This window comes from Sorangium sp. So ce375 (genome assembly GCF_051473855.1).
In the GTDB taxonomy this organism is placed as follows: Bacteria; Myxococcota_A; Polyangia; order Polyangiales; family Polyangiaceae; genus Sorangium.
Genome location: NZ_CP150335.1, coordinates 230,687 through 692,059, shown reverse-complemented (window position 1 = coordinate 692,059; position 461,373 = coordinate 230,687). Strand labels below are relative to the sequence as shown.

At 71.2% G+C, this 461,373-nt stretch carries 366 protein-coding genes, 8 tRNA genes, 7 pseudogenes, 1 CRISPR repeat array and 1 riboswitch (2 of these 383 only partly in view); of the genes and pseudogenes, 181 read left to right on the top strand and 200 right to left on the bottom strand.

The features are described 5' to 3' along the window. Positions 1-640, bottom strand: partial view of a zinc-dependent alcohol dehydrogenase gene (locus WME90_RS02780; RefSeq protein ID WP_437279495.1) — the 5' portion only. It extends 518 nt beyond the left edge of the window; only the first 640 of its 1,158 coding nucleotides appear in the window; it begins with the start codon at positions 638-640; the stop codon falls past the left edge of the window. Between the two features lie 357 nt (positions 641-997). Here WME90_RS02780 and WME90_RS02775 point away from each other — a divergent pair, with 357 nt between their 5' ends. Continuing rightward, entirely contained in the window at positions 998-1,885 is an 888-nt protein-coding gene (locus WME90_RS02775; RefSeq protein WP_437279494.1) for a DUF58 domain-containing protein, read from the top strand. A 1-nt stretch (position 1,886) separates the two neighbouring features. Further along, a complete protein-coding gene (locus WME90_RS02770; RefSeq protein WP_437279493.1) occupies positions 1,887-3,953 on the top strand; it encodes a vWA domain-containing protein in 2,067 nt (688 codons plus the stop codon). Between the two features lie 66 nt (positions 3,954-4,019). Here the strand turns inward: WME90_RS02770 and WME90_RS02765 are convergent, their stop codons facing one another. The 5 genes from WME90_RS02765 to WME90_RS02745 form a co-directional block, all read right to left on the bottom strand. Next, entirely contained in the window at positions 4,020-4,535 is a 516-nt protein-coding gene (locus tag WME90_RS02765; protein ID WP_437279492.1) for a hypothetical protein, read from the bottom strand. 208 nt (positions 4,536-4,743) lie between these two features. Continuing rightward, complete coding sequence (locus tag WME90_RS02760) at positions 4,744-5,343, bottom strand: Uma2 family endonuclease (protein ID WP_437279491.1); 600 nt, start codon at positions 5,341-5,343, stop codon at positions 4,744-4,746. A gap of 133 nt (positions 5,344-5,476) precedes the next feature. Next, positions 5,477-6,016 (bottom strand): hypothetical protein, encoded by a 540-nt coding sequence (locus tag WME90_RS02755; RefSeq protein ID WP_437279490.1) that lies wholly within the window; start codon positions 6,014-6,016, stop codon positions 5,477-5,479. Between the two features lies 1 nt (position 6,017). Next, positions 6,018-7,391, bottom strand: coding sequence for an AAA family ATPase (locus WME90_RS02750; protein WP_437279489.1), 1,374 nt, complete (start codon positions 7,389-7,391; stop codon positions 6,018-6,020). A 126-nt stretch (positions 7,392-7,517) separates the two neighbouring features. Beyond that, entirely contained in the window at positions 7,518-8,663 is a 1,146-nt protein-coding gene (locus WME90_RS02745) for a serine/threonine-protein kinase (RefSeq protein ID WP_437279488.1), read from the bottom strand. Between the two features lie 393 nt (positions 8,664-9,056). On the opposite strand from WME90_RS02745, the gene WME90_RS02740 reads away from it, so the two are divergent. The 3 genes from WME90_RS02740 (at position 9,057) to WME90_RS02730 (ending at position 13,663) form a co-directional block, all read left to right on the top strand. Continuing rightward, on the top strand, positions 9,057-12,218 hold the full coding sequence (locus tag WME90_RS02740) for a VWA domain-containing protein (RefSeq protein WP_437279487.1): 3,162 nt from the start codon (positions 9,057-9,059) through the stop codon (positions 12,216-12,218). Positions 12,219-12,639: 421 nt separating this feature from the next. Next, positions 12,640-13,005, top strand: a complete 366-nt coding sequence (locus WME90_RS02735) for a hypothetical protein (RefSeq protein WP_437279486.1) — start codon at positions 12,640-12,642, stop codon at positions 13,003-13,005. A gap of 10 nt (positions 13,006-13,015) precedes the next feature. After that, positions 13,016-13,663 (top strand): hypothetical protein, encoded by a 648-nt coding sequence (locus WME90_RS02730; RefSeq protein WP_437279485.1) that lies wholly within the window; start codon positions 13,016-13,018, stop codon positions 13,661-13,663. A gap of 10 nt (positions 13,664-13,673) precedes the next feature. On the opposite strand, the gene WME90_RS02725 is transcribed toward WME90_RS02730, so the two are convergent. Together WME90_RS02725 and WME90_RS02720 are read right to left on the bottom strand one after the other, a co-directional pair. After that, positions 13,674-14,540, bottom strand: a complete 867-nt coding sequence (locus tag WME90_RS02725; protein WP_437279484.1) for a hypothetical protein — start codon at positions 14,538-14,540, stop codon at positions 13,674-13,676. Between the two features lie 17 nt (positions 14,541-14,557). Beyond that, complete coding sequence (locus tag WME90_RS02720; RefSeq protein WP_437279483.1) at positions 14,558-15,082, bottom strand: hypothetical protein; 525 nt, start codon at positions 15,080-15,082, stop codon at positions 14,558-14,560. A gap of 574 nt (positions 15,083-15,656) precedes the next feature. On the opposite strand from WME90_RS02720, the gene WME90_RS02715 reads away from it, so the two are divergent. The 3 genes from WME90_RS02715 (at position 15,657) to WME90_RS02705 (ending at position 18,488) form a co-directional block, all read left to right on the top strand. Then, positions 15,657-16,712 (top strand): AraC family transcriptional regulator, encoded by a 1,056-nt coding sequence (locus WME90_RS02715; RefSeq protein ID WP_437279482.1) that lies wholly within the window; start codon positions 15,657-15,659, stop codon positions 16,710-16,712. Between the two features lie 82 nt (positions 16,713-16,794). Continuing rightward, positions 16,795-17,778, top strand: a complete 984-nt coding sequence (locus WME90_RS02710) for an alpha/beta fold hydrolase (protein WP_437279481.1) — start codon at positions 16,795-16,797, stop codon at positions 17,776-17,778. Further along, positions 17,775-18,488 carry a hypothetical protein gene (locus WME90_RS02705; RefSeq protein ID WP_437279480.1) on the top strand — a complete coding sequence of 238 codons (714 nt, stop codon included), beginning with the start codon at positions 17,775-17,777 and terminating at the stop codon, positions 18,486-18,488. The genes WME90_RS02710 and WME90_RS02705 overlap by 4 nt, the downstream gene beginning before the upstream one ends. Positions 18,489-19,727: 1,239 nt before the next feature. Here WME90_RS02705 and WME90_RS02700 read toward each other — a convergent pair. Together WME90_RS02700 and WME90_RS02695 are read right to left on the bottom strand one after the other, a co-directional pair. After that, on the bottom strand, positions 19,728-20,129 hold the full coding sequence (locus WME90_RS02700; protein WP_437279479.1) for a hypothetical protein: 402 nt from the start codon (positions 20,127-20,129) through the stop codon (positions 19,728-19,730). 779 nt (positions 20,130-20,908) lie between these two features. Beyond that, the gene (locus tag WME90_RS02695) at positions 20,909-21,307 is read right to left on the bottom strand and encodes a hypothetical protein (RefSeq protein WP_437279478.1); all 399 of its coding nucleotides are present in this window, start codon (positions 21,305-21,307) and stop codon (positions 20,909-20,911) included. Positions 21,308-21,344: 37 nt separating this feature from the next. Here WME90_RS02695 and WME90_RS02690 point away from each other — a divergent pair, with 37 nt between their 5' ends. Further along, entirely contained in the window at positions 21,345-22,199 is an 855-nt protein-coding gene (locus tag WME90_RS02690) for a hypothetical protein (protein WP_437279477.1), read from the top strand. Positions 22,200-22,216: 17 nt separating this feature from the next. Here WME90_RS02690 and WME90_RS02685 read toward each other — a convergent pair whose 3' ends face one another. The 3 genes from WME90_RS02685 to WME90_RS02675 all read right to left on the bottom strand — a co-directional run bounded on the left by WME90_RS02685 (position 22,217) and on the right by WME90_RS02675 (position 26,108). Continuing rightward, the gene (locus WME90_RS02685) at positions 22,217-23,965 is read right to left on the bottom strand and encodes a CHAT domain-containing protein (RefSeq protein ID WP_437279476.1); all 1,749 of its coding nucleotides are present in this window, start codon (positions 23,963-23,965) and stop codon (positions 22,217-22,219) included. A gap of 145 nt (positions 23,966-24,110) precedes the next feature. Further along, on the bottom strand, positions 24,111-24,779 hold the full coding sequence (locus tag WME90_RS02680) for a DUF4145 domain-containing protein (RefSeq protein ID WP_437279475.1): 669 nt from the start codon (positions 24,777-24,779) through the stop codon (positions 24,111-24,113). Between the two features lie 303 nt (positions 24,780-25,082). Next, a complete protein-coding gene (locus tag WME90_RS02675) occupies positions 25,083-26,108 on the bottom strand; it encodes a DUF4365 domain-containing protein (protein ID WP_437279474.1) in 1,026 nt (341 codons plus the stop codon). A gap of 410 nt (positions 26,109-26,518) precedes the next feature. Here WME90_RS02675 and WME90_RS02670 point away from each other — a divergent pair, with 410 nt between their 5' ends. Beyond that, entirely contained in the window at positions 26,519-27,469 is a 951-nt protein-coding gene (locus WME90_RS02670) for an integron integrase (protein ID WP_437283551.1), read from the top strand. A gap of 372 nt (positions 27,470-27,841) precedes the next feature. Here the strand turns inward: WME90_RS02670 and WME90_RS02665 are convergent, their stop codons facing one another. Next, complete coding sequence (locus tag WME90_RS02665; RefSeq protein ID WP_437279473.1) at positions 27,842-28,120, bottom strand: helix-turn-helix domain-containing protein; 279 nt, start codon at positions 28,118-28,120, stop codon at positions 27,842-27,844. Between the two features lie 168 nt (positions 28,121-28,288). Here WME90_RS02665 and WME90_RS02660 point away from each other — a divergent pair, with 168 nt between their 5' ends. From WME90_RS02660 to WME90_RS02640, 5 genes are all read left to right on the top strand, one after another. Continuing rightward, the gene (locus WME90_RS02660) at positions 28,289-28,942 is read left to right on the top strand and encodes a sigma-70 family RNA polymerase sigma factor (RefSeq protein ID WP_437279472.1); all 654 of its coding nucleotides are present in this window, start codon (positions 28,289-28,291) and stop codon (positions 28,940-28,942) included. Continuing rightward, positions 28,939-29,565, top strand: a complete 627-nt coding sequence (locus tag WME90_RS02655; protein WP_437279471.1) for a JAB domain-containing protein — start codon at positions 28,939-28,941, stop codon at positions 29,563-29,565. The genes WME90_RS02660 and WME90_RS02655 overlap by 4 nt, the downstream gene beginning before the upstream one ends. A 116-nt stretch (positions 29,566-29,681) precedes the next feature. Beyond that, the gene (locus WME90_RS02650; RefSeq protein ID WP_437279470.1) at positions 29,682-33,899 is read left to right on the top strand and encodes a PAAR-like domain-containing protein; all 4,218 of its coding nucleotides are present in this window, start codon (positions 29,682-29,684) and stop codon (positions 33,897-33,899) included. 92 nt (positions 33,900-33,991) lie between these two features. Beyond that, the gene (locus tag WME90_RS02645) at positions 33,992-34,201 is read left to right on the top strand and encodes a hypothetical protein (RefSeq protein ID WP_437279469.1); all 210 of its coding nucleotides are present in this window, start codon (positions 33,992-33,994) and stop codon (positions 34,199-34,201) included. Positions 34,202-34,447: 246 nt separating this feature from the next. Further along, positions 34,448-34,813 carry a hypothetical protein gene (locus tag WME90_RS02640; RefSeq protein WP_437279468.1) on the top strand — a complete coding sequence of 122 codons (366 nt, stop codon included), beginning with the start codon at positions 34,448-34,450 and terminating at the stop codon, positions 34,811-34,813. Positions 34,814-34,950: 137 nt separating this feature from the next. Here the strand turns inward: WME90_RS02640 and WME90_RS02635 are convergent, their stop codons facing one another. Further along, entirely contained in the window at positions 34,951-36,345 is a 1,395-nt protein-coding gene (locus WME90_RS02635; RefSeq protein WP_437279467.1) for a styrene monooxygenase/indole monooxygenase family protein, read from the bottom strand. A gap of 436 nt (positions 36,346-36,781) precedes the next feature. On the opposite strand from WME90_RS02635, the gene WME90_RS02630 reads away from it, so the two are divergent. Genes WME90_RS02630 through pyrE form a run of 4 tightly spaced genes read left to right on the top strand, consistent with a single transcriptional unit; the run spans position 36,782 to position 38,865 of the window. Further along, positions 36,782-37,210 (top strand): bactofilin family protein, encoded by a 429-nt coding sequence (locus WME90_RS02630; protein WP_437279466.1) that lies wholly within the window; start codon positions 36,782-36,784, stop codon positions 37,208-37,210. Positions 37,211-37,264: 54 nt separating this feature from the next. After that, positions 37,265-37,579: a bactofilin family protein gene (locus WME90_RS02625; RefSeq protein WP_272097558.1), complete on the top strand. Its 315-nt coding sequence runs from the start codon at positions 37,265-37,267 to the stop codon at positions 37,577-37,579. 3 nt (positions 37,580-37,582) lie between these two features. Further along, the gene (locus WME90_RS02620) at positions 37,583-38,290 is read left to right on the top strand and encodes a bactofilin family protein (RefSeq protein ID WP_437279465.1); all 708 of its coding nucleotides are present in this window, start codon (positions 37,583-37,585) and stop codon (positions 38,288-38,290) included. Next, positions 38,287-38,865, top strand: coding sequence for an orotate phosphoribosyltransferase (gene pyrE, locus WME90_RS02615; RefSeq protein ID WP_437279464.1), 579 nt, complete (start codon positions 38,287-38,289; stop codon positions 38,863-38,865). Before WME90_RS02620 ends, pyrE begins: the two co-directional genes overlap by 4 nt. A 58-nt stretch (positions 38,866-38,923) precedes the next feature. On the opposite strand, the gene glyQ is transcribed toward pyrE, so the two are convergent. Further along, entirely contained in the window at positions 38,924-39,871 is a 948-nt protein-coding gene (glyQ, locus tag WME90_RS02610; RefSeq protein WP_437279463.1) for a glycine--tRNA ligase subunit alpha, read from the bottom strand. Positions 39,872-40,123: 252 nt separating this feature from the next. On the opposite strand from glyQ, the gene WME90_RS02605 reads away from it, so the two are divergent. Together WME90_RS02605 and WME90_RS02600 are read left to right on the top strand one after the other, a co-directional pair. Then, entirely contained in the window at positions 40,124-40,687 is a 564-nt protein-coding gene (locus tag WME90_RS02605) for a MarR family winged helix-turn-helix transcriptional regulator (protein WP_437279462.1), read from the top strand. 61 nt (positions 40,688-40,748) lie between these two features. Further along, positions 40,749-42,575 (top strand): chloride channel protein, encoded by a 1,827-nt coding sequence (locus tag WME90_RS02600; RefSeq protein ID WP_437279461.1) that lies wholly within the window; start codon positions 40,749-40,751, stop codon positions 42,573-42,575. Here the strand turns inward: WME90_RS02600 and WME90_RS02595 are convergent. Both WME90_RS02595 and WME90_RS02590 read right to left on the bottom strand, forming a co-directional pair. Then, a complete protein-coding gene (locus WME90_RS02595) occupies positions 42,572-43,786 on the bottom strand; it encodes a pyridoxal-phosphate-dependent aminotransferase family protein (protein ID WP_437279460.1) in 1,215 nt (404 codons plus the stop codon). The two genes, WME90_RS02600 and WME90_RS02595, sit on opposite strands and share 4 nt — an antisense overlap. Before the next feature lie 439 nt (positions 43,787-44,225). Beyond that, positions 44,226-44,483, bottom strand: a complete 258-nt coding sequence (locus tag WME90_RS02590; RefSeq protein WP_437279459.1) for a GlsB/YeaQ/YmgE family stress response membrane protein — start codon at positions 44,481-44,483, stop codon at positions 44,226-44,228. Between the two features lie 433 nt (positions 44,484-44,916). On the opposite strand from WME90_RS02590, the gene WME90_RS02585 reads away from it, so the two are divergent. Then, positions 44,917-45,216 carry a CsbD family protein gene (locus tag WME90_RS02585; protein ID WP_437279458.1) on the top strand — a complete coding sequence of 100 codons (300 nt, stop codon included), beginning with the start codon at positions 44,917-44,919 and terminating at the stop codon, positions 45,214-45,216. Between the two features lie 72 nt (positions 45,217-45,288). Here the strand turns inward: WME90_RS02585 and WME90_RS02580 are convergent, their stop codons facing one another. Next, positions 45,289-46,656 (bottom strand): sigma 54-interacting transcriptional regulator, encoded by a 1,368-nt coding sequence (locus WME90_RS02580; protein ID WP_437279457.1) that lies wholly within the window; start codon positions 46,654-46,656, stop codon positions 45,289-45,291. Between the two features lie 342 nt (positions 46,657-46,998). Here WME90_RS02580 and WME90_RS02575 point away from each other — a divergent pair, with 342 nt between their 5' ends. From WME90_RS02575 to WME90_RS02565, 3 genes are read left to right on the top strand one after another with little or no spacing between them, the layout of a single operon-like run. Beyond that, positions 46,999-48,384, top strand: a complete 1,386-nt coding sequence (locus WME90_RS02575; RefSeq protein WP_437279456.1) for a cystathionine beta-synthase — start codon at positions 46,999-47,001, stop codon at positions 48,382-48,384. 34 nt (positions 48,385-48,418) lie between these two features. Then, positions 48,419-48,688, top strand: coding sequence for an acyl carrier protein (locus WME90_RS02570; protein ID WP_272097548.1), 270 nt, complete (start codon positions 48,419-48,421; stop codon positions 48,686-48,688). A 9-nt stretch (positions 48,689-48,697) separates the two neighbouring features. Beyond that, on the top strand, positions 48,698-50,233 hold the full coding sequence (locus WME90_RS02565) for an AMP-binding protein (protein WP_437279455.1): 1,536 nt from the start codon (positions 48,698-48,700) through the stop codon (positions 50,231-50,233). Positions 50,234-50,437: 204 nt separating this feature from the next. Here the strand turns inward: WME90_RS02565 and WME90_RS02560 are convergent, their stop codons facing one another. The 4 genes from WME90_RS02560 to WME90_RS02545 form a co-directional block, all read right to left on the bottom strand. Beyond that, complete coding sequence (locus tag WME90_RS02560) at positions 50,438-50,923, bottom strand: carboxymuconolactone decarboxylase family protein (protein WP_437279454.1); 486 nt, start codon at positions 50,921-50,923, stop codon at positions 50,438-50,440. 198 nt (positions 50,924-51,121) lie between these two features. Further along, the gene (locus WME90_RS02555; RefSeq protein WP_437283550.1) at positions 51,122-52,591 is read right to left on the bottom strand and encodes a PLP-dependent aminotransferase family protein; all 1,470 of its coding nucleotides are present in this window, start codon (positions 52,589-52,591) and stop codon (positions 51,122-51,124) included. 142 nt (positions 52,592-52,733) lie between these two features. Then, on the bottom strand, positions 52,734-53,900 hold the full coding sequence (locus tag WME90_RS02550; RefSeq protein ID WP_437279453.1) for a hypothetical protein: 1,167 nt from the start codon (positions 53,898-53,900) through the stop codon (positions 52,734-52,736). Positions 53,901-54,225: 325 nt separating this feature from the next. After that, the gene (locus WME90_RS02545) at positions 54,226-54,753 is read right to left on the bottom strand and encodes a hypothetical protein (RefSeq protein ID WP_437279452.1); all 528 of its coding nucleotides are present in this window, start codon (positions 54,751-54,753) and stop codon (positions 54,226-54,228) included. 700 nt (positions 54,754-55,453) lie between these two features. Between WME90_RS02545 and WME90_RS02540 the strand changes: the two genes are divergently transcribed. Then, positions 55,454-59,407, top strand: a complete 3,954-nt coding sequence (locus tag WME90_RS02540) for a serine/threonine-protein kinase (RefSeq protein WP_437279451.1) — start codon at positions 55,454-55,456, stop codon at positions 59,405-59,407. Positions 59,408-60,799: 1,392 nt separating this feature from the next. Further along, complete coding sequence (locus WME90_RS02535; protein WP_437279450.1) at positions 60,800-61,801, top strand: squalene/phytoene synthase family protein; 1,002 nt, start codon at positions 60,800-60,802, stop codon at positions 61,799-61,801. On the opposite strand, the gene WME90_RS02530 is transcribed toward WME90_RS02535, so the two are convergent. From WME90_RS02530 to WME90_RS02510, 5 genes are all read right to left on the bottom strand, one after another. Further along, positions 61,789-62,157, bottom strand: coding sequence for a response regulator (locus WME90_RS02530; RefSeq protein ID WP_437279449.1), 369 nt, complete (start codon positions 62,155-62,157; stop codon positions 61,789-61,791). The genes WME90_RS02535 and WME90_RS02530 overlap by 13 nt on opposite strands. After that, complete coding sequence (locus WME90_RS02525) at positions 62,154-64,373, bottom strand: HAMP domain-containing sensor histidine kinase (RefSeq protein ID WP_437279448.1); 2,220 nt, start codon at positions 64,371-64,373, stop codon at positions 62,154-62,156. Before WME90_RS02525 ends, WME90_RS02530 begins: the two co-directional genes overlap by 4 nt. A 218-nt stretch (positions 64,374-64,591) precedes the next feature. After that, entirely contained in the window at positions 64,592-65,302 is a 711-nt protein-coding gene (locus tag WME90_RS02520; RefSeq protein WP_437279447.1) for a glycosyltransferase family 2 protein, read from the bottom strand. A 106-nt stretch (positions 65,303-65,408) separates the two neighbouring features. After that, a complete protein-coding gene (locus tag WME90_RS02515; RefSeq protein ID WP_437279446.1) occupies positions 65,409-65,846 on the bottom strand; it encodes a rhodanese-like domain-containing protein in 438 nt (145 codons plus the stop codon). A gap of 32 nt (positions 65,847-65,878) precedes the next feature. Then, complete coding sequence (locus WME90_RS02510) at positions 65,879-67,102, bottom strand: DUF1015 domain-containing protein (RefSeq protein WP_437279445.1); 1,224 nt, start codon at positions 67,100-67,102, stop codon at positions 65,879-65,881. A gap of 226 nt (positions 67,103-67,328) precedes the next feature. Between WME90_RS02510 and WME90_RS02505 the strand changes: the two genes are divergently transcribed. Both WME90_RS02505 and WME90_RS02500 read left to right on the top strand, forming a co-directional pair. After that, complete coding sequence (locus tag WME90_RS02505; RefSeq protein ID WP_437279444.1) at positions 67,329-68,987, top strand: helix-turn-helix domain-containing protein; 1,659 nt, start codon at positions 67,329-67,331, stop codon at positions 68,985-68,987. Next, a complete protein-coding gene (locus WME90_RS02500) occupies positions 68,980-70,500 on the top strand; it encodes a glycosyltransferase family 39 protein (RefSeq protein WP_437279443.1) in 1,521 nt (506 codons plus the stop codon). The genes WME90_RS02505 and WME90_RS02500 overlap by 8 nt, the downstream gene beginning before the upstream one ends. Positions 70,501-70,720: 220 nt before the next feature. On the opposite strand, the gene WME90_RS02495 is transcribed toward WME90_RS02500, so the two are convergent. Continuing rightward, positions 70,721-71,743: an OmpA family protein gene (locus tag WME90_RS02495; RefSeq protein WP_437279442.1), complete on the bottom strand. Its 1,023-nt coding sequence runs from the start codon at positions 71,741-71,743 to the stop codon at positions 70,721-70,723. A gap of 155 nt (positions 71,744-71,898) precedes the next feature. Here WME90_RS02495 and WME90_RS02490 point away from each other — a divergent pair, with 155 nt between their 5' ends. The 3 genes from WME90_RS02490 to WME90_RS02480 all read left to right on the top strand — a co-directional run bounded on the left by WME90_RS02490 (position 71,899) and on the right by WME90_RS02480 (position 75,623). Next, positions 71,899-72,852: a LysM peptidoglycan-binding domain-containing protein gene (locus WME90_RS02490; RefSeq protein WP_437279441.1), complete on the top strand. Its 954-nt coding sequence runs from the start codon at positions 71,899-71,901 to the stop codon at positions 72,850-72,852. Then, entirely contained in the window at positions 72,849-74,084 is a 1,236-nt protein-coding gene (locus WME90_RS02485; RefSeq protein ID WP_437279440.1) for a serine/threonine-protein kinase, read from the top strand. The genes WME90_RS02490 and WME90_RS02485 overlap by 4 nt, the downstream gene beginning before the upstream one ends. A 93-nt stretch (positions 74,085-74,177) precedes the next feature. Continuing rightward, complete coding sequence (locus WME90_RS02480; protein ID WP_437279439.1) at positions 74,178-75,623, top strand: choice-of-anchor D domain-containing protein; 1,446 nt, start codon at positions 74,178-74,180, stop codon at positions 75,621-75,623. A 3-nt stretch (positions 75,624-75,626) separates the two neighbouring features. On the opposite strand, the gene ftsH is transcribed toward WME90_RS02480, so the two are convergent. Beyond that, on the bottom strand, positions 75,627-77,486 hold the full coding sequence (gene ftsH / locus WME90_RS02475; protein ID WP_437279438.1) for an ATP-dependent zinc metalloprotease FtsH: 1,860 nt from the start codon (positions 77,484-77,486) through the stop codon (positions 75,627-75,629). A gap of 298 nt (positions 77,487-77,784) precedes the next feature. On the opposite strand from ftsH, the gene WME90_RS02470 reads away from it, so the two are divergent. Further along, positions 77,785-78,744, top strand: a complete 960-nt coding sequence (locus tag WME90_RS02470) for a DUF58 domain-containing protein (RefSeq protein WP_437279437.1) — start codon at positions 77,785-77,787, stop codon at positions 78,742-78,744. Beyond that, positions 78,741-80,855, top strand: a complete 2,115-nt coding sequence (locus tag WME90_RS02465; protein WP_437279436.1) for a VWA domain-containing protein — start codon at positions 78,741-78,743, stop codon at positions 80,853-80,855. The genes WME90_RS02470 and WME90_RS02465 overlap by 4 nt, the downstream gene beginning before the upstream one ends. 112 nt (positions 80,856-80,967) lie before the next feature. Here WME90_RS02465 and panB read toward each other — a convergent pair whose 3' ends face one another. The 18 genes from panB to WME90_RS02375 form a co-directional block, all read right to left on the bottom strand. Further along, a complete protein-coding gene (gene panB, locus WME90_RS02460; RefSeq protein ID WP_437279435.1) occupies positions 80,968-81,915 on the bottom strand; it encodes a 3-methyl-2-oxobutanoate hydroxymethyltransferase in 948 nt (315 codons plus the stop codon). A 197-nt stretch (positions 81,916-82,112) separates the two neighbouring features. Next, the gene (locus tag WME90_RS02455; RefSeq protein ID WP_437279434.1) at positions 82,113-82,739 is read right to left on the bottom strand and encodes a GNAT family N-acetyltransferase; all 627 of its coding nucleotides are present in this window, start codon (positions 82,737-82,739) and stop codon (positions 82,113-82,115) included. Positions 82,740-82,763: 24 nt separating this feature from the next. After that, positions 82,764-85,076: an HD domain-containing phosphohydrolase gene (locus WME90_RS02450; RefSeq protein ID WP_437279433.1), complete on the bottom strand. Its 2,313-nt coding sequence runs from the start codon at positions 85,074-85,076 to the stop codon at positions 82,764-82,766. A gap of 397 nt (positions 85,077-85,473) precedes the next feature. Beyond that, positions 85,474-89,757: a DNA-directed RNA polymerase subunit beta' gene (gene rpoC / locus WME90_RS02445; RefSeq protein WP_437279432.1), complete on the bottom strand. Its 4,284-nt coding sequence runs from the start codon at positions 89,755-89,757 to the stop codon at positions 85,474-85,476. 141 nt (positions 89,758-89,898) lie between these two features. Further along, positions 89,899-94,035, bottom strand: a complete 4,137-nt coding sequence (rpoB, locus tag WME90_RS02440; protein WP_437279431.1) for a DNA-directed RNA polymerase subunit beta — start codon at positions 94,033-94,035, stop codon at positions 89,899-89,901. Between the two features lie 366 nt (positions 94,036-94,401). Next, the gene (rplL, locus tag WME90_RS02435) at positions 94,402-94,788 is read right to left on the bottom strand and encodes a 50S ribosomal protein L7/L12 (protein WP_437279430.1); all 387 of its coding nucleotides are present in this window, start codon (positions 94,786-94,788) and stop codon (positions 94,402-94,404) included. Positions 94,789-94,886: 98 nt separating this feature from the next. After that, positions 94,887-95,417, bottom strand: a complete 531-nt coding sequence (gene rplJ, locus WME90_RS02430) for a 50S ribosomal protein L10 (RefSeq protein WP_437279429.1) — start codon at positions 95,415-95,417, stop codon at positions 94,887-94,889. A 3-nt stretch (positions 95,418-95,420) separates the two neighbouring features. Then, positions 95,421-96,131, bottom strand: coding sequence for a 50S ribosomal protein L1 (gene rplA / locus WME90_RS02425; RefSeq protein WP_437279428.1), 711 nt, complete (start codon positions 96,129-96,131; stop codon positions 95,421-95,423). A gap of 146 nt (positions 96,132-96,277) precedes the next feature. Further along, positions 96,278-96,721: a 50S ribosomal protein L11 gene (gene rplK / locus WME90_RS02420; protein ID WP_437279427.1), complete on the bottom strand. Its 444-nt coding sequence runs from the start codon at positions 96,719-96,721 to the stop codon at positions 96,278-96,280. Positions 96,722-96,838: 117 nt separating this feature from the next. Further along, complete coding sequence (gene nusG, locus WME90_RS02415) at positions 96,839-97,369, bottom strand: transcription termination/antitermination protein NusG (RefSeq protein ID WP_437279426.1); 531 nt, start codon at positions 97,367-97,369, stop codon at positions 96,839-96,841. A 30-nt stretch (positions 97,370-97,399) separates the two neighbouring features. Further along, positions 97,400-98,026 carry a preprotein translocase subunit SecE gene (gene secE, locus WME90_RS02410; RefSeq protein WP_437279425.1) on the bottom strand — a complete coding sequence of 209 codons (627 nt, stop codon included), beginning with the start codon at positions 98,024-98,026 and terminating at the stop codon, positions 97,400-97,402. A gap of 87 nt (positions 98,027-98,113) precedes the next feature. Continuing rightward, positions 98,114-98,186: transfer RNA gene (locus tag WME90_RS02405), tRNA-Trp, on the bottom strand. Between the two features lie 29 nt (positions 98,187-98,215). Further along, entirely contained in the window at positions 98,216-98,386 is a 171-nt protein-coding gene (gene rpmG, locus WME90_RS02400; protein WP_437279424.1) for a 50S ribosomal protein L33, read from the bottom strand. Between the two features lie 9 nt (positions 98,387-98,395). Further along, positions 98,396-99,586, bottom strand: coding sequence for an elongation factor Tu (tuf, locus tag WME90_RS02395; RefSeq protein ID WP_012233037.1), 1,191 nt, complete (start codon positions 99,584-99,586; stop codon positions 98,396-98,398). 55 nt (positions 99,587-99,641) lie between these two features. Further along, positions 99,642-99,714: transfer RNA gene (locus WME90_RS02390), tRNA-Thr, on the bottom strand. A 16-nt stretch (positions 99,715-99,730) separates the two neighbouring features. Then, positions 99,731-99,803 (bottom strand) — tRNA-Gly (locus WME90_RS02385). 75 nt (positions 99,804-99,878) lie between these two features. Then, a tRNA-Tyr gene (locus WME90_RS02380) sits at positions 99,879-99,960 on the bottom strand. A gap of 81 nt (positions 99,961-100,041) precedes the next feature. After that, positions 100,042-100,114, bottom strand: a tRNA-Thr gene (locus WME90_RS02375). A 784-nt stretch (positions 100,115-100,898) separates the two neighbouring features. On the opposite strand from WME90_RS02375, the gene WME90_RS02370 reads away from it, so the two are divergent. After that, positions 100,899-102,692, top strand: a complete 1,794-nt coding sequence (locus tag WME90_RS02370) for a protein kinase domain-containing protein (protein WP_437279423.1) — start codon at positions 100,899-100,901, stop codon at positions 102,690-102,692. A gap of 228 nt (positions 102,693-102,920) precedes the next feature. Beyond that, positions 102,921-103,184 (top strand): hypothetical protein, encoded by a 264-nt coding sequence (locus WME90_RS02365; RefSeq protein ID WP_437279422.1) that lies wholly within the window; start codon positions 102,921-102,923, stop codon positions 103,182-103,184. A 246-nt stretch (positions 103,185-103,430) separates the two neighbouring features. On the opposite strand, the gene WME90_RS02360 is transcribed toward WME90_RS02365, so the two are convergent. After that, positions 103,431-104,948: an MXAN_5187 C-terminal domain-containing protein gene (locus tag WME90_RS02360; RefSeq protein ID WP_437279421.1), complete on the bottom strand. Its 1,518-nt coding sequence runs from the start codon at positions 104,946-104,948 to the stop codon at positions 103,431-103,433. A 5-nt stretch (positions 104,949-104,953) separates the two neighbouring features. Continuing rightward, positions 104,954-105,706 carry a hypothetical protein gene (locus tag WME90_RS02355; RefSeq protein ID WP_437279420.1) on the bottom strand — a complete coding sequence of 251 codons (753 nt, stop codon included), beginning with the start codon at positions 105,704-105,706 and terminating at the stop codon, positions 104,954-104,956. A 215-nt stretch (positions 105,707-105,921) separates the two neighbouring features. Here WME90_RS02355 and WME90_RS02350 point away from each other — a divergent pair, with 215 nt between their 5' ends. From WME90_RS02350 to WME90_RS02315, 8 genes are all read left to right on the top strand, one after another. Further along, positions 105,922-107,385, top strand: a complete 1,464-nt coding sequence (locus WME90_RS02350) for a prolipoprotein diacylglyceryl transferase (RefSeq protein ID WP_437279419.1) — start codon at positions 105,922-105,924, stop codon at positions 107,383-107,385. Between the two features lie 3 nt (positions 107,386-107,388). Next, on the top strand, positions 107,389-108,078 hold the full coding sequence (hisIE, locus tag WME90_RS02345; RefSeq protein WP_437279418.1) for a bifunctional phosphoribosyl-AMP cyclohydrolase/phosphoribosyl-ATP diphosphatase HisIE: 690 nt from the start codon (positions 107,389-107,391) through the stop codon (positions 108,076-108,078). A 135-nt stretch (positions 108,079-108,213) separates the two neighbouring features. Beyond that, entirely contained in the window at positions 108,214-109,101 is an 888-nt protein-coding gene (locus WME90_RS02340; protein ID WP_437279417.1) for a hypothetical protein, read from the top strand. Positions 109,102-109,152: 51 nt separating this feature from the next. Continuing rightward, a complete protein-coding gene (locus tag WME90_RS02335) occupies positions 109,153-110,754 on the top strand; it encodes a BamA/TamA family outer membrane protein (RefSeq protein ID WP_437279416.1) in 1,602 nt (533 codons plus the stop codon). A gap of 104 nt (positions 110,755-110,858) precedes the next feature. After that, positions 110,859-111,641, top strand: coding sequence for a hypothetical protein (locus tag WME90_RS02330; RefSeq protein WP_437279415.1), 783 nt, complete (start codon positions 110,859-110,861; stop codon positions 111,639-111,641). Between the two features lie 113 nt (positions 111,642-111,754). After that, positions 111,755-112,363, top strand: a complete 609-nt coding sequence (locus WME90_RS02325) for a precorrin-2 dehydrogenase/sirohydrochlorin ferrochelatase family protein (protein ID WP_437279414.1) — start codon at positions 111,755-111,757, stop codon at positions 112,361-112,363. Between the two features lie 193 nt (positions 112,364-112,556). Then, positions 112,557-113,828: a PEGA domain-containing protein gene (locus WME90_RS02320; RefSeq protein ID WP_437279413.1), complete on the top strand. Its 1,272-nt coding sequence runs from the start codon at positions 112,557-112,559 to the stop codon at positions 113,826-113,828. 10 nt (positions 113,829-113,838) lie between these two features. Then, positions 113,839-114,789: a hypothetical protein gene (locus tag WME90_RS02315; protein ID WP_437279412.1), complete on the top strand. Its 951-nt coding sequence runs from the start codon at positions 113,839-113,841 to the stop codon at positions 114,787-114,789. Positions 114,790-114,834: 45 nt separating this feature from the next. Here WME90_RS02315 and hflX read toward each other — a convergent pair whose 3' ends face one another. Next, positions 114,835-116,703: a GTPase HflX gene (gene hflX, locus WME90_RS02310; protein WP_437279411.1), complete on the bottom strand. Its 1,869-nt coding sequence runs from the start codon at positions 116,701-116,703 to the stop codon at positions 114,835-114,837. Between the two features lie 249 nt (positions 116,704-116,952). Between hflX and WME90_RS02305 the strand changes: the two genes are divergently transcribed. The 6 genes from WME90_RS02305 (at position 116,953) to thiL (ending at position 124,333) form a co-directional block, all read left to right on the top strand. Then, entirely contained in the window at positions 116,953-117,966 is a 1,014-nt protein-coding gene (locus WME90_RS02305) for a homoserine kinase (protein ID WP_437279410.1), read from the top strand. A gap of 202 nt (positions 117,967-118,168) precedes the next feature. Further along, complete coding sequence (locus WME90_RS02300) at positions 118,169-119,062, top strand: M48 family metallopeptidase (protein WP_272097504.1); 894 nt, start codon at positions 118,169-118,171, stop codon at positions 119,060-119,062. A gap of 39 nt (positions 119,063-119,101) precedes the next feature. Then, positions 119,102-120,919 (top strand): dynamin family protein, encoded by a 1,818-nt coding sequence (locus WME90_RS02295; RefSeq protein ID WP_437279409.1) that lies wholly within the window; start codon positions 119,102-119,104, stop codon positions 120,917-120,919. Between the two features lie 107 nt (positions 120,920-121,026). Continuing rightward, entirely contained in the window at positions 121,027-121,755 is a 729-nt protein-coding gene (locus WME90_RS02290) for a GTP-binding protein (RefSeq protein WP_437279408.1), read from the top strand. Further along, positions 121,752-123,347, top strand: a complete 1,596-nt coding sequence (locus tag WME90_RS02285) for an ATP-binding protein (RefSeq protein ID WP_437279407.1) — start codon at positions 121,752-121,754, stop codon at positions 123,345-123,347. Before WME90_RS02290 ends, WME90_RS02285 begins: the two co-directional genes overlap by 4 nt. Next, the gene (thiL, locus tag WME90_RS02280; protein ID WP_437279406.1) at positions 123,344-124,333 is read left to right on the top strand and encodes a thiamine-phosphate kinase; all 990 of its coding nucleotides are present in this window, start codon (positions 123,344-123,346) and stop codon (positions 124,331-124,333) included. The genes WME90_RS02285 and thiL overlap by 4 nt, the downstream gene beginning before the upstream one ends. 63 nt (positions 124,334-124,396) lie before the next feature. Here the strand turns inward: thiL and WME90_RS02275 are convergent, their stop codons facing one another. The 3 genes from WME90_RS02275 to sppA form a co-directional block, all read right to left on the bottom strand. Next, positions 124,397-124,918 carry a hypothetical protein gene (locus tag WME90_RS02275; RefSeq protein WP_437279405.1) on the bottom strand — a complete coding sequence of 174 codons (522 nt, stop codon included), beginning with the start codon at positions 124,916-124,918 and terminating at the stop codon, positions 124,397-124,399. Positions 124,919-125,237: 319 nt separating this feature from the next. Next, positions 125,238-128,657 carry a vitamin B12-dependent ribonucleotide reductase gene (locus WME90_RS02270; RefSeq protein ID WP_437279404.1) on the bottom strand — a complete coding sequence of 1,140 codons (3,420 nt, stop codon included), beginning with the start codon at positions 128,655-128,657 and terminating at the stop codon, positions 125,238-125,240. A gap of 461 nt (positions 128,658-129,118) precedes the next feature. Next, positions 129,119-130,909, bottom strand: a complete 1,791-nt coding sequence (gene sppA, locus WME90_RS02265; RefSeq protein WP_437279403.1) for a signal peptide peptidase SppA — start codon at positions 130,907-130,909, stop codon at positions 129,119-129,121. Between the two features lie 435 nt (positions 130,910-131,344). Between sppA and WME90_RS02260 the strand changes: the two genes are divergently transcribed. The 3 genes from WME90_RS02260 (at position 131,345) to WME90_RS02250 (ending at position 135,262) form a co-directional block, all read left to right on the top strand. Continuing rightward, positions 131,345-132,937 carry a ribonuclease J gene (locus WME90_RS02260; protein WP_437279402.1) on the top strand — a complete coding sequence of 531 codons (1,593 nt, stop codon included), beginning with the start codon at positions 131,345-131,347 and terminating at the stop codon, positions 132,935-132,937. Continuing rightward, entirely contained in the window at positions 132,934-133,971 is a 1,038-nt protein-coding gene (locus WME90_RS02255) for a CHAD domain-containing protein (RefSeq protein ID WP_437279401.1), read from the top strand. Before WME90_RS02260 ends, WME90_RS02255 begins: the two co-directional genes overlap by 4 nt. Before the next feature lie 181 nt (positions 133,972-134,152). Further along, the gene (locus WME90_RS02250; protein ID WP_437279400.1) at positions 134,153-135,262 is read left to right on the top strand and encodes a hypothetical protein; all 1,110 of its coding nucleotides are present in this window, start codon (positions 134,153-134,155) and stop codon (positions 135,260-135,262) included. Positions 135,263-135,323: 61 nt separating this feature from the next. On the opposite strand, the gene WME90_RS02245 is transcribed toward WME90_RS02250, so the two are convergent. From WME90_RS02245 to WME90_RS02230, 4 genes are all read right to left on the bottom strand, one after another. Then, positions 135,324-135,893: a peptidylprolyl isomerase gene (locus WME90_RS02245; RefSeq protein ID WP_437279399.1), complete on the bottom strand. Its 570-nt coding sequence runs from the start codon at positions 135,891-135,893 to the stop codon at positions 135,324-135,326. A gap of 158 nt (positions 135,894-136,051) precedes the next feature. Continuing rightward, the gene (locus WME90_RS02240) at positions 136,052-137,263 is read right to left on the bottom strand and encodes a thiolase family protein (protein WP_437279398.1); all 1,212 of its coding nucleotides are present in this window, start codon (positions 137,261-137,263) and stop codon (positions 136,052-136,054) included. 214 nt (positions 137,264-137,477) lie between these two features. Continuing rightward, positions 137,478-138,296 (bottom strand): TPM domain-containing protein, encoded by an 819-nt coding sequence (locus tag WME90_RS02235; RefSeq protein ID WP_437279397.1) that lies wholly within the window; start codon positions 138,294-138,296, stop codon positions 137,478-137,480. Between the two features lie 14 nt (positions 138,297-138,310). Continuing rightward, complete coding sequence (locus tag WME90_RS02230) at positions 138,311-138,895, bottom strand: LemA family protein (RefSeq protein ID WP_437279396.1); 585 nt, start codon at positions 138,893-138,895, stop codon at positions 138,311-138,313. A gap of 274 nt (positions 138,896-139,169) precedes the next feature. Between WME90_RS02230 and WME90_RS02225 the strand changes: the two genes are divergently transcribed. From WME90_RS02225 to WME90_RS02205, 5 genes are all read left to right on the top strand, one after another. Further along, a complete protein-coding gene (locus tag WME90_RS02225; protein WP_437279395.1) occupies positions 139,170-139,697 on the top strand; it encodes an ureidoglycolate lyase in 528 nt (175 codons plus the stop codon). 160 nt (positions 139,698-139,857) lie between these two features. Further along, complete coding sequence (locus WME90_RS02220; protein WP_437279394.1) at positions 139,858-140,703, top strand: TrmH family RNA methyltransferase; 846 nt, start codon at positions 139,858-139,860, stop codon at positions 140,701-140,703. 13 nt (positions 140,704-140,716) lie between these two features. Continuing rightward, on the top strand, positions 140,717-141,415 hold the full coding sequence (locus WME90_RS02215; RefSeq protein WP_437279393.1) for a hypothetical protein: 699 nt from the start codon (positions 140,717-140,719) through the stop codon (positions 141,413-141,415). A 205-nt stretch (positions 141,416-141,620) separates the two neighbouring features. Then, positions 141,621-143,990: a (Fe-S)-binding protein gene (locus WME90_RS02210; protein WP_437279392.1), complete on the top strand. Its 2,370-nt coding sequence runs from the start codon at positions 141,621-141,623 to the stop codon at positions 143,988-143,990. A 161-nt stretch (positions 143,991-144,151) separates the two neighbouring features. Further along, the gene (locus WME90_RS02205) at positions 144,152-144,523 is read left to right on the top strand and encodes a hypothetical protein (RefSeq protein WP_437279391.1); all 372 of its coding nucleotides are present in this window, start codon (positions 144,152-144,154) and stop codon (positions 144,521-144,523) included. Positions 144,524-144,601: 78 nt separating this feature from the next. Here the strand turns inward: WME90_RS02205 and WME90_RS02200 are convergent, their stop codons facing one another. Further along, a complete protein-coding gene (locus WME90_RS02200) occupies positions 144,602-146,968 on the bottom strand; it encodes a POTRA domain-containing protein (protein WP_437279390.1) in 2,367 nt (788 codons plus the stop codon). 246 nt (positions 146,969-147,214) lie between these two features. Here WME90_RS02200 and WME90_RS02195 point away from each other — a divergent pair, with 246 nt between their 5' ends. From WME90_RS02195 to gspC, 3 genes are all read left to right on the top strand, one after another. Beyond that, positions 147,215-147,802 carry a ubiquinol-cytochrome c reductase iron-sulfur subunit gene (locus WME90_RS02195; protein ID WP_437279389.1) on the top strand — a complete coding sequence of 196 codons (588 nt, stop codon included), beginning with the start codon at positions 147,215-147,217 and terminating at the stop codon, positions 147,800-147,802. Continuing rightward, on the top strand, positions 147,799-149,589 hold the full coding sequence (locus WME90_RS02190) for a cytochrome b N-terminal domain-containing protein (RefSeq protein ID WP_437279388.1): 1,791 nt from the start codon (positions 147,799-147,801) through the stop codon (positions 149,587-149,589). Before WME90_RS02195 ends, WME90_RS02190 begins: the two co-directional genes overlap by 4 nt. 310 nt (positions 149,590-149,899) lie before the next feature. Further along, positions 149,900-150,859, top strand: a complete 960-nt coding sequence (gene gspC, locus WME90_RS02185) for a type II secretion system protein GspC (RefSeq protein ID WP_437279387.1) — start codon at positions 149,900-149,902, stop codon at positions 150,857-150,859. A 26-nt stretch (positions 150,860-150,885) separates the two neighbouring features. Here gspC and WME90_RS02180 read toward each other — a convergent pair whose 3' ends face one another. Further along, positions 150,886-152,508, bottom strand: coding sequence for a serine/threonine-protein kinase (locus tag WME90_RS02180; protein ID WP_437279386.1), 1,623 nt, complete (start codon positions 152,506-152,508; stop codon positions 150,886-150,888). Between the two features lie 210 nt (positions 152,509-152,718). Continuing rightward, positions 152,719-153,318 (bottom strand): hypothetical protein, encoded by a 600-nt coding sequence (locus WME90_RS02175; RefSeq protein WP_437279385.1) that lies wholly within the window; start codon positions 153,316-153,318, stop codon positions 152,719-152,721. A gap of 407 nt (positions 153,319-153,725) precedes the next feature. Here WME90_RS02175 and treS point away from each other — a divergent pair, with 407 nt between their 5' ends. Next, a complete protein-coding gene (gene treS, locus WME90_RS02170; RefSeq protein WP_437279384.1) occupies positions 153,726-157,121 on the top strand; it encodes a maltose alpha-D-glucosyltransferase in 3,396 nt (1,131 codons plus the stop codon). Positions 157,122-157,254: 133 nt separating this feature from the next. Continuing rightward, a complete protein-coding gene (locus WME90_RS02165) occupies positions 157,255-157,809 on the top strand; it encodes a hypothetical protein (RefSeq protein ID WP_437279383.1) in 555 nt (184 codons plus the stop codon). 48 nt (positions 157,810-157,857) lie between these two features. Here WME90_RS02165 and WME90_RS02160 read toward each other — a convergent pair whose 3' ends face one another. The 8 genes from WME90_RS02160 to WME90_RS02125 all read right to left on the bottom strand — a co-directional run bounded on the left by WME90_RS02160 (position 157,858) and on the right by WME90_RS02125 (position 167,985). Continuing rightward, the gene (locus tag WME90_RS02160) at positions 157,858-159,483 is read right to left on the bottom strand and encodes a protein kinase domain-containing protein (RefSeq protein WP_437279382.1); all 1,626 of its coding nucleotides are present in this window, start codon (positions 159,481-159,483) and stop codon (positions 157,858-157,860) included. 573 nt (positions 159,484-160,056) lie between these two features. Beyond that, the gene (locus tag WME90_RS02155; protein ID WP_437279381.1) at positions 160,057-160,998 is read right to left on the bottom strand and encodes an alpha/beta fold hydrolase; all 942 of its coding nucleotides are present in this window, start codon (positions 160,996-160,998) and stop codon (positions 160,057-160,059) included. After that, positions 160,998-161,315 (bottom strand): hypothetical protein, encoded by a 318-nt coding sequence (locus WME90_RS02150; RefSeq protein ID WP_437279380.1) that lies wholly within the window; start codon positions 161,313-161,315, stop codon positions 160,998-161,000. The genes WME90_RS02155 and WME90_RS02150 overlap by 1 nt, the downstream gene beginning before the upstream one ends. Before the next feature lie 232 nt (positions 161,316-161,547). Further along, positions 161,548-163,194 (bottom strand): fumarate hydratase, encoded by a 1,647-nt coding sequence (locus tag WME90_RS02145; RefSeq protein ID WP_437279379.1) that lies wholly within the window; start codon positions 163,192-163,194, stop codon positions 161,548-161,550. A 140-nt stretch (positions 163,195-163,334) separates the two neighbouring features. Next, positions 163,335-164,108, bottom strand: coding sequence for a thioesterase II family protein (locus WME90_RS02140; protein WP_437279378.1), 774 nt, complete (start codon positions 164,106-164,108; stop codon positions 163,335-163,337). 42 nt (positions 164,109-164,150) lie between these two features. Continuing rightward, positions 164,151-165,101 carry a hypothetical protein gene (locus WME90_RS02135; RefSeq protein WP_437279377.1) on the bottom strand — a complete coding sequence of 317 codons (951 nt, stop codon included), beginning with the start codon at positions 165,099-165,101 and terminating at the stop codon, positions 164,151-164,153. A gap of 185 nt (positions 165,102-165,286) precedes the next feature. Beyond that, complete coding sequence (locus tag WME90_RS02130; protein WP_437279376.1) at positions 165,287-166,264, bottom strand: PEGA domain-containing protein; 978 nt, start codon at positions 166,262-166,264, stop codon at positions 165,287-165,289. Further along, complete coding sequence (locus WME90_RS02125) at positions 166,261-167,985, bottom strand: serine/threonine protein kinase (protein WP_437279375.1); 1,725 nt, start codon at positions 167,983-167,985, stop codon at positions 166,261-166,263. Before WME90_RS02125 ends, WME90_RS02130 begins: the two co-directional genes overlap by 4 nt. A gap of 413 nt (positions 167,986-168,398) precedes the next feature. Here WME90_RS02125 and WME90_RS02120 point away from each other — a divergent pair, with 413 nt between their 5' ends. Then, on the top strand, positions 168,399-169,895 hold the full coding sequence (locus tag WME90_RS02120) for a hypothetical protein (RefSeq protein ID WP_437279374.1): 1,497 nt from the start codon (positions 168,399-168,401) through the stop codon (positions 169,893-169,895). 104 nt (positions 169,896-169,999) lie between these two features. Here WME90_RS02120 and WME90_RS02115 read toward each other — a convergent pair whose 3' ends face one another. The 4 genes from WME90_RS02115 to WME90_RS02100 all read right to left on the bottom strand — a co-directional run bounded on the left by WME90_RS02115 (position 170,000) and on the right by WME90_RS02100 (position 176,760). Further along, entirely contained in the window at positions 170,000-171,958 is a 1,959-nt protein-coding gene (locus WME90_RS02115) for a 4-alpha-glucanotransferase (protein ID WP_437279373.1), read from the bottom strand. Positions 171,959-172,070: 112 nt separating this feature from the next. After that, complete coding sequence (locus WME90_RS02110) at positions 172,071-173,942, bottom strand: ATP-binding protein (protein ID WP_437279372.1); 1,872 nt, start codon at positions 173,940-173,942, stop codon at positions 172,071-172,073. A gap of 25 nt (positions 173,943-173,967) precedes the next feature. Further along, positions 173,968-175,170: an FIST signal transduction protein gene (locus WME90_RS02105; RefSeq protein WP_437279371.1), complete on the bottom strand. Its 1,203-nt coding sequence runs from the start codon at positions 175,168-175,170 to the stop codon at positions 173,968-173,970. 516 nt (positions 175,171-175,686) lie between these two features. Next, positions 175,687-176,760, bottom strand: coding sequence for a hypothetical protein (locus tag WME90_RS02100; protein ID WP_437279370.1), 1,074 nt, complete (start codon positions 176,758-176,760; stop codon positions 175,687-175,689). 30 nt (positions 176,761-176,790) lie between these two features. Between WME90_RS02100 and WME90_RS02095 the strand changes: the two genes are divergently transcribed. The 3 genes from WME90_RS02095 to WME90_RS02085 all read left to right on the top strand — a co-directional run bounded on the left by WME90_RS02095 (position 176,791) and on the right by WME90_RS02085 (position 179,867). Next, positions 176,791-178,035 (top strand): class I SAM-dependent rRNA methyltransferase, encoded by a 1,245-nt coding sequence (locus WME90_RS02095; RefSeq protein WP_437279369.1) that lies wholly within the window; start codon positions 176,791-176,793, stop codon positions 178,033-178,035. A 216-nt stretch (positions 178,036-178,251) separates the two neighbouring features. Beyond that, positions 178,252-179,169, top strand: a complete 918-nt coding sequence (locus tag WME90_RS02090; protein ID WP_437279368.1) for an endonuclease/exonuclease/phosphatase family protein — start codon at positions 178,252-178,254, stop codon at positions 179,167-179,169. A 179-nt stretch (positions 179,170-179,348) separates the two neighbouring features. Then, positions 179,349-179,867: a hypothetical protein gene (locus WME90_RS02085; RefSeq protein ID WP_437279367.1), complete on the top strand. Its 519-nt coding sequence runs from the start codon at positions 179,349-179,351 to the stop codon at positions 179,865-179,867. A 257-nt stretch (positions 179,868-180,124) separates the two neighbouring features. Here the strand turns inward: WME90_RS02085 and WME90_RS02080 are convergent, their stop codons facing one another. Then, a complete protein-coding gene (locus WME90_RS02080) occupies positions 180,125-181,288 on the bottom strand; it encodes a M20 family metallopeptidase (protein WP_437279366.1) in 1,164 nt (387 codons plus the stop codon). A gap of 94 nt (positions 181,289-181,382) precedes the next feature. Between WME90_RS02080 and argB the strand changes: the two genes are divergently transcribed. Both argB and WME90_RS02070 read left to right on the top strand, forming a co-directional pair. Next, a complete protein-coding gene (gene argB, locus WME90_RS02075) occupies positions 181,383-182,237 on the top strand; it encodes an acetylglutamate kinase (protein WP_437279365.1) in 855 nt (284 codons plus the stop codon). Between the two features lie 61 nt (positions 182,238-182,298). Continuing rightward, positions 182,299-182,784, top strand: coding sequence for a hypothetical protein (locus WME90_RS02070; RefSeq protein WP_437279364.1), 486 nt, complete (start codon positions 182,299-182,301; stop codon positions 182,782-182,784). On the opposite strand, the gene WME90_RS02065 is transcribed toward WME90_RS02070, so the two are convergent. Next, positions 182,745-182,990 (bottom strand): hypothetical protein, encoded by a 246-nt coding sequence (locus tag WME90_RS02065; RefSeq protein ID WP_437279363.1) that lies wholly within the window; start codon positions 182,988-182,990, stop codon positions 182,745-182,747. The genes WME90_RS02070 and WME90_RS02065 overlap by 40 nt on opposite strands. A gap of 220 nt (positions 182,991-183,210) precedes the next feature. Between WME90_RS02065 and WME90_RS02060 the strand changes: the two genes are divergently transcribed. Then, positions 183,211-185,361: a hypothetical protein gene (locus tag WME90_RS02060; protein ID WP_437279362.1), complete on the top strand. Its 2,151-nt coding sequence runs from the start codon at positions 183,211-183,213 to the stop codon at positions 185,359-185,361. Positions 185,362-185,529: 168 nt separating this feature from the next. Continuing rightward, a tRNA-Ala gene (locus tag WME90_RS02055) sits at positions 185,530-185,602 on the top strand. Positions 185,603-185,693: 91 nt separating this feature from the next. Here WME90_RS02055 and WME90_RS02050 read toward each other — a convergent pair. From WME90_RS02050 to WME90_RS02030, 5 genes are all read right to left on the bottom strand, one after another. Next, positions 185,694-186,128 carry a hypothetical protein gene (locus WME90_RS02050; RefSeq protein ID WP_437279361.1) on the bottom strand — a complete coding sequence of 145 codons (435 nt, stop codon included), beginning with the start codon at positions 186,126-186,128 and terminating at the stop codon, positions 185,694-185,696. A gap of 87 nt (positions 186,129-186,215) precedes the next feature. Then, positions 186,216-188,225 carry a hypothetical protein gene (locus WME90_RS02045; RefSeq protein WP_437279360.1) on the bottom strand — a complete coding sequence of 670 codons (2,010 nt, stop codon included), beginning with the start codon at positions 188,223-188,225 and terminating at the stop codon, positions 186,216-186,218. Positions 188,226-188,361: 136 nt separating this feature from the next. Next, a complete protein-coding gene (locus tag WME90_RS02040; protein WP_437279359.1) occupies positions 188,362-188,946 on the bottom strand; it encodes a hypothetical protein in 585 nt (194 codons plus the stop codon). 6 nt (positions 188,947-188,952) lie between these two features. Then, entirely contained in the window at positions 188,953-189,540 is a 588-nt protein-coding gene (locus WME90_RS02035; protein ID WP_437279358.1) for a hypothetical protein, read from the bottom strand. 3 nt (positions 189,541-189,543) lie between these two features. Next, positions 189,544-190,356: a hypothetical protein gene (locus WME90_RS02030; protein ID WP_437279357.1), complete on the bottom strand. Its 813-nt coding sequence runs from the start codon at positions 190,354-190,356 to the stop codon at positions 189,544-189,546. Between the two features lie 47 nt (positions 190,357-190,403). On the opposite strand from WME90_RS02030, the gene WME90_RS02025 reads away from it, so the two are divergent. Beyond that, positions 190,404-191,228, top strand: a complete 825-nt coding sequence (locus WME90_RS02025; RefSeq protein WP_437279356.1) for a hypothetical protein — start codon at positions 190,404-190,406, stop codon at positions 191,226-191,228. A gap of 5 nt (positions 191,229-191,233) precedes the next feature. Here the strand turns inward: WME90_RS02025 and WME90_RS02020 are convergent, their stop codons facing one another. The 40 genes from WME90_RS02020 to WME90_RS01825 form a co-directional block, all read right to left on the bottom strand. Beyond that, positions 191,234-192,394, bottom strand: a complete 1,161-nt coding sequence (locus tag WME90_RS02020) for a baseplate J/gp47 family protein (RefSeq protein WP_437279355.1) — start codon at positions 192,392-192,394, stop codon at positions 191,234-191,236. After that, on the bottom strand, positions 192,394-192,849 hold the full coding sequence (locus tag WME90_RS02015) for a hypothetical protein (RefSeq protein WP_437279354.1): 456 nt from the start codon (positions 192,847-192,849) through the stop codon (positions 192,394-192,396). Before WME90_RS02015 ends, WME90_RS02020 begins: the two co-directional genes overlap by 1 nt. After that, complete coding sequence (locus WME90_RS02010; protein WP_437279353.1) at positions 192,846-193,358, bottom strand: hypothetical protein; 513 nt, start codon at positions 193,356-193,358, stop codon at positions 192,846-192,848. The genes WME90_RS02015 and WME90_RS02010 overlap by 4 nt, the downstream gene beginning before the upstream one ends. Beyond that, on the bottom strand, positions 193,355-193,876 hold the full coding sequence (locus WME90_RS02005; RefSeq protein WP_437279352.1) for a hypothetical protein: 522 nt from the start codon (positions 193,874-193,876) through the stop codon (positions 193,355-193,357). Before WME90_RS02005 ends, WME90_RS02010 begins: the two co-directional genes overlap by 4 nt. Further along, positions 193,873-194,556: a hypothetical protein gene (locus tag WME90_RS02000; RefSeq protein ID WP_437279351.1), complete on the bottom strand. Its 684-nt coding sequence runs from the start codon at positions 194,554-194,556 to the stop codon at positions 193,873-193,875. Before WME90_RS02000 ends, WME90_RS02005 begins: the two co-directional genes overlap by 4 nt. 3 nt (positions 194,557-194,559) lie before the next feature. After that, positions 194,560-195,126 (bottom strand): hypothetical protein, encoded by a 567-nt coding sequence (locus tag WME90_RS01995; protein ID WP_437279350.1) that lies wholly within the window; start codon positions 195,124-195,126, stop codon positions 194,560-194,562. Beyond that, the gene (locus tag WME90_RS01990) at positions 195,123-197,177 is read right to left on the bottom strand and encodes a hypothetical protein (protein WP_437279349.1); all 2,055 of its coding nucleotides are present in this window, start codon (positions 197,175-197,177) and stop codon (positions 195,123-195,125) included. Before WME90_RS01990 ends, WME90_RS01995 begins: the two co-directional genes overlap by 4 nt. Positions 197,178-197,180: 3 nt before the next feature. Continuing rightward, positions 197,181-197,348, bottom strand: coding sequence for a hypothetical protein (locus tag WME90_RS01985; RefSeq protein ID WP_437279348.1), 168 nt, complete (start codon positions 197,346-197,348; stop codon positions 197,181-197,183). Between the two features lie 8 nt (positions 197,349-197,356). Beyond that, positions 197,357-197,866: a hypothetical protein gene (locus WME90_RS01980; protein WP_437279347.1), complete on the bottom strand. Its 510-nt coding sequence runs from the start codon at positions 197,864-197,866 to the stop codon at positions 197,357-197,359. Positions 197,867-197,868: 2 nt separating this feature from the next. Continuing rightward, the gene (locus WME90_RS01975; protein WP_437279346.1) at positions 197,869-198,369 is read right to left on the bottom strand and encodes a hypothetical protein; all 501 of its coding nucleotides are present in this window, start codon (positions 198,367-198,369) and stop codon (positions 197,869-197,871) included. A 3-nt stretch (positions 198,370-198,372) separates the two neighbouring features. Next, positions 198,373-199,833 carry a DUF2586 family protein gene (locus WME90_RS01970; RefSeq protein ID WP_437279345.1) on the bottom strand — a complete coding sequence of 487 codons (1,461 nt, stop codon included), beginning with the start codon at positions 199,831-199,833 and terminating at the stop codon, positions 198,373-198,375. Between the two features lies 1 nt (position 199,834). Beyond that, entirely contained in the window at positions 199,835-200,371 is a 537-nt protein-coding gene (locus WME90_RS01965; protein WP_437279344.1) for a hypothetical protein, read from the bottom strand. Continuing rightward, positions 200,368-200,775, bottom strand: coding sequence for a hypothetical protein (locus WME90_RS01960; RefSeq protein WP_437279343.1), 408 nt, complete (start codon positions 200,773-200,775; stop codon positions 200,368-200,370). Before WME90_RS01960 ends, WME90_RS01965 begins: the two co-directional genes overlap by 4 nt. Next, on the bottom strand, positions 200,759-201,256 hold the full coding sequence (locus tag WME90_RS01955; RefSeq protein ID WP_437279342.1) for a hypothetical protein: 498 nt from the start codon (positions 201,254-201,256) through the stop codon (positions 200,759-200,761). The genes WME90_RS01960 and WME90_RS01955 overlap by 17 nt, the downstream gene beginning before the upstream one ends. A 93-nt stretch (positions 201,257-201,349) precedes the next feature. After that, on the bottom strand, positions 201,350-202,357 hold the full coding sequence (locus tag WME90_RS01950; RefSeq protein WP_437279341.1) for a Mu-like prophage major head subunit gpT family protein: 1,008 nt from the start codon (positions 202,355-202,357) through the stop codon (positions 201,350-201,352). A gap of 3 nt (positions 202,358-202,360) precedes the next feature. Then, the gene (locus tag WME90_RS01945) at positions 202,361-202,798 is read right to left on the bottom strand and encodes a hypothetical protein (protein WP_437279340.1); all 438 of its coding nucleotides are present in this window, start codon (positions 202,796-202,798) and stop codon (positions 202,361-202,363) included. Position 202,799: 1 nt separating this feature from the next. After that, complete coding sequence (locus tag WME90_RS01940; RefSeq protein ID WP_437279339.1) at positions 202,800-203,924, bottom strand: hypothetical protein; 1,125 nt, start codon at positions 203,922-203,924, stop codon at positions 202,800-202,802. Continuing rightward, positions 203,911-205,350 (bottom strand): phage portal protein family protein, encoded by a 1,440-nt coding sequence (locus tag WME90_RS01935; RefSeq protein WP_437279338.1) that lies wholly within the window; start codon positions 205,348-205,350, stop codon positions 203,911-203,913. Before WME90_RS01935 ends, WME90_RS01940 begins: the two co-directional genes overlap by 14 nt. Next, positions 205,347-207,002, bottom strand: a complete 1,656-nt coding sequence (locus tag WME90_RS01930) for a hypothetical protein (RefSeq protein WP_437279337.1) — start codon at positions 207,000-207,002, stop codon at positions 205,347-205,349. Before WME90_RS01930 ends, WME90_RS01935 begins: the two co-directional genes overlap by 4 nt. Beyond that, entirely contained in the window at positions 207,002-207,289 is a 288-nt protein-coding gene (locus WME90_RS01925) for a hypothetical protein (RefSeq protein ID WP_437279336.1), read from the bottom strand. The genes WME90_RS01930 and WME90_RS01925 overlap by 1 nt, the downstream gene beginning before the upstream one ends. 372 nt (positions 207,290-207,661) lie before the next feature. After that, the gene (locus WME90_RS01920) at positions 207,662-207,886 is read right to left on the bottom strand and encodes a helix-turn-helix transcriptional regulator (RefSeq protein ID WP_437279335.1); all 225 of its coding nucleotides are present in this window, start codon (positions 207,884-207,886) and stop codon (positions 207,662-207,664) included. Between the two features lie 150 nt (positions 207,887-208,036). After that, complete coding sequence (locus WME90_RS01915; protein WP_437279334.1) at positions 208,037-208,207, bottom strand: hypothetical protein; 171 nt, start codon at positions 208,205-208,207, stop codon at positions 208,037-208,039. Between the two features lie 109 nt (positions 208,208-208,316). After that, on the bottom strand, positions 208,317-208,817 hold the full coding sequence (locus tag WME90_RS01910) for a hypothetical protein (RefSeq protein WP_437279333.1): 501 nt from the start codon (positions 208,815-208,817) through the stop codon (positions 208,317-208,319). Next, positions 208,814-210,067 (bottom strand): N-acetylmuramoyl-L-alanine amidase, encoded by a 1,254-nt coding sequence (locus tag WME90_RS01905; protein WP_437279332.1) that lies wholly within the window; start codon positions 210,065-210,067, stop codon positions 208,814-208,816. The genes WME90_RS01910 and WME90_RS01905 overlap by 4 nt, the downstream gene beginning before the upstream one ends. Next, positions 210,064-210,360 (bottom strand): hypothetical protein, encoded by a 297-nt coding sequence (locus tag WME90_RS01900; RefSeq protein WP_437279331.1) that lies wholly within the window; start codon positions 210,358-210,360, stop codon positions 210,064-210,066. Before WME90_RS01900 ends, WME90_RS01905 begins: the two co-directional genes overlap by 4 nt. Positions 210,361-210,443: 83 nt before the next feature. Then, the gene (locus WME90_RS01895; RefSeq protein ID WP_437279330.1) at positions 210,444-210,695 is read right to left on the bottom strand and encodes a hypothetical protein; all 252 of its coding nucleotides are present in this window, start codon (positions 210,693-210,695) and stop codon (positions 210,444-210,446) included. Between the two features lie 78 nt (positions 210,696-210,773). After that, the gene (locus WME90_RS01890; RefSeq protein WP_437279329.1) at positions 210,774-211,031 is read right to left on the bottom strand and encodes a hypothetical protein; all 258 of its coding nucleotides are present in this window, start codon (positions 211,029-211,031) and stop codon (positions 210,774-210,776) included. Beyond that, positions 211,028-211,309: a hypothetical protein gene (locus WME90_RS01885; RefSeq protein ID WP_437279328.1), complete on the bottom strand. Its 282-nt coding sequence runs from the start codon at positions 211,307-211,309 to the stop codon at positions 211,028-211,030. Before WME90_RS01885 ends, WME90_RS01890 begins: the two co-directional genes overlap by 4 nt. A gap of 13 nt (positions 211,310-211,322) precedes the next feature. Continuing rightward, positions 211,323-212,336: a tyrosine-type recombinase/integrase gene (locus WME90_RS01880; RefSeq protein WP_437279327.1), complete on the bottom strand. Its 1,014-nt coding sequence runs from the start codon at positions 212,334-212,336 to the stop codon at positions 211,323-211,325. Positions 212,337-212,463: 127 nt separating this feature from the next. Then, complete coding sequence (locus tag WME90_RS01875) at positions 212,464-212,913, bottom strand: hypothetical protein (RefSeq protein WP_437279326.1); 450 nt, start codon at positions 212,911-212,913, stop codon at positions 212,464-212,466. Between the two features lie 117 nt (positions 212,914-213,030). Then, positions 213,031-213,573, bottom strand: a complete 543-nt coding sequence (locus WME90_RS01870) for an RNA polymerase sigma factor (RefSeq protein WP_437279325.1) — start codon at positions 213,571-213,573, stop codon at positions 213,031-213,033. A 37-nt stretch (positions 213,574-213,610) separates the two neighbouring features. Further along, complete coding sequence (locus tag WME90_RS01865) at positions 213,611-214,006, bottom strand: hypothetical protein (RefSeq protein WP_437279324.1); 396 nt, start codon at positions 214,004-214,006, stop codon at positions 213,611-213,613. A gap of 23 nt (positions 214,007-214,029) precedes the next feature. Further along, on the bottom strand, positions 214,030-215,670 hold the full coding sequence (locus WME90_RS01860; RefSeq protein WP_437279323.1) for a hypothetical protein: 1,641 nt from the start codon (positions 215,668-215,670) through the stop codon (positions 214,030-214,032). A 249-nt stretch (positions 215,671-215,919) separates the two neighbouring features. Further along, on the bottom strand, positions 215,920-216,234 hold the full coding sequence (locus WME90_RS01855) for a helix-turn-helix domain-containing protein (protein ID WP_437279322.1): 315 nt from the start codon (positions 216,232-216,234) through the stop codon (positions 215,920-215,922). After that, positions 216,231-216,572: a hypothetical protein gene (locus tag WME90_RS01850; RefSeq protein ID WP_437279321.1), complete on the bottom strand. Its 342-nt coding sequence runs from the start codon at positions 216,570-216,572 to the stop codon at positions 216,231-216,233. Before WME90_RS01850 ends, WME90_RS01855 begins: the two co-directional genes overlap by 4 nt. Then, positions 216,562-216,873: a hypothetical protein gene (locus WME90_RS01845; protein ID WP_437279320.1), complete on the bottom strand. Its 312-nt coding sequence runs from the start codon at positions 216,871-216,873 to the stop codon at positions 216,562-216,564. Before WME90_RS01845 ends, WME90_RS01850 begins: the two co-directional genes overlap by 11 nt. 256 nt (positions 216,874-217,129) lie before the next feature. Then, entirely contained in the window at positions 217,130-219,226 is a 2,097-nt protein-coding gene (locus tag WME90_RS01840) for a ParB/RepB/Spo0J family partition protein (protein ID WP_437279319.1), read from the bottom strand. Next, positions 219,216-219,698 (bottom strand): hypothetical protein, encoded by a 483-nt coding sequence (locus WME90_RS01835; RefSeq protein WP_437279318.1) that lies wholly within the window; start codon positions 219,696-219,698, stop codon positions 219,216-219,218. Before WME90_RS01835 ends, WME90_RS01840 begins: the two co-directional genes overlap by 11 nt. Positions 219,699-219,739: 41 nt before the next feature. Further along, positions 219,740-220,327, bottom strand: coding sequence for a hypothetical protein (locus WME90_RS01830; protein WP_437279317.1), 588 nt, complete (start codon positions 220,325-220,327; stop codon positions 219,740-219,742). After that, positions 220,324-220,674 (bottom strand): helix-turn-helix domain-containing protein, encoded by a 351-nt coding sequence (locus WME90_RS01825; RefSeq protein WP_437279316.1) that lies wholly within the window; start codon positions 220,672-220,674, stop codon positions 220,324-220,326. Before WME90_RS01825 ends, WME90_RS01830 begins: the two co-directional genes overlap by 4 nt. 654 nt (positions 220,675-221,328) lie before the next feature. Here WME90_RS01825 and WME90_RS01820 point away from each other — a divergent pair. The 13 genes and pseudogenes from WME90_RS01820 to WME90_RS01760 all read left to right on the top strand — a co-directional run bounded on the left by WME90_RS01820 (position 221,329) and on the right by WME90_RS01760 (position 227,518). Further along, complete coding sequence (locus WME90_RS01820) at positions 221,329-221,907, top strand: hypothetical protein (RefSeq protein WP_437279315.1); 579 nt, start codon at positions 221,329-221,331, stop codon at positions 221,905-221,907. Then, entirely contained in the window at positions 221,904-222,134 is a 231-nt protein-coding gene (locus WME90_RS01815) for a hypothetical protein (protein ID WP_437279314.1), read from the top strand. Before WME90_RS01820 ends, WME90_RS01815 begins: the two co-directional genes overlap by 4 nt. A 79-nt stretch (positions 222,135-222,213) precedes the next feature. Next, the gene (locus tag WME90_RS01810; RefSeq protein ID WP_437279313.1) at positions 222,214-222,453 is read left to right on the top strand and encodes a hypothetical protein; all 240 of its coding nucleotides are present in this window, start codon (positions 222,214-222,216) and stop codon (positions 222,451-222,453) included. Positions 222,454-222,644: 191 nt separating this feature from the next. After that, positions 222,645-223,031 carry a hypothetical protein gene (locus WME90_RS01805; RefSeq protein ID WP_437279312.1) on the top strand — a complete coding sequence of 129 codons (387 nt, stop codon included), beginning with the start codon at positions 222,645-222,647 and terminating at the stop codon, positions 223,029-223,031. Continuing rightward, positions 223,028-223,327: a hypothetical protein gene (locus WME90_RS01800; RefSeq protein WP_437279311.1), complete on the top strand. Its 300-nt coding sequence runs from the start codon at positions 223,028-223,030 to the stop codon at positions 223,325-223,327. The genes WME90_RS01805 and WME90_RS01800 overlap by 4 nt, the downstream gene beginning before the upstream one ends. Continuing rightward, positions 223,324-223,584 (top strand): hypothetical protein, encoded by a 261-nt coding sequence (locus tag WME90_RS01795; RefSeq protein ID WP_437283773.1) that lies wholly within the window; start codon positions 223,324-223,326, stop codon positions 223,582-223,584. The genes WME90_RS01800 and WME90_RS01795 overlap by 4 nt, the downstream gene beginning before the upstream one ends. Further along, positions 223,494-223,748: pseudogene (locus tag WME90_RS01790) on the top strand (helix-turn-helix domain-containing protein); the annotation flags it as partial. The gene WME90_RS01795 and the pseudogene WME90_RS01790, both read left to right, overlap by 91 nt. Before the next feature lie 25 nt (positions 223,749-223,773). After that, on the top strand, positions 223,774-224,898 hold the full coding sequence (locus tag WME90_RS01785) for a tyrosine-type recombinase/integrase (RefSeq protein ID WP_437279310.1): 1,125 nt from the start codon (positions 223,774-223,776) through the stop codon (positions 224,896-224,898). Then, the gene (locus WME90_RS01780) at positions 224,898-225,593 is read left to right on the top strand and encodes an AAA family ATPase (protein ID WP_437279309.1); all 696 of its coding nucleotides are present in this window, start codon (positions 224,898-224,900) and stop codon (positions 225,591-225,593) included. Before WME90_RS01785 ends, WME90_RS01780 begins: the two co-directional genes overlap by 1 nt. After that, complete coding sequence (locus WME90_RS01775; RefSeq protein ID WP_437279308.1) at positions 225,586-225,834, top strand: hypothetical protein; 249 nt, start codon at positions 225,586-225,588, stop codon at positions 225,832-225,834. Before WME90_RS01780 ends, WME90_RS01775 begins: the two co-directional genes overlap by 8 nt. Before the next feature lie 22 nt (positions 225,835-225,856). After that, positions 225,857-225,928 (top strand) — tRNA-Cys (locus tag WME90_RS01770). A gap of 93 nt (positions 225,929-226,021) precedes the next feature. Further along, positions 226,022-226,888: a Uma2 family endonuclease gene (locus WME90_RS01765; protein WP_437279307.1), complete on the top strand. Its 867-nt coding sequence runs from the start codon at positions 226,022-226,024 to the stop codon at positions 226,886-226,888. 57 nt (positions 226,889-226,945) lie between these two features. Continuing rightward, positions 226,946-227,518, top strand: a complete 573-nt coding sequence (locus tag WME90_RS01760; RefSeq protein ID WP_437279306.1) for a Uma2 family endonuclease — start codon at positions 226,946-226,948, stop codon at positions 227,516-227,518. A 4-nt stretch (positions 227,519-227,522) separates the two neighbouring features. Here the strand turns inward: WME90_RS01760 and WME90_RS01755 are convergent, their stop codons facing one another. The 3 genes from WME90_RS01755 to WME90_RS01745 all read right to left on the bottom strand — a co-directional run bounded on the left by WME90_RS01755 (position 227,523) and on the right by WME90_RS01745 (position 229,475). After that, positions 227,523-227,717 carry a hypothetical protein gene (locus tag WME90_RS01755; protein ID WP_437279305.1) on the bottom strand — a complete coding sequence of 65 codons (195 nt, stop codon included), beginning with the start codon at positions 227,715-227,717 and terminating at the stop codon, positions 227,523-227,525. A 594-nt stretch (positions 227,718-228,311) separates the two neighbouring features. Next, positions 228,312-228,476, bottom strand: coding sequence for a rubredoxin (gene rd / locus WME90_RS01750; RefSeq protein ID WP_437279304.1), 165 nt, complete (start codon positions 228,474-228,476; stop codon positions 228,312-228,314). 159 nt (positions 228,477-228,635) lie between these two features. Continuing rightward, positions 228,636-229,475, bottom strand: coding sequence for an SDR family NAD(P)-dependent oxidoreductase (locus WME90_RS01745; RefSeq protein ID WP_437279303.1), 840 nt, complete (start codon positions 229,473-229,475; stop codon positions 228,636-228,638). Positions 229,476-229,950: 475 nt separating this feature from the next. Between WME90_RS01745 and WME90_RS01740 the strand changes: the two genes are divergently transcribed. The 3 genes from WME90_RS01740 (at position 229,951) to WME90_RS01730 (ending at position 239,039) form a co-directional block, all read left to right on the top strand. Continuing rightward, complete coding sequence (locus tag WME90_RS01740) at positions 229,951-231,069, top strand: cytochrome-c peroxidase (RefSeq protein WP_437279302.1); 1,119 nt, start codon at positions 229,951-229,953, stop codon at positions 231,067-231,069. Between the two features lie 54 nt (positions 231,070-231,123). Then, positions 231,124-234,702 (top strand): AAA family ATPase, encoded by a 3,579-nt coding sequence (locus WME90_RS01735; protein WP_437279301.1) that lies wholly within the window; start codon positions 231,124-231,126, stop codon positions 234,700-234,702. A 752-nt stretch (positions 234,703-235,454) separates the two neighbouring features. Then, entirely contained in the window at positions 235,455-239,039 is a 3,585-nt protein-coding gene (locus WME90_RS01730) for an AAA family ATPase (RefSeq protein WP_437279300.1), read from the top strand. Positions 239,040-239,167: 128 nt separating this feature from the next. On the opposite strand, the gene WME90_RS01725 is transcribed toward WME90_RS01730, so the two are convergent. The 3 genes from WME90_RS01725 to WME90_RS01715 form a co-directional block, all read right to left on the bottom strand. After that, the gene (locus WME90_RS01725; protein WP_437279299.1) at positions 239,168-239,635 is read right to left on the bottom strand and encodes a hypothetical protein; all 468 of its coding nucleotides are present in this window, start codon (positions 239,633-239,635) and stop codon (positions 239,168-239,170) included. Then, the gene (locus WME90_RS01720) at positions 239,632-239,994 is read right to left on the bottom strand and encodes a c-type cytochrome (RefSeq protein WP_437279298.1); all 363 of its coding nucleotides are present in this window, start codon (positions 239,992-239,994) and stop codon (positions 239,632-239,634) included. The genes WME90_RS01725 and WME90_RS01720 overlap by 4 nt, the downstream gene beginning before the upstream one ends. Positions 239,995-240,128: 134 nt before the next feature. Next, positions 240,129-240,272, bottom strand: a complete 144-nt coding sequence (locus tag WME90_RS01715; protein ID WP_437279297.1) for a hypothetical protein — start codon at positions 240,270-240,272, stop codon at positions 240,129-240,131. Between the two features lie 228 nt (positions 240,273-240,500). Between WME90_RS01715 and WME90_RS01710 the strand changes: the two genes are divergently transcribed. Next, entirely contained in the window at positions 240,501-240,851 is a 351-nt protein-coding gene (locus tag WME90_RS01710; RefSeq protein WP_437279296.1) for an SET domain-containing protein, read from the top strand. A 443-nt stretch (positions 240,852-241,294) separates the two neighbouring features. On the opposite strand, the gene WME90_RS01705 is transcribed toward WME90_RS01710, so the two are convergent. The 11 genes from WME90_RS01705 to acpS all read right to left on the bottom strand — a co-directional run bounded on the left by WME90_RS01705 (position 241,295) and on the right by acpS (position 251,751). Beyond that, a tRNA-Cys gene (locus WME90_RS01705) sits at positions 241,295-241,366 on the bottom strand. A 478-nt stretch (positions 241,367-241,844) separates the two neighbouring features. Continuing rightward, a complete protein-coding gene (locus WME90_RS01700; RefSeq protein WP_437279295.1) occupies positions 241,845-242,639 on the bottom strand; it encodes a hypothetical protein in 795 nt (264 codons plus the stop codon). A gap of 266 nt (positions 242,640-242,905) precedes the next feature. Next, positions 242,906-243,811 carry a sulfate ABC transporter permease subunit CysW gene (gene cysW / locus WME90_RS01695; protein WP_437279294.1) on the bottom strand — a complete coding sequence of 302 codons (906 nt, stop codon included), beginning with the start codon at positions 243,809-243,811 and terminating at the stop codon, positions 242,906-242,908. Further along, positions 243,811-244,665 carry a sulfate ABC transporter permease subunit CysT gene (gene cysT, locus WME90_RS01690; RefSeq protein WP_437279293.1) on the bottom strand — a complete coding sequence of 285 codons (855 nt, stop codon included), beginning with the start codon at positions 244,663-244,665 and terminating at the stop codon, positions 243,811-243,813. Before cysT ends, cysW begins: the two co-directional genes overlap by 1 nt. Positions 244,666-244,721: 56 nt before the next feature. Further along, positions 244,722-245,747, bottom strand: coding sequence for a sulfate ABC transporter substrate-binding protein (locus WME90_RS01685; protein ID WP_437283549.1), 1,026 nt, complete (start codon positions 245,745-245,747; stop codon positions 244,722-244,724). Between the two features lie 35 nt (positions 245,748-245,782). Then, entirely contained in the window at positions 245,783-246,106 is a 324-nt protein-coding gene (locus WME90_RS01680) for a DUF2325 domain-containing protein (protein WP_437279292.1), read from the bottom strand. A 159-nt stretch (positions 246,107-246,265) separates the two neighbouring features. Further along, positions 246,266-246,934 carry a helix-turn-helix domain-containing protein gene (locus WME90_RS01675; protein WP_437279291.1) on the bottom strand — a complete coding sequence of 223 codons (669 nt, stop codon included), beginning with the start codon at positions 246,932-246,934 and terminating at the stop codon, positions 246,266-246,268. A 33-nt stretch (positions 246,935-246,967) separates the two neighbouring features. Further along, positions 246,968-248,347, bottom strand: a complete 1,380-nt coding sequence (locus WME90_RS01670; protein ID WP_437279290.1) for an NAD(P)/FAD-dependent oxidoreductase — start codon at positions 248,345-248,347, stop codon at positions 246,968-246,970. Between the two features lie 217 nt (positions 248,348-248,564). Further along, complete coding sequence (locus WME90_RS01665; protein WP_437279289.1) at positions 248,565-249,188, bottom strand: RNA polymerase sigma factor; 624 nt, start codon at positions 249,186-249,188, stop codon at positions 248,565-248,567. A 296-nt stretch (positions 249,189-249,484) separates the two neighbouring features. Next, positions 249,485-251,299 (bottom strand): NAD(P)H-hydrate dehydratase, encoded by a 1,815-nt coding sequence (locus WME90_RS01660; RefSeq protein WP_437279288.1) that lies wholly within the window; start codon positions 251,297-251,299, stop codon positions 249,485-249,487. Then, positions 251,296-251,751 (bottom strand): holo-ACP synthase, encoded by a 456-nt coding sequence (gene acpS, locus WME90_RS01655; RefSeq protein WP_437279287.1) that lies wholly within the window; start codon positions 251,749-251,751, stop codon positions 251,296-251,298. Before acpS ends, WME90_RS01660 begins: the two co-directional genes overlap by 4 nt. Before the next feature lie 369 nt (positions 251,752-252,120). Here acpS and WME90_RS01650 point away from each other — a divergent pair, with 369 nt between their 5' ends. The 8 genes from WME90_RS01650 to WME90_RS01615 all read left to right on the top strand — a co-directional run bounded on the left by WME90_RS01650 (position 252,121) and on the right by WME90_RS01615 (position 265,010). Then, a complete protein-coding gene (locus tag WME90_RS01650) occupies positions 252,121-253,884 on the top strand; it encodes an Eco57I restriction-modification methylase domain-containing protein (RefSeq protein ID WP_437279286.1) in 1,764 nt (587 codons plus the stop codon). Positions 253,885-253,958: 74 nt separating this feature from the next. Further along, positions 253,959-256,295, top strand: coding sequence for a DUF4139 domain-containing protein (locus WME90_RS01645; RefSeq protein WP_437279285.1), 2,337 nt, complete (start codon positions 253,959-253,961; stop codon positions 256,293-256,295). A 19-nt stretch (positions 256,296-256,314) separates the two neighbouring features. Further along, complete coding sequence (locus tag WME90_RS01640) at positions 256,315-257,997, top strand: DUF4139 domain-containing protein (protein WP_437279284.1); 1,683 nt, start codon at positions 256,315-256,317, stop codon at positions 257,995-257,997. Positions 257,998-258,189: 192 nt separating this feature from the next. Continuing rightward, positions 258,190-258,546, top strand: coding sequence for a cupin domain-containing protein (locus WME90_RS01635; protein ID WP_437279283.1), 357 nt, complete (start codon positions 258,190-258,192; stop codon positions 258,544-258,546). Between the two features lie 16 nt (positions 258,547-258,562). Then, positions 258,563-259,567 carry a phosphatase PAP2 family protein gene (locus WME90_RS01630; RefSeq protein ID WP_437279282.1) on the top strand — a complete coding sequence of 335 codons (1,005 nt, stop codon included), beginning with the start codon at positions 258,563-258,565 and terminating at the stop codon, positions 259,565-259,567. A 2-nt stretch (positions 259,568-259,569) separates the two neighbouring features. Then, positions 259,570-260,463: a hypothetical protein gene (locus WME90_RS01625; protein WP_437279281.1), complete on the top strand. Its 894-nt coding sequence runs from the start codon at positions 259,570-259,572 to the stop codon at positions 260,461-260,463. Positions 260,464-260,501: 38 nt separating this feature from the next. Next, positions 260,502-261,206, top strand: a complete 705-nt coding sequence (locus tag WME90_RS01620) for a thioredoxin family protein (RefSeq protein WP_437279280.1) — start codon at positions 260,502-260,504, stop codon at positions 261,204-261,206. A gap of 489 nt (positions 261,207-261,695) precedes the next feature. Then, positions 261,696-265,010: a protein kinase domain-containing protein gene (locus WME90_RS01615; protein ID WP_437279279.1), complete on the top strand. Its 3,315-nt coding sequence runs from the start codon at positions 261,696-261,698 to the stop codon at positions 265,008-265,010. A 36-nt stretch (positions 265,011-265,046) separates the two neighbouring features. Here the strand turns inward: WME90_RS01615 and WME90_RS01610 are convergent, their stop codons facing one another. The 3 genes from WME90_RS01610 to WME90_RS01600 form a co-directional block, all read right to left on the bottom strand. Then, positions 265,047-265,565, bottom strand: coding sequence for a J domain-containing protein (locus WME90_RS01610; RefSeq protein WP_437279278.1), 519 nt, complete (start codon positions 265,563-265,565; stop codon positions 265,047-265,049). Between the two features lie 75 nt (positions 265,566-265,640). Then, on the bottom strand, positions 265,641-266,861 hold the full coding sequence (locus WME90_RS01605; protein ID WP_437279277.1) for a GNAT family N-acetyltransferase: 1,221 nt from the start codon (positions 266,859-266,861) through the stop codon (positions 265,641-265,643). Between the two features lie 160 nt (positions 266,862-267,021). Further along, positions 267,022-268,173 carry an alpha/beta hydrolase gene (locus WME90_RS01600; RefSeq protein ID WP_437279276.1) on the bottom strand — a complete coding sequence of 384 codons (1,152 nt, stop codon included), beginning with the start codon at positions 268,171-268,173 and terminating at the stop codon, positions 267,022-267,024. Between the two features lie 322 nt (positions 268,174-268,495). Here WME90_RS01600 and WME90_RS01595 point away from each other — a divergent pair, with 322 nt between their 5' ends. Beyond that, positions 268,496-269,425 (top strand): hypothetical protein, encoded by a 930-nt coding sequence (locus tag WME90_RS01595; RefSeq protein ID WP_437279275.1) that lies wholly within the window; start codon positions 268,496-268,498, stop codon positions 269,423-269,425. A 12-nt stretch (positions 269,426-269,437) separates the two neighbouring features. Further along, a complete protein-coding gene (locus tag WME90_RS01590; RefSeq protein ID WP_437279274.1) occupies positions 269,438-274,156 on the top strand; it encodes a sigma 54-interacting transcriptional regulator in 4,719 nt (1,572 codons plus the stop codon). Positions 274,157-274,414: 258 nt separating this feature from the next. Here WME90_RS01590 and WME90_RS01585 read toward each other — a convergent pair whose 3' ends face one another. From WME90_RS01585 to WME90_RS01555, 7 genes are all read right to left on the bottom strand, one after another. Beyond that, the gene (locus WME90_RS01585) at positions 274,415-274,999 is read right to left on the bottom strand and encodes a hypothetical protein (protein WP_437279273.1); all 585 of its coding nucleotides are present in this window, start codon (positions 274,997-274,999) and stop codon (positions 274,415-274,417) included. A 745-nt stretch (positions 275,000-275,744) separates the two neighbouring features. Next, a complete protein-coding gene (locus WME90_RS01580) occupies positions 275,745-276,587 on the bottom strand; it encodes an OB-fold protein (protein ID WP_437279272.1) in 843 nt (280 codons plus the stop codon). A 138-nt stretch (positions 276,588-276,725) separates the two neighbouring features. Beyond that, positions 276,726-277,328 (bottom strand): Uma2 family endonuclease, encoded by a 603-nt coding sequence (locus WME90_RS01575; RefSeq protein ID WP_437279271.1) that lies wholly within the window; start codon positions 277,326-277,328, stop codon positions 276,726-276,728. A 77-nt stretch (positions 277,329-277,405) separates the two neighbouring features. Beyond that, positions 277,406-277,606 (bottom strand): hypothetical protein, encoded by a 201-nt coding sequence (locus WME90_RS01570; protein ID WP_437279270.1) that lies wholly within the window; start codon positions 277,604-277,606, stop codon positions 277,406-277,408. A gap of 32 nt (positions 277,607-277,638) precedes the next feature. Further along, positions 277,639-278,259: an RNA polymerase sigma factor gene (locus tag WME90_RS01565; RefSeq protein WP_437279269.1), complete on the bottom strand. Its 621-nt coding sequence runs from the start codon at positions 278,257-278,259 to the stop codon at positions 277,639-277,641. Next, positions 278,241-278,909 (bottom strand): hypothetical protein, encoded by a 669-nt coding sequence (locus tag WME90_RS01560; RefSeq protein WP_437279268.1) that lies wholly within the window; start codon positions 278,907-278,909, stop codon positions 278,241-278,243. The genes WME90_RS01565 and WME90_RS01560 overlap by 19 nt, the downstream gene beginning before the upstream one ends. A gap of 906 nt (positions 278,910-279,815) precedes the next feature. Beyond that, positions 279,816-280,703 carry a DUF4393 domain-containing protein gene (locus WME90_RS01555; protein ID WP_437279267.1) on the bottom strand — a complete coding sequence of 296 codons (888 nt, stop codon included), beginning with the start codon at positions 280,701-280,703 and terminating at the stop codon, positions 279,816-279,818. Positions 280,704-281,012: 309 nt separating this feature from the next. Between WME90_RS01555 and WME90_RS01550 the strand changes: the two genes are divergently transcribed. The 4 genes from WME90_RS01550 (at position 281,013) to WME90_RS01535 (ending at position 283,958) form a co-directional block, all read left to right on the top strand. Continuing rightward, positions 281,013-281,237 carry a hypothetical protein gene (locus WME90_RS01550; RefSeq protein WP_437279266.1) on the top strand — a complete coding sequence of 75 codons (225 nt, stop codon included), beginning with the start codon at positions 281,013-281,015 and terminating at the stop codon, positions 281,235-281,237. Positions 281,238-281,511: 274 nt separating this feature from the next. Further along, positions 281,512-282,135 (top strand): hypothetical protein, encoded by a 624-nt coding sequence (locus WME90_RS01545; RefSeq protein WP_437279265.1) that lies wholly within the window; start codon positions 281,512-281,514, stop codon positions 282,133-282,135. 160 nt (positions 282,136-282,295) lie between these two features. After that, positions 282,296-283,726 carry a tyrosine-type recombinase/integrase gene (locus WME90_RS01540; protein ID WP_437279264.1) on the top strand — a complete coding sequence of 477 codons (1,431 nt, stop codon included), beginning with the start codon at positions 282,296-282,298 and terminating at the stop codon, positions 283,724-283,726. After that, entirely contained in the window at positions 283,719-283,958 is a 240-nt protein-coding gene (locus WME90_RS01535; protein ID WP_437279263.1) for a hypothetical protein, read from the top strand. The genes WME90_RS01540 and WME90_RS01535 overlap by 8 nt, the downstream gene beginning before the upstream one ends. A 69-nt stretch (positions 283,959-284,027) precedes the next feature. On the opposite strand, the gene WME90_RS01530 is transcribed toward WME90_RS01535, so the two are convergent. The 7 genes from WME90_RS01530 to WME90_RS01500 all read right to left on the bottom strand — a co-directional run bounded on the left by WME90_RS01530 (position 284,028) and on the right by WME90_RS01500 (position 291,955). Then, the gene (locus WME90_RS01530) at positions 284,028-284,858 is read right to left on the bottom strand and encodes a hypothetical protein (protein ID WP_437279262.1); all 831 of its coding nucleotides are present in this window, start codon (positions 284,856-284,858) and stop codon (positions 284,028-284,030) included. 217 nt (positions 284,859-285,075) lie between these two features. Then, positions 285,076-285,525 (bottom strand): hypothetical protein, encoded by a 450-nt coding sequence (locus tag WME90_RS01525; protein ID WP_437279261.1) that lies wholly within the window; start codon positions 285,523-285,525, stop codon positions 285,076-285,078. Between the two features lie 390 nt (positions 285,526-285,915). After that, positions 285,916-287,139 (bottom strand): matrixin family metalloprotease, encoded by a 1,224-nt coding sequence (locus WME90_RS01520; protein WP_437279260.1) that lies wholly within the window; start codon positions 287,137-287,139, stop codon positions 285,916-285,918. Between the two features lies 1 nt (position 287,140). Beyond that, positions 287,141-287,713, bottom strand: coding sequence for a hypothetical protein (locus tag WME90_RS01515; protein ID WP_437279259.1), 573 nt, complete (start codon positions 287,711-287,713; stop codon positions 287,141-287,143). Between the two features lie 605 nt (positions 287,714-288,318). Further along, positions 288,319-289,962 (bottom strand): tetratricopeptide repeat protein, encoded by a 1,644-nt coding sequence (locus tag WME90_RS01510; RefSeq protein ID WP_437279258.1) that lies wholly within the window; start codon positions 289,960-289,962, stop codon positions 288,319-288,321. Positions 289,963-290,219: 257 nt separating this feature from the next. Further along, positions 290,220-291,551: a LysM peptidoglycan-binding domain-containing protein gene (locus tag WME90_RS01505; protein WP_437279257.1), complete on the bottom strand. Its 1,332-nt coding sequence runs from the start codon at positions 291,549-291,551 to the stop codon at positions 290,220-290,222. Next, the gene (locus WME90_RS01500) at positions 291,548-291,955 is read right to left on the bottom strand and encodes a hypothetical protein (RefSeq protein WP_437279256.1); all 408 of its coding nucleotides are present in this window, start codon (positions 291,953-291,955) and stop codon (positions 291,548-291,550) included. The genes WME90_RS01505 and WME90_RS01500 overlap by 4 nt, the downstream gene beginning before the upstream one ends. A 211-nt stretch (positions 291,956-292,166) precedes the next feature. Between WME90_RS01500 and WME90_RS01495 the strand changes: the two genes are divergently transcribed. From WME90_RS01495 to WME90_RS01480, 4 genes are all read left to right on the top strand, one after another. Then, positions 292,167-292,688 carry a hypothetical protein gene (locus WME90_RS01495; RefSeq protein ID WP_437279255.1) on the top strand — a complete coding sequence of 174 codons (522 nt, stop codon included), beginning with the start codon at positions 292,167-292,169 and terminating at the stop codon, positions 292,686-292,688. Next, entirely contained in the window at positions 292,685-293,305 is a 621-nt protein-coding gene (gene ruvA / locus WME90_RS01490) for a Holliday junction branch migration protein RuvA (RefSeq protein ID WP_437279254.1), read from the top strand. Before WME90_RS01495 ends, ruvA begins: the two co-directional genes overlap by 4 nt. Positions 293,306-293,606: 301 nt before the next feature. Then, entirely contained in the window at positions 293,607-294,707 is a 1,101-nt protein-coding gene (locus WME90_RS01485) for an FHA domain-containing protein (protein ID WP_437279253.1), read from the top strand. Positions 294,708-294,797: 90 nt separating this feature from the next. Further along, complete coding sequence (locus tag WME90_RS01480; RefSeq protein WP_437279252.1) at positions 294,798-295,196, top strand: (deoxy)nucleoside triphosphate pyrophosphohydrolase; 399 nt, start codon at positions 294,798-294,800, stop codon at positions 295,194-295,196. A 40-nt stretch (positions 295,197-295,236) separates the two neighbouring features. Here WME90_RS01480 and WME90_RS01475 read toward each other — a convergent pair whose 3' ends face one another. The 3 genes from WME90_RS01475 to WME90_RS01465 all read right to left on the bottom strand — a co-directional run bounded on the left by WME90_RS01475 (position 295,237) and on the right by WME90_RS01465 (position 297,871). Next, positions 295,237-296,241 (bottom strand): FecCD family ABC transporter permease, encoded by a 1,005-nt coding sequence (locus WME90_RS01475; RefSeq protein WP_437279251.1) that lies wholly within the window; start codon positions 296,239-296,241, stop codon positions 295,237-295,239. A gap of 8 nt (positions 296,242-296,249) precedes the next feature. Beyond that, a complete protein-coding gene (locus tag WME90_RS01470) occupies positions 296,250-297,143 on the bottom strand; it encodes a type III pantothenate kinase (RefSeq protein WP_437279250.1) in 894 nt (297 codons plus the stop codon). A gap of 86 nt (positions 297,144-297,229) precedes the next feature. After that, the gene (locus WME90_RS01465) at positions 297,230-297,871 is read right to left on the bottom strand and encodes an O-methyltransferase (protein WP_437279249.1); all 642 of its coding nucleotides are present in this window, start codon (positions 297,869-297,871) and stop codon (positions 297,230-297,232) included. A 93-nt stretch (positions 297,872-297,964) separates the two neighbouring features. On the opposite strand from WME90_RS01465, the gene WME90_RS01460 reads away from it, so the two are divergent. Together WME90_RS01460 and WME90_RS01455 are read left to right on the top strand one after the other, a co-directional pair. Further along, on the top strand, positions 297,965-298,666 hold the full coding sequence (locus tag WME90_RS01460; protein WP_437279248.1) for a hypothetical protein: 702 nt from the start codon (positions 297,965-297,967) through the stop codon (positions 298,664-298,666). Between the two features lie 80 nt (positions 298,667-298,746). Next, entirely contained in the window at positions 298,747-299,181 is a 435-nt protein-coding gene (locus WME90_RS01455) for a hypothetical protein (RefSeq protein WP_437279247.1), read from the top strand. Positions 299,182-299,414: 233 nt separating this feature from the next. Here the strand turns inward: WME90_RS01455 and WME90_RS01450 are convergent, their stop codons facing one another. Continuing rightward, positions 299,415-300,305: an SDR family oxidoreductase gene (locus tag WME90_RS01450; protein ID WP_437279246.1), complete on the bottom strand. Its 891-nt coding sequence runs from the start codon at positions 300,303-300,305 to the stop codon at positions 299,415-299,417. A 363-nt stretch (positions 300,306-300,668) separates the two neighbouring features. Here WME90_RS01450 and WME90_RS01445 point away from each other — a divergent pair, with 363 nt between their 5' ends. Both WME90_RS01445 and WME90_RS01440 read left to right on the top strand, forming a co-directional pair. After that, positions 300,669-301,247 (top strand): protoglobin family protein, encoded by a 579-nt coding sequence (locus tag WME90_RS01445; RefSeq protein ID WP_437283548.1) that lies wholly within the window; start codon positions 300,669-300,671, stop codon positions 301,245-301,247. A 286-nt stretch (positions 301,248-301,533) separates the two neighbouring features. Continuing rightward, on the top strand, positions 301,534-302,892 hold the full coding sequence (locus WME90_RS01440; RefSeq protein ID WP_437279245.1) for a hypothetical protein: 1,359 nt from the start codon (positions 301,534-301,536) through the stop codon (positions 302,890-302,892). A gap of 126 nt (positions 302,893-303,018) precedes the next feature. On the opposite strand, the gene WME90_RS01435 is transcribed toward WME90_RS01440, so the two are convergent. Both WME90_RS01435 and WME90_RS01430 read right to left on the bottom strand, forming a co-directional pair. After that, on the bottom strand, positions 303,019-303,234 hold the full coding sequence (locus WME90_RS01435; RefSeq protein WP_437279244.1) for a hypothetical protein: 216 nt from the start codon (positions 303,232-303,234) through the stop codon (positions 303,019-303,021). 475 nt (positions 303,235-303,709) lie between these two features. Then, positions 303,710-307,126, bottom strand: a complete 3,417-nt coding sequence (locus WME90_RS01430; protein WP_437279243.1) for a DUF2126 domain-containing protein — start codon at positions 307,124-307,126, stop codon at positions 303,710-303,712. Positions 307,127-307,590: 464 nt separating this feature from the next. On the opposite strand from WME90_RS01430, the gene WME90_RS01425 reads away from it, so the two are divergent. From WME90_RS01425 to WME90_RS01415, 3 genes are all read left to right on the top strand, one after another. After that, complete coding sequence (locus WME90_RS01425; RefSeq protein WP_437279242.1) at positions 307,591-309,504, top strand: serine/threonine protein kinase; 1,914 nt, start codon at positions 307,591-307,593, stop codon at positions 309,502-309,504. Positions 309,505-309,544: 40 nt separating this feature from the next. Further along, positions 309,545-310,609 carry a hypothetical protein gene (locus tag WME90_RS01420; protein WP_437279241.1) on the top strand — a complete coding sequence of 355 codons (1,065 nt, stop codon included), beginning with the start codon at positions 309,545-309,547 and terminating at the stop codon, positions 310,607-310,609. Positions 310,610-311,151: 542 nt separating this feature from the next. Continuing rightward, positions 311,152-312,702 carry an ATP-binding protein gene (locus WME90_RS01415; RefSeq protein WP_437279240.1) on the top strand — a complete coding sequence of 517 codons (1,551 nt, stop codon included), beginning with the start codon at positions 311,152-311,154 and terminating at the stop codon, positions 312,700-312,702. 869 nt (positions 312,703-313,571) lie between these two features. Here WME90_RS01415 and WME90_RS01410 read toward each other — a convergent pair. Next, positions 313,572-313,691: pseudogene (locus WME90_RS01410) on the bottom strand (HNH endonuclease); the annotation flags it as partial. Between the two features lie 142 nt (positions 313,692-313,833). After that, positions 313,834-319,419, bottom strand: a pseudogene (locus WME90_RS01405) (RHS repeat-associated core domain-containing protein); the annotation flags it as partial. A gap of 38 nt (positions 319,420-319,457) precedes the next feature. On the opposite strand from WME90_RS01405, the gene WME90_RS01400 reads away from it, so the two are divergent. The 7 genes and pseudogenes from WME90_RS01400 to WME90_RS01370 all read left to right on the top strand — a co-directional run bounded on the left by WME90_RS01400 (position 319,458) and on the right by WME90_RS01370 (position 331,668). After that, the gene (locus WME90_RS01400; protein ID WP_437279239.1) at positions 319,458-320,150 is read left to right on the top strand and encodes a DNA-binding protein; all 693 of its coding nucleotides are present in this window, start codon (positions 319,458-319,460) and stop codon (positions 320,148-320,150) included. Positions 320,151-320,663: 513 nt separating this feature from the next. After that, a complete protein-coding gene (locus tag WME90_RS01395; RefSeq protein WP_437279238.1) occupies positions 320,664-320,828 on the top strand; it encodes a hypothetical protein in 165 nt (54 codons plus the stop codon). A 255-nt stretch (positions 320,829-321,083) separates the two neighbouring features. Beyond that, a pseudogene (locus WME90_RS01390) lies at positions 321,084-321,419 on the top strand (hypothetical protein); the annotation flags it as partial. 452 nt (positions 321,420-321,871) lie between these two features. Then, positions 321,872-322,570 carry a hypothetical protein gene (locus WME90_RS01385; RefSeq protein WP_437279237.1) on the top strand — a complete coding sequence of 233 codons (699 nt, stop codon included), beginning with the start codon at positions 321,872-321,874 and terminating at the stop codon, positions 322,568-322,570. Between the two features lie 542 nt (positions 322,571-323,112). Further along, positions 323,113-329,625 carry a DNRLRE domain-containing protein gene (locus WME90_RS01380; protein WP_437279236.1) on the top strand — a complete coding sequence of 2,171 codons (6,513 nt, stop codon included), beginning with the start codon at positions 323,113-323,115 and terminating at the stop codon, positions 329,623-329,625. A gap of 632 nt (positions 329,626-330,257) precedes the next feature. After that, the gene (locus WME90_RS01375) at positions 330,258-331,355 is read left to right on the top strand and encodes an IS630 family transposase (RefSeq protein WP_437279235.1); all 1,098 of its coding nucleotides are present in this window, start codon (positions 330,258-330,260) and stop codon (positions 331,353-331,355) included. A gap of 16 nt (positions 331,356-331,371) precedes the next feature. Then, on the top strand, positions 331,372-331,668 hold the full coding sequence (locus tag WME90_RS01370) for a hypothetical protein (protein ID WP_437279234.1): 297 nt from the start codon (positions 331,372-331,374) through the stop codon (positions 331,666-331,668). A 172-nt stretch (positions 331,669-331,840) separates the two neighbouring features. Here WME90_RS01370 and WME90_RS01365 read toward each other — a convergent pair whose 3' ends face one another. Continuing rightward, positions 331,841-332,641 (bottom strand): hypothetical protein, encoded by an 801-nt coding sequence (locus WME90_RS01365; RefSeq protein WP_437279233.1) that lies wholly within the window; start codon positions 332,639-332,641, stop codon positions 331,841-331,843. A gap of 82 nt (positions 332,642-332,723) precedes the next feature. Further along, positions 332,724-333,713: an SGNH/GDSL hydrolase family protein gene (locus WME90_RS01360; protein ID WP_437279232.1), complete on the bottom strand. Its 990-nt coding sequence runs from the start codon at positions 333,711-333,713 to the stop codon at positions 332,724-332,726. A 175-nt stretch (positions 333,714-333,888) separates the two neighbouring features. Between WME90_RS01360 and WME90_RS01355 the strand changes: the two genes are divergently transcribed. Further along, positions 333,889-334,152, top strand: coding sequence for a hypothetical protein (locus tag WME90_RS01355; RefSeq protein ID WP_437279231.1), 264 nt, complete (start codon positions 333,889-333,891; stop codon positions 334,150-334,152). 224 nt (positions 334,153-334,376) lie between these two features. After that, complete coding sequence (locus WME90_RS01350) at positions 334,377-334,829, top strand: DUF6968 family protein (RefSeq protein ID WP_437279230.1); 453 nt, start codon at positions 334,377-334,379, stop codon at positions 334,827-334,829. A gap of 117 nt (positions 334,830-334,946) precedes the next feature. Here the strand turns inward: WME90_RS01350 and WME90_RS01345 are convergent, their stop codons facing one another. Genes WME90_RS01345 through WME90_RS01335 form a run of 3 tightly spaced genes read right to left on the bottom strand, consistent with a single transcriptional unit; the run spans position 334,947 to position 336,637 of the window. Further along, entirely contained in the window at positions 334,947-335,078 is a 132-nt protein-coding gene (locus tag WME90_RS01345) for a hypothetical protein (RefSeq protein ID WP_437279229.1), read from the bottom strand. Beyond that, positions 335,079-336,068, bottom strand: coding sequence for a hypothetical protein (locus WME90_RS01340; protein ID WP_437279228.1), 990 nt, complete (start codon positions 336,066-336,068; stop codon positions 335,079-335,081). 8 nt (positions 336,069-336,076) lie between these two features. Then, the gene (locus tag WME90_RS01335; RefSeq protein ID WP_437279227.1) at positions 336,077-336,637 is read right to left on the bottom strand and encodes a hypothetical protein; all 561 of its coding nucleotides are present in this window, start codon (positions 336,635-336,637) and stop codon (positions 336,077-336,079) included. Between the two features lie 279 nt (positions 336,638-336,916). Beyond that, a CRISPR array of direct repeats spans positions 336,917-339,051; the repeat unit is 36 nt; unit sequence ACTTCAATGGGGCCGCCGCCTTTCAGCGGCGGAGAG. A 1,554-nt stretch (positions 339,052-340,605) separates the two neighbouring features. On the opposite strand from WME90_RS01335, the gene WME90_RS01330 reads away from it, so the two are divergent. Then, on the top strand, positions 340,606-341,532 hold the full coding sequence (locus WME90_RS01330) for a hypothetical protein (RefSeq protein ID WP_437279226.1): 927 nt from the start codon (positions 340,606-340,608) through the stop codon (positions 341,530-341,532). A gap of 46 nt (positions 341,533-341,578) precedes the next feature. Here the strand turns inward: WME90_RS01330 and cas2 are convergent, their stop codons facing one another. Beyond that, the gene (gene cas2 / locus WME90_RS01325; RefSeq protein WP_437279225.1) at positions 341,579-341,869 is read right to left on the bottom strand and encodes a CRISPR-associated endonuclease Cas2; all 291 of its coding nucleotides are present in this window, start codon (positions 341,867-341,869) and stop codon (positions 341,579-341,581) included. Between the two features lie 90 nt (positions 341,870-341,959). Next, positions 341,960-342,679, bottom strand: a complete 720-nt coding sequence (gene cas1 / locus WME90_RS01320; RefSeq protein WP_437283547.1) for a CRISPR-associated endonuclease Cas1 — start codon at positions 342,677-342,679, stop codon at positions 341,960-341,962. A gap of 169 nt (positions 342,680-342,848) precedes the next feature. On the opposite strand from cas1, the gene WME90_RS01315 reads away from it, so the two are divergent. The 7 genes from WME90_RS01315 (at position 342,849) to WME90_RS01285 (ending at position 349,101) form a co-directional block, all read left to right on the top strand. Then, the gene (locus tag WME90_RS01315; protein WP_437279224.1) at positions 342,849-343,175 is read left to right on the top strand and encodes a hypothetical protein; all 327 of its coding nucleotides are present in this window, start codon (positions 342,849-342,851) and stop codon (positions 343,173-343,175) included. Beyond that, positions 343,175-344,848, top strand: coding sequence for a type I-G CRISPR-associated protein Csb2 (gene csb2 / locus WME90_RS01310; protein WP_437279223.1), 1,674 nt, complete (start codon positions 343,175-343,177; stop codon positions 344,846-344,848). The genes WME90_RS01315 and csb2 overlap by 1 nt, the downstream gene beginning before the upstream one ends. 64 nt (positions 344,849-344,912) lie before the next feature. After that, positions 344,913-345,659 carry a radical SAM protein gene (locus WME90_RS01305; RefSeq protein ID WP_437279222.1) on the top strand — a complete coding sequence of 249 codons (747 nt, stop codon included), beginning with the start codon at positions 344,913-344,915 and terminating at the stop codon, positions 345,657-345,659. After that, on the top strand, positions 345,656-346,732 hold the full coding sequence (locus tag WME90_RS01300) for a radical SAM protein (protein ID WP_437279221.1): 1,077 nt from the start codon (positions 345,656-345,658) through the stop codon (positions 346,730-346,732). Before WME90_RS01305 ends, WME90_RS01300 begins: the two co-directional genes overlap by 4 nt. Further along, the gene (locus tag WME90_RS01295; protein ID WP_437279220.1) at positions 346,729-347,721 is read left to right on the top strand and encodes a class I SAM-dependent methyltransferase; all 993 of its coding nucleotides are present in this window, start codon (positions 346,729-346,731) and stop codon (positions 347,719-347,721) included. The genes WME90_RS01300 and WME90_RS01295 overlap by 4 nt, the downstream gene beginning before the upstream one ends. A gap of 11 nt (positions 347,722-347,732) precedes the next feature. Next, positions 347,733-348,338: an ATP/GTP-binding protein gene (locus WME90_RS01290; protein ID WP_437279219.1), complete on the top strand. Its 606-nt coding sequence runs from the start codon at positions 347,733-347,735 to the stop codon at positions 348,336-348,338. A 154-nt stretch (positions 348,339-348,492) separates the two neighbouring features. After that, on the top strand, positions 348,493-349,101 hold the full coding sequence (locus WME90_RS01285) for a Uma2 family endonuclease (RefSeq protein ID WP_437279218.1): 609 nt from the start codon (positions 348,493-348,495) through the stop codon (positions 349,099-349,101). Positions 349,102-349,178: 77 nt separating this feature from the next. Here WME90_RS01285 and dnaX read toward each other — a convergent pair whose 3' ends face one another. Further along, entirely contained in the window at positions 349,179-351,623 is a 2,445-nt protein-coding gene (dnaX, locus tag WME90_RS01280; protein WP_437279217.1) for a DNA polymerase III subunit gamma/tau, read from the bottom strand. 619 nt (positions 351,624-352,242) lie between these two features. Between dnaX and WME90_RS01275 the strand changes: the two genes are divergently transcribed. From WME90_RS01275 to WME90_RS01260, 4 genes are all read left to right on the top strand, one after another. Further along, positions 352,243-352,566: a YbaB/EbfC family nucleoid-associated protein gene (locus tag WME90_RS01275; protein WP_437279216.1), complete on the top strand. Its 324-nt coding sequence runs from the start codon at positions 352,243-352,245 to the stop codon at positions 352,564-352,566. Then, positions 352,563-353,279, top strand: coding sequence for a recombination mediator RecR (gene recR, locus WME90_RS01270; RefSeq protein WP_437279215.1), 717 nt, complete (start codon positions 352,563-352,565; stop codon positions 353,277-353,279). The genes WME90_RS01275 and recR overlap by 4 nt, the downstream gene beginning before the upstream one ends. A gap of 95 nt (positions 353,280-353,374) precedes the next feature. After that, positions 353,375-353,761 (top strand): RidA family protein, encoded by a 387-nt coding sequence (locus WME90_RS01265; RefSeq protein ID WP_437279214.1) that lies wholly within the window; start codon positions 353,375-353,377, stop codon positions 353,759-353,761. A 54-nt stretch (positions 353,762-353,815) separates the two neighbouring features. Beyond that, on the top strand, positions 353,816-356,074 hold the full coding sequence (locus WME90_RS01260) for a hypothetical protein (protein WP_437279213.1): 2,259 nt from the start codon (positions 353,816-353,818) through the stop codon (positions 356,072-356,074). A gap of 128 nt (positions 356,075-356,202) precedes the next feature. Here the strand turns inward: WME90_RS01260 and WME90_RS01255 are convergent, their stop codons facing one another. The 3 genes from WME90_RS01255 to WME90_RS01245 all read right to left on the bottom strand — a co-directional run bounded on the left by WME90_RS01255 (position 356,203) and on the right by WME90_RS01245 (position 369,435). Continuing rightward, a complete protein-coding gene (locus WME90_RS01255) occupies positions 356,203-357,036 on the bottom strand; it encodes a hypothetical protein (protein ID WP_437279212.1) in 834 nt (277 codons plus the stop codon). Positions 357,037-357,187: 151 nt separating this feature from the next. Next, positions 357,188-358,153, bottom strand: a complete 966-nt coding sequence (locus WME90_RS01250) for an aminotransferase class IV (protein ID WP_437279211.1) — start codon at positions 358,151-358,153, stop codon at positions 357,188-357,190. Between the two features lie 41 nt (positions 358,154-358,194). After that, a complete protein-coding gene (locus WME90_RS01245; protein WP_437279210.1) occupies positions 358,195-369,435 on the bottom strand; it encodes a tetratricopeptide repeat protein in 11,241 nt (3,746 codons plus the stop codon). A gap of 229 nt (positions 369,436-369,664) precedes the next feature. Here WME90_RS01245 and WME90_RS01240 point away from each other — a divergent pair, with 229 nt between their 5' ends. From WME90_RS01240 to WME90_RS01140, 21 genes and pseudogenes are all read left to right on the top strand, one after another. Then, positions 369,665-370,555: a 3-hydroxyacyl-CoA dehydrogenase family protein gene (locus tag WME90_RS01240; protein ID WP_437279209.1), complete on the top strand. Its 891-nt coding sequence runs from the start codon at positions 369,665-369,667 to the stop codon at positions 370,553-370,555. 547 nt (positions 370,556-371,102) lie between these two features. Continuing rightward, positions 371,103-371,930 (top strand): enoyl-CoA hydratase/isomerase family protein, encoded by an 828-nt coding sequence (locus WME90_RS01235; RefSeq protein WP_437279208.1) that lies wholly within the window; start codon positions 371,103-371,105, stop codon positions 371,928-371,930. Between the two features lie 1,102 nt (positions 371,931-373,032). Continuing rightward, a riboswitch (cobalamin riboswitch) is annotated at positions 373,033-373,242 on the top strand. Between the two features lie 98 nt (positions 373,243-373,340). Next, positions 373,341-374,054: an energy-coupling factor ABC transporter permease gene (locus WME90_RS01230; RefSeq protein ID WP_437283762.1), complete on the top strand. Its 714-nt coding sequence runs from the start codon at positions 373,341-373,343 to the stop codon at positions 374,052-374,054. Between the two features lie 23 nt (positions 374,055-374,077). Then, positions 374,078-374,410: a hypothetical protein gene (locus WME90_RS01225; protein ID WP_437279207.1), complete on the top strand. Its 333-nt coding sequence runs from the start codon at positions 374,078-374,080 to the stop codon at positions 374,408-374,410. Further along, positions 374,400-375,149, top strand: a complete 750-nt coding sequence (locus WME90_RS01220; protein ID WP_437279206.1) for a CbiQ family ECF transporter T component — start codon at positions 374,400-374,402, stop codon at positions 375,147-375,149. The genes WME90_RS01225 and WME90_RS01220 overlap by 11 nt, the downstream gene beginning before the upstream one ends. Continuing rightward, positions 375,146-375,973 (top strand): energy-coupling factor ABC transporter ATP-binding protein, encoded by an 828-nt coding sequence (locus WME90_RS01215; RefSeq protein ID WP_437279205.1) that lies wholly within the window; start codon positions 375,146-375,148, stop codon positions 375,971-375,973. Before WME90_RS01220 ends, WME90_RS01215 begins: the two co-directional genes overlap by 4 nt. After that, on the top strand, positions 375,949-377,136 hold the full coding sequence (locus WME90_RS01210; RefSeq protein ID WP_437279204.1) for a CbiX/SirB N-terminal domain-containing protein: 1,188 nt from the start codon (positions 375,949-375,951) through the stop codon (positions 377,134-377,136). Before WME90_RS01215 ends, WME90_RS01210 begins: the two co-directional genes overlap by 25 nt. Positions 377,137-377,291: 155 nt before the next feature. After that, entirely contained in the window at positions 377,292-377,993 is a 702-nt protein-coding gene (locus WME90_RS01205) for a TetR family transcriptional regulator (RefSeq protein ID WP_437279203.1), read from the top strand. After that, positions 377,990-378,727, top strand: a complete 738-nt coding sequence (locus WME90_RS01200; RefSeq protein ID WP_437279202.1) for an ABC transporter ATP-binding protein — start codon at positions 377,990-377,992, stop codon at positions 378,725-378,727. The genes WME90_RS01205 and WME90_RS01200 overlap by 4 nt, the downstream gene beginning before the upstream one ends. Further along, positions 378,724-379,491 (top strand): hypothetical protein, encoded by a 768-nt coding sequence (locus tag WME90_RS01195; protein ID WP_437279201.1) that lies wholly within the window; start codon positions 378,724-378,726, stop codon positions 379,489-379,491. The genes WME90_RS01200 and WME90_RS01195 overlap by 4 nt, the downstream gene beginning before the upstream one ends. Continuing rightward, positions 379,488-380,294 (top strand): hypothetical protein, encoded by an 807-nt coding sequence (locus WME90_RS01190; RefSeq protein ID WP_437279200.1) that lies wholly within the window; start codon positions 379,488-379,490, stop codon positions 380,292-380,294. Before WME90_RS01195 ends, WME90_RS01190 begins: the two co-directional genes overlap by 4 nt. Before the next feature lie 289 nt (positions 380,295-380,583). Beyond that, positions 380,584-380,958 carry a DUF3209 family protein gene (locus tag WME90_RS01185; RefSeq protein ID WP_437279199.1) on the top strand — a complete coding sequence of 125 codons (375 nt, stop codon included), beginning with the start codon at positions 380,584-380,586 and terminating at the stop codon, positions 380,956-380,958. Between the two features lie 13 nt (positions 380,959-380,971). Then, positions 380,972-381,706 (top strand): FAD-dependent oxidoreductase, encoded by a 735-nt coding sequence (locus tag WME90_RS01180; RefSeq protein ID WP_437279198.1) that lies wholly within the window; start codon positions 380,972-380,974, stop codon positions 381,704-381,706. A gap of 17 nt (positions 381,707-381,723) precedes the next feature. Continuing rightward, positions 381,724-382,869, top strand: a complete 1,146-nt coding sequence (locus WME90_RS01175; protein ID WP_437279197.1) for a cobalt-precorrin-5B (C(1))-methyltransferase — start codon at positions 381,724-381,726, stop codon at positions 382,867-382,869. Beyond that, positions 382,866-383,585 (top strand): precorrin-8X methylmutase, encoded by a 720-nt coding sequence (locus WME90_RS01170; RefSeq protein WP_437279196.1) that lies wholly within the window; start codon positions 382,866-382,868, stop codon positions 383,583-383,585. Before WME90_RS01175 ends, WME90_RS01170 begins: the two co-directional genes overlap by 4 nt. Next, positions 383,582-384,922, top strand: coding sequence for a precorrin-6y C5,15-methyltransferase (decarboxylating) subunit CbiE (gene cbiE / locus WME90_RS01165; RefSeq protein WP_437279195.1), 1,341 nt, complete (start codon positions 383,582-383,584; stop codon positions 384,920-384,922). Before WME90_RS01170 ends, cbiE begins: the two co-directional genes overlap by 4 nt. Next, positions 384,919-385,719, top strand: a complete 801-nt coding sequence (gene cobI, locus WME90_RS01160; protein ID WP_437279194.1) for a precorrin-2 C(20)-methyltransferase — start codon at positions 384,919-384,921, stop codon at positions 385,717-385,719. The genes cbiE and cobI overlap by 4 nt, the downstream gene beginning before the upstream one ends. Next, positions 385,716-386,864: a cobalt-precorrin 5A hydrolase gene (locus tag WME90_RS01155; RefSeq protein ID WP_437279193.1), complete on the top strand. Its 1,149-nt coding sequence runs from the start codon at positions 385,716-385,718 to the stop codon at positions 386,862-386,864. The genes cobI and WME90_RS01155 overlap by 4 nt, the downstream gene beginning before the upstream one ends. Beyond that, positions 386,857-388,119 (top strand): annotated as a pseudogene (gene cobJ / locus WME90_RS01150) (precorrin-3B C(17)-methyltransferase). Before WME90_RS01155 ends, cobJ begins: the two are co-directional and overlap by 8 nt. A 179-nt stretch (positions 388,120-388,298) precedes the next feature. Next, positions 388,299-388,568: a hypothetical protein gene (locus tag WME90_RS01145; protein ID WP_437279192.1), complete on the top strand. Its 270-nt coding sequence runs from the start codon at positions 388,299-388,301 to the stop codon at positions 388,566-388,568. Further along, positions 388,565-388,894 (top strand): type II toxin-antitoxin system RelE/ParE family toxin, encoded by a 330-nt coding sequence (locus WME90_RS01140; protein ID WP_437279191.1) that lies wholly within the window; start codon positions 388,565-388,567, stop codon positions 388,892-388,894. The genes WME90_RS01145 and WME90_RS01140 overlap by 4 nt, the downstream gene beginning before the upstream one ends. Before the next feature lie 410 nt (positions 388,895-389,304). On the opposite strand, the gene WME90_RS01135 is transcribed toward WME90_RS01140, so the two are convergent. The 7 genes from WME90_RS01135 to WME90_RS01105 form a co-directional block, all read right to left on the bottom strand. Next, the gene (locus tag WME90_RS01135) at positions 389,305-389,763 is read right to left on the bottom strand and encodes a hypothetical protein (protein ID WP_437279190.1); all 459 of its coding nucleotides are present in this window, start codon (positions 389,761-389,763) and stop codon (positions 389,305-389,307) included. Positions 389,764-390,164: 401 nt separating this feature from the next. Continuing rightward, complete coding sequence (locus WME90_RS01130; protein ID WP_437279189.1) at positions 390,165-391,319, bottom strand: amidohydrolase family protein; 1,155 nt, start codon at positions 391,317-391,319, stop codon at positions 390,165-390,167. A 17-nt stretch (positions 391,320-391,336) separates the two neighbouring features. After that, positions 391,337-393,568: a TOMM precursor leader peptide-binding protein gene (locus WME90_RS01125; protein WP_437279188.1), complete on the bottom strand. Its 2,232-nt coding sequence runs from the start codon at positions 393,566-393,568 to the stop codon at positions 391,337-391,339. A 21-nt stretch (positions 393,569-393,589) separates the two neighbouring features. Continuing rightward, positions 393,590-394,453: a BMA_0021/BMA_0022 family TOMM bacteriocin gene (locus WME90_RS01120; protein ID WP_437279187.1), complete on the bottom strand. Its 864-nt coding sequence runs from the start codon at positions 394,451-394,453 to the stop codon at positions 393,590-393,592. Then, positions 394,450-398,544, bottom strand: coding sequence for a TOMM system kinase/cyclase fusion protein (locus tag WME90_RS01115; protein ID WP_437279186.1), 4,095 nt, complete (start codon positions 398,542-398,544; stop codon positions 394,450-394,452). The genes WME90_RS01120 and WME90_RS01115 overlap by 4 nt, the downstream gene beginning before the upstream one ends. 51 nt (positions 398,545-398,595) lie before the next feature. Then, positions 398,596-400,353: a sigma 54-interacting transcriptional regulator gene (locus WME90_RS01110; protein ID WP_437279185.1), complete on the bottom strand. Its 1,758-nt coding sequence runs from the start codon at positions 400,351-400,353 to the stop codon at positions 398,596-398,598. A gap of 258 nt (positions 400,354-400,611) precedes the next feature. Then, on the bottom strand, positions 400,612-400,845 hold the full coding sequence (locus tag WME90_RS01105; RefSeq protein WP_437279184.1) for a hypothetical protein: 234 nt from the start codon (positions 400,843-400,845) through the stop codon (positions 400,612-400,614). Between the two features lie 209 nt (positions 400,846-401,054). Here WME90_RS01105 and WME90_RS01100 point away from each other — a divergent pair. Together WME90_RS01100 and WME90_RS01095 are read left to right on the top strand one after the other, a co-directional pair. Next, positions 401,055-401,444: pseudogene (locus WME90_RS01100) on the top strand (FG-GAP-like repeat-containing protein); the annotation flags it as partial. A gap of 58 nt (positions 401,445-401,502) precedes the next feature. Then, positions 401,503-401,790 (top strand): hypothetical protein, encoded by a 288-nt coding sequence (locus WME90_RS01095; RefSeq protein ID WP_437283772.1) that lies wholly within the window; start codon positions 401,503-401,505, stop codon positions 401,788-401,790. 142 nt (positions 401,791-401,932) lie between these two features. Here WME90_RS01095 and WME90_RS01090 read toward each other — a convergent pair whose 3' ends face one another. From WME90_RS01090 to WME90_RS01055, 8 genes are all read right to left on the bottom strand, one after another. Beyond that, positions 401,933-402,838, bottom strand: a complete 906-nt coding sequence (locus WME90_RS01090; RefSeq protein WP_437279183.1) for a LamG domain-containing protein — start codon at positions 402,836-402,838, stop codon at positions 401,933-401,935. A 221-nt stretch (positions 402,839-403,059) separates the two neighbouring features. Next, positions 403,060-405,255, bottom strand: coding sequence for a S8/S53 family peptidase (locus WME90_RS01085; protein WP_437279182.1), 2,196 nt, complete (start codon positions 405,253-405,255; stop codon positions 403,060-403,062). A 126-nt stretch (positions 405,256-405,381) separates the two neighbouring features. Further along, positions 405,382-407,913, bottom strand: a complete 2,532-nt coding sequence (locus WME90_RS01080; RefSeq protein WP_437279181.1) for a CHAT domain-containing protein — start codon at positions 407,911-407,913, stop codon at positions 405,382-405,384. A gap of 2 nt (positions 407,914-407,915) precedes the next feature. After that, on the bottom strand, positions 407,916-408,857 hold the full coding sequence (locus WME90_RS01075) for a hypothetical protein (protein ID WP_437279180.1): 942 nt from the start codon (positions 408,855-408,857) through the stop codon (positions 407,916-407,918). Continuing rightward, a complete protein-coding gene (locus tag WME90_RS01070) occupies positions 408,854-409,537 on the bottom strand; it encodes an RNA polymerase sigma factor (RefSeq protein ID WP_437279179.1) in 684 nt (227 codons plus the stop codon). The genes WME90_RS01075 and WME90_RS01070 overlap by 4 nt, the downstream gene beginning before the upstream one ends. Before the next feature lie 395 nt (positions 409,538-409,932). Continuing rightward, positions 409,933-412,833: a protein kinase domain-containing protein gene (locus WME90_RS01065; RefSeq protein ID WP_437279178.1), complete on the bottom strand. Its 2,901-nt coding sequence runs from the start codon at positions 412,831-412,833 to the stop codon at positions 409,933-409,935. A gap of 169 nt (positions 412,834-413,002) precedes the next feature. Continuing rightward, complete coding sequence (locus tag WME90_RS01060; RefSeq protein ID WP_437279177.1) at positions 413,003-413,404, bottom strand: type II toxin-antitoxin system VapC family toxin; 402 nt, start codon at positions 413,402-413,404, stop codon at positions 413,003-413,005. Next, positions 413,392-413,658, bottom strand: a complete 267-nt coding sequence (locus tag WME90_RS01055) for a hypothetical protein (RefSeq protein WP_437279176.1) — start codon at positions 413,656-413,658, stop codon at positions 413,392-413,394. Before WME90_RS01055 ends, WME90_RS01060 begins: the two co-directional genes overlap by 13 nt. Before the next feature lie 448 nt (positions 413,659-414,106). Here WME90_RS01055 and cobM point away from each other — a divergent pair, with 448 nt between their 5' ends. Genes cobM through WME90_RS01025 form a run of 6 tightly spaced genes read left to right on the top strand, consistent with a single transcriptional unit; the run spans position 414,107 to position 420,137 of the window. After that, positions 414,107-414,901 (top strand): precorrin-4 C(11)-methyltransferase, encoded by a 795-nt coding sequence (cobM, locus tag WME90_RS01050; RefSeq protein WP_437279175.1) that lies wholly within the window; start codon positions 414,107-414,109, stop codon positions 414,899-414,901. Then, a complete protein-coding gene (cobO, locus tag WME90_RS01045; protein ID WP_437279174.1) occupies positions 414,898-415,470 on the top strand; it encodes a cob(I)yrinic acid a,c-diamide adenosyltransferase in 573 nt (190 codons plus the stop codon). The genes cobM and cobO overlap by 4 nt, the downstream gene beginning before the upstream one ends. Then, complete coding sequence (locus WME90_RS01040; RefSeq protein ID WP_437279173.1) at positions 415,470-417,056, top strand: cobyrinate a,c-diamide synthase; 1,587 nt, start codon at positions 415,470-415,472, stop codon at positions 417,054-417,056. Before cobO ends, WME90_RS01040 begins: the two co-directional genes overlap by 1 nt. Then, positions 417,053-417,643, top strand: a complete 591-nt coding sequence (gene cobU / locus WME90_RS01035; protein ID WP_437279172.1) for a bifunctional adenosylcobinamide kinase/adenosylcobinamide-phosphate guanylyltransferase — start codon at positions 417,053-417,055, stop codon at positions 417,641-417,643. Before WME90_RS01040 ends, cobU begins: the two co-directional genes overlap by 4 nt. Then, positions 417,640-418,578 (top strand): adenosylcobinamide-phosphate synthase CbiB, encoded by a 939-nt coding sequence (gene cbiB, locus WME90_RS01030; RefSeq protein WP_437279171.1) that lies wholly within the window; start codon positions 417,640-417,642, stop codon positions 418,576-418,578. The genes cobU and cbiB overlap by 4 nt, the downstream gene beginning before the upstream one ends. Further along, positions 418,575-420,137, top strand: a complete 1,563-nt coding sequence (locus WME90_RS01025) for a cobyric acid synthase (RefSeq protein WP_437279170.1) — start codon at positions 418,575-418,577, stop codon at positions 420,135-420,137. Before cbiB ends, WME90_RS01025 begins: the two co-directional genes overlap by 4 nt. Positions 420,138-420,223: 86 nt before the next feature. On the opposite strand, the gene WME90_RS01020 is transcribed toward WME90_RS01025, so the two are convergent. After that, positions 420,224-420,907, bottom strand: a complete 684-nt coding sequence (locus tag WME90_RS01020; protein ID WP_437279169.1) for a hypothetical protein — start codon at positions 420,905-420,907, stop codon at positions 420,224-420,226. A 366-nt stretch (positions 420,908-421,273) separates the two neighbouring features. Here WME90_RS01020 and WME90_RS01015 point away from each other — a divergent pair, with 366 nt between their 5' ends. From WME90_RS01015 to WME90_RS00995, 5 genes are all read left to right on the top strand, one after another. Then, on the top strand, positions 421,274-423,457 hold the full coding sequence (locus WME90_RS01015) for a DUF362 domain-containing protein (RefSeq protein WP_437279168.1): 2,184 nt from the start codon (positions 421,274-421,276) through the stop codon (positions 423,455-423,457). An 88-nt stretch (positions 423,458-423,545) separates the two neighbouring features. Further along, positions 423,546-424,184 (top strand): regulatory protein RecX, encoded by a 639-nt coding sequence (locus tag WME90_RS01010; RefSeq protein WP_437279167.1) that lies wholly within the window; start codon positions 423,546-423,548, stop codon positions 424,182-424,184. 117 nt (positions 424,185-424,301) lie between these two features. Continuing rightward, a complete protein-coding gene (locus WME90_RS01005) occupies positions 424,302-428,228 on the top strand; it encodes an ATP-binding protein (RefSeq protein ID WP_437279166.1) in 3,927 nt (1,308 codons plus the stop codon). A 175-nt stretch (positions 428,229-428,403) separates the two neighbouring features. Further along, positions 428,404-429,651 carry a radical SAM protein gene (locus tag WME90_RS01000; protein ID WP_437279165.1) on the top strand — a complete coding sequence of 416 codons (1,248 nt, stop codon included), beginning with the start codon at positions 428,404-428,406 and terminating at the stop codon, positions 429,649-429,651. Between the two features lie 611 nt (positions 429,652-430,262). Next, positions 430,263-433,100: a hypothetical protein gene (locus WME90_RS00995; protein WP_437279164.1), complete on the top strand. Its 2,838-nt coding sequence runs from the start codon at positions 430,263-430,265 to the stop codon at positions 433,098-433,100. 55 nt (positions 433,101-433,155) lie between these two features. Here the strand turns inward: WME90_RS00995 and WME90_RS00990 are convergent, their stop codons facing one another. Both WME90_RS00990 and ribD read right to left on the bottom strand, forming a co-directional pair. After that, on the bottom strand, positions 433,156-434,109 hold the full coding sequence (locus WME90_RS00990; RefSeq protein ID WP_437279163.1) for a S1 family peptidase: 954 nt from the start codon (positions 434,107-434,109) through the stop codon (positions 433,156-433,158). 386 nt (positions 434,110-434,495) lie between these two features. Further along, entirely contained in the window at positions 434,496-434,948 is a 453-nt protein-coding gene (gene ribD / locus WME90_RS00985) for a bifunctional diaminohydroxyphosphoribosylaminopyrimidine deaminase/5-amino-6-(5-phosphoribosylamino)uracil reductase RibD (RefSeq protein ID WP_437279162.1), read from the bottom strand. A 473-nt stretch (positions 434,949-435,421) separates the two neighbouring features. Here ribD and WME90_RS00980 point away from each other — a divergent pair, with 473 nt between their 5' ends. From WME90_RS00980 to WME90_RS00960, 5 genes are all read left to right on the top strand, one after another. After that, positions 435,422-435,841, top strand: a complete 420-nt coding sequence (locus WME90_RS00980) for a hypothetical protein (RefSeq protein ID WP_437279161.1) — start codon at positions 435,422-435,424, stop codon at positions 435,839-435,841. Between the two features lie 218 nt (positions 435,842-436,059). Continuing rightward, complete coding sequence (locus WME90_RS00975) at positions 436,060-436,521, top strand: hypothetical protein (protein ID WP_437279160.1); 462 nt, start codon at positions 436,060-436,062, stop codon at positions 436,519-436,521. An 8-nt stretch (positions 436,522-436,529) separates the two neighbouring features. Continuing rightward, positions 436,530-436,973 (top strand): hypothetical protein, encoded by a 444-nt coding sequence (locus WME90_RS00970; protein WP_437279159.1) that lies wholly within the window; start codon positions 436,530-436,532, stop codon positions 436,971-436,973. Positions 436,974-437,073: 100 nt separating this feature from the next. Continuing rightward, the gene (locus WME90_RS00965; RefSeq protein ID WP_437279158.1) at positions 437,074-440,736 is read left to right on the top strand and encodes a PD-(D/E)XK nuclease family protein; all 3,663 of its coding nucleotides are present in this window, start codon (positions 437,074-437,076) and stop codon (positions 440,734-440,736) included. A gap of 83 nt (positions 440,737-440,819) precedes the next feature. After that, the gene (locus WME90_RS00960) at positions 440,820-442,034 is read left to right on the top strand and encodes an ABC transporter permease (protein WP_437279157.1); all 1,215 of its coding nucleotides are present in this window, start codon (positions 440,820-440,822) and stop codon (positions 442,032-442,034) included. 63 nt (positions 442,035-442,097) lie between these two features. Here WME90_RS00960 and WME90_RS00955 read toward each other — a convergent pair whose 3' ends face one another. After that, positions 442,098-444,911 carry a GAF domain-containing protein gene (locus tag WME90_RS00955; protein ID WP_437279156.1) on the bottom strand — a complete coding sequence of 938 codons (2,814 nt, stop codon included), beginning with the start codon at positions 444,909-444,911 and terminating at the stop codon, positions 442,098-442,100. A gap of 484 nt (positions 444,912-445,395) precedes the next feature. On the opposite strand from WME90_RS00955, the gene WME90_RS00950 reads away from it, so the two are divergent. Beyond that, complete coding sequence (locus WME90_RS00950) at positions 445,396-446,736, top strand: DUF4142 domain-containing protein (RefSeq protein WP_437283761.1); 1,341 nt, start codon at positions 445,396-445,398, stop codon at positions 446,734-446,736. Positions 446,737-446,912: 176 nt separating this feature from the next. Here the strand turns inward: WME90_RS00950 and WME90_RS00945 are convergent, their stop codons facing one another. Then, complete coding sequence (locus tag WME90_RS00945) at positions 446,913-447,329, bottom strand: hypothetical protein (RefSeq protein WP_437279155.1); 417 nt, start codon at positions 447,327-447,329, stop codon at positions 446,913-446,915. A 158-nt stretch (positions 447,330-447,487) separates the two neighbouring features. Here WME90_RS00945 and WME90_RS00940 point away from each other — a divergent pair, with 158 nt between their 5' ends. After that, positions 447,488-448,114: a hypothetical protein gene (locus WME90_RS00940; RefSeq protein ID WP_437279154.1), complete on the top strand. Its 627-nt coding sequence runs from the start codon at positions 447,488-447,490 to the stop codon at positions 448,112-448,114. Between the two features lie 149 nt (positions 448,115-448,263). Here the strand turns inward: WME90_RS00940 and WME90_RS00935 are convergent, their stop codons facing one another. Then, entirely contained in the window at positions 448,264-448,623 is a 360-nt protein-coding gene (locus WME90_RS00935; protein WP_437279153.1) for an arsenate reductase family protein, read from the bottom strand. A gap of 895 nt (positions 448,624-449,518) precedes the next feature. On the opposite strand from WME90_RS00935, the gene WME90_RS00930 reads away from it, so the two are divergent. Continuing rightward, positions 449,519-450,859, top strand: coding sequence for a sigma-70 family RNA polymerase sigma factor (locus WME90_RS00930; RefSeq protein ID WP_437279152.1), 1,341 nt, complete (start codon positions 449,519-449,521; stop codon positions 450,857-450,859). Between the two features lie 171 nt (positions 450,860-451,030). On the opposite strand, the gene WME90_RS00925 is transcribed toward WME90_RS00930, so the two are convergent. Further along, the gene (locus tag WME90_RS00925; protein WP_437279151.1) at positions 451,031-451,291 is read right to left on the bottom strand and encodes a hypothetical protein; all 261 of its coding nucleotides are present in this window, start codon (positions 451,289-451,291) and stop codon (positions 451,031-451,033) included. Continuing rightward, positions 451,261-452,038, bottom strand: a pseudogene (locus tag WME90_RS00920) (transposase); the annotation flags it as partial. The gene WME90_RS00925 and the pseudogene WME90_RS00920, both read right to left, overlap by 31 nt. Before the next feature lie 701 nt (positions 452,039-452,739). Here WME90_RS00920 and WME90_RS00915 point away from each other — a divergent pair. Further along, positions 452,740-455,187 carry a PAS domain-containing protein gene (locus WME90_RS00915; protein WP_437279150.1) on the top strand — a complete coding sequence of 816 codons (2,448 nt, stop codon included), beginning with the start codon at positions 452,740-452,742 and terminating at the stop codon, positions 455,185-455,187. Here WME90_RS00915 and WME90_RS00910 read toward each other — a convergent pair whose 3' ends face one another. After that, the gene (locus WME90_RS00910; protein WP_437279149.1) at positions 455,188-456,126 is read right to left on the bottom strand and encodes an MBL fold metallo-hydrolase; all 939 of its coding nucleotides are present in this window, start codon (positions 456,124-456,126) and stop codon (positions 455,188-455,190) included. It abuts the gene before it with no gap. Between the two features lie 381 nt (positions 456,127-456,507). Here WME90_RS00910 and WME90_RS00905 point away from each other — a divergent pair, with 381 nt between their 5' ends. Then, a complete protein-coding gene (locus tag WME90_RS00905) occupies positions 456,508-457,263 on the top strand; it encodes a glutathione S-transferase (RefSeq protein WP_437279148.1) in 756 nt (251 codons plus the stop codon). A gap of 10 nt (positions 457,264-457,273) precedes the next feature. Here WME90_RS00905 and WME90_RS00900 read toward each other — a convergent pair whose 3' ends face one another. Continuing rightward, positions 457,274-457,924, bottom strand: a complete 651-nt coding sequence (locus tag WME90_RS00900; RefSeq protein WP_437279147.1) for a TetR/AcrR family transcriptional regulator — start codon at positions 457,922-457,924, stop codon at positions 457,274-457,276. A gap of 130 nt (positions 457,925-458,054) precedes the next feature. Here WME90_RS00900 and WME90_RS00895 point away from each other — a divergent pair, with 130 nt between their 5' ends. Then, on the top strand, positions 458,055-458,732 hold the full coding sequence (locus tag WME90_RS00895; protein ID WP_437279146.1) for a VOC family protein: 678 nt from the start codon (positions 458,055-458,057) through the stop codon (positions 458,730-458,732). A 135-nt stretch (positions 458,733-458,867) separates the two neighbouring features. Beyond that, positions 458,868-459,293, top strand: coding sequence for an organic hydroperoxide resistance protein (locus WME90_RS00890; protein ID WP_437279145.1), 426 nt, complete (start codon positions 458,868-458,870; stop codon positions 459,291-459,293). On the opposite strand, the gene WME90_RS00885 is transcribed toward WME90_RS00890, so the two are convergent. Both WME90_RS00885 and WME90_RS00880 read right to left on the bottom strand, forming a co-directional pair. Further along, positions 459,279-461,204: an ABC transporter ATP-binding protein gene (locus tag WME90_RS00885; RefSeq protein ID WP_437279144.1), complete on the bottom strand. Its 1,926-nt coding sequence runs from the start codon at positions 461,202-461,204 to the stop codon at positions 459,279-459,281. The two genes, WME90_RS00890 and WME90_RS00885, sit on opposite strands and share 15 nt — an antisense overlap. Continuing rightward, positions 461,201-461,373, bottom strand: partial view of an ABC transporter ATP-binding protein gene (locus WME90_RS00880; protein ID WP_437279143.1) — the 3' end only. The gene runs 1,762 nt beyond the window's last position; the window shows 173 of its 1,935 coding nt (coding positions 1,763-1,935); its start codon lies beyond the right edge, outside the window; it ends in the stop codon at positions 461,201-461,203. Before WME90_RS00880 ends, WME90_RS00885 begins: the two co-directional genes overlap by 4 nt.

Here is a 461,373-nt window from a genome sequence, read left to right as displayed (position 1 = left end):
TGACGCGCGCCGCGCCGCGGAGCCAGGCACACTTCATGGTCGCTAGGCCGACAGGCCCACATCCGATCACGGCGACCGTCTCTCCACCCTTGAGCTCGGCCCACTCGATGGCCGTCCACCCGGTAGGGAGGATGTCGGTCGTGAAGAGGACCTGCTCGTCGCTGAGGCGCTCAGGCACCTTCCGTGGCCCGAAGTCGGCGTAAGGGACGCGCACGTACTCGGCTTGACCTCCATTGTAACCGCCGTAGAGGTCCGTGTACCCGAAGAGGGCACCTCCCTTCCCCTCGATCACCCCGCCCTCGGGGCCGTAGTGCTTGGGGTTGGAGTTCTCGCAATGGACTGGCAGCTCCGCGTGACAGAAGAAGCAATGTCCACACGCGATGGGGAACGGGACGACGACCCTGTCGCCCTTCCGCAGCTTCGTGACGTGGGGGCCGATCTCCTCGACGACGCCCATGAACTCGTGGCCGAGCACCATGGGCTTCGCCTGAGGGAAGAAGCCGTTGTAGAGGTGAAGATCCGAGCCGCAGATCGCGGTCGCCGTGACTCGCACGATGACGTCGGTGGGCTCTTCGATCCGGGGATCCGGGACGTCCTCGACGCGGACGTCCGAAGGTTTGTGGAAAACCAGGGCCTTCACGGTGCCTCCTCTCCTCGTGAAACATCGGTACGGGGCGCTCGGCGGCTCTACCGGCCAAACCGGCGCACGGACGGCTGAAGCACCGCGCTGGCTCGCATAAAGCGAGCCACAGAGCAGCGGCGCGCCTGCGGACGGGGGCCGCGCGGTCACGGCGAACCCGAATGGGGTGCCCTGCCCCACCGTGGCGGTCTGTCTCGACACCGCGGAGCAACCGCGTGCCGGGCTCGGCCGCCGCTCCTGCCGAGCGCAGGCCGCCGCTCCTGCCGAGCGCGGGCCGCCGCTCCTGCCGAGCGCGGGCCGCCGCTCCTCCGAGACCCCGCTGGCACCCCCGCCCGCGCCGAGGTCTACTGCTCTCCGATGCTCCCCTCGTCCCCCGAGCCGCTCCTCGGCGCGAGCTTCGTCCGCGAGCTCGAGGTCCTCCAGCGGCGGCTCGAGATCCGCGCCCGCTCCGGCGGTGCCGGCGAGCACCTCGCGCGTCGTCGCGGCGGCTCGGCCGAGTTCAAGGAGCACCGGGCGTACGCGCCCGGCGACGACATGCGGCGGATCGACTGGGCCGCATATGCCCGCACCGGGGAGCCGGTGCTCAAGCTGTTCCGCGCCGAGGAGGACGTCATCGCCCGCATCGTGTGCGACGCGTCGGCGTCCCTCGACTTCGGGGAGCCCACGAAGCTCGACGCGGCCCGCCGGCTCGCGGCCGCGATCGGCTACATGTCGCTCGCGCGCTCCGAGCGCGCGCAGCTCTTCGTGGCGGGCGACGGCATCGCCCGCGAGCACGCGCCGGTGCGCGGGCGCGCAGGGCTCGCCGCGCTCCTCCGCGCCCTCGACGGCGTGAGGGCCTCCGGCGGGACGCACCTCGCGCGGGCCATCGACGCCGTCGTGCGGCAGAGCGCCCGGCCAGGCCTCCTCTGCGTCGTCTCCGACTTCTTCGATCCTGGCCCGGTCACCGCGGCGCTCGGGCGCGCGGCGCAGGCCGGCCACGACGTGGCAGCCCTCCAGGTCGTCGCCGCCGACGAGCTCGCGCCGAGCTTCGAGGGGGACCTGACGCTCGAGGACGCCGAGACGGGGGCGCTCGTCGACGTGACCCTCGACGCCGCGGCCCTCGCCGCCTACGCGGCGCGCTTCGCCGGCCTGTGCGAGGCGCTGCGCGCCTTCGCCCGCCGCCACGGGGCGACGTACGTGCGGGCGCGGAGCGACGAGCCGCTCGAGGGCGCCGTCCGCCGCTTCGTCGCGAGGAGCGTCGACTGACGTGGTCGCCCCGCTCGCACAGGCCTCCGCGGGCGCTCCGCTCGCGCTGCTCTCGCCCGGCGGCCTGTGGCTCCTCGCGCTGCTCGGGCCGCTCGTCCTCCTCTACATTCTCAAGATCAAGCGGAGCCGCCGCCGCGTCCCCTCGACGTGGCTCTGGGCCGCCGCGCAGCGCGACCTCATGGCGCGCGCGCCCTTCAGGAAGCTCCTTGCCCAGCTCCCGCTCGTCCTGCAGGCGCTCGCGCTCGCGCTCCTCGCGCTCGCCCTCGCCCGCCCCGCCTCGCGCGGGCGCGAGCTCACCGGCGATCACGTGGCGATCATCCTCGACACGAGCGCCTCGATGTCCGCGGCCGCTCGAGGGCCGACCGGCGAGGCGACCACGCGCATCGAGCTCGCGAAGCAGCTCGCCCAGGACCTCCTCGCCGGCCTCGCCCCGGGCAGCGACGCGCTGATCGTCGAGGCGGGGCGCGACGCGCGCCTCGTCGCGGCGCTCGATCGCGATCTCGTCCGGCTCAAGGCGGCGATCGACCCCATCGCAGCGCGCGACGTCGAGGGCGATCTCGAGGCCGCGGTGGCGCTCGGGATCGACCGGCTCCGGCAGCTCGGCGGCGCCCGCCGGGTCGTCGCGATCACCGACGGCAACCTCGCCCGCCCCGCGTCGCTGCGCGGCGTATCGCTGCCGGTGGAGGTCATCACCGTCGGCGATCCGGTGGACAACGCCGCCATCGTCCGCGTCGACGTGCGCTCCGGGAGCGCGGTGGCGGGCGCGAGCGGCGCGAGCGGCGCGGACGGCGAGCGATCGGAGCACCGCGAGGAGGTGCAGGCCTTCCTCGTGGTCGCGAACTTCGGGGCGCAGCCGCGCGACGTGTACGTGACGATGCGGCAGGACAGCGCCTCGGACGTGCTCGGCTCGCGGCGCGTGCTGGTCAAGCCGGGAGAGCGGCTGCCGGTCGTGCTCACGTTCCACCCGTCGCCCGGCGACTACCGCAAGGGGCTCGTCTTCGAGCTCTCGCCGCGCGACGCGATGCCGCTCGACGACGTCGCTTACGGCCGCGTGCCGGCGGGCGACAAGCTGCCGGTGTTCCTCGCGTCGGCCGGCAAGCGCCCGGGGGACGAGGCCCAGGGCGCGCAGCCGGCCGCGCCCTCCGGCGGCTCCGTCTGGATCGAGCGGGCGCTCACGTCCGATCCGATGACCTCGGTGACGTCGGGCGCGCTCGCGGATCTCCTTGGGAAGCCCGGGCTCGATCCCGACACGTTCGTCGTGATCGAGGGCGCGTGCCCGCCCGATCCTCCGGGGGGCGATCTGCTGATCGTGAACCCGCCGCCCGGGCGCTGCGCCGGCACGCTCGTGGGGCAGACGCTCGAGCGCCCCACGCTCACCTCGTGGGACACGGCGGATCCGCGGCTGCGCTTCCTCACGCTGGACGGCGTGCACCTGCGCGCGGCCTCGTCCCTCAAGCCAGAAGCGGCGGCGCAGGGGCTGATCCGCGCCCAGGAGGGCACGATCGCGACCGACATCTCCACCGCCTCGCGGACGGGCACGCTGCTCGGCTTCGACGTGGGCGAGAGCGACTGGCCGCTCAAGGCGTCGTTCGTGCTCTTCGTGCGCAACCTGCTCGAGCAGGCGCGAGCCCACCGCGCCCACGGCATCACCGGCCCCGCGCGCACCGGCGAGCCGCTGCGCGTGAGCGTCCCCGCGACGGCGCGGGACCTCCAGGCTATCGGCCCCGCGGGCGAGCGGATCGAGGTCGCGCAGCGCGCCGGCGTCGCGGTGGTCGCGGAGACGCCCCGCGCGGGCTTCTACCGCCTCTCCTGGCAAGGGCCGCAGGCCGGGTCCGTCGTCGTGCCGGCGAACCTCACGAGCGTCGCCGAGAGCGACCTCACGCCGAGGCCGCTCCTCGCGGAGGGCGGCGGCGAGGTCGCGGTCTCCAGCGCGGCGGGACAGCCGGACGCCCACGTCGAGTGGACCTGGCTATTGGCGCTGGCGGCGCTCGGGTTCGTGGTCTTCGATGTCTGGTATTTCACGCGCGTGCCCCGGCCGCTTCGAGGCCACGACAGGCCTGCAGCCTGAGCGCTGCGGCGGGTCAGCGGAAAGACCGCCAGGGCGCGAAGACCGCACCGCGAGGGGCCAGAGGCCCTACCCGGCCATCTCGGCGGAGATGGTCCTCGTCTCGATATCGACCCACAGCTGGAAACTCCCGGCCTCCAGCTCCTTCGCGTAGAAGATCTTCGGGTAGAGCCGACCGTTGAGCCTCATTCCTCGCTTGCAGCCCGCCACGATCGCCGCCCTGGTCGCGGCGAACAACCTGGCCACGCTGGTCTTCTTCGCCACCGGGCGGATCGTGACCTGCTCGAGATCCTGACCGCGCTGACGTGCGCCGGCGAACTCGAGCAGATTTGCGGCCTCACGGTCGAAGAAGCCCCAGTCCTGCTCGCCGGCGGGCGCCCTCCGCGACGCCAGGTACACCAGCTGATAGCCGCCTCTCAGGTACTCGTGAGCCGCGAGAGGGCTCGCTTCGACGACGGAGAGCGCCGCGCCGCCATGCGCGCCCTCGAAGCGCTGGAGCACGAGGTGCACCTTGTGAGAACGAGCGATGTCGGTGATCGTCTCGAAGAGCACGACCGTCGGAATGAACGCCTCTATCGTGGCCAAGCGGCGCCTCCAGGGGTGAACGCGTCGTCACCCGCCGAGATCTGCGTGATACAAGCGCACCGCCGACTCACGCGGCGCTCGTCGGCCGGCCAGCAGCCAGAGGTCCCGCCCGTCGATCATGGGATCCACCAAATGACCGGATGGTCACTCTGGCCAAGCGGAAGGAGCTGCCTGCTTCGTTCGTCGGACGGGCCGCGGCGACGCATGGCTAGGCCGCGTCGCCCTCGCCCTCGTCGAGCCCTTCCCACCATTCGGCCAGGTCGATCTCGACGTCCTCGAACGGCGCCGCGCGCACCTTCTCGTCTCGCCCGTGCAGCCCCAGCTCGACCCACCGCCCGTTCTCGAGCTGGCTGACCAGCAACGTCCGCCGGACGGGATCCACGTACCAGAGGTGAGGCACGCCGATCTCGGCGTAGAAGCGGCGCTTCACGAGGTTGTCGTAGCCCGCCGTGCGCGGCGAGAGGATCTCGCAGCACCAGTCGGGAACGAGGGAGATGGGCTCCGCGGGCCGCGGCGGCGCGAGCACACGCGCGCGGCGCCAGCCCGCGACGTCGGGCGATATCTCGGGTGCGCGCTCGATCTGGATGCCCGGCTCGGAGAGGATCCACCACCTTCCCGGACCGCCCCTGCCCCGCTGGTAGGGGTTCTTGAGGTCGGCCGTGATCAGGTCCTCGATGTTCGCGTGAACGAAGCCGGGACGCGCAAAGGCGTACAGCGTGCCGTCGATGATCTCGCCCCGCCAGCCGGGCGGCAGCTCGTCGAGATCGGCGAGCGTGGCGGACCGGACGAGCTTGTCGGCGAGGTTCATGCGCGACCTGCGCGAGCATACATCACCGCGCTTTCCGGGGCTGGGGCTCCCGAGCAGACTCGGTACCGCCGAGCGAACGCCGGCACACCTCCCACGGGTCGATGCCGCCCCCTCGCGCCGCGCTCTATGCGCTTCAGCCCGACGACGGCTCGTCCGCAGGCAGGCCCTGAAGCCAGGTGACCGCCTCGTCCCAGCGGAAGGCGCGCCTCGGCTCGGCTTCGCGGAGCCGCTGCCATTCCTCGCCCTCGTCGTGGGTAATGATGCGCGATGCGGGGTCGTCCTCGACGGCGAGGGCGATGAGCCAGTCCGTGGTCATCGGCATCTTTCCAGGGATGATCTTGAAATCGGCGATCAGTTGGCCACCGAGGGTACGCTGCTTCGCCAGCTCCCAATCGCGGTCCGTCGGATACCGCTGACACAAGCCGTCGGCCCATCGAGCTGCGGTCGGCTGGTCGAGGTGGATGTCCACGACCCGGACCCGGTGCACCAGGAGAAAGTCGTCGAACGCTATCCCCGAGAACTGCTCGCCGCTCTCCACCCGCTGCTGCCGCCGTCTTTCCATGTACACCTGCGCATGGACCAGGACCTCGACACCTTTGCTCCTCGCCAGACGGCAGAGGTCGCGAATGGCCCTCGGGCTGCGCGCTGCGTTCGTATCGATCCACAGCCGCACGTCAGGGATCCTTCGAGGAGCCGTCGCCGATGCCGAGCTGCGCCTCAAGGTCCGCCTCCGTCCAGGCTTCCCAGCGGCCCTCCGGCCTGGAGCGCAAGAACCAGAGATACCCGCCGCCCTGCAAGCCGAGCTTGTCTCGCATCTCCGCAGGGAGCTGGGTGTAACCGTCCGGCGTGACCCACTGCTCATCGGCGCCGCTCTCGCGCGCGTGGGCGCGGACCCTGTCAAGCGAGCGCGAAGGCTGCCGCGTGACGAGCGTCTCCCCCTCGAGGGAACGCCTGAACCGGAGCACCGCAGGGCCGTCGAAGACCTGGACATGGCTCTCGATAAAGATCTGGTCGACGATCCCGCGTTGCACCTGTTCGCGGAGGATGTCGCGGACCAGCTCCTGGTTCTCTGGATGGAGGCTCAACTCCGGCTCCTCGATGGCAACCAGGCCGGCACGGGACGTGAGCACGGCCGCGACGAGAGCGACCACCTGCTGTTCGCCCGAGCTGAGCTCGGAGAGCCGTAGGATCTGCTTGCCCCGGACCTCGAAGCGCAGATCGGTGACCTCCCCGCCGGCCACCGGAGCGCGGAGCACGGAGATCTCTCGATCTGACAGGGTCTTGAACCGATGGATGAGCTCCACGAAGACGCGCCAGCGCTCCGTCTCCTCCGGATCGAGCGACGTTGCCAGCGCCAGGAGGCGTTCGGCCGTGGTCGCGGACAGCGTGCTGCCCCCCTCATCGCGCGCCCCCCCCTCACCGATGGCCCGGAAGTCTCGACGACGAGCATCCAGCAGGAAAAACGGCTTGCTCCCGGGGCCGAGCGGCGCCTCCAGGGCGTTCTGCAGCGGGGAGATCTCATCGATTTGCAGGACGTCTCCCGTGCCATCCTTCAGTACGACACCGCCCGCGTTCCTGCCCGCTCGCGGCGCCTCCCAGAAGTTCACTGGGGCGGAACGCATCCTCTCGAGCCGCAGGAGGACGTCGTTCCCCGACGGGGTCAGCGTGACGCGGAGCGCGCCGAGGCGCGCATCATCAAAGTGAACCTCCACCCGCTGCGGATCGCGAACACCGGGAGGCCAGCTCCGGTGGTTCATCCACAAGCCGAAGTGTTCGTCACGAAACCCCCAGGGCAGCTTGCACGCTGCATCCGGGCTCATCCCGCCAGCGCCAGCAACCGCGCGCAAGCAGTACGAGGCGACCCGAAAAAACAGATCAATCGCCGCGAGCGCATTGGATTTGCCGGCCCCGTTGGCCCCGTGGAACACGGGCATCTCGTCCGCCACGCCGTCAGACGCGAAGACGATCTCCACAGGCTCTCGAAACGTCCGGAAATTTTCGATCACGAGCCGCGCGATGCGCAGCGACGGTGTAGCGCGAGCGTTCACCCGCCAGAGCAGAGCAACACGCGGGCCGCGAGGTCAAGCTATGCATCCCGCCGAGCCCTGCTCCAGCCAGTCCGCCGCTCGCTCACCCCGCCTCTGGGCCCGGACCGCTCAGCGGCTCGCTCATCCTCAAGGGCAGGCCGTCTGCTCGCCCTGAGTCCGGCCCCGGTACACCCGGTGCACCCGGCGACGCGACGACCACCGGCGGCTCGGCCGGCTCCGCTCCTCGATCGAGGGCACACGCGGCTTCGAGCCCTTGCCCGCGGATGCGCCGGTCTCCTCGCAACGCAGCCACTCCCCCTGCAGCGACACGCCGCGCGCGTCCTCCAGGACGCCCCGCGCCCTTAGCCACCCGGCGAGCGCCTCGCCGAGCTCGCGCATGCTCGACCAGCGCGACGACGGCTCCTTCCGCAGCCCGCGCTCCACGATCGCCCAGAGCTCCGCGTCGAGGCCGCGCGTGTCGACGAGCGACGGCACCGCGTCCTGCAGCACCGCCCGCAGGCCGTCCAGCGCGTTGCGTGACGAGAACGGAGGCCGGCCCGACAGGAGCTCGTACAGCATCGCGCACAGCGACCAGATGTCGGCGCGGCGATCGATGTCAGGGACGGCGAGCACCTGCTCCGGCGGCATGTAATCCGGGGTCCCGAAGACCTCGAAGGCCGCCGACGCACGGCTCGCCTCGCGCTCGGAGACGAGCTTCGCGACGCCGAAATCGACGATCTTGGGCTGAAGCCTGCCGCCGCCGAGGCGCACCAGCATCACGTTGTCCGGCTTGAGGTCGCGGTGGACGACCCCCTTCTCGTGCACCGCGTGCATCGCGCCCACGACCGGCAGGAGCAGCGCGATCGCCCGCTCCGGCGTCATGGTCCCCTCGCGCGAGAGCGCGCTCCTCAGCGACTCGCCCTCGATGAGCTCCATCACCAGGTAGGGATCCCCCACCGCGGTCTCGCCGATGTCGAAGACCCGGACGACCTCCGCGTGGTTCAGCCGGCCCGCGGCGCGCGCCTCTCGGACGAAGTACTCCGCGAGCTCCGGCGACCGGAGCTCGGGCCGCATCAGCTTGATCGCGACCTCCGACCCGAGCGCCACGTGCGTCGCGACCCAGACCGTGCCCATCGCCCCCTCGCCGAGCCTGCGGACCAATCGGTACTTGCCCGCGACGAGATCCCCCTCCTGGTGGTGCACGCTGCTCTCGGGCTCGCCCAGGCACTCGTCGAGATCCCATGCGCCGTCGCCCGTGCCGCTCCAGGTGTCCGTGGTCTCGATGCGCGACATGATCTCTCCTGCCCGGCTGCGCGGCCTCGCCGCGCCCATGGCCGCTCTTCACGGCTGTAAAGCAGACGGCATGCCATCCCTGACAAACATGGAAAGGTGCTCCGATGAGCCGGAGCGCCGCATGAAACCCGCTCGACACCGACAGAGACGCCCCACGGCTTCGCCGATGGGGCACTCGGCCACACCGGACGAAGCGGCGTCCCCGGGCCCCCGTAAAGATGATTTACTGCGGCTCCCCCGCATGCGGACCGAACGGAGGCCTCCCTGATCCCGGCGGCCGCGCTGCGCGCCCTCCCCTACGCCGCCACGCTCGCCGGCGCGCTCGTCTTCGCGGCGCTGCTGCGCCTCGCCCTCCAGCGCGGCGCGCTCCGCCGCCCGATCCTGCTCGGCTGGATGACGGCAGGCGCGCTGCCGGCGCTCTACGTGGGCCTTGTCTGGTGCGGCCTGCTCCCGGACCTCTATCTCCGGCTCGCGCGGCCCTGGGGCGCGCTGCTCGCGCTGGGCGCCACGTCGTTCATCGCGCTCCGCACCCTGTCGCTCGCGCTCGCCTCGGCGCACGCCCGCAGGCAGGGGGCGTGGCGCTCGCGGCTCGGCGACTTCCTCGCCCCCTTCGCCGCGTTCGCCGCGGCTATGGCCGTGGCCGGGCCAGAGCTTGGCCGGCCACTCGACCGGCTCACCGTCCTGGTCGCAATCGATCGCAGCCGCTCGATCGACCTCGTGCCGAGCGCCGACCGGCGCGTCGCGCAGGAGCTCTCCGTCGCCGAGCTCGGCATGCGCGAGGACGATCGGATCGCCACCATCGCGTTCGCCGCGGGCGCGGCGACCGAGGATCCTCCGCGCCCGCGCTCGCAGCTCCCTGCCCCGCAGCGGGTCGCGCTCGGCCGCGACGGGACGGACCTCGCCGCCGGCATCCGGCGCGCGCTCGCCGAGGTCCCGCCGGACTCCGCGGCGCGCGTCGTGCTGCTCAGCGACGGCGTCGCGACCCGCGGCGACGCGATGGCCGCGGCCGCGGCCGCCGTCGCCGCCGGCCTCCCGGTGGACGTGATCCCGCTGGAGCAGCGGCTCGTCCCCGACGTCCGCGTGGTCGCCCTCCGCGCGCCCGCGCGGGCCGACGAGGGCGAGGCGCTCGATCTGCGGCTCGTCACCTCGTCGCCGTCGCCGGCCGAGGTCGAGATCCGCCTGCGCCGCGACGGCGAGCTCATCGCCCGCACCGAGGCCTCGATCGCCGCGGGGGAAGACGTGCTGCGCATCCGCGAGAAGGCGCCGGGGCCGGGGCTGCACCGCTACGACGTCGAGATCACCGCGAAGGATCCGAAGCTCGACGAGGCCGCCGAGGACAACGCGGCGAGCGCGTTCCTGCGCGTCCGCGGGGCCGCCGCCGCCCTCGTGCTGGAGGGCGACGCCGGGCAGGGCGCGTTCATCGCGCGGGCGCTCGCGGACGGCGCGTTCCGCGTGGACGAGGGCGGCCTGAGCCGCGTCCCTGCCGATCTCGGGGAGCTCGCCGGCTACGACGTGGTGGTGCTCAGCGACATCCGCGCGTCCGACCTCACGCCGGGACAGATCGACGCGCTCGCGAGCTACGTCCGCGACCTCGGCGGCGGGCTCATCCTGATGGGCGGCGATCGGAGCATGGGGCCCGGCGGCTACGCGCGGACCCCGCTCGAGGAGGTCTCGCCCGTCTCGTTCGACCTGAAGCAGGAGCGGCGGCGGGCGAGCCTGGCCGAGGTGATCGGCATCGACATCTCCGGGTCGATGGCGGCGACCGCCGGCGCCCACACGAAGCTCGAGCTCGCCAACGAGGCCGCCGCCCGCTCGGCCTCGCTGCTCGGCGCCGGCGATCGGCTCGGCGTCGCGCACGTCGACACGGCGGTGCGCTGGAGCGTGCCGCTCGGGCCGGTGACCGACGGCGCCGCGATCGACAAGGCGATCCGCGCCGTGGGCCCTGGCGGCGGCGGCATCTACGTCGACATCACGCTCGAGGCGGCCTACAAGGCGCTCGACCGGGACACCTCGAGCCTGAAGCACGTGCTGCTCTTCGCCGACGGATCGGACGCGGAGAACATGGGCCCGTGCCGCGCGATGGTGGAGGCGGCGATGCGCCGCGGGACGACGACGAGCGTCGTGGCGCTGGGCCAGGGCAACGACGTGCCGGAGCTCGAGGTGCTGTCGCGCCTCGGCGGCGGCCGCTTCTATCTCGTGGAGGACGCCACGCGGCTGCCCGCGGTGTTCACGCAGGAGACCATCCTCGCGGCGAAGAGCGCGATCGTGGAGGAGCCGTTCCACGTCGCGCTGGGCGCGCCGTCGTCGATCACCGCCGGCGTGCCGTTCGGCGAGGCGCCGCCGCTCGGGGGCTACGTGGTGACGGTCCCCAAGAGCCGGTCGACGGTGCTGCTGTCCGGTCCGGAGGGCGATCCGGTGCTCGCTGTGTGGTCGGCGGGGCTCGGCCGGGCCGCCGCGTTCACGAGCGATCTCAAGGGCCGCTGGGGCGCCGGGTGGACGCGCTGGCCCGGCGCGTCGCGCATGATCGCGCAGGCCGCGCGCGACGTAGCGCGCAAGGAGGAGGATCCGCGCGTGCGTCTCGAGGCGGACGCGTCGGGCGGCGAGCTGTCGGTGCGGGCGAGCGTGATCGGCGACGACGGGCGTGCGCAGTCGTTCCGCCGGCTTGTCGTGCACGTCGCGGGGCCCGACGGCTTCTCGCGGGAGCTCCCGCTCGAGGCGACGGGCGCGGGGGCGTACATGGCGAAGCTGCCGCTGTCGCGACCGGGGACTTACGTGGCGGTGGCCCGGGACGAGCTCACGGGCGAGGCGGTCGGGACCACGGGGGCGGCGATGACCGCCGGCGAGGAGCTGCGCCCGACGGGCAGCGATCTGTCGCTGCTCGGGCGGATCGCGGAGTTCACCGGGGGCAAGCGGCGCGACACGCTCGCGGGCATCTTCGAGGACCGGGCCACCAAGCGCTTCGCGTACCGGGACGCGACGCCCAACCTTGTGTTCTTCGCCGCGCTCGCGCTGCTGCTCGCGGTGGCGGCGCGGCGGCTCGCGCTGCCGGAAGCGGCGGCGGCGTGGATCGCGCGGGCGGGAGATCGGCTCCGCGCGGCGCGGTGGGGAGCGGCCGCGGAGCCGGCCGGCGCGGGCGCGACCGTGGGGGCGCTGCTGTCGGCTCGGGAGCGGGGGCGCGAGCGGCGCGAGGGCGCGCAGGCGGGACCGGCGCCGGGCGCCGGTGAGCGCGGCGAGGGCGCGCAGGCGGGGACGATGCCAGGGAGGACAGCGCCGCCGGCAAGGGCGCCGGGACCTCAACCTGGGTCGGCGGCGCCTGGACCTCAACCTGGGTCGGCGCCGTGGCCTCAACCTGGGTTGGCGGCGGGGCCTCAACCTGGGTTGGCGGCGGGGCCTCAACCTGGGTCGGCGGCGGGGCCTCAACCTGGGTCGGCGGCGGGACATCAATCCGCGTCGCCGGGGGGCGGACACGCAACGAGCGCGGGCGGCGCGGCGCCGGAGGGACGACCCCTCACGGCGGCGGAGAAGATCTTGGCGCGGCGTCGTGGGCGGCGGTGACGCGACAGAGCGCGGCCGTGCCGCGCACGTCTGCGGGATGCCGCGGGCACCTGGGTGTACCCTCGTCTCCGTGCTGAAACCGAAAACTCCTGCGCACAGCGGATTTTCGACGAAAAGGAACGCCAAGAAAGCGGGGCACGCCGTTCGTGTCCTGGCAGCGACGGTCTTGCTCGTCCCTGCCTTCGGCTCCGGCGTGCTCGTCGGCAGATCGCTCCTGGACCGGAGGCCGCCGGCGAAGGAGAACAGCGCAGAGCCTGCTTCGGATCCCTGGATTCGGATGGACCGGGAAGAGCTGGCTGCATGTCGAGAACAGCTGGCAGCTCGTCCGGAGCCGCGCGCGACGACTCCGGCAGCCGAGGCTCCTCCGGGGGAAAGGCGGCACGACGCTCCCCAAAGAGCAGCCACCGTCGAAGAGCTCGAGGTGGAGCTGAAGCGGTGCAGGAAGAGCGAAATCCTGGTCAACGCCGAGGTCTGCAGCGCCGCGGCTCGTCAGTTCAGCGCGCTGATGGCTTTGCCGAAGGATGGGTTGATGTGCGGGCCGAAGTCCAGGTCTGCCGATCTCATCGAGCAGAACTTCGAGAGCTGCGCGGCGCTCTCGGACATTCCGGCGGATTTTCGCTCGGGCGACCTCACGAAGGAAGAGTCGAGCCTCGTCGCGGAAGCGATCCGGGTTCGTGAGACGCTCACGGAAGACGAGCTGCTCCGCAGCCTGAAAGAGTTCGTCTGGACGTGCACGGAGACGCCCCCGAAGCTCCCATCGATGATGAAGCAGGCACCGAATCCTTAGGAGGTTGAACATGAGCAAACGCCCCGAGAGCGCCGGCCTCATGGTTCATCTCCTCTTCGCGGTGGCCGTGCTCGGCCTCGTCTTTGGTGGTGGCGTGGTGGTCGGCTGGGCGACGCGGGAGCGAAGACCTCCGGCCATGGAAACGATCGCGGCGCCCATCCCGGATGCGGAGGTGAAGCGGGAGCTCGCTGCGTGCCGGCGCGCAGTGAAAGCGCGCGCGAAAGCCACCGCCATCCCGCCGGCCACGGCGACGTCTCCTCAGGGAGAAACGGACGACGCCGGGGTGGAGAAAGCCGCCGCCAAGGTCGAGGCGCTGCAAAAAGAGGTGAAAGAATGCAGAGTACGAGAGACCTTGGCCAATGCCTACGTTTGCGGCGCGATCGGCGATCACCTAAACCTCCTGTTCGTCTTGACATACAGCGCATCATGTACAGACGAGGGAGGAGTTGGCGAGCTCATGGTGAACAGCTTCAACAAATGCGCCGAATTCACAGACCTTCCAGAACATCTAAACGAAGACCATCTGACACAAGAAGAGAAGATTAGAATTTACGAAGCAAAACTCAACCGCGCAGTCAGGACGAGGAACAGCTTGATCGGGGACGTGCAAGAAATGCACCGCAGGTGCCGCAAACGATTCGGGCTACCGGACGAATGAACGGACATGTTCATAACGTCATCTCCCAGGCCGTCTGGGTGGGTGGGGCGGCTTCGAGGGGTGAACGGACCAGGTCGAAGGAAGACCGAAGCGTTTGTGTGTCGCGCGCGTGGTCGCTCCTCCCATCGTCCAGTTTGTCGAGCACGAAGGTCAGTGCGCCCCAGAGCCGCCACCGAACGGGTATCGGGCCACCAGAGAACTCGATGGGTGAGCGGAGCTCTACTCCGATCGCGACTTTATGACCCCATATCGCCAGGTCGCTGCCCCGGACCGCGAGCGAGGGAACGGCGTTGACGACAGCATTCTTGCCGCCGACCATGATCCCTAAGTTCGCTTGCGCGTGCTTGTCATGAAGAGCGTAGAACCGCACACCGCCGAGGTACGCGATCGACAGGGGAGTCTCTGAGGACTGCGGCATGATGGCCGCCGACACCGCCCCCGTGAGCTGGATCAACGGCAGCGAGGTCCCCCAGAGGTTGATGTGGCCCGCGGTGGCGGGTGCGCCGGTGACGACACCGCTCACGGGTCCGCTCGATCTCTGCGACGCCTGCCCCCGGGCGGACATTTGCAGAAGCCACCCGCCGCGCCGGTTGTCGAAGAGCGGTACCCCCACGCTCATGCTCGCGTCGCCGACACCAGGAGGGAGCACGGGCATCCCGCCGGCGCAGGGAGAGTATCGGATCTGCCTGTACGAAAAGCGTGTCGTGGCGAGGAGCGGAATTCCCGCCACGCGTTCTCTCACCTGGACCTGCCCACCGCCCCAGAACCCGTTGAAGGGCTCGGGGGCCGCGCAGGGGCCCTCGTGGGCGAAGACCTTCGAGGGTCGGACGAAGCCGGAGGCGGCGATGATGGCTATCGCGAGGATGCGCACAGGCATGACCACCACGACCCCCCTCACTCCTCGGGGATGAGCTCCACGTCCTCCGTGGGGTGCGCCGCTGGCTGTCCTCTCGGCGGGCAGACCAAGAAGCTCAACCCCGAATACACGGGCTGTCCATCGGGGCCGAACTCTTTGATGACGTCGGGTGGTTCAACGATCGCACAGTAACCCGATTCGAAGTAGGTAAAGTCCTCAGCGCACCAATTCTGGGCCTCCAACATCAGAACAACGTACTCCGAATAGGCAGCATTTTTTGTTCGAACCTCGTCGCATTGAGGACCATACCAACTTCTTCCGTGGAGGAGCGGCTTCGTGGTGTAGTTCCACCCCTGGCAACATTCGAACATGCACTCCACGGGGATGCAGTTCTGATCGAACCAGTTCCCGACGACGGGCTGAGCTCTCTGCGGGTCGTCGCCGAACGTGCAGCCCGCGAGGGCGAGCGCCACGACAGCAGCGGCGATGGCCATGCGTGCCGTTCGAACAGCCGTCCGGGTGATCCAGCCCGCCATCCAGTTCATCACTTCATGGCGCCTCATGTGTAAATCTCCTCGAGGGGACGACACTCCGGCCCTTGGCGTGCGCCGCAAAGGCCCTCTCAACGCGTCCGACAAGCGCCGGCCACCTAAGGAAGGCCCCTCCCAGACATAAACGACTGGCTCGGTCGCCGCAAAGTTGCTGCATGGTTCTTCGAGCTCCTAACGACATCGCCGTCGCGGCAGAGGCACATTTCGGGACGAGCTCGCGTCGTCGTGCGCCGCCGCGTCGGCCGCCACGCGCTCGGCAGCGGCGCCCTACCCCTCGCAGTCTGTGGAGCGCAGACAGAGGCCGGGCACCACAGCCGCTCGCCCAAAGGATTTCGTCCAGATAGAATCTTGCATTGTTCGCCTTGCTGCACCCGATGGGGACTCTTCGCCGCCCCGCCCGGACAACCGCAAGGGCGCCGTCATCGAGCGCGACGGCGACGCGATCCGGCCCCACCCCACGCTGCAGGCTCTGCCGGCGCATTACCACTGAGAACCGCGCCCCGTCGCCGTCGCCCGCGGCCACGAGCGTGGTTGACGTTGCTGGCAGGCCGTGCGATTTTCGCGAGTGTCGCGCAGGCCCCGCCTCGTGAGCTCTCGTCGGGGGCTCGACCCGCTCGTGAAGGCGGAGGGCGAGCGCACGCTGAGCGTCGGCGTGAAGGCGCTGCGGAGCGTGCTCGGGGCCGCAGAGACTGCCGGAATCGACGGGGGCTCGCTCGCCCGAGCGCACGGGCTCACGCCGGAGGATCTCTGCAACCCCGACTTCCGGCTCTCCTATCGCCGGTGGATCGCGCTCTGGGACGATGTCGTCGAGAGCGCCGGCGATCCGGGCGTCGGGCTCCGCGCCGCGGAGGCGCTCTCGATCGGCCACTGGGATGTGATGGACTACGTCGTCGCGTCGAGCGACACGGTGGGCGACGCCTTCCAGAGGTTCTCGCGGCACTTCGCCGTCATCAGCACCGCTGTGCGCCATGTCCTCCACGTCGATCGCAAGGAGGCCCGGCTCGTCCGGGAGCACGTCCCCGGCGCGGCCCCGCACCGGGTCGCGACCGAGTTCGGCTTCGCGAACATCGTCCTTCGCTTCCGCGCGCTCGCCGCCACGCCGCTGTCGCCTTCCTCGATCCAGTTCCGTCACCCGCGCTGCGCCGAGCTCGAGGCGTACACCCGGATCTTCGCTTGCCCGGTTCGATTTCGAGCGCCCGGCGACGCGATCGTCCTTCCGCGCGCGGCGCTCGCGACGCCGATGAAGGGGGCCGCCCCCGAGCTCTGTGCCGTCCTCGAGCGCCACGCCGCCCACCTCGTGCAAAAGCTCCCGCCCGCCCACGCGAGCCTCGTGGAGCGCGCGCGGCACGCGCTCGCCCTCGAGCTGCACGGCGGTGCTCCCAAGCTGGCGACGGTGGCGAAGCGGCTCGGGCTGAGCGCGCGCACGCTGCAACGACGCCTCTCGGAGGACGGCTTTCCCTTCCGAGCGCTCGTCGAGAAGACCCGTGAAGAGCTCGCGCTGCGCTACCTGGAGGATCCCGCCATCGGGCTCGCGGAGATCGGCTCGCTGGTGGGCTTCTCCGATGTGAGCGCGTTCTACAAGGCCTTCCGGCGGTGGACGGGGAGCACGCCGGGCCAGGTCCGCGAGCGCTCCATGGCGTAGCGCGTAGCCGAGGGCGCCGCCGGACAATCGATTGGCGTGGCGGCACAATGCCGGGGGCGGCCCGGGTTCGTACGCTCCGGCCATGCGCTCCTTCGCCCGCCGCTTTTGTCTCGCTTGCCTCGTGCTCGCCTCGGGCTGCCTGGATCCGGACGCGCCTGGAAACCTCGTCCCAAGGACGGTCGCGGAGGACCACTCGCTACCTCGCTTCACCCTCCGCGACGGCGCCCTCATTCACCTTCGCACGCAAGGGGATCCGAAGAACCCCACCCTCATCACGCTGCACGGCGGCCCCGGCGGCGACATGCGCGGCATGCTCGGCCTCGGCGCGCTCTCCGAGCGGTACTTCGTCGTCCACTGGGATCAGCGAGGCACCGGCCTCTCGGAGCGCGTCCCTTCATCGGACTTCACCGCCGAGACGTACGCGGCGGATCTCCACGAGATCGTCCAGCACTTCTCCCCCGACGCGCCGGTCACGCTGTTCGGGCATTCGTGGGGCGCCATGTACGCGGCCCTCTATATCCAGCGGCACCCCGACCGCGTTGGAGAGGCCGTCCTCAGCGAGCCGGGCTTCCTGAACGCGGCGATCGCGAACGAGACCGAGCTGTTCACGTTCGGCCTCACCGCCGAGGGGCTGAACGATCTCGGTTGGTCGGAGTGGGCCATGAGCCCCGACGGAGACGCGCGCGCAGACTTCCTCCTCTCCTTGGGACAGGGCTGGTCGCAGCCAGGGTATTACGAAGACCCGGACGACCCCGACAACTCCAAGGTTTTCCGCTTGGGCGCGCGCGCGATGCGGGACCTGCAGAGCTCGGCGAAGACGGACGGAGCGTGGGACTTCGATTTCTCTTCCGGTCTGGATCGCTTCTGCAAGCCGGTGACCCTGATCGGAACGACGATCAACACCGTCATCGGGTTCGAGCAACAAGAGCGCCGCCACGCCCCTCTTTTTTGCGACGTCGAGCTCGTCCGCGTCGAAGGCGAGGACCACGGCTGGGTGAACAAGCACCCCGATCGTGTCATGGAGGTCCTGCGCGCCCATCTCGGCGCATACGAGGGGGCGAGATGAGGGCCGTCGCTCTCGCCGCGGCGGTCGCCGCGACGGCGGTCTCCGCGGTCGCGTCGGCCGCGCCCATCAGCGGGTATCAAGGGGAGCAAGAGAACGCGACGCACGTCAATCTCGGGTGGAACTCCGCGCCCGCTCTGGAGCTCGCCTACGGGCGGGCGATCCCGGTGGAGCGGCTCGTGCGCCGCCTCGACCTGGAGCTCGGGCTGACGCTGCCGGTCTTCCTCGTGCCGGCGCTCGACTCCTTCCGCCTGGAGCCGGCGGCGCGCGCGACGCTCTTGCAGCACGGCGGCTGGGGGCTCGCCGGGCGCCTGGGGCTGCCGGTGCAGACGGGCGACAACCAGACGTTCCGGTTCGTGAGCGTGGGCGCGCACCCCGGGCTCGCAGGCGGGTATTTCCAGCGCGGCTGGTTCACCGCGCTGGAGGTGGAGTACACGGCGATCCTGAGCACGTACATCGCGGCGAGCGATCGCGCGCGCGCGACCTACGAGGGTATCCGCGACGGCTTTTATGCGCCCACGGGGGGCTACCTCGACGCGAGCCTCGCGTTCGGGTTGTCGATCGGACCGAGCGTCGAGCTCGGGCTGCGCGCGGGCTATCGCTCCACCCACGGCCTCGAGCCGCCCCCGCTCGTCCCCTTCCGCGCCGAAGTGGGCGTGTCCTACGCGTTCGGAACGTCGGCGGCGGCGCCGCCCCGAGAGATCACGCAGTAGCGCAGCGCACGGGTGGCCCTCCCCCGCTCGCCTGCGACATGGATTCTCGGCCATCGCGAGGCGGACGCGACGTCGAGGGAGACCGTGTGCTCGCGGCGCCACCCGGGCGGCGGCCGCGCTCACGCAGCGAGGACGTCGGAGTAACGACAGGGGGCGTCCAAGGAGAACGCATGAGCGATCCGCTCGGCTGGGACGCCGCCGCGGACAAGCGCCTTGCGGGCGTGCTCGTGCAGGTGAGTTCTGGCCCGCATTTCGCGGCGAAGGCTATCGCGCGCCTCGGCCAGGTCGGCGGCCAGCACCTCCCGGCGCCGTGCCAGCTCCTCCCGGCGCCGTGCCAGCTCCTCCCGGCGCCGTGCCAGCTCCTCCCAGCGCCGTGCCAGCAACCCCGGGACGCGTGCCAGCCCCCGCTGGTACGGCTACCCGAACCTGCTGGTACGCTTCCTCGGACCTGCTGGTACGGCTCCCCGGATCTGCTGGTGCGCTTCCTCGGATCTGCTGGTACGGCTCCCCGGATCTGCTGGTACGCCTCCTCGGATCTGCTGGTACGGCTCCCCGGATCTGCTGGTACGCCTCCTCGGACCTGCTGGTACGGCTCCCCGGATCTGCTGGTACGCCTCCTCGGACCTGCTGGCACGATTCCCGGCCGTCTCGGCGGCGCTGGACGCGCTCTCCGACCCGTTGGCTGCGCTCCACGATCTGCTAAGTTCGCGCCCCGGCCTGCTGGGATGCGCCCCGGGCGCGCCGGCGCAGCCTCCCGGCGTTGATCCGCGCCCCGCGCCAGGCACCGCACGAAGTCGGCGAGCCGCGCCAGGTTCTCCATGGTTCAATCCTCCGGCGGATGCCAACCAGCGATGACCCAGCCTCGCCTGGCTTCCACGAGCTCGGCGCGGTTCAGGCGAACCGCAACGATCGTGGCTCGGCCAGTGGCGTCTTGCCGATGATCAGAGATCCCTCCGTGCTCCAGCAGAAATGATCCGGCCAGACCTGCTGTCGTGGGTCGAAGAGACGCACGACTTCACCGGTGTGCGGGTCGGGAGCAGCGATTCGATTCCCCTTGTGGTCGTTGCACATCGAGCATGCGAGCCAGAGGTTTCCCTTGTAGTAGGTCCGCCCAGCGACTCGGGTATAATGTGTTCGATCTCCATCGGCGTGCCGATGATGCGCGCCGAGGTCAGGCAGTAGCCGCAGCGCTGGCGCGCCTCACTGGCGACCTGCTCGCGCAGCGCCCTCCCGACGTGGCTACGGCTCATGTCCTTGGTGAAGCGCCGAGACGTCATGGCCTCGCTGCTTGAGCAAGGCGGCAGATCGGGAACGCACCAGCATGATCCGCGTGTACTCCTTCATGAGCGTCGCGAGCGCCTCGACGTCCGAAGCGGAGAGCCCCTCGCTCTGGCGCTTGAGGTGCAACGCCTCGAGGTCCGCGGCCTTCTCCGGGGCAAGGCCCTGCCTGGCGGCCCGCCATAGCTCTTCATCACCCAGCAAGTGCAGCGCGGCGATGGCGTCCGCCATGTCGACCGGCAGCTCGTCGGGCTCGTCAGGGAGGGATGTTGTCACCGCGTCGACGAGCTCGGCCTCGACGGTTCGCTGCGTCTTCTGCGCGCGGCGAGCCAGGCGTTCGTACAGCGGCTCGGGCAGGTTCACCGTAACGGCTTGAACGGCCATGTCCTGGTTTACGACGGGCCGTCGCGGCAAGCAAGCTCGGCGCCGCAAGGCACCGACGCGCAGCCGTTCGATCTCCGCTGCTGTGCCACGCTCGGCGCGATCGTCTGCCCAACGTCTCGCGTTCAGCCACGGGCCGGGCTGGCGAGCGAAGCGAGCCTGCCCGAACCGTCGTTCTGCAATGCGGATTTAGACCGGGGGGCGTCGAGACAGCTCAAATGCTCACATCACGACGGATGCACTCGTTGAACGCATCGAGTACCAGTTCACGGCCGCTGGGGCTGAGCGCACAGACTCGTGCGACCAAACCGAGAGCCACAGAAGTCAAAGAGCGCCACCCCAGCACAGAGTTCATCCGTGGTCGTACAAACCAACAGGCGGTGTCCTCCTGTGGCGGCAGCTCATCTGGTGTGCAGATGACGGGCGGTCGAAACCCGCTGTCTCTACACACGGACTCTATGCGTGGCCGCATCGTAGCATTCGCAAGTTGCGTGCAGTTCCAGGCCGCAGAAAATCGAGGCCATGAACGGCCGCTATGGCCACGTGCGCGGCGCCGACGATTGCCTTTGCGGGCACGGCTGCCTGCTTGACGAGGGCCGCGGCAAGCGTCTCCGCTTCCTCGGCTCCTGACAGGACAGCGATCCCCGCCTCCCGTCCACATCTCTCGACGACACTGCAGCCGCACTGGATTGTTCGGTGCCCGGTCAGGATCAGGAAGAACGAATCACGCGACCACCACCGCGGCTTGCGTTCTCCCGTCGTCATCTCGAAGGGCTGCGCGTCTTTCGTCGGCGCGCGGGCTGCCGCCCCGATGCCACCTCGAGGCGCTTCTGAATCGCCGCTTGCGTTTGGCGGGGCAGCGTCGCGAGGTACTCCTCCGACAACGCACGAAGCATCGCGTCCGGCAACGCGAGCACCGCCTGCGCCTCGGTCAGCCCGGCGAGGCGCTGCTCGGGGGCGAGCCCCGCGAGGCGCTGCTCGGGCGCGTACGCCTGCAGCACGTGCTCCGGGGCGAGCCCCGCGAGGCGCTGCTCGGGCGCGTACGCCTGCAGCACCTGCTCCGGGGCGAGCCCCGCGAGGCGCTGCTCGGGCGGTAGCCGCGCAACGAGGCGTGCCAGCGCCTGCTCGAAGCTCTCGACGACCCGCTTTTCGTCCTTCATGTGCCGCTTCCTCTGCCCCGGGAGGGGGGTGTCGAACTTGCTCGACATGCTCCAGGAGCGCCCAGAACACCGCGACCTCCACCGGGGAGAGCGCCGGGATGCCGCCGGGGTCGGCGGCCATCCCAGGGGTCACAGTGTACAGCAGATGCTCGCCCTCGCGAGCGTTGGCGGGCACCGTCTCCACCACCCGCAGCGGGAAGACACCGAGCCGCCCCTCGTGCGTGCCCGGCCCGGTCGGTGTGAGCGTGCAGCCGAGCGACATCAGCGCCTCGGTGAAGCGCGGGGTCAGGCGGGGCGCGAGCACGCGGAGGGCGACCGCGGCGGGAGCTTCGATCTCGGCGACCACGAGGTACTGGAGCGCGTACGCGAGGAGCATGCGCGCGTCGTCGCGCTCGAGCTCGTCGGTCGGCCCCTTGAAGTGCACGAGCGTGTGCTCGGCCAGCTCGCCCACCACGCTCGTGAGCAGGCGCGGCCTGGGTGGGGCTCCGCGACGGCTGCGACGGAGGATGACGATGTCGACGCGGAGCGGCTCGCGGGCCAGCTGGAACTCCGAGATGCACTGGTACCAGCCCTCGGGGAGCACGTGCTCCAGGAGCGCGACGAGCACCGGGTGCCAGGCGGTGTAGACGCGAACACGCCGCTGTCGCTGCGAGGATCGAACCTCGCGCGTCGTCGCCGTGCGGTTGCCCTTCGCCATCAGGAGCAGCGCTACCACGACCGTCGCCGGCCGGCGACTTCGTGGCGTGGCGCGGTGACATCGGCGACGACGTCGCTTTGCCCCGCGGCGTTCCCGCCCGCATCAGGTGTTGGGCGACAACAACCGTCGGCCACGCGCTCTGGCGCCGAACGCCAAATTGAGCGGCGGCGCGAAGCGCCGTCCGATCCAATTTGATGTTGGGCGGCTCTTCGTCATGTGTAGTCAAAAACGTCCTCCGAGTAACCCTCAAGGAAAAAGGCAATCGGATCGTTTGGCCACACAATGTAGTCCGAGCAATTGGACGGATTCACGACAGCGCGGACGTGCTGGTGTCTGCTGCTTTCTCTGCCTGCATTCAAGAACGCTGCGAGTACCTCGACTGTGCGCTCCAGTCCGATTATTGCGGGCACAGTGATTGTGGCCGTGTCGCTGATGGGGGACGGAATGATGTGTATGACGTCCTCGTGTAGGTCCCGAGTACTCTCCAACAGTTCCTGAAGGTTCAGCCTTCCCCTGCGCATTGGATGAAGACCCAACCGGTAAATGACTCCAGCCGCTGAGCCCCGCTCGTAATTGTCGTGGGTGCAGAGTTCCAGGCTCGCGTTGAAGAGTGGACTCGCCCGATGTGGTTCCGGCGCGTAAAGCCAGCCGAAATCTGGTCGGCTGAGCTCAATGCCATACCCGAGTCGGTGCCACTTCCGCGAGAGGCGCTCGGTTACAGGATCATCAGCTGGATCGAGCGGGATCTTTCGTTTGGAGTAGCGGGAACAAAAGCGTCGCAACCCTGGCTCCAAGTCTCGAAGAAATAGCTCAAGACGAGACTCGTCCTGAGGGAGTGGTTGGCGAAATCTTGTGACCCGATTGCGAATGGCCCTTGCTTCCTCAAACTTGAGAATAGTGTGCTCCCTCTGTGGGAAGTATGGTATAAAATGGGGCCAATGTTCGGCGGCAGTGATGATCTGCGAGAACTGGTCAAAAGTGAATCGCGAAAACGCGGCGTGAGCGCCTTTCTGGGCTTTGTGGGTGGCGGACGTAGTGTGGACGGGGTCCACCGACGCATGTGGCGCGAGGGCGCTCAACGGCGAGTACCATTCTTCGTGCGCTGCTCGGAACTCGACGTAAACGAGCGTACGCATCCAGGTTTCAAGCTGCCAGCAGAGTCGAAACAATCGAAGTGCTGACGGGGATACAGACTTAGTGTCATTGCCATCTGCGCCCGCGTCGCGTATGCTCTCCGGCCTAGCCGGCGTCGGTGGAGCAGCGCGAGGGAGCCGCTTTCGGCGCTGAGGTGGTGTACTTGCGTCAGAATCAGATACAGAGACGGGCCGCGGAGGACCAGCCGGCGCCTGAGGAATCGATCCCTGCGCCCCGAGGACGAGGACCACGTTGGCTGCGTCGATCCCAGTCTTCGTGACAAGTCGTGGAACGTCGGAGCGCGGAAGCTTCGCCAGCTTTATCGCGAGTTGTCCCTGCTCAAAGGCTTGCTTCACGGGCCTACCAAATGCGAGCGCCCTGTAGAATGATGCGGCGAAGGCAATCGCGCTTTTATCATCAACGGAGTCGCTCATGCCTATGCAGACGTCGATGTGAGTGGTGATTGCCTGTGCTTGTGCGTCGGAGTAGCAAGCGTTGAGGAACACTACTTGAATGTTGTCCCTCAATGTGCGAAAGAGCTCACGAAGGGTCTTGGTGGCGACGAGCTTTGGACCCCCTCGTGCGCCAACGAGGAATATGCCTGCAGAGGCACCATGGCCGCTAAAGTGAACGATATGTGGCTTGTGGAGGTTCAACAACTGTAGGAGGTCGTCGGGGCGTGCCGCGAGTCCAGGTATCAGCTCGATAGAGTCGCGATGTTCAGCCAGGCGTACCTTCTCCGCGATTGAGCGCGCCTCCTCGTCGAGTGCGAGTTTAGTGGTCCCGGAAGGGTTCGCGGCGAGGAAAAGGATCTTGATTCGGGTCATCTTCTTCAGTGCAACTTTCAATGGTCCGTGACTTCGGCTGCCCGCCCCACGACTGGCTATGAGCCGCTTATTGGGCTGGCGAGCGAAGCGAGCCTGCCCACCACGTCGGCCTCCATCGCTGAGTTGGGCGGCGCCCCCGCTACATCTACCGCTTCGGAGCATGTTTCTTGGAGAGCCCTTTGGCGAGTTGCGCCACCCTCTTACTCCGCCTGTTGATGAGTTCGTCGAGGGCGTGTTCCAGGATCTCGTAGGCGTCAAGGATGTCGCTCTGGCTGATACGCCCTTCATGGCTACCAGTGTTGCCAAGCCACTTCACTGCCATCAGCTGATCTCCGATGGTCGGGTTCGCCTTCTGCAGTTCCTTGATGCGATCGTGCAGGGTGAGTCGCGAGTACTTTCCCGCCTTGTTCCGGCGCTTCTCCGGCACTCCCATCGCGCCGAGCAGATGTTCCAGCGCGACTCGTGCACTGTTTGCGGACGCAGCGGAGTCAGACCAGAATGCCGCGAAGGAGCGGCGGAGCGCTTCACAAACCTCGTCCGGGCACTTCGGCGGCAAAGAGAAGATGTCCGGCATCGGACGAGCGAACATAGGGGTGAAGTAGTTCTCCCAAGTCATGCCTTGATCGGGATCTATCGTCGGGTCCAACCCGCCGGTCCCCATGACAGCGACGTGCGCCTTGCAAGCCTGGTTGCTACACCGCAGCCATGCCGCAAAGGTAAAATCGGTCCACTCGGGATCCCAATCGTCGTTTTCGACCCGCGACGTCACCGACTCGGGCGTCTCCTCATATCTAAGGCTCTTGGGCTCAAGCAACAGGTGCCCTCCGTGACAGCTCGGGCAGGGCCATTCCGGGGCATGCGTGTCAGAGATCTTTGCTGTCCAAAGTCCGCGCTTCATGGTTCATCCGGTTCTATGGGGTCATGTCCTTGGGTCGAATCGCAGGCCAAGCAGATCGGCCGTTGCCAATTTGACGTAACCGGCCATGCGAGGGCGCCCGGCGCGAGGATCCGTCTGGTTCACGGTCCACGTCCCGCCCGCCCAACGCCTTGCCGGTCACCCGCGGGGCGACCGGCCGCGCGTAGCGCGACTGGGCGCACCGTCGGGTGCACCTGCTCGTTAGACATCATTCGTATCAGGTGATGCCGCGGTAATATACTCAATGATGTCCATACTGATTCGCTCGATCTCACTTTCACTCAGGCGAAGCAACTCGGCAATTTCATTGAGCCAAGCAAAATTCCGGCGCAAAAATTCCCCCAGGAGCCCTTCGTCAAGCTTAATCGGGAAAGAGCCGGTGGAATTAGCAGGTGGCAAGGTAACCCAGCTTGCGCCGCACGAGCAGTATATCAACGTGGCGAGGCCGCGCGCGGGCCACACTGGAGTCAAAAAGAAGAACCAGTACTTCCCCAGCAGCTCCGCGTTTCGAACCCATCGAACAACCTCCGGGATCTCCCAGAGTTCCCGAGGGTCATCATCGTAACCCGATATGACGAGTTCAACTTTGCCTTGGGAGGCTCGCGCGAACTCACTGGTCCGCTGAAGCCGCTGGAAGAAGTCTACTACGACTCCTTCGTTATTTTGTTCTATATCAATCCTGTCGGCATTATAAAAAATGAGACTGGATATTCCGATGGCCTTGTTGACAGCCCAGTAGTGCTCTAGCGCTGAGGAATAGTCGCGAGGTGGACCCGCAGCCTCTGCGAGCAGATCGGTGGATTGCGCGTCGAGTGCATTGCTAAACGGAACGCAAAGCTTCCAGCCGGTGTCGGTGGGCTCGATCGCTTCCGCGCGAAATGGAGTCCAGTAGCATTTTTTAGTTCCCGGATCGCACAATACGATAAGCACCGGGACGGGATGGTTCATGAAATAGTTGAGGTGTCGACGCTCGCCATAGTACACGATGCCATCATTCGTCTTGTGTGCGAAATAGGATGGGCCGTGCTTCACCTGAAGCGCCAGACATCTCCCGGTGACGAGTCCGTCCGGGGTGACGAGATCGACGTACCCGTCGATACCGAAATCATGTTCCCCATGGCTACGCCGAAAGATCCAACCGAGCTCCGTGATCGCGGAAGCCACAAGGTTGACCCCGGCTTCGCCGGATCGCGCCGATGACGTCATTTTAGGAAACGGTGCACTCATGGACTTTCCTCTGCTCGATATCTAACGTCGCAATCATCTGTGCCGCGCGACACATCTTCGCGTTTTTGCATGTAGGCTGCGAACCCTGGTGCCCGATCACCGTGTTCTCGCGGATGAGTCGCGGCACCCCGCAGCATATCTAGATATTCCCGCGGATAGGTCGCGATCTTCCGCGGGCTATCTGCGCATCTCCGGAGATAGGCCGCCGCAGCACAACTACGTATCGCCGTTGAGGGGCTTCGGACGGCGACGGTGTGCCGCGAAGCAAGAAGCGTGCATGTGATTGATTGCCTCGGGCGACTGATGTGCATCCCAAATATCCGCTGGCCGCCACAACTCGCGCCCGCCCTGCGCCGATAAGGGTCAATGCGGGTCCGACGAACCGGCCCCGACCACTCGGAACCATCCCCATGACCCTCATCGAAGCCGTACGCGCCACCATACGACGCCTGCATTACTCTCCGCGTACCGAAGAGGCAATTGTCCACTGGATCCGGCAATTCATCCGCTTCCATCACGGCAAGCACCCACGGCAGATGGGCGCGGAAGAGGTCACGGCCTTCCTCAACGATCTTGCGGTCGCGCGCCGCACCGCGGCGTCCACGCAGAACCAAGCGCTGTGCGCGCTCCTCTTCCTTTACAGACGGGTCCTCGACCTGCAGATACCCCGGCTCGAAGCGCTCGAGCGTGCCCGCCGGCCGGAGCACCTCCCCACGGTCCTCTCGCGACAGGACGCGCTCACCTTGCTCGAGCACCTGATCCCACCTTTTCGACTCATCGGCGAGCTCCTCTACGGAAGCGGCCTCCGCCTCCTCGAAGCGCTTTCGATTCGCGTCAAAGACGTCGACCTCGATCGACGGCAAATCATGGTGCGCCGCGGGAAAGGACAGCACGACCGGCCGGCCTTGCTCCCCGCTCGGGCGCGCGACGAGCTGCAGGCCCAGCTCGACGCCGTGGCGCAACGGCACAAGAAGGAGCTCGCGGTTGGCCGCGGCGAGGTCGACCTGCCCCACGCGCTGCGAGCGAAGATGCCAGGAGCAGCCACGAGCCTCGCCTGGCAGTACCTCTTCCCCGCCTCTCGCCCTTGCACCGATCCTGCGACGGGTCGACAGGTCCTCTACCACCTGCGCGAATCGGCGGTGCAAAGGGCCGTGCACGATGCCGGACGGGCGGCGGGGCTCACCAAGCGCGCGACATGCCACATCCTCCGCCACAGCTTCGCGACGCACCTGCTCGAGGCGGGCACCGACATCCGGACGATCCAAACATTGCTCGGCCACAAGGATGTACAGACCACGATGATCTACACCCACATCGTCGACCGCGGTCCTCTCGGCGTGATCAGTCCTCTCGACCGCTGACCGCCGCTTCCGCGTGGAGCGCCTTGAACTCCGATCCCACCCCCACGTGCCGTCCCCACGCATCGTGCAAAGGTAGCGTAGCCGACGGCTGCCCCTTCTTGTCAAGGAGGCCAGCGCAGGACCGTGCGGTCTCTACACCGGACGAAGGCGCGAGCGGGTCCTTAATGCCCTACCCCTCCGAAGCGAAGGAGTGCCCCTGCAACCTCCCGGCCGGTCAGCGACGGGGCTGTTCAGGTTGCCGCAGTTCGCCGAGTTCTCCACCACGCGGGACGGCGTCCGAAGCTGCAACAACGCACGCGCCGGCGATGCGCCAGGTGGAGAAGGGCGCGGATGGCTGCGGGCTGTCGAGGTGCGGATACTGGGGATTGACTGTCAGGTGCCGGCGGGACGTTTGCGCGGTCGACCTCGCTTGATCTCGGGCATCGCGGCGCTGCGGAGAAGAACCCCAGGGGACACATCGAGCGCGTTCGCGAGCCTGACGAGCGTGCCGAGGCTCATGCTCTGCCGCCCAACCTCGATCGCCTGCATCGTCCGCAGCTCGACCCCGGCCGCTTCCGCGAGCTGCTCCTGCGTGATGCCGCGCTGCTGGCGTAGCCGCCGCAGGTTCGCCGCGATGTAGAGCAGGAGGGTATCGAGCGTGAGCGTTCGCACGCCCTTCGCGTACTCGCGCGCCGGGTTCAGAATAATGATCCAGCAGATCGGATTTCATTGACCTGCCGGCTGTCAGTTCGTAACGTGGCGAGACCACAAAAGTGCCGCCCGCGGGTGCTGCTAACACCCCGGGCGGCGTGGCCGAACCCCGCATCCACGAGGTCCGACATGGAAACCGTACGTCTACGCTCTGACCAGGGCCAAGAGATCGATCCGTCCTCCCGTCGCCGTCCCCGTCCCGCTGCTCTCAGCCGGCTCGCCCGCCCGACCAAACCCCTCCGTCACCAGCCCCCTCACCCCGCCGTCTACCTCGACCCCACCGCGCTCCTCGAACAGCGCCCGCTCATCCGCAGCGCGCTGCGCGCTCGCGGCGTCCGCGCCGCGGATCTCGACGACGTCACACAGGAGACCGTGCTCGGCGCCTTTTGCAGCATGCGCGCCGGGCGCTTCCGGCCGTCCCCCGATCAGCCGCCGCGCGACGCGTTGCGCGCCTGGCTGGCCGCGGTCGCCCTGCGGCAGGCGTCGCACCACCGCGACAAGGCGTACCGCCGGCACGAGGTGCCCGCGGTCGATCCCGATCGGCTCGCTCCCCTCGCAGCTCCCTCTCCGGAGGAGCGCATCGTCGCGCGCGGGCTGCTCCGTGCCTTCCACCGTCTCCGCGCGGAGCTCCGCGAGGTCCTGGCGCTCACCGCCGCCGGCCTGACGACGCGCGAGCTCGCGGCGACGCTCGCGATCCCGAGGCCGACGGTGGCCACGCGCCTCCGCCTCGCGCGCCGCCTCTTCTCCCGTTCGCTCACCCGCGCTCGGAGGTGGCCCCGATGAGCGGCGCACCCATCGACGCCCCCGCCGAGACGGCGGCCGAGATCCCGACCGCGACCGAGGCCGGCCTGATCGAGATGGTGCTTGGCATCCCGGCCGTAGGGGCGCGCATCCTTGGCGCGGCCGCCCTGCCGTCCCTCGGTCGCCTCTCTCCGGCGGCCATCGCCGAGCGAACCCAAATCGCGCTCGCGGACGCGACCCGGGTCGCCGCGGCCTTCGAGCTCGGCCGCCGCGCCCACGCCGCGCGGGCTCGCCGAGGCGCGCTCCTCACCGACGCCGCCCGCGTGGCGCGGTACTTCGGCCCGAGGCTCGCTCACCTCGTCCACGAGGAGCTCTGGATCGCGGCGCTCGACAGCCACGGCCGCGCCCGCGAGGCGCGCATGCTCGCCCGCGGCGTCGACGACGCCCTCTACGCGGGCCGCGCGACCATCCTGCGCGCTGCGCTGGACATGGCGGCCGTCGGCTTCGTCCTGGCCCACAACCACCCGAGCGGCGATCCGACGCCGACCGCGGAGGACCACGCGATGACCGAGGAGCTGCGCGATCTCTCCTACGCGCTGAACGTCCCGCTCCAGGCCCACGTCATCGTCACGCCGAGTGGGCGGTACCACGCCGTCCTGGAGTAGCCATCGCGGAGCCATCTCCGCGACCACGTCGAACCGCGGCGACCCGCGTCTTCGTGTCCGCGTCGTGCGGGCCCCGATTGCATTCCCGGCGGAGCGTGGGTGAACCTGCTGTCGCCATGAGCAAGGTCACTGCGCTGGGTCTGGATACCGTGCACGAGGGCTCTGGCCACCAGATGACCGGCATGGCGGTGAGCGTGTGCACGACGCCGGCCGCGCCGAGTCCTCTTCCGATCCCCTACCCGACCATGGGCACGGTGGCCGAAGGGCTCATCGACGCGCCGATGAGGACGACGATCGAAGGAAAGAAGATCCTGACGGTCGGCGCGTGCATGAAGGCGTGTCACGGCAACGAGCCGGGGACGTTGAAGGAGGTATTGAGCCTCAACACGGGCGGCCCCTGCTTCCCGTGGCTCGGCGCGCCGAACGTGCTCATCGAGCTGGGGATGGCCGGGATCACCGGCAGCATGGGGCAGATGAACAAGTCGGTCACCGCCGGCGCCGGGACGAGCGCGAGCGGGGCGGGCGGCGCCGGCGGGGCGGGCGGCGCCGGGGGTGGCAGCAGCGCGGGGGCGCCGGGCGGCGGCGGGCCGAGCGCGCCGGGCGGCGGTGGAGGGGGCGGCGGCGGGCGCAGCCACAAGGGGGCGAAGGCGGGCAAGTCGTCGTCGCCGCCGATGGAGCAATGCACGACCGAGGGGCACCCGGTCGACGTCACCGACGGCGCGGTGGTCGACGCGGCGACGGATATCTCGGTCCCTGGGAAGATCCCGCTCGTATGGGCGCGCCATTATCGCTCGCCGCGCCACGGGGAGCGAGACGCGGCGCTGGGGCCGGGATGGGCTTTTTCATACGATCAGTGGATCGAGGAGGGCGAGCAGGTCCTCGCGCTGCGCGACGGCGAGGGGCGATGGATCTGGTTCGAGAAGGTCGAGCCCGGGGAGAGCACGTTCCACCGGCGCGAGCGGCTGGAGCTGCACCGAGACGGAGCGCGGGAGTACCGGGTTGTGGAGCCCAGGTCGCGGCAGGTGCGGGTGTTCGCGGCGGACGAGGGCTCGGCGAGGGCGCTCCTGCGGGCGATCCGCGATGTGCACGGCAACGAGCTCCGGCTGGACTACGAGCGCGAGCGGCTCGTGCGGGTCGTCGACACCGCAGGGCGAGAGCTCAAGGTGCGGTGGAAGGACGGGCGGATCACGCGTCTGGAGCTGTGGGCAGAGCGGCGGCTCGGGCAGTGGGTGGATTACCGCTATGACCGCGCAGGATGCCTGATCGCTGCGATCGACGCGGTGGGCGGCGTGGAGGGGTACGAGGTCGACGTCCGGCACCGGATGACCGCAACGACGCTGAAGAACGGCGAGCGGTTCTGGTACGCCTACGAGGACCACCACGGGTACCGGTGCCGGAAGACGGGCGGGCGGGACGGGCTGCACGAGGTGGAGCTCCGTCGCGACGCGCGGGCGCAGACGACCGAGATCCGCGGCGAGGAGCCGCGGGTCTACACCTGGAACGCCGACGGCCTCGTGACGCGCGCGGCGTTGCCCGACGGCACCGTGCTGTGGGAGCGGGCGTACGACGAAGACGCGCTCCTCGCCGCGGAGGTGAACGGCGCGGGCGAGGGGGTGCAGCGCTGGTACGACGCGCGGGGCAACCTCATCCGCGAGGTGGACGCGCTCGGCAACGAGACGCGCCGGGAGCACGAGGGAGATCTCGTGGTGCGAGAGATCAGCCCGGAGGGGCTCGTCACTCAGGTGGTGCGCGACGCGCGTGGCGAGGTGAGCGCGGTGCTGCTGCCGACGGGCGAGGCGACCTCGTTCGCGCGCGACGAGCGCGGGCGCGTCACGGGCGTGTACGGGCACGGCACCGGGCAGGAAGGCTTGCTGTTCGGCTACGAGCACGACGAGCAGCACAACGTGATCGCGGAGACGGACGCGCGGGGCGCGCGGACGACGTACGCGCACGACGGGATGGGCCGGCCCGTGTCGCGGACCGACGCGCTGGGGCGGACGACACGCGTGGCGTACGACCCGATGGGGCGGCCGATCCGCGTGGAGCGGCCCGACGGGACGAGGACCGTCGCGACCTACGATCGCATGGGCAACCCGGCGCGCCTGGTCGATGCGCTGGGGCAGACGACGCAGCTCGCGTACGAGGGCACGGGCGTGCTGGCGCAGGTCGTCGAGCCGGGCGGGGGCGTGTGGAGGTTCGCGTACACACGCAAGGAGCGGCTCCGCGTCATCACCAACCCGAAGGGCGAAAGGTACGTCTTTCACTACGACGCCGCGGGCCGGGTGGCGCAGGAGGACACGTTCGACGGGCGCACGCTGCGCTACGGCTACCGCAGCTCGGGGAGGCTCGGGCGCATCGAGCACGCGGCGGACGGGACGTGGCGCGACCTGTTCTACGATCGCGCGGGGAACCTCACGGCCGACGAGACGCCCGATGGGGCGATCGGCTACGCGCGCGACCGGATGGGGCGGCTGCTCGGGGCCGTGCTCGAGGAGTCGAGCGGGCTGCGCATCGAGACGTGGTTCGAGCGCGACCGGTTCGGGCGCGTTGTGTGCGAGCGGCAGGGCGACAAGGCGGTGCGGTACGCCTACGACGCGCGTGGGCGGCGCACCGAGCGGGTGATGCCGGACGGGGCGACGACGCGGTATGCGTACGACGCGCTCGGCGCGCTGAGCGCGGTCGAGCACGACGGGCACCGCGTGGTGTTCGAGCGCGACGTGCGCGGGAGGGAGGTGCAGAGGACGAGCGGCACGGTGGGCGAAGAGGACGCGGCGACCGAGGCGGCGATCGCGGTGCGGAGCGCCTATGACGCGATGGATCGGCTCATCGAGCAGCGCGCGACCGCGCCGGCGCCAGGCGTGCCCAAGGTGCTCGTCACACGGCAGTGGCTCTACGACGCCGGCGGGCGCGTCGAGCGCATCGACGACGCGCGCTGGGGGGCGACGGCGTACCGCCACGACCGCGTTGATAGGCTGCTGTCGGCGCAGCGAGGGACGGTGCGTGAGGTGTTCTCTTACGACCCGGCCGGGTCGATCACGCGCATGCTCCAGGAACTCGCCGGCAAGGATGATCTGGGGTTGCTCGCGCCGGCGCAGCAGGCGCAGGACTGGACGCAGCCGTCGTGGCAGATCGACCCGGGCGGCGTGCTGCGCAGGACCGAGACGGCGGCGTACGAAGTCGACGCGCGCGGGCGGCGCACCGCCAAGGTGGAGCTCGCGCAGTACCGCGCGAGCCACCCGAACGGCGGGTCCGTGAACGAGCAGGACATGACCCGCTACACCTGGGACTGCCGCGACCGACTAAGGGAGGTGCGGCGGTCGGATGGCACCCGGGTCGTCATGGCCTATGACGCCTTTGGGCGGCGGATATGCAAGGAGGTGAGCAGCCAGGCCGCGACGAACCGGCCGCGCAGGGTGGACTTCGTGTGGGATGGGGACGTGCTCGCGGCCGACGTCGACAGCGAGCGGGGGGCGAGGACGTTCGTGCACACGCCGGGGACGTTCGTGCCGCTCCTGCAGCAGCAGGACGGGCGCGTGCTGACGTACGTCAACGACCACCTCGGCACGCCCAAGGAGTTGCTCGATCCGCGCGGGCTCGTCGCCTGGGCCGCCGCGCACTCCGCCTGGGGCAAGGTCACCGAGGAGTGGCGCGATCCGATCAGCGTGCTCAACCACAGGACCACCGTGGAGTCGCCGTTCAGGCTCCTGGGGCAGTACGCCGACGAGGAGACGGGGCTCTGCTATACGCGCTTCCGGTTCTTCGATCCGGAGATCGGGGGGTGGTGCAGCCCGGATCCGCTGGGCATACGTGGCGGCCCGGGACTATTCCGACTTGACGGTAGTCCAACCAGCAGCATCGATCCTTTCGGCTTAAGCAGCTATACGCCAAGCGATGTCAATGCACTTATTGCCGACAGCAATCCAGAGTTCCCGCTGAGTCAGAAAAATGCCGAGAACATCCTAGGGACCGGCCCTACAGGCTCGACCGCAAGGGTTGCTGGCTCTGGCGGTGCAGGAGCTGACGTCACGTTCGAGGATCCGCACGGCAATATTGTTGGGCGCCGAGAGGTGAAGTGCATAGGCGGGAGCTCGCAAGGAGCTTTCAACAAGCAAGTGAGCCATGCTGCAAAAGCTCAAGCCGGCAGCGGCGGAGAAGTATTTGTTCAGGTCAAACAAAGCACAAGCCCCGACGACGCAAGCAGAATGGTCGCCCGCTTTCGAGGCTCACGAACCGCAGACGATCTGGCCAAGTACTCCGGCACCAAGCTCGTTATTACAGACACAGACGGGAACACTTTGTACAGTGGACCATTAAGCTGCAACGGTGGACAATGAGCCGTTACGCGTATCTCACATGCGTCGAGTGCGGTGTCGCCCTGTGGCTCGGAAAGGCGATATATAAGGGCGACAGGATCGATCGATTCCACATGGGCCAGGAGAGCGACCCAGCAAACTCGCTCAACAACAAGCTCAACCGGGTGATATGGAAATTCCTTGCCGACCATGCAGGCCACGCGATTCGCGTAATCGTCGAGGGCGACGCCGATTTTGATAGCATCGGAGACTATCAAGAGATTGGCGGCGACGAGATTATGAGCATCTCAATTGATGACTATTTAAGCGGCTGGACCGGGTGAGGAGAGCATGTACGCGGCCTGCGATTCGCCGACCAGCGACGGCTCCACACCCCCGCCATGCCAAAGAAGTCGCTACTCCTGCACCAGCTTATACGGACGCGCGAGGCGCGCGGACGGCGTACGCGCACGACGCAATGGGCCGGCCCGTGTCGCGGACCGACGCGCTGGGGCGGACCACGCGCGTGGCGTACCACTCAAAGCTCGAACAGGACTGACACGAATCAACAACCGAGCCCCAGGCGCACCATGTCGTATTTTTACTCGGTCCGTGGCTGGCTGGAAGCATCACCCAGCGACTTCCCGAAGATTGTATCCACCATCACCGCTCTTCGCGAGCGGTGGCAGAGCCACGACAAAGAGCGGCTCTACATGAAGGGCTGGTGCTGGAGCGATGAGCCCATCAACTGGACACGGTATCTGTTCTATGGCGCAGATGTCACAGAGGAAGGCCTGACATTGCTCTGCGACACGATCCATGAGCTTGCACTCCTGAAGGTCGAAATTTCAGGACATTTCCACGCGCGAGGGGAAGACGGGGAGAACATCATCATTTACAAGGTCGACAATGACGTGTTGACCGAGGAAAGAGTGTCAGCTCGGGGCTCAGCTTGAGAGAGGCGAGCGCTCCACGATTCAGACGAGATCCTTGTTGCAGAGCGCGGGGCGCAGGTCCGGGCCGATCCGTTCGACGCGATCCCGCTTCGGCTGGAGCTGCGTCGAGAGGGTGGGTGAAGGCGCTCCGCGAGCCGCTACGCGAGCGCTCCGCCGGCGTGCACCGGCGCCTCCGGGTGCCCCGGCGGGAGCCCGAAGCGCTGACGCACCTGCGCGATGCCGACGCCCACGCCCCCTGCCGCGAGCGCGAGCGGCCAGGGCTTCCCGGTCGTCTGCCGGATGAAGGCGCGCACCCGCCCGACGTCCTCGAGGACCGCCGTCAGCCGCGCCGGATCGTTGAAGTTGTTCACGAACGCATCGGCGAGCGCCTGCTGCCCGCTCGGGTTGTCCGCCCGCCCGTCGCTGCCGTACTGCGCCATGAGGAGGTGGGCCATCGATGGCGTCACCCCGGCGAGCAGGATGTTGTTGAACCTGTCGGTGGGCCCGCCGTGCCGCGCGTAGAAGCGATCGAAGGTGCGCGTCATCCATTCGGCGTCGAACGGGCGCTCGCCGTGCTGCACGATGCACTCGACCAGGTTGCGCGCCATCTTGTTGCCGCTGTTGGCGCCCTGGCCGCCGATCGGATCGATCGACATCGCCGTGTCGCCCAGCGGCGTCACGATCCGGCCGGAGGGCAGCCGTCCGACGGGCTTGCGCACCGCGGGGACGACCCGCCCGTTCTGCCATCCGTGTTTGTCCGACAGCTCCGCGCCCCTGAACCACTCGTAGTCCCAGGGGATGAGCTCCTTCACCAGCCCCTTCGCGATCGCGATGATCTCCTCTCCCGACCTCGCGCCCTGGAACCTGTCGAGCGGCCCTCCGGGCACCGCCTCGACGAGACAGTTCCAGCTCGGTCCCACGTCCTTGTGGTGGTAGGGCACCCAGAACGCCTCGCCGATGCCCGCGAACAGGTTGAACTTGACCGGGAGCATCGGGATGCCGTCGAACCCGAGCTTCGGGCCGGTCACGCACATCATGACGACGTTGCGCTGCGCCTCCGTGTGGACGCTTCGCGCCGCGTCGCGCTCGAACAGGCTGCACAGATCGCCGCGTCCAGCAGCGACGACGGTGAGGTCGTTCTCGGCCGCGATCGCGTCGAGCCGCGCGATCGTGACGGGCTCGATCGCGATCTTGCCGCCCCGCCGCTCGAGCTCGAGCATCCACCGGTGGCTCTGGAGCCGGAGATCGATCGCAAAGAACGGCTGCTCCAGGCGGCCCGCGAGCGTCAGCAGGCGGTTGCCCGGGGCGGCGCACGCGGTCAGCTGGGCGCCCTCTCCCCGGGGCGCGGCGTCCTCCCAGAAGGCCAGGCCGAGCTCGCGCTCGAACGCGAGCGCCACGTCGAACCGTGCGGCCGTGCCGGTCGGCTTCGATTCGTTGAGCCACTGCTCGGGCGTGCGATCCGAGTAGAGCGTCACCTCGTAGCCCGCCTTCACCAGGGCGTGCGCCGCGAGCAGGCCGGCCTGTCCAGACCCCACGATAGCTATCTTCCGCATAAGGAACCCCCGGGTTGGTTTGGTCTGCGCTCGCCACGCGGGCGACGCGCGCCGAGCCATCCGAGTCGGTTCGCCGCCAGGGCCACAGCAGGCGCTCGACCAAGGAAAGCCCAGTCAAGAGAGACCGTATCACCCGAGCCAGCCCCGCAGGAAGCGCCCGTCACGCGCGCTCCAGTGTCGCGTGCCGCGCCTCGATCTCCGTTCCCGTCCGTTCCCGTTCCCCTCGCGCCGCGCTTCCCCCCGAGGGCTCCCCCGCAGTCACGCCATGGCGCGCGCGCCACCGAGGCCGCCCGCCGGTTGCGAGGCGCAGCCGCTTGGAGTAGCGTCCGCGCCGCCGCGGCGCCGGGCGTTCCAGTTCGCCCAGCTCCAGCGGACGAGCCGGGCGTCTGGTGCGCGCCCCGGCTCGCGCGGCTCCCCCCGCGCACAGGAGACGAGAATGGCCCGAGGCTCGACAACCACGCGCAGCGAATCGGACGCTGCCGAATCGCTCATCGGACGGGGCGCTCGCATCCGCGGGCGCGTCCACGGCGACGGCTCGCTCCGGGTCGAGGGGAGCGTCGAGGGGAACATCCAGCTGGCTGGCGACCTTGAGATCGAGGACGGGGCGACGGTCACCGGGGACGTCGAGGCGAGCTCGCTCGTCGTCTCCGGCCAGCTCACGGGGGACGTGGTGTCGCGCGGCCCCGTCACGATCCGGGCGACGGCCCAGTACGCCGGAAACGTGGGCGGCAGCGAGGTGATCCTCGAGGAAGGCGCGGCGTTCGCCGGCCGGATCGAGGCGGAGTTCGACCTCCCGGCCGAGCTCTCGGAGCGGGCGACCGGCGGTCGCGGGCATGCCCCCCGGCGTGAACCGGCGGGGCGGTAGCGCGCGTTGACGGACGAAGAATCGCGCCGCGAGGGCGCGGCGAGGAGCACGAACGTGGCGGGTACGATCATCGGAAACGGGCTCACGATCGAGGGCGAGATCACCTCCGACGAGGAGGTGATCGTCGCCGGGACGGTGCGCGGAAAGCTCACCGTCGAGGGGCCTCTCACCATCGACGCAGGGGCGCTGGTCGAAGCGGACATCGGGGCGGCGTCGCTCCAGGTGGGCGGCAACGTGACCGGCAACGTCACGGCGGCCGATCGCGTCGATCTCCTCGCTGGCGGTCGCCTCGTCGGCGACGTGAAGGCGTCGCGGCTGACCATCGCGGACGGAGCCTCGTTCAAGGGCAACGTCGACATGGACGTGTAGCCGATGGCCGCCCAGTCCACGATCGGGCCGACAACGGCCATCCGCGGCAACGTGCAGGGCGACGGGGATCTCGAGATCCTCGGGCGCATCGAGGGGAGCGTCGTCATGACCGGCGACGTGACCATCGGCGAGGGCGCGCTCATCCAGAGCGACGTGCGCGGGCGGCGCGTGGTCGTCCGCGGCGCCGTCGCCGGGAACGTCTCCGGCGACGAGGCCGTGATCCTCGAGCCCGGCGCGCGCGTCGTCGGCGACCTCGGCGCGCCGCAGATCGGCATTCACGCCGGCGCGCTTGTGCGCGGCAACGTCACCACCGGCGCGCCGCTCGCCGCGGCCCCCGCCCCCGCCCCGGCGCGGGCCGCCGCCGCTGCCCCGGCGCCGCGCGCCGCGGCGGCTCGGCCGGCGCGCGCGCCCGCGGAGCAGCGCGCGCCTGCGCCGCCTGCCCGGCCTGCGCCGCGCGCTGCGCCTGTCGCCGCGCGCCCCGCGCCGGCGGCGCGCCCCGCCCCGGTCGTCGAGGCGAGGCCCGCCCCTGCGCCCGAGCCGCGCGTCGCGCTGGCTCACGAAGACGAGGAGGCCGACCTGGCGGCCTCGGCCGCCGGCGAGGGCGACGAGCCCGAGGCGGCCGAGAGCGCCGGCGGACCGCCGCCGCCCGTGGTCCCCGCGCTCCGGAAGGGGGCCGCGAAGGCCTCGCTGCGCAAGCGGGGCGGCCGGTGAGCGCCGCCGGCGCCTCGGAGCGCGAGCGGCTCGTCGCGCTGCTGCGCGAGCGCTCCTTCGAGAAGAAGCGCGTCGTCCTCGCGTCCGGCCGCGAGAGCGACTTCTTCATCGACTGCAAGCAGTCGGTGCTCACCGCCGAGGGGCACGCCCTCGTCGGCTCGCTGATGTTCGAGGCGCTCGACGCGCTCCCGCGGTGCGAGGCCGTCGCCGGCGTCGAGCTCGGGGGGTGCCCCCTCGCGAGCGCGGTGTCGCTCACGAGCTTCCTCCGCGGCCGCCCCCTCCCCGCGCTCTACGTGCGCAAGGAGGTCAAGGACCACGGCTCGCGGCGCCTCGTCGAGGGCGATCGCGGCCTCGCGCCCGGGATGCCCGTCGCGATCCTCGAGGACGTGATCACGACCGGCGGCTCGACGCTGAAGGCGGTCGAGAAGCTGCGCGCCGCGGGCGCCTCGGTGGTCGGCGTGGTCGCCCTTGTCGACCGCCTCGAGGGCGGCGCGGAGGCGATCCGCGGGGCGGGGCTGCCGCTCGTCGCGCTCTGCTCCCGCCGCGACTTCCTCCCGGACAGCCCGCCCGGCTGAGCCTCAGCAGTCCGACCGAGGCGGTGGCGCGCTGCCCGCCGCCTCGGCCTCTAGCGCCTCACTCCGCCGCCTTCGCCTGCGGCTCGCCGAGGAGCGGGTAGCCGAGCGCCTCGCGCTGCGCGACGTACGTCTCGGCGACCGACCGCGCGAGCGCGCGGACCCTGCCGATGAAGCGCTGCCGCTCCGTGACGCTGATCGCGCCGCGCGCGTCGAGGACGTTGAAGCGGTGGGCCGCCTTCACGACGAAATCGTAGGCCGGGAGCACCAGCGCCTTCTTCGGATCGATCGCCGCCCCCTTCGCCGCCGGATCCGCGCCCCGGTAGAGCAGCCGCTTCACCTCGGCCTCGCACACGTCGAACGCCGCGAAGTGCTCGGCGATGTCGGCCTCCTCGAAGTTGTAGGTCGACCACTCCCACTCGGCGCGCTGGTAGATGTCCCCGTAGCGCACGATCTTCCCGCCGCGGTCCGAGTAGACGACGTCGTAGATGCTGTCCTTGTCCTGCAGGTACATCGCGATCCGCTCGAGCCCGTAGGTGAGCTCGCCGGACACGGGGCGGCAGTCGATCCCGCCGATCTGCTGGAAGTAGGTGAACTGCGAGATCTCGAGCCCGTCGATCCACACCTGCCAGCCGAGCCCCCACGCCCCGAGCGTCGGCGACTCCCAGTCGTCCTCGAGGAACCGGACGTCGTGATCGAGCGGGTTCGTGCCGATCGCCCGCAGCGACTCCAGGTAGAGGTCCTGGATGTCGATCGGGCTCGGCTTGAGGATCACCTGGAACTGGTGAAACTGCTGCATCCGGTTCGGGTTCTCCCCGTAACGACCGTCCGCGGGCCGCCGGGAAGGCTCGACGAAGGCCACATTCCAGGGCTCGGGGCCGAGCGCGCGCAGGAACGTCGCCGGGTTGAAGGTGCCGGCGCCGACCTCCGAGTTGTACGGCTGCACGATGAGGCAGCCCCGATCGGCCCAGAACTTCTGCAGGGTGAGAATGAGGTCTTGGAAGGTCATGGGAGGGCCGGTTCTTAGCCTGGATCGCCCGCGCAGGCGACGCCCCGCGACGCATCGCCCGCACGGTCCGCCCGGCGCGCCCCCGCCGGGCCCGCGCGCCGCACACCGAACGCCACACCCAAAGCCCCACCGCCGCCCACCGCCGCCCGCGTCCACCCCGTCGCGGACGGCCCTCTGTCCGCCCCTGCCCCCTCGAGGGCCGCAGATCGCTTGCGTGCGACCGGCGCGCGGCCTAGGTTCCCACACGATTATATGGGAGCCCATGTATTATCGGCCGCCCGGCGGAAGAGCGCCGCGCGGCTCGCGCACGGCGGACCGGACGCGCAGCGGGTCATGGACGCGATCCGCGCGATCGTGCAGCGGCTGCGCGTCTCATCGCGCGCGTGCGAGCGGCAGCTCGGCCTGAGCAGCGCGCAGCTCTTCGTGCTGCAGCAGCTCGATCAGGCCGCCGCCTCCTCGATCGCCGAGCTCGCGCAGCGCACGCTGACCCACCAGAGCTCGGTGTCGGTCGTGGTGGCGCGCCTCGCCGAGCGAGGGCTGGTCACCCGGCGCCCCTCGCCTGAGGACGCGCGCCGGACCGAGATCTCGCTCACCCCTTCCGGCCGCGCGCTGCTCCGCCGCGCGCCCCGCACCGCGCAGGCCGAGCTCGTCGCCGCCATCGACCGCCTGCCCCCCGACGAGCGCCTGGGGCTCGCGCAGAGCCTCACCACCCTCGCCCGGGCGCTCGGCGCCGGCGACGAGGCCCCACCCCTGTTCTTCGAAGGCGAGGAGTCCCTCGCCGGATCCGATCCGCGAGATCGCGAGGAGAAGACCTGACGTGTCCAAATCGAACGCCCCACCGTTACCAGTTACCGAGAGCATCCCCGTCGCCCCCTCGATGAGCCCGACCCTCGACGATCTCCGCGTCCCACCGCCCAGCGCCGCGGTCGACCGGCGGGTCGTCCTCGTCAGCGGCCTCGCGATCGCGCTCGGCGGCGTGGCCTTCCTCGCCGCGGAGCTGCTCACCACGCTCATCGCCGCCATCACGAACCTCGCGTTCTTCGGCCGGCTGTCGACCGCCCCCGCGTCGCCTGCCGATCACCAGCTGGGCCTCCTCGTCCTCGTCGTGCCGATCGTCGGCGCGCTCATCGTCGGCGTGATGGCGCGCTACGGGTCCCAGGCGATCCGCGGCCACGGCATCCCGGAGGCCATGGAGCAGGTGCTGTTCAACCAGAGCCGCATCCCGCCGCGGATGACGCTGCTCAAGCCGCTCTCCGCGGCGATCGCCATCGGCACCGGCGGGCCGTTCGGCGCGGAGGGCCCCATCATCGCGACCGGCGGCGCGTTCGGCTCGCTGGTCGGGCAGCTGCTCCGGATCACCGCGGACGAGCGCAAGACGCTGCTCGCCGCGGGCGCTGCGGCGGGCATGTCGGCGACCTTCGGCAGCCCGGTGGCGGCCGTGCTGCTCGCGATCGAGCTCCTCCTCTTCGAGTACCGCCCGCGCTCCGTGATCCCCGTCGCCCTCGCCGCGACCACGGCGACCGCGGCGCGGCTGGCCGCGGGCCACACCGCGCCCGCGTTCGAGATGCCCACCGTGGCGCCCCCGACGGGCTCCGCGCTCGCCTTCTACATCGTGCTCGGCGCGGTCCTCGGCCTCGCGGCGATGGGCGCGACCCGCGCGATCTACGCGATCGAGGAGGCGTTCGAGCGCCTGCCCCTCCACTGGATGTGGTGGCCGGCCATCGGCGCCGTCGCGATCGGCGTCGTGGGCTACTTCGCGCCGCGGACGCTCGGCGTCGGGTACAGCAACATCGACGACATCCTGAGCGGCCGCCTGGCGCTCGCCGCGCTCGTGTCGCTCGCGCTGATGAAGTTCATCTCCTGGTCGATCGCGCTCGGTAGCGGCACCTCCGGCGGGACGCTCGCGCCGCTCTTCACCGTCGGCGGCGCGCTCGGCGCGATCCTTGGCCTGGCCGCGAGCGCGCTCCTCCCCGAGCTCGGCGTGGACGCGCGCGTCGCCGGGCTCGTCGGGATGGCGGCGATCTTCGCGGGCGCGTCCCGGGCGCTCCTCGCGTCCGTCGTCTTCGCGTTCGAGACGACCCGGCAGCCGATGGGGCTGCTGCCGCTGCTCGGCGGCTGCAGCGCGGCCTTCCTCATCTCCAGCCTGCTGATGCGGCACTCCATCATGACGGAGAAGATCGCCCGCCGCGGCGCGCGCGTGCCGGCCGAGTACGCGGCCGATCACCTGGCGCAGATCACCGCGGGTGAAGCCGCCTCGCGCCCCGTCGTGACGCTCGCCGCCGACGACACCGTCGAGGCGGCCCGCGCCTTTCTGCTGTCGCAGGGGAAGGGCTCCCGCCACCAGGGCTTCCCGGTCGTGGACGCCCGCGGTGAGCTCATCGGCGTGGTCACCCAGCGCGACGTGCTCACCGAGCAGGCCGGTACCATCCCGATCCGCCACCTGGTCCGGCGGCCGCCCGCCGTGGTGTTCGAGGACAGCTCCCTGCGCGAAGCCGCCGATCACATGGTCAGCGAGGGCGTAGGCAGGCTCCCGGTCGTGTCCAGGCAGGCTCCCCGCAAGGTGCTCGGCATCCTGACGCGCAGCGACCTGCTCGACGCGCACCGGAGCCGGATCGACGCCGGCAAGCGCCGCGAGCAAGCCCTCGCCGCGGCGAAGCGGCGCGGAGCTCCGGCCATCCCTGCCCCCGCCGCCGAGCGGGGCTAATCCACGAAGTAATCGCGGTCGCCCGCCAGCCCCTGCTCGAGCGCGGCCATGCCCTTCGCGACGTCGAGCTTCACGCCCTCGCGCTGGAAGCTCATGCCCATGGCGTAGAGCGTCTTGAACAGGTTGTGCGAGCGGCACTGCTCGCCCATCTGGCCCACACGCACGATGTTGAGGCCGAAGGCGCCCGAGATCTCGACGCGGAACGCCTTGGTCATGTACTCGCGGATCCGAGCGCTATCGACGCCGGTCGGCAGCTTGATGGCGAGCACGCTGTTGAGGCGCACGTCCTTCGACGCGAACAGCTCGAGCCCCATCGCCTCGAGGCCCGCCTGCATGGCGAGAGAGCTCATCTCATGGCGACGGAACCGCCGCTCGAGCGTCTCCTCGCAGACGAGGCGCAGCGCCTCGTGCAGCGCGAGCACGCCGGGCACCGGCGCCGTGTAGTGGTACTGCTGATAGCCCCAGAACCGCTGCGCGCGCGTGGCGTCGTAGCACCAGTGCGGGCGCGGCAAGGGGCGGTCCTCGACGACCTTCCACGCGTCCTGCGAGAACGCGCAGGCCGAGACGCCAGGGATCGACGACAGCGCCTTCTGCCCGCCGACGACGCCGACGTCGATGCCCCACTCGTCCATGTGCACCGGCATGGCCGTGAGCGTGACGACCGCGTCGACGATCGTGAGGGCGCCTTGCGTCTTCGCGAGCTTGCAGATCTCCGGCAGCTCCACCATGCGGACGCCGCAGGACGTCTCGCCGTGCGCCATCGTGACCACGTCGTAGCGCTGCTTCTTCAGCGCCTCCCGCACGTCGGCGAGCGTCACGGGCCGCCCGGGCGGCCCCTCCAGGAAGGTGACGTCGGCGCCCACGCCGAGCGCCATCTCGCCGAGGCGCCCGCTGAACGTCCCCACCTTCAGGCAAAGGACCTTGCGCCCGGGCCAGCACAGGTTCGCCACGGCCATCTCCATCGCCGCGGACGCGGGCCCGGCGATGCCGAGGATCTTGTCGCTGCGCGTCTGGAACGCATAGGCCGCCATGTACTTCACGTTCTGGATGACGCGGTCCATGGTGGGGCCGAGGTGATTGATGATGACCCCGTTCGCCTGAGCCACCGCCTGCGGAATGGGCACCGGACCGGCGCCCATGAGCAGCAGCGGCTCGGACGGCAGGATCGCGGCGAGGGGCGTGATCGGCGGGGGCAGGATCGAGAACGACATGGCCAGGACCTTGGGCAAAAGCGCGGAGCCCGCTAGCAAGCCCAAAGCCTCCTGCGGCGTCAAGCGTTACCCGGCGGGCGGGCGCCACGCTGGCCGAAACAGGCGCGCTCTGCTCGTCGGATCCCGGTTCCGCTCCGCTTCGCCGGTCCTGCCGGTTCCGCGCTACGGGCCGCAGGTGGCCCTGCTCGTCGTACGAGCCCCGGGGGGCGGGCCATGCGACGAGCAGGGCCCCTCCGGCCTGCCGAACAGAAGCGGAGCGCGCCACGCCGCCTTGACCGAGAGCGGCCTCACCGGCCGCGGCGCCTCATCCGCGCCTCCTGCGCTCGGTCCAAGGTGATCCCGGACGTTACAGATCGCGGCAGCGGATCGAGAGCTCCCTCATGCCGCGCGCTGGGCCGAGCGCGGGCGTGGCGCCTCAAGCGAGGATCGTTCGGCCCGTTCATACCACCGAGCGGCGCCGTGCGATCGCCTGATAGCCGGCGGTCAGCAGGATGGCGCCGATGAGGGACATGAAGAAGCCAGCCGGCTCACCCTCTCGGTACATGAAGAGCATGCGGCCGAGCAGCCCGCCGACGAAGGAGCCGACGACACCGATGATCATCGAGACGACCCACCCGCCCGGCTCACGTCCAGGGACGATGAGACGCGCCAGAGCACCGACGACGAGGCCAAACAGGAGAAAGAGAATGAACGACATGGTGAACCTCCCAGAGAGGAGCGAAGCGCTCCTCGTTGCTATGCAGGCTGTTCAGCAAGCGCCGCGCCATGCCGTGGAGTCCCGGTTCTCCACAGACACCCAGGCGAGCTGAGCGCCGGGGACCGAGCGCTGTCGTCTCTGTACCCCTCGCGAAATCCGACCGCAGCGCGGCGCGTGCTCAGGAGAAGCGCGGGCGGCCCGCTCGGATCGTGGGACTGCTTGCTTGGCGGGAGCGTGGCGTATTGCCTCAGGCGAGCTGAGAAGCAGAGCGCGGGCGAGGTAGCCTGCCCCAATCCCCCTTGCGCGTCCTTGAAAAGACCGTTCGCGCCGCGATGGCGCACCGGTTGCAACGTCCAGAGGTCGCCAATGCAAGGTCAACGGCGAAGGCGCGCCGCAGAGACGCTCTGCGGACGCCCGCCACGAGGAGGGTGCAATGAGCAACGCAAGCGATCGCAATGAAGGGGCCGCCGAAGAGCTCGGCGGCAAGATCAAGAAGGGTCTCGGCCAGCTGCTCGGCGACGAGCAGATGGAAGCGGAGGGCCGCGCCAAGGAGCTCCGTGGAAAGGTTCAAAAGGAGGACGCCAAGGCGGAGGAGCGCGCGAAGGGCGCGCTCGAGGAGGCCGCCGGCGCGCTCAAGAACCGTGTCGGCAAGCTGGTCGACAACGAGCAGATGGCCGCTGAAGGGAAGGCCAAGGAGCTCAAGGGCGAGAACCGGCAGAAAGCCAATCAGTGATCAGCAAGGGGGGCGCCCTCTCGGGCGCCCCGGCGGGCTCGGCCGTCTCGGGCGCCCCGGCGTGCGCGGCCTTCACGCCTCCGTCGCCGAGACGCCGTGCCGCTGAAGGAGCTCTCGCAGGTGGCTGCGGTCCATCCGCGCCGCGCGGGCGGCGCGCGAGAGATTGCCGCCGTTCGCGCGCACGAGCGCCGTGAGGAACGTCCGCTCCCAGCGCGCCACCGCGCGCTCCTTCGCCTCGCGGAACGACAGGTTGAGCTCGTCGTCCCGGGGCGCCGGGAGCGCCGGAGAGCTGTCTTCCAGTCCCTCTCCGCCCATCACGGCCTCGCGGAACAGCGCGGGATCGATCATCAGCACCGCGCGCTCCACCGCGCCGCGGAGCTCGCGGACGTTGCCCGGCCAGTCCTGGCGCATGAAGGACTCGAGCAGCTCGCCCGGCGGGCTCGGGTCCTGCCCCTGCGCGAGCTGCCGGTAGAAGTGCGCGGTGAGCAGCGCGATGTCGTCGGGGCGCTCGCGCAGCGCGGGGACGCGGAGGCGGACGATGTTCAGCCGGTAGTAGAGATCCGACCGGAAGTTCCCGCGGTTCACCTCCTGGCGGAGATCGCGGTTTGTCGTCGCGATGACCCGGATATCGAGCTTCGTGGGCTCGATCGTGCCGATGCGCCGGATCTGCCGCTCCTCGAGCACGCGCAGGAGCTTCGGCTGCATATCGAGCGGGAGCTCGCCCATCTCGTCGAGGAGCACGGTGCCGCCCCGCGCCGCCTCGAACGCGCCGGCGCGCGCCGCCTGCGCGCCCGTGAACGCCCCCTTCGCGTGCCCGAAGAGCTCGGCCTCGATCAGCGTCGGCGGGATGGATCCGCAGTCGATCACGACGAACGGCCCCCCGGCGCGCGGGCTGCTCTCGTGGATCGCCTCGGCGAGGAGGCCCTTGCCCGTGCCCGTCTCGCCCTCGATCAGCACCGTCGAGTCCGACGCGGCGATCCGCGGCAGCGCCCCGAAGATTCGGCGCATCACGGCGCTCTGCCCGAGCACCCGGCCGTACCGCTCCTCGTCGCCGAGCGGCTCGCGGATCTCTTCGGCCAGCGGCTCGAAGCGGAGCGTGGACTGCCCGACCCCGAGCGAGGCGCCCGGCTGGAGATAGGCCCCCTCGACGCGGAAGCCGGAGACGGTCGTGCCGTTCTTGCTGCCGAGATCGCGGAGCAAGAAGCCCCGCGGGGTGACGGTGATCACGCAATGGTGCCGCGACACCGCCCGGTCGGTCAGGATGAGCTGGTTGCCGGGCGCCGTGCCGATCACGAACTCCGTCGCGTCCGACGTCTGGGACGCCCCGGCGTCCGGGCCGGCGGTCACCTGCACCCGGAAGCGGCTGAACGCGATCTCCTTGGAGCGGACCTTGAGGAGCGCCGTCTCGGCGCTCGGGTGGACCTTCGGCTCGGACGCCATCTTCACACTCTACCACAGGGAGCGCGGCGCTAGATCGCCCGCGGGGTCGCTCGCCCCGGAGCGCCCGCGGCGCGGCGTGGCCCGGGCTTCGGCGCCGCGCGCCGGAGGCTCGCCGCGGGAGAGCGCTGGCTCGCCACCATCAGGGCATTCGAGCTCGCAACGACGATCCGTCGGATAGGATCGCAGGGACCATTGTAAACACCATTTCCGTTTTATTTCTTCTGACAGGCTGGCCGGCGGCCGAGCCCGGCAATCATGGGAGGCGAGCACGCTGCGCGACGCGCCGTCGCGCCCGCGTGCTCCCCTTGTCGCTGTGGCGCGCGGCGGCTAAGAGGTCTCCTTATGATGCGAGGCGCGCGCAGCGATATCACGAAGGCCGTCGGCGACACGCCGATCGTCAAGCTGAACCGGGTCACGGAGGGGCTCGCGAGCGACATCTATGTGAAGTGCGAGTACCTGAACCCGGGCGGCAGCCACAAGGATCGGGTCGCGCTGAACATGATCCGCGACGCCGAGGCGAACGGGCTCAGGCCCGGCGGGACGATCGTCGAGGCGACCAGCGGCAATACCGGCGCCGCGCTCGCCATGGTCGCGGCCATTCGCGGATACAAGTGCGTCTTCGTCATGCCGGACAAGATGTCGCAGGAGAAGATCGCGACGCTGCGCGCCTATGGCGCCCGCGTCGTGGTCTGTCCGACCGCCGTCGAGCCCGACGACCCGCGCAGCTATTACCAGGTGGCGAAGCGCATCGCCGACGAGACGCCGAACTGCTTCTACGCGAACCAGTACCACAACCCGTCGAACCCCGAGGCCCACGTCCGGTCCACCGGCCCCGAGATCTGGGAGCAGTGCGGCGACGAGCTCGACGTCTTCGTCGCCGGCATGGGGACGGGGGGCACGCTGAGCGGCATTGGCAAGCTCCTCAAGCAGAAGAAGCCGGAAATCAAGATGGTCGGCGTCGACCCGGTCGGCTCGCTCTATTACGATTACGTGAAGACCCAGCGGATCACGAAGCCCTTCGCTTACAAGGTCGAGGGCATCGGCGAGGATTTCTTTCCGAGCACGATGAACCTCGAGATCATCGACGAGATCATCCGGGTCGACGACAAGGAGTGCTTCCTCATGACGCGGGACCTCGTGCGCCTGGAGGGCCTCTTCGTGGGCGGCTCCGCAGGCGCGGCGGTCGCCGGCGCGATCAAGTATGCGCGGCAGAGCGGGAAGAGGGAGAACATCCTCGTCCTCTTGCCCGACGGCGCGTCCAAGTACATCTCGAAGATCTTCAATGACGACTGGATGCGAGAGAACGGCTTCCTCGAGGAGGACAAGGGCCTCGGGACGGTGCGCGACCTGCTCGCCGTCAAGCCCAGCGGGGCGGTGGTCACCGCCGACGCGAACGCCCGGGTCCGCGAGGTCATCGACATGATGAAATCGCACGGGATAAGCCAGCTCCCGGTGACTCGGGACGGCAAGCTGCGCGGCATGGTCCACGAGATCGACCTGCTCCGGCACCTCGTGAGCGGGAGCGGCACGCTCGACTCGAGCATCGGCGGGCTCGTCGAGAGCGATTATGCGACCGTGACGCCCGCCACGAAGGTCGAGCTCCTGAAGGGCGTGCTGAGCGACGCGAAGATCGCGCTCGTCGTCGACAAGGAGACGGTGCTCGGCGTCGTGTCCAAGATCGACCTCATCGACTATCTTGCCCGCAAGGCGACGCCGGCGATCGGCTGAGCGCTCGGGCTTCGGCTGGAAAGGGACCACCGCGGTGACATACGACCTCGACACGGTGCGGCGCGCGCTGCACGACCATATCGCGAAGGAGATCCTGCTGCGCAAGGCGCCGCTCGCCCTGGACGAGGATCTCTTCGCGGGCGGGTCCGGCTTCGACTCCATGTCGCTGACGCGGGTGCTCGTGTTCATCGAGCAGCGCTTCGGCGTGAGGATCCCGGACGAGGAGGTCGATCTCGACGCGGTGTCGACCGTGGACAGCATGGCGCGCTTCGTCGCCGGCCGCATCGCGGCCGCGCAGGGCTAGCGGGGCCGCATGGTCGGCACGTTTCGCCTGCGCGCCGAGGACCTGGCCGCGCGCGGCGACGCCATCGCGCTCGCGTCGCGCGGCGCTGCGGTGACCTACGCCGAGCTCGCGGCGCGCGCGGCGGCCGTCGGCACAGCGCTCGGCGGGGCGGGCGTGCGCCCGGGGGACCGGGTGGCGCTGCTCTCGCTGGGCCGGGCGCACGACGAGCCGGTGGCGCTCGTCGGGGTGCTCACGGCCGGCGCCGTGGCGGTCCCGCTCGACGCAACCGCGCCGCCCGCGCGGCTCGGGCGGATCGCGCGGGCCCGGGGGTGCCGGGCGCTCGTGCTCGACGCCGCCGCCGAGGGCCTCGCGGACGGCATCGACGCCGAGCTCGGCGGGGGCCTGCCGCGCGTGGAGCTCGACGCCGAGGGGCGCACGCTGCGCGGGGCGGCGCGCGCCAACGCGGGCGGGGCCAGCGGCGACGGCGGGACCAGCGGCGACCGCGAGGCCAGCGGCGACGCCGGGGCCGGGGCGCACGACGTCGCGTGCATCCTGCACACCTCGGGCAGCACGGGCGAGCCGAAGCCGGTCCCCATCACGTGGGCCGGGCTCGATGCGTTCACCGCCTTCTGCATCGACCTCGTCGGGCTCACGCCGGCGGATCGGGTCCTCCGCGTGGCCGAGCTCGTCTTCGATCTCGCCTGGTTCGACCACCTCGCGACGTTCCGCGCGGGCGCGACGCTGGCGACGATGGCGCGGCGCGATCTCGCCTCGGGCCGCGCGCTCCGCGACGCGGTGAGCGCGCTCGCGCCGACGGTCATCTACGGCGTGCCGTCGATGTTCATGAAGCTCGTCGCGGCGCTCCCCGCGGCGGACGCGGGCGCGCCGGCGCCGGCCGGAGCGCTCTCGCCTCCCGTGCGCGCCATCCTCTTCGCCGGCGAGGTGTTCCCGCCGCGCGAGCTCGCGGCGCTCGCGGCGCGGGCGCCGGGCGCGGCGCTCTACAACCTCTACGGCCCGACCGAGACGAACGTCTGCACGTTCCACCAGGTCGACCGCGCCGCGCTCGACGGGGCGAGCGAGGTCCCGATCGGCGTCGCGTGCCCCTACGCCGCCTGCGCGCTGCTCGCCGAGGACGGGAGCGGCCGGGTCATCGAGGGCCCTGGCACGGGCGAGCTCGTGGTCTCGGGGCCGACGACCGTGGACGGCGGCCCGTACCGCACCCGCGACCGGGTGGAGCGCAAGGCCGACGGGCTCTTCTACTTCCGCGGCCGCATCGACCGGATGGTGAAGATCCGGGGCTACCGGGTCGAGCCGGGCGAGGTCGAGGCCGCGCTCGCGTCGCACCCCGCCGTGCGCCAGGCCGCCGTGATCGCCGTCGAGGACGCGCGCCTCGGCAAGACGCTGCGCGGCTTCGTCGCCCTCGCAGGGGACGCGGACGATCGCTCGCTCAGGCTGTACCTTGCGGAACGGCTGCCTCCGTACATGGTCCCCGAGAAGATCCTCGCAATGGATGAGCTGCCGCGGACCACGACAGGAAAGATCGATTACCGCGCGCTGCCCGGGTGAGCGAGCCTATCGATGGCGGCGAGGTGGCGTCGCCACCGTGCCCGTGCTCCGGGCGGCAAGGGTTTCACCCATCCATGCACGCCCCGGTCGCCATCAACCGATCGGCTTGATCATGAACCATTCATGGAACACGTGAGCGATATAGAACCGCTCGCCGGGTACACGATCGCACACGGCGAGGAGGCCTGCTGACAAGAACTCGCTTCAGCCAGGCTTCACCTTCCCGCGCGCGTGCGCCGCCTCCGGCTCGTGCGCCCCGGGCAGCTTCCGGAGCGCGATCGCCACCCGGTTCCATGCGTTGATCACCGCCACAACCCAGGTGAGATCGGTGAGCTCCCTCTCCGAGAAATGCGGCCGCACGGCCTCATAGACGCTATCGGGCACCTGCTCTTCCGCGACGAGGGTCACCGCCTCCGTCCACGCCAGCGCGGCCCGCTCGCGCTCCGTGTAATAAGGGGCTTCGCGCCACGCGCTGAGCCCGTAGAGCCGCTGCTCACCCTCCCCGGCGGCTCGCGCCTCCTTCCAGTGCATGTCGATGCAGAACGCGCAGCCGTTGATCTGCGAGGCGCGGAGCAGCACCAGGTGAGTCAGCCCCTTCTCCAGCGCGCTGCGCTTCACACAGGCGCTCAGCTCGAGCATCGCCCTGTACGGCTCGGGGGCGACGCTCGCGTAATCGATGCGTGATTGCATGCTCATCCTCCGTGACGGTCCCTGCCCGCGACGTCCACGCCGCGGGCCGCGGCGCCCCCTCTACCCGGCACGCGACCCCTCGACGAGGGCCACTTCGCGGCGATCCGGTGGATCCACCGCGCGCTCTGGGCGGAGCGCGCGGCGCCGGCCTCGGCCTGGATCGGCTGCCCGACATAGGCCGCCGTGCTCGCATCACGGCTAGCGCAACGCCGCCCTGAGCCGGCGCACGCCCTCGGCGATCTCGTCCTCCGGCACCGCGGCATAGCCGAGCAGCAGGGCTCCCCGTCCGGCGGAGCGCGCGCGAAGCTCGGACAGCGCGACGCACCGCACGCCGCTCGCCGCCGCGCGCTCGGCCGCAGCGCCGTCCGCGCGCCCGGCCGGCAGCCAGCCGAGGAGGTGCATGCCGGCGGGCGCCGGGCCGACCTCGAGCAGCCCTGACAGCTCTCGCTCCGCCGCCGCGACCAGCGCGGCCTGGCGCCGCTCGTACAGCACGCGCATGCGGCGCACGTGGCGCGCGAAGTGGCCCTCGGCCATATAATCGGCCAGGACCGCCTGCTCAAGCGAGGGCGACGACACGTCGGCCAGCGCCTTGGCCGCGACGAACGCGTCGACCAGCCCCTCCGGCACCACGAGGTAGCCGAGCCGCAGCGACGGCGAGAGCACCTTGCTGAACGTCCCCGCGTAGATCACCCGCGCGCCCGGCGACAGGCCCTGAAGGGCGGCGAGCGGCCGGCCCGCGTAGCGGAACTCGCTGTCGTAGTCGTCCTCGAAAACCCAACCGCCCGACGACCTCGCCCAGTCGAGGAGCGCGCGCCGGCGCTCGAAGCTCATCGTCACGCCCAGCGGGAACTGATGAGACGGCGTCACGACGGCGAGCCGCGCCGAGCTCGATCGCCGGACGGCCGCCGCCACGTCGAGCCCCTCCCCGTCCACCGGGACCGGCACCGGCGTCGCCCCGGCCGCGATCAGGGCGCTGCGCGCCGCAGTGTAGCCCGGATCCTCGACCCAGACCGGATCGCCGGGATCGAGCAGCACCTCGGCAGCGAGCGAGATCGCCTGCTGGGCGCCGCTGACCACGATGACCTCGTCCGGCGTGCACCGCACGCCCCTCGCGGTGACGAGGTAGTCGGTGATCGCCCGGCGCAGCGGCGCGTACCCCTGCGGCTCGCAGCGCGGCAGGAGCGCCTGCCACGAGCGGTCCCAGCGCCGGCTCATCAGCCGGCCCCAGGCGGCGGCAGGGAAGGCGTCGAACGCGGGCACGCCCACCTGGAACGCCCAGCCGGCAGGACGGTGCGGCGCGGCGGCGCGCCGGAACGGCGACGCCGCGCCCGCCACGAGCGCGCCGCGCCGCGAGAGGGAAGCGCCGTCCAGCGAGGGCGCTGGCTGCGGCTCGGAGCTCGGCCGGGCGAGCAGGACGCGCTCCGGCGGCGCGTCGGCGACGTACGTCCCGGAGCCGATCCGGCCGCGCAGGTACCCCTCCGAGAGGAGCTGCGCGTACGCGCCGAGCACCGTGTTGCGCGACAGGCTGAGGTGGGCCGCGAGCGCCCGGGTCGAAGGCAGCTTGCTCCCGGACCGCAGCCGCCCGGCAACGATCGCCCCGCGCACCGCCTCGTAGACCTGCCGGTGGAGCGGGGCGCCCGACGCCGGATCGAGCACCACGGCCGCCACCGCGCCCGCGGGCGGAGAGGTCCGCCGCGGCCGCTTCGTCGAGGTCTTCCGCGTCAACGACGCGCTCTCCGACGCCGCGGAGGAGGGTCGGGGGAGGGCTCGCCGGGCGGCCCACGCCGCCCGCCCCTCCCGCCGGGGCGCGTCAGCGCGTCCCCACCTTCGCGCCCGCGCTCGCGTGCGCCGACGCCGACGCCTTGAAGCTCGGCTTGGGGATCGAGATCTTCGGCGCCTTGATCTGCACGTTCACGCTCGGCGGCGTCACGCGGATGCTCGGCGCCTTGACGTTGACGTTCGCCTTCGCGTTGGCCTTTGCCGCGGCGCCGGCCCCCGCGTGCACGTGGACCTTCGGGTCGATGTCGGCCTTCGCCTTGAGGTCGGCGTGCGCGAGCGCGTGGACGTGCGCGTCCCAGTCGGTCTTCACGCGCACCTTCACGCGCGGGGCGCGCGCGTGGACGGCGAACGCCACCCCGGGCCGATAGCCGCACAGGCCCACGGCCACGCGGCCCGCCTTCCGCACCGCGACGGTCAGCTTCAGCGGATCGGCGGCGAGCGCGAGCTTGCCGGTCAGGTACGCGCCCGCGGTCACCCCCGCGGCGGCGGTCGCGTCCACCGCAGCGGTCGCTGCCGCCGGGGCGAGGACGACCACCTGCGGGGCCTCGGCCACCACGCCGAGCGTGATCTTGCGCTCGTCGATGTCGATGGGCTTCAGGTCGGCGTCGAGCACGTAGACGCGGACCTCGCCGGTCACCTCGTCGACCAGGAGCTCCAGGCGGTCGTCGCCCACGATCTCGATGCGCCCGCCGTGCGGGCCGAGCTTTCCCTCCGGGAGCCCGAGCTCCGCCGACGCCTTGGCGTTGGCGTAGAGATCGGCCGTGCCGCCGGCCGGGACGTGCAGCGTTCCATTCCACGGCTTCCCGGCGACGTTGAGCGTGTAGCCGATCTCGGTGAGGTCCGCCTCGAGCTTGGGGCCGGCGGCGACCAGGAGGCCCGTCTTCGCGTCGAGCGTGAGCGGCACCGTCTTCTCCCCGGACGCGTCCTTCCATTGCAGCGTGCCGCTGACGTCCTCGCGGATCGGCTTGCCATCCGGACCCGTGACCGCGGCCTTGACGTTCCCGTCGGCGGCGACGTTGAAGGCGGCCTTGCCGCTCTCGTGCTCCTCGACGTAGGCGCCTTCGCCGATCGCCGACTCGGCGGTGGCGGTCACCTCGACCGTCGCGTTCGCCTCCGCCGGCTGCTCGCCCTTGCCGCAAGCAGCCGCGGCGGCGAACAGCAGCAGGGCGAGCACTCCGGAACCATTGGTGATCTTCATGAAATCCTCCTCTGTGCAAGCGAACCCTCGGCGCGAGCCGCGACTTCGCTTGAGCCGAGACGCCGAGGCTTGAACCTCCCCGGGCGAGCCGGCTCCGGAGCCCATCATACGCCGAGATGGGCTGGAAGGCGCAAACGAGCACGAATATCGGTGCGAATCAAAAGATCCAGGGAAACAGGGGTAGGACAAGGGAGCTCACGGCCGCTGAGGGGCCGTGTCGTGCCTACCGGCGATTCGTTCAGGCGGCAAGCCGTGCGTCCGCGTTGAGCGCGATGTTCGATGATCGATTGCCGATCACCGGCGGCGCCGAGCCGCGGCGCCGCGTTCAGGGGCTCGCAGCGTCCTCGGCTCCGCCCTCATCCGCCGCCAGGATCCGCGGGCACTTGCGCGCCACCGCGTCGCACTCCGGAGGAGCCGCCTCGAGCGAGCTGAGCGCAGAGTCGCACGTGAGCGCCCGGACCCGCTGCGTCTGGGCGAGCAGGCAGACCTCGTACTCGGCCACCGTGGCGGCGCAGCCGGCGCGGTGCTCGGTCGGAGGCATGCAATCCGCCGCGTGCTCCGGCTCCGAGGCCGGCTCGTCAGCCGCGGAGACGCACTCGTCCTTCAGCGTGCCGCACGGCTGCCCCAGGGTGGAGGACGCGACGAGGCCCATGTATTCACAGGCGTCTTCCTTGGTGAGCTTCAACCTCGCCGCGAGCGAATCGCAGGCGGATTGGACATCATCGGCCGTCAGATCCCTGAGCTGCTTCGAGCTCACGGCGCTGTCCGTCGGGGCGGAATCTGCACCTTCGCCGCCGCACGCGGCGAGGGACAGGACGGTGAACAAGGCCCCGAGATGAGTCGAATGCTTCATTCGTGGTTCCCTTTCTAAGTGCGATCGCCAGCGCGACCGCGGGCGCACCGTGGAGCAAACCGTGTACCGCGAGCTCAGCTGTGCACGATTGGACCGCACGGCGGGACCGAAGCTCGGTGAGACGGGACAACGACATCGGAGATGTCGGATCCACCAAGCGAGGAAAGCAGACGATCCCCGGCGGTCCGCGCGTCCCGAGAGACCGAGACGTCCTCGCCCGAGCGCCGCGCGGGGAAGATCGTGTCGATATCGCGTCTCGACACGCACCGAGGACCGTGGCGGCGGAGAGCCTCTCCGCGGAGTCCCGGGTTCACCGTGTCTCGCGTCCTGCCACCGCCGCGCGGCGCGGGCCCGCCGGCGCTCCCTCCGTGCACGGGCGGCGCGTGCACGGAGCCGCGGCGCCGCGCTCCCGGACGCGCGGCGGCGCGGCTCCGCCCCGGGACGAGCACCGACATCCACGCTCGCGCCGCGACGCTCGCGCCGCGTCGTGTGTAGTCGCCTGTCGGTGCGCCGGCTCCGTCGCTCGGCGTTCGTGCGATGAGCGGTCCTCGACAGACCTGTTGTACGCTCGGCCGCGCCGTGACATCATCGCGCGCCGTCGGGTGGATGTACTCAGTTCCAGCGGCGATGTCGGGAAACCGCCTTTGACCTACCACCTGGGGAGAATCCAGGCTCAGGCCAGGGATGCGTCGGTCACCCGATGATCACGACGCCGAGCTCGGGAAAGGCCAGGCACCCTCCGGACGTCCCGGTGTCCATCGGGCCGTGGCGGGTGCTCGCGCCGCTCGGCCGCGGCGGGATGGGGGTCGTCTACCGCGCTCAGCACGGCACCACCGGCGCGCTCGCGGCGCTGAAGACCGTCTGCGTGGGCGACGAGAGCCTCGTCTCGAGCATCCGCCGCGAGATCCACGCGCTCCGGGGCGTCGAGCACCCGGGCGTCGTGCGGGTCCTCGACGAAGGGATCCAGGGCGGGATCCCGTGGTACGCGATGGAGCTGATCGAGGGGCGCACGCTCCGGGATCACAACCAGGAGCGCTGGCGGGCCCGCGCGAACGTGAACAGCGAGCCGACCGTGAGCGTCTCCACGGCCCTGAACGCGCAGGCCAGCACCGCGACGGCGGAGATCGCGCCCGCCTCCGTCATCCCGCGCTCGTACCAGCCGTTCGCTCCGCGTCCGTTCCACCGCGCGGCGGGCGGCGCGCTCCACCAGGCGCTGACGCTCCTCCGCGCGATCTGCCGGCCGCTCGCGTACGTCCACGGCCGCGGCCTCGTCCACCGCGACCTCAAGCCGGACAACGTGTTCATCCGCCCGGACGGGACGCCGGTGCTCTTCGACTTCGGCCTCGCCTTCCAGTTCGAGGGGCACACCGGGCGCGACGTGCTCCAGGCCGGCGGCAGGCTGATGGGCAGCCCCGACTACATGTCCCCCGAGCAGATCCGCGGCGATCTCGTCGACGCGCGCGCGGACCTCTACGCGCTCGGCTGCATGATCTACGAGGCCGTGACCGGCGGCGTCCCGTTCCTCGGCGACTCGAGCTCCGTCGTGCTGTCGATGCACCTCTATGCCGAGCCGCTCCCGGCCTCCGAGCTCGTCGCCGACGTACCTCCCGCGCTCGACGCCCTCATCGCGCGGCTCCTGAAGAAGCGCCCCGAGGACCGGCTCGGCTACGCCGACGACGTCGCGACCGCCCTCGCAGAGCTCGGCGCGGCCGACACGCAGCCGCGCGACAGGAGCGGCGCGGGGGGCGCGCGCGTGCCGAACGCGCAGCCGTACCTGTACCGGCCGCGCCTCGCCGGGCGCGGAGAGGCGCTGAAGCAGATCACCGAGGCGCTCGAGCGCGCCCACGAGCGGCGCCAGGGCAGCCTCGTCGTCGTCGGCGGCGAGAGCGGCGTCGGCAAGACGCGCCTCGCGGTCGAGGCGGCGCACCAGGCGGCGCTCATCCGCATGGCCGTGGTCACGGGCGCCTGCGCGGCCGTGTCCGCCGAGGGCGAGCGCGAGGGCGCGGTCAAGGCCGCGCCGCTGCACCCGTTCCGCCCGCTCCTGCTCGCGGTGGCCGACCTGTGCAACGAGATCGGCCCCGGGGGCTACGACGCGCTGCTCGGCCCGCGCGGCAGGGTCCTCGCGCCGCACGAGCCGTCGCTCGCCCAGCTCCGCGGCCACGACCGCTACCCCGAGCCCCCCGAGCTGCCGCCGGACGCGGCCCGCTACCGGCTGCGGACCGCGCTCGCCGACACGCTCGCCGCGTTCGCCGCGACGCGGCCCGTCTTGCTCGTGCTCGACGACCTCCAGTGGGCCGACGAGAACTCGCGCGCCGTCCTCGAGCACCTCGACGCCGACTACTTCGCGGCCCACCCCGTGGTCCTCCTGTGCGCGTACCGGACCGAGGAGACGTCGCCCGCGCTCTCCTCGCTCGTCAGCGCGCCATGGGCCTCGCGGCTCGAGCTCGGGCGGCTCGATCGCGGCTCGGTCGGGCGGATGGTGCGCGACATGCTCGCCCTGGACGAGCCGCCCGAGGCGTTCGTGCAGTACCTGTTCGAGCAGTCCGAAGGGAACCCGTTCTTCATCGCCGAGTACCTCCGGGCCGCGATCCAGGAGCGGATGATCTACCGGGACGAGGCCTACGCGTGGCGGATCCGCGCGGGCGCCGAGGGCGCCGCCGCGGAGAGGCTCGCCCGCGCCGCGCGCGGGAGCCAGCCACCCGCGCCGCTGCCGCTGCCGGGCTCGCTGCGCGAGCTCGTGGCGCGCCGGCTGTCGGGGCTGAGCCGGGAGGCGCTCGCGCTCGCGCGGCTCGCCTCGGTGCTCGGCCGCGAGCTCGAGGAGCGCCTGCTCCTCGGCGCCGCCGGCCTCGCCGAGGTCGAGGCGATGGACGCGCTCGCCGAGCTCGCCCGTCGCCACGTGCTCGAAGAGACCGAGCCGGGGCGCCTCGGCTTCGTGCACGACAAGCTGCGCGAGATCGTCTACGCGGGCACCCCCGAGCCGGAGCGCCGGGCGCTGCACGCCGCCGCGGCGCGCGCGATCGAGCGGCGCCACCGCGACGCGCCGGGCTTCGCGCTGTCGTACCCGCTCCTCGCCCACCATTATGGAATCGCCGGCGTCGTCCGAAAGACGCTCGAGTACCTCGACAAGGCGGGCGCCCAGGCCCTGGCGACGGGCGCCTCCGGCGACGCCGTGGACTTCTACAAGAGGGCGCTTGACCTCGACGGCGCGCAGCCCCCGGAGAGGCGCGCGCCGCCGCTCCGGCGCGCGCGCTGGGAGCGGCGGCTCGGGCAGGCCCACTACAACCTCGGCGATCTGCTCGGCGCGGAGCGGCACTGCGCGGCGGCGCTCGAGCTGCTCTCCCGGGGCGAGGCCGCGTGGCTCCACGCGGGGGAGCGCGCGGCGGGCCCTCGCGCGCGCCTCGGGGAGCGGCTCCGCCCGGTGACCGCCTCGCTGAAGCAGCTCGGCCTGCAGCTCGCGCACGTCGCCGGCCTGCCGATCCCGGTCGCGAGCGACGCGGCCGAGCGCGAGCGCCTCGCCGAGGCGTCGCTCGCGGCGGAGAAGCTGTCGGAGACGTACCTGTTCCGCAACGAGCCGACGCTCGCCTTCCTGGCCGCGCTGGCGGCGACGAACGCCGCGGCGCGGCTCGGCCCGTCGCTCGCGCTCGTGCGCGGGTACGCGACCCTGAGCGTGGCGTTCGGGTACGTCCGGTGGAAGGCCGTCGTCGACGCGTACGCCGCGCGCGCGACGGCGGCGGCCGCGGCGCTCGACGATCCGCAGGGCGTCGCGTTCGTCTCGTGCCTGCGCGGGCTGACGGCGCTCGGCGAGGGCCGGTGCCGCGACGCGCGCGCGCTGCTCACCCAGGCCGAGCGGCTGGCCGAGGCGCTGCACGACCGCCGCCGCAAGGAGGAGTGCATCACGCTGCTCGCCGGCGTGGCGTACTCCGAGGGCCGCTGGAGGGAGGCGCTCGACCTGTACGGCGCGCTCGCGATCGCGTCGCGCGAGAGCGACAACGCGCAGGGCCACATCTGGGCGGAGAGCGGCCGCGCGCAGTGCCGGCTGCTGCTCGGCGACGGCGAGGGCGCGATCGCCATCTTCGACGCGCTGTCGGCCGAGGTGCAGCGGCTCGGCGACCGCACGCAGCAGATCACGCACGGCCAGGTCGCGCTGGGGCACCTGCTCCGCGGCGCCCTCGGCGAGGCGCGCGCCGCCGCCGAGCGGACGCTCCGCATGATCCGCGAGGGCCAGCCGGCGGGCTATCACTGCCTCTACGGCTACGCGGCGACGTGCGAGGTGCTGCTCGCGCTGCTCGAGGGCGCCCGTGGCCCGACGGAGCGGCGCGCGCTCTCGGGGCCCTCCGCGGAGGCGTGCCGAGCGCTCGGCCGGTTCGCGCGCACCTTCCCCCTCGGCCGCTCGACCTCGCTCCGTCTGCGCGGCCTCGCCGCGTGGCTCACCGGCGCCCGCGCGCGCGCGAGGCGCCTCTGGGCCGCGGCGATCGACGACGCCCTGCAGCGCGGCCTGCCCGTCGAGGAGGCGCGCGCCCGCTTCGAGCTCGCGCGGCACCTCTCACGCCGCGATCCGGAGCGCGAGCGCCACGTCGCGCGCGCCGCCGCGATCTTCTCGGCGCTCGATCTCCAGCACTGGCGCGACCGAGTGGCCCGGCTGCGCGAGCGCTAGGGACTCGCGCTCCGCACGAAGAGCACAAAAAAAAGAGCGCCCATTCGACGGCGGGGGGGGAAGCCGTCACGGGCGCTCTGTCCTGCAGCTTTAGCAGGATGCGGGCCAAGGCCCGGCCTTGCTTGATTCAAGGAGTTACCCTTAAGGATGCTCCTGACGCCTTTCGAACATGAGATGCTCGCTTGCAGTTCTGGCAGCCTGGCCGCCCGCCCGCATCCCTGGCGATCCCGCTCGACAGGCTCTCCCGCGGTGATGATTCGCAGATCGAGATCGCTGTAGGGGCCGGCGTCGCCCCGCGCATCGCTCTCAAACACGATGAATGCGCGGGCACGCGGCTCGATCCGGCGAAGCTCGGAGAGGAAAGATGCGATGTCCGCGTCCGGATGGAACACAGGCGTCCTCGCATGTGAGCGCCCGTCGCATGCTCGGCGGGGTGTGCGCCGCAGGAAGCGCTCGGGCTGCCGTAGCGGCGGGTGAGATCCGCCCGGAGCATCTCACCCGTGCACCAGCGGCGCAACGACGGTGGGCCACGACACCGGGTCAGGAGCTCGCCTCGGGGAGCACCGCCTTGGCCGTCCGCGTCTACCCGCAATGGAGCGGTGGACGAGCGGTGGACGAGCGGTGGACGAGGCTCGCCAAAGGCTCTCCTCCTGCCCGTCTCCTCTGTCTGGAGCGGATGCCCCGGCGGGCGCACCGAACACGGATGACCGCTTTGAGCCGTGGTCACAACCACAGATTCGTGCCGTTCACCACAGCGCGAACGACACGATAACACCGGCTGAATCACCCAGCTCACGAGCGCGTCTAGCGTCCGATCGCGCGTGGGAGCGCTCCGGTCGCGCGGCCCACCATGGCAGACCGAGCAGCAGAGAGAGCGCGCGCGGATCGCGGCCCGGCGCTCACGCGCCGTCTCACCGGCCCTCACGTAGGCGTAAAGGCCATCCGCCAGGAACTCCGGAATACCTCATCTGCCTAGAACACCCAAGGTACCGCCGAGACGGAGCGAGAGAGGGCAGAGATGTCAGGACAGCACCGACGCTATCCGTTGGACAATGTATCGACCGAGGGTATACACCGACGATCATTGACGGCGTGTTCCCAACACACGGGCAAAACACACAAGGAATCCATGCATTATCTCCGACGCCCGTGCCCTGGACGACGAATTTCCGCGTCGACTGGGAGACGATAAGGCCTCATAAAGGAAGGCGAACAGGCGTCACCGCGCATCTCTCGGAGGATCGGAAAGTTCTACACGGTAGAGAGCCACCATCCATCACCGACGCAGGCGCCCCAAGCAAACAGGATGGGTCACGTCCATAATCGCAATTGACCGCGCGAGCCCAGGGCGACACCGGCGGCAGGCACGTTCAACGTGCGGTACTCGACATCGTGAAACCTATTGAACACATATCCTCTCGACTGACCTACCTGCCCGCTGCTGCACCAGCATCGGAGCGGACTCCTTACCAGCCGATCTCGGCGGTCGTCGGATCATCCCACTATCGCGCCCTGTCGGACGACGCGTTGAAGGACGAGGACAACGCCGCCTGGGTGCTCGGCCTCGCCCCCGACGTGAAGCGGGCGTGGATCGACCGCATCCGCTGGATCCGGATCGTCGATCGCCTCGCCGAGAACGAGCGCATCGAGCCGCACGCGCGGCGATTCAGCCGCTTCATGGTGGCGTGGAGGCGCGTCCGTTCCTGCGGCTTCGTCGATCCGTGCTGCCCCTTCGCGCGCGAGCTCTCCGCCATCCACGCGCTGTGGCTCCGCGGCCCCGCGCTCGGTCGACTCGACCAGGACGACGTGCAAACGCGCTCGCTGGCCGCCTGGGACGCCTACCTGCTCGCCCTCGCCGACTACCACGCTCCCGACCTGCTCATTCGCACACTGAAGGAGCACGACACGATGCTGGTGCGGCTGTCAGGCCACATCTTCCAGCTGGTTCCGTTCCTGACGAAGGAGCACTGGGACGCAGCCGGGGAGTTCGGCCGGCTCGATCAGTTCTTCAACAACCTGAGGGACATGCAGGAGGACGCCGATCGCGGCATCTGCTACCTGCCCGAGGAGGAGCTCGCGCGTCACGGGATCACGCGCGCTCAGGTGCTCTCCGGACGGTGCGTCGATACGCCCGGGTACCAGGGCCTCATGCGGTACTGGCTCGATGAGGTCATGCCGGCGCTCTACGCGCGCGCGGCGCCGTTCATCGAGGCGCGCGGCCTCCACCCCTCGCTGGAGATCATGAGGGAGTGGAGCCTGCGCCGTTATGCCCGCATCACACGGGTGTTCCGCGCGACCGGCTTCGATCACCGCCGGTTCCCCGCGCGGTACTGGGCCGAGGTGCGGCGCGACCTCGCCGAGCGGCGGCAGCTCGTCCACGCTCACCCCGTGTAGCGCCTCACCGTCGAGAGGAGCGCGTCCGGGTCGAACGGCTTGCCGAGCCACGCGTCCGCGCCGACCTCGGCCGCCCGCCGGTGCGCGTCGGCCGCGGCGGTGAGCACCACGATGGGCGCCTGACGCCCGTACCGGACCTCGAGCTCGCGCGCGAACTCCGGGCCGTTCATCACCGGCATCTTCATGTCGAGCAGGATGAGATCCGGCAGGTCGTGCTCCAGCTTGGCCAGCGCCTCGCGGCCGTTGCACGCGATCTTGACCCGGTAGCCATCCTCCTGGAGCACGAGGGAGACGAGCGCCACGAGGTCCGCGTCGTCCTCCACGAGGAGCACCGTCTTTGCGTGTCTGTCGTTCATCGTCGATCGGCCGCGGGGGCCTCGCTGCTGAGTGGAAGGGTGAAATAGAACGTGCTGCCCCTGTCCTCCTCGCTCTCGAACCAGATGCGCCCACCGTGACGGGTGATCATGTCCTTCGCAAGGAACAGCCCGATTCCCATCCCACCGTAGTCGTGTCGCGTGTCCGTGTGCGCTCGGAAGAAGCGCTCGAAGATCCGCTCCTGCTTGTGGGCGGGGATGCCGACGCCCCGGTCGCGCACCGAGACGACCGCCTCGAAGCGCGGGGCAGGGCCGTGGCGCTGCGAGAAGAGCGCGGCGTCGCAGGTGGGCGGCGACGACACCGGCGCGCGCTCGGCGACGGCGACGCACACGTCGACGTCCCCGCCGTCCGGCGAATACTTCACCGCGTTGTCGAGGAGGCTCGCGAGCACCTGGCGCAGCCGCTCCGGATCGGCGCGCACGACGGGCGGCCGCTCGGCGTCGAGCGACAGCCGCACCCGGTGGCGGCTCGCCGACTTCGCGACGCGATCGACCGTCTCCTGCACGAGCGCCTTCAGGTCGACGTCCTCCTCGGACACCTGGAGCACGTCGAGCGTGACCTGCGAGATGGCCAGGAGATCGTCGACGATGCGGTTGATCCTGTCCGCGCCTCGGTCGATGGCCTCCAGCATCTTGCGGCGCGGCGCCGGCAGATCGTTCGAGTTGCGCAGGAGCGCGAGCGCGTAGCCCTTCATGATCGCGACCGGCGTCTTGAGCTCGTGCGCGCCGACCCGGATGAACTGGTCCTTGACGAGATCGAGCTCCATGAGCTCCGTCACGTCGCGGGCGACCGCGACCGCGCCGAGGACCGCCCCGCCCTCGCTGCGGATCGGCGCCGCGCTGGTGCGCAGGAAGACGTCGCGGCCCGCGCGGCCGTTCGCGAGCACCTGCTCCTCCTGCACGATGGTCTCGCCCGCGAGCGCCCGCACCATGGGCAGCTCGTCGCGCGTGAACGCGCGGCCGTCGCTGTGGCGCATCCGGCCGAGGTCCATCACCTCCTCGACCACCCGGCCTGCCTGCTCCGAGCGGCCCGAGAGGCCGAGCAACCTGAGCCCGGAGGCGTTGATCATCGTCAACCGGCCCTGGCGGTCGCACGCGAACACCCCCTCGACGAGGTTGTCCAGCACGGCCCCGAGCTGCGCCGCGCGCTGCGCCGCGTCCTGCAGCAGGCGCTCGCGCTCCGCGAGGTAGCTCCGCGTGCGCCGGGACGACTCCTCCAGGCGATCGACCATGGCGTTCACGCCGCCCGCCAGCGCGCCGATCTCGTCCTTGAAATAGACCGGGATCCGCTCCAGCCGGTCGACCTCGCCGCGCTGGACGATCTTCTGGATGACCGCGGCGACCTGCTGGAGCGGGCCCGCGAGGGCGCCGGCGAGGAAGCCCGCGCAGACGGGCGCCCAGGTGACCGCGACCATCGAGAAGATCGCCAGCGTGAGCCTCAGGCCGGGCTTGGCCGGCCCGGCCGTCTCGCCGAGCACCATCGCCGCCATCCAGCTCGTCGGCGCGATGGCGAGGCAGGCGCCGAGGATCACGAGGCGGACCGCGAGCGAGTATCCCTTGCCTGGCACGGAGAGATCGCGCTCGCGCGCGATGAGCGAGATGACGCCGGCGGCGGGGGCGAGCAGGCGGCCGAGGATGCTGTAGGCGAGCGGCAGCGCCGCCGCGAACAGGGCCACCGCGAACAGGGCCAGCGCGACGCCGCGCTGGACGCCGAGCGGGCTCTGGTCCGGCGCGATGAAGTAGAACGCCACGGTGACGGGCAGGTACAGGAGCGCCCACGAGACCGCCCAGACCGTCGCGAACGCGAGCGGCGTGTCATAGGCGGCGTTCGCCGCGGCGAGGACGAGCTCCTCCGGAGGGGCCGCGCCGCCGCTGCCCGTCTCATCGACGCCCGCGCCGCTCCGGAGGGGATGGGCCACGGCGTACCGCCGCAGGCGCTCGATCGGGCGCAGCATGTGGACGAGCAGCGCGATGAGGCCCCCCGTCTTGACGAGGTACATGAGCCCGATCAGCCCGAGCAACCGCGCCTGGACCGTCGAGTCCACGACGCCGAGGAGGCGCAGGTGAGCGACCGGGACAAGCAGGCTGTACGGCAGCTCGATGCCGAACGCATAGGCCACGACCCGAGGCGTGAACGACGGAGTCCGTACCCTCCCCGGATTCCAGATTTTAGCCCAGGCGGCTCGGCTGATGGCCACGTCCGTCACCCCCCTTGTTGAAGCATGGCTGCGGCGTCCGCGCTCCTGGGACACCTCCGCGCCAAGCCGATGAGTCAGGTCGCCAGGCAGCTTTGCTATGAGAACCAACGAGCGAGTTGTCGACCGTTTTGAGCGGTGGCTCATGTCGATTCGGTCGATTCCCACCGATTCGCACTCACGCGTTCCGTCCGCGCGTGTGCGCCCTGCGATTTCCCTGATCAGCTCAGGGACTGCCTTATGGCGTTCCTGGCGATCAGAAAAAGAATGGTGAGCACGTGGCGCGCGCGCAGGCCGCTCGCCTCGCCGCGGTAAACGGGGCGCACGCTGACCTCGCGGACGCGGAGCCGGCGCGCCGCGAGGGCGGCGAGCAAGTCGTTCGGATAGCCGTAGCGGGGCCAGAGACCGTCGAGGTCGAGCGCGTCGATCGCGCGGGCCGAGATCGCGGTGTACCCGCACTGGCTGTCGGAGAGGGCGTCGAGCCCCGCCGCGCGGCGGGTGAGCGCGGCGAGCGCCGCCGTCGCGGCGAGCCGCTGCAAGGGCATGACGCGCCACACGTCGGGGTGGCGCAGGCGATCGCCCTTCACGTAATCGGCTTCGCCCGAGGCGATCGGGGCGACGACGCGCGGGAGATCGCGCGGATCCATCTGCCCGTCGCCGGCCATGACGGCGACGGCGGAGGCCCCGAGGGCGCGAGCGCGCCGGTAGCCGGCGACGATCGCCGCGCCGACGCCGCGGCACTCGGGGTGGACGAGCACCTCGAGGCGCTCGTCCCCGACCGCGCGCGCTATCTCGGCCGTGCCGTCTCGACTGGCATCGTCCACGACGATCACGTGATCGACGAAGGCGGGGACCGCCCCCGCGGCCTCGGAGATCCATCGCGCCTCGTCCCGCGCGGGGATGACCACTGCGACGCGCGCACCGTGGAGCACGCGAATTCCTAGCGGAACGAGCGGTCTTCGGCAACGCGCTCGGCGATGCGACGGCGCGCACGGCTCGCGCCGCAGGGCCGCGCGCGCGCCGTGCGCACCGGACGTATCACCTGCCGGTCTTCTTCCGGAGCTCGGCGTACGATCCGCCGGGCGTGGTCGTCTCGACGGGCAGCCCGGCCGGCCCCCAACCGCGCTCGGTGATCGCGCCGAACGCGTCGCGCGGCCCGTCGAAGCCGGCGCGTTGATCGATGACGGCCGTGTAGCCGGCCGACACCATGGCCTCGGCCGCGCGCATCGAGCGCTGTCCGGCCTTGCAGCCCACGATGATCTTCGCGTCCCTGGGATAGAGGGCGCGGACCACGTCGAGGAAGTCGGGGTTGGGCTTCATGCCGCCCGCAGCGGCGTGCATGAGCGGCACGTTGTGCGCGCCGCTCGGGTGCCCGGCCGCATATTCGGGCTCGCTCCGGACGTCGAGGTAGAGATACCCCTCCTCGTCGATGAGCTTTTTGGCCTGCTCGGGGGATACGCGCTTGATGTCCGCCATGGGGCGCAGTCTACCCCCGCGGGGCGCGCCGGTCAGAATGTATGAATGAAGAGCCCGCTGCGGAGCTTCGGCTCGAACCACGTGCTCTTCGGCGGCATGAGCAGCCCCGCGTCGCTCACCGCGAACAGCTCGCCGATCTGCGTCGGGTGGAGGCGGATCGCCATCGTGAACGCGCCCGAGTCGACGCGTCGCTCGAGCTCGGCGACGCCGCGGATGCCGCCGACGAAGTCCACGTGTTTGTCCCGCCGAGGGTCGCTGACGCCGAAGACCGGGCCGAGGATCTGGTCCTGGCAGATCGAGCAGTCGAGCGAGGCCACCGGGTCGCTCGCGTCGAACGATCCCGGGCGGACCTTGGCGGTGTACCAGCGGCCGCCAAGGTAGAGCCCGAAGGAGCGCGGGCCGGCGGGGGTCGCGGCCGCGGCGTCCTTGGCGGGCGCGACGTCGAGCCGCTCGCCGAGGGCGCCGAGCAGCGCCTCCGCGCTGCGGCCGGCGAGGTCCCGCACGACGCGGTTGTAGGGCATGATGTTCATCTGGTCGTGCGGGAACACCACGGCCAGGAAGACGTCGTGCTCGCCGCCGTCGCCGCGCAGCTTCCTGTGGACGCGCGCCGCCGCGGCGCTGCGGTGGTGGCCGTCGGCGACGTAGAGCGTGGGGATCGCGTCGAAGCGCTCCTCGAGGTCGGCGGTCGCCGCGCGGCCGAGGACCCAGAGGGTGTGGTCGACGCCGTCCGCGGTCGTGAAATCGTAGATGGGCGGCGACTGCATGGCCTCCGCGACCGCGCGATCGATGCCCGCGTCGGCGCGGTACGTGAGGAATACCGGCTCGTCGTGCGCGCCGAGCTCCTCGATGTGGCGGGTGCGGTCGTCCTCCTTGTCGGGGCGCGTCTTCTCGTGCTTCTTGATGACGTCCTGCTCGTACTCGGCGACCGCCGCGCAGCCGACGACGCCGATCTGCCGGTGATCGCCCATCCTCTGCGCGTAGAGGTAGAGGTGCGGCTCCTGGTCCTGCACGAGATCGCCGCTCGCGATGAGATCGGCGAGGTTCTGCGCGCCGCGGGCGTAGACGGCGTCGTCGTGCTCGTCCGTCCCTTCGGGCAGATCGATCTCGGGGCGGGAGACGCGGAGGAAGCTGTGCAGGCCTCCGGCCGCGAGGGCGCGCGCCTCGGCGGTCGAGATGACGTCGTACGGCGGGCTCGCGACGCGGGCTGCCTGGGCCTGGGGGGGTCGGTAAGCGCGGAAAGGTCGGACGGTGGCCACGGCGAGCGACTAACCCAGCGGCCTGGGCGCGTCGAGGCGGCTCACGCGTCCAGAGCCGCGGCGGGCGGGGCGGACCGACCGCGCGCCCGCGCGGAGCCCGGCGACGGCGACGCTGATGGCCGCGCGCGGCGCGTGCTAGGAGGGACGCGCGCCGCGGGCCGCTCGCATCCGCTCGCCGCCGTACCAGCCTGCCCGCGCGCAGCCGCGCGCGGCACGAAGAGGAACCTTGTCCAGCTCCGGTGAGTCCTACCCCCCGCCGCGCTATTCGACCCTCCCGCCCGGCTCGGCGGACGACGATCTCGCCCTGCCGGGCGAGGCGCCCTCGTTCTCCAGCTCGCGATCCCGACGCGTGATCGCCGTGGGGGGCGGCCGCGGGGGCGTCGGCAAGGCGACGCTCGCGGTCAACCTGGGGGTGTACTTCGCGCAGCTCGGGCGCGACGTGATCATCATCGACACCGACGCCTACAGCCCGGGGCTGCACGCCGCGCTGGGGATCGAGGCGCCGCCGCTCGTCACGCGCGAGGACATCGAGGAGGGCAAGGCCGAGCCGATCGCGACGACGGTGCCCGGGCTCCGGCTCGTCCCGACGGCGTACGACCCGATGACGGCCACGCCGCTCCGGCCGAGCCGCGCCGCCTACTGGATGAAGATGATCCAGGAGCTCGACGTCGACTACGTGATCGTCAGCCTCGGCGCGGCGACCGGCTCCTCGACGCTCGATCTCTTCCTGCACGCCGACGTCGGCATCTGCGCCACCACGCCCGAGCCGCTCGCGGTCGAGCACTCCTACCGCTTCTGCCGCGCGCTCTACCAGCGCACCTTGCGGCGCGCGCTCATGAAGGAGCGCTTCAAGATCCGGCTCGTGGAGAAGGTGGCCTCGTCGCTGCCGGCGCTCGCGACGCCGCGCGACTTCATCATGGAGGTGAAGCGGTTCGACGAGGGGGTCGCGTCGCTAGCGGCCGCGCAGCTGCCGCGGGTGAAGCCGCACCTCGTGGTCAGCCAGACCCGGCACCGCTCGGACCTCGAGCTCGGCCCGGCGATGAGCACCGTCTCGGAGCGCTTCCTCGGCATCTCCCTCGACTACCTCGGGCACATCGAGCACGACGACGCGGTGTGGCTGACCGCGCGGCGGCGCCAGCCGCTCCTCATCGACAGCCCGACGTCGAAGAGCGCGCGCAACCTCGAGCGCGTGGCCCGGCGCATCCTCGCGCTGCTCGCCGCGCGCGACTCGCGCCCCGCCGAGGCGCACGCGCGCGCCCTCGCCGCCGCCTCGAAGAGCGCCGCGCCGGTGACCCTCTACGACGCGCTCGGCCTCGCGCGGACGGCCGCCGACGACGAGATCCGGCGCGCCTACAAGCGCCAGCGCGACATCTACCGGGAGGGGAGCCTGCCGGTCGTCAGCGTGCTGAGCCCCGCGGTGCTCCAGAAGGAGCAGGCGCGCATCGAGGAGGCGCACGACACCCTCCTCGATCCGGTCCGCCGCCGCGCGTACGACCTGTCGACCTACCCCGACGATCCGCGCACGCAGCTCGGCCCGGTGCGCGCCGAGAACGCCGCCGCCGCCGCCGAGCTCGCCATGCTCCAGGCCGAGCTCGCGCGCGAGATCAACGCCGAGACGCAGTTCAGCGGCGCGCTGCTCCGCAAGGTGCGCGAGTCGCAGGGGGTCGAGCTCACCGACATCTCGCAGCGGACCAAGATCTCGCTGGCGCACCTCCAGGCGATCGAGAACGAGGCGATCGGCGACCTGCCGGCGACCGTCTACGTACAGGGATTCGTTCAGGAAATTGCCAAGTACCTGCGGCTCGATCGGGCCCAGGTGGCGAAGACCTACATGCGTCGGCTGCGCGAGATCTCCGCCGGTTCGCGCGCCAAGCCGCATGGCTGAGCCGGAGCGCGCCGGCGCCGGGGCGGCGCGGGTCGACCGCTGGCGCGGCAGGCTGGGGAGCGCCGGCGAGGATCTCGCGTTCTCGGCGCTCGCGTTCGTCCTCGCGTTGCTGCCGCGGCTCTACGTGGCGATCGCGTGGGCGCGCGAGCCGGTATGGGACGGCCATTACTATGATTTCGGCGCGCGCCGCGTCGCCGCCGGGCTCGGCTACTCGGACGATCTCATCGTCGGCGGCCAGGCGGTCTGGCACCCGTGGTGCCATTATCCGGTCGGCTACAGCGGGTTCCTCGCGCTCGTTTACCGGCTGTTCGGCGACGGGCCGCGCGCGGCGACCGTCGCGAACGCGGTGACCGGCGCGCTGCTCGTCGTCGTGGTCCACCGCCTCGCGCGGTACGCGGCCACGCCGGCGCGCGCGCGCGTGGCGGCGCTCCTCGCGGCGCTCTCGCCGGGGCTCATCGTGTACGCGGCGCTCCTCATGACGGAGCCGCTCGCGGCGCTCGGCCTGGTGACGGCGCCGTGGCTGCTCGCGCGCGACGCCGCGCGCGGCCGCCCGGTCCGCGGCGCGATCCTCGCGGGCGTGGCGCTCGGGCTCTCGGCGCTGGTGCGGCCGCAGAGCCTGCTCTGCGCGCCGGCTCTGGCGCTGCTGGCCATGCGTGGCCCGGAGGGGACGGCGTCCGGAGGAGCGGCGACGGCGTCTGGAGGGGCGGCCGCGTGGAAACGCGGCGCGCTCGCGGCGGCGCTCTCGGCCGCGACGGCGCTCGCCGTGGTGGCGCCGTGGACGATCCGCAACTGCCGCGTGATGGACGGCTGCGCGCTCGTCTCGACCAACGGCGGCTGGAACCTCGCGATCGGCGCGTTCCCGCGCGCGACGGGCCGCTTCGAGACGCTGCGCCCGGGCGACGGCTGCCCGGTCGCGCGCGGCCAGGTGGCGCAGGACCGCTGCTGGATGGCCGCGGGGATTCAGTGGATCAAGAATGATCCAGGTCGCTGGCTGGCCCTGATCCCGAGGAAGCTGAGCTTCACCTTCGATCACGAGTCGTTCCCGATCGGCTATCTGGGCGAGGCGGACCCTGCTGCGTGGCCCGAGGAGCGGCGCGCGGCGGGGCGCCGCGTGCTCACGGCGTCGCACCTCGGCCTGCTGTCCGCCGCGGCGCTCGGGGTCGTTGCGATGCCGCGGCGGAGACCGCGGCGGGAGCTCGTCGCACAGGCCATCGCGCTCGCGGCGGTGCTCGGGCTGGTCGCGCTCGGGGTGCTCGGCGACGGGCACGCGTTCTGGCCGCTCGCGGTGGCGATCCCGCTGATCGCCGCGCTGCCGCTGCCGGGCCGGCCCGCGAACGGGGGCGTCGTCGGTTATCTCGCGTTCGCGGTCGCCTCGGTGGCGCTGACACACGCAGTGTTCTTCGGCGAGGACCGGTATCACATGGTCGTGACGCCGGCCCTGTGCATCCTCGCGGCGTGCGCCCTACGGCGCGGCGAAGCGGCAACAGCCGCAGAACAGGCGGGCTATCGGTGAGGGAGACCGGCGTCCAGAGGCGCTAATACCGCAGGTCAGAGTCCTGCCAGGGCCCTCTCGCGACCGAAGAGAGATTTCAACGCAAAGGCGCAAATGCGCAATGGCGAAAGACGCAAAAATGCAAAAATCTGTTCTTTTTTGCGACTTTGTGCCTTTGCGTTGAAATCTCTCTCCAGATCCCTGGCCGGACTCCGGTAGGTGGAGCTAAAGGCGCGCCCCTTCAGGGCTTTGGCGCCGCCCCGCTCGGGCCGCCGGTATTCTCCTTTTCCACTGCTTCCTGGTCCGCCACCAGGCCGATCTCGATCCGCCGGTTCTTCGCCCGCCCCTCCGCCGTGGCGTTCGTCGCCGCCGGCGCGAACTCCCCATATCCGGCCGCCGACAGGCTCCCGGGCGCCATCCCCGCCTCGATCAGCGCCCTCACGACCGCCACCGCACGCGCCGTCGAGAGCTCCCAGCTCGACAGGGATCTCGCGCCCTTCGCCTTCTTGCTCTTCGCGTCGCCGGCGTCGTCGGTGTGCCCGGCGACCTGGAACCTGTGCTCCGGCATCGTCCGGAGCACCGCGGCGATCTCGGCCAGCACCGCGCGCCCCTCGCGCTGGACTTCGGCCTTCCCCGGAGCGAAGAGCGCGTCGCTCGGCACCTCGATCACGAGCTGCCCGCCGCGGAGCCCGACACGCACCTTCCCCGCATGGACCGCGCCCTTCAGCCGGTCCACGGCGTCGCGGATCACGGCCGCGCGCGCCTCCGCCGCCGCCTGCTTTCGGCGCAGCTCGTCGAGCTTGGCCCGCGTCTCCGAGAGCTCCGCCGACAGGCTGCCCCGCTCGCCGGCGAGCTGTCCCACGCTCTGCCCGGCGCTCCGGAGCCGCGCCGAGAGCTCCTCGTTCATGGCGGCGAGCTCGTCGAGCCGCCGCGCGAGCCCCGCCTCGGCCGTCGTCGCCTCGGACAGCCTGAGATCGCGCGCCCGGAGGTCGTCCGCGAGGCGCGCCAGCTCCTCCTCGATGGCGGCGACCTGCGCGGACCGCTGCGCGGCCTCGGCGCGGGCGCTCTGGGCCTCGGCCCGCGCCTTGTTCCCCGCCTCCCGCTCTCTATGGATCTCCGCGCGCGCCTGGTCGTACAGCTCCTGCCGCACGAGGCAGCCCGGCGTCGCCAGCCCGAGCAGGCCGACCGTGAGGAGCCGCGCCGCGGCAGGCGAGCGCCGCGAGAGCCACGTCGGGATCTTGCCGGCCGTCGTCGTGTATTTCATGGGTCGCGCGCACTCTGGCACGAAACCCACGGGCGCGACGAAATCGTGGCAAACGTCCTCCGCGCGCCGCCGCGCGAGCCGTCCGCGAGCCGTCCCACGGAGGGCGAACCCCTGGTACCCTCGGCGGCGTGATGTCTCGGCGAGCTTGGTTTTCCGTGGGCGCCCTCGCAGCGACGACGCTTGTCGGCAGCGCCGCGGCGGCGTTCCCGCACGTCGTCCGCGAGGGCGAGACCCTCGCGCAGATCGCGGAGCGCACCTACGGGCGCGTGCAGATGGAGCAGGTGCTCGTCGCCGCCAACGCGCTCGACGCAGGCGCCGGCGTACCGATCATGCCCGGCCTGCGGCTGGAGGTGCCGGCGCTTGGCCATCACCGCGTCACCGCCGGCGAGACCTGGGCGAACCTCGCGGAGCGGCTGCTCGGCACCGCCGACCGGAGCGACGTCCTCGCGCTCTCGAACGACACGTGGCCCTGGATCGAGCCGACCGACGGGCAGGAGATCATCGTGCCGTACAACCTGCGGTACGTCGTCGGCCAGCACGACACCCTGCTCACCATCGCCTATCGCTTCCTGGGCAAGCGGGACCAGGCGTGGATGCTCGACAAGTACAACCACCTCAAGCAGGACCCCCTGCGCCGCGGCATGGTGATCCTCGTGCCGCTCACGGATCTGCCGCTCACGGCCGAGGGCAAGGCCGAGGCCGCGAGCTCTGGCGCGCTGGTGCGCTCCGAGGGGGCGGGCCGCGCGCGCGAGGCCCAGCGCCGGGTCGACGCCGAGCTGCCGCAGCTCGCCGGCGACGTGCGGAGCGGCCGTTACATCGACGCCGTGGCGCGGGCGAGCCGCCTGCTCGGCTACGGAGATCTCTCCCGGGTGCAGATCGCCACGGTGCAGCGGCACCTGCTCGAGGCCTACGTCGCGCTCGACGCCACCGGGCTCGCCGAGACCGCGTGCGCCGCGTGGCGTGAGGCCGATCCCGCCGCGCGCCTCGATCCCATCGAGCTCAGCCCGAAGATCGTGCGCGCCTGCACCTCGTCGACGGAGCAGTACCTCAGGGAGCCTTTGCCGGATCCTGCGCCGCCGCTCCCCATGGATGCGGGCGGTGGGCGGTGACCTCGCAGCAGCCCGCGCCCGATCGCCTGCCCGCAGGGCAACGCGTCGCGTCGCGGTACACCGTGGAGTCGGTCATCGGCGAGGGAGCCTCCGGCGTCGTCTACCGCGCCTCCCGCGACGAGGACGGCCAGCGCGTCGCGCTGAAGGTGATCCACAGGCACCTCACGGGGACGCCCCAGATCTTCAGGCGTTATCACCGGGAAGCCGCCATCCTGGAGTGCGTCGAGGGCCCCCACGTCGTCCGGATGCTCGACTTCGTCGAGGAGAGCGGGCTCCTCGTGATCGCGCTGGAGCACATCGACGGCAGCTCGCTCGAGGAGCTCCTGCGGGACCACGCGCCGATCGAGATCGATCTGGCGATCGAGATCGCCCTGCAGATCTGCTCCGCGCTGGAGACCGCGCACGCGGCGGGCGTGGTGCACCGCGACCTCAAGCCGGCCAACGTGCTCATCGAGCGCCCGGGCGGGCCCGCCGGCGCCGCGCCATCGCCCCTCGCGGGCCGCGTGCGCGTTGTCGATTTCGGGCTCGCGAAGGTGGTGCACGGCGAGCAGCCGACGACCGGGCTCACCGAGAAGGACATGATCTTCGGGACGCCGGAGTACATGGCGCCGGAGCAGGTGCGCGGGGAGGACGTCGATCCGCGCAGCGACGTCTATGCGCTCGGCTGCATTCTCTACGAGATGGCGGTCGGCGCCGTGCCGTTCAGCAAGCGGACGCCCATCGCCGTGATGACCGCGCAGATCGCCGAGCCGCCGCCGCCGCCGCGGGCCAGCGAGCGTAGCGGGCTCATCTCGGCCGGCCTGGAGGCCGTCATCCTGAGGGCCCTCGCCAAGAGCCCTTCGGAGCGGCACCCGAGCGCCAGGGCCTTCGCCGACGCCTTGCGCGCCTGCCGCGAAGAGCGGCGCGTCGTGCACCACACCCCCGCGAGCCTCGCGAACGCCGTGTCGATCACCGAGCTCGCGCTCGAGCGGACCGGCCTGGATTACGCCGCCCCCTCCAACGACGGAGTTTCCGCCCCGGGCGTCGGCCACGTCGGCCAGCCGGTCATGCCGCGGGAGAGCGCGGTGGGCAAGGCGCTGCCCAGAACCACGGTCGCGGTGCTCCGCGAGACGCCCGCCACCGCTGCGCCGACGGCGGGCGGCACCTCGCGCGAAGTCATCCTCTGGACCGTGGTGGCCATTCTCTGTGCGACCGCCGGTATCGTTGTCGGCACGCTCTTCGGTGCGCGCTAGGGCGCAACTGGAACGCAGCTGGAACGTCGCTGACGCGCCGCCATCGGGAGTGCGGCTATGGCGTGGGGCGCGTGGATCGTGGTAATCGTTCTCATGCGTTCCTTGCTGTCCGGCGGCGCTGCCCTCGCGGCCTTCCGCTCTGCTCGACCCCGGCGGCGGCGCGCTCTCCCCTGCGCCGCCGCTGCGCTCGCCCTCCTCGCCCCCGCGGCCGCTTCGGCCTACGACTCCCTCGCGGCGCCGTGCGCGGACGACCCGCTCCATTGCGAGCGGGGAGAGCTCGCGTTCCAGCGCACGGACGCAATCCCGCTCGAGCTCGACTTCCAGACAGGCTGGATCCCGCCGGGCTCACCGCTGCAAGTGAGCCTCGGGGCCGCGGTCTATGCCAACACCCAGGTCTCCTTGAGCGGAGCGATCGAGGCGTCGTGGCCAGAGGCGCTCGCGCTCAAGGCCCCAGGCGCGCCGGAAGGAGGCGTGTTCAGCTGCGATTATGGACTCGATGTCAGCGCACAGGGACGCGTCAGCATTTCCGTCCTGGGCCAAGACTATGGCTGGACGGGTGATATCCCCTATGTGCCCCAGATCGACTTCCAGGTGCACGCCCGCGAGCAGTTCGACGCGTGGGGCTGGGAGCCGGGCATCACGCTGGAGAGGTCGACCGAGCTGCAGCGGATTGCGTCCGTGTCGCTCGGTGACCTCATCGGCGGCTCGATCCCCGGAATCGACGGCAGGTTCGAGCTCGACATCGCGATGGACGTCGCGGCGCGCTACACGACCCATCGCGTGGCCATCGAGACGCTCGACCAGGCGACGGTGAGCGGAGGCGACATCACCTCGGAGGGCGGAGCGTCATCCGTGGACTACCTGGGCGGCCCGTCGGTCGAGCTCAACGTTCGTCCGGAAGGCTCGGTGCGGTACGATGGCACGCTCCACCTCGTCCCCGCGTTCAACATCAGTCTGCTGGGCCGCTCGTGGTCGATCCCGATCGTCGACGTCCCGCTCGCCTTCCCGCTCACCGAGCGGGAATGGATCTTCGAGAGCGAGCGCGTCCACGTGCCGCTCCCGGATCTCGCGCTGGACAAGCAGGAGATCGACTTCGGGGCCGTGGAGGTGGGGCAGGCCAACGTCGAGCTCGTCCGGCTGTCGAACGCGGGGGAGGCGCTGCTCGACGCCGTCGTGACGACCGACGACCCGGAGAGCTTCGAGCTCGCGGACGGGGCGCTCGGGATCGACCCTGAAACGGAGGTCGACTTCGCGATCCGCTTCGCGCCGAAGGCGAGCGGCGAGTTCACGGCGACCGTCCTCGTCGAGTCCAACGATCCCGACCGGCCGGCGCAGGCGATCGCCGTGCGGGGGATCGGCATCGGCGAGCCGGAGGCGCCGCCGGGCGGCGGCGAGCTCGAGGAGGAGGACGGCGGCTGCGCCTGCCGCGCGGCCGGGGGCGCGCCGCGCGGGGGCGCGGGCGGCCGGGCCTGGGCGGCCGCCGGCCTGTCGCTCGCCGCGCTCGCGGGCGGCCTCAGGCGCCGGCGCCGCGCGGCCTGAGGCTCACGCCGCGCTCGGCGGGCCCACGGCGATCTTCCGGCGCGTCGACACGGTCGCGATCTCCGAAAGCTCCTCGCCGCGCAGCGTCTCCTTGAGCACGAGCGCCTCCGCGACCGCCTCGAGGCCCTCGCGGCGATCGACGAGCAGCTGCTTGGCCTTCAGGTACATCTCCCCGAGCCGCTCCCTCACCTCCTCGTCGACCTCGCGCGCGGTCTCGTCGCTGCACGTGCGCTCCTCCTGGAGCACGCCGAGCATGGGGGCGCCGACGGTGCGAGCGAGCGCGGAAAGCCCGAGGCGCCGGCTCATCCCGAGGCGGGTCACCATCTCGCGGACCAGCGCCGTGGCGCGCCCGAGATCGTCGTGCGCGCCGCTCGACACCTGCCCCAGCGCGAGCTCCTCCGCCGCCCTGCCGCCGAGCATCACCGTGACGCGCGACTCGATCTCCTGCTCCGTAACCAGCTGGCGCTCGTCGCGGGGCACCTGGATCGTGACGCCGAGCGCGCCGATCGTGCGCGCCACGATGGACACCCGCTCCACCGGATCGGCGGCCGGCAGCGCGAGCGCGACGAGGGCGTGCCCGGCCTCGTGGTAGGCCACGCGCCGCCGCTCCTCCGCCGTCATGATCTGCCCGCGGCGCCGGAGCCCGAGCTGCGAGCGATCGAGCGCCTCGTCGAAATCGGCCTGTGCGATCTCCTTGGCGCTGCGCCGCGCCCCGGCGAGCGCGGCCTCGTTGACGATCTTCGCGAGATCGGCGCCGACCATGCCCGGCGTGCGGCGCGCCACGAGCCCGAGGTCGACGCCGGGCGCGAGGGGCACCCGCCGCGCGTGCACGGCGAGGATCGCCTCGCGGCCCCGCAGATCCGGCCGATCCACGATGACCTGACGATCGAAGCGGCCCGGCCGCAGGAGGGCCGGATCGAGCACCTCGGGGCGGTTGGTGGCGGCCATCAGGATCACGGTGGTGCGCGCGTCGAAGCCGTCGAGCTCGGCGAGGAGCTGGTGGAGCGTCTGCTCTCGCTCGTCGTGGGTCGCGAGCGCGCCGAGGCCGCCCCGGGTCCTGCCCACGGCGTCGATCTCGTCGATGAACACGATGCTGGGCGCGCTCTTGCGCGCCTCCTCGAAGAGCTCGCGGACCCGCGCGGCCCCGAGCCCCACGAACATCTCGACGAACTCGCTCGCGTTCAGCGAGAAGAACGGCACGTTCGCCTCCCCCGCCACCGCCCGCGCGAGGAGCGTCTTGCCGGTGCCGGGCGGCCCGATGAGCAGCAGGCCGCGGGGGATCCGCCCGCCCAGCGACCGGTACCGCGACGGCTCCTTGAGGAAGTCGACGACCTCGACGAGCTCGTCCTTGGCCTCGTCGACCCCGGCGACGTCCGAGAAGCGCACCGGATCCTGCTTGGATCGATCATAGATCTTCGCCTTGCTGCGCAGGAACCCGAGCGCCCCGCCTGCCCCCTGCCCCGCCCGCCGGAGCATCATGAAGAACGCCCCGTTGATGAGCAGGAGCGGCAAGAGCCAGATCGCCACCTGCGTCCACACCGACGTCTGGGGGCTCTTCGCATCGACGCGGACCTGCTGGTCGAGCAGCGCCTTCACGATCGGCTCGTCGTCGACGCCGGGCAGCCGCGTCACGCGGACATGCTCCTCCGGTCGCTGCGCATTGCCGCGGCGGGTCAGCTCGACCTCGTCGGGCTTCACGATGGCCGCGGAGATCTCCCCGCGCCGCACCTCGGCGACCGCTTCGTCGTAGGACACGAGCGGGCGCCCTCGTGGCTTGACGATCCCGGAAAAGACCAGGATCGCGACGGCGATCAGCAGGTACCCGAGCCACGCGCGCGATGGCGGCCTCTTCTCGTCAGCCATTCCACGGAGCTGATGTGTGGCGGGCGCCGCATCGGCAAGCCCTTCCCCCCGGAAGAACGGGAAAGCATACGACAAAGCCGCGCGAGGGAGGGAGCCCGAGCGCGTCCGCCAGCGCGGCGGAGCCGGGCTCCTGCCGCACGGCCGCCGCGCGTCTACCGCGCGTCGCCCCCACGTCTACCGCGCGTCGCCCCCACGTCTACCGCACGCCACCCTACGATTGGCGCGCGTCGGCGGCCGCAGACAAGGCAGCGCTGCCCCGTGGTGATCGCCCCGTGGATCCAGGCTAAGAATCGCCACCGTGCCGCTCGCTTCCGACCGCGCCTCGCTCGCCGCGTTCCCCATCGACTGGGGCGGGCTCGCCCCGCTCCGCCTCAAGTCGCGCGCAGTCGCCGAGGGCGTTTACGCCGGGATGCACAGGAGCGTCCGAAAGGGCGCCGGCGTCGAGTTCGGCGGTCAGCGACCCTATGTGCCCGGCGACGATCTCCGCTTCTTCGATCGCCGCGCGCTGCTCCGCCACGATCGCCTCATGGTGCGCGAGTTCGAGACCGAGACCGATCGCGCCCTCTGGCTGTGCGTCGACGCCACCGCCTCGATGTCCTACCGCGGCCGGCGCGCGCCCGGCGCCAAGCTGGCCTACGCGGCGCTCATCGCCGCGGCGATGGCCCGCGTCGCGCTCGCCACCGGCGACCCGGTGGGGCTCGCCTGGCTCGGCGGCGCCGGCACCCACGGCCTGCCCGCCATGGCCGGGCGCGAGGCGTTCGAGCGGATCGTCGGCGCCCTCGAGGCCACCTCCGCCGCCCAGGACTGGAGCGGCGACGCCGGCGCGATCGAGCGCGCCCTCGCGCCCATCGCGAAGAAGGCCCGCCGCGGCGCCGTCGTCCTGCTCATCTCGGATCTCATCGATCTCGCTCATGAATCCGGCGCGGCCCCGTCGGGCGGGGACCGCGCGCTCTCCGCGTTCACGGCGCTCAGCACCGGCGGCCGCACGCTGATCGCGCTCCAGGTCCTCGATCCCAGCGAGGCCGCGCTCGATTTCGAGGGCAACGTGCGCCTCCGCGCCCTGGAGGGAGGCGCCGTCGTGGAGGCCGACGCCGGCGCGGTCCGCGCGCAGTACCAGGCGCGCCTCGCCGCCCTCACCGAGACCTGGTCGCGGGCGCTCGCGTCGCGCGGCGGCCGCCTGCTCCGCGCGACGAGCGCCGATCCTCCGACCGACGTCGTCCGCGCGCTCGTGCAGGCCGTCGCCGAGGTGCGGCGATGAGCTTCGTCACGCTCGGCGCGCTGCTCGTCGCGCTGCTCGTCGGCGCGCCGGTCGCCGCGCACCTCCTGCGCCGTCGCCGCGCCGAAGAGCGGCCGTTCCCGCCCGCGCGCCTGGTCCCGGCCACGCCGCCGACGGCGCGGCGCCGGAGCCTCCTCGAGGATCGGGCCCTCTTCGCCACCCGGGCCGTCTCGGTGATCGCGCTCGCGGTGCTCGGCGCCACGCCGCTCCTCCGCTGCTCGCACCTGTCGCTCAGCCGCAGGGCTGGCGCGTCGGTCGCGCTCGCCATCGTCATCGACGACTCGCTCAGCATGCGGGCGCGCCCTGGCAGCGCCGAAGGCGCCGCGCGCGACGGGCGATCGAGCGACATCCCCTCGCGGTTCGAGCGCGCGCTCACGGCAGCGCGCGAGCTCGCCGGCGGCCTCGCGCCCGGCGACGCCGCGGCGCTCGTCCTCGCGGGCGCGCCGGCCCGCGTCGCCCTCGCGTCGACCACCAACCTCGCCGCCGTCAGCGAGGCGCTCGACGCGACGACGCCGTCGGATCGCGCCACCGACCTCGACGGCGCCCTCGATCTCGCCCGCGATCTGCTCCGGGGGCTGCCCCAGAGCGACAAGCGCATCGTGCTCCTCAGCGACCTCGCGGACGGCGCGCCCGGCGCCCCGCCCATCTCGGGCACCCCCGACGTCGCCACGTGGGTGCCGCTCCAGGAGCTCGAGGCGACGGGGCAGGACTGCGGGATCGTCCGCGCCGATCGATCCAGCCTGAAGGCGCGCGTCCGCGTCGTCTGCACCGCCGCGTCCACGGCGGCGCGCGGGCCCGACGTCGCCGGCGCGCAGCCCGACGGCGGCGCGGAGGCGCCCCCCGCCGCGGGCGCCTCCGCCGCTGCGGGGCGATCCGTCGAGGTGCGCGCCGGCGACGCTGTCATCGGCAAGGTCGCGCTCGATCCGGCGCTGCGCGCCGAGGAGCTCTCGATCGACCTCCCCGCCGGGACGCCCGAGATCCTGATCGCCGCGCTCACCGGCGCCGACGCGATCGCCGAGGACGACCGCGCGCCGATCATCTCCGCCGGCGGTCCGCTCTCGATCGCGGTCGTTGTCGACCCGGCGACCACGCACGTCGAGACGGGCGGCCCGCCGCCGCTCGAGCAGGCGCTGTCGGCGCTCGACCTGGACGCGCAGATCAGGCCGCTGCCCTCGGTCCCGGAGCACGCCGACGAGCTGGCCGCGCACGCGGGGCTCATCGTCGACGACGCGCCGGGCTTCACGCCGGAGGTGCGCCGCTCGCTCGCCGCGTGGGTCGAGCGCGGCGGCGTCGCGCTGCTGACGCTCGGCCAGCGCGCGGCCGCGGCGCCGCTCGGCGCCGGGTTCGAGCCGCTGATCCCTGGCGTCGTCCGCTGGTCGGCGTCCCCGGTGCCCGGCGTGGATCCTGCGACGGCGGGCTGGCTCGGCCCGTCCGCGGCCGGCCTCACCGACCTCGCCCCGCGCGGCCGAGCCACGCTGGACGCGGAGGCCTCCGAGGGCGCCGAGGTCCTCGCCCGGTGGGCGGACGGCGCCCCGTTCCTCGTTCGCCGCCCGCTCGGGCGCGGCGTCGTGCTGTTCATGACGCTGCCCCTCAGCACGGAGGAGAGCGACGTCGCGCTGCGGCCGGCGTTCCTGTCGCTGCTCGACGGCTTCGTCGGCGCCGCGCGCGCCCGCGGCGGCGCGCGGCGCCTCGCCGCGGGCGAGGTGTGGACGTTCGACGGCTACCGCGACGTCAAGGTCGAGCGCGTGCGGGTCGAGAGCGACCGGGCCCCGCTGGGCTCGCGGTCACGCGAGGCGCTCCCCGTCGCCGAGGTCGATCGGCGGCTTCGCGTGTCGCCGCCGCTCGCCGGCCTCTACGAGCTCACCCTGGACGGCGAGCGCTCGACGCGCGTCGTGTCGGTCCCGGAGCGCGAGATCGACCTTCGCCCGCGGCGCGTCGCCGAGAGCGCCCGCGCGGCGGAGCTGGGCGGCATGTCTGCTTCCATCGACGGGTCGCCCTACGTCGCGCTGCTGCTGCTCGGGCTTCTCGCGGTCGAGCTCTTCCTGCGCGCCCTCGGAGGGCGGCAGGAACCGGCGGCGCGCCAGGCGAGCTGAGGCTGGAGGAGGGCCGCGCGAGCCAGGGCTGGCCACCTCCGGCCGCCTACCTACGCGGAGCGCGCGCCGACGGGCGCGGAACGGCCGGCCTCGAACGGCCGCGCCGCTGCGCTCAGTGCGTCTGCCAGTGCGGGGGGATCTCGTCCGCGGGCGCGAACTCGGGCTTGGCCGGCGCGGCGGGCACGCTGGCGGCGCGGCGAGGCCCGTTCGGCTTGAAGCTGTGCTCTGCAGCGGGGAACGTGCGCGACTGCACCTCCCCCACGTAGGCGCGCGTCGCCTCCACGATCTGATCGCCGACCTCGGCGAAGCGCTTCGCGAACTTCGGCGTCAGCTCGCGGAACATCCCGAGCAGGTCGTAACAGACGAGCACCTGCCCGTCGCATCCGGCCCCGGCGCCGATGCCGATCGTCGGGACGGAGACCGCCGCCGTCACCTCCTGCGCCAGATCCGGCGGGATGGCCTCGAGCACGATCGCGTAGGCGCCCGCCTCGTCGAGGATGCGCGCGTCGGCGATGAGGCGCTCGGCCGCCTCGTCGCCCTTGCCCTGCACCTTGAAGCCGCCCATCGCGTGCACCGACTGCGGCGTGAGCCCGAGGTGACCCATCACCGGGATGCCCGCGGCGACGATCCGCCGCACGTGCTCGGCGATCTCCTCGCCGCCCTCGAGCTTGATGCTCTCGAAGCTGCCCTCTTTCATCATGCGCCCGGCGTTCTCGAGCGCGTGCATCGGAGAGAGCTGGAAGCTCATGAACGGCATGTCGCCCACGACGTGGGCCCGCCGCGCGCCGCGCGCCACCGCGCGCCCGTGGTAACAGATCTCCTCGACCGTCACCGGGAGGGTGGTCGCGTGCCCCTGCACGACCATCCCCAGCGAGTCGCCCACGAGCAGCAGATCGGCGCCGCCCTCGTCGAGCAGCCGCGCCATCGTGAAGTCGTAGGCCGTCACCATCGCGATCGGCGAGCTCCCTTTGCGCGAGCGGATCTCGGGGACCGTGACCTTCGTCGAGCGCTGCGCTGGTCTGCGTGCGCTGCCGCCACCGTTGCCTTGCGGACCGTACATGTGCCTCCGGGTCGCGGCCGCACCCGCGGTCCACGCCTCCCGACAAAGTAGGGCGGCGCCTTCTGCGGGGCAAGACGCGCCGCGCGGCCGCCGCGGGCGGGACGGGAACAATCTTCAATGCTCTCGTCGAGTTACTACTTACTACGCCAGCGCGCGGAGCCCGGACGCCGCGCGGCGCTCGCTGCGGCGAGGCCGGATCACCCGTGGCGCTGGCCGGCGCCGCGGGCGGGGAGCGCCACCCCCGGCGTCCGCGAGGCGCCCGGCGGCGTGGGCCTCGGGTTTGTCAGCGCGGTCAGGACGTGATCGCGCCAGGCGCCGTCGATGAACAGGTAATCGCGGGCGTACCCCTCGACGACGAAGCCGAGGCGCCGGAGCAGCCGGCCGCTGCGCTCGTTGTGCGGCAGGTAGTTCGCCATCACCCGGTGGAAGCCGAGCGTGTCGAACACGTACGCGATCGCCGCCTCGATCGCCTCGAACATCAGGCCCGAGCCCACGGCGCGCTGGTCGAGCGAATAGCCGAGGGTCGCGGCCTGGAAGGCGCCGCGGACGAACTGCGTGAAGTTGCAGACCCCGATCACCTCGCCGCCGGGGGCGCCGCGCCACTGCAGCGCGAGCCGGAGCGCGCGATCCGCGACGAAGTCGTCGTGGTCGCGGAGGAGGCGCTCGCGCCAGAACGCCTCCGTGTAGAAGCCCTCGGGGCGCGGCGGGTCCCACCGCGCCAGGTGGTCGCGGTTGCGCTCGAAATAGGCGAGGTAGCGGCCCGCGAGCTCGACGGGCGGGAGGGAGAGGCGCAGCCGCGGGGTCTCGATGCAGACGGAGCTCATCAAGGGGCCTCCCGCGCGGCGCGCCTAGGACAGCGTCCCTTCGTCGAGGCGGCGCATCCCTTCGAGGAGCAGCGCCTCGGGCGAGGCGGTGATGCTGCGGGTGCTCGGCGAGAAGCTCGGGTCGAGGCGGAAGTCGCCCTCCCGGAGCGTGAGCATCCGGTAGAACGCGTCCTCGCCCTGCGCTCCGGCCCAGAGCGCGTGGACGACCTGCCCGTCGGCGAAGTGGATCTCGCCGGCCATGGAGTTCGCCTGGATCTTGAGCGCGCACGTCTTCCGGCCGTGCCAGAGGATCTGGATCATGTCCGGCAGGCCCATCTCGGCGAGCGAGCCCGAGACGCCGCGAGGGACGGCGGTCGAGGAGCGCCGCTCGATGAGCTGGCGGAGCTTGGCGGCCATCACGTCGGTCGACGCCGGCTTCGAGACGAAGTCGTCGACGCCGAGATCGAAGGCGCGCTGCGCGGTCTGCCGGTCCGTCTTCGCGGTGAGGATGACCCACGTCTTGTCGCGGCCGAAGCCGAGCTTCAGCGCGTCGGCGCGGAGCGCGAGGCCGGCGTCGGGCTCCTCGAGATCGATCTCGCTGACGACCACCTCGATGTCCTTCGTCTCGAGCTCGCGGCGCGCCTGCGCGACGTTGCGCGCGATCGAGACCTCGAAGCCCTGCTCGAGCAGGCGCAGCTCGAGCACCGTCGTCTCCTCGGGATCCGGGTCGACGATGAGCGCCTGGTGCCGGTCGGACAGGAGCTTCGCCCGCATGTCGTCGCCGGTCATGACCTGGCGGAAGAGATCGACGATGTTCGGATCGAAGATGGTGGCGCGGTACTGGGCGAGCACGTCGCAGGCCTCCGGCGGGCGGAGCGCCTTGCGGTAGGGGTTGCGCGGGTTCTGCGTGAGGTCGGCGTAGGTGTCCGCGACCGCGAGGATGCGCGCGCCGAGCGGGATCTCCTTGCCGGACAGGCCATCGGGGAAGCCGCTGCCGTCGTAGCGCTCGTACATCATGCTGATCGCCGAGACGACCTCCTGCGGCAGCCCCACCGACTCCATCAGGTGCGCCGGCAGATCGACGCTCTTCGTCGCGGCGAGCCGGTGCCCCTCGTACTCGGCGACGTTGAGCGCGGTGAGGTGGTACGGCCCGTTCTTGCCGAGGTCGTGCAGGTAGGCCGAGGCCACGTAGCTCGCGACCGTCGTCGGCGGCAGGCCGATGCGCTCGCAGAGCTTGCGCACGATGCGAGCGACCGTGGAGGAGTGGCCTCGGAGGTCCTGCCGCGCGTTCTCGAGCAGGCTGACGAGGACGTTCAGCGTCTCGACGTACGCGTGGCTCGAGGTCGGGTGCGCCGGCGGCGGCGGCGGCGCCACGGCGACCGGCGCGGAGATCGGGGCGGGCGCGACCTGCGGCTGGACGGGCGGCGAAGGGGGCACCGGCGTGGGCGGGGGGCCGGCCGGCGCCACGCGGGGCGGCGCGGAGGGCGCGCGCATCACCGCGGGGACCTGCGGCGCCGTGACGAGCGACGCCGGCACCGACGCGACAGGCTGCGCGTGCGCCGGCTGCGCGTGCATCGCCTGCGGGTGCATCGGCCCCGCCTGCGTGGGCGCCGCGTGCGTCGGCTGCACGTGCATCGCCTGCGGGTGCATCGGCCCCGCCTGCGTGGGCGCCGCGTGCGTCGGCTGCACGTGCATCGTCTGCCCGTGCGGAGGCTGCGGGATCGCCGCGGGCACGTGCGTCATCGACGCGCGCTCGTGGGTGATCGACGCGCGCTCGTGCGTCATCGACGCGCGCTCGTGCGCCATCGACGTGCGCTCGAAGGGGTTGCTGCTGTTTGTGTAGAGGATCTCGTCGAACGAGCTGACCGGGCGCAGCAGCGAGCTGAACGCGGTCGTGTCGCCCCGGTAGTGGTACGCGATGGCCGCGCGGACCGCCGCCGGCCTGGCGACGATGGCGCGTACGTCCCGCACGCCCGCGGCGAGCCGGATCTCGTGCAGCGCGACGTCGTTGTCGGGATCGGCGGTCGCGACCGAGAGCGTCGTGTTCCGATCGTCGAGCAGGACCGGGAAGACGCCGTGCAACGTCGCGGTGATCGCCGAGACCTTGGCGAGCACGCGGGGCTCGATGATCGCCTTCGAGAGCTTCTCGGTCGAGACGAAGCGGGTGTTGTGGACGGTCGCGATGAACTTCAGGAGCTCGGCCTCGTTGACGATGTCGAGCTCGATGATGGCGTCCTCGATACGGCCGCGCGTACGCATCGCGTACTCCACCGCACGACGGTGATCGTCCGGGGTGATGCGCCCCTCGAGGACGAGGCGATCGGCAATCCGCTGGTTCAATCCTTGAACGGAAGCCATCGAAACCCTGATTCTACCCAGAAATTGGAGGTGGCGCGCCCAAGAACCCTCGCGGAACGGGAGCACGCGGGGAGAGCTGGCCTGCCGCTCGCGGCGTATGCAGCCATGGGGTGCGCTCGAGGAATGAGAGCAGAGCTCGGCGCGGCGCGCGAGCCCCGTGAGCATTCCGGCCGACGCCGGTTGGCCGCCGAGACCCGCTCGACCCGATACGCTGCGACGTGGAGGTGAAGGCTGACCCGGGGTAGGCGCGCACGCCACGTCCGGCGCGGCTCGCCGGGCCGGCGAGCCTGGTGGCAGAAGTGGAAACCGCCTCCTGAGCCGCCGGAGCGCGCTTCGGGAGACGGGCGGCGCGCCCGGGGTCGGGGTTGGATCCCGCCCTGGGCGCGCCGGCGGGCGGTCACTCCTCGTTCACGGCCGTGAGCGTCTCCTCGGGACGCGGCCGCGGGGCGACGTACGGCGCCTGCACCACCGGCTCGCCCTCGACCACGACCTGGAGGCGCTTGTAGGCGGGCAGCCCCGTCCCGGCCGGGATCAGGCGGCCCATGATGACGTTCTCCTTGAGACCGCGGAGATCGTCCGTCTTGCCGTTGATCGCGGCCTCGGTGAGCACCTTGGTCGTCTCCTGGAACGACGAGGCGCTGATGAACGACTCCGTCGACAGGCTGGCCTTGGTGATGCCGAGGAGGAGCGCCTCGGCGATGGCGGGCTTGCCGCCGCGCTCGAGGACGGTCTCGTTCTCCTTCTCGAAGATGTGCTTCTCGACCTGCTCGTCGACCAGGAAGTTCGTGTCGCCGACCTCGCGCACGCGGACCCGCCGGAGCATCTGCCGGACGATGACCTCGATGTGCTTGTCGTTGATGCCGACGCCCTGGAGCCGGTAAACCTGCTGGATCTCGTTCACGAGCCAGGCCGACAGCTCCTTCTCGCCCTTCACCCGGAGGATGTCGTGCGGGTTCGGCGGGCCGTCCTGGAGGGGATCACCCGCGCGCACCCGGTCGCCCGGCTGCACCTGGATGTGCTTGCCCTTCGGGATCAGGTACTCGCGCGCCTGATCGCCGAGCGCGTGCCCGTCCGGCGAGTACGGCGTGATGATGACCTTCCGCTTGCCCTTCGTGTCCTTGCCGAACGTGACCTCGCCGTCGATCTCGCTGATGATCGCGTGATCCTTCGGCTTTCGGGCCTCGAACAGCTCGGCGACGCGGGGCAGACCGCCGGTGATGTCCTGCACCTTCGTCGTGTCGCGCGGGATCTTGGCGATGACCTCGCCGGCCTCGATGAGATCCCCCTCCTGCGCGACGATGTGGGCGCCGACGGGGAGCAGGTAGCGCGCCTCGAGCTCGCTGTTCGGGAGCTTCAGCGTCTTGCCCGACTCCGGGTCCTTCAGCGAGATGCGCGGGCGGACGTCGGCCGCCTTCGACTCGATGACGACCTTTCGCGAGAGGCCCGTCACCTCGTCGAGGCGATCCTGCACGCTGACGCCCTCGATGAGGTCGCCGAACTTCACCACGCCGGAGACCTCGGTGAGGATCGGCGTCGCGAACTGGTCCCACTCGGCGAGCAGCTCGCCGGGCTTGGTGCGCTCGCCGTCGGCCTTCTTGAGGATGGCGCCGTAGACGAGGCGGTTGTGCTCGCGCTCGCGGCCCGTCTCGTCGACGACCACGATCTCGCCGTGGCGGTTCATGACCACCATGGTGCCGTCCTTCTTCTTCTGGACGACCGCGCGGCGGAGGCGGACGGTGCCCTCGGTGCGGGCCTCGAGGTAGCTCGCCTCGATCTTGCCGCGCGCCGCGGTGCCGCCGATGTGGAAGGTGCGCATCGTGAGCTGCGTGCCCGGCTCGCCGATCGACTGGGCGGCGATGATGCCCACCGCCTCGCCGATGTTGACCCGGTAGCCGCGCGCGAGGTCGCGCCCGTAGCACAGCGCGCAGACGCCCCGACGCAGCTGGCAGGTGAGCACCGAGCGGATGACGACCTCCTCGATGCCCGCGTCCTCGATCGACCGCACCGCCTGCTCGTCGAGCTCGGTGTTCGCGGTGATGAGCACCTCGCCGGTGAGCGGGTCGACGACGTCCTCGAGCGCGACGCGGCCGAGGATGCGGTCGCCGAGCGGCTGGATGACCTCGCCGGCCTCCTCGAGCTTCGCCACGCGGATGCCGTCGAGCGTCCCGCAGTCGAACTCGGAGATGACAGCGTCCTGCGCCACGTCGACGAGACGCCGGGTGAGGTACCCGGAGTTCGCCGTCTTGAGCGCCGTGTCGGCGAGGCCCTTCCGCGCGCCGTGCGTCGAGATGAAGTACTGGAGCACGCTGAGACCCTCGCGGAAGTTCGCGGTGATCGGCGTCTCGATGATCTCGCCGGACGGCTTGGCCATCAGGCCGCGCATCGCGGCCAGCTGCCGGATCTGCTGCGTGGAGCCGCGCGCGCCGGAGTCGGCCATGATGTAGATGGGGTTGAAGCTCGGCTCGATCGAGGACTTGCCCGTCTCGTGGTCGACGATCGTCTCCTTGCCGATGCCGCCCATCATCTCCGTCGTGACCTGGTCGGCGATGCTCGCCCAGATATCGACGATCTTGTTGTACCGCTCGCCGTCGGTGATGAGCCCCTCCTGGTACTGCTCGACGACGCGCTCGACCTCCTTCTGCGCCTCGCCCAGGAGGACCTTCTTGGCCGCCGGGATCACCATGTGATCCATGCAGATCGAGATCCCCGCCCGCATCGCGTGGTCGAAGCCGAGCGTGCGGAGCCGGTCCGCGAGGAGGACGGTCTCCTTGTTGCGGTGGATGCGGTAGCAGACGTCGATGAGCGCCGAGAGCGCCTTCTTGTCGAGGGTCTTGTTCGCGTACTCGAACGCGACCCCCTTCGGGAGGACCTCGGAGATGATGACGCGGCCCACCGTGGTCTCGACGATGCGGCGCTTCACGTGGCCGAACTCGTCGAGCTGCGGGTTGCCGTCGTCGTCGATGACCGGGACGCGGACGCGGATGCCGGCGTGCAGCGCGACCTCGCCGTTGTCGTAGGCCATCCGCACCTCCTCGGGGGAGGCGTAGATGCCCCGCAGGTAGCCCTGCGCCACCCCGTCCTCGCCGAAGGCGAGGGTGTCCGCGCGGAACGACCCCTTCTCGAACTTGCGCTCGCGGGTCGCGTAGTAGAGCCCGAGCACGATGTCCTGCGTCGGGTTGATGATCGGCTTGCCGCTCGCGGGCGAGAGGATGTTGTTCGTGCTCATCATGAGCACGCGCGCCTCCATCTGCGCCTCGACCGACAGCGGCACGTGGACCGCCATCTGGTCGCCGTCGAAGTCGGCGTTGAACGCCGCGCAGACCAGCGGGTGCAGCTGGATCGCCTTGCCCTCGATGAGGACCGGCTCGAACGCCTGGATGCCGAGGCGGTGGAGCGTCGGGGCGCGGTTCAGGAGCACCGGGTGCTCGCTGATGACCTCCTCGAGGATGTCCCAGACCTCCGGGCGCTCCTTCTCCACCATCTTCTTGGCGCTCTTGATGGTGTTGACGTAGCCGCGCTCTTCCAGCTTGTTGTAGATGAACGGCTTGAAGAGCTCGAGCGCCATCTTCTTGGGCAGGCCGCACTGGTGCAGGCGCAGCGTCGGGCCCACGACGATGACCGAGCGGCCCGAGTAGTCGACGCGCTTGCCGAGCAGGTTCTGGCGGAACCGGCCCTGCTTGCCCTTCAGCATGTCGGAGAGCGACTTGAGCGGGCGCTTGTTCGGGCCGGTGATCGTCTTGCCGCGGCGGCCGTTGTCGAACAGCGCGTCGACCGCCTCCTGCAGCATCCGGCGCTCGTTCCGGATGATGATCTCCGGCGCGTTCAGCTCGAGGAGCCGCTTCAGGCGGTTGTTGCGGTTGATGACGCGGCGGTAGAGGTCGTTGAGATCGCTGGTCGCGAAGCGGCCGCCGTCCAGGGGGACGAGCGGGCGCAGATCCGGCGGGAGCACCGGAATCACGGTCAGCATCATCCACTCGGGCCGGTTGCCGCTCTCGCGGAACGCCTCGACGACCTTGAGCCGCTTCGCGAGCTTCTTCCGCTTGGCCTCGCTGGTCGCGGCGCGCATCTCCGTCCTGAGCAGCTCTGCCAGGCCGTGGACGTCGACCTGCTTGAGCATCTCGAGGATCGCCTCGCCGCCCATCCCGGCGCTGAACTTGTCGTCACCGTACTCGTCGAGGAGCTGCAGATACCGCTCCTCGCTCAGGAGATCGCCCCGCATGAGGCCAGTCTCCTTGGGATCGATGACGATGTAGGCCTCGCAATAGAGGACCTTCTCCAGGTCCTTGAGCGTGATGTCGAGCATGTTGCCGATGCGCGACGGCAGGCTCTTCAGGAACCAGATGTGGGCGACCGGCGTGGCCAGCGAGATGTGCCCGAGCCGCTCGCGCCGGACCTTCGACTGGATGACCTCGACGCCGCACTTCTCGCACACGATGCCACGGTGCTTCATGCGCTTGTACTTGCCGCAGTTGCACTCGTAGTCCTTCACAGGCCCGAAGATCTTCGCGCAGAACAGACCATCGCGCTCCGGCTTGAACGTCCGGTAGTTGATGGTCTCCGGCTTCTTCACCTCGCCGTGCGACCACTCGCGGATCTTCTCCGGGCTCGCGAGCGAGATGCGGATGGCGCTGAACGACAGCGGGTCCTTGGGCTTCTCGAAGAAGCTGAAGATGTCACGCATGGAGACCTCCGGAGACGGAAACGAAACCGACGAACCTGTCCGCGCCCACTGTTTGAGCCTTCGAGAGGGCGCCGCCCGCGCGGCGCGCCTCCCCTGCCGTCACCGAAAAGGCGCACGGCGCTCGTGACGTGACGAACTGCATCACTCCTCTTCCTCCGCGGCCGACGCCTCCACGCCCGCGCTCGTCTCGACCAGCTCGACGTTCAGGCACAGCGACTGGAGCTCCTTGATGAGCACGTTGAAGCTCTCCGGCAGCCCCGCCTCCAGGGTGTAATCCCCCTTCACGATGGCCTCGTACATGCGGGTGCGCCCCATCACGTCGTCGCTCTTCACGGTGAGGAACTCCTGCAGCGCGTAGGCCGCGCCGTAGGCCTCCATCGCCCAGACCTCCATCTCGCCGAGCCGCTGCCCGCCGAACTGCGCCTTGCCGCCGAGGGGCTGCTGCGTGACGAGCGAGTAGGGCCCGATCGAGCGAGCGTGGATCTTGTCGTCGACCAGGTGGTGGAGCTTCAGCATGTACATGATGCCCACCGTGACGTTCTGATCGAACGCGTCGCCCGTGCGCCCGTCGAAGAGGATCGCCTGGCCCGAGGTCGGGAGACCCGCGAGATCGAGGGCGCCCTTGATGTCGGACTCGTGCGCGCCGTCGAACACCGGCGATCCCATGAAGACGCCCTCGTCGACCGTCTTGACGAAGCGCTTGACGTCGCCGTCGTCGAGGTCGTCGAAGAAGCCGTTCATGGTCTCGTCGCCCGCGTAGATGGCCTTCAGGTGCTCCTTGATCTCGGCGCTCGCGCGCTGCTGCTCGATCATCCGCTGCAGCTGGTTGCCGAGCTCGAATGCGCCCCACCCGAGGTGGATCTCGAGGATCTGACCGACGTTCATGCGGCTCGGCACGCCGAGCGGATTCAGCACGAGATCGACCGGCCTGCCGTCCTGCAGATACGGCATGTCCTCCTCGGGGAGGATGCGGCTGATGACGCCCTTGTTGCCGTGGCGGCCCGCCATCTTGTCGCCGACCTGGAGCTTGCGCTTGATGGCGATATAGACCTTCACCATCTTGATGACGCCCGGCGGCAGCTCGTCGCCCTTGGAGAGGCGATCGATCTTGTCGCGGAAGTGCTCCTCGCGCGTGCGGACGAGCTCCTCGAGGTCGCGCAGGATCTGCTGGACCCGCTCGGCGTCGTCGACGGGGATCTCCCCCCAGTACTTGCGGGGGATCTCGGCGAGCGAGGGCTCGTCGATGATGGCGCCCTTCTGGAAGAGCACCTTGCCCTTGTCGTCGACGAGCTTGCCCGTCGCCTCCTTGCCGAGGAGGAGCTCGCGGATGCGGCGGAAGAACGAGTCGCGGAGGATCTTGATCTCCTCGTCGCGCGTCCGCTCGATCCTGGCCCGCTCCTGATCCTCGATGTCCCGCGCGCGGTCGTCCTTCTCGGTCCCCTTGCGCGAGAACACGCGGGCGTTGATGACGATCCCGCCGACGCCGGGCGGCACCTTGAGCGAGCTGTCGCGGACGTCGCCGGCCTTCTCGCCGAAGATCGCCCTGAGCAGCTTCTCCTCGGGTGAGAGCTGGGTCTCGCCCTTCGGGGTGATCTTGCCAACCAGGATGTCGCCCGGCCGCACCTCGGCCCCGATGCGCACGATGCCGGAGTCGTCGAGGTCCTTGAGCGCCTCCTCGCCGACGTTCGGGATGTCGCGGGTGATCTCCTCCTTGCCGAGCTTCGTGTCGCGGGCGACGCACTCGAACTCCTCGATGTGGATCGAGGTGAACACGTCGTCCTTGGCGATGCGCTCGGAGACGAGGATCGAGTCCTCGAAGTTGTAGCCCTGCCACGGCATGAACGCGACGAGCACGTTCTGGCCGAGCGCGAGCTCACCCATGTCCGTCGACGGGCCGTCGGCGAGCACGTCGCCCTTCTTCACCACCTCGCCCGTCCTGACGACCGGCTTCTGCGTGTAGCAGGTCGACTGGTTCGAGCGCTGGAACTTCATCAGGTGGTAGATATCGGGCACCTCGGCGCCCTCGCCCTCGGCGCGGACGACGATGCGCGTTGCGTCGACGCTCTCGACCACCCCGGGGCGCCGCGCGATGACGCAGACGCCGGAGTCGCGGGCGAGCCGCTCCTCCATGCCGGTGCCGACGAGGGGCGCGTGCGACTGCACGAGGGGCACGGCCTGACGCTGCATGTTGGCGCCCATGAGCGCGCGGTTCGCGTCGTCGTGCTCGAGGAAGGGCACGAGCGCGGCGGCGACCGACACCATCTGGTTCGGCGCGACGTCCATCAGCTCGACCATCTCGGGCGTGACGATCTTGAACTCGCCGTTGTAGCGGGCCGAGACCAGCGACTCCTTGAAGCGGCCGCCCTCATCGAGGTTCACGGTCGCCTGGGCGATGTACTTGCCCTCCTCTTCGAGCGCGGAGAGCCAGATCACGTCCTCGGTCACCCGGCCGTTCTCGACCTTCCGGTACGGCGTCTCGACGAACCCGAACTCGTTCACGCGGGCGAACGTCGACAGCGACGCGATGAGGCCGATGTTCGGCCCTTCCGGCGTCTCGATCGGGCAGATACGGCCGTAGTGGGTCGCGTGGACGTCGCGCACCTCGAACCCGGCCCGCTCGCGGGTGAGGCCACCCGGGCCGAGCGCCGAGAGGCGGCGCTTGTGGGTGACCTCCGAGAGCGGGTTGGTCTGGTCCATGAACTGCGAGAGCTGCGAGCTCCCGAAGTACTCCTTCACGACCGCGCTGACCGGCTTCGCGTTGATCAGGTCGTGGGGCATGAGCGTGTCGATCTCCTGCGACATGCTCATGCGCTCCTTGATCGCGCGCTCCATGCGGACGAGGCCGATGCGGTACTGGTTCTCCATCAGCTCGCCGACCGCGCGCACGCGGCGGTTGCCGAGGTGGTCGATGTCGTCGACCGAGCCGCGCCCGTTCTTGAGCTCGATCAGGTGACGCACCGTCTCCAGGATGTCCTGCGGCGTGAGCACCGTGAGGTCGAGCCCCGGCCGCTCGTCCTCAGGGACGTCGCGGTAGAACTTGTAGTTCAGCTTCAGCCGGCCGACCTTCGAGAGGTCGTAGCGCTCGGCGTTGAAGAACAGGTTGTGGAACAGGGTCTTGGCGGTCTCGAGCGTCGGCGGATCGCCCGGCCGCAGCCGCCGGTAGATCTCGAGGATCGAGTCCTCCATCGTCTTCACCTTGTCGGTGAGCAGCGTGTCGCGCAGGTACGAGCCCACGTTCAGGCCGTCGATGAAGAGGATGCGGAACTGCTCGATGTTCGCGTCGCGCAGCCGCTCGAGCTTCGCCTCGGTGAGCTCCTCGTTCACCTCGACCACGACCTCGCCGGTCTCCGGATCGACGATGTCGTGCGCGGCGACCTTCCCGACGAGCTCTTCCGGCTCGAGGCTGAGCCGCTCGAGCTTCGCCTCCTTCATCTTCCGGATGGCGGCGCGGGTGAACTTTGTGTTCTTCTTGACGATGACGTCGTTGCCGATCTTGATGTCGCGCGTCGTCCGCTGGCCGGCGAGGAGATCGTACTCGATGCTCTTCGCGTACTTGCCGCCCTTCTCGAGGTAGACCGTCTCGGTCGAGTAGAAGTAGTTCAGCAGGTCCTGCGTCGAGTACCCGAGCGCGCGCAGCAGCACCGTCGCGTGCATCTTCCGCCGGCGATCGATGCGAACGTAGATGATATCCTTCGGGTCGAACTCGAAGTCGAGCCACGAGCCGCGGTACGGGATGACGCGCGCGGAGTAGAGCAGCTTGCCGCTCGAGTGCGTCTTGCCCTTGTCGTGATCGAAGAAGACACCGGGGCTCCGGTGCAGCTGGCTGACGACGACGCGCTCGGTGCCGTTGATGATGAACGTGCCCGTCTCGGTCATCAGCGGGAGCTCGCCGAAGTAGACCTCCTGCTCCTTGATGTCGCGCACGATCCGCTCCCCGCCGTCGCGGGTGTCGTAGATCATCAGCTGGTTCGTGACCTTGATCGGCGCCGAGTAGGTCATACCGCGCTGACGGCACTCATCGACGTCGTACTTCGGCGGCTCGAGGTTGTACGAGACGAAGACGAGCTCGCTCGTGCCGTTGAAGTCTTTGATCGGGAAGACCGAGCGGAACACCGCCTGCAGCCCGACCTCCTCCCGCTCGTTCGGCGGAACGCTCATCTGGAGGAATTTGTCGTAGCTCGACTTCTGGATGTCGATCAGGTTGGGGACGTCGATGATGCGACGAACGCGACCCAGGTTCTTACGGACGCGGAAGTTGGATTGGACGACCGACGGCATCGATTTCCTCCGGCTCACACGAGCAGCGCGGGGCGGGCGCACTGCTCGAACCGAGCAACGAACACGAAGCTACGCACGAATGGCGAGCGAGCGTCCCCAGGGAATGAGGACCCAAAACATCTTGGTTGTGGGGGCAGAGCGGACCGCGTGGCGACCCATTGAGCTCCGACGTTGGCCGAGGACCCGCACCCGCGGTCCCCTTCAGGATTGACCGAGGACCCGTACTCCCGGTCCTCTTCAGCGTTGCGCGAGGGCCCGTACGCGCGGCCCCGGTTATCAGACAAAAGCGGGACGTGCGGCAGGGACGACCGCCCCTGCCGCCGTCCTCCGGCGGATCCCGATTTCCCTAGCAGGGAGCGGTGATCGTTACTTGAGCTCGACGGTAGCACCTGCCTCGACGAGCTTCTTCTTCATCTCCTCCGCGTCCGCCTTGGAAACCTGCTCCTTGACGGTCTTCGGCGCGGCCTCGACCAGGTCCTTCGCCTCCTTCAGGCCCAGACCGGTGATCTCGCGGATCGCCTTGATGACGCCGATCTTGTTGCTGCCGGCGTTCGCGAGGACGACGTCGAACTCGGTCTGCTCCGGGGCCTTCTCGGCCGGAGCGGAGGTCGCGGGGCCAGCCGCGACGGCGACGGCCGCGGGGGCAGCCTTGACGCCCCACTTGTTCTCGAGGTCCTTGATGAGCTCGGCGATCTGGATGACAGGGAGGTTGGAGAGGTAATCGACGACCTGCTCGCGCGTGATCTCAGCCATTGCAAGACTCCTTCAAACTCTTCTGCGCGCCCCGGGGAGGGGGCCATGTAAACCAAAACCAGACGGGCGCAAGGCCCAATTGATACGAAAGTGCCCTCTCAGGCCTGCTTGCCCGCGTTCTCTTCCTTCGCCTTCAAGAGATAGGCGAAATTCTGGAGAGGCGCGTTGAGCTGCTGCACGAACTGCTGGAGCGGCGCCTGCAGCGTCGCGAGCAGCGTGGCACGAAGCTCATCCTTGCCGGGCATCGTCGCGAGCTGCGTCTCGACGGCGTCACCGGAGAGGATCTGCCCCTCGATGAGCCCCGCCTTGATCTGCAGCTTCTGGTTGTCCTTGCGGAACGCCTTGACGACCTTGGCTGCCGCGCTCGGATCCTCGAAGCTCCAGGCCACGCCGGTCATGCCGGTCAGGCTCTTCGAGAGGGTCTTCGCCCAGGGGTGCTCCTTGATGGCGTGGCGTACGAGCGTGTTCTTCACGACCCGGTATTCCACGCCGGACTTCCGGAACTCATCGCGAAGCTTGGTGACCGCCTCGACGTTCATCCCCTTGAAGTCCAGGAAGACCGCGGAAGACATCCGCTCGAACTTCTGCCGGACGGAGCCGATCAGCACTTCCTTCTGGGACCGTTCCATGGGCTACGCCTCCTCTGTCTTGCCGACGAAGTGGACCGGGTCGATGCGAACCCCGGGGCCCATCGTCGAGGACAGCGTGATGCTCCGGAGGTAGATGCCCTTGGCCGTCGCCGGCTTGGCCCGGACGAGCGCCTGGATCAGCGCGTCCGCGTTCACTTGGAGCGCGTTCTCAGCGAAGGAGACCTTGCCGATCCGAGCGTGCACGATGCCCGCCTTCTCGACGCGGTACTCGACCTTGCCGGCCTTGGCCTCCGAGACGGCCGTCTTCACGTCGAACGTCACGGTCCCGACCTTCGGGTTCGGCATCAGGCCGCGCGGACCGAGGATACGGCCGAGCTTGCCCACCAGGCCCATCATGTCGGGCGTGGCGATCACGCGATCGAAGTCCATGAAGCCTTCCTGGACCTTGTTCACGAGATCTGCCTCGCCGACGAGGTCGGCGCCGGCCGCCTCGGCTTCCTTGGCCTTCTCGCCCTTGGCGAACACCAGGACCCGAAGCGACTGCCCCGTACCATGCGGGAGCACCACGGCGCCGCGGACCATCTGGTCTGCGTGCCGCGGGTTGACACCCAACCGGACCGCGAGGTCCACCGTCTCGTCGAACTTGGCGGGCGCCGCTTGTTTCACAAGCGCGCACGCCTCCTGCAACGTGTACTTTCGAGCGCGGTCGACGACCGCCCGCGCTGCGACTTTCTTTTTGGCGACTTTCGGCACATGCCCTCCTTCTTAACGGCTCTCGCCTCCCACGGTGCGCCTTAAACAACCGTGGTAAGTCTTGCTCCCCGGCCCACCGGGGCGCCCACGCTCGGGGCGCCACCGGGGGTTGCGCATCCCCGACGGCGGGGAGCGCCACGACCACCTCAGTCGACCACGTCGATGCCCATCGAGCGCGCCGTGCCCGCCATGCTGCGCATCGCGGACTCGAGGTTCGTCGTGTTCATGTCCTGCATCTTGAGCTGGGCAAGCTCCTTCAGCTGCTTCTGCGTGACCTTGCCCACCTTGACCTTGTTGGGCTCCTTGGAGCCCGCGCCCGGCTTCTTCTTCGTCTCGAGCCCCGCCGCCTTCTTGAGGAGCACGGAGGCCGGCGGCGTCTTGAGGATGAACGTGAACGAGCGGTCGGAGAAGACCGTGATCACCACCGGGATGATCATGTCTCCCTGCGCCGCCGTCCGCGAGTTGAAGTCCTTGCAGAACGCCATGATGTTGACGCCGTGCTGGCCGAGCGCCGGACCGACGGGGGGCGACGGGTTGGCCTTGCCCGCCGGAAGCTGCAGCTTCACGTACCCAGTGACTTTCTTCGCCATGATGAATCTCGCACCCTATCGAACCGCCGCCCGACGGGCGGTCTACTATTCAGAGAAACAGCGGAGCATCGCGGAGGCGCGGTGCTCGCCCGCAGGTTTGCAGCCGTCCGTTCCTGGCTAGCGCTTCTCCACGGCTGAGAAGTCGAGCTCCACGCTGGTGGGTCGGCCGAAGATGCTGACCTTCACCTTGAGCTTCTGCTTGTCCATCTTCACGTCGTCCACCGTGCCGGTGAAGTTCGCGAAGGCGCCATCGAGGACCCGCACTTCCTCACCCACCTCGAACGTGAGCCGCGGCTTCGGCTTGACCGACCCCTCGACGATCCCGCGCCGGAGGTTGTCGATCTGCACCAGCGGGACCTCCTGCGGCGTCTGGTTGCCGATGAAGCCGGTCACCTTGGGCGTGTCCTTGACCAGGTGCCAGACTTGCTCGTTCATCTCCATCTCGACGAAGATGTAGCCGGGCAGGCTGAGCTTCTGACGAACGCGGGTCTTACCGCCGGGACGGTTCTCCGTGACCGTCTCGCTCGGGATGAGGATCTCGCCAAACCGATCTTCCAGGCTGTACTGCTTCACGCGCTGCTGGAGCGCGTCGCGCACCTTCGCCTCGTATCCCGAGTAGGTATGGATGACGTACCACTTCTTGGCCATGGCGCTTGATTCCCTCAGGATCTCCCTGCTTCAGCTTCCATCGCCGTAAACGATGTTGGTCACGAACGCCCAGAAGCGGTCGAGCAGCGCCAGGTAGAGGGTCGCCACGGTGGTCGTCGCGATGACGACGAACGTCGCATTCGTCACCTCCTTCTTGGTCGGCCACTTCACCTTCGCCAGCTCGGAGGCGACCTCATCGCTCCAGTTGCGGAGCTCGGCGTTCCGGAACGAGCGAAGCACGACGATCAGCGCGACGACGCCGCCGATGATCATGCCGTACGTCGTCTTGTCGTCGTCGCCCACCGCGGAGAGCGCCGGGAGCGTCCGGCTGAACCAGTCCTTGTTGGCGAGGGTCGCCCAGACGCCGTGGACGAACTTGCCGAGCAAGTACGCGAGCAGCATTCCGGAGGCGAAGAAGCCGGCGAGCACATAGCGCTCCGTCCCGAGCTGAGCGGCCGCGCCCTCGTCTTCCGCCTCATCGGCGTCGTCCGACTCATCGGCGCTGGACGCCTCGGCGTCCTTCGCGTCAGCTGCCCCCGTCCCCTCGCTCCGTGTCACGAGCGACGACGCATCGGCAGGCAGGCCCGGTTCGGATTCTTCCGGCTCCTCGTCCTCCGCGACCTTCGGCGGCTGCTTGTCTTTTTGACCCTTCGCCATAACAACACCAAACGCGCCGATCCGCGGCAGACAGAAGCCTGCTCGGTAGGGACCTAAGGGCGGCCCTGGGGCGCCCACTTTCCCCGGCAGGGGCAGAGAGGCTCGAACTCCCGACCTGCGGATTTGGAATCCGCTGCTCTACCAACTGAGCTATACCCCTAGAACCGCTGCGCCTTCCTGAACACCCGTTCACTTCGTCTCGTCGTGAACCGTGTGCTTCTTGCACTGCTTGCAGAACTTCTTGAGCGACACCACCTGGTCCGTCGCCTTCGTGGTCTTGTAGTTCCGCGATTTGCACTCGCTGCAGGCCAGTGAGACGGCGATGCGCGCCGCACGCCATCCACTGGCCTGCTCGCCCACGTCGGCCTCCTACGCGAGGATCTTTGTGACGACGCCGGCGCCCACCGTCTTACCGCCCTCGCGGATGGCGAAGCGCATCTGCTCCTCCAGCGCGACCGGGGCGATGAGCTCGATCGTCATCGTGATGTTGTCGCCCGGCATCACCATCTTCACCCCCTCGGGGAGGTTCACCGTGCCGGTCACGTCCGTCGTGCGGATGTAGAACTGCGGCCGGTAGTTGGTGAAGAACGGCGTGTGGCGCCCGCCCTCCTCCTTCTTGAGGACGTACACCTCACCGGTGAACTTCGTGTGCGGCGTGATCGACCCGGGCTTCGCCAGCACCTGGCCGCGCTCGATCTCTTCCTTCTCAACACCGCGGAGCAGACACCCGACGTTGTCGCCCGCCTGCCCCTGATCGAGCAGCTTGCGGAACATCTCGACGCCGGTCACGACCGACTTCTTCGTGTCCTTGAAGCCGATGATCTGCACCTCGTCGCCGACCTTGATCACGCCGCGCTCGATGCGGCCCGTGGCCACCGTGCCGCGGCCCTTGATCGAGAACACGTCCTCGATCGCCATCAGGAACGGCTTGTCGATGTCGCGCACCGGCTCGGGGATGTAGCTGTCGAGCGCGCTGAGGAGCTGCTGGATCGTCTCCTCCCACTTCGGGTCGCCCTGCAGCGCGGGCAGCGACGCGCCCCGGACCACCGGCGCGTTGTCACCGTCGAACTTGTACTTCGACAGCAGCTCGCGGACTTCCATCTCGACAAGGTCGAGCATCTCCGGGTCGTCCACCGCGTCGCACTTGTTGAGGAACACGACGATGTGGTTCAGGCCGACCTGCCGGGCGAGCAGCACGTGCTCGCGCGTCTGCGGCATCACGCTGTCGAGCGACGACACGACGAGGATCGCCCCGTCCATCTGCGCCGCGCCGGTGATCATGTTCTTGATGTAGTCGGCGTGCCCGGGGCAGTCGACGTGCGCGTAGTGGCGGTTAGCCGACTCGTACTCGACGTGCGCCGCCGCGATGGTCACCGTCTTCGTCTCGTCACGGACCGTCCCGCCCTTCGCGATGTCGGCGTACGAGATCGCCTTCGCCAGGTTGCGCTTCGACTGCACCTTGACGAGCGCCGCCGTGAGCGTGGTCTTGCCGTGGTCGATGTGGCCGATGGTGCCCACGTTCACGTGCGGCTTCGTACGAGTGAATTTCTCCTTGGCCATCGAGATGTCTCCTGCCGAATGAAAGTTCGCGACTGCGTTTCGCTGTCCTCGCTAGAGCCCACCATCGGGATTGAACCGACGACCTCGTCCTTACCAAGGACGTGCTCTGCCAACTGAGCTAGGTGGGCAAACGACCGACCACGGAGCGGGCGACCGGGTTCGAACCGGCGACGTTCAGCTTGGAAGGCTGACGCTCTACCAACTGAGCTACGCCCGCGGGGCCTCCGCCGAGAGTGTTCCCAGCGGATCTGTATCTTGGTCGGACCGCTTTCGGAGCGAAAGACCGCCCCGGTGGAGGGTGATGGATTCGAACCATCGTAGGCATTGCCGGCAGATTTACAGTCTGCTCCCTTTGGCCGCTCGGGCAACCCTCCAGATTTTCTCTATTTATTCGATTTTTTCGAATTTGTCTCTGCCGCGACCTCCCGAACCATCGACCTGCTGCCTTGCATCGGAGCTGACGAGGGGACTTGAACCCCTAACCCCCTGCTTACAAGGCAGGTGCTCTACCGATTGAGCTACGCCAGCGACATCCATCCGCTGCGCGTCCCCCCGCGCTTCGGGGACGTGCGTGCTGACCTAGCGAAATGTCCCAAGACCGGTCACTTCTCTACGAGCAATCAACTCCCGGCCCTGCTGGACCGTCTGCCTGCGCGGTTCGGAGTGTCCCGACCAGGCTGGACCGCAGCGAGATGAAGCGGTTGGTACCGCTCACGTCGCTCCGAAGGTAGACGAGTCCCGCGAAGGGAGGAGGCTCTTAGCCCCCTGCAAGAGACGTGTCAAGCGCTGTGCATCGTTTTCGTCCGTTTCGCTGGAATCGGCCGGGAGAGCGCAGTCTGTAGCCCAGCCCAGCCGCGCGGCCGAGCCGGGGCGGACCGAAGCTCCGGCGTCCTCCGGCGGCGCCGATCTCGCTCGAGTGCTCCCGATTTTCAAGACGGACGTCGAGCTGAACGCTCCGCGGCGCGCAGAACGGCGGCGGCGAGGCACACGCGCGCAGCTCGCCCGAGCCGCGCCGCTGCGCCGAGCGCCACGCAGAGACGGTGCGGATCGAGCGAGCAGCGCCTGCGCCGCACGCGCGAACGCGAGCGAAAGTACGTACACACGCACGCGGCGCGCGCGAACGCGAACGGCGAGCGGCGATGGAAGAACGACGAGGTCGCGCGTTGGGGCGCCTCGGGCGAGCAAGAGGTCCCTTGCGCTCCGCTCGCGGCTGCTGCGATCCTGCCCGGCGCACGTTCGCTCGGGCGCGCCGCAGAGCAGCCCGAGGCGACGATCGCGTTCCGTCATGCTTCGGGAGTAGAGGTTCGATCGCATGGAATGTCCCGCTTGCCATCAGCCAAACATCGATGGGGCGCGCTTCTGCGCCACGTGCGGCGCGCTCCTCCCCGTCGCGCCGGTGGAGGCAGATCCGCTCATCGGCACGATCGTGGGCGGCCGGTTCCGGATCGTCGGGGTGCTCGGCGAGGGCGGGATGGGCCGCGTCTACAACGGCGAGCAGCCGATGGGGACGTCGGTGCGGAAGGTCGCCATCAAGACGCTCCTCTCGCAGCACGCGAAGGATCCTCAGGTGGTCGCGCGCTTCATGCGGGAGTGCGGCACGGTCAGCGAGCTCGAGCACCCGAACACGATCAAGGTCTACGACTTCGGGCAGACGAACACCGGAGAGCTCTACATCGCGATGGAGCTCCTCAACGGGCAGTCGCTGGAGGAGGCGCTCGAGCGAGGCGGCGCGCTCTCTCCGGAGCGGGTCGATCGCATCATCGCGCAGACGTGCGGATCGCTCCAGGAGGCCCACGAGAAGGGGATCGTCCACCGCGACCTGAAGCCGGCCAACATCTTCTTGACCAAGCGCGCCGGCGAGGAGGACTACGTCAAGGTCCTCGACTTCGGCATCGCGAAGCGCGACGAGCGGAGCGCCAAGGCCGAACAGAAGCTGACCCAGCAGGGGACGGTGCTCGGCACCCCGCCGTACATGAGCCCCGAGCAGTTCACGGGGACCGAGCTCGACGCGCGGAGCGACATCTACTCGCTCGGCGTGCTGACCTACGAGATGCTCACCGGGCGCCTGCCTTTCGACGCCGACACGCCGTGGGCGTGGGCGACGCAGCACATGACGGCGCAGCCGTTCCCGTTCGAGGCGGTGCCGATGGGCGCCGCGGCCCCGCCGAAGATGAAGGCGGCCGTCATGAGGGCCCTCAGCAAGAAGCGCGAGGATCGGCAGCAGTCGGCGCGCGAGTTCTACGAGGATCTCACGATCGGCGCGGGCGCCCGCCTCTCGGTGCTCGCGGCGGCGCCACGCACCCTCATCGGCAGCGACGCCCCGACCAGCGGGACGGCGCTGATGCCGTCGCGCTCGGGTCAGACGCAGATCGGGGAGCCGCTGTTCGTCGCGGGGCCGCCAACGGGACCGGGCCCGGTGAGGACCGTCGTCCAGCACCAGGCCGCGACGATGGTCGACCAGGCTGCCGTGCCGGCGCACCCGGCCGTGCACACGGGCAGCGGTCAGGTGTTCCCCGCGCCGCCGCCGCCTCCGCAGAAGAGCAAGGCAGCTCCGATCCTCGCCGCTGTCGCGGCCGTCGCGGTGCTCGGCGTCGTGGGCATCGTCATGATGACGAAGCGGGGCGGCGAGAGCACGACGGAGGAGAGCACGTCGACCGGGATCCCGCTGCCCTCGGGCGCGCCGTCGGTCACCGTGGCGTCGGATCCCCCCCCCACCGCGGCTGTGACCACGCCCACGAGCGCGCCCTCCGTCACCCAGGAGCCTCCCCCGCCCGAGCACAACGGCCAGGACAAGGCGGCTCCGGAGGCAACGAAGAACACGTCGGCCTCGACCGCCGGGCCCAAGGCCCCGCCGCCCGGCAACGAGAAGGCCGAGCAGGAGTGCAGGGCCGCGATCAACCTGGCGAACGGCGGCAACACGGATCTCGCGGTGAAGCGCTTCGCGGCCTGCGATGGCCCCAAGAAGGCCGAGGCGAGGGCCGCCATCAGCGGCAGCGCCAAGCGGGCCGTCGCCTCCAAGGGGTGCGCGGCGAAGTCCCACGCCCTGGCTGCCGCGCGGATCGGGGCGGGCGAGGCGATGTCCCAGCTGCCAGCGCAATGCCGCTGACGTGGTGAAGGACGTGGTTCAAATCGGGCACAACACCTGGCGGCGCCGGCCTGTTCCAGGCTTGCCTTGACGCCCGATTTTGAGCGGTGCTAGATCCTGCCCTGACAGTTCTGAAAGTTCAGTGCACGCCGCGCCCTGGCTTTGCTTGGTCGGCGCTTGACTTTGGAACATGGGGGAGAAGGTCGCTCACGGGAAATGGGCAGTAAGATTCGTTTGGTCGCGCCTCGAATGACGTGGCGCGACATATGTCGATCTGAAGAGTTCGTTGGGCGGTGGATCGCCCTTGACAATGTGAAATACGTTCAAGGCTGTTCGCAGCCGGCCGAGGCCGACGTTGTGGACGCCGACGATGATCTGGCCGACTTATGCGCGAGGATGCGCGAGGCCGACCGCACGGCGTGTGCGATCCTCTTCGTCGAGAAGGACGACGCCGGCGTACCAACGCGGGTCCAGCGGCTGCCGCAGCTTTGGCGCCGCGTCGCACATCACTGATCCGCCAAAACATCCTCATCCATCCAGTCCGACCGTCCGACGTGGCGAGCGCCCCCGGGAGCACCCCAGCGAACCGAGCTTGGCTCGGCGAGCTCGTGCTCCTGGCGCTCGCGCCGTCGAACGTCGCTCACGCGCCGGGCCCTGCCTTGGACGTCGTGTCCGCCCTGCCGTCAGCCGTTTCTTCGGCTACTTCGCCGGCCCCCGCCTCGGGACGCCGCGTCCTCCCCGCCGTCAGCCGCTCTTCGGCTACTTGAGGATCGGCTTCAGCAGCGTCTTGCCGTCCTTGACGACGACGTCGTAGTCGACGGACTTGGCCGGGTTCGTCGCGCGCAGCTTCGCGGCCTGCGCCCGGAGGCTCTCGGCCAGGCGCTCGTAGGTGACGCCGGCCGTCGACTCGCGCGCGGCGCGCTTCGTTTCGACGTACTTCGCGTAGATCTGGCGCAGCCGCTGCTCCGGAAGCTCGTCATCGCGCGCAGCAGATCGCTGCGGGGGCGGCCCGGGTCGCGCGCGCACCGGGGTGTCGTGGCCAGCGCGCGCGGCCTCCGGGGGGCGCGAGGGGGTGCGCGGCGCGGTGTGCCGAGCGCCGCTCGCCGCGCCGGTCTCCGCGGGAGGCGGAGCCGTGGAGCGGCGGCGCCGCGCCGACGGCGGGCGCTCCGAAAGCACGCGCTCCTGCCGCTTCGCGGAAGCGCCCTTCGCCTCGCCAGTCGCCGGAGAGGCCGCGGCTGCCGGCGCTGCATCGGGAGCGCCTGGAGAAGGCCTGACGGGGGCCGGGGGCGGCGGTCGCTTCGGAGGGGGCGGAGGCTCAGGCGCGACGTCCGTCAAAGCGCTCGGAGGCCCGGCCGCGGCGTTCGCCGCGTCGCCGGTCTTGGTGCTCTGCGCGCGCTGCGCGCGCATCTCCGCCGCAAGCTCGGCGAGCCGCTGGCGGCTGTTCACGCCCGCTGCGGGCTGGGCCCGGTCCGCAGGAGCGCGCGCGGCGGTCTTCGTGCCTGCTGGCGAGGCCTCGACCGGCTTGGCCTCCGCTGGCTTGGTCTCCGCCGGCTTGCTCTCCGCCGGCTTCTGCTGGGGCCTCGTCAGGCCGAGGCCCCGGGGGAGCCCTCCGAGCGGAGCGGGCTTCACGGCCGCCGTGGCCTGCGGCGTGGCAGGCGGCGCGAGCGCGGGGCGCACCGCCGGGCTCGCGGGCGCCGTGGTCGATGCCTCCGGCGCGGATGGCGGCGCGACCGCGTCGCGCGGCGCCGCCTCCTCGGCGGCCAGCGCGGCCAGGGATCGCTTTCCCAAGAGCGATGCGGCGGGCAACGGCGGGGGCGCCAGCGTGACCGCCTCGTCGTCGACGTCGATCTCGTCGTGATCACCACGGTCATCGGCGCGATGATCCGCCTCGCGCGCCGTCGCCTGCTGGTCGGCGAGCTCCGCGTAGCGCTCCGCCCGCTTGCGGCCGACGATCGTGAGCGCCTCCTTCGCTCCGACCCGCTTCGCTGCGCGGATGACGTCGCGGCGGTACGTGCCGTTCTCGATCTCTCGCGAGATACGGCCCCAGTACTGCTGGAACGTGTTGTAGCGCTGGATCAGCATCTGGAACTTGAACCGGAGCCCGGTGTTCCTGATCTGCTCCCGCCGCATCACCCAGATGCGGCGCTCTACGTCCTTGCGCGGGATGAGCGGCTCCAGCCGCTCGATGCCCATGAAATACTGCTCGTAGAGCGCGCGCAGCCGCTCGATGCGCGTCTCCAGCTCCTCGAGCTCCCGTTCGACCTCGCCCGATTCCATCGCGGCTAGAGGGGCGTGATGCGCAGGTTGTCGAAGCAGACCGGCGCATCCCATGCGTTGAAGCCCATGTGCTCGTGCCCTGGACCGGAGAGCGGAGCAGGATCGCTGAGCTCCAGATAGTCGACGTCGTTCACCGACCAGGAGAGGGTCCTGCCATCACGACGCTCGATCCGGAAGCGATAGGGTTGTCCCGGCGCGACCGGGCGCGCGCGGTCGTCATCGCTGTCCGGATCCACGTCGATCTCCAGCCGATCGCCGCCGTGCTCGTCGAGGCGAGCGAGCACGTGCTTCGTGTTCTTCCATCCTCCGAGGATCACGAGATAGCTCGTCGCGTTCGTGTAGCTCGCCGCCGTGGCGCCGCTCCGACCGTCTCCCCAGAGCTCGGCCTTGAGGTCGCCGTCGGGGGCCTCGGCGATGGCGTCGAACTCGATCCGGGCGTTCTCCGGCAGCGGGCGCTTCAACCACACGCCGCGGTTCCTCGCGGCGCGCACGCAGAGCCGTCCATCGTCGATGGTCCACTTGGGGCTGAGGGCGTTCCAGTCGGGACCAAGCGCTGACCGGTTGAAGTCGTCCTCGAACACGCCCGTCCCCTGCGCTCCCCGAGCTGCACCGACGGTCGACGAGGAGACCGGCGCCGCGACCGTCCCGGCTGGCCGAGCGTTCGCGTCCCCCGTGGCCGGTCCCTCAGGGACACATGCCGCGCTCGCGAGCAGTCCAGGCACGGCGAAGACGCTGACGGTGGCACGGCCAGAGAGCACGGAATCGATGCTAGCAGCGGCGCGCGCGGACTTCGAGAGCCCCTTCGCGGGCGCCGTCGTCAGGATGGGGAGAACGCCCCGCCGCGCTGCCGGCCCGGGCGCACCGAGATCGCCCGGTGCGGTTGGACCAGCGTCTACGAGCGCCTTGGCTCGCTGCGTCATGCGCGAGAGACGATGCTTGATGGTCCCCAAGCCCAGGCGTAAGGAGAGGCGCCATGCATCCCATCCTGTTCCGCGTCCCGCTGCCCGTCTGGACCGTGCCCCTGCTCTGGGTCTTCCTGATCGCTGCGGGCATCGCTTTCGCGGGCGCGATCGGGCTGCTCATCACGAAGAACAAGCCGGGCGCCGCGGCGGCGGGCGCCGCTGGCGTGGCGCTCGCCGCGCTCGCCTCGCAGTTCAAGGACCAGACCTACACCCTGGGTCCGCTGCCCATCTACAGCTACGGGGTCATGCTCGGGCTCTCGCTCGTGGTCGGCTGGTACCTGACGCTCGGGCTGGCGGAGCGCGACGGCCTGCCGAAAGAGACGATGGCCAACTGCTACGTCGTCACCGCCATCGCCGCGGTCGTCGGGTCGCGCGTGCTCTACATCCTCACGAACCTCGACGAGTTCGACTCGTTCGGCGCGATGTTCGACATCCGCCGGGGCGGGCTCGTGGCATACGGCGGCTTCCTGGGCGGCTTCCTCGGCTCGTACCTGTTCCTGCGCTCCCATCGCATCCCGCTGCTCCCCTGGGCCGACGTCGCCGTCCCGAGCCTCGCCTCGGGCCTGATGATCACGCGCATCGGGTGCTACCTCTTCGGCTGCGACTTCGGCCGCCCGCTCGGCGAGAAGGCGCCCGCCTGGCTGAAGAAGCTCGGCACGTTCCCGCACTGGCCCGAGGGCACGCTGGACCATGGCAGCGGGTCCCCCGCGTGGGTGCAGCACGTCAAGGAGCGCGGGCTGGATCCGAGCTCCGACGCGTCGATCGCCGTGCATCCGACGCAGATCTACGAGTCGCTCGTCGGCGCAGGGTTGCTCGCGCTCCTGCTCCTCTCGCGCAGGCGGCAGAAGTTCCGGGGCGAGATCTTCCTCATCTTCACGTTCTCCTACGGCGTCTGCCGCTACCTGCTCGAGCTCCTCCGCGACGACGCGGAGCGCGGATCGATCCCACCCTCGCTCCCGGAGCACGTGTTGCTCCCGGCCGGCCTCGTCCTCTTCGCCGTGGGGTACACGATCGGGTTCTCCCATCTCCTCCGCGACAACGTGGCGCGCAAGGTGACGCAGGTCCTCGCCTTCGTTCCCGCGATCGCCCTGTACCTCGCCCTCAAGCCCGAGACGTTCGCCGCCTCTGCGACCCTCCAGTACTCGACGTCCCAGGCGGTCGCCCTGGTGACAGGGCTCGCCGCGTCGATCGGCTTCGCGGTCTACTACAAGGCCGCCCTGGACCACCCGGAGCAGGCGATGGCGCTCAACCTGCCGGAGAGCCCGGCCGCGGCCGCCGCCCGAGAGGCAGACGGGGACGACGAGGACGACGACGAGGAGGACGAGGACGACACGCCGAGAAAGAAGCGAAGCGCGCCGTCGAAGGCCGGCGACGTGCCGTCGCGGGCCACGCGCGGCAGCGCGAAGGATGAAGGCCGGGCGACGGCCCGTGAGCACGGCGCCGCCGAGGCGCCCGACACCACCGGAGAGGCATAGACCGTGAAAATCGCATTCGGAGAGGGCAAGCTCGTACCGGCCGTCGTGCAGGATCGGCTGACCGGGCAAGTCCGGATGCTCGCGTACATGACGCGGGAGTCGCTCGCCAAGACGCTGGAGACGGGGCGCGCCACCTTCTTCAGCCGATCGCGCGGCGAGCTCTGGGAGAAGGGGGCGACGAGCGGCAACACGCTCGCGGTCACGAGCATCCACGCCGACTGCGACGGGGATGCGCTCCTGATCCTTGCGGAGCCCCGCGGCCCGACGTGCCACACGGGGAGCGCGAGCTGCTTCTTCCGGGAGGTCGATGCTCGCGGAGACGCGGAGCCCGAGGCCGCCGACGAGGGGCAGGACGCGTCCGCGCTGCTCGAGACGCTCGAGCGCGAGCTCGAGGCGCGCAAGGCGTCGTCGGCGACGAAGAGCTACACCCGGAAGCTGCTCGACGGAGGCGCGCCGCTCATCGGCGCGAAGCTGCGCGAGGAGGCCGGCGAGCTGGCCCAGGCGATCGCCGCGGAGAGCGACGAGCGCGTCGCGTCCGAAGCGGCGGACGTCATCTATCACCTGCTGGTCGGCCTCGTGTCGCGCGGCGTCCCGCTGCGCGCGGTGCTCTCCGCGCTCGCGGCACGCATGGGCACGAGCGGCCTCGTCGAGAAAGCGTCGCGGACACAGAAGGACAAGGCGGGACAGCCGTGATGCGCCGCGCGCCGCCGCCTCGACGCGGCGGCCGCGGCTCACGCTTCGTCGTCCGACGCAGCGCTTCCAGCGCGGCTGCAGCTGCGCGCCGGGCCGCGCCATCCGCGACGGCGACGGATGGGCTATTCTTGATGGGTGAGCCCGTTCCGTGAGCCGCCCGGCATCGAGCTCGGCCCGCTGGAGGTCGGCCTCGGGCGCGCGGCGCGGCGGGCCATGGTGGGCCTCATCCCGAGCGGAGGACGGCTCATCGCGCCCGACGGCTACGGCGAAGGCGGCTCCAGGCGCGGCCGATCGCACGCCGCAGGAGCGCTGGGCTCCCTGGGGCTCTTGCTTGTGTCTGCCTGCGCCTTCGTCGCGGTGACCGGCGGCTGGGAGCTGCACGGCCTCGGGGCCACGGCCGTGACGGTCGCGCTCGTGATCGCGGGCGGGATCTCGCTGGCCGCGGTGCTGCACGCGATCGACGCGCCGCGCGAGCGGCTCACCGTGCGCGGCGCCGTGGTCGGCAGGGCCGCGAGGCGCGCGCTCCGCAGGGCACGGCACCTCGCGCGCCACGCGGAGCGCGCGCCGGAGCGGTTCGGCCCCCGCCGCGTCACCGCGCTGCGAAGGACGCTATCCATGCTCGCGGATCCGCTCATCGCCGACTGGATCCCCGCGGATGTGCGCGGCCGCGCGGAGCTCCTCCTCGCCCGCGCCATCGCCGCGAGCGCCGGCGCGCGCTGGGCGCGCGAGGCCAGCCTCCGGGCCGAGGTGCGGGCGCTGCTGCTCGCCGCGGCCGATCACCTGATCGAGCCGACGCCAGCCCGGCTGGATCTGCGCGCGCTGACGGAGCACACCGAGCCCACCCCGACGCAGCGCGAGCCACGGCGGCCGCTGCACGGGACGGCGGCGGCGCAGATCCGCAGGAAGGCGCCGGCGCGCCATGTCCTCCCCGACGCCGTCGCCGAGGACGCCGCGATGGTGGTCGACGTCGACGCGACCGATTCCTCCGGCGAAGCGCTCGATCGTGATAGGGTGCGTCGCTGAAGGGCGCGTCGCCGAGGTCTCGGGAGGCTCAGGCGGCGTTGCAGGAATCCCGTGAATCCACCTCGATTCCGGAGCTCTTCACGCTCCCGGGCCATCCCCCTGCCCCCCGCGCTCGGCCGCGCCCTCCTCGCGCTCTGTAGCGTCTCGCTCTTGGTGACGTGCCCGGGGCGCGCGCTCGGGCAGGGCGCGGGGGCGGCCGCCGGCGCGGAGCCCACGGCGGAGGAGCGAGCACCGCGCGCGGCGGCGCTGTCGATCGGCGCGACGCTCCAGGAGAGGCATCGCGTCCGGTACACCCTCGACGGCATCGAGATCCGAGGCAACGTGCGGACCGCCGCGCGCGTGATCCTCCGCTACGTCGGGTTCCGCGCGGGGGACCTGCTCGACGTCGAGGATCCGGAGATCGAGCTCACGCGCTACCGCCTCCTCGGGACCGGGTTCTTCGCCTCGGTCGGGTTCTCGCTCCGCAAAGGGGTCGAGCGCGGGAGCGCGACGCTCGTGATCGACGTCGTCGAGCGCAACACGTTCGTCGTGCAGGACCTCTGGCTCGGCATCGCGGCCGACGAGGACACCGCGGGCAACGCGAGGCCGCTCTCCGCGTTCACTGGCGTGCAGGTCGCCGAGACCAACCTCGCCGGGACAGGGATCACGCTCGGCGCCGGCATCGGGCTCGCGGCGGACCAGCTCGCGCTGAGGACCCGCTTCGTCGATCCCGCGTTCGTGGGGAGCCGCTGGTCGGCCACGGTGACGGTGCTCTACAACGACGCCCGTGACTTCTTCGGCAACCGGGACGTCGCGTTCGAGTCCCCGTTGCTCGAGCAGCGCGAGGTCACGGGCTACGCCGTCGTCGCCTACAAGCGGTTCGGCGCGACGCTCGGCACGGGTCACGACGTCTCCTCCTCCTCGCGGCTGTCGCTCGACTACCACCTGGAGCAGATCGACGCGACCGTGCCCACGGTCGCTTCGCACATGCGCGGCGACAGCCGCGAGCCCATCGACTTCGACATCCTGGGCGGCAAGACGGTGCTCTCGTCGCTGCACGCCGCGATCGATCACGACACGCGCGACGCGCCCTTCCTCACGACGCAGGGCACGCTCGCCTCGGCCTCGGTCACCGTGGGTGTCCCGCCGTTCGGCAGCGACTACGGCTACCAGAAGTTCGAGTTCGGTGCGCAGCGCTGGTTCCGCCTGCCGCTGCGGCACGTGCTCCGCGTCGAGGCGTTCGCCGGCGCGATAGCCGGGGACGCGCCTTTCTTCGAGAAATTCTACGTCGGTGACCTCACCGACCTCCTGCCGGATCGGCTCCTCGACCTCGCGCCCGATCGGAGGCAGCCGCCGAACTTCCTCAGCACGGACATCATCGAGGTCCGGTACGGGGACTTCGCGGCCAAGCTCGAGGCGGAGTACCGGATCCCGGTCTATACGGGCCGCGGATCCATCTACGGCGTCGATCTCTTCGGCGCCGCGGGCCTGTACGGCCTCGCGACCCGCCGCGAGCTCACCGATGCGCCCACCGGGTACGAGGGCTTCGCGCGCGTGCCCGTGGACATCACCTACAACCTCGGTCTGCGGGTCGACACGGCGGTCGGCGGCGTGACGCTCGCGTTCTCGAACCTGCTCGGGCTGATCCCGGCGCGGCGCGGTGAGCGGAAATGATCTGCTCGGGCGCACGTCGCGGACCGAAGCGCGCGGCGCGCGGCGCGCGGCGCTCGGCTCTTGGCTGGCGCACCTGGCCCACCCGAGAGGCGCGGCGAGCGCTCGTGGCGCTCGGCCGCGGAGCGGCGCGCTGGCTCGGGATGGCGCTGCTCGCGACCCTCGCCCTCCGCGCGAGCTGGTCGATGGCCCAGGAGGGACCGGGCGGGGCGGAGGGCCGACAGGGGCCCAAGGAGATCGCCGACGCCGACGCGCAGCAGGCGCTCGGCGCGCCGGCCTCGCTGCCGACCCGGGCGGCGAGCTTGACGCTCGACAAGACGATCGTGCAGCTCACCGTGGGCTTCCGCGACGTCGTCGACGGCGAGATCTCGAAGAAGCTGCTCAGCGGGCTGCCCACCGTCATCACGATGCGCGGCTACCTCTTCCACGAGAGCGGCGGCAACCCCGTCGCGCTCGCCGCCAAGAGCTGCCGGATCGTCTACGACCTCTGGGACGAGGTGTTCCGGATCCAGCTGATCCAGGCGGGAGGTCAGTCGAGCACGGTGGCGATCAACGTGGAGGGCGTGCTCCGCAACTGCGCCGAAGCCCGGAGGCTGCCGCTCGTGGAGCGGTCGGTCGTCCGCGATGGCAGCCGCTATTTCGTCGCCGTGCTGGTCGAGGTGAACCCCATGAGCGCGGAGATGCTCGATCGCATCAAGCGGTGGGTCACCCGACCGCCCGGCTCGACGGCGATCGGGCCGGGCGATTCCCTGTTCGGCTCCTTCGTCGGCCTGTTCGTGACGCGCATCGGCAACGCCGACCGGAGGCTCGCCTTCCGCACACAGCCCTTTCTGCCGCCGGCGCCGCCGCCCAGCCCGCCTCCGCCTGCCCAGAGGCCCCCCGGCCGCTGAGCCAGCGCGCGACGAGCTCGCCCACCGTCATGCGCCTCGACCAACGGGCGGCGAGTCGGTCTACAATCCTACGACCGCCGCGCGGACGCCCCCTTCCGTGTCGGCTCCCCCTCATGCGCCTCTTTCCCATCGCGCTCGATCTCAACGGCCAGCGGGCCCTCGTCATCGGCGCCGACGGCGAGGCGCCGTACACGGTGGAGCGGCTCCTCTCGGCGGGCGCTCGCGTCTCCGTCGTCGCACCAGGGCAGGTCGACGGGTCGATCGAACGGGCCAGCCGAGAGGGGCGGCTCGAGCTGCACCGGCGGGCGTTCGTGGAGGGCGATCTCGCCGGCGCGGCGATCGTGTTCCTCGTGCCGGGCGACGACGCGCTCTCGCGGCGCCTCCACCGAGAGCTCGCGAGCGCGGGACGCCTCGTCTGCACGCTGGATCGCCCGGAGGTGTCGAACTTCGCCAATCCCTCGGTGGTCTCTGCCTCTGGACTGACCATGAGCTTCAGCAGCCATGGCGTCAGCCCAGGGACGATACGCCGCATCCGGGAGGACCTCGGCGCCCTCTTCTCGGATCCGCGGTTCGCGCGCTACATCGAGGCGCTGCGGAGGCTTCGCGAGAGCCTCCCGCGGGGCGCCGAGCGGAGCGCGCGCATGCGCCAGGCGACCTTGGGCTTCGGCCTGGAGGCAAAGCTCCGGTTCCCTGCATGGCTGGAGCGAGGCGACGAGCCTTGATGTCCGAAGAGCCCGCGGGCGGGGCGGCGGGCGGGAACGTGAGGGGATGAGGGCGTAAGGGCGTGAGGGCGTAAGGGCGTGAGGGCGCGCGCGCCGCCACGATGAACGCGAACGCGAAACCCCTTGTGGAGAGCGGCCTTCAAGGCTTAAGTGGGCGCCCACGCGACACTATCCGCGGAGGAGGGCTTACGGTATGCGTTCACGATCGGGCCGGCTGACGATGTTGACCTCGGCGGCGATGGTCTCTGGGCTCCTGACGCTGACGAGCGTCAGTCCGGCATCCGCGCAGACGGATGCCAAGCCGGCGGTGCCCCCGGCAGGTAAGCCGGCCGCCGCGGCCGCTCCGGCGGCGGCTCCTGCGAAGCCCGCTACGTCCGCGGCGCAGGCGCCCCCCGCCGCTGCGACGCCGCCAGCAGCCGGCGCGACGCCGCCCGCGGCGGCTCCTGCGAAGGCCGGTACACCCGCGACGGCGGCTCCTGCGAAGGCCGGTGAGCCCACGACGAAGGTGACCACCACCAAGCCGAAGAAGCCTCTGACCGAGAAGCAGAAGAAGGACGAGGCGAAGAAGCTCTACAAGGAGGCCGAGGCCAAGTTCGACAAGGGCGAGTACGCCGCCGCGGCCGACCTCTATCGCCAGGCGGACGAGTACGTGCCCGGCGCCGCGCCGAAGTACAAGCTCGCCGCCTCGCTCGACAAGCAGGGCCTCGCCACCGAGGCCGTCGCCGCGTGGCAGGCGTTCCTCGATTCGAAGCCGGACGCCGAGAAGTTCAAGGAGAAGATCGGCGAGGCGCAGGTGCGCATCGAGGCGCTGAAGAAGACGCCGGCGAAGGTGAAGGTCGCGACCGTCCCGGAGGCGCCGCCAGGCCTCAAGCTCGCGGTCGACGGCGTGGCCCAGACCGGCAAGGAGCTCTCGGTCCCGCCGGGCAAGCACACGCTCACCGTCTCGGCCGAGGGGTTCGCCGATGCGAGCCAGGAGCTCGATGTCGCCTTCGCCGAGACGCGCGAGGTCAGCGTCACGCTGACGCCGCAGGCGCCAGCGCCGGTCGCTGCGGCGCCGGCGCAGCCCCCCACCCCGCCGCCCGCCGCCGAGGCGCCGCCCGCGCAGCCGCCGCCGCCGGCGCCGCCGATCGAGCCGCGCTCTCCGGTGCCGGCCTACGTCACCCTCGGGCTCGCCGGCGCGGGCGTGGTGGTCGGGACGATCTTCGGCATCCAGGCGCTCGGCGCGAAGAGCGACTTCGACGACGCCCCGACGACCAAGACCGCGGACCGCGTCGATCGCTTCGCGCTCATCGCGGACATGTCCTTCGCGGTGGCGCTCACGTTCGGCGTCACCGGCGCGGTCCTGCTCCTCAGCGACGACCCGGCCCAGGCGAAGGCAGCAGCGTCGAGCGTGACGAAGAAGGCGTTCGTCACTCCGTTCGTCAGCCCGACAGGCGGCGGCGCCGCCGCGCGGTTTACCTTCTAAGGGGACTACTATGTGGAAGAAACAGCATCTTCTCGCGATGGCGCTCTGCGCTGGCGCGCTCTCGACCCTCGGGATGGGCTGCGAGCTCATCGCCTCGGTCGATCGCTCGCGCATCCCGGGGGACGGCCCCACCGACGGCTGTTCTGACGGCACGAAGAACAACGAAGAGACCGACGTCGACTGCGGCGGCACCACCTGCGCGCCGTGCGAGCTCGCCAAGGCGTGCGCCAAGGCCGACGACTGTGCGAGCGGCTTCTGCGCCGACGACGTCTGCTGCAACGCCGCCTGCGACGCGGACTGCGACGCCTGCACCGCCGCGCTCAAGGAGTCGGGCGAGGACGGCACGTGCGGCCCCTCGAAGGCCGAGACCGCGTGCGGCGAGGCGACGTGCGCCGAGGGCGTCGCGACGAGCCGCGGCGCCTGCGACGGGACGACCACGGAGTGCGGTCCCGGCGAGGAGACGGAGTGCGAGGAGTTCGCCTGCGATTCGAAGGCCAACGCCTGCTTCGCCGAGTGCAAGGAGAACGCACACTGCGCGCGGTGCCACGAGTGCAAGACGGACGACGGCACCTGCGCGCTGGCCGCGGCCGGCACGGAGGGCCTGGGGTGCGACGAGGGTCAGGCGTGCGACGCCGCGGGCGAGTGCAAGCCCGCGAACGGTGAGGCGTGCACGGAGGCGGAGGCGGGCGAGTGCGCCAGCAGTCTCTGCGTCGACAGCGTCTGCTGCGACACCTCCTGCGACGCGCCGTGCATGGCCTGCAACGTGGCGGGGTCGGAGGGCGCGTGCTCGCCCGTCCCGCTCGGCATGACGGACGGGACGGATTGCAGCGAGGCCTACGTCTGCGACGGCAAGGGCGGCTGCAAGCTGGTAGCTGGCGAGGAGTGCTCCACCGACGCGCAGTGCGCGAGCGGCAGGTGCATCCCCGACCTCTTCACGTGTGCCAAGATCCCGACGCCTTGAGCTCCCCCCGGCTCCCGCCGGGCTCCCCAGGGAGCCCGGCGGAGCTCACGCCTCGAACGTCCCCCGCACGCGCGAGCTGATCCCTTCAGCACCGGAGCTCGAGGGCGGGCCCAGCACCGTCATCGACTCGGCTTCCCCCTCGAACAATCCGCCGTCCCCGAGCTCGCCTTCCGCGGCTTCCACCTCGTAGGCAGGCACCATCGCGGCCTCTTCCCAGCGGCTCTTGAGCCGCTCCGCGAGCTTCGCGAGCAGCTCCCGCGTCGTCTCCCGGTCCGTGGCGGACAGGACCACCGCATCCGGGTGCCCGAGGAGCAGCCGCCGCCCCTCCTCCGGCGCGATCAGGTCCGCCTTGTTGAACACCACGATGCGGGGAATGCCGATGAGGTCGAGCTCGGTCAGCAGCGCCTCGGTCGTCTCGATGTGCTGATCGCGCGCGGGATCGCTCGCGTCCACGACGTGGAGCAGGAGATCGGCGTCGGCGGCCTCCTCGAACGTCGCCCGGAACGCGGCGAACAGGTCCTTCGGGAGCTCCCGGATGAAGCCGACGGTGTCGGTGATCACCACCTCGCGCTCCTCGGGGAAGCGCAGCCGCCTCGAGCGGGTGTCGAGGGTCGCGAACAGCTTGTTCTCGGCGAGCACGTCGGCGCCGGTCAGCGTGTTCAGCAGCGTGCTCTTGCCGGCGTTCGTGTAGCCCACGATCGACACCACCGGCACGCCGAGCCGGGCGCGGCGGCGGCGGCGCTGCTCGCGCTGGCGAGAGAGCCGCTTCAGCTGCGCCTCCAGGAAGCTGACGCGCTCCTTCGCGCGGCGGCGCCCGATCTCGAGCTTCGTTTCGCCCGGACCGCGCCCGCCGATGCCGCCCGTCAGGCGAGACAGGGAGTCGTCCTTCTGCCCGAGGCGAGGGAGCGTGTACTTCAGCTGCGCCAGCTCGACCTGGAGCTTGCCGTCCGATGACTCGGCCCGCTGGGCGAAGATGTCGAGGATGAGCTGCGTCCGGTCGAGCACCTTGAGATCCGTGTGCTTCGCGATCGCCGAGGCCTGCGAGGGGGTCAGGTCCCGGTCGAAGACCAGCGTCTCCGCGTCGAGCTCCGAGGCGCGCAGCACGACCTCGTCCAGCTTGCCCTTGCCGAGCACGAGCCGCGGATCGATGCGATCGCGCAGCTGGAGGACCGTGTCCGCGACGTCGACGCCGGCGGTGCCGGCGAGCTCGGTCAGCTCGCGCAAGCTCTCCTCGGCCCGGGCGAGCGCGCCCACCTTGGATTTCTCGGCGACGTGGACGAGGATCGCCCGGCCGTCCTTGGCCGCGACCGACCGCGTGCGCGATCGCTTCGTGAACTCGTCCTCGAGCGCCTGGATGAGCGCGCCGAAATCGACGTCGGCGCGACCGACCGCGACGGGGCCCACGGTCCGGTACGGCAGCGCCGCCTCTCCGCGGCCGTCGCCGCGCCCCTCGGCGTCGTCCACCGTGACCGTGACCGCTTCCTTCCCGTGGACGGGCACGTTGTACGCATACTGGAGGGTCCGCGGCTCGCCCTGCGGCGTGAGCTGCACGGCCGCGACAAGGTCGAGCCGGAGACGCACGAGGTCCACCAGATCGTCCCGGGTGAGCGGCTCGTTGAAGAGGTGCGTGTGGACGAGCCGGAGCGCCCTGAAGCGGCCCTGCGCGGCGCGGAGGCGCCCGATGTCCGGCAGCATCAGGCGGGTCGCGTCGCCGACGATGACGTAGTCGATCTCGCCCGATCGGTGGACCAGCGCGCCGACCTGGCGCCCCGTCTCATGCGACGCTTCGGCGAGCGCCTTGATGAGCTCGGGCGTGGCGATGCTGGCGAGCGGGACCTTGCGTCGGTAGATGCGCTCGAGGGTCTTCGTGGCCTGGGGGCTGAGTCCGGTGGTGTTTCCGTAGAGGGTGGGCATTCGATAATCGAAGGGGGATGTTGCTCCCGCTCACTCAATTTCATAACGCACGCAGGGCCGGTCCGCGACCAGGGGCGCCGCGGATCTTCGTGCCGAGCACGCATTTACGCATTTTTCTCGCCGCTCCTCGCCTTCGTCGCTCGCCGCGTCCCCCTCCGCCGCCTCCCCGTCCCTCCCCGCCTCCCGCTCGGCGCGCTCCTCCAGGTTCCTGTAGAGGCCGCGCGCGAGACGGGACTACCCTGCGCCGCGATGGCCATCCTGACCCCCCTCTCGCTCGCGGATGCCCGCCGCATCGGCGCGCTCTACGGCCTGGAGATCGCCGACGTGCGAGGCCTCCTCGCCGGGAGCGTCAACTCCAACTTCGCGCTGACGCTCGCCGACGGCCGCGGACAGGTGTTCCTGCGGGTCTACGAGGAGCAGCAGCTCGCCGCGGCGTCGCGCGAGGCGCGCATGCTCGAGCACCTCGCGGCCGGGGGTGTCGCCACGCCGCAGCCGCTCCGGCGCCGGGACGCAGCGTCCGGGTCGGAGGGCGCCGCGTTCGTCGCAGAGCACGCTGGAAAGCCGGTCGCGCTGTTCCCGTGGGTCGCGGGCGCCTCGCTCTGCCAGGCGCGCGTCACGCCGGACGCGACCCGCCGCGTCGGCGCAGCCCTGGCGCGGGTGCACCTCGTCGGCGCCTCGTTCGAGGGGGCAAACACCAGCCGGTTCGATCTCGACAGCCTCGACCAGCGGCTCCGGGGTCTTCGTTCCCCTCGACCCACGGCCGACGCGACGGCCCTCCCGCCCGACGTGGCCGCCGCGGTCGACGAGCTCACCGGCCGGCTCGAGCGGATCCGCGCCGCGGCGCCGCGGACGCCCGGCCCCCAGACGCTGATCCACGGCGACCTCTTCCGCGACAACGTGCTCTGGCAGGCCGGCGAGATCTCGGCGCTGCTCGACTTCGAGAGCGCCTCGCGCGGGAGCGCCGCCTTCGACCTCGCCGTCACGATGCTGGCGTGGTGCTTCGGCGACGACCTCGACCCGGAGCTCGTGTCGGCGCTCGCCGCCGGCTACGCGTCGGTGCGGCCGCTCTCAACCGAGGAGCGCGACCGTTTCTTCCACGAGAGCGTGATCGCCGCGCTGAGGTTCTCCATCACACGCATCACCGATTTCGAGCTCCGCCCGAAGGGCAGCGGCGTCTACAAGGACTTCCGGCGCTTCCTTGCGCGGCAGCGGACGCTCGAGCGCCTCGGCCCGCAGGGGCTCCTCGCTCTGCTCGGCGCCTGATCCGCGTCCGACGCACGCCCGGGCCCACGTCTGGCTCACGCCTATCTCGCGTCTGGCGTCGCTGGCGTCCTCTGGCGTCCTCTGGCGTCCTCTGGCGTCTGATTCAGATGTGAGCGGAGGTCGCCTGTGATTTTGCGTTAAGTTCGCGGCGCCGGGCGCTGGTGGCGTTGCGCGGCCCCGGCCCGACCGTTACCTTCGCCGGATGGCACAGGTCGGAACGCTCGATTTCAAGGGCTTCATCGAGAGACGCAAGGGCCAGCGCGCGGGCGGCGGGGACGGCGCTGGCAACGCGTATGCCTACGTGTCCGATAAGAACACGCGGCTCGCCTTCGAGAAGATGCGTCCTGTCGAGCTCGCCGTGACCGCCGCGGTCCGGCTGTTCAAGACGGTCGGCAAGAACGAGCTGCTCGGCCACGCCGTCAAGGTCGGCCCCGCGCAGTTCCCGCGCGTCCACAAGCTCGCGGTCCACTGCGCCGAGACGCTCGGGATCGCGACCCCGACGATCTACATCGTCAATAGCCCCACCCTCAACGCGGCCACCTACGGCACGAACGACGACTCGTTCATCATGGTGCACTCGGCGCTTGTCGACCATTTCACCGACGACGAGCTGCTCAGCGTCATCGGCCACGAGTGCGGCCACATCCACAACAGCCACGTGGTCTACCTGACCGCGATGCACTACCTGACGCGGATGGCGTCGGTCTTCGTGAAGTGGATCGTCGGGCCGGCGATGCTCGCGCTCTCCGGCTGGTCGCGCCGGGCCGAGGTCACCTGCGACCGCGCCGGGCTGCTCTGCGCGAAGAGCCTCGACGTCTCGACGCGCGCGCTCACAAAGCTCGCGCTCGGCTCGACCAAGCTGTACGAGGAGCTCAACCTCGAGGCGTTCATCGCCCAGCACGAGGAGGGCAAGGGCGGCGTCGGCAGGTTCGCCGAGTTCACGGCGAGCCACCCGTGGCTGCCGAAGCGCGTCCTGGCGCTCCGGGCCTTCGCCGAGAGCGAGCTTTACAAGCGCCACGCCGGGCTCGGCGCGAGCGGCCTCTCCATGGAGGAGGTCGACGAGAAGGTGCACGAAGTCATCAAGATCTGGGGCTGAGGGGCTCCTGGCTCTGACCAAGGCCGAGGTAGAACGCACATGCTCGAATCCTTCCACAGCCGCAAAGACGACGTGACCGGGGCGCTCAGGGATCTCGTGGCGTTCGCCGAGACCCTCGGCGCCAAGAGCGTCGCGGCGCGCATCACGAACGATCTCGTGAAGAAGCTCGACGCCGATCGGTTCCACCTCGTCGTGGTCGGCGAGTTCAACCACGGCAAGACGACGTTCGTGAACGCGCTGCTCGGCGCCTCGATCCTCCCCGTCGGCGTGACGCCCACGACGGCGGTGATCCACCACCTCGAGTACGCGGCCGAGCCGCGGGCCGAGGTGGTCTACGCGTCGGGCGAGCGCACCGGCCTGCCGTTCGAGGACGTGCGCGCCTTCACCGTCGGCGGAGAGCGCTCGGCGAGCGCGGGTGAGGTGAAGTTCCTCGAGGTGGGGTACCCGGCCGAGCTCCTGCGCGAGCGCGTGGTCCTCGTCGACACCCCCGGGGTGAACGACCTCTCGCTCCAGCGGGCGGACATCACCTACAGCTACATCCCGCGGTCGGACGCCGTGCTGTTCCTCATCGACGCCGGCCAGCCGCTCAAGGAGAGCGAGCGGGTCTTCCTGCAGGAAAAGCTGCTCGGGCAGTCGCGCGACAAGATCCTGTTCGTCGTGACGAAGCGCGACATCTGGAGCCAGGACGAGGAGGTCGAGGCGCTCGCCTACATCCGGAGCGAGCTCGGGAAGCTCGTGAAATCGCCCGTGGTCTTCCCGATCTCGAGCGAGCGGGCGCTGGAGGGCGATCGGCCCGGCAGCGGGATGCCCGAGCTGCTCGATCACCTGACCCGGTTCCTCGCCGAGGAGCGGGGGCGCATCCTGCTCGACAACGCGCTCGGCGAGGGCCTCGAGTCCGCGCGCCTGCTCGGCAAGGGCGTGGACGCGCGGCGGCGGGCGACCGCCATGTCGCGCGACGAGCTCAGCCGTCGCATCGAGCTGATCGAGAAGGATCTGGCCGGCCAGTCGCGCACCATCGAGGAGCGGCGCGCCGGCATCCGCGAGGAGGTGAGCGCCATTCGGGCGTGGGTGCGCCGCGACCTGGATCGCTTCGTCGACGATGTCCTCCGGCAGCTGCCGGCGATCATCGACGAGGCCCACACCGACGAGATCAAGGTCTACCTCGGGGCGTTCCTGGAGCGCACCTTCGCCGAGTGGGCGCAGGCGGAGACGAAGGAGATCGCCACGGCGCTCGAGGCGCTCGCCGAGAAGACGATCGCGCTCGTGCGCGAGGACGCGCACGACGTGGCGAGGCGGGTCAGCGAGGCGCTCGGGGGCGACGTGAAGACGCCGAACGTCGAGGTGGACACGTTCGGCTACGATGTCGGCGTCTTCGCCCTCTTCACCATCGGCCTCGGCGTGATGTTCACGAACGCCCTGCTCGGCGGGATCCTGGCGCTCGCGGCGCCTGTCCTGGCCGTGTACGTGAAGGAGAAGGTCGAGGCCGAGACCCGCAAGAAGGCGAAGGAGATGGCGCCGCTCGCGCTGCGCGAGGCCGCCACCCGGATCGGGCCGAAGCTCGACGAGATGATCCAGGAGTTCGCGAGCCGGCTCGACGCGTGGGTGGTCACGGCCGGCCAGGAGCTGCACCGCGAGGTCATCGAGGTCCTCAAGGCGGCGCGCGAGGAGCGGGTCCGCTCCGAGCCGAGCAGCGAGAGCCAGCTCCAGGCGTGCGACGCCCAGGCCGAGGCGCTCCAGGCGCTGATCTCGCGCCTGGAGGGGCTGCGGAGCGCGCTCTGGACCGTCGAGAACGGCGAGAGCAGGCTGATCCCTCCGCCCGTGTCCAGCGTGCCCAACGCGCCCGGCGGCTCGGCCTGAGCGAGGCGCACGCCTCCTGACAAGGGAGGAGGTGCTGCCCGGCCCGGTCTCCCGGCCATGCGCCGTGGCCATATCCAATCGTCGGGCGCTCATGCGAGAATGCGGCTGTGCAGCTCGACTTCGCAGCCCGTGAAGTGACGATCAAGCTCGTCTATTACGGCCCGGCGCTCAGCGGCAAGACGACGAACCTCGTCTCGCTGCACGGCCTCGCCGGGTCAGACGCTCGCGGACGGCTGATGACGCTCGAGACGCAGGACGATCGCACGCTGTTCTTCGATCTCCTGCCGCTCACCTTCCGCGCGAAGGACGGCGACGTCTCGCTCCGCATCAAGCTGTTCACCGTGCCCGGCCAGCCGATGCACGCCGCCACGCGGCGGCTCGTGCTCCAGGGCGCGGACGGGGTCGCGCTGATCGCCGACTCGCAGATCTCCGAGACGCAGCGCAACGCCGAGGCGTTCTTCGACCTCCGCCAGAACCTGCGGGAGAACGGCCTCGATCTCGCGAGGATGCCGCTCGTCATCCAGTTCAACAAGCGCGACCTCCCCGACATAAGGAGCGACGAGGAGCTGGCGCGGCTCGCCGCGCGGGGCAAGGAGCCGGTGTACAAGGCCGTCGCGACCCGCGGCATGGGCACGGTGGAGACGCTCATGGGTCTGCTCCACCTCACGTGGGAGACGCTCGATCAGACGCACCAGCTCTCGAAGCGTCTGTCGATCAGCGGCGAGGAGCTCCTGAACAGCGCGGCGCGCCAGCTCGGGGTGACGAGCTCGGTGAACGACCTCCTGGCCAGGCGAATGGGCGGCAGCCTCGAGAAGAGCTCCCGGATCGTTCCATGAGGCCCGACGCCCACAAGGGGACGCCGGCGGATTTCGGCCTCGACGACGAGGATCTCCTCAGCATGCCGGGCTCCGCGCCGATACCGTCGGCCCGCGTCGCGGACGGGCCCGTCTCGTCGAAGCGCGACGGCGCGCCGGGCGCGCCCGAGCCCTCGACGCTGCCTCCCCCCGCGGCGGCGCCGGTGGTCGACCTGGTCGGCATCGGCCCGCTCTCGCTCGAAGATCTCGTGGATCGCCAGGCCCTCGGAGAGATGGCGGCGTCGTTCCACGAGCTGTTCGGCCTGCCGATCCGGATCCAGTCGATCAACGGCGTGACGCTCGCGGAGTCGGGCGCGCTCGCGCCGCTCCCGCCGCTCGGCGGCCCGGCCGCCGACGAGCAGGAAGGCCGGCGGCCCAGCGCGGCGCCGGTGGGTCGGACGGCCAAGCGCGGCACCGAGGTCGCGGATCCCCGCTTCCAGGGCGCGCGTTACCAGGTGTTCCCGATCGAGTACGACGGGCGTGCGATCGGCCGATCGATCCTGGGCCCGTACCTCCCCGACGGCCTCGAGGAGCCCCCTGCCGCGCCGATCGAGGCGGCGGCCCAGCTCGATCTCGCGCCTTCGGCGGAGGGGCGGCCGCGGATGCCGCGGCTCCGGCCGGAGCGGCTCGGCGCGATCGCCGACCACCTCCGCGCGGTCCTCGATCTGATCCTGTTCAGCGGGCACAAGTCGCTCCTCACGTCGACGATGCACGTCGCGTCGATCCGCGAGAGCTTCCGTGAGCTGTCGCAGAAGAACGCCGAGCTGGAGCAGGCGTACGAGCGGCTGAAGGAGCTCGACCGGCTCAAGTCGAACTTCCTGGCCACCGTGTCGCACGAGCTCCGGACCCCGCTCACGTCGATCATGGGGTACAGCGAGATGCTCGCCGAGGGCATCGGCGGGCCTCTCACCGATGAGCAACGCGAGTTCATCGACACGATCCGGTCGAAGAGCGAGCAGCTGCTCGGCCTCATCATGAGCCTCCTGGATCTCTCGAAGCTGGAGAGCGGCACGTTGATCGTGCATCGCACCGAGGTGGCCGTCGGCCCGGTGCTCGTCGAGGCGGCGTCGACCATCGCGCCTGCCGCCTCGAAGAAGGGCGTCGAGCTCCGGATCCAGGCCGAGGACGATCTCCCGCCGGTGCTGGGGGACGGCGACCGGCTGCGGCAGGTGTTCATCAACCTCGTCGAGAACGCGGTGAAGTTCACCGAGGCGGGGGGCGAGGTGATGCTCGTCGCGCGCGCCGTGAGCGAGGACATGGACGACCTCCCCGGGCTGGTGCTCGTCGCGCCCCTGCAGCAGGCGGTCGAGATCCGCGTCGTGGACACGGGCATCGGCATCCCTGCCGGCGAGCGGCTGAAGGTGTTCGACCCGTTCTATCAGATCGATCAGAGCTCGACCCGGGAGCACGGCGGCACGGGGCTCGGCCTCTCGATCGTCAAGCGGCTGGTCGAGGCGCACAGCGGCACGGTCCGGATCGAGCCGAACGAGCCGCGCGGCACCGTGTTCGTGGTCAAGCTGCCCACGGTCGCCGGCTCTCCGGCGAACAGCGTCCTCCCGCCCATCTTCCAATGAGCGGGCGCTCCGAGTGGAAGCGCATCGACATGCTGCGCGCCGTGCTCGGGGGCGCGGCGGGCGATCATGTGCTCTGCGGCATCGGCGATGACGCCGCGATCCTCGCGCCCGCGGCCCCGCGGGGCGGGGCCCCCCCGGGCGCCGCGGAGCCGCTCGTCTGGACGATCGACAGCGCCGTCGAGGGCGTGCACTTCCGTCGCGATCTCCTGGGCTTCGAGGATCTCGGTTACCGCGCGACGATGGCTGCGGCGAGCGACCTCGCGGCGATGGGGGCGCGCCCGGTCGGCCTGCTCGCGGCGCTGGTGCTCCCCCCGAGCGTGACCGACGACGAGCTCGGCGCGCTGGCGAGGGGTCAGCGCGCCGCGTGCGACGAGATCGGCACGGCGGTCATCGGCGGGAACCTCTCGCGCGGCGGCGAGATCTCGATCACCACGACGGCGCTCGGCGTCGCGGCGCACCCGCTCAGGCGCGACGGCGCGCGGCCTGGCGACGCGCTCGCGGTGGCGGGGCCTGTCGGCCTCGCCGCGGCCGGGTTTGCGCTGCTCGACCGCGGCATCGCACCGGCCGGCGCCGCGGCCGAGCTGGCGATCCGGGCGTTTCGCCGGCCGGTGGCGCGCATCGACGCGGGCCTCCGCGCGGCCGCGCGCGCCCGCGCGGCGATCGACGTCTCCGACGGCCTCGTCGCGGACGTGGCGCACCTCGCGCGCGCGAGCGGCGTGCGTGTGTTGCTCCATCCCGCGGCGCTCGTGAGCGCCGCGCTCCGCGACGCCGCCGCGCTGCTCGGCGCGGACGCGCTGGATCTCGCGCTGTATGGCGGCGAGGACTACGCGGTCGTCGTCGCGGGCCCGGATGTCGGGGAGCTCGCCGGCTTCGTGGCGATCGGCCGCTGCGCGCCGCGCGAGGAGGGCGCGAGCGACGTGGCGTTGCTCGGACCGGACGGGCAGCTCACGGCCCTCGCGGCGCGGGGGTACGACCACTTCGCGTGAGCCCCAGCGCCGGTGATGCCGACCGGCCCGAGCGATTCCCCTGATCCGTGATCGCGACCTGGCTCAGTTGCACTCGGCGGGCGGCGTGGTCCCTGCGAGGCTCGCCCGGATCTGGATGAGCGCCTTGGCGCGCGGGGTTTTCCCGCTCTTCACGAGCTTCTCGATCCCTGCGCAGAGGTGGGATGCCGTCGCCGCCTTCGACTTGGCTTCCGGCGACTTCCCCGACTTGGTGGCGACCGCGTGGAGCGCAACGCAGCAAGGCTGGATGGAGGCCCCTCCTCCGCGCGCCGCCGCTGTCCCCGTCGCCCCCTCGGCGCCGGCCGCCCCCGCATCGGCCGCCGCCGCAGGCGCCGCGGCCTCCGCCGCCGCGGGCTCCTGAGCCGCCGCGGGCTCCTGAGCCGCCGCTGGCTCCTGCGTTGCCGCGCCCGTCGGCGTTGCAGCGGGCACCGGATCGGCGGCGACGGGCGCGACCGTCGGTGTGGGCGCGGGGATCGTCTCCGGCTCTGCTTCCTCTTTCCGGCAGGAGCTCGACAGGATGCTGCAAAGGAGAGCGACGAAGGTGATGGACGACCGCGACCGGATCATGCCCCGTCTTCTACAAAGCTTCTCTGGGCGCATCCATACGGCCTGCCGAGTACAAGCTCGTACGGCCGCCCCCGCCCCCACGCCCGACGATCGCAGCACCGATCGCCCACCCCTTCCCCCCCGAGTCGGCGGGGGTGGGGGTGACGAGGGAGGGGCCGGCGGGGGAGGGCCCCACGAACCCGAGCGCCGGCCCGCGGCGCAGCGAAGCCTTCCAGCTCTCGCTCCCCCGTTCATGAGGCAATAGCCACCAAAAGGCGCGAGTTCGTGGGAGGGCCCCCCGCCGGCCCCTCCCTCGTCACCCCCACCCCCGCCCGTCGCTTCAGCTGCAACCCATGCTGTTGCCGCAGTTGAGGCACTTGTAGCAGGCCCCGTTGCGCACGGTGATGTGCCCGCAGCCGTCGCAGACCGGCGCGTCGCCCATCATGTCCTCGAGCTGCGCGTCGAGCGCGCTCGCCGTCCGCCCCCCGCCCTCGACCAGCGCGGCCGCGGCCGGCGCGGTTTGCGAGAACGACGCCACGCCGCTCTCCTGCGCCCGCGACTCGACCGGGTCTTCCATGGCCGAGGTGACCGGCTGGACGTGGGCGAGGTCGTAGCGGTTCAGGTACTCGACCCCGAGCACGCGGAAGAGGTAGTCCACGATCGAGGTCGAGAACTTCACGTAGTCGTGCCCCTCGACCACGCCCTGCGGCTCGAAGCGGGTGAAGGTGTACTGCTCGACGAAGGTCTCGAGCGGCACGCCGTACTGGAGCCCGATCGACACCGCCATCGCGAAGCAGTTCATCATCGAGCGGAACGCGGCACCCTCCTTGTGGAGGTCGATGAAGATCTCGCCGAGCGTCCCGTCGTCGTACTCGCCGGTGCGGAGGTAGATCTTGTGCCCGCCGACGCGCGCCTCCTGCGTGAAGCCCTTGCGCTTCCTGGGCAGGCGGAACCGCTCGGGCGCCGCCGCCGAGGGCGAGCGCGGGCGCGCCTGGCTGGCCAGCGCGGTCGCGGTCTGGACGATGGGCGCGGCGCTCTCGGCCTTGTCGGCCTTGCCCTTGGCGTCCTTGCTCTCGCTCGAGCTCGAGGTCGACGAGAGCGGCTGCGACGCCTTGCAGCCGTCGCGGTAGAGCGCGACCGCCTTCAGCCCGAGGCGCCACCCCTCCTCGTAGATCCGCTGCACCTCCTCGACCGTCGCGTCGTTCGGCAGGTTCACGGTCTTCGAGATGGCGCCGGACAGGAACGGCTGCGCGGCCGCCATCATGCGGACGTGCGCCATCGGCGCGAGGTACCGCCGGCCCTTCTTGCCGCAGCGGTTCGCGCAGTCGAACACCGCGTAGTGCTCCTCGCGCAGGTGCGGCGCCCCCTCGACGGTCATGCGGCCGATGATCGTCTCGTTCGCCTCCTCGATCTCCGCCGCCGAGAAGCCGAGGTGCTGGAGCAGCGAGAAGCCGAAGCGCGCCCGCGACTCCTTGGAGACGCCGAGCCTGTCATAGGCCTCCTCGCCGAGGATCCAGGGACCGAACGCGAGATCCAGATCGAAGACGCCGGGGATTGCGGCCTCGATCTTCGCGAGGTCGTCGCTCGTGAGCCCCCGCGCCTTGAGCGACGCCCGGTTCACGTGCGGCGCCGCCAGGAGCGTGTTCGTGCCGGAGACGTAGGCGACGATCTCCTGCACCTCGGCCTCGGGGTAGCCGAGCCGCCGGAGCGCCTCGGGTACGGACTGGTTCACGATCTTGAAGTAGCCGCCGCCGGCGAGCTTCTTGAACTTCACGAGCGAGAAGTCGGGCTCGATGCCCGTCGTGTCGCAATCCATCAGGAGGCCGATGGTGCCGGTCGGGGCGAGCACGGTCGCCTGAGCGTTGCGGTAGCCGTGCTCCTGCCCGATCCGGACCGCCTCGTCCCAGTCGGCGCACGCCGCCCGCCAGAGCGACTCCGGGCAGCGGTCGCGATCGATCGCGTAGGCGGCGTCGCGGTGCATGCCCATCACCCGGAGCATCGGCTCGCGGTTCCTGGCGAAGCCGGCGAACGGCCCCTTCGCGGCGGCCATCTCCGCCGAGACCCGGTAGGCGTGGCCGCAGAGGATCGAGGTGAGCGCGCCCGCGACCGAGCGCCCGTGATCGGAGTCGTACGGGATACCCTGCAGCATGAGCAGGGTGCCGAGGTTGGCGTAACCGAGCCCGAGCGGGCGGTAGTCGTGCGAGTTCTTCGCGATGCCGCGCGTCGGGTACGCCGAGAAGTCGACGAGGATCTCCTGCGCGACGAAGAACACCCGCACCGCGTGGCGGTAGCCCTCGATGTCGAACGAGCCGTCCTCGCGGAGGAACTTTGTGAGGTTCAGGCTCGCCAGGTTGCAGGCCGAGTCGTCGAGGAACATGTACTCCGAGCACGGGTTCGAGGCGTTGATGCGCGCCGTGTTCGGGCAGGTGTGCCAGCGGTTGATGGTCGTGTCGTACTGCACGCCCGGATCGGCGCAGCCCCACGCGGCCTCGGCGATCTGACGCCAGAGATCCTTGGCGCTCAGCGTGTCGACGACCTCGCCGGTCGTCCGGGAGCGCGTCTCCCACGCCGCGCCCGTCGCCGCCGCGCGCATGAACTCGTCGCTCACGCGCACGGAGTTGTTCGAGTTCTGTCCGCTCACCGTGTGGTACGCCTCGCCGTTGAAGTCGGAGGGGTACCCGGCGCCGATGAGCGCCATCGCCTTCTTCTCCTCGCGGACCTTCCACTGGATGAAGTCGACGATCTCCGGGTGGTCCATGTCGAGGCAGACCATCTTCGCGGCGCGCCGCGTCGTACCGCCGCTCTTCGTCGCGCCGGCGGCGCGGTCGAACACCTCGAGGAAGCTCATGAGCCCCGAGCTCGTCCCGCCGCCCGAGAGCTTCTCCTGCTTGCCGCGGATCGCGCTGAAGTTCGTCCCCGTCCCCGACCCGTACTTGAACAGCCGGGCCTCGCTCTTCACGAGGTCGTAGATGCTCATCAGGTCGTCCTGGACCGCCTGGATGAAGCACGCGGAGCACTGCGGCCGCTCGTACGCGTTCCGGGTCTCGACGATGTCGTCGACCGCGCCCGCCGCGCCCGCGCGCTGCGCGGCCCCCTTTCCGTTGGCGCTCCCGTTCCCCGCGTCGGCCGAGGCCTCGTTCCAGGCGTAGTTGCCGCCCGACCCCTCGATGCCGTAGCGGTGGTAGAGCCCGCAGTTGAACCAGACGGGCGAGTTGAACGCGCCGTACTGGTGGACGAGCAGGTAAGCGAGCTCCGACTCGAAGGTGTCGGCGTCCTTCGTCGAGGCGAAATAGCCACCGAAGTGCTCACCCGCCTCGCGGATCGTGCGCGCCAGCCGGTGCACGACCTGGCGGACGCTCGTCTCGCCGAGCTCCTTCTTGCCGTGGATCCCCGCCTTGCGGAAGTACTTGGAGACGACGATGTCGGTCGCTAGTTGCGACCAGCCGGCGGGGATCTCGGCCCCTTCCATCTTGAAGACGACCGACCCGTCGGGGTTGGTGATGACGCTCGATCGGCGCTCCCAGGTGACCTCGTCGAGCGGATCCGCGGCTCGGTGCGTGAACCGCCGGTCGAACCCGAGCCCGCGGGGGCGCGAGGCCCCTTTCTTGGCGCCCTTCTTCGCGGCTGCGCCGTTGACCTCCGCCTTGGCGGCCCCACCGGTCACCGGACGGGCCCCCCCATCTTCCTTCGTCCGTGCCGTCATCTTGCCGTTCCCGGCGGGGAGCTTACCGCCGTCACCCACAACTGCCGACTGGGCCATTTCCAAGTCCTCCTGTGAACCACCGCACCTGGCGGTGACCCGGGTCCTACCGAAAGCACAAAGAGTTCCCTGGAGAACGACGAGGCCACATCGCCTCGATCTCCACAGGGTCTCGTCGCTTCTCCCCTACTACCTGCTCAAACGTTCCGGCTTACCACCAGTGAGCAAAGTTTCAGGTGCCATGCCTGAAAGGCGTGCGCTGACATGCGGGAGCGCCTGACCGCCTGCTATCCAAACTCGTGAACGGCCCGTGCGTCAAGGAGAACCGCTACAGGTTGGGATCTGCGCCCGAACAGGGCCCACATATAGGGTCCCTCCGCCCGGTACGGGATTTCTAGCGATCCGTGATCAGTTCTGAACAGGTGCTACCCACCGGGCGCACAGATTTCGCACAGCTTTTCCCGCGATAAAAAATCGGCGGGGCCCCGGCACGCGCACCCCCTCCGCCCGGCCGTCGCCCTCTAGTCGACGTCGTCTGCCTCCGCGCAGTACGCGAGCACCCGCTCCCCTTCGCAGTGGATCGCGAGCGCCACCTCCCGCGCGATCCCTCGCAGCCCGACGAGCTCGAGCAGCGTGGGCACAGGCGCCGGCAACAGCGGTGGAGGTGGGATGTACCGCGACGCGCGCACGATCGCCGGCTCGATGGCGGCGGCCTTCGGACCGATCATCTGGCGCAGCTCGTGGAGCGCCCGCTCGAAGCCGCCGAGCATGTCGACGAGGCCGCGCGCCTGCGCCTCGGCGCCGCTGTAGACGCGCCCCTGCGCGAGCGGCTCGATCTCCTCGACCGGGCGGCGGCGGCCGCGGGCGACGACGCGGAGGAACGCCGAGTAGATCGCGTCGAGCTCGCGCTCCACGACCGCCCGCTCCCCCGGGTCGAGCTTGCGCGACGGCGAGAACAGGTCGGCCCGCGCGCCGCGCTTCACGACGTCGGTCGAGACGCCGAGGCGCTCGAGCAGCGGACCGAGCGCGAAGCGCGCCGACACCACGCCGATGCTCCCCGTGATCGTCTGCGGCTGCGCGACGATGGCGTGCGCGGCCGCCGCCACGTAGTAGCCGCCGCTCGCCGCCACGTTCGACAGGCACGCCACGACCGGCTTCACCTCGGCGAGGCGGGTGACCTCGTGGTGGATCCTGTCCGACGCGAGCGCCGAGCCGCCCGGCGAGTCGATGTGGAGGATGACCCCCTGGACGCGCGGGTTCTGCCGCGCCGCGCGCAGGCTCGCGACGAGCCGCTCCTCGCTGGCCAGCGACGCGCCCCGGAAGTGCGCGCGGCTGACGATCGCGCCGTGCACCTCGACGACGCCGAGAATGGGCCGCGGCCACACGGGCGTCAGCGAGAGCGCGCGCCGCGCGCCCAGGTACCGGCCCGCCGACACGAGGCGGGTCTTCGCGTGCCGCGCAGCAGCGCGAGCCCCCTCGTCCGACGCGCCGCCGGGGCCGACCTCGGCGCGGCGCGGCGCCGCGGTCGCGCAGGGGAGCGACCCCGTCGCGAGCATGTGCTCGAGCTCATCCTCGTACGCGACCGCGTCGACGATGCCCCGCGCTACCGCCTGCTGCGCGCCGTAGGGGGCCTCGTCGATCCACCGCGCGGCCGTCTCGCGGTCGACGCGGCGCCCCTGGGCGAGCGCCGCGGTCAGGTCGCCGAGGCGCCCGTCGAGCAGGGCGCCCACCTGCTCGCGCTGCGCGGCGCTCATCGTGTCCCGCACGAGCACCTCGCCGGCGTTCTTGTACATCCCCTTCGCGAACACCTCGGGCTCGACGCCGACCTGCTCCAGCGCGCGGCGCACGTAGCGGCCCTCCACCGCGAACCCGAGCGGCGACACCAGCGTCTCGGGACCGACGACGACCGCCCGCGCGGCCGAGGCGAGCAGGAGCATCGTTGTGTCGGCGCCCATCGGCAGGTACGCGACGAGGTCCTTGCCCCCGGCCCGGATCTCGAGGAGCGCGTCCCGCAGCGAGGCCACCACCGCCGGCCCCGCATGGACCGACCGCATCCGGAGGAGCAGCCCCGCCGGCCGCGGATCCCTCATCAGGTGCTTGCCGAGCTCCCGGACGCGCTCCACCGAGAGCGGAGCCCGCTTCCTGCGGCGCCACGGGAGCGCGATGCGGACCCGGGGAGGCTGAAGATCGACCACCTGGCCGTCGATTTCGAGGACGACGTACCCGCCCTTGGGTGCAGCAAACGCCCAGCGGAGCGCGCTTACGGGGAGCAGCAGCAGGCGGAGGAGATTGACGAGCAGGGCAGCGATCACCGGTGGCTCCTCGGAATCTAGGGAAAGGCGGCGCAGCGTCCGCCGACGTCATGGTGCGGCGGGGGGAGTCAGGGTGTGCAGGAACCGGTCCGCGTGGCCCGAGCTCCGGGAATGAGGTCGGCGCCGTCCGGCTTCGCCCCGGCGCTGAAACTGGAAAGAGAGAGCGTGACGCAAGGGGCCACCCTGTGGCTACACTGTCGCTCCAAGTTTCGAAGGGGACGGCGAGCCGATGTGGGTTACGTCTTGGAGACGCCGTCCTCTCTCTTCCAGACCAGCTCAGCAAGCCGCGGGCCGTAGGCCTCCGGCGCCCTGGGTGGCAGACCCCCTTCACCGAACGTGCATCCCGAGCAGAGCGCCCCCGCCCCGAGCCAGCTCCCCCTCCCAGCGCCGTCCACCCTGCGGCTCGTGCCTCTCGGAGGGCTCGGCGAGGTCGGGATGAACTGCCTCGCGCTCCAGCAGGCGGATGGGCTGCTGCTCATCGACTGCGGGGTGACGTTCCCGAGCACGGACCTCGGCGTCGACGTTTACCACCCGCGCTTCGATCACGTGCTCGCGCTCCGCGACCAGGTGCGCGGCATCGTGCTGACGCACGGCCACGAGGACCACATCGGCGGGTTGCCGTTCCTCCTGCGTCACCTCGACGTCCCCGTCTGGGGCCCGCCGCACGCGCTGGAGCTTGTGCGCTACCGGCTCGCGGAGCACGCCCTCGAGGACAAGGCGCGGCTCCTGCCGACGCAGGTCGGGCGCGAGGTCGCGATCGGCGGCTTCGTCGTGGAGCCGCTGCGGGTGACACACTCGATCGTCGACGCCACGGCGCTCGCGATCCACACGGCCGCGGGGCTCGTCGTCCATACCGGGGACTTCAAGCTGGACCCGACGCCGCTCGACGGCGAGCCGACCGACGAGGCGCGCTTCCGCGCGCTCGGCGACGCCGGGGTCCGGCTGCTCCTGTCGGACAGCACCAACGTGGACTCCCCCGGCGAGGCGGGGAGCGAGCGCGCCGTCGCCCACGCGCTGGCGGAGCTCGTCGAGACCGCGCCGGCGCGCGTCGTGGTCGGCGTCTTCGCCTCGAACGTCCAGCGCCTGCTCGCCCTCGGTCAGGCCGCCGTCCGCGCGCGCCGCAAGATCTGCCTGCTCGGCCGCAGCGTGCAGACGCACGTGCGCGCCGCGCAGGCCGTGGGCAGGCTCCCGTGGCCGAGCGACCTGCTCGTCCCGCCCGAGGTCGCCTCCTCGATGCCGCGCGAGCGGATCCTCGTCATCGCCAGCGGCACGCAGGCCGAGCGGGCCTCCACGCTGACCCGGTTCGCGTCGGGGACGCACCCGCTCCTGCGCCTCGAAGAGGGGGATCGGGTCGTGCTCTCGAGCCGCGTCATCCCTGGCAACGATCGCCCGGTCGTCGATATGATGGCCGGGTTGCTCCGCCTCGGCGTCGAGCTCGTGACGTGGTCGACGGATCGGCGCGTCCACGCGAGCGGGCACGCGCACCGGACGGAGCAGGCGCGCATGATCGACCTCACCCAGCCGCGCAGCTTCCTCCCCGTTCACGGCGCGCTGCACCACCTGACGCGGCACGCGGAGCTCGCGCGGGAGCGCGGCGTGGCCGAGGTGCTCGTCGCCGAGAACGGCCACGTCGTCGAGATCGGCAAGACGCAGCCGCTCGGCCGGAGCGGCCGGGCCGTCACCGGCCGGGTGGCGACGGCGGGCGGCGAGGAGCTCGGGGAGGAGGTCCTCCGGGAGCGAGCGAACCTCGGTCGCTCCGGCGTGGCCTTCGTGTCGCTGGTCGTCGATGTGCACGGCGCCCTCGCGGCGCCGCCGCAGGTCCTCGCCCGCGGGGTCATCGGGGAGCTCGAGGGGGGCGCGCTGAGGGCCGCGGCGCGCGCGGTCGCGCAGGCGGTGAACGACTGCGAGCCGCGCGCGCGGCGCCGCGACAACGACATCATCGAGATCGCCCGGCTCGCGGCGCGCCGGACGCTCGAGGCGAAGCTCGGGAGGCGCCCGCTGGTGACGGTGGCGCTCACGCGCCTGTGACGCCGATCGAGGGGAGCCCGCCGCCCTCGGGCGTCGATGGCGCCGGGGCCGGCGACGGCGCGAGGCCCTCCGCGCGAGATTTCCTGGGTCCGGTGCTGCTCTCCCACATCGAGCGCGTGCGCGCCGATGCGCGGCGCGTCGTCGCGGCGAGCGAGCAGGGCGAGAGCGCGGAGCCGGACGCGGAAGCGGTGCACGACTTCCGGGTCTCTCTTCGCAGGCTCCGCACGCTGCTCAAGCCGGCGCGGCGCATCTACGGCAGGAGGCGGCTCCGCCCCGTGGCCGACGGGCTCCGGGAGTTCGCGCGAGCCACCGGCACGCTGCGCGACGAGGAGGTGCTGCGAGAGACGCTCACCGCGCTCGACCTGGACGAGGCGGCGCGGGCCGCCATCGCCGAATGGATCGCGCGGCGCGCGCGCCGCGAGCACGAGGCGAGGGCCCACATCGTCGAGCTGCTCCGGCAGGATCGCCCGGACGACACGGGCGCAACACGGGCCGATGCGCCGGCGGGCAACCCGGGTACGGCGCAGGACGACGCGAAGGCGACGGGCGAGCGGCTCCGGCTGGAGCCTCACCTCGCGCGCCTCGAGCGGCGCATCTCGAGAAAGAGAGCGAGGAAGCGCAGCGCCGAGGCGCTCGCGCGGCGAGCGATCGGCGATGCCCTGGACGACGTGCGCGCGCTCGCTGCAAGCGACCCGGGCGATGGCGCGGGCATGCACGCGCTCCGGATCCGCTTCAAGCGGCTGCGCTACTCCGCGGAGACGTTCTCGCCGCTCTTCGGAGAGCGCGCCGAGCGGATCGCCAAATCCGCATCGCGGATGCAGCGCCGCCTCGGTCAGCTGCACGACGTCGACGAGGCGCTCGGGCAAATGAAGAGAGCAGAGGAGCTGCCGCCCGACGAGCGCGCGGCCGTCGTCGACGCGCTCGCTGCAGAGCGGGCGCGGCTCGCTCACAAGACGACGGAGGAGCTCGCGCGGGAGCTCGAGACGCTCACATCGCTCTGGTCGGACGATCCCGGCGCGCTCCCGAGCGGTTGACGCAGCGCACGGGGCGCGGCGCAGCAAGGAGCGCCGCAGCAAGCGCGCTGCGGACGGGGGCGGATGCGCACGCGCACGTTGAACCGCCGGCCGCAGAGCTCGGCGTGCGGGCGGCGCTTCGTGATACCGTCGGTGGGGCTCCTTCGAACCGAGGCGAAGCCCGCCGATCCCGGAGGTCGTGTTGCGCCGCTCTGCCTTCCAAAGCGTCACCGCGCTCGTCGCTCTCCTCGCGGCGAGCGCATGCACCCAGGACTTCGACCAGTTCGATCCCGAGCTCTTCCCGGGGTCGTCCGGGACCGGCTCCGGCGGCGCCGGCAGCTCCAGCGGAGCTGACAGCGGCGGAGGCGGCCAGACGACGGCCGGGAGCACCACGAGCGGCGGCAGCGACGGCGCCGAGCGGTGCACCAACGGCGAAGATGACGACGGCGACGGCGCCGTCGACTGCGCCGATGACGACTGCGGCGGGTTCGCCTGCGTCGCCGTCCCCGATGGCTGGCAAGGGCCCGGCGTCCTCTACGCGGGCCCCGCGGCCGCGGACATCGCCTGCCCCGAGGGCTTCTCCGAGCGGATGGACGTGGGCGGCCGCGATCCCCTCGACGAGCCCGCCACCTGCACCCCGTGCACGTGCGGCGCGCCGACCGTCACGTGCGAGGATCCCGTGATCACGCTGTACGGGCAGGACGCGTGTGACGGGCTGGCCGTACCGCTGCCTGTTCCAGCGAATCGGTGCACCAGCACGGAGGATGTGTCTGGTCTCCCTCTCGACAGCTACAGCGGCGAGGCGCCCGGCGTCGACTCGGCGGCGTGCCCCGCGTCGGGCGGCGCGGCGACCGTGCCTCCGCCGCGCTTCGGCACCGAGGGGCTCGTGTGCGCCGCCGCGCCGGGCACCGGCGGCTGCGCGGCGGGTGAAGCCTGCGCCCCGCGGGAGATCGACGCGCCGTTCGAGCCGGGCATCTGCGTCTGGCGCGAGGGGGACCGGCGCTGCCCCCGGGAGTTCAGCGAGCAGCACGTGTTCGCGAGCTCCGTGGTCGATGATCGCGGCTGCACGCAATGCACGTGCGACACGCGCGGCGTGAGCTGCTCGGCGACGATGACCCTCTTCAGGGATGCCGATTGCACGAGGCAGAACGGGACCGTGCCGCTCGACGGGGCATGCATCGAAGAAATACCCCAAGCCGCCGCCGTCTCGGTCAAGGTGACCGGAGCCGGCAGCTGTCAGCCGCGCGGCGGTGCCCCCACAGGGGAAGTCCAGGAAGGCGACGACAGGATCACCGTCTGCTGCACCCGCTGAACGAGCGAAGCACTGCGCTGGCCGCGCGGCGCTGAACGACGCCGCGCGGCGCTCGGCGCGCCTACTGCCGGAAGATCTCGACGCGCTCGAGGACGACGTCCTGGTTGGGCCGATCGCGCGTGGTCGCCACGTTGGCGATGCGGTTGACGATGTCCTGCCCGCTCACGACCTTGCCGAACACCGTGTGGCGGTTGTCGAGGTGCGGCGTCGGCCCGTCGGTGATGAACCACTGCGCGCCGTTCGTGTTCTTGCCGGCGTTCGCCATGGAGAGCACGCCGGGGCCGTCGTGCCGTAGCGAGGGGTTGAACTCGTCGCCGAACTTGTACCCCGGGCCGCCCGTGCCCCAGAGCGACGCCTTGTCCGGGTAGCGCGAGAGCGGGTCGCCACACTGGATCATGAACCCCGAGATCACGCGGTGAAAGCGGACGCCGTCGTAGCAGGGCGTCCCCTGCATCCCCTGGCCGCTCTTCGGATCGGTCCAGTTGATGGTGCCCATGGCCAGGCCGACGAAGTTCTTGACCGTGTTGGGGGCGCCCTCCTCCTCGAGCCGAACGGTGATGTCGCCGAGCGAGGTCTTGAGCCGGGCGTGAAGCTGGCCGGTGCCGGGCACGTTGATCTGGGGGAATTCCATCGGGCCTTCTCCTTTTCCTGGCCGCCGAGGCGGCGCCGTCAGTTCTTGGCCGCCAAGGCGGCACGGTCAGCCGAAGGAGGTGAGCCGCGGGCCCCCTCCTGCGTCCTGCTGCGGCGGTCTTATCTCATCTGGCGCCGAGGACGAGCGGCGAAATGACCTCAAGCGCGCTCGAAGAGCGTCGCGATGCCCTGGCCGACGCCGATGCACAGCGAGGCGACCCCGACCTTGGCGCCGCGCGCGCGCATCGCATGCACGAGCGTGCACGCGATGCGCGCGCCCGAGCAGCCGATCGGGTGCCCGAGCGCGATCGAGCCGCCGCGGACGTTGACGCGCGCCGGGTCGAGCTCGAGCGCGCGCGAGCACGCGAGCGCTTGCGCCGCGAACGCCTCGTTGAGCTCGAAGAGATCCACGTTGGGCGCGCGCAGCCCGGTCCGCTGGAGGAGCTTCTTCACGGCCGGGATGGGCCCCTCCCCCATGAGGTTGGGATCCACCCCCGCCGTCGCCGTCGCGATCACCCTCGCGCGCGGCGCCGCGCCCGCGGCCTGCACCGCGTCGCCCGAGGCGAGCAGGAGCGCTGCGGCGCCGTCGTTGAGGGGGGAGGAGTTGCCCGCCGTGACGGTCCCGCCCTCGCGGAAGGCGGGCTTGAGCTTCGACAGCGCCTCGAGCGAGGCGTCGGCGCGCACGCCCTCGTCGCGCTCGAACAGGACGGGATCGCCCTTCTTCTGGGGGACGAGCACGGGGACCACCTCGGCGGCGAAGCCCCCCGACTCCCAGGCGAGCGTGGCGCGCTCGTGGGACAGGAGCGCGAACCGATCCTGCTCCTCGCGGCTGATGCCGTGCTTCTTGGCCACGTTCTCGGCCGTCTCGCCCATCGATTGCAGCTCGAACCGCGCGGCCATCCTCGCGTTCGGGTAGCGCCAGCCGAGGGTCGTATCGTAGACGGTCGGCGCGCTCCGCTCGAAGCGCTCCGCCTGCTTGGGCATCGTGAACGGCGCGCGCGTCATGCTCTCGACGCCCCCCGCGATCGCGCAGTCGGCCTCGCCGGTGGCGATCATCCGCGCGGCGTCGGCCACCGCCTCGAGCCCCGAGCCGCAGAGGCGGTTCACCGTGACGCCCGGGACCTCGTAAGGGAGGCCGGCGAGCAAGGCGGCCATGCGCGCGACGTTGCGGTTGTCCTCTCCAGCCTGGTTCGTCGCGCCGAGCACGACGTGATCGAGGCGCGGCGCAAGGGAAGGATTGCGACGCACGAGCGCGTCGAGGACGTGAGCTGCGAGGTCGTCGGGGCGGACCGTCGCCAGGGCCCCGGCGTACCGGGCGATCGGGGTCCGGACAGCGTCGACGACGAAGACAGGACGCAGGGCAGCAGCCATGACGAGAGCGTAGCGTCGCCTGGTCAGCGCGCAGCGGGAGATCGCGCTTGCCCTGGAATCTCCGCCCCGCGCCGCGTGCGTCGACGTCGTGTGCGCCCGCCCGGTCACGCCCTGTCACCCCCCGCGTGAGCACAGCGGCCGCTCGGAAGATGGGCCCGAAAGAGGACCGATCAGCCCGTTCCGTCCTGCACAGGGTGAATTGTCGATGCGGGACTCAGTAGCTATCGCTGGATCCGCCCCCGCCGGAGCGACCGCCGCCGCCACCGCCGAACCCGGACCCACCGCCGCCACCGCCGAACCCGGACCCACCGCCGCCACCGCGGCCGCCGCCGCCACCTCGGAAGAGGAGCGCCTGGAGGACGATCCACAGGAACCAGCGGAAGGCGGGCGAGATGAGCGAGAGCAGGAGAAGCGCCACGATGGCGACGATCGTCACGCCGACCTTGATGAACGAGACCGGGGCGGGCGCCGGCTGGGCGCCGGGCACCGGGCGCCGTTCCCCCTCGGGCGTTCCGGCGATGAGCGTCCGGGCGATCTCGCTCGTCCCCTGATCGATGGCGTCGCGGAACCGATCCTGCCGGAGCAGCGGGTTGATGGTCTGCCGGATGATGTCGTTCGACTGAAGGTCTGTGAGCGCTCCCCCCACGCCCTTGCCCGTCTCGATCCGGACGCGCCGCTCGGACGGAGCGATCACAAGCAGGACGCCGTTGTCGGCCCCGCGCTGGCCGAGCTGCCACGTGTTGAAGGCCTCGTAGGCGACGTCCTCGATCGTCTCGCCCTCGAGGGATCCGGCCACGAATGCGACGATCTCGAACCCGGTCTCGCGACGGACGCGATCGAGCTTCGCGTCGAGATAGCGGAGCTCGGACGCGTCGAGCCGCCCGGCGGTGTCGACGACGTGCCCCGTGAGCGCCGGCGGCGTGAAGTTGGCCAGCGCCGGCCGGGCGACGAGCGCGCAGACCAGCAGGGCCGCGGCCGCGACGGCCCTGGCCAGGGCCCGCAGCCGCGCTCCGCTCATGGCGACCCGGCGCATCGCCGCGCCCCTCATCAGAACGAGACCTTCGGCGCCGACTGGACCTCGGGAGAGGCGGTGAAATAGACGCGCGGCTTGAACGGCTGGCCCGTCGCCTTGTTCACCACCTGGCCCCGGATCTTCAGGAGCTCCGCGTTGTACTCGCGCGCCGCCTGGTTGTACTCCTGGCGCGCTCGGAGGATCCGGTTCTCGATGCCCTCCAGCTGGACCTGGAGGCTGTGGAAGCCCTGGTTCGCCTTGAGATCAGGGTATTGCTCCTGCACCATGAGGAGCCGAGAGAGCGAGCCGCTGAGCTGCTCCTGCGCCTTCTGGAAGGCCTGCACCTTCTCAGGATCGGTCAGATCCTCGGCCTTGAGCTGGACGCCGGTGGCGCGGGCGCGCGCCTCGGCGACGCTCGACAGCGTCTGCTCCTCGTGCTTGGCCGACCCCTTCACGACCGCCACGAGGTTCGGGACCAGGTCGTACCGCCGCTGGAGATCCGCCTCGAGATCGGACCATTTCTGGGCCGCGATCTGATCTTTCTCGACGAGCACGTCGTAGCGCTGGCAGCCCACGACGGACGTCAGAAGGGCGAGCACCGCCAAGAAAAGGGACGCCACCGCGAGGCGCTTCCCGAATGTCGCTTTGTGAACAATCCGCATGACTGGCTCCAGGGTCGCTCGCATTGCCCGCCGGGTAGGGCGTTGCGAGGCGTTGCGCGTCGTCTTGCAAGGTCTTGCAAGACCCCGGCCCCCGGCGCTCGCGGCGGGCTGGCGTGCTGCGGCGCCCCCGCGACGTGATAGCTTTCCCTGTCGTTCCCCTCGTCAGCGCCTCGCTGCACGAGAGCTGCAGAGGGGCCACACGCGTGGCACGCCGCCACAGTCACCCATTACGATGAGCCACCGCACGCGCATCGCAGCCCATTCGCTCAGCCCTGCAGCTTATGCGCCGTATGGCGACATCCTCATGGCCTCGCCGCACGGCGAGCCCGGCAGGATTGCCAACCAGGGGACGGCGCGGCGCTTCGATCACCTCGCCGCGATCGAGAACCTCCGCCCCGGGCACGCGTCGCTGAACGTCTCGGTGTTCCGCTGCACCCCGCGCTCGAGCTTCCCGCTCCCCATCGCCCTGCTCGAGAAGCACCCCGGCTCGACCCAGGCGTTCGTGCCGATGAGCGCGCGGCGTTACCTCGTCGTGGTGGCCCTCGGCGGCGACCGGCCTGATCTCGCGACGCTCGGCGCCTTCATCGCCCACGGCGCCCAGGGCATCACCTATCGCCCCGGCGTGTGGCACCACCCCATGATCGCGCTCGACGCCGAGGCCGACTTCGTCTGCCTGGCCTGGGAGGACGGCTCTCCCGGCGACTGCGCCGTGGTCGAGTACGCGGAGGGCGAGCGCATCGCCGTCACGATCGACCCCTGACGGCCGGCCGCCCCTTTCGCCGTCGCCGATCCCGCGCTGCGCGATGGCGCGCGCCATCGCGCAGGGAGGGACCTCGGCGGCCCCGGAGAGACGGTGCCCTCCGGGCCGCGCTGCGCCTGAGCCTCCGGGCGCGCGCCGCGCTATAGAGGCGCCCCCCTCCATGCGCCGCTCGACCCCCAATTGCTCGTTCGTCGCGCAGGAGCAGCGAAGGCTGCTCGCCGCGCTCGATTCCCTCGATGTCGCCGCCGTCGCCCGCATCCTCGAGGAGTTCGTCACGGACGAGCGCAGGGCCCGGCTGCGCGGCGTCATCGCGGCGCGGCTCGACGCCGTCACCGTGGCCATGGACGCGCCGCACGATCCGCACAACGGGGCCGCCGTGCTCCGCTCCTGCGACGCGTTCGGCTTGCAGCGGCTGCACATCATCGAGCGGGCCGAGCAGTTCCTTGTCTCGAACACGGTCTCGCGCGGCTCCGAGCGCTGGGTCGACGTGCGCACGCACGCGACCACCGAGGCCGCGGTCGCCGCGCTCCGCGCCTCGGGGCACGAGCTCGTGGCGACCCACCCGGAAGGCCGGCTGACCCCGCGCGACCTCTCGAGCATCCCCCGCCTCGCGCTGGTGCTCGGCAACGAGCGCGACGGCATCCGCCCCGACCTGGCCGCCGCCTGCACCCGCGCCGTGCGCGTCCCAATGCGCGGCTTCGCGGAGAGCCTCAACGTGAGCGTCACGGCGGCGATCCTGCTCGAGCACGCGACGAACGGCCGGCCCGGCGATCTGCCGGAGCCCTACCAGATCGGGCTCTACGCGCGCGCGCTGGTGCTCACCGTCCCCCACGCGGCGGAGATCCTGGCCGCGCGGGGCATGCACCTGCCGCTGCCCCTCGGAGGACCGCCGCCTCCTCCCCCGAAGCCGCGCGGCCCCAAGCCGCGGAGGCCGCCGGCGCTGCCCACGCTGCCCACGCTCGAGACGCGCGGCGCCGGCGCCCCGCAGGAGCCCGAAGGCGGATAACATGCAGCTCCCCATGCGAAGCCCCGGTCCCTCGCGGCGCGCGCCGTGCGCCCGCCGCGACGCGATGCGCCCTTCGGCACCTCACGGCCTCCGCGCGCGCCTCGGCCGCGCGGCGATCGACGTCGCGCGCGTCGCGCGCGTCGCGGCCGCCCTCGCCCTGCTCCTCGCCGGCTGCATCGAGGTGCCGCCGCCCCCGCCCAAGCCGCCCCTCCAGCCGAAGGACATCAAGGTCTCCGAGGGCGTCGGCCTCGAGATCGCCTGCACACCGACGGGGGTCGAGCTCTGCTTCGATGCCCGCGACAACAACTGCAACGGCGTGATCGACGAGGGGTGCGGGGTCCACACGGGGATCCTCCAGTTCACGATCGCCTGGGAGGAGCCCGAGGCCGACGTCGATCTCAACGTCTATGACCCTGCGGGAGAGCTCGCCCGCGTCGGGGAGCCGACGGCGAGCGGCCTCATGAAGGACCGAGACTGCCCGCGCGTGAGCGGCGAGTGCCAGGAGCAGAACGTGGAGAACGTCTTCCTCACCGAGGGCGAGCCGGCACGGGGCCGCTACCGCGTCGTCGTGCGGCTCGACAAGCTGAACGACGCGACGGCCCCCATTCGCGTCCGCCTGAGCGCGCGGGTCGGCCAGCGCTCGTACAGCATGGCGCTCGACCTGTCTCCCTCCGCCGCGACCGAGGAAAAGAGCGTCGAGTTCACGCTCTGAGCCGCTCGCGAGGTGCGCCTCCCGCGCCCCCCGCCGCGCGAGGAGCCCTCGCGCGCACCGACGTATCCGCCCTTGCAAGAATAGAGATCCGGCGAAGGAGCTCCTCCCGCTCCCGCCGCCGCGCGGTTGACGTCCGGCAGCCCCCCACCTTAAAAGATGTGGCCATTTTACACCTGGAGATGCCCCGCGAATGAATCCCACGTGGATGCTCACATTGCTCGTCGGCCTCTTCGCCGCCTTTGCGTGGAGCGCCAACCGGCGTTGGCAGCTCCTCAAGGTCGGGCGCGGGGAAGACCGGCTCGACCGGATCGCCGAGCGCCTCAAAGGCACCTGGGAGTACGCCTTCCGGCAACGGAAGATGGGTTACTACCCGCTCGCCGGGCTGGCGCATAAGCTCATTTTCTTCGGATTCCTGGTTCTCCTGCTCCGGACGCTGATCCTGTGGGGGCGCGGCTTCGATCCGTCGTTCGATCTGTGGATCCTGGGGCACGAGCCGGTGCGGCTGCCGGGCATCGGCGCGGTGCCGCTCGGCGGCATCTACGAGTTCGTGAAGGACGTCATGGCCACGCTGGTCGTGACCGGCGCGCTCGTATTCATCTACTACCGGGCGATCAAGCGCGAGCGGCGCATGACGCTGTCGGGTGAGGGGCTCCTCATCCTCGGCATCATCCTCACGATGATGGTGAGCGACATGCTGTATGACGGCGCCTCGATGGTGCTGCACCACCGCTGGTCCACGGCGGCGTGCGGCCCCGCGGACCCGGCGCTCTGCGAGCGCGTCGCCACCGTGACGGCCCCGTTCGCGGGCGTCCCCGCGGACCCGGCGGCGATCCGCTGGCACCTGTTCCCGGCCCCCGCGGGCTCGCTGTTCGCCGTCCTCGTGAGCGGCGCAAGCCCCGGGACGCTCGTCGTGCTCGCGCACATCGGGTTCTGGACGCACGTCACGCTGGTGCTCGTGTTCCTGAACCTGCTCCCGCACTCGAAGCACTTCCACATCATCACGTCGATCCCGAACGTCTTCACGCGCAACATCGAGGCGCGCGGCCGGCTGCCGCTCGTCGCGGGCAGCGCCGAGGCGATCGGCGAGATGGTCATGAAGGCGGCCGAGGAGCCCGAGAAGGCCGACCCGGTCGGCGTCGCGCGCATCGAGGACTTCACCTGGAAGGCGATCCTCGACTTCTACACGTGCACCGAGTGCGGCCGCTGCAGCGACAACTGTCCGGCCCACAAGACGGGCAAGATCCTGAGCCCCAAGCAGCTCACCCTCGATCTGCGCGACCACCTGTACGGCCGAGAGGGCGAGTTCATCAACAGGCCGGGCGGCCCGCGGGGGGCCGCCGTCGACGGCCACGCGGCCCCGGCGAACGGTCAGGCCAGCGATGGGGCAGCGGACGGCCACGCAGCGGAGGCGGCGGAGACGCAGGAGCACGCGGAGCAGGCGGCCCCGGAGAACCCGGTCCCGGTCCCCGAGGCCGCGTACAAGCCGGTCGATCTCGTCGCGAACGTCGTCCACCCGGACGTGCTCTGGGCCTGCACGACGTGCCGGGCCTGCGAGGAGCAGTGCCCGGTGATGATCAGCTACGTCGACAAGATCGTCTCCATGCGCCGCCACCTGGTCCTCGTGAAGGGCGAGTTCCCGGCCGAGCTCGGCAATCCGTTCAACGCGATGGAGGTCAACGGCAACCCCTGGAACCTCGCGCGCATCGACCGCGGCAACTGGGCCGAGGGGCTCGAGATCCCGACCATGGCCGACAAGCCGCAGGCCCCGGTGCTCTACTGGGTCGGCTGCGCGGCGAGCTACGACGACCGGGCGAAGAAGATCGCCCGCGCGACCGCCAGGCTCCTGAAGGCCGCGGGCGTCGACTTCGCCATCCTCGGCCAGGAGGAGACCTGCACCGGCGATCCGGCGCGCCGCGCGGGCAACGAGTACCTCTTCGCGATGCTCGCCGAGCAGAACGCCGCGACCCTGAACGGCTACAAGGAGCAAGGCGGCATCCGGAAGATCGTTACGACCTGCCCCCACTGCTTCAACACGCTCGCCAACGAGTACCCCGACTTCGGCGCGAAGTTCGAGGTCGTGCACCACACCGACTTCCTGCTCGGCCTTGTCGCCGAGAAGAAGCTCGTCCCCAGCAAGCCGGTCGAGGGGAAGGTGGTCTTCCACGACTCCTGCTACCTCGGCCGCTACAACGACGTGTACGAGCAGCCGCGCGACATCCTGAAGCGCATCCCCGGCCTGCAGCTCGTCGAGGCCGAGGGGTGGAACCGGCAAAAGGGGCTCTGCTGCGGCGCCGGCGGCGCGCAGATGTGGATGGAGGAGCAGAACAAGGACCGCGTGAACGTCAAGCGGACCCTGCAGCTGCTCCAGACGGAGGCGAAGACCATCGCGACCGCCTGCCCGTTCTGCCAGACGATGATCACCGACGGCCTCAAGGATCAGTCCAAGGAGGAGTCGATCCGCCAGCTCGACGTCGTCGAGCTGCTCGAAGAGAGCTGCGCCCTCGAGCGCCCGACCGGCAGCCGCTCGGCCGCCTCCTCCCAGGACGCCGCCACCGAGGCGTCCGTCAGCGCCTAGCCCACCCAATTCCGCTGTAACTGTACGAAGAGCGGCACGTCGTGAACTCCATGACGCGCCGCTCCCACGTGTTCGCCTACATGGGCGCCCTGGAGCAGGCCTGATGATGTTCAGGCGCAGCCTTCTCGTGCGTCCCGTCTCGGCCTGAGCTAGATTCGGCCGTGCCGCCGGAGGTGGATGTGATTGAAGGCGCTCTGAAGGGGACCGCGAACCTGGACCCCTGCCCTACGCCGGAGGGGACCGCAAACGCGGATTACCGGCTCACGGGGACACTGGCTCAGCCGATTTGCGTCTCGGTCGACGCGATCGCCGACAATGCGCTGCGTGCGCGTCAAGCAGCCTCAGGCGCAACCGAGCTCCGCTGTGACGTGTGCAACGTCGCCATCACCGGAGAGCCCCACGGGCGCGGCCTCTACATGTGGTCGCGCGGCGACGAGCTCCGATTCGAAGAGCCCGCCCTGTGCTGCCTCTGCTCGGTCGCCATCGGGATGACCGCGCTGTCCTCCTGGAACGTCGAAGAAGAAGAGGGCTGATCGCGCCGATCGCCCGCTGCCTGCCGGGAGGCGTGGGCCGCGCCGCCATCCGCCGCCCGACGGAAGGATCGCCGCGCGTCAGAACGCCTCGCCGATCGCCAGGTTCACGGCGACGGGCAGCACGTCGAACAGCTTGGCCGGGCGCGGCTCGTCGTCGGGCCAGCCTTCTGCAGCTCTCTCGCGGCAGACGCCGAGCACCTGCAGGCAGGGGACGCGGTAGCCGACGTCGAAGCGCAGCGGTCCGACCGGCGTGACGTAGCGCAGCCCGAAGCCCGCCGAGAGGTGCAGGCGCTGCGCTTCCGAGCGGAAGAGCCGGTGCTCCCGGGTGACGTCGCCGGCGTCGGCGAAGAACACGGTACCGAAGCTCTCGCCGAGCGGTATCCGCAGCTCCAGGCTCGCCTCCCAGAGCAGCTTGCCGCCGATGGGGACGAGCGGGGCGTTTTCCGCGTCCGTGCGGCCATCGGCTGTCGTGCTCGGCACGCGGGCGTGCGGGCCGACCTCGTTGTACCCGTATCCACGGTTGCTTGTCGCGCCGCCGCTGAAGAACCCGCGGAACTGCATCAGCTGAAGGTCGACCCCCACGTCCCTCCGGCAACGATCCCCGTCCACGCCCGCGAGGGCGTCGCACGTCGCCGGATCCAGGGAGGCGTCGCCGTAGTCGCCCGTGAACAGCCACCCGGTCATCAGGCGGAACCCCAGGGTCCATCTCTTCGAAACGGGCAAGTAGGCGCGAAACTCGGGCTGAAGGCGGACGTCGTGCGCGGAGTGAAACCTCCTGTCCCGCTCGTCCTCCACCTTCTCGCCGACAAGGGCCTCCGCGATCGCGGTGTCGAACCCCAGATAACCCGCCAGCTGCGTGTCCAGCGCGATGTAATAGCCGTGATGGGGGGAGATCCTGTCGGGCTTGCCCGCCTGGTTCAGGCGGCGGTCATAAGACACCTGCGCCTGGAGGTAAGGGATGAAGAGCGTCCCGAACCCCGAGGGCAGCCGCGCCGAATTGTAGGTGAACGGGCTGTTCAGCTGGACGTTGTAAAGGAGGGCCGCGTTCAGGTCCGATTTGAGGAAGGGCCGCTCCACGCCGATGGATCCCACGTACTCTCGGTAACCGACGATCGCGTGTTCCGGAGCCTCCTGATCCGGACTGGGTGCAGCTCCCGACTCCCCCTTGCCGGCGCCCTTCTGCTCCTCCGGCTTTGTGCAGAACTCACCGGTCTGCGGGCAGTAGAGCTTGAACGAGCCGCGCAGCACCGCGGCCGTGCGCCGCTCGATCGCGCCGGGCTGGCGGAGCTCGGACCGGAGCTGGATCTCCGGCAGGAGGCGGAAGGTGTCCCCCAGCTCCTTGCCGAACAGGTTCGCGAACTCCACCGGGTAGAAGACGAGCCCCGGCCGGGCCTCGACGCTGAAGCGGCGCAATCCTCCGAGGAAGTTGCGATCCTCCCACCCGGCGACGAGGTGCGCCTCGACGCGCGAGCCGACCTCGGCGCCTCCGCCGAGCTTCACGGCGCGCAGCGCGGACGGCTGCACGGAGAACGTCACGGGGACGACCGGGTTCCTGGGCTGCCCGGGCGGCGCGAGCTCCGGCTTCACGGCGACGGCGCCGAACACGCCGAAGTCGGCGAGCGCCTGCTCTGCCTCCGCCAGATCCGCGGTCGAAAAGCGCTCGCCCTCCTCGATGCCGATCGCCGTCCTGACGGGCGCCTCGGGCAGCTCGCCGAGCCCCTCCAGCTTGACCTTGCCGAACCTGCACTCGGGGCCGAGCTCGATCGTGTAGCGGATCCGCGCCTCGTTCTTCACGAGGTCGACGTCGACATGCCCGTCCACGTTCGCGTAGGCGAACCCGCGATCCGTGAGGACCCGGAGCAAGGTCTTCTTGAGCTCCTCGTACCGAGCCTCGTCCAGTCGCTCGCCGACCTTGAGCTCGCCCTTCGCGTCGGTCACCGGCCGGCCGATGTGCCTGCCCTTCTCCAGGGTCCAGTCCCGCCACGCGAGATCCACCGACGCGATCTTCACCGGCGCGCCCTCGGAGACGACGATGCGCACCCGCACGCGCCCCTCCTTGCCGGGGCCGCCGACGCGCTGCACCCGCGCCGCGCGCACCCGCGCCCCGTAGAACCCCCGCGCGCGGTAATACCGCTCGATGCGGGCCAGGTCCCGCTCGAGGACGAACCGGTCGAACCGCTCGTACTCGACCGTGAGCGCGTCCCAGATGCTCAGGATCGGCACGGGCTCGAGCACCCCGCCGAGGAGGTGCGAGCTCTCCGCCGTCGCGATCCGCGCAGCGAGCTCGTCGCCGCTGATCACCTCGTCGCCCTCGAACGAGACGTCCTCGATGGCGCACCCGCTGAGGTCGGGACGCGTACACGGCGGCGGTTGACGCGAAGCAGCACAGGCGGAGGCTCCGAGCACGGCGAACATCGCGAGCGCTGTAACGACAGGGCGAGGCATCAGGACCTGGACAACTGAAAGAGAACTTTCGGCTGTGCCGGCCGAAGCGCAATCGCCCCGGTGTACGCGATGGCGAGGATTCAACGTTACGCCTGTGTTTTCGATATGCTGCCGTCCGCTACGGCCGTCGATGGCCCCGCTCCAGTCTGGGCGGCCTTCGGAGAGCGGCGCGAGCGAGGGAGAGCCTACGAGATGGCAGAGCCGACGCAAAAGGAACCTGGTGCCGGTGGGTACCTCGGACATGGATTGCCGCACGAACCCGGGCCTTACGGGGTGCCCGCGAGCGCCGGCGCGCCGTCCGCAGGCCCGCCCCCCGAGGAGCGGCGCGGCGCCCTGAAGGCGCTCGTGGCGATCGGCGGTCTGGCCTGTGCCGGCGCGATCGCCGTGCCGGCGGCGAGCTTCATCGCGGGTCCCGCCGCAGACAACGCCGGCGCCGCAGGCGGGCGCGAGCGCTGGGTCCGGGTCGGGCGCCTCGCGGATCTCCCGCCGGGCGAGCCGCGGCGGCTCAAGGTGATCGGCGAGGAGCGCGACGCCTTCACGGTCGCAAAGGACCAGATGCTCGGCGCGATCTGGGTCATCCGGGAGGGCGAGAAGATCCGCGCCATGAGCGCGACGTGCCCCCACCTCGGCTGCGGGATCGAGCTCAACGATGACAAGAAGAGCTTCAACTGCCCGTGCCACGCGTCCCGCTTCGCCCTGACGGGTGCGCCTGAGACGGGACCGTCCCCCCGCGCGATGGATCCGCTCGCGACGAGGGTCGTGGACGGCTGGGTCGAGGTGGACTTCCGGCGCTACCGTGACGGGGTCGCCGACCTCCAGGAGATCGCAGGATGAGCCTCGGCGACTGGCTGAACGAGCGCATCGGGCACCGCGAGCCGCTGCGCCGCTTCCTCGACGATCCCATCCCCGGCGGCGCGCGCATCGGCTACGTCTGGGGGGGCGCGCTCGCGCTGATGCTGCTCGTCGAGGTCGTCACGGGCGCGCTGCTCATGTCGGCCTACGCCCCGAGCGCGACCACGGCGTGGGCGAGCGTCGCGCACATCAACTTCACCCTGCGCGCCGGGTGGCTCGTCCGAGGCCTCCACTACTTCGGAGCGCAGGCGCTCGTCGTCATGATCGCGATCCACGTGGCGCGGATCGCGATCCACGGGGCGTACCGCGCGCCGCGCGAGATCGGCTGGTTCCTGACGCTCGGCCTGCTCGGCGTGATCCTCGGCTTCGCCTTCACGGGCAACCCGCTCCCGTGGGACCAGGACGGCTACTGGGGCGCGCGCGTCGAGACGGGCATCATGGGCTCGGTCCCCGTGGTCGGGTCGTTCACGCAGCAGCTCGTCATCGGCGGGAGCTCGCTCGGTCACCTGACGCTGACGCGGCTCTACGGCCTGCACGTCTTCGTGCTGCCGGCGGTCATGGCCTTGCTGCTCGCCGCGAGCTTCGCGCAGTTCCGCAAGCACGGCTTCGGCCCGCCGCACGGCGCCGACCTCAGCAAGGCGGATCGGTTCTACCCGAAGCAGCTCGGCCTGATCCTGCTGGCCGTGGCGCTCGTGCTGGTCGTCGTGTTCGATCTCGCGGCCATGAACCACGGCGCCCCGCTCGAGGCGCCCGCGGATCCCGTCAGCGACTACAACGCCCGCCCCGCCTGGTACTTCCGCCCGCTCTTCGAGCTGCGGAAGTTCTTCCCTGGCTCGCTGGAGCTCATCGCGACCGTCGGCCTGCCGGGGGTGGTCGGGCTGTACCTTGCCCTGCTCCCGTTCATCGACAAGAAGCCCGGCCCGGTCCGCGCGCGGATCCCGGCGCTCGCGCCGCTGTTCTTGATCGGCTTCGGGGCCGTCGGCCTGCTGGGGAAGTCGTTCGTGAAGGACGCGAAGGACGAGGCCTTCCAGCGCTCGGAGGCGCAGACCGCCGCGCGGACCGCGCGCGCGGTGGCGCTGTTCAAGCAGGGCGTCCCGCCCGAGGGCGCGCTCGCGATGATCCGGAACGATCCGGAGACGCGCGGCGAGGACCTCTACAAGAAGGAGTGCGCGAGCTGCCACCGGCTGAACGATCTCGGCCCGCCCAAGGACAAGCAGACGGCGCCGGACCTCACCGGGTTCGGCACGAAGGCCTGGGCGCTCGAGGTGCTGAAGGATCCCGACGCCGACCACCTCTTCGGCAAGACGGCGTTCAAGGAGATGATGCCGTCGGCGGTGAAGCCGCCCGCGGATCCCGAGGCGGCGAAGGTGTTCACGCCGATGAGCGCGGCCGACCAGGAGACGATCGCCGCGTTCCTCGAGGGGCAGGCGCGCGGGGAGCCCGGCGCCGGGACGCCCGGAGAGAAGATGGTCCGGCAGCGGTGCACGAGCTGCCACCGGCTCGACGGCAAGACCGACGACGAGGAGTCGGCCGCCCCCGAGCTCCGCGGCTGGGCCTCGGCCGCCTGGATCGAGGCGCAGATCACGAACCCCGGCAGCGGCAAGGCCTACCCGCCGGCGGCCATGGCGAAGGATCTGGAAGGCCACATGCCGGCGTTCGAGGAGAAGCTCTCCGCGAACGATCGGAAGATCCTCGCCGCCTGGGTGTACCGCCGCGGCCGCGGCGAGCCCGGGGCGACGGCCGCCAAGGCGCCCGACAAGAAGCCCTGAGCGAGCCGCCCGCGCGCGCTCGCTGCCCCCCACGCTCCACCTCTCGTTCCCCCTCTCGATGAGCGCCCGCGCGGCGCGCGTTCGGCGCTCGTGCGGCTCGTTGACGCGCGCCGATCCGTTCGGGTCAAGGCGCGCGCGCTGACAGGTCCTCGCGCGGATCGCTCCGGCGCGATGGGCCGGCACGCGCGGTGCTGCACGTTCCGCGAGGGAGGGCCGGTGGCGACATTGTGCACGGTCGCCTCCACGCAGGCGTGCGCGCGGCGCTCGCCGCGACCGCGGCGGCGAGCGCGCCCCAGAAAGAGCAGGATCCGTGGATCTGGACGCGGCTGTGAAGCACCACTTCCTGTGGATCGCGGGCACGATGATCGCGTCCGCCGCTTACTTCCAGGCGTCGGGGGTGTCGCACTTGATCGGGAGGACGATCATCCCGGACAGAGCCACAAGGCTCTCTGCCACGCCCCCTGCCTCCCGCCGCGCGATGCCCGACGGCCTCCGCGCGACGAGCGCTGAAGCGATCCTGCAGCGCAACCCGTTCGACTCGGTGACGGGGCCGCTCCTTCCGCGGCCGGGGGGCGCTCCCGAGGAGCGCGCGCCCGAGGCGCACGGCGACCCATGGAGCGACCCGATCTGCGACGCCGGACGCGTGGTGCTCATCGCGGCGTCGCAGGACGCCGCATGGTCCTTCGCGGCCATCGAGGATCGCGATGGGCGGACGCAGCTCCGCCGGCTCGGAGGCGACGCGGCGGGAGGCACGCTCACGCGCATCGCGTGGGACCGCGTCTGGATCACGGCGGGCGGCGCGCGCTGCCAGATGCAGCTCGGGAAGCTCGGGAAGACGACGCGCGAGGAGGCGCCAGCGCCGCAGCCCCGGCCGCAAGCGAGGCCGGTCGGGGGCGAGAACAACCTGAGCTCGATCCCCCCGGAGATCGCCGCCCGCATCCGGCGGGTGAGCGCCACGGAGTTCAACGTCGACCGGGCGGCGGTCGATCAGATCCTCGAGCAACAGGCGCTCCTCATGCGCTCCGCCCGGGTGATCCCGGAGCGGCGAGGAGACCAGATCGTCGGGCTGAAGCTCAGGATCCGGCGAGGCTCGCTGCTGGAGACGCTCGGGCTGGAGAGCGGAGATACCCTGAGGTCGATCAACGGCTTCGACATCACCGATCCGCAGAAGGCGCTCGAGGCTTACGCGCGGCTCCGGACCGCGAACCACCTGTCTGTCGCGCTCGAGCGCGGCGGGCAGCTGATGACGGTCGACTTCAACATCCGCTGACGATCTGGACCGGGCGCCCGCTGCGCTCAGCCGAAGGCGTCGACGGCCGCCTTGGCCGCCCGGCCCGAGAGCGACGGCGGCGCGACCGCCTCCCACCACGCCGCCGCGTGCTGCTCGGTCCACTCGGCGTCCATCCGGAGCGCGGCGAGCCGCTCGGACAGCTCGCGCGCCGACTGCGGTCGCCTCGCTGGATCCTTCTCGAGGCAGTCGAGCACGATGCGGTCGAGCGCCGGCGGGATCGCGCGCGCCGCGCGCTTCGAAGGCGCGACGGGCACCTCCGTCGCGTGGAGCAGCATGGTCTTCATCGCCGTCTCGGCCTCGAACACGAGGGCGCCCGTGAGCAGCCAGTAGGCGACGCACCCGAGCGCGTAGATGTCGGTCCGGCCATCGATCGGGCGATCGCCGAGCACCACCTCCGGGGCCATGAACGCGGGCGTCCCGGTGATCGCGTTGTCCGCCGTCAGCTTGGAGGGATCCGCGTCCTTCCTGCGCTCGGCCACCAGCCCGAAGTCGAGCACCTTCAGGAAATCGAGATCCGCGCCGTAGCGGCACAGGAAGAGGTTGGCGGGCTTGATGTCGCGGTGCACGAGGAAGGCCTTGTGCGCCTCGTGGAGCGAGTGGCAGGCCTGCCGGAGCAAGTGGACCACGCGCGCGGGCGGCTGCGGGCCGTCCAGCTTGACGAGCGTCTCGAGGTCCATGCCGTCGAGCAGCTCCATCACGTAGTAGAACGACCCGTCGCGGGCGACGCCGAAGTCGAAGATGCCGATCGTGTGCGGCGACCGGAGCGCGGCGGTCGCCTGCGCCTCGCGCTCGAACCGCGCCTTCGCGTTGCCGTTGCTCGCTGGCTCGCCCTGGAACGCCTCTGGCCGGATCAGCTTCACGGCCGCGGGGCGGGCGAGCATCCGGTGCTTCGCCCGCCACACCTCGCCCATGCCGCCGCCGCCGAGCCGCTCGACGAGGCGGTAGCTGCCGAGCTCCCGCGCCGCGTCGAGCTTGCGCCCGAGCCCGAAGACGACGCGCGACACGAGGACGGAGAGCGCGAGCGCGATGACGCTCGGGAAGAAGCGGCGGAACATCGCCTCGCTCGAGGGCGGCTCCATGAAGCCCGATCGGACGAGCACCCAGAGGCAGGCCGGATCGGTGAGGATCGCCAGCGTCGAGGTGAACAGCGTGCGCACGCTCGGGGCGGGGACGATGATGGGGAACATGAGCACCCAGACGGCCACCGGCGGCCACCCCGGCAACATCGGGCCCTCCGGCCACGGCTGCGCGTTGGAGACGACCGAGAGCAGCGCGGCGCCCAGGATCTTGTAGGCGAACGAGAGATCGACGATCCGCGGCGGCGACAGGAGTTTCTTCCGCGCAATGACGAAGAGCGCGGCCGAGACCAGCAGGAACGGCAGGAAGACCGCGAAGCGGATCGTGGAAGGGCCGAGCTGTAGGCTCGGGATGAGCTCCGACACGATGAAGCCGAGGGCGCCCACCACGGTCGTGCAGAGCGCCATCCACGCGACGCGCCTCGTCGCCTCCTGCTCCAGGTCCGGGGGGAGGCGCGGCGACAGCCACTCCCAGCGCGGCCGCGCGCAGGTGTTGCTGGAGTCGGGGCCGAGGAAGACGGTCTCGCTCATGGCGTCGCGCGCGAGGCCCACGGCCCCATCCGTCTGCTCTAGGGGAGGACGCAGGCGGCGGGAATAGAAGAGTCGCGCGCGAGGCGCGCACCTCTCGGCGCACGCACGGCGCCGCTCCTCGGCGTGCGGGCGGCGGCGCCTTCCTGCGCGCGTGCAGCGGCGCTCCTCTGTGTGCGGGCGGAGGCGCCTCGCTGCGTGCGGGCTGCCTCGTCCGGCGCGCGGCGGGGCGTGTTACTTGATGAAGACCTGCGCGGCCGCGATCCCCGCGCCCTTCGTCGCCTTGAGGATCACCTTGCCCGGACCGCCGAGCGGCAGGGGGTTCTTCCAGCAGCCGGAAGCCTTGCCGCCGAGCGTCGCCGCGGCGCCGGTGGTGCTGTCCTGCGCGAGGACGACGGGCGGCAGCGGCGCGGCCTGCGAGACGAGCTGGATGTCGAGCTCCTGGACCCCGAGGCCGATGCCGACGACCGTGTAGCACTTGCCGGGCGAGATGTTGATCTGCTGCTCGAGCGTCTGGCCTTCCTGGAACTGCCCGGCGAACGGCCCGCCATCCGGCTTCATCCCCGGGGCCTCCGTCGTGCCCATCCCCTGCAGGATGGGCGTCGCGGCCACCGCGGCGACCGGCGGGATCGGCGTGGCGGCGGAGCCCGCGGGCGCGGCGGTGGTGGTCGGCGTGGTGACCGCCGTCGCCGGCGTGGTCGGCACGGCGGAGGCGCACCACTGGCCCGGAGGGCACGGGTTGTTCGGGTCGATCGTCGGCTCGGGGGTCGACGAGCACGCGAGCGCTCCGAGCGCGGCGAGGGAGAGCGGGAGTACGTGGAAGACACGCATCATGAGAATGCTCCTTCGATGGGCATGAGCTCGCCCGATCGCAGAACGATGTGCCAGCGCTTCTTACACCGGCTGCGGTTCGACGTGTGGGCCGAGCTCACGAAGCAGCGATCTCGACAGCGCGCGGGGGGGCAAGCCCTGTGCAAACCGCGCCGCTTTGCGCCCCGCTCGAGGCGTGCTACCGAAGTCGGGAACGCGTAGCCTTGCAATCCCGAGTAGTTAAACTATACACGTGATCCGCGTCATCTGCGTGGGGACGGCAGTGCGCGCCCAGCGGCGGACTCCGCAGCGTGCCTGGCCTCCTGGCCACCTCTGGCCCAGGCGGCGTGCTCACGCCGCACCGGGCCCGAGCCGCTGCATCCTGTGCGCCCGGCGTCGTCGCGCGGACAACGCGCATCGCCGGAGCAGCCATGAGCCAGGATCAAAAGCCCCCTCCCGCCGACGGTAGCGCCCTCTGGTACAAGGACGCGATCATCTACGAGGTCCATGTCCGCGCGTTCAGCGACTCGAACGCCGACGGCATCGGCGACTTCGAGGGGCTCGTCGACAAGCTCGACTACCTCCAAGATCTCGGCGTCACCGCGATCTGGCTCCTGCCCTTTTACCCCTCGCCGCTGCGCGACGGCGGATACGACATCGCGGACTACGCCAACATCAACCCGTCTTACGGGACCCGGCGCGAGTTCGCCCGCCTCCTGCGCGAGGCGCACCGCCGTGACATCCGCGTCATCACCGAGCTCGTCCTGAACCACACCTCGAACGAGCATGAGTGGTTCCAGCGGGCACGGACCTCGCCCAAGGGCTCGCGCTGGCGCGATTTCTACGTGTGGAGCGACACGCCCCACCGCTACAAGGACGCCCGGATCATCTTCAAGGACTTCGAGACGTCGAACTGGGCCTGGGATCCGGTGGCCAACGCCTATTACTGGCACCGCTTCTACTCCCACCAGCCCGACCTCAACTTCGAGAACCCGGACGTGCACGCCGCCGTGTTCAAGGTGGTCGATTTCTGGCTGGAGATGGGCGTCGACGGGCTCCGGCTCGACGCCGTGCCGTATCTCTACGAGCGAGACGGGACGAACTGCGAGAACCTGCCGGAGACGCACGAGTTCTTGCGGAAGCTCAGGCGCCACATCGACGCGAACTTCGCCGATCGCATGCTCCTCGCGGAGGCCAACCAGTGGCCTGCCGACGCCGCGGCGTACTTCGGGAGCGGCGACGAGTGCCACATGAACTTCCACTTCCCGCTCATGCCCAGGATGTTCATGGCGGTCGAGCTCGAGGACAGCTTCCCCATCGTCAACATCCTGAAGCAGACGCCCGTGGTCCACGAGACCTGCCAGTGGGCGACGTTCCTCCGAAACCACGACGAGCTGACGCTCGAGATGGTGACCGACGAGGACCGGGATTACATGTACCGCGTCTACGCGCAGGAGCACACGGCGCGGATCAACCTGGGCATCCGCCGGCGGCTCGCTCCGCTCATGAAGACGCGGCGCAGGATCGAGCTGATGAACGCGCTGCTCTTCTCGCTGCCGGGGACGCCCGTCCTCTACTACGGCGACGAGATCGGGATGGGCGACAACATCTATCTCGGCGATCGCGACGGGGTGCGCACGCCGATGCAGTGGAGCGCCGATCGGAACGCCGGCTTCTCCAGGGCGAACCCGCAAAAGCTCTATCTGCCGATCATCATCGACCCCGAGTACCACTACGAGGCGATCAACGTCGAGGCGCAGCAGCAGAACCCCTCTTCGCTCCTCTGGTGGATGAAGCGGCTCATCACCCTGCGCAAGCAGAACAAGGTGCTTGGCCGCGGGACGATCGAGTTCCTGCACCCGGACAACAGCAAGGTGCTCGCGTTCATCCGCGCGCACGCGGACGAGCGGCTGCTCATCGTCGCGAACCTCTCGCGGTACGCGCAGCACGTCGAGCTCGACCTCGCGCGCTTCGAGGGCATGGTGCCTGTCGAGCTGTTCGGCAGGAGCCGCTTCCCCGAGATCACGAGCCGCGGATACTCCCTGTCGCTCGGGCCACACGACTTCTTCTGGTTCGCGCTGGAGCCGGCCACACCGGCGACGTCCGTGGGCGATGCCGAGGCGGCGCCCGCGATCTCGACGAAGGGCTCGTGGCGGACGCTCCTCTCGCCCGAGGGGCGCAAGGTGCTCGATCCGGCGCTCGGGAAGTTCATCGCGGCGCGGCGATGGTTCCGAGGCAAGGCGCGCACCCGGCGCACCACGACGCTCGCGGACGTCGTCCCGATCGTGCGCGGCGAGCAGACCGCGGCGGAGCACTACCTCCTGCTCGTGCGCGTCGAGTACACGGACGGCTCGCCGGATACGTACGTCGTGCCGATCGGCTTCGCCACGGGCGACTACGCGCGGACGCTCGCGACGCGCGCGCGTCACGCGGTGATCGCGGACGTCACGATCCGCGATCCCGACCCGGAGAACGCCGCGTCGCCCGAAGGGGTCCTGTACGACGCGCTGGCGACCCCGGAGTTCGCAGCGCTGATCCTCGCCGCGATCCGGGCGCAGGGCGTCGCGGCCGGCGCCGCCGGCGAGCTCCACGCGCTGCCCCTCGGGACGACGCTCGAGTCGCTCGGCGCGGAAGGAGAGCTCCCGGCGCGCATCTCCGAGAGCGAGCAGAGCAACACGACCATCATTTACGGCGACAAACTGCTCCTCAAGATCTTCCGGCAGGTCGAGGAGGGCATCAACCCGGAGCTCGAGATCGGCAGGTTCCTGACGGACCAGCAGTTCCCCTCGACGCCGCGGATCGCCGGGGCGATCGAGTACCAGGGCCGCGGTCGCGAGGCGACCACGGTGGCGATGCTCCAGGAGTACGTAAAGAGCCAGACCGACGCATGGACGAGCACGCTCGAGTCGCTGAACCGATTCTTCGAGCGGGTGCTCACCGACGAGGGGTCGGTGAAGGGGAGCGCGCCGCCGATGCCGACCGGCACGCTCGTCGACGCGTCGCGCGCGGCGCCGCCTCCGGTGGTGAACCAGCTGATGGGCACCGATCTCGTGAGGATGCGGCTGCTCGGCGTGCGCACCGCGCAGCTCCACCTCACGCTCGGCAAGCCGAGCAAGGACCCCGCGTTCGGGCAGCAGTCGTTCTCGACGCTGCACCAGCAGTCGATCTTCCAGTCGGCGCACGGCATGCTCGCGCGCACCTTCGCGCTCCTGAGGAAGCGCGAGCGCTCGCTCCCCGAGAGCGTGCGAGAGCAGGTGTCGGCGATCCTGCCGCGCGAGGCCGAGATCAACGCGAAGCTCCAGCAGATCGTGTCGAGGAAGTTCGATGTCCCCCGCATCCGGACGCACGGCGACTTCCACCTCGGCCAGGTGCTCTCGACCGGCGACGACTTCATCCTGATCGATTTCGAGGGGGAGCCGGCGAGGCCGCTGAGCGAGCGCCGTTACAAGCGCGGCCCGCTCCGGGACGTGGGCGGGATGCTGCGCTCGTTCGACTACGCCGGCGCCTCGGCGCTCCGGGACGCTCGCCTCCGGCCCGAGGACGTCGCCGTCCTCAAGCCGTGGACGGACGCCTGGGTGGCGTGGATCTCCGCGAGCTACCTCGCGGGATACATGGAGACGGTCGCGCGCGCTCAGGTGACCGCCGAGCCGCGGACCGACGAGGCGGCGCCGTACGTGCCCGCGAGCGACGCGGACACGGTGCTCCTGATCGACTTCTACATGCTCGAGAAGTGCATTTACGAGGTCGGCTACGAGCTCAACAACCGGCCTGACTGGCTGGACATCCCGCTGCGCGGGCTGGAGCGCCTGATCACGCCCAGAGCATAGTCACTCCGGGCTCTCCATCTCTCCCTCTCCTCTTTTCCCGATCTCTTGATGCGCCAGCGGCGCTGGACGCAGCGGCAGGCGCCGTTATTCTCGGAGTGCTGGTGGGGCGATGATCCGACTGGAGCTCGCGGGCATGCATACGCGGTTGCACTCGACGTTGTGCGGCTCCTGCCCGCAGGGCCCGACGGGCTGCTGCGCCAGCCCGCCGGGGGTCGAGTGGTCGGACATCGGGCGGATCGTCTCGCTCGGCGGCGCAGGCTGGCTGCTCGACCAGATGGCCGCGGGCAACCTGCGCCCGGGCCAGCGCGGCCTGCTCATCCTGCGGGTCGAGCCCCGGGACAGCGATGGCCGGGCGCTCCCCAAGAGGTGCGCTTTCCATGGTCCTGAGGGCTGCACCATCCCCCCCAATCGGCGCGCGGCGACGTGCAACTACTATGTTTGCGATGACGCCTTCGCGCACGGAGGCGAGCCTCGCGGGGCCCCAGAAGCGCTGGCCGGCCGCGAGGCGCACGACGCGCTCGTGGATCTCTACGGGCGCTGGGATCTCGATCTGGCCGACCGCATACGCGAACGCTGGCCCGACAGGCCGCCGTGGAACCACGATTTCCTCGACTGGCTCGGTCGAGAAGTCCGCCGCCTCTCCGCCAGGGCAGGGTCCTCCATGCGCGTCCTCAGGGCCGGCACCTGAAGCATCCCCTCGAATTTTTCGGGAGAATTCGCAGGGAGACGGGGAGATCTAATTGGCGGGTATCGTGTTGACGTCCTGACGCCGGAGCGCGACGGTGCGCTCGACGACGTCCGACGCGGAGAGCTGCAGGAAGATCGACACGTCGACCCAACCGGCCCTGGACACCACGACGACCTGCATCCCCTGGGGCAGCTCGACGCTGAGGGGCGTCTTGCCGAGCATGGTTCCGTTCCAGCTCACGTTCGCGTCCGCGGGATCGCTCTTGATCGTGACCTTGGCCTTCAACGGGCTCGGATCGACCGCCGACGCAGCCGTGGGCACGGCGGCAGGCTGCTCCAGCGCAACCGGCTCCACCGCGCGCTCACGGAACATCGCGAAGGCCCCCGCGGCCAGCAGCGCGACAACGCCGAGCGCAGAGGCGAGATACCCACGCTGCCGCCAGGGCGAGACGCGCCCCACCGTCGCACCCAGGCTGTCGGGCTCGACGGCCGGGGGCTCCTGCTGGTAGTTGGCGGGGCTGCTGTGATCGCTGAGGATGGGTAAGCCGGCCGCGGTCGCGGAGGGCCACATCGAGCGGTTCATCCCCATGACCATCGAGGCGCGGGGGAACTCCCCGACCATCGAGGCGCGCTGGATATCGCCCGCGACGTCCAGCGAGGTCAGGTACTCGAACTGCGCGGTGACCTGCTGGCGCACGAGCGCCCGGCTCTCCGCGAACATCTCGAGCACGTGCGCGCCGAGCTGCTCCGTGCGGACGTCCTCACCCGAGACCCGCAGGTAGCTCTCCAGCGCGTCGCCCATCTCCTGCGCGGTGGAGAACCGCCGATCCGGATCCCGCTGGAGGGCCTTCGCCACGATCTCGTCGAGCGCCGGGTCGATGTCCGGCACGACGGTGGAGAGCCGGGGGATGTCCCGCGTGAGCAGCTGGTGCATCACGGCGATGTGATCGCCATCGAACAGCCGCCGCATCGCCAGGAGCTCCCAGAGCACGATTCCGATCGCGAAGATATCGGCCCGTCGGTCGACGTCCGCGCTCGCCATCGCCTGCTCGGGCGCGGCGTAGGCCATCTTGCCCTTGAAGGTCCCGCTCTCGGTGTGCGCCGCGTTGAGGGACGCCTTCGCGACGCCGAAATCGACGATCTTCACAGCACCGTCGTACGTGACGAAGATGTTGTGCGGCGAGACGTCGCGGTGCACGATGCCGAGCAGTCCGCCGTCGAAGTCCGCCAGCTCATGCGCGTAGTGCAACCCGCGCAGCGCCTCGGCGATGATCCTGACCCACGCCGCCCGCGTGAAGCTCGCGGCGCCGTGACAGCCGCTCACCACCGCCCGCACGATGTCCTTGAGCGGCTGGCCCTCGAGGTACTCCATCACGATGAAGTACCCGCCGCTCTCGCCCCCGATCTCGTAGGTCTGAACGACGTTGGGGTGGTTGAGCCGGGCCGAGAGCTTGGCCTCGTCCAGGAACATCAGGACGTACCGCGGGTCGTCCGCCATCCCGACGCGGAGACACTTCACAACAACGAGCTTGTTGAACGACCCGGGCCCGCGAGAGACGGCGAGAAAGACATCCGCCATCCCACCACGGCCCAATTTTGCAATTAGGCGGTATCGACCAAGCAGGCTGTTGCTCGCCTGCTGGGTCGAAGAGATGGTTTGGCCGCCTGCATTCACGACATCCCCCGCTATAAGAGCTTAATTAGCCCGTTGACCTGAAGTTTGCAAAGACTTTTACGCCTGGAAACAATCCGCGCCCCCTGTAGACGCGTGCCGCGTTGCTCCATCGCCCGGCCAACCATCGTGGCGTCTTGGCGCAGCGCTCCATTGCCGGATCGCTGACCCAGAGCACCTGGCCCAGGCTGTAGATGTCATGGTCCTAACGAAATGGACCCGATCGAACCGGCACGCACGTGACCACACACACGGCGCTCTTGACGACACCCCCGGTGTCCGGCCACCGCTCCATTGTACACCAAGTGCTTCAGGTGCGGTGGACCTGGATGCATGTCGCAGGTCGATCCTTGGGCCCTCCCAAAGTCTCCGCGACGCCAGCGGAGCACAGACCCCAAGGCCCAGAAGGGACAAATCCGTAATGGCGCATACATATCCAGCGTCGCGGGCGACGGTCCGCGATGGAGCGGGCCAGCTCGGTTTCCTGCGGAGCCCTGGGGCTCCGCAGGAAACCGACGTCCGTCTCGCGCGGAGCCACAGCCTCTCAGGCCGTCCTGGTCGTGCTGGGAAGGAGATCTACCAAGGGTCCTGCGCCCAGAACCTGCGCACGATCTCGAGCGTGGCGTCGAGCTGCTCGAAGTGTGGGAGACCCAGCGTCGGCGCGATGCGGGCAGCCTCCACGCGCGCGTTCTGCTGCGTGAGCTCCGCGAGGCGGTCGAAGCGCGAATACGGGTCTCGATCGTGGAGGATGAGTGTTGGGACGGGCAGACGCGCGTAGATGCGCTGGAAGGCGTCTTCCGTGAACAGGGCCCCTGCGATGAACGCGAGGGGGGCGCGGTGGGCGAAAGGCTCCTTCGACGCGCTGATGGCATAGTCGACGAGGCCTGGATCCGGCGCGCCGACGAAGCTCTTCTTCAGGAACCAGCGAATGCTGGGCGGCGACGCCAGCACCCGAAAGAGCGCCTCCGCGGCGTAGGGGACGCGCGAGACGGCCCGGAGGAGAGCGCTCGATCCGGGCGGCTCACGGCCGAGCCCCGTCGGGGAGACGAGCACGAGGCTGTGGACGATGCTCATCTCCTCGCAAGCGACGGCGGCGGCGAACTCGGAGGAGAGGGAGAGCGCGACGACATCGGCGCCGCCGGGCGCGCGCACCACGTCCGTAAGGAACCGGCGCACGGCGGTGCGGTAGAGCTCACGATCGTAGACGCGGTCCGCTCTCTCCGAGAGGCCGAAGCCGGGGAGATCGAGCGCATAGACCGGCCGCTCGCCGCGGAGCGCGTCGAAGAGGGGCGCCATCTCCCTGGACGAGGCGGCCGCGTCGACGCCGTGCACGAGCACCACGGGGCGCCCGGCAGCGCGGGTGTCCACGTAATAGGCGAGGCGCCCCGCGCTCCACGTGTCCACGTGCCGTACCTCCGCGTCGAGCGCCGGCGCCAGGGGAGCGCGCTCCGGGGGACGGAGCGCGCTCGGCACGAGCCGATCGACGAGCCCATCGAGGCTCATCGCACGTGCGCCCATCACGCCTCCCCCGGAGGAAGCATTCCCTCGTTGTCCGCGCGCTCGAGGTCGACCAGGCTGGGATTCCTCGGCGCCGGCCGCGACTTGGCGCCGCCGTCGCCGTGCCGCCCCTCCTGGCCGGCATCGCCGCGCTTCTCGCGCTCTTTACGCTCTGCTTGTTGGCCCGCGACCTCCTGCGCGGCGCGCACCAGCCGCTCCAGGCGCTCCTCCTCCAGGTGATGGCGAGCCCCGTCCATACCACCGTGCCGATCCTCGAAGCGGTGATGCCCAGCGTCAGCGTGGCCATGAGACACCGTGCGATCAGGTCGAACTGTCATGCTCAGCTCCTTCCACGAGGAGGTCAAAGCACGGGCTGTGCCTCGGCGGATCCCAGCCCCGAGCGAGCTCGTGGAGGCAATACCGGACTTAACAGGAGCAAAGACGCCTCGAATGTGACGTTTTGCCGCAGGCGACGCTCGTCGACCCCGGTGTCCCCACCGGATCACGAGCCGTGTCACGCAAGCACGATGGACAAGAGGCGCAGCCTGACCGCGAGGCGGCGCTCGGAGCTCAGCCGGCGACGTCGAGCTTGCGGCCGGCCGGCTTGTTGATGTCGGCGAAGAAGTCGTTGCCCTTGTCGTCCACGACGATGAAGGCGGGGAAATCCTCGACCTCGATCTTCCAGACGGCTTCCATGCCGAGCTCGGGGTACTCGAGCGCCTCGACCTTCTTGATGCAGTCCTTCGCGAGGCGCGCGGCCGGACCGCCGATCGAGCCCAGGTAGAAGCCGCCGTGCTTCTTGCACGCCGCGGTGACGGCGGGCGAGCGGTTGCCCTTGGCGAGCATGACGAAGCTGCCTCCGTTCGCCTGGAAGAGGTCGACGTACGCGTCCATCCGGCCGGCCGTGGTGGGCCCGAACGAGCCAGAGGCATAACCCGCCGGCGTCTTCGCGGGACCCGCGTAGTAGACCATGAACTCCTGCATGTAGCTCGGCATGCCGTCGCCGCGATCGAGGCGCTCCTTGATCTTCGCGTGCGCGATGTCTCGCGCGACGATCATCGGCCCGGTCAGCGAGAGCCGCGTGCGGATGGGGAACTTCGAGAGCTCCGCGCGGATCTCGCGCATGGGACGGCGGAGGTCGAGCTTCACGACCTCGCCCTCGAGATCCGCGTCCGTCGTCTCGGGCAGGTACTTCGCGGGCTCGGTCTCGAGCTGCTCGAGGAAGATGCCCTCGCGCGTGATCTTGCCGAGCGCCTGGCGATCCGCGGAGCACGAGACGGCGATGCCGACAGGGCACGAGGCGCCGTGGCGCGGCAGGCGGATGACCCGCACGTCGTGGCAGAAGTACTTGCCCCCGAACTGCGCGCCGATCCCCGTCCGCTGCGCGAGCTCGAGCACCTTCTGCTCGAGCTCGCGATCGCGGAAGCCGCGCCCGCGCGCGTTGCCGTCGGCCGGGAGCGTGTCGAGGTAGCGCGCCGAGGCGAGCTTCGCGACCTTGAGCGTGTACTCGGCCGACGTGCCGCCGACGACGATGGCCAGGTGGTACGGCGGGCACGCCGCCGTGCCGAGCGCGCGGATCTTCGCCTCGAGGAAGGAGAGCAGGCTCTCGGGGTTCAGGAGCGCCTTGGTCTCCTGATAAAGATAGCTCTTGTTCGCGGAGCCGCCGCCCTTCGCCATGAACAGGAGCTTGTAGGCGTCGCCGTCCGTCGCGAAGATCTCGATCTGCGCGGGGAGGTTGTCGTTCGTGTTGACCTCCTTGTACATGTCGAGCGGCGCGAGCTGCGAATAGCGCAGGTTCTGCGCGCGGTAGGTCTCGAAGACGCCGCGCGCGATCGCGGCCTCATCGCCGCCGCCCGTGAAGACGAGCTGGCCCTTCTTGCCCATGACGACGGCCGTGCCGGTGTCCTGGCACGACGGGAGCACGCCCCCCGCGGCGATGCTCGCGTTCTTGAGGAGCTCGAGGGCGACGAAGCGATCGTTCGAGGAGGCCTCGGGATCGCCGAGGATCCGCGCGAGCTGCGCGAGGTGACCGGGCCGGAGGAGGTGGGCGATGTCGCGCATCGCCTCGCGCGCGAGCAGGGTGAGCCCCTCCGGCTCGACCTTGAGGAAGGTCGAGCCGGCGGCGTCGAAGGTGGAGACATGGTCGCGGCTGACGAGGCGGTAAGGGGTCTCGTCATGGCCGAGGGGCAGCATGTCCTGGTACTGGAAATCGGTCATCGTTCGGGTCTCCGGGGAAGCAGAGAGACAGAGAGACAGAGAGACAGAGAGACAGAGAGACAGAGAGACAGAGCGGCTGCAGGTCCCTCCTTCTTTGCATGGCTCCGGCCCCGGGCTCAACACCCACCCAGCGCCGGCCGTCACGCGGGGAGCTCGCGCGCCACGTCGTCGAGGACGGCCGAGATCGACCGCAGGAGCGGCTCGCGGGCGCTCCGCAGGAAGAAGTGCCCGCCGGGGAACATCTCGATCCGGAAGGCCCCGCGCGTGTGATGGCGCCAGCCTTCCATCTCGGCGCGGCCCGCGCGCTCGTCGTCGAGGCCCCCGAACGCGGAGATCGGGCAATCGAGCGGGGCCTCGGGGACGAACGGCTCGACCTCGTTGACCGCGAAGTCCGCGCGCAGGATAGGCAGGAAGAGCGCGAGGAGCTCCGGCTCGCGCAGCACGTCGTCGGGCGTGCCGCCGATGCGGCGGAGCTCCTCGACGAACTCGGGCTCGGGCAGGCCGTGGAGCAGCTCAGGGACGGGGACGTGAGGCGGGCGCCGGCCCGACACGAGGAGATGGCGCGGCAGCGGCGCGCCCCGCCGGCGGAGCTCGCGCGCGAGCTCGAAGCACACAAGCGAGCCGAGGCTGTGACCGTACAGCGCGAACGGCTTCGTGAGCCACGGCTCGATCGCGGTGGCGAGGGCCTGGACGAGCGGTGTCAGGCGCTCGAAAGGCGGCTCGCTCATGCGCGCCTCCCGGCCGGGGAGCCTGAGCGGGCAGAGCTCCGTGTGCGCGGGGAGCTCGCGCCACCAGGTGCTGTAGATCGACGAGCCGCCGCCCGCGTAAGGCGCACAGAAGAGGCGAAGCCGGGCGGCAGGGTTCGGCCGCGGCAAGCCGACCCAGGGATCGCGGATCGAGCCGGTGATCGTCATCGTGGGGCGCTCAGGGTAGCTCGCCCCTGACGCGCTCGCCCCCTACCATTTGCTGCCCAGGGCAACACGGATGGTGGCGACCTTCCCCGCGTCCAGGCCGAAGCCGAGGTCGTCGTCGAGCGCGATCAGCGCGCCGACGCGGGTGAAGGAGCCCTTCACGAGCGGCTCCCAGCCGACGAACGGCTCCGCCGCCAGCTGGGCGGAGTTGCTCGAGGAGAGGGGGAAAGCCGCCTGAAGGCGCATGCCGAGGCCGAAATTGCCGAACGGGCGAAACTCGATCTCGTTGCCCTGCTCGACCACGGTCTTCGTGTCGTCCCAGTCTCGGGTCGGAAAGAAGCTCTGAATCGCGAGATCGTGGGTGAGGAACAGGACCTTGCCGACGTTGATCTCGGTCCCGACGCGCGCCCGGAAGGCCCAGTGCGCGAGCAGCACGCGCTGCGCATCGAAGTAAGCCCGCGCGGGAAAATTCGCCACCGACGCGACCTCGAGCTCCCTACCCGGGTGCGGGTGGAGCGGGATCGTCAAGCTCATGCCGCCGAATAGCGCCAGGATGGGCAGCACGTTGCCAGCATAGTGGAGGCCGAACGTTGGATTGCCGATGAAGAACTGGCTGTACTCTGCGTCGCTCTGGAACCGCCTGCCGAACAGGTCTGTGGACTGACGGCCAGAGACATCGCCGTAGACGAACGGGATCTCCGCGTCGAGGTGGAGCCCCGCGAAGACCTTGTACTGCGTGGCGGCGGTGATGGCGACGCCGAGCCGCGAGGACTCCTCGACGGAGGCTTCCTCGCCGCCAGCCGCCGCGATCTGCTCCTGGTAAGACGAGCTGAGGACGTCGATCTCGAATCCGAACCGGCCGCCCTGGCTCTTGGCCCAACGCTCCTTCGTCTTGTCCGTGATGGGCTGCCGCGGCGCGGCCTCCTGCGCGAGCGCAGGCGCGGCCAGGGAGAGCGTGAGGAACAGGGTCCCAAGAGCCGCTTTGGTCGTGCTCACCTGGTGTCTCCCATCTCGTTCTCAACTCGCGGGCTGCGCGGGCGATTGACCACCTTGTCGCACCGTCGCCGCAGCGTCGTACGGGAGAGCCCCCTGGCCGCGGCGAGCGCTCGGATCAATGCAGCTCCAGCGCCCTGGATGCAAGCCTTTTGACCGTCGCGACCCTGCGACGCTCTGCGTCGGTCCTAGAAGGAGCCCGCGAGCTGGAGAGACGCCGGCGCGATCTTGAGCCCCACCGAGGGAGACGACGCGCGCTCTCCGTCGCCGCGCTCCGGGTCTCCGCCAGCGACAGTCAGGTAGAGCGAGACGCCGCCGACGAGCACGGCGGCGCCCGCGAGCAGGTCGGCCGTGAGCGCGAGGGCCGCGGTCTTCGTCCGCGCTCGCTCGATGGCGCGGGCGTCGCCGGGATACCGATCGAGCGCGGCGCCGAGGTCACCGGAGGCGCCGAGCGCGAGCACCCCGGTCGTGGCCGCGCCGACGGCGAGCGCGCCGGTCGCGAGCCATGGGAGCACGGGCACGCTCCGCTGCTGGCGAGGCGCGCGGCCCACCGGGGCGCCCGGCGCCGGCGCGCGGCCCGTGCCCTGCGGGGCTCGCGCTTCGGGGAGCTCGATCTTGAGCTGAACGTGATCACCGCCGGCGACGTCGACGACCCTCATGACCGCAGGGCGGCCCGGCGCCTCGGCGACGATGCGGCGGCGTCCGGCGCTCATCAGCAGGGGCTCAGGGAGCGGCGTCTTGCCTGCCGGAACGTCGTCCACGGAGATCTCGACGCCAGGTTCCGATGTCGAGATCTCCACCGTCGCGACGCGGCTCCGCAGGACGGCGATGTCCCGCTCCACGTCGGCCCGCCGGCCGCCCGGGATCTGCGCGCCACCATCGGCGAGGTACTTCTCGAAGGCGCGCAGCGCGCAGGCGTAGTCCTTCAGCTGAAAACACGTACCCGCGATGTTGTAGAGCACCTGATACGCGGGAGCGAGCTCGTAGGCGCGGCGAAACTCGGTGAGCGCGGCGCCATAATCAACCTCGTTGTAGAGCTCGACGCCTCGCCGGAAGCGGGCGTCGGCCTCCTCGGTCCTGCCGGCGCCGGCAGGCTGCGCGAGCGCGCCGAGCGGGGCGCTGAGCAGCATCGCGGCGCAGAGGGCGAGCGCTCTCGGGGTCGTCATCGGGCGTACGGGCTCTCCGGATCGATCCCCCGCTTCGGCTTCTGCGCGGTGGACGGTGGCGACGACGGCCCAGCAGCGCTCGACGGCGCCGCGGCAGCGCTCGACGGCGCCGTGGCGACGCTCGACGGCGCCGCGGCGACGCCTGCCGGAGCGCTCCGGCCGATGGGGGCGGGTCTCACCGGCTGCGCTTCCGGCTCGCTCTTCAGCGCGAGGCTCAAGAAGAGATCGTTGCTCGCCGTGACCCTCTCTTCCTGAGCGATGAAGCCGGGCGCCTCGGCGCGGATGACGTGCGCGCGGCCATCCCTGGCGAGGCGGCCCTCGTAGGCGCCGATCGACGCCGGCGACCCATCGATGGAGAGCTTCGCGTCGGCCGGCGAGACGCGGACGACGAGGCGGATGGCCTCGTCCTCCTTCGGAGAGGGCTCCGCCGCAGGCGGCGCGGCGAGGTGCGCTTCGCGGCGCTCGTCCGCCGCGATCCTCCATGGCTGCACACGCAAGACGCCGACGCTCGCGGCGACCCCGAGGGCGACGAAGGTGGACGCTATCAAGAAGAGAGCGCGGTTCGAGCGCGCGGCGCGCTCCTTCGCCTCGGTGGTGCTCACCGAAGGGAGCATCGAGCTCCCGTCCGTGGTGGGGGTGACAGCCGCGGGCGCGGTCAGCGTCGGCGTCATCGACACCGGACCGGTGCCCAGCTTCGGCAGGTCGGGCGTCAGCGTGACCCTGGGATAGCTGCCGGTCCAGCGCACGCCGCGCAGCTGCTCCTCCACGACTTGCTTGATCCGCGCCCGATCGTCCGCGAACTGGCCGGCCACGATCTCGCCGGCCTCCCGCGCGGTCATGCCCCGGTGGTGCTCGCCGAGCCAGCGCTCGAGATCCGCCTGCAGCTCGGCCGCGGTGGCATAGCGGTGCTCGAGCGCGGGCGCGAGCGCCTTCTGGCAGATCCGCTCGATCTCGGGGTCGATATCGACCTTGGACGCCTCTTCCCTGAGGCTCGGAACCTCTCCGAGGGCGAGCCGCCCGAGGATCGCGAGGTCGTTGAAGCCCTTCCACATGCGCCTCCGGGCGATCGCCTCCCAGAGGATCACACCCATGGAGAAGACGTCGGACCGCCTGTCGACGCGCTCTCCGCGCGCCTGCTCCGGCGACATATACGACACCTTGCCCTTGAGCGTTCCGGTGCGCGTCTCCGTCAGCGAGTCGGCCGCCTTGGCGATCCCGAAGTCGACCACCTTGATCACGCCATCATAGGTGACGAAGATGTTCTGCGGGCTCACGTCGCGGTGGACCACGTGAATGGGCGTGCCATCGAAATCGCGCAGGTTGTGCGCGTAATGGAGGCCGGCGAGCGCGTCGCACAGGACGCGCACCTGGAGCGGGAGCGGCACCTTGTCGTGGCCCATGCGGGAACGAACGCTGCCGAGCGGCTGGCCGTCGAGGTACTCCATGGCGATGAAGAAGCGCGCCCCCTCGTCGCCGACCTCGTAGGTCTGCACCACGTTCGGATGATTCAATCGGGCCGCGAGGCGCGCCTCGTCGAGGAACATGGCGAGGATCTCGCCGTCCTCCACGAGCTCGGGCCGCACCCGCTTCAGCACGACGAGCTTGTTGAATCCGACAGGGCCCTGGGCGACCGCGAGGCAGACATCGGCCATGCCGCCCCTGCCGATCTCGGCAATCGGGCGATATTTCCGCCAACCATTGGGATCGCTGGGAGCGCTCATTCGACCTGGCCGGATCGATCCCCAGAGGGAGGACAGCCCGGCCCGGAGAATGCCCTCGACCTGTTACCTCGAAGCGGCTCCCATGTGACGTTCTCGCGAATGCGACGGGCTCTCAGCGACGGTTCTCGCCATGTCCCGGTCGGCCTTGCAGCGCGGCCCTACTTGACAGATACGATTCTATTTGTTCTCTTCTGCGCCAGAACAGAGCGCCCGCTCTGGCGAGGACGGCAGGGGCGCCCGCGAAGCCCTCGATCTCGGCCGCGCGGAGCGGCGTAGCGGCTCAACTCGCTCCAGAAGAGCGCCGGCGCGACGCTCCGGCCCAGAGCTCCTGCGCACGACCACCTCTCCCGAACGCGTCTGTGGCCAGCGCTCGGCGCGGCGTCAACAGCGCTCCTTGTTATCGGGTCATTGCAATGAACCACAAGCGCCGTCCCGTCGATTCATCACCTGCCGTCGCCCTCGCGCTCGCCATGGGCGCCCTCGCCACGGGCGCCCTCGCGTGCTCGCTCATCGTCGAGCAGCGCGATGTGCAATGCGACTCCGACGCGGACTGCGCGCGGTTCAACGGCGCCGTCTGCAATCTCACGGCCAGCGTCTGCGTGCCCTCGTCGAACGGCTCTGCCGGCGGCGAGGGCGACCCCATGACGGGAGGGTGCGCGGCGGCCGACAAGCCGACCGTCGAGATCACCGGGGATATCACGGAGGATTTCACGCTCAAATGTGACAAGAATTACACCCTCAAGGGCCAGGTGAACGTCTCGGCCGGGGCGACGCTGACCATCGAGAAGGGCACGACCCTCCTCGGCGAGACGAACCCGCAGGTCGCCGCCGCCCTCGTGGTGCACCCCGGATCCAAGCTCATCGCCGTGGGCACCAGGGATGAGCCCATCGTGTTCACGAGCAGCAAGCCCCCGAAGGATCGCATGCCCGGCGACTGGGGGGGAGTCATCCTCCTCGGCAACGCACCGACGAACCATGTGGACGCGAACGGCACACGCACCCCGGGCCAGATCGAGGGGCTGACGAACAATGGGCAATACGGGGGCATCGACGAGAACGACTCGAGCGGCACGCTCAAATACGTGCGCATCGAGTACTCCGGCGTGAAGCTCGCGCCGAACAACGAGATCAACGGGCTCACCCTCGGCGGGGTCGGCCGGGGGACGATCATCGATTTCGTCCAGGTGAGGCACGTGTCCGACGACTGCTTCGAGTTCTTCGGAGGCACGGTGAACGCAAAGCACCTCGCCTGCCAGTACAGCGGCGACGACGCCTTCGACTGGGACCAAGGCTATCGCGGAGAGCTCCAGTTCCTCGTGGCGCAGCTGGACCCGGACGTCGCAGAGGAGACGAACGGGTTCGAGGGGGACAATGACCCGCTCGCGCTCACGCCGGCGCTCGAGCCTCGGAGCGAGCCGACGATCTACAACGCGACGCTCTGCGGGAAAGGCGTGGACGTGGACAAGGAGCAGTACGGCATCCTCCTCCGCCGGTCGACGAAGGCGAACATCTTCAACACGATCGTCACGGGCTTCGAGTCGGGCCTCGACGTGCGCGATCTGGATCACGAGCAGAACATATCGAGCTCGATCTTCTTCAACCTGGTGAATCACTTCGCCTACGCCGAGGCGAGCGACGGAACAGGCATTCTCCAGGACGACGACGGGGGTTTCAATGAGATCGGGTTCCTGAGAGGACCTGATCGGAAGAATCGGGAGGAGGACCCCGGTATCCAGGGTTGCTTCAACCCTTCCGCGCCAGTCTTCGGCCCCGCGACGTCCCTCACCAAGGACGCGGCGGTGCCGCCGGACGACTTCTTCGACGCGAGCGCCGCCTTCATAGGCGCGTTCAAGGATGCGAGCGACACATGGGCCACGTCGGGGAAATGGGCCGTGTGGAGCCCGAACTGAGACATATCCCCGAATCTTTCGAGAGAATTCACAGGGAGACGGGGAGACGGGGGGAGAAAAAAAATCCAGCAATCTCCGCGTCTCCCTGCGAATTTCCCGCTGAACTACCGCGGGCGGCGCTCCAGCCGCCTGGCGAGGTCCCCGCGCTCTGCCGACTCCGCGCCCCCGCGCGCGCGAAGCGCGAGCGCGAGCACGCGCGGTAGATCGAGGGCCGCGCCGCGCGCGCGCATCTCCAGATAGGACCGCTCGTAATCGCGAGGCACCCGCAGCGACCAGTTCTGGTCGCCCACCGTCCCGGGGGTATTGTAGATCTCCTTCATCCCGAGCAGATCGGAGAAGAAGACCATCACGTTCGACGCCTGGCTCGCGAAGAGGTCGGCGAGCTTGGCCTGCGCCAGCAGGCGAGGATCGGACGCGAACGCGCGCGCCATCGCGCCCTCCTCGGCCGGCGAGGGCGCGAGGCGCGTGGCCAGGTACGCCGCCTGCCGCCCCAGCGCGGAGGTGCGCTCCCACGTGTCGAGGAGCCTCCAGAGCGGCGGCGTGTCGTGGGTCCCCACCATGATCCAGTCGGAGGGCGCGGCGTTCTCGCTGCGATAGACGTCCTTCGGGTTGTCGAGATCGGCCTTCTGCGTGACCCGGAAGCGCCCCAGCCCATGACGTTCGAGGACGGCCCCGAGCGGGAACGGGAGCGTGCTCAGGACCTCGCACACCACATCGGAGATGGCGCGCCCGCGGGCCTCCGCGCAGCGCGCGATCGTGTCGAATATCACGCTGTAGCGCCCGACCTGCTCCGGAGACAGCGAGGTGACCCAGTCGTCGGCGTACCGGGGCACGGCGCGGTTCAGCTGCGCGGGAGAGATGATGGCGTACCGCGCGAGCAACGGGTGCTCCGGCAGGTCGGGCGACGAGAACAGCCGCGCTCCCCCCTGGACGGCGCGGAGCGGATCGGGGGCGTCGGCGGCGTACACCCAGGGGCAGACGAGGCCGTGCGGGTGATCGAGGCGCACGCCGTCGAACTCGTCGAACATCTTGTCCATCCGCGCGCGCACGAGCGCGAGCCCGCCGGAGGAGGCGTCCTCGTACTGCGCGGGATCCAGGACAGGATAGCTCCACACCTGGCCCTCCGGGTTCGTCCGGCTCGGCGGCGCCCCCATCAGATAGCCCCTTAGGAAGACCGATTGATAGGCCCAGGCGTCCTGAGGCGAGTAGCCGATCTGCAGATCACCGTAGAGCTTGAGCCCGAGCTCTTCGGTCTCCGCCCGGAGCGCCGCGTGCTGCTCGTGCGCGAGGAGCTGGCAGAAGGCGTAGAAGCCGAGCTCGTCGCGGTACCGGTCGAGGAGCTCTCTCCTGCGCTCCCCGCACGCGATCACCTCGCCAGGGCCAGGCGCGAAGAGGCGCCGGTCCAGATCCGGCTCGCCAGACCAGGTGTGGAACCAGCCGCTCCGGTGCTCGGCGCAGAGGGGGCCGTAGAGCCCGTCCCTCTCGAGCCAGGCCGCGTTCCTCCGCCTGAACGCGTCGAGGCGGCCTTCTAAGTCGCCGAGCTCGCCGAGCTCGCCGGCGCTCCGCCGCCCTTCGAACGTCGCGTACGCCTCGCGGAGCGCGGCGCGCTGCGCGCGGTAGGCGTGGCCGTGCTGCGCGCGCCTTTCGCTGCCAGGGGGCTTCCCGGCGACGATCTTCCTGAACGACTCGGGGCGGAGGAGCGCGCCGGACGGGCCGCCCTCGACCAGCCGGGCGAGCGCGATCGACAGCGTGCTCCGCGAGAAGATGGTGCCGTCATACGGAGACGCGTTGTCGGCCGAGGTCTCCCCCTGCGGCCCGAGCTGGATGCCGTTGAAGCCGAGATCCCGTGCGAACCGGAGGAATCGGCGCCCGCCCTCGGTGTACGGGGACCCGCGCCCGATGTCCTCCGCGTCGTCCGAGGGGAAGCTCGGATCGTGGATCGCGAGCACGAGGTTGCGGATGCCCAGCAGCCGCAACGCGGCCGCGACGAGCCCCCTCTCGTCATCGCCCCATCGAGCCTGGACCGGCGTCGCGTCGCCCCTGTCGTTCCCGACGTCCTTCATCGTGGCAAGGTATAGCGATGAACGGATCCGACCGCCAACGCGCGAAGGAAAGAGTCACTCCCGCATCAGTGATGTGATTACACCGCTGTACGGCGAACCCTGAGCGCCTCTGTCAGGCCCCGAGCCGCGTGCCCGCCGCGACTCCCGAGGTCGCGCCCGCGGCCTCCACCATCGGCAGCGTGAAGAAGAACGTGCTCCCCTCGCCCACCTTGCTCTCGACCCAGATCCGCCCGCCGTGCACCTCGACGAGCGCCTTCGCGATCGAGAGGCCGAGCCCCGTGCCCTTGTGGGCCGTCTCCTTCGCCTGCCAGTAACGCTCGAAGATCCTCGCCCGCTGGTCCTCCGGGATGCCCGGGCCGGTGTCGCGCACCGAGAGGCGCACCTCCCGGCCCCACGGCTCGGCCCGGATCGCGACCTCGCCGCCAGCCGACGTGAACTTGATCGCGTTGCCGACGAGGTTGGCGATCACCTGCAGGATCCGCTCGCGATCGCAGAGCGCCCGATCGACGCCGAGCTCGACGCTCTGCTCGAGGCGCAGCGATTTCTCCGCCGCCTCCTCCCGCAGGAGCTCGAGGGCGTCGCCGAGGAGGCCAGCGACGTCGTGCGGCACCGGCTGGATCGAGATATGGCCGCCGTCGAGCTTCGCCAGGTCGAGCAGATCGCGGATGAGTCGGTTCATGCGATCCGCCGCCTTCTGGATGCGCTCGACGGGGCGCCGCACGTCGACCGCCTCGTCCGAGCTCGGCAGCTTCCGGCGCAGGAGGCTCGTGTTCATGACGATGGTGGCGAGCGGGCTCTTGAGATCGTGCGACACCACCGCCACGAGCTCCTCCCGGGCCCGGATCGCACGCTGCGCGCTCTCGTACAGCCGCGCGTTGTCGATCGCCAGCGCCGCCCGCCGCCCGAGATCCTCGGCGAGCGCCCGATCCTCCACGCCGTACGTGAGGTCGTCGCGGCCGGACGCGATGGTGAGCACGCCGAGCATCGTGCCGCGCGTGACGAGCGGCACGGAGATGTAGCGCCGCAGGCCGAGCTCCATGAGGAGCGCCTCGCTGGCCGACGCCGGCGGCTCGCTGTCGTACGAGGCGCCCTCGTCCTCCGGGGCGGCGGGCGCGCCCGCGACCTCGCAGAGCACGGCCTCGCCCGTCTCCAGCACGCGCGCCACGCCGGACGGGAGGACCGAGTCCATCGGCGTCTGGCCTTGCAGGAGGCGCGCGAGCTCGCTCTTCTGAGGATCGGCGTGGACGACGACCGCTCGCCGGAGCATCGCCTCGCGCTCGATGATGTCGACCATGCACCAGTCCGCGACGAACGGGACCGGCAAGCGCGCGACGCGCACAAGCGTCGCCTCGTAGTTCAGCGAGCTGGAGAGCAGCCGGCTCGCCTCCGAGAGGAACGCCGCGCGCCGCTGCGCCGCCTCCGCCGCCGCGCGCCCCGCCTCCGCGGCGGCGAGGTTCCGCGCCCGCTCGCGCTCGTTCTCGATCATGCGGGCGTAGAGCAGGCGGTGTACGAGCGCCGTGCGGAAGGTCGCCGTGAGCCGGCGCATCATGCCCCGGTACCGAGGCGCGAACGGCGGCTCGCCCTCGAAGCAGAGGAGGAGGCTGGACGCGCCGCTGTCGCCCTGCCCCTCCAGCGAGAAGTGCCATGTCACGAGCCCAGGCCGCGCGAGCTCGGGGTACGGCAAGGAGAGGCCCGCGCCCTCGCCGGCCGGCTCGCCCGCCGCGGGCGGAGAGCGCGGCGGGATGGGCAGCGCGCGCGAGCTCGCCGACAGCCCGGCGGCGTCGAGGAGCCGCGGGGCGAGCGGGGCCGGCTCGACGAGCACGAGCACCGCGATACAGCTCAGCCGCTCGGCGAGCCGCTCCAGGAAGACCGCCATCGACTGGTGAGGATCGAAGAGGTCGAGCGCCGCGACCGTGAGCTCCTGGAGGACGCTGAGGAGCGCCAGCCGTTCCTCCTGGATCTCATGATCTTCGCCGCTCGCCATGACAGGGCTCCAACCGCTCCGTCGCTCAGGCCCCCAGGGCGAGCACCACAGCGGTCTTGTTGTGGAACTGCGGCACGCCGCGGCCCAGCGTGCCGACCTCTCCGAAGGTCAGACAGCCCATCACGGGCACGCTCTCGCCGAGCTCGCTCTCGAAGGTGGTCAGCTCGTCGCGCACGGTGTCGCCGAGCATCATGCACCGCGAGATGCAGTCGAACACGAACGCGCCGGCGATGGGCCCGGCCACCGCGTCGCGCGCCGTGGTCGCGGCCTCGCGCGCGGCGCCGACGAGGCCGATGGGGTCACCCTCCATGACGCGGATGAGGCACCCGTCCGGGACCTCGCCGACGCAGTAGAGCCCCCCCGGCGAGACCACGCGCAGCGGGTCGCGGATGACGTGCTCGCCGTCGGCCTGCGGGATGCCGAGCGGGTGGGTCATGGCGAACGAGGCGAAGCCGTCGAGGTTCACCTGATCCCCCCTCGCCCGCGCGGCGCGCTGGTAGACCGAGAAGGCGCCCTCGTACTCGAGCTCGGCGAGCACCATGCCCTCGGCGCGGGTGACCATGGTCGGCGGACCGTACGGCCGGAAGCCGTGGCGGATGCCGGTGGCCATGCGCGACGGCGAGTCGATCGCGACAACGACGACGCTGTCCGAGTACGCGCGGCCGCCCGCGAACTGCGCGGTGCGCACGAAGCGGAGGTTATCGCCCGCGCCGCCGCCGGCCCAGACGACGCCCGTCCCGCCGACCTCGACCGCGCCGCGCACCACGTCGGCCGCGTTGCCCGTGACCGCGTCCGGCAGCACGATGAGCGCGCGGCTCCACCCCGCGGGGACGGACGACGGAAACGCCTCGAGAGCGCGCGAGGCGGCGAGCACGCCGGCGCGCCGCCCGTCCTCGCTCACCGGCTGCGCGACCCCGACGCCGACACGCACCGTCTCCGAGGCGACCAGCCCCACCACGAGCCCCTGCCGGAGCAGCCGGCTTCCGGCGAAGACCCCCGCCGTACAGCACCCCGCCCAGGGGACCCCGGGCAGCTCGCTCGTCACGGCCGCGGCGAGCGCGTCGGCGTCGTACTGGTCCGTCGATAAGACGAGCGCGAATGCCGGTCGCGCCACGTGCTCAGCGCGCGAGGGCCGCGAGAATCCACCGAGCGCCGCCGCCACGGCCTCCGAGGCGGCCGCCTTCGGATCCTCCACGGAGCTCGCGCCGACAAATACCTGTGTCGCCATGTTGTCTCCCCCCGGAATTTGGGCACTCGCGTTATACTGGAGATTTATCCGATCGTCACGGCGCGCGGTTATCCTGTGATGTCATCCGTACAGGGCGCTCCCGCTCATCGAGCGACTCACGATTTTCCCGGTGCGATGCGCCTTGGCGAAAAACCAGGCAGAGCCATGGCAAGGCCCGTGAAGCGCGGCCCCGCGGAGGAGAGAGGGAGGCGCCCGAGACCCGAGAGGGCGGACCCTTATCCTTCAATACGACAACGTGCTCTGCAAGCTGGTCAGGCACGCTGGACACACACGATTCGACTGTACGGGAGCAATCAGGGTCTTGTGCAAACGCTGGACAACGTGGCGTCCACGGGAGCGACGTGGGATTGCGCGCCACGCTCGATGCCCGAGGCGGAATCGAGGCGAGTTCCTTGGGCGCCGCCGGACGCTGCGTGGTCGGCCCGCCTTGAAATACGGTCAGCGCCCGACGCTCGCCGAAGACGCTCGCCTGAAATGGGACGTTCGGGGACAGCCCTAGGGATCCGCAGGTAGAAGCGCGTACGTCAGGGGGTGCCAGAAACCGCCGCTCTCCGCCCCCGGAGCAGCCCCGATGGCCACGAGCACGAACGCTTCCCCGTCCGTGATGGCCGTCGCCGGCACGTCGCTGCGCTCCAGGATCTCGCGCAGGCGCACCGAGGAGGTCACCGTCGCGTCGACGGGATCGCGGGTCTCGATCGCCACGTCCTCGAGCGTGCCGAGGTCGCCCCGCGAGAACCCGGTGAACGGCGGAAACGGCGCGATCGCGCCGTACGAAAGGTCGTACGCGAGCGTCACCCCGCTCCCGAGGGCGCTCCCGGGCGTGAGCTCCACATGGACCACCGGCGTCGCCGCGCTCGCGTGCGCGACCTGCAGGCTCACCTTGCCGAAGCTCGTCCGCCGCGACATGGCGACCGCGACGAGGCCGGCGGTCGGCGTGTCGATCGAGTACGCGTCGCCGCAGCCTTGCTCCTCGCTCTCGTGCGTGTGCCCCTCGCCGCCGAGGCAGCCGGTGGCGACGAGGAGGAGGCTCTTCTCCTCGGCGAACACGGGCGCCGGCAGCACGGGGAGCCCGGCGGCCACGATCGGGGCGCCGGCCTCCGCGGCGAGCGCGAGGATCTCGGCGCAGTCGAGCCCCGCCGTCGCGCGGAGGTCGCCGGCGATCACGTGCGTCTGCAGGCTCGTCCCCCCGGGGATCGCCGCGCGGAGCGGCTCGACCGCCTGGGCCCGCGCGAACGCGAGGCCCTCGCCGTCGCTCGGCCAGGGATCCACGCCGGCGCCGGTGCCGTCGGGGTACGCGAGGAAGCAGAAGCGGACCGCGTCGTGATCGCTGACGCCGTTCACCACCGTGAGCTTTGTCGGCCCCGGCGGCTCGACCACATCGCCGCCGCCCGCGCCCGTGGTCGTCGCGCTGCTCGCCGTCGCTCCCGGGCCGCCGCCCGCGCCGGAGGTGCTCGCCGCGCTCGACGGCTCCCGGCCGAGGAGGTCGTGGTCATGCGTGCAGGCAGCCGCGACAGCGAGCGAGATCCCCCCGAGGCAGGCCCAACCGAACGAACGAACACGGAGCAGCACGCTGCGAGCTTACCGTGCTAGGCGGGGCCGATGCGGGTCCATCTCACCGCGGCCGCCGCCGCCGCCGTCCGACGCGGCCACCCGTGGGTCTACCGAGACGGCATCGCGGACGGCGGCGGGCACGGGAGCAAGCGCGGCGAGGGCAAGCGCGGCGAGCGCGCGCCTCGCGGCGGGGGGGTCGCGGCGTCGGGCGACGTCGTCGAGCTGTCGGCCGAGGGAGCGCCGTTCCTCGGGCGCGGGCTCTGGGACGCCGAGTCGGCGATCGCCGTCCGCGTCTTCCAGCGCACGCAGGCGCGGCCGCTCGACGAGCGCGCCATCGCGGAGCGGCTCGAGCGCGCCTTCGCGCTGCGCGACGGCTGGTTCGCCGGCCGCGACACGACGGCCTACCGGCTGTGCAACGGCGAGGGGGACCGGGTGCCCTCGCTGGTCATCGATCGGTACGATCGCGCCGCGGTGATCCGCCTCGACGGCGACATGCTGGCGCCCTGGCTCGATCGCCTGCTCCCGCACCTCGGGCGCGCGCTGGGCGCCCTCGGCGTGCGCTCGATCGGCCTCCGCGCGCGCGGGCCTTCGGCGAGCGAGGACGCCGAGGGGAAGAAGCTCACGCACCTGCACGGGCCGCCGCTGCCGGATCGCCTCTTCGTGAGGGAGACGGGGATCGCGATGGAGGTCGATCTCGCGCGCGGGCAGAAGACGGGGGCGTTCCTCGATCAGCGCGACAACCGCGCCCGCGTGCGCGCGCTCGCGGGCGGGCGGCGGCGCGTGCTGAACCTGTTCAGCTACGCGGGGGGCTTCTCGGTGGCCGCGGCGCTCGGCGGCGCGGACCGGGTCACCTCCGTCGACTCGGCGTCGGCCGCGCACGCGTCGGCGCAGCGCACGTTCCGCGAGAACGGCGTGGATCCGGCGGCGCACGAGTTCGTGACGGCGGACGCGTTCGACTTCCTCGAGAAGGCCCGCGCGCGCGGGGACCGGTACGATCTCATCATCTGCGATCCGCCGAGCTTCGCGCCGAGCGAGCGGGCCAAGCCGCGGGCGCTCGGCGCCTACCGGCGGCTGCACGCCGCGGTCGCGCGCGTGCTCGATCGAGGCGGCGTGCTGTGCGCGGCGTCGTGCTCGAGCCACATCACGGCGGAAGACTTCCTGGCGACGCTGGACGACGCGACCCTGGAGCGGGACGACCTGCGGATCCGGGCGATCCACGGGCAGCCGGAGGACCACCCGACGCTGCCGGCGTGGTGGGAGGGGCGGTACCTGAAGTTCGTGGTGCTGGAGTGAGCTCGTCGCGGGCGCGGGCGCGCGCCCGCTGACGCGACCTCGCGGTCGGGGCAGTCGTGGGCCGGGGCGCGCTCCTCATCGAGGGTCCAACGGGCGCGCGAGGCACGCGATGAAGCGCGCGGGCCGCCGCTCGAGACGCTGACACGGGACGTGCGGGCAAGACGTTGCCGCTACAGCGGCTGGCTCGGCTGTTGGGAAAGGGCTAGGTTCGCCACCGTGCTGACGTTCACGTGGAACCTGCGAGGGAAGGACAAGGCGCTGGAGATCGCCTGCAAGTACCTCGCGGCGAAGGGCACAGTCGTCGCCTGCTTCCAGGAGATGCCGGAGAGAACAACCGAGGATCAGATCCGCGGGTGGAGCGGCGACGCCTTGGCTGCACTTACCCCGCTCACCGACCAGCGCGTGGTGATGCTGGCGAGCCGCGATGTTGTGAGCGAGAATCGGGCGATCACGTTCATCCCCGGCGTGCAGCGCGCGGCCGCAGAGCGCATGGTGGGGGTTGATGTGAAGGCACCCAGGCTCGGCCTCATCCAGATGGTCGGCGTCCACCTCCCCGACCTCCGCAACCTGCCCAGAGATTGGCCGCGGGAGCGCATCGTCGCGAGCCTGTCCGACCAGATGAGGCTATTTTGGAACGGCGGTCCCCTCGTCGTGCTCGGTGACTTCAATGCGCACCCTTTCGACCGCGAGATCGCTCTCCGGACCTCGCTCTGGGCGACCCGGGACAAGATCGATCTCAACGACGAGAGGGACCCGATCCCCGCGCGGGACGACTTCGGCATGGACATCTTCCACCAAGGAGAAAGGTACGCGAGCCGGGCGGATCTGGCGGGAGTGAAGAGCTTCCAGAAGCTCCGACCGCTGTACAATCCGATGTGGCGCTGGCTACCTGAACGCGGCGCGCACCCGCGCGGCACGTACTACCGGAAAGATGACGACAGCGTGGTGACGTGGCAGTGCCTCGATCAGATCCTTGTGAGCCCAGACCTTGCTAGCCGCATCGAGCGGCTCGAGATCCTGGACCGACTGGGCGACGAGGTGCTGGTCGAAGCCAACCGCATGACGATGAACGGTGAGTATGGCGACCATCTACCGGTGGAGCTCGCCTTGAAGAACGAGGAGGTTCCCGCGTGAGCAGCACTCAACCGACATGGAGGGACCGGATCAAGGCCGTCGCCTCGGCTGCCGAGCCTGCGGAGCCCGAGATCCCTCTCGTCCAGACGCTCGAAGACTTTCGCGCGACGCTTGACGAGACCCCCTGGATCCGGGCCGAGTTGCACACGATGGGGCACCCCCGGAGGCGCACGCTGTTCGTGTACCCGAAGTACCGGCGCGACGTCAGCACCATGTTGCTGACGTTCTGGCTGGACGGGGACAGCGTACGCGTCATGAACATGAACGGCACCACGTTTCATGAGCCCGAGAAGCTCGGCGCGTTCCTGGCGGATTTCGTGGAGCAGTCGGCGTTTCCCGCCACCGTCGACGAGTATCGCCGGCTCCAAAGCAAGGACGTGCACGGAATGCTGCGGGTCCGAGGCATCTCCCAGAACGACCCTGCAGACGTGCCGGTGCTGGTTGGCGCCTCGGAGCACAACGAGATGGCGAAGCGCGTGCTCGACCGCCAGCTCGGCACGCCTCACGGGATCCGCGTGGTGCTCGAGGAGCATCCGACCAAGGCGAGGTTCGATGCGGCGACAGAGTACGCATGCCTCGACTCCGCGGGGTTCGGCCTGCGCATCGTCGGCGGCGTCCAGGTTGATGCGAGCTTTCCCGCAGGGAAGGTGCTCAAGCTCCACGGCGACCTTCTGCCGCTCGATGGCTTGTCTTCCTGACGCCCCTCCGCGCGGCCATACGCGCAGCGAGACGTGCCGCGCACGACGCGCGTGCGCTCGCGGCGCGCCCATCGGAGCCCTGGCCCGGGGGCGGCGGCGCACGAGCTCGGGATCGTGCACCGCGACGTGAAGCCCGAGTCGGGATCCACGCCCAGCGCTCGCAGGCGCGCGGCGAGCCGCTGCGCGCGGGTCTCTGCGTCCTCTGCGCGCTCGCGCTCGCCCTCTGCGCGCTCCGCCCCGGTCGGCAGGACTTCACCTCACGGCGCGCGCCGCCCCAGCAGGAACGCCGCCAGCGCCTCCGCCTTGGGCACGAGCGTCTTCACCTCGATGAGCTCGTCCTTCGTGTGAAAGCCGCTCCCCCGCGGCCCCAGGCCGTCGATCGACGGGATCCCGATGTCCGCCGTCGAGCTCGCGTCGGAGCCGCCGCCGATGAGCGGCGCCTCCTCGTCGCCGAGCCCCGCCGCCCGCGCGCGCGCCGCGTACTCCCGGCAGAGCGCCGCGCTCGCCTCGGTCCGCACGAGCGGCGACCGCGCGATCTCGCCGTCGACGCGCACGGCGGTGCCGGGCACCTCGACCGACGCCTCGTGCGCCGCCGCGCAGAGCGCCTCCAGGAGCGCCTCGCCGTCCGCGCGGCTCACGAAGCGGACGTCGACCCCCGCCTCCGCCGCGTCGGGCACCGTGTTCCTGCCGTGCCCGCCGCTCACCACGCCAACGTTGACCGTCACCCCGCGCGTGTAGTCGGTGAGCCGCTGCGCCCGGTCGATGAAGCGCGCGAGCGCCCAGATCGCGTTCGCGCCCTGCTGGTGCGCGTTGCCGGCGTGCGCCGCCTTGCCCGTGGCCCGCACCACCGCGTTCCCCGTGCCCCTGCGCGCGGTGATGATCCTGTCCCGCTCGCGCCCCGCCTCGAACACGAGCGCGCACGCCGCGCCCGCGAGCTCGCGCTGGAGCAGCGGGCGCCCCTCGGGCGACCCGACCTCCTCGTCCGATACGATCGCGAGCCGCACCGGGATTTCCGCTAGCGCGCCGACCACCTCCAGGGCCCTGAGCGCCTCGATCGTGACGACGATCCCGCCCTTCATGTCGAGCACGCCAGGCCCGCGCGCGAGCTCCCCGTCCAGGCGGAAGCCCTCGAAGGTCCCCGGAGGGAACACCGTGTCGAGGTGCCCGACGAGGGCGACGTGCCCCGCCGGCGACGCCTTCGCCGCCTCGCTCTCCACCACCCAGTGCGCGGCGTAGCGCGCGCTGGCGATCCGCCGAACGCACAGCCCGGGGATCGTCGAGAGCTCGTTGGCGATGACCTCGCCAACCGCGTCGCCGCCGCGCGGGTTGTCCGTGAACGAGTTGAGGCTCACGAGCCGCTCGAGGAGCGCGAGCATCGGCTCCGTGCGGTCGGAGAGCGCCTGTCTGAGGGCCTGGATCACTGCGCCAGCATGCCACGGAACCCCGGACCCCGCCGCGCCCCCCGGCGACCTCTGCCCTGGCCGCTGCGGAAGTGATACGTGTCCCCCTCATGAAATGTCCCAGATCAGCGCGGAGGCGCCCGTGACCACGGCGACAGGCCCGCTCGTCATCAAGCTCGGCGGCGAGGTCGTGGGCGGCCCTGCCCTCGCCATCCTCTCCAGCGACCTCGCGGCGCTCACCCGCGCGGGCACGCGCGCGATCGTCGTCCACGGCGGCGGCGCGCAGGCCAGCCGGCTGCAGGAGCGCCTCGGCATCCCCGTCCGGCAGGTCGCCGGTCAGCGCGTCACCGACGCGGAGACGCTCGACGTCATGAAGATGGTCGTCGCCGGCAAGCTCAACGTCGACCTGTGCTCCGCGCTCCTCGCCGCGGGCGCTAGGCCCGTGGGGCTCCACGGCGCGAGCGGGCCCGCCCTCTCGGCGGTCAAGCGGCCGCCGCAGGTCTACGCCAGCGCCGGGCCCGAGCCGGTGGACCTCGGCCTCGTCGGCGACATCACGGGCGTCGACCGCGGGCTCCTCGAGCTGCTCGGGAGCGGCGGCTACTTGCCCGTCCTCGCCTGCCTCGGGGCCGGCGCGGACGGCCAGGCCTACAACATCAACGCCGACACGGTCGCCAACCGGGTCGCCATCGAGCTCGGCGCGGCGGGGCTCTTCCTCGTGAGCGACGTGCCGGGCGTGCTGCGCGACGTCTCCGACCCCGCCTCGCGCATCCCGAGCCTCACGGTCGCCGAGGGGCGCGCCCTCATCGCGAGCGGCGCCGTCACGCGCGGGATGATCCCGAAGCTCGAGGAGTCGTTCGCCGCGCTCGCCGAGGGCGTCCGCCGCATCCACATCCTGGGGCGGCTCAAGCCGGGCGATCTCGCGCGCGAAGCGAGCGAGCCGGGCTCGATCGGCACCGTGCTCGTCCCCTGAGCCGCCCGCCCCGCCTCGCCCGAGCCGGCCCCGCGCCGTATGCTCCCCGCCTCATCGCCGTATGTTCCCCGCCTCCTCGACGACGGATGCCGTCCACGCTGCGCTCGGTTTCGCGGAGGCGCACCGCGAGCAGCTCGCCATCGGCGTGGGCGTGTGCCTCGTCAGCTTCATCGCGGGCATGGCGCTCGTCGCGTTCGTGCTGGTTCGGCTGCCCGAGGACTACCTGGAGAGGCAGGAAGAGGCGCCCTTCCTGGAAGGGCGCTCCGCCTGGGTGCGCGTGGCGGCGCGCATCGGAAAGAACCTGCTCGGCGTGATGGCCGTGGCGCTCGGGATCGTGCTGTCGCTGCCCGGCATCCCCGGTCCGGGCGCGCTGGTGATCCTGATCGGCGTGATGCTCCTCGACATCCCCGGCAAGCGGCGCGTGGAGCGGCGGCTCCTGGGGGCGCCGCAGGTGCGCGCCGTCGCCGACCGCGTGCGCGCGCGCTTCGGCCGCCCTCCGCTGCGCGTTCAGGCGGTTTCCCGCGGCTCTTCCCCCGGCAGGCCCTGAGCGCTGCGGGCGCCCTGCGCCACCGCCGCCGGCCCTCCCTTCGCGGCCCCGGCGCGCAGCCGGAGGTGCCACCCGAAGAGCGCCGCAGCGAGCGCGAGCGCGAGCCCCGCCGAGATCCACTCGCGCGGCGCGAGCAGGATGCAGCCGGCCACGAAGGCGCAGCTCGCGAGCGCGAGGCGCTCTTCCGCGTCGGGTATCGGGAGCACGTCTCCTCCTCGATACCGTCCCGCGCCGCGCGCATCAAGCGCGCCGTGCGGTCGCGATCCTCCCCACAGGCGCAAACGGTGCGGCACAAATGGTGCGGCGCAAACGGTGCGCACGCCCGGCGCGCCCCCTGTCGCCTCGTGCGGCGCCCGCGCGGTTGCGGTAGGTAGGGGATGGGAAGCGGCGAGCGCTCTGCTCGCGCAGCACCGATCTCGACGCCTTATGAACGCAAAAGACGATCGCGACGAGGGTGGGCCCGAGGGCGCGCTCCGCAACGAGGACCCCAGCGAGCGCCGCGAAGCAGGCCCGGAGGCCGCCGCCGCGAGGGGCTCCGGCGCGCGTGACGGCGCCGCAAAGCAGGCGCAGCGCGACGAGACAGCGGCGGACGACAGCGCCGCGGAAGACGAGCGCGACGGGGAGGACGACGAGGAGCCGGAGCCGCCTCCCCGGCCGCGCGGGCCCTCGATGTGGGACATCCTCCGCGACAGCTTCTTCACGTTCGATCGGCGGACCCTCGGCTTCACGCGCATCCTGCTCGGCTTCCTCCTCATCGGCGACCTGTTCCGCCGCCGCTGGGCGTGGGTCGACATGTTCTCGGACATCGGCGTCCTGCCGAACCACGTGAACCTCTGGCGCCCGCAGGGCGGCGGGAACTTCTCGCTCGTCAACGCGTTCTCCACGCCCGGCGAGCTCTGGGTCCTCTGGGCCGTGATCCTCGCCACCTACGTCTGCCTGCTCATCGGCTGGAAGACGAAGCTCATGCAGGTGCTCTCGCTCGTGTTCGTCACGAGCATGAACGGGCGCATCCTGCTCATCGAGAACGGCGGCTACGTCGTCCACAACCTGCTCCTGCTCTGGACGTGCTTCCTGCCGTTGGGCGATCGCTTCTCCCTCGACGCGCTCCTCGCGTCGATGAAGCGGAGCCGCGAGCGGACCGCGGACGATCTGAACGACCGCTCCACGCTCGACGACCCGCGGAAGCCGGACGCCTTCGTGACCGTCCTCGGGCCCGTCCTGCTGATCCAGATCTCGGCGATCTACTTCTTCAACGTGGTGCACAAGACCGGCCCCGCCTGGAAGAACGGGACCGCGGTCCACTTCGTGCTCTACGTCGATCGGATGGTGACGCCGATCGTGGCGGACATCCGCGACTACGCGCCGAACTTCCTCATCCTGTTCATGACGAGGATGGTGATCTCGTTCGAGGCGGCCATCCCGGTGTGCCTGCTGTCGCCGCTCGGCCGGGTGTGGGCGCGGCGGCTCGCGCTCGTGATGATGAACCTGCTCCACGTCGGGTTCGGCACGACGTTCGTGCTGGGCCCGTTCGCGTGGGCGCTCTGCGTGTTCTCCACGCTCCTCATCGGCCGCGAGGACTGGGAGATCGCCGCGCGCACGATGCGGCGCGCGCACCGGGCCCGCGCGGTGCTGTTCGACCCGCGGTCGCCGGGCGCCGTCCTCGCCTGCCGCGTGCTGAAGCGGATGGACCGGTTCGGGCTGCTCACCTTCGAGGCGTCGAGCGCCGCGGCGCACGGGCTCTCGGTGCGGCTCCCGAGCGGCGAGGTGGCCGAGGGAGCCGCGGCGCTCGCCGACATCGTCGCGGCGATCCCGCTCGGCCCCGCCGTGGCGTGGCTGCTCCGGCTGCCGCTCGTGCGAGACGCGGCGACCGCGGCGATGGCCGCGGCGCACCGCCGCAGCCTGGGCCGGGCGCTCGGCGCGCGGCTCCCGGAGCGCTCGGAGATCGCGCCCCCGCCGGCGCCGCTCCGGCTGGCCGGCCGGACGGTGCTCGCGACGCTGCGCGAGCTCGCCGTGCTCGTGATGTTCGCCGGCGCCGTCAACCAGGCGGCGGTCGAGCTCTGGGTCATCAAGAACCGCTGGAAGGTGCCTCACCCCGAGCCGACGCGGGTCCTCTCGCAGAAGCTCCGGTTCCTCCAGGGCTGGTTCATGTTCTCACCGAACCCGGTGATGGATGACGGGACGATCGTCGTCGACGCCGTCACGGTCGACGGCCGCCACATCGATCCTTTCACCGGCGAGCCGCCGAACTTCGACCTCCTGCACGCGAAGAGCTTCGCGTACACCCAGATCTGGTGCGACTACTTCGCCCGCATCAAGCTGCCGGCGAACACCGCGTACCGGGACGCCATGAAGGAGTACATGCTCCGCTACCCCGAGCGCACGGGCCGGCCCGAGGACACGCTCGTCTCCGGGGAGGTGTACTGGGTGAAGGACTGGAACCCGAAGTGGGGCAGCACGGAGAGCTACGGGGAGGAGCGCGAGAAGCTCTTCGTCTTCCAGAACCCGAAGGCCCAGGCGCGCGCGCAGGCCGAGCCTCCGCCCGACGCCCCCGCCGCGGAGCCGAGCCCGGCCAACTAGCAGGAACCAGCGCCGGGAAGCAGGGGAACCAGGGCGAGCAAGGCAACGCGGGGGCGCGCCCTGGTACGATCCCGAGCGCCCGAACGACGGACCGGCGACGGAGAGAAAACAGCGATCGATGCTTGACAGGGGCGCCCGGGCGAGTAGAGTCCGCGCTCTCGAAAGCGAGGGCCTGTAGCTCAGTTGGGAGAGCGCTAGAATCGCACTCTAGAGGTCGCAGGTTCGATCCCTGTCAGGTCCACCCTCGAAATCGTTAGCTTATCCGATTCCTTCCGCACCTCTGGCGCGCCCCTGGCCAGGGTCACAGCCAGGGTTTTTCACGAGGCGCGTGCTCAGGGCGCGTGCGGCCGCTCCTCGGCCATCGTGAGGTGGCCCCGTGCCGCCTCGACGATCCCCGCGATGCCGGCACCGCCGCCGAGCGCCGCGATCAGCGCCACCACCCCGGTCGACCTCGCGAGGTTGCGGGCGCGCGTCCCTCCCCGCCGTTCGGACGGGTCGAGCCGAGCCAGCGTCGCCTGCATGTCGGACACCGCGCCGATCAGCCCGGTCCCCTCGTGGCCAGGCGACGGCGCACGGCCGAGCGCCGCGCGGATCTCGGCCACGTCATCCTGAATCGCGTTGACGCCAGCGACGGCAGACGTCGCCAGCTCGAGCGCTCGAACCTCCGCGTCGGTCGAGCGGCTCGGGCGCGCGCTCGCGCGGCGGTCCTCGTCGTGCGCTCGCCGGGACACCGGCGCCGCGGGGTAGTCCTCGTCGATCTTGGCCATACGTTCGCTCCTCAGCCTCTCGGCGGCGCTGGTGGCGGAGCGCGCGGCCGCCGCGACACGCGCTCCGACGTGGGCTCGTTCAGGCCGTCAGACCACCACCCAGTTCGCGCCGTCGCTGATGATGCGGAGGTCGCCGTAGGCCGTGTTGATCGTGGCCGTCGTGGCGCCGTCGATCGTCTCCGAGCCCGCGCCGTCGACCGTGATGGCGTTCGTCGAGCTCGTGACGTTCGACACCAGGATTCGCTCGCCCTCATGCCCCGCCGCCGTGGGCAGGTTGACCGTGAAGCCTGCACTCGTGGGGTCGCACTTGACCAGCTCGCCGTACGTCGCGGTGTACGTCGCGGTCACGGTGGCGATGCGCTGATCGAAGTCCGGCACGCGGTAGCTCTGGTCGCACGGTTTCTCGTAGCGACCGCTCGCGACCCAGCTGCCCGTGGTGACGCTCAGCGTGCCCGCCGTGGAGCCCGGCAGCGTGCCAGCGATCGACGTGCCGGTGCCCTCGCTGATCGGGAAGCGGTTCGTCGTGCCGTCGGGGTCCTCGCCGAGGAGGTAGTCCCGCTGCGCCATGCGGAGCGCGTCCTCGATGTCGAGGTTCGCGCCGTGGCCGAAGAGGAGCTGCTGATACAGCCCCGGCGCCGTGTTCGTTAACCCGACTCCGCCGACCGTCCAGCCCGTCGACGAGGTGATCGCGCCCGCGGACACGAGCACGCGCTGCACGAGGCGCCCGTTGAGAGTCAGCGCTGCCTCCTGCTTCTTGAAGTCGCAGAAGACGAAGAGCCGGTGCCACCGGTAGAGCTTCGCGAGAGCCGTGTAGTTGCTCACCGGCAGCACCGAAGGACTGTTCTTCCAATACAGCGCGAACTGATTGTTGCTCACCGCGAGCATGCCCCCGTTCGTGTAGGGGTTCTCTTGCTGGATGAGCACGTTGGTGCTCGAGCCGAGCGCGAAGGGCATGAACCAGATCGCGAAGAAGAACGAGTCGGATCCCGGGTTGATGCTCGCCTGCGCGGGGATGGTGATCCGGTCGGTCGTCGCGCGGAGCTCCACGCAGGCTTGCGCCGGGCGCCGAACGAAGGGCTGAGGGAACCGCTCGCCGGCGAGGCCTGGCCCGACCGCCTCGACGAACGCGCGCGCGCCCTCCTGCCCCATGATCTGGTAGCCGTGCCGGAGGGGATGCACGTAGTCGCCTTGGTAGTCCGCGGGCTCGAGCCCTGGGAACTCCACGAAGGTCCAGCGGGTCAGCGTCCGGATCCGCGATCGCATCCACGCGTTGAAGGCCTGGGCGACCGCGCTGCAGGACGCGTAGTTGCTCATCCCGGGCGCGAAGTCGAGGATCTGCCACCGGAACTTGTTGGCGGCGAGCAGCGAACCCGAGATCAGGCGCTCATACGCGCGCTCTCTCTGCTGGAGGATCGCGAGCGTGTCCGCCACGCTGTAGCCCTGGCCGATCAGGTTGATGATGTCGTTCGTGCCGCCGCCGACGATGATGTCCGTCGGGGTCGTGTCCCAGGAGGCGACGATGTTCGGCCACATCTCGATCAGGCCCTCGTTGACCTTGATCGTCCCGCTGCCCGCGTCGGTGATGTCGAGCGGCGTGGAGCTGCCCTCGTACTGCGCCGCCTGGAAGGTGTTGCCCGACACGCCGCACGCCCAGTAGATCGGCTGCGCGACCGACAGCGTCGGCGCTTGGCCGTCAGGAGACGTGAGCGTGAACGGCATCCCGTTCGTCAGCGTGTGCCCGGGCGCCGTGATCGTGTCGGCGTTCGCATCGACGCTCGTCGCGACGTTGCTGAGGCTGAGCCGACGGCCGCTGAAGCCGTTGTTGCGCCAGTCTCCGATCACGTTCGCCGGGGCGTCGTGGAAGTCGTCGACCACGGGGAAACGGCCCCACGTCGTGCCGGTGCCGTTCAAGGCGCCATAGCCGCGGCCGACCATCCGGAAGTCGACGCCCTCCTCCCGCAGGACGCGCTGGAACGTCGCGCGCCAGCCGGTGGCCATATCGAGCGAGGCCCCGTAGCCGACGAAGTTGCTGTCGCCCACGATCGCGATCACGCGCTTCGTGGGGGCCCGGGTCAAATCAGAGAGCTTCGAAACCATCGTACCTCCTGCACCTCAGTCCACCGGCCAACGCCGGGAGTGTTCATCCTGCGCGCCACGGAGCCGCTGCCGGCGACGGGGCGGGGGCCGGCGCGCTCGTCGCCGCCGGCGTCGCCGCACGCGCTGCTCGCTGATGTCAGGCGGCGGCAGGTCGACAGACCACCACGAGGGTGCCCGCCGGCACCGGGACACCCGAGCCCCCCTTCGTGATCCTGAACGAGAGAGCTTCTCTCGGGCCGAAAGGCGACCCGCTGGTGAGGTCGGTGAGCGGGACGGGCGTGAACCCGCCCCAGCCGCCCGTGGCGTACGTGCCCGAAGGGATCGTGCGACCCATTGCGGCACCACGGACCACTACGCCCTCATCGATATCGCGGACCGATAGATCGAGCTCTGCGTAGTTGGTCGCATGCGCGGACAACAGGCCGCTCGGGATGAAGTGCACACTCACCAGCGTCGCGTTGCTTGAGCCAAACGGCCCGGAGATTACGATCTCCCTGGTGTCGTCACTGGCCAACGCGTCATCGGCCGTCTTGTAGTAATAGAACACCATGTCACCAGGGGCCACGGTCACCGTGGTCCGGTTGTTCGCCGGGTCGTCCGTCGCCGTGACGCCCGGACCGGCGAAGTTGATCGCCGGTCGCTCGGGCAGCTCCGTGCCAGCCGCGTAGAGGCGTCGAACGCCGAAGAACAACGTGTCAATCCAGTTGAGAATCCCAGCCATATACCCTCACTTCGTTCGGAACCTGGAAACGCAGAGCGCACCGACCGACGCGATACCGCCCGACCATGCGCCGGCCGTGGCGCACCTGCCGAGCAACCGGAGTCGCGTCGTTCCCGCCGCCGTGGCCACCCAGCGGCCTGCGGCGATGATGGCCTGCGGCGTGTCGAAGATGGCGAGCCTGGCCACTGCCGAATCGACCCTCACTTCCGACCCACCACCGCTAACGTTGTCCGTGGCGTGGACCGCCAGGAGAAGCACTGAATCCGCCGCGGCGCCGCTATTGAACGTTTTCCCGTGAAACTGAATCAGGAAGATGTCGCCGACCCGCACGTTCGTGAACGTCAGCGACATGGCGGTCGCGTCGATCGTGTTCGGCGCGTAGGTGGAGCCCGTAAATGGGTATGTACTCCCCAAGCCCGTTTCGTCGACGACGGCCCAGCACTGCGTGTCGACGAACCCCCGTCCGCGGAGATAGACGGTCCGGTCGAGCGCGGCTTCCACCGGCACGTTGACGCTCCCGGCGTCGCGCACCGTCCCATCGTTGACGAGCTCGGTCGACGCGGGAAACGTGTCATTGCCTTCATACTGCGCCACGGTTCAAACCTCCACGTACCGCGCGTCCTCGCGCCTGGACTTCACTCGTCCCCCGCTCCCGTCGTCCTTGCTCCAGCGGCCCCAGCGGCCGTCGGGCATCCCGGGCGCGCCCGGCGCGGCGAGGGGGTCAAAGCTCGTCGGCTCGTACGCGACGATCAGGCAGACACACCGCGTGTGTGCGCCTTTCCACTGCTGCACGAGCCGCTTGATCGAGTCGACCGTGCCGGCCTCGGTGTCGATGCCGAACGCCTTTCCGGCGCCCCATCTCTGGCCGTCGCTCGAACCCCAGGCGCCCGCGTCGTCGAAGTGCGGCGGATAGACGATGATCCAGAAGTCCGACCAGTGGTCGGCGTTGGCAGGGTGCGTGAGCGAGTCCCAGTCCCAGTTGTTCGGGTCGGCCTGGTGCCACCTCAGCTCTCCCGATGGCTCGAGAGTCCACCAGAGGCCGGTGCGCGTAACGAGCCGCACGCGCGGCGCTCCGGGGTAGAGGAACGTCTGGAGCGCGAGCGCGAGCGTGTACGCATTGCCGGCGGTCCTCCAGTATTCCAGCCAGCGCACGAGCTCCGCCGCGTACGCCGCGTCGGTCTGCTGCGGGCCCCGGAAGATGCGCCGGTCGCGACCGATGTACGGGAGCGCTGTCGGGGTTCCCGCGCCGGGGAAGCGCGACTGGATGCCCTGCACGAGCACCTCGGCACCGGCGTCGAGGACCGAGGCGATCCCGTAGAGGTACCGGAACCCGACGCTGCGCCCGGGCCGGTCGGAGAGCCAGGGCGGAACGTAGCGTCGCAAGCTCTCGCGGAAGCTCAGGTGGGCCATGCCGCCTCCCGTTGACGCCCACAGCGAGCGGCGTAGCGTGACCGGCCATGCGCGCAGTCGTGGGGGGGCTCGTGATGGTCGCGGGGTGTGCCTTGCCTGGGGGGGCAGACGAACACCTGCCCTGGAGCCCGGCGCCCTCGCCGACCGTCGACGTCGCGACCGTGAGCAGCTCCTCGAGCTCTGGCAGCACATCCTCGGCAGCCAGCAGCAGTGCCACGGGCGCAGGCGGGGACGGCGGTGGCGCAGGAGGTCAGGGCGGCGCAGGCGGCGACGCCGCGACCACGGCGACGGCGAGCAGCAGCTCGGCCGGCGGCGAGGGCGGGCAGGGCGGCGGCCCCGCGCCGGAGTGTCTCTCCGCGAAGGACTGCCGCGGGCAGGACGGTCCTTGCGCCTGGCGGACCTGCGACGACGGCGTGTGCGGGCGCGCGCTCGCCCCCGAGGGCACGCCGCTCGAAGAGCAGACGCCCGGGGACTGCCTCGAGCAGCGCTGCGACGGCCGCGGGGGCCAGCAGGCGGTGCCCGCGCCCGTCGACGTCGCCGACGACGGCAAAGACTGCACCGCCGACGCGTGCGGCCCGAAGGGCCCGACGCACGACGCCGTTGCGACGGGTACGCCGTGCTCGGAGGGCCTGTGCCAGGGCGGCGCCTGCGTCGACTACATCCCCGTGCGGTGCAAGGTGCCGGACCCAGAGGTCGACTTCCGTGTGTACGTCGATTGCGAGGGGGTCGGTTGGAACTCGTGGATCCGATGGCAGCGACCGGACGGGACATTCGATGGATGCGTCTCGCACGGTCCCGGGTACTGCGCGCCTGGCTGGCCCTGCCGCGTACACCGCGACGACGGGGCGGTCGTTGCTGGCACCTGCTTGTGAGCCCATCATCCCACCTGCTGCACGGTGAATGAGTGCGCGCCAGCCACGGGCACCTCGCCCTCGGCCAGCGACGTGTCACCGGCCGGAAGCGTCGGGTCAAACTTGATAACGAACTTCGACACGGCCTCCACTTGGCCGATGACGGCATTCCGGAACACGTGACCAGGCGGCGACGTGAGAACGTGCCCGCCGATCGGGACCTCCGCCAAGTAGGCGTCTATCTGTTCGCCGAACATCGCTTGCCACGCGGCGTCGCTCAGGTTCGCGGCGGCCTGTACCCACGCCGTGCCGGTGACCGTGACGGTCACTGCGGTGGCGCTCGCGACGGTGCAGGTCACGCCCTTGGGCACGACCCGCCGCATGATGGTCGCCTTGACCGCGCCGAGGTCCGTATCCGGGTCCTCCGCGTCCCCGTCCACGGCTCCGCTCGAGCTCGCGACGTAGACCTGCACGTGTCCGACCGAGCTTGCCGGGCTCACCCACACGCGCGTGACATCGACGATCGTGCCGTCCGCCCTCCGCGCGCGCTTCGCCCAATATTCGTAAGCGGCCTGCGGACCGTTCGGTGACAGCGCGCCTAACGAGTCCCTGCAGGCCTGACGCAAGGCCGGGTCGGACTCCTCATCTCGCCCGGCGAGCGCCGCAGCGTTCGAGCAGGAGACACCCAGCATCGCTGTCACGAGCGCCGTGATCTGCCCGGCCGACGAGCTCCCGTCTCTTCCGGCCGCGACCGCGCGGATATCGATCGTGAGCGTCTGCCCTGCGCCGAGCGTGAACGCAGAGACGTTGGTATAGTGCGCGTCCGTGCCCGGGTTCCGACAGACGAACTCCCCCGCCTCGAACGGGTAGATGCCGCCGCCAGAGTTCACGAGCGTGACCTGTCCGGTCGCGAACGTGGCCCCGATACGTTCGACCCCGTAGACGTAGTAGGCGAGGAGCGTCAGCCAGATCCCCTCGGCCAAGTCGAGGTAATTGGCCTTGATCGCGAGCGCGATCACCTCCGTGAACCCAGCGAAGATGGCCGCGATGACGATGATGATCGTCCTCGCGACGCCGCCTTCCTTCCACGAGGTCACGGGCAGTCCGGTGGCCGTGAGGAGCCGGTAGATGGAGTCCCTGACCTGGTCTCGGGAAAGAGGCTTGATGAGCTGGTCAATCGGGAGCATCAGCGCACCCCTGCGAAGGCGGCCGCGGCCGCCGTTACGTTCATCGTCAGCTCGAAGGGCCCCACAGACGTGCGGCACCGGATCACGAGCTCGAGGGTCGCGCTGTCGAGCTTCCGCGCGCGCGTCTCCACGTCCTCGAAGCGCTCGTCCTTCGTCAGCTCGCCGCGTACGAGCCCCGGCACGGCTGCGAGCTCCGCGGGCGTCATCCCGCGCGACAGCAGCGAGCGGAGGTCGAAGCCGTAGTCCGGCGCGTCGATCACCCCCCCGCGCGGCGTGGTGAGGCGCCTGTAAGCGGCCTGCGCGAGCGCCAGCGTGGGCCCCGCCATTCGCAGGTCGTCGCGGAGGTCGTCGGCGCAGTCGAGGTCGGCTCCGAAGCCGTCCACCGTGGCTGCTGGCGCGCCGGGCGCGCCGAACGACGCGACCACCGAGCCCATGAGGTCCTCGAGGAGGCTCATGACGTCGTGAACACCCCCTGCATCGCCGCCCAGGCGCTGCTGCTCGTGGTCACCAGGACGAGGGCGTGCGCCGCCGTCGCGTCGGGGCCGAGGGCTGCGGCGAGCTCGCCGCCGAGGGCGCTCTGCGCGCCCGAGAAGGCCAGCAGGCGCACGCCGCCGACCGCGAGCTGCGCCTCGAGCGCAGCCCCGATGGCGGCCTGCGCCTGGACCGTCGCAAGCATCCCCTCGAGCTGGGAGATGATCGCGGCCGCAGCGGCCACCTGCGCGTCGAGGCTCGGCGGCTCGATGCCCAGCGTGATCGATGTCTGGAGGTTGCTCACGATCGACTGCGCGATCTCGAGCTGCGCAGCGAGGGAGAGCGCCGCGGTGGGGCTGAACGACGCCAGCGCGGTGAGCTGCGCGGACACGTTCGGCGCCGCGATGTCGCAGGCGACGTCGAGCGCGGCCGCAGCGCTTGCGGCGGCGGGGACCACCGCGCCCAGAGTCAGCGAGCCGAGGTCCGTGATCATTCCGACCTCACCTTCGCCGACGAGGTGGTGATGCTCCCCATCGTCTGGCCGGGTGACCAGACGACGATCCCGGTCGCCGGCGAGCCGCCGATCGTGCCGGTGAACGTCGCCGGCGGGAGAAGGGTCGTCACGCTGTCGGCGTTGCGGGCGACGCCTCGCACGGCGGTCCTGCCGAGCAGCAGCGACTGAGCGGCGTCGAGGGCGAGCGACACCGGGACGAACGTCTCCCCACCGTCGCGCGAGAAGCCCGTGATGATGGGGTATCGTGGGTCGCCCTCGATGAACTCGACGAGCACGATCGCGCTCGGCGTGAGCTCCGCGAAGAGCCCCGCCATGCCGGACACGATCGGGATCGGCGGGATGTCGGGCAGCCCGGCGCGCCGGTTCACGGCCTGGAGGACAACGAGGTCCTCCTGCATCGCGATCACCCGGTATCGGTACCGACCGAGGAAGTCGTATTTGGGCAGGAGCTCTCGCACGATCGTCGCGAGGGTCCGCAGCAGCCGATCGCCAGTCACGCGGCGAGCTCCTCTCCGACCGCGCTCGCGCGGAGCGCGGCCTTGCTCATCTCGATGCGGAGCTCCCGCACCAGGAGGGGCCGCTCAAGGCGGCCGCGCAGCACCGAACCGACCACCACGGCCGTGGGGTCGTCGAGCGCGAGCTCGGCCACCTTCTCGCGCTCGTTGAAGTCGAGCAGCTGGCAGCCCTCCTCGGGCGTCTCCACGCGCGTGCGCGCGCCGGCGCGGGTGACGCCCTGGTAGTCCACCCACCAAGGCGTCGAGCCGAGGAGCTGCTCGAGCACGCGCGAGGCCGGCGCAGCCTGCCGGATGAAGTAGGACGAGCCGAGCTTCCCCGAGAGCGTCGTCGGGTCGAACGTCTCGCCGACGTCCGCGGCGAGGCTGGTGACAGCGCTCCGGAGCGTGACCCCCTGGGTGTTGTGCATCTGGCGCGCGGAGCACCTCCTCAGCCAGCCGCCGGCGCCCGCCACGACGCGCACGCGCCGCCGGTCCTGGAACGCTCCGGAGCGCGCAGGCGCCACCACCCCGCGGAGCTCGAGCCGGCCGAGCGTGACGACGGCAGAGCCCGCGACCGTCACGGCCTGGTCGAGCTGGACGTCCACGAACCAGAGGCCGGCGTACGGGACGTGGAGCCTCGCCGTGAGGATGCGCTGGCCGTTGATCGTCGCGAAGAGCGCCATTCGTCAGCCTCCCAGCGCCCGGCTAAACACCGTTCCGAGGTCGTCCGTCGGATTCTGAAACTGGTCTTTCAGGTACAGAATCGACTTGTCGTAGCGGTCCTCGGCGGTGGGCTCCTTCAGCGTCGCGGTGCTCCCCTCCGGCTTCGAGAGCATCGGCATGGGCGCACGGAACTGGAGGAACTTGATCTCGCACACCCACATCCCGGTTTCGTCCTCGGGCGCGAGTTGCGAGCGGTCTTCGACAACAACAGAGCGGATCTGGAGGTCGTCGAGCGCGGGATGGTAGATGTCGAGCGCCTTGGGCCGCACGCCGCGCGAGGGCTTCGTCAGCAGCTGAGCCCAGCTGTCCCACTCATCGAAGTGCGCGTCTGCGAAGAGCTTGATCCGCACCGTGAACTTCGCGAGGTTGTCGCCCGTGTAGACGACGAAGGCCCCGCTGAGCCCGTAGCCCTTTCGGATGTCCCAGTCCCTCGGCGAGCCGGCGCCGACCACCTCGGCCAGGCCAGGGTTCTTCCTGCCAGCGAGTACGACGACGCTCCACGGTTCGGAGTCGATCAACGGGTTGATCATGTCGGCTCCGGGTCGAGAGGGATCCCGCCTGTGGTCGCCGCGTCCTCGAGGGCGTCCACCAAGCGCGCTAGGAAGGTGCGGCTCGTGAGCTCGTCGGCGTCCTTCACGCCGTTGATCTCGAGCCGTTCGACGTGGAGCACCCGGCCGCCGCGCGAGGCCCCCGCCGCCCGGCCGCCGCCCGGCGCGCTCCCGACCCGAGCGCTCGGCGCGCTCCCGACCCGGCCGCCGCCCGGCGCGCTCTCGAGGCCTTCGACGGCCGCGGCCGCGAGCCCGCGCGACGCGACCTCGACGCCGGCGGTGCTCTCCTCGATGCCGATGGTCGGGCCCTGGCCGAAGTAGCGACCGAACCTTGTGGAGAGCTTCGACGGCGAGGCGATCTCCCAGATGCCCTTGAGCGTGGAGATCGCTGCGCTGCCGAGCCCTCGGACCGCCGACACCACGCGCGAGATGCCGGACCGGAGGCCGTTCACGAGGCCGTCCACGAGCTGCGTGCCGAGCGCGGCGAAGTCGAGGCCGGCGATGGCGTCGTACGCCGCCATCACAGCGAGATAGAGCCCATAGACGGCGGCGCCCGCCACGACGAACGGCAGCGCGAGGGCCAGGACCACCGCCGCGAGGAGCACGAACGGCGCGATGAGCGGCGTGGCGAGGATGGCGACCGTGGCGGCGAGCGCGCCGATCGTGCCGATGAGCAGCGCGACCGCCAGGATGCCGGCGTAGACCCCCACCTTCACCCCGTCGACCTTCGACTTGGTCCCCCCGCCGAACGCCTCGTCCCACGCCCGCTTGAGCCGCTGCAGGGTGATGGCGACGAGCAGCGCGGCGATCACCATCCCCTTGAAGAAGCCCTGAACGTAGGGGGATGCCGCGCGCACCGCTTCGAACAGCGGGTTGAGCAGCGTTTCCGCCAGGAGCTTGAGCTGCTGGCCGGTGACGGTGCTCTGATCGAACAGGCGCAGCACACCGCGCAGCCCCTCGAGCAGCGGCTCGATCCGCACGTCCTTGAAGAGCGCGGAGATGGACTCCTTCGCCCGCTGCACCTGCGTGCCGAAGCTCAGCATCTGGGCGGCAGCGAGCTTCCCGAACTTCGCCTGCACCGCGGCGTCGAGGGCGCCGAGGCCGTCGGCGACCTTCACGCGCCCGTTCTGGATCGCCGTTACCGCGGCCTGCATCGAGGCGCCGGTGCGCTTCGCGAGCTCCGCAGCCACGTCCCGGAGCTTGAGGCCGGTCCCGTCGAGCGAGAACGCGTTGAGCACGAAGGTGCGGGTGCGCGCGGCCTCGGTGGCGATGCCCTGCAGCGTGGCGCCCGCTGACTGGCCCATGACCGCGGTGGCCGTCGCAACGGCGCTGAATGCCGCCTCCAGCGCGCGCCCCTGGAGGCGCGAGCGCCCGAGCGAGAGCGCCAGCTCGTTGAGCTGCGACCGCGCGAGGTTCACCCGCTCCGCGAGCAGCTCGACCTGCACGCCGAGGCGCTGGTCCGCGCCGGCGCCGGCGGACACGGCGTCGAACAGGAGCCGCGCATCCCGCGCCGCGTTCGCCGCCTGGAACGCGTACGCCGCGAGCGCGATCGTCGCGGCGACGGCGCCGGCCACCACCGCGATGAGAGCCGCCGCCAGCAGCAGCGCCGCACCGGCGGCGCCGGCCTTGCCGATGATGCCCTTGAGCTGGCCGAAGCGACCAGCGAGCCCCCCTATGGGTCCACCGGCCCCCTGCGCGGCCCCGAGCACGTCGTCGAGCCCGGCGGATGCAGCCTTCGCCCCCGTCGCGACTGGACCGAAGCTTCCACCCAGCTTGACGTACGCCTCTTGAGCAGCGGTGAGCGACGCGCGCTTCGCCGCGAGCTGATCACGAAGCTGCTTGAACACGGCTGTGTTCTTGCTGCCCCCGACCTCGAGCCGTTTGATCGCCGCGCTCAGCTCGTTGATCGCCGCCTGGTCCGCTTTGATCTTGTCGCGCAGGCCGGAGAGCGCCTGTCCGAGCTCATTGGCCTTCTCTGCGCCGGTGGCGTCGAGGGCGATCGCAAACCTGGCTTCTTGATCCGCACCCGCCATCTCTCACCCACCGCGCGCCTTCAGCGCTGCCTCGATGCGGCGGAACTCCCGTAGAAGCACCACCGCGCCCGCCTGACCCCGGATGAACTCCGCTTCGTTCCGTGCGCGCTCCTGGAACAGGCACCGCACGAGCTCGGCGCTGAGCCCGTCGTCCCCCCGCGCCCGCTCCACGAGCTCCGCTATTTTCCCCCGAGCTCCTTCCCTCCGAGGCCCGCGAGCTTCAGCACGGCGTTCGCCGTGGAGACGACGACGACCGGACGATCAGCGATGATCTCGTCGTACCGGTCGAGCGACGGATACACGACGCAGGGGCGGGCGAGCTCGCGACAGGCCTGCACCTTCGGGTTCTCGCCGTGCTGGTCCATCCACTTGCGCGCCTTGATCCCGTCGGCAGCCCGCACGATCACGAGCCCCTCGATCGTCCAAACGGCCTCGATCTTCTTGCCGAGGGGGCCGTACTGCGCTTCAGCCGCCGCCAGCGCCTCTTCCTCCTTGCGACGCCGGTGGACCTCCTCGATCTGTTCCTTCAGCACCGCGGCCTCGCGGTCGCGCTCGCGCTTCGCCTGGGCATCCGCGAGGGCCGTGTGCGCCGTCTCGAGCTCCTTCTCCAGCGCGAGGATCACAGGGTCCTTCGCCGGAGCCGCCGCGGCCTGATCGGCCCGTGTCTCAGCATCTCCAAAGTTGCTCATGCTCAGTACCGTCCTTGCCTGTTATCGAACAGGGTCATTCCCTGGATGTTGGGAGTCGACATCTTCGCGTACATCACCGTGAGCGGAAACTCGTCCACGAGCGGATCAGCGCCGTTCGCAAGGCTCGACTTTCGCCCTGCGATCTGGCAGCCGAAGAGCTCTTCGGTTATGGCGATGTCCTGCTCCTCGTACTGCAGCGTGAAGTGGAATTGGACGGAGCCGTAGCTCTTTCCGTCCGCGCTCTTGCGCGCGAGAGCTTCGATGAGGGCGAGCGCGGTGGCCTTGTAGACCTTGATGCTGCTGCCCTCGACGCTGTACTTGCCACGCGTCACGCCGCGAGGAACACCCGCGCGATCCATGCCCCAGGCGAAGGCCCGCTCCAGCTTCTCCTCGTAGTCGATGCCGGTGAAGCCGTAGAACTCGTCGTTGTCGATCTTGGCCAGGGCCGAAAACCACCCGACCTCGTAGCCGTTGCGCCTGAAGACGTCTTTGCCGATGGCCATGTGTCACCCCGTGACGGTCGCGGGAGCGTTGGCGCTCGCGACGAGCGCGACCTTGCCGTTCAACTTCTTGAGGTAGGCGAGCGGAATCACCCGGACCTGCCAGCCGATCGCCCCGGTACGCAGCACGTCATCCGTGCGCGAGAGCGTGAAGACGACCGCCGTCGCCTTGCGGTTCCCGACGAGGGCCGAGCCGAGCCGCGCGTTGATCTGCCCCTCGATGGCGAGCGCCAGGGCCGGATCGATGCGGCCGCTGCCGTCGGTCCGCACCAGCACGCCGCGGTTCAGGATCGGCTCGAGCTCGGTGCGAGCGACCGTGCAGGCGACATCGACGATCCGGCCGTACTGGAGGTAGAGGAAGTCGCTGCCCACCGGCGCGAACAGGCGCGGGTTGTTGACCCAGACGCCCGCCCTGCCCTCCCACGAGCGGAGGCTCAGGAACCGCTGGTCGTCGAGGCCCGGGTTGATCCGCTCGTCGTGCTCGTCCGGGTTGCCGTTGCCGTCCGCGATCGCCACGCCGGGCAGCGGCCCGTAGGCGAGCTCGGCGAGGTCGATCTCCTCAGAGACGGCGGCCGCGAGCGCCCCGACAGCGAGCGCCGGCGAGCGCCGGTAGCGCCGGCGCGAGATCGACGAGTCGATCTTCGCGCCGCCCGCGCAGAGCGCCACGCGGCGGCTCGCGGAGGCGCCGAACGCCGTGATCATCGCTGAGAGGTAGGTGGCCTCGCTCTCGCCTGGCGTGGGCTTCCGGGCGTGTGCCACGGCGCGCCGCTCGCGGCCGGCGGTGTGCATCGCCTCGAGGCCTGCGTCGAGAGTGGAGAGCTTCGTCGCGTCCAGGTCGCCGTACACCAGCAGCGACGTCCAGCGCGCCTGTGTCAGGCGCAGCGACGTGAGGGCAGCGCCGAGCTCCGCAGCGCTGAACCCTGGCGCCGTCGTCGGATAGCTCAGCTGGTCGTTCGCGATGATGGTGCCCGCCCCGAAATCGATCGCGCCTCCGCCGGGCACGGTGAGCTTCGTCGCGGTCCCAAGCGCGTACACCGGATCGGTCGATTTGAGGCCCGTCCGGCCGCCGTCGTACGACCGCCAGTAGGTGATTCCCGTGGTGCCGATCGTGCCTCCGGACTTGAACCGGATCACCACCTCGTACTCGTCGATCGGCTCCGCCGTGGCGTCGAGCGTCGGCTCGCTCGTCCCCGTGATGCCATCCGTCAACGTGCCGTATCCACCGGCCACGCTCGAATCTGTGAGGACCGGCAGGACGGTGAGCCCGAAGCGCTCGATTGCATACGCACATGCCTCGACGAGAGGCCCGCTCACGTACGTGTCAACGAGCGCCTGCGTCTGCGTAACCGGCGCCGACACGCCGAGCGGTCCGCTGGACGCGGTCGCCGCGACGGCAAGCACAGCGTCCTGCGGAGCTCGGATATCGAGCTGGTTGTCCAGGACTTCGATTTCGACACTCGGCGTCATCTCAACACCCTTGCTCCTCGCCGTTCGGCGTCACCAGGAACGTTTGCCCTTGCCCCTGAATCGGGGCCTCCCTCCTCGGGCGCGGCGTCGCCACGACGGGCTGTCGGCTCTCGAGCAGAAAGACGACCTCCTCGCCGAACCGGCGCTCCGTCGTCCCGAGGAGGCGCGGCGCGCTCGGGCGGTAGAAGCCTGCCGCATAGCTGTGGATCGCCTCGAGGACGAAGTCGTGCAGCTCAACGAGGGACTCCCAGTTGGCGACCTCGTCGTTCGGGGCCGCCGGGTCGTACGCCCAGACGTAGACGCGACCCACGAACATCCAGTCCCAGAGCGAGCGCGGGTTGCGCCCGGTCTTCACCGGGGGTTCGTAGCCGCCGATGGAGCCGCCCTCGTCGCCGGGGGCGAACACCACGCGGTTCGCGCGATTGGCCCCCTGGTTGATCTGCTTGCCGATCTCGCGCCGACCGAACACGACCTCGGCGGTCACCTGTGCGTTCGCAAGGTGGTCTCTTACGTGGCGGTAGAGGCCTGTGAAGCTCATTTGCTCCCGCCCTTCACCCGTTGCCGAAAGGGCGGCACGAACCCCAGGCGGATCGCGTTGCCCAGCTTGGCCGGCAGCGTGCCGCTAGGGATCACGCGCCGCGCCTCCTTGCCCTGTGCGCCGAAGTGGTGGAAGACCTCGGGCCCGCGGAGGAGAATCAGGATCACCGTCCCCACCGCCCGGACCGCGATGGCCTTCGCGGCGTTGGCCATGGCGCGGCCTCCGTCCTTCTTTCGCGGAGCCCACGCCGTGCCGTCCGGTGCCTGCCCCGCGCTCGCCGTGCGGTGCAGCTCCTCGCCGACCTTCTGCGCCGCGATGGGGGCGGCGAGCTCGGGCAGCCGCGCGAACTCCTGGACGGCCGAGATCATGCGCTCCAGCGCCGCGTAGTCACCGCCGGATGCCATAGCGACCTCCCCTCAGCGACAGCGCTTCGACCTGCCGGTATTGCCAGGAGTACGGATCGGGCTCGGCGTACGAGAGCGGGGTGCCTTTCGAGACCGCGGAGGCGCCGACGCCGTCGGTCACCAGGACGAGCTCGTAGCGGCCGGTCTCCGCGTCCGACGTCTCCTTGATGTCCTCGTCGGCCCAGTCGCGCTGGGCGGAGATGTACGCGTCCTGCTCGCTGCTCGGGTTGAACCCGCGGCGGAGATAGGCGTCCAGCGTGACGAACGCGGTCAGCCACGCGTAGACGATCTCGGGGGGCGCGTTCGTGGTCCTCGCCCGCAGCGGGACGACGTAGCGCTTCACGAGCCGAGAGTCGATACGGCTGCTGTGCTCCGCGAGCTTCGCAGCGAGGAAGCCCGTATAGCGCGTCTCCAGCTCGTCGATGTCCTCCCCGGGCATGATGCTCCGGGTGCGGAACTCTGGGACGGTGAGATACGACATCTGGACCCTCTGACCCCGAAGCCCCGCCAGGCAGTGCCGGGCGGGGCGGGGCGCGCCCGCGGACAGGCGCTCGACTCGTGTTCAGGCGGCGGATCAGGGCGGCGGCGTCCCCTCGAACCGGTAGAGCAGGAACGGGTCGCCGTACTCCCCCTTGCTCCTTCCCTCGTAGTTCCACTCGAACTGGTTGACTCGCGCGAGCTCGACGTCGGTCATGTCGGTGTACGTCGACAGGACGAACGGCTCTCTCTCCTGGAACACCATCGCTCCCCGCATCGGCGCCTCTTCTTCAGCGACGATCGGGACCGCGAGGTACCAGACGTGCGGCTCATCGCTGAATTCGGGCGCCACGATGGGCGGCACGAAGCTGTAGTCGGCCTGGTTGGCCAGGATGTTGTCCGCGCTCGCCCCGCCCGTGCTGTTGGTGGGGTCGGTGATCGTCTTCGCGCCGGTCAGCGTGCCCGCGATGAGCCGCTTCTGCGGAGCGACGATGAGCTGCGCGGCTTCGAGGTAGCGCGGCGTCACGCCGTCGGGCTGGCAGACGGACTCGATGTACGCGTAGGCCTCGGCCAGGTTGGCCGCCGTGAGGTCGAAGGCCTCCCCGGCCGCATTGAGCGTGAACAGGTTCGAGTAGGTGCCCGCGCCCGCGTTGAAGGGGTTGTACGGGTGGCTTTCGCTGAAGAACGGCTGCCCGTCGTAGCACCGCTTCGTCGTGCCGTTCTTGATGAGCTGGACGACCTGGCGCTGCGGGTGATACGCGCCGGCCTTGCCGATGTCGCTCGCCCACTGCGCGGCGAGCTCGTACTGGTTGTCCTTGATCTTCTGCTTGGACAGCTTGAGCGCTTCGCCCCAGTATTCGTTGGTGATCGAGAACTGCTGCGAGACGAGGTCGGCGTAGGTCCGGTTCGCGCCCTCCTGGCCCATGCTGTGGATGCGAGCCGTCGAGAGCTGCCACTCGTAGATCTCGGTGAGCGTGTTGCTCGGCTGCGTCGAGGCGATCTTCTGCCACCAGAGGCGCTTGAGCACCCTGGTCCAGGCGCTCTGCACCCGGTGCTGGAGCTCGGTCTCGAAGGACGTGATGAACTGCTGCGTGATCGCGCCCATGGCTCAGATCTCCATCCAGACGTAAGCGCCGAGGTCGCTGGACGCGGTCGTGACATCCAGCACCCTGTTGTTGGTGGCGACATGGCCAGTCGCGAGCGTCGTCAGCGTCTGGTCGTCGAGCCAGTAGACGGTGCTCCCGCAGTTGGCCCTGGAGACCGCGTTGGGTGCGGCGTCGTTGAGATAGCCGCGCATGAGGCGGCTTCGGCCCAGGTCGATCCCACCGAGGACCGCGCCGGCGGCGCCGCCCGTGTTGTCGTAGGTCTTCGGCGCGAAGCCGATAGGCTTGATCGTCGTGCTCGCGGTGATCGGCACGAGGTAGCCGCTCGAGTCGAACGCGACGGCCGCGCCCTGGTTGATCTTGGTGTTCGCCGCGAGGGGCACGCCCTCGAGGACGCGGGCCGAGCGGAGCCGCTCGCCGACAGGTCCCGTCGTCGCAGACATGTTACTTCCCCCCCGTGGCGCCGAGCGGCGTCGAGCCCTCGGGCACGTTGCCCACGTGCGACATGACGAGCTCGCCGCCGCGGGCGCGCGCGATCGCCGGCCGCGCGGCCCGGCTCCCGAAGGCCCTAAAGAGGCCCTCCTGCTGGTCCCGCGGCAGGCGCGCCCGGGCGGCCTCGCGGCTCATGCCCAGCTGCCCCCCGCCGCGCCCGGCGCCCTCCCCCTGGGTCGCCGTCCGCGCCGGCCCGCTGCTGCGCGCGAGCGGCTCCACCTGCCGCGCGAAGTCGTCGAACTCGGCGTCGGGGAGCTTCGCCGCGAGGTCGGCGATGTCCTTCGGCAGCCGCAGCTCCCGGAGGCGCTCCTCGCGGCTCCGCCGAGGTGCCTCGGTCCGCGCGCGGTAGGCCGCCATGAGTGCCTCCACGGCGACGCTGGAGGCCTTGCCCCCGCCGGCGCGCTGGTAGGGCTTGTTGCCCCCGTCCGCGTCGCCGGCGCCCTCTCCCTCGCCGCCCGCCGCGGCCGCGGCCATGGGCCCGCTGCCCTCCCCCTCGTCCGTCTTGGCGGGCGCCCCTGCCCCTTCGGCTGCCGCCCCGCCCGAGCCCTCGCAGGCGGCGAGGATCTCCGCCAGCAGGGCCTTCACCTGATCAGGTTCGATGCTCTCGCTGGAGAGCAGCGCCTTGATCGCCGCGATCAACGTCGGATCCATTCGAGACCTCCCGCTCGAGCGGGTGCGTCCCGCGGCGAGCTGCACGCCCGCGCGGCTCATCGCGCGCGCGAGAATCCTTCCCCGGCTGCTCTGGCCGAGCTCCACGAGCAGCGGCGAGAGCGTCCACACGGCCTGCTCCTCAGCGGCTCTCGACGCCGGCTCGTAGCCGCCGAGAGGCGCGAGCACGCAGTGGAGCAGCTCGTGGACGACCGTCTCCTCGACCTCGGCCAGCTCCGCCGCGTCGGTCGGCGTCCGCACGAGGATCTCGGCGGTCCGGTTGTCGACGAGCCGGTAGCACAAGCCCCACACGGGCGTGCCGTCCTCGCGCGTGAGGTCGTCGACGTATTGAATCGACACCTTCCAGTCGCGGAGCCCGAGCCTGGACTGCCACCATCGCAGGCGCTGTTCGAGGTCAGGCAGCAGCAAGGTCCGCCTCCACGTCGTTCGCGGCCTGCTCCGCCAGCGTGACAAGCGCACGCGCCGCGACGAGCGCGCCGCTGTCGCCGTAGTCCCTCCGCCATCGGGCGAGGATGCGCGCGGCGACGTCGTCCGGCTGCGCGTCGCCGTCGACGTCGCCGCGCACGGGCACACCGAAGTCGGACAGGAGCTCGCGCGTATCCAGCGGTATCCCGTCGGCTGCCATGACCTCGCGCAGTGCCTTGATGGCGCCGGCGGCCTTCGTGAGCGTCTCCGCGACGGCCGCCATGTCAGCCGGCGGGCGCGTGTCCCACTCCACGCGCGTGGGCGTGCTGAGATGCGAGCCGCCGAGGTAGCGCCACACGACGGGCTCGATCCCCTGCGTGCTGATGGTGTCGGCGAGCGCGATGCCGTCCGACTCGATGCGGTTGTAGAGCATCGTCTCGAACGTGTCGGAGTTGCTGAAGCCGACGCCGCCCGTCTGCGTCACGATCTGCCCGACGAACGCGATCATGAACTCGAGATTCGAGTGCTCGATGATCGCGTGGAACACTTCATGACCGCGCCCGTTGCTCTCGAGGAGCTTCACGTCGTATCCGCGCGTCATCCCAAACACCGTGTTCACGCCCCAACCCATCACGGACTGGAACCACGACTGGTGCTGGTCTTCGCTGGCGCCCTGCGGCGAAACGGCCACGCGCGCGGGGTGAGCGAGCTTGCCCGCGTAGTTCTCGCGGTAGTTGATCGCGTGTTCCTTGGCAATAAAGGCGCGACCGGCTGCGTACCAGATACCGTTCTTCCAGGGCTCGTTGACCCCGCCGGGACGATGCAACACCCAGCGCCCATTGCCAGGCTCGATGTCGAGGAGCCCCGCAGCCGACCGGTATTGCCAGCGGTCCTCGTCGTAGCGGTAGTAAAGCCACTGCGGGTCGAGGCGCCGGAGCTGCGGCAGATACATGCCGTCCTCCTGGACGAACTCGCCGACTCCGACTCCGCAGATCCCGCCGTCGGCGTCGAGCTGCGCGAGCTCGGCGGGAGGGAAGATGTGGTCGAAGACCCCGGGCTGCCCCTGCTCGCCGTCGAGCCAGCGCACGACCTCCGAGTGCCCGACGCAGCGCCGAGGCAAACGCACGAGACCGCCGAACCTCGTATCGACCAGCCCGCGGACGACGGCATCCCGGGTCAGGGCGCCGCGCAGGCGCCCGACCTCGATCAGGTTGCCGCCGTCCGCGAGCTGCGACGCGACCGCGAGGTCGGCCTGGTACCACTCGACGACGGTGCGGGAGAGCGGCGCCAGGTTGCGGGCCCGGCGGCGCTTGCGCCGCGGCGCCTCGGCGACGCTCGCCGGCGCCGGCGTCGTCGGCTCGAGGAGGATCTCGGCCGCCTGGCGCGCGGCCTGGCCGACGACCTGGCGGATGCGGGCACGGAGGCTCACCTGCGCCCTCCGCGGCCGCCGTACGGGTCGATCGCGCCGGCGTAGGGGCTGATCCCGGGAGCAGGCGCGGCGCGGCCGGCGTCACCCCGCAGCGAGGCGTAGGAGCGGACCTCCGCCTGCGTCGGCTCCTTCACCAGCGGCCCGTCCTCGCTCGTGAGCGTCCGGACCTCCCACACCGCGAGCTCGCAGGCGTTCCGGCGATCGGGCGACCTGCCGAGGATCTTCTTGAGCGCGTCGTTGCTGATGACGCGCTTTCGTCCGCCGCCGGCGTCGAAGGCCTTCGTGTGACCGATCTCGCCCTGCAGCTTCCCGTCAGTGGGAATCGCGCCGCCCGCCTTGAGCCAGGCCGCGAAGCCGCACGCGACCTCGTCGCGGAGCTGGAAGAATTCGCGAGGCCTCCTCGCGGTGTTGGTCCCGTTGACGCCGACGATTTCGATCTCGCCGGCGTACCGCTGGAGCGCCTTGCCGAGCCGCACGCCGGCCCCGTTCGAGTCGTAGACGACGAGCGGCGGGAGCTCGTGCGGGAGCCGATGAGCGCGCGCTGCGCTCATCACGTGCTCGGCGAGCTGCTCCTCGTCGCCGGCGTTCGCGATCGAGGTGACCTCGAGGATCTTCTGCCCTCGCCTCGGCGCGATCGCGGCGTCGTCGCCGGTGAACGCCACGTCCACCCCGATCTGGAGCCGCCCCTCGGCGCGCGCGCTCTCCCAGCGCTGCTCGGCCGCCTCGATCACGTCGACAGGGACGAGCTGCCCCTCCTCGTACTTCGGGTCCTCCCCGCGCACGCGCACGGCGTAGAGGACCGAGTCCTTGCCCCACTCCTCCGCGCGCTCGTTGCACCACTGCCGCGTTGCGAGGCCCGGGATCATCACGCGCCCGGTGCGAGCGTTCGGCGTGTCCTCCGAGCTGATCTGGAAGGTCTTGTAGAGCCTCTTCTTCGCCGGGTCGTGGCGGCTCGCGTAGAACTCCCCCGTCGTCCGCAGGGGATTGCCGATCATGAGCACCCGCACGCCGCCTGCGGCGTTGCCCTTCATCGCGTTGAAGACGCCGTCCGGGATGCCGGAGGCCTCGTCGTAGATGAAGAGCATGTTGGGACCGCTGAGGCCCCCGATGGCGTCGACGTCGCGCGCCGTGTACCCGAAGATCTCGCGGCCGTCCGGGTACCTGAGCCCGCGGTGAGGTTCGACAGACAGCCAGTCGGGATCGCCGAGCGGCGAGCAGAACGGGCACGGGTCGGGCGTCTTGCCCTCTCGCAGCTCGATGGCGCGGCAGTCCGGGCAGCGCCCGGAGCGCTTGTAGAACTTCGTGACCTCGCGCCAGATCACGACGCGGATGTGCTCGGCCTTCGGCGCGAGGAGCACCACGCGCGCTTCGTCGAACGAGCTCGCGAACCAGTGCGCCGCCCCGGCCGCGAGCGAGCTCTTGCCGATCTTGTGGCCGGACACGACGCTGACCCACGCGCCGGGTGGGACGAGCGCGTCGAGGACCTCGGCCTGCTTGTCCCACGGCTCGAAGTTGAGCTGCTCTTGGCAGAACTTGTTCGGGTCGCGCTGGTACTCGGGGCTCGGCCAGGTGCGGCGCACGCGCGCCGCGCGTCGCTGGACGACGCGCGTCTCCAGGTCGTCGAGCCAGGTTCCAGCGGCCGCGGAGCCCATCAGGCGGCGAGCTCCTTCGCGGCGGCTTCGGCCTTCCGCGCACGGAGGACCTCGAGGAGCCGCTCCGCAGCGCCGGCGAACCCGTCGACGGCCTCGAGCACGAGCTCGACGAAGGGCACGTAATCCGGGTGCTCGTGGAGCGGCGGGACCTTCGCCCCGTCGCCTCGGATCTTCGCCCGCAGCGTCTCCCACTGCCGCGCTTCGGCCTGGATCTCCCGCAACGCGGATGGCGTGATGGCCGGGTCGTTGGCCGCGTCGATCGCATTTCGCAGAGCCCGGTCAGCCATGAGCCCGACGCGCTCAAGCGAGCTCGCCGGCAAGGCATCGGGTCGCGGCTCCGTCTCGGACTCCGGTGGTTCTACATGGGGGCCTCTCGTGGGTGCGGTCGGCTTCGGGGCCGGCGCGCTCGCGCGCTGCGGCGCCCCCTGCACGTGGGATCGGTGCCGCTGGAGCGCGAGTCGCGAGACGCGGTGTCGTTCGGCGAGGGCGAGGATCGCCGCGTCCGGGTCTGCCGCTTCGGCGGCTGCCGCTTGCGCTGCGTCGATTGCCGCCCGCCGGTCGGCGGGGAGACGGCAGATCGTGCAGCGCTCGGTCGTCACCCAGCGAAGGTGAGCGATCTCGATATGCAGTGATGCATAATCGCTGGGCGCGGCCCTCGATTATGCAGGCGGTTGAGCGCCGAGCGCGCTGGACGCGGGACGCGCCCAGGCCTCGAACGGGATACCGTAGACGCGACGGCAGGCGTCGCGGTCCTCATAGCTGCGCGGGGCCGATTTCCCCGTCTCCCAGCGCGATACGGTGCCTTGGGTGACCCCGAGCTTCCGCGCCTTCTCGACCTGCGTCCCGGGGGCCCTCTGGAGCAGCACGCTCCCCTCGCTGCGCATCGATCGGATATGCAGTCGCGAGCTATGCAGCGCTGCATAAACTCCCGAGCTCGCCCGCGCCGTGCGCGAAAAAACGGCCACTCCGTCGCCCGGCGCCCCCTCTATTACTGTAGCAGCGGAATTCATAACGTCTCCGGGCGGGGTGGTGGCTCACCACTGGCACTTATGAGAATGTGAGTTCTCGAAAGCTCGAGTCGCGTCCGCCGGCGGCTCGCGCCGGAACGCGATGTGGCCGTGCTTGATGCGCGGCTCGGGCCGGTCGAAGTTGGGCTGATCGAGTCGCACGGTCACGGGCCACACGGAGATGTCAGCCTTGCCCATGGCCTCTCGGAAACGGCGCAACGAGGCGCGGACGGGCGCCGCGCTCGCGAGCCGAGCCGCGCTGCGCACGGCCTTCTCCGCCAGATGCGCGGCGCACATCAGGAGCACGTCACGCTCCATCGCCACGCCCGTTGTCGCGCCGTGGCTCGATCCCTCGGAGCTCCTCCTCGTCCACGCCCAGGCTGGCAGCGATCTTCTCGGCAGCGTCCTTCATGCCGAACCCCAGCTGCGCGAGCTCGACGTGCTGATCCCCGTAGGCGGCCAGGGCCTCCCCCTCGCGCCACGCCTCGCGGAGGGCGGCGATCACCGCGGAGCTCTCCAAGGTGACCGGCTGGCGCTCGAGCTCCTCCAGGTCGACGTCCACCTCGTCCTCGGCGAGGCCTCCGGCGGCGCGAAGCTGCCAGAGCGTCCGCACGCGGCGCAAGGCGATGGCCAACACGGCGGCTGCGAGGAGCGCTGCCACGTACAGCGCGACGAGCAGCCAGCTCGTGTCCGAGACCAGGACCGCGCCGATCGACGAGGCACCAGCGCTCCAGATGATCGCGGTGATCCTGCTCGCGGCCCGGTCGTACACTTCGTCCTTCGCGACGTCGTACTCGAGCTCCGTCATGTCGCCCTCGCTGCGGCCACGAGCTCGAGGAACGTCGACCAGGGGAAGCTCGGGCCCGGGTCCCAGTGGTCGCTCTTGCGGAACGCACGGCTCGCGTCGACGTGCCCCGTGATGCCCCTAGCGCCGCCGGCGAGGTCCTCCGGCGAGAGCTTGCAGATCGGGATCTGATGCCTGCGGCAGATGCCCGCGGTGAGCTCGGCCGCGCGCGCGAGGAGCCCGCCGGCGAGCCACTCCGAGACGCTCTGGCGCGCGGAGCCGCAGAGCTCGATCTGGATGCCGGTGCGGTTGGCGCCAGGCGCAGCCCAGGCCACGTCGTCCTCAGCGACGCACGCGATCACCTCGTCGTCGTCGACGACGTAGTGGGCGGAGGCCTGCGGCGCGGCGCCACCGCCGAACCACCGCGCGACGGCTCGCGCCGCACCACGGCCACGCGCGCCCTCGGTCGAGTGCAGCACCACCAGGTCGGCGATGGCGCGCGACGCAGCGGTGAAGTTCCGCGCCGGGATCCACGTCTGCGGCGGGGCCGGCGCGGCGGTCGGCGGCGCCGGCGGCGCGAACGGCTGGCCCGCCAGGAGCACGCCCGGCTGCCTCACGCCGAGGAGCGCGCCGTCCCACGAGACCAGCGGCGCGAGCAGCGGATCGCGAAGCACATCGGCCAGGTCCGCCTCACGGCCATCGAGACGGCACCGCCGGCGCGGGCACTGCCACGCCTGCGAGTAGTCCGTGTGGTCGAGGTTGTGGGCGAGGCTGAGGACCTGCCACGGGCGGCCGTCGGGCCGCATCCAGCCCCAGTTCGCCGCGCGCTGAGCCGTCGCCCCCGGGTGGAGCACCCAGTGCTTCCAGGCCCCCTGCGAGACGAGGCCTGCGCGCCCCGCGATCGCCGCGTCGATGTCGCGCGAGCGCGCGATCATGGTCGCTGTGGTCGCCATCGTCGCGTCGGGCGTCCGCGGCCCGACGTAAATGAGCACCGCGGCCTGCAGGTAGGCCAGATGGACGAGGCGCGGCGTCGGCAGCACGCAGCCCAGGAGATCGGCGATCTGCTGGGCCGTGCGCGCGGTCACGTTGACGCGCACCCCCTCGATCTTCAGCGCGTCCTCCGGCAGCTCGACCTCGAGGACGTGCGCGCGATCGGTCACCCGGATCGTCGCCCACCGGATGGGATCGTGACGGCCGAGCCGCACCTCCTCGAGGATCTCCGCCTCTCGTGCGGCGCCGACGGTGTCGGGCAGCCAGGAGAGCGGCGCGCTCATCGGGCCGCCTCGCGCGCCGCGCGCTCGGCGAGGTCCTCGTCGACGGCCTGGTCGACGACCCGCACCGCGGCGCGGAACGCCTCGCGCACCGTGCGCACGCAGGCGACCCGCTGCGCGCTCTCCGTGGTGAGCTCGACGCACGCGCGCTGTGCGCTCGGATACGAGACCACGATCGCCGCGCTGACGGCCTCCGCCGGAGGCACGTCGAGGGGCGTATCGGCCTCGGGCAGGCCCGCGCAGCCCGCGCAGACCAGCGCGAGCTCGGCGAGCACGAGCAGGCCCGAGATGGCCATCAGCGCCTCCAGGCCAGGTACACGAGCGCGCCGAAGCCGCCCAAGGTCAGCAGCACCGGCACGAGGGGCTCGATCACGGCGCATCACGAGCTCGGGTCCACCAGGTGAGCGAGCTGCCGGAGAACGCGGCCGCAGACGGCACGCACCCGCGAGGGCTTGGGCGCCAAGGCGCGCTCGATCTCGCGCTCGACCTCGTGCCGCGTGACGAGCGCCGCCTGGGTCACGATCGCCAGCACGAGCCCCTCCATCACCGTTCTGGCCTCCTGATGATAGTTGAGGTCGCTCCCATCCTCCCGCCGGATGTACTGCCCCTGCGCGTCTTGCTTCGAGTGCAACTCGGCCCATTTCGCGATGGGTTGATCAAGAATGGTGTTCTCCAGCATGCTCTACCTCTCTCCGGCGAATGCGCCGGCCTATTGCCAATTCACTCGCGCACGCGCGAGAGCCTCGCTCTCGATGCGGCGCACCTCATCGACGCTCACCCCGAGCACCGCGGCGACCTCGACGGCGCTCGCGCCCCCGCGGTCCGCGACGTCGAGCGCGCAGCTCGTCGGCAGGTCCGGCGCGGCGAGCTCGGGCCCGAGGTGGTGGACGCACCGGACGTGCGGGCACGGCCGCGGCCCGTCGATGCAGTCGCCGCGCGTGAGCGGCAGTCGCCGCCGCGCGCTCATTTCGTGATCAGCGCCAGCGAGCGATAGGAGATCGTCCGCTGGAACCGGAAGAGCTCCGCGCCGAGCTCCCGCTTCACCTTCTCGTTATCGAGCCTCACCTGAGAGACGCTGGTCAACGCGATTCGACCGTCGTAGTTCGTCTCTCCGGGGTGCTCGTCGAAGTAGGCCATGAGCACGGATTTCGCGGCCTCTTTGACTGCCTCTGCCCGCTTCTCCTGCAGCGTCGCTTCGACCCACGCGTCCGCTGCTTCCTGCACGCTACCGAACTTGATCTCCATGCGGTCCTCCGGCTCACTTGAGCCGCAACAACTCCGCCGCTCGGCGCTGCACGTCCTCGCCGCGGCGGTCGTACTTCTGGGTGGTGGTCACCTGCGCGTGGCCCGCCATCCGCTGCACCGTGATCGGGTCGGCTCCCCGATCGAGCAGCTGCGTGATGAACGTGCGGCGGACGTCGTGCGGGCTGAAGCGCTCGACGCCGGCGACCGCGGCGAGGCGCTGCAGGATGTCGAGCACGGCCTGGTCGGTGAGCCGGCGGGCCGCGATGCGATCGAGCCGGTCGATCGGCAGGAACAGCGCCGGGTGCGCGACGTGCGCGCGCGACGCGAGCCAGGCCTCGAGGGCGCCCGCGGCACCTCCGATGAAGGCCTTGCGCTCCTTGCCACCTTTGCCACGCACCTTCAGCGAGGCATCGCCCGCCACGTAGTCCTCGCAGTCGAGCCCGACGACCTCGGCGCGGCGAAGCCCGCAGCCGTACAGCAGCGAGACCAGCGCCGCGTTGCGCGCTCCCGCGCGCGTTCGGCGATCACACGCGCCGAGCAGCGCCACGAGCTCCGCGTGCTCGAGCGCCCTGCCCGCGGGCAGCCGCTCCCCGCGCGCGGCCTTCAGGTCGCACGCGGCCGCGCAGTCCTCGGCGCTCATCAGCCCCAGCCGCCGCGCTTCTCGCAGCACGCCGCGCAGGGCCGCGAGGATCTTGTTCACGGTGGCGGGCGCGTAGTGCTCGACGAGCCGCGCCCGGATCGCCTGCGTGTGCTGGTAGCGGAGCAGGTGCCAAGGGACCGCGTCCGCATCGACCGCTGGGCGCCCCCTTACCCCCAATGGGGTATTGAAGTCCCGGCTCGGGCAGCGCGCCGACGCGGGGGCGATCGCTTCCGCCACCACGTCGAGCGCGCTGCGCATCGAGCGACGTCCCTTCTCCGTCGAGAGCGACGCGAGGTAGACGAGGTGCGGGCGCTGGTCGAGGGGCAGCGCCAGGTCGCCGACGAGCTCGGCGCCGGCGTCGATGACGAGCTGCTCTCGGTCCTGCACGACGGCGACGATGCGCGCGACGCCGGGCGCTCGACGAGGTGCCGCGTGGTGCCACCGCGACGATTTAATTCGGCCCTTTCACAGGGACATTTGGGGCCCTGGTGCCGCCAGGGCCGGCAAGTCCGCGCTACGCCGCGTGTCCGATCCGCCGGCGCTGACCCGCGCAATACTGGCGCTCGGCGGCCTTCTCCAGGTGATAGGCTCGCGACGAGCGCTGCCCGCGCGCAAGCCAGTCGCGCAGCACGACCTCGTAGACGAACGGCCGATCGAACGCGTCGTACTGCACGTTCAGCGGGTCCACCCGCCGCCGCGACGCGCGGAGCACCTGCTTCCATTGCGAGGGCTCGAGGCCGCTGGCGACGCAGATCGCCTTCCAGCCCTCGATCTTGCGGAGCCGCACCTCGGAGGGGTCGTCCGTCGAGACCCGGCGCCAGAGAGGCGCTCCCATCGCGTCCGTCGCTGACGCCACCTCGACGACGGGGCCCTCCTGGAGGATGACCACCCGGATGCCCCCGGCGTCATCGGTCCACGCCACCCGCGGCGTCCAGGTAATCGCCGGAGCCGCCCCTGCTGCCATATCGACGATCGTACACAAATTCCGCGAGAAAATCAGGCACGGCGCGGCAATGCCATGACAGAAAAAGACCGCCGTGATGCGCCGGCCGGCGGGTATGCGGTTGTGGGCCAGAGCCGTTCAACGCGTCAGACGATGTCCCCTGGTCTCTGCGAACCGCTCACGGGCGCGATGGCGCTTCAGCGCGGCGGCAGCCGCCGACCGCGCCTCCCGGAGCCGGGCCCATGCCGTTTGTGCGGGAGCACCGGTCATCGCCGCTATCTCCTCGACGGAGCACCCTTCCGCGGCGGCCACGAGCACGAGCTGCTGCGCGGCGGCGAGCTCGCCGAGGGCCTCGACCTCCGCCCGGCGCTCGAGCCGGACGTCCGCGCTCGGCGCCGGCTCGACCAGATCGTCGGGGAGCAGCTCGACGCCGCGGCGCGCCGATCTGCGGCGGTGGTCTCTCGCCTGCCGCCGCGCGATCCCCCGGAGCCAGCAACGAAGCGCAGCCCCGGCTCTCAGCCCGGCGACGGGCGCGAACCGCCCGCTCTGGAGCACGCGCCACGCTCCGAGACAGACCTCCTGCGCGACATCCTCGATGTCATGCGCCGCGACACCAGATCGTTGGAGCGCTGCACGGATCACCGCGCGCTCCTTCCACACAGCTTGGAAGTCATCGTCCATGTCCCCCCCTCCACGGACGCGCCGTAATGCGTCGCTGTCAGCTATTCGCCGCACGCGCGACGTCGTTCGCGCGCTGCACAGCGGCCTCCCCCGCCCGGCAACGCTCGCAATCGCTGCACGAGCATTCGTTCTTGAGCCGCTTCAACCGCTCCGTGTAGACGTCGGCGACCGCGGTCTGCCACCCCCGACCGTTCTGGCTGCCCGCGATGCACGTCGCGACGGCCATGAACCCCACCCGATCGACCAGGAGCTTCGCAAGCCCATGGGCCAGCACGATCCGCCCCACGAGCTCCGGGTCGAGCCGCTTCGCAGCCTCTCGCCCCCCGAGCTCGCGATCCCCCTCAATGGCCTTGGACGCGAGCCCCGCGGCCGCCCAGGCCTGCTCCATCTTCTCCACGAAATCCCTGCACGCCGCTTCGGTTTCGCTCGTCATGGTCTCTCCTCGCCGCCTCCGCCTCAGGCGGCGGAGGCATCTGCGTTTGCGTCGTCGGCGCCGAGCTCCTGCAGCTCGTCTCGCGCGACCCCATCAAGCCGCTCCAGCATGCTCCGCAGCTCGGGCGGCGGCGGCACCTCTCCGCCCATTCGCCGCGCCGGCGGCGCTACAGAGAACCGCGGGCCCACCTGGTGCTCCTCGGGCCGCGTCTGCGCGAGGCGCCGCTCGCGGTCCATCCGCTCGTGCCACGGCGTCCTGAAGCGCTGCAGGTGCTTGTGGATCAGGTCGAGCCGGTGGCGGCCCGCCGAGTGCTCTTCCTCGCGCAGGAACCGTTTGATCCAGAACCGCACGAGCTCCACCCAGGGCTCGTCGGGCGACGCTCCATCGGGTTCCGGCGCCATCCGGCGCGCCTTCGCGGCGAGCCGCCCGGCCGTCGCACGGTCGGCACCATCAGGGTCCTCGCAGTAGGCGCCGTAGCGCCGCGACCAGGCCTCGGCGTAGACGTCCAGCACCAGCGCCGCCTCCGCCGGCGACGCCTCCGGCAGCTCGGCCGCGGCGGGCCCGGGCCGGCCGAGCGGCCCTGCCGTCACGCAGCCCACCAGAAAGGCCTTGAGCGCCCGCGGCGGGCGCTGGTCGACGGCCTGCTTGGCTTCCCCCTCGCGCAGCGCCCGGAGCGCCCGCTCGAGGGTCTGCTGGCCGCTGTCGACCATCTCGCCCAGCACCGTCGCGAACGCCGGCTCCGCCACGTCGCGCAGCCGGGGCCGGGCCTGGAGCTCGGCCAGGATGGCCGCCGCCGTCGGCGCGAGGGGTGGCGCGCTGGAGGCCGCGGCCGCCGTCGGCGCGAGGGGCGGCGCGACGCTGGCCTCCCCTTCCCCTCCCGGATCTTCACCCCCTCCCTCTCGCGCGTGTGCGCGCGCGCCCCCGCGTTGCGCTCTCGAGGATTCTTTTTCCTGATCTTGATCCTGATCTTGATCCTGATCCTGTTCTTGGTTGGCGGAACCGTTCGCGAACCGTTCCGGGAACGGCAGCGGCACGTCCGCGAACGTGCGTGCGAACGCGTCGCGGAAGCTCTCCGGGCAGGTCATGAGGTGCGCGATGATGGGCTCTAACCCAGCGATTTTTAATGCACATTCCGGTATCTCGTCCCAGTAGGCCCGGTACGAGAGCACCGTGTTGGGGTTCGGGGGAGCGTTGTGCTTGATGGCGTTCGGAAGGAACACGACCTGCGCGTCCCAGTCGGCGGTCGCCATGCGCGCTCTCTCCAGCTCCGCGAACGCGTCGTCGAACCGCTCGACCGACCATCGGAGCGCTTCCGCGAGCTGTGCGCGCCCGGCCGCGAACAGTCCGGGAAGGGTTGTCACGACCGGCCCGGTCAGCAGGTACAGCCAGAGGAGCTTGCCGTCGTCCTGCAGCCTCCGGAACTTCTCGTCGCCCCAGAGGCTGACCCAGACGATCCGGTACCGCCCCTTGTTGGTCCGGCGACGATCGGCTCCTCTGAGCCGGCGCCGCCGCCCACCCGAGCCGGAGCGGGCCTGGCGCCCGCCTGCACCGCCCGCGTCGAGCCCGTCACGCCTCTTGGCGCCCGCCCGCTCGCCGCCGCTGGAACCCCGCCCGCCGGGGCCGCGGCGCCCATCGTGCTGCGTGCTCGCCGTCTCTTCGCTCATCGATCCCTCTCCGTGCCCACGTGTACCCGCGCCAATGCCGCACCTCCGCCCTGCCCTCCGAGCAGAGCACCGCGAGCGCTGGACCCGCGCGACGCCACGGCAGCCCCGCGCGCTGCACGGCGAGGCTCTCCAGGACCCAGCCGCCGTCGGCAGGGAGCTCGGCCAGCATCCGCTCGACGTCGGAGAGCGGGCCCTCCGCGCGCCCTAACGCTGGCTCCGTGCCGTTAGGTGCGCGCCGGGCCCCGCTCGTCATGCCGCCGCGCCCTCGGAGCGTTGTGGATCGCGCTGAGCTCGCGCGAGCGGGGCGGCTGGAGTCGCCTCCCGGATCGCGGCGAGGACCGACGTGTGGTTGCGGCCGCAGAGTCGACCGATCTCGATGGAGGACATGTGGTAGCGCTCCGCCAGGATCGACCACAGGCGACGGCGAGCGGCGTGCAGCGCCCGGCCTCGCTGCTGGCCCAGCAGCTCGATTGCCTTGACCCCGTGGTCGCGGGCCACCGCCCTCACGAGCGGCATGAGCCCGCGCTGCCGCAGCTCCCGGACGAGCTGGTGTACGCCGCTCATGACGGGGCGCCTCCGCGCCGGTCAGCGCGCCGCCGCGTTGGCCACTCCAGCTCCACGACGGCGCAGAGCACCGCACGCTCGAAGAGCTCGGCAGCTTCTTCGCGCCGTAGCCCCCGCGCCCACGTCGCGAATGCCTCCGCAGCGTGCCTGACGAGCCGAGGGCTCGCCTCGATCACGTCGGCCCACCGGGTGATCACCTCCCCCTCAAAGGATCCCGCTGGAGCGCCGGCCGCGAGTCGCTGCAGGAGGTATCTGCCTGTCCCTGCCGGCTCGACGTCCTCGCGCCCACCGGGCTCGTGGAGCTCTTCTCCGCGGATGACGGCGTACCTAGTCGACATGGCCGGCCTCCTTGGAGAGGACACCCGCCTCGCGCCGGAGCCGCTCGAGCTCGCCGACGATGTACTTCAGCCGGACGCCCCGCGTGTCAGGCGACAGCTCCATCAGCGTGTGCGCCAGGTCCGCGAGCTGCTCGTCCTCCACGTCAAAGCCGAGCCGGTCCACCGCGAGCTTCGCAGCCACGATGCAGCGCAGCTGCAGGTCGCTGATCGCCCTGAGCTGCTCCCTGTCGACCTGGAGTCCGGCGAGCAGCTCGGCGACGAGCTGGCGCTCGCGCACCACGAGCCTCGAGCGCGGGCTCACGGGGCCTCCGCGCGCGCGCTGGCCTGGCGCGCCGCCATCGAGGACGCGCAGAGCGCGCCTCCGGCAGCTGGAGCCGGGGTGGGACGGGAACCTCTCGCAGACCGGGTTGTAAGTACCCGAGATGTTTCGTAGCCTGCGAGGGCTCTCTCCGCCGCTGCAAGGCGGCGGCCCCATTGAAGCCGCGCGACCAGCTCATCGCACGCCGCGTGCGTGCAGCTCTCCGCCGTTGCAAGGCGGCGGCCCCATTGAAACGGGCTCACGGTGCCTCCGCGCGCGCCTGTGCGCTGCCGGTGCTGCGTCCCTTCTGCGGGCGCGCGCCCGCGAACAGGCGGCGTTGCACCAGCTCGAGCTTGTGCTCGCGCTCGCGCACGACCTTGGCTGCGATCAGCGCACCGCACGCATGCGGCGTGCGGTGGGCGAACGGATGCTCGTCCGCCTCGAGCCCGGCGCGGAGGTCCTCACGGGTGAGCGACCGCTCCGCGAGCGCTTCGACGATGCGCTCTTGGAGGCTCCCGCAGACGGAGCACAGGGCCGGCGCGACCCAGCAGCATCCACCCTCGCAGGCCGCAGCCTCGGTGCAGCCGCACACCGCGCACGCCTCCTCGCTCGCCCCGGCCTGGCGCGCGTCGCGAGACGCGCTGGCGTTGGCCGGCGGGTTCGCCCCGGCCTGGCGCGCCTTGGCCTTGCCCTTGGCCGGGCGCTTCGGCCCCTCTTCGCGCGCATCCTGCGCGGCCGTCTCGCGGGCCTTCCGCAGCGCCGCGGCATGGATCCGCTTCATGTCGACGCCGTAGAACAGCGCCGCCATGTGGAGAGCGGACTCCTTTCGCGCGTAGGAAACGTCCCCCTGGGATCCGACCAGGATCTCGATCGCGAGCGCGCGCGCCTCGGGCTCCTTGGCGCCGGCGACGTGGCGCCGGACCGCCTTCTCCTCGCTCTCGTCGTCGCGCACCTCGATCTTCCGACGCTCGATCACGTCGCTCAGGTCCGTGTAGAGGACCTCGATCAGCACCGAGACCAGGAAGCGCCAGAACGCGAGCGTCGGCCTCATCTCGCCCGCCTTGTCGGCGATCGCGGTGATCGCCTTCTCGTAGGCGCTCTGCTCCGCAGCGCGCGCGATGCGCGCCTCCGCCGGCGAGCGACCCGCGTTCGGTGCGACACGCGGCTCCTCCTCGGCCTGCGGCAGTCGGCCCGCGACGTCGAGCGCCCGCACCGCCTCCGCGCGCGGGACGAGCTCGTGCACGCCGCCTGTCGGGTCGCGCACGAGCGTCGTCGGCACCGCCCTATCTCGCAGCGCCTCGCGCCACGTGGGCGGCCGCGGCGGCTCGTCGTCCGCTTCCAGGTCCTCGTCGCCGGCGCCGGCGGTCACAGGCGCGGGCGCGGGCGCGACCATGTAGCAGGGCTGGTCGAGCTCGACGAACTCCGCCGCCGTCTTCCCGGCCATGTGCCCGGCTGGGAACAGCCGCGCAGCCTCCTCGCCCTCTACGACCCGCACCCCGCGGGCGAGGCCGGCCGAAGCCACGCGTTGCCAGTGCGCCGCCTTCTTGGCCTCGAAGCACCCCCGGTCGGAGCAGCGGTCTTCCTCCTCGCCCGCCTCCGCGTAGAGCAGCATCTGGGCACCGCTCCGCTTCGGGCACCTCGAGCAGGGCCCGGCCTCGGGCACCAGGCGCGCGTCGTCCGGATCGAACTGCGCCGCGGCGAGCCGGAGCATGTACTCGCGCTCGACCATTCGCGTCACCTGCAGCGGGCTGAACTCCTCGCTGGCCAGGACGCGCGCGACGGCGGCGGCTCGGTCGTCGGGGTGCTGAATCCGCGCGAGCGCCTCCGCAGACCGGAGGGGCAGCGCGCCGCCCTCGAGGGCGCGCTGAGCGTCCTCGGGCAGGGTCAGCAGCTTGAGCCGTCGCAGCACCCGCGCCTCGGTCTTGTTCACGAGCCGCGCGATCTCGTGGGTCGCCCGCTGGAACCGCTGCTGCAGCAGCCGGTACGAGCGTGCCTCGTCCAGCGGCGAGACGTCCTCGCGCTGACCGTTCTCGATCTGTTGCAGTACGACGACGTCCTCGATGCTCAGATCGTCCCGCAGCTCCGCAGGCACGGTCGTGAGCCCCGCGAGCTTGGACGCGTTCCATCGTCGCTCGCCGAAGATGATCTCGTAGGTGCCTTCGGTCGTCGAGCTCCGGATCCAGAGCGGCTCGAGCACGCCGTGCTCGCGGATGCTCTCGACCAGCTCGGCGCCGTCGCGATTCCGTGTGCGGGGCTGCGTGGGAGAAGGGACGAGGCGCTCAACGGGCACCTCGAAGATGATGCGGTTCGACGGCTGCAGGGGTTCGCTGGCAGCGGTTGGCGTGCTACGGGTCATGGGCGCGGCCTTTCTTCCGAGGGGTGGCGTTGGGCTCGGCGGGTGTGAGCGCACCTCCGGGCCCGCTTTCGTTCGGCAACAGGGCCTCGGCCCGGCGCGACCCGCGCGCAGGGCTTGCCGGCTCACAGGCCTGCCGGCTCTCCTCCTGAAGCTCGGACACCGGCCGCAGCTCCTCGCCGCGGTCGACGTCTTTGAACCGGGCGCGCGCTTCTCCGAGGCGCGTCCAGATCTCGACGACCTCGACGACGTGGCCCGGCTGCGCACCGCTCGGCAACGGGCCCTGAGAGCCGAGCAGATCGCGCAGCACGAACTCGTTGGCCTTGGCCTCGCGCTCGAGGCTCTGGAGACGCGGCAGCTCGATCTCCCACAACCAGCTGGAGTTCGGCTCCGCCTTCTCGCGTGCCTGCATCGCCGCTACCTGCTGGGTGAAGAACGCGGCGCTGGCCTCGGCATCCTTGTGCAGCGCTCGCAAGACGGCGAGCGCCTGCGGGCCCCAGCGCCGCCTGCTGCTCGTCATCGAGCCCTCCTGCGAGCTCGCGGGGCCTGCCCGCGCTCGCCGGCAACGGCGGCCTTGGCCCGGCGCGACCCGCGCGCAGGACCCGCCGGCTCACAGGCCTGCCGGCTCTCCCCCTCCCGCCCGCGGGTCGCCGGCGCGGGCTGGCCGGCGGTGGCCCCGGGTGAATCCTCCGCGACAGCGGTGGCGAGCTCGCGGCGGTACACGCCGCGGCAATGTCGCCGCTTCACGTCCCACATGACGTCGAGGGCGCGATCGAGCGTCATCTGCTCGCGGAAGCCTTCGTCGTCCCCGACCTCTACGGGGCTGGGCTCGGCGGTCTGCGGCGCGATGAGCGCGTCGAAGGTCTCTCGCTGCGCGCTCACGTACTCGTAGAGCTCCTCGAGGAGCTCACGGTTGCGCGCGGCCCCCGGCGCCCCGCTCGCCTCGAGCTCGCGGAACTCGTCGAGGGCCGTACGCAGGTCGTTGGCCTCGTTCGCGACCCACCGACGCACGATTCGCAGAGCGGACAGCGTCTGCGGCCTCCAGGGCACGGGCGGCCGCTGGGTCGGATCCGCGCCGGCGCGCCGCTTCGTCGGGCGGCTCACCGCGCCGCTCTCCGCGAGGGGGTCGGGATCGCGGGAGGCTTCTTGTCACGCCGATTCGGCTGCTCAGCGGTCGGAGCGAGGCGCTTGGCTTGCCCTACATCGCTCGCCGCACCTGGCATCCGCCTCTCTCGCAGCTGTTCGTTCGTCGCCCAGGAGCGCGCCGGCAGCCCGGTGAGCGCCTCGAGCGCAGCAGCGTGGTCGATGTGCGGCGTCGTTTCGCCGACCAACCAGCGCCAGAGCACCACCCGGTCGACCCCTAGCTCCTTCGCGAGCCATGTCCGCCGCTTGCCCTTCTTGGCAAGCCAGCGGTCCACGTACTCGCCGGCCTGGGTGAGAGGACGATCCATGTTGTCATGTTGTAACACCCGCCGAGAGGCGATGTCAAATCGTAACAGATGACGGGCGGCGGCGAGCCATGCACCTTGCCGCGGTGAGCGGTGTGCGCGACTGGACGACATCCTCACTCGGCGAGCGAGTGCTCCACGCGGCCAGCTTGCGTGGGTGGGGGATCAACCAGTTCGGCGAGAAGTCCGGCCTGACCGGTGGGCCAGTCTCTCGGCTGAGCCGGCGGACGGAGCGCTACGCGGGCGCTCCGGAGACGCTCCTACGGCTCGCCATCGCCGCTAGCGTCTCACCCCAATGGCTCGCCTTTGGTCTCGGCCAACCGGAAGAGCCATCCCTGCCGGGCTCGCCCGCAGACCGGTACCCGAACCGCGCGACGGCCGCTGCTATCGCGCGCCAAGGAGGCGTGGGAGAGGCGGCCGTGCAGAGCGTCGTCGAGGAGGCCTTCGCCCTGGAGGCAGACCCCCCGGTCCTGTGGTGGATCGACCGGATGCGGCTCCGCGAGGCGGAGATGAGGTCGCAGCGAGGGGCGACCGAGACGCCGTCATCCACCGTCATCAGGCGTAGGACTTAAGAAAAGGACGCTACGAGCGTTCAGGGATGCCTTGAACTAAGCGTTACAACTTGACAACGATACAGAATCGTAACACCATGCAGGCGTGGATGCTGACGACCGCCCCACGGATCCGGCCCCTCCGAGCTACCCGGCAGCTGCTGAAGAGCGCTGCAGCGCGTGCGCGGGGTCCGGCCGGTGCAGCAACTGCAGTGGCATGGGCCGCCGGCGGGGTGGAGGGCTCTGCGTCGCGTGCAACGGCGGCGATTGTGCCGTTTGCGACGGTGTTGGCTGGCGCGCAGCTCCTGCAGACGTCGAGGACGCCGCGCAGCCGCTGACGCTGGACCAGCGGATCGAGCGCGAGGAGCAGGAACGCCAGCGCCTCGTCGAGGAGCTGGAGCGGGTCGGGGCCGAGCTGCGTGCGTCGGAGCAGCTGTTGACGGACCTGCGCGCCGAGCGCGACGCGGTGCCGCCGCCGGCGGCGTGCGAGGGATGCCGCGGCTCAGGGGTGTGCCTGCGGTGCGGCTGGGATGCGTTCATCTTCGCTGGCCGCCGCGTTCCCGGCAGCGCCGAGGTAGTCGGCGCCGCCCCGGGCCAGGCGATCTGCGGCTGCGTCGCGGGGCGCTGCCGGGACTGCGGCGGCTCAGGGGCCAGCGCGACCGCGCCCTCGACGGGGGCGCCATGACCCTCCCGCCGGTCGTGGTCTTCCCGATGGACGTCGAGCGCGACGGGGGCGCGCGCCGCATCGCCGTGGTGCAGCTGCCGGACGGGGCGCTGCGGTACCTCGACTGCGACGCCTGCGCCCTGTGGAACGGCGAGCTCTCACCAGCGGAGCTCGCGCAGGCGCGCGAAGGGCTGGAGCGCGAGGAGCGCCGGCAGGGCCGGCGGGAGGAGACCGAACATGCTGGGTGAGGGTCGAGCAGGCGGCACGGGTGGAAGCGCCGTCGGGAAGCCGCCGGACGCCGGATGGCCCGACGAACGGGCGCGCGCGGTGGCAGACGCCGTAACGGACTTCCTGAACGCGAGGGGCATCGCGCGGAACGAGGACGCCGCCATGACCGCGGCGCTCGCGACGGTGAACGTCGCGATCGACATCGCCCTCCAGATCGGCGTCCCGCGGTGCCGGCTGCTTGGCATGGCGATCCAGCTGCTCGCGCTTCGCACCGGCGCGGAGCTCGTCACGGTGCCGCTCCCACGCGGAAGCGGATCGGGGAGCGGAAAGCCCTCGTAGGCGCGAGAGGAGGGGGTTGTGGAGGGGGTGCTGCTCGCTGTGCTCGCTGCGCTCGTCACCTACGACGTCGTGAGGTGGCTCGTGCGGCGGCGGCTGAGGGCGTCAGAGCGGCTGCGCGCTGAAGCGCGCGTGTTCCGGATGCGCGGGTGGCGCAGGGCCTACCGCGCGCGAGGTCGACAACGGAGGTCCATATGTTCGAGCTAGCCGTACTTGGGGTGTTGGCGTGCGTGCTCGTGGGCTGGTTGGGTGTGAGGCTCGTGCCGCGGTGGCGCGGGCTCCGCGAGGCCTTTCGCGAGGTGCCCTCAGGCCACTACGGGGTCTACTACGTCGAGGATCCGACGCCGCTGCGCTCGCGCGGCGTCGCGTGCAAGGAGATCGGCACCAACCTGTACGTGGTGGAGTTCCCCGTGTCGGGGCGGTTGATCTACAACGGCCCGGACAAGAGAGAGTTTTTGACCGCGTTCGACGGGGCGGCGTTCGTCGCGACGCCGGTAACGCGAGACCCCGACAAGCCGTGGCGGCTCGTGGGTCCGGTGCCGGCGCTCAGCAACCCGAACCGGGGGGGCTGGTCGTGGTGACCGAGGTGCTCGTGGACCAGGCGATCGTGCGCGTCTACGTGCAGGTCGAGGGCGAGGGCTACTCCGCCGGGATGACCGCGGACGGCGTGCTGCACCTCGAGCGCCGCGGCGAAGTGGTCGACACCGGGCGCTTCAACGGCCGGCACATCGTCGGGATCTCTGGCGAGGTGCCGCTGCCGGCGGCTGCGTACATGGCGCTGGAGCAGGGGCTCCAGGGGGCCGCGGCGCTCGTCCAGTGGTTGGTGGGTCCGACGGCGCGGCCGCCGTCGGCCGTGGCGCCGGAGCTCGCGCGATGAGCTGCGACGTCACGGTGGAGGCCTGCGCGAAACTGGGGCCTCGCGGGCTGCGCTGCCAGCTGCCCGCCGGGCACTCGGGGCGGCACCACGCCGACGTCGATGGCCCTGCGGAGCCCTGCGACGTGTGCGAGGCCACTGCGGGGGAGGATTGCGCCGACGCCGCGGCGTGCGCGCGGACGAGGGAGAGGGCCTGCGACGACGCGCTGTTGGCGCTCGCGCTCACGCTCGCGCTCTCGCTCTCGGTGGAGGTCCGGTGAGCGCCCCGGCCGCGACCCCGAGGATCCTGACGCCCGCCGAGGCGGCTGCGATCCTGCGCGTGTCGGCGAAGACGGTTTGTCGCCTCTGCGAGCGCGAGGCCATCCCGGGCGCGACGCGGGTCGGCCAGCGGTGGAGGATCCCGGAGTGGGGTATCGTGGCCCTCTTCGCCGGCCAGAGAGGAGGTGGAAGTGCCCGTCTATCCAAAGACCGGGCGCCGCGGGACGTGGCGCGTGGTGATCTCGATTCGGGGACGGCAGAAGGAGTGGATCGTCAAGGGGCCGAAGGCGGAGGCGGAGGCGTTCGAGGCGAGGCAGCGCGTCGCCATCGAGGCGGGCGAACCCGCGGAGGTCAGGGCCGCTCCAAAGTTCTGCGACTTCTGCTTGGTCCGCTACCGCCCTCACGCTGAGATGCACCTCCGACCCTCGACCTGGAAGGTGCGCGCCTACCAGCTCGCGACGCTCATCGAGCACTTCGGCGAGCTGCGGCTCACCGCGATGACGACCGAGAGCGTCGAGGCGTACAAGCGGCGGCGGCTCGCGGACGGTCGGGGCCCGCGCACGATCAACAACGAGCTCGCCGTGCTCCAGGCCGTCTGCACGTACGCGCGAGAGATCCCGGTGCCGATCTCCCGGTTCAACATCCAGCCGCTGCCCGTCCGTGGCCGGGGGCGCGTGACCTACTGGACCGAGGGGCAGATCAGCGCGCTCTACGAGGCCCTCGAGGAGCTGTCGCCCGAGCTGCTGCCGGTCGTGGTCTTCTTGGTGAACACCGGCTGCCGGAAGGGGGAAGCCCTCGCCCTGACGTGGGAGCAGGTCGACGTCGAGCGCGGCCACATCCGGATCTGGCCGAACGCGGAGTGGCAGCCGAAGGACAACGAGCCGCGGGAGGTGCCCATCGGCGACGCGCTGCTGCCGTGGCTGCGCCGCGAGCGGCGCTCATCGCGATGGGTGTTCCCGTGCAGCACCGGCGAGAGGTGGAGCTGCTGGCCGAAGCTCCAGTTCGACCGCGCGAGGAAAGCTGCCGGACACGACCGCGAGTGCCCCGTCTGGACCGACCACCAGCGAGCCTGCCTCTGCGGAGCGAAGGGCCTGCGGGGAGGGCCGCACACGGCGCGGCACACGTTCGCGGCGCACTTCCTCAAGGCGCTGCCCGACATGTACCTGCTGTCGCAGCTGCTAGGGCACAGCGAGACGAGGACCTCGAAGCTCTACGCGCACCTGCTCCCGGAGCACCTCGAGCGGGCGCGCGGCGCCGTCTCGCTCGTGCCGAGCGTGGGGGCTGCAGCCGCCGAGGCGCGGCGGAGGTGGAGCTGATGGAGAACGTGCCGAAGGGAGCCAGGATGCCGAGGCTCACGCTCGCGGTGGTCAACCAGAAGGGGGGCGTCGGCAAGACGACGCTCGCCGTGAACCTCGCGGCCGCGGCGCACCTGGAGGGGCGCCGGACGCTGCTGCTCGACCTCGACGCGCAGGGGTCCGCGCTCGACTGGAGCGCCACGCGTGAGGCGTCGAGCAGGCTCGACGGCCTGGCGTGCGCGAAGGCGGACCGGGCGCTCAACCTGCCCCGGTTTCGCGAGCTCACCGCGGGCTACGACGTCGCCGTGCTGGACGGTCCGCCGCGGCTCGGCGACGTCACGCGCTCCGCGGCGCTCGCCGCGGACGTCGTGCTCGTACCGCTGCGCCCTGGGGCCTTCGACTGGTGGGCCGCGGCCGATACGCTGGCGCTCCTCGACTCCGCCGACCTGGTGCGCGACGAGATGCAGCGCCCGCGGGCGCGGCGGCTCTTCGTGATGAACGCGGTGAACGAGCGCACGCGCGGCGGGCGCGCCGCCCTCGACGCGCTGCGATCGGTTGGCGAGCTCGCGCCGAGCATCGGCGCGCGCGTCGCGTTCAGCGACGCCGCGCTCGCGGGCGAGTCGGTGCTCACGACCGCGCCGGGCGGCCCGGCCGCGGCCGAGCTCCTGGCGGTGTGGCGCGCGCTCGCGGGGCGGAGGGAGGCGACCGATGGGTGAGCCGCTGAGGCCCACGAGGCCGAGCGACGCGCGCGCGGCCGCCGCCGCGACGGCGCGGCAGTTCCTCGGCGAGGGGGAAGAGGTGCCGCTGAAGATCATGGTGACGACGCAGACGCGGGCCGCGTTCAGGCGCGCGGCCGCCGAGCAGGGCGTGAGCATGCGCCGCATGATCCTCGGCTGGGCGCGGGAAGCCGGGGTCGCGGTCGACCCGGCCGACGAGGGCACCGATGCGAATGGGTAAGCCGCGCCAGCTCGGACGTGACGGCCTCGTAGCTCAACGGATAGAGCTCCGGAACAGCCGGGAGATCCAGGTTCGAATCCTGGTGGGGCCACCAGCAGCGACCCGGGCGGCTCGGGTCAGCCGCCATGTACCAAATGGTCCATTTGGTACATTTGTACCATTTGGACCATCGGCTACGCTTGACCTCATGGATCCGCGCCGCCCGCCGATGAGCCTGGCCTGCCCTCCCCACGCCACCGGCGGCGGCGCGGCCGCCTTCCCAGCGCAGCGAGCGTACCGCGAGCCGCGCGTCGACGAGCGTCTGGCTCCGCCCGAGTCGCGCGTCGAGTACCTGGGCGGCCAGAAGCTCATCGCGGCGCCCGCCGACGCGCCGCACGCGACCCGCCACTGTGACCTTGCTCACGTGGTCCGCGCCTACGTGGCGCCGGGCTATACGGCGGCGGTCGACATGCTCACGCGCACGTCGGCCGAGTCGGACTTCGCTCCCGACACGAGCATCTTTCCGACGGATCCTGACCCCGAGACCGGCGGGCGGCGCATCGAGGAGATCGCGTTCGAGGTCGCGAGCGAACAAGCCATGAGCGTGCCCACGACCAAGGCTCGCGAGCTCGTCCGGCGCGGCGTGCGCCGCGTCTTCTGCCTGGTCCTCAAGCAGTCGGGCATGTTCGAGTGGACGCGCGCGAAGAACGACTGGGTGCGGTTGCCGGACGACGCCACCATCGAGGACCGCTGCCTCGTGCGGCCGCTGCCCGTCCGCGCGCTGCTCGACGCCGCGAGCGCCGACGACGCCGTCGCCGAGGCGGTGCTGCTTAAGGCGCCAGCGCCGGTCAAGCAGGCGCTGACCGACGTGCAGCTGGCGCAAGCGCGCAGGGCGGTCCTCACGCTGCTCGAGGCGCGTGGTCTCGAGATCCCTGACGTCGTGCACGCGGAGATTCACCGCTGCAGCCAGCTCGCGCAGCTCGAGCGGTGGCTCCGGCGCGCCATCATCGCGACGAGTGCCGTCGAGGCGGTTGACCTCAGCGGGCCCATGAACGACACGGAAGCGAGCGGATGATGCCGACCCGACGTGCGCCCGCCGGCGTGGCCGGCGCCGACCGCAGGAGCTGAGGGCTTGGTCCATCCCGCCGAGAAGCGCCGCCGCGCGACGTACGCCGACCTCGAAGCGGTGCCGCCGCACAAGCTGGCGGAGCTCATCGGCGGCGAGCTGCACGTGACCTCTCGCGGCGCGCCGCGGCACGCCAATGCGAGGGGAGCTCTTCTCGTCGAGCTCGGCCCGTTGGATCGACCCGGGGGCTGGTGGATTCTGAACGGGCCCGAGCTGCACTTTCCCGACCCGATCTCGCCGGAAGACTCGGACGTGCTCGTGCCGGACCTCGTGGGCTGGCGCCGCGAGCGCATGCCCGAGCTCCCCGAGACGGCCTACGTCGAGCTGGCGCCGGACTGGGTCTGCGACGTCTTGACCGAGTCGACCGAGGAGCTGAAGCGCGAGCTGAAGATGCCCGTCTACGCGCGCGAAGGCGTACGGAACGCGTGGCTCGTCGACCCTCGCCAGCGGACGCTCGAGGCGTACTCGCTGCTCCCGAGCGGTGCCTGGGCTCTGGTTGGGACGCACCGGGAAGCGGCGCGCCTGCGCATCGAGCCGTTCGAGGCCGTCGAGCTCGACCTCGCTCCGCTCTGGGAGTAGCAGCTCACGCGGCGCTCTCGACGCCGCGCGCGTCGTCCTCCGCCAGGAGCTCGCCGGCGAACCTGACGCCGTCGGCGAAGGCCTCCGCGACCACGGGATCGGCGAGATCGAGGCCGGCAGAGCGAGCGGCCTCGAGCGCGCTCGGCGGCACCAAGCGGCCGAGCAGATCGGTAACGGAGCCGGGGACGGGTGGAGCCATGTGCGCAGGCTAGCAGGCCGGCCTCGGCGCGGCCGACGCGGCGCGCAACCAGGGCCGCGCGCCGACCGCCTGCTCGCCCCGAGGAGGGTCGAAGCGCGACCCGGCCTGGCCAGGATTTGGCCAGGCTCCGAAAGCCCGATTTGGCTCCTGGGGGCTCCTACGGCCGAAAATGTCCGCGAAATCTGGCCGTGTCCCGGTGGCCAGTATAATCGCACTCTAGAGGTCGCAGGTTCGATCCCTGTCAGGTCCACCCTCGAAGCAGTTCAATTCTCTTTCTTAGCAATTCTTCTTCCTCCTCCGCGCCGTCGCGGCGCGTGGACCGCACGAGAAGCGGTCCGCACGGTCCGTAGAGAGCGTGCGAGCTCATGTGGTCACACGGTGAGCTCACGCCAGGCGGCGCTCGCCGAGGTCGCTCCTCTCCGCGCGGAGGCAGCGCGCTGCGCTGAGGGCGCACGTGCAATGCAGCGCTGAGCGCGTGACGCGGGGCGCTGGGCGCTCCTTGGCGTCGCCCCACGTGCTCGCTGCGCTGAGCGCGCGCGCCGCTGCGGCTGGCGCTCAGCCGCAGCGCGGGTCAGGTCGATCCGGCGTGATCGCTCACTCGTCCGTCGGCTCGAAATCGGCCTTTGTCGCGCCGCATTCCGGGCACATCCAGGTGTCGGGCAGGTCTTCAAACGCGGTCCCCGGCGGGACGCCGGTATCGGGGTCACCGACCGCCGGGTCGTAGATGAATCCGCAGACCAGACACCGATATTTCTTCATCCGTGGTTCTCCTCAGGGGCTCGACGGGCCGCGCAAGACGCTACCACGAGGGCGGACACGGCCGCTTGTGAACCTGCCGGTCCGCCGCGCCCGCAACGCAGCGGCCAGGGCGGCGCCTCGGCGCGCCACCCGCCGTCACAACGGGCGCCAGCGCGCGCCTCACGGGGGCGCGGGGGCGCCGCGCACCGCGAGCTGCTTCTTCCGCAGCACGCGCGCGATCGGCCAGTAGGCGAGCCGGAGCAGCCATCGCGGGCAGACGACGCCGAGGTGGATGACGAGCCACGCCACCACCCCGGGCACCACGAGCGCGCGGCCGCGGTCCACCGCGCGGACCAGCGCGCGCGCGCAGCGCTCCGGGGGGATCGACAGGAGCGCGGGCGGCTCGAGGCCCGTGAAGTTGCCGGCCACCTCGTTGAACTCGGTCCGCACCGGCCCGGGGCAGACCTGCGTCACGCGCACGCCGGTGCCGGCGAGGTCGAGGCGGAGGGCTTCGGTAAAGCTCGTGACGAAATGCTTCGTGCCGACGTACGAGGCCATGCCGGGCCCGAACGTGAGGCCGAAGCCGGAGCTCACGTTCGCGATCGCGCCGCGCCCGCGCGACACCATCGGGCCGACGAGCTGGTGGGTGAGGTACGCGAGGCTCGTCACGTTGAGCGCGATCATCTGCTCGGTGCGCGACCATGCGGAGAGGTCGAACAGACCGATGTCGCCGAAGCCGGCGTTGTTGACGAGGACGTCGACCCCCCCGACCTCGGCCGCGACGGCGTGAAGCATCGCGTCGACCGCCGCCCGATCGGTGACGTCGCAACCGAAGACGAGCACGGCGAGCGCCGGGCGCGCCGCGGCGAGCTCCGCGCGCAGCGCCTCCAGGCGGTCCTTGCGCCGCGCGACAAGGACGAGCGCCCGGGCGCGCTGCGCGACCTCGCGCGCCAGCGCGCGGCCGATGCCCGACGACGCGCCGGTGATGAGCACGACCCCGCTGTCGATCGGCGATTGCACGGCCGAAAGCGTTGCCCCGCGGCCCCCGGGAGCGCAAGGGGCCCCTCGCCGGCCAGCCCCTCGTTCGGCGCGCTTCCGCGCGTGCACACTCCCGCGTTCGCACGCTTCCGCGCTCGCACGCTTCCACGCCCGCACGCTTCCGCGGTTCCACGCTTCCGCCGTCCCCCAGCCCGCCCGCCGCGCCCCGAACGCCGTGCGAGCGCGCGGCGCAGCACCTTGGAGAGGCGGGCGAAGAGGAGAAGCGCACCTCGGAGGAGATAGGCGTTCAGGAGGCACCTCGACGTCCATCGCGCTACCTTCGAGACCGCGAGTCGCAACCGGCCGGTAACACGCATCACCCGGGAGGCGCCCTCGCGCCCGTCGCCCGCAGCGCACCTCCGCCGGCGGGTACGGCGGCGGCGCGGCCGATGCGCGCGTTGACGTCCACGGCGGCTCTCTCATACCGTGGACGCATCCTCACGAGCCAGGAGACCTCATGCGTTGGCCCACATCTCTCATCAGTGTGCTCTTCATCGCCGCCGGGCTGGGCGCCTGCGAGCGTTCCGCGGAGTACGAGCACAAGGCCCCCCCGGCCTCGAACACGGCGAAGCCCGCCGCGACCGCCGCAGCGACGGGGGAAGTGAAGCCGCTCGTCTTCGATCAGAAGGACGTCAAGGCTTTCAAGGTGCTGCCCGCCAAATTCGAGAGCGACAAGAACCCGATCACCGATGACAAGGTGACCCTGGGAAGGATGCTGTGGTACGAGACGCGCCTCTCGAAGAACCAAGAGATCTCCTGCAACTCGTGTCATGGCCTCTCGACCTACGGCGTGGACAACAAGCAGTTCTCCTCCGGGCACAAGGGCCAGCTCGGCGGCCGTAACTCGCCCTCCGCGTACAACGCGGGTTTCCACGTCGCCCAGTTCTGGGACGGCCGCGCGGCCACGCTCGAGGACCAGGCCAAAGGGCCTATCCTGAACCCCGTCGAGATGGCCATGCCGGACGAGAAGCGGGTCATCACGACGCTCAAGTCGATCCCCGAGTACGTGAAGCTCTTCAAGGCGGCCTTCCCCGACGACAAGGAGCCGATCACCTACGACAACATGGCCAAGGCGATCGGCGCGTTCGAGCGCGGCCTGGTCACGCCGTCTCGCTTCGACAAGTACCTGGCCGGCGACGACAAGGCGCTCACCGCCGAGGAGAAGGCCGGGTTCCACAAGTTCATCTCGCTCGGGTGCCCGACCTGCCACACGGGCGTCGCCGTCGGCGGCTCGTCGTACCAGAAGCTCGGCCTCGTGAAGGAGTACCCCGGCCTCAAGGACAACGGGCGCTTCGATGCCACGAAGGACGACAAGGACAAGTTCTTCTTCCGCGTCCCGAGCCTCAGGAACGTCGAGAAGACCTTCCCGTACTTCCACGACGGCTCGCTCGCGTCGCTCGACGAGACCGTGACCAAGATGGCGTGGCACCAGCTCGGCGTGGAGGCCAAGCCCGAGGAGGTGAAGGCGATCGTCGCCTTCCTCAAGTCGCTCACCGGCGATCTCCCGACGGACTACATCAAGCAGCCCGAGCTGCCGCCGAGCGGGCCGACCACGCCCAAGGCCGACCCCACGTGAGCTGATCATCCGATTGCGCCGGCAGGGCGGATCGGCTCTGCTCCGCCCTCCCGGATGAGCACGAGCGCAGGCGACGACGGACATTCCGGGCCCGCTCCAGACGACGGAGCGGGCGCCTCCGCCGAGGAGACGCGCGAGGCCAGCGAGGGGCCCACCGCGCGGGCGCTCGTCTTCGTGCGCGAGCGCTTCGACGGCGCGTGCCTCGCCTTCCCCGTCGCGGCGCCGGACGTCGCGAGCTTCGGCCGCGACGAGGACGTCCTCGTCGAGCAGCAGCTCTTCCTGCGCGAGCACGCCGCGCGCGCCCGGCCCGAGGCGATCTCCCGGCTCTCGTTCCCTCAGGGGACAGGGCTCCTCTCCGTGGACGTCCCTGTCCCGCGCGACGATCTGCCGCGCAAGCTGCGGCGCGAGGTGCCGGTGAGCTTTCCCTGCGTCGTCGTGCCCGCCGTCGTCGAACAGACCGCGCGCGGGCAGGACGAGGCGGCGGCGGCGGAGCGCGGCGAGAGCGACGCGTGGGTGCTCGTGCCGAGCCTCGGCCACGCGTTCTACGTGGAGGCGGGCGAGCCGATCGAGCCGGCGATCCGGCACGAGGTGCGCCGGCTGCTCGCGTCGCAGGTCCTGTCGACGTGGGAGCACCTCGGGCTCCTGCCCGGGAGCGCGCACCGCCTGGAGGTGCTCCACGCGCCGCTGCCCGATTCCGAGCGCTATTCCGATCGCGCGGGCGGGCACGGGCCGCGCGGCGCCTCGGCCGCGGAGCGCGCGCGGCGGAAGAAGGCCGTGGAGACGCTCGTCGCGGTCGCGACGCCGCTCCACGTGGCGGCGCAGCGGACCCCGCTCGCTACGCCGCCGCTCGCCTGCCGCGACGCGGAGCTCGCGCGCCTCGCCGCGCTGCTCGACGGCGACGAGCGCCTCGGCGTGCTGCTCGTCGGCCCGGAGCACGCCGGGAAGACGGCGCTCGTCCTGGCGTACGTCGCCCGCCAGACGCGGCTCGTCTACGCGACGTCGGGCGCGCAGCTCATCGCGGGCATGAGCGGGCTCGGGCAGTGGCAGGAGCGCATCCACAACGTGATGGAGGCCGCCGCAGCGCTCGACGCGGTGCTCTATTTCGAGAACCTCGACGACCTCCTGGCCGAGCGCGTCGACGGGGGGCACGTGGACCTGGCCGGCGCGATGCGGCCCTACCTCGACGAGGGGCGAGTGCGCGTGCTGTGCGAGCTCCGGGACGACCGGCTCGACGCGCTCGAGGGGCGGCACTGGGCCTTCTTCGCGGGCCTGAGCCGCGTGCGGATCGATCCGCTCTCGGCCGCAGACACCCGGAAGACGCTCGCCGTGCGCGCCGAGCGCGACGGCCGCGTCGAGCCGCACCGCCCCGGGGTCGCGGGCGACGCGCTGACGGCGCTCGTCGATCTCGCGGAGCGCTACCTGCCCTACAGCGCGTTCCCGGGCAAGGCGGTCCGCCTCTACGAGGACCTGCGCACCGTGCACGAGCGGGAGCGGACCGCGCAGGGGGAGCCGGTCACGCTCGGGCGGAGCGATCTCTACGAGCTGTTCTCGATGCGCACCGGGATGCCGGCGTTCCTGCTGCGCGACGATCTGCCGTTGCGGGTCGATCGCGTGGCGCGCGACCTCGGCGCGAGCGTCGTCGGGCAGGAGCGCGCGGTGCGCGCGCTCGCCGAGACGATCGCCGTGGTGAAGGCGGGGCTCTCGCCGCCGGACAAGCCGCTCGCGGCGTTCCTCTTCGTGGGGCCGACGGGCGTCGGCAAGACCGAGCTGGCCCGCGCGCTCGCCGGGCTGCTCTTCGGCTCACCCGATCGGCTCTCGCGGTTCGACATGAGCGAGTTCTCGAGCGAGGACGCGGCCGATCGCCTGATCCGCGGGACCGACGGCGCGGGCGGGCTGCTCACGCGGCGCGTGCGCGAGCAGCCGTTCTGCGTGCTCCTGCTCGATGAGATCGAGAAGGCCCACCGGGCCGTCTTCGATCTCTTGCTCCAGGTGCTCGGCGAGGGGCGCCTGTCCGACGCGCGCGGCAGGACGGCGTACTTCCACAACGCGATCGTGATCATGACGTCGAACCTCGGCGCGGCGGAGCGGCGCGCGCGGGCGGGGTTCGCCGGAGAGCAGGGCGCGGCGGCCCCGGGGGAGCAGGCCGCGCTGGACGAGGCGCACTACCAGCGCGTGGTCGCGGGCGCGTTCCGGCAGGAGTTCGTGAACCGCATCGATCGCGTGGTGCCGTTCCGGGCGCTGACCCGCGCGGAGCTCGCCGAGGTCGCGCGCCTCACGACGCAGCGCCTCGCCCAGCGCCGCGGGCTGTCCGAGGCGGGCGTCGCGCTCGAGGTGTCGGAGCGGGCGCTCGCGCGGCTCGCCGAGGACGGCCACGCGCCGGCGTACGGGGCGCGGGCGCTGCGGCGCCACGTCGAGGAGCACCTCGCGGCGCCGCTCGCGCGGCTCCTCGCGAAGCTCGGGGGCGACGCGCGGGACCTCACGGTGTGGGTGACCGAGGCGGGCGAGCCGGAAGCGGCGGCGCCTGCGGACGGCGCGGTGATCGCCCACGCCGAGACGCCCGCGCTCTGCCTCGTGGCGCGTCGGCGGCGCGCGGCGAAGGCCGCGCAGCAGGCGTTCGGCGTCGAGCAGGTCGGTGATCTGCGGCGCGAGGTGGACCAGTGGATGGGCCTCGGGCCGATCGAGCAGCTCAAGGAGCAGATCGACTTCCTGCTGACGCAGCTGAGCCTCACGAGCGGGCCGTCGCGCGACCGCCGGAAGGAGATCGACACCGCGGCGCTGCAGGCCGAGCACCACCGGCTGAGCGAGCTCTGGGGGCGGCTCGAGCGCGCGCAGGAGGAGATGCACGGCGTCGAGGAGCTCGCGCTGATGGCGCTGCTCGAGGGCGAGGAGGTGCGCGGGCTCGCGAGCGAGGCGCGCGCGGCGTGGGAGGGCATGCGGAAGGTGCTGCCGCGCGCGCTGGTCGCGACCGAGTCGCGGCGCGACGCGATCACGCTGATCCTGGAGGAGCTCGACGAGGGGGCGTTCGCGCGGTGGCTCGTGCCGCTCCTCAAGGCGCTCCCGCGGCGCGGGTGGGGCGCGACGCTGCACATCGACGGCGACCGGGCCGGGCCCGGCGACGGCGCGTGGCCGGCGAGCCGGCGGTGGGGCCCGCCGCGCTCTCTGGACGACGTGCTCGAGGCGCTCGACAAGCCGAAGCGCGGGTTCAGGAGCGTGCTGCTCCGCTGCACCGGCGCGGACGCCGGGGCGCTTCTGTCGCTGGAGCGGGGGCTCCACCGGATGGTCGTGCGCAAGCGGGACGCGGGGGACGCGCCCGGCGATGACCGGCTGCACGTGTTCGTTCACTTCGTCGCGCACGCGGCCGACATCGCGGAGGACCAGTGGGAGCACAGGTCGCTGGCGCCGCCGCCCGCCGGATCGGCCGCGGCGCGGAGGCGCGGGGCGGCGGCGCGCGAGCTCGACGAGGTCGAGGCAGCGGTGCTGATCGCGGGGCGAAGGGCGCGGATTGTGATGGATCCGGCGTGGTACTGGCAGCGGCTCGACGAGGTCGCGCTGACGCACCTGCTCCTGTTCGAGGAGGACGGGAGCGGGCTGGATCGGAGCGAGTACTTCAACGCCGAGCCAGCGACGGATTAGCGCGGACACAGCACGGACCGATGTTCCTGGTGTACCCTCGGCCTTGACAGTCCCGGCCGGGCACCACGACGGCCACGACGCCGAGGATGATATCCAGAAGAGCGCCGAAGCCGCGAAGGCTCGGCAGGCACAGAGCGCCCGGAAAGCTGAAAAGGCTTCCTCCGCGAAAAGTTCGCATTACGAAGAAAGCTTCATGAGGCGGACAGCTCCCTCGGCGGCTTCGCCCAACGTCGGCGGGCCACGGCGGCGCGCCCATGTAGGCGAGCTGGCGTAGCAGCTCTCCCGGCAGCCTCGCTCGCCGCCCCTGCCAGAGCCGAACCTCTCCCGGCGGCCTCTTCCGAGGCCCCTGCCAGTGCTGAAACTCTCCCGGCAGCCTCTCCCAAGGCCCCTGCCAGAGCTGAACCGCTCCCGGCGGCCTCTTCCGAGGCCCCTACCAGTGCTGAAACTCTCCCGGCAGCCTCGCTCGAGGCTCCGGCCAGAGCTGAACCTCTCCCGGGAGCCTCTTCCGAGGCTCCCGGCTGACCTGAAACTCTCCCAGCAACCTCTTCCGAGGCTCCTGCCAGGGCTGAAGCTCTCCCCAGCGGCCTCGCCCGCCATCGCCGGAGTGCCGCGGGCAAGCCGCGACGACGTCGACCAGGCAGCTCCGCACATACAGCAGCGCGGCTCCGCAGCGGCGCGCGACAGGCGGCGGCCACCGCGCGCGCTCTCTCTTGGAGCTCTTGGAGCCCGCCTGGCCCAGTACACTCGCCGCCGTGCACTTCACCATCCCGCTCTTCGAACGGCGGACCACGAACGTCGCGTGCGTGACGCTCGGCCTCGGCCCGAGCACGCGATCGCGGGAGGGGCGGCACGCCGAGCGCGTCCGGCGCCTGCTCACCGACGAGCTCAAGCCGGTCTTCGAGAAGGCGCGCGCGGCCGAGCTCGCGCGCTTCGAGTTCCCCCGCGGCATCCGGCTCGAGAAGGTGCGCCTCGAGCTCACGCTCTCCGGGGCCGGCTTCGCCGAGCGCCGCAAGGTGAGCGGGCTCTGCCCCGTCGTGATCGAGCCTCGCTGGGCCTCGGAGCACGAGCGCATCGTCTTCGCCTACCACCCCACCCGCCAGGGCGAGGCCGCGCCGATCCGCGAGGAGCTCCCGCTCGACGAGCAGCTCCGCGCGCTGTTCCAGGTCGCGTGGGCCGGGCTCGACGACGACGAGATCGCAGAGCTCTGGAGCCACGGCAAGGAGCGCATCACGACGCTGTCGTTCTCGTGCACCCCGCGCTCGGTCCTCGCCGATCTGCCGGAGCGGCCGGGCGACGAGGACACCGGCGCCGATCCGGCGTTCCGCTGGAAGAAGCGCCGGGGCCTCAAGGTCCTGCCGAGCCTCGGCGTGAGCCTCACGCAGCGCGCGGCCCAGGGCGACCTCGACGCGGGCGTGCCGCGATCGCCGCAGCGCGAGCAGCTCGCGCTGCTGCTCGGCGCGGGCAGGGCGCAGCCGGTCATCGTCGTCGGCCCGCCGGGGTGCGGCAAGACGACCCTGATCCACCGCGCGGTGCTCGATCTCCTCGCGGCCGACGGGTACGGCGCGCACAAGAACCTCGACCGCGTCCGCGACGTCGTCGCCGTGAGCGGCCGCAGGCTCATCGCCGGGATGAGCCACCTCGGCGACTGGGAGAAGCGGTGCGTCGAGCTCGTCGAGGACGCGCGCAGCCGCGGCGCGATCCTCGTGGTCGACGATCTCCAGCACTTCGGCCGGATCGGCAGGTCGCGCGAGAGCGATCGCTCGCTCGCCGACTTCTTCCGCGGCCCGCTCTCCCGCCGCGAGATCGTGATGGTCGGCGAGTGCTCCCCCGAGGCGTTCCGCCTCCTCGAGCAGGAGTCCCCGTCGTTCGCTTCGCTGTTCACGCCGCTCTTCCTGCCGGAGGCGACGCCCTCCGAGACGTTCCGCCTCATGGTGAGGGAGGTCCGCGCGCTCGAGCAGCGCCACGCCGCCCGCGTGAGCCCGTACGTGCTGCGGACGATCCTCGACCTCGGCGGCTCGCTCCTCTCGGCCCAGGCGCTGCCGGGCAAGGCCATCGACCTCCTGCGCGAGGTCGTCCGCGCGGGCGTGAAGCCCTCGCCCTCCGCGGAGCCGTCGCGCGGCCACGCGCCGCGCGAGCCGGGCGGGCCGCGGCCGATCGGCTCGCAGGACGTGCTGCGGCTGCTGTCGCAGAAGACCGGCGTGCCGAGGCTCCTGCTCGGCGGCGACGAGCCGCTCGACGCCGGCGCGCTGGAGCAGGAGCTCGGCCGGCGGGTCATCGGCCAGCCGGACGCCGTGCGCGCCGCGGCGGACCTCGTCGCGCGCATCAAGGCGGGCCTCGTGGATCCGCGGCGCCCCTACGGCGTCTACCTCTTCACCGGGCCGACGGGGACCGGCAAGACAGAGCTCGCCAAGTGCATGGCGGAGCTCATCTACGGCAGCGCGTCGCGCCTGCTCCGCTTCGACATGAGCGAGCTGAGCGGTCCGGACGCGCCCGCGCGGCTCCTCGGCGATCGCTACGCGCCCGACGGGATCCTGACGCAGCGGGTGCGAGAGCAGCCGTTCTCGCTGGTGCTGCTCGACGAGATCGAGAAGGCGCACCCGTCGGTGCACGGCCTCCTGCTCCAGCTCTTCGAGGACGGGCGGCTCACGGACGCGGCGGCGAGGCCCGCGCACTTCAACCACGCCGTGGTGGTGATGACGTCCAACCTGGGCGCGCGAGCGCGGGCGCTCGTCGGCTTCGGCGGCGCGGGGCTGCCCGAGGCGCGGGCGCTCGCGATGGCGGAGGAGTCCGCCCAGGAGGTGGCGCGGGCCGTGCGCGACTTCTTCCCGCCGGAGCTGTTCAACCGGATCGATCGCGTCGTGCCGTTCCGGCCGCTGACGCCCGAGGTGGCGGTGCGGGTAGCCGAGAAGGAGCTCGATCGACTGCTCTTTCGGCGCGGGCTCGCGGAGCGGAGCGTCTTCGTGCGCCGGGGCGCCGGCGTGGCCGAGCGGATCGCGCATGAGGCGTTCGTGGCCGAGGACGGCGCCCGCTCGGTGAAGCGGTTCATCGAGGACGAGATCGGGTCGCTGCTGAGCGACGCGCTCACCCGCGGCGCGCCGGCCGCGATGCAGGTGATCCGCATCTCCGCGTCGCCCTCGCCGCCCCCGTTCGCGCTGCACCGCGAGGCGCTCGCGGAGGCCGAGCCCGCCGCCGCGGCGTGGGCGCTCGCGCCGCTCATCGCGAGGCCGCTCGACGCGCTCACGGCGGAGCTCTCGCCGCTGCTCGAGTTCGTCGACGCGCTCGAGCAGAGCGACGGCCTAGCGCGCCTCTCCGAGCGGATCCGCTACCACCTCGCGGAGCACGGCCGGACCGCCGCGGAGGGGCCCGAGGCGCAGGAGCACGCGGAGGCGGTCTACAACCTCGACGCGATGCGCGGCGCGATCCAGGCGTTCCGCGAGCGGATCGAGCTCGTCCGGCGGCGGAGCGGGGACGACGACGAGCAGCAGCACCTCGACCTGGAGGTGCGGCGGTTCGGCTATGTGACGGTGGAGGACGAGTGGAGCCGCTCCCGGGTGCGCCTGTTCCACCGGCGCCAGCTGCCGGACCCGCTGCGCCGGCCGGCGAAGCAGGAGGTCCTGGAGTGCATCGCGGAGGGCCACGCGCTCCGGCGCGCGCTCCGCAAGGTGGACGAGCCGGGCCAGCACGCGGTCCTGATCGAGCTGCTCCGCGCGGCGCGCTTCGACGACGGGCCCGCCGGCGCGCGGGACGAGCCCGAGGAGGGGCTCTTCGAGGCGCTGGCGCGCGCGTACGGCGAGGCGGGGGGCGAGGTCGAGGGGTGGGCGTGCGCGCCCCTCGGCCGCGCGTCCGACGCCGACGGGCGCGTGGTCGAGAAGGGCTCCGGCGCGGCGGCGCTCGACGCGATGCTCTCCGCCCCCGGGCGCGGGGCGGAGCTCCTCGTCGTGAGCGTCGTGGGCCTGTGCGTGCTGGACTTCTTCGAGCTCGAGACGGGCGTGCACGTCTGGACGTCGCTCGCGCGCGGCCCCGAGGTGGTGCGGGTGCGCGTCCTGCCGGCCCGGCCGGGCCTCTCGCCGGCGGGCGCGGTCCAGGAGCACCTCGATCGGCAGTCGGCGTTCGACGAGGCGGCGCGGCACGGGCGCGCGCTCCCGCCGAACCCGGCGGAGCTCCTCCCGGTGGTGCGGCGTGTCCGGTTCGACCCGCCGCGCCGCGCGGGCGCGACGGCGCCGATCGAGATCGAGGACTACGTGATGGGGTATGCCGACTCGGCGCAGGTGCGGAGCCTGGCGCAGGCGCTCGCGCCGCTGTGGCTGCTCCGGATGAGCCGGGAGGACGTCGCGTAGCCGGCGCGGCCCGGGTCAGCGCGGCACGCCGCTGGCCCGGCACACGGCCGGGGGCGCCCCGGTCGCCTCCGCGGGCCAGCGCGCGCCCCCGGCCGCCCTGGAAGGCGCAAGCGAGGGCCGAATGCCTCTCAGGGCAGCCGGAGCAGCGGGCGACCGTAGGCCATGAAGGGCCAGGGGATGGCGGCCAGGACGATGAGCAGCGTGAAGAGGACGCCGAGCGCCGTGCGCCGGTGCTGCGCGGTGGGGTCTTGCGCCCGCTTCGCCCGGGCCCAGGCGATGTGGGCGACCGCCACCGCCACGATCATGGTGAAGACGTGCTCGACGGCGAAGAAGCGCAGCGCCGCGATCGGCATGGCGGCTTTCAGCGCGGCCAGCGACGTGGGCCTGAGCGGGCTGAGCGCGGTGTAGAGCAGGAGGCCGAGCAGGAACTGGAGGTCGAGCGAGCCGACGAACGCGGTGCCGACCTTGCGATCCGTCGCGGTCCACGGCCCTCGCTGGGTCCAGCCCCGGACCGACCGCGCGAGCGCCACGAGCCCGAGCAGCAGGACGACCCAGCGCAGCCACGAGTGCGCGGTGAGGACGAACGAATAGATCATGGACCTTGCTTTCCGGCCGCGGTGCCGGCCTCGATGATGTACTGCGCCACGTCGGCGAGATCCGACTCCCGGACGCCGCGGAAGCTGGGCATCGGGGGGAGATCGGTGCGCTTGCGCCCCGGGTTCACGGCCCAGCGGACGATCGCGTCGGGATCGGTCCTGTAGAGGCCTGCGATCTCGCTGAGCGGAGGGCCGACCAGCTTCGCGGCCGGGGCATGGCACGCCGCGCAGTGGGTGGAGAACATGGCCTTGCCCTTCGCGGCCCGCGGCGAGAGCGCGACCGCCTCCTCGGCGGCGTCGGGCCTCGTGCACGCGGGCGCGAGCAGGAGCAGGGCGGCGAGGAACGGCGACCACTTCATGCGGGCGGCCGGAACATAGCGCGCGACGGCGCCGCGTGGGGTCGACGTCGTGCCGGAAGGATCACCAGGGCGCCGCGCGCCCGGCCAGCCCACGGCGGGCCACGGCGCGGGGCGCCGAGGAGGCGCGCCTCGCGTCACGGCGGTCGCTGCGCCTTGAACAGGTCCAGGATCCCCTGCCCGAGCGCGCCTGGATCCGGCAGCGCGACGCCGGTCGGCTCGGTGCCCTCGAGGAACACCTCCTCGACCGCGCCCTCCTGGCCGGGTCCGAGGCCATGCATCAGCGCGCCGGAATCACCACCCCACCGCGGCGGTGAGCCGAGCCACGCAACAATAGGGTATCACAAGCTCGGGCGCCGACGCGGAGACCTCATGGCCGCCCGCGCAACCACCCTGGAGCGCAAAGTTTTTGGTCCGCGCATCCGCCCGTGGCAGGGTGCGGCGAGGCTTGGAGAAGGGCCGAGAGGCGGCGCTGTGCCCTCTCCGGCCCGATCGACGATGCCGTGCCCATGACGAAGCTCAAGATTGGTTCAAGTGGGGAGAGAGGTCTCGGCGTCTTCGCGCGCGCCCTCGTCGCGAAGGGCGAGACGCTCGAACGTGTGCCGGTGATCGTGCTCCCGGATCCGCAGTGGGAGCTGCTCGAGCAGACGGCGCTCCACGCGTATTACTTCCTCTGGGGAGAGGACGCGGTGGCGATCCCGACCGGGCTCGGGATGCTGTACAACCACTCCCCCGAGCCGAACGCAAAGATCATCCGCCACCTCGAATCGAGGGAGATGGAGCTCGTCGCCGTGCGCGACATCCATCCAGGCGAAGAGGTGACGTTCCGCTACGAGTCCGTCTGGTTCCCTCTGAAGTGATCTCTTCCGAGGAGCTCTGAGCGCAGCGCATCTTCGTGCGCTATTGGCTCCTCCGCGTCGCTCGGCTCGCCGTGGCACGCTTTGTACGCCTCAATCGCCAGCCTGGCGGCCGAGCTCGCTTCCCACGAATCTGCACCCCGCCAAACCCGCTAAAGCGAAGCGCTCACCCCGAGGATGCACCTGGGTGAGGACCGCGGTCGTTCAGCTCGCCAGGGCATCTTCCCCCGACAGCTCCACCTGAGCTGGCTCGGCGGCGCCGCAGGTGCATGGCGCTCGGTCCGAGTTCATCTCAAGGGGTCAGCTGTCGGACCCAGGATTGCGGTGCACGAAGCACCGTCGCCGGCCGCTGCGACAACTCCCCGACGTCGTTCCAGGCGCAGCACGGCGCGACGCTGCGCACCATTGCATTCCACCGGCAGAGTCGAGCTGTGACGTCTGTGCGGAGGTGAGGACGGGATTCGAACCCGCGTATAACGGTTTTGCAAACCGTTGCCTAACCACTTGGCTACCTCACCGACTCTTCGAAGCGGCGGGAGGTCATGCCTCATCCCTGCCCTGCTGTCAACGCCTTTGATACTCCCGCCTGCATTCACGCGGCCGAGCCATCTCGTCCCGCCGTCATCGTCCTCCGGGGCGCTCCGCCGCGCTCGTTCCGTCGTTGCTCGTCCGTCGTTGCTCGTCCGTCGTTGGTCGTTCCGTCGTTCCGTCGTTCCGGTTCCCTCCCGTCCCGATCCTGGAGCCGGCGGAGGGGGTAGGGGGGAGCGCACCGCGCGCGCTGGGGACGGGCCACTGTCCGAGCGATTCTGCCGCTGCGTTCACCTCACCCCGCGAGGTGAACGCAGCGGCCCACGCGAGTTCGGCGGGGCCCCAGCGCGCGCGGTGCGCTCCCCCTACCCCTCCGCCGGCCCCTGCCCTTGGAGGAGGCCCCGCCGCCTCCCGCCCGCGGCCCTCCCCAGGAGAGCCCGCCGCGTGCCCCGCCGCTGACGCTTACTGTTAGCGCCCGCCGCGCCGAGTCCTCCGGGCGCGCGGCACCCTCTCCCGTCCCCCCAGGGCTCGCCCGAGGTAGCTGGCCATGTAGACCGCCCGCCGCGTCGCCTGGATCAACCCGCGAGGCACGATCCCCTTCCCCGTCTGGAACGGGTTGAAGCGGAGCGCGCGCTGCTCGATGTCCACCGGCTCGAACAGCTGCACATCGGCCACTGGCATCCACCGCGCGCGCGCCCCCCCTCGCTTCACCTCGAGGCGCAGCAACGCGAGCCCCGCCGCAGCTGCGCGCTCCAGCTTCTCCAGGCGGTTGCCTTTCACCGCCGACGCTCGCAGCGGCACCAGGCGGAACTCCGCGCGACCGAAGTCGGCCACGTCGAACCACGCCAGCGCGTAGTAATCGTTGTCCAGGAAATCGTGCCTCTTCGTCGTGAACAACGCGAACGGGAGCAGCAACAATTGGCGCGCGCTCACGAAAATGAGGTCCTGATCCCCGGCGCTCGCGACGGGCGTCACCTCCTCGCTGGCCCGGAAGCGCAGCGCGACCCCCAGCACGTCCGGACGGCGCTCGCCCTTGCCGTTCCGCCATCGCCACATCCCGCCCGAGAGCCGCACGAGCGCCGGCCCCGCCAGCCGCTGCGCCAGCGCGCCGACCTCGCCCTCCTCCGAGAGCGCATTCACCGCCGCGCAGTAGACCACGCCGTCGGGATGGAACAGCCTCGCTCTCCGGATGAAGCTGCCCCCAAAGGCGATAGGAGACAGCGCCCCCCCGATCACACGCCCAACCGCTTCGAAGAACCGCATGGTGACCCCTCCCTCGAACCTGGAGCGCCGGGGGCCCATCGCAAGGTGGGCGCGGCCCGACAGCGCCCCTCCCTCGCCGCGCTCACCCGCGACGAAGCGTCGAGATCTGCTGTTCTCCGCGCGCCATCCGTTCTCTCGCGCACGGGCGATTCCAGGGAAGCGCGGCGCCCCCGCTCATGCCGCTCGCGCCGAGTCCTCCAGCGGCCCTCGCCCCCCGCGCACGCTCTGAACGGCGCGAGCGCCGGGCAGCGCGCCCGGCGAGCGCGTCACCCCGCGCTGGCTTTTGCCGTCGGGTCGAGCTCCGGCGCGGCCTCTCGCTGCGCCCGGTGCTCGATAAGGCGCTTCACCACGAGCGTCAGGAGCGCGAGCAGGACGAGCAGCGAGGCGACGGCGAACGCCGCCGAGAAGTGGAACTCGTTATAGAGCACCTCCACGTGCAGCGGCATGGTGTTCGTCTGCCCCCGGATATGCCCTGAGACGACCGACACCGCGCCGAACTCGCCCATCGCCCGCGCGTTGCAGAGCACCACGCCGTAGAGCAGGCCCCACTTCGCGTTGGGGAGGGTGATGCGGAAGAACATGCTCCACCCGCTCGCGCCGAGCGACAGCGCCGCGTGCTCCTCGTCGGCCCCCTGGCTCTCCAGGAACGGGATGAGCTCGCGCGCGACGAACGGGAACGTCACGAACGTCGTCGCGAGGATGATCCCAGGACGATCGAAGATCACGCGGAGGTCGTGCTCGATGAGCCAGGGGCCGATCACCCCCTGCGCCCCGAAGAGCAGGACGAAGATCATGCCGGAGATCACCGGCGATACCGCGAACGGCAGATCGATGAGCGTGACGAGCAGGCTCTTGCCCGTGAACTCGAAGCGCGCGATCGCCCACGCCGCCGCCACGCCGAAGACGAGGTTGAGCGGCACGGCGACGAGCGCGGTCGTCAGCGTCAGCTCGATGGCGGCCACGGCGTCCGGCGCGGTGATCGCCCTCCAGTACCCCGCGAGGCCGTCCTTGAGCGCCTCGATGAACACCACCACGACCGGCAGGAAGAGGAAGAACCCGAGGAACGCGAGCGCCGCCGCCGTCAGCGCCCAGCGCACCAGCGGCGGCTCGGACGTCGCGCCGCGCACCGCCCCGCGCGACCTGACCCGCAGCTTGCCCGCCGCGCCCGCCATTACGACGCGGCCCCTGGCGCTCTGGCCCCCGAGGGGCGCTCGGCCGCCGGCCGCGGCGCCTCGACAGGGCTCCGCGACGACACGCGCGCTCCGCTCCAGGACTGGAGTCGATTGATGAGAAAGAGGAGCACGAAGGAGCAGAGCAGCATCACGAGCGCGAGCGCCGTCGCCCCCGCATAGTCGTACTGCTCGAGCTTGGTCATGATGACGAGCGGCGCGATCTCCGTCTTGAACGGCATGTTCCCGGAGATGAACACGACCGACCCGTATTCGCCGAACGCCCTCGCGAACGACATCGCGAATCCGGTGAGGATTGCCGGCCAGAGCGCCGGCAGGAGGATGCGACGGAAGATCTCGAAGCGGCCCGCGCCGAGCGACGCCGCCGCTTCTTCCTGGTCCACCTCGAGCTCCTCCATCACCGGCTGGACGGTCCGCACGACGAACGGGAGCCCCACGAACGTGAGCGCAATCACGACGCCCAGGCGGCTGAACGCGCTCTGGATCCCGAGCGGGTACAGGAACCGACCGACCCACCCCTGCTGCGCATAGATGGCCGTGAGCGCGATGCCCCCGACCGCCGTCGGGAGCGCAAAGGGCAGATCGACGAGCGCGTCGACGATCGATTTGCCCGGAAAGGTGTAGCGCACGAGCACCCACGCCACGAGCACACCGAAGATCGCGTTGATGCTCGCCGCGATGAGCGATGCGCCAAAGCTCATCTTCAGGGAGGCGACGGCCCGCGGCGAGGTCACCACGGCCCAGATCTCGGCGGGCTGGAGCGTCGCCGTCTTGAGGAAGATCATCGACAGCGGGACAAGCACGAGCACCGACAGGTACGTTACCGTAATCCCCATCGCGAGCCCGAAACCGGGCAAAACGCTCTGTCGCCGCCAGAGGAGAGGCACGAAGTCTATTTACCGGTCTGGTAGATCTGGTCGAAGACGCCGCCGTCGGAGAAGTGCGCCTTCTGGGCTTTTTGCCACCCGCCGAACACGTCGTCAATCGAGAAGAGCGCGACCTTCTGGAAGACACCCTCCGACTCGGCCGCCGCGAGGACCGCCGGGTTGCGCGGGCGGTAGAAGTGCTTCACCGCGATGCGCTGCCCCTCCTCCGTGGAGAGGAAGGCGAGGTACGCCTCCGCCGCCGCCCTCGTCCCGCGCCTGTCGACCACCTTGTCGACCACCGCGACAGGCGGCTCGGCGAGGATGCTGATCGACGGCACGATCACCTCCAACTTGTCCTTACCGTTCTGCCCGCTCTGCTTCACCGCGAGCAGCGCCTCGTTCTCCCAGGCGATCAGGACGTCGCCGAGCCCACGCTCGACGAACGTCGTGGTCGAGCCGCGCGCCCCCGTGTCGAGGACGGGCACGTTCTTGAAGAGGCGGCCGACGAAATCCTTCGCCTTCGCCTCGTCGCCGCCCGTCCGCTTCAGCTCGTACCCCCAGGCCGCGAGGTAGTTCCAACGCGCGCCGCCGGAGGTCTTCGGGTTCGGGGTGATGACCGCCACGCCCTCCTTCACGAGGTCGTCCCAGTCCTTGATGCCCTTGGGGTTGCCCTTGCGCACCAGGAAGACGATGGTCGACGTGTAAGGAGCGCTGTTGTCCTTGATGCGCGCCTGCCACCCCTCCTTGATCAGCCCGGCGGACGCGACCGCATCGACGTCGTAGGCGAGCGCGAGCGTGACAACGTCCGCCTCGAGCCCGTCGATCACGGACCGGGCCTGCTTGCCCGAGCCGCCGTGCGATTGCTTGATGGTGACGTCCTGTCCGCTCTGCTCCTTCCAGCGCTTCGCGAAGGCGGCGTTCACCTCTTCATAGAGCTCGCGCGTGGGGTCGTACGAGACGTTCAGTATCTGCAACGACCCCGACTTCGAGGCGCCGGCCGCGTCGCCCTTCGAGCACGCCGAGAGCGCCAGCGCCAGCACACACCAGAGCATCGTCATCAAGCATCGCATCGATCGTCCCTACTCCCTCATCCAGCCGCGAGATACCGCGCTTCCCGCTGCGCGAGCGCGTCGAGCAGTTGCTGGAAGCGAGCCGCGCCGCAGCGCCGGGCCATGAACGCCGCACGGCCGAGCTTCTGGCAGATCTTCTTGGCGAGCAGCACGCCGCCGTGGCTGTTCACGTCGGTCAACACGATCACGAGATCGGCCCGCTCGATCGCCGCCCGCAGCTCGGCCGCGCCGCGGCCGCCCGTGTTGCCCGTGTGAAACTCCAGATGGTGCCCCGCCTGCAGCGCCATCCGCTCCAGCTGAGCCTGGTTGCGATCCAATCCACCAATCCAGGTGATCCGCATCGCTCCGCCTCCTTGCTCCCCGCAGCGGGTGACCGCCGCTATAGCGGACATATCTCACGCTAAAGCAGAGGACGCAAGGGAGAATCGCCAAGATAACGGACGACACGTCTTGGATACCGGAGGGACACAGGCAGGGCGGGGTGCGGAAACGCGGCGGGGCTACCCGCGCGATCCGTAGGTCATGACGAGGTACATGACGGCCTCGGAGCCGCCCGGGTTGCGGTAGCTGTGGGGGCTGTCTGCCTCGAACAGGATGGCGTCGCCGGTCTCGAGGAGGCGCCGCTCGCCCGACACGGTGATCTCCACCGAGCCCTCGGTGACGATCAGGTTCTCCGCGGTGCCGGGGGCGTGCGCGTCGGCGTGCTCGACGGAGCGCGGCGCCAGGCGGAGCTCGTAGAACTCCACGTTGCGCGGCCGGTCCATCGGGAAGAGCGCCCGGGAAGAGAAGTCGCCGTTGCGCGAGCGCAGGATGCGCGCGTGCGAGGCGTGCATGACGGTCGTCACGGGCGAGGTCGCCTGGCTCATCAACGCCGAGAAGGGGACCCCGAGGGCGCGCGCGATCTTCCAGAGGACGTTGATTGTCGGCGTGCTCTGGCCCAGCTCGATCTGCCCGAGCATCGCCCGGCTCACCCCGGACGCCTTCGCCAGGCGCTCGAGCGAGAGGCCCCGCTCTGCCCGGAACCGCTTCAGGTTGGAGGCGACGACCGGTGTGAGGTCCGCGGACTCATCGATCGCCGGCTCGTCCCCACCAGGCTCGCTCGCCGGGGGCGGGGGCGGCGGCTCGGCGGTCGCCGATCGCGCGGGTGGCTGGGCTCTGCGTGCCTTCACTGGACGCGTATCCGCCATGGTGGAGGGCGCGCGTCAAGCGAGCGGGGGAAGGGCGCGCTCAGGCGCCGCCGGAGACGCCCCCGCCACCGCGCTCCCGGCCGACGGGCGCGGCGCCGACGGCGCGAGCGCGGGCGCCGCGGCGGGGAGCGCGGTCCGCGTTGTGTGGCCGGTGATGAGGCGGGCGCCGCGCTTGAAGGTGATGTACTGCCACATCCACGCGAACATCACGGTGAAGCGGTTCCTGAAGCCGATCAGGAAGAGCACGTGGACGGCCAGCCAGGCGAGCCACGCGAGCGTGCCCGACATCTGCAGGCGCCCGACCTTCGCGATGGCGCGCGACCGGCCGATGGTCGCCATCGTCCCCTTGTCGAGGTAGGCGAACTGCCCGCGCGGGCGGCCCTGCAGATCGCCGAGGATGCAGCGGGCGACGAAGCGCCCCTCCTGGATCGCGGCCGGGCTGAGGCCGGGCACGTCGACGCCGTTCCGGTCGCGGAGCGCGGCCATGTCGCCGATCGCGAAGACGTTCGGGTGCCCGGGGAGGGAGCAATCCGGCCCGACCTTCACGCGGCCGACGCGATCGAGCTCGACGCCGAGCGCGTGCGCGAGCGGGGTGCCGCGGACCCCGGCGGCCCAGATGACGGTCGCGGCGGGGAGGCGCTCGCCGTCCTCGAACTCCACGCCCTGCTCGTCGATGCTCCGGAAGCGCCGCCCCTTGATGACCTCGACCCCGAGGGACGTGAGCTGCTCTTCGGCGCTGGCCGAGAGGCTCTCGGGGAAGGCCTGGAGGATGCGCGCGCCGATCTCGACGAGCAGCACCCGCGAGAGCGAGGGGTCGAGGGCGCGAAAGTCGCGCGCGAGGATGTAGCGCGCGAGCTCGGCGAAGGCGCCGGCCATCTCGACGCCCGTCGCGCCGCCGCCGATGACGACGAACGTGAGCAGCCGGCGCCGCGCGGCGGGGTCCTCCTCGCGCTCGGCGGCCTCGAAGGCGAGCAGCATGCGCTCGCGGATGGTGAGCGCCTCGTCGAGGTTCTTGAGCGCCGGCGCGAACCGCGCCCACTCCTCGTGGCCAAAGTAGTTGTTCGTCGCGCCGACCGCGAGGATCAGGAAGTCGTAGTCCAGCGGGTCGCCGTCGACGGTGACGCGCCGGCCGGCGAGGTCCACGCCCGTCACGTCGCCGAGCAGGACGCGGGCGTTGCGCTGGCGCGACAGCACCGATCGGATCGGGACCGCGATGTCGGCCGGCGAGAGGCTGGCGGTCGCCACCTGATAGAGCAGCGGCTGGAACAGGTGGTGATTGGTCCTGTCGATGAGGGTGACCCGGACGGGCGCGTCGCCGAGCGCCTTTGCCGCGTTCAGGCCGCCGAATCCCCCGCCGACGATCACGACGTGAGGCTCTCTCGCGGTCGTTGCCATGGTGCCTCCTGACGAGGAACGCTTCCTCGGTGGCACGACGATGGTAGGGGTCGCAGATCACCGCGGCAAGCAGGCGCCGCGCGCTCGTGCGGCGAGCAAGCGCCGCGCGCAGGCGGCCTCCAGCTCCCTCGCTACGAGGGTGAACGGATCGCAGAGGCGCAGCGCAGAATCGCCATGATGCCGGGTCGCCGGCGAGGGAGATCGCCGCCGCGACCGCTCATGCCGCTGCAGCCTTCACATCGGTCTTCCCACCGGTCTTCCCCTCCGGCGCTTCGCCGTGCAGCGCCCCGGCGAGGAGCTTCCGGCCGCGGTGCAGGCGGCTCATGACGGTGCCGACCGGGACGCCGAGCTGCGCCGCTGCGTCCTTGTAAGACATCTCCTCGAGGTCCACGAGCACCAGCGTGTCACGGAAGGTCTGCGGGAGCGTCGCGAGCGCGCGCCGCACGCCGGGCGAGAGCGCGTGCACGTCGGCGCAGCGCTCCGGCGCGGTCCACGCGCACGGGTCGGTCGCGAGCACGTCGAGGGCGTTGCGCTCGCGACGGCTGCGCCGGCAGCGGGTGATGAACACGCTGAAGAGGATCTGGTGCACCCACGCCCGCAGGTTGGTCCCAGGCTCGTAGCTCCCCGCGAACCGGATCGCGCGCTCCACCGTGTCCTGCACGAGGTCCTCGGCCGTCGCGGGCGTCCGGGAGAGCCGCAGCGCGCGGCCGAAGAGCTCCGGTGTCATTTCGACAAGACCCCGGAGCAGCTCGTCGACCGTCCCCCGCGAGCCCTCGCCGGGCGCCGTTCGCGCCGCGCGCGCCGCGTCGAGCGACGGCCTGCGCCCGAGCGCGCGCGCCACGCCGGGCGACGGCGGCGCTAAATTCGAGGACCGGGCGGGGGCGTGAACGGCGTGGACGAGCATGGCGGGACCTCCTGCGCATCCGCACTGGCAAGGCAGGTGCCACCGCGCGGACCTCGCGAACGACGCGCAACGCGCTGGATGGCGCGGGCGGAGACACGCGGGCGCGTGTCAAATCGACAGCAGGGAGCACGGGCTCGCCAGCATGGCGAGGCGAGCCTACCGGCGCCGCGATCGGCCCGGCGGTCGCGCCCGCGGGGGTGCCGAGCGGGCACCCCGCGGAGCGCGCGCTCGGGTCACGGCGAGAGCGGGTCGCTCCCGGCGGCGAGCGCGGCGATCAGGCCCGGGACCAGCTCGGCGATCTCGCTCGCGAGCAGCCCCCGATCGCTGCCCGTCTGCGCGCGCCACACGTCCGCGGCGAGCGCGTGGATCAGCACCCCCGCGCTCGCCGCGGCGGCGGGATCCATCGAGCACAGGAGGGCCGCGATCATCCCCGTCAGGACGTCGCCCGAGCCTGCGGTGGCGAGCGCCGGGTTGCCGGCCATGCAGATGAACATGCGGCCGTCCGGGAGCGCGATGATCGTGCGCGCCCCCTTCAGCACGACGATCGCCCGGGTCAGCGCCACGGCCTCGCGCACCGCGCCGAAGCGGTCCTCCTCGATGGCCCGAGCGCTCCGGCCCAGGAGCCGCCCGAGCTCGCCGGAGTGCGGCGTCAGGACGAGGCTCCCGCGCGCGGTCGCGAGCGCCTCCGGGCGGCCCACGAAATGCGTCAGGGCGTCCGCGTCGACGACCTTCAGGCCGTCCCAGCCGAGCACGACGTGATCCACCGCGGCCCGCGCCCGCTCATCGAGGCCAAGCCCTGGCCCGATGGCGACCGCCCGCCGCCCGGCGAGCGCGCCGTCGAGCGACGCCGCGATGGAGGCCGGATCGATCGAGGTCGTCATCAGCTCCACGACGCGCGACTCCATCGCGTGCACGGTGTCGGCCCAGGTGCAGATCGTCACGAGGCCCGCGCCCGTCCGCATCGCCGCGCGCGCGGTCAGCAGCGCGGCGCCCAGCTTGCCCGACGAGCCGGCGATCACGAGCACGTTGCCCGCCTGGTGCTTGTAGACGCTCGCCTCGCGCGGGCGCAGCGACGAGCCGATGGTCTCCTTGCGGAGGACCTCCGCGACGTGGCCCACCTCGGCGAGGATCGGCCGGTCCGGGACGCCGAGATCGACGACGTGGACGTTGCCCGCGAGCCGCGCGCCCTCGGGCGTGAGCAAGCCGATCTTGAGGTGGCCGAAGGTGACGGTCTCGTCGGCCTGCACGGCGGCGCCGAGCGGCGCGCCGCTGTCGGCGTCGAGGCCCGACGGCACGTCGAGCGCGATGCAGAGGCAGGTCACCGTGTTGAGGACGCCGATGACGTCGGCGAGGTGGCCCTCGATCGGGCGGTCGAGGCCCGTGCCGAAGATCGCGTCGACGACGAGGTCGGCCTCGGCGAGCGCGGCCTCGAGCGGGTCGAGGGAGGCGCCCGCGGGGAGCTCGGTCAGGGCGCCGCCGAGATCGACGTACGCGTCGTGGTTGATGCGGCTGTCGCCGGTGACCTTCTCGGACCGGGCGGCCAGGAAGACCTGGACCTCCGCGCCGCGGGCGAGGAGGTGGCGCGCCACGACGAAGCCGTCGCCGCCGTTGTTGCCGGCCCCGCAGACGACGACGACCCGTGCATGAAGGGGGTATGTCGCGGGCTGCCCCGGGCTCGGGACGTGCCGCACCGGGAACGATCGGATCCGCGCGGCGCGGGCCTCGTCGGCGTCGCGGCGGCCGTTCGGCGGCGGCGGGACGCTCCCGGGGCGGCCCCGGAGACCCGCCCCGGAGGGCAACGTCGCGGGCCACAGCGCCCGCGCGTGCGAAGGGCCAAGCGCGGGCAGGTGCGGCGCACGGTGCACGGTGTTGCCAGGGAGCCCGGCGGCGCCGTCCGGCCCGGCGCTGCGCGCCTCGATGATGGCCGAGATCACGTCGGCGGCGCCGCGGCCGGCGTTCTCCATGAGGACCACGCCGGGGACGTGGCACTGGTGGATCGCGTGTTTGTCGAAGGCGCGCATCTGCGCGCGAGAGAGGACCGGAATCACGAGCGCTCGTTCCCTTCGTCGTCCAGACCGGATCGGCTTTCGCCGCCGTCGCCCTCTTCGTTCGAGGATCGGCCTTCGCCGTCCCCTTCCAGGATAGCCACCGCCGCCGCCACCCCCGCGTCGTGTGTGATCGACAGGTGGACCCGCTGGACGCCCATGCGCTCGGCGAGCGCGCGCGCCGGGCCGTGGAGCGCCATCGTCGGCGGCGTGCGCGGCGCGCCGCGCACCTCCAGGTGATGCCAGCCGACGCCCGGCGCGCCGGCCAGCGCCTTCACGACGGCCTCCTTCGCGGCGAAGCGCCCCGCGAGCGCCGTCGCCCGGTCCACGCGGTGCGCGAGCGAGCGGCGCTCCGGCTCGGACAGCACCCGCTCCCAGAACCGCTCCCCCCACCGCGCGAGCGCCTCTTCCATGCGTCCGATGCCGCAGACGTCGATGCCGATGCCGAGGATCACGCGCCCCCCTCGATCGACCGAGCGCCCCGGCAGGCGGCCGGCGGTTTCACGGCGCCTCCGCGGGCGGCGCTCGCCATGATGCGACGGGCGGGACAGACAGACAGGGGGAAGGCCATGAGGCGACTCTACCCTATTCGATGGCGACGCCCCGTGAAACGCGATCCGCGCCTCGCCCGGAGCGCGGAAGCGGACGCGGACAGCGGACGCGGACAGCGGACGCGGAGCGCGCCTTACGGGCTGAACCGGAGCGGAGACGAGGGCCGGTGCGAGGCGGCCGACCGCGGCCTCACGCGCCGCGATCGCGCGGCGCGCGCGGCAGAGGAGCGTCGCCCGAGAGCGCCGATCGCGGCTACCATTCTCGCAGCGCCCATGCAGACAGCCCTCGATCTGACGGTCATGCTTCCGCAGAGCGCTTACGACTACGGCGAGCGCTCGTCGGGCGAGGCCCACGGCGTGGTGCTGACCAAACCCCACGTCGTCAATCTCATCCTCGATCTCGCGGGCTATACCGCGGACCGGGATCTCGCGTCGCTGTCGCTGCTCGAGCCGGCCTGCGGCCACGGCGCGTTCCTCGTCCCCGCCGCCGAGCGGCTCATCCAGTCGGCGCGCCGCCACGATCGCGACATCCTCCAGATCGAGCCGGCGATCCGGTCGTACGACGTCGAGCGAGATCACGTCGACCGCGCGCGCCTCGCCGTCGCCGGCGCCCTCGCGCGGCTCGGGCTGCCGCACGGCGACGCGACGCGCCTCTCGGAGGCCTGGATCGCCCACGGCGACTTCCTCCTCACCAGCCAGGGGCGCCGCTTCGACGCGGTGGTCGGCAATCCCCCCTATATCAGGATCGAACAGCTCTCGCCCGAGCTCCAGGAGGAGTATCGGCAACGGTACAGGTCGCTCTACGACCGCGCCGATCTCTACGTCGCGTTCATCGAGCGCGGCCTCGAGCTCCTCGCGCCCGGCGGGGTCCTCTCGTTCATCTGCGCCGACCGGTGGACCCTCAACCGGTACGGCGCGCCGCTCCGCCGGATGCTGTCGCGGTGGTTCCGGGTGCGGTGCTACGTCGATCTGCGCGGCGCCTCCCCCTTCGAGTCCGACGTCGTCGCCTACCCGTCGATATTCGCCGTGTCGCCCGGCAGGACAGGGAGCGTGCCTGTCGCGACGCTGCGCACCGCATCGCCGGAGGAGTGCGAGGCCGCTTCCGCCGCTCTTCGACGCGCAGAGGGACGCGCAGAGGGACGCGCGGAGGGGTGCGCGGAGGGACGCGCGGAGGGGCGCGCAGAGGCGAGCGCGGCGGAGCGCGGCTCCGGCGTCGCCGTGTCGGAGTACGCCTCCTGGTTCGAGGGCGACGACCCGTGGGTGCTGGGCTCGCCGGAGCACCTCGAGGCCCTGCGCGCGCTCGAGGCGCGGTTCGCGCCGATCGAGGAGGTGGGCGGGACCCGGGTCGGCATCGGCGTCGCCACCGGAAACGACAGGATCTACATCGTCGGCGAAGAGGCCGATATCGAGCGCGATCGCCTCGTGCCGCTCGTCATGCGAGACGACATCGAGGACGGCCGCGTCCGCGACGCCAGGCGGTTCGTCATCAATCCCTTCGGGCCCGACGGCAAGGTGGTCGACCTCGCCGAGTACCCGCGGCTCTCCGGCTACCTGCACGCCCACGAGGCCGAGATCCGGAGGCGCTACATCGCCCGGCGGGCCGGCGCGAGCTGGTTCCGCACCATCGATCGCGTGTATCCGGAGCTCTGCTCCGCCCCGAAGCTGCTCGTCCCCGACATCGCAGGATCCAACGAGGTGGCCTATGACGAGGGCAGGTTCCACCCGCACCACAATCTCTATTTCATCACCTCGGAGGGCTGGGACATGGAGGCCCTCGGCGGGCTGCTCGGCTCCAGGGTCGCCCTCTTCTTCGTGTGGTCCTATGCGGTCAAGATGCGCGGTGGCTACCTGCGCTTCCAGGCCCAGTACCTGCGGCGGATCCGCCTCCCCCCGCCGGAGAGCGTGGCGGAGGAGCTGAAAAGCGATCTCCGGATCTCCTTTCGGCGGCGCGACTTCGACAGGCTCGACGAGCTCGCGCTGCGCGCGTACGGCATTGACGCGCTCCCCGGGTTCAGCTTCCTCGACACGAGGAGATAGCGCTCTATCCGGGGCCGCGCCCGGCGTGATACCGTCGCGCTCTCACGGGGGCGTTCGCGGGCGAGGGACGAGCGATGACGGCGGAGAAGATCGAGTGCGCTAGCCGTATCGAAGGGGTCGTCGTGTACGCGCGCGGGGCTATCGTCACCCGCCGCGTCGAGCTCGCGGCGCCGCTCCCCCGGGGGGCGGTAGAGATCTCGGTGCCAGGGATCACGCCGCTCGCCGAGCCGGGGAGCTTCCGCGCGCTCGTCACCGCCGCAGGCGCTACCGCGGCAGCGGGCGCTACAGCGGCCGCAGCCGCAGGCGCTACGGCGGCCGCGGGCGCGACAGCGGCCGCGGGCGCGGCGGCGGCTTTCGGGGCCCCGCGCGGGGCGCGCGACGTGATCGGCGTGCGCGCGCGGCTCGTCGTGCCCCCGGCGCCCGTCTCGAGGAGCGCGCTCTCGGCCGGGCTCCGCGAGCTCGAGCTCGCCATCGCGCGCCTGTCGGCCGAGCGCGACCACCTCCGCCTCTGGCGCGACCAGCTCGGGGCCGTCGCGCTCGATCCGGAGCTCACGCGGCGCTTCCGGCCGGGCGACCCGGCGGCCCGCATCCGCGACGCGCTCGCGGTGAGCGGCCTCCTCTCGGACGAGCTCGCCGCGCTCGACGCCCGCGTCGCCGCGCTCGACGCGGAGCTCGAGCGCGCCCGGAAGGAGCTCCTGGCCGCCCAGCTCGACGCCGCCCAGGCCACGAGCGGCGAGGTCGAGGAGCGCGACCCGGCGCGCCTCGACGTGGTCGTGCGGCTCGCGCCGGAGCGCGGCGATGCGGGCGGGGAGCCGGCGCTCCGGCTCGAGTACGCCGTGTTCGCCGCCCGCTGGTGGCCCGCCTACGCCGCGCGGTTCTCGCGCGGCGCGACCGAGGTCGCCTTGCAGCTCGACGCGCTCGTCGCGCAGGCCTCCGGCGAGGACTGGAAAGACGTGCGCCTCGCGCTCGCCACCGCCGATCTCGTGCAGGACACGCGGCTGCCGGAGCTCGCCTCCCTGCGCCTCAGCCGCGCGCAGCGCCCCCCGCGCCGCGGCTACCGCCCCGCGCCCGAGGGGCTCGACACCATGTTCGAGGGGTTCGACCGCTTCGTCGCCGCCCTCCCCCAGCCCGCTGCGCGCACCACCGCCGCTCCCGGAAAGCTCCCGCCCGCGCGTGACAGCGACGAGACCACGCGGGCCACCCAGGAGCCCTTCGCGGCGAGGGCCAGGCTGGCGGCGCCCGCGCCGTCCGGCGCGGGCGCGCCGCCGCCACCGCCGACGATACGGCCGGCGAGCCCGTTGGCCGCCCCGCCGCCCCCGGTGCAAGCCGCCGCGCCGATGGCGTTCGCCCCGCCGATGCCGCTCCCCGCGCCGGCGCGCAAGTCGCGCGGGCTGTCGCTCCCGTCGTTCGGCGGCGGCTACGGGGGGCCGCCCCCGCCGGCTCCCCAGGCGAGCGCGCCCCCGGTCCCCCGGGGCGCCTTCGCCTCCGCGGCGAGCGTCGAGCTCACGGCCGGCCTGGCCGACGAGCTGCTCGCCCACGACGAGGCGCTCGACGGCGCCGGCGCGGCCCCGGCGCCGCTCGAGCCAGCGCAGGTCGAGGAGTGGCTCGATTTCGACGCGCTGCACCTCCCCGGCGCGGGCAAACAGCGCGGCAGGCTCGCGCGCGACGAGCCCGGCCCCTCGCGGCGCCCAGCGCGGCAGGCGGAGCAGGACATCGCGGAGCTCGACGCCCCGCCCCGGGCCATGGATCCGCGCGACTCGCGCGGCCAGTTCGACCACCTCTACGTCGGCGAGAGCGCCGCCGACGTGCCGTCGAACGGCAGGCTCCACCGGGTCGCGCTGGGCGCCGCGCGCGCCCCCGCCGCGCCCCGGTTCGTGACCGCGCCCCGCGAGGCGGCCGAGGTCTACCGCGAGGCGCAGGTCGAGAACCCCTTCGACGCCCCGCTGCTCGATGGGCCGGTCGAGATCTTCGTCGACGGCGCCCTCGCGGCGCAGTCCGCGCTCGGCCGCGTGGATCGGGGCGGCCTCCTCCGCGCCGGCCTCGGCGTCGAAGAGCGGATCCGGGTCGCCAGGAACGCGCGCGTGGACGAGTCGAGCGCCGGCCTGCTCGGCGGCTCGCTCGCCGTCGAGCACGCGGTCGTCATCGACCTCTCCTCGTCGCTCGGGATGGGCGTCGAGGTCGAGGTCCTCGACCGCATCCCCGTGACGGACGACAAGGACGTCGAGATCAAGCTGCTCTCGTCGCAGCCGAAGGCCGAGCCGTACACCCAGGAGGAGCTCGGAGAGCCCGTGCGCGGCGGGCTCCGCTGGCGCGTCCCGATCGCGCCCGGCGGCAAGGCCTCCGTCTCCTTCACCTACCGCGTGCTGATCTCGTCCAAGAACGAGATCGTCGGCGGTAACCGTCGGGAATAACAAAGGAAACGAGCGCACCATGGCGACGGATGCGGGCGGTTCGGACGGGGCTGGGCGGAGCGCCGGCGGAGGCGGCGGGAGCGGCGGGCACGAAGGCGCCCGCGCGCCGCACCCGAGCGCGGCGCGCGCGGTGACGCTGTTCGAGGATCGCGCCGAGGTCGTGCGCGCGGCGCGCGTCGAGGTCGAGGCGGGGGCGCAGTGGATCGCGATCGGCGGCGTCTCGGTGTTCGTCGACGAGCGCACCGTGCAGGCGCGCGTCGCGGGGACGGACGCGGTCCGGGTGACGGCGGCGCGCGTGCGGTGGAGGGCGCACAGGGAGGCGGCGCTCGGGCGCGAGGCGATCGACGCGCTGGAGCAGGAGGAGCGCGAGGCGTCGCTGCGGGCCGGCGCCGCGGAGCGCGCGCGGGACCGGGCGTCGCGCCGCGAGGCGCACCTCGACCAGCTGCTCGGGAAGTGGGCGCGGGCGATGAGCGAGGTCCCGAAGGACGCCGGCGAGCCCGCGCGCCTCGCCTCGTGGCGCGGCGGCGTCGAGGCGCTGCACGCGGCGCTCGCCGAGGCGCTCGGCGCGTCGGCCGACGCGCGCGCGGCGCGGGCGCGCGCCGACGAGGACGCCCGGCGCGCCGGGGCGCGGCTGCGCGAGGGATCCGTCGAGCAGCCGCGCTACGAGGCGGTGATCGAGGTCGAGGTGCACGCGCCCGCGCCGCAGCCCGTCGAGATCGAGCTGACGTACCGCGTGGCGTGCGCCATCTGGCGCCCCGAGCACCTGGCGCGGCTCTCTGCCGGCGCCGCGGGCGGCGCGGCGGCCCAGGGGCCGGGCGGCTCGATCGAGCTCACCACCTGGGCGGCGGCGTGGCAGGCGACGGGCGAGATCTGGGAGAACGTCGTCGCGCGCTTCTCGACCGCGCGGCCGTCGAGGAGCGCCGAGGCGCCGCTCCTCGCGGACGACGTCCTCCGGGTGCGACGCAAGACGGAGGTCGAGCGCCGCCGCGTGATCGTCGAGGCGCGCGACCAGGCGATCGCCGCGGCCGGGCTCGACCGCGGGGCGCGGGCCGTCGACGAGATGCCGGGCGTGGACGACGGCGGCGAGCCGCTGATCTTCGAGGCGGCGGAGCCGGTGACCCTCGCGTCCGACGGCCGCCCGACGCGCATCGAGATCGCGCGGCGCGCGCTCCCGGCCGAGCTCGCGCTGGTGCTGTACCCCGAGGTCCACCCCGCGGCGCACCTGCGCGCCACGGTGACGCTGGACGGCGGCGGCGCCGGTGGAAGGCCGCGCCCGCTGCTCGCAGGCCCGGTGCGCGTCGCGCGGGGCAGCAGCCTCATCGGCCGCGCCCGGCTCGATTTCGTTGGCGCCGGCGAGCCGTTCGAGCTCGGCTTCGGCGTCGACGACGCCGTGCGCGTGCGGCGCACCGTGGACGAGGAGCAGGACACCACGGCGATCACGGGCAGCCGCAAGATCCGCCGCCGTGTGAAGCTGTCCGTATCCAACCTCTCCAGCAGCCTGAAGCGGGTGCTTGTCACCGAGCGGATCCCAGTCAGCGAGGTGGCCGAGATAGAGGTCGCGCTCGGCGAGGCCCCCGGCTGGACGCTGGACGAGAAGGACGGGTTTCTCCGTGGCCATGTCGAGCTGCCGCCGAAGGGGCTGAAAACGATGTCGTTCAGCTACGAGCTCCGCGCCGCCGCGAGCGTGGTGTTGCCTTTTTGAAGCCAGGGAACACAGCGAACAGGAACGGGAAAGCACCGAGCCAGGGAACCGGGGAAGCTGAGAAGCTAGGGAAGCTGAGCGTCTGACGGCCGCCGCCGCACTGTCTGCGCGGAGCGCCGTTGACAGGACGCGGTGCGCTTCTGTAACTGATCGATTTCCCAGCGGATTCACCCGCGAAGGAGAAGGATCGCCATGAGGCAGCAGCTCGACGGGGCCGTGGTGCTGACCGCAGCCGACGAAGACGCGATGGAGTATTTGCCCAACCGAGGCGTCTTCATGGCGCAGCTGCTGGGGCGAGCTCGCGGGCACGCCTTCGGCTTCTACAAGGGCACGATGGCGCCCGGCTGTGAGATCTCGCGCGAGCTCCACACGGAGACCACCGAGACCATCTACATCCTGGCCGGGCACGCGCTCGGCATCATCGGCGACCGCGAGGTGCCCCTCGGTCCCGGCCAGGTGATGCACGTCGAGACGAACGTACACCACGGGCTGCGCAACACGGGCGCCGGGCCGCTCGAGTTCCTCGTCATCGGTCATCCCGATTTCTGATCGCGCGGTCGGCTCCTTGAGGTGCGCCGCGGCCCTCCGGTTCGCTTCCGGCGCGCTCGCCGCGACGGCGCTGCTCGGCGCTGCGGCGGCGCGAGCCGAGCCGCCCGCGACGCCGCCCGGCGCTGCGACCCGGGGAGCCGGCGCCGCAGCAGACCTCCGGCCCGGGGCGGGCGTGCCGGGTACGCCCCGCCGGGCCGCTCCGGACGAGCTCGTGAGCGCGCGGCGCGAGGTCGCCTGGGATCCGGCCTGGCCGCGCTTCCGCGTGAGCGAGTACGTGGCCACGGGGCTCCTGGCCGCGACCGCCTTCGGCACGCTCGCCATCCCGCCGTCGGAGGGCCGGTGGACGACCGTGAACGGCTTCGACGGCTCGGCGCGCGACGCCCTGCGCATCCGGAGCGATCGCCAGCGCGAGATGGCGCGGGACGCGAGCGATCTCCTGCTCACGATGATGACCAACCACCTCGCGGTCGACGCCCTGCTCGTGACCTGGTGGGGGCACGGCCGCGGCAGCGTCGCCTGGGAGATCGCGATGATCGACGTCGAGGCGCTCGCGCTGAACGCGGCCCTGAACGGCGTCATCGCGGGGCTGACGAGCCGCGAGCGCCCCTACCGCGCCGGGTGCGCCGGGCCAGAGGAGCAGCAGGACCGCGACTGCCGGGAGAGCAAGCGGTACAGGAGCTTCTTCAGCGGTCACAGCTCGACCGCGTTCACCGCTGCGGGGCTCGTGTGCTCGCACCACGCGCACCTGCCCCTGTACGGCGGCGGCGCCGCGGACGCGTTCGCGTGCGCCGCGTCGCTCGGGACGGCGGCCGCCGTGGCGACGTTGCGGGTCGTCTCCGACCAGCACTTCGCGACCGACGCGCTCACGGGCGCGGCGGTCGGCGCCCTGACCGGCCTCGGGCTGCCGTGGCTCCTGCACTACCGCGGCGGCGCCCCCGCCTCGGGCGCGCCGCGCGGGGACGGCGTCGCGCTCGGCTTCGCGCCCGCGCCGCTCGGCGGGTACCTGGTGGGCAGGTTCTAGCGATGGCGCTCCGCCGCGCGCTGGCTGCCGCCGCGGCGCTCGCCGCGCTCACCCTGCTGCCCGCCGGGGCCGGCGCCCAGGATCCGGCCGACCTGCCGCCCCCCGCTGGCGATCCGCCGCCGGTGCCCTCGGGCATCGACGTCCTGCAGAAGCGCTCGTACTGGGCGCGGAGCGCGGCCGCGCGCCCGTTCCTCTCCGCGCTGATGGAGCTCGGCGTGATCTATTTCAGGCCGAGCGTCGCGCTCGGCGTGGGCAAGCCGCACTGGTCCTGGCTCGGGATCGAGGCCTACGCGAGCGTATCGCCGAGCGGCGGCGCAGAGTACGTGGGCCTCCGCGCCGCGCTGCCCAGCCTGGAGATCCGCGGCGGCGCGCGATACGCGTTCTCGACGAGCCAGTACTTCCTCGATCCCCGGGCGTCGTACACGCGCAGGGACACCGAGCTCATGGAGGGCCCCCCGTCGCGGTACGTCGCCGGGGAGATCGAGGTGTCGGGCTCGATACCCTTGCTCGGAGGCAGCCTGTTCGGCGTCGCGACCGGCTATGCGGTGATGGGAGCGCCGGACGGATTCTATCTTTACGAGGAAGCGCTCCACGCCGTGATGAAGCCGCCGCACCTCTACCGCGCCCGGCTCGGCTACATGGCGGAGATGGACCGGTTCGGCGAGCTCCGCCTGGGCGCCGCCGCCGAGGTGCTCGGCAACCCTGGCCGCGGCAGCGTCGTCGTGCGGATCGGCCCCGTGCTGGCCGTGTCGTTGACGCACCACCTGGACGCGGTGGGGACGGTGATGGTGGTGGCCGCGACGCCCGATCAGCTCGGCTTGCTGGGCGCGGATCTCGGCCAGCTCGGCCTGCGGTACCGGTGGGCGACCGGCGATCGCTGGCCGGAGTTTCCCTGACGCATGCGCCTCCTGCGATGCGTGGTAAGCGTCCCTGGATGAACAAGCTCATTTCCCTGACGTTCCTCGCCGCGGCGCTCGCGGCGTGCACCCAGCCCGGCGAGGCGAGCGCGCCCGCGGCGACCGGCGCCGCCGCGCCGCAGCCCGCCAAGGCCGACGCCCCGAAGGCGAAGGCCGCGGACGCGCCGGCGGCTCAGGCGAAGGCGGCCCAGGTCAAGGTCGGGCAGCCCGCGCCCGATTTCACGCTGCCGGATCTCGACGGCAAGCCCGTCAAGCTGGCCGATCACAAGGGCAAGACGGTCGTCCTCGAGTGGTTCAACCCCGGTTGCCCCTTCGTGCAGCTCGCGCACCGCCAGGGCGGCCTGAAGGACGTGCCGGCGCAGCACACCCAGAGAGGGGTCGTGTGGCTCGCCATCAACTCGGGCGCTCCGGGCAAGCAGGGCACAACCAAGGAAGAGAACGTGAAGGCAACGGGCGAGCTCGGGATGAGCTACCCGGTCCTCATCGACGACAAAGGCGATGTCGGGCGTGCGTACGGCGCCCAGCGCACACCGCACATGGTCGTCATCGACCCGCAGGGCACGGTGGTCTACGCCGGCGCCATCGACAGCACGAAGGGCGGTGAGCCCGAGCCGGGCGAGCCGGTCACGAACTACGTCGATGCCGCGCTGACCGAGCTCGCCGCCGGCAAGGCGATCTCCACCAAAGAGACCGAGGCGTTCGGCTGCACGGTCAAGTACTGAGCAGCCCGCCGGCGGGCCGCGAGCAGCACAGCATAGCTAAACGCACATTGGCATCATGTCGCGCGCCCCACAAACAGCATCCGCGTCGCGGGCGTCGGCCCGCTCCTCGCTGCCCTCTCGCCGGGAGCTCTCGTCGAATCGGTCATTGGCGCTCTCGTCGGCGCTTCTCGGCGCTTCGCTGAACAGCGCGCCCGCCATCGGTCCCCGGCACACGCACATCCTCGCGTGGAGCGCATCGCACCCTCGCCCCCTCCTGGAACATTACAGGGAACAGGGCACCGAGCGCTGGGCACGGCGATACGCCCCGTTCGGGGTGTTGACATGGACGTAAACTCAGGTTTACCGTTGGGCGACAGTTTTGCCATATCGCTCGTACCTCACGCCCGAAGCGAGACGCTCACTGGCAGGCGGCCAGGCGGTCCGGGATGATGGCGATTCGAGGCCATGCGCTGGGCGGCTCCACCTTCGCTGTTGAAAAGGGTCCGAGTCATGAGCCGAATGGGTAGAGCGGGCCCGGAGAGCGCGAACGCCGCGAGATCGGCGAGCGAGGCGCCCACGTCCCGCCCCGTCCCGCTCGCACCGCAGGGCAGGTCGCCCCGCTCCGCCCCGCCGGGGAGCTCGGGCGCCACGCAGGAGACGGTGTTCCTGTGCGTGGAGCCGCCTTCCTCGCGCGTGCCGAGCAAGTTTCCCATCCGCGACTGGGATCGGTATGAGTGCGAGTCGCTCGTCGGGAAAGGGGGAATGGGCACGGTCTACAAGGCCAGGGACCCGCGACTCCACAGGTACGTGGCGCTCAAGCTCATACGGGGCAACGATCCGGAGCTCGCGCAGCGCTTCATCTGGGAAGCGCGGGCCCAGGCCCGGGTCGAGCACCCGAACGTCTGCAAGGTGTACGAGGTGGGCGAGGCGCAGGGCCAGCCGTTCATCGCCATGCAGTACATCGACGGCCAGCCGCTCCACCGGGTGGCGCAGCAGATGTCCCTCGAGCAGCGGGTGAAGATCGTGGCCGACGTCGCGGACGGCCTGCACGCCGCCCACCGGCTCGGGCTGATCCACCGCGACATCAAGCCGGCGAACATCCTTGTGGAGCGGACCGCCGAGGGCGCCTTCCGCCCCTACCTCCTCGATTTCGGGCTCGCGAGGGACACCGCGACGGATGGCTGGGCGACGACGGGCGGCGAGGGGACGCCGGCGTACATGGCGCCGGAGCAGGTGTCCGGCGGCCAGCGCCAGCTCGACCGCCGCACGGACGTCTACTGCCTCGGCTCCACGCTCTACGAGGTGCTCGCCGGGCGCCCGCCGTTCGTCGACGCGTCGGTGACGAGCCTCGTCGCCCGGGTGGAGCACGAGCGGCCGGTGCCGGTGCGAAAGGTCGACAAGGGGATCCCGGTCGATCTCGAGACCATCGTGATGAAGTGCCTCGAGAAGGAGCCCCAGCGGCGGTACGACTCCGCGAAGATGCTCGCCCTCGATCTCGAGCGCTACCTCGAGGGCGAGCCGATCGACGCGCGGCCCCCGAGCATCGGTTACCGCGCCCTGAAGCGCGCGAGGAAGCACAAGCGCGCGGTCGCGGCGGCCGTCGTGGCGCTCGTCGTGCTCGCGCTGTCGGGCGCCGTCGCCCTCCGCGCGAGGCTCGCGGCCGCGCGCCAGGCCGAGCTCTCCGCGCGCGTGGCGTCCCTGGCCGAGGGCTTCGGTCAGGACGTCAAGGAGATGGAGCTGTTCATGCGCTACGCCTACGCGCTCCCCCTCCACGAGGTGTCGCGGGAGAAGGAGGTCATCCGGGCGCGCATGGGCGAGATCGACCGGAAGATGCACGGCATGCGCGAGACCGCGGGCGATCTCGTCGAGGGCCCTGGCCGCTACGCGCTCGCGCGCGGGCACCTCGCGCTGCACGAGCCCGAGGAGGCGCTCGCGCACCTCGAGGCGGCGATCGCGAGCGGGTACTCCGCGCGGGAGGCGAAATTCGCGGCGGGCCTCGTGCACGGGATGCTCTACCTGAAGGGGCTCGATCGGGCGCGGCGCCTCGCCGACAAGGGGGAGCGGTCCGCGCACCAGCTCGAGCTCGAGGAGCGGCACAAGCAGCCGGCGATCAGGTACCTGCGGGACAGCGTGAGATCGGCCGCGGAGCCGCCTTCGTACGCCGTGGCGCTCATCGCGCTCTACGAGGGGCGCTTCGACGAGGCGCTCGCCGAGGCGCGGCTCTCGTTCGCGCGATCGCCCTGGGAGTACGAGGCGAAGAAGCTCGAGGGCGACGTCCTGCTCGCGAAGGGCACGGCGGCGCGCGACCTCGGGGACCACGCGGCGGCGCTCGTCGAGTTCTGGGGCGCCGTCGCCTCGTACGACGCCGCGGCGGAGATGGCCGAGAGCGATCCCGACGTCCACGAGGCGGCCGCGCGCGCCCTGAGCGAGATCATGCTGATCGAGGCGCAGCGCGGCGGGGACGCGGAGGAGGTCGTCGCGCAGATCATCGCCCGGTGCGACAGGGCGCTCCGCGCCAACCCGCGGGCGAGCGGCGCGCTCGCCAAGAAGGCCTGGGCGCTCGTGCACCGCGCCAGGCGCGACCTGTCGCGCGGCGTGGACCCGAGGTCGGACCTCGTCGAGGCGGTCGCAGCCAGCGAGCAAGCGGTCCAGGGCGACCCGTCCGACGCGACCGCATACGGCGCCATGGGGGCGAGCTTCTTCCTCCTCGCGTCGCACGAGAGCGCCGTGGGGCTCGACGCGTGGCCCTCGCTCGGCCGCGCCGTCGACAGCGCGCAGCGGTCGCTCGCCCTCGACCCGAACTCCTTCTGGGCGTGGAACGACGCCGCCATCGCCTACGGCATGATGGCCGAGTACGCCGCGTCCCGCGGCGCGGATCCCCTCCCCCTCTTCGAGCTCGGCGCGTCGTTCGCCGAGCGTGCCATCGAGATCGCGCCGAACGACATGCCGCCGCTCCTCAACCAGGGCTGGATCTACGCGCGGCGCGCGCAGTACGAGCTCGACCACGGGGCGTCTCCCGAGGAGTCGCTCGACGTGGCAAAGGACAGCCTCGAGGCGGCGCTCCGACGGCGCCCGGACAGCTATCGCGCCTACAACAACCTGGCCCTGACCTACCTGGTCCAGGGCCGGCACGAGCGGCTCGCCGGCAGGAGCCCGGAGGTCTCGCTCGCGCGGTCTCTCGAGGCGTACGGCGCGGCGGCGCACCTCAACCCGGACGACCTCGAGGCGCAGCTGGGGGCGGGCCTCGCGCGCATCGAGGCGGCGCACTGGGCGCTCCTCCAGGGCCAGGATCCGACGGGCGCGCTCCGCGCGGCGAGGGGCGCGATCGAGCCCATCGTGGCCGCCAGGGCGCGCCACGCGGGGGCGCTCCTCGCGCTCGGGCAAATCGAGCTGCTCTCGGCGCGGTGGGCCGCGTCCCGCGGCAGGAGCCCTGCGGCAGCGCTCGACGCCGCGGAGCGTTCGCTGCTCCGCGCCCTCGAGGCGAACGGGGGCAACCCGAGGACCTACGGCACCCTGGCCGAGGTCCACCGGCAGCGCGCCGCCCTGACCGGGCCGGGCCTCCTCGACGTGCGCTCGGAGGTCGAGGCGGGCCTCGCGCTGATCGATCGCACGCTGGCCATCGACCCGGGCTTTCCGCTGGCGAACGCCAGGAAGGGCGCGCTGCTCCTCCTGAGGGCGAAGGTGGAGCGCGAGCGCGCGGCGCGCCTGGATCTGGCCCGGCGCGCCGACGCCTCGCTCGAACAGGCGCTCCGCGACAACCCGCTGCTCGCGCGCGAGTACGCGCCGCTCCTCGACCAGGCGGGAAAGCTCGCCGCGGCGCGCTAGCCCTCGATCGCGTCGCCCACAGACCCCGGAGCGCCGCTACCGCCGCCTGGGCCGCGCGACTCTGGCCATCGCTTCATCGTGGGCCCACTTGACGCGCATGAACTCGCCGGCGTCGCCGCCGCGGTCGGGGTGCGTGACGAGCGCGAGCCGGCGGAACGCCTGGCGGATCTCGTCCGCGCTCGCGGCCTCCGCGAGGCCGAGCACCGCGAACGGCGACACGCCGCGCGCGGACGCGGGCCGCGACGGGGCGCGGCTCGACGGCCCGGGAGGCGGCGGGGGCGCGTCCCGCCGCGCGCGCGGCTTGGGCCAGGGGGGCTCGCCGCGCAGCACGCGCGTCCAGGCCGTCGCCCACGCCGGCGCGATCTCGACGAGCGGGCGGCCGGCGGCGCGCTCGGCCTGCGCCCGCGCCTCCTCGACGGTCCGCGCGCCGCCCTGGCTCGCGTCCGGCGGGCGGAACGGCTCGCGCACCGGCTCGGCCGTCCACCAGGCGGCCCACAGGAAGCGGCGGCGCCGCGTCGGCGTCACCGCGTACGCGCCGCGGAGCGGGAGCGTCATCGCCGCCGACGCTGCCACGGATCGGCCAGCGCGGCGACCGGCGGCGCGGCCGAGCGCCGGGCACGCGCGGGCAGCTCAGAAGATCTCGGGGCACCAGGGCGCGCGCGCGGCGCGGAACAGGCTGTCCGCGCGCTCGACGGCGCCTCCGGAGAGCGCCTCGATCTGGCCCGCGTCCGCCATGCACTGGAAGGAGACGCCGCCGAGGTACGCCGAGCCGAGCGCCGTGATGTCGAGGCGGAGATCCGGCGCCGCCGTCGTCCGCGTGGCGCGCCGCTCGCCCCCGTGCAGCCGGAACCGACCGGCGTTCCAGGGACAATCGCGATCGGCGATCTCGAGCGTGAGCGCCTCGCCGCTGCCGTAGGCGCGCGCCGCGAGCGCGGCCTCGACGTCCACGATGCGCACCCACAGCCCGTCGCTCGCCGTGAGGCGCAGCCGCCGCGGCTCGACAAGGAGCATCCCGAGCGGGTGATCGGGCGGCAGGAGGCTCGCCTCGATCCGCTGCGCCAGGTCGATGTCGAAGAGGTACCGCCAGACGAGCCTGGTCCCGAGCGGCGTGGCGCCGATCGCCTCGATGACGCGGACCGAGCCGACCGGGATGGTGGACGTGTCGAACCGGTGGTGCACGCAGTACAGCGCATACGCCTCGGCGCGCCCGTCGACCTCGATCACGACGCGCTGGAGCGGGCCGCCCCCCTGACGGATGAAGTCGTTGTCGCTGAGCCGCCGGCCCTGCCACCATGGCTCGGACCGCGCCAGCATCCCGGGGACGAGCGGACGCGCGCGCTCCCAGACCGGCGCGAAGGCCTCGAGCGCCTCGGCTTCCCCGAGCAGCCGCGCCCGGCCCTCCGCGCTCGCCTCACCACGGAACTCGGTGCGATCTCGCTCGATCGAGATGGAGCACGACTGGGACGCGATGCCATAGCCGAAGCGGCCGTAGATGGATCCCTCCGTGGCCCAGAGCGAGGAGATCGGCTGCCCCGCGGCCCGCGCCTCCTCGAGGTGCCGCCGGATGAGGCGCGTGAGGATGCCGCGGCGGCGGTGCGTCGGTATGACCCCGACCCCCGTGAGCCCGGCGGCCGGGATCGCGCCGCCCGGCGTGGTCATCGTGAACGAGAACGTGCCGGCGGCACCGACGAGCGACTCGCCGTCATAAGCGCCGAGGCGCGAGGTGAGCTCCTTGATCCGCTTCATCGCCTCCAGGCGCTCGAGGTTCACGGCTGCGCCGAAGGCGGTGAGGATGGGAGCGACGAACTCGCCTTGTTGCTCGGGGCCCAGCTGCCGGAGCTCGATGTTCATCGGGCCACGATAGCAAAGGAGCGGCGCGCGTCGGACCGGAGGTCTACGGAGGTGCGGCCGGAGCGTCTCCGAGCGCCGCGGAGGGCGGAGAGCGCAACGTCAACGTCGAGAGGCGAAGGAGAGGCTCCACCCGTCGTCGCGCCGGGGTCCTCGCGGGAGCCTACGCGCTCAGCCGGTCCCGTTCCCTCGCCGCGGCCCGACGGATGCGCGTCTTCAGCCACGCCTCGATGAGCGGCCACACCGTGAGCGGCGCGTCCCGGCCAACGACGATGTCGAGGTGGCCGCGCGGGAACTCGCGGTACGTCTTGTCCGAGGAGCGGCTGAAATCGTACGCCGGCTTCACCGACGCCGGCGGCGCGAGGTCGTCGTGCCTGCCCGCGATGACCAGGAGCGGCAGGTCGAGGTGCTCGAAGCGCTCGGCGTAGCCGAACAGGCTCCCCATGTGGTGCCCGCTCTTCCGCGACGCCGCCGCGTCCAGGAACATGTTCCGGAGCACCGTGATGCTGCCGCTGTCCATCGCGAGCGACATGTGCTGCGTGAGCACCCGCGTCTCCATCGAGCCAGGCACGAACCCCCGGATCGGCAGCGGAAAGATCGGGCTCTCGACGAACGCCCGCACGAACCGGAACGGCTCGCCCCACGCCGACAGCGGGAGCGCCCCCTGCCCGAGCGGGACGCGCCGGTCGACCGTCAACATCAGCCGGCCGAGCAGCGCGAGCGATCGCGACCCGTGCGTGAACAGGTACGGGCTCCCGAGCGTGACGATCCCGCCGACCGCGTCCCCCATCGTCGGCGCCGTCGCATAGCTGACGAGCCCCCCGAGCGAGTGGCCGATGAGGTACACCGGCCGCGGGCCCGAGATGCGCCGGATCTCCTCGATCGCCGCCGGCACGTCCTCGCGGACGAAATCGGTCACGTGCGCCGGCCGCCGCGCCCCGAGGTGCCGCGACCGCCCGTGGCCCCGGAGGTCCAGGTTGAAGACGTCGAATCCCGCGCGCGCCAGGTAGTTCGAGAAGCTCCGCGACGGCAGGTGCCAGATGTACCGGTTCTGGCCGTACCCGTGGATCAGCAGCACGCTCGCCACCGTGCTCCGGAGCCGCGCGCTCCGCTTCCGGATCATCGCGAGCGGCACGTCGTGGACCTCCGCGTCCGCGTCCTCCATCCCCGGCGCGCGCGCCCCCTCGATCCCACGGCTCGCCGGCGGGGACTCGTGCGCGGTGCTGCGGACCCGCACCACCACGAGCTCCTTGATGAACCTGTCCCGCTCATCGCGGTCGACCGTCTGCTCGACCTGGGCCTGATGCAGGATCATCCTTTCCGTCTATTGCGGATTATTTTGCTGTGCGCAACCTCGTTCGAGCCGCCGGGGATGCTGCCGCCGCGGGGCCTTGCCGCGGCGACGTCGCACGGCCCCCCACGCTGATCACGGGCGGGCGCGCTCTGGCGCGACGTCGTGGAAAAAGCTCCGCCATGGGCGGTCCGCAGGCGTCACACGGCGCTGCGTCTCGTGTACCCTCCCGTCGGCTGGTGCCCGGTCCACCGGGCGCGCGGAGACCTCCAGTCTTGCCTCGGCGCGTCCGTTCCGTGGGCGCCGGAGCCCGGCCCTGACCTTACGCATCGCTAGGTGACCTACAATGTACCACTTGAAGATGGGTCGGCAGCTCGCGGTCGGGGTGCACGCCAGGGCTGTCGCGCTCGCCGCGCTGCTCGGCGCCGTGTGCTTCTCGTCGAGCGCCAGCGCGCAGCCCAAGGACGGCTCCGACAGCAACGCGGACGACTCCCCCGCTGCCGAGAAGCAAGCCACGGACGACAAGGCGCAGGACGACAAGGCATCCGGCGACAAGGACAAGCCGCAGGAGTCGGCGCCCGAGGCGACGGATGACAACGCCCCGTTCGAGAGGGAGGGCAAGACCTATCGGTTCGCCGGGCTCCGGTTCCGGAACCTCATCGTGCCGAAGGCCATGATCAACCTCTTCGCCGACGGCGGCTCGACCGTGAACGTGTTCACGTTCGGCCCGGAGCTCTCGACGCGCAGGGACGGGCTCGAGATCGATCTGGCGATCTCCTACGCGGACTACTCGATGGATCCCTTCCTCTTCAAGGGGAAGAACGACGGCAACGACGCCTGGGAGATGGTGTCGAGCAGCATGAAGCTCGTCTACTTCACGACCGATCTCCTCTACGAGATCCCGCTCGACAAGGAGAAGGGCCGCTTCTCCCTGCTGATCGGCGGCGGCGTCGGGATCGGCGTCGTCTTCGGCAACCTCTACCGAGCGCAGGCGTTCCCGGACAACGCGGCGCGCCTCGACCCCGACGACGTGGGCTCCTGGAACAAGTGCCCCGGTCCGATCGGCGGCTTCTGCGACGGCTCCAACGACCATTTCGGCGACTACGACGAGCCGAGCTGGATCAACGGAGGATCCAAGCCGACGGTGTTCCCGTGGCTCTCGTTCCCGCAGCTGAGCTTCCGGTACAAGCCGATCAAGCAGCTGCAGACGCGGCTCGACGCCGGCTTCTCCATCACGGGTTTGTTCTTCGGGCTGTCCGCGGGGTATGGCCTCTGATCGAGGGATGACGTGACGTTACGTCCGCTGTTTCCCCCGCGCTATGAGCCGATCGGGGCGCTCGGAAAGGGCGGCGGCGGCGAGGTGTGGGCCGTGCGCGACCGGATCACCGGCAAGACGGTCGCGCTGAAGACCCTCGGCGAGGACGCGGACGAGCCGGAGGTGCTCGCGCTCGTCCGCGAGGCGGCTGCCCTGTCGGGCGTCGAGGGCCTCGGCGTGCCGCGCGTGCTGCGCTTCGGCCGGCTGCCCGCGTCGGGGCGGCCCTTCATGGTGCGCGAGCTCGTCGAGGGGACGAGCCTCGCCGATCTGCTCGCGCGCAAGGGCGACCTGGCCAGGAACCTCGCGGCCATCGCCGACGCGGCCGATCAGCTGACGCGCCTGCACCGCGCCCTCCTGCTGCACGGCGACGTGAAGCCCGCGAACATCATCGTCGGCGAGGGCGGCCGCGCCACGCTCGTCGACCTCGGCCTCGCCGCGCCGTTCCGGGACGACGGCTCGCGGCCCATGGGCCTCACGCCCCGCTACGCCGCGCCGGAGCTCTTCAAGGGCGACCCGCTCACCGTCCGCGCCGAGGTGTTCGCGCTCGGCGCGACGCTCGCCGAGGCCCTCCGCGACAGCGGTGGCGAGCGCGATCCGAAGGTCGTCGAGGCGCTCCAGGTCGTCGTCGACCGGGCGACCGCCGACGCCCCGAACGCGCGCTACCCGAGCGCCGACGAGCTCGCGAACGCGCTCCGGCGCGCGGCGCGGCTCCCCTCCGGGCCGGGCGAGGCGGCCGCGAGGCCCGACGCGGACGCGGGCGCCGTGGTCTGGCCGATCGTCGGGCTGGACGCGCCCTCCACGCGGCTGCTCGCGCAGATCATGGCGCTGCCGGCGGGCGGCGGGCTCTCGATCGACGGTCCGCGCGGCTCCGGGCGGAGCGCGCTGCTCCGGCGCATCGCGTGGTCGCTCGAGGTCGGCGGCTACGCCGTCGCGTGGATCGAGGCGGCCCGCGTCGCAGACCCGCGCGAGGCGCTCTCGATCGAGCTGTCAGACCACGATCTCGGCCGCGTGACGGCGCTCGTCGACGACGCCGACCGGCTCGGCGACGCGGCCCTCGAGCGGCTCGACGAGGTGCGCAAGGCCGGCGGCAAGCTCGTGCTCGTGCTCGGAGATCCGCCGGAGGGCGGCGCGGACCGGGCGCAGGGCGCGCCTTCACCAGCGCGCCCGGGCCGCGGGTTCGAGCGCTTCGAGATGGCGCCGCTCGAGGAGCAGGTCGCCCGCGAGCTCGTGCAGCGCACGATCCTATCGCTGAGCGACGCGGTGGCGGCGCACGTCGTCTCCCGCGCAGGGCGGTGGCCCGGGCGCATCCGCGAGATCGTCGCGCGCATCGCGCGCGCGCCCGTCGCGTCGACCGAGGACGTCGATCGGCTGCTCGACGCGCCCCCGACGAGCGCGGTGGCGTCCGGTCCGGGCGGCGCGGGCGCCGAGGAGGCGGCGCTGCCGCCGCCAGAGATCCACCGGCTGCTCGATCGCGGCCACTTCGACGCGGCGGCCGAGGCGCTCGGCCGGTACGACGGCGACTGCTCGCCCGCCGTGGTGCCCACCCTGACGATCGCGCGCGCGCGGCTCGCCATGAACCGCGGTGACACGGCGCGGGCGCTCGCCGAGCTCGGGCGCGTGAAGGATCAGGTCGAGGCCTCGGGCGATCACGCGCTGGCGGCGTTCTGGTCGCTGCAGATGGCCCGGGCGCTCGTGCGCGCCGGCGACTACGGCGAGGCGGAGCGCCGCGCGGGCGAGGCCGTGGAGCGGGTGGGCCCGATCAAGATCGAGGCGGAGCTCGCCGGGGTGTCGCGCTCCGAGCTCCCGACGGCCGCCGCGTTCGGCGCCTCGCCCGAGGCGATCGTCGCCGAGGCGGTGGCGACGCGCGGGCTCGCGCAGAGCTTCGCCTCGCGGCACGAGGACGCGAAGCGCACGCTGGAGCACGCGGTCCGGCTCGCGCGGCTCACGGGCGAGCCGAGGATCCTGTCGGTCGCGCTCGTCTCGCTCGCCTTCGCGCTCCAGCGGGACGACCGCCTCAGCGAGGCGAAGGCCGTCTACGAGGAGGCGCTCACGGCGGCGGAGCAGGCCGGCGACGCGGGCACGCTCGCGACGACCCGCCTGAACCTCGCCGCGCTCACGAAGCTCCAGGGCGACCTCGGCGCGGCCATCCGCCACCTCGAGGCCGCCGTCGACCTGGGCCGGCGCTCGGGCCGCGTGGCGACGATCCGCCAGGCGCTGCTCAACCTCGCGAACCTCGACCTCTACCTCGGGCGGCTCGCGCGGGCCCGGGTGTCGCTCGACGCGCTCGCCGCCCAGCGCGCGGATCTCGCGCCGCAGCAGCAACCCCAGCTGCTCGCGCTCGAGGCGGAGCACGCGGCGCGCTCGGGCGATCTCGAGCAGGCCGAGCGGCTCTGCCTCGAGTGCGCCGAGGCGTACGAGGCGATGGGCCGGCGGATCGACGGGGTCGAGGCGCGGCTCGAGCGGGTGCTCTTCGCGGCGGCGCGCGCCGGCGCGGACCCGCGCACCCTCGGCGAGGAGATCGACGTGGCCTCGGAGCGCCTCGGGACGACCGGCGCCCACCGCGCGCTGCTCGCGCTCGCGCGCGGCCGCGTCGCGGCGCTCGCGCGCGACGAGTGGCGGGCGCGGGCGGCGTACGACGAGGCGCTCGAGGCGGCGCGCGTCGCGGGCCAGCGCGACTGGATCTGGCGCGCGCTGGAGGCGAGGGCGCAGCTCGAGACGGAGCGCGGGCACCTCATCCGGGCGCGCCACGATCGCGAGGAGGCGCTGATCACGCTGGAGGAGATCGCCTCGAAGCTGCCGCGCGATCTGCGGGAGGTCTTCTGGAACGACGCGCGGCGCAAGGAGATCCGCGCCGCCGCGATGCTCGAGCTGATGAGCAGCCGCACGGTGCCGTTCGCCCAGACGGGCGCGGCGACCCCGGCCGGCGCGGCGACCCCGGCCGGCGCGGCGGGCGCGACGTCCGCGGCGGGCGCGGCGGCCCCGCAGGGCGAGGACCGGCTGGCGCGGGTCCTCGAGATCAACCGCGCGATCGCGGGCGAGCACGATCTCACGCGCCTGCTCGCGAAGGTGACCGATCACGCGATCGCGCTCCTCCAGGCGGAGCGCGGGTTCATCATCCTGCAGCGGCCGCCGCGCGACGAGCCGCAGCCGGCCGCGGACGAGGGCGCGGGGGATCTGTCGATCCACGCCTCGCGCGATCAGGCGGGGGACGACCCGCACGCGCGCTTCTCCAGCTCGATCGCCGAGCGGGTGATCTCCACGGGCGAGCCGGTCGTGACCGCGAGCGCGCGGGACGACGCGCGCATGAGCGATTACGTCTCGGTGCACCAGCTCATGCTGCAGTCGGTCGCGTGCGTGCCCATCCGGCAGCGGAGCGGGCAGGTGATCGGCGCGCTGTACCTGGAGACCCGGCTGAGCGCGGCGGCGAAGTTCGAGGTGGAGCTCCCGACGCTGACGGCGCTGGCCGACCAGGTGGCGATCGCGATCGAGACGGCGCGCCTCGTGAGCGAGAACGAGCGCCGCGCCCGCGAGCTCGAGCGCACGAACGAGGAGCTGCGCGCGGCGCGCGCCAAGCTGGAGGAGCTCCTCGGCCACCGCACCGCGCAGCTGGCCGCGACGCGGCGGGATCTGCGCTCGGCGCGCGCCGTCATCCGCGGCCATTTCGGCTACGAGGGCCTGGTCGGCACGAGCGAGGCGATGCGCCGCGTGTACGCGCTCATCGACCGGGTGAAGGACACGGACATCCCGATCCTCATCACGGGCGAGAGCGGGACGGGCAAGGAGGTCGTCGCGCGGACGATCCACAACGCGAGCCCGCGAGCGAAGAAGCCGTTCGTCGGCGTCAACTGCGGGGCGATCCCGGAGCACCTGCTGGAGAGCGAGCTCTTCGGGCACGTCCGCGGCGCGTTCACGGGGGCCGATCGGGACCGCAAGGGGCTCTTCCGGGAGGTGACCGGCGGCACCATCCTGCTCGACGAGATCGGCGAGATGCCGCAGAAGATGCAGGCGGGGCTGCTGCGGGTGCTGCAGGAGAAGGTCGTCCGTCCGGTCGGCGGCGCGCGCGAGGAGCCGGTCGACGCGCGCGTCATCGCGGCGACGCACCGGGATCTCGCCGACATGGTCTCGCGGGGCACGTTCCGCGAGGATCTCTACTACCGGCTGCACGTCGTCGAGGTGCGGGTGCCGTCGCTGCGCCAGCGGATCGAGGACATCCCGTTGCTCATCGACTACTTCCTCGGGATCTTCGCCGCGCGTTACGGCCGCGATCGCCGCAGCGTGTCCCGCGCTGCGCTGAAGCGGCTGTCGGCGTACAGCTGGCCCGGGAACGTACGGCAGCTCGAGAACGTGCTGCTCAACGCGTGGGTCCTGTCGGATCGCCCCGAGCTGGAGAGCGAAGACTTCGAGCTCCCCGACGCGGCGCCTCGGTCGCTGCGGGGCTCGCCTGACGGCGGCGTCGCGCCCCCGCCGCGAGCGCCCCTCGCCGGCGGCGCGCCCGCGAGCGCGGGCCGAGCCCCGCCGTCGAGCGAGCCGCACCGCCTCGAGACGTCGCTCGACGCGCACAAGGCGAGCGAGCGGGAGCGGATCCTGGTCGCGCTCTCGAGCTGTAACTGGAACCGGGTAAAGGCGGCGCAGGTCGTGGGCCTGCCGCGCCGGACGTTCTACCGGCGCCTCAAGGAGTACGGGATCCAGTGAGGCGGGGCCGCGCCCGGGGCGGGGCGCGGCGGTGAAGCTGGCGGAAGGATTGGAGAAGTAGAGCAGGGTCCGGCCGATGTGGCTGGGGCCGTGCAGGGGCTTGGGTCCAGCGGTGGGTCCACCGCGGAGCTCGGGGCCGGATCGGCACTAGGATTGGGTCATGAACAAGTCCCAAGCCCATTTCTACTCGCAGGGCCAAGGCATTCCCACACGTCCGGCGAGGCGGTCCGTAGTTGCCACCAGATCGCGTTGTCACGATCAGGGTTTTGCATCGAATTGGATGCCGGTTCGCCCGGCTGGAACAAGATTGACTCTATCCATTTTTCGCCCGAAGACATAGCAGAGTTTTTCCAGATTCGTCACCGCAAGGTCATCGTGCAATGGTATATTGTCCCTCTCAAAGGTTAGGAGCCTCGCTGAACCGAGAACTCGTGCCGCGGCTCTGGCGTCCAACTTGTGTGCTTCGTACGTCGTTCCATCGTTCGCAACGATGAGCGTTCGTCCTTCCGCAACGGATACGAAGCGGACAGGAAGTCCCTTGTCTGCCTTTTTGACCGCGGAGAGGAGGAGCGTAAGACTCTCAATCTCAGGATTATCGATATCTCGCAGCATCTTGCCTGTGCGGCGAAGAAACGGGTCAGCCTGTTGTTTGTCGACCATATATCGAGCAAACAGAAGCGTGAGAAACAGGCGAGCTTGCGGCAAGGTCGCGTCGATAATTGCATCTTGCCATTCGGCAAGAAGGTCATCGACAGCTGGGTCCCCCTGCGTCAGGAACGCCTCTGCTTCAGCAAGTGCATCTTCGTTATTAGCGATAGCGATGACCTGAAGCAGCGTCATCATTTGTTCCTCGACTATACGCTCACGCCGGCGTCCCCAAGCCTTCTTGGCTGCGTCGAGAGCGACCTTGATGGTCGGCGAATAGCGATTTTTCCGATTGATGATAAAGTGATATCGAGGGGCATGATTTCACTCTTGCACGTGATTGCTGGGACCCAATTCCATTGTATGCTTCCAAAGCCGCCAGAACCCGCGCAAGCTGTCCACCGCATCCGTTCTGTCAAGAGGGCGTCCAGCTATCCGCCTCCGGGCCACAAGCTCCGGGATTCGCCCAGCAGGCCCTCCGGGTGTCAGTCCCGTCCGTACACTTCCGTCCCGCCGGTTCGCTCCAGCTCGCTCGTCCGCGGTAGACTACCCACGCCCGGCAACCACTGCCGGATCCCCCTTCAGTTTTTCCAGAGCACATCAGGGCACACGCAGTGCGAGAAAGGCGCCTATCGCCGTAGGTTCTGAGCCGAGGCGCCGGCGATCGAACCCCGATGCGGGCGCCGTGATCCACGCCTGGCGATGGTGCCGTCCAGTCCGAGTAGCCCGACGGCAGGGCTCAGTACGTCCGCTCGTTGCGTCAGCCCACGCCAGAAGTGGGGTCATTGGGCGGTGCACAGACTGCGGTCATTTGCAAGCGACTGCGGTACTTACCGCACCACCCGGGGCCGTGACCGAGCCGTCGCCGCTCACCCAGGCCTCGCCGCGGTCTCCGGCCGACGTCGAGCGGGTCGCGTACCGTTCTGGATGTCGCCGCCCTCCGCTACAGCGAGGCGAAGAACGCGCGCGCCTTGTCCAGGATATCGTCCGGCACGGGGATGGCCTTCCCACTCTTATCCTCGTTCCCGAACGCCGCGATGCACAGCGCATTCCGCGAGCCAATGACCGTCAACCCCGGCTTTTTCGACAGCTCGGCCATCGCAGCGTCATAGATAAGCTCCGCGGCCGCATCCCCTTCTGGGTGCGCACATACAATGGATGAGCCGAGCCCCCCGGCGGACAAGCCTGTCTTGCTGTCGACGTCGAACGCCAGCCCGAACGCGTCCCCGGTCTCCTTGTCGACCTTGCATCCCTTGGCGCCGAGCACGGGTTGCAGTCGCTTACAGAGCCGCATTACGGGATTGATCTCGCAGGCTTCGAGCCTGGCTGTTCTGCCCGTGAACGTGCCTGTCCCGCTCCACGTCAAGCGCCCCTGCAAGGTGGCCGGCTTGCCGGTGTTCAACCAAGCAACGTCTTGCTGCTGCGCTTCGGACACGTCGCAGGACACACGGCCGCCCGTCACATCGCCCTCTCCGATCGCCACAGTGATAGAACCGTCATCGGTCTTGCCGATGTACTGAACGGTTCCACTGACATAGAGCAGCTTGCCCTTGTAGAGCATGTCCGCCCGCACCTCGTTGTCACGGTAGACATCGAGTAGCGCCTGCGCTGTGACCTTGATCGATGCCTCGCGAGGGCGCGCTACGGGAACGACGCTCGCCGTGGCCGCCGGGGGGCTGCTCGGCGCCGCGCTGGGCCCCCCAACAGCCTCGCTTCGCTGCTCGCTCCCCTTGCACCCGATGACGAACATTGACACGGCCAGCGAGATCCCGATCCAGCTACGCATGCGCTCCTCCCGTCCCGTCCGGCGCAGCGCCGGAGCCGGCAGAGGGTACGCGGTGGCGTCGGACAGCGACAAGCGGTGGCGCGCCGGCCTGATTTCTGCCGGTGCGTTGCTCGCCCCTGGCCGTCCGGCTCGCCTCCGCTACTTGGCCCACAGCACCAAGAGATCGAGCTCGATGGCGTCGAAGGGCTGGGCGCGGACCCGCGCGACGTCGCGGTGGACGACCGCGGGCCCCCAGCGATGATCCGCGCCGAGCACGTACACCTCGAGCGTCCGCGCGATCGGGTCGACGAGCCATGCGTACCGCACGCCCTCGCGCGCATAGATCGGCATCTTCACCTGCCGCTTGTACTCTTCCGTCAGCGGGTCCAGGACATCGCAGATCCAGTCCGGCGCCAGCTCAACGTAGGCCGTCTCGGGCAGCTCTGGCATGCGCGCACGGCGCCATCCGACGAGGTCCGGAACGAGCACGTCCGTGTCATCCGGCGAACCTCGGTCGGGGAAGTGCAGCTCAGGTCCGTTCAGAATCCACCAACGCCCCGGCAGCTCATGGCCATAGTCCCGAGGCGTCCTGGCACCGGGGCCGAGCTCGCCGAGAAGAGCTGACCTCGCCAGAGCGTTCCGCGGCGCAGAGCGCGAGGTGATGTGCAGTTCGCCGCCGATGAGCTCCGCCACTTTGTTCGGCGGGACGGCTTCGAGGTCGGCGTACGTCGCGCGGCGCTGCTTCTCGGCGGGCTGGCCCATGGGCGAAACCTGCCCGGCGGCGGGCGGCAGGGCAAGGCGGTGAGGAGCGGGCCAGGTCGATGCGCCGGCCGGGTCGCTCAGCGACGCAGGGCCACGACGGCGATCGCCAGCGCGAGCCCTAGCGCATGCGCGTGCGGGTCCGGCGGTTCGATGCTCGCGACGTCGTGGCACGGGTCGGATATGGTCAACTCGACGCCGGGGCGCGGAGGGATGGGGCTCGCGGTGACGTTGGGGTTCGGCGGATCGATGACGTCCGCGTCCTTGGGCGGGAGGATCATGCGGCGAGGCTATCACTAGGCAGCGCCGCTCCTCACCCTCGCCGCGGGCGGAGCACCCGGGTCAGCGCCGCGATCCCGCGAGCACGCCACCTGTAGGCCGTGCTGACCGGCGCGTGCTGCTGCTCGGCCGCATCCTCCATCGACATCTCGAAGATGTCGTGCGCCGCGATCACCGCGCCCTCGTGCTCGGGGAGCTGGTGCAACGCCTCGAGGAAGGCCCGGCGCATCTCCTCGCGCTCGAGGGCCTGATCCGGGGTCGGCGCCTCGTGCGCCGCGCGTGGCGGGACTGCACCAATCTCCTCGCGTCGCACCCGGGCGCTTTCGAGGTGATGGCTGACGCGGTGATAGGCCAGCGCCCGCAGCCAGACACGAAGCGCTTCCGCGGGCTGCACGTCCGGGTCGGGGCGGTAGCGGTCCTCTTCGCTGGCCTCCCACGCCGCGAGCAGCACGTCTTGCGCGAGGTCGTTGACGTCCTCGCGTGTCGCCCGGCTACCTCGGAGGTAGCGCGCGATGAGGGCGCGAACGACGCTCACCTGTCCAACAAGCTCCGCAGGGGGCACCCGCTTCGACGCGAACCGCCAGTTGCGGATGATGAAGACGGCAGCAAACGCGATGAGCTGCCCGAACGTCAGGACTACAAGGTCCGGCGCCATATGGCCACTCCCTGGACTGGCACGAGAGAGATGTAGAGCGCGATCAGGATCGACCGCGCGAGGTCCCAGGCGCTGAAGATGCCCATACGGAACGGGCCCACCAGCATGAGTGTCTCGGCAATGACGATGAACCCGGCGGCGAGGTGCTGTGTCTTGCCCCGGTCATTCCCGAGGAACCACAGGATCAGGCAGCCGACGGACGTGCAGAGCGCGGCGAGCTCGAGGGCGAGGTAGGCCTTGCCGAGCAGCTCTCCGCGGAAGGTGGGGTAGCCGGCGGCCAGGACCGCGACCGCCACGAGGTAGACCGCGAGCACACCCCACGGGCGCCGCCGGCCGAAGATGAACACCGCGAGCGCCGCCACCCCGGCCATCCAGCCGAGGAAGAGGGCCGAATCGAGGTGAAACACGGCGCGGACCCACCCGCTGAACGGTGCGCCGGCGAGTTCGGCACGAGCGGGCTCGAGGACGCCGATGCGGATCGCTCGCCGCGCGGCGCTGGCGGCGAGTCCGTACCCCAGGAGCACGGCGATGGGGCGGTGCTCGGGGCGATGCCGCGCGACGATCCAGGCGAGGACCGTCGCAAGGGCGGACATCGCGTAGACGGCGACGAGCACGGCGCCGACGGTACCCGGCGCCCGCAGGATGGCCAAAAAAGCGAGGCTCCGCGCGGGGAGCCCCAGGCGTGGAGGCGAGGCTACAGAAGGCTGAAACTGAAAAAGGACCGGATGTAGTGCAGGACGTTCCCAACGAACCCGGGGTCAGGCGGCTCGATCATGGCCGGGAGGGTACCAGGGCCGGCCCGTGGACGTCGTCCGCTTTCTTGGCCCGGCGGGTCGACCTGTGGCACGCGCGCACGCGCGCGAGGGAACGGCGCAGTGTCAAGCGGGAGATCGCGCCCGAGCGACGACCTTCGCCGCGGCCGCCGGCCCGGACGAGCAGCGCGCGGTAGGCTACCAGGGCTTCCGGCCGGTGGGTGTCGATTTCGTGAGAACGACGCGGGGGCGTCCGTAAGCGGTGCCGCGACGACGGAGACCTGAACGGTTCCGACCAACTCGGCACGGTGCGGCGATGGCGCTCTCCCTCGAGCGGGCCGCCGGCCGCGTTTCGGGCAAGAGAACGGATCTGGGGCAGCCTCTCGCGAGATCGGCCGGTCGTTTCGCGCACTTGGCGCTTCGGACAGAGCGACGCGACCAGAACGCGTGGATCGCTGGCGTGCCTGGGCAGATTGCCGAGCAAATTCGACGGCTTATCGATTCGACCAACCCGACGGGGCTGCCGGCGGACGGGTGTCGATTTCGTGAGAGAAGATCGTGGGCATCCGTAAGCGGTGCCGGGGCCGGCGCGTCGGTGCAGGGCCGGGCGGGAGAGCTCCGCGCTGTCCGCGCTCGAGGCGCAGTTCGTCGCGCAGCGCGGCGCGCGCTACCGCGATCGCACCGACGCTTCGGCGACGATCGGCCCCTCAACGGGGCGAGGACTCGGCGATCCATGCAGCCGTCGCGCGCACGCAGCGAGAGTTCGTAGTCGTCACGACGCGGCCGCGCCGGGTTAAAGCAGACTCATGTTCCGCCCTTCGTTGGCGTCGCGCCATCAACCGATATACCGGTACAGACACGAACAAACTGCTGCCCAAACCCTGTCAATTCAAGCAGACCTCGATCGCACTTGATTTGGTGATCATCAGCCTCAGTGAATCCGTAACCACGCAGCCGCTCTGCAATTTCATTTGCATTATCACTAAGCAGCTTCTCGTACCGAGCCGGCGCGGCAATGACCATGTCGTCACGACGATCGACAATACCAAGACGCTGAAGGTTATCCAGCAAGGCCAGAGGCACATGGTCGCAGCCGTCATTCCCAAAATCGAACAACTCAAAGAGCGGAACTGAGCCCCCACTTTCCTTGAAGTGAAGCTTCCACGTCAACAACGGAAACAATATTCGACCAAAGGCAACCTTATTGACCAGGTGCCTCCCGATCACACCAACATACCTTGCCTCGTGAGGTGTCATCTGCTTGATCACCTCAACAAATGCAGGATGGGCCAACGATGCGACATCGACATGCATTGAGCCAGCCAGGAGCTCAAGATACATGTTCCTTAGCTCGTTCATTTGCTCGTCTCCATGAACGAGCGCCAACTGCAAGAGTGCTGGAGCGGCAATATTGGCTGGAGGCGCGGCAATTTTTTCCGGTGGCGTATTCGCAAACTTATGATTCAGCCATCTGTCGGCATTGTCCCATGCTATGTTCCACGCAAGCATGGCGGTCTTGACAGGGCGAAGCGCCGAGTTGACTATTCCAGTCACGGTTTCAAGGGATTGACCGACCTGCTTAACAGCGGGCTGCAACAGGTCTGGGTACGTCTTGTGAGCGGCGGTCGCCAGTGCCGTTGATTCAGCCACAGCTTTAACCACCTCGATTGCTTGGTTCACACCCTCGCTCATGTGTCCTCCGTCAGGCTGATGGTCGTTGACCGAGCGTAGGATCTGACCCGACCTGCTAGGCCGCGTCCAGAGCAGTCGCATTTCTCGTGCCGGGGAAAGTTCTGGTGCTGTTGGTAGCGGTCTGGATTCTCCGGCGACTGCCGCAGGGTGCCACCGTCCCCCGCTGACCCGACGCTCCAACCGTGCCGCGGTGGGCCACAACCCGAGCCGCGCCGCGTCGCGCACTTCGGAGCATGGCTCCTTCTGAATCGACACGCACCAGGCAGGTTGGGTTGCGTAGCGGCGCTAGCGTTCTGAACGATGCCCAAGGTGACGATCGGAGTCCGTGTGGAGCCCGAGCTCGCCGACAGAATCGACCGGATCGCGGCGGAGATGGCGTCCCGCGCCGCTGGCGTGGACGTCAAGCGTGGCGAAGCCGCCCGCGTCGCAACCGAGCGCGGCGTGGAAGTCCTCGAGCGGGAGCTCGGCCTCGAGGGGCCGCCGTCGGCACGGAAGGAAGGAGCTAAGCCGGCCCGCAAGCCGGTGAAGAAGTAGCCCCCGAAGTAGAGTGGGCCGCCCGGGAGCTTGGACCCTCCCGAACGGCCCTTGGCCGAACCCCTGCGAAACCAGGAGACGACCCATGGCCCGTGTACCTCATCGCGCCTCGAGTGCCAAGAAGACGAAGATCGCCCCGACCCGCCGGCAGGCCACGAAGCGCCCCGCTGGCAAGCCGCGCCCGGCCTCGCCAGGCAAGGCGCCCCGTCCGAAGAGCCCGCAGGCGCGCGCCACCTCCGCCGATCGGCCGAACGTGCGGAGCACGATCAACAAGGTGCTGCGCGGGGCGCTGGATCTCGCCGAGAAGCTCGGCGCTCGCGAGGGCGCGAGCGGGCCGGCGACTCTGGCGCAGCTCGTCATCCGAACGCTGATCCTCATGTTGGAACGCGCGGACGAGCCGCGCCTGCTGGCGTACCAGCGCGCGGCGCTCGCGTTCTCGGAAGCCGTGCGCGCGGCGAGCAGCGAGGCATCGGGGCAGGTGGACGGCGCCGCCCGTGGCGATGGCAGCGCACCCCCTTCGCCGCCCGGCGGGCAGGACGGACGCGGGGCTGCTCGGCGCCCGGATGATGCGGCGGAGGAGCACCTGCGCGCGATCGGCTTCAAGTGCAAGCCTACCCAGGACGTGTGGGACGCGGAGCTCGCTGACCTGATCCCGCATCTGTTCGTCGGCGAGTGGGATCCCGTGCACGGCATCCTCCAGAGCATCGAGCGGGACGCGATGCTCATCCTGTCGGCGACGCGAGATCCGGAAGGCGACATGTCCGCCGAGATCGACATGGGGTTGTACGCGTTGAGCAAGCGCGCCGGAGTCGCCCGAGCGCTGTACGCACGCATCCTGGTGGCGCTCGAGCGACGGCTGCTCGCCGGTGGTTCGGGCAACGATGGAGGCCGCTCGTGAGCCGCGCGTGTGCCGCCCCGCTGCGCCAGCGCACGACGTCGAGCCTCACCTCGAGCAAACCGCCCTCGGAGCCGCGCACGGCGCGGGCGCTGCGCCTCGACGCGATCACATACTTCGGCGTGCGGGCGCCTAAGCTCGCTGCAGGCTGGAGGAGCTGACGATGGCGACGAAGAGGAAGGACCAGCCGGTGAAGCTCCCTCGCGGCAACGTGGAGGAGCGCGGCGGGTCGTGGTCGCTGCGCATCCGGCTCGGCGGCGAGCGCAAGCGCATCCCGCTCGGCTCGGGGATGAGCGAGGCGAAGGCGCGCGAGAAGGCGGACGCGTGGCTCGAGCGCATGGCGCGCGAGGGCTACGGCGTCGAGGCGCCGCCTGCGCCGCGCGAGGGCGTGACCGTGCGTGAGCACTACGAGGCGTGGATCTCGGGGGCGCTCTTGCGCGAGCACGGTCCTGTCAACGGGCTGCGCGAGAAGGCTTCCGCGGACGTCTATGGCTGGCGCGCTGCCAAGTACATCTACCCCGCGATCGGTGACAAGCTCGTGCACGAGGTGACCGAGCAGGACATCGATCGCGTGATGGCGCGCGTGCCGCGCGAGCGTCGCGAGAAGACGCACCTGCAGCTCTACTCGCTCCTGCGGCGCGGGTTCGACCTCGCCGTGATGCCCGCGCGGCTCCGGAAGGACAACCCCGTCACGCGCTACCATCGCCCTCCGAAGGGGACGGCGAAGCTCTTCGCCTACCTCCTCCCGTCGGAGGTGCTCGCGCTCCTCGCGTGCGTGGAGATCCCGATCGGACGTCGAGTGCTGTACGCGCTCGCCGTATACACGGGCCTGCGGAAGTCGAGCCTGATGGCGCTGAAGTGGAAGGACGTCGACATCACCCACGCCATGCTCGCCGCCCTCATCACCAAGAACGGCGTGCCGCAGCTCTTCGAGATCCCCGCTGGTCTGGTCAACGTGCTGCGTGCCTGGCGCGCGCGGTGCGGCGACCCGGCCGATGACGAGCGCGTCGTGCAGGACGTCGAGTGCGTGGAGACGCGTGAGGCCGAGCAACTGCGCGAGGATCTGCACGCCGCCGGGGTGACGCGCGCGGTGCTCTTCTCGAAGGAGAAGAACGTCGCCCAGGTGCGCTTCCACGATCTGCGCGCCACGTTCATCACGTGGGCGAAGCGCGCGGGGAAGACCGAGGGGTGGATCTCGGACCGCACGGGCCACCTTGATCGCGCGCAGCTGGACCGTTATACGCGCGCCGCCCGCACGCTGGCGGACCTCCGGATCGAGCCCTTCCCCGACATCACCGGCGCGATCCCCGAGCTCGCGCCGGTGCCGGCGGATGAGCCCGGCGGGCCCTTGACGAAGGCGGGTGGGACGCCCGAAGGTGGACCCACGGGACGGACCCACGGGCACTTAGCTGCCGCGATCGGTGGGCTCCGATCCCCTAAAAGACCCGGGAAATGCAGCACTTCGCACCCCCACACTCCGCCTACGGGACCCAGTGAGCGATCGTTCGAACCTCGCCGCCTCCATCGACGGCGCCCCCCTCGCCGACGAGGAGGCGCGCGATCTCTGGACGCGGTTCAGCCGGTACATGGATGAGCACCGCGGCGACATGGCGGGCTTCGCGCGGGAGAACGGCTACGTGAGCGTGACGCCGACCTTCGATCGCGGGCGAGCGCTGCTCGTCGTCCGGACAACGGAGGCGCCGCCAGAGAAGCCCGCCCAGCGTTCCAGCGATCAGAAGCCCGCCCAGCGTTCCGCCGGCCAGAAGCCGGCGCCGCGCGGCGGAGCCAGCGGCGGCAAGCCAGCGCGCGGCAGACGGCGGCGCTGAGCGCTCGACGGACGGGCCCTCTGGCGCGCTACCGCGATCCGGCGGAGAGGCGCTCCGATCGACCGGGCCTCACCGCGACTTCCCGGCCACTCCAGGGAAGTCCTTGCGCTTGATCTTGGCGCGCCGGCCGTCGGGGTGGTGAAACACGATCCCCTCGGCGAGGTGGCCCGGGGCGTAGCGGCTCTCCAGGTGCGCAAACAGGCCGCGGAGACCGTCATACGTCCTCGGGACATCGTCGTAGACGGGAATCTCGAGGTTGAACGGCACGCACAGGTGTCTGGTGAGCCCGAGCGGGTTGCCCTGAATGCTCGGTCCGAGCGCCTCGGCCGAGTGCTCGCCGTCCGGCCAGCCCTGGAACTCCGTCCCGCGCACCGCCTCGAAGAGCCACTTGTCTTCCGGCCCGTGCTCGTCCGCGTCGACGTACCAGCCGTCGATGATCCCCTGTTGCTTCTGAAGCTTGCTCGGGTTCCTGCGCTTCTCGACACGAACCACGTGGCCCGAGCGAACGGTCAACCGCACGTTCGTTCCGTCGAGCTTCTCGGTGGGGCGCCCCTCGCCCGCAAAGACCCACTCACACCCCTGGCGCGGCTTCGGGAGCACCTTGAAATCCTCGCCGCGATCAAAAATCGTCGGAATCTTCTCCATGACCTGAATGCCCTTTCGCACGTGGCCGAGCAGCTCTTCAGGGGTGATGACGCCTCCGGCGAGGCCGCTCGCCAGGGCGCGCACCAGCTCCGCGACGGAGGTGCTCGCCTCGAGCGCGACGCGCTTCAGCGCCTTCCGCTCCTCCGGCGAGATCCACGCGACAAGGCGTGACCAGCCTTCGGGCGGAACCCATGTCGAGAGCTGCTCTGGATCCTTCCTTGGTCTGCCGCGCGGGCGGCCGGACGCTGCTGTCACGAGCTCCAGGGTAGCCCTATTTTCTGTTGTGTCAATTGGCAAAACAATAATTAGGACGGGGGTGGGAGCAGGTAGGCAGCCGGCCCCTGACCTCGTGGTGCACCAGGAGCCAGGGCGCGCTCCGCGGAGGCGCGCGTGGACGCGCTCCTCGGGAAAGCGGGTTAGTGCGCGGAGACGCCCTGGCCCTGCAATGGATCTGCTGATCCGCGGCCGGGGTTCAGTCGATGATCGTCCAGGTGGCCTTGGCGGTGCAGCCGTAGGCGTCGAGCGCGCCGGGGTACGAGAGGGGGACGAGCTTCGTCTGGCCCTTGGCGAGCGGCCCGGTGATCGAGCGGGTGTAGGGCCCGGGATCGCCGTAGTAGTGCGTGACGGTGAAGGTGATCTTCGCCGAGTCCGGAACGGCAAAGAGCGAGGTGTTCTTTATCGCGGCGTTCGGGTTGAAGATGCTGGGATAGGTGATCGAGCAGGAGAGGTTCACGGTCTTCGTGACCGTGCCGCCGCCCTCATCCCCCCCGGGGCCGATGATCGCCTCGGCGTCCTCGCCCACGATCTCGGCCACGTCGCCCGCGCCGTCGTCGGCGCTGTCGCCGTCGAGCGGCTCAGCGATGCAGCCGACGAGCGAGAAAGACGAGAGGAGCGAGCAGAGGAGCAGGGTCTTGGTGTTCATGGTGGTGAGTCCTTTGATCGGGTGTTCACGCTCACGAGCTCGCGCCTCGGCTGCCTCTGGCGAGCTCGCGCTCGCCTCGGCATCCCTCGTCGCTGTCTCGCGGCGTCGCATCCGGATAGAGCAACCGGCGGACCAGGTTGTCGGGGCGCTCGGAGCAGCCGCCCGATGCGCCCAGGATCCGCGGAGACCACGGCATCTTTCGGGGTTTTCGCGCTCCGCCGCGCAGCGCCCGCGCGGCGCGGTGGAGGCCAGAGCCCCCACGCCGAAGGCGTGAGCCTCCACCAGGTGCCCTCTCAGGTGTTCTCTGGTCCGGAAGATCGCGGGCAGGCTCAGGCTCTATCCGCTACGCCGCGGGGGCCGGTGCCCCCCTGAACCCCCGCGACAGAACGCTCAGCGCCGGCGCCGTCGTGATGCCAGCGCGCCGAGCACGCCGAGGAGCGCGACCCCACCGAGATCGGCCGATCGGCCGGTCGTCGAGCAGGAGCACCCGGAATCGCTGCCAGACTCCCCATCGCCGCCCTTCGGCGTCTCCTCCGAATCGGCGCCGCCCGCGCCGCCCACGCCGCCGCCCGAGGCGACCGACGAGCCCACCGTCGCGCCCACGGTCGATCCGCCGCCGGCCGATGAGGTGGTCGATGTGCTGCTCCCGCCCGCGCCGCCGGCGCCGCTGCCGTCGGCGCCGCCGGCGCCGCTGTCGCCGCCCTCCAAGCCGGCGCACTCTGTGGCGCACTCCGTCGAGCATTCCTCGCAGATGCACCCGAGGACGCGGAGGTAGAGCTCAGCCCCCTCGGTATGCTGATTCAGGCATTGCTCGATGCAGGCGTCGTCCCGGCAAACGTCAATACAGCCGATGAACGTCCTGCACGCGATCGACGCACCGCACGCGTTATATGGCGCCTGGCAGGCGTTCGCGAGCGAACCGTTGGAGCAGCTATCGCAGCTGCCGCCACCGCTCGCGGCGCTCGTGGTGCTCGCGGCGCTCGCGGCCGTGGTCCCGCCGATGGGATACAGCTCGCACACGCCCTGGATGTCGTCGTCCTCGATGGTGCGCATCGACGAGCCCACGACATAGTACGGGGTCATCGTCGCGCTCCGCTCGCTGGAGTGGCCGAGGCCCAGGAAATGCCCCTCTTCGTGCGTGGCGATGGACTGTGTGTCGACACAGCCGTCGTTGCCGGTGTCGTTCCAGCAGAACCCGACGTCGTTGAAGACCATGTCGGCGTCCACGATGGATCCGTCACGGCTCCAGACCGGCATCGTGACGCCGATGACCGAATTCACGTCGCCGAGCGAGTTCGGCCAGGATTGGCTGATCCAGTGAAATACGTTCTTACCGTCGTTGTAGTTGTAACGATCGGTGGTGTCGCCGAGGAAGTTGACTTGCCACTCCGTACACCCCGCGTTCGACCACGTCTCGAACCCGGTCTCGACGCGGGCGACGGCGAAGCCGGCGATCGAGCGCGGGATCGTCGAGTTGTTGAGGTAGTACGTGACGGGCAGCTTGTTCCAGCGGGGGACCGTGGGATCGAGCGGCGTCCACGCGGCGGCCTCGCGGGCCACGGCGAGGAACGAGGCGGCGCCGAGCAGGGCGGCGAGGGCGACGCGGCGCCTCACCTCACTTCCCTCCCGCGATGCGCACGACGTCCGTCATGAGGCTCTCGATGGGCTCGACATCCTCGGCGGGCGCCTGGACGGGCACGAGCGCGGCGCCGGTCCGCCGGACGAGGTGCAGCCCCTCGAGGCTGCGCCGCGCCATGCCCTTCGTGTCCACGTGATAGGCCGACAGCGAGAGCGCCGTGAGGTGCCACCGCCCCTTGTCGCCCGAGCGCAGGAAGACAACGGCGTCCTCGCCCGGCGAGAGCTTGGCGTCGCCGAGCACCCGCTGCGTCTTGCCGTTGTAGGTCCCGCCGATTTGCTCCAGCAGAATCACCTTCGAGCCCCCCTTGTTCACCTCGCCTCCCTTGAGCGGCTGGGTCACCGTGAGCTCGGTGCGGGTCACGATCGAGTTTCCGTCGTCGGACTCCGTCGTGTACGACCGGCCGACGATCACGCGCGCGATCGTCGCCGACTGGCGCACGAGCTCCTCGCGCGAGAGCAGGACGGCCGTCGTCGCGTCCGCGGGCGCGACGACGCCGAGCAGAGCGAGTGCAGCGGACAGGGCGAGCACTGCTTTCGAGCTTCTCTTCATATAGATGACTCCTTAAGACCCTCTTTTCTATCCCGAAGCGCGCGCGGCGGCCATACAGGAAGCAGCACTGCCACGTGCTCGCGCTGCCGTGATGGGGCGAATCTGTCGTGACGACGGATCATCACACCGTCATCACACCATCATCACACCACAGCGCGACGCCGCGCCGAGATGTATGGAGGTGCTCAGGCCACGCGCACCGCGGTACGCCTGGATTTGTGCCGTACACGTAGACGGCGCGCTCCAGAGGATGTCGAGAATGAGACCCCTCTATCGGGTCATCCCTGCTCCCGGCGACGACCGGTGGGCGTCTGGATGGCTGTCCGTCGATCGGGTCGACTCGCCATCAACGTCGTAAAGGCATGTCTCCTCTCGCCGCGAGCGGGGCTCGGGTCCTCAGGTCCGCCGCTCCGATCGGGCGCGACGACCCTTCCAGCCCGCGCGGGCGCTGCGATCATCGCCCCTGGCCACGGCGGACGCCGATCCGGCCGGTACCGGCCTCCGCTGGTCGCGGGTGCAGGGACAGGCGCCGCGCCGCCCGCGGACGCGCAGGAGCGCAGAGGCTCGGCTCGACGCCCCTCGCGCCCGAGCGCGGCTCAGGGCCTCTATCGTTCGAGCCGCTTGATGCTGCTCGGGGTCCTGGATTCGCGCTTCGCGCCGGCTTCCTCGCGCGGCGCGATACGACCGGCGAGGACCGCCTCCGCGAGCTCGCGGCACTCGGCGCTCGTCGCGCGATCGGCCCGCGCGAGCGCCTGCTCCGCGGCGGCGCGCGCCTCGGCCGCGCGGCCCGCGAGCGCGTGCGTCCGGGCGATCTCGGCGAGGGTCGCCGAGAGCTCCGCGGCGTTGCCCGACACCTCGAGGAGCCGCTTCGCGCCAAGGTAGAGCGACAGCGCCCCGCCGAGATCCCCCCGGATGCGCGCCAGATCGCCCCGCGCCCGCAGCACGCAGGCTTGACCCGCGCCGTCCTCGAGCACCTCGAACAGGGCGAGCGCTTGCTCGTAGTCCGAGAGCGCCTCCTCCAGGTCCGAGGCGTCGGCCGCCGCGACGCTCACGAGCTCGGCCACCAGCTCGAACTGCTTGCGGCGGAGATCGCCCCGCGCCTTCAGCGTCGCGGCCTGCCCGCGGCGCTCGAAGCCCGTGCGGAACAGCGCGAGCGCCCGGTCGTAGTCGCGCACCGCGTCCACGAGGTCCTCCTGCACGGCGCGCAGATCGCCCCGCGCCTTCAGCACCGCGGCCTGGCCCAGGACGTCGCGCGTCGCCGTGAACAGCTCGAGCCCCTGATCGTAGTCCCGCTCGGCGCCCGCCAGGTCCCCCTGCCGCACCCGGAGATCGCCGCGCACCTTGAGCGCGCCGGCCTGCCCGAGGTGGTCCTCGGTCGCCTGGTAGAGCGTGAGCGCCCAGTCGTAGTCACGCGCGGCGCCCGTCACGTTGTCCTGACCGAGCCGCATGTCGCCCCGCGCCTTCAGCACGCTGGCTTGCCCGCCCCGATCCCCCGCGTCCTGGAACAGCGCGAGCGCCGTGCTGTAGTCGCGCGCCGCTCCCGCGAGGTTGCGGAGGCGGACGCGCAGGTCGCCGCGCGCCTTGAGCGCCCGCCCGTGCGCGGCGCCGTGAGGGCGAGCGCGAGGCGGCTCCGAGGGGCCCGAGACGTCGACGTCGGCTGGCGCCCCGCGCGACTCGGCGCGGGGCTTGAGCGGCTCGCGATCGCCGAGCTGGAGGAACAGCTGGATCGCCAGATCGTAGTCGCAGACAGCGCCGCCGAGATCACCCTCCTCGGCGCGCGCGAAGCCCCGCGCCCTCAGCGCGTCCCCCTCCCCCGCGCGATCCCCCGCGGCCTGGAACAGCGCGAGCGCTTCGTCGTAGTCGCGCACCGCCTGCACGGGGACGCCCTCCCGCAGGCGCAGCGCGCCGCGATCCATGAGCACCTGGGCCTGCCCGAGCGCGTCGCTCATCGACTGGAACAGCGCGAGCGCCTCCTCGTAGTCGCGCCCAGCGCCGGCGTAGTCGTTCCGCCGGAGCAGCAGGTTGCCGCGCTCTCGAAGCGCGTTGCCGCGCGCCTCCGGCGCGGTGCCGTTGAGGCTCGGCGGAGGCGCCCCGCTCGAGCGGGGCCCCCGCACCACCGCCTCACCGAGCACCTCGGCGAGCGATCCGCTCTTCGGCGTGCAGCGCTCGATCGCGCTGTCGAAGGAGCGTTGCGTGGGAGGATCGCCATCCCCCTTCAGCTCGGACTGGACTTCCGGGAGGCGACGCATGTCTGGCGGAACATCATACCGCGCCAGCGGCCCCCTCGTGGAGACATTGCGCGATCAGCGCGAGCGGCTGGTTGTTGCGTCCGGCGCGTCCGGCGCGTCCGGCGCGTCCCGTGCGGCGGTTGCGTAGGTTGCGTCCGGTGCGGCGGCCGCATCCGTTGCGGCGGTTGCGGCGGTTGCGTCCGGTGCCTCGTTCGCATCCGCCGCCTGGGTTGCCTCGGCTGCCGAGGTTGCCGCCATGCGGTGCGGCAGGCGGCCGGTCAGAGGCCCTTGCGCGAGACCAGCACCGCGTCCCGCTCGACCTCGTACATCGCGTGCGTCACGAGCGCCGCGGCCGTGCGCTCGCGCACATGCACGACCCGCAGCTCGGCGTAGGTCTCATCCGGCAGCAGCTCCTCGTCGACGCCGAACTTCAGCTCGTCGACCTGCGCCGGCCGCTCGTCCTGCACCCGCGGCCGGACCGTCGCCAGCTTGCCCGCGCCGCCGAGCTGCTGCACCCAGCGGTCACCCCGCCGCACCGCGAAGAAGCGCTGGCCCTGCTTCACGCCGTCCTTCTCGCCCTTGTCGATGAACACGACCTGGTGCTGCCCGACGAGCTGGTAGGGATAGATGGCCGCGATGATCTTCGCCTCGAGATCCGCCTCGGCGGCCGCCGGCGGCACCACGTCGAAGCGCCGCACCACCGAGCCGACCCTGTCCGTTCGCTCGACCACGTCGAGCGACTCGATGAGCCGCGCGCGCACCATGTGCGTCTTCGGGTTGTAACGATCCACGCGCGCCGTGCCGCGCACCGTCACGAGCTCGCCCTTCACATCCCCGCTCCTCACCTTCTTGATCTCGCGGAAGATCGTCAGCTCCTGGCCGATCGACACATCGTGATCGTCGGCGAGGCGGAGGTAGACGTCGTCGCCCTCGCTGAGGAGCATCTGGTCGTCGGGGCTCGCGACGAGCTCCCCCCACGTGTCCTTCTTCACGTCGTCGACCCAGCCGAGGTCGCGCAGGAAGACCGTCTTCGCCGGCACCCGTCCCCCCCGCCCCAACTGGTTGACGCCGACCCCGATGCTGCCGCGGGTCGGGCCCTCGCTCTGGTCACGGAGCCGGATCCGGTCGCCCGGGTAGATCCAGTGCGGGTTCTGGAGCTGCGGGTTCAGCGCCCAGACCTGCGGCCACGCGTAGGGGTTCGTGTAGTACCTGCCCGAGATGTCCCAGAGCGTGTCGCCGCGCCGCACCGAGTGCGACTCGGGCACGAACTGCCCCTCGACGACGTAGCTCCCGCCCGCGCTGCCCCTCACCGAGGCGGGACCCTCGCTGCGGCGGCCCAGATCGAAGCCGTCCGACGCGCGGGACGTGTCCGTGGTGCCCCGCGAGCTCGAGGGCAGGTGGGCGTTCGGATCGAACCCCGGCTGCGGATAACCCGGCACCACGACCTGCGTCTCGACGGTCGGCTCGGCCTTCGGGAGCTGGACCACGGTGACGCCCGGCCCCTGGCCGGCGCCCTCCTCGCCGCCCTGATCCTGGGCGCGCGCCAGCGGCGGCGCCGCGACGAGCGCCAGGGAGACCGGAACCAGCGTTGCCTTCGCGGGGAACTTCATCGCTTGCGCCTCGACAGGGGTGAGGGTGGCGGGCTCGGCGGCGGCGATCCGCCCGGGGGCTCGTCGATCACGACGCCGTTCGCGGTCGAGCGGAGCACCGGCGGCCGCGCGCCGTCGTCCTCCGGCGCGAGCCGCACCACCTCGAGGTCAGGCCTGTCCGGCTCCTCCGGGGGCACGGCGCGCGCGCCGGCCTCGTCCGGGCGCGCCGCGCCGCGGACGCTGACCCGCGAGCGCTCCAGCGAGCCCACCCGATCCGCGAGCACCGCGTTCTCCGCGCGCACCCGGACGAGCTCCGCGCGCAGCTCGGACAGCTGCAGCGCGACCGCGTCCTGCCCTCCGCCGCAACCGACGTTGAGCGCGGCGAGCGCGAGCCCGATAGCGCCGATGCCCAGGCCAATCCTCATGGGACGCCCAGCCTACCCGCCGCCGCGCCGGCAGGCCAAACGCCCGGCGATCTCCGCACGCCTCGACGCGCTTCCGCGACGGGGCGACGCGCAACGCGCCGCGCCCGCCGCGCCGGGGCGACGCCACGCGCCAGGTGGGCCGCGCGACGTCGCGCGTTACGGAGCGCGCGCAGTTCTGCTAGGGTCCCGCCCCGGGATCCGGGTGCGAGGGGTGAACGTGCGGAAACTGTTCCTGATTTTCCTTGTCGCGGCGGCGTGCGCCGGCGCCGCGTGCGGCGACGACGGCTCCGGCCCCGCGGCGACCGAGTGCTTCGACTACAGCAAGTTCGACGGCACGACCCCCGAGGTGAGCTTCACGACCGAGGTCCTCCCCATCTTCCAGCGGTCCTGCTCGTTCAGCTCGACCTGCCACGGCGCCGAGGCTGGCTCGGCGGGCTTCGCGTACCTCGGCCCGGGGCTGAGCGAGCAGGCCACGCCGGCGCAGATCGACGCGATCGTGGCCCAGAACGTCGGCGTCGCGTCGCGCGCGACGTCGGGGATGCCGAGGATCACGCCCGGCGACCCGGCGAACAGCTTCCTCATGCACAAGCTCGACGACACCCTGCGCTGTGGGGACCTCGAGTGCGCCGCCGACGGCTGCGGGGCCTCGATGCCCTATGGCGGCGACCCCCTGCCCTCGGCGGAGCGCGACGCCATCCGCAGGTGGATCCAGCAAGGGGCCAGGGTCAATTGATCGGACGGCTCTCCGGCCATGTCGTGGAAGAAGGCGACGAGGGCGCGGTCGTGCTCGACGTCAGCGGGGTCGGCTACGAGGTGAGCGTCCCGCTCGGCGCCGTGGGGCGCGCGCGCGGCATCGCCGCGAAGACAAGCTCGGACGCGATCACGCTGTTCGTCCACACCCACGTGCGCGAGGACGCGCTTCTCCTGTACGGCTTCGCGACGCGCGAGGACCGGGCGGCCTTCCGCGTGCTCATCGGCATCTCCAGCATCGGCCCGAAGATCGCGATGGCCATCCTCAGCGCGCTCGGCTCGGGGGAGCTCGCCGCGGTGATCGCCCGCCGGGAGACCGCGCGCCTCACCGCCATCCCCGGCGTCGGCAAGAAGACGGCCGAGCGGCTCGTCCTCGAGCTGAAGGACAAGCTCGTCCATCTCCCCTCGGCCCCGCTCTCCCCCGCGGCCCCGCCGCCCGCGGCCCCCAGCGCCCAGCAGGACCTCCTGCACAGCGCGCTCACCCGCATGGGCTACCGCCCGGCCGAGGCCGAGCGCGCCGTCACCACCCTCGGCGCGCGCGTCGACAGCGCCCCGCTCGGCGACCTCGTGCGCGAGGCGCTCGCGCTCCTGTCCAAGTGAGCCGCCTGCGCCCGACGAGCCGCCGCCCTGCCCGACGGGCCGCGACCGCCCTGCCCGGCGAGCCGCGGCCGCCCTGCCCGACGAGCCGCGGCCGCCTGCGCCCGGCGGGCCGCCGCCCTGCCCGGCGAGCCGCGGTCCCACGCGCGGCATCACCCCGGCGGACGGGCGGGCGGCGGTGCGCTGCCCCCCGCGCGAGGGGCGAAGGAGCGACAGACAGTCGACAGAGGGCGGCCGCGGCGAATATGCTCCCGCCGCCGTTCGCCCTGGGACCCTGTCCGGTCGCTCGTTGTGAGGAGGCCTGGTGATCACCTGCCCGAAGTGCTCCAAGGAAAATCAGGACCATTACAAGTTCTGCCTCGGCTGCGGCGCCGAGCTGCCTCGCGACGTTGCGCCGAAGAAGTTCGCGGCAGGCACCCCGCCGCACGGCGTGCCGGCGGCTTCGCGGGCGAAGGATTACGGCGATGAGCCGACCGCCATCGGCACGGGCGCCCAGAAGGGCCCCGCGGTCGCGCCCCCGCCGCCCGCGCTCGTCGATCCCGCGGCGTTCATCGCCCCGGCCCGCGGGGAGGACACCGGCACGAGCAAGAAGGCCGGAGCGGCCGCGCCCGCGACGCCGTCAGCGGCGGCCGGCGCGGGCACCGTCGTCTGCCCGCAGTGCCAGGAGCCCAACCCGCCGACGAACAAGTTCTGCGCGCTGTGCGGCTTCAAGCTCGTCAAGCCGGCGGGCCAGGCGGCGCAGCCGTCCGCGCCGGTCGTCTCCACGTCGGGCGCCGCGAACGTCGTGCTGACGGCGCTCCGGGCCGACGGCACCGAGGCCGGCTCGTACACCTTGCCCACGAACCCCACGGTGATCGGGCGCGACTCGGGCACGATCTTCGGCGGCGACAGCTACCTCTCCCCGCGCCACGCGGTCTTCTCGATCAAGGGCGGTCGGCTCTTCGTCAAGGACGAGGGCTCGCTGAACGGCGTCTACCGCAGGCTGCGCAGGGACACGCCGGTGCAGCTCGACAACGGCGACGTCTTCCGCATCGGTCAGGAGATCGTCCGGGTCGAGCCGCTCTCTCCGGCGCCCACGACCCCCGACGGCGTCGAGCGGCTCGGCAGCCCCTCGAAGGGGTACGTCGCGCGGCTGGCCCTCATCATCGGGAGGGACGCGACCGGCAACGCGTTCCCGGTCCCCGACACCGGGCTGCACCTCGGGCGCGAGCGCGGCGACATCCTCTTCCCCGAGGACGGCTACGTCTCCGGGCTCCACTGCCAGATCTCGGTCCAGGGCGGCCGGCTGTCCCTCACGGACCTGGGCAGCTCGAACGGCACCTTCCTCCGCGTCCTCGGCGAGACCGAGATCACGAGCGGCGACATCCTGCTCATGGGTCAGCAGCTGTTCCGCATCAACGTCTGAGGGCGCTCCACCTGCGCCCCGAGGGCGCGACCGTCCCCCTCGCACAACCCGACGCCCCGTCGTACGCTCAGCCCCCCTGAGGCACTCGCCATGGAAATGGTCCGCACCATCCGCGTGGTCGCCGCCGTGATTGAACAGGACGGTCGGTACCTCATCACCCAGCGCCGCCCGACCGCCGTGCTGCCAATGCTCTGGGAGTTCCCCGGGGGACGCGTGGAGGAGACCGAGACCGACGCGGCCGCGCTGAAGCGCGAGGTCCGCCACCGGCTCGGCGTCGAGATCGAGGTGGGCCAGCTGATCTCGTTCGTGAGCCACCCGTACGAGCGCTACGTCGTCGACCTGTACCTCTACGAGTGCCACATCAAGAGCGGCGAGCTCGCCTCGCTGGCCGTGAACGCGTTCCGGTGGGTCACGAGCGCCGAGTTCGATCGCTACCCGTTCACGCCGGCGGACGAGGCCAGCATGAACAAGCTCCTCGGCATGAGCTGATACGCCCGCGCCGGGGTCCTCGGGCCCCGGGGCGCCTGCCTCACAGGCGCGGAGAGCGCCGCAGCAACGCGAGGAACATCGGCCCGCCGAGCACCGCGGTCACCGCGCCCACGGGCGGCTCCGTGCCGAGCCACCGGAACAGGAGCCGCGCGAGGAGGTCGCACGTGGCGAGCAGGACCGCGCCGGCCACGAGCGACAGCGGCAGGAGCCGCCGGTGATCCGCGCCGCAGAGCCGGCGGACCGCGTGCGGGACGATGAGCCCGACGAAGCCGATCAGGCCGGTGCGGCTGACGATCGCGCCGACCACGCACGAGGACGCGAGGAAGACTCGGCGCTCGACGGCGCGGACGTCGACGCCGAGGGTCCCGGCCGACTCGTCGCCGAGCGAGAGGAGGTTCAGGCGCGCGGCGTCGGCGAGGAGCACGGCGCAGCCCGCGGTGACGTACGCGGTGACGCCGAGGAGGGCCGGGGTCGTGGGCAGCTCGACGAAGCCGATGAGCCACCGGAGCAGCTGCTGGGCGCGCGAGGGAGGGACGACCGTCTTGAGGAAGGAGATGAGGCCGGCCGAGATGGAGTTCACGATGACGCCGGCGAGGAGCATCGAGGCGCCGGAGGTGCCCTCGGCCGCGCCGCGCGCGATGGCGTAGACGAGCAGCGTCGCGACGAGGCCGCCGGCGAGCGCCGCCGCGGGCAGGAGCGTGGCGCCGAGGACGCTCGCCGAGCCGACGCCCAGCGCGATCGCGACCGCGGCGCCGAGCGCGGAGCCGCCGGAGACGCCGAGCACATACGGCTCGGCGAGCGGGTTCCTGAGCAGCGCCTGGAACGCGGCGCCCACGGCCGCGAGGCCGGCGCCGGAGACGGCCGCGAGGATCACGCGCGGCAGGCGCACGTCGACGAGCAGGGTCCGGTCGAGGCCGGGCCCGGCGACGGCGCGCTCGATCGAGACGGGCTCGGCGCCGAAGAGGACGGCGAGGAGGAGCGCGACGATGAGCGCCGCGGGCGCCGCGGCGAGGGCGAGCGCGCGGCGAGGGGCGCGGCCAACCACGGGCGACGTCAATCCTTGCCGCCCCCGCCGCCGCCTGCGGCGGGCGGGGCGTGCCCGCCGCCGCGCTCCGCGTTCCGCTCGTAGATCAGGCGCAGCCCGGTGAGCGTCAGGTCGTCGTCGACCCCCTCGATGGTCTCGGTCTGCGGCGCGATGAGCCGCGCCAGGCCGCCCGTGGCGATGACGCGGCACGGGTAGCCGAGCTCCCGCCGGAGGCGGCCCACGAGCCCGTCGACGAGCCCCGCGTAGCCGTACACGATGCCCGACTGCATCGAGTGGACGGGGTTGCGGCCGACGACCCGGGGCGGGAGGGCGATCTCCACGCGGGACAGCCGCGCGGCGCGGGAGAAGAGCGCCTCGGCGCTGATCTGGATGCCCGGCGCGATGACGCCGCCGAGGTACTCGCCCTTCGGGGTCACGCAGTCGAACGTCGTCGCCGTGCCGAAATCGACGACGATGACGCCGGCGGCGGCGTGATCGCCCCGGTCGGGATCGGCCGCGAGCGCTCGCGCCGGCGCGGCGCGGGGCTCGGGCCGCCGCCTCACCCACTCGTGCGCCGCGACCGCGTTGACGATCCGGTCGGCGCCGACCTCGCGCGGGTTCTCGTAGAGGATGGCCATGCCGGTCTTGATGCCGGGCCCGACGACGAGCGGCTCGATCCCGAACGCGCGCTCGACGAGCCCCACCATCGTGTCGGTCAGCGTGGGCACGACGCTCGCGACGATCGCGCTGTCGATGCGGGCGAGGTCGACGCGGCGGAGGTCGAGCATCTGCCGGACGAGCACGGCGTACTCGTCCGCGGTGCGGGAGCGCGCGCTCTCGCAGCGGAGGTGGTGCTGGAGCATCTCGCCCTCCAGCACCCCGAAGCTGATGTTGGTGTTCCCGACGTCGATGGCGAGCAGCATGCTGGCCCGACTCTAGCGCCGCGCCCCCCGGATCCCGCCACGATTTCGGACGCGAGAGCGGCGGCGACGCGCGGCGCGGCCGGCCTTCAGCGCTTGCGCGCCAGCGTCACCCCGTCGCGCACGGTGAGCATGACCTTCTCGACCCGGGGATCGCGGTAGACGAGGTCGTTGAAGGCCGCGAGGGCGCGGCCGTCCGCGCTCTCGGGGGCGAGGACCTCGCCGCTCCAGAGGGTGTTGTCGGCGACGATCAGCCCGCCGCGGCGGAGGCGCGGGAGGGCCTCCTCGTAGTAGGCCGGATACCGCTCCTTGTCGGCGTCGATGAACACGAGATCGAAGGCCGGGCTCGCCGGCATGGCGCGCAGGGTGGCGAGCGCGTCGCCGAGCGCGATCCGGATCTTCCCGCCGTGCTCGCTGCGATCGAAGAACGACCGGGCGATGCGGGCCACGTCGGGATCGCGATCGCACGTGATGAGCTCGCCGTCCGGCGGGAGCGCCTCGGCCATGCTGAGCGCCGAGTAGCCCGTGAACGTCCCGATCTCGAGCACGCGGCGCGCCTGCATGAGCGCGACCAGCATCCTGAGCAGGGAGCCTTCGACGCGCCCGACCTGCATGACCGCCCTCGGCTCATGGGCGTGGGTGAACTCGCGCAGCTCGTCGAGGAGCGCGGGAGGCGGCTCGGAGTGGTCGTGAACGTAGCGATCCAGCTCTGGATTGACGATGGCGATCATGGCGAGGTTCCTCGGCCAGGCACCGTAGCACCGGTGCGCGCCGGTTCCTCACCCCACCTTGAGCCGCCGGCGGCCTTCGCGGTAGCGTCGACCATGGCCTTTTCTTCCTGGAAGACGTGCGCTGCAGCGGCGTTCCTCGCGGCGGCTTGCAGCTCGACGGGCGGGAGCCCCGGGACGGGCGGCGCCGGCGGCACCGGCATGGGCGGCGCCGGCACGGGCGGCGCCGGCGCGGGCGGCTCTGGCGCGGGCGGCTCCGGCGGCGCCGGCGCTGGCGGGGGGGCGAGCTCCACGACCACCGGCGGCGGTGCGGGGGGAGAGGCTGTCTACGACTGCGCGTCGCTCGGCGATCCGTGCACGACCTGCCTCGCCCTGCGCTGTCAGGAGAGCTATTGCGCGTGCCAGCGGAGCGCCGAGTGCGCCGCGCTTGGCAACTGCCTCCTCGGCTGCGCGGTGGGGGACGAGCCCTGCGGGCAGGTGTGCTTGACGGCGCACCGGGCGGGCATCTCGGGCATCTTCCTCGAGGGCGGCTGCGCGTTCGAGCTGTGCGGCGTGCAGTGTCCGTCGCGCGCCCCGCTGTCCGCCTGCGCGACGTGCCGGCACACGGGGTGCGCCGCCGAGATGAACGCGTGCGTCGCCGACCCGTCGTGCAGGGCGCTGCTCGCGTGCGTCGACGCGTGCGGCGCGGACGACGAGGCTTGCCGAAGCCAGTGCGCGGTGGATAACGAGGGCGGCATGCGGGCCGCCGGGCCTGTCTTCGCTTGCGAAGGGGCGCAGTGCGGGACCGATTGCGAGTGACGGGCGAGCCGCCGCGCGCGGGATTGCCGCGCGGCGCCGCGGGGGTCGACGCCCCGGGTGAACGGGCATACGATGCCGCCGTGGCCTTCCTCGGATTTCGCGAGCTCGAGCGGGACGTGTACATGGTCGTCCACTACGACCCCGCTCAGCACCTCGTGTTCATCAAGCGATATTCGCGGAACTATCCGAGCATCGCGGAGCTCGAGCAGAGCTTCCAGCGCATCGATCGGGCGCTCGGTGCGATTGCCAGGCATCGCACCGTCCTGCTCGTCGACGCCCGGGATGCACCGCTGCGCAACGACGACGGGTTCGAGGGAGCGTTCCTGCAATGCCACACGCAGCTGACGCAAGCTTTCAAGAAGACCGCGGTCATCCTGAGGAGCGCCACCGGCGTGCTCCAGCTAGGCCGGCTTTCGAAGGGCTATGTGAAGCCGATGGGCATCTTCACCCGCCCCGATGACGCGCTCCTCCACCTAGGCGTCCACGTCGACCTGAAGCAGCTGACCGACCCCTAAATCCCCCCGCCTCTCCCCTTCCCTCTCCCCTTCCCTCTCCCCTTCCCTCTCCCCTTCCCTCTCCCCTTCCCTCTCCCTCTCCCTCTCCCCTTCCCTCTCCCTCTCCCTCCCGGAGCGGGGCTCACCCGCACAGGAGACGGGCCCAGATCGGCGTTTTCGGCGCGGAGGCGTACTCTTGTACGCCGAGCACCGAAAACGCCGAGATGGGCCCGTATCCGAAGCGGGTGAGCCCCTCAGGAGAGGGGTTTGCCGCCGGTTACTCCTAGGACCTCGCCGTTGACGTAGCTCGCCTCGTTCGAGGCGAGGAACACGAACGCCGGGGCGAGCTCGGCCGGCTGCGCCGGGCGCTCCATGGGGTAATTCTTACCGAAGCTGGCCACCTTCTCCTTGTCGAACGACTGCTGGATGAGCGGCGTCCACACCGGTCCAGGCGCCACGGCGTTGACGCGGATGCCGCGCTCGATGAGCTCCTTCGCCAGCCCCTTGCTGAAGGTGACGATCGCCCCCTTCGTGGACGCATAGTCGAGGATATCCGGGCTCGGCTGGTACGCCTGGATCGAAGCGACGTTGATGATCGAGCCGCCTTCCTTCATGTGCGGCAGCGCGTACCGGGTCATGTGGAACATGGCCAGGATGTTGACGCGGAAGGTGCGCTCGAGGCGCGCGGCGTCGAGGTCCTCGAACCGATCGGCGGCCTTGCCCTGCTCTGCCGCATTGTTCACAAGGACATCGATTCGGCCGAACTTGCGCGCCGTCTCCTCGACGACCTTCCGGCAATGGGCCTCGTCGGCCAGATCGCCGGGGATGATGAGCGCCTCGCGCCCCGCTTCCCTGACGACCCGCGCCGTCTCCTTCGCGTCCTCGTGCTCGTTCAGGTAAGCGATCGCCACGTGGGCCCCCTCGCGGGCGAACGCGAGCGCGACGGCGCGGCCGATCCCGCTGTCCCCTCCGGTGATCAGCGCGATGCGGTCCTTCAGCCGGCCAAGCCCCTTGTACGACGATTCGCCGTAATCGGGCCTCGGCTCCATCTTGGCCTCGATTCCGGGACGCTCCTGTGTCTTGCCCTCGAAAGGCGGCTTCGGGCCGGCGCCTTTCGGATCCGTTGTCGGTCCAGTGTTCTGCATAACGTCCTCCTGACGGTGTGCTGTGGTGAGAGGCCGAACGCGCTCCCAACGAACCCTGGCCATAAGGGCGGCAGCGCAGTCCGGCCATCGGTGGCAGCCTGCTCTCCGGATCGGAGCTCCCCCTACACCGGAGCGGCGAGCGGCGCGCTGGATCCTCGCCGGGCGCTCGCGAGCGGCGACGGCGCCAGGCCTCGATGATGGACGAGCCCGGCGTGTTCGTGCAGATGACGCGGCGCCCCGCTTGCGTGGTCTCGACGCGACCTGTCACATCAAGGCTTGACAGGCGACAGCTGGTCCGGTGTCTTCACCCTGCGTTGTCCCGCGGGGTGCCGCAGGTAAAGACGCGGAGGAGAACCGGTGGTGATAAAACACATCGACGAGAGCCGTCTGGAGTCAGATCTCGAATATCGGTTCGGGTATCTCATCGAGTTTGTCGGCTTCGGCGAGGCGGACATCGCGGCGATCCACGGGGCCGCGCCGCACCTCGCCCCGCGGGTCGAGGCGCTCGTCGACGCGGTGTACGAGAAGCTGTTCCTCTACGACGCCACGAAGCGCCATTTCGTGCCGAAGCAGCACGGCTACGAGGGGGCGCTCCCGGCCGACCTGGCGTCGCTCACGCTGGACCACGAGCAGATCAAGTTCCGCAAGAAGCACCTCTCAACCTACCTCGTCCGACTCGTGACCCACCCGTACGATCTGAAGATGGTCGCCTACCTCGACATGGTGGGGAAGATCCACACAGCGAAGGCCGGCAACCCTGACGTCGTCGTCCCGCTCGTGCAGATGAACGCGCTCATGGGCTTCGTGTCGGACGCCCTGCTCCAGACCATCCTGTCGCTGGGCCTGGATCGGGAAACGGAGGTGCGCACCCTCCGCGCGTTCAACAAGCTGCTCTGGCTCCAGAACGACCTCCTCGTGCGCCACCATCTCTCGACGGCTTGATCCCCGTCGCCCGCCGGGACGGGCCGCAGCGGCGGCGGCGGTCGGCGCCCCGGAGGGCGACGACGCGTCGAGCGGACAGCCCGTTGCGCAGTTACGCAATCGATTGCGCAAGCGCACAACGACGCGCGCCGCGCCGACGTGCCCGGCGCGCGGCGCGTCGGCGGGGCCGGCCGGGGATCGCCGGGATCGGCCCGGAATCGCCGGGATCGGCCCGCGATCACCGGGATCGGTCGGGGCTCGCCGGGAAGATGAGGCCGGCACATGCGGTGCTAGGCGCCCGGCCACAATGAACCGAAGCTTCGGGGAGATCGCGCTTCTCGTGGGGCTGTCCGTCCTGCCGACGATCACCGGCTGCAGCGACGAGCCATCCGAGGAGGAGCGCCGGTTCGCCCGGCTCACCGCGCGGGCCGAGCAGGTGCGCGAGCTGTCGTTCCGGCGCGCCGTGCCGGTCACCACGATCACGCGAGACGAGTTCGAGGCGGACCAGGAGGCGGCCGCCGCCGCCGCCGAGGAGGCCGATCTCGCCGAGATGACCGCGACGTACGGCCGGCTCGGCTACTTCGCGGTCGATGCGGACCTGCGGGAGACGCTCGCGCGCTCGAGCGACTGGGCCGCTGCCTGGTACGCTCCCGAGACCGAGGGCATCGTGCTCATCGGCGAGGTGGACGACACCGTCCTCGTTCACGAATTCGTACACGGGCTTCAGGATCAGCATTTCGACCTGGCGCCGGGCCAGGACGACGCGCTGACGAGCGACGCGTTCCTCGCGCGGCGGGCGGTCACCGAGGGCGACGCCACGCTCGCCGAGGGGCGCTTCATCATGCAAGAGCGCCAGGACGCCGATCTGCACCTCGTGGACTGGGGCCCGCTCCTCTCCTCGGTGCACGCGCGCCGGGAGGAGCTCCTCGCCGGGAGCGAGCTCCCCCTCTTGTTCATGGCGTATCCATCGTTCGCGTACAGCTTCGGGCTCGAGTACTGCGCCCACAACCTGACCGGCGCGAGCGCGGCGTCGCCCTTCATCGACAGGCTCCCCCCGTTCGACTGGTCGCGCGAGGACGCGCTCTTCACGACGCGGGTGCCCGCGAGCACCCAGCAGATCCTCACGCTCGACGCCCAGGACCCCGAGGTCGGCGTCGGCCTGGACGAGATCCCCGCCGCGCTCGACGAGCGGATCGAGCGGCTCGACTGGGACACCCTCGGCGAGTGGCTCACGTACCTGCTGCTGCGCCCGCTCGACGGCGCGCCCGAGCTCGGCGACATGCGCGCGCTGGCCGCGGCCTGGGACGGCGATCGCGCGTTGTTCGTTCGCGATCGGAAGACGGACGACCTCGGTACGGCGTGGGCGTCGGCGTGGGACGACGCCAGAGCCGCGGCGGGCATCGAGGCCGCGCTGTGGCAGCTCTACGGCGGCGCGCCGATCGACGGCGAGGAGCCGCGGCTCGGGCGGGCCGACGACGGCGAGCTCATCTGGATCGAGCGGAGGGAAGATCGCGTGGTCGCCCTCAAGAACGTCGATGAGGCGCTCATGCCCTCGCTCGCCGAGGCCGCCTTCCCCTCCGGGATCCGGCCGATGCGGCTCGCGATCCGGACGCGCCCGTCGCTCGCGGCACGGCTCTCGCGGCGCCTGCCCGGGCGGCACCCGTGACGCAGCGACGGCGCGCAGACGAAGCGCTCCCGCCCCCGGGCCATCGGCCTGGAAGCGGGAGCTCTCACGGGCGGCGCGACGCGCGCTGACCGCTCCTCGACGAACCGCGCTCGCCGCGCGGCGCTCTCATATGCACAGCGAGTCGCAGTCGTGGTCTTCCTCGCACGCCGAGACGCAATCGCCGTCGTCGTCACACGCCGAGATGCAATCGTCTCGATCGGTCGAACAGGCCGTGATGCAGTCGTCCCCGCCTTTGTCCTTGTCGTCGTCCGCGTCGACGAAACAGCCCGTCGCCAGGGGAATCGTGGAAACCAGAAGCACTGCAAACACCTTGCGCATCATGGGTTGTCCTCCTTCGTGGTGTACTGTCCGCATGCGATGCAGGGGACATCGACCACTCAAGCAGGGGACGTACCAATCGCGCTTCTGACGTGATTCACCTGCTGGCCCGCAGGCTCTGGAGAGCCGTTATGCCGCGCGGGCCGAGCTCAGCGCCGGAGCTCCGGTCACCCGAGCGCCGCGGCCGACGGACGCGCGGGGTCCCGCGAGAAGGCAAATCGCCACAGCGGCGCGCGCCATGGCCGCGCTCGGCGCCTTCGAACCCGGGATTTCCCGCGCCGCGCGCGTCGGGCGTGCGCAACGTGCGAAAGCGGAGCGCTGGGCCAAAGTGTCACACCCGCCTCGACCGTGGGCACCGGACCTCCGTCCCAGGCAAGCCCCCGGCCTCCCGCCCGGGTCAAGGCCGCTCCCGGAGCGCCTCTCCTGTACAGGACGTCACGTGGCCGCGCTGGGTCTCACCGGAGCGCGGCCCCGCGGCTCACTCGTCCTCGGGCTTCCGCGGCTTGGGCGGCGGCCGGTCCACGGCGTAGCGCCGCAGGTCCAGCGTGCAGGGCGCGTCCCCGTGGGCGAACGCCGGCTTCGCCTCCACCGGCCACGGCGTCTGCCCCTCGATCGTGAACCGCTGCGCGCGCCGCGCCGCCGCCTCGAACCGCGTGAGCGGCGGGGTGTCGAAGGCGCGCCCCTCCGGGTGCCACACATGGTAGGCGCACGCGCCGATCGAGCGCTTGCCCCACGTGTCCAGGATGTCGATGTGGACCGGGTGGTGGATCCCGAGGTGCGCGTGCAGGCTGTGCGGCGGCGCCCAGGCGCGGAACCGCACGCCGCCCACGTGCTCGCCCGCCGTCCCCGTCGGGCGGAGCGGCAGCACATGGCCGTTCACGAGCACCGTGTGGCGCTCCGGCGTGAGCCCCTGGACGCGCACCTCGATGCGCTCCATCGACGAGTCGACGTAGCGCGACGTGCCCGTCGTCGTCAGCTCCTCGCCGAGCACGTGCCACGGCTCGATCGCGTTGCGCACCTCGAGCACCACGTCGCCAGCGTGCAGCGTGCCCACCACCGGGCAGCGCAGCTCGATGAACGGCCGGTACGCGTCCGCGGGCAGCGCGAGCCCGCGCTGCTTCAGGTGATCGAGCACGTCCTCGAAGTCGCGCCACAGGTAGTACGGCAGGAGGAAGCGGTCGTGCAGCGCCTGGCCCCAGCGCACGAGCCGGCCCGAGTACGGCTCCTCGGCGAACGAGGCGAGGAGCGTGCGGATGAGGAGCGCCTGCGCCACCGCCATGCGGAAGTGCGGCGGCATCTCGAAGGCGCGCAGCTCGATGAGCCCCTGCCGGCCGTGCGCCGTCTGCGGATCGAACAGCTTGTCGATGCTCACCTCGGCGCGGTGCGTGTTGCCCGTCATGTCCACGAGCAGGTGGCGGAACAGGAGGTCCGAGAGCCACGGCGGCTCGCTCTGCCGGCGCTCGAACGCGCGCGAGAGCGCGATCTCCAGCTCGTAGAGGTTCTCGTGGCGCGCCTCGTCCACGCGCGGCGCCTGCGACGTCGGGCCGACGAAGAGGCCGGCGAACATGTACGAGAGCGACGGGTGGTGCTGGTTGAACGTGAGCAGGCTGGCCAGGAGATCCGGCCGGCGCAGGAAGGGGCTCGAGAGCGGCGTCGGGCCGCCGAACGTGAGGTGATGGCCGCCCCCGCTCCCCGCCATGCGCCCGTCGATCAGGTACTTCTCGCAGTGCAGCCCGCTGTGGAGCGACGCGTCGAACACCGTCTCCAGGAGCGACGCGTACGCGCGCACCCCGTCGGAGGGCGGCAGGTTCACCTCGAGCACGCCCGGGTCCGGCGTCACCGAGAAGCGGAGCACGTCCGTGCCGGGCGGGGGCGGGTAGCCCTCGAGCAGCACGTCGATGCCCGTCGCCTTCCGGGTCGCGTCGATCGCCGCGATGAGCTCGAAGAAGTCGGCCGGCGAGAGGAGCGGCGGCAGGAAGACGTGGACGGTGCCGTCGCGCGTCTCGACGCAGAGCGCCGTGCGGACGCCGTAGCCCGATCGCCCTGCAGCCGGCGCGGCGCGCTGGGCGTGGTGTACAGCGCGCTCGCCGTCGTGGGCGTGCCGCTGCGCTGCGCGCGCGCGCGCCGTCTCGGCGTGCTCCGGGTCGCCGTCGCCCTCGAGGAGCTCGACGCGGCGCTGCCTCTCTTCCTCCTCGTCGGCCTCGGGCTCGCCGCGCCGCGGGTCCTGCGGCGACACGAGCTCCTCGATCGGCGGCGGAGGGGCCACCGCGACGAGCGAGCGGAGCGGGAGGCGCAGGCCGATGGAGCTGTCGCCCGGGAGCAGGAAGAGGTGCCCGCGCCGGAAGCCCCAGCGCTCGCTGATCCACGTCCCCCACTGGCGCGCGAGGGGCAGCACGAAGCCGGCCTCCCGCCCGAGCCCGCGATCGAGCACCCGCGCGAGGCGCCGCCGCTCCTCCGGGTCGTCGAGATCCGCCTTGAGCGGGTCGACGTCGGTGGGCAGGCTCGCCTCGTCCTGGAGGTGGCGCCAGGGGTCCTCGAGGGCCGGCAGCAGGAAGTCGGCCACCCCGAGCCGCGTCGCGAGCGCCTCGGCGAACTGCCGCGAGAGCTCCACGCCGCGCCCCCGCGACGCGCTCGTCGCCGGATCGGCGTGGCGCGCCTGGGACATCTCGGTCCAGATCGGGGCGCCGTCGCGCCGGCCGATGATCTCGAGCGCCCAGCGGGGCAGGCTCTCGCCGGGGTAGTGCTTGCCGGCGCGGAGCAGCAGGACGCCGCCCGGCGTGATCCGGCGCCGGAGCTCGTGCGCGAGCCGGAGCCCTTGCGCCCATTTCGTCGGGCCGAGCGCGCCCTCGCGCCACTCGGGCGCGTCCGGGTACTCGCGCGAGTTGAAGGTCGGCTCGCCGCCCATGGTCAGCGAGAGGCCCGCGGCGGCGAGCCGCGCGTCCGCGCGATCGGCCACGGACAGCAGCTCCTGCCACACGGGCTCCTCGTAGGGCGTGGTGGGCCGCGGCTCGTGGCCGAGCCGCCCGACCTTCATCTCGAAGGTCACGTCGGTCGCGCGCGTGTCGCTCGTGCCCTCGACCGGCGCCGCGAGCGCGGGCGAGGCGGTGCAGGCGAGGGGGATGTGGCCTTCGCCGCAGAGCAGGCCGCTCGTCGCGTCGAGGCCGATCCAGCCTGCGCCGGGGAGGAAGACCTCGGCCCACGCGTGCAGGTCGACGACGTCGCGGCTCACGCCGCGCGGCTGGTCGGGGATCATCCCCTCGTCCGTGAGCTGCACGAGGTAGCCGCTCACGAAGCGCGCGGCGAGCCCGCGCGACCGGAGCGCCGCGATGAGCAGCACCGCCGAGTCGCGGCAGCTGCCGCGCCCGTGCGCGAGCGTCTCCTCCGGCGTCCAGATGCCGGCCTCCTCGCGGATGACGTACTTGATGCGCCGGTTCACGGCGGTGTTCAGCGCGACGAGGAGCGACACGGTGTGGCCCTTCGAGGGCAGCCCGGCGAGGAACTCGTCGAGCAGCGGGCCGCGGGCGAACGAGGGGTCGGCGCTGTCGAGGAAGGGGGCCAGGTCCTGCTTGAGCTCGGCGGGATACGCGAACGGGACGTTCTCCGCGCGCTCGTCGAGGAAGAAGTCGAACGGGTTCACGGGGCGCACGCTGACCGCGAGCTCGACAAGGATGTCGAAGTGCGGGACGCGCTCGCCCGCGGGCAGGAGCACCCGCGCGACGTGGTTGCCGTACGGATCCTGCTGCCAGTGCGCCGAGATCTGCGGATCGATCTTCAGGCTGTACGACTCGATCTTCGCCTTCGCGTGCGTCGCGGGCCGCAGCCGGATGAGCTGCGGGCCGAGCGAGGCGGGGCGGGGATAGCTGTAACGGGTCCGGTGCTGGATGAGCAGGCGCACGGTGGTTTGTCTCCGGGGGTGGCTCTATCCAACCAGAAGTGCCCCCGTTCCGTCTCGGCTTACCTGACGCGATGGCAACGCGACGCGCGATGGTTTCCAGGATGATTCGGCCAGGGATCGACGGCGTGGCGGGGCGTGGACGAGAGCGTGCCGCGGCGTCTTTTGGCGAGGCGCGAGGCGCGAGGCGCGAGGCGCGAGGCTGTGGCGGCGCGGCGGCGAGGCGGCGCGGCGTCACGAGCGTGCGACGAGGCGACCGTACGACGAGGCGACCGCGCGACGGAGCGACCGTGCGACGGAGCGACCGCGCGGCGTCGCGAGCGTGCGACGAGACGACCGTGCGGTGTCGCGAAAACCCTGTGTTGCGGCGCCTTTGGCGTCGCTCTGCCCGCCGCGCCGCGCAGCGCCCCGACGCGGGCGCCGCCCGCGCTTGCCGTCCGAGGGCGAAGCGGTGATCATCGCCCGCCGTGTCGGATTCCGAGACGAAACAGCCCTCGCTGCCCCCGGTCGAACCGGGGACCGTGCTCGCCGGCAAGTACCGCGTGGAGCGGATCATCGGCCAGGGGGGCATGGGCGTGGTCGTCGAGGCGCGGCACATCGTGCTCGACGAGCGGGTCGCCCTGAAGTTCCTGCTCCCCGAGTTCACCCGGCACCCGGAGGGGTCGGCCCGCTTCCTCCGCGAAGCGAAGGCCGGCATGCGGGTCAAGAGCGAGCACGTCGCCCGTGTTTCGGACGTCGGAACGCTCGAGAACGGCGCGCCCTACATGGTCATGGAGTTCCTGGTCGGGAGCGACCTGGCGCGCCTGCTCCGGGACCAAGGCGTGCTCGGCATCGAGGACGCGATCGATTACATCGCGCAGGGCAGCGAGGCGATCGTCGAGGCCCACGGGCTCGGCATCGTCCACCGCGATCTCAAGCCGGCGAACCTGTTCCTGACGACGCGCGTCGACGGCTCGCCGCTCGTCAAGGTGCTCGACTTCGGCATCTCCAAGATGGCGACCGGCGCGGTCGACGTCCTGACGGGCACGGACGCGGCGCTGGGCTCGGCCCTGTACATGTCGCCGGAGCAGATGCGGCAGACGCGCTCGGTGGATCACCGGACGGACATCTATGCGCTCGGCGTCTCGCTCTACGAGCTGCTCGCCGGAAGGCAGCCGTACTACGCGGAGACGCTGCCGCAGCTCTGCGCGGAGGTGCTGACGGGCACGCCGGTGCCGCTGCGGACCATCCGCCCCGACGTGCCCGACGCGCTCGCGGCGGTGCTCGAGAAGGCGTACGCCCGCGAGCGCGAGCAGCGGCACGCGTCGGTCGCCGAGCTCATCGTGTCGCTCGCGCCGTTCGCGCCCGCGCGCACGTACCCGACGCTGGCCCGGATCGCGCGCATGGGCGGCCTGTCGCTGCACGCCGCGATCCCCGGCGGGCACCGAGCGTCGCAGCCGTCGTTCCCCGCCGCGGACGCGAGGCTCCCCGGGCCGGTCGCACGCGACCCGTCGTGGCCGGTGCTCGCCTCGTTTCCTGCCGGGCAGAGCGACCCCGCGCTGCCGCGCCCGCCGACGCCGCTCCCCCACGGGACGCCGTTCTCGCAGGTGCCGTCGCCCGTCGCGCACGCCGCGACGCCTTACCCGCACCCGCCGTCGCCGTTTTCGCAGGCCCCGTCGCCGGGCGGGGGCGCGCAGGTCGTCGGCGCGCCGCACTCGGGCGAGGGCGGCAGGACGAGCCCGATCCCGCCGAACGGCTTCCATTCGCCCACGCCTCAGCAGCAGATCGTCCCCGGTCCATACAGCGCGCCGATGAGCTCGCGCGCCGCCGCGACGTTCGCGTCGTCGACCCACCTCGGGATCACCTCGGACGGGCGCCGGATGCATGGGCTACAGGTCTCCCCTTCCGCGATCCTCGCGCTCGCGCTCATCGCGGCGACGCTCGTCCTGGGGCTCATCGTCGGCAGCGTGTACGTGCTCCGCCGTGGCAGCGCCGATGGGACGGAGGGCGCGGGCGCGGTGACGACGGTCGCCGCGAGCGCGACGGAGACCGCCGCGCCGGCGCCGGCGCCGACCGCCGAGCGGCCTGCGCCCACCGCCGAGACGACGATCTCTGACGGACCGACGATCCGGCCGACAGGGGCGGCGACCGACGCAGCGACGGCCGACACCGCGGCGGCGAGCGCTGCGGCGGCGGCGAGCGCTGCGGCGGCGGCGAGCGCCACGACGGCCGCGAGCGCTGCATCTGCGGCCGCGAGCTCCCCCGCGGTGTCCCCGAGGACGGCGCCCACCGCCGCCCGTGGCGCTGCGCCCGGGGGACGCACGACGCCGGCCACCCGCCCATCGCAACATCCGGCGACGCAGCGTCCTCCGCAGGGCATCGACCTGAACGACCCGCACTGACCGAACGACCCGCACCGAGCCCACCGCCATGATCCTCTCGATGTTCCATGCCCCCCGCGCGCTCCGTCGCGCCCGCCTCGCCCTCGCCTCGGTCGTGCTCGCCTCGACGGCCCTGCTCGCGCCCGCGGGAGCTGCCGCGCAGGGCGCGAGCGGCGATCCGACGCTCGCCCAGACGTTGTTCGAGGAGGGGCGCCGCTTGATGGAGGCGAAGTCGTACGCGCAGGCGTGCCCCAAGCTGGCCGAGAGCCAGCGCCTGCGGCCCGGCACGGGGACGCTGCTCAACCTGGCTCTGTGCAACGAGGGGCTCGGCAAGACGGCGACGGCGTGGGGGCAGTTCAAGGAGGCGCTCTTCGCCTCGAAGAAGGAGGGCAACGCCGCGCGCGAGGCGTTCGCGCAGGAGCACATCGACGCGCTGGAGCCGAGGCTCTCGAAGATCCAGCTCGACGCGGAGAACACGCCCGGCCTGCTGGTCCGCATCGACAGCAACGACATCCCTGCCGCCGCGCTCGGCACGCCGATCCCGATCGATCCTGGGGCGCACGAGGTCGAGGCGACGGCGAGCGGCTACTCGGTCTGGTCGACGACCGTCCAGGTCGGCGAGAGCGCCGATCTGAAGACGATCGCCGTCCCGAAGCTCCTGCCCGCGCCTGCCGCGAGCAAGCCCGCCGGGCCACAGTTGCCAGCGCCCGGCGGCGCCGTCGGCGACCGCAGCGGCGGCAGGGGCCTGCAGACCGCGGGCTACGTGATCGGGGGCGCCGGCGTGGCGGTGCTCGGCGTCGGCGCCGTGTTCGGCATCCTCGCCGCGGGGCAGGCGAGCGACGCGGAAAAGGACGAGGCGCTCTGTCCGGAGAAGCGGTGTACGCCGGAAGGTCGCGACGAGATCGACGCGGCGGAAACAAAGGCGCTCGTGTCCACGATCGGCGTCGGCGTGGGCGTGGCCGCGCTCGCCGCGGGGGCGATCCTCGTGTTGACCTCGGGCCCATCCAGGACGGCGAGCGCGAGCGCCGCGGCGGCACGGCAGGGCTCGCCAGGGCGGGTGCAAGCGCGCATCGTGCCGCTCATCGGCCCGCAAGGCGGCGGGGTCGGGGTGCTCGGCGCGTTCTAGTACTACAGCCGCACGTCGGTGAGCGCCGAACGAGCTGGGCTCCACCGGTGTGCGGACAAGCCAAGCGTCACGAGCGCCCGCCCGCCCAACGAGATCCGCGGAGATTCCGCGACGTGCGGCTGTAGTACTAGAGCGCCGAGCACGTTGGAGTCCCGAGGAAATCAACAGAAGGGAAGAGCAACCGCAAGGGCGCAAGGGGCGCAAGGGAAGGCAAGAAAATATCTCGTCTCTGGTCCCTCGCGCCCCTTGCGCCCTTGCGGTTGCTCTCTTTCCCGCATTCCTTGCCCTTGGTGCTCGCTTCCCGGCAGATCGGTCGGGCCTAGCAACCCATTAAATTCAGGCAACTTTCAACCTGTTCGGTGCTCTAGCGACGGGGCACTACCGGCGCGCTGGCGCCGGGACAAGGCAGACGCCGGTCGGCCGTGGGACCGGAGCGCCAGGGGCCCATAGCGGATGCGCTGGGCCCCGTGACGGTCACTTACGCGTCAATCAGGGCGCGCCCTCACGTGACATCTGCGCCGGCGAGCGCTCGCTTTGTGTCGATGGATGACGCCGGTCCGGTATCACAGCCCTCCCCTGCCTCCCGGCTCCGCAGCTGCAAGCGCGACGTGCTCGATCGCTGGACGCGCCGGGTGCTCGACGATCCCAGAGCGCCGACGCCGCGGCGGGACGAGCGTCCGGTGCTCGTCGACGCGGTGCCGGCGCTCCTCGAGCACCTCATCGAGGCGCTCGCGGCGAGCCGGCGCGCCGGCGAGGAAGCGGCGCTCCGCGGCGCCTACGAGCGGGTCGAGGACCACGCGCGCCGCTGCGTCACGCAGGGCCACTGCATCGAGGCGGCGCTGCGGGAGCTGTCGCACCTCCGGGCCGCGCTGATCGAGGAGTTCGTCGCCCAGGGCATCGCGCTCGGGGTGGCGGAAGCGCAGGTCCTGCATGCGGTGGTGGACGCGAGCATGTGGACGAGCGCCCTCGAGATCGAGCGGGCGACGCGCGTCGCGCTCGAGGACAGCGGCGCGCGCCTGCGGCTCGCCACGCAGGCCGGCGGCGTGGGCGTGTGGGACTACGACCCGGTGACCGGCAAGCTGCGCTGGGACGACCGCTGCCGGGAGGTGAGCGGGCTGGAGCCGGCGTCGGACGTCGATTACGAGCTCTTCCTCGCGGCGATCCACCCGGACGATCGCGAGCGCGTGCAGGAGGCCGTGCGCCGCTCGCAGTGCCCGGAGAGCGGGGGCGAGTACAGCATGGAGTACCGCCTCGTGGGGATCCGCGATCGGATCGAGCGCTGGGTCAGCGTGCAGGGGCGCACCTTCTTCGACGCGGCCGGGCGCAGCGTCCGGATGATCGGCACGGTGATGGACATCTCCGATCGCAAGGGGGCGGAGGCCGCGCGGCTGGAGGAGCTCGCGTTTCGCGATCGGTTCCTCGCCGCGCTCAGCCATTACCTGCGCACGCCGCTCACGGCGGTCACGCTGGCGTCGAGCACGCTGATACGCCACGGCAACCTGACGCCGCGCCAGGCGACGAGCGTCGCGGGCATCTCGGCGAGCGCGCGGCGCATGGCGCGGACGATCGACGACCTGCTCGACCTGACGCGGAGCCGCTTCGGCGGCAGCATCCCGATAGCGCGCAGGCCGGGGAACCTCCATGAGCTCTGCAAGGGGGCGATCGACGAGCTCCGGGCGATGCACGAGGGGGTGCCCATCCGGCTCGATCTGCGCGGGAGCGGCGCGGGGCTGTGGGATCCCGAGCGGATCGCGCAGATGGTGACGAACCTGGTGCAGAACGCGATCGACCACGCCGAGCCCGGGAGCGCCGTGCGGGTGGCGCTCCGGCCGCGCGGGGCGGACGTGCTGATCGAGGTGCACAACAAGGGTCCGGCGATCGCGCCGGAGCGGCTGGCGACGCTGTTCGATCCCTGGCAGGTGTCGCCCGAGGAAGGGCGGGCGCGGAGCGCGGGGCGCGGGCTCGGGCTCGGGCTGTTCATCGCGCACCAGATCGCGCGGGCGCACGGCGGGGCGCTCGAGGTGGCGAGCAAGGCGGAGCTGGGGACGACGTTCACGGCGCGGCTGCCGCGGAGAGGGACGGCGAGGGGGTGAGGGGCGGGGGGTGGTGAGGGGCTGAGGCGAGGCGCTACGACGCAGAACGGGACGCTGGAGCTGACGAGGCTCGACGCGAGCAGGTCCGTGCAGGCGGCGTCGCGGTACACGGACGCCATGAGGGTGCACGCGGCGCCGGTCGGGCCGCGCTTCAGCTGACGCCTCACGTCGAAGCTGGACCTCAAGCCCGACGATGGCGTCCCTGATTTGTTCGAATTCAATATATATTCGAGCCCCTCGAACCTCCGAGGACGATACCGATCGAACGGAAGAATCGGCCATGTCCAAAGCGATGCCTGTTCCGGATGAAATATAGACACCATCATTGAGCTCGCACTTTTGTCAGCCCTGAAGAATCTCATACGAGAGTCACCGACGCACGGCTTGAAGTTGAGATTGCCGTTCGGATGGTAGTCGTAGCGGAGCGTGCAGGGCGCCGACGCGCTCTCGACGTCGCTGAAGTACGCGCAGGTCAGTGTCGCTCTCGTGCCCGGTGAACCCTTGCGTCGTCTCGCTCGGGAACGATATCGGCAGGCGCTCCCCCTACACAGGGTTCCTGCGTTGTCGGGTACCCTCTACCTCTCCGCCTGCACGTCGTCACGGATCCGCTGGAGATATTTTTATTCTGTTCCATGCGACACCCACCGAGCTACGCTCTGCCTCCCAATCGATTGGCAAATCGAGCACGTCGCGCAATGAAGGGTCAGCATCCAGAATGTGGTTCACTCCGACTACCCGCGGAATCGCGTCAGGCCCGTGAGAATCGCCACACAAGAACTGCCAAGCTCCACCTTCGTGCGCTACCAGCAATACGGGACGGCTTCCATCGAAGACGTGCTCGCAAACGTATGTTGCAAATTCTCGATCGCTCATCGACTTCTCCACTCCTCAGGCGTCTGTGCTCCCTTTGATCGGTTGCACGTACGGCATGTGGGATCCAGATTTTTGTCCGTTGTTGGACCTCCACGCGAATACGGAATTCGGTGATCGGCCTCGTAGGTATTGGGCTGCCCAGGCTTTGTCGTTAGCTCCGCGTCGCAGTGTTCGCACCTTCACGCCCTCCGCATCTCGGGCACGTTCAAGACCTCGTTCGCGCTGTTCGGGTGAGAACCTCCGAGACCCTCGCTCCGTCGCGGTGGGCGTTGTTGTCTGCGGGCTCCTACTGCCCGATCCTTGCGACATGAGCGCCTGCGTCAGCCCCTGGATCCCCGCCGCGATGTTGCCGACTCCGCCAACGACGAGCGTGGCCGACACCGCGATCGCAGGCACACCGATCGCCGCGCCGATGCCGGTGGCGCTCGTGACGCCTCCGAAGACCTCCCCCGTCAAGCCCCCGAGCGTGAGGGCAATCCCACCGACGATCTGCCCGATGGCCAGGCCCATCCTGGCTTTGGGCGTCCCATGGGTCAGCACGCCCGCAGCGTCCAGCACCTCGTGACCCACGCCGGCGAAAGGAACCGCCCCGAGCAGCAGCCCGGTGACGAACCCTCCCTCGAGCTGGACATAGGGGTTCTGCGACCAGTCGATCGGCGCCGTGGTCACCGGCTGCGGCACATACCCGGAGGCGCTCCCGGTCGTGCTGACGTCGACCGGCGGCGCCGCCGCGCCGACCTCCGCAGCTTCCCGCGAACCTTCTACCTCGTTGGGCGTCGTCTTGAGGCATTCGAGCCCCATGCAACCGGACTCGATGATGCGCTGTACTTCGGGATCGTTTGTGTACTCTGGATCCACCGGCACCGGGGGCCCCGGCTCGAACCCGCTCGGATCCACGAAGTTGAGCGGGCTGTTCATCACATAGCTGTATGGATTCCAGCTCTGCCCGAAGAACGGGAGCGAAACGACGGGGTCCGTCGTCAAGAACCGCCCGATCCTGGGGTCGTAGATCCTGCCCTTCATGTTCACGAGCCCGAGCTCGTCGTCGCTCTCGTGCCCCGTGAACCCCTGCGTCGTCTCACTCGGGAACGATGCCGGCGGGCGCTCTCCCCACACGGGGTTCCTGCGCTGCCCGAATGGGTCGTAGCTCCGCCGCTCGCGCACGTCGCCGTCCTCGTCGGTGAGCGCATCGATCGAGCCGAGGTGATCGACATGCACGTAACGGGTGCCGTCGTCCGAGCCTCCCCGGGTCACGATCGCCACCACGCGCTCCGGCGAGTGAACGTGGTACCGATGCTCCACGGTCCCCGACGCCGCGTCGGTCACCCGCTCGTACAGGTCGCCGAAGTAGAGCGTCTCCTTTTCCGGCGTGATCTTGCGGATCCGCTGCTGGTCGCCGTCGTAGCCGAACGTGATGGTGCTCGCGCCCTGCGTGAGGCGCTCCGGCAGGTCGAACGGCGTGTAGCGCACCGTCGTGCCACCAGGCCGCGTGGTCTGATTGCCAGCAGCATCATGCGCGAAGCTGTCGGTACCCGCGCCGGTGATCGCGTGCGGGTGCAGCGGGTCGTCGTAGGAGAGCGTTCCGACGTCCGACTTGAAGGTGAGATTGCCGTTCGGGTCGTAGTCGTAGCGTAGGGCGCAGGGCGCCGACGCGCTCTCGACCTCGCTGAAGTACGCGCAGGTCAGCCGATGGATCGGATCGTACCGGAAGCGCTCCGTCGTATTCTCGGGCTGGAGCGCATCGGTGCGGCGCGTGAGATTGAGGAGGTCGTCGACCCCATAGTCCAGGTCCTGCACCTCCCCCGCGCCGCTCTGCGTCCCGATGTGCCTCAGGCGCTGCTTGTCGGCGAAGTAGCTCCGCTCCGTGACGGCGCCGTTGCCGAACACCTCCTCGCGGAAGCGCCCCGCGTCGTCCACGTCCGTCAAGCGCCAGTAGGCGAGGTTCGTTCTGCTGTCGCGTACGGCGATCACATGGCCGTGCGCGTCGCGGTCGTGGGCCACGACGAACGGCGCCGCGCCCGCCGGCGCTGGGTACGTGACCGTCTCGACGCGACCGAGCTCGTCGTAGCCGAGCCTGGCCTCCAGGGGAGAGCGCTCGCCGTCGATGCGGAGCGAGATCGTGTCGAGCTGCCCGCGGCTGGTGTACCCGTAGGTCTTCTCCCCGTCGGGGCTCGCCAGCGTGTGGAGCTGGCCAACGCCGTGCGCCGCCGTGTCCCAGGTCCACGTGGTCGTCCGGCGCTCGGCGCCGTCCTGGTCCACGCGTGTGCGGGGTCGGCCGAGCGCGTCGTACGTCCACGTGAGCTCTCGCTCGAGCGCATCGGTCGACGAGATCAGCTCGCCGAATCCGTCATGGATCGAGACCGTCGTGCCCCGATCGGGATCGTCGAGCTGCCGGACGCGGCCGAGTGCGTCGCGCGTCGTGCGCGTGACCGCGTCGCCCGGATCGGTGACCGTGTGCAACAGCCCGAAGGGGCCGTACGCGTAACGGGTGATCCCGTCGGCCGCGTCGGTGATGGTCTTAATGCGCCCGAGCGGGTCCTGCTCGGTCACCGTCACGTGATCGAGCGGGTCGGTGACGCGCACGAGCAGGCCATCGTACGCCGTCGTCGTGACCGCGTTCCACGGCGTCGTATGGCGCACTTCGCGGCCCACGGCGTCGTACTCATAGCGATCGTACAGGATCGCGCTCTCGGGCGTGTCCTCGCTGACCGGCACGGAGCGCCGCGCGATGTGCTCGCCCAGCGCGTCGTACCCGATCTCCTGCATGATGCGCTTCGCATCGCCCGAGCCCTCCGACGGCTCGGGCCCGTACCCAAGCGATCGGATCGGGCGGCCGAGGCTGTCGAGCTCCACCGTATCGTCGGCGCCGCCGGTCGTGATGCTCTGCTGCCTCACCCGCCACGCAACGTGCTCCGGGCCACCATCCTTGCTGCGAGCGAGGGAGACGGTCGTCGTCGTGCCGTCCGGGCGCCTCTCGATGCCGAGTCGCCCGAATCCGTCGTGTGCCCACGTCGTCACGAGCTGATTCGGATCGACCTGCTCGAGGAGCACGCCGAGCGCGTCGTCAAACTCCACGAGCGTGGTGTGCCCGGCCGCGTTCACGTACTTCTCGGGGAACATGCCCTCCTCGTCGAAGTCCGTGGTGGATGTGCGCTTGTGCCCGAAGGCGTCCTCCGCCGTGACGCCGGTGATGTTCCCGAAGTCGTCGCGCGCATAGGTGAGCTTCAACTTCGTGTCCGGCAGGCCGTCGTCGCTCTCGGTGGACTCGGTCTCCACCTCGCCGTGGATCGTGTTCGTTCGCTTGAGGGTCCGGCACTGCGACATCCCCGCCGCCGCGCTGCACTCCGTCTGCGTCTCGAGCTGGCCGAGGACCCAGCGCTCGGTGTCGTTCTTGAACGTCCGCGTGACCTCGCGCGTCAGGTCGACGCCCTCCGTGGAGACCTCCTCGGCGCGCACGTTGCCGAAGGTATCGAAGTCCGTCACCGACGATACCGAGTCGCGCAGCAGCGTCGCGCCGTCGCCGCCTCGCCCGATCTCCCGCACGTACGCCTCGACGGAGGGCGTCGCGCCGCTCGGGAGCGGATAGACCCCTTGCGCTCGCCTCACCCGGCGCTCGGTCGGCAGCGTGAAGTACGTGGCGCCGTCGTTCGTCGGTACGAGCGTCCGCGTCACGTCGCTGAACGAGAGCTCGATCTGCTCCGGCCTGGGCTGGCTCGCGAGCCCCGGAGCCCCGCGCCACGTCCGCTGGACGCTCCCCGCGAAGGGAAAGACCTGGAGCTCGTCGTCGAAGGTGACGTGGTCGTAGACATCGATCGTCACGGCGCCTGTATCCAGATCCATGACGATCCGCTCCCCGAACCCGAGAAATCCGCGGCCCAGCCGGTGGTAACGCCCGTCGCGATAGCCAACCTCGAAGCGCCTTGCTCGATCCGCGCCGTTGTTGAGCGCGTACGCGCTGACCACCCGGCGAGGACCGACGACGCAGCGGCGCGGATAGCCACAGTCGTCCGCCGCGCCGGAACGCGCGACGTAGAGCGCGCTCCTCCGGTCCGGATCCTCTTCCGCACCTCCGCTCGTGACCGGCGCATCGGTCAGGTGGCCGTAGGAGATGCTGACGTTGGGCACGAAGCCCGGCTCGGTCGGCTCGTGCGCGTTCATCCCGTCGGAGACCGCGACCAGGAGATCCTGATCGGCCGAGAGGTTCTGGAAGACGTTGAACACGCCGCCGAGCGGCAGGATCACGTCCTGCGCCCCGTCCCCGTTGAGATCGCCGGTGCGCGGCCCGTGAGGATCGGCGAGCGTGATCGCGTCACCGAGCTTTGCCTCGAAAGGAACCCCTGGGTCGACGATCTTGAACGGCGGCCCCGCGCGGTCGCCGGTCGCCAGAAGGACGGCCCAGGACGGCAGCACATCGGAGCCGCTCAGCAGCATGCCTGGTGGCACGGGCATGAGGAGATCCTGCCGCCCGTCGCCGTTGACGTCGAGCGGCACGGCGAGGCGGAAAAGCGCGTCCTGGTCCGGGACCCCCAGCAGATCGCCGAAGCTGAACACGTCGACGGTCCTGAACGGCGACATCACGAACGTCCGCCCCGTGTTGAAGTACGTGTACAGCTCGTGGTGGTTGAAGCCGGATTCCACGGCATCGGGCAGGCCATCGCCGTTCACGTCGAGGAAAACGACGCGGCCGCCACGTGCCACGATGGGGAGCTCGGTGTCGATCACCTCCCAGCGCCCCTCGCCCCGGCGCATGATCGCGTCGTAGCTCTCTTTCTGGAGGACCGATCCGTCATCGAACCGCTTCAGGGAAGGCACGACGAGATCGATCTTGCTGTCGGCGTCGACGTCGAGCGTGTGGAGCTCCGTATCGCAGGGATAGCCGACGAGCAGCTCGATCGATTCGCCCTCGGGGTCGAATCCCGCGGACGTCGCGCCGCGCGCAGGCATCCAGAGATGGACGGTCCACACGGCGGAGAGCGGGCGCGGTACCAGATTCTCGGCGTGGTCCTGACACTGGATCAGATCCGGCACCGAGTCGCCATCGAGATCGGCAAGGTGTACCGAGGCGCCGGGACTGCTCAGGCCCGGCGGCGTGGGCGTGCCCCTGAGCGGGAACGGCCGGCGGATGCCCGTGTCATGCAGCGCGAAGGTCCGGTCCGGCTGGGACAGGAGCACGTGCCACGTGGTCTTGGTGCCGAAGACGTCATGGAGAAAGACGTCCATCTGCCCATCGTCGTTGTAATCGAGCACCGTCCCGAGCTCGGGCTGAAGAAGGGCCGGATCGGACGCTTCATCCGGATCGGCGACGAACAGCCAATCCTCGAGGAAGGCGAGATCCGGCGCCGCGAGAAAGGACGGCGAGGCGCGGGGCCCGAGGTTGCGCGCCACCCCCCACGCGGTGATCGGATTCGACGGCGTGCTGAGCCCCGCGACCATGTCAGGGATCACGAGGTCGTCGAGCCCGTCGGCGTCGATGTCGAACACCATCGGGCTCGCCTTCTCGGAGACTGGCTTGTCGATGTCCGTCGTGAGCCGCTCGAATCCTGGCTTTCCGCGGCTGTACTGAAACCGTGTCGGAGGTTTGCAGACCCCGTCGCTCGCGCACTCCTCGACCTGGGTCAGGAGCGTCTGGCTCGTCGTCGGGCTGAGCTCGTAGCGGAAACCGTAGCTCCGGACCAGCGCGTCGCCCGGACCGAGCATCTGGATCTCCTCCAGGCGAAGCCGCTCACAACCTGATGCGCCGTTACGTGCGACGGCGATTCCTCGAGCTGCGGATGAACCGGGCGAGCGGGCGCGCGGGGACGGGGGCTGGTGCCCAAGGGGCGACATCCAGCGCTCCGGGGCCATGACTTGTCCCCGGGGGACAGCACGGCTAGGGACGGGGAATGCGCAAGACCGTTTCGATTCGCAGCATCGTCTCGATCGCCGTCACCACCTGCGTCCTCGCGACGACGGCCTGCAGCTCTGGCGAAGGGTCACCTGCTCCGGACGAGGAGGTCGTGGTCGCCATCTCCCAAGCCCGCGGCCTGGCCGAGGGCTCCACGGCGACGGTCGACGGTGTCGTGACCGTCGTGCCCGGCACATTCAATTCGGCGACCGGCGAGCAGGGCTTCGCCCTGCAGGACGACACCGGTGGCATCTACGTGAGCCTTCCCGACGCGCTCGATCTCGACCTCGACACCCGGGTGCGTGTCACGGGGACGCTCGCGCAGGCGGCCCAGCAGACGGTGCTCAACGCCAAGGCAGCCTCGGTCACGGCGCTCGGCGAGGCCGGCGCCGTCGGTCCGAGGGACGTGACGACCGGAGAGGTCGGAGAGCCCGTCGAGGGCCTGCTGGTGCGCGTGGGCGGCCGCGTGACCAAGGCCGTGGAGGACGACCAGCCCTACGGCTTCAAGGTGTACATCGACGACGGCTCGGGCGAGATCCAGGTCTTCGTGCACATCGTGGACGGCCAACCTGTCATCGACACCGCGTCGCTTGCGGTCGATCAGGACATCACGGTGACCGGCCTCGCCGCGCAATACGAGACGACCTACGAGGTCGCGCCGCGCTCGACAGCAGACCTCGTGGCGCGATGAGCGAGCCGGCCGGCGCGTGAATGCCGAGCGGGTGCTCCTGGTGCTCCCTCGGGCTCCGCAGGTACAAGGTCGCCGCGGCGCTCGTCGGCCACGGCTGCTCCGATGACGATCTCTCCGAGGGATGGCGCCTGCTCCAGCGCGTCATCCGCACCCGGCTCGGCCTCGTCGCCGCTGCCGACGCCGGCGTGCTCGACGAAATCGACGCCTGGGAAAACAAGGGGGTTCCCGTCGCGTCCGCCACCCTCAAGCGCCATACCCCACCGGCGCACGCCTTCATCACCGGCCCCCCATCGCGAACACCAGGCGCAAGGGGCGCTGAGCGACGCGGCGCGGTCACACTGCGCGTAGGCCCTCTCCCGCGCCTCGTACTCACCCACCCTCCATCCATCGAAGCGCGCCCCCCCCGAACGCCGCGGCAGCTGCGCCGCACCGCGCTCGCGATGCGATTGCAACACGGCATCGATGCGGCAGACGTAATACCGCTACCAGCACCTCTTCGCGTGGAACCACGCCTTGCGTGCGTCGAACCCGGCGGAGGACGTCACCGGGATCGAGGTCGAGGCAGGGCCGGAGGGCGGAGCGCCGCTCCTCGGGCACCTCTGGAACCGGATACCCAACACCCAGCCGTACGAGGACCTGAGCCCGGGTTACGCGCCCGCGTTGTTCATTCCGGGTTGAGGCCGGCGTGGATGCCGAGATCGACGCCGCGGAGCGCCTCGATGGGTCGCGCCGAGCGCGATGGCCTCGTGGAGGCCGCGGGCGCGGAGGATGGGCTCGCCGGCGGCAGAGGCCGAGCGGGTAGGGGCCGAGGGGGCGCTCCGGTCCGGTTGGCTCGATCCATGAGCGTTTCCTCTGGATCCAGGCGACATCAAGCTGGTTACTTGAGTCAACCCTCTGGATATCGCCCAATTACCATTGGAGCTTAGCAAGTAAATTCTCGATGAATCCCGATACTATCTAGAAAATGATCTATTTATCGAGATTCCCGACCCGCGTGCGGTGCACACCCGCGCGACGGAGGCGACCGTCACGGGTGTGGCGGGGCTGGTCGGCTTCGGTGTCTTCCTCCGTGAGCTCGATGTCGACGCCACACTCCGGCGCACGTTCGGTCGACTCACGCCGGACAGCCGAGCTGTCCTCCTCATGGCCGCCCAGATGCGGCTGCCTATCGACGCCGCCGTGGCCGGGGAAGCGCGGGTCTTCGGCCTGGAGGCCCTGGCCAATGACCCGCTCTTCGTGCACCTGGCCGGCGGCGTCGTGCCCAGCATGGTCGCGAATGCCGCCGCAAACCGCATTTTTCGCGCGTTCGAGGTCCGGCGCACCATGCAATCGCTGGGCAACCGTCCACGGCTGCTCCGACGTGGGAAGGTGAAGCTCAACAGAGCGACGCCTCCTCGTCGCGTGCACGAGGCGAGATCCTTCGCAGACCGCCGGGGCAACGTGACATGTCACGCTAGCGCCGTGACATGTCACATGACATGTCACGCTAGCGCCGCGACATGTCACGCTAGCGCCGCGACATGTCACGCGGAGGCCCTGGAGGCGACAACGCCGGCCACGTGATGGCAGCGTGCAGCAACCAGCGACGGATCACGCAAGCATGCCGACGGCGATTCCAGAGTGGGGTGGCGGGAGATGAGCGCTCCTCTCCGTGAGCATCGACTGGCACGGCCCCTGCATTCGGTACGCACACACACGAGGCCTGCCGTCTCTAGGGGCCGGTGGCGAAAGAGGAGATCCGTGAGGCGTTTTTCATCCCCGTTTCAACGGTGGTTATTCATCTCATCGACCTGGCTTTCGGCGGGACGCTGTCCGCCTACGGCGCCGGCTGCGCACGGGGATTTCTGTCGCGACCACCGCGCGGAGCAAGGCTCCAGCGCAGTGTCAGCACGGCGAAGCTGCCCGCCCTCGACCGTCCGACTCAGCGCAGGGTCCACCTCGTCGAGGAAGAGTTGGAGCCGTCGTGCTACATTCGTCCCATGCTTCTCGGCGACGAGATTCCGGAGTGGAAAGCCCTGCGAGATGCCCTGCGCGATCTCGTCACCCACGCCGGCGGCTGCGCCGCGGCCGTCGTTGACGCGTCCGGCAGCCTCTGGTGCATTTGGCCCGTCGCGCCCACGACGCTCCCGCCTGCCGAACGCTTTCTCGAGCGGGAGCTCGCCGAGCCCCAACGTGTTGCCCTACGCCGAGGCGGACGGCTCCGCGTAGCTCACCCTGCCGAGCCGTCCGAGGATTCGTATCTCGCGGCGTCGTTCGGGGGCATTTACGTGCTCGTGTTGTGGTTCAAGGGGTCCTTCGATCCCGACTTCCAGCAGGCTCGCCTCCGGCGCGAGCTGCCCCGGATCGAGGCCCTGACGGTCGCGCTGCCGCCTCCCGATGGGCCGGAGGCCGGCGAAGGTGCCGCCAAGCAGCGCGCCTGAGCGCGCTGCTTGGCAGCCTCGAACCTCGGTCACAGCCCGAGGCGCCCGAGCTCAAACACGACTCGATTGAACGCTGGCACGGTAGCACAAACTTGCGCCTGACTGCGCCGGCCGGAGGGCGCTCGCGATCGCGGATGTCGCCATGCCCGCGGCGCGCCCCGGAGAGGTCAGAGCGACACCGGGCGCTCTGCAAACTCTCGTGTCACATGGCTGTGACGTCAAAGATGGCCCGAAATGAGCGGCGTTGCCTGGCGCCTCCCTGGGTGACCACCGCGGCTGCCCACGCGGCGGCCCACTCTCCTGAGGTCTGGCACCTGGCTTGCACTCATGCGCGACCGTTGCGCCGCTCTCGTGCACAGCGAAGGTGATTCTGCGGCCGATCGAGAGCAGGACGACGCCAGGTAGTATTTCAATGGAAAGGATCTTCGCTCATGCGGAACATGCATCGCTTGCGCTTTGCATCAAGAACATCGCTTGAACGTGCTCGCCCTCCCCGGACGAGATGCACCGCGATCGGGGGTGGCGCCCTCCTGAGCGCCCTCTTGACGAGCGTCGCCTGCACCTCGAACGCGCCGCAGGAGGAATCGCTGGGGAACGCGAAGCTGGCCTCAACCGAGGGCACGACCTGCGTCACCCTCCAGCGCGGAACGCTCGGCACGGTGGAGGACGTGACGATCTGGGAGGCCTACCCGACTTGGAGCGACTCGACCGTGCTCTTTCGCACGGGTTCCCTGGCCGAGTATGGCGTACGGCACGCCGTCCTTCGCTTCGATCTCACGCCGGTGCCCACCGAGGCGACGGTCGTCTCCGCGACGCTGCGGCTCATGCAGATCTACCGGGACGACACCACCTCTAGCACCATCAACATCCACCGGATCACCTCGCCATGGACCGAGACGACGGCGACCTGGCAGAGCCTGGGAAATGGAACCGCCTTCGACACGGCAATCGCTGGATCGTTCCAGTCGTTGCCCGGCGCCGGGTTCCGCTCGGCCGACTTGACCTCGCTCACCGCGGCGTGGCTCACGGGCACCGTCCCGAATCACGGCATGCTGCTGGAGGAGGCGCCGGTCCTCACGACCTCGTTCCGCAGCAGCGAGGAGCCGCAGGTCGCCGAGCGGCCGAGCCTCGAGGTCTGTTACACGACCTCGCCGACCTGCACTGGCACGCTCGATGACGGCGACGCGTGCACGATCGATTCGTGCGATCCCGCGCTGGGCATCCAGCACACGCCCGTCTCGACCGATGACGGCGACCCAAGCACGATCGACACGTGTGATCCGGCGACCGGCGCCGTCGCGCACGTCGCCTGCGCGGCGCTCGATCCGACCGTCCCCACGCAGCTCATCGACGCGGTCAGCTGCATCTACCAGGGGCCCAACGCGCCGCAGATCGGCGTCACAGCGACGATCGACGCCGCCTCGGTCGCGGTCATCACGGGCAAGGTCGCCACCAGGGCAGGGGGGCCGATCTCGGGGGTCAAGGTGAGCGCGCTGCACCACGGCGCGGCGGACGCCGAGAGTTATGGGCAGGTGCTCACCCGCGCCGACGGCGCGTTCGAGCTGGTCGTGCGCGGAGGCAAGCCGCTCACGATGCAATACGAGAAGCCGGGCTACCTCCCGGTGCAGCGGAACGTGAATACCCGCTGGCGGCACTGGTCCGGGGCGCCTGATGTGGTCATGATCGAGCGAGATCCGGCCGTAACCCCCGTCGCCCTGGGCAGCGCGACGGGGGCCCAGGTGGCCCGCGGGAGCGTTCAATCGGACGACAGCGGCACGCGGCAGGCGACCCTACTCTTCGCCCCGAGCACGACTGGGACGATGACGGTACCGGACCCGGGCGGGTCTCCTGGCACGACTATGACGGTGCCCCTGCCGAATGAGGTGCACGTACGAGCGACCGAGTACACCGTCGGTCCGAGCGGCCCCGAGAGCATGCCAGGGACGCTCCCGCCAGCCAGCGGCTACACCTACGCGGTCGAGCTCGGGCTCGATGAGGCCATCGCCGCCGGAGCCACCGACGTCCAGTTCAGCCAACCCGTCTCCTTTTACGTTGACAACTTCCTGAGCTTCCCAGTCGGCACGGCGGTGCCCATCGGTTACTACGATGCACGGAAGGGCGCGTGGATTCCGTCCGACAACGGCCGCGTCGTGGAGATCGTCGCGGTGAGCGGGGGCGTCGCGTCTGTCGATGTCGACGGCGATGGCGTCGCCGACAGCGGCAGCGCCCTCGCCGACCTCGAGATCACCGCGGACGAGCTCGCGCAGCTCGGCTCGCTGTATACGCCCGGAACGAGCCTCTGGCGCTCGCGCGTCAACCACTTCACGCCGTTCGACTGCAACTGGCCCTATGGGCCGAGACCCGGCGCAGCGCCGCCCCCGCCGCCCCCGCCGCCCCCGCCGCCCCCGCCGGACAAGCGCTGCCCGGAACCCGGATCGATTATCGAGTGCGAGGGCCAGATCCTCGGGGAGAAGCTGCCGATCGCGGGCACGCCGTTCGACCTGCACTACCAGAGCGATCGAACCGTGGGGCGCAGGGAGCCGTACCGGATCACGATCCCCATCACCCCGGCGAGCGTGTCTCCCGACCTCAACAGTGCCGAGGTCGAGGTGAATATTGCCGGGCGCACAATGAGCCACGAGGTTACCTGCCCGTGCGAGCCGAACCAACAGTACGTGGTCGAGTGGGACGGCAAGGATCGCTTCGGGCGGGAGATCCATGGACCTCAGCGGGCGACGATCAGGCTGGGGTATACCTATCATGCCTACTACATGGAAGCTGCCGAGCTGTCGCAATCGTTCGCCGCGCTCTCGGAGGCCGGCGTGCGGATCTCGAACTCTCCCGCACGGGAGGAGATCACGTTATGGCGTGAATGGGAGCAGTTCGTCGGCACATGGCATAACCAGGCGGATGCGCTCGGCGGCTGGAGCCTGAGCCCGCATCACTCGTACGATAGCAACGCCCTCCGGCTGTACAAAGGGGACGGCTCGCGCCGGACCAGCGAGCAGGTGCTGGGCATCATTGAGCGGGTCGCGGGCGATGTCCCCTACAGCGCAGCCACCGCCGCCGACAACGTCGACGTGGGAGCCGCGTCGGTCGGCACACCCCACGCGGTCGCAGCGGGGCCCGATGGAACCATCTATTTCACGGATCATTACACCCACCGCCTCCGCAAGATCACGCCGGATGGACACGTCCTGACCGTCGCTGGTAACGGATCCTATGGGTACAATGGCGACAACGGCCCGGCGACCAGCGCGAGCATAGCGCGCCCGCGCGCCATCGCGGTGGGTAAAGACGGCACCATCTTCCTCGCCGACAGCGAGAACAATCGGGTTCGAAAAATCTCACCCTCGGGCGTCATCACCACGATCGCTGGCACGGGCTCGTTTGGCACTGCAGTTCCTGACGGTGCTCTTGCCACCTCTGGGTTTATCCAGTCTCCGCAAGCGCTGGCGGTGGCGGATGACGGCACGTTGTACATCGCCACCGTTGGTCGCCTGCGGAAGGTGGCGCCGAACGGGATCATCACAACCGTGGCAGGCTCGGGGTCGTGCCCTAGCTCGTCGGTCAACCACCCCCAGTCCGGTACGCCTGCGCTGCAAGCCAACCTCTGCTCCATCTCCGGCATCGCGCTAGCGCCAGATGGTCGCGTCTACTTGTCCGACAACTGGCGTAACCGCATCTATTCCGTCGACACGGCTGGTCTTTTGCACCAGCTGGCGGTCATCCTCGATCCGGGAGCTATCGCGATCGACGCTGGCGGCCTCTACATCGAGAGTGGATTGCAAAGGTCATCCAAATATAGCGTCATCTACCGGAGCTCCTTCGATGGGGAAGTGAAGCTGTTCGCGGGTACGGGTCAAGAGCGCGGGGGGACTCCGCTCTGCGGCGGTAGCCACTGCGGCCTGAACGGCCCCCCGACGAAGGCCGGGCTCCTCATGGTGGGCGGGGTCGCCGTTGGGCCAGACGGAAGCGTCCTCGTCACCAGCAAAGCCCTGTTGGATCAGGCGATGATCGCGCGCATCCGATCCGCCATGCCGGACCTCGTCGGCGACGATGAATTCGCCATCGCCAGCGAGGGCGGCTCCGAGGTCTACATGTTCGACAACGGGCGGCATGTCAGCACGCTGGATGCGCTCTTCGGCATCCCGCGATACCAGTTCGGCTATGACGCAGCGGGAAGGCTGGCGACGATCACCGACGTCAACAACCAGGTGACCACCATCCAGCGGAACAGCAGCGGAGCTCCGATGGCGATCGTGGCGCCCGGTGGACAGGTGACGCAGCTCGCGGTCAATGGGGAAGGCTATCTCTGGACAGTCATGAACCCGGCGGGCGAGACCACGACGCTCACCTATTATCCGGAGACCGGTCTGCTGCACTCCTTGCTCGACGCGAAGAGCCATCTCTACGAGTTCGAGTACGACGCGCTGGGGCGGCTCACCAGGGATACCGACCCGGCCGGCGGATTCAAGCAGCTCGACCGGGTGAGCACCTCGTCTGGGTACCGCGTGACGCTCACCACGGCGATGGGGAGGATACAATCGCACGAGATCTCCGCCGATAGCCAGCAGCGCACCCAAACCGGCGCGAGCGGTCGCTCGACGAACGAGCAGACGAACGCCAGCGGCACCACGACAGCGACCTTGCTTGACGGCACCTCGATCACGACCGAGGTCGTCGGCGATCCGCGCTTCGGTATGCAGGCGCCTCTCGTCAGTCGGGAGACAACCGTGACGCCGCAGGGGCGTACCCGGGTCGTGGACCGCTCGCGGTCCGTGACGGGTACGAATGCCGTCGACGCGCTCAGTCTGACCTCGCTCACCGAGACGTCGAGCCTCAACGGAAAGACGACAACCCGGGTCTTCGACAAGGCGTCCACGACGTGGACGATCACCACGGCGGAAGGCCGGTCGATGACGGTCGTCCTCGACGCGAAAGGGCGGCTGTCCCAGCTCCAGGTGCCCGGGCTCTTGCCGATCGAGCAGGCGTACACAGCGACCGGGCAGCTGTGGACGAGGACGCAGGGGGACCGCATCACCACCTACACGTACTCGCCGGGCGGTTACCTCGAGACCATCACCAATCCCTTGAACGAGACGACGACGTACACCACCGACCCGGCTGGCCGGATCCTCAGCGAGACCCGGCCTGACGCCGCGATCGCGTCGTTCAGCTACGACGACAACGGCAACCGCACGTCGGTGACCCCGCCCGGGCGCCCGGTGCACGCGTTCACGTACACTCCCATCAACCTGCTGCACACGGAGACGCCGCCCGACGTCGGGTCGGGATCGACCACCACGACGTTCGACTACGACCTCGATCGAGCGCTCACGGCGAGGATCCGGCCGGATCTCTCCACCGTGAGCTACGACCGCGATCCGACGACGGGTCGCCTCACCAGCGTCACGCTCCCGGCGGGGCAGGGAGCGCTCGTCTATCAGTACTCCCCGACGACAGGCAATATCTCGAGCATCGGCGGCCCCGACGGCGTCACTCTCGCTTACGAGCACGATGGCAGGCTCCTCACCCGCCGCACGTGGTCGGGTGCTGTCACGGGCAACGTGAGCTCGACGTACAACAACGATTTCCGCGTCGACACGGAGAGGGTGAACGGCGTCGGCCTCGTGAGCTTCGGGTACGACGACGACGGGCTGCTCACGCAGGCAGGTGCGCTCACCATCGCGCGCGACCCGCAGAACGGGCTCCAGACGGGGAGCACGCTGGGAAGCGTCATCGACACGGTGAGCTACACCGATCACGGCGAGGTGGAGCAGTACTCGCTCGCGGCCGGCGGCTCGCCGCTCTTCAGCGCGAGCTACACCCCCGACGCGGTCGGGCGCATTCACTCCGTCACCGAGACCATCCAGGGCGAGACCCACACGTTCATGTACGGCTACGACGCCGCCGGGCGGCTCACGGATGTGTTCAAGGACGCGATGCTCATCAGCCATTACGACTATGGGGCCAATGGCAACCGGATCGGCCACACATCGATCTCCGGGAGCGTGTCGCCGACCTACGACGACCAGGATCGGCTCACGACGTACGGCACCACGACGTACACCTACGCCGCTGGCGGCGAGCTGGAGAGCAAGACGGAGAACGGGAGCGACGTCACGACGTACGAGTACGACGCGCTCGGCAACCTCCGCTCGGTGGCGTTGCCGAGCGGGACGGCCATCGACTACGTCGTCGATGGCGTCGGACACCGGGTCCAGAAGCGCGTCAACGGCGTGGCCAGCCAGGGGTTCCTCTACATCGACCAACGGCGTATCGCCGCCGAGCTGAGCGGCGCGGGCAGCGTCGTCTCCCGCTTCATCTACGCCAGCCGCGACAACGTTCCAGACGTGATGATCAGGGGCGGCGTCACCTACCGGATCGTCACCGACTACCGTGGCAGCCCGAGGCTCGTGGTCAACAGCGCGACGGGCGCGGTCGCCCAGCGGATCGACTATGACGAGTTCGGCAATGTGCTGCTCGACACCAACCCGGGCTTCCAGCCGTTCGGGTTCGCTGGCGGAGTGTACGACCCTGACACCAAGCTCGTGCGGTTCGGTGAACGCGACTACGACGCGAAGACAGGACGGTGGGCGGCGCGGGATCCTATGGGCTTCGACGGGGGCGATACCAACCTGTATGGGTATGTCCTTTCGGACCCGGTGAACTTCATCGATCCGAATGGAAACTACGCTATCGCCGGCGCGGCCATCAACCCGGGGACTCTGATCGCCGGAGGGGCCATCTTGATCGGGATCCTCCTGCTCTCCGAGTGGCTCGACGATGAAGAGGACATCCCTCAGGATATCCCCGGACTCCGGGTATGCGCCGAGAGGCTCGCCGAATGCTTGCAGTGCTGCGAGACGAAGTATCCGAAGCCGCGGGAAGACCCGCCACCGAAGTCAGGGATCATCTGCATCAAGGATGAAGAGAACGCCGGCGACTGCGAGACTGGGTGCCACGATGCCTCTGAGAGGTGCGTGAAGATCGTCGAGGTGACTCAGGATCCGCGGCCGACGGTGCTCGGCGTCGAGTGCTGGCAGCCCTAGCACTACACCCGGGCGCGGGCACGCGACCGGTTGCGGCGGCGCCGATAGCAGCAGGCGCGAGCCTGGGCGCGCTTTCGGCGTCGCCACATCGACCATGCCCAGCGGAACTCGGGTGAATGAGCGGGCAGCGGAAGCACCAACTCCATCAGGCGACGGACTTCGGGAATGCTCCAAGGCGCCAGCGTCGGCGGACCGTCGCATTCTTCGGGCGCGGTGGGCTTGCTTTCGCCGGCGTCGCAAGCGCCGTCTTCTGCATGGCCTCCGCATTCTTTCCCGGCGGAGGGCCCGCCGCTGCGGGCACGAGCTCGGGGTTCATCGCCGGGGCGTACGGGAAGGCGTCCTCCGCGGGAAGCCTCGCGCGCACGAAAGCCAACCACCCCAGGGCCATCATCCCGAGCGTGATGTCCCGATGCCAGCTCGGCGACGTGCAGACCTCGTAGTGGCCTAGTACAGCGTTCCCCAAGTTCGTCCCTGGATCCGAGGTGAGCCAGCCGAGCCCATCGGGGTCGTGCGCAGCCAGAGCGTGGCGAGCACGCGCAGCGCATTAAGGTCTGCGAGGCGAGGTTGCCGGGTCACCTGCGATCGCGTGCGTTTTTGAAGCCCTCGGCGCGGGGCAGGTCCCACGCGCGTAGGTGCCCCGAGCTCGCGCAAAACCCGTCCTGCTGCCCGCGCCGCTGCGCCAGAAGCTGCAGCAGACGGCGCGTTCGCCCAAGACCTCGCAGCGCGATGCGCAGCGTGCCCGGATCGCGCTCTTGGCCGACGAGGGATGGAGCAACGAGCAGATCCAGCGTGCCGTGGGCTGCGACATCAAGACGGTGCGCAAGTGGCGCAACCGGGTCGCAGCGATCGCGGACGAGGCGGTGCTGCAGGACAAGCCGCGCACGGGCCGACCGCCGCGCGTGGCGACCGCGGTGCACTACGAGCTCATCAAGCTGGCCTGCTGCCGCCCCGATGAGCACAAGGTCCCGTTCGAGCAGGTCTGGACCCTGGACCAGCTGGCCAAGGCCCTGAAGCTCGAGACCAAGGTGGAGCAGAGCCGCACCGAGGTCTGGCGCGTGCTGCAGGGAGCCAGCCTCCGACCGCATCGGGTCCGGCTGTGGCTGCACAGCCCGGACCCGGACTTCCGGTCCAAGGTCGAGGTGATCTGCAAGCTGTACCTGGAGCCTCCCGCAGGCGCGACCGTGCTGTGCGTCGATGAGAAGACCGGCATGCAGGCGCTGGAGCATCGGTTCCCCATGCAGCCGTGCCGCAGCCGAAACGCCGCGCGCCGGGAGTTCGAGTATCAACGCCACGGCACGCTCACGCTGATCGGCGCCTTCAATGTCAAGACGGGCGAGGTGTTGTCGCGCTGTGGACCGACACGCACCGCCGCCGATCTGCTCGCGTTCATGGACGAGGTGGCGGAGCGCTACCCTACGGGCGAGGTCTACATCATCTGGGACAACCTCAACATCCACCACGGCGCCAGGTGGAACGAGTTCAATGCGCGGCACGGCGGGCGCTTCCACTTCGTCTACACGCCCATCCATGCGTCGTGGGTCAATCAGATCGAGCTGTGGTTCAGCATCCTGAGCCGTCGGGTGCTCAAGCACGCCTCCTTCGCCTCCGCCGAGGAGCTGAGCCGGTGCGTGCTCGGCTTCGTGCGCCACTGGAACGAGCACCAAGCCCGGCCCTTCCGCTGGAAGTTCCGCGGCCAGTGGAGGGCGACCTTGCCATCGTACGCAGCCTGAGCTTCCGTGCGGGCCGATGTCCAAGCCGCACGCCGCCCCGGAGCACGCCGCCGCGGTCCGCGCCTACCTCGAAGCGCACGGACTGCCCCACCTGAGGGCCCGGAAGTACGGGCAGCTGGTGATCATCGAGTCGGGTCCTGAAACCGACCCGATCGCGCACGCCAGGCTGCGACGTGACACCGTCCACCTCTGGACGCTCGAGATCGCGACTCACACCGGCAAGTGGGAGAAGACCGGCCTCCGTGGCCTGTGGCAGGACTTGCTCAAGTTGATGATGACCGACTTCCCCTGGACGCTCGCGCCTATCGAGTAGCTGGCCCGGCGCTGGCGTTGCGCCGCCGGCATTGCGTCGACGTCCAGCGACGAACTCGCGTTGTTCGCAAGCCCGGCCGGCTCAGCTCGTAGCGGGGCTGGCACATCGCCGATCCAGGGACGAAGTTAGGGAACGCTCTACTAGGGCGCCAAGAAGAGAACCCATCTCGGGATCAGCGCTTCTTGCCGGGCTCGCGCGCCGGATCGAGCTCCTGGAAGGGCATCGCGGGCCGGGGGACGAACCGGCTCATCTCGGCGGTCCCATGGAGGTTCCGCAGCGCGCCGGGCGCCGGCTCCGCGGGCGGAGCGGGCCACGGCGCGCTCGCGGCCTCGTCGCGCAGATACGACGGCCGCTCCGCCGCGCGCTCGCCCTCGAACGCGGGGGTGTTGCGCAGCGACCACGCGCCCTTGCTCACCCAGAAATTCTGGTCGTTGTCATCGTACATCCGCATGAGCTTGCTGACGAACAGCACGTGTCGGTCGCTGAGCTCGGGCCCAGGGCGGCGCTCCGCGATCACGAGTCGCATGAGGCCGATGGGGCGTGCGCGGCGGAGGTGCGCCGCCATGACGTCGAGCGCCACGGGGGCCTCGGGCAGCACGCCCATCCCGCAGAAGACGTTGCCAGGAGGAGCTGTGGTGAGGGAGATGCCATCGTAGATCCCCTCCTTGCCGAGCGGGTCCATCACGGTGTCACCTGTATGTTTGTCGAGCGGGTAGCCGTTGCTCGTGTCGAACGTCTGGATCCGCTTCTCGTCCTTGCTCACGCGGAGCACGAAGAAGATGTGCGAGCCCTTGCGCTGCCCTGTGGCGGGCAGGGTGACGCCCACATGCATGTTCTCTGCTTCTGCCTCGGAGGTCGGCGCGGAGGGTGAATAGAGCAGCGTATCGATCTTCGACTGCTGGTCGGCGCTGCTCGTGACCATCCGTTTTGGCGCGTCGTGCTTCGAGTGCTTCTCAGGTAGATCGTTGAGCACGTGGTCCACATGCTTCTGGTCGAGCCTGCACACGCCGCGCCGGGCGTCGGGCTCCGCGCGCCTCCCTTGAGCGACCGCGCCGTCAGAGCAGAGGCTGCAACGCCGCGTACCACTGCTCGCCCAGCAGCACGTAGCCCTGGAGGTTGGGGTGCCACTGATCTTCGAGTAACGTGGTCTTGTTCGGATTGAAGGGCGTGTACATGTCGACGGAGATGATGTGTCGGCCTGCGTCCGCGCGGGCCTTCACCACCGCCGGAATGGCGTCGTCGTAGGTCTTGATGCGCGCGCTGAGCGCGGTGTCGTCGCCCTTGCTCGCATCGCCGCGCGACGGGACGGGCGCCGCCACCACGATGAGAACACTGGGGAGCTGCTCGTAGATGCTGTCAATCAACGCGCCCAGACGTTTGGGGGCGTTGGGCATGTCGTAATTGTCGATTGCGTCGTTGGTTCCAATCATCAAGAGCACGATGTCGGGCTTGTATTGCGGCATGACGGTCGACACCAGCGTCGAGATGCCGCTCCTTCCGCCTGCGGGGGCGATCGTCCAGCCGCTGTGGCCCTCGTGGTTGTGCGGGAACGCCACGCCGCCAACGGTGTTCGGTCCGTTCGATCCCGAACCGACGAACGTGATGTTCTTGCCCGCCGCGTGCGCGAGCCGGAACAGCTCGACGCGATAGCCGCCCGGCGTGTCCCCGTTGTATCCGTCGGTGATAGAGTCGCCGAACGGCATGATCTTGCACGCCGTACCGTCGGTCGGGCAGGGCCGATAGGTCGAGCCCGCGCCGCCACCGGCGCCGCCCTGCGCGCCCGAATCGCCGCCGCTGCCGCCGGCCGCCGCGCCGCCGCCCTCGCCGCCACCGCCCGTTCCCGCGAGCGATCCACCGGTGCCGGCCGCAGAGGTCGTTCCGCCGGTGCCCGCGGCAGCGCCGTCCGTGCCGCCGCCGCCGCTCGTTCCGCCTGCGCCGCCGCCGGCGCCTGCTTCGCCCGCTTCGCCCGCTCCGCCGGCGCCCGCTCCGCCGGCGCCCGCGCCGCCGCCGCCGCAGCCGAGAGCGATGACGACGAGCCCGGCCACGACCGGCCAAGATGTGATCCGCTTCATGCCGGGGATGGTAACGCCGAAGGCTACGGCGTTGTCAACTGAGCCTGGATTTCGCGCGTCCTGAGCCATTCAAAAAAGTGGCAAACTGACGCCGCAAAACGGAATGCATTGAAGAAAAGGCTCGGCGTGCGCAGCCGTTGCGTTTGTCATGACCCAACGCAAGCGCACGCCGAGCACCTCGAAGGTGCGACGGCGCATCCGCCGAAACAAGCCCAAACCGACCCCGCCTCGACGCGCCGGCGTCCGCCGTCCCGATCCGCGTGCGGTGCACCTCCGCGCGACGGAGACGACGCTCACCGGCGTGGCGTGGCTGGTCGGCTTCGGTGTCTTCCTCCGTGAGCTCGATGTCGACGCCGAGCTCCAGCGCACGTTCGGTCGACTCAAGCCGGACCGCCGTGTTGTCTTCCCCTGACCGCCCAGATGCGGCTGCTCATCGACGCCGCCGTGGCCGGGGAGGCGCGGGTCTTCGGCCTGGAGGCGCCGGCGAACGACCCGCTCTTCGTGCAAGCGGTTTCGCAGATCCCAGTGGATGCTTAATCCCCGGAACAAGCTCAGATTTTGGGAGGTAGCCAACAGCGGCCGCGTCCCCGAGTGGACGAATTTCTGCAACACAACCATGTTTCCGGACTAACCAACATGGCCAAGAAGATAAGCTATCCTATCGCTGTTCGTCGTTACGCCGTGGATGATGAGCCCGATCGCGAGATCGTCCTCGTCATCGGCAAGCCGATCCCTCCAAAGCCCCCGGGCGACGAATGGTCTTGCCCGCTCTTGATCTCAGGGCTTTCTGACAAGGAGTTCTTTCATTACGTTCCAGGAATCGATGCGATTCAAGCGCTTCAGCTGGCGATGAAGCGAGCTCGACATGAGCTGGACGCGTCCAAGTTGCCGATCAAGTGGCTCGGAGAGATAGGGGACATCGGGCTGCCACGCAGCATCGACCCGGCTTACGGGATGCTTCGATTCCAGCGTCTCATGGAGGGCATCTACGACATGGCCGTGGATATGGTCGGCCAGATTGCGCTCGATCTCGACGCTTCGCGCAAGGCAAAGGAGGCCCCAAAGACGACCCGCAAGAAGAGAACTTGAATCGAAGCGGTGCCAAGGTCGGGAGGAGACAGCCACGAAGAGCCCGCCCGCCCAACCCACCGGGCTACCACCGCATGCGCAGCGCTCGCCGCGCCAAGGGACCCTCCAGGCATAGCGTCAGGCGAGCTCGAGAGGGGCGCAGAGGAGCCCCACCAGGTTGAACAGGTCGAAGGTTGCGGCCCAGCGCTCGAACCCCTCGGGGAGCGGCGGGCTCCGCCGCAACGTGCACACGTCGCACGGCGACGCCATCTAGGCATGCGGCAGGAGCAGCGCTTCGACCCCGTCCGCCAGCGCTTCGTGCCGCTCGTTGCGGAGGGCCGCGACGAGGGCGGCGGCGAGCGGCGCCGCATCGACCATCGGCCTGGCGAGCTCGTGCAGCCAGAGCGCCATGATCTCGCACGGGTCGCGGTCGATCGCGGCACCGCGCAGCAGCTGCGCGACCGTATCCGCGAGCTCACCGTGCCCTTGAGCCCTGAGCCGTGCGAGCAGCTCGGCAGCGATCTGGCCTGGATCGACCATCGGCCCGGCGATCTCGCGCGCCCAGAACATCATGATCGAGGCCGCCAGGGTGTCGCGTCCCTCGGCGCGAAGCCTCGTGACGGCCGCGTGGGCCAGGACATCTGCGGTGTCGGCGCGGGCCACGCTGTCGATGAGCGCCCGCTGGGCGCCATGCACGGGGCGGGGCTCGCGCGGGACGGCGGCGACGCCATGCTGGGCTTGCGGTGCTTGCTCGACGCGCTCTCGGCGTTCGAACGCCCTGCTCGCCGCGCTCACGGCGCGCGCGAGCTCCTCGCGCCCATCGGCTTCGAGGCGCCGGACCAAGAGGCTCCTCAAGTAGGTCCATGCGTTTGCGTCGACGTCATCCGCCGGGCGGAGGAGGCCCTGAGCGCGACCCCGCGCGGCCACCTCGCGGCCCATGCCGATGAGCGCGTGGGCCTCGTTCAGCCAGAGCACCGGGTCGACGTCGGAACGACCGCTCAGCGAGGTGACGACCGCGTCGGCGAGCTCGCCGCGCCCCTCGATGCGCAGCCGCCCTATCAAGGCGATTGCGAAGAACACCGCGCGCGCCGACGGTCCGCGGGCCTCCGCTTCAGCGCTTCTGGAGATCAGACGCCCCAGGGTGTGAAATCCGTCGAGATCGAGCCGCGCCACGAGCGCGGAGAGCAAGACGTGGGGGTCGTGAGCGCGCGCAAGCTCACCGCCGCGCAGGATCACGGCGGCGTGTTCGGTGGAGTCCATGCGCCTCGTCATCGGGTCCCCCGTCCAGGCGCGGGAAGTCGAGAGGTCGGTGCGCCGCCGAGGGAGCTCAGGCCTGGGCACTGTGCAGCGCAGGATGCCTCCAGGCACGCAGCCGCGGGCGCCGCTAGGTCCTCGACGGGTCCGCGGGGATCGAGCGAGGAACAGCTGGGCGCATCGTTGCCTGCTGACAGGCAGTCCATCCAGCGAGCGCACGCTGGATCGTCCATGCACGCGCTGAACTCTTCGCAGCACGAGGCCTTCGCGCAGACCGCACATTCGTCGTCCTCGGGAGCTGCATCGCAGACCGGACGCACGACCAGGTCGGGTTCCATTGCCTGCGGATAGCGGCTGTAGGTATCCGCGCAATGCACCAGACGATAGCTCCGCACGCCCGGGGTAACCATGACCAGCGTGTCCGTCTTGTCAGCGGCCATGCCGTAGCTGGTCGCGCAGGCCCATTCAGTCTGCCGCTGCTCGACGAAGCAATCGCAAGCCTCAGCGGTGACCGCGTACTCGCACAGCCAGACCGTCTCGCCAGGGTTATAACACTCATCCGGAACGATCTTCATGCACCCAGCGACGAACACGACAATCGGCAGACAACAGAAAACCACCGAACCGCATCGCACAACTAGCCACCGCACCATGACAAACCTCACTCGATTCGATAAAACGTCACCTTCAGAGAGAGAGAGAGAGAGAGAGAGAGAGAGAGAGAGAGAGAGAGAGAGAGAGAGAGAGACCGCGCGCTCTACTGCTGAGGCCCTGGTCAGCGCTTCAATCGGGCCGCCGCCTTCCGCGGCGGAGAGCGCGAAGGCTGCGGAGGAGCGCCCAATGCACGCGTACAAGCGTCAATGGGGCCGCCGCCTTTCAGCGGCGGAGAGTGGTGGCCGCACGTCGCGTGACGGGTCGGCAATCGCACTTCAATGGGGCCGCCGCCTTTCAGCGGCGGAGAGCCAGTACGACCGCGCCGGGCTCTTCATGCTCGCCGGCGCACTTCAATGGGGCCGCCGCCTTTCAGCGGCGGAGAGCGTACGCCGCCAGCCCGCACGCCAAGCAGAGCGCGACACTTCAATGGGGCCGCCGCCTTTCAGCGGCGGAGAGCCAGACCGCCGCAGGGATCCGCGCCTTGCCGGCGTACGTACTTCAATGGGGCCGCCGCCTTTCAGCGGCGGAGAGTCGCGATCACGGTCGGAGCAGGGTGCCCCGCCTCGCTCGACTTCAATGGGGCCGCCGCCTTTCAGCGGCGGAGAGTAGGCGAGACCGGCCGGCACCGCCACCGTCGCCACGTAGCACTTCAATGGGGCCGCCGCCTTTCAGCGGCGGAGAGGCGGATCGTGCTTTCCGCACCGTCTCCGTGCGAGACACTTCAATGGGGCCGCCGCCTTTCAGCGGCGGAGAGTCTGAAGGGTCCGGATGTAATTGTAGAGGATTCAGATGACTTCAATGGGGCCGCCGCCTTTCAGCGGCGGAGAGTCGACCTCTTCCCCGTCACACACCGCGCACGCCTCTACACTTCAATGGGGCCGCCGCATTTCAGCGGCGGAGAGTCGCCGTTGATGCCGTGGGCGATGCCGGAAGTGTTCTTACTTCAATGGGGCCGCCGCATTTCAGCGGCGGAGAGTGCTGAAGTAGTCACCAGGCAGGGACACGGCCCTGTCACTTCAATGGGGCCGCCGCATTTCAGCGGCGGAGAGAGGGAGAGCGAGCGGCGCGGTAGCGCGGAAGGGGCTCACTTCAATGGGGCCGCCGCCTTTCAGCGGCGGAGAGCTACATCCGGGCCACGCACGGGGTCTCGGTGGACTCACTTCAATGGGGCCGCCGCCTTTCAGCGGCGGAGAGCACTCCCGAAGCGCCCCCCGTACCGCCCAAGGTGCTCACTTCAATGGGGCCGCCGCCTTTCAGCGGCGGAGAGGGGAAGAACTGCATCACCGCGCGCTCCATCGTCTCACTTCAATGGGGCCGCCGCCTTTCAGCGGCGGAGAGGCGGGCGATGCCTCGCTGAAGGTGCGTGGCAAGGGCGGACTTCAATGGGGCCGCCGCCTTTCAGCGGCGGAGAGACCGACGCCGCCGAGGCCGCACAGCTCCGGCAGGCCGAACTTCAATGGGGCCGCCGCCTTTCAGCGGCGGAGAGATCGCGCTCCCGAGCTGCGAAAGCAGGCCGAGCAGGTTACTTCAATGGGGCCGCCGCCTTTCAGCGGCGGAGAGTGGCGGCGCCCGCGGTGAACGCGGAGGTGATGCGGTTACTTCAATGGGGCCGCCGCCTTTCAGCGGCGGAGAGGTATCGATATGAATGCACGGGAAACACGACCCAGCGATAACTTCAATGGGGCCGCCGCCTTTCAGCGGCGGAGAGACGGGTCTTGCGCCGCCCTGACACAGCGCGGACTGGTCACTTCAATGGGGCCGCCGCCTTTCAGCGGCGGAGAGTCGTCGATCGTTGCATTTCGTGGGATGATATTCCCACTACTTCAATGGGGCCGCCGCCTTTCAGCGGCGGAGAGACGGGCGACCGGCTCGCGGTCACCTGCGACTGGGAACTTCAATGGGGCCGCCGCCTTTCAGCGGCGGAGAGGGGAGGAGCGCCATGGAGAGGTCGTCGTCCTCGTCGATACTTCAATGGGGCCGCCGCCTTTCAGCGGCGGAGAGAGAGTGAGGTGTCGCGGGGTGTTCTGACCGCGCTCCTGCGCTGACTTCAATGGGGCCGCCGCCTTTCAGCGGCGGAGAGCCAGAGTCGCGCGATCGAGGAGGCGTTGCTCTCCCGACTTCAATGGGGCCGCCGCCTTTCAGCGGCGGAGAGTTCTCTTCGGCTAGACGAGCCCTACGGCGTCGGGAGGTCGTGTAGGAGCTCAGGGTGAACGCCTCGCGCTCCTGACTTCAATGGGGCCGCCGCCTTTCAGCGGCGGAGAGATAACGAATCAGGCGCAGCGGGGGACGCAGCGCCGCAACTTCAATGGGGCCGCCGCCTTTCAGCGGCGGAGAGAGGCCTCCCAGGCGTACCTGGCATTTCGCGTACTTGCAAGCCGGTTTGCGAGGGGTTCCCGTTCGCCCGCCCTTCCCCGGCTGCCGAGGGCCCTCCGGAGGCACCCCTCCCTCTCGAAAACCATCGTCATTTCAAACACCTACCGGCGTTGCGAGCGCCTCCCGGGATTTTCGCGTCACTCCACCGCTCGCAGCGGGCCCGTCGCCTCCCTTCTACCACACTCCCGCCTCGCCGTGCCCCAGCCCTTCCGCCGGCGCGCGTAGCGGTGTCTCTCCAGCCCGGCCTCGTCCGCTCAGCCACCGTCGCCCACCGTCGATCGGCGTCGCAACGCGCAGCTCCGATGGCTCGGGCCCTCGACGGTGCGCCGACCGCCCTCGCGCCCACGGCTGCCATCTGCCCCACCGTCCGCCGCCGTCGCTCGCCGTGATTCCCCCGCCGGATCCGTTGCTCACGAAACGGCGCACGCGCACGGGACCGGCGCTCCTTCCTTCTCCTTCCTCACTGCATCACGATACCGGGGGGAACCCTCCACCGCCCCGCCGACGCCCGCGCGGCGCGTGCGTCCTGCGGGCCGACGTGTTCTGGCGCCAGGACCGCGGGAACCGTGGCGCCGGCCGTCGGTCGCTGCGCCGGACAGGTCATCCTTCTCCCCGAGGTGGCCTGCGCGACCGAGCTCGCCCGCGTTCCCGGACGGTCCCAGTGGCCTGGGCGAGCGCGCTCGTACCCGCACCGCGGAGATGGGTGCCCCCCATCTTTTGTGAAGGCACGTCCACCGCGGAGACGTGTCCACTCGTCTTTTTCTGGAGGCACGTCCACCGCGGAGACGTGTCCACTCGTCTTTTTCTGGAGGCACGTCCACCGCGGAGACGTGTCCACTCGTCTTTTTCTGGAGGCACCTCCAGGCGGGAGAGGGTTGGACCCATCTCCCGCCTGGACGTGCCGGATCACCCGGACGGGTTCACAGCGTGCGGACCGCCCCGGCCGAGGGCGCCGGGACGGCTTCGGGCTTCGCATCAGGGCCGCTCGACCGGACCTCGCGCGGTCGTCGACCCCCTCGACGTGGGGCGCCAGCAGGATCCATCGACGCAACACCGCTCTGCCGCGGCACGAAGCGCCGCCGGCAGCAGCGGCCTGTCAGGCGAGGACCGCAGGCTCCTCCGCGAGCTCGGCTTCCGCCGCGCCAGCTCCTCCAAGGCCGCCGCCGGCGCGTTCCTCGCCCCCGTCGCGAAGGCAAAGCGCAAGAGCGCAAGGCGCGCTGAACGGCGCGGCGCGGACCCACCGCGTACACGGCCTCTCCCTTATCGCGCGCCCCTCCCCCGCTCCATCCATCGATTCGCGCGTGCCCGGACGCGGCACCTGATGCCCCGCGCCAGATGCGCAGCGCCGCGCCCGCAACGCGATTGCAGCACGACATCGATGCGGCACACGTAAACCCTTTGCTCCTGCCCCTCCCCATACGCGGCGCCCCTCTCCCTCGCTTCGCAAAATCAGCCTGCCCCACGCGAAAATTGGCTTGCTGGCACGTTCGATGAATCCCATTCTCGCCCCGCACCGATGCGCAGCAGATTCGACGCCTTCGGCAAGAACGTCCTGCGCGACACCCTCGATGTCGTCGGCCCCACCGAGACCCAGGTCGAGGTCATCGCGGCTTCCCAGACGATGGATATCTGGTACGTGCCCGATCCCGCCCGCGCCACGTTGCGCGCCGATCTCGGCCTGCTCGGCGAGCTCGCGGCAGAGCCCTGCCAGTTCGAGCTCTTCCACGACACCCCCGGCCCCGCCGAGCTGCGCGGCTGCGTTCGCAAGCAGCTCCACTGGCACCACGAGCTCGAGCGCCGCGACGGCGGCGCCGTCCCCTTCCCTCGGCTGTGCGTCCTCAGCAGCGGCCGGCCCGCCACCGTGCTCGACGCGTTCGGATTCGCCCCGGAGCCGGGGCGCCCCGGCCTCTACCGCGCCGCGCGCGGATGGCGGGTCGACGTCGTCGCGATCGCCGAGCTGCCGCGCACCCGCGGCACCCTGCTGCTGCGCCTGCTCGGCGCCCGCGCCGTGCTCCGCGACGCCATCCGGGAGGTCACCGCCCTGCCAAAGGACGCCTGGGAGAGGAGCATCGCCCTGCCCTGGCTGGTACGCTTGCGTTTCGAAACCCCGGCCGAGCCCGCGGCACGCACGGCAGAAGATGCGGAAGAGGAGGAGATCGTGACGGAAGTTCAGCAGTGGTTCGAGCAGCTCCAGCAATCGATCCGCGACGAGGCGCGAAGGGAGGCGCTCCAGGAGGGGCTCAAGGAGGGCCTCAAGGAGGGGCAGATCCAGGCGCTGGCTACGCAGTTCGAGAAGAAGCTCGGGCGGACGCTGTCCGAGGCCGAACGCCCCGTACTGGCCGAACGCTTCGACCGCCTCGGCCTCTCCCGCCTCGACGATGTCCGGCTGGAGCTCGCCGCAGATGCCCTCGCCGCATGGCTCGCGGACCCGGCGGCTCGTTGAAGACAGCTCGCCCGCGGCGCCCCTCCGCCCCCGCCAGCTCGGCGCCTCACACCACCACGGCCACCCGCTCCGACGGGACGTACGCCCTCCCGAGCGACGCGATGGCGCTCAGCCCGCGCCCGTTCGCCGGACCGATGTCGATGATCAGCACCTGGTCCCCCCTCGAATCGATGATCTGCCCGAGATCGCGCCGCAGCTCCACGAGCTCCCTGCGGCTCAGCTCGCACTGCCACACCGAGAGCTGCAGCCAGTCGCCGTACCCCCGCATCGCCTTGAAGATCTTGCGCAGCCGCTTCGGATCGCAGACGTCGTAACTCACGATGTAGCTCTGCCTCACGCCAGCCTCCTTCGCTCGCTCTCTCCCTCGCTCCCTCGGCCCGCGCTCTCCCGCGCCGTGCCTTCACTCCCCTCGTCCGGGGTGATGCCTTCACCTGGTCCGGAACGACGGGTACGCCCCCACCTCGCCGAGCAGCACCCGCGCGAGCAGCCGCGCCTGCACCTCCAGCACCCTGCGGTAGCTGATCCGGTATCCGAACACCGGGTGCGTCACGAGCTGGTCCATCCGCCGCTCGTACGACAAAAGGAACTTCTTGCGCCCCGCGGGCCGCAGCGCCACCGCGCCGCCGGAGCGCTGGAAATCGTCCGGCGCCACGACCCCGTTGTTGATCGCCGCCACGACCACCGAGTCCGCCACGATCGGCCGGAACTCCTCCATCAGATCCAGCGCCAGCGCCGGCCGCCCGAAGCGCGGCTGGTGATAGAAGCCGAGCAGCGGATCCAGCCCGACCGTGCCCAGCGTCGTCGCGAGGTCCTTCGCGAGCAGCGCGTAGCCCAGCGACAGCAGCGCGTTCACCGGATCCCGCGGCGGCCGCCGGTTCCTCCCCTCCAGATCGAACTCGCCCCTCGCCTCGCCCGCGCCCTTCAACATGCCGGCGAACGCCCCGAAATACACCCGGGCCGCCGTCCCCTCAATGCCGAGCAGCGACGGCAACGACGGCGCCTCCGCGGCCTTGCGCGCGAGCTGGTCGAGCTCCGACAGCACCGCCGCCTCGGGCGCTCCGTGGTTGCGCCGGAGCATCGTCCTCGCATTCGTGTTCTCTCCCTCGAGGACTTGATCGAGCTCAAACAGAGAGCCGCTCGTCCTCAAGACCTCCGGACACTGCCCATCTTGCGCGCAGCGCTCGAACGCTCGAGACAACGCGGATGAGCCATCGTCTGCATCGATCTCACACTTCCCCTGCCCTCCCTCTTCTGCGAAGCTGCTCCGGCCTACAGGAAGCGCCTCCCCGCGCGCCCGGCACCTGGAACGTCCCCACGTGATACCTCCGCCGCCCTCCGCTGCCTGGTTCGCGTTCTTCAGCCTCGATCTGCACCAGATCCGCGGCTACGGCCTCGGCGCCGCGGCCGAACGGATGCTCGTGCCGCTCGCCCTCTTCAAGATGGCGACGCTGCTGGAGGGCGACCTGCGCCTGCGCACCGCGTGCGACCTCGTGCCGGCGTCGCCGCTGCGCGTCGAGCGCCCGGCAAGGTCCACGATGCCTTCCGTGGTCGCGCTGCGAGCGGAGCTGCCTTCTGTGATCGCGGCGTGCAAGGACCTGTTCGCAGGCTCCGGCGCTCCGACCACTGTCACCTTCTCTTCCTGATGCTGCGGCTAGCGATTCGATTCCTGTCCGGCTCGTACCATGCCACCCCCTGGGGCCGGCACGTCAACGAGGGGGACATCGAGTGGCCACCGAGCCCATGGCGGCTCTGCCGTGCGTTCCTCGCGACCGGCTTCGCCCGGCTCGGCTGGACCGCGGTCCCGCCGGAGGGGCAAACGCTGATCAAACGGCTCGCAGCGTCGCCGCCCGTTTACCATCTGCCACCGGCGTCGACGGGACATACGCGCCATTACATGCCGCTCTACAAGAACGTGACCGCGAAGGTGCTCGACGCCTTCGCGTTCGTGGGGCGCGGCGAAGAAGCGGTCCTCGGGATCACCTGGGACGTGGACCCAACGGCTGCGGAGCGAGCGCTCTTCGAGGCGCTCGCGGACCGGTTGAGCTACCTGGGCCGCGCCGAATCCTGGGTGGCCGCGACGGTCACGGAGGTCTTGCCGGAGCACCTGTCCCCGTGCCGCGCCTCGGAGTGCGCGCCTGGCCCGGGGTATGAACGCATTGCGCTGCTCGCGCCGCTGAGCGCCGCGGAGTATGCGGCGTTCCGGAGAGAGCGCGTGGGCGGGAGAGGCGGAGCGGAGCAGGTGGAGCCGGCTCGCCGGGGTGCGAAGGCGCCAAAGAAGAGCGCTGCATCCAAGGAGGCCGCGAAGCTCGAGGCGCTCTATCCGGCGGACCTCCTCACTGCGCTCCTCAAGACTTCCGGCGACCTTCAGCGTGAGGGGTGGAGTCAGCCACCGGGCAGCCGCTGGCTGTCGTACTGGCGCGAAGGTGACGCGCTCGCGAGGACGTCGACAAGACCGGTGAGAGGTGCTCACCGGCGTGCCCAGCGGCAGGATACCGCGCTCCTCGCGCTTTCCTCCGATACCGCGCGGAGGGACGTCCTGCCGCGCCCCGCGGACGCCCTGCTCTGCATGGAGGTGCTCCATGCGGCGCTCGTTCGGAAATCCGACCGCGGCGACGGTTCTGGACCTTCGCCATGCCTGACCGGCAAAGACGCGCACAGGGCACCCTTGAAGGGTCACAGGCACGCTTGGCTCTTGCCAGCCTCCCTGGGCAGCGAGGGCCACTTCGACCACGTGCTCGTACACGCGGCGATGGAGCTCGATGAGAGAACGCGGGAGGCGCTCTCCGGCGTGCGAAAAATCTTCAGGAAGGACATCTGCACGCTCGTCACCCTCGTGGAGACTGGCCTGAGGGAGGACTTCGAACAGGCAGTGCCGTACGTGAGAGCGGCGAAGGTATGGACAAGCGTGCTGCCTTTCGTGCCGCCAAGACACCTCAAGCGACAGGGAGCGAACTCGCTCGAAGGTCAGGTCCAGGCCGAGCTTGCATCGCGCGGGCTGCCTCTGGCCGAGCGGATCGAGGTCGAGCTCGACGGCGGCGACTACAGCGAAGCGAGCGACTTCTGGGATGTGTGGCAGCGCCGTCAGCCTGGGGAGCTCCGCCTCGCCGGGCCTGAAGCAGGAGCGCCGCTCCCGGAAGCGCGGCTCGCGACGCGCTGGCGCCACTTCCGCAACGCGCGCGTGCTCAACCCCGATCAGCGCCCTCCCGTCGCCGCGAGCCTCGGCCTACGCCTCACCTTCGCCGAGCCCGTCCGCGGCCCCATCGCCCTCGGCTACGCCTCCCACTTCGGCCTCGGCGCGATGGCCCCATCGCCGTGATCCGCCGCCCCGGATCTCCTTCATCCCCTCCCCCCGCCGCCGTACCATCGTCGCAGGAGGCTCCATGCCGACCGCGACGAGACCCCAGAACGCCACGCTCACCGGCGCGCTCCCGCTCGACCGCCCCACGGCGGAGCGGCCGCACCGGCTCTACGTGGCGACCTCGAACCACTGCAACCGCTCCTGCCCGTGGTGCTGCACCTGCTCGTCGCCCCGGGGGCAGACGTTCCTCGCCCTCGACCGCTACCTCGCGAGCTTCCCGGCCGAGGGCCCCTTCGAGGTGCAGCTCGAGGGCGGCGAGCCCACGATCCACCCGCACTTCGACGAGATGGTCCGCCTCGCCCGCGCCGAGCCCCGCTGCGCGCGCGTCGTCGTTGTGACAAACGGCGTCGAGATCCCGCGCGATCCGGCCGGGCTCGACGCCTGGCTGCAGAAGCTCGGCGAGCCCGCCACGATCAAGCTCTCGGTGAACCACCACCTCCTCGAGCACGACGACGGCCTGCTCGCCCTCGGCCGCGCCCTGCGCGAGCGGCTCTCCGCGCTCGGCGGCGACCGCCAGCTCGTCCTGAACGTCCGGCTGCGCAAGACCGAGCCCGACGGCGACGCGTGGGTCGTCGAGGCGGTGCGCGACGCGGGGCTCATCGAGCTCGCCAACGTGTTCCACCTGCAACGTTATGGCTTCGCGCAGAAGCGCGAGGACTGGGATGAACCCTTCCTCGTCGGGACCCATTTCACGATGCTCAACCCGGACGGCCTCGCCTTCGGCCCCGACCTCGTGGCGCGCTCCGACGCCATGAGGAGGCTGCCGTGAGCGCGCGCCCCTTCCGCGACGAATGGCGCCGCCTGAAGAGCCGCGCCTTCGATCTCCAGGGCAACAGCACGGCCGGCGAGACGGTGCGCTTCGACCTGTGGGGCCGGCCGGTCGAGATCTACCGCAACGCGAACTTCTCCATCTACAGCCGTCAGCCCTGCAACGCGAAGTGCCACTTCTGCGTCGAGGAGCTCAGGCCCGCATCACGCGGACGCAGCCTGTCCGTGCAGAAGACCGTCGAGGACGACGACGGGCGCTATTTCGATGCCATGGCAGCGTCCCTGGACGCGCTCCGGCCGCTCGATCCGACGGTCTCCATCACCGGCGGCGAGCCGAGCCACGATCCGCGATTGCCCCGCATCCTCGCGCTCGGGCAGGCCCACCGGGGCCGCAAGCGGACGCTCACAACGAACGGCTCGGGGCTGCTCCAGCAGCGCGAAGGAAAGCGGGTGATCGACTGGATCGTCGAGACCGGCGTCCAGCACCTCAACATCAGCCGCGCCCACCCCGATCACGACAGGAACGCACGGCTGATGGTGATGAAAGACGGCCTCCGCGCCGACGAGCTGCGCAGCGTCGTGGCGGCGGCGACGGCGGGCGGCACCCGGGTGCGCCTCTCCTGCGTGCTCCTCGACGGGCAGATCGACGCGGTCGAGCCCATCGTGGATTACCTGCGCTTCGCCCGGTCGCTCGGCGTCGACAACGTGATCTTCCGGCAGCTCATGAAGACCGACCCGACCGCGGTCGTCGAGAACCACGTCGTCAAATACAGCGATCGCGCCCGCGTCCGGCTCGAGCCGATCCTCGACGCGCTGAGCGCCGACGCGCGGTTCTCGTTCGAGCGGCAGATCGTGGGCTATTACTACTATGTCGAGGTGTTCCGCTTCGAGGACATCGATGTCGTCTTCGAGGAGGCCGATCTCGCCCAGCTCGAGGAGACGAAGCGCTCGGGTCCGGGCATCGTCCACGAGCTCATCTTCCACCCCAACGCGAGGCTCGCCTCCACCTGGCAACCCTGGGACGGCATCCTCGGCCCTCCCCCTTCGATACACACCTCGCTCAACGCGTCATGACAGCGCTCATCCTCCCCCTTCCTTATATCGGCCGGAATCTCCTCTTCCTCGAGGAGGTCCTGGACGAGCTCGAAGGGCACGGCATCCCTCACCCTCTCCTGTTCCGCGCGAGCGAGGCGGACAAGCTGGCTCGCCTCCTCGAGCACGGCACCGACCGCGCCGGATACCCGGGAGAGAGGGCCTGGACCGACGGCCCGGATCAAGGGCGCCCGATCCGGCACGAAGACGTGATCTTCGCGACGACCGAAGGCGAGATCCGGAGAGGAGAGCGAGAGCCCGAGCGGTCCACGTCGCTCAAGAAATTCGCCGTGATCGAGCGGCCGCTGTTCGTCGCGCACGACGCCCGCTGCTTCGTCAAGCTGTGCGACAGGCAATACGAGTACCGCGATCCGACGCAGAAGCAGGCGGCGCTCCTCGCGCTGTTCCCGGTGACCCGGGTCGCGCCCATCCAGGGCTGGTTCTCCGAGGAGGACGGCCTCGCCTACCGGGCGCTCGTGCGCCCCCTCCGTGGCGGCGCGATGGTCGAGGTGGGCTCGTGGAAGGGGCTCTCCACAGCGTACGTCGGGCGGCTGGCGGCGAGGAACGGGGTCACGCTCCACTGCGTCGACACCTGGGGAGGCTCCAGCGACGAGTACGCCGACAGATACCGTGCCATGCTGGCCGCGGAGGACGTGCCCGGCGCGTTCAGGGCGAACATGGAGGCGCTCGGGATCCGGCCAGACGTCCTCCGGATGACGTCCACGGACGCGGCGGCGCGCTTCGCCGAGGCGAGCCTGGATCTCGTGTTCCTCGACGGCTCGCACGACCGCGCGGCCGTGCTCGCCGATGTCGAGGCGTGGTGGCCCAGGCTCAAGCCGGGCGCCGTCCTGGCCGGCCATGACCATAACGAGGATCACGCGGGCGTCATGGAGGCCGTCGCTCACTTCATGTCCCGCGCCGAGCGGGCGATCGAGCGCGGCGCGGGCTCGGTGTGGTGGGCGCGGCGATAGGTGGGATGGTCATGAGCAAACCGCTCTTCGTGGCGACAGGCGCCTATTCGTGCGGCAAGACCACGACGCTCCGTCACCTCGCGTCCACGCGGGGCCACCGCGTCCACGGCGAGGCGCACCGGCGCGTGCTCGACGAGCTCGGCGCGCGCACCCACGGCCACGCGCCGGACGCGCCGTTTCGCCCGATCGACACGCCGGAGCACCTCTGCCCGATGTGCCGAAAGCGGGAGTTCGCCGCGCGGGTGCTGGAGACCCAGAAGAAGATAGAGGCGGAGGCGCGGGATGGCGACTGGCTGGAGCGCGGGTACCTCGATCCGGTCGAGTACTACCTGCGCACGAGCGGAGAGGCGGAGTATCCCTGGCCGGAAGGCGAGCCGGCGTTCGAGCGGTATGCGCTTGTGTTCCTGTTCGCGGTGATGCCGGAGCTCCAGGAGCCGCGCTGGGGCAAGAGCAGAGAGGCGCGCGCCGCCGAGGCGGAGCGGATCAATCAGCGGCTCGGCGCGCTCTACCGCGCAGCGGGATTCGAGGTGATCGACGTCGGCCCTGGCACGGTGGAGGAGAGGGCGGAGCTCCTGGCGAGCCGCGCGCGGCTCTTCGGTTCCGCGCACCACGCCTGAGCTGCCCACGCGCTGCGATCGGCGACGGAGCGTTGGACGCCGCCGCGCGCGACCGGATCGCGGCGAGGGGTGACAGCAGGAGGCGACGTCATCGCAGCGTTCACGGGGTGTGGCGGCGACGGTCGGACGAGCGTGCTATCCTGGGCGCGAGCCCATGGTCGCCGCCGCACACTTGCCACTTCCGTCCTCGACCGCTCCTGCGGGGGAGCAGCGGTTCGTGATCCACGGCGTCCCCTGGCAGACCTACGTGAGGCTGCGTGACGAGCTCGACACCCCCGGCCTGCGGATGACCTTCTGCGAGGGAACGCTGGAGCTGATGAGGCCGTCCATCGATCACGAAGTGGCGAAGACGACCATCGCCCGCCTCATCGAGCTCTTCGCGCTGGAGCGGGACGTGCCGCTCTACGCCTACGGCTCAACAACGTTCCGGCGCGAGGCCAAGTCATGCGGCCTCGAGCCCGACGAGTGTTATTGCGTCGGCGGCACGCTGAACGAATTCCCCGACATCGCGATCGAGGTGGTGTTGACGAGCGGTGGACTCGACAAGCTGCCTGTGTACGGCGGGCTCGGCGTCCGCGAAGTCTGGTTCTGGGAGCGCGACACGTTCCACATCCATGCGCTGCGCGGCGAGCAGTACGAGCCCATCGCGGCCAGCGAGCTCATTCCGGATCTGGATCTCGTCGCGCTCGCGCGCTTCGTGCGCTGGCCGGATCAACACGAGGCGGTCAAGGCGTTCCGCAGCTGGCTGCGAAACGGAGGCTGAGGCCACGGCGCCGGCAGCCGACTGCCACGCTCGGCGCGCCAGCGCTCGCGGCGCGGTGGCGCGGTGGCGCGTGGCCCTCACCCCTCCGCGAAGTCCTGAGAGAGCCGCACGTCCTTGAGCTCCGCGCCGAGCAGCTCGATCGCGGCCGTGACGAGCGGGTGCTCGGCCACGGCGCGCTTCGCGGCGTCGACGCGGGCCTTGCGCTCGGCGGTCTCGACCTGGGCGAGCGAGGGGCCGGCGCTGCCGCGGGTGATCGTCTCGAAGACCAGCTCGGCGGGGCCGCCGAAGTGGGCGCCCAGGACGCGGGCGAGCAGGTCCCGGGACACGGGCTCGGTGGCCTGGCCGGCCAGGAACGAGTTCGCCTCGTAGCCGAGGGCGACGCGGGTCGGTGTGAGCTCCAGCACCGCTGCGTGCTCGAGGACGGAGGCGAGCGCCGGCCGCTGCGCCCTGACCGCCGCGATCACCGCGCGCCAGGTGGCGAGGTCCGCGGCGCTCATCGCCGGCGGCGGCGCGCTCGACGGCGGCGCGGGGCTCTGCGCCGCGGGCGGCGCGCTCGACCTCGACGCCGGGCTCTGCGCCGCGACCGGCGGGGCGCTCTGTGGAACGGAGTACAGCGCGCCGCGCGGCGAGGGAGGCGGGGCGCTGTCGGCGCGGTACGCGGGCGCGGCCGCGCCGTTCGCGTACGGCGGGGCCTTCGCGAAGGCCGGCGCGGCGCCGCCGCTCACGAAGGAGGTCGCGGCGCCGTGCACGCCCGGCGCGCCGTTCACGAAGGGGACGACGTTGGCCGCCGGCGCGCCGCTCACCGCCGCCGCGCCGTTCGCCGCCATGCTGCCGTGCGCCCTCGCCACCCCGCTCCCGCCCGGCGCGCCGTAGACGGCCGCCGCGCCGTTCGCTCTCGCCAGACCGTTCGCTGCCGCCGCGCCGTTCGCGGCTGCGCCGTTAGCCGCCGCGCCGTTCGCCGCTGCGCCGTGCGCTGCCGCGCCAGTCGCTCTCCCCACCCCACCCGCGCCCGCTGCGCCGCTCGCGAAGGCGACACCGTTCGCCGCCGCACCGTTCGCCGCCGCGCCGTTCGCCCTCGCCACGCCGTTCGCCGCAGCGCCGTTCAGCGCCGCAGCGTCGTGCGCCCTCGCCACGCCGTTCGCCGCAGCGCCGCTCCCGGCGCGCGCCGCCCCGTCGGCCATGCCGCTCCCGGCGCGCGCCATTCCCTCCGCGGCACCGGCCGCCGCGCCCGAAGCGCGCGCCTCCTCGGGCGCAGCCTCGGCCGACGCCGCCCCTCGCCGGGGCGCGGCCGCTCCCCCGGACGGCGCGCCGGGCCGCTGCGGCCCGCGCTCTGGCGCGCCGCCGCCACCCCCGCCGCCGCCTCCGCCGTTCAGGCGCCGCTCGAGATCACCGAGGCGGCGCAAGAGCTCGTCGATCGGCAGGAGCGGCGGCCTCCGGGCGAGCCGGACGAGCGCCATCTCGAGCGCGGCGCGCGGCTGGCCGCTCCGGGCGATGTCGTCGAACGCACGCGAGAAGCCCTGGTGCAGCCGCGTGAGATCGTCCGCGTCCGCCCGCGCCGCGAGCGCCCGCGCGTCGGCGACCTCCTCGTCCGCGAGATCCAAGAGCGGCGCCGGATCCTCGCAGACCTTGGCCACCACGAGATCGCGCAGGTGCGCGAGGAAGTCGCGGGCCACGTGGGGCAGATCGTACCCCTCCTGCGCGAGCTCGCCGACGATGCGCACGCACGCCGCAGGGTCGCCGTCCACGAGCGCCCCCGCGAGCCGGTGCAGCACCACGCGGTCGGCGACGCCGAGCACCTTCGCCACCCCCTCGGCCGTGATGCGATCGCCGCTCGTCCCGACCCACGCGATCACCTGATCGAGCAGGCTCATCGCGTCGCGCATGCTCCCCGCCGCCTCGCGCGCGAGCGCGCTGAGCGCCGGATCGTCGGCGGGGATCTTCTCCTGATCGAGCACCCAGCGGAGCCGCGCCGCGATCGCCTGCGCGCCGATGAGCTTGAAGTCGTAGCGCTGGCAGCGGCTCAGGATCGTGACCGGGACCTTGTGCACCTCCGTCGTCGCGAAGATGAACTTCACGTGCGGCGGCGGCTCCTCGAGCGTCTTCAGGAACGCGTTCCACGCCGCGTTCGAGAGCATGTGGACCTCGTCCACGATGAAGATCTTGAACCGGTCGCGCGCCGGCCGGTACGGCAGGCTCTCCTGGAGCTTGCGCACCTCGTCGACGCCGTTGTAGCTCGCGCCGTCGATCTCCTGGACGTCGACGTCCGCGCCGACCGTGATCTCGGCGCACGGCGCGCACTTCTGGCACGGCGTCGCCGTCGGGCCGTGGACGCAGTTCAGCGCCTTCGCGAGGATGCGGGCGCTCGTCGTCTTGCCGACGCCGCGGACGCCCGTGAAGAGGAAGGCGTGGGCGACGCGATCCCGCGCGATCGCGTTGCCGAGCGTCGTGGAGACGTGCTCCTGGCCGACGAGATCCTCGAAGGACTGCGGTCGCCATTTCCGCGCGAGGACGACGTAGCTCATACGCTGCTCGACTAGCACCTTCTCGCGGGCGCGTCGCCGCAGCTGTGGCCGGCACGGAAGTCGTCCTGCATTCCGGAGAGTTTGCCAGAATTGCCACGCCAAATGCACCCCCGCCCCGCGCCAGGGCCGAGACCGGCCACCACGCGCGCCAAGGAGCCCCCGGAGAGCGCGCCAAGGAGCCCCCGGAGAGCGCGCCAAGGAGCCCCCGGAGAGCGCGCCAAGGAACCCCCCGGAGAGCGCGCCAAGGAGCCCCCCCGGGAGACGGAGGAGCCCGCTCGCGGCGGGGCGCACCGGAGGCGCCCACGCGCGGAATCTGAAGTCGGAAGCAGAAACGGAAGCGTCCGCTCGCAGAGGACGGGGGCGTCCACCGTGGAGCCGTGGCGGAACCCGTGGCGCGTGGCGGAACCCGCGGAGGAGCCGGCGAGCGCAGGGCCGGCGCCGCCTCCCGGGAGGAGGCGCCCGTGGTGGCCCGCGCGCCGCGTGCGCCGCGTCGGAGCGCCGCGCGCCGCGTCGGAGCGCCCGGCGCTCCACGCCCCCGTCGGCCCACTTCTCGTCACCTCCTCCCTCCCCTTCACGGTTGCGGCGCGGCGCGGTTCACGGCATAGACGGCCGTCTGAATATGCAATTTCGCGGCGGAATGAACGAGCTGGTTCGCCAGGCGGCGCGCGTGCAGCGCAAGATCGACCAGGTGAAGGGCGAGCTGAAGGACCGCGAGGTGAGCGCGACCGCCGCCGGCGACAAGGTCTCGGTCGTTGTCACCTGCGAGGGCAAGCTGCGTCGGATCGACGTCGACCCCGCCTTCCTCGCGAGCGAGGGCCTGGAGATGGCGCTCGACGCCATCGTGGCCGCATCGAACTCGGCGCTCGACGCGGCCGACAAGCTCGTCGAGACCGAGATCACCAAGGTGACCGGCGGCGTCAAGCTCCCCGGCATGCACACTTGACGGCATTGCGCTCCCCGTCGTCGCTCCCCGGCTCCTCGAAGGTCCCGAACGGCGACCGGGGCGCGCCCGCGGCCGGCTTCCGGAGCGCGCCCGGCGGGCTGCCCGGCAGGCTCTCGCGCGTCGCCCAGCTGCTCGCGCGCCTGCCGGGCGTCGGCGAGAAGACGGCGCAGCGCTTCGCCCTCTTCCTCGTGACCGCCGGCGAGGACACCGCGCGCGACCTGGGGGGCGAGCTCGTGGAGCTCTGCGATCACATCAGGCCGTGCATCCGGTGCGGCCACATCGCCGAGCTCGACGACGACGGCCGGGCGCTCTGCGCCATCTGCCTGGACACACGGCGCGACGGCGCGCTCCTGTGCGTGGTCGCGCGCGTCCAGGACCTCCTGGCGATCGAGCGGAGCGGGGCGATGCGCGGGCGGTACTTCGTGCTCGGCCGGCTGCTCTCACCGCTCGAGGGGATCGGCGCCGAGGAGCTGCCGCTCGAGGCGCTCCGGGCGCGCGTGCGCGACCCCGAGCAGCCGGTGCGGGAGGTGCTCGTCGCCACCCCGCCCTCCGTCGACGGAGAGGCGACCGCGCTCCTGCTCGCGCGGGAGCTCGGCGCCATGGGGATCCAGGTCACGCGGATCGCCAGCGGCGTGCCGCACGGGGGAGATCTGGAGTTCGCCGACCAGGTGACGCTGGGGCGAGCCATCGAAGGCCGGAAGAGCTTCGGCTAGCAGGAAACGCGAGGATCGGCCCCGGCCCACGAGAGCGAGGGCTGGGGCGGGCGGGCGTTCTTCACGCCGGAGCGCTCACGATATCAGAGGTCGACATGTCCAAAATCGCCATCACATCCGATCGGGCTCCGCGCGCCATCGGCCCTTACTCGCAGGCCGTCAAAGCCGGAGATCTCGTGTTCTGCAGCGGCCAGATCCCGATCGATCCCGCGACGGGCGAGCTCGTCGCCGGGGGGATCGAGGAGCAGACGGCCCGGGTGATCAAGAACCTGACCGAGGTGCTGTCCGCGGCCGGCGCGAGCTGGAGCGACGTGGTGAAGACCACGATTTACCTGACGGACCTCGCGGATTTCGCCATCGTCAACCAGGTGTACGGTGCGGCCGTCGGTGGCGTGCTGCCCGCACGGGCGACGGTGCAGGTGGCGGCGCTGCCCAAGGGCGCCGCCGTCGAGATCGAAGCTGTTGCCCATCTTTCGCGATAATCGGGGAGCCGCGGCCGCGGTCCCCATCTCCAATATGTCCCCGGGAGCCTCGACATGAGCACAAAGAACGAGAGCGAGAGCACGGAGCGGACCGCCAGCGCAGTTTCCGAATCTGCGCGCGAGGGCGCCCCCGATGCAGAGAGCGGCGACAAGCCGCGCGCGCGGCGGGTCGTCCGCTCGGCGAGCACGTCCGTCGGCGCGAGCGGCGCGAAGCGGCCCGACGAGCCCTCCGAGGGCGCGCCGGCGCAGCCCGCAGGCGAGGCGCCGCGTCCCGCGGCGAAGGCCGCCGCAAAGGAACCGCAGGGCTCGCTGCTGGACCTCATCGCGCCCCGCAAGCGGCCGGCGCTCGCCGACGCGCCGCCGCCGGCGACGACCGAGGACGCCGCGCCGCCGCCGACCGTCGCGCCGCGCGTGGTGCGCGACTACCGCGCGCCCAGGCCCGAGCGGCCCGCCGCGGCGTCCGGCGGGCCGAGGCCCGACCGCGGCCCCAGGCCCGATCGGGGACCCAGGCCCGACCGCGGCCCGCGCCCCGACCGCGGCCCGAGGCCCGACCGCGGGCCCAGGATGGAACGTGGACCCAGGCCGGAACAGGGGCCTGGCGCTGCGCAGGCAGCAGGCGCGGAGCCGGGCGCGAGGCCCGATCGGGGACCCAGGCCCGACCGCGGCTTCCGGCCTGACCGAGGCCCGAGGCCCGACCGCGGGCCGAGGCCGGATCGCGGACCGAGGCCGGACCGTGGGCCCAGGCCCGACCGCGGCTTCTCGGCGCGGCCCGGCGCGGAAGGCGGGCGGCCGGAGGGCGGGCGCCCGCAGGGCCCCGGCGCCGAGGGAAGAGCGCCGGCGAAGCAGCAGCAGAGCGATCGGATGGTGACCGTGGTCGGCCAGGGCGCGGCCGCGACGGTCGTGACGGGCAAGAGCGCCCGGCAGCCGCAGGGCCCGGCCAGGCCGGCGCACCTCCTGTTCGCGCTGCCGGCGGCCAAGGCGAAGCAGGTGGCGACGGCGGACAAGCCGGCGCTCACGGCGCGCGAGGCGCTCGGCGCGCGCACCGCGAAGGCCAAGCAGGCCGCGGACGCCTCGAAGAGCAAGGCCGAGAGCGGCGCGCGCCATGAAGGCAGCCCGGGCGCCGGGGCGGCGAAGGTCGACTTCGACGCCGAGGTGCTCGCGGCGGGCTGGGATCGGGCGCTCGAGGCGCTGAAGTCGGCGGGCGACGCCGCGCCGGCGCTCGTCGACGCCTGGCTCGGCGCCTCCAACGCGGAGGCGATCGCGGCGGCCGCCGAGTCGGAGGACGCCTCCGGCGCGGCGCGGAAGGCGGCGCGGCGCGCGCTCAACGTGCTCAAGTCGCGCGGGGCGACGATCCCGACGCGCCCGCGCGTTGTGCGGCTCGCGGAGGACCGCGCCGAGGTGGTCGAGGCGACGCTGATCCCGCCCGACTCGAGCGGGACCGAGGCCATCGCGATCACGAGCCGCGACACGAGCGGCCGCTACCGGATCGCGGAGGTGATCGTGCGCGACGCGGTCGGCGTGCTGCACGCCGGCGCGGGGTGGCTCAGCGGCTCGCAGATCAAGGAGGGCCGCGCGCGCGCCTACGAGAACCTGGGCACGGCGCCCGTCCCCGTCTCCCTGGAGTGGGCGCGCTACCGGATCGCGGCCGCGAAGCGGCAGAACGCGGTGTCGGGGCAGGTCGTGCCGCTCGGGCTCGAAGGATGTCGCGATCTGATCGAGCCCCCGCCGGACGCGGAGCCGAAGCACCCGGTGGCGGACCTCGAAGAGAGCCTGACGGACGAGCAGGTGACGGCGCAGATCGCCGGCTCCGCCGCGCTGCACGAGGAGCCGGAGTTCCGGCACTGGCTGCCCGCGCGGGCGGCGCTCGACGAGCTCCTGCAGAAGGTCGGCCAGCGGCTCGGCGCCGACGGGATGCGCGATCCCGGGCAGGTGAACACGGCCTTGCGGGAGGAGATCGATCTCGCGACCGACCGGTTCTTCTCGCCCGAGGTGCGCGGGCAGCTCGCGACGCGGATGCGGAGCAGCGCCGTGTCGCTGCGGGCGCGCAGGGGCGACGCCGCGGCCACCACCGCCCTCGCCGTCGCGCGCGCCATCAAGGAAGCCGGGCTCATCACCGCGCCGCCGCGGGAGATCCCGTTCCTGGCGGCGTTCTTCCAGAAGGCGCTCGGCGTGCTCGCGCAGCAGGGCGGCGGCCAGCTGCGGATCCCGGTCCCGGCCGGCGCCGTCCCGCCCGCGAGGGACACCGCGGCGCAGGGCAGCGAGGAGTCGCCCGAGGGCTCCGGCGCCGAAGCCCAGCCGCCGGCCGGCGGGTGATCGAGGGCGCCGGCGTCGCCGGCGCGTGATCCGGAGCGCCGGCATCGCCGGCGCGCCGGTGGGACAAAAGCCGAGAGGCGAGCCCGGGGCGACCCGGCGCTCGCCTCTCGGCTTTTGTCCTGGCGGAGCTACTTCACGGTGATGGTGATGTCGCCGTTCTCGGTAAAGAGCTCGAGCAGGCCGCCGTCGCCGTCACCCATCGTGTACGACGTCGCGCTGCCCTCGCCAGCGGTGGCCCACGTCGAGGGGATGCCCTCCTCCACGACGTCTCCGTTGAGCGTGTGCGCGGTCATCATCCCGTCCACCCCGGCCGGCACCGAGAGCTCGATCGCGCCGTTGCCCGACTTGATCGCGCCATCGGAGGCGCTCCACGCGTCGAGATCGACGAAGACGTGGCCGTTGTCCGTGGCCACGTCGATCGCGCCGCGCGCGCCGATCACGTCGATGCTGCCGTTGTCGCTCACCACGGTGGTGCCGCGGGACGGGGTGCCATCCAGGTTGATGTCGACACCGCCGTTGTCCTGCTCGACGCGGAGCCCGCCGTCGAACTCGGCGGGGAGGACGACCTGGATGTCAGCGCCAAGCCCTCCCCAGCCGCCCCCGATGCGCCGCGTCGAGATCACGACGTCGCCGGAGGTGATCGCGGAGAGCTCGAGGTCGTCCTCGATCTCCTGCACCGCGATCGCGCCCTCGTCCTTCTTGCGCATCGTGAACGGGGAGAACGTGACCTCGACGGCGCTGACGTCCCCGGTGCGGACCTCGACGTCCCCGTTTTCGCTCACGATGCGGACGCTCTGGGTCGGGAGGTACTCGACCCGCGCTCTCTCGTCGGTGCCCTCGTAACGCACGAGGGTCTCGGCGGTGATGGAGTTGTCGTCGATGGTCAGGGCACACCCGGCCGTCGCTGCGGCGAACACGGCGCACCCCAGGAAGCAGGCGATTCGAAGCGAGCGATTCATCATGGATTCCTCTCGGGCAGATTGTACGGCGGGCGAAGTGCGAGCCCCATCCGACCCGCGCAGGGAACGTGCCAGCCCGTTTCTTGGACGCGCGCTCCGAGCGGCACATCATGGATCGCAAGATTTCGACGCAGTCGTGTCGGCCGCGGCGGGCTCAGGGCGCCTCCCACGGGAGAGGCATCGCACCAAGACCCACCCGTTTCCGGAAAGCGGCGTGCAGCGCCCGGGTCTTCGGTCCGGGGACGCCCGCGCCGATCGTGTGGGCGTCGACGCGCACGACGGGGACGATCTCGCGGAGGCTCGAGGTGATGAACACCTCCTCGGCGGCGAGGAGCCGGGCCATCGTGACCGGCTCGCAGCACACCGGCATGCCGAGCTCGCCCGCGACGTGCATCACGTGGGCGCGGGTGATGCCAACGAGGATCCCTGCCTCCTTGGGCGGCGTGATCAACAGGGACCCGAGATCCCCCGCACCCTCGCTCGCCGCCGGCCGCCGCTCCACCAGGAAGACGTTCGACGTCGTGCCCTCGACGACGTGGCCCGAGGGGTCCAGGATCAGCGCCTCGTGCGCCCCCGCGGCCCGCGCCTCGCGTAAGGCGAGCAGGCTCTCGAGGTAGTTCGAGATCTTGGCGCCAGGCGCCGCGTCGCCGGCCCGCTGGGTGCGGATCGTGATCGCGGCGATCCCGTCGCGGTAGAGCGCGCCGGGCAGCGGCTTCAGCGGCTCGACGAGGATGACGCGGAGGGGCGCGCCCGCGAGCGCGGGATCGAGCCCGAGCGGGCCGCTGCCGCGCGTCAGCATCACACGGATATAACTCTCGATCGGCGCCGCCGAGCCCCCCGCGGGAGCCGAGCCGAGCGCCCCCGCCGAGCCCGCCGCGGCCCCGGCGCTCCCGGCCGCGGTCGCTGCTCGGATCAGCGCGAGCACCTCGCGGCCGAGCTCGTCGCGCGGGATCGGCAGCGCGACCGCGATCCGCTCGGCAGAGCGCTCGAGGCGGACGAGGTGCTCCTCCAGAGCGAACGGCTCGCCGCCGTAGGTGCGGATGGTCTCGAAGACGCTATCGCCGTAGAGGAAGCCGCGGTCGTAGACCGAGACCTTGGCCTCCTCCGGCCGATGGATCACACCGTCGATGCTGACAAGCCGCGTCACACGGCGAGATTACGTCACTTCTTGAGCTGCGCCAGGAGCTCCTTCGCGGGGGCGAAGTCGCGCTCGTTGTCGAGGGCGCGCTCCAGCATCTGGATCGCCTTCTTGTCGTCGTTCTGACGATGGCTGATCACGCCGAGGTAATAGAAGACCTCGCCCTTGCTGATCGGCGCACCCTCGTCGAGCTTCTGGAGGAGCAGCGCGCGGAAGGTCTTCTGCGCGCGATCGATGTGCGCCGCCTTCGCCGCGTCGTCGCCCGACTCCGACAGATCGAGCGCCAGCACGCCGAGGTCGCGGAGGATCGCGATCGAGCCCGGATCGATCTTGAAGGCGATGTCGAGCTCGGCGAGCGCCCGCTCCCGCTGCCCCTCGGCCAGGTAAGCCTTGGCGAGCCGGTGGTGGATCGCGGCGAGATCCTTCGAGCGGCGGCCGCCGTAGGACTCGACGATCTGCTGGAGCGCCTCGGCGGCCTTCTGGCCGCGGCCCGAGGCGCTGTACGCGTCGCACAGCGCGAGCAGGAGCTCGCGGTCGCCAGGCACGAGCTCGGTGGCCTTGACCAGGAGGTCCGCCGCGCGGCCGGGATCGTTCCGCTTCGCGAGGTGGATGCCGGCCGCCTTGCGGTAGAGCGCCACCTTCTCGGCCGCCTGCGTGGCCGCCTCGGCGTCGCCCGTGATGAGATCGGCGAGCTCGGTGAAGGCCTGCTGCTTCTCGTAGAGGGCGAGGAGCTGCTTCCTGATCTCCTGCGCCGACCCGTCCGCCGCGAGGCCCCGCTCGAGCACGCGCCGCACCGCGCCCTCGTCGCCGAGGGACCGGTGCAGATCCGCGAGCCGGAGCGCCGTGGCCACCGCCTCCGCGGCGCGGGCGTCCTCGAGGATCACCTCGAGCCGCTGCGCCGCCTCGGCCTTCTCCCCGCGCTGCTCGTGCAGGCGGGCCAGCGCGAGCAGCGCGCCGTGGTGGCGCGGCTCGCGCTCGAGGACCGCGCGGTAGGTCTCGATCGCCCGCGCCGTGTCGTTCAGCCGCGCCTCGTACACCTCGCCGAGGCGCACGCTGTACGAGAGCTCCGCCGCGACGTCGCCGCGGTCCTTCGCGCGCTCGATCTGCGTGACGAACAGGTCCGACAGCTCCTGATCGCGGCCGGTCTTCTCGAGCAGCTGCGCGAGCAGGACCGTCGCCTTCTCGTTGTCGGGCTGCTCGTCGAGGACCGCGCGCAGGTGCTCGGTCGCCTCGCTCACGGCGTCGAGCCGCGAGAGGCAGATCTCCGCGCTCTCGAGGCGCAGCGCCGAGCGGGCCTCGGGCGACTCGGCCAGATCGGTGAGCCGCTCCAGCAGCGCGAGGAGCTCCTTGTGCTTGCCCGCCTTCGCGTAGAGCTCGCGCAGCGCGGTCGCGGCGCGCGCGTCGCCCGGATCCGCCTCGAAGAGCGTCTCGTAGAGCTCGATCGACGCCGCGTCGTCGCCGAGCTTCTCGCGCGCGACCGCCGCGGCGGCGTGCCGCGCGTCGCGGATGCGATCGGCCTCGGCGTAGAGCTCGGACTGGCGCACGAGCAGCCGGAAGACCTCCTTGTGGTCGCCCGCCTCCTCCCGCACCTTCGTGAGCTCGGCGAGCGCCCAGGTGTCCCCCTCGTCCGCGGCGATCATCTCGCGCAGGATCGCCTCGACGAGCTCCCGGTCGCCCAGCGCGCGCTCCGCCAGCTCCTTCGCCTCGCGGCGCAGCTCGCCGGCGCTCCCCTCCATGCCGTCGAGGGCGGCGATCCGGCGCAGCGTGCCGATGAGGTCGCGCTCGCGCCCAGGCGCCCGCTGCAGCTCCTCGATCGACCGAAGGATGTGCTCGCTCGTGGCGTCGTGCGTGAGCGCCGCCTCGTACGCCGCCTCGGCGGCCTTGGCGTCGCCCACCTTGTTCTTCTGCCACTCGGCGATGCGCATCCAGAGATCGCGCGCCGTGTCGCCGTCGAGCTCGGTCCCGGCCCGCACCGCCCGCTCCAGGGCGGAGGCGGCGCTCGCCCAGCCGCCCGTCAGCGGGGCGAGGCGCTCGATCTCGCCGAGCACGTCCGGGTCCGACGGGTCGTCGGCGAGCGCCTTCTCGAGGGTCTCCAGCGCCGCCCTCGGGTCGTTCGAGCGGACCTCGAGCACCTTCGCCAGGTCGAGGCGCATCCGGATGCGCTCCACGCCGCCCGGCGCGAAGCGGATGCGCTTCTCGTAGAGGCGCGCCAGCGCGGCGTTGTCGCCCCGCGTCCGGTAGACGCCCTCGAGCGCCTCGGCCGCCTCGTCGAACAGCGCCGGGTCCTCGGTGAGGGCCTCGAGCTCGGCGCTCGCCCGCTCGTGATCGACCGCGCGATCGAGCGCCTGCCGGAGGGTGTTCAGGCCCTGGGGCTTGTCGCCGAACGACGCGATCTGGATCGCCGCGAGCCGGTAGAAGAGATCCGCCTGGTCGCGATCGCCGGGCGTGACCGCGACGCGGCGCTCGAGCACGTCCGCGAGCGCCCTCTCGTCGCCGAGGCGGCCGTAGAGCCGGTCGAGCGCCTCGAGGAGCTCCGGCGTGTCGCCGGCGTGCTCGACGGCCTTCGCGTACGCCTGGGCGCTGCGCCGGTCGTCCCCGAGCTTCTCCTCGGCGATGCGGCCGATCCGCAGGAACAGGTCCTTCGCGATCGTCGCGTCGAACGTCGCCGCGGCGCGCTGCGCGAGCGCGTCGCAGTAGCGACCGAAGCCGTCCGTGCGCTCGGCGAGCCGCTCGATCTCGCCGTGCAGCGACGCGTCGTCCGGCGCGTCCTCCAGCGCGCGGAGCAGCGCCTGCTCCGCCTCGATCGGGCGCCCGAGCTGCACGTCCTGCACGAGCGCGATCGCCCGGAGCGTCGCGGCCCGATCGGCCGGCTCGGTCTGCGCGCGCAGGCGCAGCTCGAGCGCGGCCGCGAGCTCCTCGTGGCGGCCGGCCCCGCGGAGGACGGGCTCGAGCACCTCGGCGGCGTCGAGCCGCAGCTCCTCGCGGCCCTCGCCGATGGCGCGGACCGCCTGGATCGCGTGGTCGTTCACCGGGTCCTCGTCGAGGACGAGCCGGTACTGCTCGATCGCGTCGCTCGGGCTCTCGAGCTCCCCGGCGTAGAGATCGCCGATCGCCGTCCGCAGCTTGATGCGCGTGGCCCTGTCCGCGGCGGCGCTCGCCTGGAGCATCAGGTTCGACAGGAGCTCGTCCCACATCCGCTCGGCCCGGTAGAGCCGCTCCAGCGAGGACAGCACCGCCGGATCGCCCGGCTTCGCCTCGAGCGCCGCGTTGAGCGCCGCGATCGCGTCGCGCCGGCTCGATAGATCCCGCTCGTAGCGCTCGGCGGCGCGCACGTTGAGGTCGTAGCGCAGGCCCTCCTCGTCGGGGTCCGCGAGCTCGACGCGGCGGCCGTAGAGCTCCACGAGGCGGCTCGCGGCGCCGCGCGGCTCGTGCAGCTCGATGAGCGCGTCGATCGTCATCGCGCTCTCGGGATCGAGCTCGAGCGCCCGCTCGTACGCCTGGATCGCGCCCTCCGTGTCCTCGAGCATCTCGAGCTTTGTCTCGGCGATGCGCCGGCAGATCGAGGCGTTCTCCTCGTCCGACGCCATCTCGCTCTTCTTCTCGAGGACGGCGATGAGCGTGTCCCAGTCGCTGAGCAGCACGGCCAGGGTGTCCATCTGCTCGAGCGGCTCGGGATCGCTCGGGTCGAGCTCGGACAGGCGCGCGTAGGCGCGGAGCGCCCGGCGCGGGTCGTCCACGCGCGTGTCGTAGACCTTGGCCAGCGACGAGAGCAGCTCGCGCTTCGTGAGCTCGTCGGACGTGGTGGTCACGCCCTCCTCGAGGCTCCCCGCGAGCTCCTCCCAGGCGCCGAGCTGCTCGGCGAGCCGCTCGAGCTCCCCGCGCGTCTCGCCGTCGTCCGGATCCAGGCCGAACGCCGTCCGGGTCGCGTCGAAGGCGCGCAGCTCGTCGTTGCCCCGCGTCTCCCAGAGCTTCGCCGTCTCCCGGAGCACCGCGACCTTCTCGCGCGCGTCCGAGGCGAGGCCGAAGCGCTCGTCGTTGAGCCGGACGAGCTGCCGCCAGTCGTCCGCCCCCTCGTAGAGCGGCCCCAGGATCTCGACGACCCGCGCCTTGTGCTGCGGATCCTGGATGAGCGCCTCGAGCGCCCGGATCGCCTCGGCGTGCGACGGCACCTCGCCGACGATCGCCTCGAGCTGATCGATCGCGCCCGAGGTGTCCTCGAGCCGCGTGCGCAGGAGCTCCGCGAGCGCGAGCCGGTAGGGCGCCGCCCGCTCGCCGTTCGGGGCCGCCTCGGCCCGGCGCAGGTAGAGATCGGCGAGGTCGCGCGGCCGATCGAGCTCGCGGTAGAGCTCCGTCAGCGCGTCGAGCGCGCGGGCGTCGTTCTCGTCGACGTCGAGCGCCGCGCGGTACGTCTCGATCGCGAGCGCGGGCTCGCGGAGCTCCGTCCGCTCCAGGCGCGCGATCGTGTGCAGGGCGTCGAGCCGGTCCTCGTCCTTCCGGTAGTCGAGCGCCGCGCGGTAGAGCTGGATGCGCTCGGCGTGGCGCGCTTCCTTGACGAGCAGCCCGTCGATCGCGTCGAACAGCTCTCGCGAGTCCGGCTCGAACTCGTGCGCGCGCCGGTACCACCGGAGCGCGTCGGCCACGTCGCCGAGCTGGGCGTAGAGCTCGCCGGTGCGCCGGCTGAGCTTCGCGCTCGACGCGTCGTCCGAGGTGAGCTCCCCGAGCTCCGCCGCGTAGATCTCCGCGAGCCGCCGCTCGGCGCTCGCCACCTTCGCGAGCCGCTCGAGCTCCGCCCAGACCCCCTCGTCGGTGAGGTCCTCGTGAAGGAGCTTCGCCACCGTCTCCAGCGCGGCGCGGTAGTCCTCGAGCTGCTCCTCGTGGAGCGTCGCGAGCCGCTGCAGGAGATCGCGGCGCTCGACCGGATCCTGGCTCGCGGCGAGGCGCGCATCGAGCGCGATCTTCACCCGGTTCCAGTCCGCCCGGCGCAGGTACACCGGCTCGAGCATCTCGCCGGCGCGCGCCCGGTGCTCCGCCTCGGCCGAGCCCTCGAGGATCACCTCGAGCAGCGAGACCGCGCCCTCGTGCGCCGGATCGATGAGCAGCGCCTCGGAGAGCTCGTCGAACGCGCGCTGCAGGTCCTCGGTGTGCCGGTGCGCGACGAGCGCGATCTTGACGTGCAGCTCGGCGAGGTCGCCGGCGCGCACGTCGAGCTGCCGCTCGTAGAGCCGGATGAGGTCCTGGAAGCGCCCCGCCTCGCGGTAGAGGCCGTCCAGCGCCGCGATCGCGTCCGGGTGGAGCGCGATGTCGAGGATCGTCTCGTACGTCGCGATCGCGCTGGCCTGGTCCCCGAGCGGGCCCCGCTCGAGCTCGGCGATCCGGAAGAGCAGCCCCGTCTTCTCCTCGTCGGTCTCGGCGTTCTCGACCCGGAGCTTCAGGATCTCGAGCAGCCGCCCGGCGTCGCGCGCCTCGCCGTAGAGCTCCTCCAGCGCGATCATCGCCCGCCGGTCGTCCCCGCGGGCCTCGAGCGCCTTCTTGTACTGCTCGACCGCGAGCTCGCGGTCGTCGAGCTTGTGCCGCGCGAGCTCGCCGACCCGCAGCCGCACGTTCTGCTGCACGTCGCCGTCGAGGATGTCCGGCGCGATGCGCTGGAACAGCTCGCACACCTCGGACCAGCGCCCGGTGGCCTCGCCCAGCCGCTCGACCGTGGCGATCCAGGTCGTCACCTCGGGCTCGCCCGCGGCTTCCCGGACGCCGCGGAGCGCATAGCCGAACGCCCGCGACGTGTCGCCGAGCGGCCCCTCCGCGGTGCGGAGCGCCTTCTGCAAGGTGGCGAGCCGCTCGCTCGGGAGGTCCGAGGTCTCGACCTTGATCTCGAGGACCCGGAGGAGGCGCTCGGCGTCGCCGTCCGCCTCGTAGAGCGGCTCGAGCGTCTCGGCCGCGTCGCGCCGCGCGTCTTCTCGCTCGAGCATCGCCTCCAGCGCCGCGCGGCAGCGCGCGTTCGACGGGTCGAGCGAGAGCGCCTGGCGGTACGCCTCGAGCGCCCCCGTCGCGTCGGCCTGGTGCAGCCGCCGCACGTCGCCGAGCCGCGCCAAGAGGTCGAGCCGGTCGGGCGTCTCCACCGCGAGCGACAGGTCCACCTCCAGCGTCTCGGCGAGGTCGACCCAGCGCTCGTCGAGCTCGTAGAGCTCCTCGAGGGCCGCGAGGGTCGGGCGCTCGGGGCCGAACTCGTCGAGCACCGCGCGCCACGCGTTGATCGCCTCGGGCACGTCGGCGAGCTTCTGCGCGAGCGTCTCGGCCGCCTTGGTCATCGCGCGCCGCCGCTCCTCCGGCTCCGTGGTCGACTGCTCCCGCGCCCGCAGCACGGAGACGAGCTCCCGCCACTGCGACGTCCGCTCGTAGAGCCGCTCGAGCGCCGCGAGCGCCGCCCCGTCGGCGCTGTCGTCGCCGAGCCGCGCCTGCCACGCCTCGATCGCCTTGGCCGGGTCGTCCAGCACCGTCTCGTACAGCGTCCCGATGCGCTCGTGGAGCGACCGCCGCGTCTCGACGTTCTCCTCGAGCCGCACCTCGATCGCGAGCACGCCCGCGAGCGCCTGGTGCTGCTCCTTCGCCGCGTAGATGCGGCCGAGCGCCTGCGCCGCCGGGATCACCAGCGAGGGATCGGTCGGATCGATGGCGAGGACGCGCCGGTAGACCTTCTCGGCCCGGTCGGCGTCGCCGAGGAGATCCTCGCAGATCCTCGCGACTTCCATCAGGATTTCGCCGCGGATGGACGCCGTCCCGCACGCGTCCGCGGCCGCCGTGAGCACCTCGGCGACCTGCTCGTGCTCGCCGAGGCGCCGGCCGATCTCGATGAGCCGCTCGCGCGCCGTGAGGTCCTCCGGCTCGAGCGGCAGGAGCTCCGACAGGCTGGCGAACGCGCCCGCGTCGTCCTTGAGCCGCTCGTCCTGGAGCACGCTGACCCGGCGGAGCAGCTCGCGCCGCTCCGACTCGGTCTCCGCGCCGTGGCGCCGGATCTCGAGGACCCGCACGAGCTGCCGGATCTCGTCCCGCGCCTCGTACACCGCCTCGAGCACGCGCGCCGCCCTGAGGCGGAGCGCCCCGATGTCGAGCAGCCGCTCGACGAGCTCGCGCGCCTTCGGGTCGTTCTGGCGGATCCGGAGCACGTCCTCGAGGTGCCCGAGCGACCCATCGGGCTCGTGCAGCCGATCGAGGTAGATGCTGCCGAGCGACAGCTTGATCTCGACGCTCTCGGCCTCGGTCGCCGTCTTCAGGCGCTGCTCGAGGAGCGCCGCGAGGTCGCGGAAGCGGCCCTCGCGCTCGTAGAGCTTCTCCAGCGAGTCGAGCGCCGCCGTGTAGAACGGATCGAGCTCGAGGATGCGCTCGTAGTAGCCGATCGCCTTGGCGGCATCGCCGATGATCTCCTCGGCGATGAGCGCCACCTCGTTGAGCAGCTCGATGCGCTCGCTCTGGTCGGTCGTGCCCTTCGCGGCGCGGTCGTAGAGCTCCTCGAGCTCGCCCCACCGCTCGGCCGCCGTCAGGATCTGCTTCAGCCGCTCGAAGGCGCGGTGGTTGTTCGGATCGAGGCTCAGCACCCGCTCCAGGTACGGCTTCGCGCCCTCCGGGTCGCCGAGCTGCTCGTCGTGGAGGCTCGCCGCGCGCTCGCAGAGCTCGACCTCCACGGAGCTGCCGAGCACCTTGTCGCCCTCGGTGCGGCCCGCGACGAGGTGGACGCGGTACGCCTCCGCCAGGTCGGTCGGGCGGCCGGCGCGCCGCGACAGCTCGGCGGCGCGGTCCCAGAGCTCGATGTCGTCCGAGAACTCGTGCAGCGCCCGGAGCAGGGCGTCGAACGCCGTCCCGGCCGCGTGGAGCTTCGTCTCCTCGACGCTCGCGAGCGTGAGGTAGAGCTCCCGCCGCCGCGCCGGATCCCGCTCCGCCTCGAGGATCACCCGCAGCGCCATGGCCTCGCGCCGGTGGTTGCCCGTCTCCGCGTACTCGACGGCGAGCACCCTGGCCGCGCGCACGCGCGTCTCCGGGCGCTCGACGAGCCGCGAGAGGACCGCGATCGCGTCCGGGTCGTGCGCCGACAGATCGAGCGCGCGCACCGCCGCCTCGAACGCGTCCGCCGGCCGATCCAGCCGGTCCAGGTAGAGCGTCGCGAGCTCGATCTCGCGGCGCGCCTTCTCCTCACCCTCGCTGACGTCGCGGTGCGTGGCCACGATCTCGGCCGCCGCCTCGTACTCGCCCGCGGCGTTCAGGAGGCGCGAGAGCACCCGCAGCGCGTTGATGCGCCCGGGCGTCAGCGCGATCACCTTGCGCAGGAGCTCGATCGCCTTCGCCGGGTCGCCGAAGACCTCCTCCTCGAGCGTCGCCCACTCCTCGAGGATCTCGGCGCGATCCTCGCCGCCGACCTGGCTCGCCCTGAGCTCGAACAGCCACCTGAGGTCGGCCTGCCGCTCGTTCGCGCGGAGGAGCGCGTCGAGCGCCCGCACCGTGCCCTCGTCGGACGGGTCGTCCTCGACGAGGCCGCGGTAGACCGTCACCGCCTCGTCGAGCTTGCCCATCTCGCGCGCGTACACCTCGGCGAGCTTCAGCCGCAGCGTGCGCTGCACGTCGGTCGCGAGGTCCTCGGCCGTCCGGAGCCGGCCCTCGACCGCCTCGACGAACGGCCCCCACGAGCCGGCCGCCCGCGACCAGGCCTCGAGCAGCTCGAGCCCCTCGTCATCGGGCTTCAGCTCGTAGGCGCGGCGCGCGTAGCCGAGCGCGCTCGGCTTGTCCGAGAGCGGGCCGCCCGTCACCGCGGCCAGCTTGCGCAGCATGCCGACCTGCGCCTCGGCGTCGTCGGTCGCGTCGAGCAGGATCTCGTAGAGCGCCGGCAGCCGGGCCCACTTCTCCTCCTCCTCGTAGATCGGCACGAGCGCCGCCGCGGCGCGCGCGTCCTTCGGCGAGACGCTGAGCACGCGCTCGTACGAGCGCGCCGCGCGCTCGGGCGCCTTGAGCTGCTCCTCGAAGATGCGGGCCGCGCGGAAGGAGATGTCGAGCTTCGTGGCCGGGTCGGTCGCCTTGTCCGCCGCCCCCGAGAGGAAGTCGACGAGGCCCTCCCAGTCGTTCTGCGAGGCGTAGAGCTCCTCGAGCCCGTCCCAGTCGCCCGCGGCGAAGTACGCGTCGCGCAGGACGCGGAGCGCGCGCGCGTGCCCCGGCGAGAGCGTGAGCACCCGCCGCCACGTCCGCGCCGCCTGGGCCGGATCCTTGAGGCGCTCGGCGTACACGGCGCCGAGCTTCTGCAGGGAGACGAGCCGCGCCGCGTCGTCGGCGGCGAGGTCGACGCGGCGCTCGAGCACCTCGGCGACCGTGGCGAAATCCTTCTCGCGCTCGGCCTGCTTCTCGAGCGCGTCGAGCACCCCGGGGGCGCTCGGGTCGAGCTCGAGGATCTTCTTCTGCAGCGCGATCGCGTCCGCGCCGCGGTCGAGCCGCTCGGCGGCGAGCTTGGCCATCTCGCCGAGGAGCTCGATCTTCGCGGCGCCCTCGGCGCCCTCGAGCTTGCGCTCGTAGAGCGAGTAGAGCTGCGGCCAGGCGCGCCGCTTCAGGTACAGCTCGCGGAGCTTCTGCTGCGCCTCCTCGTCGATCGGCTCGACCGTGAGCAGCGCCTCGTACGCCGCGATGGCGTTCTGCACGTTCGAGAACTGGTCGAACCAGCGCCGCGCGACCGCGCGGTAGAGCCCCGCCTTCTCGGCGGGGCTCTCGGTCAGCTCGGCGAGGCGCTGCTGGTACGAGAGCAGATCGCGCCAGCGCCCGAGCGACTCGTAGATGCGGGTCAGCTCGCGCACGGCGTCGACGTCCTTGTCGTCGAGCTGGACGATCTGGGTGAGGACCGTGACGAGGGCCGCGTCGTTCTTGGCGCGGTCGCGGTAGATCCCGGCGATCTCGCGGAGCACCGCGACCCTGCCGGCGACGTCGTCGGCGGGCGTGCGCTCCAGGTCCTGCCGGTGGAGCTCGACGAGGGCGTTGTACCCCTCGGTCTGCAGGTAGAGGCGCTTCAGGGCGTCGCGCGCCTGGCGGTTCTCCGGATCGGTCCGGAGCACGGACTTGTACTGCTCGATCGCCTTGGCGGCGTTCTCCTGCGACTCGGCGAGCCGCGCGAGCTCGGTGGCGATGGCGCGCTTCTCGGGGCCGTCGGGGACGGCGCGCTGCGCGTCCGTGAGGATCGTCGTGAGCCGCGGCTTGTCGCCGCGCTGCTCGAGGACCTCGCGGTAGAAGTTGAGCATCCCGGCGTGCGCCGGGTCGGCGCGCCGCACGCGGTCGAAATAGGGCTCCGCCGCCTGGGGCTGGCCGCGCATGCGCCAGTGGACCATGGCGATCTGCACGAGCATGCCGAGCTCCTCGCCCGGCTTCACGCCGCCGCTGCGGAGCTGGTCCTCGTAGAGGGCGACGAGGCGATCCCAGTCGCCCGCGGCGGAGTAGGCCTCGGTCAGGAACGAGAGCGCCTCGGGCTGGCCGGGCGAGAGGTCGAGCAGCTCCTCGTACGCCGCGACAGCGCGGGCCGGGTCGCTCAGGCGGGCCTTGATGGTGCGCGCCGCGCGGACGGCCGCCGTGATGCGGTCCTCCTTGAGCTGGGCCTCGCCCTTGACGAGCGACTGGACGCGGACGACGGCGTCCCAGTCCCCCGCGGCCGCGAAGGCGATCTCCGCGAGGTTGGCCGCGCGGCGGTTCTTCGGGTCGAGCTGGAGCGCGAGCTCGATGAGCTCCGCCACCTTGCCGCCGAGCTCGGCGCGGCCGTACCGATAGCCGATGTCGGCCGCGCTCGTGTAGAGCGCGCTCTTGAAGGCGCCGTCGGTCGCGCCCTCGGCCTCGGCCACGTACCGGTCCACGAGGTCGCGCCACCGCTCGCGCTTCGAGGCGTCGGTCTCGATCGCCTCGGCCGCGGCGTCGTCGTCGGGCCGCAGCTCGAGCAGCCGCTTGTACGCGGCCGCCGCGCGATCGACGTCGATGAGCTCCTCGTGGTAGACGCGGGCGAGCTCCGCCTGCATCGCGGGCTCGACGGCGCTGCCTGCGGCGAGGGCGATCTCCAGCTCGAGGAGGCGGGCCACGGCCTGCCATTCCTTCCGCTGCTCGTGCCGCGCTCGCGCTGCGCCGAGCAAGCGCTCGACGTCCCCGGGGCCCGCGCCGTTGTTCGGAGCGGTCACGGCCTCCGCGAGCTCGTTCCAGGCTGCCTCGTTTTCGGGCTCATCCTGCAGGCGCCCGAGGGCCATCCGAATCGTCTCAACGCTCATCGTATCTCCGCGGACCTCGCGAATTCGGTCCGGTCCGTTCACGGCCGGGCGAAGATAGCCGGGCGGACGATACGGTTTCAAGGTTCCTCGCCCCCGCGGGCCTGGAAGGTCGGGCAGAGCTTTCGCGCGCTTCTGCTCCTGTGGCGCGGGGACGTCCGAGCGGGCGGGTCGTCGGGCCGCGGGCGAGGGCGGTTCACCGCGCTCTCGGCTTCGGCTATCAACCGCGGCCATGGAAGCTACGACGATCAAGCGCTTCGGGGTGATCGGCGCGGGCCAGATGGGGCGAGGCATCGCCCAGGTCGCCGCGGCCGCGGGCCTCGAGGTGGTCCTGTGCGACGTCTCGAGGGCGCTGGCGGAGTCGGGCAAGGCCCAGATCGCCGCCATCCTCGCGAAGCAGGTGGAGAAGGGCAAGATGGCCGCGGAGGCGCGGGAGGCGCTCCTCGGCCGCGTCGCGGTGGCCGACGGCATCGCCGGCCTTTCGGGGGTCGACCTGGCCGTGGAGGCGGTCACCGAGAGCTTCGACGTGAAGAGCGGGATCTTCAAGCTCGCCGACGCGGCGCTCCCGAAGGGCGCGATCCTGGCGTCGAACACGTCGTCGATCTCGATCACGCGGCTCGCGGCGGTGACCGGCCGGCCTGAGCTGGTCATCGGGATGCACTTCATGAACCCGGTGCCGCTGATGAAGCTTGTCGAGCTCGTCCGTGGGGTGCAGACGTCGGACGCGACCTACGAGGCCGTCCGGGCGCTCTCGGTGGGGCTCGGCAAGACGGTGATCACCTCGAAGGACCAGCCGGGGTTCATCGTGAACCGGATGCTGATCCCGTTCCTCAACGAGGCGTGCTTCGCGCTCCAGGAGGGGCTGTCCACGCCGGAGGACATCGACGCAGGGGCGCGGCTGGGGCTGAACCACCCGATGGGGCCGCTCGAGCTCGCGGACCTGATCGGGCTGGATACGGTGCTGTCGATCGCGGAGGTGCTGCACCGGGAGTTCGGGGACTCGAAGTACCGGGCGCCCACGTTGCTGCGGAACCTGGTGGCGGCGGGGTGGTACGGGAAGAAGAGCGGGCGGGGGTTCTACGTGTACGACGAGAAGGGGCAGAGAAGCGGGCGGGCGGTGTAGGCGCTGCGACGGAGCCCGGGAGGGAGGAGGCGCCTCGCGGGGGGGCCGGCGGGGGGCCCTCCCACGAACTCGCGCCTTTTGTGAGGCCATTGCCGTGGGTGAGGGTGGGTCGGTCCGGGAAGGCGTCGCACGGAGCGGGCCGGCGCTCGGGTTCGTGGGGCCCTCCCCCGCCGGCCCCCCGCGAGGCGCCCCCTCCCTCCCGGGCTCTCTCCAACGGGGGGAGGAGGGGCGGAGCGGCGGCGTTATCCGCGCGATGCGAAGGTCGTTGGGCGGCTCCAGGGACGGCCCATCTGCCCGACTCCCCACGATCGCACGCGGGCTCGCGGCAGGGACGTCACATGGCGCGCACCCGCACCCAAGCGATGAGTTCGGATCATCGAGTGACGGGCGATGTCCCGGAACAGCCGCACGACGTCCTCTGGAAATCGCTCGCTCGTCGGCTCGGCAATGGCCTCAGCACAGCGGGATCGAGCGGATACGGAATGACGCCCTCCCGGGCGCACGGCAGGCGCTTCCCCCCGGCGCGGCGCGCTGCTAACGACGGTCCATGACCGCTCAAGAACAGCAGCCGGGGGCCCCTGCTCGCGGTACGCTCCAGTTCGTCGCCGTCGAGCGCGCGGGTCACGTCGCCACCGTGACCATCCAGCGGCCCGACAAACTCAACGCCCTGAACCCCACCGTCCTCGGGGAGCTCACCGCGGCCTTCCGCGATCTCCTCGCGCCCGGCGAGGGCAACGAGGTCCGCGCAGCGGTGCTGACCGGCGCGGGCAAGGCGTTCGTCGCCGGCGCCGATATCGCGGAGATGGCGACGATGAACAGCACCGCCGCGAAGCGGTTCGCCGACGCGGGCCACCGCCTCGCCGAGCTCATCGAGACTGCCCCCTTCCCCGTAATCGCCGCCGTCAACGGCTTCGCGCTGGGCGGCGGCTGCGAGCTCGCCCTCGCCTGCGACTTCATCTATGCCGCGGAAGGCGCAAAATTCGGCCAGCCCGAGGTGAACCTGGGCGTCATCCCGGGCTTCGGCGGGACCCAGCGGCTGCTGCGGCGGGTCGGGCCGGGGCGCGCACGCGAGCTCGTCTATTCAGGAGATATGATCACCGCCGAGCAAGCACTGTCGTTCGGGCTCGTCAACGCGGTGTTCCCGGCGGCCGAGCTCCTCGCGCGCGCCCGCGAGACCGCCCTCAAGATCGCCTCGCGCGGCCCGCTCGCCGTCGCCGCCGCCAAGCGCGTGCTCCTGCGCGGCGAGAGCCTCGACCTCGCCGCCGCCAACGAGCTGGAAGCCCAGGCCTTCGCCGCGCTCTTCGGCAGCGAAGATCAACAGCTCGGAATGAAAGCGTTCCTGGCGAAATCGCAAGCCACGTTCACGGGTAAGTGAAGGCTCGGAAAGCTCGAACTGCGCGCCAGAAGACAAAAAAATACCGCGCGTCACGCTGGAGGGGGGCCCAGAATGACCGCGGCATGAAACCGCGCCGGAGTCTTGAACGTCCGCCACGGTGCTAAGAAGGACCGCATGCGCGCCGCGCTGGGGGGACCGCGCCGGTGCGCATGCGGTAGTCAGATTGTGGCATCCGCAGGCACGTTGTCGATAACAAAGTGCAACGCCTGCACGCCGAGCGAGCAGCCCGATCCCGGCGCGAAGGTAGCCAACCGACTGCGCGACCCACACACCCCTGATCTGCGCGAATTCACGTTCGGGCCGGGCATACCCCTCCACCGGAGACAGCCCCCGGCGCAGCGTTCTTTTCGCATCCTGAGACGAGAGAACAAGAAATCCCCCGCCTCTTCAATAACAGACGCCAGGGCGCGGCGAGCCCGTGCACGTAGCACCTGCTCCCGAGTAAAGAGCCAGGACGAACAAAGCACGCTGGGGCAGAAGCGCAGCGGTGCCCGTGTTCCTGCCTACGAGATCCCCCCGTGCGACGCAGCCCGAGAGAGGCAGCGGCGCCCGCGCAGCGACAAAGTAAACTGGTTTTATCTTAGGGGGACATAAAATCGAGACGCGTGCTCGACGAATCGAGATCTGGTGCGTCTGGGGCAATTTCTCGGCCTCGATCACCGCAGGACAGGCCGAGATCGCTCGCCGTCGCGCCTCTGTCTGCTCGACGGGGGCGCTCCAATAGGCGTGCGGCCCGCCTCCGCAGCGGTGGCCCCGGTGCGCGTTCAGCGCCCCGAGGCCGGGTGGGCAGCGGCGCAGACACGGCTGCCGCACCGACGTCGCGGACGAGGGGGCTCGCGACCGACCGCGGCGGGTTGAGCCGCACGAGGCGGAAGCTCACGCGCCCGGGTTCGCCCGGCCTTCATCGCGGGTTCACGTGGCCGCCAGCGCTCGCGTCACCAGGACGCGCGGATCGAGCGCGCGCTCGATGGTGAGGCCGCCTGATACGACATGCCACATGCAGCGCCAGGCGAGCACATCCTCCGCGACCACCGCAGGACGTCCTTGACGCCGGGCGCGAAACGGGATTACCGAGACCGGCCTGACAATCCATCCCTCGGGTGCCCTCCGGGGCATAAAAGGGAAGCCGGTGCGAAACCGGCGCGGTACCGCCACCGTGAGTGGGGAGCTGCCTCCGAAGACCACTGGGCCTCATTGGAAGAGGCCTGGGAAGGTGGACGCGCAGCGCTGGGAGCTCGAACAGCTCCCTGAACCCATGAGCCGGGAGACCTACCCGAGCCACCCACGAGGTGCAGCTTGCGCACGTCTTCGTGGCGTTCGGGTGCGGACTTCACCCGGAGCGCCGAAATCGGTCTTCACGGCCGCATTGTGTCGATCGCCGCCGTGTCCTTGGGGACGCTCCTTGCGCCCCGGCCCGCGGCCGCGATGCACCTCGCGGAAGGCGTCCTGCCGCTCGGCTGGTGCGCGGTCTGGAACGCGCTCGCCCTGCCCTTCGTGGCGATCGCCCTCCACCTGCTCCGGCGCCGCACCCAGCGGGACGCCTTCTATAAGCCGTTCGTCGGCCTCGTCGCCGCCGCCGTCTTCGCGATCTCGTGCATGCCCGTGCCGGTGCCGACCGCGGGGACCTGCTCCCACCCGTGCGGCACCGGGCTCGCGGCGGTGCTCATCGGCCCCTGGATGACCGTCCTCGTCACCTTGGTGGCGCTCCTTATCCAGGCCCTCTTCCTCGCGCACGGCGGCCTCACCACGCTCGGCGCCGACGTCGCGTCGATGGGCATCGCGGGCGCATTCAGCGGATACTTCGTCTTCCACCTCGCGCGTCGCTGCGGCGCGAACCTCTGGGTCGCAGGGTTCCTGGCGGGCGTGACGTCGGACTGGGCCACGTACGCCACAACGGCGCTCGCGCTCGCGCTGGGGCTCTCGGGCGAGGGGTCGGTGACGTCCATGTTCACGGGCGTCGCCCTCGCCTTCGTCCCCACCCAGCTGCCGCTCGGCCTGCTCGAGGGCGTCATGACCGCGGGGGCGCTCGCCTTCCTGCGCTCACGGCGGCCCGACATCCTGGACCGGCTCCAGGTCGTCCCGCTCGCCGCGGAGGCGTCGTGATGCGGCGGCCCGGACAGCGCCCGATGTCAGCGCTGCTCGCGCGGCGCGCGCGCGAGGGGGCGCTCTGGCTCGCCGCCGCGCTCCCCCTCGCCGCTTCCCTCTGGCTCACCGCCTGCCGCAACGCGTCCTGGGACGGCGTCGACGAGGCCGTGGTCCGCCGCGTCGCCGAGGACGCGGGGCGCCACGACACGGGGCCGCTGTTCGCGGGCCTGGAGGGCGACCTCCTGCTCTTCGCGTTCCTCTGGGCGGGGCTCATCGCCGGGTTCACCCTCGGCTATTTCTCGCGCGTGCTCTTCGTCGAGCGCGCCGGCGCGCCCGCGGGCAAGGCCGGCGGCGAAGGCCTCCGTGCGGACTGATCCCCCCGCGCGGCTCCGCGACGTGGACGCCCGCCTCCGGCTCGGGGCCGCCGTGGCGGCGTGCTGCGTCGCCGCGGGCGCGCGCTCGCCCGTCACGCCGGCCGCGCTGCTCGTCCTCGCGTGCGCGGCCCTCCGCCTCCAGGGCACGCCGGCGCGCGCCGTCGTCCGCGCCGCCGCGCCCGCCGCGTGGATCGGAGCGGTCGCGGCGGCGCTCGCGCTGGCGCTCACGCCGGGGGCGCCGCTCTTCCCCGGCGCGCCGTTCCCGGTCGGCGCGATCACGTCCGAGGGGGCCCACCGCGCCGTGGCCCTCGGCGCGCGCGTCCTCGCGGCGGCCGCGGTGCTCCGGTGGCTCGCCGGCGCCGCGGCGCCGGCCGAGATCGACGCGGCGCTCGCCGGGCTCGGCGTCCCCGCGGCCCTCGTCGAGCTGCTCGCGCTGACGCGGCGCTTCGCCGGCGTGCTCCAGCGCGCCGTCGACAGCGCGTGGTGCGCCGCCGCGCTCCGCGGCGGGTTCGCCCGGCCCGGCGCCGCCGCGCGCTCGGCCGGCGCCGTCGCGGGCGTCGTGGCGCTCCGGACGCTGGAGCGCTCCGAGGGCGCCGCCATCGCGATGCAGCTCCGCGGCTACAAGGGGAAGCTGCCCGTCGCCGACCGGAGGACGAGCGCGCCCGCCGCGAACCTGGCGTTCGCCGCCGCCGCCCTCGCGGGCCTCGGCCTCAGCGTCGCCGCGGGACGGGCGGTATGATCGCGATCGCGCTGCGCGCCCCCCTGCTCGGCTACCGCGGCGGCGAGCCCGTGCTGCGCGACGTGCGCCTCGACGTCGCCGAGGGCGAGTCCGTGGCGGTGCTCGGCGGAAACGGCGCCGGCAAGACAGCGCTGCTCCGGACGCTCGTCGGGCTCCTCCCGGCGCCCGGCGGCGGCGTCGAGATCGCGGGCCGCCGCGTGGGCTCGCCGTCGGACGCGGTGGCCGCGGGCGCCGCGCTCGTGCTCCAGGACCCGGACGACCAGCTGCTCGGCGCGACGCTCCTCGACGACGTCCTGTTCGGCCCGAGGAACCTCGGCCTGCCCGCGCCCGAGGCGCGGCGCCGCGCCGAGGCGGCGCTCGCCGCCGTGCAGATCGCGCACCTGGCCGATCGGGCCATCGAGGCGCTGAGCTTCGGCGAGCGCAAGCGCGCGTGCATCGCCGGGATGCTGGCGATGCGGCCGCGGGTGCTGCTGCTCGACGAGCCGACCGCGGGGCTCGACCCGGAGGGCGAGCTCGCCCTGTGCGAGACGCTGCGCGCCCTCTCCGAGCAGCAGGGGACGACGCTTGTCACCGCGACGCACGCGGTGGATCTCGTGCCGCTCTTCGCCACGCGCGCGGTCCTGCTCGGCGACGGTCGGGTCCTCGCGGACGGGCCGCCGCGGGAGGTGTTCGCAGAGGGGGAGCTCCTCGCGCGGGCGCGGGTGCGGCGGCCGTGGGTCGCGGAGCTCTGGACCCGGATGAGCCATGCGCCGCCGCGGGGCGGCGCGGGCCTCCCGCTCACCCTGGAGGAGGCGCTCGCGTGCATGACGACGGTCTGCTGCTGATCGGCCACGGCAGCCGCGACGCCGCGTCGAACGCCGAGTTCGAGGCGCTCGTGGCCGACTACGCCGCGGCGCGGCCCGGGGTCGCCGTGCAGCACGGCTACATCGAGCTCGCGACGCCGCACCTCGCCGACGCGCTCGCCGCGCTCGCGGCGCGCGTGTCCCGGGTGGCGGTCGTGCCGCTCTTCCTGTTCGCGGCGGGGCACGTGAAGAACGACATCCCGCTCGCGCTCGAGCGGGCGCGGGCCGCGCACCCGGGCGTGCGCTTCTCGGCGGCGCGGCCCCTCGGCGTGCACCCGGCGCTCGCCGAGCTCGCGTTCCAGCGCGCCGCGACCGCGCTGCCGGACGACCCGGCGGCGCGGGCCCGGTCGGCGCTCGTCGTGGTGGGGCGCGGGGCGAGCGATCCCGACGCGAACGGCGACTTCTGCAAGACGGCGCGCCTCATCGGCGAGGGCCGCGGGCTCCAGCTCGTCGAGCCGACGTTCATCGGCATCACCCGGCCCTCGGTCGAGGAGACGCTGGAGCGGGTCGCTCGGCACCGGCCCGAGCGGGTCGTGGTCGTCCCCTACTTCCTCTTCGCCGGGCGGCTCATGACGAAGCTCGCCGAGCAGGTCGATCGCTTCTCGTCGACGTACCCGTGGATCCGGGCGTCGCTCGCGCCGCACCTCGGCCGGTCGAGCGCGCTCTTGGAGCTGATCGACGAGCGCGCGCGCCAGGCGTTCGCGGGCGAGGCGCCCCTCCCCTGCGACACGTGCATGTACCGCACCGCCCTGCCGGGGCTCGCGCGGGAGGTCGGCGGGCTCAAGGCGATGCTCTACAGCGTGCGCCACACGCTGACGCACACGCAGGCGTCGAACCACCCGCACGCCCACCGATCGCTGCGCAAGCACGTGCTCGTCTGCGGCAACGCCGACTGCGTGGACCGCGGCAGCCTGGCGCTGCTCGAGTCGGTGCGCCGCCTCGTGAAGCAGGCCGGCCAGCAGCAGCAGATCCGCGTGACGAGGACGTCGTGCATGGGGCGCTGCGGCGAGGGGCCGACGGTCGCCGTCTACCCCGACGGGGTGTGGTACCGCGGCGTCCGCGAGGAGGACGCGAAGGACCTCGTCGAAGAGCACCTGCTCGGCGACCGGCTTGTGGCCCGGCTCGTCGACGACATCATGCAATGAGGCGCGGCGCCCGGCGCCGCCATCGAGCGTGAATCGCCGACGCGCGGAGTCTCCATGGCAGCCCGCGCCCCCCTCGGCCCTCGTGGTCCCCGCCCACGTCCCGCGCCAGGGCTGCCCGAGTTGACTCATTTGTCCAAATGAGTCATATAAGTTCTGTGCCCGTTCGCCGCCCCGACAGGCCCCGCGACCCTGCGCGGCGCACCAGGATCCTCGACGCCGCCAGGCGCCACTTCGTCGAGCGCGGCTTCAAGGGCACCAACCTCGACGCCGTGGCCGCCGAGGCCGGCTGCGCAAAGGGCGCCCTCTACCTCGAGTTCGCCGACAAGGAGTCCCTCCTGCGCGAGGTGGTAGAGCGAGCGTTCGCCACGATCCGCGCGCGCTTCGCCGCCGAGGTGCTCGGCCTGCAATCCCCGCTCGATCGCCTCGTCGCGACCCTCCGCTTCGCCTACCGCCAGCAGGCGGCAGAGCCGCTCTTCGGCAAGCTCCTCCGCGAGGATCCCGACCTCCGCGCGCTCCGCCTGCTCGACGACGCCGCGAGCGCCGCCGCCGCGGAGGCGCAGATCGCCCAGATCAACGGCTGGGTCGACGAGGGCATCGCGCGCGGCGAGATCCGGCCCGACGTCGATCGCGACGCGATCCCCTTCGTCCTCGGCGTGCTGCGCTTCGCGCCCCAGCACCTCGGGCTGATCACGTCGTTCAGCGCCTTCGCCGGCGAGCGCACGCTCGACGCGATCGCCGACATCTTTCGCGCCGGCCTGGCCGCGCGGCCCGCGGCGACCTCCACGGAGACGACCCCCGCGACGACGATTCCCACGGAGCAGCGCGCGACCGCGTCGCGCGCGAGGAGCAAGCGATGAACCAGGCGATCGAGGTGAACGCGCTCGGCAAGCGCTTCGCGAAGGTCACGGCCGTCGACGGCGTGAGCTTCAGCGTCGAGGCCGGCGAGATCTTCGGCTTCATGGGGCACAACGGCGCCGGCAAGACCACGACGCTGCGTATGCTCCTCGGCCTGACCCGGCCGACCGCGGGCACCGCGCGCGTGCTCGGGCGCGACGTCGTCCACGAGACGCTCGAGGTCCGGCGGAACGCGGGTTACCTGCCCGCGTCGTACTCGCTGCCCCCCGACATGACTGCGCGCGGCTTCCTCCACTACATCGCCGCGATGTTCGCGCTGCCCCGCGACGTCGCGGCCGCGCGCGCCGACGCCCTCCTGCGCCGCTTCGGGCTCGAGCGCGAGGCGGACCGCCCCCTGCGCGGCTTCTCCACCGGCATGGCCCAGAAGGTCGGCATCGCCCAGGCGCTGATCAACGAGCCCGCGGTGCTCCTGCTCGACGAGCCGACCTCGGGCCTCGATCCCCTCGGCCGCCACGAGCTCCTCGAGGTGCTCCGCGCGCTCGCGCGCGAGCGCGGCGTCACCATCGTGTTCTCGTCGCACATCCTCTCCGACGTCGAGGCCCTCTGCCGGCGCGTCGCGGTGATGCACCGCTCGCGCCTCGTCGCCTGCGACGAGGTCGAGCGCCTCAAGGACGCGCACGGGGCGCGCACCATGGACGATCTCTACCTCGCGCTCGTGCGCAGGGAGGCCGCGTGATCCGCCTCCTCTGGCTCGACTACCTCACGACGCTCCGCGAGCGGAAGACCTGGCTCTGCGTCGCGATGCTCGTCTACGCCCTGGTCGCCATCCCCGTCGTGCTCGCGCGACCGCCCGATCACGTGCGCGCCGCGATCGCCGCGTGGTTCGGCGACGCCGCGCCGTTCCAGGTCTTCATGTACGTGTGGATCGACCTGACGATGAACAAGGTGATCGCGTTCATCCCCGTGGTGCTCGCCAGCGGCGTCGTGCTCCGCGAGCGCGACACCGGCGTGCTGCCGCTCCTCGCCAGCAAGCCCGTCTCGATCCCTCGTTATTTCGTGCTCCGCGCGCTCAGCGCGTGCGCGGTGATGGTGACCCTGCACGTCGCGACCCAGCTCGCCGGCGCCGCCTACTTCACGGCGCGCGTCCCCGGCTTCCGCCCCGGCCCCTTCCTCGGCGCGATGTCGCTCCACGCCTTCGCGGCGCTCTTCGCGACCGCGCTCTGCGCCGCGATCGCCGCGTGGGTGAGGCACCGCGGCGCCTCGGCGCTGATCGGGTTCGCCACGCTCGGGGGCCTCGTGGGCCTCTCGCTCATCGGCTTCTACCAGCCCGCCTGGCGGAGCCTCACCCTCGCGAACCCGATCACCCTCGGCGCCCTCGGCCTCGGGAGCCTCGACCACCTCGGCCCCGCCGTGCTCGGCCCCCCGATGCTCGCGCTCACCGCCCTCACCGCCCTCACCATCGCGGTGGGCGCCGCGGGCGTCCGGAGGATGGAAGCATGACCTCGACGACCGCCCCCGCCGCGGGCTCGCTCCGCGGCTACTTCGCGCTCGAGGCGCGCCACGCCCCGCGCCGCACGTCGCTCGTCGCGGCGGTCGTCGGCGTGCTCGTGGTGCTCGGCAGCCACGCGCTGATCGTGCGGCTGCCGGCGCAGGTCATCCGCTTCCTCGAGCAGGCCTTCGCGATCGAGGGGATGGCCGCCGTGCTCCTCGTCAACGATCTCCTCGCCGCCTATTTCGTCGCGTACTTCGTCGCCCTGACGGGCCTCGTCGACGCGACGGTCACGGCGCGAGAGGAGCATCGCCTCGAGCTCCTGCTCGCCAAGCCGATCCGCGCCCGCGTCTTCCTCGCCGCGCGCACGGCGCCCTCGCTGCTCGCCGGGGCCGGGGCGGGCGTGGTGGTCGCAGCCTCCACCGCGCTCGCCGTCGCGCCGTACATCGGCGCGAGCGACATGATCAGCGCGGCGGGCGCGCTCGGCGCCGGCCTCTTCCTCGTCGCGCTCTCCGTCGCGCTGCTCTCGGCGCTCCTGCCGCTCCTGGTGCGGATGCGAGACGGCTTCCACGCGCTCCTCGTCGCGTCGGGCGCGTGGATCGCGCCGCTGATGCCCACCGCAGCGTTCATCTACCGGCCCGACGCGTTCGAGGCGCACGAGGGGCTCAAGGAGGCGACGGTGCTCGCGTCGCTGCTCTGGAGCGACGCCACCTCGGCCTGGCTCGGCCCGGTCGCGCTGGGGATCGCTATCCCGCTCGCCGTGATCGCCATCGGCGCCTCAGGCGTGCTCCTCGAGCGCACCGACGCGCTCTGAGCCCGAACGCCGCGCCCTCCGGCGGCACGGCGCGGGGGGCCCACCTGGCATGGCCAGGGCGCTCGTCGACCAGCGCTGTCCGGACGTCGCTGCGCCAGGGCCGCGCTGTGCAGGGGGCCTGAGGACCGTGACCGCGAGGCCGAACGGGTCGCCCCTCGACGACGTGCGCCGCGGGGATCGGGCGCGCCTCGCCCGCTCTCACGCGGTGGCGCGCGCGTCACTTCTCCCCGCCTTCGTCTTTCCGCCCTCTCCCCTAGCTGGTACGAGGGCCCGATAGAAGGGAATCGATATGGCCTGTCACGAGATCGCCGCGCTCCGCCTTGGGCTCATGAACATCCTGGGCATCGATGATCCCGCCGAGCGCACGCACGAGCTCGCCGAGCTCGGCGCTGCAGCCGCCGAGCCAGGACCGGTCTCGGCGATGCTGCGCGCCGGTGACCTGAAGAACCTCTCGCGCCTCTTCGAGGGGTCGCTCGCGGGGCTCCAGGAGAAGGTCGCCAAGACGCCCGCGGGCGATCCGAAGCTTCCTTATCTGCGCTCGCTCCTCATCCTCACGAAGCAGGTCGAGCTCGACCTGCGCGCCCAGGTCGACGGGCTCGGCCGGCTCTACCGGGAGCTCGAGGAGATGCACGACTTCGTGCACGAGATCTACCCGGCCGAGTGAGCGGAGCAGACCGATGGCCCAGGCCAACCCGAAGATCAGGATCGCCCACGCGGAGCCGCTCGGCGACGCCGCCCGGCTGCTCCGCCTCGAGCGCGTCGACGGCGCGGAGCTCGGCTTCGCCGGCGGGCAGTACCTGATCATCAACACCGGCGTCACCCTGCCCGGCGGCAAGCTCGCGAAGCGCGCCTATTCGCTGCTCTCCAGCGACGCCGAGCAGCGCGCCGTCGAGATCGCGGTGAAGCGCGTCGGCGCCGGGCCGGGGTCGAACGTGCTCAACGACATCGCCGTCGGCGCCGAGCTCGAGTGGAGCGGCCCCTGGGGCAAGCTGCGGCTCCCGCCGGGCTTCTCCGGCCGCGCGCTCGTGATCGCCACCGACACCGGCATCACCGCCGCGCTCGGCATCGCGCGGAGCGCGGCCGCCGCCGGCGCGGCGCAGCTCGATCTGCTCTGGCTCGTCGAGCCCGGCGAGACCTTCGCCTCCGAGCCGTTCGTCCGAGAGCGCCTCCCCGCCGCCGTCCGCCTCGCCGTCGCCCGCGACCTCCCCCCGGTCGGCCACCCCGAGCGGCCCGCGCGCGCGTGCGCCCTCGTGGACGGGCAGCTCGCGGCCGGCCCCTACGACGCCGCGCTCTGCGCGGGCGACGGCGCCGTCATCTACCCGCTCCGCGACCGGCTCGCGTCGCTCGGCGCGCCGGAGGGCAGCGTGCTCCTGGAGAGCTTCTTCAACAATCCCCTGAAGAAGTCCTTGTAATCGTTCAGGATCCCGCGATGGCAGAGGTCCGGCCGAGAGACCCGAAAGGGCAGCGCGAGGGGTTCACGACGGGCGCGTGCGCGGCCGCCGCGGCCAAGGCGGCGGCGCGCGTGCTCGCGCGCGGCGCGGCGGTCGACGCCGTCGAGACCACCCTGCCGAACGGGCAGAAGGTGACCTTCCCGCTGAAGCGCTGCGATCGCGACGGGCCGCGCGCCACGTGCAGCGTCGTCAAGGACGCCGGCGACGATCCCGACTGCACCCACGGCGCCGAGCTCGTCGCCGAGGTCGAGCTCCGCCGCGAGCCGGGCGTCGAGATCCGCGGCGGCGACGGGGTCGCCGTCGTCACAAAGCCGGGGCTCGGGCTGCCCGTCGGCGCGCCGGCCGTGAACCCCGTGCCGCGCCGGAACATCACCGAGATGGTCCTCGAGGAGCTCGAGGGCTCGGGCTTCGCCGGGGCCACGGTCACGATCAGCGTCCCGCAGGGCGAGGAGATGGCGAAGCAGACAATCAACGCGCGGCTCGGCCTCATCGGCGGCATCTCCATCCTCGGGACGAGCGGGATCGTGAAGCCGTACTCGACCGCCGCCTTCCGCGCGAGCGTCGTGCAGGCGATCGACGTCGCCGCCGAGCGCGGCATCGCGACGCTCGCGCTGACGACCGGCGGCAAGTCCGAGGCGTACGCGATGAAGCTCTACCCGGAGCTCCCGGAGGACGCGTTCATCCAGGTGGGCGACTTCATCGGCACCGGCGTCCGCCACGCCGCGCGGCGGCGGATCGCCCGCGCGATCATCGTCGGCATGATCGGAAAGCTCTCGAAGATGGCCGACGGCAAGATGATGACGCACGCCGCCGGCTCGGAGGTGAGCATGGAGCTGCTGGCGCAGATCGCCGAGGAGCTCGGCGCGCGCCCGGAGATCGCGGCCGAGATCCGGCAGGCGAACACCGCGCGGCACGTGCTCGAGCTGTGCCAGCGCGAGGGGCTCACCGGCGTGCCCGGGGGGATCTGCCGGCGCGTCGTCGAGCACACCTCGCGTCACGCGGGCGGCGCCCTCGAGGTGCACGCCTGCCTCGTCGATTTCAACGGGGCGCTGCTCGGCCGATACCCGGCCGGCGCCGCCGGTGTAGCCGGTGCAACCGGTGCGGAGAGAGCGGAGGAGCGATGAGCGGTGATGAGGCGCGCGCGGTGAACGACATGCGGCAGATGACCGCGCTCGGGCGGCGCATCGAGGACAAGAGCTTCGCGATCATCGACGAGGAGGTCGGCGACCACGGGTTCCCGGACGCCGAGTGGCAGGTCGTCCGCCGCGTCATCCACGCGACCGCGGACTTCGAGTTCTCGTCGCTGATGCGGCTCCACCCCGAGGCGATCGCGCGCGGCATCGCGGCGCTCCGCGGCGGCGCGCCCGTCCTCGTCGACGTGAAGATGATCGGCGTCGGCCTGAACGAGCAGCGGCTCGCGTCCTACGGCTGCGCGATCCACTGCTTCATCTCGGACGACGACGTCATCCAGGCCGCCTCCGCGGCCGGCTCGACCCGCGCGATCGAGTCGATGCGCAAGGCGCACCGGCTCGGGCTCCTCGACGGCGCGATCGTCGCGATCGGCAACGCGCCGACGGCGCTGCTCGAGGTCGTGCGCCTCGCGCGGGAGGAGGGCGCGCGGCCGGCGCTCGTGATCGGCGTGCCGGTCGGCTTCGTGTCGGCGGCGGAGTCCAAGGAGGCCCTGATCGAGTCCGGGCTCCCCTCCATCGTGGCGCGCGGCCGCAAGGGCGGCAGCCCCATCGCCGTCGCGATCGTCCACGCGCTGCTGCTCCTGTCGGCGGAACCGGCGGAACCGACAGGATCCGCGGGCTCCGCCGGGGCGGCGCAGGGGGCGCGATGAGCGCGCGCCGCGCCGTCACCGTCGTCGGCATCGGCGACGACGGGTGCGCCAGCCTGTCGAGCCGCGCCGCGTCCGCGGTCGCCCGCGCCGAGGTGCTCGTCGGGGGCGAGCGGCACCTCGAGTTCTTCCCGCAGTTCCGCGGCGAGAAGATCGCCCTCAAGGGCGGCCTGTCCGCGGCGCTCGACCGCGTGGACGCCCTGTCCGCCGAGCAGAATGTGTGCATCCTCGCCTCGGGCGACCCGCTGTTCTTCGGCGTCGGCGCCCTCGTCGTCCGGAAGCTCGGCGGCGAGCACGTCGAGATCATCCCGAGCCTGAGCTCGGTGCAGTGGGCGTTCGCGCGCACCGGGATCGCCTGGGACGACGCCGCGTTCGTCTCGGTCCACGGGCGCTCCCCCGAGGGGTTCGCGACGCGCCTCCGCCGGCTCTCGAAGGTCGCGGTGCTGACCGACGCGGAGAACAGCCCCGCCCGCCTCGCGGCGCGGCTCCTCGAGCACGGCGACGCGGGCTGGCGGGCGTGGGTCTGCGAGAGCCTCGCGGGCGCGGGCGAGCGCGTGCGCGCGTTCGACCTCGCCGCCCTCGCGTCCTGCGACGACATCGGCCCGCTGAACGTGCTCCTGCTCCTGCGGAGCGATCCCGCGTGGCGCCCGCCGCCGGCCGTCCCCTACCTGCACGAGGACGCGTTCGCGAAGCGCATGCCGAAGAACGGGCTCATCACGAAGCGCGAGGTGCGCCTGCTCTCGATCGCCTCGATGGCGATCCGCCCCGACGCGGTCGTCTGGGACGTCGGCGCCGGCTCGGGGTCGGTCTCGATCGAGGCGGCGATGCTCTGCCCCCTCGGGCGGGTCTATGCGATCGAGGTCGACCCGGAGGGCGTGGAGATCTGCCGCGACAACGTCCGCACGCACGGGGTCGACAACGTGCGCGTCGTCGCGGGCCGCGCGCCCGAGGCGCTCGCGGCGCTCGAGGACCCGGACGCGGTGTTCGTCGGAGGGAGCAAGGGGAGCATGGAGGAGATCGTCACGGTGGCGCTCGATCGGCTGCGGCCGGGCGGTCGGCTCGTCGTCAACGCCATCACGATGGAGAACGTGGCCGAGACGTACCGCGCGCTCCGTGCGCGGGGGCTCGACCCCGAGGTCACGCTGCTCTCGGTCTCGCGCGGCGTCCCGCTCGCGCGCTACGTGCGGTACGAGGCGCTGAACCCGATCCACATCTTCGCCGCGACGAAGCCGGCGAAGGAGGCGGCGGAAGCAACCGAGGCAACGGAGGGCACGGAGCCGAAGCAGCCCACGCCCGCCGGCGCGCCGCGGTCCACGCGGTCCACCCCGGAGGCGTCATGAGCGGCCTCGGCAAGCTCTATGGCGTGGGCGTCGGCCCCGGCGCGCCGGACCTGCTCACGCTGCGCGCCGTGCGCGTGCTGCAGGAGGCGGACGTGCTCGCGCTCCCCCGCAGCTCGGACTTCGGCGCCTCGATGGCCTACCGGATCCTCGAGCCCGTCGTCGGCAAGCAGCGGGACAAGGAGCGGCTGCTCCTCACCTTCCCCATGAGCAAGGACCCGGATCGCGTCCGCCCCTACGTCGACGCGGCCGTCGAGACGATCGGCGAGCGGCTCTCGCGCGGCCTCACCGTCGCGTTCGCCACCGAGGGGGATCCGTCGCTCTTCAGCACCTTTGTCTATGTCCGCCGCGAGGCGCTCCGCCGGTTCCCCGGGCTCGAGGTCGAGGTCGTCCCCGGCGTCACCTCGGTCACGGCGGTCCCTGCCGTGAGCGGGCTCGCGCTCGCCGACGGGCAGGAGCGGATCGCCATCCTTCCCGCCACGTACGGCGTCGACGACCTCACAGACGTCCTCCGGCGCTTCGACACCGTGGTCCTGATGAAGATCGGCTCGGAGATGCCGAAGGTGACCGAGGCGCTCACGCGCGCCGGCCTCCTCGATCGGGCCGTGTTCGTGTCCAAGGCGACGATGCCCGAGCAGCGGATCGTCCGCGACCTCCGGGCCGCGCAGGGCGAGCGGGGCGACTGCTTCGCCATGGTCGTCGTCACGCGCGGGGAGCGGAGCGGGCTGCTCGTCGGGGAGGCCCCGGCCTCGCCGCCGGGCGGCTTCGACAAGGCTGTTACCGAACCGGAGGCGCCATGATCGCCGAGCGCAAGCCGTACGCCATCTACGCCATCACACGGCACGGGATCGCCATCGCGCGCAAGCTCATCGAGGGGCTGCCGGGCGCGGATCTCTACGTGTCGCAGAAGCTGTTCGACGGGGCGCCGGAGGGCGCGAAGCCGCTGCCGCTGCCGATGGGGCCGCTCCTGACCGAGGCGTTCACGGCCTACGACTGCCACGTCTTCGTGATCAGCGTCGGGGCGGTCGTGCGCATGATCGCGCCGCTGCTCAAGAACAAGAAGGTCGATCCCGCGGTCGTCTGCGTCGACGACGCGGCGCGCTTCTCGATCTGCGTGCTCTCCGGGCACGTCGGGCGGGGCAACGCGTTCACCGAGAAGGTCGCCGGGCTGCTCGGCGCGCAGCCGGTGGTGACGACGGCCTCCGACGCGCTCGGCACGCTGACGGTCGACATCCTCGGCCGGGAGCTCGGGTGGACCCTTGACGATCCCGACCGCAACGTGACGCGCGGTTGCGCCGCCGTCGTGAACGCCGCGCCCGTGCTGTTCGTCCAGGAGACCGGCGAGCCCTCGTTCTGGCCCGAGGCGACGCCGCTGCCGCCGGGCGTGCGCTACGCGACGTCGCTCGACGGCGTGGACCCCGGCGCGTGGGAGATCCTGCTCGTCGCGAGCGATCGCGATCTCGGGCGCTCGCACCCCGGGATCGTCGAGCGCGCCGTCGTCTACCGGCCGAAGAGCCTGGTCCTCGGCATCGGCTGCGATCGCGGCGCCCCGCTCGACATGGTGGAGCGCGGGGTCGACCGGCTGCTCGAGGAGCACGGGCTGTCGGCGAAGTCGGTGAAGGCGCTGGCGACGATCGACAAGAAGGCCGACGAGGAGGCGCTGCTCGCGCTGTCGGCGCGGCGGGGGTGGCCGCTCGTCACGTTCACGCCCGAGGAGCTCGACGCGACCGAGGGCATCGAGAACCCGTCGGAGACCGTGAAGAAGCACGTCGGCGCGCGGGGCGTCGCCGAGCCGGCCGCGCTGCGGGCGGCCGGGGCCGCGAGGCTGCTCGTCCCGAAGCGGGCGTACACAGAGGAGGGCGTGGGGCGGTCCATGACGCTCGCCGTGGCGCGCGTCCCGTTCGCGAAGCGCGACGTGCGCAATGGGGAGGAGAGCCATGGGTGAAAGCAAAGGAGTCCTGTCGATCGTCGGCATCGGCCCTGGCGCAGAGGAGCACGCGTCCCGCGCCGCCCTCGAGGCGATCGCCGCCTCGGATCTCATCGTCGGGTACACGACGTACATCCGGCTGGTGAAGCACCTGATCGAGGGCAAGGAGGTGATCAAGACGGGCATGACCGAGGAGATCGGCCGGGCGCGCGCCGCGGTGGAGCGGGCGCGGGACGGGGCGCGCGTGGCGATCATCTCGTCGGGCGACGCGGGCGTTTACGGCATGGCCGGGCTCGTCTTCCAGGTGCTCGAGGAGATCGGCTGGAAGCGGGGCGAGTCGCCGGAGCTCCGCATCGTCCCCGGCATGACGGCGCTCAACGCGTGTGCGTCGCTCGTCGGCGCGCCGCTCGGGCATGACTTCTGCGCCATCTCCCTGTCCGACCTCTTGACCCCGTGGCCCGTGATCGAGCGGCGGCTCGAGGCCGCCGCCGCGGCCGATTTCGTCATCGGACTTTACAATCCGGCGAGCGGGCGGCGCACGCGCCAGATCGTGCGGGCCCAGGAGATCATCCGCCAGCACCGCGCGGGCACGACGCCGGTCGCGCTTGTGAAGAGCGCCTATCGCAAGCTGGAGAGCGCGGTGCTCACCGATCTCGACCATTTCCTCGAGTACGAGATCGGGATGCTGACCACGGTGCTCGTCGGGTCGACAAACACCTTCATGTTCGAGGGGTACATGGTCACCCCGCGCGGGTATACCAACAAGTACACATGGGATGGAGCCGCGCTCCCCGGCCAGACGCCGGGGCGCTCGCTCGTGCTCTCGGACGAGAGCGTCACCGCGGAGGAGGTCTAGATGGCACGCGTAGGGAGGCTGGGCGGCGCGATCCTCGCCGAGACCCAGGGGGCGTATTACCTCATCGGCAACACAAAGGCGCCGTGCGACTTCCGCGCGGCGGGGTTCGAGCCGCCGGACGAGGTCGATCTCGTGAAGGGGGCCTATGTCCGGCTCAAGCCGCTGCGCGAGGTGAAGGTCGAGCCGCCGGTGCTGCTGCTCGACGTCGAGGGCGAGGAGCTCGCGAAGAAGCTCGTCCACCGCTTCGTGATCGATCGGAACGGCTCGGTGAGCGAGCGGCTGTGGCGGCTCGTCTACAGCCACGACGACCCGCTCGACGACGCCGAGGCGCCGGTCGAGCGAGACGCGCGCTGGCTGGGCGGCATCCCCGAGCCCATCTGGCAGCTCGTTCGCGACAACGTCCTGCGCTGCCTGTAGTCCGAGCGGGCACGAAGCGGACGCTCAGGCAGCTCGCCCGGACGTCGGGGTGTTCGAGGCCGCCCGCGCACTGCCCGCACGGACATCCCCGGGAGAGGCGCGCCCCGCGCGCGGGCACCTGCGACGTGAAGGATGCCGCTGCTCCATGGCACACCATGGCGGTGGGATGCCGCTGCTCCATGGTGCAACGAGGCTACGACGGCGCTACGCTTCGCAAGGTGCAAGCGCTCAAGGCCCGCGTTCAGAACGGTCGCATCGTCGTGGACGAGCCCACGGATCTGCCGGAGGGCATGGTGCTCGATCTCGTCATCGCTGATCCAGGCGACGAGCTCGACGACAAGGAGCGCGCAGAGTTGCACGCGGCCCTCGAGGAGGGGCTCGCCGAGCTGCGAACGGGGGCAGGCATCGATGCCGACGTGCTGCTCGCCGAGCTGCAGGCGCGCGGGTGAAGGTCCGATTCCTGGGGAGATCGGCCGAGCAGGCGCGCGCGGTGGATGCATGGTGGCGCGAGAACCGTCCCGCGGCACCGTCGCTGTTCGCCGATGAACTCGCCTCCGCGCTCCGCCTGCTCCGGCGTACGCCGGAGATGGGAGCCCCCTACGGCCCCAAGACGAACGATGGAGTGCGGCGCGTCTTGCTGTCGCGAACGCAGTACTACGTATATTACGCGGTTGAACCGGAGACGCGCTTCATCGGGGTGCTCGCTGTCTGGAGCTGCCTGCGCGGCAAACCGCCCAGCTTGAGTCACGTGAAGGATGTGAAGAAGAAACGCTGAGACGGAGAGCTCTCCGTCCAGCGAGCTCGGCTCATGATCAACATCCGTTGCGAGGCTGCTCGCCCTGAGGGAGCTCGACGCGCCCAGCCTCCCCTACCTCGACTTCACGGGCGCCACGGCGAAGCAGAAACCGCAGGCGATCGTCGCCCACAACCGCGAGGTCTTCGACGCGTTCGACCGCTTCAGCAAGTCGGGCAAGCACCTGCGCTGGTGCATGGGCAACCACGATATCGAGCTGGCCTTCCCCGAGGCGAAGGCGGAGCTCGTCGACGCAGTGACCCGAGGGGCCGACCGCGGGATCGCAGCTACCTCGACGTTCACCGCTTCCGTTGATGAGCGCGCAAGGACAGCGCAGTCGCGCCCCTCCGGAGTGGGCCGAAGGGGCGCGGCGCGCGCCGTGTCGGCCGAGGCTACCTGCGGACAAGTCCAGGCGCGGTGTCCTTTTCACCGCCCTGATTCGTGACGGTCGTCACCACGTCGAAGGGCGTGGCTTGGACATGGATTGTGTACTGACCATCCTTCGGGGTTCCGCTGGCACCAGGGATGCCGTTGATGTTGATATAGAAGTTCAAGGCTTGCTCGCCCGCGTCACGCGTCAGATCGGGGTAGGGCAGCGTGATCGAGGGCTTGAACTCGTCGTACTCGTTGCCCGCGAAGAGGACCTGAAAATCTTTCGCGATATTCCCCGAGACGCTCGCGGTCAAAGTGATTTTGTTCGCAAGGATCTTGGTGTTCAGCGCGGTGCACTTCACCCCGCCGTTGACCTGCTTCGCGTCATTGTATGACAGATCCGGGAGCGGTATCCGGACAGAGAGAGGGGAGAAGTCGACGTTGGCGTCCGACGTAAACACGTTGGGCTTCTTTTCCATTGTTTATTTTCTCTCGAATGTGTGCTGGTGGGCTTGTTCGCGCCCCTGATTCGTGCCGTCGTTGGAGCGCAATACCCAGGTTCGCAAAGCTCGTGCCACCGGGCTCCTGGACAGCGTCGACCGCGCAGCGCGCAGGAAAGCGCCAGCGCTCGCTCGGAGCAGCGGGAATATCGCTCGAGGGCCTGCGTCTCGGCAGGACACGGCGCGTCCCCTCTAGACGCAGGCCCAGCGGACGAGGATTGAGCCCTCGGGCATTGGGCGCTCGCGTCTCGGCAGGACACGGCGCGTCCCCCGGACGCAGGCCCGGCTGCTCCGCTGAACGCGGATATCGCTCGCCGGCCACGGGCCCGTCAGAATCCGGGTGGACGCGACCCGCGCTCGGCGCTGCAGCGGGCGTGTACCTACATCCCCATCAGCGCAGAGGGGCTGTCCCAGAGGATCGCCCGCAGCGACTCGTCCCCGAGCGCGCCCCGCAGCGCCATCATCTCGTCGACCATCCCGGGCCCGTGATCGAGGTGGGGGAAATCGGTCCCGAACACCATCCGCGTCGCGCCGATCTCCTTCACCACCCGATCGAGCATCACCTCGCTGGGCTCGAGCGCGATCCAGCACTGCCGCTGGAAGTACTCCGAGGGCGGCCGGCGCACCCGGCCGCGCACCTCGCCGCGCATCTGCGCGTACTCGACGTGGTCGAGCCGCCAGAGCCAGTAAGGCAGAAAGCCGCACCCCGCCTCGAGCAGGCCCACCCGCAGCGTCGGGTGGGCCTCGAGCACGCCGCCCTCGATCAGCGAGAGCAGCGCCATCATCGCCTCCATCGGATGAGAGCAGGCGTGCCGGCCAAAGTGGGTCTGGAAGCGATCGGCTCCCGCCGTGGGGAGGCGCGCGTGCGTGCCCTCGTGGAGGAGGACGGCGACCGCGTGGTGCTCGCACGCGGCCCAGAATCGCGCATAGGCAGGAGCGCTCAGCGTGCGGCCCTGCACCGGGTTGGGCCGGAGGACCACCGAGCGCGCGCCGTCATGGACCGCCTGCTCGAGGTCGCCCACAAGGGACTCCGGATCGTGGCGTGAGATGAGCGCCGGTCCCAGGAGCCTGGCAGGCGCGCTCGAGCAGAAACCGCCCAGCCATCGATTGTAGGCGCGGGCGTAAGCGCGCGAGCGCTCCGCGTCGATGGAGTCGTCGTTGACCAGGTAGGACGCAACCGTGGGGAGCATGACGGCGACGTCGATGCCGGTCGCGTCCATCTCGGCGAGGTGCCCCGAAGGCGTCGCCGCGGCGGCAAGGAGCTCGCGACGACGCTCGGCGATGAGCCCGGCCTCGATGTACGCCGCCTCGGGGACGCGCATGACGGGCTCGCCGGCCACACAGAGGGTGAGCGGCGTGGGCAGGAGCGTGTGCTCGCCCAGGCGATTCAGCCGCTCGGCCAGCGTCTCGGGGGGACCGAAGGGCTCGAACCGAGGCGCAACTTCCCTCATCCGCGCCGGCAGGTGCTCCGGCCACATGGCGACGGGCTCGAGGACGTGACGGTCCACATCGATGATCCGAAATCCATCTCGCATCCTCAGCTCCTCGGCGGCTAGACGAACAGAGGGACCGGGTTGAGCTCGCTCTCGGCGAGCGGGCGTTCGAGCCACCCCAGCGCGCACGGCACCTGATAGAGCCTCCCCGGGCCGAATCGCGGCCAGAAATGGCGCAAGCCCGGGACGATCACCTGGACCACGTGCAAGCCGATATCCGGGCGGGTCTTGTCCACCACGATGAGCTCCAGGCCCGCCTTGTCGAGGCGCCTCATGCACTCCTGGATGTCAGCGCGCAGATCGGGGCCGCAGATCCGGGGCAAGCTCTCCGCCGTGACCCGCGGGAGGTCGGGGTGGGGGAAAAGATACGCGCGGTCAGGCAGCCGCTCGAGGTCCCACGGCGCCCGGCGTGCGCCTTCGGGATCGAAGAGCTGGTTGAGCTCGGTGAGCGCTCGCTGCACGGCGAGGTGCGGGTCGAGGTGGCAGCCGAACCCGATGGCGAACCGATCCGCCCGGACCTCGTGGGCGAGCGCGACGCAGGCGGGGATGCCGAGGTCATGGGTCAGGTCGAGCGCCCAGACGGCCCAGCCGAGACGAGCGTAGTCGGCCTGGAGGGCCGCGAAGTACGGGTTCGCGAAGCTGTCGAGGTCAATGGCCGGGCGACGGAGGCGGTTGTACCACCAGATGGCGGCGGCGTCGCGCTCCACGAGCTCGAGCAGGGCTTGCAATACGGCCTCTTCGAGGCAGGTCCCGGCCGCCACCCCGTTGCCGCAGGGGCCGCAGAACGCGGTGCCGCTCTCGGCCGGGGCCTCGGCGTAGCAGTAGGCCAGCGGGACATAGCGCCGCTCGCGCCTGCTCAGCGACCAGGCCGGAGTCCAGTCGATCCGGACGCCGGCATCGAACGGCTCGCGCACCGACTTGGGCCGATCCGCTCCATGCGCGTCGACATGGAGACGATCGCGCGCGCGGTACTGAGCCTCGCTGAAGTTCAACAGATCGCCGACGGCCAGCGCCGCCGCGCCGAGCTCGTCCTTGCTGCCGCGGACGCGCGCCTCGTCCCCCTGGTACACGCCGCTGTAGCGCTCCAGGGCCTCGCAGAGCGCGCTCACCCTGGCTTGGTCCGCGCTGCGTCCCTTGCCCGCGCAGCCCTTGTCGAAGACGTTGGTGCGCGGCACGCCGTCCTGAGGGCAAACCAGGTAACCGGACGCGTACACGGCGCGGAGCTCGGTGTCCCGTCCTGGCATCGGCACGACATGGGTCACGGCGCCGGTTATCGGGCTGATGAGGTGCTGATAGCGCTCGTAGGTCTGCCGCGGGGTCTGCCGGCGATATCCGCCGTCCTCGTAGCTCGCCTTCTCGACCGGCTGCAGGTCGATCGGGCGCTCGCCGACGGCCGCCATCCGCCCTGGATCTCCGCACGTCGCGCACTGCGGCCTCCGGACGACCGCATGCGCGCTGGTCTGGAAGGTGGTCAGGTCGAGGGCGAGCACCCGGGAGCCGAACGCAGGGGTGGAGCTGGTCTTCTCCCTGGCGAGCGCGCGGGCGATGATCTGGGCGCCAAGCCCGCAGGCGGTACGTACGCTCGCTTCGGTGGCCGCCCTGGGGGGAGAGATGTGGCCCTCGAGCTTCCGGTGACGGCGCACCAGCTCCTCGACCGGGCGGTTCCGGCGCACCCAGAACGAGAGGCAATCCCAGCAGGGGCCCGCGCCCGGCTCGAAGAAAGGCCCGAGGAGCGGCTGTACGCCGGTGGGCTTGATCAGGAGCCAGGGCGTCCCCTCATGCAGCGCGCGGCGGTTGATCGAGGAGAGCTCGGGCCGCAGGTAGTCGTCGCTCACGACGACTCGCACGGGAGCCTCGCTGTCGAACCGCACGCCCGCCTGCTCGAGCGCCTCGATCATCCACCTGGAGAGAGCGGCTTCGCCGAGGAAGTGGACCGACACGGGGGTGCGGCGCAGGGCCTCGGCGGCGGCCTTGTCGTCAATGCCTACCCCGCGCCAGAACGCGGCGTTCTCGGGGGGCAGCTCGGAGGCCGCGCAGACCAGGTAGCCGCGCGCCACGAGCTGGCTCAGCGTATACAGGGCCTCTGGCTCGGAGACCCGGCCGCGCGCCGCGCACAGAATGTCGTGCACGCTGCGCCGGCCGTCGACGAGCGCGGCCACCTCGATCGTCCGTGCGCCGGAGAGGACGAAACGCTCCCGCTCACCGATCAGAAAGAGCGCGTCGTCCTCCATGCGCTCGACCCGCAGGGTGGGCTTGAACGCGAGCACCTGGCTCAGCTCGAGAGGGGCCATGACCAGTCCCGGCTCCATCCATCACGTGCAGCAGGTGAACGGATATTCTGCTCCCGTGGCGTTGTATATGGCGAGAGCGAGCGGCTCGCTCTTCGGATCGCTCGGTTTGGTGGGCAAATAGAGCGTGAGCTTGTGCTTCTCGTCGAACTCCCAGTACGACTGCTTCGGCTTCGGCCGCGCGAGAGCAGGTCGCTCCTCGCCACGCGGCGAGCTGGGGCCGCTAGGCGCGTGCCACTTGGACGTGGTGTCCTCCTTGACGCAGATCATCATCTTCCATGGCACCTTGTAACCTCGGACGGCATGCAGGGCGACCGCGGGGTCGACCTCGAGCGTCTCCCTGAAGGCGTCGTCGTTCCAGGCCTTGGCCATCGCCGCGAGCAGCGCGACCTTGAACGCGGGAAACTCAGCGTCATCAGGGATGAAGCCGCCGACAGGAGGCGGGCTGTCGGAGCCAGTCTCCCCGAGGTTCGATCGCCTCCAATCCGTGTTGTCGCTGTCCCACCGAGGACCTTTCGGGCCGTTCTCGTCGTACTTCGTTCCCCAGTCGTCGCTGAACAACGACGCGCGCTGTTTGTAAAAATCCGCAAGCGCCATCGCGTTGTAGTCGGCGTCCTCGGACGGGGGCTTGAGCGGCAAAGCCAGCGTCAGGGTGTCCGCCAGGCTCTTAGACCAGACCCAGTCGTGGCCAATCCACTTGAACTGGTCGGGGGCGGCCTTGATCTCGAGATCGCATACGTCCTTCCACGGCCAGTGATAGCCAAAGTAATCTGCGAGAGCCTTACAGGGGTCCTGCGTCAGACAGTCATGAAATGACTGTTCACTCCACGCCTGCGCGATGGCGCGAAGGTATGTCGTGCGAAACTGCATCAATTTGTTCGTGCTCATCGATTCAAGCTCCCGTGATTGTCGTTCTCGATCTCTCGCAGCCCAGGGTGGAGCGCGAGCAGCTGTTCGAGCCGGGCTCGGTCCTGCTCGGTGCTCCCGAAGCGCCGGTGCAGCTCCATCGTGGCGAGCGCCTCGATCCTAGGGATGTCCTGCAGCCGCGCCATCCGAGCCGCCTGCTCCAGCGAGGTCCGCACGCCCTCGGCCGCGGGCTCCGCGCGCGACTGGTACATGGCACGGCGCCAATGGAGCTCGGGCTCGTAGAAGTGCTCGTCGTCCTCGCGACACAGGGACAAGCAATTGTCGATGCACGCAATGGCCACGTCCAGGTGGCCGCGCTCCGCCGCGCCGTGCGCCGCCAGGGCGCCATAATACGAGAGGCTGAGCTTGCACCCGAGGCGGGCGAGGCTATCGAGGATCGCTCGACCGCGCCGCTCGTCGCCGAGCGCCCAGTCGTGAAGGAGCGCCGCGTACCCTTCATACGCAGGCAGCCCGTATTTGGCGGCCAACGTGAGGAGCTCGCCCGTCATGGCGGCGACCGCGCTCCTGTCGCCGGCGAGCTGATAGACCACGCACCCGTAGAGCAAGCCGATGGCGATGGATGGGATATGGCCGACCTCGCGCGCCCACTCCACGGCGCTCGTCACGAGCGCGAAGGCGGCAGCCGCGTCGCCGGAGAACCAGCGGAGCTGCGCCGCGAGCGTCTTCGCCAGGACCAGCGAGTCCAGACCGAAGCGCGCCCCGTGGTCCCGGTGAACGGCGGGATCGTACAGCTCGATCGCGCGCTCCAGAGATTGCCTTGCGGCCCCGTGGTCGCCGTCCGCGTGCAGCGCGACCCCATGGACCGCCGCGGCGGCAGCGCGGAGCCCCTGGTCGCCGCTGCGCTCGGCGACGGCGATCAGCTCCTCCGCCACCGCGCGCGCCGCCCGGCGGTTGCTCGCGACATGATGGTAGGTGAACAGAAACCACAGCGTCGGCACCCTGTGATCGCTGTCCTGCTCGAGCCGCTGCAACAGGCTGGCCGAGCGATCGGCGGTCGCCTTGACCTGCGGATCGGCCCAGCTCCGGGTCGCCATGAGGGCCTGGGTCAAGACGCCGTTCGCGGCCAGCTCCGCCTCGACCGCCTCGGCGCCTGGCAGCGCTTCGATCCATGCGAGGACGTTGGAAGCGTGCGCGATGGCCTCGGCATAGGTCGAGCGTTGAAGCCCCTGCTCCGCGGCCCGCTGCGCGTAACCCACTGCCTCCCGCTTCTGCTCCGCCGCCGCGTGATGGTGCGCGAGCAGATCCGGCCGCGTCCGGACCACCTCCGGAAATCCCTCCTCCAGCGTCTTCGCGATGCGCGCGTGGATCCGCTGCCGCGCGCCGGTGGACAGCGACTCGTACGCCGCGTCCCGCACCAGCGCGTGCTTGAACATCCCCACCGCCTCCTTGCCCCGCCGCCTGCGCAGCACGAGCCCCGCGCTCATCAGGCGCTCCAGATCCTCCGCCACCGCCGCCGGGCCGAGCGGGCTCGCGGCCGAGAGCACCTTCAGGCTGAACTCCCGGCCCAGCGCCGCCGCGAGCTGGGCTGTCTGCTTGGCGCGCGAAAGCCGATCCAGGCGCGCCGTGAGCAGCGCCCGCAGCGTCCCAGGGATCGCCGCGCTCGAGAGCGGCCGGGTGAGCTCGTAGCGATCGTCCCGCTCCACCAGGAGCAGCGCGTCGAGCATCATCCGGAGCAGCTCCTCCGCGAAGAGCGGCACCCCGTCCGCGCGGCCAGCCACCTGCTCGATCACGGCGGGGGGCAGCGCCTTGTGGCCCACCAGCCCGGCGAGCATCTCCTCCATCTGCGGACGCTCCAGGCGGCTCAGCGGGAGCAGCAGCACGTCGGCCGTCGAGAACGACGGTGAGAACTCAGGGCGAGCCGTCATGAGGACGCACATGGGGACCGCGGGCACCTCGCGAGCCAGCTCCGCGAGGAACTCCATCGTGGTGGGGTCGGCCCAGTGCAAATCTTCGGCCAGCAGAAGGACGGGCCGCCTGTCGGCCATCGCGAGGAGCAGCGACACGACGGTCTGGAGCGTCAGCGCCTTCTGCCGCTGCGCCGAGACGTCGAGCGGGGCATAGGGGGCGCCGAGGGGCAGGGAGAAGAGCGGCACGAAGAGCGGCATGGACTCGGCCAGCGCGAGGCCGTGGCCGGCGAGCTCCCCCTCGAGCCGCGCGATCTTGCTGCCCGCGTCGGGCTCCTGGTCGAGCCCGAGCGCGCGCTCGAGGAGCTCGATCACCGGGCGCAGGGGGCTATTTTGCGTGTCGGGCGAGCACCGCGCCTCCAGGAAGGTGTGGTCCTCGTGCGCTACCCGATCGCGCAGCGCGCGCGCCAGGCGGCTCTTGCCGATGCCGGGCTCGCCGGTGATGAGGCTCGACTGGCCCGCCCCCTCGCACGCGCGGCGCCACCGCTCCACGAGGAGCCCGATCTCCGGATCGCGGCCGGAGAGCGGCGCCGCCGAGCCGTCGGGGGTCGGCCACCTCGCCGCGGCGCCGTGCTCCTGCCCGAGGCGGAAGGTCTCCACCGGCGCGGCGATCCCCTCGATGGAGCGGACCCCTTCGCTCTCGAGCTCGAACGAGGCGCGCAGCAACGCTTGCGACGCGGCGCTGACCGCCACGGATCCCGGCGGCGCCAGCGCGGCGAGCCGCGCGGCGAGCCGCGGGGTGGCGCCGGTGACGAGGCATGCGCCGTCGAGGTCCCCCAGGTTCCCGTCGACGACAAGGCCGGTGTGGAGGCCGACGCTCACGTCGATCTGCACGCCGGGCGCAGCGCTGGGCGGATCCCCGGCGTCCTCGGCTTGCACGGCGCCGGCCATCGCCAGCGCCGCGCGGGCAGCGCGCCTGGCGTCGTCCTCCGCCGCGCTGGGGTAGCCGAAGTAGACGAGCAGGTCGTCGCCGAACGCCGCGGCCACGTACCCCCCGTGGCGGCGCCCGATGTCCGCGCAGAGGGCGAGCGCCGCGCGCAGGGGGTCGTCCAGCGCCTCGACGTCGAGGGCCTGCGCGACGGCCGCGCGTGCCCTCAGGTGACAGCAGAGCGCCGTCAGCTGCCGGCGCTCGCCGTCGAGCGCGGGAGGAGCGGACCCCCTCCGCCGGTCGAGCAATGTGGCGGCCGTTGCGATCGGGGACAGCGACCGCGTGTCCCCGCCGGACGAGGGGCCGCCGGCGCCGAGCATCACCTCGCGCGAGAGCCCGCGCAGGCTGCAGGCTTCGAGCGCTTCGAAGAGCCCACGGGCGGTCACATCGCGCGCGCCTTCGTCCTTGCGGAGAGCGCGGGCGAGCAGGTCGCCCAGGGGGTGGCGCTCGAGCGCGGCGGGGATCGGGACGGGATCGGGGCCGAGCAGCCGATAGAAGATTTCGGCCTCCGTGCCGCCGTAGGCCGGCTTGCCCGTCAGGCACTCGAGGAACACGAGGCCCCACGAGAACAGATCCGCGCGCGGCGAAGCCTCGGCGCCGCGCCACTGCTCCGGCGCCCCGTAACCGGGCGTGCCCAGCGCGTCGTGGCTGCCGGTCAGGCGCGTGGATCGTCCGTCGTCGAGCGTGGCGCCGATCCCGAAGTCGAGCACCAGCGCATTGCGGCGGGCGCCCGTGGGGATCACCATGATGTTGCTGGGCTTGAGGTCGCGGTGGACCACGCCCGCTGCGTGGGCGCAGGCGAGGGCGTCGAGCACCTGGAGCATCAGGTGCCGCGCCTCGGACGGCGCGAGCGCGCCCTCTCGCTCGAGCAGGGCGGCGAGGTTGTCGCCAGGCGCGAAGGAAAACGCGGCGTAGAGGGTCCCATCTTCCACCTGCCGCGCGTCGACGAGCTGGACGATGTTGGGGTGGTGAAGCTGGGCGCAGAGCCGCGTCTCGCGCAGGAAGCGCGTGACCCGCCTGTCGGTCTGCGTGACGCGCGCGACGCCTCCCTGCTCGGCGAGGCGCAGGATCTTCAGCGCGATCGGCTGCCCGGTGGTGAGCTGGCGGGCCTTGTGCACCACGCCGAAGCCGCCCTCGCCGAGCTTCGCCAAAATCTCGTAACGCGCGTCGAACGTGGCGCCTGGCGCGAGCGCGGCACCGTTTGCAACATAGCCCTGCATGCTCGATCTCGTGGTCGCTGGAGGCGCTCGGAGAGCGCTGGCACCGCGCCCTCAGGGCTCCTTGTCGGCGTCGAGCACCGCGAGGAGATCCGGATCGACCTCACCTCCGAGCAGGTCCAGGACCTCGCGCACCCGCGAGAGCTCGCGCCGCAGCGTCCGATGGTGGTTGCGGTTCTTGAGCAGCATCTCCTGGCCGAGCAGCGTGAAGGCGTCGTCGCGGTTGCCCGCCCGCTGCACCGCCGCGCCGAGGACCATGCCTCGGAATGCGTCGGTCAGCTCGAGCGGGAGCGGGGCGCCGCCGCCCCGGCGTCGCTCGGCCTCGTTCACGAAGCTGAGCGCCGCCCGCCAGAGCAGCTTGGCCAGCGCGCTCGGCTCGGCGTCGCCGTCGAAGGTGAGCGCGCGCTCGACGTGCCGCCGCTGGATCACCAGATCGCCGCCGAGGCCGCTCTGCCCCGCGAGCTGGAGCGCGTAAGCGCGCCGGACGATGTTGTCGAGCTGCCGCAGGTTGCCCGGCCAGGGCGCGGAAACGAGGAGCTTCATGGCCTCGGGCTCGAAGCGCGCAGCCCCCTTGCCGTCGGCCTCCTGATGGCGCCGGTTCAGCATGTAGTCGGCCCAGCGCGGGAGCTCGTCGAGCCGCTCGGCGAGCGGGAGCAGCCGCACCGGCAGGACGTTGATACGGTAGTACAGGTCCTCGCGGAAGCGGCCGGCGCGCACGGCGGCGCGCAGATCGGCGTTGGTGCCGACGAGGAGGCGCGCGTCGGCGCGGCGCTCCCCCGCCCCGTCATCGCCCAGCATCCGGTAAGCGCGCTCCTCGATGAAGCGCAGGAGGCCCGCCTGGGCCTTGAGCGAGAGCTTGTCGATCTCGTCGAGGAAGAGCGTGCCCTTCGCGGCGCGGGCGACCGCGCCCGGGTTGTCCTTGACCGCTCCGGTGAAGGCGCCCCGCTTCCAGCCGAACAGCTCGGCCATCTGCAGGTCCTCGGGCACGCCGAGGAGGTCCAGCGATTCGAACGGCTGGCCCCGGCGCTGCGAGTGCTCGTGGCACCAGCGCGCGAGCCTGGATTTCCCGGCGCCGGTCGGGCCGGTGATCAGGATGGTGTCGTCCCGCGGGGCGAAGGCGCGGAGCAGCTCGACGAGGTGCGCGGTGCTCTGACCGACGACCGGCAGGAACTCGTCCGGGCTCGCCGGCTCGTCCGTGCGAAGCGGCAGCGCGCGGGCGGCGATGAAGGCACCGGCGATGCTGGCGAGGATCGCCAGCTCCTCGTGGCACTCCGCCCAGGGGAGCTCGAGTCCGACGGCCCCCCTGCAGCTCACCTCGATCGTGATCATGCCGTCGACGCTGCCGCCCGGCGCGCGCAGCGGGACGACATGGACGTGGGTCGCGTCGCGGCCGAGCATCCGCTCGCGTGTCGCGTCGCCGGGCATGCCGGCCGCCTCCGGCGGGTGGCGGATCGCGATGGCCCCGTCCGGCATCCAGGAGCGGAGCGAAGCGCGCTGGACGTCGATCGAGACCGAACAGCGGTGCTTCTCGATCCAGCTCCAGACGCTGCCGGAGGTGACATAGCCGGTGCCTTCGATGCGCGCGCCGCTCAGGCGGTCGATGCCGAAGAGGCGCTGGTAGCTGTCCTCGGGACGGAGGTGGACGACGCCACGCAGGATCCGAGCGCGGCTGGCGAACGGGCTGCCGGCGAGCGCCTCTTCGACGCAGGTAAACATCGCCTGGAGGACCGCCGTGGCAGCTTCGTCGAAGTAGGTGGCCGACACGAGGCGGGGGACGAGGGAAATGAAGCTCTCGTCACGGGACGCGGTCACGGTAGCGAGCAGGAGAGCAGGAGAACGGGGGCGGGTCCAGGTGGAACGAACAGGCTCGCGTCTCCCGCGGACGCAGTGCGTCCGGGCGGGACGCGAGCCCCCTCTCGACCCGGAGGCCAGGGCAGCGCCGGCGTCCTGCCCGAGGGGCCACGGGAGCCGCCGCGGGTCCGAAAGGCGGACGCGCCATAAGCTGGCCGAATGCGATGCGTGGATGCCGTCCAATGCGGCCGGGGCAATGCATGGAGCGAGTCGGAGATGTCAGACGTGCGCCGCTTCGATGGCCAGCTCCCGCACCGTCGGATAGCCAAGCCACCACGTCCGAAGCTGCTCCGGCGGCAGGCTGCCTTCCAGCCGTCCTATGGCGTGCTCGATCGCAAGCTCCCACCAGGGTGCGACCGCAATCAGGTTCTGCGCACCGGGATCCCGGTCCGCATCGATGACCTCCCGCCGTGAGCGGTCGGGATCGGCAGCGAACCGCGCTGGCTGGGCCACATCCCCGAGCCCACCGGCAGCTCGCGCGCGACAACGTCCTGCGCTGACTGTAGTCTCCTTCGGATCGCTTTCCCGCGACGACCGCGGGCGCGACGATCGGAGGTCGAACGTGAAACGGTCTTTCCTCGCCCTCGCGGCGGCGTTGCTCGCGGTGGGCTGCTCGGCGAAGTCTCGATCTGTTCTTCGGCTCGGAGTTCGGCACGTCCGCCATGTTCCGGAACGACGGGACCCTGCCGTTCGCCGATGACAGCGCGCGCTTCAGCACCGTCCTCCAGGGCGACAGCGCGGCGTGGGCCGATCCCGACGCCGACGGCGACCTCGACCTCTACATGGCCACCGGCTCGACCGGAAACGGGAACCGCTTCTTCCGCTTCACGCCGCCGAGCTGGACCGACGTCGCGGCGTCGGCCAGGCTCGAGGACACGCCGACGGCCAGCTCCCGCTGGGGCGGCGCGACCTGGATCGATATCGACGCCGACGGCGACCTCGATCTCCTCTCGGTGCGCGACGGGGACGCGGACGATCTGCTCTATTACAATGCCGGCGCCGGCGCGCCGTTCTCCGCCGCCATGGCGGCGAGCGTCGGGCTCGGAGACGGATCGTTCATGAGCGCGAGCGTGTGGGCCGACTGGGACCAGGACGGCGACCTCGACGCGTATGCGGGCGGCACGCTCTACCGCAACGACGCGGATCGGCGCGCGCGTCGACGTGGACCTCGACGGCGACGGGGACTTCCGCGCGGGCGGCTACACCGGGGCCGACCGCGTGGCGACCTACCTCGTGGGCGCCGGCCAGTGGGGCAACCGGCAGCAGAGCCAGCTCCCGCTGATCATCGGGATGGGGGCCGCGCCGTCGGTCGACATCCGCGTGACGTTCCCCGACGGCTCCGTGGTGACACGCAACGACGTCGCCCCGGGCGCGCGCATCACGATCAACGATGTCTGACGAGGGTGGTGAGCTGGATCAGCGCGATTGACGAGAACCGCGTCAGCCGAGCTCCCGCTCGGTCACGCGGTCTCGCCCCGCTCACGCACCCACGAAGCCATCGGGAGACCCTCAAAAGCAGACGATCGCCCTGGCGCAGCCTTCATTCGCAGCCGTGAGCAAGCGCGGCGACCTCTTCCGGAGAGAGCGCCCGGTTGTACAGGCGGACGTCATCGATGCCGCCGATCCACCAGTAATCCCTCTCATAGCCGCCGTTGCCGATGATGATGTCATCGCCATCGTATTCGACAAGAGCAGTATGGGTCACCGCGCTCGACGTGCTCGCCACCAGATCTCCCTCGAAGAACACCTTCATCTCTCCGCCATCGAACGTGACGCCGACATGGGCCCACACGCCGCTTTCGACGAGGGGCGCCGACTCAAGCATTTCGCCGTTATAGTCGGGCTCCTTGTTGGCCACCACGAAGCGCAGCTTCGCTTCGGCGTCGACCCAGAGAAAGTAGTCTCCCACGACTGGGGACGACCACCATTTTTGCATGATCATCTGCTGTGAAACGCGGTCTCCCGGGTTGTGGCTCCCGGTCTGCTTGATCCACACGCTGATGGTGAAGGCATCGTCCGTGTCCAGCTGAGCGTCGTCGGGGACGCTCACCATAGCGGACGGATCGTTGAAAAACGCGGCGCTGCCATGCCTCCCGGCGCCGAATGCCACATTGCCGATGGCGGTCCCGTGGTGCATGTTTCCTGACGTATCCGAGACATCGCCGTCGAACGGGAAGTGCGCGACAAGACCGTCCTCGATTCCCGGCTGGCACGCTGTGTCTCCGCCCCCACCGGTCCCCGCGGTGGCCCCCCCGCCTGCGCCTTCACCCCCGCACGCGCCGGCGCTGGTTGAAGCGCTGGTCGTGCCGGCCACGGATGTACCTCCGCTGGAGCTCGATGAACCGCTCGAGGCCGCGCTGACGTCCGGGCTCTCTCCCCCGCAACCAGCGACGAGAACACAGGGCAGCACAAGACCAAAAATCGATGACAAATTGATGACCGACATGGGTTACCTATCTTGTTGATGTTATGTTGATTAACGCGCAGCGCGTCAGGCGCTCGGCGCGAGATCACGACTCTATGTTCGGACCAGCGCCGGCCTTGCTGCCTCTTCAATGGATTACGCCGCGTGGCTGCCGATCTATCAAAGATACAAAGAAAAAGAGGCGGAGGTCGCCGACCTCCGCCTCTCGCCGCTGCAGCGCGCGCCGCGGCTTTAGGAGCTCATTACGGCATCAGCAGGGTTGTTCCCATCGATGAGCCGATCCCATTGATTTTTTGCACCTGAAACGAGATTACCGCCTGAGCAGGGGCCGATGTCGTCGAGGTCGACGGCAAAAGGAAGCTCCTGGTCATGCCGGCGCTCATCCCATCGGTGCTCAGATCGAAGCTGTCCAACGGGTTGCTGTTGTTGTCGTAGACGAGGAGCGTCGCTCGCTGGACTGTCCAATCCGAGGGGAACTGCGAGTCGATGTAGATATCCGCCCTGGACGAGCTCAGGCTCAAGCCGCAGAGCCCGCAGGGTTGGGTCTCGGGCTGTGGATGTACCCAGGATGGCGTCGCGAGAGTCTGGAACTCCTCGGAGGGAGAGGGAGATCGCGATCGGGTGGCGGTGAAGAGCTGCGTCGAAGAAGCATCGCCGAAGAGGGCGGTGAACGTCGGCGCCAGCGCGCCCAGATCTCGGTTCTGCTGCTGGACGGCGGCGAGCGGCGGGCAGGAGATCGGCGACGTGGGGCATGCAGCGGGCCGCGGGCTCGAGCTGCAGAGCTGGCTGATCGCGGCGCAAACGGACGGGCGCCTCACATCGGGCGACGCCGCGATGTCCCAGTCGACCACAGCAGCTCGGGGCGCGCGGCTCGCGTCGTAGAGCTGGCTCCCGGTGGCGTGGAGGAGATCGATGATTTCGCGCGCCGTCAGCTCCGGATTGTACGCCCAGACGTTGGCGACCGTGGCCGTCCAGCTCGCTGCGCCGAGGGAGGAGCCGGTCATCGGCGGCGGAAAGGATTCTGGCGTTCCATCGCCGGTCACGGTCCCCAGGCGATTTTCGGTCGCGGTCCCCAGGATGCCGAGGGCGGCGCTCCGGGGAAGAGAGCCCTCGCGGGCGTTGGGCAAGAGGGCGTCGGAGGAATCGACCCCCGCGACCGGCACCAGGAGCGGCGTGTCGAGCCACCCCTCCGAGCTACTGCCGCTGAAAGGCGCAAACCCCTTCTCGATGAGGCGAGCGTCGTAGCTCGTCCCTTCCAGGTCTTCGCACTCGTTTCGGGAGAGCATCCGCGTCCAGGCGGCCGGGCACGTCGCCCCGGAGCGCGCGCTCGCCTCGTTTTTCGCCACGTTCATGGGCACTGGCACGGGCGAGGCCTCCGCTTGATCCTTGGCGGTCTCCAACCGCGTTGGACCTCCGGGGCTGTTGCCTGCGGCGACCACCACGATCGCGCCCTGACACGCAGCGTGCCTGATCGCGTCGAACGCGGACTGCGCCGAGCATGAGAGGGTGTCGACCTGCGGGCCGCAGTCGGCCCCGGGCTGCCCGCCGAGGCTGGCGTTGATCACCAGCCGGGGCGTCGTGGGGGCCGCGTTCGGCGCTTCATAGTTCCGCCGTTGCCATGCCGTCACGGAGCGGTAAATCGCCGTCGCGACCTGGCTCATGCTCCCGAAATGGCCTCCGCTGTCGCTCAGATCGCTGTTGTTGAGGTGCGGCAGGCCGAGGTCATAGGTCACGTCGGCGGCGCAGCGGGCCTGCGGATTCAAGCAGGTCAGATCGCGGATCAGCCCTCCGACCACGGTGCCGTGTGGGTCCGCCGGCGACCGGCCCCCGGCCCTGGTGTCGATCACCGCGACCTGCGCGGTCGCCAGCGTTGCGCCCGCGCTCACCGGCGGGAGCGCCGGGCCGTTGACCTGTTCGATGAACTCATCGTGAAGGATGAGCCTCGCGGCGTCGATCTCCGGCAGATTGCCGAGCGCGCCGACCGTGACGCAGTCCTCGGCAAACGTGCAGTCGCTCCTCGCGGCGACGGCGTCCTTGAGCGCGGCGATCTCGGCGGCATCGGGCTCGCCCTCGTGGGCATACTCGTAAACGCAGTACCCGGCGAGGAACGCGGGTGTTTGGATGTCGCTCTGGAAGAGCTTCTGGCTCGTCCAGTCCGAGTCCTGGGGCGGATCCGGGCAATCCCCGTCGGGGAACTTGCCTATCCAACGGCGCCCGGTGCAACCGGCCACGGCCTCCACAGGCGCGGCGCCGCCTCCGCCATCGGGCCCGGCGCCGCCTCCGCCATCGGGCCCGGCACCGCCTTCACCATACGGCTGGATGGTCCCAGTCGACCCGCATCCTTCGAGAATGCAGGCGGAGAACGCGGCGGCGAGGGGCAAGGCCGCAGAGGCCAGGAGCAGGGAAATGGAAGATGGAATACGGTGTTGCGTCGACATGGGGTGAACCTCGGGGCGCCCGAGCGGCGCCGGGGGTGATGGGGAGCGTCAGCCCGCGCGAACCGCGGCCTCCCCATGCACTACGCATCCGAGGATGCTGGTCTATCGAACGCGGTGTCTTTTTCTTCAGGGCACGATCACACGGAAGCTCCCCCAGTCGGCGGTGGGGGCCTCGGACCGGATCCGGAGCCCCGCCTCGCGCAGGGCGAGCGCGGGGTCGTCCGGCGCGCCGAGCGGGAGCGCCGTGTAGAAGGCGCGCATGGTCCGCGCTGCCACCCCGTCGTCGATGCGACGGAGGCTGCTCACCACCGCGCCCGAGCCTGCCACCACGAACGCCTGCGCCAGGCCGAGGCCCTCGGCCCGTCCCGTCTCGCAACCGGAGAGGACGACCTGCGCGGGCGCCCTGGGGAGCGCGAGGATGTCCGCGACCGTCAAGCGGCCGTCGTGGGCCAGGCGCAGGCCGCTCTTCCAGCCGTCGCGGCCCGAGAAATCGGCGTGCCCGGCGAAGTGCAGGAGCTCGACCGCTGGGGCCGCGAGCGCGCGCATCACCGCCTCGTAGGTCGCCCGCTCCCCGTCGAGGCGCTCCACCCCCCACCCGCGCTGCACGAGCGCGCCTTCGACCTGGTCGCCCTCGTCGCGGGCGTGAGGGAGGCTGTCCCCGGGGTCGATCACGAGCAACGCGACGGGCGGCGCAGGCGCGCCGTCCGGCCCCGGCGAATCCAGACCTCCGCCGCGATCCTGACCGCTGTCCGGCTCGCGCTCCCGCGCAAGCTCCACGCCGTACGCCACCGGGGCGAGCGCTGCGAGCGGCTCTCCCTCCAGCGGGAGGGCATGGAAGTCGACCGATTGGAGCGGGCCGTACGGGACGATCCGGATCTGCTCGGCGCGGCGGATGAAGTCCGCGAACGGGCCGAGGAGCTGCGCCGAGAGCCGCTCCTGCGGGGCACTCGGGTCGACCTCACCGAGCCGGCGGGCGGTGACGCCGGCGTTCGTGAGCGCGAAGCCGGCCCAGCCCTCCTCGACGGGGTGATAGACGAGGACGAGCTCCCCAGGGGCGGGGGAGATCCGCTCGACGCCTTTCCCGGACGCGCGGAGGCGGCGGAGGCCCGGCGCGTCGCGCTCGAGGTCGGCGCGGAGCCGGTCCTGACCGTCCTGGTAGCCTGCAACGACCCGGTCCAGGGTCGACGCGGGCTCGTCCCAGTGCACGTTCGCGAGCTCGGCCTCCAGCGCGGCGCGCCCGCGCCGGTACCTCGAGAGCGCGTCCTCCCATCGGGCGCGCTCGTCCGGGGGCAGCGCGTCGCGTTCGCTGAGCCATTGCGAGGTCGCGAGGAGCCGGGCGCGCCCTCTCCGCGCGACCTCTATCGCCGCCACCTCGCCGCCCGGCCGGCCGAGGAGGGCCTCGAGCCAGAGGCGCACGCCGCGCTCGCGCTGCGCGAGAAAGTCGTCGCGCCCTTCGCCGAGGGGCACGAGCAGGCTCCAGTCCTCGATCACCCGCTCGGCCTCGGCGAACGCCTCATCGGCGGCGTCCGGCCGGCCGCGCCGCTCCTCCGCGAGCGCGCGCGTCACGGCCGCCTCGATCCGCGCCTCGGGAAGCCCTCCTCGGGCGCCGAGCGCGGCGAGCTCGCTCGCCACGAGGAGCGTCCGCTCCACCGCCCCTTCCGCGAGCGCCATCCGGCCCTCGAGGATCAGCCACCACGCCTTGGCCTTGGCGCTCGGGTTCGGGTCCGCCGCGCGGGCCCCGCCCAGGTGCTCGCGGGCCCGCGAGGACCGCCCGAGGTGGAGCTCGGCAATGGCGAGGTTGGTGAGCGTATTCGAGAGGTTCGCGCCCTCCCGGCACTGTCCCTCTTGATAGAGCCCGCGCGCCCGCTCGAGCAGCGGAATGGGGTCCCGCCTCTCGAACACGTCCTCGCCGACCGCCATCTCGGCCCGGAGCGCGGCCCATCCGAAGTTGTTGAAGAACACGGCCTGATCACAGCGGCCAAGAGCAGAGGGGAGGTGTTCCGCCAGCCGAGCGAAGCTGTCGAGGGCGTCTCCGGAGCGCCCCAGGTTGGAGAGCAGCGTGGCCTCGACCTGGAGCGCGTCGAACCAGGCGCGCGCCAGCCCGAGCCGCAGCGCCTCCGCCTGCGCTTCACGGAGCAGGCGCAGCGCGGCCCGGAAATCCCCGGCCTCGTAGGGGATCAGCGCCTCGTAATAGAGCGCCTCGGCCCGCGCCGCCGGGTTCTCGGCGAGCAGAGGTCGGAGCGCATCCATCACCGCCCGGGCTTCGCCGAAGCGGCGGTCCGCCGTGATCAGCGTGAACACAAGGACCAGCCCGTCCGCGATCTCCTGCGCGCGCAGCCCGGCCGCGCGGTCCATACGCATGGCCTGGTAGAGGAGGTCCTCGGCCTTCGCGGCGTCGCCTCGTGTCCGGGCGATCCTCGCGAGCTTGCCGATGGCCTGCGCCTGCACGGCGGCCCGCGGATCGCCGAGGAGGCCGAGGAGCTGCGCCTCCGCCGCATCGAGCTGGCCGCGTCGCCGCAGCGACTCGGCAACGCGGAGATCGAGCGCGGCCTCGTCGGGACGCGGAGCGTGCGCGGCGCAGGGGGCGAGCGAAGTGCTCCAGAGGAGCACCGCTGCCGAGATCACCCGTGCTGTCCGCGACATCCGAGGGCCGCTCAAGGCTACTCCTTGATTCGGACGTTGACGTCGGGGATCGCCGGCGGATACGGGGGCGCCGATGGCGCGGAGCGCGGTGGCGGCTTCGGCGAGAATCGCGGCATCGCGGAGGGCGACGGCGCCGACGGCGATAGGGCCGGCGACGGCGCCGACGGCGATAGGGCCGGCGATGGCGCCGACGGCGATAGGGCCGGCGACGGCTCCGCGTCGAGGATCACCTGAGCCCGCAGCACACGGACGCCATCGCGCGGCTCGGCGTGGGCGATCGCGTCAGCGTCCTCCGGTACGGCCTCCGGCCGGCCGACAGCGACCACGATCTCGTAGGCTCCGATCGTGCCGTTCGGAAACAGGGCCTCGCGAGCGCCGGCGATCCGCACCGCACCGGTGGGAGAGATCTGCGCTGCGCCTGCGGGTAGGTCCCAGCGCGCTGCGCCCTGCGCGCGCACGAGCGCCGCCCGCACGATCACCGGCCCGCTCACCGCCTCCTCCGGTCGAAGCGTCATCGTCAGACTGGCGCCCGGTCGGAGGTGGACAGCGGGTCCGGCCGCCGGATCCCCGCGCTCTGCCGAGATCACCAGCGCGTACCCGGGGAGCGGCTCCGGCGGGCGAGGGCGCAGGAGCAGGGCCAGCGCGGCTGCGGCCGCCAGCGATGCGACCGGGACCACCTTGCGCCAGGGGAAGCGCCGAGCCGCCGCGCCCGCAGCCGCCGTGCCTCGCCGTTCGGCCAGGAGGCGCCGGACCTTCCGCCTCCGCTCCTCGACGTCGAACGGCCGGAGCATCTCCTCCGCCAGCCGTCCCTCTTCGGAGCGCCGCATCTCCGCGCGGAACGCCTCCGCCTCCTCCTCCGAGAGCTTCCCTTCGGCGAGCGCTTCCCAGCGCGGATCGACGAACGGATCCCGTTCCCGTGCCGCTCTCCCCAGCGCCTCCAGAAGCTCCTCGTCCCTCATGGCTCACCATCCAGAGTACTACGCCGAGAGCCCAGCAGTTCTCGCAGCGCGGTGCCGACGACCGCCTTGAGCCGCTCCAGCAGCCGGTGCTTGTCGTTGTAGATCTGCGCGCGGCTCCGCCCGGTCAGCTCGCAGACCTGCTCGGCCGAGAGCTCGAGGTCGTAGAACCAGCGGAAGAGCTGGGCGTCCTTCGCGCCGAGGCCGTGCTCGACGGCATCGAACAGGAGGGCGCGGCGCTCGGCGTCGCCGAACACGTCCTCGACGCTCCCCTCGATCTCGCGTTGTCGCTCGATCTCCTGGTCGTCGACCGGCTGCTCGAGCCAAGGGTTCTGACGTCTGCTGCGGAGGATCCCGATGATCCGGTTCCTCGCGAGGACCGCGACGAAGCCCGGGAGGCCGGCGCCGCGCGCAGGGTCCCATTGGCGGAGCCGGTGCCAACGATCCTCCGCGAGGAACATCAAGACCTCATTCAAGAGGTCTTCGACCTCCCAACGCGCGTCGTGCCCGTGCGCGCGGCAGGCGCGGAGGAGGCGGGCGGCGACGGGCTGGATCGTTGGCTCGAGCGCGAGGCAGAGATCCTCCTCGGCGCGCGGATCCTGCGCTGCTGCGCGCCGCACCAGCGCGAACGTGAGCGCGGGTCTTGTGGCGACAGAAGCCGAGGCGGGCGATTGTTCGGGCATCGAGGGGGGCCATCGGTGGCCTTAGCCATCAAGGCAGCGCTCGCCGGGGGCGAGGGCAGGGCGAGCAACACCGATCTTGAAGCCCAGGGTGTCTGTCGTCCGCGTCGCCACCAGGCGACCTCGGCGCGAGCGCACCGCCTGGAGCGCTGCGGGGCACCTGTGAAGCGGTATCATAGCCGATGACTCATCCGAATTGTCAAGTCTCGCATGGGAGACGGTCAGATCACCCGACCAACGTGGGCGGTGCCGACGTGGGTGGGGACGACGACACCAGACGGCCGCTGCACCTCACCGCTCTGTCTCGTCTGTCCCGTCTGTCCCGAGGCGCAATCCGCCAAGCCAGTCTCGACTTGGACACAGCTGCCTGACACCGGGCAGCTGTGCCCAAGTCGAGACTAGTGCCGCGCCCGCAGCGCGCCGAGCCGCGCCCGCGCCTGCTCCGCGGAGATGGATCGCGGGCGCGCCTTGCCCCAGCGCTCTAGGACAGCCTCGTATGCCGCCGCCGCGCCGCGCAGATCGCCTGTCGCCTCGAGGGCCATGCCGAGGTAGAGCCGCGCCTCCGTGGTCGAGAACGGGTCGGCCAGCGCCGCGCACGAGCGCGCCACGCGCGTCAGCGGCCCGATCGCCTCCTGCCCCTTCCCCGCGAGCGCATACACCTTGCCGATCCGCAGATCGAGCAGGAGCCACCGGCCGCTCTCCGACGGGAGCGGCTGATCGAGCGGCATCGTCTTGAGCGCCGCCGCCGCGTCGGCCGCGGTCTCCACGCCGGCGGCGTACGCCTCGGTCCAAAGCAGCCATCGGTGCTCCGGCTTGATCTCTTGCGCCGCGGCACGCCACTTCGACTGGACCCGATCCATCCACGCCGAGCGCGCCGCGTCGTACGCCTCCTGCGTTATCGATGCTGCCCGGAGACTGTATGGCAAGAACGCGATGGTCCAGTCGGCCGTGCTCGCCGGCTCGGACCAAGCGCTCATCCGGCGGAGGAAATCGTCCGCCACACGCCCGGCCTCCCGCGGCAGGCCCATCTCACGGTAGAGCTCCGCCAGCTTGAGGGCCGGGCTCGCGTGCGCATCCTGATCGTTCCTGCCGGCGACCTCGCGCTGCCACGCGCGGGCATGCTCCACCGCGAGCTCGAAATCGCCGTCCATGACCGCGAGCGAGCTCCGATCGAGCAGCTCCTTCCCCCTCCGCTCGCCCTCGGGAACCGCCGCCCACCCCTGCTCCAGCGCCACGAGCACGCTCTCGCGCGGCGCGCCCCGCGCATGGAGCGCCAGCGCCAGATGCCGGTGCGCCGGCGCCGCCTTCGGATCGATCGAGAGCCAGCGGCGCGCCTGCTCCTCCACTTGCGCACAGTCGCCCTGGCGATGGAGGAGGCGCACCCGGTTCGCGAGGCAGAGCGTGGCGCCAGGCGCTGTCTCGGCGCAGGCCTTGTAGGCGGCGAGCTCCGCCGCGACGTCCCCCTTCATCCCGAGCGACTCTCCCTTGAGCCCCCACGCGAGCACGTGGCCCCGATCCAGCGCGAGCGCCCGATCGTAGGCCTCGATGGCCGCGTCGAACCGGAGCTGCGCGAACCTCGCCGAGCCGAGGTACACGAGGAGCTCCGGATCGGCCGGAAACTTCGCGACCGCGGCGTCGAGCCGCCGCTCCCATACCACGGCGTCGGAGGGCTGGCGCACGTACGGCTCGGCCGCGTCGAGCAGCGCCATGTCGCGCTCGCCGAGGGAGGCCCGGTGCCGGAGCGCGAGCTGGAAGTGCTCGCGCGCCGCGTCCGGCCTTTGTCGAAACGTCCAGATCGCCACGCGCAGATGGCCGGCGCCGAGGCCGCGATCCAGCGCGACGGCGCGCTCCATCGTGCGCGCGGCCACGTCCGGCGCGCCGTCGCGGTAGGCCAGCAGCGCCTCGTGGTAGAGCGCCGCGGCCTCCGGGTTGCTCGAGGCGGGGCGCGTCGGCTCCGGGGCGGAGATCGACGCGCCGCTCGGCTGGGGCGGCGGCTCCGGGGGGCGCCGGAGCACCGCGACCGCGGCGCCGGCGACCGCCGAGGCCGCGAGCGCGAGCGCGACGAGCCCGCGCCGGCCCGGACGCGCGCGCTCGTGGCGTGCGGTCCGCACCACCACGGCCTCGCCCGACGCGGCCCTGGGATCCGGCCCTGGCGGCGCAGGGTCCACGCTGGCCGCCGCGGGCGACGCGCCGGAAGCGCCCTGCGACGCCGGATCGGTCCGGTGCGGCACGGTCGGCTCGAAGCCGATCCCCGCGGGCGCGCTCGCGTGCGCGGGGCCCTGCCGGCCGTCCGCGCTCTCGACCCGGGTCTCGGCCTCTCGCGCCGCCGGCGGCGAGCGCGGCGGGAGGCTCGGCAGCTCGGCCTCGAGCCCCTCGGCGGCGATCAGCGCGCGCCAGAAGGCGCCGGCGTCGGGGTACCGGTCGCGCGGAGCGACGCCGAGCGCCCGCGCGAGCACGCGCTCGACCGCATCCGGCGCCGCGACGCCGCGCGCTCGCAGCGTGGGGCGCAGCGCAGGATCGACGACCACCGAATAGAGCTCCACGATCCCCTCCCCCTCCAGCGCCCGCGCGCCCGTCACGAGCTCCACGAAGACGAGCGCGAGCGCGAAGACATCGGTCCATGGCCCCGTCGCGCCCCGCTGCTTGTCGAACTGCTCCGGAGCGCCGTACCGGGGCGTGAACACCGACGGCCCCTCCGCGGTGCTCGCGAGCGCCGCGGTGCGCGAGCGCTGATCGCCGATCATCTTGGCGATGCCGAAATCGAGGACCTTGAGCGTCCTCGCGCCCCCCACCTCGGCGAGGAAGAGGTTCTCCGGCTTGACGTCGCGGTGCGCGATGTTCTGCTCGTGCGCCACGGCGAGCGCGCGCACCGCGGGGTCGAGCAGGAACATCGCCTCGCGGCGGGACAGGGCGCCGCCGCCTCCGGCGCGCAGGCGCTCGAGATGGCTGGCGAGCGTCTCGCCGTCCAGCCACTCGAGCACGAGATAGGGCACGCGAGCGCCCTCCTGGGTCGTGAGGGCGCCGATGTCGAACGCCTGGACGATGCCGGGCGAGAGGCGCGAGAGCTGGAGCAACAGCCGCCCCTCGTCGCGCAGCCGTCTCACGAAATCCTGCTGCGCCTCCGGCGAGAGCTCTTCGGGCAGCCTGAGGCACTTGATCGCGACAGGCGCGTCGAACCCCTCGTGCACGCCGCGATAGACGACGCCGAACCCGCCGGCGCCGACGGCGGAGAGGACACGGTATTTGCCGTCGATCGTGGTCCCGCAGAGCCGGAACACATCGCGCTGGGCGCCGGACATCGGCGGGGAGTATACGCCATCGCCGGAGGGCCCGGCGCTCCTCCGTCGCGCAGCGGGGTCCGGCGCGCCGGGCCCTGATCCAGAGCGCGCGCCGCGACAGCGCTGCGCTACAAAGAGGGCTCGCCGCCGGGAGAGCACTGACGAGGGCGTCTCCTAGGATACACCGCGCTCACCAGTGGAGTACCCTCAGTCCCGGTATTCGTGGGAAGCTGCGGTCATCTCGGGTTGCCACGTCATACCCCACTGCAAGCGCCGTCGCCGCAATCAAGAGGTCGTGCGCACCAACAGGGGCGCCTTTCGCCGCGAGCTCAGCGGAAAGGCGAGCGTGGACGCGCGCAACCACGAGATCAAACGGAATCAAAGACAGCTCGGCCAGCAACCGCTCGACGAACGCCTCTCGCCTGGCGCGTTGCGAAGCTTCCACCGCTCGGTGGACCCCGTGCAAGAGCTCCGATGCAGTGATCGTCGCGATGGCCACCGGTTCATCCCCGTGATCGCGAAGCACGCTATCGAGGTCCAGCTTCCCGCGCTCGGCCGCGATGAGTACGCTGGAGTCGATCAGCGCTCCCATGGGGTCTCCGGCAGCGTGGGCTGGTTCTTTGCGACCTCCTCGACGGCGTCGAGGTAAGCATCGTCCGGGCGCGGCGCGGTTTGCAGCAATCGAACGAGATCTCGAACCGTCCGCCGCGCAGGAACGACGGGCCCGATCCGGCAGATCGGTTCACCTTCGCGCTCGACGACAAACACGTCCCCATGCGAACGGACGCGTTCGATCACGTCCGGGAACGTCTGCGCGGCCTCAGCTGCGGAAATGTGCGACTCCATCAGGCTGATGGTACCTGGTCCGGTCCGTCTGACAACCCGCCAGGCGCTGCATCCGCGCAGCGATTGAGATTGTCAGTACACGCTTCGCGCGGTCCGAAGTCTCCTGACCATCCGAGATCTCCGAGCGCAAGAGAGAGCCACCAGGGACCACCGTCGCTCCCGATACGCTGAGAACACCGCCGAGACGCGCATGCCCCGCCTCCTCGCACTGCGGTTGCAGCTGCGGAGCGCATCCCCTCGCAGTCCCTCGCCTCACCGAGAGGCGCGACGCCGCCGGAGGCTCACGCGATCGGATCGGGATGATCCCGTGAGCCTCCGGCCGCGCCCGTCGGTCACCATCGTGGGGGCTCGACTGCGAACTCTAGCGCCCGCCTCGCGTTCGCTCTAGCTTCGCGCGCCCGCGGTCCCTTCCGGGATCGCCAGCGCACGAAGCAAGGAAAGAACCCCCATGCGCGTCTACATCATCGGCGCCGGCCCGGGCGATCCCGGGCTCATCACGGTCCGCGGCGCCGCGCTCGTCGCCCGCTGCCCGGTCGTCATGTACACGGGCTCGCTCGTCCCGCCCGAGATCGTGGCGTCCGCGCGGCCGGACGCCCGGGTCATCGACTCCTCCGGCATGACCCTCGACCAGATCGTGGAGGTCTTCGTCGAGGCCAGGGACGCGGGGCACGACGTCGCGCGCGTCCACACGGGCGATCCGGTCCTCTTCGGCTCGACCGCCGAGCAGATGCGCCGGATGGATGCGCTCGGGATCCCGTACGAGATCGTCCCCGGCGTCTCGTCCTTCACGGCGGCGGCCGCGGCGCTCGGGCGCGAGCTCACGCTGCCCGAGCTCTCGCAGACCGTGATCCTGACGCGCGCCGAGGGGCGCACGCCGGTGCCGCCGGCCGAGCGGCTCGAGGAGCTCGCGCGCCACCAGGCGACGCTCTGCCTATTCCTGAGCATCACCCTGCTCAAGGACGTGACCGCGGCGCTCATCCCGGCCTACGGCGCGGATTGCCCGGTCGCTGTCGTCCACAAGGCGAGCTGCCCCGATCAGAAGATCGTGAGAGGCACGCTCGCCGACATCCGGGAGAAGGTGCGGGCCGAGGGCATCAAGACCCAGTCGATGATCCTGGTCGGCCGGGTGCTCACGTCCACGGATTTCGCCGACTCGCGGCTCTATGATCCGGAGTTCAGCCACCGCTTTCGCAAGGCCGAGAAGAGGCTCCTCGTCCCTGGCACGACCGAGGAGGGCTCGTGAGCGCGGAGGAGAGCGCCGGGACGGGCGCGGCGGCCACCGCGGCGACCCCCGGTCGACGAGGGCTCGTCATCGTCTATACCGGCCACGGCAAGGGCAAGACGACGGCCGCGCTCGGCATGGTGTTCCGCGCGCTCGGCCGGGGCATGCGCGTCGCGGTCGTGCAGTTCATCAAGGGCAAGTGGAAGACGGGAGAGCGGCTGTTCGCCGAGGCGCTCCCCAACCTGACGTTCCTCGTGATGGGGCGCGGCTTCACCTGGGAGAGCGACGACCTCTCGCGGGACAAGGCGGCGGCGCGCGCGGCGTTCCAGGAGGCCGCGGCGCTCATCGCGGGCGGCGAGCAGGACATCGTGGTGCTCGACGAGATCACGTACGCGCTCCATTACGGCTTCGTCGCAGAGGACGAGCTGCTCGAGGCGCTGCGCGCGAGGCCCGCGCACGTGCACGTCGTGATCACCGGCAGGAACGCGCCCGACGCGCTCATCGCGCTGGCCGACCTGGTGACGGAGATGAAATCGGTGAAGCACCCGTTCGAGCAGGGGATGAAGGCCCAGCTCGGAGTCGACTTCTGATGTCCCGGGCCATCCCCCGGCTCGTCGTGGCCGGCACGGCGAGCGGCGTCGGCAAGACGACCGCCACGGTGGCGATCGCGCGCGCGCTCCGCGCCCGCGGCCTGCGGGTCGCGCTGTTCAAGTGCGGCCCCGACTACCTCGATCCGACGTACCACGCGCGCGCCGTGGCCGGGACGTCGCACAACCTCGACGGCTGGATGATGGGCCGGGACGCGGTGCTGTCGACGTTCGCGGAGGAGGCCGCGGGCGCCGACATCGCGCTCATCGAGGGGGTGATGGGGCTGTTCGACGGCGCGAGCCCCACGGGCGAGGAGGGCTCCACCGCCGAGATCGCGAAATGGCTCGAGGCGCCGGTCGCGCTCGTTGTCGACGCGTCCGGCATGGCCCGCAGCGTCGCGGCGCTCGTCCAGGGCTTCGCGGGCTTCGATCCTGCGCTCCGGGTCGCCGCGGTCGTGTGCAACCAGGTCGGCAGCCGCGGCCACCTCGACATCCTCCGGCAAGCGCAGGCGCAGGCGAACCGGTCGCTGCCGGTCCTCGGCGGCCTGCCGCGCGACGAGGCGCAGCGCTTCCCCGAGCGGCACCTCGGCCTGCGGACGGCCGACGAGGCGGCGCTCCCCGAGGAGCGCCTCGACCACTGGGGCGCTCAGGCCGAGGCGTGGATCGGGCTCGACGCGCTGCTCGAGATCGCGCGCGGGGCGCCGCCGTTGCCGTCGCCATCCGAGGCGACGACGGCGCCGGCCAGCGCTGCGGCCGCCGCCGGGGCGCAGCCGCACCGGGCGCGCATCGGCGTCGCGTTCGACGAGGCCTTCCACTTCTACTACGCCGACAACCTGCGCCGCCTCGAGGCCGCGGGGGCCGAGCTCGTGCGGTTCTCGCCGATCCGCGATGCGCGGCTGCCCGACGTCGACGCGCTCTACCTCGGCGGCGGCTACCCCGAGGTCCACGCGGAGCGCCTGGCCCAAAACGCCGCGCTGCGCGCCGAGATCCGCGCGTTCGCCGAGCGCGGTGGCCCGATCTACGCCGAGTGCGGCGGGCTCATGTACCTGACCGAGGCGATCCGCACGCTGGACGGGCGCGCTCACCCCATGGTCGGGCTGGTGCCCGCGGAGGCCGTGATGTGCGAGAAGCTGCAGGCGCTCGGCTACGTCGAGGTCGAGACGCAGGCGCGCACCCTCCTGGGCGGCGCGGGGCTCCGCTTCCGCGGGCACCAGTTCCGCTACTCCGAGCTCCGCCCGTCGCCGCGCGCGATGCCGGCGCCGGCCGAGCCGGCCGCGATGCCGGCGCCGGCCGAGCCGGCCGCGATGCCGGCGCCGGCCGAGCCGGCCGAGCCGGCCGAGCCGGCCGCGGTGCCTGCGCCGGCCGAGCCGCCGCCCGCGCAGGCGGCGTCGCCCCCCGAGCGAGCTCCCTTGCCGATCGAGCACGCCTACTCCGTGCGCCGCCGGCGCGGCGGCCAGGTCGCGCGCGAGGGGTACCGGGCGCAGAGCGTCCTCGCCTCGTACGTCCACGCGCACTGGGCGTCGAACCCGCTCGTCCCCGAGGGGCTCGTCGCGAGCGCCGCCGCGCACCGGAAGGAGCGCGCGCGATGAGCGGCCGGGACACGGCGCCGCGCCGGGTCGCCCTCATCGGCGGCGGCGTGCGCTCCGGAAAGAGCGCGTTCGCGCTCTCCCTCGCGCGCTCGCTCGGCGAGCGCCGCGCCTTCATCGCGACCGCCGAGGCGTTCGACGACGAGATGAGGGCGCGCATCGACGCGCACGTCCTCGAGCGAGGCGACGCGTTCGTCACCGTGGAGGAGCCGATCGCGCTCCCGGAGCGCATCGCCTCCCTCTCCGGCGTCGACGTCGTCGTCGTCGACTGCCTCACGCTCTGGCTGTCGAACCTGCTGCTCCGCGACGAGACCGAGGGCCGGGCGCTCGGTCCCATCGAGGAGCGCATCGAGGCGCTCGCCGCCGCCGTCGAGTCGGCGACGCCGCACGTCGTCCTCGTCTCGAACGAGGTCGGCATGGGCGTGGTCCCGGAGAGCCGGCTCGGCCGTGCGTTCCGCGACCTCTCGGGGCGCGCGCACCAGCGGCTCGGCCGCTCGGCCACCGAGCTCTACGTGGCCGTGATGGGCGCGATCCTGCGCCTGCGCCCCGGCCCGGTCGCGCTCGTCGGCGGCGGCGAGGACGCGCGATGACGGCCGCCGCCGCGCTGCTCGTCGCCGTCGCGCTCGACCTCGGCTTCGGCGAGCCCCCCGGCGCCATCCACCCCGTCGTGTGGATTGGCTCCGCGATCCAGGCCTTGAAGCGCGCCGCGCCCACCGGCGGCCGCGCCGCGGAGCTCCTCTTCGGCGCGCTCATGGCCCTCGCCGTCCCCTGCCTCTTCGCGGCGCTGGGCGCCGGCGTCGCGGCGCTGCTCGCCCCGCACCCCGTCCTCGCGCTCGCTTTGTCAGGTCTCTTGCTGAAGCCCACCTTCGCCCTCCGCGCGCTCCGCGACGCGGCGTTCGGCGTGCGCGACGCGCTCGCGGCGGACGATCTCCCCGCGGCTCGCGGCGCGCTGCGGAGCCTCTGCAGCCGCGACCCGTCCGAGCTCGACGAGCCCGCGCTCGTCGCCGCGTCGGTCGAGTCGGTCGCGGAGAACGCGTCGGACAGCTTCGTCGCGCCGCTCTTCTATTTCGCCCTCTTCGGGCTCCCGGGCGCGCTCTTCTACCGCGCGGTGAACACGCTCGACGCGATGGTGGGCTACCACGGCCGCTACGAGTACCTCGGCAAGGCGTCGGCGCGGCTCGACGACGCGCTGAACTTCGTGCCGGCGCGGCTCACCGCGCTCCTCCTGCTCACCGCCGGGTGGCTGCGCGGCGCCGACGCGCGCCGCGGCCTCGCCGTGCTCCGGCGCGACGGCGGCCGCACCGAGAGCCCGAACGCAGGCCGCCCCATGGCGGCGATGGCCGGGCTGCTCCGGGTCGAACTGGAGAAGCGCGGCCACTACCGCCTCGGCGACGCCGTCGATCCGCTCCGGAGGGGGCTCATCGACGAGGCCTGCCGGATCGTCGTGCTCGCGGCGCTGCTGTTCGCCGGGCTCACGGCGGCCCTGCTGGCGGCGGCTTCCTTTGGACAGGAGCTCTTCCGATGACGGCGCTCACGGTGATGGTGCAGGGGACGGCGTCCTCGGTCGGCAAGAGCCTGCTGTGCACGGCGCTCTGCCGCATCTTCCAGCGGCGGGGCCTCCGGGTCGCGCCGTTCAAGTCGCAGAACATGGCGCTGAACTCGTTCGCGACGCTGGACGGCGGCGAGATCGGCCGGGCCCAGGCGGTGCAGGCCGAGGCGGCGCGCGTCGCGCCGACCGTCGACATGAACCCCGTGCTGCTCAAGCCGGAGGGCGACTCGCGCTCTCAGGTGGTCGTCCTCGGCAAGCCGATCGGCAGCCTGCACGCGCGCGACTACTTCGCGTACCGGGGAGAGCTCAAGGACATCATCGCCCGCTCGCTCGGGCGGCTCCGCGAGGCGCACGACGTCGTCGTGATCGAGGGGGCGGGCAGCCCCGCGGAGATCAACCTGAAGGACCGCGACATCGTGAACATGCACGTCGCGCGCGTCGCCGACGCGCCGGTGCTCCTCGCCGGCGACATCGACCGAGGCGGCGTGTTCGCGGCGCTTGTCGGGACGATGGCGCTGCTCGAGCCCGACGAGCGCGCGCGCGTCGCCGCGTTCGTGATCAACAAGTTCCGCGGCGACCTCAAGCTGCTGGAGCCGGGGCTCGAGATGCTGACCGCGCGGACGGGCGTCCCGGTGCTCGGCGTGGTGCCTTATCTGAAGCAGCTGCGCATCGCCGACGAGGACTCGGTGTCGCTGGAGGGCCGGCGGCGGCGGGGGCCGGCGGGGCCGGGGCAGCTCGACATCGCGGTGGTCCGGCTGCCGCGGATATCGAATTACGACGACGTGGAGCCGCTGGAGCACGAGCCGGGCGTGATGGTGCGGTTCATCGAGCGGCCGGACGAGATCGCCAGCGCGGACCTCGTGGTGCTCCCTGGGACGAAGAGCACGATGGCCGATCTCGCGTGGCTGCGCGCGAGCGGACTCGCGGAGGCGGTCGCGGCGCGCGCCCGGCAGGGCGGCTGGACGCTCGGGATCTGCGGCGGCTGCCAGATGCTCGGCGGTGCGATCGAGGATCCGGAAGGCGTCGAGTCGGCCGAGCCATCGGCGCGGGGCCTCGGGCTGATCGAGGTGTGGACGCGGTTCGAGCGGACCAAGACGGTCGCGCAGGTGCGGGCGCGGCCCGCGGGCGCCTCGTTCCTGGGGGCGGCGGGCGCGGCGAGCGTGGGAGAGGCAGTGAGCGAGGGATCGGGAGAGCTGACCGGCTACGAGATCCACATGGGCCGTGTCGAGCGGGTGGGCGGCGCGGCCGCGGCGTTCGCGATCGGGTCGAGGGGCGGCAAGGCCGAGACAGCGCTCGACGGGGCCGTGTCGGCGGACGGCGCCGTGGTGGGAACGATGATCCACGGGATCTTCGACAACGACGGGCTCAGGCGGTCGCTCCTCGCGGCGTTGCGCGAGCGGAGGGGGCTCCCTCGGGCCGCGGGCGAGCCGGCGATACCGAGCCGGCACGAAGAGTACGACCGGCTCGCCACGGCGGTCGAGGCGAGCCTCGACCGGGCGCTGCTCGATCGCATCGTGGGGCTCGACCGGCGCTGAGCGGCGCCGGCGCGGCGGAGGGCTCTTCTCGATAGCTCACGAGCTCACGAGCTCACGAGCTCACGAGGTTTGCTGGGCGCCGCGGCTCACTCCTTCGTGAACCTCATGTAGTGCTTGAGGGGCCCCGCGGCATCCGCTCCCTCCGATACCGAGAAGCCTACCGTGAGCGAGGATCCCTGCGCGCAGAACGGGGTCTCCTCGGGCTCCGCGCCCTCGCCCTCGCCCTGGGCCCGGGTGGTCAAGATCGAGCCGGAGACCGACCAGGTGCCCGTCGTCGTCGACGTGCTCGGCGGGACGACAAACGTACACGCGCAGTCGACGCCCCGAGAGGCGCACTCCGCCGAGATGAAGGGCGACTCCTTCCCACCCACGGCCTCCTGCAACGTCTCATTGAGCTGCGCGCACGTGAACGTGGCGTCCTCGGCCATGAGGCACGCCGCAGGGTACACCACCCTGATCGGCCCTTGCTGCGTGGCGGTCGTGACATAGGTGTTATCGGCCCGGAACTCGGCGCGTCCGCCCACCACCATGCCGCTGATGTCGATCTCCGCGTCACACCCCTCGTTGAGTCCCTCGAACATCGAGGGATCGAGGCACGTCTCATCGATCGTCCACGTTCCTGTCGGATCGCCGCCGCACGCCGCGACCTCCCCGCAGGAGGCGCCTTCTTCACTGCCGTTTCCTTTATCCTCGATGCTGCCGCCGCACGCGGACAGCGCCAGAAGGGTCGTCACGAACAGGGCCGAGCCCACGCGAGAAATCGATTTCATCCTATCCTCCATGGAAACGAGACGGAACCCCCCAGGACCTGCCGTGGACGGCGCGGCAGGCATCATGGCGTGAGCGGAAGCGGAGCCCCGGATCACGCTGTCATGGCAGCGTGCCATCCGGGCAACAGGGGTCGAGGCGCGTCAGCAGTACGCACGCACCCGAGGGACGGTTCCATCCCACCTTGCACGTCGCCGGCTCCGAGCGGCGCCAGAGTGGGAGCAGGACTCGACGCTCGAGACGAGCGGCAATTTCCCCATCGGCAGGGCCACGCCCACGTTCATTCCGCATCCGTAGTGGAATACGTGAGCCGCATCAAAGTTCTTCCTTCTCGCCGCCTTCCTTTGGCCCCATCGTGCTCCGCGAGAATGGAGAAGAAACGGGCGATCCACGGACGCCGGGCGCGACGCTCTTCCTTCGCGATCGCGGCGCTCCCGGCGCTGGTCGCCGTCGTCGCGGGCTGCGGGGACCGGCCGCAACAGCCGGGCGGGCCGCCCAGCGACGGCGGGCCCGCCGCCGCGGCGCCGCCGCCCGACGCGGCGGCGTCCTCGCCGGCGCCCGCGCCGACAGCCTCTTCATTCGCCGCCGCCTCCGCGCACCCGGCCGTGCCGACCGCGGTGCCGAGCGCGTCGAGCGACGTTGTCGCGGGCGCGTCGCAGCGGTACGAGGCCGGCCCCTCGGTGATCGCGTCGGACAGCATCGATGGCGCCGCCCTCAGGAAGCGGCACGTCGAGCGCCTCAAGGCCGACGACTCACCCGTCACCGTGCTCCGCGGCCAGGGTCCCCTGGAGCTCGGCAAGCGCATCTGCGAGGCCGTGGTGCCGAGGCGCCCCGCGGCGACTCCCGTGCTCCTCAAGCCGAACATGTGCGGGTTCGACAGCGTGAAGGACCCGGCGAAGTCCAAGGGCGACGACGGCGTGACCGGCCGAATCACCCAGCCGGAGTTCGTTCGAGGCGTCGTCCAGTGCCTCAAGGCGCGCGGGCACACGAAGATCACGATCGCCGAGGGCTGCGGCCACTCGCACAAGTTCTGGAAGGACCTCGCGCAGCGGACCGGCTACGAGGCGATGGCCGCGGAGGAGGGCGCCGCGCTCGTCGCGATGGACGACGACGGGGTCTACGACGTCGCCGGCGACCGGCCCGGAAAGCCCCTCGCCATCCGCGGCATCCAGGCGACCCACGTCCCGACGCTGCTCATGCCGAAGGTGCTGGCGGAGCACCTCGACCACGGGCTCTTCCTGTCGCTCCCCCGGCTCAAGATGCACCGGTATGCGGTCATCTCCGCCGGCATCAAGGGCATGCAGGGCACGGTCATGCTGTCGGACAGCGCGCCGGCCTACAAGCAGAAGTGGAGGATGCACAGGGAGCTCAAGCAGTACCTGGACACGAAGGCCGCTGGTGAGGAGGATAGAGCGCTTTACCTCTCGTCGCTCCGCGTCTTCGCAGAGCGGATGGTCGACGTGCTCGAGATATCGGCGCCGGACGCGGTGCTCGGCGACGGCGCCCCGGCGATGGGCGGCGACGGCTTCCAGGTCCTCCACCCCACCGCCGAGATGGTGGCGATCGGCGGCACGAACCCGGCGCGGGTCGACCGCGTGGCGGCGGAGCTGCTCGGCGTGTGGAACAGCCCCGCGCTCGCGCGCGAGCTCGGCGGCCACCGGACATCGCCGCTCATCGACGCCGCGGCGAAGCGCTTCGGCCTGGATCTCAAGGCGACGGCGATCACGGGAGACGGGGCAGACCTCCTGAAGAGCCCGAGGCCCGTCCACTACAAGGCGATGGCGCCGTTCCGGCTCGACTGGGAGCCCGGACAGGCGCCCTTGCCCGGAGGGCCCGCGAAGGGGCTCGCTGCCGCGCCCACAGCCTCGCAGCCGGCGCCCGGGGGAGAACAGGGGGCAGAGCCGGGCGCAGGCCCCGCGAAGCCGGAGGCGCACGCGTCGCCGCTGCCGCCGGGCGAGGCGATCGCGCTCGACGGGAAGGCCGACGACGCGGCCTGGAGCCGCGCGAAGGCCGTGCAGTGGGACACCGACTATGCCGGCAAGCGCACCGGGGTCCCCACCAAGGCGCGCTTCCTCTGGTCGAAGGAGGGGCTCTATGCGCTCTTCGAGCTCTCGAGCGCCGGGCTCAACACGGATCGTTCGATGCCCGTCGGCGCGGAGCGGAAGGGTCTTTACAAAGAGGACTGTATCGAGCTCTTCCTGACGCCGTCCCCGGGCTCGCCAAAGCGATATTTCGAGGTGGAGATCGGGCCGTTCGGCCACTTCTTCGATATCGCGATCGACCGCGACGCGCGCCTGGAAGACACGGCGTGGTCGAGCGGAGCGACGATCGCGACGAGCCAGAGCGCGCCCCAGCGAACGGCCGTCATCGAGGCGCGGCTCGTGGCGCCGGGGATCGTCGAGGCGCTCGCCCCGGGCGCGCGGCTGCCCATGAACCTGTACCGGATGGAGGGAAAGGACCCGCGGCACTACCTCGCGTGGAGCCCGCCCCGCACGAGCAAGCCGAACTTCCATGTGCCCGAGGCGTTCGGCGTGCTCGTGCTCGATCCGTGAGGTGAGCCAGCAGGCCTGCCGCGGAGGAAAGCAAGCGAGGTGAGCAGGCGCTTGCGGCGCGCCCGGGGTGCGCCATCGTCCCTCGCGCATGCCGATCATCACGGGAATCGCCCCCTCGCCTGACAAGCCCGGCCACGTCGTCATCCTTGTGGATGGGGTCCCCTTCGCCACGGTGCCTGAAGAGGCCGCCGCGGGCCTTACCCCCGGCCAGGCCAGCCCCGGGGCCGCGGCCGAGCCGCTGGGAAAGGCCGGAGATGCCGCGCAGAAGACCTACGAGCGGGCGCTGCGGCTCCTGTCGTTCCAGGCGCGCTCGGCCAGGGAGCTCGAGAAGCGCCTGATCGAGAAGGGCGAGCCCAGGGAGCACGTGACGACCGCGATCGCGCGCCTCCTCTCGAGCGGGCTGCTCGACGACGCGCGCTTCGCGGAGGCCAAGGCGCGCTCCGGCATCGTCGGCAAGCCCCGGTCGCGCCGCAGGATCGAGCAGGACCTCGCACGCAAAGGCGTCTCGCGCGAGGTGGCGGACGCGGCCATCCGGCAGGTGATGGCCGACGAGGGAACCGACGAGTCCGCCGTGGCCGAGCGGGCGGCGCGCAAGAAGCTCCGATCGCTCTCGGGGCTCGCCCCGGAGGAGCAGCGGCAGAAGCTCTACGCTTTCCTCGCGCGGCAGGGTTATTCGCCCGACGTGGCGCGCCGGGCGATGCGCGCGGTGCTCGACGCGCCGCCGTGAGCGGCGGCGGCGACCTCGGCCGCGGCGCCTCCGCGGTGCGGCGGATCGCCCAAGCAACCAAAACACACTGATTTTCTGCCCTTCTCCGGCCACCCACCACACGCTACAAGAAGCCTCATGTCGCACGAGCTGGATGGCTCGCCGCCGGATCGCGCGGACGCTCACGGGGTCCTCGCCGGCGGCGGCGAGATGGGCGCGCGTATGCGCGCGATCGACTGGTCGAAGACGCCGCTCGGCCCGGTCTCGTCGTGGCCGCAGAGCCTCAAGACGTGCGTGCGCATCGTCCTGACCTCGCGCCAGCCGATGTTCGTCTGGTGGGGCGACTCGCTCATCAACCTCTACAACGACGCCTACAAGTCGATCGTCGGCGGCAAGCACCCCGAGGCGCTCGGACAGCCCGCGTCCGTCGTCTGGCGCGAGATCTGGGGCCAGGTCGGGCCGCGCGCCGCGTCGGCGATGCGCCGCGACGAGGGCACCTACGACGAGGCGCTCCTCCTCGTCATGGAGCGGAACGGCTATCAGGAGGAGACGTATTACACGTTCTCTTACAGCCCGGTGCCGAACGATCAGGGCGGCACGGGCGGGATCCTCTGCGCCAATACCGACGACACGCGACGGATCATCGGAGAGCGGCAGCTCTCGCTGCTCCGCGACCTCGCGGCGCGGACCGCGGACGCGCGCTCGTGGGAAGACGCGTGCGCGCGCAGCGCGAGCTCGCTCGCCACAAACGCGAAGGATCTCCCGTTCGCGCTCCTCTACGTCGTCGACCCGGACCGGCGACACGTGCAGCTCGCGGGCAGCACGGGGTTCGAGCGCGGTCACGCCGCGGCGCCGGAGACGATCGCGCTCACGGACGAGTCGCCGTGGCCGCTCGCCGCCGTGCTGCGCGAGCACGAGGCCTGCCGCATCGTCGAACTACCAACTCACCTCCGGGATCTCCCGACCGGCGCGTGGAAAAAGCCGCCGACGCGCGCCGCCGCGCTCGCGATCGCCCCTTCGGGCGAGACGGGGCGCGCCGGGGTCCTGATCGTCGGGCTGAATCCATTCCGCCTGTTCGACGACGATTACCGCGGCTTCCTCCACCTCGTCGCCGGCCAGATCTCGGCCAGCATCGCGAACGCGCAGGCCTACGAGGAGGAGAAGCGGCGGGCCGAGGCCCTCGCCGAGCTCGATCGCGCGAAGACCACCTTCTTCAGCAACGTGAGCCACGAGTTCCGCACGCCGCTCACGCTGATGCTCGGGCCGATCGAGGACGCCCTCGCGTCGGCGACGCGGAGCCTGTCGGGCGCCGATCTCGATACCGCGCACCGCAACGCGGTCCGGCTCCTCAAGCTGGTCAACGCGCTGCTCGACTTCTCGCGCATCGAGGCGGGCCGGCTCCAGGCGTCCTACGAGCCGACCGATCTCTCCGCGCTCACCGCGGACCTCGCGAGCGCCTTCCGCTCCGCGATGGAGCGCGCGGGGCTCGCGTTCGAGGTGGATTGCCCGCCGATGCCCGAGCCCATCCACGTCGATCACGACATGTGGGAGAAGATCGTGCTCAATCTCCTCTCGAACGCGCTCAAGTTCACGTTCGAGGGGACGGTCTCGATCTCGCTCCGCGCGCACGGCGATCGCGTCGACCTCACCGTGCGGGACACGGGGACGGGCATCCCGGATCGCGAGCTCTCGCACCTGTTCAAGCGGTTCCATCGCGTCCAGGGCGCGCGCTCCCGCACCTACGAGGGATCCGGGATCGGGCTCGCGCTCGTCCACGAGCTCGTCCGCCTCCACGGCGGGACCATCCACGTCGCGAGCGAGCTCTCCGTGGGGACGTCGTTCACGGTCTCCCTGCCTCGCGGGGCCGCGCACCTGCCGAAGGACCGCGTGAACGCCGCGCGGACGCAGGCGTCGACGATGACGGGCGCGGCGCCTTATGTGCAGGAGGCGCTCCGCTGGCTGCCCGGCGCGGAGGGCGGCTCGCTCCCCGGCACCGCGGGCGGCTCGCTCCCCGGCACCGCGGGCGGCTCGCCCCCCGGCGCAGAGGGCAATAACGGCGTCGCGCGCGTCGCCCCGGCGGCGCCGACATCGCCCGCGGACGCGGCGCTCGACAGCGGCCTCGCGGCGCGCGTCCTCCTCGCGGACGACAACGCCGACATGCGCGAGTACGTCGGGCGTGTGTTGCGCGAGCGCTGGACGGTCGAGGCTGTCGCCGACGGCGTCGAGGCGCTCGCGTCCGCGCGCCTCCGCCCGCCGGATCTCGTGCTCACCGACGTGATGATGCCGAACCTCGACGGCTTCGGCCTGCTCCGCGCGCTGCGCGACGACGAGCGCACGAGGGGCGTCCCGGTCGTCATGCTCTCCGCGCGCGCCGGGGAGGAGTCGCGCGTCGAGGGGCTCGAGGCGGGCGCGGACGATTACCTCCCCAAGCCGTTCTCTGCGCGAGAGCTCGTCGCCCGGGTCGCCACGCACATCCAGCTCGCCCGCCTGCGGACGGCGGCCGAGCGCGAGCGCGAGCGGCTGTACGACCTCTTCATGCAGGCGCCGGTCCCCATCGCGGTGTTCGCCGGCCCCGAGCACCGCTACGAGGTCGCGAACCCGCCGTACTGCGAGATGGTCGGCCGGCCGGACCTCGCCGGGAAGAGCGTGCGCGAGGCGTTCCCGGAGCTCGGAGAGCACGAGGCGATCGCGATGCTGGACCGCGCGCTCACGACGGGCCGGCCGGTGCGCGTGACGGAGCTGAACATCCCTGTCCGGCGCGGAGACACGGTGAGCGAGGCCGTCTTCAACTACGTCGCTCAGCCCATCCGCGCCCCCTCGGGCGCCGTCACGGGTGTCATGGTCGTCGCCTTCGAGATCACCGAGCAGGTGCTCGCGCGGCGCCGCATCGAGCAGCTGAGCCAGCACCGAGAGGAGCTCATCGCTGCGCTCGCGAAGACGAACAAGGATCTCGACCAGTTCGCCTACGTCGCCTCGCACGACCTCAAGGCGCCTCTCCGGGGGATCGCGAACCTGTCGGCGTGGATCGAGGAGTCGCTGGAAGGGAAGCTGAGCGACGAGACGCAAGAGCACATCCACCTCCTGCGCGGGCGTGTGCGCCGGCTCGAGGCGCTCATCGACGGGATCCTCCATTACTCGCGGGCAGGGCGCCTGCGCGGCGACATGGTCAGCGTCGACACCGGCCAGCTGCTGGCGGAGGTCGTCGAGCTGCTCTCGCCGCCCGAGGGCGCCCGGGTCGAGATCGCGCCCGGGATGCCGACGATCATCGCGGAGCGCGTCCCGATGCAGCAGGTGTTCCAGAACCTCATCAGCAACGCCCTGAAGCACGCGCGCCGCAGCGACGCGCGCGTCGAGGTGACGTGCGCTGACGCCGGGGCGTACCTCGAGTTCGCCGTGAAGGACAACGGGCCCGGCATCGCGCCCGAGTACCACGAGCGCATCTGGGAGCTCTTTCATACGCTCGAGTCGCGCGACAAGGTGGAAGGCACCGGCATAGGGCTCTCGGTCGTGAAGAAGATCGTGCAGAGCCGCGGAGGGAGCGTGTCCGTCTCGTCGCGTCCCGGCGCAGGAGCGACGTTCATCGTGCGCTGGCCCAAGCGGGTGAAGGACGAGGTTGACGCAGGCGCCGCGACCGTCGACGGTGCGGGCATGCATGCGCGCCGAGAGTCGTTGGAGCCGTGGCTTCGGAGCTTCGTCGCCGAGAACGGGGGTATCGCCGGCACGGTGCACCTCGTCGAGGGCGATGCGCTCGCGCTGGCCGCCGCCGTGAACATCCCGGAGAAGGTGCAGGAGATCACGCGCCGCGTCCCGCGCGGCAAAGGCATGGCCGGGCTCGCCTGGGAGCGCGACCAGCCGGTGCAGACCTGCAACCTGCAGACGGACACGTCCGGCGACGTGCGGCCTGGGGCCAAGGCGGTCGCGGCGCAGGCCGCGGTGGCCCTGCCGGTGCGTGACACCTCGGCGAGCGTGCGCGCCGTCGTGGGGATCGCGTTCGCCGGTGAGCGCGAGCTCGGTCAGAACGAGCTCGACAAGCTCGCGCAAGGCGCAGGCGCGCTGCCGGCCTGACACGCGCGCCCTCGCCCGGGTCGCTCCCTCCGCGCGCCGCCGCGCCGCCACACCACCCCGCCATACGCCATCGCGCGCCGCCTCGCCGTGGGCTGCCGCGCCGCAGCGCCGTGGGCTGGCGCGCTGCAAGCCCCTTGTCTTTCGCGGCCGCGATGCTAGCGATGCCCGCTCTCCCATGGAGATGAACGGCCGCAGCGCCCCGAAAGCCGCGATCGACGATCCGCGCGATCCGCGCGATCCGCTCGATGCGCGCGATCCGGGCGCCCGACCGCACGTCCGCGTGGAGGACCTCGTGCGCGGCGCCGGGAATGACCCGGCGTGCGAGCGCGCGACAGCCGGGCCCGGCGACGGCGGCGCCGCGGGCGAGCCCCTCACGGCGAAGCTCGCCCGCCGCACCGTGCCCGGCGCGCTCTACGAGCGCGGCCCGGAGGAGGGGTATCTCCGGTGCACCGCGTGCGCGCACCGCTGCGTCCTCTCGCCGGGTCGCGCGGGCGCGTGCGGGATCCGCTTCGAGAAGGACGGCGAGCTGCGCGTCCCGTTCGGCTACGTCGCGCGCCATTACGTGCGCTCGGTCGAGACGAACACGATCTTCCATGTGCGCCCCGGCGCGAGGTCCCTCACCTTCGGGATGTTCGGGTGCGACCTGCGCTGTCCTTATTGCCAGAACTGGAAGGTCTCCCAGGCCCTCCGCGAGCCGGAGGGCGACGGCGAGCCCATCGACATCAGCGCCGCGGATCTCGTCGAGCTGGCCGTCACGGCGGGCTGCGGGGTGCTCGCGAGCGCGTACAACGAGCCGATGATCACGGCCGAGTGGGCGCACGCCGTCTTCGCCGAGGCGCATCGGCGAGGGCTCGTCACGGCGCTCATCTCGGACGGCAACACGACGCCCGAGGCGCTCGCGTACATGCGCCCGGTCGCGGACGTGTTCCGCGTCGACCTGAAGGGGTGGAGCGCCGATCACTACCGGACGCTCGGCGGCCGCGTGGAGCCGGTGCTCGCGGCGATCGGCGAGGCCCGGCGCCTCGGCTACTGGGTCGAGGTCGTGACGCTCGTCGTCCCCGGCTTCAACGACGAGGCGGCCGGCCTCCGCACCCTCGGCGCCGAGATCGCCAGGGTCGATCCCGACATTCCCTGGCACCTCAACGCCTTCTATCCGCGTTACAAGATGAGCGATCGCATGACGACCGACCCGGCGTTCCTCGTGGACGTGGCCGGCGTCGCCTACGCGCGCGGCATGAAGTACGTTTACGTCAGCAACGTGGCCGACCGCGTGCGTGAGCTCTCACACACCCGCTGCCCCACCTGTTACGAGGTCGTGGTGCGGCGGTTCAACTACGAGACGCAGGAGGTCCTCCTCTCCGGCGGCGCGTGCCCCTCGTGCGGAACGCGCGTGCCCGGCCTGTGGGGACCGGCAGCTCCGTAACGCCGCGCAGCCGGGGTGGTGGGCTACTTTGGTCGAAGGTGGGGTCCTTCGAGCCGCCAAGCGCGCCGAGGACGCCGACGAAAACGCAAAAGTCTTGGCGTCTTGTGGCCTCTTGGCGGCTCCCTCATTCCGGCAGGGTGGGGTGAGCACCCCACCACGCATCGCCACCCGGGCGTGTTGTCGAGAGGCTTCTAATTCATTCCATCGGACGCCCTGTCCGGTGATCCGCGCACACAGGAACAACCATGTTGTGTCCCGACCGAACTCCTCCCCGCTCGCCCAAACATCGCTGACCGCCTAGCCCCCCGGGCCGGCTGAAACGGGCTCCGTCCGCTGCTCGGACTGGCCTGCTGGCCGGCCAGTCGATTGGCCGGCCAGCAGGCCACTTCAGCCGACCAGCCCCGCCACGGAGGCTCCAACAAGAAGGTTTGCAACGAGCGCCGCGCTCCGCGGCCCCGGGGTCGCCGCGAGCCCTCGTGGGGCGGTGTGCGCATTTCAACATTGAAACACAAACGCTCTTTCCTGGATCCCCAAAGAGCATGTCTGTGTTAGTTGTTCGATGATCCCCCGACCCCGTTCGCTCCCTGAAGTCGCTTTTTCGAGGAGGTCCCATGAAGTCACCGTCCGCCCTGCGAAGGGTCGCCGCCGGCCTTTTGTCCGCAGCGACGTCCTCTCTTGTCCTCGCGGCCAGCGCGCCCGCCCTTGCCGAGTCGTCTTACACGCTCTTCGAGAGCGGGCAGGTGCGCCCGCTCGCGCTCTCTCCGAGCGGAAATCTGCTGTTCGCGCTCAACACCCCGGATGGCCGCCTCGAGGTCTTCCGCGTACACCACGGGGCGCTGGTCCACCGGAGCTCGATCCCTGTCGGGCTGGATCCGGTCGCCGTGGCGGCGCGGAGCGACACCGAGGTGTGGGTCGTGAACCACCTGTCCGACAGCGTCAGCGTCGTCGAGCTGTCCTCCGGCGGATACGGCGGCCGCGTCGAGCGCACGCTCCTCGTGGGCGACGAGCCGCGAGACATCGTGTTTGCCGGCCCCGGGCGGCGCCGCGCCTTCATCACGACAGCGCACCGCGGTCAGAACAACCCGAACGATCCGCTGCTCACCACGCCGGGGGTGGGCCGTGCCGACGTCTGGGTGTTCGACGCGAACCACCTGGGCTCGTCGCTCGGCGGCGCGCCCCTCGCGATCCTCACCCTCTTCACCGACACGCCGCGCGCGCTCGCCGCCACGCCCGACGGGGCGCGCGTCTACGCCGCCGGCTTCCACTCGGGCAACCGGAGCACCGTCGTGACCGAGCTGCTCGTGCCCGACGGCGGCGCGGCGAACGGCGGCTCGCCGGGCCCGATGACCAACGCGTTCGGCGATCCGGCGCCCGAGGTCAGCCTCATCGTGAAGTTCGACGGCGCGCACTGGGTCGACGAGCTCGGCCGCACCTGGGACCAGAAGGTGCGGCTCTCGCTGCCCGACAAGGACGTGTTCGCCATCGACGCGATGGCCAACCCTCCGAGGCCGGTCGCCGGGCCCAGGGGGTATTTCGCCGGCGTCGGGACGATCCTCTTCAACATGGTCGTCAACCCGGTGAACGGAAAGGTCTACGTCTCCAACACCGACGCGCGGAACGAGCAGCGGTTCGAGGGTCCCGGCCTCTTCGCCGGGCACAGCCTGCAGGGCCACCTCCACGAGAGCCGGATCACGGTGCTCCGCCCCGGCAACGCCCCGCAGCGCGTCGCCCCGCGGCACCTCAACAAGCACATCGACTATTCGGCCTGCTGCGCCCCGACGCCGAACGCCGAGAGCGAGGCGAGCCTGGCCCAGCCGGTCGACATGGCCGTCACGAGCGACGGCGCGACGCTCTACGTGGCCGCGCTCGGCTCGAGCAAGGTCGGCGTGCTCAGCACGGCCGCGCTCGAGGGCGACACGTTCGTGCCCGACGCGGCCGACCACATCGAGGTGAGCGGCGGCGGCCCGTCGGGGCTCGCGCTGGACGAGCGGCGAGACCAGCTGTTCGTGCTGACCCGCTTCGACAACTCCATCTCGATCGTCGACACCGCGACCCGGGCCGAGATCGCGCACATCGCGATGTACAACCCGGAGCCGCCGAGCATCACGCTCGGGCGGAGCTTCCTCTACGACGCTCGCTCGAGCTCGGCGCACGGCGACTCATCGTGCGCCAGCTGCCATATCTTCGGCGACTTCGACAGCCTCGGGTGGGATCTCGGCAATCCGGACGAGCCGGTCACGACCAACCCGGGCCCGTTCGTCGGCCCGGTGCTCAACCTCTTCACGCAGCAGCCGATGCCCCGGGAGTTCCACCCGATGAAGGGCCCGACCACGACCCAGAGCCTGCGTGGCATGGCCAACCACGGGCCTATGCACTGGCGCGGCGATCGCACGGGCGGCAACGACGCGGAGACCGCGCAGCCCGACAGCGGCACGTTCGACGAGCGCGCCGCGTTCATGAAGTTCCAGGCCGGCTTCACCGACCTCCTCGGCCGGAGCGGCCCGATCCCGGACGCCTCCATGGAGGTGTTCGCGGACTTCATCCTTCAGGTGACGTATCCGCCCAACCCGATCCGCCGCCTGGACAACGCGCTCACGCCGAGCCAGCAGGCCGGGCGCGACACCTTCCTGAGCGGCAACCTGGACGGCACCGCCATCTGCAATGGCTGTCACGTCCTCGACCCGGACGGCAATCCCGGCGTCGACAAGCCGGGCTTCTTCGGAACGAACGGCAACATGACGTTCGATTTCCAGCCGCAGCTCATCAAGACGCCGCACCTGCGCAACATGTACCAGAAGGTCGGGATGTTCGGGATGGCCGCCCCGCTGTTCGGCATCCTGCCTGGCGACAACGATCACAAGGGAGATCAGGTGCGGGGATTCGGCTTCCTGCACGACGGGAGCTTCGACACGCTGTTCCGGTTCTTCCGCGGGATGGGCTTCTCGCCGTTCACCGGCTTCACCAACGAGTTCGGCACCTTCCCTGACAACCCGAACGGCCTGCCGGACTCGCCGGCGGGCGACGTCGTCCGCCGGCAGCTCGAGTCGTACCTGCTCGCCTTCGACTCGAACGTCGCGCCGATCGTCGGCCAGCAGGTGACGATCACGCCCGGCAACCAGGCTGCCGCCGCTCCGCGCATCGATCTCCTGATCGCCAGGGCGGACGCGGGCGAGTGCGACCTCGTCGCGAAGAGCCACCTGATCTTGCAGGAGATCGGCTTTCTTCACACCGGAGCAGGGCAGTTCGTCGCCGACCGGACGGCGCTGCCGCCGATCCCGGACGCGGCGCTCCGCCAGATCGCCCTCGCGACAGGGCGGCCCCTCACCTACACGTGTACGCCCCCGGGCTCGGGCTACCGCGTCGGCATCGATCGCGACGAGGACGGCTTCCTCGACGGCGACGAGCGGAGCGCCGGCAGCGACCCGGCCGACCCGGCCGACACGCCCTGAGCTCCGTCGCGCGGCGCGGGGCGCGGCCGGCGCCCGCGGACCTTCACCTGTCCAATCACCGCACCTGCGCGCCGGCGCGGAGAGCGCAGTCCGGATCGACCGGGGACACGCAGGCGAGCGCGCACACCCCATCTGCGCCGCAGTGGAGATCGGCGCAATCGGGGTCGATGACCTCGGGCCCGACATCACACGACGCCTCGCAGAGGCCGTCCGCGCGGCACGGGTTGTCCGCTTCGAACTCGTCGATCGTCGGCTGGATGAAGCGAGATATCTGGTCGAGATCGGTGCGCGCCTGCACCCCGTCCAGGGTGCAGGGATCGTCGCCAAACGAGGTCACGCCGGCGTGGCGCTCGACGCCCCCCCGCACGAGGAAAGCCGGGCCTCCGGAGTCGCCGGCGCAGGTGTTCATGTCGGGGACCTGGTAATAGAACTGGGTCGCGTCGATCGTCCCCGGCGTCCCGCCGACCTGGGCCGGGCCGACCGCCACGATGGGGAACGTCACGGCGCGGCGCATGCCGAACCCCGTCCCCGCGACCCCGTCGGAGACCCCGTAACCGACGAAGGTGTAGTCGGGCCCGATGTACCCGCTGGTGTTCTCCATCGATTCGCGCAGGAGCGGCGCGGGCTGCACGGGCGCGTCGCTCTCCAGCCGGAGGAGGGTAAGGTCGTTCTCGAGGGTCGCGGGATCGAAGGCTGGGTGCCTCCTCGACGTCTCGACCCTCACGCTCTCCGACCGCCGCCCGAGGGTCGGGCCGAAAAAGACGCGGGTGAGCGCGCCGTAGCAGTGTCCCGCCGTGACCACGGTGCGCCGCGAGATGACGGTCCCGCTGCAGTACGCCCGGTTCCGGCTGCCCACGCCCACGACATAGGCATGCGTCGTGTCCGCGGCGCCTCCGACGATGCGCTGTCGGGACGTGAGCAATGGTTGCTCGCCTTCGCCCCCGGGAGACGCGTCCGCGCAGCCGAGCCCGCCAAGGCACAGAATCACGATCGGGATGGCATTCTTCATACTGCAACCTTTCCGTCCAGAAATGATGTCTAGAGCGGCCGATTGCGGAGGCGCCCACGGCTCGGTGCCGCTCGGATCCGCGGGCGAGCGGAGGGCATAACAAGCGTGGTGCCAGCGCCGTGCTCGGCGAGCGCGCGCGCATCGGCCTCAGGGCGCAGCGAGAGTCCTGGAATCGCGCGCGAGCGCGGGGATTTCGTCGGGTCGATCACCGCTGGAGGGACGGCGCGGACGTTCGCTCTGTTCCGGAAGAGGGCATGACGCCGCGGTCCGGCCCTCGCGCTGTCTCCAGGGGAGAGCGCGGGCGCCGCGGCGAGTCAGGACACCGGCGTCGCCCGGAGTCAGGACGCCGGCGTCGCCCGGAGTCAGGACGCCGGCGTCGCCCGGAGTCAGGACGCCGGCGTCGCCCGGGCCGGCAGGGCGAGACGCGCGGCCGTGCTGGCGATGTAAGCGCGGTTGAGCTCGCGGCACGCGGGCTCGTGGACGCCGACCACCACCTCGATTCCGGCGCTCTCCAGGAGGGCCGCGCCCTTTCCGGAGACGCGGGGGTCCGGATCGATCATGCCGATCACGACGCGCCGGATACCGGCGCGGAGGAGGGCGTCCGTGCACGGGGGCGTCCGGCCGTGGTGGCAGCACGGCTCGAGGTTGACGTAGAGCGTGGCGCCCTCGGCGCGGCCGCCGAGCTTGCGGAGCGCGTCGACCTCGGCGTGGGCGAGCCCGGCGCGCTCGTGGAACCCCTCGGCGAGGAGCTCCTCGCCCCGTACGACGACCGCGCCGACCATCGGGTTCGGCGCGGTGCTCCCCGCGGCGAGCGCCGCGAGCTCGAGGCAGCGCTCCATCCAGCGAACGTCGCTATCGTTCATGCCGGCCCCGGGGCACGGCGGTCCAGCAACGGGCGGAGAGCCTGCCCGGCCGCAACATCGCACAGCATCACCCCGCCAGTATAGCGGAGGACCGCGCGCGGGGCAGCGGCCGTGAGCGCGATCGCCCGCTCGCCGATCGTCCATCCGCGCGCCGCGCCCTGGGCTGGCCTCGGCCCCCCCAGCGGGCGTCGCCGCGGGTCTGGCCCGAGCGCACGCTCTCGCGGATCGAGAGCGCCATGGTGGGCGTCATGATCGCGCGCGGCCTCGATGTGTCGCTCGTCGGCCGGGGGCGGCACGTGAAGGAGCTCCTCGGGGGGCACGATCAAGCGTGAACGGCTGGTCGTCCGGTCCATCGCCCGGCGCCGACGACGCCCCGTCGAGCCTCGTTCCGGGGCAATTCCGGGTAAGATCCCACCGGGAAAGACGCCCTGAGCCGATCGAGACAAGACGTGCCTATCTCCTTCAAATCCGCACAACTGCGCTACCTCCTGGTCCTCGGTGTCGCCGTCGTCTCCTTTGCGCTCGGATGGTCTCTCAGGCCATCCGTCCGCGTCGCGGGCTTTCCGGAGATAGGCGAGCTGCGACCGTTCACGAAGCGGGGCTGCACCAAGGTGGGAGAGCCCTTGTCGGAGCTCGATGCGTTCTCGGAGGCCTCGCTCCGCTACTCGCCCGGCGACAGCGCACGGCTCCAGGTGGTGGTCTTCCGCCGCACGGGCCCGGACGCGGAGCTGTTGCAGGTCACCTCGGGTGAATACGATGACGAGTTCGACGCCAGCGGGGAGGTGTTCAACCTGCGCTGGGATGCCGCCAAGGGTTGGCAGGTCGACGACTGTCACGTGGTCGCCAGGTACTGGCCTGGAAGGCCCTGAGTCGGGCGTGGAGCTCGTTCCCCCGAGCCGACTGGACGTCTCACGCTGCCGACAACGATTTCCACACGACTGGCGCCCCCTGCGGGCAAGTGCTTGTCCTTCCCCGCTACATTACGTACTGCGCTCGATTCTCGCAGCGCAAACCGCGGCTCGCTGATCCACCCTTTCGCGCCGAACACGGCTGGACATGCCGCGATGTTCGTTAGAGTCGCGCGCCAATGCACAACCGCTCCGACCAGTTCACCAAGAGCTTGCTGCGGGACGGGCTGAGCCTCGTCTCGGCGGCCGAGACCGAGGTCGAGGTGCTGGCGGCGACACAGAAGATCGATGTCTACAGCGTGCCTGATCCCGCGCGGGAGTCCGAGCGCACCGCCATGGGCCTGCTCGGCGAGCTCTCGGCGGAGCCGAGCCTGTTCGAGCCGTTCCACGGCACGCCGAGCCTTCGTCAGGTCCGGCAGTGCCTGCGCAAGCAGCTCACGTGGCACCACGAGCTCGAACGCCGCGCCCGCTCTGCAGCCCGCTCCGTTCACCGGAGGAGGACATCGACGCGCCACCGCAGCCGGCGGTGGCCTTCCCTGCGCTGGTCGTCCTCAGCCCGGGGCGTCCTGAAATGGCGCTCGACGCCTACCGGTGCGAGCCGGTGCAGGCGGGCGTCTACCACGCCGTGCCGGGGCTTGTGATGCGCGTGGTGGTGCTCGCGGAGCTGCCCAGGACGCGCGCGACGCTGCTGCTGCGGCTGCTCGGCTCAGGGCGCCGCTTTCGCGAGGCGGTGGCGGATCTGGCGGCGTTGCCCCGCGATGCCTGGGAGAAGAGCGTCGCCGTGCCGCTGCTGTTACACTTCGGGCTCGACCAACAGGAGCCCACAGCCAACGAGGAGGACGAGGTGAGCGCAGCGATCCGGGCTTGGTTCGAGGAGTACACGCAGCAGCTCCGCGACGAGGGGCGGAACGAGGGGCGCGCCGAGGAAGCGGCGCGTGCCGTGCTGACCGCGCTCCGGGTTCGCGGCATCGCCGTGCCGGACATCCTGCGCAAGCGTATCTTGATCGAGAAGGATCCTGAGATCCTGGAGCGGTGGCTTGAGCGGGCCATCGTCGCCGCATCTATCGCCGACGTGCTCCCGGATCTGAGCTGAGCGATGCCAGCCAGCGGCGGACTGCCCAGCTCCTAGTCACGTTGCCCCCCTCAGGGCCGTCACCCTCTCCATCGGCCTCCGCCGCCTCCCGAGCCTCCCCGTGCCCCACGCCGTCATCACCTCCCCCAGCGCCGCCGCCCGCCTCGATCGGGCCGTGGGTTGGCTGCGCCGCCGGCGCCCCGCGGAGCGGGTGCTGCTCGTCGGCGCCTCGGTCGAGGCCGTGAGCGAGCTCGCCCGCGCGTCGATCCGAGGACGCCGCGCCACCTTCGGCTGGCACCGGCTCACCCTGGGGCGCCTCGCCGCCGCGCTCGCGATGCCGGCGCTCGCCGAGCGCGGCCTCGTCCCGGCCAGCGCGCTCGCCATCGAGGCCCTCTGCGCGCGCACCATCGACGGGCTCGCGCAGGACGGGCTGCTCGGCCGCTTCGCCCGCGTCGCGGATCGACCCGGGCTGCCGCGCGCCGTAGCGCGGACGCTCGACGAGGTCCGGCTCTCCGGCATCGCGCCGGACGCGCTCGCGCCCGCTGATCTCGACCGCATCGCCCACGCCTTCGACGCCGCCCTGGACGACGCGGGGCTCGCCGATCGCGCGATCGTCCTGCGCCTCGCGGCCGAGCGCGCCCGGGCCGCGGACGACGGCGACCCCCGCTCGCGCCACCCGCTGCTCGGGCTGCCGATGCTCCTGCTGGACCTGCCCGTGCGGTTCGCGCTGGAGCGCGAGCTCCTCGAGGCCGTCGCGGCGCGCTCGCCGGACGCGCTCGCCACCGTGCCGGCCGGCGACGCCGCGTCGCTGCGCCACCTCCAGGACGCGCTCCGATCGCCGCCGCGGCGGGTCTCGCTGACCGCTGTCTCGGCCGCGCACGACGGCGCCGGCGCGGGCAACGGCGTGGACGACGGCGGCGACGACGGCGCGGGCGACGAGCCGCCGCCGGTCGCGCCCAGCACCTCGCTCGCTCGCCTGCAGGAGCACCTGTTCGACCCGCTGACCGACGATGCCCCCGGGCTCGGCGACGAGGTCGAGATCCTCTCCGCGCCCGGCGAGAGCCGCGAGTGCGTGGAGCTCGCGCGCATCGCGCTGCGCGAGGCCGCCCGCGGCGTGCCGTTCGAGCGGATGGCGATCCTCCTGCGCGCGCCCGAGCAGTACCGCGCGCACCTCGTCGAGGCGCTTCGCCGGGCCGGGATCCCGGCGCACTTCGCGCAGGGCTCGGTGCAGCCCGATCCGGCGGGCCGCGCGCTGCTCGCGCTGCTCGCGTGCGCCGCAGAGCACCTGTCGGCGTCGCGCTTCGCCGAGTACCTGTCGCTCGGGCAGGTCCCCGACGTCACGCCCGCGGGCGAGCCGCCGCCCGCCGCGCCCGAGGCCGACCGCTGGGTGCCGCCGGACGACGACCTCTTCCCCGAGCTCCTGCGCGGCGGCTTCGACGAGTCGCTCCCGGACGACGACGTGCCGGGGGAAGATCACGGGTTCGATCTCCCGGGGAAAAGCTTCGATCCGGCGGCCCTCAACCCCGGTCGGGCGGCCTTCAACCCCGATCCGACAGCCCCAAACCCCGATCCGACAGTCCAGAGCCCCGATCCGACAGCCCGCAAGGCCGATCCGACAGCTCCAAACCCCGATCCGACAGTCCAGAGCCCCGATCCGACAGCCCTCAACCCCGCTCGGACAGCCCCAAACCCCGATCCGACAGTCCAGAGCCCCGATCCGACAGCCCTCAAGGCCGATCCGACAGCCCCAAACCCCGACGCCCCCGTGCACGACGGCACCCTGCGCGCCCCGCGGCGCTGGGAGCGGATCCTCGTCGATGCTGCGGTGATCGGCGGGCTCGATCGCTGGGAGGCGCGGCTCACGGGCTTCGAGCGCGAGCTCCGGCTGGAGCTCGCGCGCGCCCCCGAGGACCGCGACGCCGCGCGCATCACGCGGACGCTCGCGGACCTGTCGGCCCTCCGCGCCTTCGCGCTGCCGCTGCTCGCGGCGCTGCCGAGCCCGGGCGAGCGCGCCACCTTCGGCGAGTGGCAGCGCCGCCTCTCGGCCCTCGCGACGCGCGCGCTCCGGCGGCCCGAGCGCGTGCTCGCGGTGCTCGCCGAGCTCGCGCCGATGGCCCACGTCGGCCCGGTGGACCTCGGCGAGATCCGCCTGTGCCTCTCGCGCCGCCTCACCGACCTCGTGCTGCCGCCGGCCGCCCGCCGCGACGGGCGCCTCTTCGTCTCGCCCATCGAGGGCGCCCGCGGGCGCTCGTTCGACGTGGTCTTCGTCCCCGGGCTCGCCGAGCGGATCTTCCCGCAGAAGGTCGTCGAGGATCCGATCCTCCGCGACGCCCTCCGCCGGACGATCGCCGGGGGCGACTCGGGCCTCGACACGAGCGACGACCGCGTGGCGCGCGAGCGCCTCGCGCTCCGGCTCGCGGTCGGCGCGGCCCGCCAGCGGCTCGTCGTGTCGTACCCGCGCGTGGACATGGATCAGTCCCGCCCTCGAGTTCCGTCGTTCTACGGCCTCGAGCTCCTGCGCGCGGCCGAGGGCAGGCTGCCCGGCTTCGGCGAGCTCGAGCGCCGCGCCGAGCAGGGCGGCGCCGCGCGCATCGGCTGGCCCGCGCCCGCGCGGCCCGAGGACGCCATCGACGCGGCGGAGCACGACCTCGCGCTCCTGGAGACGCTCTTCAGCCTGCCGGAGGAGCAGACCGTCGGCACCGCGCGCTACCTGCTCAACGCGAACCCGCACCTCGCGCGCGCGCTCCGGTTCCGCGCGCGGCGCTGGATCCCTGGCTGGACGAGCGCCGACGGGCTGTTCAAGCCGGTCGCGGAGGCGCGCGAGGCGCTCGCGAAGCACGTGTTCGGGCGGAGATCGTTCTCGCCGACCGCCCTCCAGCACTTCGCCGCGTGCCCTTACCGCTTCTTCCTCTACGCCGTGCACAAGCTCGCGCCGCGCCCTGCGCCCGAGGCGATCGAGGAGCTCGACCCGCTCCAGCGCGGCCGGCTCGTGCACGACGTGCTCTACGAGGTGCTCGTCGCCCTGCGCGACGCGGGCAAGCTGCCGCTCGACCTGCCCTCGCTCGACGAGGCGCGGGCCGAGCTCGATCGGGCGCTCGACCGCGTCGCCGCGCGCTACGCGGACGAGCTCGCGCCGGCGATCCGGCGCGTCTGGGACGACGGCATCGCGTCGGTGCGGGCCGACCTCCGGGAGTGGCTGCGGCGCGCCGCGGAGGACCGCGACTGGGAGCCGATCCATTTCGAGCTGTCGTTCGGGCTGCCGCGCCGCCTCGCCACCCGCGATCCGGGGAGCTCGGACGCGCCGGTGGAGCTCGACTGCGGCGTCCGGCTCCGGGGCTCGATCGATCTGGTCGAGCGGAGCGTGTGGGGCGCGATGCGGGCGACCGACTACAAGACGGGCAAGGCGCGGGCGCCGCGGGACGCGGTCGTGAGCGGCGGCGGCACGCTCCAGCCGGTCCTCTACGCGCTCGCGCTGGAGAAGCTCATGCCCCCGGGGACGCAGGTCGAGTCGGGGCGGCTCTATTACTGCACCTCCGCCGGCGGCTTCACGGAGGTGCCCATCTACCTGGACGCGCGGGCGCGCGACGCGGCCGCCCAGGTGGCGGGGATCATCGGGGACGCGATCGACAAGGCGGCGCTCCTGCCGATGCCGGCGGAGGGGGCGTGCGCGCAGTGCGATTACCGGCCGGTGTGCGGGCCCTACGAGGAGCTCAGGACCGGGAAGATCAAGCGGCGCGACATCGAGCCGCGCCGGCGGCTGGAGCAGCTCCGCAGGCTCGCCTGAGCGCGGGTGTCGCACGGATGTGTCGCGCCCAGGCGGCGGCCGGCGATCGCCGCGAGCGTCGTCGGGGATGTATACACTCCATCATGCACAGCAAGATCGCTTTGCCCTGCGCCCTGCTCGCGCTCGCGGCGGCGGGCACCGGCTGCAATCTCATTTTCGGCATCGAGCCTGGCACGGACGGGGCTTCCTCCGCGTCCTCGACGACGACCACCGCGTCAGGAGACGGAGGCTCTACGCAGGCGACGTCGGGCGCCGGCGGCGATGGCGGTGACGGCGCCGGCGGTGACGGAGGCGACGGCGGCGACGGCGGCGCTGGGGGAGCGCCCTCGTGCCCCCCGTCGAACTGCGCCGCGGGGGAGTGCCCCGTGACGCGGATGCCAGGGGAGTTCGGGTCCAACGCGAAGGGCATGGCGGTCACCCGGGATCTCGTGCTCCTGGCCAACAACCAGGCCATCATCGCCATCCCGAAGGACGGCGGGGCCGCGCGCACGCTTCCGGGCACCTACGGGTTCGGTGACACCGCCTGGGTCACCTACTCGGGCGGGCAGCTCTCCTGGATCAACTGGGGCAACGGAGACGTGCTGGGGATCTCCATCGAGCCGCCGAGCTCCAGCCCGATCCGGATCGCGCAGGTCCCGCTGCAGGAAGGCGATCCGGCGCTCACGGCCTACGGCCGGATCGCCTCCTTCGGCGACAGCATCTACTGGGCAACGGAGTCGCCCGCGGCCATCTGGCGAGCCAAGGCCAGGCCCAACGCCGACGGCAGCCTGGCCGTCGCCGAGCTGGTCGCCTCCACTGACCGCCCGATCGGCGTCGCCGTCGACGCGACCCACGTCTACTGGTCGAACTACTGGGCGGGCCAGATCCTGCGCAAGACGAAGGACCCGCTCGGCGAGACCGCCGAGGTCTTCGCGGAGACGAACGGCAACCCGACCGAGCTGGTCCTCGCCAACGGCGTCCTGCACTGGGTGACCGACACAAACGGCGCGGTCCAGTCTAAGCCGACGAACGCGGCGCCGAGCGCCCCGCCCTTCACCACCACGGTCGACGCTCAGGCGGTCGCCAGGTCGCTCGCGGTGGACGACGAGTTCGTCTACTGGACCGTTTACAGGAACAGCGAGGGGAAAGGCGAGGTGCGGAGAGCGCACCTCGGCATGGGGGACACGATCACCCTCACGACCGGGCAGCCGTACTTCTTCGAGATCGCCGTCGACTGCGGGTCCATCTACTGGAACGTCAACGACCTGGACGCCGAAGAGGAAGCCGTGGTGTTCCAGATGCCGAAGCCCGCGAACTGAGCACCTCGTCCCCCGACCCCGTCGCTGGAAGCGCGCTTCCTGGCAGCTCGGCGGGCGCGGCCGCTACGCGGCGCCCTCCGCCTCCTCCCTCGTGGGCCACGTGAACCGGAACGTCGCGCCGCTCTTGCCGTCCGACTCCACCCACGCCCGCCCGCCGCGGCTCTCCACGATCTTTCGCACGATGGCGAGGCCGATCCCCGTGCTCTCCACCTTGTCCCTCGCCTGCAGCGTCTGGAACATCGCCCACACCTTCTCCTGGTACGCAGGCGCGATGCCAGGCCCGTTATCGGACACGGAGAACTCGACCCGGTCGCCCTGCTCCCGGGCGGACACGGAGACCGCCGCGTCCTCGCGGCCCGCGTGCTTGAGGCCGTTCGTGATCAGGTTCATCAGCACCTGTTGCAAAGGCACCCTGTACGTCCGCAAGATCGCCGGCGTCACGTCGAGCGTCACCTGCGCAGGCGGCCTCGGGGCGATGAGCTCGACCACCTCCCTCGCCAGCCTCTCGAGATCGACGCTCTCCGGCTTCTCGCGGAACCTCGTGGCGCGGGAGTAGGCCAGGATCCCTTCGATCAAGGCCTCCATGCGCCGCACGCGCCCGCGCAACAGCTCCATCTGATGGCGCGTGTCCGCGGTGAGCTTGTCCGACAGGTCCTCCTCGATCCACTGGGCGAGGCTCGCGATGCCCCGGAGCGGCGCCTTCAGATCGTGGCTCGTCACGTACGCGAACTGGTCGAGCTCGGCGTTGGTCCGCTCGAGCGCGCGGATGAGCGACTGCGCCTCCCGGAACAGCCGGGCGTTGTCCGTCGCGACCGCGGCCTGCTCGGCCGCGAGCTGCTCGACCCGCCGGCGCGCCAGGACCTGGTCGGTCACCTCGAAGGCGAACACCACGACGCCGTCGGCGCCGCCGCCCTGCGCGCGCATCGACTGGTAGACGAAGTTGAAGAAGCGCTCTTCCTCGGGCCCGTCGGCGTCGCGGCGGAGCCGGAGCGGCACGGACGTGCCGACGTGGGGCTGCCCGCTCCGGTAGACCTCGTCGAGGAGCTCGAACGTGCCTTGACCGGCGAGCTCCGGGAGCGCCTCCCGGATCGGCCTCCCCAGCACCTCTCGACCGCCGAGGATGCCCCGATACGTCGGATTCACCAGCTCGAAGACGTGCTGGGGACCGCGCAGGATGCAAATGCCGGCGGGCGCCTGGTGGAACAGGCGCGCGAGCTGCTGGCGAGACGCATCGACCTCTTGGAACAGCCTCGCGTTGTCGATCTGCAGGGCGACGCGGCTCGCGAGCTCCGCGGCGAGCGCGACGTCCGCCTCGCTGAAGCGACGGCCCGACTCCGCGTGGACCAGCGTCAGCGCGCCGATGGTCCGGTCGCGCCCCCGGAGCGGGACGACGACATACGATCTCAGCCCGAGCGACCGGATCAGGCGCAGGTGCTCGGGGCCCATCGCGGCGGACTCGATGGCGGCGTCGGGGATGTCGGCCATCCACTCGGGGCGACCGGAGCGGATCACCGCGGGCACGCCCGCCGGGGCGTCGGGCCGGGGCGGGTCCATCGCCCGGAGGAGCTCGGCGAGCTCGATCTTCGCGGGATCGCAGTGGTGAACGGCCACGCGCTCGATGGAGTCGCCGTTCAGCATGTCGACCGCGCACCAGTCCGCCAGGGTGGGGACGGCGAGGTGGGTCAGGTGCGTGAGCCGCGACGCGACGTCGAGCGAGCCGGAGAGCGCGGCGCCCGCCTCGCTCAGGAGGCGGAGCGTCGCCTGCTGCCGCTCGAGCTCCGCCGCGAGCATCTCCGCGCGCGCGCGGGCCTCGCGCTCCTGCTCGAGCAGGCGCGCCCTGTCCAGCGCCGACGCGCACTGCGCCGCCACGCTCAGCAGGAACTCGCGCTCTTCTGGGCTCCACGCCCGCTCGCTCGCGAACGAGAACGCGAGCCCGCCGAGCAGCGCCGTGTGGGCGACGATCGGCAGGACGGCGAGCGCCTTCATGTCGTCGCGGGCAGGCCTCAGGGCCGCGAGCTCGGGGTACGCGGCGTGCAGGCTCCGCCTCGCGTCGACCCAGATGGGGCGGCGCTCCCGGAGCGCGTCCGCGAGCGGCAGGCGCGCGTCGAGGGGCACCGTCGTGTAAGGGCTCGCGCGCTGCTCCTCGAGCCCCGCGTGGCCGACGAGCGTCGCGACCCCGGCCGCCTCGTCCGCCGTGTACATCATCGTCGTCGAGGCGCCGAGCACCCGGTGGATGTCGCTCATGACGACGGCGGACACCTGCTCGACCGTGACCGCGCCGCTCAGCGCGGAGCTGACCGCGAGCAGCGCCTGCGTGAGCCGGGCGCGGCGATCGAGCTCCTCGACCCGCCTCGTGAGCTGCGCGGCGAGCTCGCCGCGCTCGGCCTCGACCTGCTTGAGGCGCGAGATGTCGGCGAACACCGAGATCCCGCCCTCGAGCTCGCCTCCGGGCCCGATGATGGGCGCGGCGCTCCCAAGGACCATGCCATACGTCCCGTCGAAGCGCTGAATCCGGGTCTCCTCGCTCTCGATGACCTGCCTTTCGGACATCGCGCGGGCCATGGCCCAGTCCTCGGCCGCGTACGGGCGGCCGTCCTCGTGGAAGGCGCGATAGAGCGTCCAGTCGTCGACCGATTCGGTCGAGGCGCTGCCGGCCCAGATGCGCTCCGCCGCCCGGTTGTGCAGGACGAGCTTCCCGGATGCGTCGCAGATGATGACGCCGTGCGGGCTGTGCTCGAGCACGGCGTCGAGCCACCCGCGATCCCGGGACCCCACGGCGCGGAGCCGCTCGAGCTCACGCTTCAGGGCCTCGATGTCCGTCGTATCGACGCGGGTGGCGGGCCCGGGAGGCGGGCCGGTATGCGCGGAGGTTCCCATAGAATGACGGCGACCAGCGCCTCGACCGAGGGCCGCGGCGTCGCTCGGTCGGACGCCGCCGGAGCTTACGCTCATCGATGGCGCGGCGAAAGGCGGCGCGACCCGGCCGGGCGGGTTCCTCCGCGCGTGGCTCGCCGTGCGGTGTCCCGCGCGGCGCGTGCGTGCCCGGCTGTCTGGCGGCGTGTCCGGTCTCACCCTGGCGTGGGCGCGCGGGCGGGTGCCCGAGCGGCTCTTCGGGGACGACGTCGATCGCCAGGCCGGCCGCTGCGCGTCGGCGAGGGTCGACGCCGACAAGGGTCGACGCCGAGCGGGACTGCGGCCCTCGCGGCGATCGCGCAGGGGGCGCGGGGGATCTCGGGGAAATGACGATGCTGGCTTAGGGCTCTACCTCGCTCACCATCCTCCCTTCCCGAACCCAGATGTTCGGGGCCGATAACCGGCAGGTGAGCGCGACAGCGCGCCGGTGTCGGGCAAGGAGCAAGCAATGATGGGCAATCGTTCAGGTCGCCTCATGGCGATCATGTTCGCTGGGAGCTTTGTCCTCGCGGGGGCCAGTGGCTGCATCGGCAGCAAGGATGACGCCGAGAGGAACCGCGATGGGACGGCTGGGCGCGAGGGGACCAGCACGGGCCCCGGCGGCCGGAGCCACGAACAGACGGGCCGAGACGGCGCGCGAGGCGCCGGCGGGAGGAGCGGTCGAGTGCAGGCCGGCGGCAGGCAGCACGGCCGCGAGCAGCCCGGCCATCAAGGCGGCAGGCAGGGCGGCGGCGAGCGCGCGGGCGCCAGGCAGATGTGCGGCGAGCAGGCCGGCTATCAAGGTGGGAGGCAAGGAGGCCGCGAACAGATCGGCAGTCAGGGCGGCAGGCAGGGTGGCCGCGGACAGATCGGCAGTCAGGGCGGCAGGCAGGGTGGCCGCGGACAGATCGGCAGTGGAGACGTGACGCAGCGGCCGTCGGACGCGGAGCTCACGGCGCTGGAATCGCTCATCCACCAGAAGGAGGTCGAGCTGTCGGAGATCGCCGTGGAGAAGGCCGAGTCCCCGGAGGTGCAACGCTACGCCGAGCAGCTCATCGAGGAGCAGTACCAGTCCGGGATCGGTGGAGAATCGAGGGGCTCCAGGATCAACATGGAGTCGTGCCCGGGCTGCCGAGAGATCGAGAAGAGCTCGGCCGAGGTGAGCGGGGCGCTGGACGAGCAGGAAGGCGCCGAGTTCGACGAGGCCTTCGTCTGGGCGCAGATCTCCTTCCATCGCCGCGCCCTCGAGCTCCTCGACATGCCGCGCGTCGCGAACGCGGAGAACCCCGAGATACGAACACGCGTGAAGGAGCTGCGAGCGGACGTCGAGCACCGCCTGAGGGAGGCCGAGCAACTCTTCTGCTCGCTCCTCCAAGGGCAGCAGGAAGGTGGCCAGCGGCAACACGCTCAGCAGCAAGGCTCCCAGCTCGGCCAGCAGCAACGCAGCCAGTTCGGCTGGATGCAAACCGGCCAGCAGGGCACCCAGCTCGGCCAGCAGCAACGCGCTCAGCAGCAGCGCACCCAGGTCAGCCAGATGCAGCCCGGCCAGCAGCAGCGCACCCAGGTCAGCCAGATGCAGCCCGGCCAGCAGCAGCGCACCCAGGTCAGCCAGACGCAGCCCGGCCAGCAGCAGCGCACCCAGCTCGGCCAGACGCAGCCCGGCCAGTTCAGCTGGCTGCAAACCGGCCAGCAGCAACGCGGTCAGCTCGGCCAGCAGCAACGCGACCAGTTCGGCCGGCTGCAAACCGGCCAGCAGCAAGGCCCGCAGGCGTCCGCGCAGCAGCAAGCGGAATCGCAGAAGGCTCAGTAACAGGGCCTCATGTCCCGCAGGGCGGCGGCGATGGCGCCTGCTCGCGGCCTTCGCGGGCGCCGAGCTCCCGAGCCCGACCCGCCTACCCGATCCAATCACGCCTTCTGTGGTCTCGTGAACGCGATCGCGAGCGAGTAGAGGCTCGAGCGCGCTCGCTCAGGCGCGCCGCACGCGTCTTACGGGTCGATCCACCTCCACGGGAAGTCGACCTCCACGAGCGTGTCGGCGCCCTCGAGCACGTCGACGCCCTCGACGCGCACGATATCGCTCATCGCGTATCCATCGAAATCGACAAGCCAGACATCGACGTCATAGTACCCGTCGGAGAGGCCGTCGATGGTGAGGCCGAGATCATCGCAGTCCCCCACCGCCTCGACGACGAAGCCCGCCTCGTCCTCGACGCTGACCGCGACCCCGCTCACGTCGTGATCGAAGCACTCCCACGGGTCGTCGCTGCCGTCGATGGTCAGGGCGACGGTGAGCGAGCCGCGCGTGAGGTGGTCATCGCCATGATCGACGACGATGCACCCCGTGAGCGAGGCAGTGGCGAGGACGCAGCCAGCGAGACCGGTGAGCACCTTCGAAAGTTTCATGGGATCGTCTTCCTTTATCCAAGTCTGGCGCCGTCGCGCCGATGCGCGCATGGGCAGCAAGCGCTATACCAACGGGCAGCGCCCTGCGACGCGCCGGCGGAGCTCCGCCTTCGCCGTGTGGCACCGCAGTTGCTCCTGTGAACCCCATGGAGATGAACGTGCCAGTCCTCGATAATTTCTCCCCCAGCGCTGCAGCGCATGCCCCGCAGCGCAGCAGGCTCGTCGTGCTTGCCGCGCTCGTCGCGCTCGCGCTCCTCGGCGCGACCGGGTGCGCGGCAGAAGTCCACACCAGGGCCGCCGCGCCGGCGCATGCGACCGTCACGTACCAGGAGTTCGCGGTGTACGAGGAGCCGGTCGTTCACATCGCGGCGGTCCCGGTCCAGATCGAGACCTACCCACGCGTGTACTACCGCGGGACCTACGTTTACTACGTGGACGGCCGCTGGTACTATCCGTCGCGCCACGGCTGGGTCTACTACCGCGACGAGCCGCGCGCCCTGGTCCGCTACCGCGTCGACTTCGATCGCCACGGCCACCATCACCATCACCATGTGCACCGTACGACCGCGGTCAGGCCGGCGGCCACGGTGAGGGCGGCCGCCACGGTCAGGGCGGGGGCCTCGGTCAGGCCGGCAACCTCGGTCAGGCCGGCAACCTCGGTCAGGGCGGGGGCCTCGGTCAGGGCGGGGGCCTCGGTCAGGTCGACGACTCCGGCGAAGCCGGCGAAGAAGCATCGCGTGGAGCGTCGACGGCACCACGTCGAGGAGAGGCGCCCAGAGCGCTAACCGCGGCCCTGCTCTCGGCGCGAACCTCCCGTCCACGTCCACGACCAGACGGCGACATGGCTCGTCGCATGGCCGCGCTCCCCCCGAGCGCGCTCTCCCCGCCCGCGCGCCGCCCCGACGTCCGCCGGTCGCCTCTGGCCGCCCTTCCGCTACCCGCCCTTCGCGGTGTCAGCAAAGACCTTCCAAGTGGCCTCGGCCGCGCCCACACAGGCGCGCGTCCCGTCGCGCACGATGGGCGTGCGGAGCAGGAGCGGATCCTCCACGAGAAGCTCGGCGATCCGCGCATCGCTCGGGCCGAGGTGCTGTAGGCCGCGCTCCTTCACCCGCGCGCCCTCCGCATCGTAGAGCGCGCGCACACCGCCCACCGCGCGCGCCACGCTCGCGAGCTCCCCCTTGGAGAGGCCCTTCTCGCGCAGATCGACGAGCTGCACCTTGATGCCCCGGTCGGCGAAGAACCGCTGCGCCGCCCGCGTCGCCTTGCACTTGGCCGTGCCGAAGATCTGGATCATGCGTCGCACCTCGGTGGAATGGCTCCCTGCGCGCTCCGGAGGGAAGCGCGGGCGCGGAGCATAGCAACCGCTGCTCGAACGGCGCAGGACCAGGCGCGCAGAGCCAGCGCCGCGCAGGGCGCTCCGCGCTGTACCAGAAGCCCGTCGCTCCGAAGGGCTCCGGGGCAGCAGCGCCACCTCGTGCTGGATCGATTCCTCCGCCCCCCGGACGCCATCCGCTGCAGTCTCGGCTCGATCCGCCCCCGTCGCGACGCCGCCCCGCCAGGTGGCGACCTCCCTGCGTTGCCCTCCGAGCCCGTTCGCTCCGATCTCGGGCCGCCCCCCTTGCCAGGCGGTCCCGGCACATCGACCTCCCTGCGTCGCCCTTCGAGGCCGTTCGCTCCGATCTCGGGCCGCCCCCCTTGCCAGGCGGTCCCGGCGCATCGCGACCTCCCCGCGCCCGCCTCCGAAACCGCCCCCGTCGGTCGCCGATCGACCCACCCCCTCGCCGGGCGATCGCGGCACATCGCGACCTCTCCACGCCCTCCTCCGGAACCGACCCCTGTCGGTTCGAGAGCGCCCTTCCCCTCTCGAGGCCCCTCCGCTACACCGCGCCCTCCGGTACCCGCCTCTCCCGTTCCCCAGCGCGATCGAGCGTGACGCGGCCGCTCGTCCGGCAACGCACGCTCGTTTGGCAACGCACGCCCGCGCGCCGCCATCCCAGGACAACGAGAACGCGCCGCGCCGAGCAGGGGAACAGCACCGAAAAACGCCGGGAAAATGAGCCATGTCGGCGGTCGATTCGTTTTCCTATTTACGTCCTCAGCGGTTAGGATATCGAGGCGCATTGATGATCGTGCCCCCCCACACCCTTCGCGGTCGGGTACGACGCAGCGGCAACACTGGAGCGCATTGAATGAGGTTCCGTCCCTCGCTCTCGACGAGCGAGTCCGAATCGAGTCATCCCGTTTCCATCGCTTCCGCGGGCGGACGTGCGGGCGAGCGCGCGCCGGCTCGGCGCGCGAAGGCCGCCGGCACGCAGGCCACGCTCGGCGCGACCGAGCTCTACTTCCGGGCGCTCGCCGGCAGCCAGCCGCTGACGCGCGAGGGCGAGGTCGCGATCGGCCGTCGTATCGAGGCGGGCACGCTCGCATGCTTCGAGGCGTGGGTCCGCTCGCCCGTCGCGCTGCGCGAGCTCGCCTCGACGGCGGAGGACGTCCAGGTCGGGGCGCTCAGCCTGCGCGATCTGCTGTGCGAGACCGACGCGGGCGATCCCGAGGCGGACACCTCCGCGAAGCGGCTCGCGGAGCTGCTCGATCTCGCCCGCTCGCTCCTCGGCCGGCAGATCGCCGAGGACGGCGTGGAGCTCGCCCTCGCGAGCGTCGCCGCGGGCCTCGCCGAGCTGCGCCTCGATCCGGCCTTCGAGGAGCGCATCGAGCGGAGCCTGCGCACAGCGGCGGCCGAGGCCGAGGAGGGCGCGCGCGCCTCGATCCAGGCCACGCTCACGGCTATCGCCCGCGGGCGCCGCGCCGTCGCCCAGGCGAAGTCCGAGCTCGTCCAGGCCAACCTCCGGCTCGCGGTCGCCATCGCGCGGGAGCATCAACGCTTCGGCGTTCCGCTGCTCGACCTCGTTCAGGAGGGCAACCTCGGTCTGATCCGCGCCGCCGACAAGTTCGAGTACCGCCGCGGCCACCGCTTCGGCACCTACGCCGCGTGGTGGATCAAGCAGGCCATCAAGCGGACGATCCTCAACCAGGGTAAGCCCGTCCGGATGCCGGTCCACCTCACCGCGATCCGGAGCCAGGTGGTGCGCGCCCGGCGAGACCTGGTGCAGGAGCGCGGGCGCGAGCCTTCCGTCGAGGAGATCGCGGAGCGGAGCGGTCTGTCGGTAGAGAAGGTCCGGGTGATCAGCGAGCTCGCTCTCGAGCCGCTCAGCCTCGACGCCCCCGTCGGCGAGGAGGGGGATACCCGGTACGGCGATCTGCTGGCCAACGACGAGCCCACGCCCGCCGACATGCTGGCCCGGCGCCGCCTGATCGAGCAGACGCGCGAGCTCCTCGACTCGCTGCAGCCGCGCGAGCGCGAGCTCTTGCGGCGCCGCTTCGGCCTCGACGGCAACGAGGACGAGACGCTCGAGGAGATCGGGCAGTCGTTCTCGCTGACGCGAGAGCGCATCCGCCAGATCGAGGCGAAGCTGCTGGAGAAGCTCCGGACGCGCTCGCGGCAACGAGAGCTCGGCTCGTACCTCGAGGGGTGACGGCGCGCGCAGCGCCGGCGGGGCCGAGCGCGCAGCGCGCCGTCGAAGCCGCGGCGATCGTCAACGTGGCGATCGTCAACGTCGGTCGAGCCGGCGCTCGCCGAGAGCCCGGCGGAGGATGGAGACCACGTTGGTCTCCTCGGAGCCGAGCTGGCCGCTCTGGCCGGAGCCTCAGCACATGACGCCGCCGTCGTCGAGCAGCGCGCAGCTGTGGCGTCCACCGGCCCAGACGGCCCCCGCACCGGCGACGCCCTCGATGAGGGTGACGCCGGCGACCTCGTCGGCGCCATCCACGATGGGCCGACCGCCGCTCTGGCCGTTGAAGTTCCAGCCCCAACACGCCACCTGTCCCGTGCCGAGCGCAGCGCACCTGTGGCGCCCACCTGCCGCAACGTCGGTCACGCGCGCACGGCGGCACCCGCGATTCGCCATGCGTCTCCTTGCCCACGGCCGACCGCGAATGTCGGATTGCTGTCGCGCAGCGCCTCGAAGCTCGTCACGCGCTCGTAAGGGGACACCTTGCGAGCCCTCTCGGCGCCCAAGAAACGAAGTCCTCGCCGCTGCACCTCCGCACGGGCGTGCGCTTCCTGCCGCTCGAGCTCGGCAGACACGTCGAGACGAAAGCCCTCCGCGCCGTCCTGCTCGATGATCGGCGCAGCGCGAGCGAGACCGTCACTTCCTCGGGCCACTGGGGATTTTCCGGGTCGAGGTACGCTGTGGGCCGCGCCGCGCGCAGCACACCACGGCCGAGCTCGTCGACATCCACCTTGGCGCCCGGCCACTCGCGAGCATGCCGCACCAAGCCAGCAGCGACGGGATTCGCCATGACATAGGCGATTTTCTCCACCACCGCCGCGCGCGTCAGCAGCCGCACCACGCTCGTGGCCTCGTGGTCCCACACCGGGCCTTCCCATTCGCGGAGCACTTTCGTGCCAAGCGCCACGATGCGATGGAAGGACTGCAAGAAGCGCGGCAGAACTCCCCTCGGATCGGTCACGATCAGATGCAGATGTGTCGACATGGCGCAGAGCGCATGGACCTCGATGCCGTAACGGCGGGTCGACACCGCGAGGACGTAGACCAGGAGCTCGGTGATGGCCGCATCGGGCGGAAGAGCAGGTGCCGGCGCAGGACGCGACGCCGCTCTCCAGAGACCGCGACGTCGCCACTGTAATTCACGTTTTCTCTTGCGCAGGTATGTCGCCCAGCCGTATGGCATCGACGGGTCGCAAAGAACGTTCTGATTGGGGGGAGGATGAAAGCGACCCCGGACCCTCGCCGAGAGCGGCGAGGGTCTCCCTGCATCGCGTGAATCATGGTTTGCTCCTCGGCACGCGCCGCGGCGAAGCGCCGCTCTCGGCGCGATGGTGCACCGGATTGCCCATGTTCCAGTGCGACTGGCCATCACGCAGCGAGGGGCCCACGCGTCCGTGCGGTGCTATCGGGATATGCCACCCCCGCATACCAACATGCGCCAGACGGCGCTCGGCCCCTACAGCGACGATGGCAGGTTGCGATCAGTATGCAAATCGCCCACGCACATTCGGCGGCGCGGAGGCGCTTGGCCTTCGCCGCGGGGAGGTGACGCCGCCCGGCAGGCGCCACCCAGCACGGTGGCCGCTGCGGATCTTCTCCCTGGGGTCCTCCTCGGCCAGCGCGCTCGCGGCAGAGGCGCCGCCGGCCTGCGCCGGTCCAGGCCGCCGTCCGCCGAGCGAACCAGGTTGCGGCGCGAAGGCTCGTGATAGTCTCGCTTCGCGCTCACCAGGATCCGGGTAGAAGGCGCGAGGGGCGGATTGAACAGCGACGACAGAAGGCGCGGAGCCGAACGGGGTGGACCGTCCACGGAGCGACACCGCGGGGAGCCCCCGGCGGCGAGTGACGTGCTGGCCCGCGCCGTGGCCGACGCGTCGATGGCCCTCTCACGCGCCGGCGATGACGGCCTGCAGCAGGCCATCGTGGCGGCGGCGTCGCGCCTCCTTCGCGTCGACATCGCCTGCCTCTACGAGGTCGCGCCGGAAGCGCGCGAGCTCGGGCTCGTCGCCTCCGAGGGCGGCGGCGCGGGCTCGCTGGACGCGCTCCGGCGCCTTCCGCTCGACGCGCAGAGCCTCGCCGGCGCCGCCGCCCACACGAGGGTCGTGCAGGTCGCGCCCGAGGACGAGAGCGCCGGGGCGCTCCTTGACGCCGGCCATCTACACGAGCGCTGCGGCTGTACCCACACGTTCGCGATCCCGATCGCCTTCGCCGGCTCCCTGCGCGCGGTGCTGCTCTGCGCCGCCGCGCAGCCCGCGCTGCCGCGGGCCGAGTTGGTCGAGCTCGCGAGCGCCCTGGCGAGCCTCTTCGGGATGGCCCTCGCCGCCGCCGAGCTGAGCGTCCAGCGCGCGCGGATCGAGGAGCTCGAGCGGGAGAATCACGAGCTCGAGCGCTCGCGCGAGCAGCTCCACGCGACGATCGCGGAAGCCAAGCAGACCGAGGCCGCGCTCCGGTTGAGCGAGGACAGCCTCGCCCGGGCGCAGAGGTTGGCCAAGCTGGGCAACTGGGACTGGCACATTCCGAACAACGAGCTGTTCTGGTCCGACGAATGTTATCCGATGCTGGGGCTCTCCCGGGACGCCGGCACGCTCACCTACGAGCGGTTCCTCGACTGCATCCATCCCGAGGACCGCGAGCATGTCATACGCTCCGTCGACCTCGCGCTCCAGGGCACGCTGGCGTACTGCGTCGATTACCGGATCATCCGCCCGAGCGGCGAGGAGCGATTCCTCCACACCGAGGCGGACGTGATCCGCGCCGAGGACGACTCTCCGCTCCGGATGATCGGCACGGCCCTCGACATCACCGAGCAGCGGCGCGCCGATAGAGCCTTGCGGCTGAGCGAAGAGCGCCTGCGGGTGATCGCGGAGCACGCGAGCGACGTCATCTTCCGTATGCGGCTCGGCCCGGAAGGGGGCTACGAGTACATCAACCCTGCCGTCCTAGAGCACACCGGCTATCCGCCCGAGGCCTGGTACGAGAACCCCGAGCTGTTCGTCACCCTGATCCACCCCGAGGACGTCGGGCGCTATCAGGCGTTCGTCGAGCACATGGCCGCGGCCGGCGGCCGGCTCACATTCCGGATCATCGACAGGAGCGGCCGGACCCGCTGGGTCTCCACCCACATCACGATCCAGCGCGACGAGCACGGAGACCCGATCGCCGGGATCGGCATCTCGCGCGACGTCACCACGGAGAAGCTCGCCGACGAGGAGCGCGAGCAGCTCCTCGGACAGCTCGCGGCCGAGCGGCGCTGGCTCCACGCGGTCATCGAGCGCTCGCCGGTCGGCATCCTCCTCCTCGACCGGGACGGCGCGCAGATCGCCCGCAATCGCCGCGCGCAGGAGCTCGCCGGGACAGGCTCGCCGCCCGGGCTGCCGGACGCGTGGTGCCTGCCCGACGGGCAGCCCCTCACGGACGAGGATCAGCCGTCGGCGGGCGCGCTGCGAGGCGAAATCACGAGCTCGAGGGAGCTGTCGCTCCGACGCGCCGACGGCAGCATGCTGGCGGTGCTCGTGAGCGCCGGCCCCATCGTCGACGGGAACGGCAAGCCGCTCGGCGCGGTCGTCGTGTTCGACGACATCACCCGGCTCAAGGAGCTCGAACGGCTCAAGGAAGAGTGGACGTCGGTGGTGGCGCACGACCTGAAGCAGCCCGTGACGACGATCATCGGCTATGCGGCCCAGCTCGAGCGGAAGCCCCAGGTCGCGTCCGCGGTGAAGACGAGGGCGGGACACATCCTGGCGAGCGCCAAGCGGCTCGGGCGGATGGTCTCCGATCTCACGGACATCTCTCAGATCGAGTCGCGTCGCCTCGCGATCGAGCGCGCCCCCATCGACCTGCGGGCCCTCGTGGAGGCGGTCGTCGAGCGGATGGGGAGCGAGACCGAGGGGCGCGCGATCGGCGTCGAGAGCCGGAGCGAGATCCCCGTCGTACGCGCGGACGCCGGGCGCGTCGAGCAGGTGCTCAGCAACCTCATCTCCAACGCCGTGAAATACGGTGATCCAGAGACCCCCATCCACGTGGCGCTGGAGCGGCGCGACGACGAGGTGCAGATCTCCATCCGGAACAGCGGCCGCGGGATCCCGGCCGAGGACGTCCCGCTCCTGTTCGAGCGCTTCTTCCGAGGAAAGGCGAAGGAGGAGCGCGTGGTCGGCCTCGGCCTAGGCCTGTACATCGCGAAGGGCCTGGTCGAGGCCCACGACGGCAGGATCTGGGTCGAGAGCCCCGAGGGGGGTCACACGACGTTCCATTTCACGCTGCCGGTGGGAGCGTCCCCGCGCCGGGATGCGACGTAGTCACGAGCCGCCCTGCCCTGCTGTGCGCGGCCAGCGCGCCCCCGCGGCCGAAACGGGGGTCCACAGCGGGAGCTCGGGCGCGTCCCTCCCGCGGGCGCCGGCCGGCACAGCATGGCTTCGTCCGGTGATGCGCTCGAACTCCACGACATCGTGAGAGCACACGAGCCTCACCTCCTGGCTGCGCTCCTGGCGCAGCGCGCGCAGCCGTCGCTGGTTCGCGCGCCGCGCGCCGCGGTCCTTCTCCATCATGAACTGATAGAAACGCAGGCCCGGCGTGCACGTCGGTCGAGCCGGGTCCATCTCTCGGTGGTAGAAGTAGGCGTCGCCGGCGAGGAGCAGCCAGCCGCCATCGCTCCGGACAGCCACGCCCGCGTGGCCCAGCGTGTGACCGATGAGCGGGACGAAGAGCACCTCTTCCTTCAAACCAACCACCGGTTGCGCGCCCTCGAAGCCAAACCAGCGCTCGCCGCCCGAGGGGTAGGCAATCCAGCTCGGCTGCGTCGACCACTGGGCCGGCCGGTAGCGCATCCGGTCGAGGAGCGTCCGCCGAGCGACCGCGGCGTCACGCTCGTCGGCGAGCAGATGGACCGCCGCTCCAGGAAAGTCGTCGAGGCCGCCGGCATGATCGAAATCGAGGTGGGTGAGAACGATATGGCGGACGTCCTCGGGTCGAAGGCCGAGGCGCTGGATCTGCCGGTGCGCGGTCATCTCGGCGCGGAACTCCGGTCGCACGAGGAAGAGGAAGAACCGGCTGAGCCGCTTCCTCGCCATCGAGACGTCCAGCAGCCCGAGCCCGGTGTCCACGAGGACGAGGCCGCTCTCCGTCTCGAGCAGCAAGCAATGGCACGTCAGCCTCCCGCGGAGCCCCAGCGTCCGCCCATCCATCAGCGCGCCGCCGATCGGGCAGGTCGAAATGCAGTTGAGATGATGGATTCGCACGGACGTCCCTCCCTTTCGCGGCTACCCTGCCCCCGCGACGACCGCTCGGCGAGCTGTCGCCGAGGCGCGCGCACGGCGCGGCGTGCGCTCGAACTGCTCATCGCGACACGCTCGCCGGAGATCACGAGACCATAGCCTGGGCTCACCGGAGCGCATGAGACACGATGACTGCACGGAGCATGCCGCCTCCGGGCGCCAGGCGGCGTAAACGGCGGAAAAACGGACGCCTGCCACGGCGGAGGCGATACGCCCGCCTGCTCCTCCGCCGCGACACCCTGGACACCACCGTGACCGGGAAGGCGGTGTTCCTGCCCTGCGCATCGGGGCTGGGCTGCTAGGCGCGGCGCGCCCGCACCGCCGAGCGTGGTAAGCTGCCGGCCCATGACCGAGCTACTTGGACTCGTGTTCTCGCCTTGGACAGAGAAGGCTCGCTGGGCGCTCGACGTCCGGCGCGTCCCCTACACTTTCCGGCACTTTCAGCCGCTCGTCGGTGAGCCGGCGCTCCGGGTGAAGCTCCGCCGGCTCACAGGCCGTGTCTCGGTGCCGGTGCTCACCACCGACGACGGCCGCGTGCTCGGGGACTCGGCCGACATCGCGCGCTGGGCAGACGGGCGCGGCGCGGGACCGACCCTGTTCCCTGTCGAGCACGAGGCCGACATCGCGCGTCTCATCGATCTGTCGGAGCGCGGCCTCGCGGCCGGGCGCGCCCGCGCGCTGAAGCGCATGCTGGCCGACGACGAGGCGCTCGCCGAGATGGCGCCGGGGCCGATCCGCCGCGCGCTCGGTCCCCTCGCCTCGCGGCTAGGAGCGCTGGGAGTCGCCCGCACCCTCCGCAAGTACGACGGCGACAAGGCCGACGGCGAGGCGCACCGGCGGACGCAGGTCGCCGTGCTGGAGGAGATCCGCGCGACGCTCGCGCGGACGGCGCCCTCTGGAGACGCGCCGCGGACGCTCCTCGACCGCTTCAGCTTCGCCGATATCGCGATGAGCCAGGTCCTCGTGAACGTGGCGCCGCCCGCCCAGCTGAAGCTCGGCGCCGCCAGCCGGCGGTGCTTCGCCGACCCCGAGCTGCGCGATCGCTACGATGACCTTGTCGCGTGGCGCGACCAGCTCTACCGCGCCTTCCGGACGAGCTGACCGGCTGTGCTCAGCCCGGGCGCTTGCGCGCCCGCTTGCCATCCGCGGGGGCGAGCCATCGATCGAGCTCCTCCGAGACGAGGTGGAAGTCGAACGCTCCGGCGTCGACCCCGAGCTGGGTCATTGCGCCGATGATGAAGGACGTGACGACGCGGGCCGCGGCGCGAGGATCCAGATCGGAGCGCAGCTGTCCGCCGCGCACGCCCTGCAGCACGAGGCGCTCGACGGCGAGGTTCCACCCCTCGTGGACGGCGCGGAGCGCCGACTGCGCCGCCGGGTCGCGCTGCGCGCGCAAGGAGAGCTCCTGGAGGACGGTCGCCAGGCGCGGATTGTCCTGGAAGCTGCGCCATGCGTTCTCGATGTGCGCTCTCAGGCTCGCGACCGCGTCCCCCTGCCCCGCGGGCCGGCGCTGTTCCTCGCCGAATTTGTCCGCCACGTGCTCGACGATGGCGACGAGGAGCGCGTCCTTCGTCCCGAAGTAGTAATGAAGCGTCGAGATATTGACGCCCGCGCGCGCCGCGATCTCGCGCGTCCGCAGCCCCTCCAGGCCCTTCTCCGCGATGAGCGTATACGCCGCCTCGAGCAGATCGCGCCTCCGCGCTGCACCGAGCTCCGTGGCCGCGGTCTTGCCGGCCGAGGCGGCGTGTCTCGTCTTGGCCAAGTCCGTGCAAAGCTACAGGTTTCCTCCGTTTCGAGCAAGCGCCCGCGGCGCGCGCCTTGACGGGCCGGTCGACGTGTCCTAGCATAAATCAACTGATTGATTGACATCCAATCAACGGAGGAAACGCGTCATGTCCCCTCAACTCACCACCGCGCCGCTGGCGGCGCGGGTACAGCGAAAGGCGATCGGCGTGGGAATGCGCCTCTTCTTCGCCTGGTCGCACCTCGCGTACCGCCTTTGTCCGCCGTGGGGCGGCAAGCTGCGCGCGGTCGATCACCTCACCTTTCCGTGCGCTGATCTCGAGGTGGCCGAGCGGTTTTATGTCGGGCTGCTCGGCGCGCGCCTGGTGATGCGGGTCGACACCCCGTTTCTCGAGCGGATGGGGAGACCAGCGGACGAGATCGCGCGGGGGGTCCACCTCTCGGTCGTGTTCGCAGGGGGGCCGCGGCTCGATCTCTTCGAGTCGCCGATCGGGCAGCCGCCGCGCACGGCGGATCATCCGCACTGTGCGCTCTCGGTCGCGCCTGGGAAGCTGCTCGCGTGGAAGGAGCGCTTGAACGCGGCTTCGGTGCCGACGTACGGCCCCACGCGGCTCGGACCACCGGGCCAGGCGTCGCTCTATTTCAACGATCCATTCGGCAACCGCCTCGAGCTCGTCACGCTCGGTTTCGCCGGGGAGATACCGGTCGGGGCGCCCGACGTCTCCGCGCTGGTCTACACCTGGGCCGGCCGTGAGCTGACGGCTGACGGCGAGCTATTGCAAGCTGATGACGCCGCGTGCTCGATGCCGGACGTGATTTCCGGGTGACGTCTCCTCCCGCTGTTGCCCGGGAGGAAAGCGGGCACTATGGGAGCGTACCCGAACGGCGCTGCCCGGTCGGGTCGTGCCCGGCGGGGACGAGCTGCCCACGCCCGGGCTCATCGCCACGAAAGGAACGCTCCAATGCCTGTTGACGTGAAGTACACGACGCAAGCCACGGCCCAGGGCGGCCGCGACGGCCACGCCGCAACTGCTGACGGTGCTCTCAAGGTCAAGCTCTCTACGCCGAAGGAGCTCGGCGGCGCTGGCGGCGAGGGGAACAACCCGGAGCAGCTCTTCGCGGCGGGTTACGCGGCCTGCTTCCTGGGCGCCCTCAAGTTCGTGGCCGCGCAGGAGAAGGCCCGGATCCCGGCCGAGGCCACCGTGACGGCGACCGTCGGCATCGGCCCGCGCTCCGAGGGCGGGTTTGGCCTCGACATCGGCCTGCGGATCGCGCTGCCGGGCCTGGAGCGGTCGCAAGCCGAGCATCTGGTCGAGAAGGCGCACCAGGTTTGCCCGTACTCGAATGCCACCCGCAACAACGTCCCCGTCCGTCTAGAGGTCGCCTGACCGTCTGACGCCACGCGCTCCCTCCACGGGGGCCGCCCCCTCATGGATGAGCTCCCGGTGGAGCGCCGCAAACACTCCCCCGTGCGCGAGCAGCTCCGCGTGCGTCCCCTGCTCGACGACCCGCCCATGGTCGAGCACGACGACGCGATCGGCGTGCCGGATCGTGCTCAGCCGGTGGGCCACAACGAAGCTCGTCCGCCCTCGCAAGAGCTTCCCGAGCGCCGCCTGCAGCCGGGCCTCCGTGAGCGCGTCCACGGCGCTCGTCGCCTCGTCGAGCAGCACGATGCGCGGGTTGGCGACCATGGCGCGCAGGAAGCACACGATCTGCCGCTGCCCGAGCGACAGCGCCGTCCCCCGCTCGCCGACCTCGGTGCCGAGGCCGTCCGGCAGCGCCTCGAGCATGTCGAGCACGTCGAGGCCCCGCGCCGCGTCGCGGATCTCGGCGTCCGTCGCGGCGGGGTTGCCCAGGCGCACGTTGTCGAGCACCGTGCCGCTGAAGAGGAAGTTGCTCTGCAGCACCAGCCCGAGCTGCGCGCGCAGCGAGGCGGACGAGGTCGCCGCGAGATCGTGCCCATCGATGGTGATCGACCCCGCCGTCGGCAGGTAGAGCTTCGCGAGCAGGTTCAGGATCGACGTCTTGCCGCTGCCCGTGTGCCCGACCAGCGCGATCATCTGCCCCGGCTCGGCGACGAGATCGACGCCGTGGAGCACCGGCTTGCCCGGATCGTAGGCGAAGTGGACCCCCTCGAACACGACCCGGCCGCGCACGGGGGGGAGCGCCGGAAGGCCGCGCTCGTCGGGCCAGTCAGGCTCCGTGTCGAGCACGCGGAAGAGCCGTTCGGCGCCCGCCATCGCCGCGAGGGCCTGGTTGTACTGATTGCCCAGGACCGGGATCGGGTTGAACAGCAGGTTCGCCAGGAAGAAGAACTCCACGAGCACGCGCAGCTCGATCGCGCCGTGCAAGGCCTGATAGCCGCCGACGACCACGAGGACGGCCAGGAACAGCTGCCCGTTGAACTCGAGGAGCGGAAGGAACGCCGCCGAGTGGCGCGCCGCATCCATGTTGTAGCGGGAGTGGTCGAAGATCAGCGCGCGGAACAGCCCGCCGTTGATGTCCTGCCGCACGAAGCCCTGCGTCACGCGCACCCCCGTGACCGACTCGGCGAGCGTCGCGGTCACGCGGGTGAAGCTCTCCTGAGCGCGCTGGTGGGCGGCCCCGAGGCGCTTGTGGAAATAGACGATCAGCCCCCAGAACACGGGGACCATCGCGACCACCACGAGGAAGAGCGGCCAGTGCGCGTGGGCCATCAGCGCCATCGCGACCGCCATGGTGCCGAGGTTCACCGTGGTCACGAACACGACGTCCTGCACGGCCACCCGGATCGCGTCGATGTCGGACGTCATGCGGCCGATGAGGCGCCCCACCTTCGTCTTCACGAAGAAGCGCATCGGCATGCGCAGGAGGTGCCTCTCCAGCCGATCGCGCATGTCGAACACCACCGCCTCGCCGAGCTCGAGCGCCAGCCGCGCGCGGTAGTGGAAGACGAGCTCGGTGAAGAGGACGAGCGCCGCGAAGCCGAGGACGGCGATCAGCGTGGCGCGCGCGTCGCGCCGGGCCACGGGACCGCTGATGATCGCGCCGACCGCCCAGGTCAGGATCGGGAGCTGGATCGACCTCACCACCACGAGCGCGAAGAGCGCGTTCCGCTTCCTCGCGTACGGGCGGGTGAAGGAGAACACCCGCCGCACGAGCCCGAAATCGAGCTTGCGATGATGGTGCTGATCCGGCTCGTCCTCGAGCGCGACGCGCGCGAGGCCGAGGCGCACGTCGATCGGCGCCGGCTCGGCCGCGGTGCGAGCCGACCCCGGCGCCGTGGCGGGGCGGCGCGGCGCCTCGACCCCGCGGCTCACGCCGGGTCCCCGGCGGGGCGCGCGCCCGCGACAGAGCGCCGCGACGGGGTGTCGTCCGCCCGCGCCTCGAAGGAGTGGGCGTCGTGCAGCGCGAGGGCGCTCGCGTAGTGGCCGCGCCGCCGGAGGAGCTCCTCGTGGGTGCCCCGCTCGGCGACTCGGCCGCGGTCGA

Coding starts and splice junctions, on each gene's coding strand:
- WME90_RS02775 (WP_437279494.1), top strand. CDS start 998: ATGCTCCCCTCGTCCCCCGAGCCGCTCCTCGGCGCGAGCTTCGTCCGC.
- WME90_RS02760 (WP_437279491.1), bottom strand. CDS start 5,343: ATGAACCTCGCCGACAAGCTCGTCCGGTCCGCCACGCTCGCCGATCTC.
- WME90_RS02745 (WP_437279488.1), bottom strand. CDS start 8,663: ATGTCGCGCATCGAGACCACGGACACCTGGAGCGGCACGGGCGACGGC.
- WME90_RS02740 (WP_437279487.1), top strand. CDS start 9,057: ATGACGGCAGGCGCGCTGCCGGCGCTCTACGTGGGCCTTGTCTGGTGC.
- WME90_RS02730 (WP_437279485.1), top strand. CDS start 13,016: ATGAGCAAACGCCCCGAGAGCGCCGGCCTCATGGTTCATCTCCTCTTC.
- WME90_RS02725 (WP_437279484.1), bottom strand. CDS start 14,540: ATGCCTGTGCGCATCCTCGCGATAGCCATCATCGCCGCCTCCGGCTTC.
- WME90_RS02720 (WP_437279483.1), bottom strand. CDS start 15,082: ATGAGGCGCCATGAAGTGATGAACTGGATGGCGGGCTGGATCACCCGG.
- WME90_RS02710 (WP_437279481.1), top strand. CDS start 16,795: ATGCGCTCCTTCGCCCGCCGCTTTTGTCTCGCTTGCCTCGTGCTCGCC.
- WME90_RS02705 (WP_437279480.1), top strand. CDS start 17,775: ATGAGGGCCGTCGCTCTCGCCGCGGCGGTCGCCGCGACGGCGGTCTCC.
- WME90_RS02695 (WP_437279478.1), bottom strand. CDS start 21,307: ATGAAGGACGAAAAGCGGGTCGTCGAGAGCTTCGAGCAGGCGCTGGCA.
- WME90_RS02685 (WP_437279476.1), bottom strand. CDS start 23,965: ATGACCCGAATCAAGATCCTTTTCCTCGCCGCGAACCCTTCCGGGACC.
- WME90_RS02675 (WP_437279474.1), bottom strand. CDS start 26,108: ATGAGTGCACCGTTTCCTAAAATGACGTCATCGGCGCGATCCGGCGAA.
- WME90_RS02670 (WP_437283551.1), top strand. CDS start 26,519: ATGACCCTCATCGAAGCCGTACGCGCCACCATACGACGCCTGCATTAC.
- WME90_RS02660 (WP_437279472.1), top strand. CDS start 28,289: ATGGAAACCGTACGTCTACGCTCTGACCAGGGCCAAGAGATCGATCCG.
- WME90_RS02655 (WP_437279471.1), top strand. CDS start 28,939: ATGAGCGGCGCACCCATCGACGCCCCCGCCGAGACGGCGGCCGAGATC.
- WME90_RS02650 (WP_437279470.1), top strand. CDS start 29,682: ATGAGCAAGGTCACTGCGCTGGGTCTGGATACCGTGCACGAGGGCTCT.
- WME90_RS02645 (WP_437279469.1), top strand. CDS start 33,992: ATGGGCCAGGAGAGCGACCCAGCAAACTCGCTCAACAACAAGCTCAAC.
- WME90_RS02640 (WP_437279468.1), top strand. CDS start 34,448: ATGTCGTATTTTTACTCGGTCCGTGGCTGGCTGGAAGCATCACCCAGC.
- WME90_RS02635 (WP_437279467.1), bottom strand. CDS start 36,345: ATGCGGAAGATAGCTATCGTGGGGTCTGGACAGGCCGGCCTGCTCGCG.
- WME90_RS02630 (WP_437279466.1), top strand. CDS start 36,782: ATGGCCCGAGGCTCGACAACCACGCGCAGCGAATCGGACGCTGCCGAA.
- WME90_RS02620 (WP_437279465.1), top strand. CDS start 37,583: ATGGCCGCCCAGTCCACGATCGGGCCGACAACGGCCATCCGCGGCAAC.
- glyQ (WP_437279463.1), bottom strand. CDS start 39,871: ATGACCTTCCAAGACCTCATTCTCACCCTGCAGAAGTTCTGGGCCGAT.
- WME90_RS02605 (WP_437279462.1), top strand. CDS start 40,124: ATGGGAGCCCATGTATTATCGGCCGCCCGGCGGAAGAGCGCCGCGCGG.
- WME90_RS02600 (WP_437279461.1), top strand. CDS start 40,749: ATGAGCCCGACCCTCGACGATCTCCGCGTCCCACCGCCCAGCGCCGCG.
- WME90_RS02595 (WP_437279460.1), bottom strand. CDS start 43,786: ATGTCGTTCTCGATCCTGCCCCCGCCGATCACGCCCCTCGCCGCGATC.
- WME90_RS02590 (WP_437279459.1), bottom strand. CDS start 44,483: ATGTCGTTCATTCTCTTTCTCCTGTTTGGCCTCGTCGTCGGTGCTCTG.
- WME90_RS02585 (WP_437279458.1), top strand. CDS start 44,917: ATGAGCAACGCAAGCGATCGCAATGAAGGGGCCGCCGAAGAGCTCGGC.
- WME90_RS02580 (WP_437279457.1), bottom strand. CDS start 46,656: ATGGCGTCCGAGCCGAAGGTCCACCCGAGCGCCGAGACGGCGCTCCTC.
- WME90_RS02575 (WP_437279456.1), top strand. CDS start 46,999: ATGATGCGAGGCGCGCGCAGCGATATCACGAAGGCCGTCGGCGACACG.
- WME90_RS02565 (WP_437279455.1), top strand. CDS start 48,698: ATGGTCGGCACGTTTCGCCTGCGCGCCGAGGACCTGGCCGCGCGCGGC.
- WME90_RS02560 (WP_437279454.1), bottom strand. CDS start 50,923: ATGCAATCACGCATCGATTACGCGAGCGTCGCCCCCGAGCCGTACAGG.
- WME90_RS02550 (WP_437279453.1), bottom strand. CDS start 53,900: ATGAAGATCACCAATGGTTCCGGAGTGCTCGCCCTGCTGCTGTTCGCC.
- WME90_RS02545 (WP_437279452.1), bottom strand. CDS start 54,753: ATGAAGCATTCGACTCATCTCGGGGCCTTGTTCACCGTCCTGTCCCTC.
- WME90_RS02540 (WP_437279451.1), top strand. CDS start 55,454: ATGATCACGACGCCGAGCTCGGGAAAGGCCAGGCACCCTCCGGACGTC.
- WME90_RS02530 (WP_437279449.1), bottom strand. CDS start 62,157: ATGAACGACAGACACGCAAAGACGGTGCTCCTCGTGGAGGACGACGCG.
- WME90_RS02515 (WP_437279446.1), bottom strand. CDS start 65,846: ATGGCGGACATCAAGCGCGTATCCCCCGAGCAGGCCAAAAAGCTCATC.
- WME90_RS02500 (WP_437279443.1), top strand. CDS start 68,980: ATGGCTGAGCCGGAGCGCGCCGGCGCCGGGGCGGCGCGGGTCGACCGC.
- WME90_RS02495 (WP_437279442.1), bottom strand. CDS start 71,743: ATGAAATACACGACGACGGCCGGCAAGATCCCGACGTGGCTCTCGCGG.
- WME90_RS02480 (WP_437279439.1), top strand. CDS start 74,178: ATGCGTTCCTTGCTGTCCGGCGGCGCTGCCCTCGCGGCCTTCCGCTCT.
- ftsH (WP_437279438.1), bottom strand. CDS start 77,486: ATGGCTGACGAGAAGAGGCCGCCATCGCGCGCGTGGCTCGGGTACCTG.
- WME90_RS02465 (WP_437279436.1), top strand. CDS start 78,741: ATGAGCTTCGTCACGCTCGGCGCGCTGCTCGTCGCGCTGCTCGTCGGC.
- panB (WP_437279435.1), bottom strand. CDS start 81,915: ATGTACGGTCCGCAAGGCAACGGTGGCGGCAGCGCACGCAGACCAGCG.
- WME90_RS02455 (WP_437279434.1), bottom strand. CDS start 82,739: ATGAGCTCCGTCTGCATCGAGACCCCGCGGCTGCGCCTCTCCCTCCCG.
- WME90_RS02450 (WP_437279433.1), bottom strand. CDS start 85,076: ATGGCTTCCGTTCAAGGATTGAACCAGCGGATTGCCGATCGCCTCGTC.
- rpoC (WP_437279432.1), bottom strand. CDS start 89,757: ATGCGTGACATCTTCAGCTTCTTCGAGAAGCCCAAGGACCCGCTGTCG.
- rpoB (WP_437279431.1), bottom strand. CDS start 94,035: ATGCCGTCGGTCGTCCAATCCAACTTCCGCGTCCGTAAGAACCTGGGT.
- rplL (WP_437279430.1), bottom strand. CDS start 94,788: ATGGCTGAGATCACGCGCGAGCAGGTCGTCGATTACCTCTCCAACCTC.
- rplJ (WP_437279429.1), bottom strand. CDS start 95,417: ATGGAACGGTCCCAGAAGGAAGTGCTGATCGGCTCCGTCCGGCAGAAG.
- rplK (WP_437279427.1), bottom strand. CDS start 96,721: ATGGCGAAGAAAGTCACTGGGTACGTGAAGCTGCAGCTTCCGGCGGGC.
- nusG (WP_437279426.1), bottom strand. CDS start 97,369: ATGGCCAAGAAGTGGTACGTCATCCATACCTACTCGGGATACGAGGCG.
- secE (WP_437279425.1), bottom strand. CDS start 98,026: ATGGCGAAGGGTCAAAAAGACAAGCAGCCGCCGAAGGTCGCGGAGGAC.
- tuf (WP_012233037.1), bottom strand. CDS start 99,586: ATGGCCAAGGAGAAATTCACTCGTACGAAGCCGCACGTGAACGTGGGC.
- WME90_RS02370 (WP_437279423.1), top strand. CDS start 100,899: ATGGAATGTCCCGCTTGCCATCAGCCAAACATCGATGGGGCGCGCTTC.
- WME90_RS02365 (WP_437279422.1), top strand. CDS start 102,921: ATGACGTGGCGCGACATATGTCGATCTGAAGAGTTCGTTGGGCGGTGG.
- WME90_RS02360 (WP_437279421.1), bottom strand. CDS start 104,948: ATGGAATCGGGCGAGGTCGAACGGGAGCTCGAGGAGCTGGAGACGCGC.
- WME90_RS02350 (WP_437279419.1), top strand. CDS start 105,922: ATGCATCCCATCCTGTTCCGCGTCCCGCTGCCCGTCTGGACCGTGCCC.
- WME90_RS02325 (WP_437279414.1), top strand. CDS start 111,755: ATGCGCCTCTTTCCCATCGCGCTCGATCTCAACGGCCAGCGGGCCCTC.
- WME90_RS02320 (WP_437279413.1), top strand. CDS start 112,557: ATGCGTTCACGATCGGGCCGGCTGACGATGTTGACCTCGGCGGCGATG.
- WME90_RS02315 (WP_437279412.1), top strand. CDS start 113,839: ATGTGGAAGAAACAGCATCTTCTCGCGATGGCGCTCTGCGCTGGCGCG.
- hflX (WP_437279411.1), bottom strand. CDS start 116,703: ATGCCCACCCTCTACGGAAACACCACCGGACTCAGCCCCCAGGCCACG.
- WME90_RS02305 (WP_437279410.1), top strand. CDS start 116,953: ATGGCCATCCTGACCCCCCTCTCGCTCGCGGATGCCCGCCGCATCGGC.
- WME90_RS02300 (WP_272097504.1), top strand. CDS start 118,169: ATGGCACAGGTCGGAACGCTCGATTTCAAGGGCTTCATCGAGAGACGC.
- WME90_RS02295 (WP_437279409.1), top strand. CDS start 119,102: ATGCTCGAATCCTTCCACAGCCGCAAAGACGACGTGACCGGGGCGCTC.
- WME90_RS02285 (WP_437279407.1), top strand. CDS start 121,752: ATGAGGCCCGACGCCCACAAGGGGACGCCGGCGGATTTCGGCCTCGAC.
- thiL (WP_437279406.1), top strand. CDS start 123,344: ATGAGCGGGCGCTCCGAGTGGAAGCGCATCGACATGCTGCGCGCCGTG.
- WME90_RS02275 (WP_437279405.1), bottom strand. CDS start 124,918: ATGATCCGGTCGCGGTCGTCCATCACCTTCGTCGCTCTCCTTTGCAGC.
- WME90_RS02270 (WP_437279404.1), bottom strand. CDS start 128,657: ATGGCCCAGTCGGCAGTTGTGGGTGACGGCGGTAAGCTCCCCGCCGGG.
- WME90_RS02260 (WP_437279402.1), top strand. CDS start 131,345: ATGAACTGCCTCGCGCTCCAGCAGGCGGATGGGCTGCTGCTCATCGAC.
- WME90_RS02245 (WP_437279399.1), bottom strand. CDS start 135,893: ATGGAATTCCCCCAGATCAACGTGCCCGGCACCGGCCAGCTTCACGCC.
- WME90_RS02240 (WP_437279398.1), bottom strand. CDS start 137,263: ATGGCTGCTGCCCTGCGTCCTGTCTTCGTCGTCGACGCTGTCCGGACC.
- WME90_RS02235 (WP_437279397.1), bottom strand. CDS start 138,296: ATGCGCCGGGTCGCCATGAGCGGAGCGCGGCTGCGGGCCCTGGCCAGG.
- WME90_RS02225 (WP_437279395.1), top strand. CDS start 139,170: ATGAGCCACCGCACGCGCATCGCAGCCCATTCGCTCAGCCCTGCAGCT.
- WME90_RS02220 (WP_437279394.1), top strand. CDS start 139,858: ATGCGCCGCTCGACCCCCAATTGCTCGTTCGTCGCGCAGGAGCAGCGA.
- WME90_RS02215 (WP_437279393.1), top strand. CDS start 140,717: ATGCGAAGCCCCGGTCCCTCGCGGCGCGCGCCGTGCGCCCGCCGCGAC.
- WME90_RS02210 (WP_437279392.1), top strand. CDS start 141,621: ATGCTCACATTGCTCGTCGGCCTCTTCGCCGCCTTTGCGTGGAGCGCC.
- WME90_RS02200 (WP_437279390.1), bottom strand. CDS start 146,968: ATGCCTCGCCCTGTCGTTACAGCGCTCGCGATGTTCGCCGTGCTCGGA.
- WME90_RS02190 (WP_437279388.1), top strand. CDS start 147,799: ATGAGCCTCGGCGACTGGCTGAACGAGCGCATCGGGCACCGCGAGCCG.
- WME90_RS02175 (WP_437279385.1), bottom strand. CDS start 153,318: ATGATGCGTGTCTTCCACGTACTCCCGCTCTCCCTCGCCGCGCTCGGA.
- treS (WP_437279384.1), top strand. CDS start 153,726: ATGAGCCAGGATCAAAAGCCCCCTCCCGCCGACGGTAGCGCCCTCTGG.
- WME90_RS02165 (WP_437279383.1), top strand. CDS start 157,255: ATGCATACGCGGTTGCACTCGACGTTGTGCGGCTCCTGCCCGCAGGGC.
- WME90_RS02155 (WP_437279381.1), bottom strand. CDS start 160,998: ATGGGCGCACGTGCGATGAGCCTCGATGGGCTCGTCGATCGGCTCGTG.
- WME90_RS02150 (WP_437279380.1), bottom strand. CDS start 161,315: ATGACAGTTCGACCTGATCGCACGGTGTCTCATGGCCACGCTGACGCT.
- WME90_RS02145 (WP_437279379.1), bottom strand. CDS start 163,194: ATGACCGATTTCCAGTACCAGGACATGCTGCCCCTCGGCCATGACGAG.
- WME90_RS02140 (WP_437279378.1), bottom strand. CDS start 164,108: ATGACGATCACCGGCTCGATCCGCGATCCCTGGGTCGGCTTGCCGCGG.
- WME90_RS02130 (WP_437279376.1), bottom strand. CDS start 166,264: ATGACGACCCCGAGAGCGCTCGCCCTCTGCGCCGCGATGCTGCTCAGC.
- WME90_RS02125 (WP_437279375.1), bottom strand. CDS start 167,985: ATGAGCGCTCCCAGCGATCCCAATGGTTGGCGGAAATATCGCCCGATT.
- WME90_RS02120 (WP_437279374.1), top strand. CDS start 168,399: ATGAACCACAAGCGCCGTCCCGTCGATTCATCACCTGCCGTCGCCCTC.
- WME90_RS02115 (WP_437279373.1), bottom strand. CDS start 171,958: ATGAAGGACGTCGGGAACGACAGGGGCGACGCGACGCCGGTCCAGGCT.
- WME90_RS02110 (WP_437279372.1), bottom strand. CDS start 173,942: ATGGCGAGCGGCGAAGATCATGAGATCCAGGAGGAACGGCTGGCGCTC.
- WME90_RS02105 (WP_437279371.1), bottom strand. CDS start 175,170: ATGGCGACACAGGTATTTGTCGGCGCGAGCTCCGTGGAGGATCCGAAG.
- WME90_RS02095 (WP_437279369.1), top strand. CDS start 176,791: ATGCGGGTCCATCTCACCGCGGCCGCCGCCGCCGCCGTCCGACGCGGC.
- argB (WP_437279365.1), top strand. CDS start 181,383: ATGTCCCAGATCAGCGCGGAGGCGCCCGTGACCACGGCGACAGGCCCG.
- WME90_RS02070 (WP_437279364.1), top strand. CDS start 182,299: ATGTTCCCCGCCTCCTCGACGACGGATGCCGTCCACGCTGCGCTCGGT.
- WME90_RS02060 (WP_437279362.1), top strand. CDS start 183,211: ATGAACGCAAAAGACGATCGCGACGAGGGTGGGCCCGAGGGCGCGCTC.
- WME90_RS02050 (WP_437279361.1), bottom strand. CDS start 186,128: ATGGCCAAGATCGACGAGGACTACCCCGCGGCGCCGGTGTCCCGGCGA.
- WME90_RS02045 (WP_437279360.1), bottom strand. CDS start 188,225: ATGGTTTCGAAGCTCTCTGATTTGACCCGGGCCCCCACGAAGCGCGTG.
- WME90_RS02040 (WP_437279359.1), bottom strand. CDS start 188,946: ATGGCTGGGATTCTCAACTGGATTGACACGTTGTTCTTCGGCGTTCGA.
- WME90_RS02030 (WP_437279357.1), bottom strand. CDS start 190,356: ATGGCCCACCTGAGCTTCCGCGAGAGCTTGCGACGCTACGTTCCGCCC.
- WME90_RS02025 (WP_437279356.1), top strand. CDS start 190,404: ATGCGCGCAGTCGTGGGGGGGCTCGTGATGGTCGCGGGGTGTGCCTTG.
- WME90_RS02020 (WP_437279355.1), bottom strand. CDS start 192,394: ATGCTCCCGATTGACCAGCTCATCAAGCCTCTTTCCCGAGACCAGGTC.
- WME90_RS02015 (WP_437279354.1), bottom strand. CDS start 192,849: ATGAGCCTCCTCGAGGACCTCATGGGCTCGGTGGTCGCGTCGTTCGGC.
- WME90_RS02010 (WP_437279353.1), bottom strand. CDS start 193,358: ATGATCACGGACCTCGGCTCGCTGACTCTGGGCGCGGTGGTCCCCGCC.
- WME90_RS02000 (WP_437279351.1), bottom strand. CDS start 194,556: ATGGCGCTCTTCGCGACGATCAACGGCCAGCGCATCCTCACGGCGAGG.
- WME90_RS01995 (WP_437279350.1), bottom strand. CDS start 195,126: ATGATCAACCCGTTGATCGACTCCGAACCGTGGAGCGTCGTCGTACTC.
- WME90_RS01990 (WP_437279349.1), bottom strand. CDS start 197,177: ATGGCGGGTGCGGATCAAGAAGCCAGGTTTGCGATCGCCCTCGACGCC.
- WME90_RS01980 (WP_437279347.1), bottom strand. CDS start 197,866: ATGAGCAACTTTGGAGATGCTGAGACACGGGCCGATCAGGCCGCGGCG.
- WME90_RS01975 (WP_437279346.1), bottom strand. CDS start 198,369: ATGGCCATCGGCAAAGACGTCTTCAGGCGCAACGGCTACGAGGTCGGG.
- WME90_RS01970 (WP_437279345.1), bottom strand. CDS start 199,833: ATGACGCCGAGTGTCGAAATCGAAGTCCTGGACAACCAGCTCGATATC.
- WME90_RS01965 (WP_437279344.1), bottom strand. CDS start 200,371: ATGAGCTTCACAGGCCTCTACCGCCACGTAAGAGACCACCTTGCGAAC.
- WME90_RS01960 (WP_437279343.1), bottom strand. CDS start 200,775: ATGGCATCCGGCGGTGACTACGCGGCGCTGGAGCGCATGATCTCGGCC.
- WME90_RS01955 (WP_437279342.1), bottom strand. CDS start 201,256: ATGTCGTATCTCACCGTCCCAGAGTTCCGCACCCGGAGCATCATGCCC.
- WME90_RS01950 (WP_437279341.1), bottom strand. CDS start 202,357: ATGGGCGCGATCACGCAGCAGTTCATCACGTCCTTCGAGACCGAGCTC.
- WME90_RS01945 (WP_437279340.1), bottom strand. CDS start 202,798: ATGTCTGCGACGACGGGACCTGTCGGCGAGCGGCTCCGCTCGGCCCGC.
- WME90_RS01930 (WP_437279337.1), bottom strand. CDS start 207,002: ATGGGCTCCGCGGCCGCTGGAACCTGGCTCGACGACCTGGAGACGCGC.
- WME90_RS01925 (WP_437279336.1), bottom strand. CDS start 207,289: ATGGCTGACCGGGCTCTGCGAAATGCGATCGACGCGGCCAACGACCCG.
- WME90_RS01920 (WP_437279335.1), bottom strand. CDS start 207,886: ATGCGCAGCGAGGGGAGCGTGCTGCTCCAGAGGGCCCCCGGGACGCAG.
- WME90_RS01915 (WP_437279334.1), bottom strand. CDS start 208,207: ATGGGCAAGGCTGACATCTCCGTGTGGCCCGTGACCGTGCGACTCGAT.
- WME90_RS01910 (WP_437279333.1), bottom strand. CDS start 208,817: ATGACGGAGCTCGAGTACGACGTCGCGAAGGACGAAGTGTACGACCGG.
- WME90_RS01905 (WP_437279332.1), bottom strand. CDS start 210,067: ATGAGCGCGCCGCTCTCCTGGCTGCCCGACACCGTCGGCGCCGCACGA.
- WME90_RS01900 (WP_437279331.1), bottom strand. CDS start 210,360: ATGGCCATCTCGGGCCTGCTCGTGCTCGCCGAGCTCGCGCTGGTCTGC.
- WME90_RS01890 (WP_437279329.1), bottom strand. CDS start 211,031: ATGAGCGCGCGGCGGCGACTGCCGCTCACGCGCGGCGACTGCATCGAC.
- WME90_RS01885 (WP_437279328.1), bottom strand. CDS start 211,309: ATGGAGATCAAGTTCGGTAGCGTGCAGGAAGCAGCGGACGCGTGGGTC.
- WME90_RS01875 (WP_437279326.1), bottom strand. CDS start 212,913: ATGGCAGCAGGGGCGGCTCCGGCGATTACCTGGACGCCGCGGGTGGCG.
- WME90_RS01870 (WP_437279325.1), bottom strand. CDS start 213,573: ATGGACGATGACTTCCAAGCTGTGTGGAAGGAGCGCGCGGTGATCCGT.
- WME90_RS01865 (WP_437279324.1), bottom strand. CDS start 214,006: ATGACGAGCGAAACCGAAGCGGCGTGCAGGGATTTCGTGGAGAAGATG.
- WME90_RS01860 (WP_437279323.1), bottom strand. CDS start 215,670: ATGAGCGAAGAGACGGCGAGCACGCAGCACGATGGGCGCCGCGGCCCC.
- WME90_RS01855 (WP_437279322.1), bottom strand. CDS start 216,234: ATGAGCGGCGTACACCAGCTCGTCCGGGAGCTGCGGCAGCGCGGGCTC.
- WME90_RS01850 (WP_437279321.1), bottom strand. CDS start 216,572: ATGTCGACTAGGTACGCCGTCATCCGCGGAGAAGAGCTCCACGAGCCC.
- WME90_RS01840 (WP_437279319.1), bottom strand. CDS start 219,226: ATGACCCGTAGCACGCCAACCGCTGCCAGCGAACCCCTGCAGCCGTCG.
- WME90_RS01825 (WP_437279316.1), bottom strand. CDS start 220,674: ATGGATCGTCCTCTCACCCAGGCCGGCGAGTACGTGGACCGCTGGCTT.
- WME90_RS01815 (WP_437279314.1), top strand. CDS start 221,904: ATGACCCTCCCGCCGGTCGTGGTCTTCCCGATGGACGTCGAGCGCGAC.
- WME90_RS01805 (WP_437279312.1), top strand. CDS start 222,645: ATGTTCGAGCTAGCCGTACTTGGGGTGTTGGCGTGCGTGCTCGTGGGC.
- WME90_RS01795 (WP_437283773.1), top strand. CDS start 223,324: ATGAGCTGCGACGTCACGGTGGAGGCCTGCGCGAAACTGGGGCCTCGC.
- WME90_RS01780 (WP_437279309.1), top strand. CDS start 224,898: ATGGAGAACGTGCCGAAGGGAGCCAGGATGCCGAGGCTCACGCTCGCG.
- WME90_RS01775 (WP_437279308.1), top strand. CDS start 225,586: ATGGGTGAGCCGCTGAGGCCCACGAGGCCGAGCGACGCGCGCGCGGCC.
- WME90_RS01765 (WP_437279307.1), top strand. CDS start 226,022: ATGGATCCGCGCCGCCCGCCGATGAGCCTGGCCTGCCCTCCCCACGCC.
- WME90_RS01755 (WP_437279305.1), bottom strand. CDS start 227,717: ATGGCTCCACCCGTCCCCGGCTCCGTTACCGATCTGCTCGGCCGCTTG.
- rd (WP_437279304.1), bottom strand. CDS start 228,476: ATGAAGAAATATCGGTGTCTGGTCTGCGGATTCATCTACGACCCGGCG.
- WME90_RS01740 (WP_437279302.1), top strand. CDS start 229,951: ATGCGTTGGCCCACATCTCTCATCAGTGTGCTCTTCATCGCCGCCGGG.
- WME90_RS01735 (WP_437279301.1), top strand. CDS start 231,124: ATGAGCACGAGCGCAGGCGACGACGGACATTCCGGGCCCGCTCCAGAC.
- WME90_RS01725 (WP_437279299.1), bottom strand. CDS start 239,635: ATGATCTATTCGTTCGTCCTCACCGCGCACTCGTGGCTGCGCTGGGTC.
- WME90_RS01720 (WP_437279298.1), bottom strand. CDS start 239,994: ATGAAGTGGTCGCCGTTCCTCGCCGCCCTGCTCCTGCTCGCGCCCGCG.
- WME90_RS01715 (WP_437279297.1), bottom strand. CDS start 240,272: ATGCATGGCCTCGGACCCGGCCAGGAGGGCGCGGTCGAGGAGGTGTTC.
- WME90_RS01710 (WP_437279296.1), top strand. CDS start 240,501: ATGACGAAGCTCAAGATTGGTTCAAGTGGGGAGAGAGGTCTCGGCGTC.
- WME90_RS01700 (WP_437279295.1), bottom strand. CDS start 242,639: ATGCGGTTCTTCGAAGCGGTTGGGCGTGTGATCGGGGGGGCGCTGTCT.
- cysW (WP_437279294.1), bottom strand. CDS start 243,811: ATGGCGGGCGCGGCGGGCAAGCTGCGGGTCAGGTCGCGCGGGGCGGTG.
- cysT (WP_437279293.1), bottom strand. CDS start 244,665: ATGGGGATTACGGTAACGTACCTGTCGGTGCTCGTGCTTGTCCCGCTG.
- WME90_RS01685 (WP_437283549.1), bottom strand. CDS start 245,747: ATGCTCTGGTGTGTGCTGGCGCTGGCGCTCTCGGCGTGCTCGAAGGGC.
- WME90_RS01680 (WP_437279292.1), bottom strand. CDS start 246,106: ATGCGGATCACCTGGATTGGTGGATTGGATCGCAACCAGGCTCAGCTG.
- WME90_RS01670 (WP_437279290.1), bottom strand. CDS start 248,347: ATGGCAACGACCGCGAGAGAGCCTCACGTCGTGATCGTCGGCGGGGGA.
- WME90_RS01650 (WP_437279286.1), top strand. CDS start 252,121: ATGCAGACAGCCCTCGATCTGACGGTCATGCTTCCGCAGAGCGCTTAC.
- WME90_RS01645 (WP_437279285.1), top strand. CDS start 253,959: ATGACGGCGGAGAAGATCGAGTGCGCTAGCCGTATCGAAGGGGTCGTC.
- WME90_RS01640 (WP_437279284.1), top strand. CDS start 256,315: ATGGCGACGGATGCGGGCGGTTCGGACGGGGCTGGGCGGAGCGCCGGC.
- WME90_RS01635 (WP_437279283.1), top strand. CDS start 258,190: ATGAGGCAGCAGCTCGACGGGGCCGTGGTGCTGACCGCAGCCGACGAA.
- WME90_RS01625 (WP_437279281.1), top strand. CDS start 259,570: ATGGCGCTCCGCCGCGCGCTGGCTGCCGCCGCGGCGCTCGCCGCGCTC.
- WME90_RS01620 (WP_437279280.1), top strand. CDS start 260,502: ATGAACAAGCTCATTTCCCTGACGTTCCTCGCCGCGGCGCTCGCGGCG.
- WME90_RS01615 (WP_437279279.1), top strand. CDS start 261,696: ATGAGCCGAATGGGTAGAGCGGGCCCGGAGAGCGCGAACGCCGCGAGA.
- WME90_RS01610 (WP_437279278.1), bottom strand. CDS start 265,565: ATGACGCTCCCGCTCCGCGGCGCGTACGCGGTGACGCCGACGCGGCGC.
- WME90_RS01605 (WP_437279277.1), bottom strand. CDS start 266,861: ATGAACATCGAGCTCCGGCAGCTGGGCCCCGAGCAACAAGGCGAGTTC.
- WME90_RS01600 (WP_437279276.1), bottom strand. CDS start 268,173: ATGATCCTGCATCAGGCCCAGGTCGAGCAGACGGTCGACCGCGATGAG.
- WME90_RS01595 (WP_437279275.1), top strand. CDS start 268,496: ATGTACCACTTGAAGATGGGTCGGCAGCTCGCGGTCGGGGTGCACGCC.
- WME90_RS01585 (WP_437279273.1), bottom strand. CDS start 274,999: ATGATGACGCTGCTTCAGGTCATCGCTATCGCTAATAACGAAGATGCA.
- WME90_RS01580 (WP_437279272.1), bottom strand. CDS start 276,587: ATGCGTAGCTGGATCGGGATCTCGCTGGCCGTGTCAATGTTCGTCATC.
- WME90_RS01575 (WP_437279271.1), bottom strand. CDS start 277,328: ATGGGCCAGCCCGCCGAGAAGCAGCGCCGCGCGACGTACGCCGACCTC.
- WME90_RS01570 (WP_437279270.1), bottom strand. CDS start 277,606: ATGATCCTCCCGCCCAAGGACGCGGACGTCATCGATCCGCCGAACCCC.
- WME90_RS01565 (WP_437279269.1), bottom strand. CDS start 278,259: ATGGCGCCGGACCTTGTAGTCCTGACGTTCGGGCAGCTCATCGCGTTT.
- WME90_RS01555 (WP_437279267.1), bottom strand. CDS start 280,703: ATGAGCGAGGGTGTGAACCAAGCAATCGAGGTGGTTAAAGCTGTGGCT.
- WME90_RS01540 (WP_437279264.1), top strand. CDS start 282,296: ATGGCGACGAAGAGGAAGGACCAGCCGGTGAAGCTCCCTCGCGGCAAC.
- WME90_RS01535 (WP_437279263.1), top strand. CDS start 283,719: ATGGATGAGCACCGCGGCGACATGGCGGGCTTCGCGCGGGAGAACGGC.
- WME90_RS01525 (WP_437279261.1), bottom strand. CDS start 285,525: ATGAACACCAAGACCCTGCTCCTCTGCTCGCTCCTCTCGTCTTTCTCG.
- WME90_RS01515 (WP_437279259.1), bottom strand. CDS start 287,713: ATGAAGAGAAGCTCGAAAGCAGTGCTCGCCCTGTCCGCTGCACTCGCT.
- WME90_RS01510 (WP_437279258.1), bottom strand. CDS start 289,962: ATGCGTCGCCTCCCGGAAGTCCAGTCCGAGCTGAAGGGGGATGGCGAT.
- WME90_RS01505 (WP_437279257.1), bottom strand. CDS start 291,551: ATGAAGTTCCCCGCGAAGGCAACGCTGGTTCCGGTCTCCCTGGCGCTC.
- WME90_RS01500 (WP_437279256.1), bottom strand. CDS start 291,955: ATGAGGATTGGCCTGGGCATCGGCGCTATCGGGCTCGCGCTCGCCGCG.
- WME90_RS01480 (WP_437279252.1), top strand. CDS start 294,798: ATGGAAATGGTCCGCACCATCCGCGTGGTCGCCGCCGTGATTGAACAG.
- WME90_RS01470 (WP_437279250.1), bottom strand. CDS start 297,143: ATGCTGCTCGCCATCGACGTCGGGAACACCAACATCAGCTTCGGGGTG.
- WME90_RS01465 (WP_437279249.1), bottom strand. CDS start 297,871: ATGATCGCCATCGTCAATCCAGAGCTGGATCGCTACGTTCACGACCAC.
- WME90_RS01460 (WP_437279248.1), top strand. CDS start 297,965: ATGGCCTTTTCTTCCTGGAAGACGTGCGCTGCAGCGGCGTTCCTCGCG.
- WME90_RS01450 (WP_437279246.1), bottom strand. CDS start 300,305: ATGCAGAACACTGGACCGACAACGGATCCGAAAGGCGCCGGCCCGAAG.
- WME90_RS01440 (WP_437279245.1), top strand. CDS start 301,534: ATGAACCGAAGCTTCGGGGAGATCGCGCTTCTCGTGGGGCTGTCCGTC.
- WME90_RS01435 (WP_437279244.1), bottom strand. CDS start 303,234: ATGATGCGCAAGGTGTTTGCAGTGCTTCTGGTTTCCACGATTCCCCTG.
- WME90_RS01420 (WP_437279241.1), top strand. CDS start 309,545: ATGTTCCATGCCCCCCGCGCGCTCCGTCGCGCCCGCCTCGCCCTCGCC.
- WME90_RS01415 (WP_437279240.1), top strand. CDS start 311,152: ATGGATGACGCCGGTCCGGTATCACAGCCCTCCCCTGCCTCCCGGCTC.
- WME90_RS01400 (WP_437279239.1), top strand. CDS start 319,458: ATGCGCAAGACCGTTTCGATTCGCAGCATCGTCTCGATCGCCGTCACC.
- WME90_RS01370 (WP_437279234.1), top strand. CDS start 331,372: ATGTCCAAGCCGCACGCCGCCCCGGAGCACGCCGCCGCGGTCCGCGCC.
- WME90_RS01355 (WP_437279231.1), top strand. CDS start 333,889: ATGACCCAACGCAAGCGCACGCCGAGCACCTCGAAGGTGCGACGGCGC.
- WME90_RS01350 (WP_437279230.1), top strand. CDS start 334,377: ATGGCCAAGAAGATAAGCTATCCTATCGCTGTTCGTCGTTACGCCGTG.
- WME90_RS01345 (WP_437279229.1), bottom strand. CDS start 335,078: ATGGCGTCGCCGTGCGACGTGTGCACGTTGCGGCGGAGCCCGCCGCTC.
- WME90_RS01340 (WP_437279228.1), bottom strand. CDS start 336,068: ATGGACTCCACCGAACACGCCGCCGTGATCCTGCGCGGCGGTGAGCTT.
- WME90_RS01335 (WP_437279227.1), bottom strand. CDS start 336,637: ATGAAGATCGTTCCGGATGAGTGTTATAACCCTGGCGAGACGGTCTGG.
- WME90_RS01330 (WP_437279226.1), top strand. CDS start 340,606: ATGCGCAGCAGATTCGACGCCTTCGGCAAGAACGTCCTGCGCGACACC.
- csb2 (WP_437279223.1), top strand. CDS start 343,175: ATGCTGCGGCTAGCGATTCGATTCCTGTCCGGCTCGTACCATGCCACC.
- WME90_RS01305 (WP_437279222.1), top strand. CDS start 344,913: ATGCCGACCGCGACGAGACCCCAGAACGCCACGCTCACCGGCGCGCTC.
- WME90_RS01295 (WP_437279220.1), top strand. CDS start 346,729: ATGACAGCGCTCATCCTCCCCCTTCCTTATATCGGCCGGAATCTCCTC.
- WME90_RS01290 (WP_437279219.1), top strand. CDS start 347,733: ATGAGCAAACCGCTCTTCGTGGCGACAGGCGCCTATTCGTGCGGCAAG.
- WME90_RS01285 (WP_437279218.1), top strand. CDS start 348,493: ATGGTCGCCGCCGCACACTTGCCACTTCCGTCCTCGACCGCTCCTGCG.
- dnaX (WP_437279217.1), bottom strand. CDS start 351,623: ATGAGCTACGTCGTCCTCGCGCGGAAATGGCGACCGCAGTCCTTCGAG.
- WME90_RS01275 (WP_437279216.1), top strand. CDS start 352,243: ATGCAATTTCGCGGCGGAATGAACGAGCTGGTTCGCCAGGCGGCGCGC.
- WME90_RS01265 (WP_437279214.1), top strand. CDS start 353,375: ATGTCCAAAATCGCCATCACATCCGATCGGGCTCCGCGCGCCATCGGC.
- WME90_RS01260 (WP_437279213.1), top strand. CDS start 353,816: ATGAGCACAAAGAACGAGAGCGAGAGCACGGAGCGGACCGCCAGCGCA.
- WME90_RS01255 (WP_437279212.1), bottom strand. CDS start 357,036: ATGATGAATCGCTCGCTTCGAATCGCCTGCTTCCTGGGGTGCGCCGTG.
- WME90_RS01245 (WP_437279210.1), bottom strand. CDS start 369,435: ATGAGCGTTGAGACGATTCGGATGGCCCTCGGGCGCCTGCAGGATGAG.
- WME90_RS01240 (WP_437279209.1), top strand. CDS start 369,665: ATGGAAGCTACGACGATCAAGCGCTTCGGGGTGATCGGCGCGGGCCAG.
- WME90_RS01235 (WP_437279208.1), top strand. CDS start 371,103: ATGACCGCTCAAGAACAGCAGCCGGGGGCCCCTGCTCGCGGTACGCTC.
- WME90_RS01225 (WP_437279207.1), top strand. CDS start 374,078: ATGTCAGCGCTGCTCGCGCGGCGCGCGCGCGAGGGGGCGCTCTGGCTC.
- WME90_RS01215 (WP_437279205.1), top strand. CDS start 375,146: ATGATCGCGATCGCGCTGCGCGCCCCCCTGCTCGGCTACCGCGGCGGC.
- WME90_RS01200 (WP_437279202.1), top strand. CDS start 377,990: ATGAACCAGGCGATCGAGGTGAACGCGCTCGGCAAGCGCTTCGCGAAG.
- WME90_RS01190 (WP_437279200.1), top strand. CDS start 379,488: ATGACCTCGACGACCGCCCCCGCCGCGGGCTCGCTCCGCGGCTACTTC.
- WME90_RS01185 (WP_437279199.1), top strand. CDS start 380,584: ATGGCCTGTCACGAGATCGCCGCGCTCCGCCTTGGGCTCATGAACATC.
- WME90_RS01180 (WP_437279198.1), top strand. CDS start 380,972: ATGGCCCAGGCCAACCCGAAGATCAGGATCGCCCACGCGGAGCCGCTC.
- WME90_RS01175 (WP_437279197.1), top strand. CDS start 381,724: ATGGCAGAGGTCCGGCCGAGAGACCCGAAAGGGCAGCGCGAGGGGTTC.
- WME90_RS01170 (WP_437279196.1), top strand. CDS start 382,866: ATGAGCGGTGATGAGGCGCGCGCGGTGAACGACATGCGGCAGATGACC.
- cbiE (WP_437279195.1), top strand. CDS start 383,582: ATGAGCGCGCGCCGCGCCGTCACCGTCGTCGGCATCGGCGACGACGGG.
- cobI (WP_437279194.1), top strand. CDS start 384,919: ATGAGCGGCCTCGGCAAGCTCTATGGCGTGGGCGTCGGCCCCGGCGCG.
- WME90_RS01155 (WP_437279193.1), top strand. CDS start 385,716: ATGATCGCCGAGCGCAAGCCGTACGCCATCTACGCCATCACACGGCAC.
- WME90_RS01145 (WP_437279192.1), top strand. CDS start 388,299: ATGGTGCAACGAGGCTACGACGGCGCTACGCTTCGCAAGGTGCAAGCG.
- WME90_RS01135 (WP_437279190.1), bottom strand. CDS start 389,763: ATGGAAAAGAAGCCCAACGTGTTTACGTCGGACGCCAACGTCGACTTC.
- WME90_RS01130 (WP_437279189.1), bottom strand. CDS start 391,319: ATGCGAGATGGATTTCGGATCATCGATGTGGACCGTCACGTCCTCGAG.
- WME90_RS01125 (WP_437279188.1), bottom strand. CDS start 393,568: ATGGCCCCTCTCGAGCTGAGCCAGGTGCTCGCGTTCAAGCCCACCCTG.
- WME90_RS01120 (WP_437279187.1), bottom strand. CDS start 394,453: ATGAGCACGAACAAATTGATGCAGTTTCGCACGACATACCTTCGCGCC.
- WME90_RS01115 (WP_437279186.1), bottom strand. CDS start 398,544: ATGCAGGGCTATGTTGCAAACGGTGCCGCGCTCGCGCCAGGCGCCACG.
- WME90_RS01095 (WP_437283772.1), top strand. CDS start 401,503: ATGCGGGCGGCACGCTCTACCGCAACGACGCGGATCGGCGCGCGCGTC.
- WME90_RS01090 (WP_437279183.1), bottom strand. CDS start 402,838: ATGTCGGTCATCAATTTGTCATCGATTTTTGGTCTTGTGCTGCCCTGT.
- WME90_RS01085 (WP_437279182.1), bottom strand. CDS start 405,255: ATGTCGACGCAACACCGTATTCCATCTTCCATTTCCCTGCTCCTGGCC.
- WME90_RS01075 (WP_437279180.1), bottom strand. CDS start 408,857: ATGAGGGACGAGGAGCTTCTGGAGGCGCTGGGGAGAGCGGCACGGGAA.
- WME90_RS01070 (WP_437279179.1), bottom strand. CDS start 409,537: ATGCCCGAACAATCGCCCGCCTCGGCTTCTGTCGCCACAAGACCCGCG.
- WME90_RS01065 (WP_437279178.1), bottom strand. CDS start 412,833: ATGTCCGGCGCCCAGCGCGATGTGTTCCGGCTCTGCGGGACCACGATC.
- WME90_RS01060 (WP_437279177.1), bottom strand. CDS start 413,404: ATGGGAGCGCTGATCGACTCCAGCGTACTCATCGCGGCCGAGCGCGGG.
- WME90_RS01055 (WP_437279176.1), bottom strand. CDS start 413,658: ATGGAGTCGCACATTTCCGCAGCTGAGGCCGCGCAGACGTTCCCGGAC.
- cobM (WP_437279175.1), top strand. CDS start 414,107: ATGCGCGTCTACATCATCGGCGCCGGCCCGGGCGATCCCGGGCTCATC.
- WME90_RS01040 (WP_437279173.1), top strand. CDS start 415,470: ATGTCCCGGGCCATCCCCCGGCTCGTCGTGGCCGGCACGGCGAGCGGC.
- cobU (WP_437279172.1), top strand. CDS start 417,053: ATGAGCGGCCGGGACACGGCGCCGCGCCGGGTCGCCCTCATCGGCGGC.
- cbiB (WP_437279171.1), top strand. CDS start 417,640: ATGACGGCCGCCGCCGCGCTGCTCGTCGCCGTCGCGCTCGACCTCGGC.
- WME90_RS01025 (WP_437279170.1), top strand. CDS start 418,575: ATGACGGCGCTCACGGTGATGGTGCAGGGGACGGCGTCCTCGGTCGGC.
- WME90_RS01020 (WP_437279169.1), bottom strand. CDS start 420,907: ATGAAATCGATTTCTCGCGTGGGCTCGGCCCTGTTCGTGACGACCCTT.
- WME90_RS01015 (WP_437279168.1), top strand. CDS start 421,274: ATGGAGAAGAAACGGGCGATCCACGGACGCCGGGCGCGACGCTCTTCC.
- WME90_RS01010 (WP_437279167.1), top strand. CDS start 423,546: ATGCCGATCATCACGGGAATCGCCCCCTCGCCTGACAAGCCCGGCCAC.
- WME90_RS01005 (WP_437279166.1), top strand. CDS start 424,302: ATGTCGCACGAGCTGGATGGCTCGCCGCCGGATCGCGCGGACGCTCAC.
- WME90_RS01000 (WP_437279165.1), top strand. CDS start 428,404: ATGGAGATGAACGGCCGCAGCGCCCCGAAAGCCGCGATCGACGATCCG.
- WME90_RS00995 (WP_437279164.1), top strand. CDS start 430,263: ATGAAGTCACCGTCCGCCCTGCGAAGGGTCGCCGCCGGCCTTTTGTCC.
- WME90_RS00990 (WP_437279163.1), bottom strand. CDS start 434,109: ATGAAGAATGCCATCCCGATCGTGATTCTGTGCCTTGGCGGGCTCGGC.
- ribD (WP_437279162.1), bottom strand. CDS start 434,948: ATGGAGCGCTGCCTCGAGCTCGCGGCGCTCGCCGCGGGGAGCACCGCG.
- WME90_RS00975 (WP_437279160.1), top strand. CDS start 436,060: ATGCACAACCGCTCCGACCAGTTCACCAAGAGCTTGCTGCGGGACGGG.
- WME90_RS00960 (WP_437279157.1), top strand. CDS start 440,820: ATGCACAGCAAGATCGCTTTGCCCTGCGCCCTGCTCGCGCTCGCGGCG.
- WME90_RS00955 (WP_437279156.1), bottom strand. CDS start 444,911: ATGGGAACCTCCGCGCATACCGGCCCGCCTCCCGGGCCCGCCACCCGC.
- WME90_RS00950 (WP_437283761.1), top strand. CDS start 445,396: ATGATGGGCAATCGTTCAGGTCGCCTCATGGCGATCATGTTCGCTGGG.
- WME90_RS00945 (WP_437279155.1), bottom strand. CDS start 447,329: ATGAAACTTTCGAAGGTGCTCACCGGTCTCGCTGGCTGCGTCCTCGCC.
- WME90_RS00935 (WP_437279153.1), bottom strand. CDS start 448,623: ATGATCCAGATCTTCGGCACGGCCAAGTGCAAGGCGACGCGGGCGGCG.
- WME90_RS00930 (WP_437279152.1), top strand. CDS start 449,519: ATGAGGTTCCGTCCCTCGCTCTCGACGAGCGAGTCCGAATCGAGTCAT.
- WME90_RS00925 (WP_437279151.1), bottom strand. CDS start 451,291: ATGGCGAATCGCGGGTGCCGCCGTGCGCGCGTGACCGACGTTGCGGCA.
- WME90_RS00905 (WP_437279148.1), top strand. CDS start 456,508: ATGACCGAGCTACTTGGACTCGTGTTCTCGCCTTGGACAGAGAAGGCT.
- WME90_RS00895 (WP_437279146.1), top strand. CDS start 458,055: ATGTCCCCTCAACTCACCACCGCGCCGCTGGCGGCGCGGGTACAGCGA.
- WME90_RS00890 (WP_437279145.1), top strand. CDS start 458,868: ATGCCTGTTGACGTGAAGTACACGACGCAAGCCACGGCCCAGGGCGGC.